The 461,373-nt window shown below is 44.7% G+C and carries 325 protein-coding genes, 4 tRNA genes, 2 pseudogenes and 6 riboswitches (2 of these 337 only partly in view); of the genes and pseudogenes, 138 read left to right on the top strand and 193 right to left on the bottom strand.

The window, feature by feature from the left end; translation table 11 throughout:
• On the bottom strand, positions 1 to 215 hold the 5' end (the start) of the coding sequence (locus tag ACYIA1_RS18660) for a fimbrial protein (protein WP_480336229.1). The gene continues 1,150 nt to the left of window position 1, outside the view; only the first 215 of its 1,365 coding nucleotides appear in the window; it begins with the start codon at positions 213 to 215; its stop codon lies beyond the left edge, outside the window.
• 342 nt (positions 216 to 557) lie between these two features.
• Positions 558 to 2,459 (bottom strand): hybrid sensor histidine kinase/response regulator transcription factor, encoded by a 1,902-nt coding sequence (locus tag ACYIA1_RS18655; RefSeq protein ID WP_480336227.1) that lies wholly within the window; start codon positions 2,457 to 2,459, stop codon positions 558 to 560.
• Between the two features lie 564 nt (positions 2,460 to 3,023).
• Here ACYIA1_RS18655 and ACYIA1_RS18650 point away from each other — a divergent pair.
• On the top strand, positions 3,024 to 3,956 hold the full coding sequence (locus ACYIA1_RS18650) for a FimB/Mfa2 family fimbrial subunit (protein ID WP_005867545.1): 933 nt from the start codon (positions 3,024 to 3,026) through the stop codon (positions 3,954 to 3,956).
• 701 nt (positions 3,957 to 4,657) lie between these two features.
• Here ACYIA1_RS18650 and ACYIA1_RS18645 read toward each other — a convergent pair.
• Positions 4,658 to 4,731: transfer RNA gene (locus ACYIA1_RS18645), tRNA-Met, on the bottom strand.
• 203 nt (positions 4,732 to 4,934) lie between these two features.
• Between ACYIA1_RS18645 and ACYIA1_RS18640 the strand changes: the two genes are divergently transcribed.
• The 4 genes from ACYIA1_RS18640 to ACYIA1_RS18625 all read left to right on the top strand — a co-directional run bounded on the left by ACYIA1_RS18640 (position 4,935) and on the right by ACYIA1_RS18625 (position 9,862).
• Entirely contained in the window at positions 4,935 to 5,318 is a 384-nt protein-coding gene (locus tag ACYIA1_RS18640) for an START-like domain-containing protein (RefSeq protein WP_005859472.1), read from the top strand.
• A gap of 102 nt (positions 5,319 to 5,420) precedes the next feature.
• A complete protein-coding gene (locus tag ACYIA1_RS18635) occupies positions 5,421 to 7,367 on the top strand; it encodes an LptF/LptG family permease (RefSeq protein ID WP_250788728.1) in 1,947 nt (648 codons plus the stop codon).
• 2 nt (positions 7,368 to 7,369) lie between these two features.
• Positions 7,370 to 8,587: a bifunctional 3,4-dihydroxy-2-butanone-4-phosphate synthase/GTP cyclohydrolase II gene (locus ACYIA1_RS18630; RefSeq protein WP_005859476.1), complete on the top strand. Its 1,218-nt coding sequence runs from the start codon at positions 7,370 to 7,372 to the stop codon at positions 8,585 to 8,587.
• 81 nt (positions 8,588 to 8,668) lie between these two features.
• Positions 8,669 to 9,862, top strand: coding sequence for a pyridoxal phosphate-dependent aminotransferase (locus tag ACYIA1_RS18625; RefSeq protein WP_005867539.1), 1,194 nt, complete (start codon positions 8,669 to 8,671; stop codon positions 9,860 to 9,862).
• A gap of 155 nt (positions 9,863 to 10,017) precedes the next feature.
• Here the strand turns inward: ACYIA1_RS18625 and tsf are convergent, their stop codons facing one another.
• The 7 genes from tsf to ACYIA1_RS18590 form a co-directional block, all read right to left on the bottom strand.
• A complete protein-coding gene (tsf, locus tag ACYIA1_RS18620) occupies positions 10,018 to 11,007 on the bottom strand; it encodes a translation elongation factor Ts (protein ID WP_005867537.1) in 990 nt (329 codons plus the stop codon).
• A 144-nt stretch (positions 11,008 to 11,151) separates the two neighbouring features.
• On the bottom strand, positions 11,152 to 11,988 hold the full coding sequence (rpsB, locus tag ACYIA1_RS18615; protein ID WP_005859482.1) for a 30S ribosomal protein S2: 837 nt from the start codon (positions 11,986 to 11,988) through the stop codon (positions 11,152 to 11,154).
• 140 nt (positions 11,989 to 12,128) lie between these two features.
• Positions 12,129 to 12,515 carry a 30S ribosomal protein S9 gene (gene rpsI / locus ACYIA1_RS18610; protein ID WP_005859484.1) on the bottom strand — a complete coding sequence of 129 codons (387 nt, stop codon included), beginning with the start codon at positions 12,513 to 12,515 and terminating at the stop codon, positions 12,129 to 12,131.
• Between the two features lie 5 nt (positions 12,516 to 12,520).
• On the bottom strand, positions 12,521 to 12,976 hold the full coding sequence (rplM, locus tag ACYIA1_RS18605) for a 50S ribosomal protein L13 (RefSeq protein WP_005859486.1): 456 nt from the start codon (positions 12,974 to 12,976) through the stop codon (positions 12,521 to 12,523).
• A gap of 195 nt (positions 12,977 to 13,171) precedes the next feature.
• The gene (locus ACYIA1_RS18600) at positions 13,172 to 13,804 is read right to left on the bottom strand and encodes an outer membrane beta-barrel protein (protein ID WP_057316323.1); all 633 of its coding nucleotides are present in this window, start codon (positions 13,802 to 13,804) and stop codon (positions 13,172 to 13,174) included.
• A gap of 151 nt (positions 13,805 to 13,955) precedes the next feature.
• Positions 13,956 to 14,372 (bottom strand): DUF2442 domain-containing protein, encoded by a 417-nt coding sequence (locus ACYIA1_RS18595; protein ID WP_480336221.1) that lies wholly within the window; start codon positions 14,370 to 14,372, stop codon positions 13,956 to 13,958.
• Positions 14,369 to 14,638 carry a DUF4160 domain-containing protein gene (locus ACYIA1_RS18590; protein WP_480336219.1) on the bottom strand — a complete coding sequence of 90 codons (270 nt, stop codon included), beginning with the start codon at positions 14,636 to 14,638 and terminating at the stop codon, positions 14,369 to 14,371. The genes ACYIA1_RS18595 and ACYIA1_RS18590 overlap by 4 nt, the downstream gene beginning before the upstream one ends.
• A 159-nt stretch (positions 14,639 to 14,797) precedes the next feature.
• On the opposite strand from ACYIA1_RS18590, the gene ACYIA1_RS18585 reads away from it, so the two are divergent.
• Complete coding sequence (locus ACYIA1_RS18585) at positions 14,798 to 16,000, top strand: IS110 family RNA-guided transposase (RefSeq protein WP_480334055.1); 1,203 nt, start codon at positions 14,798 to 14,800, stop codon at positions 15,998 to 16,000.
• Between the two features lie 584 nt (positions 16,001 to 16,584).
• Here the strand turns inward: ACYIA1_RS18585 and ACYIA1_RS18580 are convergent.
• Positions 16,585 to 19,794 (bottom strand): DUF6383 domain-containing protein, encoded by a 3,210-nt coding sequence (locus tag ACYIA1_RS18580; protein ID WP_480336217.1) that lies wholly within the window; start codon positions 19,792 to 19,794, stop codon positions 16,585 to 16,587.
• Between the two features lie 1,054 nt (positions 19,795 to 20,848).
• Here ACYIA1_RS18580 and ACYIA1_RS18575 point away from each other — a divergent pair.
• The 4 genes from ACYIA1_RS18575 to trxA all read left to right on the top strand — a co-directional run bounded on the left by ACYIA1_RS18575 (position 20,849) and on the right by trxA (position 30,703).
• Complete coding sequence (locus ACYIA1_RS18575; protein ID WP_480336215.1) at positions 20,849 to 25,867, top strand: ATP-binding protein; 5,019 nt, start codon at positions 20,849 to 20,851, stop codon at positions 25,865 to 25,867.
• Positions 25,868 to 25,885: 18 nt separating this feature from the next.
• The gene (locus ACYIA1_RS18570; protein WP_480336213.1) at positions 25,886 to 26,419 is read left to right on the top strand and encodes a hypothetical protein; all 534 of its coding nucleotides are present in this window, start codon (positions 25,886 to 25,888) and stop codon (positions 26,417 to 26,419) included.
• A gap of 75 nt (positions 26,420 to 26,494) precedes the next feature.
• Positions 26,495 to 30,298 carry a DNA polymerase III subunit alpha gene (gene dnaE, locus ACYIA1_RS18565; protein WP_036610240.1) on the top strand — a complete coding sequence of 1,268 codons (3,804 nt, stop codon included), beginning with the start codon at positions 26,495 to 26,497 and terminating at the stop codon, positions 30,296 to 30,298.
• Between the two features lie 87 nt (positions 30,299 to 30,385).
• Positions 30,386 to 30,703 carry a thioredoxin gene (trxA, locus tag ACYIA1_RS18560; protein ID WP_005867529.1) on the top strand — a complete coding sequence of 106 codons (318 nt, stop codon included), beginning with the start codon at positions 30,386 to 30,388 and terminating at the stop codon, positions 30,701 to 30,703.
• Positions 30,704 to 30,763: 60 nt separating this feature from the next.
• On the opposite strand, the gene mnmC2 is transcribed toward trxA, so the two are convergent.
• The gene (gene mnmC2, locus ACYIA1_RS18555; RefSeq protein ID WP_087880432.1) at positions 30,764 to 31,423 is read right to left on the bottom strand and encodes a tRNA (5-methylaminomethyl-2-thiouridine)(34)-methyltransferase MnmC2; all 660 of its coding nucleotides are present in this window, start codon (positions 31,421 to 31,423) and stop codon (positions 30,764 to 30,766) included.
• A 70-nt stretch (positions 31,424 to 31,493) separates the two neighbouring features.
• On the opposite strand from mnmC2, the gene ACYIA1_RS18550 reads away from it, so the two are divergent.
• Together ACYIA1_RS18550 and ACYIA1_RS18545 are read left to right on the top strand one after the other, a co-directional pair.
• Positions 31,494 to 33,887 (top strand): TonB-dependent receptor, encoded by a 2,394-nt coding sequence (locus ACYIA1_RS18550; protein WP_480336210.1) that lies wholly within the window; start codon positions 31,494 to 31,496, stop codon positions 33,885 to 33,887.
• A gap of 132 nt (positions 33,888 to 34,019) precedes the next feature.
• On the top strand, positions 34,020 to 36,668 hold the full coding sequence (locus ACYIA1_RS18545; protein ID WP_121960664.1) for an ATP-binding protein: 2,649 nt from the start codon (positions 34,020 to 34,022) through the stop codon (positions 36,666 to 36,668).
• Here ACYIA1_RS18545 and ACYIA1_RS18540 read toward each other — a convergent pair.
• A complete protein-coding gene (locus ACYIA1_RS18540) occupies positions 36,663 to 37,670 on the bottom strand; it encodes a sensor histidine kinase (RefSeq protein WP_427824436.1) in 1,008 nt (335 codons plus the stop codon). The genes ACYIA1_RS18545 and ACYIA1_RS18540 overlap by 6 nt on opposite strands.
• Entirely contained in the window at positions 37,667 to 39,031 is a 1,365-nt protein-coding gene (locus tag ACYIA1_RS18535; RefSeq protein ID WP_009275379.1) for a sigma-54-dependent transcriptional regulator, read from the bottom strand. Before ACYIA1_RS18535 ends, ACYIA1_RS18540 begins: the two co-directional genes overlap by 4 nt.
• Before the next feature lie 216 nt (positions 39,032 to 39,247).
• Between ACYIA1_RS18535 and ACYIA1_RS18530 the strand changes: the two genes are divergently transcribed.
• Positions 39,248 to 39,853 (top strand): DUF4858 domain-containing protein, encoded by a 606-nt coding sequence (locus ACYIA1_RS18530; RefSeq protein WP_480336207.1) that lies wholly within the window; start codon positions 39,248 to 39,250, stop codon positions 39,851 to 39,853.
• Here the strand turns inward: ACYIA1_RS18530 and nudC are convergent.
• Positions 39,824 to 40,597, bottom strand: coding sequence for an NAD(+) diphosphatase (gene nudC / locus ACYIA1_RS18525; RefSeq protein WP_009016882.1), 774 nt, complete (start codon positions 40,595 to 40,597; stop codon positions 39,824 to 39,826). The genes ACYIA1_RS18530 and nudC overlap by 30 nt on opposite strands.
• A gap of 213 nt (positions 40,598 to 40,810) precedes the next feature.
• Between nudC and ACYIA1_RS18520 the strand changes: the two genes are divergently transcribed.
• Positions 40,811 to 43,198, top strand: coding sequence for an ABC transporter permease (locus tag ACYIA1_RS18520; RefSeq protein ID WP_039848539.1), 2,388 nt, complete (start codon positions 40,811 to 40,813; stop codon positions 43,196 to 43,198).
• Here the strand turns inward: ACYIA1_RS18520 and ACYIA1_RS18515 are convergent.
• Positions 43,137 to 47,246 carry a hybrid sensor histidine kinase/response regulator transcription factor gene (locus ACYIA1_RS18515; RefSeq protein WP_480336204.1) on the bottom strand — a complete coding sequence of 1,370 codons (4,110 nt, stop codon included), beginning with the start codon at positions 47,244 to 47,246 and terminating at the stop codon, positions 43,137 to 43,139. The two genes, ACYIA1_RS18520 and ACYIA1_RS18515, sit on opposite strands and share 62 nt — an antisense overlap.
• Positions 47,247 to 47,408: 162 nt before the next feature.
• Here ACYIA1_RS18515 and ACYIA1_RS18510 point away from each other — a divergent pair, with 162 nt between their 5' ends.
• The 3 genes from ACYIA1_RS18510 to ACYIA1_RS18500 all read left to right on the top strand — a co-directional run bounded on the left by ACYIA1_RS18510 (position 47,409) and on the right by ACYIA1_RS18500 (position 51,621).
• Positions 47,409 to 49,805, top strand: coding sequence for a TonB-dependent receptor (locus tag ACYIA1_RS18510; RefSeq protein WP_122382487.1), 2,397 nt, complete (start codon positions 47,409 to 47,411; stop codon positions 49,803 to 49,805).
• 234 nt (positions 49,806 to 50,039) lie between these two features.
• The gene (locus tag ACYIA1_RS18505; protein WP_005867516.1) at positions 50,040 to 51,077 is read left to right on the top strand and encodes an AAA family ATPase; all 1,038 of its coding nucleotides are present in this window, start codon (positions 50,040 to 50,042) and stop codon (positions 51,075 to 51,077) included.
• On the top strand, positions 51,070 to 51,621 hold the full coding sequence (locus ACYIA1_RS18500; RefSeq protein ID WP_005867515.1) for a hypothetical protein: 552 nt from the start codon (positions 51,070 to 51,072) through the stop codon (positions 51,619 to 51,621). The genes ACYIA1_RS18505 and ACYIA1_RS18500 overlap by 8 nt, the downstream gene beginning before the upstream one ends.
• A 262-nt stretch (positions 51,622 to 51,883) precedes the next feature.
• On the opposite strand, the gene ACYIA1_RS18495 is transcribed toward ACYIA1_RS18500, so the two are convergent.
• Complete coding sequence (locus ACYIA1_RS18495) at positions 51,884 to 55,048, bottom strand: DUF6383 domain-containing protein (protein WP_480336202.1); 3,165 nt, start codon at positions 55,046 to 55,048, stop codon at positions 51,884 to 51,886.
• An 821-nt stretch (positions 55,049 to 55,869) separates the two neighbouring features.
• Between ACYIA1_RS18495 and ACYIA1_RS18490 the strand changes: the two genes are divergently transcribed.
• Entirely contained in the window at positions 55,870 to 58,569 is a 2,700-nt protein-coding gene (locus ACYIA1_RS18490) for a S9 family peptidase (protein ID WP_480336201.1), read from the top strand.
• 315 nt (positions 58,570 to 58,884) lie between these two features.
• Positions 58,885 to 59,217 carry a type II toxin-antitoxin system PemK/MazF family toxin gene (locus ACYIA1_RS18485; RefSeq protein ID WP_272025980.1) on the top strand — a complete coding sequence of 111 codons (333 nt, stop codon included), beginning with the start codon at positions 58,885 to 58,887 and terminating at the stop codon, positions 59,215 to 59,217.
• Here ACYIA1_RS18485 and ACYIA1_RS18480 read toward each other — a convergent pair.
• Together ACYIA1_RS18480 and ACYIA1_RS18475 are read right to left on the bottom strand one after the other, a co-directional pair.
• Positions 59,214 to 60,191, bottom strand: coding sequence for a sensor histidine kinase (locus ACYIA1_RS18480; protein ID WP_224201997.1), 978 nt, complete (start codon positions 60,189 to 60,191; stop codon positions 59,214 to 59,216). The genes ACYIA1_RS18485 and ACYIA1_RS18480 overlap by 4 nt on opposite strands.
• Before the next feature lie 18 nt (positions 60,192 to 60,209).
• The gene (locus ACYIA1_RS18475) at positions 60,210 to 60,785 is read right to left on the bottom strand and encodes a response regulator (RefSeq protein WP_480336328.1); all 576 of its coding nucleotides are present in this window, start codon (positions 60,783 to 60,785) and stop codon (positions 60,210 to 60,212) included.
• A gap of 158 nt (positions 60,786 to 60,943) precedes the next feature.
• Here ACYIA1_RS18475 and ACYIA1_RS18470 point away from each other — a divergent pair, with 158 nt between their 5' ends.
• Positions 60,944 to 63,307 (top strand): ABC transporter permease, encoded by a 2,364-nt coding sequence (locus ACYIA1_RS18470; protein ID WP_480336199.1) that lies wholly within the window; start codon positions 60,944 to 60,946, stop codon positions 63,305 to 63,307.
• A 22-nt stretch (positions 63,308 to 63,329) separates the two neighbouring features.
• On the opposite strand, the gene ACYIA1_RS18465 is transcribed toward ACYIA1_RS18470, so the two are convergent.
• The 7 genes from ACYIA1_RS18465 to ACYIA1_RS18435 all read right to left on the bottom strand — a co-directional run bounded on the left by ACYIA1_RS18465 (position 63,330) and on the right by ACYIA1_RS18435 (position 75,041).
• A complete protein-coding gene (locus tag ACYIA1_RS18465) occupies positions 63,330 to 64,028 on the bottom strand; it encodes a hypothetical protein (RefSeq protein WP_226766587.1) in 699 nt (232 codons plus the stop codon).
• Between the two features lie 37 nt (positions 64,029 to 64,065).
• Entirely contained in the window at positions 64,066 to 66,648 is a 2,583-nt protein-coding gene (locus ACYIA1_RS18460; protein WP_146375311.1) for a M14 family metallopeptidase, read from the bottom strand.
• Positions 66,649 to 66,663: 15 nt separating this feature from the next.
• A complete protein-coding gene (locus ACYIA1_RS18455; RefSeq protein ID WP_048927122.1) occupies positions 66,664 to 68,271 on the bottom strand; it encodes a RagB/SusD family nutrient uptake outer membrane protein in 1,608 nt (535 codons plus the stop codon).
• A 12-nt stretch (positions 68,272 to 68,283) separates the two neighbouring features.
• On the bottom strand, positions 68,284 to 71,553 hold the full coding sequence (locus tag ACYIA1_RS18450; RefSeq protein WP_480336196.1) for a SusC/RagA family TonB-linked outer membrane protein: 3,270 nt from the start codon (positions 71,551 to 71,553) through the stop codon (positions 68,284 to 68,286).
• Between the two features lie 284 nt (positions 71,554 to 71,837).
• Positions 71,838 to 73,100: an LVIVD repeat-containing protein gene (locus tag ACYIA1_RS18445; protein WP_480336194.1), complete on the bottom strand. Its 1,263-nt coding sequence runs from the start codon at positions 73,098 to 73,100 to the stop codon at positions 71,838 to 71,840.
• A gap of 20 nt (positions 73,101 to 73,120) precedes the next feature.
• Positions 73,121 to 74,503, bottom strand: coding sequence for a porin family protein (locus ACYIA1_RS18440; RefSeq protein ID WP_048927120.1), 1,383 nt, complete (start codon positions 74,501 to 74,503; stop codon positions 73,121 to 73,123).
• On the bottom strand, positions 74,490 to 75,041 hold the full coding sequence (locus ACYIA1_RS18435) for an RNA polymerase sigma factor (protein ID WP_048927119.1): 552 nt from the start codon (positions 75,039 to 75,041) through the stop codon (positions 74,490 to 74,492). Before ACYIA1_RS18435 ends, ACYIA1_RS18440 begins: the two co-directional genes overlap by 14 nt.
• Before the next feature lie 101 nt (positions 75,042 to 75,142).
• Between ACYIA1_RS18435 and ACYIA1_RS18430 the strand changes: the two genes are divergently transcribed.
• On the top strand, positions 75,143 to 75,961 hold the full coding sequence (locus tag ACYIA1_RS18430) for a hypothetical protein (protein ID WP_036610131.1): 819 nt from the start codon (positions 75,143 to 75,145) through the stop codon (positions 75,959 to 75,961).
• On the opposite strand, the gene ACYIA1_RS18425 is transcribed toward ACYIA1_RS18430, so the two are convergent.
• The 9 genes from ACYIA1_RS18425 to ACYIA1_RS18385 all read right to left on the bottom strand — a co-directional run bounded on the left by ACYIA1_RS18425 (position 75,914) and on the right by ACYIA1_RS18385 (position 87,574).
• Entirely contained in the window at positions 75,914 to 77,029 is a 1,116-nt protein-coding gene (locus tag ACYIA1_RS18425; protein WP_011967328.1) for a DUF4249 domain-containing protein, read from the bottom strand. The genes ACYIA1_RS18430 and ACYIA1_RS18425 overlap by 48 nt on opposite strands.
• Before the next feature lie 4 nt (positions 77,030 to 77,033).
• Positions 77,034 to 79,796, bottom strand: a complete 2,763-nt coding sequence (locus tag ACYIA1_RS18420) for a TonB-dependent receptor (protein ID WP_217935609.1) — start codon at positions 79,794 to 79,796, stop codon at positions 77,034 to 77,036.
• 84 nt (positions 79,797 to 79,880) lie between these two features.
• On the bottom strand, positions 79,881 to 80,918 hold the full coding sequence (locus tag ACYIA1_RS18415) for a DUF4249 domain-containing protein (RefSeq protein WP_009275358.1): 1,038 nt from the start codon (positions 80,916 to 80,918) through the stop codon (positions 79,881 to 79,883).
• A gap of 3 nt (positions 80,919 to 80,921) precedes the next feature.
• A complete protein-coding gene (locus ACYIA1_RS18410; protein ID WP_217935608.1) occupies positions 80,922 to 83,570 on the bottom strand; it encodes a TonB-dependent receptor in 2,649 nt (882 codons plus the stop codon).
• 13 nt (positions 83,571 to 83,583) lie between these two features.
• Complete coding sequence (locus ACYIA1_RS18405; RefSeq protein ID WP_480336191.1) at positions 83,584 to 84,426, bottom strand: FecR family protein; 843 nt, start codon at positions 84,424 to 84,426, stop codon at positions 83,584 to 83,586.
• Between the two features lie 150 nt (positions 84,427 to 84,576).
• Positions 84,577 to 85,386 carry a porin family protein gene (locus tag ACYIA1_RS18400; protein WP_347145048.1) on the bottom strand — a complete coding sequence of 270 codons (810 nt, stop codon included), beginning with the start codon at positions 85,384 to 85,386 and terminating at the stop codon, positions 84,577 to 84,579.
• An 88-nt stretch (positions 85,387 to 85,474) separates the two neighbouring features.
• Positions 85,475 to 85,987, bottom strand: coding sequence for an RNA polymerase sigma-70 factor (locus ACYIA1_RS18395; protein ID WP_009275354.1), 513 nt, complete (start codon positions 85,985 to 85,987; stop codon positions 85,475 to 85,477).
• Between the two features lie 149 nt (positions 85,988 to 86,136).
• Positions 86,137 to 87,189 carry a tryptophan--tRNA ligase gene (trpS, locus tag ACYIA1_RS18390; RefSeq protein WP_005867488.1) on the bottom strand — a complete coding sequence of 351 codons (1,053 nt, stop codon included), beginning with the start codon at positions 87,187 to 87,189 and terminating at the stop codon, positions 86,137 to 86,139.
• 82 nt (positions 87,190 to 87,271) lie between these two features.
• Positions 87,272 to 87,574 (bottom strand): PAAR domain-containing protein, encoded by a 303-nt coding sequence (locus ACYIA1_RS18385; protein ID WP_480336188.1) that lies wholly within the window; start codon positions 87,572 to 87,574, stop codon positions 87,272 to 87,274.
• Positions 87,575 to 87,673: 99 nt separating this feature from the next.
• On the opposite strand from ACYIA1_RS18385, the gene ACYIA1_RS18380 reads away from it, so the two are divergent.
• The gene (locus ACYIA1_RS18380) at positions 87,674 to 88,615 is read left to right on the top strand and encodes a DMT family transporter (protein ID WP_005859559.1); all 942 of its coding nucleotides are present in this window, start codon (positions 87,674 to 87,676) and stop codon (positions 88,613 to 88,615) included.
• 129 nt (positions 88,616 to 88,744) lie between these two features.
• Positions 88,745 to 90,007, top strand: coding sequence for a DUF4933 domain-containing protein (locus ACYIA1_RS18375; protein ID WP_130882640.1), 1,263 nt, complete (start codon positions 88,745 to 88,747; stop codon positions 90,005 to 90,007).
• Positions 90,008 to 90,014: 7 nt separating this feature from the next.
• On the opposite strand, the gene ACYIA1_RS18370 is transcribed toward ACYIA1_RS18375, so the two are convergent.
• Positions 90,015 to 91,187 carry an ATP-binding protein gene (locus tag ACYIA1_RS18370; RefSeq protein WP_005859561.1) on the bottom strand — a complete coding sequence of 391 codons (1,173 nt, stop codon included), beginning with the start codon at positions 91,185 to 91,187 and terminating at the stop codon, positions 90,015 to 90,017.
• Positions 91,188 to 91,888: 701 nt separating this feature from the next.
• On the opposite strand from ACYIA1_RS18370, the gene ACYIA1_RS18365 reads away from it, so the two are divergent.
• The gene (locus tag ACYIA1_RS18365) at positions 91,889 to 92,143 is read left to right on the top strand and encodes a hypothetical protein (protein WP_455671383.1); all 255 of its coding nucleotides are present in this window, start codon (positions 91,889 to 91,891) and stop codon (positions 92,141 to 92,143) included.
• 32 nt (positions 92,144 to 92,175) lie between these two features.
• Here ACYIA1_RS18365 and ACYIA1_RS18360 read toward each other — a convergent pair whose 3' ends face one another.
• Positions 92,176 to 93,177, bottom strand: coding sequence for a winged helix-turn-helix domain-containing protein (locus ACYIA1_RS18360; RefSeq protein ID WP_480336185.1), 1,002 nt, complete (start codon positions 93,175 to 93,177; stop codon positions 92,176 to 92,178).
• A 192-nt stretch (positions 93,178 to 93,369) separates the two neighbouring features.
• On the opposite strand from ACYIA1_RS18360, the gene ACYIA1_RS18355 reads away from it, so the two are divergent.
• The 14 genes from ACYIA1_RS18355 (at position 93,370) to ACYIA1_RS18290 (ending at position 112,725) form a co-directional block, all read left to right on the top strand.
• Positions 93,370 to 93,588: an NVEALA domain-containing protein gene (locus tag ACYIA1_RS18355; protein WP_005867482.1), complete on the top strand. Its 219-nt coding sequence runs from the start codon at positions 93,370 to 93,372 to the stop codon at positions 93,586 to 93,588.
• Between the two features lie 8 nt (positions 93,589 to 93,596).
• A complete protein-coding gene (locus ACYIA1_RS18350) occupies positions 93,597 to 94,646 on the top strand; it encodes a TolB-like 6-bladed beta-propeller domain-containing protein (protein ID WP_480336183.1) in 1,050 nt (349 codons plus the stop codon).
• A 12-nt stretch (positions 94,647 to 94,658) separates the two neighbouring features.
• Positions 94,659 to 95,513: a DUF1573 domain-containing protein gene (locus ACYIA1_RS18345; RefSeq protein ID WP_480336181.1), complete on the top strand. Its 855-nt coding sequence runs from the start codon at positions 94,659 to 94,661 to the stop codon at positions 95,511 to 95,513.
• A gap of 206 nt (positions 95,514 to 95,719) precedes the next feature.
• A complete protein-coding gene (locus tag ACYIA1_RS18340; protein WP_261385656.1) occupies positions 95,720 to 95,953 on the top strand; it encodes an NVEALA domain-containing protein in 234 nt (77 codons plus the stop codon).
• 99 nt (positions 95,954 to 96,052) lie between these two features.
• Positions 96,053 to 97,099 (top strand): BF3164 family lipoprotein, encoded by a 1,047-nt coding sequence (locus ACYIA1_RS18335; protein ID WP_146375302.1) that lies wholly within the window; start codon positions 96,053 to 96,055, stop codon positions 97,097 to 97,099.
• Positions 97,100 to 97,119: 20 nt separating this feature from the next.
• A complete protein-coding gene (locus ACYIA1_RS18330) occupies positions 97,120 to 98,172 on the top strand; it encodes a BF3164 family lipoprotein (RefSeq protein ID WP_480336178.1) in 1,053 nt (350 codons plus the stop codon).
• A gap of 95 nt (positions 98,173 to 98,267) precedes the next feature.
• A complete protein-coding gene (gene lepB, locus ACYIA1_RS18325; protein WP_480336176.1) occupies positions 98,268 to 99,128 on the top strand; it encodes a signal peptidase I in 861 nt (286 codons plus the stop codon).
• 6 nt (positions 99,129 to 99,134) lie between these two features.
• The gene (locus tag ACYIA1_RS18320; RefSeq protein WP_480336174.1) at positions 99,135 to 100,544 is read left to right on the top strand and encodes a transglutaminase domain-containing protein; all 1,410 of its coding nucleotides are present in this window, start codon (positions 99,135 to 99,137) and stop codon (positions 100,542 to 100,544) included.
• A gap of 2 nt (positions 100,545 to 100,546) precedes the next feature.
• Positions 100,547 to 102,355 (top strand): O-antigen ligase family protein, encoded by a 1,809-nt coding sequence (locus ACYIA1_RS18315; RefSeq protein WP_480336172.1) that lies wholly within the window; start codon positions 100,547 to 100,549, stop codon positions 102,353 to 102,355.
• A 100-nt stretch (positions 102,356 to 102,455) separates the two neighbouring features.
• Positions 102,456 to 103,523 (top strand): efflux RND transporter periplasmic adaptor subunit, encoded by a 1,068-nt coding sequence (locus ACYIA1_RS18310; protein ID WP_022192521.1) that lies wholly within the window; start codon positions 102,456 to 102,458, stop codon positions 103,521 to 103,523.
• A 27-nt stretch (positions 103,524 to 103,550) separates the two neighbouring features.
• Positions 103,551 to 106,616 (top strand): efflux RND transporter permease subunit, encoded by a 3,066-nt coding sequence (locus tag ACYIA1_RS18305; protein ID WP_044544507.1) that lies wholly within the window; start codon positions 103,551 to 103,553, stop codon positions 106,614 to 106,616.
• Complete coding sequence (locus ACYIA1_RS18300; protein WP_005867468.1) at positions 106,613 to 108,106, top strand: TolC family protein; 1,494 nt, start codon at positions 106,613 to 106,615, stop codon at positions 108,104 to 108,106. Before ACYIA1_RS18305 ends, ACYIA1_RS18300 begins: the two co-directional genes overlap by 4 nt.
• Positions 108,096 to 111,326 carry an efflux RND transporter permease subunit gene (locus ACYIA1_RS18295; RefSeq protein ID WP_122297484.1) on the top strand — a complete coding sequence of 1,077 codons (3,231 nt, stop codon included), beginning with the start codon at positions 108,096 to 108,098 and terminating at the stop codon, positions 111,324 to 111,326. Before ACYIA1_RS18300 ends, ACYIA1_RS18295 begins: the two co-directional genes overlap by 11 nt.
• 52 nt (positions 111,327 to 111,378) lie before the next feature.
• Positions 111,379 to 112,725, top strand: coding sequence for a family 10 glycosylhydrolase (locus tag ACYIA1_RS18290; protein ID WP_005867464.1), 1,347 nt, complete (start codon positions 111,379 to 111,381; stop codon positions 112,723 to 112,725).
• A gap of 72 nt (positions 112,726 to 112,797) precedes the next feature.
• Here ACYIA1_RS18290 and ACYIA1_RS18285 read toward each other — a convergent pair whose 3' ends face one another.
• The 5 genes from ACYIA1_RS18285 to ACYIA1_RS18265 form a co-directional block, all read right to left on the bottom strand.
• Positions 112,798 to 114,486, bottom strand: a complete 1,689-nt coding sequence (locus ACYIA1_RS18285) for a hypothetical protein (protein ID WP_147331035.1) — start codon at positions 114,484 to 114,486, stop codon at positions 112,798 to 112,800.
• A gap of 11 nt (positions 114,487 to 114,497) precedes the next feature.
• Positions 114,498 to 117,236, bottom strand: a complete 2,739-nt coding sequence (locus tag ACYIA1_RS18280) for a TonB-dependent receptor (protein ID WP_480336170.1) — start codon at positions 117,234 to 117,236, stop codon at positions 114,498 to 114,500.
• The gene (locus ACYIA1_RS18275) at positions 117,236 to 117,961 is read right to left on the bottom strand and encodes a hypothetical protein (RefSeq protein ID WP_272060113.1); all 726 of its coding nucleotides are present in this window, start codon (positions 117,959 to 117,961) and stop codon (positions 117,236 to 117,238) included. The genes ACYIA1_RS18280 and ACYIA1_RS18275 overlap by 1 nt, the downstream gene beginning before the upstream one ends.
• Positions 117,962 to 117,981: 20 nt before the next feature.
• The gene (locus ACYIA1_RS18270) at positions 117,982 to 119,082 is read right to left on the bottom strand and encodes a DUF4249 domain-containing protein (protein ID WP_272060114.1); all 1,101 of its coding nucleotides are present in this window, start codon (positions 119,080 to 119,082) and stop codon (positions 117,982 to 117,984) included.
• 97 nt (positions 119,083 to 119,179) lie between these two features.
• Entirely contained in the window at positions 119,180 to 119,611 is a 432-nt protein-coding gene (locus tag ACYIA1_RS18265) for a DUF2790 domain-containing protein (RefSeq protein WP_480336168.1), read from the bottom strand.
• 666 nt (positions 119,612 to 120,277) lie between these two features.
• Here ACYIA1_RS18265 and ACYIA1_RS18260 point away from each other — a divergent pair.
• A complete protein-coding gene (locus ACYIA1_RS18260) occupies positions 120,278 to 120,712 on the top strand; it encodes a DUF6078 family protein (RefSeq protein ID WP_199486262.1) in 435 nt (144 codons plus the stop codon).
• Between the two features lie 193 nt (positions 120,713 to 120,905).
• Here ACYIA1_RS18260 and ACYIA1_RS18255 read toward each other — a convergent pair whose 3' ends face one another.
• Complete coding sequence (locus ACYIA1_RS18255) at positions 120,906 to 122,624, bottom strand: ATP-binding protein (protein ID WP_048927111.1); 1,719 nt, start codon at positions 122,622 to 122,624, stop codon at positions 120,906 to 120,908.
• A 318-nt stretch (positions 122,625 to 122,942) separates the two neighbouring features.
• On the opposite strand from ACYIA1_RS18255, the gene carB reads away from it, so the two are divergent.
• The 3 genes from carB (at position 122,943) to ACYIA1_RS18240 (ending at position 129,878) form a co-directional block, all read left to right on the top strand.
• Entirely contained in the window at positions 122,943 to 126,161 is a 3,219-nt protein-coding gene (gene carB / locus ACYIA1_RS18250) for a carbamoyl-phosphate synthase (glutamine-hydrolyzing) large subunit (RefSeq protein WP_005867460.1), read from the top strand.
• Positions 126,162 to 126,238: 77 nt separating this feature from the next.
• Complete coding sequence (locus tag ACYIA1_RS18245) at positions 126,239 to 128,299, top strand: ligand-binding sensor domain-containing protein (protein ID WP_034530151.1); 2,061 nt, start codon at positions 126,239 to 126,241, stop codon at positions 128,297 to 128,299.
• A gap of 202 nt (positions 128,300 to 128,501) precedes the next feature.
• Positions 128,502 to 129,878 (top strand): NAD(P)/FAD-dependent oxidoreductase, encoded by a 1,377-nt coding sequence (locus ACYIA1_RS18240; protein WP_008772856.1) that lies wholly within the window; start codon positions 128,502 to 128,504, stop codon positions 129,876 to 129,878.
• Between the two features lie 100 nt (positions 129,879 to 129,978).
• Here the strand turns inward: ACYIA1_RS18240 and ACYIA1_RS18235 are convergent, their stop codons facing one another.
• The 8 genes from ACYIA1_RS18235 to accC all read right to left on the bottom strand — a co-directional run bounded on the left by ACYIA1_RS18235 (position 129,979) and on the right by accC (position 143,587).
• Positions 129,979 to 132,750: an FAD-binding and (Fe-S)-binding domain-containing protein gene (locus tag ACYIA1_RS18235; RefSeq protein WP_480336166.1), complete on the bottom strand. Its 2,772-nt coding sequence runs from the start codon at positions 132,748 to 132,750 to the stop codon at positions 129,979 to 129,981.
• Positions 132,751 to 132,813: 63 nt separating this feature from the next.
• Positions 132,814 to 133,932, bottom strand: coding sequence for an ABC transporter substrate-binding protein (locus tag ACYIA1_RS18230; protein WP_005867452.1), 1,119 nt, complete (start codon positions 133,930 to 133,932; stop codon positions 132,814 to 132,816).
• Entirely contained in the window at positions 133,932 to 135,296 is a 1,365-nt protein-coding gene (locus tag ACYIA1_RS18225; protein WP_122143891.1) for a DUF5074 domain-containing protein, read from the bottom strand. The genes ACYIA1_RS18230 and ACYIA1_RS18225 overlap by 1 nt, the downstream gene beginning before the upstream one ends.
• Positions 135,297 to 135,316: 20 nt before the next feature.
• Positions 135,317 to 137,320, bottom strand: a complete 2,004-nt coding sequence (locus ACYIA1_RS18220) for a TonB-dependent receptor plug domain-containing protein (RefSeq protein WP_034526476.1) — start codon at positions 137,318 to 137,320, stop codon at positions 135,317 to 135,319.
• A gap of 38 nt (positions 137,321 to 137,358) precedes the next feature.
• Positions 137,359 to 137,563, bottom strand: a riboswitch (cobalamin riboswitch).
• A gap of 109 nt (positions 137,564 to 137,672) precedes the next feature.
• Positions 137,673 to 139,355, bottom strand: coding sequence for a putative transporter (locus ACYIA1_RS18215; protein ID WP_005859616.1), 1,683 nt, complete (start codon positions 139,353 to 139,355; stop codon positions 137,673 to 137,675).
• 300 nt (positions 139,356 to 139,655) lie between these two features.
• Positions 139,656 to 139,856: riboswitch (cobalamin riboswitch) on the bottom strand.
• A gap of 157 nt (positions 139,857 to 140,013) precedes the next feature.
• The gene (locus ACYIA1_RS18210; protein WP_005859626.1) at positions 140,014 to 141,546 is read right to left on the bottom strand and encodes an acyl-CoA carboxylase subunit beta; all 1,533 of its coding nucleotides are present in this window, start codon (positions 141,544 to 141,546) and stop codon (positions 140,014 to 140,016) included.
• Positions 141,539 to 142,063 (bottom strand): acyl-CoA carboxylase biotin carboxyl carrier protein subunit, encoded by a 525-nt coding sequence (locus ACYIA1_RS18205; RefSeq protein WP_005859628.1) that lies wholly within the window; start codon positions 142,061 to 142,063, stop codon positions 141,539 to 141,541. The genes ACYIA1_RS18210 and ACYIA1_RS18205 overlap by 8 nt, the downstream gene beginning before the upstream one ends.
• A gap of 12 nt (positions 142,064 to 142,075) precedes the next feature.
• Positions 142,076 to 143,587 (bottom strand): acetyl-CoA carboxylase biotin carboxylase subunit, encoded by a 1,512-nt coding sequence (accC, locus tag ACYIA1_RS18200; protein WP_480336327.1) that lies wholly within the window; start codon positions 143,585 to 143,587, stop codon positions 142,076 to 142,078.
• An 86-nt stretch (positions 143,588 to 143,673) separates the two neighbouring features.
• A riboswitch (cobalamin riboswitch) is annotated at positions 143,674 to 143,874 on the bottom strand.
• A 489-nt stretch (positions 143,875 to 144,363) separates the two neighbouring features.
• Here accC and ACYIA1_RS18195 point away from each other — a divergent pair.
• From ACYIA1_RS18195 to ACYIA1_RS18175, 5 genes are all read left to right on the top strand, one after another.
• Positions 144,364 to 144,957: a sugar O-acetyltransferase gene (locus tag ACYIA1_RS18195; RefSeq protein WP_121961567.1), complete on the top strand. Its 594-nt coding sequence runs from the start codon at positions 144,364 to 144,366 to the stop codon at positions 144,955 to 144,957.
• Positions 144,950 to 145,567, top strand: coding sequence for an HAD family hydrolase (locus tag ACYIA1_RS18190; RefSeq protein WP_121961568.1), 618 nt, complete (start codon positions 144,950 to 144,952; stop codon positions 145,565 to 145,567). The genes ACYIA1_RS18195 and ACYIA1_RS18190 overlap by 8 nt, the downstream gene beginning before the upstream one ends.
• Before the next feature lie 90 nt (positions 145,568 to 145,657).
• Positions 145,658 to 146,455 carry a TerB family tellurite resistance protein gene (locus tag ACYIA1_RS18185; RefSeq protein ID WP_008779150.1) on the top strand — a complete coding sequence of 266 codons (798 nt, stop codon included), beginning with the start codon at positions 145,658 to 145,660 and terminating at the stop codon, positions 146,453 to 146,455.
• A 54-nt stretch (positions 146,456 to 146,509) separates the two neighbouring features.
• A riboswitch (cobalamin riboswitch) is annotated at positions 146,510 to 146,706 on the top strand.
• Between the two features lie 112 nt (positions 146,707 to 146,818).
• Positions 146,819 to 148,882 (top strand): TonB-dependent receptor plug domain-containing protein, encoded by a 2,064-nt coding sequence (locus ACYIA1_RS18180; RefSeq protein WP_158532454.1) that lies wholly within the window; start codon positions 146,819 to 146,821, stop codon positions 148,880 to 148,882.
• 22 nt (positions 148,883 to 148,904) lie between these two features.
• A complete protein-coding gene (locus tag ACYIA1_RS18175; RefSeq protein ID WP_048927104.1) occupies positions 148,905 to 150,002 on the top strand; it encodes a sirohydrochlorin cobaltochelatase in 1,098 nt (365 codons plus the stop codon).
• Positions 150,003 to 150,075: 73 nt separating this feature from the next.
• Here the strand turns inward: ACYIA1_RS18175 and ACYIA1_RS18170 are convergent, their stop codons facing one another.
• Positions 150,076 to 151,005, bottom strand: coding sequence for a sirohydrochlorin cobaltochelatase (locus tag ACYIA1_RS18170; protein WP_443899230.1), 930 nt, complete (start codon positions 151,003 to 151,005; stop codon positions 150,076 to 150,078).
• 33 nt (positions 151,006 to 151,038) lie between these two features.
• Entirely contained in the window at positions 151,039 to 153,222 is a 2,184-nt protein-coding gene (locus ACYIA1_RS18165; protein ID WP_480336165.1) for a TonB-dependent receptor, read from the bottom strand.
• A 49-nt stretch (positions 153,223 to 153,271) separates the two neighbouring features.
• Positions 153,272 to 153,474, bottom strand: a riboswitch (cobalamin riboswitch).
• A 261-nt stretch (positions 153,475 to 153,735) separates the two neighbouring features.
• Between ACYIA1_RS18165 and ACYIA1_RS18160 the strand changes: the two genes are divergently transcribed.
• From ACYIA1_RS18160 to fldA, 4 genes are all read left to right on the top strand, one after another.
• A complete protein-coding gene (locus ACYIA1_RS18160; protein WP_196009322.1) occupies positions 153,736 to 155,943 on the top strand; it encodes an anaerobic ribonucleoside triphosphate reductase in 2,208 nt (735 codons plus the stop codon).
• 33 nt (positions 155,944 to 155,976) lie between these two features.
• Positions 155,977 to 156,477, top strand: a complete 501-nt coding sequence (gene nrdG / locus ACYIA1_RS18155; RefSeq protein ID WP_008772872.1) for an anaerobic ribonucleoside-triphosphate reductase activating protein — start codon at positions 155,977 to 155,979, stop codon at positions 156,475 to 156,477.
• A gap of 266 nt (positions 156,478 to 156,743) precedes the next feature.
• Positions 156,744 to 156,940, top strand: a riboswitch (cobalamin riboswitch).
• A 50-nt stretch (positions 156,941 to 156,990) separates the two neighbouring features.
• Positions 156,991 to 158,328 (top strand): threonine/serine exporter family protein, encoded by a 1,338-nt coding sequence (locus ACYIA1_RS18150; RefSeq protein ID WP_008779144.1) that lies wholly within the window; start codon positions 156,991 to 156,993, stop codon positions 158,326 to 158,328.
• 118 nt (positions 158,329 to 158,446) lie between these two features.
• The gene (fldA, locus tag ACYIA1_RS18145; RefSeq protein WP_005859688.1) at positions 158,447 to 158,956 is read left to right on the top strand and encodes a flavodoxin FldA; all 510 of its coding nucleotides are present in this window, start codon (positions 158,447 to 158,449) and stop codon (positions 158,954 to 158,956) included.
• 114 nt (positions 158,957 to 159,070) lie between these two features.
• Here the strand turns inward: fldA and ACYIA1_RS18140 are convergent, their stop codons facing one another.
• The 4 genes from ACYIA1_RS18140 to ACYIA1_RS18125 all read right to left on the bottom strand — a co-directional run bounded on the left by ACYIA1_RS18140 (position 159,071) and on the right by ACYIA1_RS18125 (position 164,871).
• Positions 159,071 to 160,174, bottom strand: a complete 1,104-nt coding sequence (locus tag ACYIA1_RS18140; protein ID WP_480336162.1) for a PepSY-associated TM helix domain-containing protein — start codon at positions 160,172 to 160,174, stop codon at positions 159,071 to 159,073.
• Complete coding sequence (locus ACYIA1_RS18135) at positions 160,171 to 161,001, bottom strand: alpha/beta hydrolase (RefSeq protein WP_480336161.1); 831 nt, start codon at positions 160,999 to 161,001, stop codon at positions 160,171 to 160,173. The genes ACYIA1_RS18140 and ACYIA1_RS18135 overlap by 4 nt, the downstream gene beginning before the upstream one ends.
• A 9-nt stretch (positions 161,002 to 161,010) precedes the next feature.
• The gene (locus tag ACYIA1_RS18130; protein ID WP_005859694.1) at positions 161,011 to 162,426 is read right to left on the bottom strand and encodes a DUF4374 domain-containing protein; all 1,416 of its coding nucleotides are present in this window, start codon (positions 162,424 to 162,426) and stop codon (positions 161,011 to 161,013) included.
• Between the two features lie 63 nt (positions 162,427 to 162,489).
• Positions 162,490 to 164,871 (bottom strand): TonB-dependent receptor, encoded by a 2,382-nt coding sequence (locus ACYIA1_RS18125; RefSeq protein WP_146375277.1) that lies wholly within the window; start codon positions 164,869 to 164,871, stop codon positions 162,490 to 162,492.
• A 287-nt stretch (positions 164,872 to 165,158) separates the two neighbouring features.
• On the opposite strand from ACYIA1_RS18125, the gene ACYIA1_RS18120 reads away from it, so the two are divergent.
• Positions 165,159 to 166,151, top strand: a complete 993-nt coding sequence (locus tag ACYIA1_RS18120; RefSeq protein ID WP_009275330.1) for a sugar phosphate isomerase/epimerase family protein — start codon at positions 165,159 to 165,161, stop codon at positions 166,149 to 166,151.
• A gap of 173 nt (positions 166,152 to 166,324) precedes the next feature.
• On the opposite strand, the gene ACYIA1_RS18115 is transcribed toward ACYIA1_RS18120, so the two are convergent.
• The 9 genes and pseudogenes from ACYIA1_RS18115 to ACYIA1_RS18075 all read right to left on the bottom strand — a co-directional run.
• A complete protein-coding gene (locus ACYIA1_RS18115; protein ID WP_480336159.1) occupies positions 166,325 to 168,634 on the bottom strand; it encodes a TonB-dependent receptor in 2,310 nt (769 codons plus the stop codon).
• 46 nt (positions 168,635 to 168,680) lie between these two features.
• On the bottom strand, positions 168,681 to 169,031 hold the full coding sequence (locus ACYIA1_RS18110; protein WP_005867403.1) for a hypothetical protein: 351 nt from the start codon (positions 169,029 to 169,031) through the stop codon (positions 168,681 to 168,683).
• Between the two features lie 84 nt (positions 169,032 to 169,115).
• On the bottom strand, positions 169,116 to 170,669 hold the full coding sequence (gene ahpF / locus ACYIA1_RS18105; RefSeq protein WP_413639834.1) for an alkyl hydroperoxide reductase subunit F: 1,554 nt from the start codon (positions 170,667 to 170,669) through the stop codon (positions 169,116 to 169,118).
• A gap of 19 nt (positions 170,670 to 170,688) precedes the next feature.
• Positions 170,689 to 171,255, bottom strand: a complete 567-nt coding sequence (gene ahpC, locus ACYIA1_RS18100) for an alkyl hydroperoxide reductase subunit C (RefSeq protein ID WP_005867400.1) — start codon at positions 171,253 to 171,255, stop codon at positions 170,689 to 170,691.
• 220 nt (positions 171,256 to 171,475) lie between these two features.
• Positions 171,476 to 172,756 (bottom strand): phosphopyruvate hydratase, encoded by a 1,281-nt coding sequence (eno, locus tag ACYIA1_RS18095; RefSeq protein ID WP_036614817.1) that lies wholly within the window; start codon positions 172,754 to 172,756, stop codon positions 171,476 to 171,478.
• Positions 172,757 to 172,863: 107 nt separating this feature from the next.
• Positions 172,864 to 173,454, bottom strand: coding sequence for a Crp/Fnr family transcriptional regulator (locus ACYIA1_RS18090; protein ID WP_480336158.1), 591 nt, complete (start codon positions 173,452 to 173,454; stop codon positions 172,864 to 172,866).
• Positions 173,455 to 173,640: 186 nt separating this feature from the next.
• Complete coding sequence (pflA, locus tag ACYIA1_RS18085) at positions 173,641 to 174,375, bottom strand: pyruvate formate-lyase-activating protein (protein WP_005867396.1); 735 nt, start codon at positions 174,373 to 174,375, stop codon at positions 173,641 to 173,643.
• Entirely contained in the window at positions 174,376 to 176,616 is a 2,241-nt protein-coding gene (pflB, locus tag ACYIA1_RS18080) for a formate C-acetyltransferase (protein ID WP_008772883.1), read from the bottom strand. It lies immediately after the preceding gene.
• Between the two features lie 182 nt (positions 176,617 to 176,798).
• A pseudogene (locus ACYIA1_RS18075) lies at positions 176,799 to 178,171 on the bottom strand (sensor histidine kinase); the annotation flags it as partial.
• 156 nt (positions 178,172 to 178,327) lie between these two features.
• Here ACYIA1_RS18075 and ACYIA1_RS18070 point away from each other — a divergent pair.
• From ACYIA1_RS18070 to ACYIA1_RS18030, 9 genes are all read left to right on the top strand, one after another.
• Positions 178,328 to 182,368 (top strand): hybrid sensor histidine kinase/response regulator transcription factor, encoded by a 4,041-nt coding sequence (locus ACYIA1_RS18070; RefSeq protein ID WP_480336157.1) that lies wholly within the window; start codon positions 178,328 to 178,330, stop codon positions 182,366 to 182,368.
• A gap of 202 nt (positions 182,369 to 182,570) precedes the next feature.
• Positions 182,571 to 185,633: a SusC/RagA family TonB-linked outer membrane protein gene (locus ACYIA1_RS18065; protein ID WP_154395945.1), complete on the top strand. Its 3,063-nt coding sequence runs from the start codon at positions 182,571 to 182,573 to the stop codon at positions 185,631 to 185,633.
• 29 nt (positions 185,634 to 185,662) lie between these two features.
• Positions 185,663 to 187,258, top strand: a complete 1,596-nt coding sequence (locus ACYIA1_RS18060) for a RagB/SusD family nutrient uptake outer membrane protein (RefSeq protein ID WP_005859723.1) — start codon at positions 185,663 to 185,665, stop codon at positions 187,256 to 187,258.
• Between the two features lie 181 nt (positions 187,259 to 187,439).
• Complete coding sequence (locus tag ACYIA1_RS18055; RefSeq protein WP_480336156.1) at positions 187,440 to 189,776, top strand: GH92 family glycosyl hydrolase; 2,337 nt, start codon at positions 187,440 to 187,442, stop codon at positions 189,774 to 189,776.
• 31 nt (positions 189,777 to 189,807) lie between these two features.
• Entirely contained in the window at positions 189,808 to 190,605 is a 798-nt protein-coding gene (locus ACYIA1_RS18050; protein ID WP_005859727.1) for a basic secretory family protein, read from the top strand.
• Positions 190,606 to 190,843: 238 nt separating this feature from the next.
• Complete coding sequence (locus ACYIA1_RS18045; RefSeq protein ID WP_480336155.1) at positions 190,844 to 191,830, top strand: GSCFA domain-containing protein; 987 nt, start codon at positions 190,844 to 190,846, stop codon at positions 191,828 to 191,830.
• 4 nt (positions 191,831 to 191,834) lie between these two features.
• The gene (locus ACYIA1_RS18040; RefSeq protein WP_005867380.1) at positions 191,835 to 194,300 is read left to right on the top strand and encodes a bifunctional UDP-N-acetylmuramoyl-tripeptide:D-alanyl-D-alanine ligase/alanine racemase; all 2,466 of its coding nucleotides are present in this window, start codon (positions 191,835 to 191,837) and stop codon (positions 194,298 to 194,300) included.
• A gap of 135 nt (positions 194,301 to 194,435) precedes the next feature.
• Entirely contained in the window at positions 194,436 to 195,293 is an 858-nt protein-coding gene (locus ACYIA1_RS18035) for an enoyl-ACP reductase FabI (protein WP_005859732.1), read from the top strand.
• A 1-nt stretch (position 195,294) separates the two neighbouring features.
• Positions 195,295 to 195,897: an L-threonylcarbamoyladenylate synthase gene (locus tag ACYIA1_RS18030; RefSeq protein ID WP_005867379.1), complete on the top strand. Its 603-nt coding sequence runs from the start codon at positions 195,295 to 195,297 to the stop codon at positions 195,895 to 195,897.
• Here ACYIA1_RS18030 and ACYIA1_RS18025 read toward each other — a convergent pair.
• The 4 genes from ACYIA1_RS18025 to ACYIA1_RS18010 all read right to left on the bottom strand — a co-directional run bounded on the left by ACYIA1_RS18025 (position 195,876) and on the right by ACYIA1_RS18010 (position 206,061).
• Entirely contained in the window at positions 195,876 to 198,509 is a 2,634-nt protein-coding gene (locus tag ACYIA1_RS18025; protein WP_480336154.1) for a glycoside hydrolase family 2 protein, read from the bottom strand. The two genes, ACYIA1_RS18030 and ACYIA1_RS18025, sit on opposite strands and share 22 nt — an antisense overlap.
• A 121-nt stretch (positions 198,510 to 198,630) precedes the next feature.
• The gene (locus ACYIA1_RS18020) at positions 198,631 to 200,325 is read right to left on the bottom strand and encodes a SusD/RagB family nutrient-binding outer membrane lipoprotein (RefSeq protein WP_057319109.1); all 1,695 of its coding nucleotides are present in this window, start codon (positions 200,323 to 200,325) and stop codon (positions 198,631 to 198,633) included.
• A gap of 14 nt (positions 200,326 to 200,339) precedes the next feature.
• Entirely contained in the window at positions 200,340 to 203,336 is a 2,997-nt protein-coding gene (locus ACYIA1_RS18015) for a SusC/RagA family TonB-linked outer membrane protein (RefSeq protein ID WP_122297482.1), read from the bottom strand.
• A 469-nt stretch (positions 203,337 to 203,805) separates the two neighbouring features.
• Complete coding sequence (locus ACYIA1_RS18010; protein ID WP_147379218.1) at positions 203,806 to 206,061, bottom strand: PAS domain-containing sensor histidine kinase; 2,256 nt, start codon at positions 206,059 to 206,061, stop codon at positions 203,806 to 203,808.
• A 178-nt stretch (positions 206,062 to 206,239) separates the two neighbouring features.
• Between ACYIA1_RS18010 and dgt the strand changes: the two genes are divergently transcribed.
• The gene (gene dgt / locus ACYIA1_RS18005) at positions 206,240 to 207,565 is read left to right on the top strand and encodes a dGTP triphosphohydrolase (protein WP_008772892.1); all 1,326 of its coding nucleotides are present in this window, start codon (positions 206,240 to 206,242) and stop codon (positions 207,563 to 207,565) included.
• Positions 207,566 to 207,580: 15 nt separating this feature from the next.
• On the opposite strand, the gene rsgA is transcribed toward dgt, so the two are convergent.
• From rsgA to folP, 13 genes are all read right to left on the bottom strand, one after another.
• On the bottom strand, positions 207,581 to 208,513 hold the full coding sequence (gene rsgA, locus ACYIA1_RS18000) for a ribosome small subunit-dependent GTPase A (protein WP_005867373.1): 933 nt from the start codon (positions 208,511 to 208,513) through the stop codon (positions 207,581 to 207,583).
• Positions 208,514 to 208,608: 95 nt separating this feature from the next.
• Positions 208,609 to 209,172, bottom strand: a complete 564-nt coding sequence (gene frr / locus ACYIA1_RS17995; protein ID WP_211738857.1) for a ribosome recycling factor — start codon at positions 209,170 to 209,172, stop codon at positions 208,609 to 208,611.
• A gap of 265 nt (positions 209,173 to 209,437) precedes the next feature.
• On the bottom strand, positions 209,438 to 210,604 hold the full coding sequence (locus tag ACYIA1_RS17990; RefSeq protein WP_211738855.1) for an MFS transporter: 1,167 nt from the start codon (positions 210,602 to 210,604) through the stop codon (positions 209,438 to 209,440).
• A 3-nt stretch (positions 210,605 to 210,607) separates the two neighbouring features.
• Positions 210,608 to 211,480 (bottom strand): carbohydrate kinase family protein, encoded by an 873-nt coding sequence (locus tag ACYIA1_RS17985; RefSeq protein ID WP_121961585.1) that lies wholly within the window; start codon positions 211,478 to 211,480, stop codon positions 210,608 to 210,610.
• 18 nt (positions 211,481 to 211,498) lie between these two features.
• Positions 211,499 to 213,307, bottom strand: a complete 1,809-nt coding sequence (locus tag ACYIA1_RS17980; protein WP_480336153.1) for a glycoside hydrolase family 32 protein — start codon at positions 213,305 to 213,307, stop codon at positions 211,499 to 211,501.
• Positions 213,308 to 213,435: 128 nt separating this feature from the next.
• The gene (locus ACYIA1_RS17975; RefSeq protein ID WP_122297474.1) at positions 213,436 to 216,099 is read right to left on the bottom strand and encodes a hybrid sensor histidine kinase/response regulator transcription factor; all 2,664 of its coding nucleotides are present in this window, start codon (positions 216,097 to 216,099) and stop codon (positions 213,436 to 213,438) included.
• A gap of 133 nt (positions 216,100 to 216,232) precedes the next feature.
• Positions 216,233 to 216,943, bottom strand: coding sequence for a UMP kinase (gene pyrH, locus ACYIA1_RS17970; RefSeq protein ID WP_005867363.1), 711 nt, complete (start codon positions 216,941 to 216,943; stop codon positions 216,233 to 216,235).
• A gap of 42 nt (positions 216,944 to 216,985) precedes the next feature.
• On the bottom strand, positions 216,986 to 217,357 hold the full coding sequence (locus ACYIA1_RS17965; RefSeq protein ID WP_005867361.1) for a HepT-like ribonuclease domain-containing protein: 372 nt from the start codon (positions 217,355 to 217,357) through the stop codon (positions 216,986 to 216,988).
• On the bottom strand, positions 217,350 to 217,643 hold the full coding sequence (locus ACYIA1_RS17960; RefSeq protein ID WP_005867359.1) for a nucleotidyltransferase family protein: 294 nt from the start codon (positions 217,641 to 217,643) through the stop codon (positions 217,350 to 217,352). The genes ACYIA1_RS17965 and ACYIA1_RS17960 overlap by 8 nt, the downstream gene beginning before the upstream one ends.
• A 152-nt stretch (positions 217,644 to 217,795) precedes the next feature.
• On the bottom strand, positions 217,796 to 218,998 hold the full coding sequence (locus ACYIA1_RS17955; RefSeq protein WP_036614670.1) for an acetate/propionate family kinase: 1,203 nt from the start codon (positions 218,996 to 218,998) through the stop codon (positions 217,796 to 217,798).
• 25 nt (positions 218,999 to 219,023) lie between these two features.
• On the bottom strand, positions 219,024 to 220,037 hold the full coding sequence (pta, locus tag ACYIA1_RS17950; RefSeq protein ID WP_005867355.1) for a phosphate acetyltransferase: 1,014 nt from the start codon (positions 220,035 to 220,037) through the stop codon (positions 219,024 to 219,026).
• A gap of 127 nt (positions 220,038 to 220,164) precedes the next feature.
• The gene (gene cdaA, locus ACYIA1_RS17945; protein WP_008772898.1) at positions 220,165 to 220,950 is read right to left on the bottom strand and encodes a diadenylate cyclase CdaA; all 786 of its coding nucleotides are present in this window, start codon (positions 220,948 to 220,950) and stop codon (positions 220,165 to 220,167) included.
• A gap of 34 nt (positions 220,951 to 220,984) precedes the next feature.
• The gene (gene folP / locus ACYIA1_RS17940) at positions 220,985 to 221,824 is read right to left on the bottom strand and encodes a dihydropteroate synthase (protein ID WP_227713631.1); all 840 of its coding nucleotides are present in this window, start codon (positions 221,822 to 221,824) and stop codon (positions 220,985 to 220,987) included.
• 129 nt (positions 221,825 to 221,953) lie between these two features.
• Between folP and ACYIA1_RS17935 the strand changes: the two genes are divergently transcribed.
• A complete protein-coding gene (locus ACYIA1_RS17935; protein WP_005867352.1) occupies positions 221,954 to 223,237 on the top strand; it encodes a UDP-N-acetylmuramoyl-tripeptide--D-alanyl-D-alanine ligase in 1,284 nt (427 codons plus the stop codon).
• On the opposite strand, the gene ACYIA1_RS17930 is transcribed toward ACYIA1_RS17935, so the two are convergent.
• Both ACYIA1_RS17930 and ACYIA1_RS17925 read right to left on the bottom strand, forming a co-directional pair.
• Positions 223,232 to 225,418 carry a DUF2339 domain-containing protein gene (locus tag ACYIA1_RS17930; RefSeq protein ID WP_005867351.1) on the bottom strand — a complete coding sequence of 729 codons (2,187 nt, stop codon included), beginning with the start codon at positions 225,416 to 225,418 and terminating at the stop codon, positions 223,232 to 223,234. The genes ACYIA1_RS17935 and ACYIA1_RS17930 overlap by 6 nt on opposite strands.
• Positions 225,419 to 225,696: 278 nt before the next feature.
• Positions 225,697 to 228,594, bottom strand: a complete 2,898-nt coding sequence (locus ACYIA1_RS17925) for a DUF6383 domain-containing protein (RefSeq protein ID WP_230327996.1) — start codon at positions 228,592 to 228,594, stop codon at positions 225,697 to 225,699.
• Between the two features lie 293 nt (positions 228,595 to 228,887).
• Between ACYIA1_RS17925 and ACYIA1_RS17920 the strand changes: the two genes are divergently transcribed.
• Both ACYIA1_RS17920 and ACYIA1_RS17915 read left to right on the top strand, forming a co-directional pair.
• A complete protein-coding gene (locus ACYIA1_RS17920; protein WP_480336152.1) occupies positions 228,888 to 231,944 on the top strand; it encodes a DUF6383 domain-containing protein in 3,057 nt (1,018 codons plus the stop codon).
• Between the two features lie 344 nt (positions 231,945 to 232,288).
• On the top strand, positions 232,289 to 233,437 hold the full coding sequence (locus ACYIA1_RS17915) for an acyltransferase family protein (RefSeq protein WP_270215419.1): 1,149 nt from the start codon (positions 232,289 to 232,291) through the stop codon (positions 233,435 to 233,437).
• 149 nt (positions 233,438 to 233,586) lie between these two features.
• Here the strand turns inward: ACYIA1_RS17915 and ACYIA1_RS17910 are convergent, their stop codons facing one another.
• Together ACYIA1_RS17910 and ACYIA1_RS17905 are read right to left on the bottom strand one after the other, a co-directional pair.
• Positions 233,587 to 234,210: a chloramphenicol acetyltransferase gene (locus tag ACYIA1_RS17910; protein WP_057326123.1), complete on the bottom strand. Its 624-nt coding sequence runs from the start codon at positions 234,208 to 234,210 to the stop codon at positions 233,587 to 233,589.
• Positions 234,207 to 234,716, bottom strand: a complete 510-nt coding sequence (locus tag ACYIA1_RS17905) for a GNAT family N-acetyltransferase (RefSeq protein ID WP_005863277.1) — start codon at positions 234,714 to 234,716, stop codon at positions 234,207 to 234,209. The genes ACYIA1_RS17910 and ACYIA1_RS17905 overlap by 4 nt, the downstream gene beginning before the upstream one ends.
• A gap of 95 nt (positions 234,717 to 234,811) precedes the next feature.
• On the opposite strand from ACYIA1_RS17905, the gene ACYIA1_RS17900 reads away from it, so the two are divergent.
• Both ACYIA1_RS17900 and ACYIA1_RS17895 read left to right on the top strand, forming a co-directional pair.
• The gene (locus ACYIA1_RS17900; RefSeq protein WP_480336151.1) at positions 234,812 to 235,771 is read left to right on the top strand and encodes a nitrilase family protein; all 960 of its coding nucleotides are present in this window, start codon (positions 234,812 to 234,814) and stop codon (positions 235,769 to 235,771) included.
• 5 nt (positions 235,772 to 235,776) lie between these two features.
• Positions 235,777 to 236,964 (top strand): DUF418 domain-containing protein, encoded by a 1,188-nt coding sequence (locus tag ACYIA1_RS17895; RefSeq protein WP_005863273.1) that lies wholly within the window; start codon positions 235,777 to 235,779, stop codon positions 236,962 to 236,964.
• A 63-nt stretch (positions 236,965 to 237,027) separates the two neighbouring features.
• On the opposite strand, the gene ACYIA1_RS17890 is transcribed toward ACYIA1_RS17895, so the two are convergent.
• The 18 genes from ACYIA1_RS17890 to ACYIA1_RS17805 form a co-directional block, all read right to left on the bottom strand.
• Positions 237,028 to 237,564, bottom strand: a complete 537-nt coding sequence (locus ACYIA1_RS17890) for a GNAT family N-acetyltransferase (RefSeq protein ID WP_008779107.1) — start codon at positions 237,562 to 237,564, stop codon at positions 237,028 to 237,030.
• Between the two features lie 49 nt (positions 237,565 to 237,613).
• Positions 237,614 to 238,708 carry a type IX secretion system ring subunit PorN/GldN gene (porN, locus tag ACYIA1_RS17885; RefSeq protein WP_008779108.1) on the bottom strand — a complete coding sequence of 365 codons (1,095 nt, stop codon included), beginning with the start codon at positions 238,706 to 238,708 and terminating at the stop codon, positions 237,614 to 237,616.
• A gap of 10 nt (positions 238,709 to 238,718) precedes the next feature.
• Positions 238,719 to 240,287: a type IX secretion system motor protein PorM/GldM gene (gene porM / locus ACYIA1_RS17880; RefSeq protein WP_005859860.1), complete on the bottom strand. Its 1,569-nt coding sequence runs from the start codon at positions 240,285 to 240,287 to the stop codon at positions 238,719 to 238,721.
• A 6-nt stretch (positions 240,288 to 240,293) separates the two neighbouring features.
• Positions 240,294 to 241,385, bottom strand: coding sequence for a type IX secretion system motor protein PorL/GldL (gene porL, locus ACYIA1_RS17875; protein WP_008772938.1), 1,092 nt, complete (start codon positions 241,383 to 241,385; stop codon positions 240,294 to 240,296).
• 51 nt (positions 241,386 to 241,436) lie between these two features.
• Positions 241,437 to 242,864, bottom strand: coding sequence for a T9SS ring complex lipoprotein PorK/GldK (porK, locus tag ACYIA1_RS17870; protein WP_005863265.1), 1,428 nt, complete (start codon positions 242,862 to 242,864; stop codon positions 241,437 to 241,439).
• 3 nt (positions 242,865 to 242,867) lie between these two features.
• Complete coding sequence (locus tag ACYIA1_RS17865; RefSeq protein WP_008777736.1) at positions 242,868 to 243,815, bottom strand: PorP/SprF family type IX secretion system membrane protein; 948 nt, start codon at positions 243,813 to 243,815, stop codon at positions 242,868 to 242,870.
• Positions 243,816 to 244,284: 469 nt separating this feature from the next.
• Entirely contained in the window at positions 244,285 to 245,286 is a 1,002-nt protein-coding gene (locus ACYIA1_RS17860) for a virulence RhuM family protein (RefSeq protein ID WP_230327955.1), read from the bottom strand.
• A 46-nt stretch (positions 245,287 to 245,332) separates the two neighbouring features.
• Positions 245,333 to 246,643: an acetate and sugar kinases/Hsc70/actin family protein gene (locus tag ACYIA1_RS17855; RefSeq protein ID WP_196009207.1), complete on the bottom strand. Its 1,311-nt coding sequence runs from the start codon at positions 246,641 to 246,643 to the stop codon at positions 245,333 to 245,335.
• Position 246,644: 1 nt separating this feature from the next.
• The gene (locus ACYIA1_RS17850) at positions 246,645 to 249,794 is read right to left on the bottom strand and encodes a helicase-related protein (protein ID WP_196009206.1); all 3,150 of its coding nucleotides are present in this window, start codon (positions 249,792 to 249,794) and stop codon (positions 246,645 to 246,647) included.
• A gap of 8 nt (positions 249,795 to 249,802) precedes the next feature.
• On the bottom strand, positions 249,803 to 250,036 hold the full coding sequence (locus ACYIA1_RS17845) for a helix-turn-helix transcriptional regulator (RefSeq protein WP_230327954.1): 234 nt from the start codon (positions 250,034 to 250,036) through the stop codon (positions 249,803 to 249,805).
• 60 nt (positions 250,037 to 250,096) lie between these two features.
• Positions 250,097 to 250,249 (bottom strand): hypothetical protein, encoded by a 153-nt coding sequence (locus ACYIA1_RS17840; RefSeq protein ID WP_196009205.1) that lies wholly within the window; start codon positions 250,247 to 250,249, stop codon positions 250,097 to 250,099.
• A gap of 214 nt (positions 250,250 to 250,463) precedes the next feature.
• Complete coding sequence (locus ACYIA1_RS17835) at positions 250,464 to 250,685, bottom strand: DUF2795 domain-containing protein (RefSeq protein ID WP_005633363.1); 222 nt, start codon at positions 250,683 to 250,685, stop codon at positions 250,464 to 250,466.
• Positions 250,686 to 250,756: 71 nt separating this feature from the next.
• Positions 250,757 to 251,320, bottom strand: a complete 564-nt coding sequence (locus ACYIA1_RS17830) for a cob(I)yrinic acid a,c-diamide adenosyltransferase (RefSeq protein ID WP_005859850.1) — start codon at positions 251,318 to 251,320, stop codon at positions 250,757 to 250,759.
• Positions 251,321 to 251,339: 19 nt separating this feature from the next.
• Complete coding sequence (locus ACYIA1_RS17825; RefSeq protein ID WP_005863261.1) at positions 251,340 to 252,131, bottom strand: O-methyltransferase; 792 nt, start codon at positions 252,129 to 252,131, stop codon at positions 251,340 to 251,342.
• 199 nt (positions 252,132 to 252,330) lie between these two features.
• Complete coding sequence (locus ACYIA1_RS17820) at positions 252,331 to 253,674, bottom strand: TolC family protein (protein ID WP_022191996.1); 1,344 nt, start codon at positions 253,672 to 253,674, stop codon at positions 252,331 to 252,333.
• Between the two features lie 4 nt (positions 253,675 to 253,678).
• Complete coding sequence (locus tag ACYIA1_RS17815; protein ID WP_022191995.1) at positions 253,679 to 256,717, bottom strand: efflux RND transporter permease subunit; 3,039 nt, start codon at positions 256,715 to 256,717, stop codon at positions 253,679 to 253,681.
• 11 nt (positions 256,718 to 256,728) lie between these two features.
• Positions 256,729 to 257,829 (bottom strand): efflux RND transporter periplasmic adaptor subunit, encoded by a 1,101-nt coding sequence (locus ACYIA1_RS17810; RefSeq protein ID WP_034530110.1) that lies wholly within the window; start codon positions 257,827 to 257,829, stop codon positions 256,729 to 256,731.
• 322 nt (positions 257,830 to 258,151) lie between these two features.
• The gene (locus tag ACYIA1_RS17805) at positions 258,152 to 260,812 is read right to left on the bottom strand and encodes a transglutaminase domain-containing protein (RefSeq protein WP_241676209.1); all 2,661 of its coding nucleotides are present in this window, start codon (positions 260,810 to 260,812) and stop codon (positions 258,152 to 258,154) included.
• A gap of 220 nt (positions 260,813 to 261,032) precedes the next feature.
• On the opposite strand from ACYIA1_RS17805, the gene ACYIA1_RS17800 reads away from it, so the two are divergent.
• On the top strand, positions 261,033 to 262,532 hold the full coding sequence (locus ACYIA1_RS17800; protein ID WP_005863241.1) for a potassium/proton antiporter: 1,500 nt from the start codon (positions 261,033 to 261,035) through the stop codon (positions 262,530 to 262,532).
• A 97-nt stretch (positions 262,533 to 262,629) separates the two neighbouring features.
• Here ACYIA1_RS17800 and ACYIA1_RS17795 read toward each other — a convergent pair whose 3' ends face one another.
• From ACYIA1_RS17795 to ACYIA1_RS17730, 14 genes are all read right to left on the bottom strand, one after another.
• Positions 262,630 to 264,672, bottom strand: coding sequence for a beta-L-arabinofuranosidase domain-containing protein (locus ACYIA1_RS17795; protein ID WP_005863239.1), 2,043 nt, complete (start codon positions 264,670 to 264,672; stop codon positions 262,630 to 262,632).
• A 16-nt stretch (positions 264,673 to 264,688) separates the two neighbouring features.
• Positions 264,689 to 266,545, bottom strand: coding sequence for a glycoside hydrolase family 127 protein (locus ACYIA1_RS17790; protein WP_005863237.1), 1,857 nt, complete (start codon positions 266,543 to 266,545; stop codon positions 264,689 to 264,691).
• 62 nt (positions 266,546 to 266,607) lie between these two features.
• Entirely contained in the window at positions 266,608 to 268,236 is a 1,629-nt protein-coding gene (locus ACYIA1_RS17785) for a RagB/SusD family nutrient uptake outer membrane protein (protein WP_005863235.1), read from the bottom strand.
• 13 nt (positions 268,237 to 268,249) lie between these two features.
• Positions 268,250 to 271,459 carry a TonB-dependent receptor gene (locus ACYIA1_RS17780; RefSeq protein WP_373226891.1) on the bottom strand — a complete coding sequence of 1,070 codons (3,210 nt, stop codon included), beginning with the start codon at positions 271,457 to 271,459 and terminating at the stop codon, positions 268,250 to 268,252.
• A gap of 240 nt (positions 271,460 to 271,699) precedes the next feature.
• A complete protein-coding gene (locus tag ACYIA1_RS17775) occupies positions 271,700 to 272,629 on the bottom strand; it encodes a FecR domain-containing protein (RefSeq protein WP_373147409.1) in 930 nt (309 codons plus the stop codon).
• Between the two features lie 74 nt (positions 272,630 to 272,703).
• Positions 272,704 to 273,249 carry an RNA polymerase sigma-70 factor gene (locus ACYIA1_RS17770; RefSeq protein ID WP_005867296.1) on the bottom strand — a complete coding sequence of 182 codons (546 nt, stop codon included), beginning with the start codon at positions 273,247 to 273,249 and terminating at the stop codon, positions 272,704 to 272,706.
• Positions 273,250 to 273,542: 293 nt separating this feature from the next.
• Complete coding sequence (locus ACYIA1_RS17765) at positions 273,543 to 274,187, bottom strand: hypothetical protein (RefSeq protein ID WP_373228251.1); 645 nt, start codon at positions 274,185 to 274,187, stop codon at positions 273,543 to 273,545.
• A complete protein-coding gene (locus tag ACYIA1_RS17760) occupies positions 274,148 to 275,887 on the bottom strand; it encodes an alpha-L-rhamnosidase-related protein (protein WP_373147413.1) in 1,740 nt (579 codons plus the stop codon). The genes ACYIA1_RS17765 and ACYIA1_RS17760 overlap by 40 nt, the downstream gene beginning before the upstream one ends.
• Positions 275,888 to 275,950: 63 nt before the next feature.
• On the bottom strand, positions 275,951 to 277,708 hold the full coding sequence (locus ACYIA1_RS17755) for a RagB/SusD family nutrient uptake outer membrane protein (protein ID WP_373147415.1): 1,758 nt from the start codon (positions 277,706 to 277,708) through the stop codon (positions 275,951 to 275,953).
• A 19-nt stretch (positions 277,709 to 277,727) separates the two neighbouring features.
• Positions 277,728 to 280,943, bottom strand: a complete 3,216-nt coding sequence (locus ACYIA1_RS17750; protein ID WP_480336142.1) for a TonB-dependent receptor — start codon at positions 280,941 to 280,943, stop codon at positions 277,728 to 277,730.
• Positions 280,944 to 281,277: 334 nt separating this feature from the next.
• A complete protein-coding gene (locus ACYIA1_RS17745) occupies positions 281,278 to 282,207 on the bottom strand; it encodes a FecR family protein (protein WP_373147419.1) in 930 nt (309 codons plus the stop codon).
• A gap of 74 nt (positions 282,208 to 282,281) precedes the next feature.
• Positions 282,282 to 282,827: an RNA polymerase sigma-70 factor gene (locus tag ACYIA1_RS17740; protein WP_009016548.1), complete on the bottom strand. Its 546-nt coding sequence runs from the start codon at positions 282,825 to 282,827 to the stop codon at positions 282,282 to 282,284.
• Positions 282,828 to 283,433: 606 nt separating this feature from the next.
• Positions 283,434 to 284,396: an IS3 family transposase gene (locus tag ACYIA1_RS17735; protein ID WP_480336139.1), complete on the bottom strand. Its 963-nt coding sequence runs from the start codon at positions 284,394 to 284,396 to the stop codon at positions 283,434 to 283,436.
• Positions 284,397 to 284,422: 26 nt separating this feature from the next.
• Positions 284,423 to 284,800: a transposase gene (locus ACYIA1_RS17730; RefSeq protein ID WP_005862367.1), complete on the bottom strand. Its 378-nt coding sequence runs from the start codon at positions 284,798 to 284,800 to the stop codon at positions 284,423 to 284,425.
• A 438-nt stretch (positions 284,801 to 285,238) separates the two neighbouring features.
• Here ACYIA1_RS17730 and porX point away from each other — a divergent pair, with 438 nt between their 5' ends.
• From porX to ACYIA1_RS17705, 5 genes are read left to right on the top strand one after another with little or no spacing between them, the layout of a single operon-like run.
• Positions 285,239 to 286,789 (top strand): T9SS response regulator signal transducer PorX, encoded by a 1,551-nt coding sequence (gene porX / locus ACYIA1_RS17725; protein ID WP_005867323.1) that lies wholly within the window; start codon positions 285,239 to 285,241, stop codon positions 286,787 to 286,789.
• A 57-nt stretch (positions 286,790 to 286,846) separates the two neighbouring features.
• Positions 286,847 to 287,182 carry a nucleotidyltransferase family protein gene (locus tag ACYIA1_RS17720; protein ID WP_036617276.1) on the top strand — a complete coding sequence of 112 codons (336 nt, stop codon included), beginning with the start codon at positions 286,847 to 286,849 and terminating at the stop codon, positions 287,180 to 287,182.
• Positions 287,151 to 287,489 carry a HepT-like ribonuclease domain-containing protein gene (locus ACYIA1_RS17715; protein WP_036617273.1) on the top strand — a complete coding sequence of 113 codons (339 nt, stop codon included), beginning with the start codon at positions 287,151 to 287,153 and terminating at the stop codon, positions 287,487 to 287,489. The genes ACYIA1_RS17720 and ACYIA1_RS17715 overlap by 32 nt, the downstream gene beginning before the upstream one ends.
• Before the next feature lie 10 nt (positions 287,490 to 287,499).
• Positions 287,500 to 287,919 (top strand): tRNA (adenosine(37)-N6)-threonylcarbamoyltransferase complex ATPase subunit type 1 TsaE, encoded by a 420-nt coding sequence (tsaE, locus tag ACYIA1_RS17710; protein WP_048927062.1) that lies wholly within the window; start codon positions 287,500 to 287,502, stop codon positions 287,917 to 287,919.
• Positions 287,920 to 287,923: 4 nt separating this feature from the next.
• On the top strand, positions 287,924 to 288,136 hold the full coding sequence (locus ACYIA1_RS17705; protein WP_005859813.1) for an immunity 17 family protein: 213 nt from the start codon (positions 287,924 to 287,926) through the stop codon (positions 288,134 to 288,136).
• 103 nt (positions 288,137 to 288,239) lie between these two features.
• Here ACYIA1_RS17705 and rnr read toward each other — a convergent pair whose 3' ends face one another.
• Entirely contained in the window at positions 288,240 to 290,426 is a 2,187-nt protein-coding gene (gene rnr / locus ACYIA1_RS17700; protein ID WP_005867327.1) for a ribonuclease R, read from the bottom strand.
• A gap of 138 nt (positions 290,427 to 290,564) precedes the next feature.
• A complete protein-coding gene (locus ACYIA1_RS17695) occupies positions 290,565 to 291,473 on the bottom strand; it encodes an SMP-30/gluconolactonase/LRE family protein (protein WP_005867329.1) in 909 nt (302 codons plus the stop codon).
• Between the two features lie 138 nt (positions 291,474 to 291,611).
• Between ACYIA1_RS17695 and ACYIA1_RS17690 the strand changes: the two genes are divergently transcribed.
• From ACYIA1_RS17690 to ACYIA1_RS17635, 12 genes are all read left to right on the top strand, one after another.
• The gene (locus ACYIA1_RS17690) at positions 291,612 to 292,739 is read left to right on the top strand and encodes a hypothetical protein (protein ID WP_005859806.1); all 1,128 of its coding nucleotides are present in this window, start codon (positions 291,612 to 291,614) and stop codon (positions 292,737 to 292,739) included.
• A gap of 5 nt (positions 292,740 to 292,744) precedes the next feature.
• A complete protein-coding gene (locus tag ACYIA1_RS17685; protein ID WP_005867331.1) occupies positions 292,745 to 294,610 on the top strand; it encodes a DNA topoisomerase IV subunit B in 1,866 nt (621 codons plus the stop codon).
• Positions 294,597 to 295,070 carry a pantetheine-phosphate adenylyltransferase gene (gene coaD / locus ACYIA1_RS17680; protein WP_005859804.1) on the top strand — a complete coding sequence of 158 codons (474 nt, stop codon included), beginning with the start codon at positions 294,597 to 294,599 and terminating at the stop codon, positions 295,068 to 295,070. Before ACYIA1_RS17685 ends, coaD begins: the two co-directional genes overlap by 14 nt.
• A gap of 23 nt (positions 295,071 to 295,093) precedes the next feature.
• Positions 295,094 to 296,683 carry a S41 family peptidase gene (locus tag ACYIA1_RS17675; RefSeq protein WP_195604763.1) on the top strand — a complete coding sequence of 530 codons (1,590 nt, stop codon included), beginning with the start codon at positions 295,094 to 295,096 and terminating at the stop codon, positions 296,681 to 296,683.
• Positions 296,684 to 296,704: 21 nt separating this feature from the next.
• Complete coding sequence (locus ACYIA1_RS17670; protein WP_005859800.1) at positions 296,705 to 297,232, top strand: chromate transporter; 528 nt, start codon at positions 296,705 to 296,707, stop codon at positions 297,230 to 297,232.
• Between the two features lies 1 nt (position 297,233).
• On the top strand, positions 297,234 to 297,785 hold the full coding sequence (locus ACYIA1_RS17665; RefSeq protein ID WP_005867334.1) for a chromate transporter: 552 nt from the start codon (positions 297,234 to 297,236) through the stop codon (positions 297,783 to 297,785).
• 695 nt (positions 297,786 to 298,480) lie between these two features.
• Positions 298,481 to 299,797, top strand: a complete 1,317-nt coding sequence (locus tag ACYIA1_RS17660) for a TolC family protein (protein WP_005859798.1) — start codon at positions 298,481 to 298,483, stop codon at positions 299,795 to 299,797.
• 116 nt (positions 299,798 to 299,913) lie between these two features.
• Positions 299,914 to 301,140, top strand: a complete 1,227-nt coding sequence (locus ACYIA1_RS17655; RefSeq protein WP_005867336.1) for an efflux RND transporter periplasmic adaptor subunit — start codon at positions 299,914 to 299,916, stop codon at positions 301,138 to 301,140.
• A gap of 8 nt (positions 301,141 to 301,148) precedes the next feature.
• Positions 301,149 to 301,889, top strand: coding sequence for an ABC transporter ATP-binding protein (locus ACYIA1_RS17650; RefSeq protein WP_048927065.1), 741 nt, complete (start codon positions 301,149 to 301,151; stop codon positions 301,887 to 301,889).
• 37 nt (positions 301,890 to 301,926) lie between these two features.
• Positions 301,927 to 303,147, top strand: coding sequence for an ABC transporter permease (locus ACYIA1_RS17645; RefSeq protein WP_122380222.1), 1,221 nt, complete (start codon positions 301,927 to 301,929; stop codon positions 303,145 to 303,147).
• 83 nt (positions 303,148 to 303,230) lie between these two features.
• Positions 303,231 to 304,298 carry a sensor histidine kinase gene (locus tag ACYIA1_RS17640; RefSeq protein WP_008772910.1) on the top strand — a complete coding sequence of 356 codons (1,068 nt, stop codon included), beginning with the start codon at positions 303,231 to 303,233 and terminating at the stop codon, positions 304,296 to 304,298.
• The gene (locus tag ACYIA1_RS17635; protein ID WP_008772909.1) at positions 304,295 to 305,050 is read left to right on the top strand and encodes a LytR/AlgR family response regulator transcription factor; all 756 of its coding nucleotides are present in this window, start codon (positions 304,295 to 304,297) and stop codon (positions 305,048 to 305,050) included. The genes ACYIA1_RS17640 and ACYIA1_RS17635 overlap by 4 nt, the downstream gene beginning before the upstream one ends.
• Before the next feature lie 7 nt (positions 305,051 to 305,057).
• Here the strand turns inward: ACYIA1_RS17635 and dacB are convergent, their stop codons facing one another.
• Complete coding sequence (gene dacB / locus ACYIA1_RS17630; RefSeq protein WP_048927067.1) at positions 305,058 to 306,515, bottom strand: D-alanyl-D-alanine carboxypeptidase/D-alanyl-D-alanine endopeptidase; 1,458 nt, start codon at positions 306,513 to 306,515, stop codon at positions 305,058 to 305,060.
• A 58-nt stretch (positions 306,516 to 306,573) separates the two neighbouring features.
• On the opposite strand from dacB, the gene ACYIA1_RS17625 reads away from it, so the two are divergent.
• Both ACYIA1_RS17625 and ACYIA1_RS17620 read left to right on the top strand, forming a co-directional pair.
• Positions 306,574 to 307,731 carry an AI-2E family transporter gene (locus ACYIA1_RS17625; RefSeq protein WP_480336131.1) on the top strand — a complete coding sequence of 386 codons (1,158 nt, stop codon included), beginning with the start codon at positions 306,574 to 306,576 and terminating at the stop codon, positions 307,729 to 307,731.
• A 69-nt stretch (positions 307,732 to 307,800) separates the two neighbouring features.
• Positions 307,801 to 307,873, top strand: a tRNA-Lys gene (locus ACYIA1_RS17620).
• A 259-nt stretch (positions 307,874 to 308,132) separates the two neighbouring features.
• On the opposite strand, the gene ACYIA1_RS17615 is transcribed toward ACYIA1_RS17620, so the two are convergent.
• On the bottom strand, positions 308,133 to 308,966 hold the full coding sequence (locus tag ACYIA1_RS17615; protein WP_036615536.1) for a class I SAM-dependent methyltransferase: 834 nt from the start codon (positions 308,964 to 308,966) through the stop codon (positions 308,133 to 308,135).
• A 101-nt stretch (positions 308,967 to 309,067) separates the two neighbouring features.
• On the opposite strand from ACYIA1_RS17615, the gene ACYIA1_RS17610 reads away from it, so the two are divergent.
• Positions 309,068 to 310,072, top strand: coding sequence for an AraC family transcriptional regulator (locus ACYIA1_RS17610; RefSeq protein ID WP_005867345.1), 1,005 nt, complete (start codon positions 309,068 to 309,070; stop codon positions 310,070 to 310,072).
• 16 nt (positions 310,073 to 310,088) lie between these two features.
• Here the strand turns inward: ACYIA1_RS17610 and ACYIA1_RS17605 are convergent, their stop codons facing one another.
• On the bottom strand, positions 310,089 to 312,377 hold the full coding sequence (locus ACYIA1_RS17605) for an outer membrane beta-barrel protein (protein ID WP_480336129.1): 2,289 nt from the start codon (positions 312,375 to 312,377) through the stop codon (positions 310,089 to 310,091).
• A gap of 181 nt (positions 312,378 to 312,558) precedes the next feature.
• Here ACYIA1_RS17605 and ACYIA1_RS17600 point away from each other — a divergent pair, with 181 nt between their 5' ends.
• Positions 312,559 to 313,797 carry an MFS transporter gene (locus ACYIA1_RS17600; protein ID WP_081024123.1) on the top strand — a complete coding sequence of 413 codons (1,239 nt, stop codon included), beginning with the start codon at positions 312,559 to 312,561 and terminating at the stop codon, positions 313,795 to 313,797.
• 63 nt (positions 313,798 to 313,860) lie between these two features.
• On the opposite strand, the gene ACYIA1_RS17595 is transcribed toward ACYIA1_RS17600, so the two are convergent.
• The gene (locus ACYIA1_RS17595; protein WP_005867349.1) at positions 313,861 to 314,757 is read right to left on the bottom strand and encodes a PfkB family carbohydrate kinase; all 897 of its coding nucleotides are present in this window, start codon (positions 314,755 to 314,757) and stop codon (positions 313,861 to 313,863) included.
• Between the two features lie 392 nt (positions 314,758 to 315,149).
• Here ACYIA1_RS17595 and ACYIA1_RS17590 point away from each other — a divergent pair, with 392 nt between their 5' ends.
• From ACYIA1_RS17590 to ACYIA1_RS17575, 4 genes and pseudogenes are all read left to right on the top strand, one after another.
• Positions 315,150 to 315,530: an ISAon1 family transposase N-terminal region protein gene (locus ACYIA1_RS17590; protein ID WP_016270338.1), complete on the top strand. Its 381-nt coding sequence runs from the start codon at positions 315,150 to 315,152 to the stop codon at positions 315,528 to 315,530.
• Positions 315,496 to 316,479, top strand: coding sequence for an ISAon1 family transposase (locus tag ACYIA1_RS17585; RefSeq protein ID WP_016270043.1), 984 nt, complete (start codon positions 315,496 to 315,498; stop codon positions 316,477 to 316,479). Before ACYIA1_RS17590 ends, ACYIA1_RS17585 begins: the two co-directional genes overlap by 35 nt.
• Positions 316,480 to 318,377: 1,898 nt before the next feature.
• A pseudogene (locus ACYIA1_RS17580) lies at positions 318,378 to 318,962 on the top strand (tyrosine-type recombinase/integrase); the annotation flags it as partial.
• 73 nt (positions 318,963 to 319,035) lie between these two features.
• Positions 319,036 to 320,016 carry a PDDEXK nuclease domain-containing protein gene (locus tag ACYIA1_RS17575; protein ID WP_480336126.1) on the top strand — a complete coding sequence of 327 codons (981 nt, stop codon included), beginning with the start codon at positions 319,036 to 319,038 and terminating at the stop codon, positions 320,014 to 320,016.
• A 61-nt stretch (positions 320,017 to 320,077) separates the two neighbouring features.
• Here ACYIA1_RS17575 and ACYIA1_RS17570 read toward each other — a convergent pair whose 3' ends face one another.
• The 4 genes from ACYIA1_RS17570 to ACYIA1_RS17555 form a co-directional block, all read right to left on the bottom strand.
• Positions 320,078 to 320,878, bottom strand: coding sequence for a GNAT family N-acetyltransferase (locus tag ACYIA1_RS17570; RefSeq protein ID WP_008777733.1), 801 nt, complete (start codon positions 320,876 to 320,878; stop codon positions 320,078 to 320,080).
• Positions 320,875 to 321,672: a class I SAM-dependent methyltransferase gene (locus ACYIA1_RS17565; protein WP_008772948.1), complete on the bottom strand. Its 798-nt coding sequence runs from the start codon at positions 321,670 to 321,672 to the stop codon at positions 320,875 to 320,877. The genes ACYIA1_RS17570 and ACYIA1_RS17565 overlap by 4 nt, the downstream gene beginning before the upstream one ends.
• Before the next feature lie 30 nt (positions 321,673 to 321,702).
• Entirely contained in the window at positions 321,703 to 322,638 is a 936-nt protein-coding gene (locus ACYIA1_RS17560; protein WP_011967263.1) for a GNAT family N-acetyltransferase, read from the bottom strand.
• 125 nt (positions 322,639 to 322,763) lie between these two features.
• Positions 322,764 to 322,847: transfer RNA gene (locus tag ACYIA1_RS17555), tRNA-Leu, on the bottom strand.
• A 196-nt stretch (positions 322,848 to 323,043) separates the two neighbouring features.
• Here ACYIA1_RS17555 and ACYIA1_RS17550 point away from each other — a divergent pair.
• Positions 323,044 to 324,126 (top strand): mannose-1-phosphate guanylyltransferase, encoded by a 1,083-nt coding sequence (locus tag ACYIA1_RS17550; protein ID WP_009016577.1) that lies wholly within the window; start codon positions 323,044 to 323,046, stop codon positions 324,124 to 324,126.
• A 44-nt stretch (positions 324,127 to 324,170) separates the two neighbouring features.
• On the opposite strand, the gene ACYIA1_RS17545 is transcribed toward ACYIA1_RS17550, so the two are convergent.
• From ACYIA1_RS17545 to aroQ, 5 genes are read right to left on the bottom strand one after another with little or no spacing between them, the layout of a single operon-like run.
• A complete protein-coding gene (locus tag ACYIA1_RS17545; RefSeq protein WP_480336123.1) occupies positions 324,171 to 325,400 on the bottom strand; it encodes an FtsX-like permease family protein in 1,230 nt (409 codons plus the stop codon).
• A gap of 11 nt (positions 325,401 to 325,411) precedes the next feature.
• On the bottom strand, positions 325,412 to 325,747 hold the full coding sequence (rbfA, locus tag ACYIA1_RS17540) for a 30S ribosome-binding factor RbfA (protein ID WP_005859883.1): 336 nt from the start codon (positions 325,745 to 325,747) through the stop codon (positions 325,412 to 325,414).
• A 12-nt stretch (positions 325,748 to 325,759) separates the two neighbouring features.
• The gene (locus ACYIA1_RS17535) at positions 325,760 to 326,395 is read right to left on the bottom strand and encodes an O-methyltransferase (protein WP_005859885.1); all 636 of its coding nucleotides are present in this window, start codon (positions 326,393 to 326,395) and stop codon (positions 325,760 to 325,762) included.
• Positions 326,396 to 326,400: 5 nt separating this feature from the next.
• A complete protein-coding gene (gene pyk, locus ACYIA1_RS17530; protein ID WP_005859887.1) occupies positions 326,401 to 327,858 on the bottom strand; it encodes a pyruvate kinase in 1,458 nt (485 codons plus the stop codon).
• A 60-nt stretch (positions 327,859 to 327,918) separates the two neighbouring features.
• A complete protein-coding gene (aroQ, locus tag ACYIA1_RS17525; protein WP_480336120.1) occupies positions 327,919 to 328,335 on the bottom strand; it encodes a type II 3-dehydroquinate dehydratase in 417 nt (138 codons plus the stop codon).
• Between the two features lie 101 nt (positions 328,336 to 328,436).
• Here aroQ and xerD point away from each other — a divergent pair, with 101 nt between their 5' ends.
• A complete protein-coding gene (xerD, locus tag ACYIA1_RS17520) occupies positions 328,437 to 329,342 on the top strand; it encodes a site-specific tyrosine recombinase XerD (protein WP_005859891.1) in 906 nt (301 codons plus the stop codon).
• Positions 329,343 to 329,380: 38 nt separating this feature from the next.
• Here xerD and ACYIA1_RS17515 read toward each other — a convergent pair whose 3' ends face one another.
• From ACYIA1_RS17515 to hflX, 11 genes are all read right to left on the bottom strand, one after another.
• Positions 329,381 to 330,337: an Rpn family recombination-promoting nuclease/putative transposase gene (locus ACYIA1_RS17515; RefSeq protein WP_413640058.1), complete on the bottom strand. Its 957-nt coding sequence runs from the start codon at positions 330,335 to 330,337 to the stop codon at positions 329,381 to 329,383.
• A gap of 332 nt (positions 330,338 to 330,669) precedes the next feature.
• On the bottom strand, positions 330,670 to 333,738 hold the full coding sequence (locus ACYIA1_RS17510) for a SusC/RagA family TonB-linked outer membrane protein (protein ID WP_480336117.1): 3,069 nt from the start codon (positions 333,736 to 333,738) through the stop codon (positions 330,670 to 330,672).
• Between the two features lie 151 nt (positions 333,739 to 333,889).
• The gene (locus tag ACYIA1_RS17505) at positions 333,890 to 336,130 is read right to left on the bottom strand and encodes a glycoside hydrolase family 2 protein (RefSeq protein WP_480336115.1); all 2,241 of its coding nucleotides are present in this window, start codon (positions 336,128 to 336,130) and stop codon (positions 333,890 to 333,892) included.
• A gap of 134 nt (positions 336,131 to 336,264) precedes the next feature.
• Positions 336,265 to 337,524 (bottom strand): cellulase-like family protein, encoded by a 1,260-nt coding sequence (locus ACYIA1_RS17500; RefSeq protein ID WP_158532903.1) that lies wholly within the window; start codon positions 337,522 to 337,524, stop codon positions 336,265 to 336,267.
• Between the two features lies 1 nt (position 337,525).
• Entirely contained in the window at positions 337,526 to 338,962 is a 1,437-nt protein-coding gene (locus ACYIA1_RS17495) for a sugar porter family MFS transporter (RefSeq protein ID WP_009016583.1), read from the bottom strand.
• 32 nt (positions 338,963 to 338,994) lie between these two features.
• Positions 338,995 to 339,783 (bottom strand): glucose-6-phosphate isomerase family protein, encoded by a 789-nt coding sequence (locus ACYIA1_RS17490; RefSeq protein WP_480336112.1) that lies wholly within the window; start codon positions 339,781 to 339,783, stop codon positions 338,995 to 338,997.
• On the bottom strand, positions 339,764 to 340,723 hold the full coding sequence (locus ACYIA1_RS17485; RefSeq protein WP_008772980.1) for an ROK family protein: 960 nt from the start codon (positions 340,721 to 340,723) through the stop codon (positions 339,764 to 339,766). The genes ACYIA1_RS17490 and ACYIA1_RS17485 overlap by 20 nt, the downstream gene beginning before the upstream one ends.
• Positions 340,724 to 340,726: 3 nt before the next feature.
• Entirely contained in the window at positions 340,727 to 341,284 is a 558-nt protein-coding gene (locus ACYIA1_RS17480; RefSeq protein WP_005863330.1) for a glucose-6-phosphate isomerase, read from the bottom strand.
• 97 nt (positions 341,285 to 341,381) lie between these two features.
• Entirely contained in the window at positions 341,382 to 342,263 is an 882-nt protein-coding gene (locus ACYIA1_RS17475) for an AraC family transcriptional regulator (RefSeq protein ID WP_005863332.1), read from the bottom strand.
• 5 nt (positions 342,264 to 342,268) lie between these two features.
• Positions 342,269 to 344,257 (bottom strand): DUF4954 family protein, encoded by a 1,989-nt coding sequence (locus ACYIA1_RS17470; RefSeq protein WP_480336109.1) that lies wholly within the window; start codon positions 344,255 to 344,257, stop codon positions 342,269 to 342,271.
• A 21-nt stretch (positions 344,258 to 344,278) separates the two neighbouring features.
• Positions 344,279 to 345,490, bottom strand: coding sequence for a GTPase HflX (gene hflX / locus ACYIA1_RS17465; protein ID WP_005859898.1), 1,212 nt, complete (start codon positions 345,488 to 345,490; stop codon positions 344,279 to 344,281).
• A 73-nt stretch (positions 345,491 to 345,563) separates the two neighbouring features.
• Between hflX and ACYIA1_RS17460 the strand changes: the two genes are divergently transcribed.
• The 4 genes from ACYIA1_RS17460 to ACYIA1_RS17445 all read left to right on the top strand — a co-directional run bounded on the left by ACYIA1_RS17460 (position 345,564) and on the right by ACYIA1_RS17445 (position 352,916).
• A complete protein-coding gene (locus ACYIA1_RS17460) occupies positions 345,564 to 347,366 on the top strand; it encodes a T9SS type A sorting domain-containing protein (protein ID WP_480336107.1) in 1,803 nt (600 codons plus the stop codon).
• Between the two features lie 49 nt (positions 347,367 to 347,415).
• Complete coding sequence (locus ACYIA1_RS17455; protein ID WP_005863339.1) at positions 347,416 to 347,634, top strand: hypothetical protein; 219 nt, start codon at positions 347,416 to 347,418, stop codon at positions 347,632 to 347,634.
• Between the two features lie 436 nt (positions 347,635 to 348,070).
• Positions 348,071 to 351,259, top strand: a complete 3,189-nt coding sequence (locus tag ACYIA1_RS17450; protein ID WP_048927039.1) for a SusC/RagA family TonB-linked outer membrane protein — start codon at positions 348,071 to 348,073, stop codon at positions 351,257 to 351,259.
• Positions 351,260 to 351,284: 25 nt separating this feature from the next.
• The gene (locus tag ACYIA1_RS17445; RefSeq protein WP_048927038.1) at positions 351,285 to 352,916 is read left to right on the top strand and encodes a RagB/SusD family nutrient uptake outer membrane protein; all 1,632 of its coding nucleotides are present in this window, start codon (positions 351,285 to 351,287) and stop codon (positions 352,914 to 352,916) included.
• Between the two features lie 88 nt (positions 352,917 to 353,004).
• On the opposite strand, the gene uvrA is transcribed toward ACYIA1_RS17445, so the two are convergent.
• On the bottom strand, positions 353,005 to 355,788 hold the full coding sequence (gene uvrA, locus ACYIA1_RS17440) for an excinuclease ABC subunit UvrA (RefSeq protein WP_005863345.1): 2,784 nt from the start codon (positions 355,786 to 355,788) through the stop codon (positions 353,005 to 353,007).
• Between the two features lie 206 nt (positions 355,789 to 355,994).
• Here uvrA and ACYIA1_RS17435 point away from each other — a divergent pair, with 206 nt between their 5' ends.
• The 7 genes from ACYIA1_RS17435 (at position 355,995) to ACYIA1_RS17405 (ending at position 363,793) form a co-directional block, all read left to right on the top strand.
• Positions 355,995 to 357,524: a glycoside hydrolase family 10-like protein gene (locus ACYIA1_RS17435; RefSeq protein WP_008772985.1), complete on the top strand. Its 1,530-nt coding sequence runs from the start codon at positions 355,995 to 355,997 to the stop codon at positions 357,522 to 357,524.
• 11 nt (positions 357,525 to 357,535) lie between these two features.
• The gene (locus ACYIA1_RS17430; RefSeq protein ID WP_005859912.1) at positions 357,536 to 358,390 is read left to right on the top strand and encodes a helix-turn-helix transcriptional regulator; all 855 of its coding nucleotides are present in this window, start codon (positions 357,536 to 357,538) and stop codon (positions 358,388 to 358,390) included.
• A gap of 132 nt (positions 358,391 to 358,522) precedes the next feature.
• The gene (locus ACYIA1_RS17425) at positions 358,523 to 359,434 is read left to right on the top strand and encodes a DUF5119 domain-containing protein (RefSeq protein ID WP_480336103.1); all 912 of its coding nucleotides are present in this window, start codon (positions 358,523 to 358,525) and stop codon (positions 359,432 to 359,434) included.
• Positions 359,435 to 359,478: 44 nt separating this feature from the next.
• Complete coding sequence (locus ACYIA1_RS17420; protein WP_008779079.1) at positions 359,479 to 360,459, top strand: fimbrillin family protein; 981 nt, start codon at positions 359,479 to 359,481, stop codon at positions 360,457 to 360,459.
• A 54-nt stretch (positions 360,460 to 360,513) separates the two neighbouring features.
• The gene (locus ACYIA1_RS17415) at positions 360,514 to 361,545 is read left to right on the top strand and encodes a fimbrillin family protein (protein ID WP_008779078.1); all 1,032 of its coding nucleotides are present in this window, start codon (positions 360,514 to 360,516) and stop codon (positions 361,543 to 361,545) included.
• A gap of 27 nt (positions 361,546 to 361,572) precedes the next feature.
• Complete coding sequence (locus ACYIA1_RS17410; RefSeq protein ID WP_480336100.1) at positions 361,573 to 362,499, top strand: fimbrillin family protein; 927 nt, start codon at positions 361,573 to 361,575, stop codon at positions 362,497 to 362,499.
• An 883-nt stretch (positions 362,500 to 363,382) separates the two neighbouring features.
• Entirely contained in the window at positions 363,383 to 363,793 is a 411-nt protein-coding gene (locus ACYIA1_RS17405; RefSeq protein ID WP_005863355.1) for a hypothetical protein, read from the top strand.
• Positions 363,794 to 363,887: 94 nt separating this feature from the next.
• Here the strand turns inward: ACYIA1_RS17405 and ACYIA1_RS17400 are convergent, their stop codons facing one another.
• Both ACYIA1_RS17400 and ACYIA1_RS17395 read right to left on the bottom strand, forming a co-directional pair.
• Entirely contained in the window at positions 363,888 to 364,616 is a 729-nt protein-coding gene (locus tag ACYIA1_RS17400) for a nitroreductase family protein (protein WP_057326109.1), read from the bottom strand.
• A gap of 55 nt (positions 364,617 to 364,671) precedes the next feature.
• Positions 364,672 to 365,361, bottom strand: a complete 690-nt coding sequence (locus tag ACYIA1_RS17395) for a type 1 glutamine amidotransferase domain-containing protein (RefSeq protein WP_272059128.1) — start codon at positions 365,359 to 365,361, stop codon at positions 364,672 to 364,674.
• Between the two features lie 309 nt (positions 365,362 to 365,670).
• On the opposite strand from ACYIA1_RS17395, the gene ACYIA1_RS17390 reads away from it, so the two are divergent.
• Together ACYIA1_RS17390 and ACYIA1_RS17385 are read left to right on the top strand one after the other, a co-directional pair.
• The gene (locus tag ACYIA1_RS17390) at positions 365,671 to 366,666 is read left to right on the top strand and encodes an AAA family ATPase (RefSeq protein ID WP_195471852.1); all 996 of its coding nucleotides are present in this window, start codon (positions 365,671 to 365,673) and stop codon (positions 366,664 to 366,666) included.
• The gene (locus tag ACYIA1_RS17385) at positions 366,666 to 367,214 is read left to right on the top strand and encodes a hypothetical protein (RefSeq protein ID WP_122378418.1); all 549 of its coding nucleotides are present in this window, start codon (positions 366,666 to 366,668) and stop codon (positions 367,212 to 367,214) included. Before ACYIA1_RS17390 ends, ACYIA1_RS17385 begins: the two co-directional genes overlap by 1 nt.
• A 137-nt stretch (positions 367,215 to 367,351) precedes the next feature.
• Here ACYIA1_RS17385 and ACYIA1_RS17380 read toward each other — a convergent pair whose 3' ends face one another.
• Together ACYIA1_RS17380 and ACYIA1_RS17375 are read right to left on the bottom strand one after the other, a co-directional pair.
• A complete protein-coding gene (locus ACYIA1_RS17380) occupies positions 367,352 to 367,858 on the bottom strand; it encodes a DUF3868 domain-containing protein (RefSeq protein ID WP_008772995.1) in 507 nt (168 codons plus the stop codon).
• 12 nt (positions 367,859 to 367,870) lie between these two features.
• Positions 367,871 to 368,431: a DUF3575 domain-containing protein gene (locus tag ACYIA1_RS17375; protein ID WP_008772996.1), complete on the bottom strand. Its 561-nt coding sequence runs from the start codon at positions 368,429 to 368,431 to the stop codon at positions 367,871 to 367,873.
• 151 nt (positions 368,432 to 368,582) lie between these two features.
• On the opposite strand from ACYIA1_RS17375, the gene ACYIA1_RS17370 reads away from it, so the two are divergent.
• Positions 368,583 to 369,725 (top strand): clostripain-related cysteine peptidase, encoded by a 1,143-nt coding sequence (locus ACYIA1_RS17370; protein WP_480336096.1) that lies wholly within the window; start codon positions 368,583 to 368,585, stop codon positions 369,723 to 369,725.
• A 111-nt stretch (positions 369,726 to 369,836) separates the two neighbouring features.
• On the opposite strand, the gene ACYIA1_RS17365 is transcribed toward ACYIA1_RS17370, so the two are convergent.
• Both ACYIA1_RS17365 and ACYIA1_RS17360 read right to left on the bottom strand, forming a co-directional pair.
• Complete coding sequence (locus tag ACYIA1_RS17365) at positions 369,837 to 370,103, bottom strand: hypothetical protein (protein ID WP_008772999.1); 267 nt, start codon at positions 370,101 to 370,103, stop codon at positions 369,837 to 369,839.
• Positions 370,104 to 370,136: 33 nt separating this feature from the next.
• Complete coding sequence (locus ACYIA1_RS17360) at positions 370,137 to 372,509, bottom strand: lamin tail domain-containing protein (protein WP_480336094.1); 2,373 nt, start codon at positions 372,507 to 372,509, stop codon at positions 370,137 to 370,139.
• Between the two features lie 154 nt (positions 372,510 to 372,663).
• Between ACYIA1_RS17360 and ACYIA1_RS17355 the strand changes: the two genes are divergently transcribed.
• Positions 372,664 to 373,674 carry an aspartate-semialdehyde dehydrogenase gene (locus ACYIA1_RS17355; RefSeq protein ID WP_005859941.1) on the top strand — a complete coding sequence of 337 codons (1,011 nt, stop codon included), beginning with the start codon at positions 372,664 to 372,666 and terminating at the stop codon, positions 373,672 to 373,674.
• 95 nt (positions 373,675 to 373,769) lie between these two features.
• Here ACYIA1_RS17355 and ACYIA1_RS17350 read toward each other — a convergent pair whose 3' ends face one another.
• Positions 373,770 to 374,990 carry a DcaP family trimeric outer membrane transporter gene (locus ACYIA1_RS17350; RefSeq protein WP_480336326.1) on the bottom strand — a complete coding sequence of 407 codons (1,221 nt, stop codon included), beginning with the start codon at positions 374,988 to 374,990 and terminating at the stop codon, positions 373,770 to 373,772.
• Between the two features lie 22 nt (positions 374,991 to 375,012).
• Positions 375,013 to 376,242, bottom strand: a complete 1,230-nt coding sequence (locus ACYIA1_RS17345; RefSeq protein WP_005859945.1) for a DcaP family trimeric outer membrane transporter — start codon at positions 376,240 to 376,242, stop codon at positions 375,013 to 375,015.
• A 159-nt stretch (positions 376,243 to 376,401) separates the two neighbouring features.
• Between ACYIA1_RS17345 and ACYIA1_RS17340 the strand changes: the two genes are divergently transcribed.
• Complete coding sequence (locus ACYIA1_RS17340) at positions 376,402 to 377,763, top strand: TrpB-like pyridoxal phosphate-dependent enzyme (protein WP_141806943.1); 1,362 nt, start codon at positions 376,402 to 376,404, stop codon at positions 377,761 to 377,763.
• Positions 377,764 to 377,840: 77 nt separating this feature from the next.
• On the opposite strand, the gene ACYIA1_RS17335 is transcribed toward ACYIA1_RS17340, so the two are convergent.
• Positions 377,841 to 378,251, bottom strand: coding sequence for a DUF3836 domain-containing protein (locus tag ACYIA1_RS17335; RefSeq protein ID WP_005859949.1), 411 nt, complete (start codon positions 378,249 to 378,251; stop codon positions 377,841 to 377,843).
• 485 nt (positions 378,252 to 378,736) lie between these two features.
• Between ACYIA1_RS17335 and ACYIA1_RS17330 the strand changes: the two genes are divergently transcribed.
• Positions 378,737 to 379,783, top strand: coding sequence for an LruC domain-containing protein (locus ACYIA1_RS17330; RefSeq protein WP_226769948.1), 1,047 nt, complete (start codon positions 378,737 to 378,739; stop codon positions 379,781 to 379,783).
• A gap of 21 nt (positions 379,784 to 379,804) precedes the next feature.
• Entirely contained in the window at positions 379,805 to 380,953 is a 1,149-nt protein-coding gene (locus ACYIA1_RS17325) for a BPL-N domain-containing protein (protein WP_005863380.1), read from the top strand.
• 11 nt (positions 380,954 to 380,964) lie between these two features.
• On the opposite strand, the gene ACYIA1_RS17320 is transcribed toward ACYIA1_RS17325, so the two are convergent.
• The 9 genes from ACYIA1_RS17320 to ACYIA1_RS17280 form a co-directional block, all read right to left on the bottom strand.
• The gene (locus tag ACYIA1_RS17320) at positions 380,965 to 381,636 is read right to left on the bottom strand and encodes a DUF2461 domain-containing protein (RefSeq protein ID WP_008773003.1); all 672 of its coding nucleotides are present in this window, start codon (positions 381,634 to 381,636) and stop codon (positions 380,965 to 380,967) included.
• Between the two features lie 37 nt (positions 381,637 to 381,673).
• The gene (locus ACYIA1_RS17315) at positions 381,674 to 383,878 is read right to left on the bottom strand and encodes a patatin-like phospholipase family protein (RefSeq protein WP_005863384.1); all 2,205 of its coding nucleotides are present in this window, start codon (positions 383,876 to 383,878) and stop codon (positions 381,674 to 381,676) included.
• 445 nt (positions 383,879 to 384,323) lie between these two features.
• The gene (locus ACYIA1_RS17310; RefSeq protein WP_048927027.1) at positions 384,324 to 385,481 is read right to left on the bottom strand and encodes a 6-bladed beta-propeller; all 1,158 of its coding nucleotides are present in this window, start codon (positions 385,479 to 385,481) and stop codon (positions 384,324 to 384,326) included.
• A 32-nt stretch (positions 385,482 to 385,513) separates the two neighbouring features.
• Positions 385,514 to 387,376 carry a tetratricopeptide repeat protein gene (locus tag ACYIA1_RS17305; RefSeq protein WP_048927026.1) on the bottom strand — a complete coding sequence of 621 codons (1,863 nt, stop codon included), beginning with the start codon at positions 387,374 to 387,376 and terminating at the stop codon, positions 385,514 to 385,516.
• 56 nt (positions 387,377 to 387,432) lie between these two features.
• The gene (locus tag ACYIA1_RS17300) at positions 387,433 to 389,256 is read right to left on the bottom strand and encodes a TonB family protein (protein WP_480336088.1); all 1,824 of its coding nucleotides are present in this window, start codon (positions 389,254 to 389,256) and stop codon (positions 387,433 to 387,435) included.
• A 17-nt stretch (positions 389,257 to 389,273) separates the two neighbouring features.
• Entirely contained in the window at positions 389,274 to 389,636 is a 363-nt protein-coding gene (locus tag ACYIA1_RS17295; RefSeq protein WP_005859967.1) for a BlaI/MecI/CopY family transcriptional regulator, read from the bottom strand.
• Positions 389,637 to 389,751: 115 nt separating this feature from the next.
• On the bottom strand, positions 389,752 to 390,243 hold the full coding sequence (locus ACYIA1_RS17290; protein WP_463622290.1) for an energy transducer TonB: 492 nt from the start codon (positions 390,241 to 390,243) through the stop codon (positions 389,752 to 389,754).
• A 410-nt stretch (positions 390,244 to 390,653) separates the two neighbouring features.
• Positions 390,654 to 391,877 (bottom strand): 6-bladed beta-propeller, encoded by a 1,224-nt coding sequence (locus ACYIA1_RS17285; protein ID WP_122369969.1) that lies wholly within the window; start codon positions 391,875 to 391,877, stop codon positions 390,654 to 390,656.
• A 109-nt stretch (positions 391,878 to 391,986) separates the two neighbouring features.
• Entirely contained in the window at positions 391,987 to 393,402 is a 1,416-nt protein-coding gene (locus ACYIA1_RS17280) for a tetratricopeptide repeat protein (RefSeq protein ID WP_122369967.1), read from the bottom strand.
• Between the two features lie 185 nt (positions 393,403 to 393,587).
• On the opposite strand from ACYIA1_RS17280, the gene ACYIA1_RS17275 reads away from it, so the two are divergent.
• The 5 genes from ACYIA1_RS17275 (at position 393,588) to ACYIA1_RS17255 (ending at position 399,967) form a co-directional block, all read left to right on the top strand.
• Positions 393,588 to 394,289, top strand: coding sequence for a succinate dehydrogenase/fumarate reductase cytochrome b subunit (locus tag ACYIA1_RS17275; RefSeq protein ID WP_250788704.1), 702 nt, complete (start codon positions 393,588 to 393,590; stop codon positions 394,287 to 394,289).
• Positions 394,290 to 394,337: 48 nt separating this feature from the next.
• Entirely contained in the window at positions 394,338 to 396,281 is a 1,944-nt protein-coding gene (locus tag ACYIA1_RS17270) for a fumarate reductase/succinate dehydrogenase flavoprotein subunit (protein WP_005859978.1), read from the top strand.
• A gap of 30 nt (positions 396,282 to 396,311) precedes the next feature.
• Positions 396,312 to 397,067, top strand: coding sequence for a succinate dehydrogenase/fumarate reductase iron-sulfur subunit (locus ACYIA1_RS17265; RefSeq protein WP_005859980.1), 756 nt, complete (start codon positions 396,312 to 396,314; stop codon positions 397,065 to 397,067).
• 422 nt (positions 397,068 to 397,489) lie between these two features.
• On the top strand, positions 397,490 to 398,701 hold the full coding sequence (locus tag ACYIA1_RS17260) for a radical SAM protein (protein WP_480336083.1): 1,212 nt from the start codon (positions 397,490 to 397,492) through the stop codon (positions 398,699 to 398,701).
• A gap of 33 nt (positions 398,702 to 398,734) precedes the next feature.
• Positions 398,735 to 399,967: a glycosyltransferase gene (locus ACYIA1_RS17255; RefSeq protein ID WP_044546309.1), complete on the top strand. Its 1,233-nt coding sequence runs from the start codon at positions 398,735 to 398,737 to the stop codon at positions 399,965 to 399,967.
• Between the two features lie 205 nt (positions 399,968 to 400,172).
• On the opposite strand, the gene ACYIA1_RS17250 is transcribed toward ACYIA1_RS17255, so the two are convergent.
• Complete coding sequence (locus ACYIA1_RS17250) at positions 400,173 to 403,310, bottom strand: ATP-binding protein (protein ID WP_480336081.1); 3,138 nt, start codon at positions 403,308 to 403,310, stop codon at positions 400,173 to 400,175.
• Positions 403,311 to 403,549: 239 nt separating this feature from the next.
• Between ACYIA1_RS17250 and ACYIA1_RS17245 the strand changes: the two genes are divergently transcribed.
• Positions 403,550 to 404,317, top strand: a complete 768-nt coding sequence (locus tag ACYIA1_RS17245; protein ID WP_480336079.1) for a LiaI-LiaF-like domain-containing protein — start codon at positions 403,550 to 403,552, stop codon at positions 404,315 to 404,317.
• Positions 404,318 to 404,324: 7 nt separating this feature from the next.
• Positions 404,325 to 405,119: a LytR/AlgR family response regulator transcription factor gene (locus ACYIA1_RS17240; RefSeq protein ID WP_349194544.1), complete on the top strand. Its 795-nt coding sequence runs from the start codon at positions 404,325 to 404,327 to the stop codon at positions 405,117 to 405,119.
• Positions 405,120 to 405,456: 337 nt separating this feature from the next.
• On the opposite strand, the gene bamJ is transcribed toward ACYIA1_RS17240, so the two are convergent.
• Together bamJ and ACYIA1_RS17230 are read right to left on the bottom strand one after the other, a co-directional pair.
• The gene (gene bamJ, locus ACYIA1_RS17235; protein ID WP_122268016.1) at positions 405,457 to 405,975 is read right to left on the bottom strand and encodes a BamJ family beta-barrel-assembly machinery protein; all 519 of its coding nucleotides are present in this window, start codon (positions 405,973 to 405,975) and stop codon (positions 405,457 to 405,459) included.
• Between the two features lie 4 nt (positions 405,976 to 405,979).
• A complete protein-coding gene (locus ACYIA1_RS17230) occupies positions 405,980 to 407,524 on the bottom strand; it encodes a glycine--tRNA ligase (protein WP_195400863.1) in 1,545 nt (514 codons plus the stop codon).
• A gap of 207 nt (positions 407,525 to 407,731) precedes the next feature.
• Between ACYIA1_RS17230 and ACYIA1_RS17225 the strand changes: the two genes are divergently transcribed.
• The 3 genes from ACYIA1_RS17225 to ACYIA1_RS17215 all read left to right on the top strand — a co-directional run bounded on the left by ACYIA1_RS17225 (position 407,732) and on the right by ACYIA1_RS17215 (position 410,893).
• Entirely contained in the window at positions 407,732 to 409,168 is a 1,437-nt protein-coding gene (locus tag ACYIA1_RS17225) for a Gfo/Idh/MocA family oxidoreductase (RefSeq protein ID WP_480336076.1), read from the top strand.
• Positions 409,169 to 409,526: 358 nt separating this feature from the next.
• Positions 409,527 to 409,904: a transposase gene (locus ACYIA1_RS17220; RefSeq protein ID WP_005862367.1), complete on the top strand. Its 378-nt coding sequence runs from the start codon at positions 409,527 to 409,529 to the stop codon at positions 409,902 to 409,904.
• A 26-nt stretch (positions 409,905 to 409,930) separates the two neighbouring features.
• Positions 409,931 to 410,893, top strand: coding sequence for an IS3 family transposase (locus tag ACYIA1_RS17215; protein WP_009018803.1), 963 nt, complete (start codon positions 409,931 to 409,933; stop codon positions 410,891 to 410,893).
• Between the two features lie 519 nt (positions 410,894 to 411,412).
• Here the strand turns inward: ACYIA1_RS17215 and ACYIA1_RS17210 are convergent.
• Together ACYIA1_RS17210 and ACYIA1_RS17205 are read right to left on the bottom strand one after the other, a co-directional pair.
• Complete coding sequence (locus ACYIA1_RS17210; RefSeq protein WP_229099729.1) at positions 411,413 to 412,213, bottom strand: hypothetical protein; 801 nt, start codon at positions 412,211 to 412,213, stop codon at positions 411,413 to 411,415.
• 121 nt (positions 412,214 to 412,334) lie between these two features.
• The gene (locus ACYIA1_RS17205) at positions 412,335 to 413,102 is read right to left on the bottom strand and encodes a porin family protein (RefSeq protein ID WP_005859999.1); all 768 of its coding nucleotides are present in this window, start codon (positions 413,100 to 413,102) and stop codon (positions 412,335 to 412,337) included.
• 218 nt (positions 413,103 to 413,320) lie between these two features.
• Here ACYIA1_RS17205 and ACYIA1_RS17200 point away from each other — a divergent pair, with 218 nt between their 5' ends.
• The 4 genes from ACYIA1_RS17200 (at position 413,321) to ACYIA1_RS17185 (ending at position 418,111) form a co-directional block, all read left to right on the top strand.
• Positions 413,321 to 416,056 (top strand): DNA gyrase/topoisomerase IV subunit A, encoded by a 2,736-nt coding sequence (locus tag ACYIA1_RS17200; RefSeq protein WP_009016618.1) that lies wholly within the window; start codon positions 413,321 to 413,323, stop codon positions 416,054 to 416,056.
• Positions 416,057 to 416,059: 3 nt separating this feature from the next.
• The gene (locus tag ACYIA1_RS17195; RefSeq protein ID WP_480336073.1) at positions 416,060 to 416,929 is read left to right on the top strand and encodes a DUF3316 domain-containing protein; all 870 of its coding nucleotides are present in this window, start codon (positions 416,060 to 416,062) and stop codon (positions 416,927 to 416,929) included.
• Positions 416,930 to 416,940: 11 nt separating this feature from the next.
• Entirely contained in the window at positions 416,941 to 417,957 is a 1,017-nt protein-coding gene (locus ACYIA1_RS17190; protein ID WP_195474801.1) for a S41 family peptidase, read from the top strand.
• A 72-nt stretch (positions 417,958 to 418,029) separates the two neighbouring features.
• A tRNA-Leu gene (locus ACYIA1_RS17185) sits at positions 418,030 to 418,111 on the top strand.
• 328 nt (positions 418,112 to 418,439) lie between these two features.
• Here the strand turns inward: ACYIA1_RS17185 and dprA are convergent.
• Genes dprA through ACYIA1_RS17170 form a run of 3 tightly spaced genes read right to left on the bottom strand, consistent with a single transcriptional unit; the run spans position 418,440 to position 421,231 of the window.
• The gene (dprA, locus tag ACYIA1_RS17180; protein ID WP_480336070.1) at positions 418,440 to 419,558 is read right to left on the bottom strand and encodes a DNA-processing protein DprA; all 1,119 of its coding nucleotides are present in this window, start codon (positions 419,556 to 419,558) and stop codon (positions 418,440 to 418,442) included.
• Positions 419,559 to 419,972, bottom strand: a complete 414-nt coding sequence (locus ACYIA1_RS17175) for an acyl-CoA thioesterase (RefSeq protein WP_005860009.1) — start codon at positions 419,970 to 419,972, stop codon at positions 419,559 to 419,561. It abuts the gene before it with no gap.
• On the bottom strand, positions 419,972 to 421,231 hold the full coding sequence (locus tag ACYIA1_RS17170) for a peptidase U32 family protein (protein WP_005863429.1): 1,260 nt from the start codon (positions 421,229 to 421,231) through the stop codon (positions 419,972 to 419,974). Before ACYIA1_RS17170 ends, ACYIA1_RS17175 begins: the two co-directional genes overlap by 1 nt.
• Before the next feature lie 279 nt (positions 421,232 to 421,510).
• On the opposite strand from ACYIA1_RS17170, the gene dusB reads away from it, so the two are divergent.
• From dusB to ACYIA1_RS17115, 11 genes are all read left to right on the top strand, one after another.
• Positions 421,511 to 422,500 (top strand): tRNA dihydrouridine synthase DusB, encoded by a 990-nt coding sequence (dusB, locus tag ACYIA1_RS17165; RefSeq protein WP_044546651.1) that lies wholly within the window; start codon positions 421,511 to 421,513, stop codon positions 422,498 to 422,500.
• Positions 422,501 to 422,799: 299 nt separating this feature from the next.
• Complete coding sequence (locus ACYIA1_RS17160) at positions 422,800 to 424,368, top strand: ATP-binding protein (protein ID WP_022192377.1); 1,569 nt, start codon at positions 422,800 to 422,802, stop codon at positions 424,366 to 424,368.
• Positions 424,369 to 424,450: 82 nt separating this feature from the next.
• The gene (locus ACYIA1_RS17155) at positions 424,451 to 425,494 is read left to right on the top strand and encodes a sugar kinase (protein WP_259010410.1); all 1,044 of its coding nucleotides are present in this window, start codon (positions 424,451 to 424,453) and stop codon (positions 425,492 to 425,494) included.
• 36 nt (positions 425,495 to 425,530) lie between these two features.
• The gene (locus tag ACYIA1_RS17150) at positions 425,531 to 426,205 is read left to right on the top strand and encodes a bifunctional 4-hydroxy-2-oxoglutarate aldolase/2-dehydro-3-deoxy-phosphogluconate aldolase (protein ID WP_005860016.1); all 675 of its coding nucleotides are present in this window, start codon (positions 425,531 to 425,533) and stop codon (positions 426,203 to 426,205) included.
• A complete protein-coding gene (gene uxaC, locus ACYIA1_RS17145; protein ID WP_259010409.1) occupies positions 426,202 to 427,605 on the top strand; it encodes a glucuronate isomerase in 1,404 nt (467 codons plus the stop codon). The genes ACYIA1_RS17150 and uxaC overlap by 4 nt, the downstream gene beginning before the upstream one ends.
• A gap of 185 nt (positions 427,606 to 427,790) precedes the next feature.
• Positions 427,791 to 431,039: a SusC/RagA family TonB-linked outer membrane protein gene (locus ACYIA1_RS17140; protein WP_480336066.1), complete on the top strand. Its 3,249-nt coding sequence runs from the start codon at positions 427,791 to 427,793 to the stop codon at positions 431,037 to 431,039.
• 41 nt (positions 431,040 to 431,080) lie between these two features.
• Entirely contained in the window at positions 431,081 to 432,712 is a 1,632-nt protein-coding gene (locus ACYIA1_RS17135) for a RagB/SusD family nutrient uptake outer membrane protein (protein ID WP_005863444.1), read from the top strand.
• A 160-nt stretch (positions 432,713 to 432,872) separates the two neighbouring features.
• Positions 432,873 to 435,746 carry a GH92 family glycosyl hydrolase gene (locus ACYIA1_RS17130; protein WP_480336063.1) on the top strand — a complete coding sequence of 958 codons (2,874 nt, stop codon included), beginning with the start codon at positions 432,873 to 432,875 and terminating at the stop codon, positions 435,744 to 435,746.
• 21 nt (positions 435,747 to 435,767) lie between these two features.
• Positions 435,768 to 436,916 carry an alkaline phosphatase gene (locus ACYIA1_RS17125; RefSeq protein ID WP_121960697.1) on the top strand — a complete coding sequence of 383 codons (1,149 nt, stop codon included), beginning with the start codon at positions 435,768 to 435,770 and terminating at the stop codon, positions 436,914 to 436,916.
• Between the two features lie 229 nt (positions 436,917 to 437,145).
• On the top strand, positions 437,146 to 438,774 hold the full coding sequence (locus ACYIA1_RS17120; RefSeq protein WP_048927008.1) for an MGH1-like glycoside hydrolase domain-containing protein: 1,629 nt from the start codon (positions 437,146 to 437,148) through the stop codon (positions 438,772 to 438,774).
• Positions 438,775 to 438,854: 80 nt separating this feature from the next.
• Complete coding sequence (locus tag ACYIA1_RS17115; RefSeq protein ID WP_480336060.1) at positions 438,855 to 439,709, top strand: phosphatidylinositol-specific phospholipase C/glycerophosphodiester phosphodiesterase family protein; 855 nt, start codon at positions 438,855 to 438,857, stop codon at positions 439,707 to 439,709.
• A gap of 118 nt (positions 439,710 to 439,827) precedes the next feature.
• Here the strand turns inward: ACYIA1_RS17115 and ACYIA1_RS17110 are convergent, their stop codons facing one another.
• The 21 genes from ACYIA1_RS17110 to ACYIA1_RS17010 all read right to left on the bottom strand — a co-directional run.
• Positions 439,828 to 441,147 (bottom strand): murein hydrolase activator EnvC family protein, encoded by a 1,320-nt coding sequence (locus ACYIA1_RS17110; protein WP_044545170.1) that lies wholly within the window; start codon positions 441,145 to 441,147, stop codon positions 439,828 to 439,830.
• Positions 441,148 to 441,153: 6 nt separating this feature from the next.
• Positions 441,154 to 441,999: a lipoprotein insertase outer membrane protein LolB1 gene (gene lolB1, locus ACYIA1_RS17105; RefSeq protein WP_005860032.1), complete on the bottom strand. Its 846-nt coding sequence runs from the start codon at positions 441,997 to 441,999 to the stop codon at positions 441,154 to 441,156.
• Entirely contained in the window at positions 441,996 to 443,714 is a 1,719-nt protein-coding gene (locus ACYIA1_RS17100; protein WP_005863454.1) for a tetratricopeptide repeat protein, read from the bottom strand. Before ACYIA1_RS17100 ends, lolB1 begins: the two co-directional genes overlap by 4 nt.
• Before the next feature lie 28 nt (positions 443,715 to 443,742).
• On the bottom strand, positions 443,743 to 444,177 hold the full coding sequence (dut, locus tag ACYIA1_RS17095; RefSeq protein WP_005860037.1) for a dUTP diphosphatase: 435 nt from the start codon (positions 444,175 to 444,177) through the stop codon (positions 443,743 to 443,745).
• A 3-nt stretch (positions 444,178 to 444,180) separates the two neighbouring features.
• The gene (locus tag ACYIA1_RS17090; RefSeq protein ID WP_044545172.1) at positions 444,181 to 444,501 is read right to left on the bottom strand and encodes a type II toxin-antitoxin system RelE/ParE family toxin; all 321 of its coding nucleotides are present in this window, start codon (positions 444,499 to 444,501) and stop codon (positions 444,181 to 444,183) included.
• Positions 444,492 to 444,785 carry a hypothetical protein gene (locus ACYIA1_RS17085; RefSeq protein WP_480336057.1) on the bottom strand — a complete coding sequence of 98 codons (294 nt, stop codon included), beginning with the start codon at positions 444,783 to 444,785 and terminating at the stop codon, positions 444,492 to 444,494. The genes ACYIA1_RS17090 and ACYIA1_RS17085 overlap by 10 nt, the downstream gene beginning before the upstream one ends.
• Positions 444,786 to 444,834: 49 nt before the next feature.
• Positions 444,835 to 446,670, bottom strand: a complete 1,836-nt coding sequence (locus ACYIA1_RS17080; RefSeq protein WP_005863460.1) for a 4-hydroxy-3-methylbut-2-en-1-yl diphosphate synthase — start codon at positions 446,668 to 446,670, stop codon at positions 444,835 to 444,837.
• Positions 446,671 to 446,776: 106 nt separating this feature from the next.
• The gene (gene purE / locus ACYIA1_RS17075) at positions 446,777 to 447,283 is read right to left on the bottom strand and encodes a 5-(carboxyamino)imidazole ribonucleotide mutase (RefSeq protein ID WP_413646804.1); all 507 of its coding nucleotides are present in this window, start codon (positions 447,281 to 447,283) and stop codon (positions 446,777 to 446,779) included.
• A gap of 2 nt (positions 447,284 to 447,285) precedes the next feature.
• The gene (gcvH, locus tag ACYIA1_RS17070) at positions 447,286 to 447,666 is read right to left on the bottom strand and encodes a glycine cleavage system protein GcvH (protein WP_005863462.1); all 381 of its coding nucleotides are present in this window, start codon (positions 447,664 to 447,666) and stop codon (positions 447,286 to 447,288) included.
• Between the two features lie 16 nt (positions 447,667 to 447,682).
• Positions 447,683 to 448,303 carry a hypothetical protein gene (locus tag ACYIA1_RS17065; protein ID WP_005863464.1) on the bottom strand — a complete coding sequence of 207 codons (621 nt, stop codon included), beginning with the start codon at positions 448,301 to 448,303 and terminating at the stop codon, positions 447,683 to 447,685.
• Positions 448,304 to 448,309: 6 nt separating this feature from the next.
• Positions 448,310 to 449,767, bottom strand: coding sequence for an RNA polymerase factor sigma-54 (gene rpoN, locus ACYIA1_RS17060; RefSeq protein WP_480336054.1), 1,458 nt, complete (start codon positions 449,765 to 449,767; stop codon positions 448,310 to 448,312).
• 142 nt (positions 449,768 to 449,909) lie between these two features.
• Positions 449,910 to 451,205 carry an HlyD family secretion protein gene (locus tag ACYIA1_RS17055; RefSeq protein ID WP_480336052.1) on the bottom strand — a complete coding sequence of 432 codons (1,296 nt, stop codon included), beginning with the start codon at positions 451,203 to 451,205 and terminating at the stop codon, positions 449,910 to 449,912.
• A 52-nt stretch (positions 451,206 to 451,257) separates the two neighbouring features.
• Positions 451,258 to 453,453, bottom strand: coding sequence for a peptidase domain-containing ABC transporter (locus ACYIA1_RS17050; protein ID WP_480336050.1), 2,196 nt, complete (start codon positions 453,451 to 453,453; stop codon positions 451,258 to 451,260).
• Positions 453,453 to 454,802, bottom strand: a complete 1,350-nt coding sequence (locus ACYIA1_RS17045; protein ID WP_211738745.1) for a glycosyltransferase — start codon at positions 454,800 to 454,802, stop codon at positions 453,453 to 453,455. Before ACYIA1_RS17045 ends, ACYIA1_RS17050 begins: the two co-directional genes overlap by 1 nt.
• A 3-nt stretch (positions 454,803 to 454,805) precedes the next feature.
• The gene (locus ACYIA1_RS17040; protein WP_480336047.1) at positions 454,806 to 456,056 is read right to left on the bottom strand and encodes a TIGR04157 family glycosyltransferase; all 1,251 of its coding nucleotides are present in this window, start codon (positions 456,054 to 456,056) and stop codon (positions 454,806 to 454,808) included.
• Positions 456,057 to 456,085: 29 nt separating this feature from the next.
• Positions 456,086 to 456,772, bottom strand: a complete 687-nt coding sequence (locus ACYIA1_RS17035) for a hypothetical protein (protein ID WP_480336045.1) — start codon at positions 456,770 to 456,772, stop codon at positions 456,086 to 456,088.
• Positions 456,769 to 457,980 carry a 6-bladed beta-propeller gene (locus ACYIA1_RS17030; protein WP_211738739.1) on the bottom strand — a complete coding sequence of 404 codons (1,212 nt, stop codon included), beginning with the start codon at positions 457,978 to 457,980 and terminating at the stop codon, positions 456,769 to 456,771. Before ACYIA1_RS17030 ends, ACYIA1_RS17035 begins: the two co-directional genes overlap by 4 nt.
• 536 nt (positions 457,981 to 458,516) lie before the next feature.
• Positions 458,517 to 459,185: a hypothetical protein gene (locus ACYIA1_RS17025; RefSeq protein ID WP_480336043.1), complete on the bottom strand. Its 669-nt coding sequence runs from the start codon at positions 459,183 to 459,185 to the stop codon at positions 458,517 to 458,519.
• Between the two features lie 5 nt (positions 459,186 to 459,190).
• Positions 459,191 to 460,633 (bottom strand): radical SAM peptide maturase, encoded by a 1,443-nt coding sequence (locus ACYIA1_RS17020; RefSeq protein ID WP_480336041.1) that lies wholly within the window; start codon positions 460,631 to 460,633, stop codon positions 459,191 to 459,193.
• Positions 460,634 to 460,719: 86 nt separating this feature from the next.
• The gene (locus ACYIA1_RS17015) at positions 460,720 to 460,860 is read right to left on the bottom strand and encodes a TIGR04149 family rSAM-modified RiPP (protein ID WP_005863479.1); all 141 of its coding nucleotides are present in this window, start codon (positions 460,858 to 460,860) and stop codon (positions 460,720 to 460,722) included.
• A gap of 312 nt (positions 460,861 to 461,172) precedes the next feature.
• A protein-coding gene (locus ACYIA1_RS17010) for a response regulator transcription factor (RefSeq protein ID WP_480336039.1) crosses the window boundary here: on the bottom strand, positions 461,173 to 461,373 show its 3' portion. The gene runs 606 nt beyond the window's last position; 201 of the gene's 807 nt are visible here — the last part of the coding sequence; its start codon lies beyond the right edge, outside the window — the gene reads right to left on this strand; it ends in the stop codon at positions 461,173 to 461,175.

The raw sequence follows: 461,373 nt of genomic DNA, 5'->3' as shown, positions 1-461,373 counted from the left end.
GTTAAGTTTGTAATTTTAGCTTCATTTTCAGTCTGTGTCCCCTCCGCTGCAGCTTTAGTCAAACTTCTAGCCACATTTTTCACAGAAATAGTCAGTGTTGCGTTATTTTCCCCTGTTTGCGGTTGATCCGGTCCTACGATAGGATCATCCTCGTTTGAACACGCTGCGAACACGCAAGCGATCATTGTCCCGAATAATAAATTTCTAAGTTTCATATACATATAATTTTATGAGTTAATAAATCTTTTATATAAACCTTTCTTTCTCAATTGCTTTTTAAGTTTTCAGTCACATAACAAGAACTCTTTGTTCAAATCTTCCCCATGACCAATCTGTTGTTCGTTAATGACATTGCAAAGGTATTTGGACGATAAAAAAAAGTAAATAGGTGTTACTTTCATAAATAAGAGGTAAAACTATAAATTTTCATTCGGGATATTTTCGGGCTGATTAGCACCGTTGTAAGGCTATCAAAAAGAGGTTGAAAAATATCGTTTCAAAAAACAAATAAAAAATTTTGCCATTCCCCGACGATTATTCGGGAAATGGCAAAACGATTAATTCTTACCCGGCAGATACTGTGAAGGAGTGACGCCGTATTGTTCCGTAAAACGCTTACGGAAAGTGGCGGTATCGTTGAAGCCGACCATTTCCGAAACCTCTTGGATAGAGTATCGCTGCATACTGATCAGCTCGGCGGCTTTCTTCAAACGTACCATACGGGTAAGCTCCAATATACTACTATCCGAGTAGAGTTTTATCTTTCTATATAATGTAGGGAGACTCATGTTTAAAGAATCCGCCAAAATCTTCGCCTCAAAACTAGGGTCATCCAAATGTTTCTCGATCGTTGAGATAACCGCATCCATAAAAAGATTGGAAGGGGAATCATCTTTCTTTACCGTTTTCTCTCCCTCGGGATGCGCACCTACAGAATTCGACGTATAGAAACGTCTCATCTCATCCCTACGTTTCAATAAACTGTTTACCTTACTTCGTAACACCTCTACATCGAATGGCTTGGTTATATAATCATCGGCGCCACATTCAATGCCAGCTATAACATCCTCACTCTCTACCTTTGCGGTTAGCAAGACAACCGGCACTTGCGCTAATTCTGGGATGCCTTTGATTTCACGACAGGTAGCAAGCCCATCTTTAACGGGCATCATCACGTCACATAAAATAAAATCCGGCCGTTCAACTCGCGCGATCTCTACACCCTCCTGGCCATTATGAGCTTCCGAAACATGATACTCACTGGCAAAAACATGACGCAGGAACCAACGGATCTGATCACTGTCATCAATCACCAACATTTTCTTCCCGGTCTCTTTCTTTTTCGGAACAACTTGGATCAACTCGGCGATCTCCTCCTTCTGCATCTCATTCAGCTTTACCAGATCACCATCCGGCTCGATGAATTCCACGGCACGTTCCATATAATGGCTTCTCCCCAAAGGAATCAATATCGTATATTGGGTTCCCGTCTCGTCCTCCGATGAAATTCCTTCGAAAATAGCGCCGGAAGATTCTGTCATATCCACGATCTGTTTCAAACCCAAACGGGTACTTTCGCTTTCTCCTAACCCATCATCTTGGATAGAGAAAGAACAATAAGCCTTGCCATTTGAGCGCACCACGGAAATATTGATCGAGATCTTTCCAAAGCGGTAGGTATTTTTTAACGCATTAGATAAAAGTACACGCAAGGCAAACTCCATCTTCCGACGATCTATCCAGACCCAAAGAACAGAGGTTTGGGTATTAATATGAAATTCCACATTATTCATGGCTATCCAGTCCACGAATAAATCACAAATCTGCTTTGTTATACTGATCATGTCATAACGAGCTATCCGAAGATGGTTTGCCACGTCATCTCCATGACGGGTATTTCGCAATTGCTCGATAAGGTCTTGAAGAGCCAAGGTATTACGGTAAGCAGACAATAATTGAGTCGCTTCACTAGAGTCAATATCATTTTTACGTTGCAACAACTCACTCAACGAACCAAGCACAAGCGATAGTGGAGTACGCATTTCATGAATCGTTTCAACAAAAAACGAATTATGGAGCTTTTCCATTTCCTCAAGGCGCTTTTTCAAATCCTCCCGTTCTACCTCATTATCCCTATTCCAATTATCAGTCTCACGGATTTTATTGACCAACATTTGTTGGATCTCCCGATTTTTTACGCTTAACGCATCGACAGACCGAAGAAGCTCATCGTTTCTCGCCATAAGCTCATCATCTTTGGCAATATACTCTTTCTTCAACCTATACATATAATAACTCAAAAAAGCTATTACACATATGGACACTATCAGTAAAATGATAAAAGGTAGAATTCCTTGAGAGCCCTCCATTGTATCATTGGCCGCAGCAATATAATGAGCTTCAACGAACAAGCCCCAAAATGCCATCATAAATTTCGCTTTAAAACCTTTTGATCTCATATCATTGATTATTAAGATGTTATTTATATAAAACGCCAGTAAAAAACGTTCGTTTAAATCTTGCGTTTTTATCTTCAACTTTTTTGCAGCCTTACAAAGGTCAAAAATTTTATTTAAATTTCAGTTATTCAGTTGGATAAAAATAATAAAAAAAATAACATGATTATCAATGAGACTTCATAATTTATACACATAAAAACGCAAGATTTAAACGAACGTTTTTTACTGGCGTTTTAATAGACGTTAACAACAACTGCATTCCTATCACACAACAGAGGCAAGGCTATCAGTAAGGACCAGCGATGATATATTTACCACTCAAATTGATAGGAATAAACTAATTAACATTATTTAAGCATCATCCAAAACATGCATCAATAAAGGGACATAGAGGTATAATGATAGTTTTACCCACTTTTTTGATAAAAATACCCATCATAAAAGATACAACCTATGATTTTTATACATACATTCGCGATGTAGTGATAAGGAAAGACCGTTGAGGGGCGGTCAAAAAAAACCAAGTCACTTAGATTAAGGGTAAAGCATATAAAAAGTAGGGTCATGAAAAAGGGTAATTTTTTCGCAAATTGCGTATTTGCGGTTTCTGTTATTTTCACAGTTTTGTCATTCTCCGCTTGCACGGATGATTCAAATGACGTAGTAGCAACAACGAGTGAGGTTATTGAACAAGCCGAAGTGCCATTCTCCGTGGTATTAAAAGCAATGAATTCAGATGGTAACGACATTACGACCAAGGGAGAGGTGAATGGAGCTACATTATTTGTCTTCGATCAAAACAACGATTTCTTCGAGCAGATTAATGTAAACAAATCTACAATTTTATCTCGCCGGGCTATAGACATTAACTGCCCGAACAGTAATGACATAACCGTGATCGCATGGAGTGGAATCAATTCTGGAAACGAAGAGATTTCAAACATGAGCAAAGCCAATATTATATCCGATTTGCAAGTCAGTCTAAAAGAGAATAACGGCATAGCTAATATTCCGAGCGATTTGTTCTATGGACAAGTTACGCTTCATAAGAACTCTTCAACAAAATCCACCGTATCAAACGAATTACAAATCATTCGCAAAACTTCAATTTTCCAGCTTTCAACGAAAGGACTGATCAAGTATCTAGGGAGTAATGCCGGAAATTTTGAATATCGAATTAAAAATACAAAAAGCTCATTGGACTACAATGGCAACCCAACAGGAGAAGAGGTTGAATTCGCTTTCCCCGCTTCTTTTGACGAAAAAGGTAATTTGACAACAGAAGCCCAAGCCATTTTTCCGGCTCAAAATATAACGATAGAGCTTTACAAGGACGGTGATCTTATTTTTTCTAGCGAAAAAGACAAAAACGGAGAATTATTCGCTGCAAACCCCGGAAAACGCACCGAGATCACTTTCAAGTACTCTGGAGAAGTTTCGGCTAATATTGTAATTGCCGACTGGGCAACCGTTATCCAACATATAACACTGAATTAAGATACCCTCAATTTTTATATGCTTTGGTGCACGTCACGAGATTAGAGAATTTCGGGCGTGCGCTGTTTTTCTCTCAAAAACCGCATTCTCCGTGATAGGAATACCCATGATATTGACACGAACACCGTCTTAACTTTATTTAAATATTAACGGAAACCCGCTTCATCACAAGGCCCACTCCACCTGTTGATAGTTTTACACACTAAACTGATACAAATACCGATCAAATAAAGATACAACCTATGAATATTATGAATATATTCGCAACAGACATTAGGGTAAGCATATAAAAATCACAGCAGGGTCACTACATAAACAAGGGTAACTAGATTTAAATTTTATATGCTAAACGCACGCTTCAGATGATTTCCGAGGCGTGCGTTATTTATATGATAGAAATACATTCTCCTATTGAGACAAATACCATCACTCAAAACATTTAGACATACATATCTTTGTATTTATAAATCAAGCAAAGCAATTTGCGAAATTTTACCCTATGACCCTGCTTACATATATAATTACCCTTAAATTATGATGTAGGCAAACCTAATTAACATAACCGCGAGGTTACATAATTATTTTGCCTGAACAATCAAGATCGTTTACGAGAAAGATTGTTCAGGTTTTTTTATCCTCCCAAAAGACCATCTGATAGCAAAAGAAAAAAGGAGATCGAAAAATTGACCTCCTTTTCTAGGTAGCGAGACCCGGGATTGAACCGGGGACCTCATGATTATGAATCATGCGCTCTAACCAGCTGAGCTATCTCGCCATCATTTTATTGTCACTATTTCTCTTATTGACGGTGCAAAAGTAGGGGTTATTTTTGAATTACACAACATTTTCAATAAAAAAATTCGCTTAATTTTTAAGACCTCCACCTAATCAGTTAGTTATTAGTTACTTTTTTCATCATTAAAATTAGTCGTTTTCAAATCTTTTATGTATCTTGCGGCAAATATAAGGATAAGAACAATGAAGAAAGAGAAGTTTCATATCGAATACATTTTCGATAAAGTTTCACGACGAAGCTTGTGGAATCACCTAACCACCGCTTTGGGACTTTCCGCTTGGTTCGCCGACGAGGTCATTATAAATGATAATCTCTACACCTTTAAATGGAGTAAAGAGGCCCAAGAGGCAACAGTGATCGACTCCAAGCCGGAGAACTTTATCCGTTACCGCTGGGTGGACGAGGAAGATGAGAACGCTTATTTCGAATTTATAATCCATACAATCGAATTAACAGGTTCTACAGCACTTGAGATTACGGATTTCTCCGAACCCGGGGAGAAAAAAGATTCCATTAATTTATGGGACTCGCAAGTGGAAGATTTGAAGCGAACGCTTGGTATTTAGAGTAGTTTTACAGAAATCTGTGGGGTGTTATCGTTTTTTACACTACTTTTGCCACTTCAACCAGATTAGGCAATGTTGAGAATAAAACGATTATATACATTTATGCTGCAGACATTCCTGCCGTTGTTTCTTATGACATTCGGTATTTGTCTGTTTATTGTGTTGATGCAATTTCTTTGGCGATACATCGACGATATGGTGGGAAAAGGCCTCGGCATCCCTGTATTAGCGGAGATGTTTATGTATGCGGCCTTGTTTCTTGTCCCGATGGCACTTCCCTTGGCTATTCTATTAGCCTCATTAATGACTTTTGGAAATTTAGGGGAACGTCTGGAATTACTGGCCATGAAGTCTGCCGGGGTATCATTGATACATATCATGCGTCCTTTGATCGTAACGCTACTATTTGTGAGCGTGGGCGCCTTTTTCTTCCAAAACAACGTAATGCCCGTTGTCCAAGTCAAGCTATATACATTATTATATTCCATGCGCCAGAAATCACCGGAATTGGATATTCCGGAAGGTTCATTCTACAAAGATATTCCCGGATTCAATGTATATGTGAAGAAAAAGGACCCGAAGGACGGTTTATTAAAAGACGTGATGATCTATGATTATTCGGAAGGATTCAATAACGCCCGTGTAATCGTAGCGGACTCCGGACGGCTAAAGACATCCGCCGATAAATTATTCCTTGTCCTATCTTTATTTAACGGAGAATCTTTCGAGAACGTAGGTAAAAGCCAAGCCAACACGACGCAAGTGAGAACCGCCGTCCCCTATCGACGAGAATCATTCAGCAGCAAAGATATCTTGATTGAATTCGACGCGAATTTCAACCGTACCGACGAATCTTTCATGCAGAACCAATATATGGGAAAAAACTTGAAGGATTTACAAACCTCTATCGATTCGATGGGCGTACGCTTGGATAGCATCAAGGACGTGAACGCAAAAAGCATTTACGATGCCTCATACGTAAAAACACTAAAGTCCTTACGGGCTAAAAAAGAGAGTGAAGCCGAGGGGCAGCCAGACGAGCAACAGGAAAAACTGCCGGTAATCACTCCTACCATCAAGTTGGATTTCGACAGTCTTTACCAAGCGCAGGCACCGAGTAGTAAAGCGGCTTTATTAGGCCGAGCCAAGTCCTCGATCGAGAATATCAAGACCGACTATTATTTCCGTGCGGCCACGGTTGGCGACGAGGCCTATAAGGTACGCCGCCACTTGACGGAATGGCATAAGAAATTCACGGTATCGTTCGCTTGCATCATGTTCTTCTTTATCGGAGCGCCCTTAGGAGCCATCATCCGTAAAGGTGGGTTGGGGGTACCGGTCGTTATCTCGGTAATCTTGTTTATCTTCTATTATATTATAGATAATATGGGCTTCAAGATGGCACGCGACGGCGTTTGGGACGCATGGGAAGGTATGTGGCTTAGCTCCGTGGTCCTAACACCTATGGGTATATTCCTAACCTATAAAGCGGTAAAAGATTCTGTTATCTTGAATGCCGACACTTACGTGAATGCCTTGAAGAACTTAATAGGTAAGCGTGAAGGGAGAAAAGTGGAGCGGAAAGAGGTTATCATATACACCCCCGATTATGAGGCAACCCTTCCTCAACTGGAGAAATTGGTGGAAGAAAGCACGACTTATCTGGCAAACCATAAACGTTGGATCAATTATCTGACATTTTGGAAACAAGGCGGAAAAGATAACACAGCGGAACTGTTAGCTCAGGACACGGAAAATATCGTGGAGGAATTAAGTAATTCCGACCAGAATTTACTCCTGAATAAATTGATGGACTACCCGGTCATCGGAGGTTACAATAATAAGCTAAGCAAGCATATAAACGGGAAACTTGCCTTGGCTATCGGTATTTTCTTCCCACTGGGATTGCCGATCTACCTATTGGCTACGTACCAACGTAAATTGCTACGGCATGATATCGTCATGGTACAAAAGACCAGTAAGGAACTGATCAATATGATATATTCATTACATTTGCTAAAAAATAACTCGGATATAAATAATCAATAAATATGAGCGAGATTCAATTAAACACCATCGAAGAAGCTATCGAGGATTTCCGTGAAGGAAAGTTCTTAATCGTTGTAGACGACGAGGACCGGGAGAATGAAGGAGACTTTATCATCGCGGCCGAGAAAGTAACCCCGGAAAAAATCAACTTCATGTTGAAAAACGGACGAGGTGTATTATGCGCCCCGATCACGGAAGAACGTTGCCAAGAGTTGGAGCTGGATATGCAAGTTGCCAATAACACCTCTTTACTAGGTACTCCTTTCACGATAACAGTAGATAAATTAGGAGGGAAATGTACGACCGGCGTTTCCATGTACGACCGTGCGGAAACGATCTTGGCGCTGGCAGATCCAAAGACCAAGCCATCCGATCTGGGACGTCCCGGACATATCAATCCGCTCCGTGCCCGCTCTCGTGGCGTACTTCGCCGTGCGGGTCATACAGAGGCTGCCGTGGATTTGGCCCGGTTAGCCGGTTTATATCCCGCCGGAGCCTTGATCGAGATCATTAACGAGGATGGAACCATGGCACGTCTGCCACAATTAATCGAGGTAGCCAAGAAATTCGATATCAAGATTATTTGCATCAAGGACCTGATCGCTTATCGCCTCCGGACCGAATCGATCGTAGAGAACGGCGTAGAGGTAGATCTCCCTACCGAGTACGGACATTTCCGTCTCATTCCTTTCCGCCAGAAAAGCAATGGATTAGAGCATATAGCTTTGATAAAGGGTAAATTCGAGAAAGACGAGCCTATCTTAGTACGCGTGCACTCATCTTGCGCTACAGGTGATATCTTCGGTTCCATGCGTTGCGAGTGCGGAGAGCAACTGCACGAGGCTATGCGCCGCATCGACCAAGAAGGCAAAGGGGTTATCGTTTACCTGAACCAAGAAGGACGAGGCATCGGATTGATGGAGAAGATGAAAGCATACAAGCTCCAAGAGGATGGTTTGGATACGGTGGACGCGAACTTGCATTTAGGCCATCAAGCGGATGAGCGAGATTATGGTGTCGGAGCACAGATCTTACGTCATATCGGCGTAACGAAAATGCGCCTGATGAGCAATAATCCGGTAAAACGCGTAGGTCTGGAAGCTTACGGACTTGAGGTAGTAGAGAATGTTCCTATCGAGGTGAAACCAAATCCATACAACGAATTCTACATGAAAACGAAGAAAGAACGTATGGGGCATGTGCTGCATAACATTAAATAGTTATCAGAACGTTGCAAGAATTCCGATTATTGATTACTTTTGTCGCATAATAATAAAACAACCTATACAAAAAGCAATGTCATGACACAAGTCTCAGATCGTTTAGCGAGTTTATCGCCTTCAGCAACATTGGCGATGTCACAAAAGAGCGGTGAGTTGAAAGCTCAAGGTATCGATGTTATCAACTTAAGTGTGGGAGAACCCGATTTCAATACTCCCGACTTCATTAAAGAAGCCGCAAAGAAGGCGATTGACGATAATTTCTCACGTTATTCTCCCGTAGCGGGTTATCCGGCATTACGTAATGCTATCGTTGCCAAATTGAAGAACGAGAATGGACTGGAATATACAGCAGGCCAGATCTCTTGTGCAAACGGTGCCAAACAATCCGTTTGTAACACGGTCATGGTATTGGTAAATCCGGGGGACGAGGTTATCATCCCTGCCCCTTTCTGGGTAAGCTATCCGGAGATGGTGAAGTTAGCGGAAGGAACCCCCGTTATCGTTCCGGCTGGTATCGAGCAAGATTTCAAGATCACTCCAGCTCAGCTGGAAGCCGCTATTACGCCTAAGACAAAAGCGTTAATCCTTTGCTCTCCCTCCAACCCGACGGGTTCTGTTTACAGCGCCGAGGAATTGGCAGGTTTAGCGGAAGTATTGAAAAAACATACGGATATCATCGTTATAGCGGATGAGATCTACGAACATATTAACTATATTGGTAAACACAACAGCATCGCTTCTATCGAAGGAATGAAAGACCGTACGGTTATCGTAAACGGCGTTTCCAAAGCGTATGCGATGACTGGCTGGCGTATCGGTTTCATAGCCGGACCGGAATGGATCGTGAAAGCGGTTAATAAATTACAAGGACAATATACCTCTGGCCCTTGCTCTGTATCTCAAAAAGCGGCGGAAGCGGCTTATACAGGCTCACAAGAACCCGTTGAGGAAATGCGCAAGGCCTTCGAACGTCGTCGTGACTTAATCGTTAATTTAGCGAAAGAAGTTCCGGGCTTCGAAGTGAATAAGCCGGAAGGCGCCTTTTACTTATTCCCCAAATGTAGTTATTATTACGGCAAGACAGATGGAACCCGTATAATCAACAACGCTGATGACTTAGCTATGTATCTCTTAGAAGTAGCGCACGTAGCTTGCGTAGGTGGTACCTCTTTCGGGGCACCTGAGTGTATCCGCATGAGTTACGCTACCAGCGATGAGAATATCGTGGAGGCGATCAAACGTATTAAGGATGCGTTGGCCGCATTGAAATAAGAAAAAATTAAACAGATATACTTACTTGGCAAAGTAAGATATACTGCATTGGACAAGTAAGTATATCTTCTATGGGCAAGTAAGCTATACTTCATAAAAAAGGCGATACATTGGGTTGTACCGCCTTTTTCTTTATATCAAATACGTTACCGCAATTATTCAGCACGCAAAGTGAAACGTTTGAACGCCAAGATCTGTAACTCAGGATCGATCTCCTTCATTGTCTCTCTTACAGTCTTCTTGCCATCCATAATGTCTTCTTGGTTCAACAAGCAAACCTCTTTCAAGAACTTGCCCAGACGACCCTTAGCGATATTCTCGATCATCTGTTGAGGTAAGTTAGCCGCCTTCTCAGCGGAAACAGTAGCGATGATTTCTTTAGCCTTAGCTACATCCTCTGCCGTGATCCAGCCCTTATCCATGTTACTTTCCATGTGAGCCTCGCTATCTACATGCGAAGGATTAATACCAGCCTTCTTCAATGCAGCCTCTACAGCCTTCTGTACCTGCTCAGCCTTCGTCTTCTCGATAGCAACCTGGATCTCTTTCTCTTTTACAGACTCAGGAACACCAGCCTCATCGATAGCGATCGGGTTCATAGCGGCGATCTGCATAACGATATTGTGAGCGGCTTCCTCAGACTCCTTGTTGAAAGCGGCGATCGTACAAAGTTGGTTCTTACCCATATGGTTGTATACAGTAGTGTAAGCACCTTCAACTACGCAGTAGCCATCCAACTCCATTTTCTCGCCAGTGATACCGCTACGATCCGTAACAGCTTCTTGGATAGTACCCTTGCCCATAGGCAAAGCTTTCACCTCGTCCAAAGTATGGCATTTGTTAGCCACGGCAGCGTCCAAGATAGCCTGAGTCAAAGCTACGAAGTCCTCATTCTTAGCCACGAAGTCCGTTTCGCACTTCAAAGCGATGATAGCGGCGAACTCGCCATCCTTCTTAGCCAACACACAACCCTCGGCAGCCTCACGATCAGAACGTTTAGCGGCGATAGCCTGTCCTTTTTTACGGATAATTTCCATTGCTTTCTCGATGTCACCGTCAGACTCTGTCAAAGCCTTCTTACAGTCCATCATACCAGCTCCACTCATTTTGCGCAGCTTGGTAATATCAGCCATTGTTACAGCCATAATCTTATTTCCTTTATCTTTAAAATGTTTATACTTTCAAAAATTGACAATGGACAGTTGCCAATTGACAAATCCTGTCAAAAGCCAACTGCCCATTGTATTTGTATTCTAATTGTCAATTGTCAACGTCAATTGTCAATCGAATTATTCTTCGTCTTTCGCGAACTTACCGGCAACGTTAGCGTTCAACGCATCGTCGTCTTCTTTCTTCGTACGTTCTTTCTTAACAGCAGCTTTTGCCTTACGCTCTCTTTTCGGAGCTTCCTCAGCAGCCTCTGCGTCAATTTTCTCAGCCTTACGCTCTTGCAAGCCTTCGTTCATAGCCTCGCAGATAGCGCCCAAGATAACCTCTACAGACTTTGTAGCGTCATCGTTAGCCGGGATAACGTAGTCGATATTGTTCGGATTAGAGTTCGTATCAACCATACCGAATACAGGGATACCCAAACGGTTAGCCTCGCGAACAGCGATATGCTCTTTCATCACGTCTACAACGAACAACGCTGACGGAAGACGAGTAAGGTCTACGATAGAACCTAAAGTCTTCTCCAACTTAGCGCGTTGGCGAGTGATTTGAAGTTTTTCTCTCTTAGAAAGATTATCAAATGTACCATCTTTTGTCATCTTATCGATAGTAGCCATCTTCTTGATAGCTTTACGGATCGTCGGGAAGTTGGTCAACATACCACCCGGCCAGCGCTCGATAACGTAAGGCATACCTACGGAAGCAGCCTTATCAGCGACAACTTGTTTAGCTTGTTTTTTGGTAGCCACGAAAAGAACTTTCTTGCCTTGTTTAGCCAAGTTCTTCATAACTTCAGCGGCTTCGTCTACTTTAGCAACTGTTTTATAAAGGTCAATGATATGAATACCATTGCGCTCCATGAAGATATAAGGAGCCATAGCGGGATTCCACTTTCTTTTTAAGTGTCCGAAGTGTACACCAGCCTCTAATAATTGATCAAAATTTACTCTTGACATTGTTTTTTTCTTAAATCGTTTACTTTCTTTGTTTAATTTCAACCATCAGGTAGTCTTTCCGCATGTCCACATGTAAAAAGAATCCCGATAATTTAGATACTAAACGCTTCGCTTTACTTGTAAGGGACTCACAAATAACATTAACGTTTACTGAACTGGAATCTCTTACGAGCTTTCGGACGACCCGGTTTCTTACGCTCAACAGCACGAGGATCGCGAGTTACGAATCCTTCCGCTCTTAAGACAGCCTTATCTTCCGGATTAATCTTTATCAACGCACGAGAGATAGCCAAACGGGCAGCCTCAGACTGACCTTTGAAACCACCACCGTCAAGGTTGATCTTAATATCATATTGCTCAGCGACGTTCAACTTTGCTAACGGCTGCTTTACGATAAACTGAAGGATTGAAGAAGGAAAGTATTTTTCCAGCTCACGTTTGTTGATCGTGATCTTTCCCGTACCTTCGCTAACGAATACGCGAGCGACTGCCGCTTTACGTCTTCCTATTGCATTTACTACTTCCATCGTGATTATTTATATGAGTTTATATCGATTAACTTAGGTTGTTGAGCCTCGTGCTTGTGCTCAGTTCCCTCATAAACGTACATGTTGTTCAACAACTTTGCACCCAGACGGTTCTTAGGCAACATACCTTTTACTACTTTACGGAACAGACGGTCGCCACCTTTCTTCAAAAGATCAGCCGGAGTATACTCGATCTGTCCACCGGGATATCCGGTATATCTCAAATAAATACGATCGTTCCACTTGTTACCAGTCAGAACGACTTTGTCTGCATTGATGATGATTACATTATCACCACAGTCAACGTGCGGAGTGAAATTGGGTTTGTACTTACCGCGCAAAAGCTTCGCTACTTTAGCGCAAAGGCGACCTAACGTCTGGCCTTCAGCATCAACAATGACCCACTCTTTGTTTACAGTTGCCTTGTTTGCAGAAATGGTCTTAAAACTTAAAGTATCCACTGCTTAAAAATTAAATTAATTAATAACTCAAAAAACTAGCCTTACCAACATTGTCACAACGGACACATGATGCAACAACGTGCTAAGAACTAAACTCTTAGTACAATTTGATAATAATCGGCTTGCAAAGGTACGGGTTTTATCCGAAATACCAAACAAATCTAATTATTTTTCAAGTTATTATGAAGATACTCATCACTTACGGAAGTAATACCCCAAAGAGAATGTCACGTTATTCTGAAAGACAGAAGTCTCGCCCTCACGTTTCAAGGCACGACGGTCTATCATACCGCACAAAGCACTTACCGAGAAAAAAAAGTTGCTGTATTCCACCGCCAGCCCCACATTCATACTGAAGTCGCAAGGCTTCAAGTCTTTCTCCTCGGACACGCCAAAATGGAGATCCGGATTGGTCTCTCGGCTTTTCATCTTTCCAAACAGCGACCAATCAAAGGCCGGACCGGCGAATACGGACAGATGAACGTCCGTAAAGGTAAACGTATAAGCCACATTCACGGGAATCTGCAAAGAGTAATACCAACATTTATTATGAAGCGCCATCCCATGCATATCCTGATTCGAATAATAAGCGCCCCCTTGGTTCACGAACGCCACCTCCGGACGAAGCGACCATTTCTTATTCTTGCTCAAAGGAATATCCGCCAAACCCGCTATGCTAAAACCAAAGCGGGCTCCCGCCTCATACCGATCCTCTACCTTTTGGATCAACGAAGAATAAGCGCCTCCGGCACGTACGCCGAAAGAAACCTGAGCCATCGCCGGTAAAATCATCATCACGGCAATCAACAACAATCCGATTTTTCTCATAAACTTCCTCATTTGCTTTTCCTTCTATTAGTAAGCAAAGATATACATTTTTCAATAACATCTACATTTATGCTGCTGAAACATACAGAAAGGCTACAAGAAAAGCATATATCCACAAATTATCATACGCTATCAGTGCCTAAACATAGAACTAACCTACTTCCAGCAATGCCCGTCCTAAAGAATGAAGTTCTTTTATAATCTCTTCCCTTCTAGCCAAGGAAGGCTTCTTTGTTCCACAGATATAAGCGGCCATCAAACTTTGCTTGATACCTAATCGACGAGCTATACCTGCCACATTGATTTCAGGAAAGGCCTTGAACAACTTATAGAGCTCAGATTTATCATCCATCGTATCCTTCTTGAAAAAGCCCTCATAAGAAAGATCCTCATCCAACTCAGGCCAATGAATCCCTATATTGTCAGTCTCAAAGTTCTGCAACTGCCGCAAGGTGGCATTCCTCAAACGTTCATAGCCTGCGATCGGCTCCGTCTGTTCCACCCCATCGGCTGTCAATATATGCACGAATTTCTCATCCACCCATACTTTTACGACATCAACATTCATTCTATTTCCTCCTTCCTGTTTTTATTGAAGAACTCATTCCATCGTTCAAATATCAATTCTTTATTTTCCTCGATAACCATTTCTGCCATTTTTAGCTCATTAGGCTGCAATCCGTTATTCTCTATCAAAGTTATCTCCGGCTCTATATTGAACTTAGCATTTTCTTTCACCTTACCTTTTCCTTTAATCACATACACATGGATAGGCTCATGATCATTTGAATAAAACATGAATCGCAACCCAAAGAATATAAATAACAATGGCATATTATATTTTATTATGTACACCACAAAATTATATAGAAAAATCGAGTTTTTCTACACCGGCACAATAAAAACCGAGGCCAGCGCGCAAATTCTGCTTCATACTTCGTTTAATTGTTACGAATGTCCTATATTTAAGGAGTGTAATAAAAAATTTCAAATATGGACAAAGACAGAATTGTGGCCGGCCTTGATGTCCACAAAGATACAATTTATCTCTGTGTGATTGATAATACCGAGGTCGTTATTTTTGCAAAAGTTTATGGTACATTGACTCCTGATTTAGAACTTATGTGTTCCGAGATGGTTTCTCATGGGGTGACAGAGGCAGCAATGGAAAGCACTTCGACCTATTGGGTCCCTGTGTGGAATGCCTTGTGCGAGAGCATGTCTCTCAAATTGGTAAATCCTTATTTTATAAAGCAGCTTCCCGGTCGCAAGAGTGATGTGAAGGATGCCCACTGGATAGCGGAATGCTTGTTGAAGAATCTGATTCGTGGAAGTTTTGTGCCGGATAAGAGAGTGCAGGACATGCGCAAGTATAACCGTCGCATCTTCGACCTGAATGAAGACCTGACGTATAACAGCAATAAACAGGACGCTGCTTTACAGCGATGTGGTTTTCGGTTAAGTAACTATGTATCCCGAGTCAATGGAAAAAGCTATCAGAAATGCGTCCGTGCAATAATAACCGGGATAACCGACCCTGAGGAGCTGGTGAAACTCATTCATGGAAAAACTCTACGGAAATACGGACGCAACATCATAAAGGATGCCGTAACGGGTGACTTTCATCAGGCAGACATCTGTTTGTTAAAGCAATACGCAGAGCTTATAGAGGTAATCGAGCGACAAATCGAAGAATGCAGGAATGCTCTCATTGCCATGTGCCAGGAACACTTCCCGAAACAATTCAAACGTCTACAGAGTATCCCCGGTGTTAAAGAACGCGCCGCTTCGGCTATAATTGCGGAGACCGGGGCTGATATGAAATCGTTTGAAAAAGCAACAAACCTTGTGGGATGGTGTGGATTGAAACCACGTAATGATATAAGCAACAATAAAGTCAAAAGCAACAGGACGACGCATGGGAACCGATTCCTGCGTCAGATATTGATTGAAATATCCTGGGTCGCATCAAGAACCCGAAACTGCTTTTTCTCAAATTTCAGCTACGTGCAATGCACCCAACGCCATAAGAACAAGATGAAGATACAAGTGGCCATCGCCCGAAAGCTATTGGTTGCAGTATGGCACATGCTGACAAAAGACGAGGATTTTATAGATGTTTACCTCAAGCGGCTTGAAAAGCAGGCGGAATGGCAAAATGATATTCAAGCATTAGAATCGTTATTGGTCGGATAGACCTTTCCGATATACCTCTATCGACAACATAATTATCTTTGTGCTGCCACATGAGCGCGTTTACAAAATTATTGTATCCATAGAGGGATTGGACACCGGCGTAGTCCTTTCAGGCTGAAGAGGAAAGTAACAAACTTTACTAGTTCAGACGACAAAATACTTGTCGCCTTAGGCGTTTTGTGGGAAAATGTACGGACTATAAGTATAATTAATTAGATACAAGTAAGTTACATACGAATAGAAGAGCGGGGGATTTTTCTTTTTAGAGGAAAGATAATGTTATTAATTAATAACCAACAATAAACAAAAAACATTTTAGTGGGCACTTCTACTTATTAAATATATTCATTCTAACTACTGGAACAGTATTAAATCAAACAGAGGAAGCAACGCATGATAGCGACTGCCTCCTCTGATTCCTTTTCCACCCTCCCTCCTCACGGAGGTAACGGTGGATGAACTTTAATTTATTACTTTAGTATTAATATTAATCCATTCCCACCTGTTCGCCCTCACGGGCTACTTGAATCACTACAACTCCCGCGGGAATGATTTTCGATTTATGTTATTTATCGTCATTATTCTTATTTAACGACTGCCTTAACAGCTGTCTCACCTTCTACGGCCACTACAACGATACCTGCCGGAGCGGCGATCGTAGCGTTGTCGGAAGTAAGAACCGTCTCTGCGATAGACTTACCAAGAACGTTCTTCACGGAAACCTTCTTACCGGCAGCGCCTTGGATCTCGATCATACCGTTACCGGTGATAACCTTGATGCCCTCTACTACGTCAGCTACAGACTCGTTGGAAGTAGGATCGCCAGCTGTGATCGTGAAACGCATAGCATTTTTCTTGTCACTGCTCCAAGACAATTTCTCGTTGATGCTATACAGATAAGAGCTCTTTTGGGCTACGGAACGGATACGATATTCGTTCTCATTATCCTCACACTGAATGATCTGAACCTTGAAGTAATCCAAACCGCCTAATACACCTTCATCATCAGCCTCTTTCGCTACAGTAACCTTATTACCCTTAACGACCGTAGTCAAAGTATCCTTAGTTTCCCAAAGAGTGGCCGGCTTGAAGATCGCCTTCGTAACATCCTCGTTCCACTGATACTTTCTGTCATATGTACCGTCTGCCACATAATAGTTTACAGAGTCTGCCGGGTTGAACAAGAACAATCTGTCACCATTTTCAACCGTACCCTTGTTAGAGATATAGAAGGAAGGAACAACAGCGTCCTTATCAGTTACTTGCAAGTAGAAAGAATATTGGTTCTCATTGACAACGATACCGTCGCGGTTCTCGTTCATGGAAACATAGTTATCTTCTCCTACCAAAGAGATATGACCTTCCTCTGCCGGATAGCTGATTTCCGGAGCCTCAACGATCAAATAAGTGTTCAACAACCAATCTTGTTTACTACCCGAAGTCATATCGATAGGCCATGCATAAACAGAAGACGGGGTCTCATACTTGCACATATCATTGCTATCATCATAAATAGCGTCTACTACAGATTTCGTATCCTTATTCAAAATTGAAGCGATATTTGAGCTCGTGCTTACAACCGGAATCAAATAAACAGAACCATCGGCAGCCAATTTAATTACGAATCGAGCAACATCTTTAGCGACCAAGTCCTCTTTCTCATCCACTTCATTAAAATATCCTTTCGGGAAATATTTCTCAGTCTCGATACCATCATTGATATACTGCAACTGATAAACATAAGCATATCCCTTATCACCTCTAGCTTGTACCGTCACGCGACCATCCTTATTGTAAACGAAACTGCGCTCGATGATCGTGCTTTGTTTCTCATCTTTTACTAATTGCCATTGAGCGGCATCAGACACCTCGTTAGCGAATCTATCATCCGCATTCAATTCATATCCAGTCACCAATTTCTTAACAGCCGCATACCACTTATTGGAAGTCTCGTTGTTATCACGAGCGAAAGCCATTGTTACCAAAGTCTCATCGTCCAGATTCAAGAAACCAGCGTACGGATCAACCTCTGCCGGAGTCAACTCAACGATCAACTGCTTCATATCGGCCTTATCAGCACCTGCTGCCTCATTGTAAGTATTAGCATCCACGTAGATAGGAGTGATCTCCTTTCGATCTGTAGCCAACTCATACACATTCTCGCCTAAATCGGTCTTCGGGAACAAGCTAGCAACAAAAGACACACCAGTCTCACGGTTCGTGAATGTCACCTTATAGGTTTCGTCTACGCTGGAGATAGCCCATTGATAAGCCGGAGTCTCCAATTGAGAAAGCACCTTTGCCTTTGCGACCAACTCAAATCGAGCGATTCCACGCACATCCTTAACCGCATTCGTCAAATACTTGCCATACGCACTCTTGATATCCTTCTTATCGATATTATCAGCACCTACATATTCCTTACCATCCAAGATGCGGATCGTATAAGCGGAAACCTTAGCCTCCTTGCTCAATAAATCGATACCCTTCTTCATGCCGGCAGCAGCCAATTTGAAGATGAATTGGTTATCTGTAGTCTCATGTGTAGTTGTCAAGAAGTAATCATCATTATGCTTTAACACATGTAGTTTAACATCTGCTTGTCCATGTTCCGCCTTGCTACCTTGCTTACGATAACGGAAGCCATCTACATTCAACTCATACGGATAAGCGTCCACATAGCTTTTCTGTACACGGAACTTAGCGTTATTGATAGAAATCTCGTTGCCCGCAGTTTTCCAAGCATTATTCGTACCTTGATAAAAGTTCAAGTCGCTAACTTTCACCTCAGCCAAAGCGAAACCATCACCAGCGGCACGTCCTGCGTTTGTTGCCTCCACAGTCTCAGTTGAACTTACAACCAAAATTGTAGCGTTCATCCAGTCTTTATAAGTAGCACCTATCTCTTTCGGAGCGTTCTCTGTAAAGAAATACATACCCGGCTCGATACGTAAATCAGAAGTAGCACCCGCATAAGAAGGATCCGTTGCGTCAACCAGAATAGCGCTAGTCACATAGCGAGCTACCACCTTCTTCGTATTGAACAGATTTCCATTCGGTTCCTTACTGCCCTGATCACTATCATAAGGTTTAGAAGCGAATGAGAATCCGGAGTCGTTATATAATGCGTTCAACTCGCCCGCACTCTCTAGTTTTTCAGATTCAACCGCATAAAATACAGGATTGCCTATTGTAGTAGTAGCAGAAATAGAACCTCCTACAGCCTCAGACCATGACAGGGCTTTCCAAGAAGTCACTCCTGATTTATACACAACCATGTAGTTATTAGCCGTGGCATACTTTTTACCAGAGATCGAAGTAAAAGAAGCAGAGTTCTCAAACACGAAATCATTGTATGTATCCTCCGCTTTAGCTGACGGATCTTTCTCTACGGCAGTGTATGCATTGTTATATCTCAACACCTTACCCGTCTCCGCATTTGTAAAGCTATAAGAGAAAAAGCCTTTTGGTGCCTCAGTCACACTAACCGTCCAAATGTATTTCTTAACATCATCTTTTTCGCTAAGTACAGCACTCAATGTCTGCCCAACCTCATCAATCTTACCTGTAGTCTCATTCAGCTCATGACCATAGGCGAACTTAGATGATGTATTATCCACCATCACATACCGGCCTCCATTTTTCAAATCTGTCGCCGGAATAGCCGTGAAGGTACCGGAACCATCAACCAAGCCGGCTAAATCTTGAATGGAACTCTGAGCGAAGGCACTACCGCACAACGACCCTGCCATCAGCAGACCCGCCGTAAACAATGTAGAAATCTTTCTGTTCATAATTTAAAATTTAATATTAATAATAGTGTTAATTAAGTACTTACCTCATCCCCGGCAATTCGATGCCGGCAGAAAACGACTAGTCTAAACCATCGTTTAGATCTTGCGTTTTTAAAGAAGGAAAACGGGAGGTTCGTTTACGGAATCGGTTGTTTCGTAAAGGATAGGCTATCCTATTGATAAGAAAGCGAATAAGGGATGAAAAAAATAGCCCGGAAGGGTTGCAGAAGTCAAAGAAACGCGTACCTTTGCAAATGACTAATTAAAACGATCGTTTTTACTAGTCGTTTTCCACCCCTATTTATTATCACTATCATATTAAGGTACGCACGTACATTAAAATATATCCATACATTAAGAACCGATTAGCAACAAATGACATTCTGACATTTTGTATACCGAACTCACGGAGAAGCGTATTTTTCGAGCAGAAGTACGGCAGGCGCTCAAATTCGCAAGATAAAAACGGCAAACAGCTGTCTGATAGAGCCCTATCGAAAAACGGCCTTTCAAACTAGCGAAATTAATTCATCCTAATTCATATCTCATCCCGTATTTGGGCTACTTTATGGGGTTACAATAGGGTTATAACCCTGCTAGAATGCCCATTCACGACTACTCACGATGCCCAACGGCACTATCGGCGTTGCCCAAAAGCACTAGTCGCATAGGCTTTCGGCACCTATCGCGCATGAAAAACCGACCTTTCGCATGGAAAAACACCACTTATAGCTCCTCTGCGGACACCAGATGGAGAGACTCGCGAAAATTCCTCGTCACGATATGCGGCTTATATCAAGCAAAAAGTCGGCGGAAACACCGTTTTACGAGACAGGTGAATTTCCCTAAATCATCCATATAACAGCCGGATCATGCCGTTCCAAAAACACGTACGTGTTTTTTTAAAGCTTAACCGACACCTATCGTAATCAAAAAGTAGTTGCCTTTTTTAAGAAAAGCCAGTATCTTTCTTGCACACCTCAATCCTATTCGTTAAATTTACGAACCTTTGGAAGATTAAATCTAACGTACAATTAGGAAAAGCGAACTACTTATGCGAGAAAAACACAAACAGACGGCTCAAGCAAACAAATATGCTCCCTTATCAGACTATTCCTCGTCTATCAAGCATATACTAATCCCCCTGCCCGGTTTCAAGAACTACCACCAGACCGGGACCGAGAGTATCGAAGATAAGAACTTCATCGGTAGAGACACGATCATCGCCAAGTTAAAAAGCTGGCTTAGCAATGACCAGACTTATACCGGGGCTTATCTGATCACCGGCTATCGGGGAATGGGTAAATCCAGTTTCGTAGGCAAAGTACTATACGATTTATCCCACCAGTTCCGACCTATCTCTACCCGCATACATACAGGTGTCAAACTTGCGCTGATCTTCTTGGCCGGTTATATCTGCCATCGTCTAAAAATGGAAGAAACACTCGATAGCTATCCAATAGCCGTAGGTATCATTTCCTGCGTTGTTTTTCTTATCCTAATGAAAATAAGGACGATCCCCAAGGGGGAAAGAACCCTGCGCAATATCGGCAAGCTTTGTAAGGACCTAATAAGCATAAAAGGCATACGATACATCCCCGTGCGGATCAATGTAGGCAATGAGATCTTGCGCGACAAAGAAATCCTCCATCTTATCTGCAAAAGCGTAAACGACAAATTCACCGAATATGCCCAAACCCGACGTATAAGGAGCTCTTATCTTGCCCTAATTATCGGGTTATTCCTTATCTGCGTCGTATTCGCCTATATGAAATCGCCTTTCCCGATCCACGCGAATACCTACAAGGAGATTTACGCCCCCCTCCTATCTCTCAACGAGATATTCATTCACGTTTGGAGAAATTATCCGATCGGACCGGCCCTAGGATTCATCCTATTACTCTGCCTCTTCTTCTGCCTAGAAAAGATCGTTCCAAGAATAGCGGAACTATTCCACCTATATCCCTACCCAAGCCTGCGTAGCATAGAGAAACGCCTCGATTGGCTATGCGACAGGAGCGTCGCCACTGTCAGCGAGGACTACTCTTCCCTCACGTCTTATATCCCCTTCAACCCGTTCCGCAAGAAAAGCTATCCAGCGGCGTCGGTCCGGGAGATCGAACAGGGCTTAATCAGTATATTCGAGGATATCCACCTGCAAAGCAAGTCCAAGCTGCGCTTTATCATCATCTTCGACGAGCTGGACAAAATAGACATGAAAGAGATGGACATAGGCGACGTGAACGAGGAACCGACCTACGACCTTTCCGCAAGCGGCTTCTCCGGAACCCTCAACACCCGTAAACGGAAAGAGATGCTGATGAAAACATTAGGGGACATGAAGTATTTCCTCTCCACCGTGAAAGCGAAGTTCATCTTTATCGCCGGCCGGGAATTATACGATGCCTACCTGACAGACGTATCCGACCGGGAGTTCTCGATCAGCAGCGTCTTCGACGGAGTGATCCACGTCAATAGTTTCTTGAAACCACCCTCTCACGACAAGGGAATCACCGCCATGACCGAAGAATATATCTGCGAGCGTCTCTTCCCCCAAGAGGCAGACAAGGAACGATACGAACGAACGCTCAAGAAATACTATCAGTATGAGATAGAACGATTGGCATTGGACAAGGATGGCACGCCAAACCGGGAGAAACTGCGCAAGCGCACGATCCGCAACGTGTCCCTGCTTTACCAGTATTCCATGTATCTCTCTCATATCAGCAATGGTTCCCCGAAAAAGATCGCCATCTATTTCGAGAAAGAGATCCGTCCCGCCGATTATCTTCGTTCCAAAGGCTACGTCCTAGAGGAAAAGGACTGCTGTTTCTACCTCTCCTTCGGGGTGAAGGATATCCAACGCATCGGCTTCATGTATTATATCGCCAGCCCGATCACGCAAACGATGATCAACATGGCGAAAATATACGAGGACAAGCTATTGGTCTCCACCTCCTTCATGATCAACCATATCTATAAGTACCACAACAACGGTTTCTCATGGCGCAACCTTGAGCATATCCCCGAGTTACTGGAGATCAACAAGACCCCGGAATTCCGGGATTTTGTAGGTTCCATCGTATCCATGCTGCGGCAGACCCATCTGGAGAGCATATCCTCCGGGCTCTACCAATTCAAGTTCCCGCTAAAGATCTCGGAGGAAATCTCTTTCTTGAGTAAACGCTCCGAGGCGGTCTCCGCCATCTTCCATTTCTCGCGCGATGAGTCCTTGCCCATCAAGAAGCATTACATCAAATTGCTCAAATACTACACGAACGATTTGAACAAGATAAATGATGAGGAGTTGTATACCTTGGCTAGCATCCACCATATCTTGGCGGACATCTACCTGATGGACGAGGATTACTCGCAAGCCATATTCGAATATCAGACAGGTTTGCAGCTATTATCAAAGCAGCTCTCCGGTAGCGATTACGACAAGGATTCCCATTGGATCTCCCATATGCTGTTCTTAGTCCGTAATATGCTGAAACTGGGCTTGACCTACGAGAAACGAAAAACCTTCGACTCGGCCTATATCGCATATAGCGAGCTGGCGAACCGGCTGGTAGACTACCGCCGGTTTAAGGAGGAGGAATGGGATTTACGCTACGCGATACAAGAACATGAGCTGCATTCGGAAAAAGACGCGATCCTTTATCCTATAAAGAAAAAGAAAAAGAAAACGGCTACCAATGGCAATAAGATCATCCCTTCCAAATGGGATAACAAGCATAAAGGTTACGCCTTCCAAGGAGACCATATACGCTCCGAATTCGCCCGTATCCTATCGCCGGAGAAGAGCTCGATCATCATGCGTATGTCTTTCTTCAATGACATCCGTCTCGCCTATCTTCCCGCCTTGGCCAAATTATTCGTGCTGGAAAAGATCAGCCACGAAGGGATCACTCTTAGCAACCTAGACATCATAGAAGCGGAATATTTCTATCTGCACATAGCCACGGACGACTCCGAGAAGGTAATGGCATCGGCCGATTTCTTCCAAAAGCTGGGGGATATCATGTATTATAAGAATGGACTGATTACCAATCAGATGAACAATATATTCCAATCCTTGTACTTCTGGGGATACGACTTGAAGAAGTTGATTGACGATATTTGCCTGAAAGAGGAGAATGGCCGGATAAAAGAACGGGGAAGTAACTCCTATTATGAGAACCGGAGAAAAATGGAGGAATGGTTTAGTTCAATAGAAAAGAAGGAATACGAGAAACAAATAGTGATTAACAATATCGAAGGGCTGAAAGAATATATCAAAGCCGGAGTTCGTGAAAAGCTAGAAGAAGATCCTCCGGGTATCGACTGGGACAATCTATTCAATAGCCAATTCCCCATTGACATAGAAAAATCCATGGGGTGCATGAAGCATCGCTCCACGTTACTTCAAAGGGGAAAACGGCTTCCATGCCACGCATGTAAATACTACAATCAGAGCTTAAGCTCTATTATGGAGAGGATCTTACACATCACTCATGATAAGACCCAATCCTCCTCTGTCGAACTATTTGGACTTTTGTTGAATTCCAGAAGCTCGGTAACAAGCCTTAATGAGAAATTCAACTCTCTTATCGCTAATACGCTAAAAGGGATGGGAAATGTATTGCTTGGTTGTTCGCATGAAGAGTATAAGCTCGCTTCCAGATTTCTTCAAGACTTCTTTGACGGATTGAAGCTTTATTACTCTCCCCTAAGCTCGTCCAATAATAAAGCCACGCTATTCAGCGGTTATAAGTTAAACTCACTTGAAAAGGCTCTGTTATATACGGCGGAGGCTTCCATCTTCTTCGAGATATCGGGCGATAAACATTCCAGCTTTCTAATGAATAAGCAAATCATCGAGATATTCAACGCTTACTTAAGGATACATTTTACAGATTCGGATATCAACTTGCTCATACCGTTCTTAGGAGATATCGAAGATTTAGCTTGCCGATCTGTCATGCAATTATACTCACATTACGAGCATGTGAATATCGCTGAGATACAAAAACTGAAACATTTGTTCGGCAGGGATATCTATGAGAACGTAAATTTGAATACATTGCCACTCTCTCCGGACATAGAGGAGGTGATTTATCGTTATTATACGTTGGAAATCAAATGCAAGCGATATGATTGTATAAAGGATCTATATGCGTGTACTTTGATGGGACCTTATAAGCAAATAAGTACGCTGAGCCAGAATGTTGCCAATCTGAGGTTTAAGGTCTTGATGAACGAGAAAATATTTGATGAGATATGCGGTTGGTCTATCGACTTTAATTCCGGCAGGTACAAAAGCAAGTCAAAATATATCGAGACATTGCACAACTATTTCCGGATCGACCCGAGTGTTTTCCAAATACTCAAGGAATACAATATCAATATCAAAGGGGATAATAGCATGGATGACAAGATTCATATCATTAACTTTTTCATCTCAGACTCACTATTCTGCTTGTCAAAGATATTTGAACTGATTATCCCTTTAAATAATACGACCTTATTCTCTTACTCGTTCATAGGGGAAATCAGCGAACATTTATGCCTATGGAATTTCATGTTCGAGAATCTATATCTGCTCTACGTAGCTGTCGATCACATAGACGAGGATCCTTCCAAATATAATGGGAAGGCGCTACTGGAACGATACGACCAAGAAAAGGACAGAGACGAGGAGTTATACCATTCATTCGACCAACTGAGGAACGCTATAGCAAACAAGACTTCCAACCGAACGCTGTCCTCGCATTTGATGGATCTGATTCGAAGGCATATCAGCCAAGATGGGTTCCAGCATTTGATAAACAACTATCAAGTAGAATCCGCTATCCAAAATTATAGCAGGGCCATCGAGATGCATACAGAGGGAAAAGCCTATAAGGAGATGATCAAGAGTCTGTATTTCTTGGATGATGACTTGAATAACGATAGCTGTCAACAGTTGATAAGTATTGAGAGATATTATATAAATTGTGGATTCATCGACCGGAAGATCAATTATCTGAAAGGGAGAGCCACACAATCGCCAATCTACAGGCTGGATTCGTATTTAACAGAAATCAAATAATATATGGAGGACAATAGTATGGATAATAACGATCAACTAAAGGCTGTATTAATAAAAAAGCTAGAAGAGATAAAGATAAATGATCAAGAAGACAGCAAGTCTATTATGTGGAAACTCCCCGAAATAGCCGCTGTCGCATTAGTCTTTATAGCGATAGTTACTATTACAAACTTCGATATTAAAGACTTATACATAAAATATCATACGGAACATTGTAGTATTATAACAAATGATTTCTCTTTTGCAATTTATCTAGCCTATAGTATACCTTGCTTTATTGGTATAGCTTGCTTTCTTGCTGCTGTAAAATTATATAAATTACATTACTTAAAAGAAATAGAAGCCAAACAGCAAAAAGCGAATATCATGAATGCCCGTGAAAAGTATTTAATACAGGCTATACTTGATATTGAATACCAACAGAATAAAAACCAAAAGAGTAAACAGGAAGTTATCAGAACCATAGATGCATGCCAAATGAAAAAAAAGATTTTTGGAATACCTATTTTTTCACATAGGATGACAGAGATAAAGGGCCAAAGGAAAGATTGATATACCCTATATCAAAATATTTCCTACCTTTACACTCGCATCTTAAAAGAGATAAGAGACTATACTTTAATATATATGGAACCGTTTATTCATTTACACGTACATACCCAGTATTCCTTGCTGGACGGACAGGCATCCATCGACGCATTGATCGACAAAGCGTACAAAGACGGAATGCGTGCGATCGCCGTAACAGACCATGGCGTTATGTTCGGTATCAAGGAGTTTTTCAATAAGGTTAGCAAAAAGAACAGTAAACCTCTCGGGATCATCAAGGACTCCGAGAAAGAACTAAAACCGCTGCTGGCCAAGGATGCGCCAACCGATGAGGAACAACAAAGGATAACGGAACTACAAAAACAAATCGCCGAAGCGAAAGCTTCCATCTTCAAGCCGATCATCGGGTGCGAATGTTATTGCGCTCGCAACGGAAGGCATAGCAAGCTGGCCTCGCAAGACGACCGTAGCGGCTGGCACTTGATCGTTCTGGCCAAAAATAAGAACGGATACAAGAACCTGATCAAGATGGTATCCCTCTCATGGACGGAAGGATTCTACGGACGTCCGCGCATTGACAAGGAATTGTTGGAGAAATATCATGAGGATCTGATCATCTGCTCCGCCTGTTTAGGTGGAGAGATTCCACAGCATATCATGCACGGACGAATTGATAAGGCCGAGGAGTCTATCAAATGGTTCAAAAACTTATTCGGAGAAGACTATTACCTTGAGATGCAACGGCACGAGACACACGACCCCAACGCCGATTGCACGATTTTCCCGCATCAACAAGAGGTGAACAAGGTACTGATCGAACTTGCTCACAAACATAATATCAAGCTAATCGCCACCAACGACGTCCATTTCGTCAATGCCGACGACGCTGAGGCTCACGACCGCCTGATCTGCCTTAGTACCGGCAAAGACTTGGACGACCCCAAGCGTATGCGCTACTCCAAGCAAGAATGGATGAAGACAACCGCCGAGATGAACACCATCTTCGCCGATATCCCCGAAGCTTTGAGTAATACGCTCGAGATAGCCGACAAAATAGAATTCTACTCCATCGACAGCGGTCCTATCATGCCGACTTTCGCCATTCCCGAGGAGTTCGGTACCGAGGAGTCCTACCGTCAGAAATTGACAGAGCATGATTTATTTGAGGAATTCACCCGAGACGAGAACGGTAATGTCGTATTAAGCGAGGAAGAGGCGCACTCCAAAATCAAGAAATTAGGTGGATACGACAAACTATACCGCATCAAGCTGGAAGCCGACTATTTGGCGAAATTGACATACGACGGAGCCAAGGAGCTTTACGGAGACCCCTTGAACGATGAAGTAAAGGAGCGTCTGAACTTCGAGTTACATATCATGAAGACCATGGGTTTCCCCGGCTACTTCTTGATCGTGCAAGATTTCATCCGTGCCGCTCGTGAGGAACTCGGTGTATCCGTAGGACCGGGACGTGGTTCGGCCGCCGGATCTGCCGTAGCTTATTGCTTAGGGATCACCAAGATCGACCCGATCAAATATGACCTCCTGTTCGAGCGTTTCTTGAATCCGGACCGTATCTCCCTCCCCGATATCGATACCGACTTCGATGATGATGGCCGTGGCGAGGTCTTACGCTGGGTAACGGAGAAATACGGTGCCGAGCGTGTGGCTCATATCATTACTTATGGTACAATGGCTACCAAGTCCGCTATCAAGGATGTCGCCCGGGTACAGAAATTACCGTTATCCGAATCGAACCGGTTAGCCAAATTGGTTCCGGATAAGATCCCCGACATGAAGAAGTTCAAATTGGGTGACGCCATCAAGTATGTGCCGGAACTAAAAGAGGCGGCTAACGGAAATGATCCGCTGGCACGGGATACCTTGAAATACGCCCAGATGCTGGAAGGCAACGTCCGTAACACGGGTGTACACGCCTGCGGTGTCATTATCGGACGTTATGATATATCGGATGTCGTACCTGTCAGTACGGCGAAAGACAAGGATACCGGCGAGGAGATGCTGGTTACCCAATACGAGGGTTCCGTGATCGAGGAAACCGGATTGATCAAGATGGACTTCTTGGGCTTGAAGACCTTGTCCATCATCAAGGAAGCGATCGAGAACGTGAAACTGACTACCGGACATGATCTGGATATCGACCATATCAGTCTGGAGGACCCCAAGACTTATAAATTGTATTGCGACGGAAAGACAACCGGTACATTCCAGTTCGAGTCCGCCGGTATGCAAAAGTATTTGAAGGAGTTGCAACCTTCTAAATTCGAGGACTTGATCGCCATGAACGCCCTGTATCGCCCGGGTCCAATGGATTACATCCCTTCTTTTATCGCCCGTAAACAGGGTAAGGAAGAGATCAAGTACGACATTCCCGTCATGGAACGCTACCTGAAAGATACATACGGTATTACGGTCTATCAAGAGCAGGTCATGCTTCTATCCCGTTTGCTCGCTAACTTCACGCGTGGTGAGAGTGATGCCTTACGTAAGGCGATGGGTAAGAAGTTGATCGAGAAGATGAACCATTTGAAGTCTAAATTTATGGCCGGTGGTCAAGCCAACGGCTATAAAGAGGAAACTTTAAACAAGATCTGGTCCGACTGGGAGAAGTTCGCCTCATACGCATTCAATAAGAGTCACGCTACTTGTTACTCATGGGTGGCTTATCAGACCGCTTACTTGAAAGCGAACTTCCCGTCCGAGTATATGGCCGCCGTCTTGAGCCGAAGCTTATCCAATATCACGGATATCACGAAGTTCATGGATGAATGTAAAGCGATGGGTATTCAAGTATTGGGACCGGACGTGAACGAGTCTATCTTGAAGTTCAGCGTAGATAAGAACAAGAACATCCGCTTCGGGCTAGGTGCCGTGAAAGGCGTAGGTGAGTCAGCCGTACAAAATATCATAGAGGAACGCAAGAAGAACGGCCCGTACAAGAGTATCTTCGATTTCGTAGAACGGGTGAACTTGACCGCTTGCAATAAGAAAAACATAGAGTCCATGGCTTTGGCCGGAGCGTTCGATAACTTCGGTATCCAGCGTGAACAGTTCTTCACCGACAGTGGAAAAGGAGAATTGTTCTTGGATACCTTGGTTCGCTATGGTAACAAATACCAGATGGATAAGAGCACGGCAGTCAACTCTTTATTCGGTGGAGACGCCTTGATCGCCATCGCTAAACCGGAGATCCCGCAATGCGAACGTTGGAGCGATCTCGAACGCCTAAATAAAGAGAAGGAGTTGGTCGGTATTTACCTATCCGCCCACCCATTGGATGAATACCGTATCATATTAAAATATGTATGCAATACCGGCATGATAGAACTTAACGAGCGGGAAACCTTACAAGGCCGGGAGGTTTTATTAGGTGGTATCGTCACCGGTTTCCGGGAAGGAATGACCAAGAACGGAAAGCCTTACGGTATCTTGAAGATCGAGGATTTCACGGGTAGTGGCGAGATCCCTCTTTTCGGACAGGATTATATCGAATACAGCAAGTATGGTAAAATAGGGATGTATCTCTTGATCACAGCCCGTGTAGAGCCTAGCCGCTGGGACCCCAATAAACTGGACTTCAAGATTGGTACCGTCAACCTTTTGCAAGACGAGAAAGACAAGCTGATCGAGAAAATCAGTATCACGGTCCCGATCCATGATTTGGACGAGCCGACAATCAATGAGCTTTCGGTATTGATCAAGAACAATCCGGGCCATAGCCTGTTATATTTTAAGGTTGTCGATGGGGAACATAATATTTCCCTAAATCTCTTCTCCCAAAATATCCGCTTAAACGTGACCCGTGAGCTGGTAGACTTTTTACAGGAGAACGAGAATATCGATTTTAAAATTAATGGTTAAAGTTGTACGACGCTGAAAGAATTTGTACTTTTGGCGTCATAACAATCATTAGATTATAATTCATAATTAAATAATACGTAATTCAAAATGGCACTACAAATTACAGACGCTAATTTCGAGGAGTTGGTTAACTCCGGAAAGCCCATGGTTCTTGACTTTTGGGCAGAGTGGTGTGGCCCTTGCCGCATGGTATCTCCTATCATTGATGAGTTGGCAACCGAATACGAAGGTCGTGTGACGATCGGTAAAATGAACGTTGACGAGAATGACGATGTAGTCGGACAATTCGGTATCCGCAACATCCCTACCGTTCTTTTCTTCAAAGACGGTAAGATGGTTGATAAAGTAGTAGGCGCTACGGCTAAGGATAAGTTCGTAGAAAAGATCGAGGCAATGCTTAAATAATTGAAAGTTGAGAATTGAGAATTGAAAATACCGAGGAATACGCTCTGTAACTTTCAATTCTCAATTTTTACCCCTAAGTATATGTCGCTTGCCCGGAGGACCGGGAAGACGGCTCATCTCAAAACCAGCCGCTTGCATACCTCTGCGTACCTCTCCTTTTGCGCAATAGGTTACGATCACTCCGCCCGGTGCGGTATGAGCATACAAACGATTATAGATTTCCTGATTCCACATCTCCGGTTGTTTCTCGGGCGCAAATGCGTCGAAATAGATCAAATCGATATCATCCGGTAGTTCACAGGCGTTACTATTTCCTTCTATTTTATGAAGTGTAAAGCGCTCTGAGATTGAAACGGGAGTATTCCACTCCGCCTCATGCAAGGCTAAGAATAACTCTTTTCTCTCCGGCCAGATCAGCTCCCCATAATTCAAGGCACGAATCGTATCTAAAGGAAGCGGGTATAACTCCACTGTATGATAATCAATATGATGTGCTTGAGATAGCTCGACATCCTTCAATGTCAAGAAGGCGTTCAGCCCTGTACCGAAGCCAATCTCCACGATTCGGATAAAGTCTTTTTCAAGCGCATGCAATCCCGCCTCTATAAATATATGTCTTGATTCCTGCAGGGCCCCGTTCACGGAATGATAATGTTCATCCATCGCCGGAATATATAGCGTATGGCTTCCATCCGCCGTTATCTGTAATTCTTTCTCCATATGTATGCAAAGATAATACATACGAATCAGAATAATACTTATCTTTACCGCTATAAATATGATATAAGATATGGATAGACGCCATCTTTACTTCTTACTATTCTTATTATGTACCATACAAGCCGCTATCGGTCAACAGCGCTCCTTCTCTATCAAGGGAGTTGTAAAAGACGCATCGAGCGGACAGCCGATACCTTTCGCTAACGTAGTGGTATGGAACACGACGCAAGGGGCGGTCACCGATTCCACCGGATTATTCGAGATATCCGGCATATCACCCGGAAGCTATCGTCTCCAATCCTCCTTTCTGGGATATAAGCCATTCGTTACCGCCGAATTCAGACTAGCGAATAAAGATATATTCTTCCCGATCGAGCTAGAGGAAGCCAGCCAGAATCTGCAAGAGGTTAGCGTAGTAGCCTCTCCGTTCCGTAAAACCGCCGAAAGTCCGCTAGGACTTCGTGTAATCGGTTTCAAGGAGATAGAGAAAAGCGCGGGAGGAAACCGGGATATCTCCCGGGTAGTACAAACCTTTCCGGGAGTAGCGTCTACGGCAGCGTTTCGTAACGACTTGATGGTAAGAGGAGGAGGTCCCTCGGAAAACCGTTTCTTTTTGGATGGCGTAGAGATACCGAATATCAACCATTTCTCTACCCAAGGAGCCTCCGGAGGTCCGGTCGGTATTATCAATCCCGATTTTATCCGGGAGGTCAACTTTTATTCGGCCGCATTCCCCGCATCCAAAGGGAACACTTTAAGTTCGGTATTGGATTTTAAACTACAAGATGGGAATAAGGAGAAATTCTCATTGCGAGGAGTCCTAGGAGCCTCAGATATCGGTGTGTCCGCTAATGGACCGCTAGGAAAAAAGACCACTTACCAAGTGTCTGTTCGTCGCTCTTACCTTCAATTCCTTTTCGATATGATCGGCTTGCCGTTCTTACCTACTTTCACGGATGCCCAATTCAAGATTAAGCACTCCTTCAACCCCAAGAATGAGCTTACAGTTCTCGGATTAGGGGCGATCGATGATATGAAGCTGAATACAGGAATGAAAGACATGAGCGAGAAAAACCAATATATCCTCTCTTACTTGCCGGTCGTAAAACAAAAAACGTATACCCTTGGAGCGGTTTATAAACACTACGCCGGTAAAAATCTCTACTCGGTCATTATCAGCCGTAGCCAGACCAACAATAAGAATATTAAATACAAAGACAATGACGAAAGCAAGGAAGAGAATCTCTCCTTAAATTACCGTTCGGATGAGATCGAGAATAAGTTCCGAACGGAAAACACGTTCCGCTTACCATTCATTCAATTGAATGTCGGAGGAAACATCGAATACGCCCAATACACGAATGACACCTATCAAAAGCAATTTACCTCTATCCCCCGTACCATCGTATATCAAACAGACCTTGGCATATGGAAGTGGGGTATCTATGCCACGGCTATTTATGAGAGTTATAACGAGCGGTTTACCGCCTCTTTAGGTGTTCGTGCGGACGCAAACAATTATTCCTCGGATATGAATAATTTGTTAGATCAGTTATCTCCTCGCCTATCCTTATCCTACCGCTTGTCCGATCCGCTTTATATAAACGCGAATATCGGACGCTACTACGAGCTTCCTCCTTATACGACATTGGGATTCAAGGATAATGAAGGTAATTATGTAAACCGGACAAATCATTTAAGCTATATCCGAAGCGACCAAGCCGGATTAGGCTTGGAATACCGTCCTACCTCATACTTGAAATTCACGGCCGAAGGATTCTATAAACATTATGATCGTTATCCGATGTCCATACTCGACAGTATCCCACTCGCGTCGAAAGGTACAGACTATGGTGTCTTGGGAAATGAGGCCGTATCGTCTACCGCTACAGGGCGAGCTTATGGGCTTGAGATCATGGGACGTTGGTATAATTATAAAGGGCTTACTTTCATCGCATCCTACACTTTGGTAAGAAGCGAATTCAAGGATGGGAGAAATATGGACACTTATCTTCCCTCGGCTTGGGACAATAAGCATCTGTTCACGTTTAGCGGGACTTATTCTTTACCCAAGAACTGGGACGTAGGCGCCAAGTTCCGGGTAGTAGGAGGCGCTCCCTATACGCCTTACGATGTAGAAAAGAGTAGTTATGTAGAAGCTTGGGACGCTAATAGCGGGCTATACTATGATTACAGCCGGTTTAACAGCGAACGGCTCAAGCCATTCACGCAGTTAGATATCCGTATCGATAAAACATTTTACTTCAAAAAGATCATGCTTGGAGCCTATATCGACATCCAAAACATATTGAATTCCAAATACAAAGAGCAAGACGTATATATCAAAACGGGTAAAATTATCAACCCGGAAGCTCCCATATATGAACAACGGTACGAATTAAGACCGATAGAACGTCTTACAGGAACGCTTCTCCCAAGTATCGGAGTGATGATCGAGTTATAGATTTTAGGCGTAATAGATTCTTTTTATTTTGAATTTCAGCAATTAATCATAAATCTTTTCTATTTTTGTGGACTGTATGAACAAAAAATAGTACTTTAATCGCAAATAAGCACATGAATAGGTAGGTAAAGAATGACATTATTAAAATACTACATACGATTCGTACTCTTTATCGTGTTAAGTCTGGTCTTTTCTTTCCACTTATACGCTACAGATAATGCAGGCCCTATTTTAATCATTAGCTCCTACAATCCCGATACACGTAATACGACCGCCAATATTTCCGAGTTTATGGAGGAATATAAGCGGGGAGGTGGTATCTCGCCGGTGGTTATCGAGAACATGAACTGTAAGAGCCTCCCGGAAGCCCCCTTATGGGACGGTAAGATGAGAGGTATATTGGATAAATATAAGGAAAATAACACCCCTCAGCTTATCATTATCTTAGGTCAAGAGGCATGGGCTTCTTATATCTCCCAAGAATACAAGCCTAATATACCGGTTTTATGCGGTATGATCAGTAAGAATGCGATCTTATTACCCGACTCGGATTTAAATGTCGCTGAATGGGAACCGAAATACATCGATATCCAAGAGTACGTAGATAAAGGTTTACACCTTGGCGGGTTCTTGTATTCTTATGACGTAAAAGAAAATATCCGGTTAATACGTAAGCTATATCCCCAAACTCAAAATATAGCATTAATCACCGATAATACCTACGGTGGTTTAGCTATGCAGACCTTGGTAAAAAAGGAAATGGAAAATATCAAGGATCTGAACTTGATATTACTGGATGGAAGAAAGAATAATATCTACACCATTGTTGAGCAAATCAAGAACCTGCCGGATCAGACCGTGATATTGATTGGTACATGGCGTGTAGACGTGAACGACGGGTATTATGTTGGAAATGCCACGTATACCATGATGACCGCCAATCCCAGAATCCCGACATTCACATTGGCATCCGTCGGCATAGGGCACTGGGCCATCGGAGGTTTCAGTCCCAAATACAGGCCTATAGGTTCCGATTTGGCGAAAGAGGCTTTAAGTATATTGGAGAAGAAAATCGCCCCTAAAGATATCCATCCACAAATCATTCCCAATGGATATATGTTCGACGCTTCAAAGATCAAGGCTTTTGATATCAGCAGATTGTCATTGCCCCACGACGCTACTATTATCAACGAGGACCCGAGCCTATTCTCCAAATACAGGTTCGAGATCTTGCTAAGCGTAATCACCGTATTATTTATTTTCCTGATTATGATATTAATCTTCTTTATCCGGACCAATAAACTGAAAGATAAGTTATTGGATCTACAGAAGGATAATATACTAATCATGAATAATATCCAAGCTTCCATCTATTTCATCAAGCCGGATTATACCGTAAAATGGAGAAATGAGGTAGAGTTCCATGACTGTATCCCTGAATTCGGTCCGGCTAATTGCTTCTTGGTCAAGAACGGAGTAAAGCCTTATTGTACCCGTTGCACGGTCGCAAAGGCCATGGAAACCAAAAAGCAGGTCGATATCACGAATGAGTTCGGCGATGGAAAGTATCTTCATATTTTGGCGAACCCTGTATTAGACGAGCACGACAACCTTATCGGGGTTATTTTCAAGAAAGAAGATGTGACAAAACAAAAACAGGCGGAGAACGAACTGAGGAAAGCGAAAGAGAAAGCGGAAGAGTCCGATCGTTTGAAATCCGCGTTCTTGGCGAATATGAGTCATGAGATTCGAACGCCATTGAATGCGATCGTCGGTTTCTCCGGATTATTGGCCGTAACCGAGAATATGGAGGATAAAGAGGAATATATCAATATCATTAATAGCAACAACGACCTGCTATTGCAATTGATCAATGATATTCTCGATCTAGCCAAGATAGAGGCGGGTACGCTAGAATTCGTGGATTCAGACGTAGATGTCAATCAACTATTCTCCGATATCGAGCAGTCTTCCCGTTTGAAGGCGCAAGATGGTGTGCAGGTATGCTTTGTCGAGAAGATCCCGAATTGTATCTTACGCACCGACCGTAACCGGGTCTCCCAAGTCATTACGAACTTTATCAACAACGCCATCAAATTCACGACTCAAGGTAGCATCCTGTTTGGCTACCGCCATAGAGATGATGAGTTGTATTTCTATGTAAAAGATACAGGATGCGGTATCGCCAAGGATAAGATCGGTCAAGTTTTCACCCGTTTCGTTAAGTTAAATAGCTTTGTGCAAGGAACGGGGCTGGGATTATCGATTTGCCAGATGATTATCAAGCGTCTGGGTGGAGATATAGGGGTGGAATCAGAGCAAGGAAAAGGTTCTACATTCTGGTTTACGTTGCCCTATTCGATACTAGAGATGCAGGAAGTCCCGCATGAGAAACCAAAGACCGAGAATGTACAGAAGAGCCAGTCATCCAAATCTGCAACCCTATTAATAGCGGAAGATAACGAAAGCAACTATACTTTATTCCAAGCCATGTTGAAAGATTATAACCTTATACACGCATGGAACGGGGAACAAGCGATCGATTTATTCAATAAATATCAACCGGACTTAATCCTAATGGACCTAAAAATGCCGATCGTAGACGGCTATGAGGCTACACGGGTAATTCGGGAAAAGAACCAGTCCATTCCTATCATCGCCGTAACGGCTTTCGCCTTCGCGGAGGATGAGGAACGGGTAAAACAAAGTGGATTCTCCTCTTACATCGCTAAACCGATCAAGCCGGATAAGCTAATCGCATGTATTAATACTTATTTATAGAATCCGTTTGGTAACAATCGGAAAACGCAAGACGAAAGAGGAACCCTTCTCTACTTGAGAGTCGAGACTAATACTTCCTCCATGACGGTTCATGATCTGCCGGCAAAGACTTAATCCGATACCGGAACCTTTAGATTTAGTCGTGAAGAAAGGCACGAAGACCTTGTCGATCGCCTCGGGAACAATTCCGCTACCATTATCAATCACCGAAATAATAACCATGCCGGCTTTTTGGACAGCCTCCACGACTATTTGAGGAGATAAGGACTCTTCACAAGCCTCTATCGCATTTTTCAATAGATTAATTAATACTTGTTCCACCATGATCCGGTCCGCATATAAATTCAAGTCTTCCGGCTTTACATGAAAGAAGAGGATATCGGATTTCTCCGGGAATAGAAGCCGGATATCGTCAAAGAGAGCCGAAACCGAGAAGTTTCGTAAAGTAGGTAAAGGCAGACGGGTTAATTTCCGATAATTCTCGACAAAATCCAATAACCCCTTACTTCTTCGGTGGATCGTTTGCATGGCTTGTACCATAATAGCGTAGTCTTTCTCATTCATGCCATTTATCGTCGCACGCTCGGCTACCGTCTCCGATAAAGAGATTACCGGAGCGATCGAGTTCATGATCTCATGCGTCAATACCCGGATAAGTTTCTGCCATGCCTCAGTTTCCGCCTCAGCGACCACCGAACTATACAATCGACTCCGCAAAGCCTCCAAGGCAGCGTTCATAGAAGAGGCCAAAGCCTTTTCGTCTTCCGTCATTGAATCGGAAGGATAAAACAGGCTCAGATCCCCGTAATGAATACTCTCTATCAGGTATTCCATCCGCTTAACAGTCTTTTGCTGATCCTTATATAAGAAAACCGAAAGCGCAAGAATACAAAATCCGAACAGCGCGGGAATAAACAAAAACCCTTTCAGCACTAAGAATGAGGCAGTAAAAGACAAGACCACGATCCCCAAAATACGAGCGAACAACAAGTAACGTATCATAAGCCAAATTTCTCCAATTTACGATACAAGGTAAAGCGGGTAATCCCTAGAAGCTCGGCGGCACGAGTGATATTCCCCTCGGCACGACGTAAGGCACGTTCGATCGCTTCTTTCTCCAATACCGTCAAATTTAACTCATCGGATGGTTCCTTATCCCTAAGCGGGACAGAACGCAGAATAAAGTCTTCCGGCCTTAGCCAATTACTTTCAGACAAGATAACCGCCCGTTCAATCGCATGTTGCAGTTCACGTACATTACCGGGCCAAGCATAATTATGTAGCTTATTCTTCCCATCCCTGTTAATGCCCTTCAAGTCTTTCTTATATTTACGAGCATACTTCGACAAGAAATGTTCAGCCAATAAGATCACGTCATTTCCTCGTTCCCTCAAGGGAGGAATATGTAACTCGATCGTATTAATACGATATAAAAGATCTTGCCGGAAAGTACCTTCTGCCACAAGATGATGGATATTCACGTTCGTTGCGCAGATCAACCGGATATCAATCGGTATGGGTTGCGTTGCTCCCAAACGGGTTATCTGTCGTTTTTCCAAAGCGGTCAACAGTTTCGCTTGCATGGAAAGGCTTAAGTTCCCGATCTCATCCAAGAACAAGGTGCCACCGGAAGCTACCTCCATTCGTCCCGGCTTTTCCTTACGGGCATCCGTAAAAGCCCCTTTCTCATAGCCGAATAATTCACTCTCGAAAAGTTGTTCCGGAATAGAGCCCACATCGATCCCGACGAAAAGATTCCCCGAACGCGGAGATTGATGATATAAGGCGCGGGCAACTAAATCTTTACCGGTTCCATTCTCCCCCAAGATTAATATATTGGCATCCGTATTCTTTAATTTATCGACCGTAGCGAAAATAGCCTGCATCGGTTCGCTTTCACCGATGATCTCGAAGCCAGCATCCTCGGGTGAACTAAGAATCTCAACTTGTTTCTTTAAATTTCGCACTTCCGCCCTACTCTCCCGAAGTTCCAATGCCGAAGAGAGTGTAGCGAGTAATTTCTCCTTTTCCCAAGGTTTCGGGATAAAGTCGGTAGCTCCCGCCTTAATCGCCCGCACGGCCTTATCCGTATCCGAATAGGCAGTCATAAAAAGAACTACCACGTCCGGGTCTATCTTCTTTATCTTCTCCAGCCAATAGAAACCCTCCTGACCACTAATAGCATCCCGTTTGAAGTTCATATCCAACAAGATAATATCCGGGATAAAAGTCCGCATGAAATGATCGATGCGCTCCGGTTGCGTAGCCACTCTTATTTGTTCCATATAGGGCTCCAGTAATAAATTAAGGGCAAAAAGAATGTCCTCATTATCATCTATAATTAATAGTTTTCCCTTTTTCATAAGCGCTGAACTAGTTTGTGATGCCTCAAAGGTAGGTATTAAATCAATGGAAGAAGCGTGCGTAATCGAACGATTATCGTGCGCAGATGAACTGTTAAATTAATAGTCCGCAAAGAGGGTTAAGATTAAGTAAACGGTAAGACTATTTAAGCGAAAGAAAAAACGAGGAGAAAGAAGGAAGACTATCTTTGAACACAATTAACAATTCAGGCATTCATGAGACCACTATTGATTGGATTTTTCGTCTGTATAAATATACACTTAGGCTATGCGCAATGGACTGAGCAAGATTCGATCTGGCTAAAGGATGTATTAGCAGGCAAAGATTCCATCAAATTGAACCCTGAATTCCAAAAAGCAATCCAAAGCGGTTCTTTCCTCAACCCGGAACCAGGAAAACCGATGGGGAAACCTCAACTGGCCGCTCCCAGCAATATCCCTATCACCAAAGATTTCTCAGAATATATCCAACAAGACGATACGACACACCGAAAAGTAGCATTGAAGGATTTACCGCCATCGGTATTCTGGCAACATAATCCACCGTATAAAAAGATACTGCCTGTCTATCAATCTATCTTAGATGAATTGAAAAGGACTCCGTCCAGTGGTCGTACCTCACTAGCTACCTTCGATCTAGGAAGGATGACCAGCCGGAAAACATATGTCCATAAACGCAACGCAAAACGCAACGGAACTTGGCAAAACTACGGTAACCTCCCTACCCCGGATGTCATCTCTAAAAGGAAGAAATTCGAAAGACAACAGGCAGAGGCCGCAAAAAAGGACTCCTCATTGATGATCCAACCACCAATCGATTAGCTTACGGGCCAAGCTCAACTTACGGGGGATCTCCGGTAAGTTATCTTTGGTATAGAAGGCACCAGAACTTAGTTCCTCATCCTGCAACTTAATTTCCCCACTTACATAATCCGCTACAAAGCCTACCATCAAGCCACTCGGATAAGGCCAGGGTTGGTTTCCGAAATAAGTGATATTATCGACCTCTAAACCCGTTTCCTCACGGACCTCCCGACGCACACACTCTTCCAAGGTCTCGCCAACTTCTAAGAATCCGGCCACTAATCCATGGAAAGTTCCCCGGAAATTACGGGCATGTACCAAAAGAATCGAATCCTCCTTACGGATCAAGACGATCATCGCTGCTGAGATTGTCGGATAAATCTCATGTTTGCAAGAAGGACATTGCTTCATGATCGACGTAGTCTGTACGGTAGGAGTACCACATACCGGGCAGAAACGGCTATGGCTATCCCAATAAAGCAATTGAAAAGCCTTACCCGCCTTCTCGTAACACGCTCTCGAGATATAATCCCAAGAGGCACGCAACCCCATATGTACGTAACGGTCATTCCCCTCCACCGGAGTATCTAATTCTGCCGTACGCGCGGGAAGTCCATCCCGGTAATCAACCTCCAGCGTATGAGAAACCGGAACTGGGGGATTCTCGCCATAAGGGATGGTATACGTATCATTCTCTTTCTGAAGCAACAGTTGGTCTTTATAAAAAAGGAACCAATAACAGAGTTTATTTGAAGTTTCCATGCTGATATTTCCGAATTATCTTTCTATATGTAAAACATCCGCAAACTTACGAATTAAAATCAAATAACGTGCGAAAGCGAACGTGCACCGTGCGAAGGCACACACAATCGTTTCTAAGCATTTTTCTATTATCTTATGATTAGCAGAACGTTACATCGATGGCACATTATTTGCTTCTTTTCTAAAAAATGAATATATTTAAAACCTGTTACAATGAAACTAATGATTCGAAACTTACTTTATCTATTCAAGCGGTTTAAGACCGCCGTCGTGTTAAACCTCTTCGGCTTGACAATCGCTTTCGCCGCCTTCCTCCTGATAGTAATGCAGGTGGATTACGAGATGAATTACGATGCCATGCACAGTAAATCGGGCAGAACCTTCCGGCTAGAGGCAAATCACGGAGAATTCGAGCATAACGCCATCCATTGCCTAATGTTTAGCGATGCTTTTGTTAACTCATCCGCTCATATCACGGATTACTCCTACCGTTATCCATTCTACGGAGGAGAACGGTATTGCCAAATCGACGAGGTAGACGATCAAGGAGAAGCGAAAGTATTTAAGGAAAACTTCCAGCTTTGTCTACCCAATATCTCAGATGTCTTTGATTTCCACATGAAAGAAGGTTCCGTCGGATGCCTATCCATTCCCGGCTCCGTACTCATTCCGGAGAGTGTCGCCAAAAGGCTGTTCGACAAACAATCCGCTATCGGTAAACGTATCCGGATGTCCGGCAGTAGTGGCTGGCAACCTGTAAGTACCACGATACTTACTATTGGGGGTGTCTATAAGGATTTCCCGGGAAATACTACAGTACAAAACCGTATTTACGTCCCGATGGACCAACTGGATCTATTAAAAAGTTCTTGGCAAATGTATGCCAACGAAATATACGTCACGCTAGACGATCCCCTAAATAAAGAGGAGGTATTGGATCATTTCAACAAGACTTTCGATTTCGCTAAAAGCCAAATGGGTTCAGCGCAAGAGATCGCATTACGTCTAACCCCCTTAAAGGAAGTTTATTACACGCATGATACAACTTTCGACTTTAATCCGAAAGGTCACCGGGAGACAAATTATGTGTTACTGGGTATCGCTTTCCTCATCTTATTCATCGCCGGAATCAATTTTACCAATCTCACAACCTCGTTGATTCCCCTACGATTGAAAACGATCAATACGCACCGGGTATTAGGATGCTCCATCTATAAGTTACAAGCCATCTCACTGATTGAATCGATCGTGATCTGCTTGATATCCTACATTCTCGCCTTATTCATCGTAAACGATTTGTCTTACACACCGATCGCTAATTGGGTAGATGCGGATATACGTCTTAGTCAATACAAAGGCCTGATCCTTCTCACTGCACTGATCGCTATCTTGACGGGTTGCTTGGCGGGACTTTATCCAGCTATACGAAGTACCTCCTATGCGCCAGCCTTGGTACTAAAGGGCTCTTTCGGTCTTAGTCCCAAAGGGAAAAAAGTACGTGTCGCCCTGATCGGTTTCCAATACACGGTATCGATCGCCTTGATTATTGTCACCTTATTCATGGGACTTCAGAACCATTTCATGACCTCTAGCGAGCAACTAGGATTCAATAAAGACCAAGTAGCCATCGTGAACCTGACACCGGAGATCTACGCCAAGCATAAGCCCCAATATATCCAGAAACTTAAAGATTATCCGGGAATAGAGGATGTGGCCTTCTCCGTCTACGAATTATCGAAAGAAGATGACATGATCGATCTCGAATATGCCCGTCATGAAGATAAGGATGTATTCTTCAAGGTATTCTATGCCTCCGAGAATTTCCTTTCCGTCATGGATATCCAAGTAGAGGAAGGAAGGGATTTTACACGGGAGGATTTAAACAAGGCACAAAGTGATTATATCATCAATCCGGCGGCAGAGCGGGATTTCCACTTACATCCCGGAGATCGTTTCAATGATCGTACGGTTCTAGGAGTCAGCAAGGATTTTCGGTTTAACTCTTGCCGGATCGCAAGTTCGCCTTTCGTATTCGCATTGAATAACGATATACCCAATCCTAAATTGGTATCCTATATCCGCTTCAATTCGAAAACGAATTTACAGGAAGCTGTCGCCCACGTCCGGGAAACATTGAAAGAGATCGATCCGACTTTCCCTTTCGAGATCTCTTTCTACAACACCATCTTAAACAATTTATATCAGAAAGAACAAACACTGGGTAAACTAATCTCCCTATTCGGAATAATGGCGATCTTGATCTCTATCGTAGGTGTATTCGGACTCGTGCTATTTGAGACGCAATACCGCCGGAAAGAGATCGGTATCCGCAAGATCAACGGAGCGACTACCGGACAGATTCTTTTGATGTTCAACAAGACTTATATCCGGATCGTCTCCGTTTGCTTCATCATCTCGATCCCAATAGCATGGATGGGAACACAACAGTGGCTAGAGAATTTCGCTTATAAAACACCACTCCATCTTTGGGTCTTCATCGTAGCTTTCCTAATCATTCTCTCGGTTACGATCGGTACCGTTACTTTCCGGAACTGGCAAGCGGCGAATGAGAATCCTGTGAACTCGGTGAAGTCTGAATAAACTCACTCGGAGTGATCCCGTAAATTTCTTTAAAGCAACGGGTAAAATAGTTCGGATCGGAGAAGCCGACCTGAGCAGCTACCTCCCCGATCGAATAAGCGTGCTGCCCCAATAACTCGGCGGCACGCTTTATACGTATATTACGGGTGAATGAGGAAGCGGAGCAACCAGTAGTAGACTTTAATTTCCTAAATAAGCTGGCACGGCTCATCGCCATCTCGGAACAGAAAAGCTCTACATCAAACTCCGGGTCCTGCAAATGGGCCAGAACGACCCTTGTCACTTTCGAAACAAATTCCTTATCCGGATCGGCGATGGTTTGCTCCGGAGTACGCAAGTCGAACCGATCCCTGAAATATAACTTTAGTTGCTCACTACGTTTGAGCAGATTCTTGATCTTCGCTTTTAGGACAGCAAGACTGAACGGTTTAGGCAGATAATCATCCGCTCCGGCTCCATACCCTTCCAATTGTTGACGTTCTTCCGCTAAAGCAGTCAATAGGATAACCGGTATATGGGCCGTCCGTTCATCCGTTTTCAAAGCCTCGCAACATTCAATCCCATTCATGACCGGCATCATTACATCCGAGACAATCACGTCCGGTAGGATCTCCATGGCTTTCTCCAAGCCGACCTTTCCGTTTTTCGCTATCACGACCCGGTAATCCGTTTGAAAAGCATTCATCAAATAACGACATAGATCCTCATTATCCTCTACAAACAAAAGCGTTTGTCGTAGATTCTCCGGGACCGGGTTTGTTCCTTCCAATGGAACTGATTCCCGCAAAGATGCCTCTTCCATTTTAGGTTCCGAATACTCCAACCACTCCTCAGGATAAGCCTCTTCCGATATAGGCAAGGCAACCGTAAAAACAGAACCTTTCCCCAATTCACTCTCACATTGAATGGTTGCCTTATGTAACTCCAATAGCTCTTTTGTGTACGCAAGGCCGATCCCCGAACTCTCCGAGCGGCGAAACGCTATCGATTCCCCCTTATAATATTGATCAAAAATATACGGTAACGATTCGGGGGGAATGCCGATTCCACTATCCGTAATTCGTAAAGTCATGACCGCATCGGATGAGCTTTGCTCCAATAAAGCGGAAAAGCTTACCGAACCACCATCCGGCGTATACTTAAATGCGTTCGACAGTAAATTATATAGAACCTGCTCTAGGATATTCTTGTCAAAATAAGCGATTGAGATATCCGGGGCAATCGAATACGTAAACACAATTTTATAGGAATCGGCCAAAGGAATAAAGGTTTCCGAAATCTCCTTTAAGAATCGACTGAGATCCGCACAAACAATATGCGGGGAAGGAACTCCCCGGGTCAATACCGATAAATCCAGTAATTCATTGACATGCCGAATCAAGCGATTGGTATTCCGGGAGATCGTACGCAAAGTTTCTTTATCTCCACAAGATTCTTCTGAACCGGAATGCCGTTCCAGATCCTCCGTCAATCCCTTGATTATCGTCAGAGGGGTACGAAGCTCATGAGAGACATTCATAAAGAAACGAGTTTTCAACGCATCTTTTTCCTCCAGTTCTTGCTTGGCCTGTTTCAACAGCCGTGTACGTTCTTGTATCTTACGCTCCAACTCGGCTTGGCGAAGCTGATACCAGCGCACCCGGCTCTTATAGGCGATATACAACAGTACGCATACAACCACGAATACCAGCAAAATAAACCACCACGTCCGCCACCAAGGAGGAAAGATCCTGACAGGTTCGGTAATGGGAGCGCTCCAATAGGAACCATTGCCGGAAGTTTCCACCCGAAACACATAGTTTCCCGGTGGTAGGCGGTTATATATAGCCGTACGATCGCTGGCGTCCACCTCCCGCCAATCCGTATCATATCCATCCAGACGATACCGGTATCGGATACTACGGGGATGAGAATAATCGAACGCGATAAAACCCACCTGTAAACCTTGCTTCTCACGTGAGTCTCCGATCGTGAGGTTCGTGATTTGCAAAGACTCAGGTATTTTTCTCAAACCGTCCGTTAACTGAACGGGATCAAAAGAAACGATCCCCTCATTACTGCCAAATACAAGTTCACCCGATTTGCGCTTACAGCAAGCGCCACCCATAAACTCATTCGATAATAAACCGTTTGCCGTCGTATAATTAACGATATGCCGGTTTTGTATATCCAAGCGACTCAGCCCTTTATTCGTGCTGACAAACAGGATGCCCGGCTCACCTTCACGGATTCCTCGTACGATATTTCCCGATAAGCCATCCTGTACCGTGAAATGATCAAATCGCCCGGTTCGCTTGTCGTATTGATCCAACCCCGCATTCGTACCGATCCACAAATAACCGGAAGAGTCCACAAACAGACAATGAATATGATTCGACGCAAGGGGATTCATCTCACCCGGTATATATCGATACGTGATAAGTGCTCTCGTCTTCGTATCCCACACCCGAAGCCGCCCCTCATCCGCTCCTCCCCAAAACCAAGATTCTTCGCTCACGCATAAGTTACATAACTCCGACAACGAGTTGATCGGATAATCATAAGAGACTTGGTAATCCGGTATAAAAGGGCGGATTCGGAAATCATCCAGATTCAACCGGTCCGGGTTGGCGTCTTGATAACTGATCCATAGGTTCCGCTCCGAATCCTCACGGATAGAACCTATAATCTTTCCGGATAAAGAGGACGGACTTTTTCGGGGTGAGAAGGTAAAACGCATATCTACCCGGGAAGTCTTATGGTTAATCCGATCTAATCCCCTAGAGGTCGCAACCCAAAGATTCAGGTCCGAATCCTCATAAACGGCTAGGATATGAAGAGAAGACAGATTCTCTTTTTCCGTGTATCCCAAGGTATATCGAAACAAGGAAGGTGTTAAATCCGCATGGCTCACCCCATACGTGGAATGCCCCGCCCACAGATGATCCGAGTCATCCAGAAACAAACAGGTAATCTGGTTACTGCTGATAGAATGTGCGTCTTCCGGCACGTTCCTCAACTGTCCCATTTTCCTCTCCTTCGGAGAATAATAAAAAAGACCTTGATTGAAACGGCTATCATCAAACCAGACCGTTCCGTCCTTACTCTCGAAGATGGATCGCACTTGGCATTCTCCCGTAGGTTCCAGATCCTCCGGCCGGTCAAAGAAATGCTCACATCGCAAGGCAAGCCGGTTCATCCGGCTAATCAAGCTTACCCCCTTATTATGTCCGATCCAGAAATCACCATCACCGGTCTCCAAGAATTGATATACCCGAGTATCCTCACGACCGACAGATTGGAAGATCTCTCGCTCTCCCATATCAAACGAACGAAAAGCCCCTTCACGTCCCGTACCTAACCACATATAATCAAACCGGTCGATATAGATCGCGTTAACGCCATTCAAATTGCCGGCATTGATATCCTCCCGGTCATTTGTCCGTATCGTATAATCTTGAAAGTGGTTTGTTTCTTTGTCATACAAACTAAAACCAGCTAAAGTCCCTACCCAAAACGAATGATCCGGCGCCGAATACAAACAATTCACAGGAGACGACGAGACTACCGAACCCGCCGGCGAAAGGCGTACCAATTTCTTCTCTTTAGCATCATACTCCAACATCCCGTTCTCCGTACCTATAAAGATATGTCCCGGAACGGAGGCCGAGAAACAAGTAGGACTACCATACACACGTAACTGTTGTCGAAGCCATTCTTTCGTGAAATTCAAAAATGTATCCGAACCTCTGTCATAACGGCTAATCCCACCCGAGGAAAAAAAGATCCAGATACCTCCATCTGAATCCTCGAATAATTTATCGATAGAACTGCTTTGTATACTTTCCGGACAATCCGGTACGGGCAAGAATACTTTAAACGTATATCCATCGTAGCGGTTCAAGCCTTCAGTCGTCCCGACCCAGACATACCCGGTACGATCCTTCAAAATAGAGGTCACCGAGGAAGAAGAAAGCCCGCTATCCATTGTTATCCGGTCAAAAATAACGTTGGTAGCTTGCGTTCTCGTTACCATAAGTACAAACAGCAGTAAAAGGTATATTCTCATCCATTCATCCGATTAATGCCCCAAATATAAAGATTAAGTGGGTGAAAATCACAGAAAACAGAAAGATTGAACGATTTGTACGGTATTATGAAACATATGTCCGGCCCGCTCCCTCCCTATTTCCCTAGCTTTGCGGTATCAATTCTAAAACGAATGTAAAATATGAGAAAACTTTTTCTATCGCTAGTATTCCTTAGCGCACTACTATCTATCCATGCGAATCCGGGTATTAAAGGAATCGTAATCGATCAAACCACCCGTAAGGCATTAGACTACGCTCACGTTGTATTATATGATGGAGATCATATCGTCGAAGAAGCTATGACTGAAGCGAACGGTTCTTTTCTAATCCAGCCCGTAAAACCGGGAACGTATTCGATCCGTATCCATTTTCTGGGATATGATGTTTATATGGGAGAGGAGTTTATCCTTACAGAGCAAATCAAAGATCTGGGTATTATCCCGATGCAAATGCTTGAGGTAGGCTTACAGGAAGTGGAGGTCGTAGCCAACAAGAAACAAGTCATCTATAAACTGGATAAAAAGATCATCGAGGCTTCTTCCAACCTGCTTTCCTCGGGAGGAACCGCTGTCGATATCCTAGAGAACACGCCTTCCATCCGGGTGAACGCCGAGGGAGAGGTTACCTTCCGGGGAAGTAGCGGATTCACGGTCTACGTAGATGGAAAGCCCAGTATATTTACCGGGACCCAAGCCTTGGAACAGATCCCGTCCGGACAAATCCAGAATATAGAGATCATCACCACCCCGTCCGCCCAACATGATACTGGGGGTGATGTCGGGATCATCAATGTCATTACCAAGAAGAACTTCGGGGAAGGGCTGAGCGGAGTAATCAACCTAAGCGGGAATACGGTATGGAGCCGGACCTTGGATTTCTTGTTGACCGGACAAAACAAGGCGTCTCAATGGCGTATAGGCGGTTATGTGGGAAACCGACTTCGTAAAAGTCATTTTACCCAAGAGAAAACGACGTTGGTAAACGATACGACAACGACTTCTTATTCCAATGGCCCCCGTGAAAGTAACGGCTACGCATATATTCTCAACGGAGGTTGGAGCTATACGCAAAAACAAACGACTTTTTCTATTAACGCGGAAGGCGGATATGCCGGACTCAAGCGAAAAGGAGATCTGGAATATACGGAAGAACGTTCCGCTAATGGCGAGCAATTCGAGAACGGAGAGTTCAAGAGCCTTGACGACTTTGATATCCATGAGACTTTCGGACTAGGGAATCTGGCCGTGGATCATAAGTTCAATGATAAGGGGCATAACCTTAGCGGTAGCTTCTTCTTGAAATATGGAGGCGACGCTCTGGAATATTTCCAAAGCGATCTGTTCGACAAAAACAACGTACGCCAGCAAGGTCATCGTGCGTGGGAGGCCGAACATCGTTGGACCGTCCGTGCGAAAGCCGATTATGTATTTCCATACAGCAAAACCGGACAAATCAAGGCGGGTTATCAATATTTCTCATACTCGGAAGACGGCGATTATAGTATGCAGTTTTGGAACCCGGATACCAAAGAGTTCTTCTGGCGTGACGATATTTACAACACGTTCTATTTCCAACAAGGGATCAACTCCCTTTATGCGATCGTTGGGGATAGCTACCGGTCTTTTGATTTTCAAGTAGGATTACGGGGAGAACATACGCATCAAGTATTACGTAGCTCCAAAGATTGGGCGAACCGCCTACAAAGGCGTTTTGAGTTGTTCCCATCCGCCCATATCGGTTATAACCTCACACAAAATCAGAAGCTTCTATTCGCTTACAGCCGTCGTACGACCCGACCAGAGCTTTATTTCATGGAGCCATACATCACTTACAAGGATTACTATACAGCCGAGATCGGTAACCCGGATATACGCCCGGAGTACATTCATTCTTTCGAGTTGAATTATTCCTTGACTTCCGGCGACAATGCCTTGTCTGCCTCCCTATTCCACCGAACCCGCAAAGACAAGATCGAACGATTACGGGTTCCTTACCAAGCCGGGGTTACCTTGGATTCCATGGCGAACGTGGGACATGATTATTCCACCGGAATAGAACTATCGGGCAGTTTGCAGGCCACCAGTTGGTGGAATACGCAAATAAACGGTAGCCTTTATCACTACCGGGTAGAGAACGAGTATAAGACGGACGGAAAGAATGAGACCAGTACCAATTACGAGATCGCTTGGAACAACGCTTTCACGGCCGGGAAATACACAAGGATACAGCTTGACGGCAATTTCGTAGGTCCTTCCGTAACCACCCAAGGAAGAACCCAGTCGTTCTGGTTTGTCAACCTAGCGATACGGCAACAATTCTTCAAACGGAAGTTGACGGCCACCCTCTCTTTCCGGGATGTCTTCAATACGGCCCGTTATGTCAATACGATCACTTCCTCGAACTTGATTTCCAAAACACGAATCCGGCCCGATTACCCGTTGATAGGCTTGACCCTTAGCTATACGTTCAACCAGTTCAAGCTAAAGAATGGCTTATCCAACAATTCAAAGGATTTATTCGAGGGGACGAATCATTAATACCGAATTACCCTACTTTCAAAGTAAGCTAGCTTCGTTGGCAAAGTAAGCTAATTAAAATGCCCAAGTAAGTTAACTTACTTTGCCAACGAGATAAACGTAGTGGTCCTTATATCTTGTTTACCGAGGATAGAATACATCATTGGGTAACTGTAACTTTTTTGAATCCAACTTTGTTACTTTCCAATTTTAAGTTACTTTTGTGAACACTTAGTTAAAAATGAGGTATATTCAATGATTAACAGCATATTACTGACTAATTTCACGGGCTTTGCAAACAATCGTTTCGATTTCACCGAAGGAGTAAATGTCCTCATCGGCAAGAATGGTACCGGCAAGACACACGTGCTTAAATGCTTGGCTGCCACCTTGCAGGCACGTCACGACTTCCTCGGCAAGAACTCTGCTTCCAAAGAGCAGTTTGAGTATATCTTGGCGGAAGATATGATCTATTATTTCAAGCCGGACATCATCGGCAATTTGGTCAGCAAAGGACTACCTTCCGGTAGGGCGAACATTGCGGTTACGATAGATAGCAAGGTATTGCAATATAGCTTTTCCTCTGCAGCCAAGACGACTGTGAAATTGGAAACGGACGAGAAGTGGAACGACCGTCATTTCATCTACATCCCTCCTCGTGAAATGTTCTCTTTGTTCGAGGGTTTTATCGGTTTGAGCAGTAAGCGTGAGATTTCATTCGACCAGACCTACATCAATCTAGCACACGCATTGGCTCTCCCCGTATTGCGTGAGTCTGAAGATAATCCGTTGAGACCGGCTGTTGAGTTGTTGGAACGGGAATTGCAGTTCAAGGTGCTGCAGATGAACGGACGTTTCTATATACAGACGGAAAGTGGTAATATGGAAGCGCATTTGGTGGCAGAAGGTCTTCGCAAGTTGGCCTCTATCTTATACCTCATACTGAATGGGGAAATTAATGCGAACACCATTCTGTTCTGGGATGAGCCGGAAGCCAATTTGAACCCGGCTCTTATCAAAGTGGTGTCGAAGTTCATCCTTGTGCTTCAGGAATGTGGTTTGCAGATTTTCATCGCTACACACGATTATTTGCTTACACATACGCTTTCTCTTTATTCCGAGTATAAAGAACACACCGGTGTATCTGTCAAATTCTTTGGGCTGAAAAAAGAAGGCAAGGGAATCATTGTAGAGGAAAGCGAAACCTTGGCAGGCATACAGAGCAATCCGATTCTGGAGGAATATGCAGCCTTTTACGACTTGGAACAACAATTCATCAGCAAATATGAGTAATTTTCAGGAAAGCGGCATAAACTTCAAGTTTCAATCTCCCAAATGGAACGTTGTCAAGTACGACGAACATTTGGCGCACAAAAAAGTAAGCAATGCCTTGCAGCCTACCAAAGCGGTGGACTTTTTAGGTATTCATGACAACAGACAGTTGTTTTTGGTAGAAGTAAAGAATTACAGAGGGCATACACACGATGCAGAGACTCAGGAAGTGCTTCAGGCAAAAGGCGAGGAATTAATGCGCAGGATTGCTGTCAAAGTTAGGGACACAATCGCCACGGTAACTAATTCTGCTCGTTTTTCGACCAATGATGAGGATTTTTTTACCCGGATTAATCAGTTGCTACTTGATAATCAGAAAAAGATAGTCATTATTGCCTGTATAGAACTAGACATTGCTGGTGAAAAAGAACACAAAGCCCGTATGAGTGTCTGGATGCAAAAATTAAAGCAAAAGTTGGCATGGTTACATGCGGCTAAAATTTCCATCAATCCGATTGAAAATATCTCTGCTGTCTTGCCGGATACGGAAATCTTGTTCGTGTAATCTCCCGGCAAACTTTAGTGACCTTTGTTGCCGGTCTTTTATTAGTCCGTCTTTTTCTCTTCTGTGGATTCCCCAAAAGTAAGCCCCGATCGAATAAACGACCGGGGCTAATTCTTTTCCCGCTTTCCTTCCTCACGGAAGTACTAAGGGATGAACTTTAATTTATTACTTTAGTATTAATATTAATCCATTCCCGCTTGTTCGCCCTCACGGGATACTTGGGCCGAGGCCCTCACGGGAACTTAATATCGTCATTATATTTTTATTTAACTATTGTCTTAACAGCGTTCTCGCCTTCTACGGCTACTGCGATGATTCCAGCAGGAACAGCGATCGTAGCGTTGTCGGAAGCAAGAATAGTCTCGGCTACTACCTTACCTAAGATATTAGAGATAACCACCTTCTTACCGGCTGCGCCTTGGATCTCTACGATACCATTGCCACCTATTACCTTAACACCGGCAGCGCCATCAGCTACAGACTCGTTGGAAGTAGGATCACCAGCAGTGATCGTGAACTTCATGGCGCTATTCTTATCAGTACCCCAAGCCAATTTGTCGTTGAGGCCATATAAGTAACGATCTTTCTCCTTAACGGAACGGATCACATACATACCCTCATCGTCAGCGCATTGGATAATCTGAACCTTGAAGTTATCCAAGCCGCCTAATACGCCTTCGTCGTCAGCATTTTTAGCAACTTTCACTTCCTTACCCTTTACTACCGTAGAGATCGTATCGTTGTTTGCCTCGATAGAAGCAGACTTGAAGATAGCCTTAGTAGCTTTTTCGGCCCATTCATATTTCTTGTCGTACATGCCGTCCGCTACATAATAGTCCACAGAATCCTTCGGATTGAACAAGAACAAGCTTCTATTAGGATCTTCCGTACCCTTAGAGATATAGAAAGAAGGAACGATCGCTTTCGTATCGGTTACGCGCAAATAGAATGAGTATTGCTCATTATTCACTACGATACCCTCTTGGTTCTCGTTCAAGGAGATATAGTTGCCTAACTCGCTTACCAATGAGATATGGCCATTCTTAGCGGGATAGCTGATTTCCGGAGCTTCCTCGATCAAGTAAGTCTTTAATGTCATGTCTTGATTATTACCCGGCAATGCATAAACTACGGATGGAGTTGTATACACATACTCGTCATTGTTATACTTAACAGCTACTACTGATTTCGTAGTCTTGCCAAATACAGTTGTAACATTCGCATTCGTACTTGATACAGGAATCAAATAAACAGAGCCATCAGCAGCTTGTTTAATAACGAACTTAGCCGCATCTGCCGTAGCCATAGCGTCTGCACCGTTAACATGGGTACTAGTACCTGTACCTTGCGGGAAATAGGCATTAGTCTCTATACCATCATTGATATAGCGCAATTGATAAGCATAAGCATAGCCTTTATCGCCCTTAGCCTGTACGGTCACGTGGTTACCTCTATTGTAAACGAAGCTACTCTCGATGATCGTCTTCGGAGCCTCGTCTTTGATCAATTGCCATTGAGCGGCATCGGATACGCTGTTGGCGAACTTACCATCAGCATTCAATTTGTAGACATTACTATTATTGTCTTTTGTAACAGCGGTATACCATTTATTGGAAGTCACGTTGTTGTCGCGAGCGAAAGCCATTGTTACCAAAGTCTGGTCATCTACGTTCAAGAAACCTGCGTATGGATCAACTTCTTCTACTTTCGTCAACTCCACTAACAGACGCTTAAACTCTACGGTCTGAGTCGAAGCAGTCTCACGGTAGGTATTCTCATCAACATAGATAGGAGTGATATCCCGAGTTGAAGGAACAGCTGTCTCATATACATTCTCACCCAAATCTGTTTTAGGGAACAATGTCGTAAGGAAATGATCACCTGTCTCACGATTCGTGAAAGTGATCTTATAAGTATCATCCACGCTTGTAATCATCCATTGATAAGCCGGAGTCTCTGTCTGTGACAACACCTTCGCTTTTGCGACAAGCTCAAAACTACCATTATCGACCGCAGAAGTCAAATATTTTCCATATACGCTCTTCACATCCCCTTGCTTACCGCTCAATACACGGATCGTATAAACAGCTGCCTTAGCCTCCTTGTTCAACAACTCGATACCTTTCTTCGTACCGGCAACGCCCAACTTAAAGATGAACTTATCCGTCTTGTCTGAAGTGTTAGAGATCGTAGTCAAGTAGAAATTATCATTATGCTGCAAAATCTCCAACTTGATTTGAGCATCCTTATGATCGGCCTTGCTACCTTGTATTCTGAAACGGAAACGATCCAGATTCAACTCATACGGATAAGATTCCACGTAACTCTTTTGAACACGGAAACAAGCGTTATGGATAGAAATCTCGTCACCTTGTGTCTTCCAAGCCGCACCTGTTCCTACATACAGGTTCAAGTCACCAATTTCCTTCTCTACCAAAGAGAAACCATCACCATTCGCACGTCCGGCGTTCGTTCCCTCCATTGTCTCTGTAGAGCTTGCAACCAAAACCGTAGCGTTCAACCACGCATTATAGTCCCTAACCACTTGGTCACTATTATCTAAAGCTGGAGCATTTTTCGTAAAGAAGTACATACCGGCAGGAATCTGCAAGTCTGAAGAAGATCCTGAATACCCCGGGTATTGTGTAGCATCAATCGTAATTGGGCGAGCCAAATAACGAGCTACCACCATTTTGTCGTTAAACAAGTTACCGATAGGTTCTTCACCTTGATCTTTAAGACGTTTAGAAACGAAAGAGAAACCAGATGTATTGTACAATGCGTTCAATTCCTCTGAATTCGTCAACAACTCAGACTTAACCTCGTAAAAGATCGGAGCCGCAATCGTCGTAGATACTGTTGACACATTACTACCCCAATTCAAGCCGTTGAGAGGAGTAGAAGATGAATAAATATACAAATTGTTATTCGTGCCAGAATATGCACCTCCCGTAAGAGCAGAAACAGAAGATCCATCAAATACGAAATCCTTATTCGTATTCTTATCCTCTACTTTCGTGTTTTTCTCTATAGCCGTAAAGCCGACATTAACCCTTAAAAGCTTTCCTGTCTCAACATTCGTAAAATTGTAAGAGAAGAAGCCTTTCGGAGATTCAGTTATGCCAACAGTCCAAACATACTGTTTAACATCATCATTATCAGCAAGAGGCGTAGATAATCCTATCGTAGACTCTGTAATGGTGCTACCCGATAGCTCATGACCATAAGCCTCATTATTCGTCTGATCATTAACAAATACATACTGGTGTCCAGCCTTCAATTCCGTAGCAGGCGTTGCGGTAAACGTCCCCTGTCCATTCACAAAGCCAGCCAATTGCTGAATAGAACTTTGCGCCCAAGCACTACCGCACAACGAACCCGCCATCAGCAGACCCGCCGTAAACAATGTAGAAATCTTTCTGTTCATAAATCGAAAATTTAAATATTAATAATAGTGTTAATTGAATATCTATCAAATCCTTAATCATCCTTCGTCTATACCGAAACGACTAGTTTAAACGATCGTTTAGATCTTGCGTTTTTAAAGGAGGAAAAAGAGAGGTTCGTCTGCCGAATCGGTTGTTTCGTAAAGGATAGGCTATTCTATTGATAAGAAAGCCGATAAGGGGCAAAAAAAATAGCAAGGAAGGGTTGCAAGTGTCAAAGAAACGCGTACCTTTGCAAAAGACTAATCTAAACGATCGTTTTCACCGTTCATTTTCATGTATATAATATAATGTACGTGCGTACATTGAATAAAGGCTTACTAAAAATCTTCCTACAATAAATAACATATTCAATATAAACTGCCCTGTTTTGGGTCTCCCAAGTGAATAACTAACGGCTTGTCGAGTGAATAACTAACGGCTATACCTAGTGGATAACTTACGGCTTGGGAAGTGAATAACTAACCACTTACAAACCTTTTTTCCTACCGTTGACCAAAGGAATTTCCTATCACCACAATGCCCATTATAAGGTCTTTACAATAGGCATTGTAACACCTTTATAATGCCCATTGTAAGCCGCTTATAACTGCGATCATTAGAACGCTCAAAAAGGACACTGATAATCAATACATTAAAAACGCCATTACCTTATCCAGAAAACACGTACGACTTTTACAAAAAACACGTACATGTTTTCTCGGAAACACGTACGTGTTTTTCCAGAAGCAAATTCCGGTCAAAAGCAATAAAGATTCTGATAAAGCCATTATCTTTGCTTCAAAATCAATATACAACCACGATGAGACACTTAAAGTACTTGGCTTTTGTAGCATGTCTGGGAAGTCTTTCCCCGGCCTTCGCACAAAACGCCTCTAAAAGCTTGACAATCGATGACCTAGTCACTTGGCAACGAATCACGGACCGGGAGATCTCGGACAACGGAAAATGGGTAGCTTGCAAGATGGAACCTTGGGAAGGTGACGCTACCGTTTATTTGTATGCGGCCCAAGGGCAAGAGACCGCCACTTTTTCTCCGGCCGATAAGTTCGCGTTCTCCGCTTCCTCGGGTTATCTGGTTGTCACGCAAACACCCGGAAAGTCCACGGTAGATTCCCTGAAAGTATTGAAGACGAAAGAGGACAAGATGCCGATGAACACCTTGGTAATCTATTCCGTCGCCGGTAAAAAGGAGACGATAGACTCCCTCAAAACCTTCAAATTAGCGGACGAGGCGGATTGGATCGCTTATCAAAGAGGCCGGAAGGACTCCACTTTGTACGTCCGTTCGCTGGATGGAAGCAAGACCTTCCAGTTCCCGACCGTAACGGATTTCCAATTCGCCAAGAAAAGCGGTATGTTATATTACACGAGCGCGGCGGAAGGAGAAGCAGGTATATTCACCTTGAATCCAGAGAAAGGAAGTCCGGCGCTCATCAAAGAGGGAAAAGGCGTATTCAAACAAACCACGTTCGACGAGAAAGGGGAACGGCTGGCTTTCTTATATTGCGCCGACAAAGATTCTTCTTACAAAGCGTTAAGCTTATGGCTATCCGAACATAACGCTCCCGCGAAAGAAATCGCCACCCGTGGAAACAAGGCTTTCCCTGCTGAATGGGTAATCAATGAGAACGGGATGCTTCAATTCTCGAAATCCGCTTCCCGTCTGTTCTTCGGTACCTCACCGGAGCCGAGGCAAAAAGACACGACCCAACTAGCCGAGAATCGTCCGAACGTACAGGTTTGGAGTTGGGATGAGCCCGTACAATATACCGTACAGAATTATAACAAGGAAAAAGACTTAAAGAAAAGCTATCAAGCGGTTTATAATCTGGGCAACGGCTCTATCTTCCAATTGGCGAATGAGGAATTACCGAATATCCAATTGGGTAATGAGGGTGACGCACCCTTGGCGCTCCTTTCCACTTCCCGTCCCTATTCTTTGTCTTCCATGTGGGAGGCCCGCACACGCAGCGACTATTATACCGTATCGTTGGATAACGGGGAGCGCAAGCAAATCGCCCAAGCGGATTATGGCCGTTTCCGCCTCTCCTCACAAGGTAAATATGCGTATTGGTATGGCGAGACGGATAGCTGCTGGTACACGATCGCCTTGGCGGAAGGTAAGCAATATCGCCTAACCACTCCGGAAAGCTTCCCGGCTTGGGACGAGGAGAACGACATTCCCGATTATCCTTATGCGCATGGAGCCGCCGGCTGGACCGCGAATGATCAAAATCTCTTGATCTATGATCGTTACGACATCTGGAAATTCGATCCGACCGCGGCCACCCCACCGATCAACCTGACCGTGAACGGAAGGAAGGAGAAACTTTCCTACCGCTTGGAACAACTGGATAAAGAGGCTCGCTTTATCGACCTCGGCAAACCGCAATTATTAAAAGGATTCAACGAGGCCACAAAAGGATACGGATTCTACAACGCACGCCTCTCCGCTCCTGCCGCCCCGAAGACTTTGCTGGCGGGCAATTATATGCTGCGATCTATCAACAAGGCGAAGAATACGGATGACGTGATCTATACGATGGAAACCTTCCAGCAATACCCGGATATCCACTATTCGACCTTGGCGTTCAAGAAATCCGTGCAATTGACGCATGGAGACAAACAGCAGGAAGGTTTTATCTGGGGTACCGCCGAGTTGGTATCATGGGTTTCCTTGGACGGCCGTCCACTGGAAGGTGTCGTTTATAAGCCGGCGAATTTTGATCCGAACAAGAAGTACCCGATGATGGTAAACTTCTACGAGCGGAATTCGGAGACTTTATATAATTACCGTATGCCGGAACCGCATCGTTCTACGATCGATTATCACTTATACAATAGCAACGAATATGTCATCTTCAACCCGGACATTCGCTATGTAGATGGTTATCCGGGAGAAAGCTGCTATAACTGCTTGATGCCGGGTATCACCATGATGATCGCCAAAGGATATATCGACGAAAAAGGGATCGGTGCGCAAGGACATAGCTGGGGAGGTTACCAAGTAGCTTATTTAGCGACTCGCACGAATTTATTCTCCGCTATCGAGTCTGGGGCGCCTGTCGTAAATATGTTTAGCGCTTATGGCGGTATCCGTTGGGGTTCCGGCATGGCCCGCTCTTTCCAATACGAGCATACACAAAGCCGTTTAGGAGCTACGCCATGGAGTTCTCCACTTCGTTATCTGGAAAACTCGCCGTTGTTCACGATGGATAAGGTGCAGACCCCAATATTGATCATGCACAACGATGCCGATGGTCATGTGCCTTGGTACCAAGGTATCGAGTATTTCGTTGCCATGAAACGGTTAGGTAAACCTTGCTGGTTACTGAATTATACAGGCGAACCGCATTGGCCGATGCATATGGCAAACCGCATCGATTTCCAACGCCGCATGTTCCAATTCTTCAACCATTACCTAAAAAAGGAGAAGATGCCTAAATGGATGTCCGAAGGCGTACCTGCCGTAGAACAACCGTTTGAGTTGGGGTATTGATCAGACAATCTTATAAGAGATTATGGCCAAAGCGATAGTCATACCATAAGCTTTAGCCATAATCTCTTTTTCCATTTAAACAGGAGATCTTTTGAAATAAATACGTATATTTGCCAATAACATAAAAACAAAAGATATGAGAACGACAAAAACCAGACCAACTAGAAATGTTTCGTCGCCCAAGATGGCTAAACACAACATTTCCAACCAAAGGAAAAGCGATAGCCAACCTTTCATTCCTATGAATGAGAAAGATTTATTTCTAGCCCATTCCAGACAATCCATGGCAGCATATATATCCAAATATCTCATCGAATGAAAATACATCAACGAGATGTTGTAGAAGTCAATTATCTATTTCCTAATGGAATAACCAAACCTCACATGGCTATTGTCATCTCAAACGATGATTTGCAAGCAGCTGAAGATTTCTTTTACCTAGCTATGATATCTTCCAAAAACTATAATCCACAATATACATTTCCTTTAGAAGACTCTATGCTAACAAAAAACTTAACAAAGAAAAACTTCGTTATTTGCCAATTAATAGGAGGTTATACAAAACGAGACGTTGTGAGAATATGCAGCCATGTAAAAGCCGAGCCTTTCAACTTGATTGTTGAAAAAATCAAGAAAGTCATATTCTAGAACGTCATACGAAACTCGGTACGGACACCAGGCAAGGAATCAACGGTTAAATCGCCGCCATGCAATCGCATTATGCGGTGGGAGATACTAAGACCGATGCCGCTACCACCGGACTTCGTAGAGAAAAAAGGCGTAAAAATAGCAGATAACAGTTTCGGAGAAATTCCGGGACCATTATCTGTTATAGTTATATATACCCTACCATCTGTCTCCAAGGCTTCTACGGAGACGATGGCATCCGCTTGCCCCTCTATCGCCTGTAATGCGTTACGGATCAAGTTAATCAGAGCCAGCACAATCAAGTTTTGGTCCGCATGTACCGTTAAAGCTTCCGCAGAGGAGAAACGAATACGGTCGCTACCCGCCTCGGCACACAACAACCGTTCCATCTTCCGAAATAAAGAGGTTATAGGCACCTCGGTTCTTTCCGGCTCCGGAAGATGCGTCAGACGATGGTAGGAATCCAAGAAAGCGGATAGATTTTTCGCTTGCCCATGAATAACCTCCAAACCTTCCCGTAATTGCTCCGGAGTATATGTATCGGAATATTTCAACAGATCAGCAGATAAGGAACGGATTGGCGTAATCGAATTACGAATCTCATGCGTCAGTACCCGCAAGATGCTCTCGTAATACAAGCGCTTCTCTTCCATCTCATTCTGGTTTTGACTGAATAGGAGGATAATCCGATTCATTTCCGCATATAAGTCCTTTACAAAGGGATCATTCGTTTTATCCGGGTATCGCAAAGTTGTATTCCCATTACGAACCGACTCGAAGAAAATAGCGATCTTACGATTTGTACCGTTTATCCACTGGATTAGCAACAGAGTTATCAACAGGATAACACACAGACATACAAAGGATAAAAAATAAGAAATACCGGTTATCAACAATACAGATCCAAGTAACGCAAAAAGTACGATTAAGGAAACGCTCCCTATAATCTTCAGGTATAAATTCCGGTTAACCATGGTTACTCTCCTTATAATCTACAACCCGTATTTCCGCATCTTATTATAAAGGGTCTGGCGGCTAATATCCAATTGTTGAGCCACAAGCGTCAGGTTCCCTTTCTTTTCTTTCAATACCTCGGCGATAAACTGCCGCTCCATATCCTCCAACGTACAAGGATGGGAGACTAGAGATTCTGCCACAGAGGAAATCTCTCTCTCATCTGATTCCGCACGACGTTCCAAGACGTGGGTAAGTGCTTGAATCAAATTCTCGTTATCCCAAGGTTTCACGATAAAGTCCGTGGCTCCCTTTTTAAGGGAAGATACAGCCAACTCGATATCCCCAAAAGCAGTTATCAAGATAACGGCCGGAGGATTCTTAAGCTCCAAGATACGATCCAACCAGAAAAGTCCTTCCCCTCCGCCTTGCTTTCCAGTGCCGAAGTTCATATCCAGTAAAACCAAATCCACATCTCCATTCCGCAAAAGGACAGGCAATAATACGGGAGATGATACGGTAACGATCGTCTTAAACTCATGGGACAAGACCGTCCGCAGACTTCTCAATATCGCCTCATTGTCATCTACGACTATAATCTTCGCATCACGCATTAAGCCTCCTCTTTTTTTCGTACGCAAAGATACGATCTTTTCCCGGGTCTCAGTGTCCAATATTTAGACAAATCCAGTTCTTTACGATCGTTTCCTCCGATTTTATTTGCCATATTCCACGCAACCGGATAGCTTTGAACCAACAAACAGATAAAACCATGGAATCCATATCTCTAAAACTTATATTCCGTAGCTGGTGGCGAAACAAGACGTTCGCCGTCATTTCCTTATTGAGTCTGGCGGCAGGCATCACTTGTACCAACCTACTGATCTCATACGTCATTTATGAATCTAGGATAGAAGCCCATAATCCCAATAAGTCGCATATCATCTATATGGCACAAGACTCTCCCTTGACCTCCGGAGAGAAAGTATCTTTTATTAAAGGGAAGATCCCTGTGCAGCTAAAAGACCAATACCCTGAAGTTGAGGATTATTTACGACTGAACATAGAGAATGCCGCCTCCATCACGATAGGAGAAAAGCGCTTCAACCCAATCTCGATCGTCAGAGCAGATCCCTCCTTTCCTCGCTTTTTCCCTTACAAGGTAGTGGCAGGAGATATAAACAAGGCATTAACCCAACCAAACGCAATTGCGTTGACCGAATACCAAGCGAAGATATTCTTCGGGAACGAGGATCCTATCGGTAAAACCTTCTTGGCAAAGTACGCTTATGAGAACGAGACGATTACCTACGAGGTCGCCGCCGTTATCAAAGAGTACCCTCAATCATTCTTGAAGTTCAACGCATTGGCAGGTACTACCTCCCAATTCAATGGCGGCCCTACCTTATTACTGGTAAACGATCTCTTCAACATCGATACGTTCACTCAAAAACTAAAGGATGATAAGGTACCTACTTTCAACGGAACCGGACAGTATTATTTCTATACCCTCCAAGAGAGTTATTTCCAAGAGCAAACCTATACACAAGAATACATCCCCTATATCCACCGAAACCAGAAAGACTTACTGTACGTTGGTTTGTTCTCGGCCATCCTAATCCTCGTGATCGCCTGTTTCAATTATGCCAACCTAAGTTTCTCCCGCATTTTGCAACAGGTAAGGATGATCTACACCCAGAAGGTGATGGGAGCATCGGCTGGGCAAATCCATCGCCAGCTATTCTTGGATACTTTCCTTACCGTGCTGATCGCTTTCTTTTTATCCTTGTTACTTACACTGGATTTCCTGCCGGCTTTCAACCGGATCGTTTCCGGACGTATCTCCTTGGGATTTTTCTTTAGTGGACAGGTCTTACCTGTGATCGTGACACTCATCCTAGCTCTATCCATTATCCCCTCATTATATATGAGCCATAAGATCAACTCCCTTTCCCATTCCGAGTATAAATCATTCACCACCGGTACCCGGAAGCGGACAATCATAGGCGGGCTCTCCATCTTACAATTCGCCATCTCAATAGCTCTGGTATTCGCCACGCTAACCGTACGGCAGCAACTAACGCTCACTCAGACAAACGGTGAACGTTACCGGGATCTCATCGAAATAGCCGACTGGAGTGGGAACCATATACAGACCTTCTCTGAAGAGATCCGGCGTTATCCTTCCATAGAAGAGATGTGCCTTTCGAAAAGCGGGATCATACAGTTCAACTTGCGGACAATGGTCTTGAAAGACGAAAACGGAAACGAACTAAATTATACGCTAGGCCAATACGAAGGCGATAGTACTTTCCTAAAGGTTATGAAGATAAACATTCTTCAAGGACTCTCAGAACGAGAGGCTCTAAAACGATACAGCACACCCGTCTATATTAACGAACAGTACGCACGTTTGCTCGTGCCCAAAGGCGAGAATCCCGTGGGTAAGCCTGTCCGCCTTTACGACACTGAATTCGGGAAGATGGAAAAGGAGGGAGAACCGATAGCGATTATAGCAGGGATCGTGGAGAATCTATATACAGGAACCTTACGACAAGAGGTTTACCCTAGCTTGACCTACCTAACGCATACTCCCCCCTATAACCTCGTCCAAATCCGACTGAAAAAGGAGCACAGAGCCGAGGCTCTAGCTTTACTGCAACAAACATGGGAAAAGATCAACCCCAACGTACCTTTCGAATATCAAGATATATACGAGGAATTTATGTTATCTAACCGAAAAACAATCGAACTGGCACATTTGCTCATCATGTACTCGATCATCAGTCTCCTGCTAACCGCCTTCGGATTATTCGGCATGGCTCTCTATGTCATCCGGCAGCGTACGAAAGAAATCGGTATCCGTAAGGTAAACGGGGCTACGGCCGGGGAGATCTTGTATCTATTAAATCGTCGGTTTATCGGCTGGGTAGGGATCGCTTTCGCAATTGCCGTTCCTATCACGTGGTATTCGCTGAGTTGTTGGCTGGAGAATTTCGTATATCGGGTGGACATATCCATAGGAACATGCCTGCTGTCCGGCGGTATCGTATTGATAGTTACGCTACTGACCGTAAGCAAGCATAGTTATAAAGCGGCATCCCGTAATCCCGTAAATGCCTTACAAAGCGAATAGCGAAAAGGAATATTTTGGATACTCACCTCAGTGTCTTCTCATCAAGGAATGCATCACAATCATCATACAAATTGAAAACTAATTCCTCGGGAATTACCGACCTTGATCGCCACGTTTCGATGGAGGAATAAAAACGTTCGAATAACTCCTCCTCCAATTGCTCGGTTTGCTGCATATACCCATTGCCGCTTAGATTGAAAAGTAATTCCCAATGGAAATAACTTTCCGTATTCGTCCCCCGATGATAACTGTAAATCTTATCCCGAAGCATGTTCGACGCGTCACATAACGGAGCATGTTTATTTTGATCGACAGTTAACGCCTTGGGCAACTTCTTATCGGCGCCTTTCAACCAAACCGGAACCGCAGGAGTAACCGGTGGGTAACCGATAACCGTCCACATCGTAGTGAACGAAGCATCCTCGTCCGGTCGTACACCTTGAATAGCCACAGCGCAAGAGGTACTTCTACGAGCGATAAAATCCTGCTCCGCAAACCAACCGGAAGTCTCTGGCTTATTATGTTTTCCATCTTTCAAGTCGATACCCATCAAAGGATTATGGAACGAGCGAGATAAATGGGACCGCACACAATTCTTCAAGTTTTCCGCATCGCGATTTTTCCACATAATCGGACGTCCGTCAGGTGTTACCTTGCCAGAAATGATAGCCGACGTGCAAGCATTGGCAAATTCCATGGCTCCTGATAAAACAAGAGCCATGAGACACAATATATTTCGTTGCGTACTCATCCGACAACTACATACATTTGTTATAAAACAACGCATTCATGAACAACTTACTAGTTCCAAAGAAGTAAGAACGGAAATTCATATCATCAGCAAAAACAATCACCTTACCGCTTCTATAAGGTTTCACCATTATAGCAGGCTCCTCTCTCAATAGGTTCGCATTATCCGCCGACAAGAATCCCGACAACAAGGGCTTCTTGGTATAATATAAAGGCGAAACATATGGATCCCTATCTTTCTGGAAAATGATATCATTCGTTTTTATAACAGCGATCTCATCTTGATCAAGTCCCCAAGCTAGCGGATGCGTCTTATCCAAATGACAGTTCAGAATTACCCCTTTGATCAACTTTCCGGCTTTTGCTTCCGCCTTATCCGCAAAAGAACGATAAACCGATAAGCTGTCCGCCTTTTCAAGCAATGTTTCCTTTGTCTTTAAAGAGATAAGCCCTTGTTTGCTAGCCCATGCGCTAGCCTTTCCGGTAGCGATCAACACTCCTCCGGCAGCAACCCACTCCTTCAAGGCAGTCTCGGTACCCTTAGTTAGATTTGGAACACCATTAGCCAAAATGATAACATTGTAAGCCTTCAAGTCCTTGCCTGTCAAAGACGGGTTCTCTATCAATACCGGACGCATCTGAAAACGCTTATCCAACAAGAACCAAATCTCACCCGATTCCGGGATACTTACGCCACGTCCTACCAACATAGCCACTTTCGGCTGTTCCAATGGTTTAAAAGCCGGGCTGCCAAAATCCACATCAGCCATCAATCCCGTGTTGGCCGAATAGATATCCACTCCCGTATTTTTTGCCAACTCACCCAATGTCGCATAGAGCACATCCGAAGGAAGCGGCTGATTATGCGTCAATACCTGGTAGGTACCATAGCCCATCGTCCATTCTCCCTCTTCGTTCTTAAATTGGAACGGACGGTTGGTCGCACTGACCCGAATCCCCTTACGCTGCAACTCATAGACTACCTTAGGCGCATAAAACTCCCGGTTCTCAAACACATACCCCACCCGGCTTTCCCCGCCGATGAGCCGTCCTTGCGGAAAATCATTTCGCTCAATCCGATCCCCCATCAATCCGGCGACACTCTTCACCGGAGCACACTCCAAGTTAAACGCATACGGGAACGTCCATGTAGAGATATCATAGAAAGTACTATCCGTATATTCTAAACAATCCTCCATAAGCACCTTAACCATCGTACTGTATTTTTGCGCCACCGGAATGACATAAGCTGAACCTTTTCGGAACTCCTTGTCACCTGCGGCTTGATAGTCCTTCGCCAACTGATAGACCTCGATATGATGACGGGCCATATTCTCCAAGAAATGAAAAGCGACAGACTTAGATCCGCGTGTATCGAACACATAGCCCTGTACCGCCTCCTTCTGCGCCTCGGAAGCCGTACGCTCATAATATTCCTTCTGATAAGTCAGCAAACGGGTACGCATCGCCTTGGCCGCTTCCAGCGTAGCGCAAGAGGCTAGGGCCTGATTCCGGATTGTCCAGCCAAAGGTCCATTCTCCGCTCGAGGTATTACGCAAATGTCCGCGCGTGGAACCTTGCTCATATAGCAGGCAAACGGATCCATGCGCATCTCCATAAGCAGCCCCTTTTCCGTAATAGAAGTCATCATAACCCTCCTTCGAATAATAAGTCGTCCCAATCCGATCGAGTGCCTTTGCCGTATAAGAAGAAATCTCGGCCGTCAAGTCTTGATTAAGCTGGGGAGTAAACGGATGAGTACGCTTAGGATGTCCCGGACTGAAATAATAAGGACGTAACGCCCCTTGCTCATGTTGATCCACGACCACATTGGGCAACCATTCAAAATATCCATTTAAGCCATTGATTCCCTCGGGATGTTGTGCCATAAGCAGGTCGCGATTGCAATCGATCCAATAATGGTTCGTACGACTGGAAGGCCAAGGCTCGGTAAACTCACGTGATTTTATATCGCTAACATTCGTGAAACTTCTAGAGGAATTCACCCACGACGCAAACCGATTGATTCCATCCGGATTGGCTCCGGGAGTCATCACGACAATCTCTTGGTCTAGTAATTCCTCGATCTCAGGCCCTTGTGCCGCCGCCAAATGATAGGCAACAGCCAACGAAGCGTTCACACCCGATGCCTCATTTCCATGAATGCTATAAATCAAGCTTACGATCACAGGCATGTCGTCTATCACCACGCTTCTCGATTTCGCCACGTCGCTCAACTTTAAGTGCTCCTCCTTCAGTCGATCTATATTTTTTTGGTTCTTGGCCGAAGTAAACACGACCTCTATAAAAGGACGGTGCTGATAGGTACGCCCCGTCTCCCTAATCGTGACACGGTCGCTGCATCGCGCCAATGTTCTCATATATTCCACTACTTGATCCCATCCGGCATGTTGTTCTCCAAGCTGGAATCCCAAGATTTTTTCCGGGGTAGGAACCTGAGGGTCATAAACATGAGAACCTTCCGGCAAGAAATACGTCAAATCATACGGATACTCATCCGCTTGTGGTTGAGCAAAAACACCTGTCGCCAAGAAGATTGGCAACAGGCACATTAAAAAAAATCTTCTCATAACTATTTATTTACTTTATGGATTCGGTTCGCAAAGCGGATTCAGCTGAGTCTCTTTATCAGGAATAGCCCATTGCCAATCCCTATGTCCGGCCGGGCGATATCTGTTCCCGTTACCCGTCACCGTTCCATCTCCATACATATTGTAATTAGAAGCTTCTGGATCCACCACTTTAGGCATTGCGTCTTTGTTCCAATATTCAATCAAACCATTCGGGAAAACCTCAGGACGAGGAGCCGGTCCACGGTCCAAATCCATATTCAAACGTTTCAAGTCGAACCAACGGAAACCTTCCCCCCAAAGCTCTATGCGACGTTGAGTCATCACCTCTTCGATCAAGTTTTCGCCCGTTTTCGTAGACAACGTATACTCCGGATCCCGATGACTTGCCAGCGGATAAAGAGCCTGAGCCGCTTTGCCTGGCTCCCCAGCACGTGCATATCCCTCCGCCATGATCAACATCATCTCCGGCAAGCGCATGAAAGGAACATCCCTGCCACCTTTCGTCGTAGGATCCGATACGATAAACTTATTGGCCATATAATTAGCATACGCTTTACTGTTACACTCCGCCCGGATCGGTCGCGGAAGGGTATTGGGATCGGTCGCCCTCGGAAACCAAATTCCTTTACGCACATCGGTATCACTGATCTTGTCGTATAACTTATTATAAATCGCACGAGGGGTATTGCCATTATACGAAATGATCTCATTCGACATATATCCATGGAAGTGAGTCAAGTTCGGAGCTTGCTGCAACAAAGGATTCGATCCCCACAACCATTCTGTATTTGATTGATCGCTGAAACGATCATTCAATGTCGTATAGGTATCATCTTGCAATTTGGCTCCTGATAGGTCAACGACCAATTTAGCCATTTCAGCCGCTTCCAACCATTTACCTTGCGTCAATAAGATACGAGCCTTCAAACCGCGAGCCACGTGCAAATCAATATGCGACTTATTTGTCCGTTTCTCCTCCGTAGCACCCAATAATTGGATCGCCAAGTCGATATCCTCATTGATCTGCGTATACACCTCCTCTACAGAAGCTCTCGCTCTCGGCTCCGTTGAGTTATCGTTACGAATTACCACACCCAATTGCGTGTTATCGCCCTCTGCCTTATAACGGCCGCCATACATCTGTACCATCGTGAAATAGGCGAAAGCCCGGTAAAAATGGGCTTGTCCCTTGATATAATTCCTCTCGCTCTCCAAACCTTCCGCAGCATCGATATTATCGATAATCATACTACTGTTAGAGATAAAATATTGCAACAAGCGATAAAAATGGGTCGCGCTACCGATCGTCGCATTCCGATGGCTCGACCATTGAGCCTGCTTTTGGAACTGCGCATTGCTGTACGTATATACCAAATCATCCCCCATCACCTCATACCAAATCATCAACATATCGTAACCGCCATAAAAAGCCGAACTAGACAGATCGCCCGTCCACATCAATTTATGCAAGCCATTTACAGCCAACATAGCCGATTGGGTATCATTGAACACCGCTTGTTCATCCACCGTTTGTGTGGAAGTTGTCTCCAAAAAATCCTCCTTACAGCCATTGAATAATACCGCAAAGGATATCAACACTAGTATATATATTTTTTTCATAGGAAACATGATTTAAAAAGTAAGATTCAAACCAAAAGTAAATACTCTCGCAGGCAAATAAACATCTGCATTACCACTATATCCTGAGAATATGTTTGAACGAGGGAAAATACCTTTTCGTTTCGTCAGTAAGAATAGATTCTCTCCTGACGCATATACCCGGAGTCCTTGCATGGAAACCTTCTCCAGCCATTGCTTCGGCAGATCATAGCTCAAAGTAGCGGAAGCCAACTCCAACATATTCGAGCTGATCAACCAACGAGTAGAAGTTCCCGCATTCATATTCGTATCTGCGAAATCCTCGATGCGAGGCACATTCGTAACATCGCCCGGTTTCTGCCAACGATTCAAGATATCCACATGCTTGTTGGAAGTCAAGGATGCGGATCCTGAAGGCTGTGTCATCAAATCGGAATATCCCACATCATACATCTTGCCACCTAGCTGGAAGTTAAACAACAGGCTTAAAGAAAGATTCTTCCAAGATACGTTCGTATTAAGACCTCCCGATACCTTCGGTGTAGATTCTCCGGCCCAATCATAAATGGCCTCATTCACGTTAGTCGTATATGTTTTTCCATCCACCTCTACAAGGTCGACAGACTCCACCGTCAGTTCCGGATCCGGCACATAGATAGAGTTTCCGGTAGCAGGGTCTACTCCCGCCCACTGGCGAAGATAAAACTCATAGCGCGAATGTCCCTCTTCCACCCGATGTACTCCGCTGTTATAAGGTTCTACCGGCAAAGAGGTAATCCGATTTTTCAACCATGTAGCGTTAATTCCCACAGACCACGTCCAATCCTTCGTCTGGATGATTCTTCCGTTCAAATCAACTTCCACACCTCGATTGTACATCGTACCTGCATTCTTATATGCACTAGTAGCACCCGTATCCGGTGCTTGCGGGATCGAGAACAATAAGTTGCTGGAACGGCGATCGAAATACTCTACACTACCCGACAAACGGCTTTTAAACAACTCAAACTCTAACGCCACATCGCCATTGCGAGACACCTCCCATTGCAAATCCTTATTACGAACGACACGTTGCTGGATATAACCGGCCTCCAATCCGTTCATGGCCTGCTCGTAAGCCGCTTGCCACGCATAGTAGCTACCGATGGCATCATTACCCACCTCACCGTAAGCGACACGCAACTTCAGCAAATCGATGAAATCAAGATCTTCCATGAAACGCTCCTCGTCAATACGCCAACCAGCTCCTACCGAGAAGAATGTACCCCAACGGGAATCCTTGTAAAAGCGGGAGGATCCGTCGCGGCGCACGGATGCAGAAAGGAAATAACGGCTGTTATAGTCATAGTTCGCACGGGCCAGGAATCCCTCCGTCTTGTAGGTATTCGTATAAGAATCTTGCTCGTCCGGCACCGAATAATTGCTGAACTCAAAGTTGCCATTATGGATAGTCTGGTTTTGCATGGAGCCTTTCAGGTAATTGTACTCATAATCATAACTCTCATGCCCTAATAAGACATCGACATGGTGATTGCCGAAATTCTTTGTATAGGAGAGCAATTGGTTGAATGTCCAAGTTGTCTCAAACGAAACGGTCTTCGTGCTTGACCCCACCTCAGTCTTCTCCGGATAATAGATACTGGCCGAATGCCCTAAACGAGAGTTTGTTCCCACGGCTCCGTTCACCGTAAACTTGAAATCATTCAAGAAACGGATCTCCGCATACAATTTCGCGTTCAATTGATTCCGCTTGTATCCGTTGCTGATATTTTGTAACTCAATAGCCGGGTTATTACCAGAGATATACGCACGCGAAGGCGCTTCCACACCCTCCTCGATCGTATAGGCCTGACCGAAGTCGTACACTTTATTGCCATTGGCATCCAGCACATATTCTTTGGTACGAGGATCGTGTACATGAATCGGATAAATCGGTCCAATATAGCGAGTGAATCGGAAAGGGTTGTTGTTATTTCCCGAAGCTTGCGACTGCTGCCCTTCCGCCTTGCTGATATTCCCGGAGAGCGTACCGCCAATCTTCAAGAACGAGGTGATCTGCGAGTTTACATTCGTATTCAAGGTATATCGGTCGAACTTCGATCCGATGATATAACCACCTTCCGTCAGATAACCGGCGGAAAGATAATAATCCGACTTATTATTACCTCCGCTCACGCTCACGCCTATATCCGTACGGCTGCCCGTGCGCTGGATAGCGTCTTCCCAATCGGTATCATCCGCCCACATGAACGTAGCGTTCGGGTTAAGCACACCGTTCGCATCCACGACCTGATCGTCCGGCACGTTAAACGGATTGAAGCCCAGCGTTCCTGAAATCAAGTTTTGAGCGGCTGCCATTCCCGCTTGCTCTGGTGACGCACCACCACTTATCAACTGGTTGCGTGCGCTCTCCCAATATACTTTCAAATAATCATTCACGCCCAATCGTTCATAATCCTGACTTTGCCGATTCGTGAATCCTTGGTTGATTTTCACATTCACCGACATACGATCCTTACTACCCGTCTTGGTGGTTATCAAGATAACACCATTACCACCTCGTGCGCCGTACAGAGCTGCAGATGAGGCATCTTTCAAAACAGACATACTCTCTATATCACTGGGATTGATACTACTGATACTCTGATCGTAGGGCATACCGTTAAGTATAATCAAAGGGGTATTCGTCGCAGAAATAGAGCCCAATCCGCGAATATAGATATCCGAATCTGAACCGGGCTGACCACTGGCTGAGGCTACTTGCACACCCGGCGTAGATCCTAGTAAGGCTGAAGTTGCCGATGTAACAGGACGAGCCTCTATCTTCTCTGACTTCAGCAAACTGGCAGATCCAGTAAACGTACTTTTCTTAGCCGTACCATAGGCCACGACCATCACCTCATCCAATGTTTCCGAATCATCCTCCAGAAGTATCATCATCTCTGATTTGATCGGAAGCGTTTGCGAAGTCATGCCAACAAAAGATACGGTAAGCGTACGGGCATTTGCCGGCAAGTTGTCCAATGAGAAACGTCCCTCCACATCTGTAATTGTACCGATTGTTGTACCTGTCACAACAATATTAGCACCAATGACCGGCTCGTTATCAACTCTTTGCAAAACACGTCCTGCAACTTTCCGGGATTGTTGTTCAATGCCATTTAAATAAGAAGTAGGCAAAGCCTCGGCGGAAACACTACCTGCCACTGAAAAAGCCAATAAAAAATGAGCTAAAAGCACGTTTTTAAAAGTCAAACAACGAATGCATCCTTTTAGTCCGTGCATATTGTCAAAAAGATTCATAATAATAGTTTTAGATTTTAATTTATCAAACACAATAACATCCGCAAGATCAGAATAAATATTATAACATCAAAGTAGGAAGCTCATTTTATTTACATTCTCGTATAAATAACACATAAAAAGTAGCGAATTTTCGTGAACGTATTCCATAGAAACAAGCCTGCTATTCGGCGGTATCGTATTGATGGTTACGCTACTGACCGTAAGCAGGCATAGTTATAAAGCGGCACCTCGTAATCCCGTAAATGCCTTACAAAGCAAATAGCGAAGAGGAATATTAAACTCTATTCGCCCATTGGCAATTTACTTAACTGAGATATTGCCTGTAAATTGGAATAATCGTATTGGTAAAGGCCATCATCGGCGATCATCATCAAGGTATTCTTAAAAGGGATTACATCGTAACCCTCCATACCTGCATAATGAACAAGCTGATTAGCCAGCAAGGTCATAGGATCTTTCGCGTTGAAGACCTTTAACCCTTCGTCACAGAGGAATAAAGTACCGTTATCGATACCTAATCCTTTCGGACATTTCATGCCATAAGTAACCAGCAGGTTCGGTTGGTCCACATCACTTACGTCTATGAGCATCAGCTCATTGGCATTTTGCCCACAAGTATTTCCGGAATGCACGGTCACATACGCTAAATCATCCTCCACGACAACCGGGTCGCAGCCAAAGACATGACTTACGGAAGAACGATACTTAGGTACGAGCGGATCTTCCAACGAATAGATCAACATACCGGTCGGAGTTCCCATGAACAGCTTATCCTCATAATTGAAAAGAGTCTCAACATCACGTTGCAACCAAATGTCGTTTGTCGTCAAGACAGGCTTGTCCCCAGAAAGGTCGAAAACGCACATGACATTCTGTTCTACCGTATATAAGTACTTACCATAAATAGAAAAACGAGCCATAGATCCGTTCACTCCCTGCGTGGAAGTACCCGGCGCCGCATCGTTCGCCATCAGATCACCGCCATAACTCGGATAATGGTAAATGGTTTCCTCCCGTTCCTTCGGCTCCCAACCAACCACGACACCTTTCGCTCTCGCTTCCTCCGAATAACACATATTATAATCGAACCCATAGCCATTCTCTATGGTCGGAAGCGCATAACGGAAAGCGTTCTCCACACGACCTTCCAATTCAGGTCTCTCCGGATCGGAGATATCGAACCAGACCAGATCCACATACGAATCCGCATACAATTTATCATCCTTGATCGAGAGATCCTCGTTACCGATCAACTCTACAAAGCCCGCTATCCGGGGAGATGCCGGATTCCTGTTATCCACGATATGGATGCCCTTATCCGGGGAAGAAATATACAGGTAATCCTTATAGAAACAGATCTTACCCCGCTTGGTGATTGGCACCACCTCATCCGTCACCTTCACTGAATTCCGAAACTCGGAGATCGACATGAATACCGGTTCGTTGATAGCATACCGCACGACCTCCATTCTCACTCCATCATCCTTGCATCCCATTAAGACGCAAAGGCTAAAGGCAAACGCCCAATAAAAAAGTTTCCGCATAATTATAATAGATTTAATCATTAAAAAGCATATCGTATACCTGCGCTCAACCCAAATCCCAACGGCTTGTCTGTACGAATACTAGCCGGTTGATCACAGTCGAAATAATGGGAGAAGCGAGGCTCGAAATAGAGACTCCAATCCCCATAGAAACGATAAGCGGCACCGACCGAGGCATTCACGGACCATTGCATACCGTGGATGCCCTCCTTTTTGCTCTTAGAGATAGTCGTTCCGTTTCCGGCGATATAACCGCTATGCACGGCCTGCAAACCCTTCTCCATCATAAAGCCTCCGGAGAGATAGACATTCCATCGCTGATTCCTCCATACATAAACCACCAGATTCAAAGGAATACCCAGATAATGCAAAGACGATTTCACCTCCGACGGGCAATCCCCTCCCCTCTTGAATGTAGTGGATAAATACGTATACATCAATCCACTTTCCACGGCTATACGCCGGCTCAAATCCTTCCGTACCGTAAAACCAAAAGATATCGGAAGGGAGTAGCTAACGTCCGGATAAGATTCGAACGAACGATTATCCAAGAAGTTCTCATCCACCTTAGAACTCCGTAATACCGGGGCATTACGGAATGAGGCCGTTTGGGGAGGCGTATTGCCATTCTCCTTCTCATTATCGTCTTTATCCGGCTTATTCGGATCAGGATCTTGGGAAGGAACATTCATATCTCCCGGAGAAGAAACATCGCCATAACTCATATCCGTATTTAAAAAGCTATCTACATAACCACTAGAGCCAACGGCGGCGGCCAATAACCACTTATTCCGTTTACTCTTCTTGGCTTTCTTTTTCAAAGAGGCTTTTCGTCGGGGACTTCGTTCGCCTTCCGGTAGAGGAACCGTAGAGTCACCTCGCTTAACGACTATGTCCGTCGAATCCTCAGACGCATCCTCCTTCGCAGACGGTTCTTCTACGATAGCCGCAATCGCATCCTTCTCAATAATCTCGATAGTCTCACACTTCTCATCCTCCCGGATCGCTTCCTTTTCCCCGACAATAGCGGAAAGCTTAGCCTTTTTTTCCCATTTCAGCACTTTCGCTATACGTTTCTTTACAGGCTCTACAGGTAAAACGGGATGCTCCGGAAGAATATTCATTTCCTCCGCTTTCTCCGATATCTCTTTCTGAAAGGGGCTCAATTCCTCCAATGGCATCTTCTCCGGGGAAGGTAGCAGCCAAATAACCAAAGCCAGCACTGCGGCGGCGGCCAAGCCTCCCGTCCACAACCAACCCCGTGATCTCGCTCTCCGGTTCATCCGGGCCTCCACCTCATCCCAGCAGCCGGCATCTACCGGCAACCGGTGCTCTTCCAAGCGCTGCCGCATATAGCCGCTGAAATCATCCAGCCGTTCGTTATGATCCTTATCGTCCCGCATTTTCATGCCTTATTAAAGATTGTACACTCTTTTGCAAAGCGTTCCTCGCCCGGATAAACTGGGAGCGGGAAGTCGCCTCCTGTACATGCAGCATCTCGGCGATCTCGCTATGCGTATATCCCTCTATCGCATATAAGTTGAAGACCGTACGATATCCCGGCGGCAATTGGGCCACGCAAGCCAACAAGTCGTCCGCCGATAAACGGTCCAATACGGAATAGTTGATATCTTCCAAACTGTCGTCATAGCCGTCCAGACCTACACTTAGCCTCGTGTTCTCTGAAGACCGGAGATATTCAAGAGCCGTAGTGACAAAGATCCGCCGTATCCATCCCCCGAAAGCCCCGGAGCCGGAATACGACCGGATCTTCGTAAATATCTTCACGAACCCGTCCTGCAGAAGATCACGGGCCGTCTCCCTGTCACCCACGTAACGCATGCAAACACTCATCATAGCAGGAACATATTGCTCGTACAATTCCTTACGAGCCCATGATTCGCCTCGCATACATCCATCGATTAACAGTTGTTCATCCATAAGTACTTATGCTCTCTATTATATGGATGAAATAGGTATCCTAAAAGTTGCATCTTATTCAAAAAAAAGTTACCTTCACATCAAAAATAGGAGGAGAGTGTATGAGACGAGGATTATTTATATTCATGGCATGGATATGTGTCGTTGGAATCCAGGCACAGTCTGACTTTTCGTTTATTTTAAATAAAGAAGGTAAAATCATCGTCCTGCCTAAAAACAAGACGTATGAGTTGAACATCCCGAAAGCCTCTTATAAGACATTTACCCCTGCGGGGACACGGGATATCGATATTAAATTGCGGGAGTTCACGCCCGATATTCCCCATACGTCCCTACAAGAGCGTCCGATGGATATGCAGATATCTTCCGCCGCCTATCAGCCGTTCTTTAACGTATATACCCCGATGCTTCGGGAGATATCGCCTATGGCGTTGGATTTCAATGAGACTTATATGAAACGGCTAAACGAAAGTTTCGATCTTATCGCTAACGGTGTTCAATATACATGGCCGGGAGTCGGAGGCATGACGATCATGAACGGGGGTATTTCTTGGCACAGCGGCAATTGGAGTCTTTATGGCGGAGGATTCGGGGGTCGTTTCTTTAGTCCCTTCAACCCTAGTCCCGGAATAACAGCGGGCGCAAACGTACAAGTGGAATATCAACCTACTGACTGGTTGAAACTGAAAGGCTGGGGACAATACGCTTATTACGCCGACGAGTACAACAACCCCCATATGCTCAGCAACCCTTTTCTCTACCATACCCAAGTGGGCGGCTCAATGGAGTTCAAGGTTACTGATAATTTTTGGATGGGAGCCGGTATCAACTATGAATACAACCCGGTACGACGGAAGATGGAACCACAGTTCCTAGTCTATCCCGTCTTCAAATCGGGCCGCTTCAAGATTGGAATGTGAGGAAGACGCTATTTCCGTCTCAAACATTCCTACGTGGCAACTGCCTAGGATACCGACGCCACCGTCTATATTGCTAAATACACGGATCGGTTCGGCCAGACCGCCATCAATCAAAAGGTTCGAAACTGAATCCGTGTCTTTATCTTGCAAAACTTTCAGATATCGATAGTATTCCGCCGAGATAGCATATAGGTGTACCCGTAGGTGCTTAGGAGGAATCGGAAGAAAATCTTCCTCATTTAGATCTTCTATCCCTATCGAATCCGGGACTACTTTTAGCGGATATGATCCATAATAAGGTTCATAATAATACTCATCCCTTAAGTGCAAGGTATATTCTTGCCCGTTTATTAACTCATCAGAAAAGACCTTTCCATCATACCCATACATCCAGTCATTGCCAAAGATTTGATCCAAGGCTGTCAACGATTGACCAAAAACAGGTTCAGTCGCATAGTTTGGACTCACCGAGAACCATTTATATTCTCCTGTATATTCCTTAGCTATTCCATCAAAAACAGGAATGCCCTCTTCCATACGGAGTAAATAATAATTCTCCTCGGCAGGGTTATCTTTGAGTGTTACCTGATAAATCGCATTCTGGCGAGCAGAACCAAAAGAGCCAGCTACCGTGGCATAGGTTACCCCCGCTTTCAAGACCTGAGCAGGCTCAGGCATGACCGTCTCAGCACTTGCCACACCATATTCCGGATAAGAAGCTTCCACACGGATACGATCCCCTTTCACCGGTATAAAATCAGACTTGAAATAACCTTTCGTGTTAAATGCCTCATCCCCCTCCTGAAAGCTCATACGCTCTTTAAAAACGCCATTCACGAATAAATTCACCTCGGCTTTATCCAAAGTCACGTTCGGATGATCATCCGTGAAAAACCAAGTACGAGAGACACTTACGGTTAAGGGTTCGCCGGTTATAGCGACACAGTTCACTACCAAGGTAGGATCCGGCCGTAAGGATTCAAGGTCGATCTCCTTGATGCAAGACATCAAACCAAACAGGCTTACTATACAAATCGTATTTATTAGAATATTCTTTATCTGTTTCATCTTCCTAGAATTTATAAGTATATGATATGGAAGGTATGATAGGCATAATACCTATCAACTTAAAACAAGGTTTTGTTTTACCGCTATAGGGAGAAGAAGAACCCGGGACTAAGTTATTCGTTCGTTCCCAGTTATCACTTTTATAGACCATAAACGGATTCATCCGGCTATATACATTATAAATACTGATATTCCAGATGCCCATTCGTCCCTTCTTCTTCGGACGGTAAATATTAAGTCCCAAATCCAGACGATGATAAGCCGGCATCTGGTAATTATTACGGCGTGTATACAAATCCACCACTTCCCCGGATGATCCCGACCAGTTATCCTGTCCGTATGGGTCAAGGGAATTAAGCGTGCCAGCCTGCGCTTGCTCATAACTCTCCAACGACAAGGTCATTCGATTGCCGGAAGTATACGTCCAAGCGGCTGTCAGTTCCACCTTATCCGACAGTTTATGCGAAACCACGATATTCAGCTTATGCCGGTTATCGTAACGTGCCGGAAAGCGTCGCCCGTTATCGATCTCATCGAAACGCCGATCCGACCATGAAAGTGTATATCCTATCCAACCGGTCGTACGTCCGCTTTCCTTGCGAGCCAAGAACTCCACGCCATACGAACGTCCCTTGCCAACCGCCATTTTTTCCTCCCAAGCCGCCGTACCGGGCAAGAAGGAATAGCCGTCTTTATAATCCAACAGGTTCTTCATCCATTTATAATACCCCTCTACCGAGAAACTATAAGAACGCATCAGATTATAATAGAAACCAGCGGAGACTTGATCGCTGATTAAAGGTTTCAACTTACGGGTAACAGGCATCCACGCATCCGTCGGCAAATTTATATAACTGTTGCCCAATAAATGGATATATTGCCCCATACGGGCGTATGAGGCTTTGAAGCTAAGATCGTCACGTAGCAACCATCTCAAGGAAGCGCGAGGCTCCAATAATGTATAAGCCTTCCGCTCCACATTGAACAGGCTAAACCGAAGCCCCGCATTCAAACGCAAGCTAGGTAAGACATTCCAATCATCCTCTCCGAAGACAGCCGCCTCACGGGCCCATAGCAGATCATTCGTATATATTTTCCCTATATTCGAAAACTCCAGCATACCGGAACCGGCTGCTTTCACCTCATTATACTCCGGGCGGAAACGGTGCATCAAGAAATCCCCTCCAAAACGAATCACATGCGACGTAGAAGGCGTGTAATCAAAAGAGGAACGGACGCCCATATCCAAGATAGAGGTAGAACTACTCGTTTCCGATGAAGAAGAGAGATAATTATCTTCTCCTTCCACACCATAATTATATTCTTTTGAACTCCGTACATTCGAGCGATACCGTGAAAAGACCCCGGAAACCCGTCCGAACAAACGGTTATTGAAGACATAAGTCCAGCCCAAGGTTCCCATCAAATTACCCCAACGCAGCGATGAATGGGTACCATCCGTATAAGGGACTTGCTCTTCTTTTGTTGAGAAATCCGTTCCCCCTCCTTTTAATACATCATTCCCGTTATATAAGCTGAAAAACATCCGGCTGCGATCGCTGAAACGATGATTAAGCTTTAAATTCAAATCGTGAAAAGCGTAACGAAGATTTATTTTATGACCGTCTTTTCGAACCTTATTTGCTATCGCTATCGCTGGGGCAGAGAGTACATCTAGCCACGAGCGTCTAAGCGCTATCTGAAAAGCCGTGCGATCCTTGATGATAGGGCCTTCCAAGCTCAGATTACCGGAGATCAGCCCGATCGTAGCGCTACCATGATACTCTTTCATATTGCCCTCTTTGGTATGGACATCTACCACAGACGAGAGTCGCCCGCCATATCTCGCAGGGAAACCCGCCTTGAAAAAGTCCAGATTACGGATCGCCTCCGGATTGAAAGCGGAGAATAGCCCGCCGACATGATTGATCTGGTAAACCGGATTACCGTCTATCAAAAACAGATTTCCATCTTGGTCGCCGCCACGAACATATAAACCGGCCAGTCCCTCTGTCCCACTGGCTACACCCGGAGTCAGTTGCAAGGTCTTCACGATATCGGACTCACCAAACAGGGTCGGTGTCGCCTTGATCGTCTTCTGGCTAAACCCCATCGTTCCCATCAAGGTGTTATTTACAGACAAACGATCCCGCTCCGAAGCCGTAACTACCACTTCCTCCAGACGAGCGTTCGGACGCAACTCAATATTTAACAAAGTATCCCTATCCAATTCCGTGAAATTAAAGGAACAGCTCTCATAGCCAATGTAAGAAGCATGCAAGCGGATATTCCCCGGCGGAAGCGTCAAACTGAAAAAACCATAGCTATTCGTAGCCGAGCCTTTCCGGCTGGCGACCTCATAAACAGAGGCTCCGATCAGAGACTCCGAGGACGCTTGGTCCCTCACGAAGCCGCTGATCGTTACCTGTCTCTGTCTACGCTTCAGAATCACGATCTTTCCACTCACCTTATACACGATCGGATACGACTCGAACAAGCGGGTCAAACAATCCGTCAATGTCTCATCTTTCACTTGGAAACTGATCTTCGGAAGCTCTTTCAACAAAGAAGACTCATACGAGAAGGTCACGCCCGCCTGTCTTTCGATCTCTGACAAGACCTCCGGCAACGAAACCTCCTTCATACGCAACGTAATCCGGGGATCATCCTTCGTCTTGGCTGATTGGGCCAAGAGGTCTGGAACAGGCATAAAAATCATCCAGCAAAAAATGGCCATAAGCCATTTATTCATCCACTCTGTCATCATTCTACTTCATTGAATTCATTTATAAGACAAGATTTCCTAAAATACCCCTATCCGAGAAGGGTCTTTTTCGGCGTAGCCCACTGCCTACTGTACACTGTATCCGTCCCAAGGATTCCAAGAAGGAGGTACCGTATCTCTCCGCATCGTGATACGCAATTTATCCTCTTGATATCCGGCGACAATCCCAAAGCCGTTCTCCACATTCGAATACGTATCGGCAGGCTCTATCAACGCCCCGAAATTCGCGTCGCCGATCGTGATAGAGTAGCCCCGCATAATCTTCATATATCGATAATAATCCTCGGAGATAGACAACAGATGCACATCGTAATGGACTTTCGACGAAAGCGTGTCGCTCTCATACGAATAATCTACCGGAGAAACAGACACACGGAGCGTATTCCCGGAAATCATGTCCTTCCCCGCAAACACCCCCATACAATACCGCCCGTCTATCTGACTCGTGATCGGGCTTCCCTCGAAAGTCTGGAATACCGGATCCTCGTAATATAGGTTAAAATAAGTATAATACCAAAGGTATCCATTCGCACTTTGGTAAGAGGTCACAGTCATGGTACTATCCCCTTTCCGGTAATCCGTCACTTTCTCTATGACTAAACGGTAATAGCCACTACTAGCGGGATTCATCTCGACTGTAAAACGTAAATTACTGGATGAATATGAAGAAGACCGATAGGTAGAAGTGTCCACACCGATAATCTTCACTCCACCGGGAATTAGAGTTTCCCCCGAGACTGGTTCATACCCGTCCGCCTCCGCCTCCATGCGTAAACGGTCTCCCTCACGCACCCGGCAACCGGGCAAAACATATTGCCCCGTATTAAAAACCTCCTCCTTAAAGTCATCATACCGCATCAAACCTTGAAACTCGCCATTGATGTAGACACGGATTTTCGGATCCGGTAAATCGAAATTGGCCACATTATCCATGATAAACCAAGTCTTCGAGACATGGGCACGTACATCCTTCCCGGGACTCACCGAGGCGTTGAGGACGATCCGGTCCGGCAAATCCCCTAAGTTTATTTCCACGTCACGTACACATGAGGCCGCTAGCACCCCATACATCAAGATACATATAGCCAGTAAACTTCTTCCCATAAGCTAAAATTTATAAGTGTAAGAGACCGATGGCATACAATAAAACAAAATCGTCTCCTGCAAAACGACGTCGGAACCACCAGCTTTCAACTCGGTCATGAAAGGGTTCGGCTTCAGATAAGCGTTATATAAGCTTAGGTTCCAAATCCCCATTCGTCCTTTCTTTTTATACCGGTAAAAATTCACCCCTAGATCCAAACGATGGTACGGAGACAGTTGATAATTATTGCGTGCGCTCAAGCCGGGATTCGTATCCATCATCCCTACCACCTCAAAATATCCATGCTCTCTCTGGTAAGAGGGAGAAAGATACTTATATTCCGGCAAACTGATATGATTGCCCGACGCAAATACCCAAGCCGCCGTTAACTCCACCTTCCGGGATAACTTACGAGAAACGACCACATTCACCTTATGCCGGTTGTCGAAGCGAAACGGGAAATGACGCCCCTTATTCACGGAACCATCCGGAAACCACCGATCCGACCAAGAGAGCGTATACCCGATCCATCCGGTTGTCTTCCCATTTGTCTTTTGCGCCATAAACTCCACACCATAGGTCTTACCCTTTCCCAAACCGACCCGGTCTTCCCAACCGGAGAAATGTGTCTCAACCGGCCAATGATCCTTATAATCAATCAAGTTATTCAACCGTTTATAATACCCCTCGATCGAGAAATCATACATCCGTTTCAGATTATAATAAAGCCCGGCAGTAATCTGGTGAGAACTCATCGGAGGGACTTGCTCCGTCACCGGGACCCAAATATCCGTAGGCTGGTTCACATAGGTATTCGATAATAAGTGGACATATTGGTTCATCTTACTGTAGGATATCTTCGCCGATAGATCCGGACGAAGTAAATAACGTGCCGACAAACGAGGCTGAAAAGAATGATAGATCTCATTCTCTACATGAAACAAGGTATACCGCAATCCGGCATTCACCCGCAAGCGATCCGTGACCCGCATCTCATCCTCGGCAAACAAAGAGAACTCATGCCCTTTTATCAAGGAATAATCATACAAAAGCTCATATACAGGATTCACTAACGAATCGTTCACCCAAGACCGTTGCTGGCTATTCTCCGGACGAAAATTATGAAATAAGTAATCCGTGCCCATCCGTATCCGGTGATTCATTGAAGGACTGTAATCCACCGACAAACGTACGCTCAGATCCTCCATCTCCGATTTATAGTAGCTCTCTCGTTTGAACGATTCTTTTCCCTCCTTACCTGCATAAATTTCATATCCCCCCACTTCCTGCCGGATATGAGAACGAAAACGGCTGTAACCCACCATCAAATTACCAAACAGTTTTTGCCCGAACACGTAGTTCCATCCAGCAGAGCCGATCAAGTTTCCCCAACGCCACAGAAACATATCCTCAGAATCCCCATTCTTCTCCTTACTCCCTTGCCTGAAAGCATCTTGCCCCATATAAAAGCTCAGATAGGCACGGCTCCGATCCGAGAAAGAGTGGTTGAGTTTCGCATTAATATCGAAGAAATGATAACCGAAAACATCTTTGATACTACTGTTCTTATTGACTACAGCCAAAGCCGTCCCTGTTATCAAATCCAACCACGTACGACGTACCGAGACATTAAACGAGGAGCGATCCTTAACAATCGGCCCCTCCAGATTGGCCCGTGCGGAAAGCAAACCCACGGAGATATTCCCGTGATACTCCTGCCGATTACCGTCATTCATACGGACATCTACAACCGACGAGAGCCTTCCGCCGTATTCCGCCGGAAAGCTCCCTTTATAAAACCGGGTATTCTTTATCGCGTCCGGGTTGAACGCCGAGAAAAACCCCAACAAATGGTTCACATGATAGACCGGATTTCCATCCAGCAGATACAAATTCTCATCGGCCCCGCCCCCACGCACATACAAGCCGGTCATTCCCTCGGTGCCTACCGCCACGCCCGGCAACTGCTGTAAGGTCTTCACCAGATCCGCCTCCCCCAGCAAAGCGGGCATCGACTTCACCCGCTCGGCAGGTACGTCGATCACCCCCGCACGGCTACTCAATATCTCGTAGCGAGGCCGGGTCCCCCGAATAACGACCTCGCCTAACGAGGCCAATGACCTCAACGGGAAGTCGATCATCGTATCCCTTTGCAAATCGATCTCTATCTCCATCGCCTTAAAGCCCACATACGAGGCCCTAAGGCGAACCTTACCGGGTGGAAGTATCAAGCTGTAAAAGCCGTAATTATTAGACATCGTCCCTCCCCTCGAACTTTTCACCAGAACCGAGGCCCCCAACAAACTCTCATACGAGGCTGAATCCCTGACGAATCCGCTGATCGTATATTGACGGGGCTTTCGCTTTAAGATGATATATTGCCCCGTAACCCGATAGATAATCGGTAATGGGGAAAATAAGCGCTTCAAGCAGTACGACAAGGATTCATCCCGGACAGACAGGGAAACCTCTGGCAGCTCTTTCAGTAGAGAAGACTCGTACGAGAAGAACAATCCGGTTTGTTTCTCAAGCTCCATCAATATATCCAACAGGGGAACCTGCCGCATATCCAACGTAACCGTCGGCGTAGGTTCGGGCATCTGCGCATATAGATGTCCCATCCAACCGGGAAGCAAAAGAATCCCTATCAGCCATACAACAATAGATCTCATAAATGATCTGATTTTATTTCTTCGAAGTGGAAACCAAACGTGCGTCCAATGTCTGGTTAACAACCTGCAAGACATCCTCCAAAGGCAGATTATTAAAAGTAGCGGTCAATCTCGCTCCCTCATTCTTTGTCCGGTTCGCGATCTTGACTTGATAATAATCACTCAAGTCCTCAATCACCTTATCCAGCGGCGTCTCCATAAAACGCAGTTGCCCCGTTCTCCAAGCCAACTTGTTCACGTCTTCTTCCGTCACTACCGTTATCTCCTTGTTCTCCATAGAATACTGAGCCGACATTCCAGCGGTAAGTATCACATTCTCCTTTTCCTCCCCGGCGGTAAAACATACCTTGCCGGTAACTACATTGACTTCCGTAACGGTAGGCTTCTCATCTATCTGGAAACTTGTTCCCAGCACCGTAACTTCCGTTTGGCTCGTTTTCACTGAGAAAGGGCGTGCCTCGTTCCTCGTCACTTGGAAAAAGGCCTTTCCATTCATCTCCACGGCACGCCTCTCTTTATCATATCTCTTCGCGTCATACCGGATCCATGAATCGCCGGCCAAAGCGACCAAGGTACTATCCGGAAGGTAAACATCTTTCATTTGTCCGGGGGCGGTAGTAATCGCAACCCAATCCGGGGCGTTTCTCTCTACCGTAAACCATGTCCCCAGACCTACGAGCACTAACACGACAGCGGCCGCCCCGATCCAATACCGGCGAAACGAGACCTTCCGGCTAATCGCATGCTCAGAAGCGAACTTCTGCCATGCCTTATCCGGGTCAAGGCTTCCTTCCCGATAGCGCTTCGCTACGAAACGGACGCGTTGTTCTAATTTATTGCCATGCTCGTTATTCATTACTATTCCTTTTATTTAATAAGTCCTTCCAGTCTCATACCACTGGAATCCGACATTTGGGGCCTGCCCCTTCTTCAATGGAACTCCCACACTCATACTGGGCGAGATCCTAGACGATACGCAAACCATCGCTTTCATCCTATTTTCTCTTTAAAATGTGTATCCCAAGGTAAAACTAGCCGTATGATAGTTCAGGCCTATGTTATAAGCATATCCCTTGTATTGCTTATCTACACCAAGATCATAGCCAACCTTGAAAGCGACCCGTTTCACCTCTATACCAGCCTCTATGGTAGCTCCCCAGTCAAAACGAGGCGCTACCGCATATCCTTGGCCGGGATTAAACGGGTTATATGATATTTCCTTATTATAGGGCAGCTTTCCTTTTAAAGAATAATCACTTTCCTCATACGTCACTTTTCCTCCCAAGCCAACCGCCAAATAGGGACCGACCGCCAAATGTAACCGAACATCCTTACTTACCTGCCAATCGAAACGAGCCAAGATCGGTAATTGGATATATTCACGATGCTCCTTCTGACTGCGATGCCTTATACCTTCTACATCAAAATCCTTAATTCCATAGGTATCATAATAGAAGCCCGTAAAGCCGTAACCATTACCATAACCGTATCCCCACAGATTCAAATAATCACTGGAAACGGGATAGAGAAATATACTCGTACCTTCCCGTCCCCCATATGGACTCTCACTAGTTCCATAAATCTCACTATAAGAAGACAGCCCCTTCCCCCGTCGCACATAATACAAACCGGATTGAAGCGAGAACCAGCCCGATCCGAATGTATAAGAGACCGCGGCCCCAGCCTTAAAGCCTACCTTAGCGGCATCTCCCTTATACTTTGTCACGTTCATACCGGCTTCCGGCGTCACTTTCCATTGCGCTTGGGCCGAGATCACGCACATCATCAACATCACAAATACCACCAACTTCCTCATACACTCTCCATGCTTTAATGAAATAAACAAGTAACCTTTATCTCTAAGACAGAGAAATATGAAAAACCCCCATTCCTTTCTATAAAATTTATCCGAAAAAGAACATATAAACACGGATAGCGGTCTCTCGCAAAGCTTTCAATGCCTTGCTCATCTGGTTCTCAACCGTTTTTACCGATAAATTCAATTCCTCCGCGATCTCTTGGTATTTCAAGCCATCCCGTTTGGATAACAAGAAAATCTTCTTCCGTTCGGGAGGTAACTGATCGATAGCGTCCCACAGGCGGGCGTCACGCTCCGATCGCAGGATGTCTTCCTCTTCCGAGGTATCTTCTACGTCGGGTAACTGCTCGGTGGCCTCAGCGTTTACGGGTTGTGAGGTAAATGAAAGAGAACGATTCCTCACCGCTTGATATAAATAAGCCTTGAGATTCCCGATCACATTACCAGCCCGGTTCTTATCCCATACATCCGCGAAGGCCTGTTGCACGATATCCTCGGCATCGTCTACCTGATCGGTATAACGAAGCGCAAACAAACACAAGGGCTTATATAAACTCTTGAAATGATGTTCAAATTCTTGGGTGGTAATAGCAGCCATACGTTTGTTATCTGTAACTATTCACCGCAAAGTAACAACCTTTTCTTTTTAACAAATCGCTTTTCAGGTTCTTTATAATGGTTTTAATAAAAAGAAAGCGTTTAAGGACTTATCCCTAAACGCTTTTTCTTATTTTTAATTAATAAGCATCAATATGGACGAAAACCGATAATCTGGCGTACCTCATTTAAAGTCTTAGAAGCGCTCTCACGAGCTTTCTCCGCACCCATACGGGCTACCTTATCCAGATATTCCGTATTGGCGGCCATATCCAAGATACGCTCACGGATCGGAGCGCAGAACTTATTGATATCCTCAGCCAACTGCTTTTTCATATCGCCGTAACGAATCTCGCAATTGTTGTATTTCTCATTAAAGAAATCATAGGTCTCTTTCTCGGAGACAATTTCCATCATCGTGAATAAATTGGCGATCGGCTCGGGCTTCACGCTATTCGGCTCGGTTGGTCCCGCATCGGAAACCGCTTTCATAACCTTCTTCTTGATTGTTTTCTCATCATCGATCAAGTAGATCGCGTTACCCTCACTCTTACCCATCTTACCGGAGCCATCCAAGCCCGGTACTTTCACGGACTTATCGCCCAAATGGAACGAAGCTGGTTCCGGGAAGAAATCTACTCCATAGGTAGAATTGAAACGGCGGGCGAAACGACGAGCCATTTCCATATTCTGCTCCTGATCCTTACCTACAGGAACCTTCAACGCCTTATGGATAATAATATCGGCGGCCATCAAGGTCGGGTAAGTCAACAAACCAGCGCTTACGCTATGTTTATTACCTTCATTAAAAATCTCTTTCTCTACATCGCCTTCACATCCTTCCCGGCTGATATGCAACTGCTGACGGGCCTTATCCTTAAAGGAAGCCGTACGCATCAACTCGCCGATACCGGCGTTCATATTCAAATATAGATACAACTCTACCACCTCCGGCACATCGCTCTGAATATAAATGGTAGCTTTTTCCGGATCGATACCACAAGCCAGATATTCCGAGAGGATCGTCTTTACGCTATTTCGTATATTGTCAGGATGCGGGTGAGTAGTCAACGAATGCCAATCAGCGATAAAGAAGAAGCAATTATACTCATCTTGCATCCGCAAGAAACTCTTTACCGCGCCAAAGTAATTGCCTAGATGCAGATTACCTGTTGGTCTGATTCCACTTACTACTGTTTCCATGTCTTGTTATTTTTAGTTTTCAAGTGGCGGCAAAGATAGTAATATTCTCACAATATACATATATTATATGCCGCAGATCCTCCTAACCACCTATTATAACGGTGGGACATCCCAATACGATTTGCCCTCCGTGAGCTGTCGTATCTCCCATTCTGGCGGCAGGTTTACCGCAGATCATCACGGTGGAAGATCCTTTAACGATCGTATCCGGCGGACCTACGCAAACGCAACTATCCCCCATTACCGCCGCCGGTAGCTTGCCGATTAGAACAGTCGCCGCTCCCGGCCCTACGATAGGACCGCCTACATGGGGTATCGGTGATGGCCAAGCCGGGGTTTGCATAGGACATGTATGCATATCTGTCAATCTTGCTGCTGGAGGCATATTTATTACTTTTTAGTTAACGATTTATTGAAATGATAATCTACAAATATATAATATTTATCATGAATATACTACTTTTGCGCGCTAATATTTTTAATCATGAATGCAAAAGCAAAAGGATATGTTCTAGGGGCTATCGCCGCAGCGACTTATGGAATGAACCCCTTGTTCGCCCTACCCTTGTATAAAGCCGGTATGAATCCGGATTCAGTCCTATTTTTCAGATATTTATTCGCGATCCCGGTATTGGGTATCATGATCAAAGCGAGAGGGCGGAACTTTAAGTTGAAACCCAACGAGATCGTTCCTTTAATCCTCATGGGGCTGTTGGTTTCCTTCTCTTCCCTAGCGTTATTCCAAAGCTATAATTATATGGAAGCAGGCATCGCCTCGACTTTGCTGTTTGTCTATCCGATCTTAGTGGCGCTGATCATGGCGTTTGTCTTCAAGGAGAAATTAACGTTGCAAACCATCTTTTGTATCTTGCTGGCATTAGGCGGTATCGGCTTACTTTATAAAAGTGGCGACGGAACGACTCTTAGTTTAACCGGTGTCCTGTTGGTCATGGCTTCCGCTCTTTCCTATGCTATTTATATCGTAGGTGCGAATCGTCCGCTATTGAAGAATATCGCTACGTTGAAACTTACGTTCTATGTCTTGCTTTTCGGAATGACCTTGTTTTTAGTCCGTATAGATTTCGGCAGGAGCCTTCACATTGTCCATGATTGGTATTTATGGGGTAACCTGATCGCTCTAGCCATATTCCCAACCGCTATCTCTTTCCTTTGCACGACACTGGCGGTCCAATATATCGGCTCCACCCCGACGGCGATCCTCGGAGCCTTGGAACCGTTGACCGCCGTATTCTTCGGAGTGACTGTCTTCGGTGAATCATTAACGTTACGATTGTGTTGCGGAATCATCCTGATCATCCTAGCCGTTACCCTCATTATCGCAGGAAGTAACGTAACAAGCCACCTAGTTCGTTTTCGAAAGCTTTTCCCAAGGCTTCCGCTTAAGAAAAAGAACGCTAAATCATAAAATCATATACAGGCATCATTTCTAGATACTATTCTACGGGGCTATCGCAAATCTATGATAAATTCGTAAAATCATTTTTTACAATCAATTATTTTACATATGTTTGCGATAAACAATACGTATCCAATCATGATCACCAAGTTCTCAACATGCTTATTGTTCCTTGCATTGCTCTTAAATAGTTGCCAACAAAGGAATCAACCCACCTCTCCCCAATATGAACCGGAATATAATCGTTCGACGACTCCGGCCCTCATTGATATAGAAAAGGCGCTGGACCATCCGGCGATGTTGAAACTGAGTCAAATAGCCTCTAAGCTGGAATATTATAATGTTGGAGACGCTCGTTACACGGTAACACAAGCGATCGCTATTCCGGATAGCGACGCTTTCATCACATTCAATAACCCACGCATTTATTATCGTAAGCAAGGCATTCCCAGCAAACGATATGGATTTAAGGCCTTGGATTATAAATGGAACCATGGGATGAACGGCCTTAATCTATTTTACGACAAGAAAACAACCCGTATGTACTGCGCCTTGAGCGGCCTCGACCAAGACAATAAAAAAGATTCGACCACATTCAACGATATAAGGCCATGTATCGGGGAATTACCCACATTAGATACGATGCTGACCATTCAGAATTATATATTCCCCGAAAACCTGCCTACCAAATATTCGATAAATGCGGATGCCAGTCAAATAGTAGGCTTCTCCTCCTCGGGATATATGCTTTGTGATTATGCGGAAGGCTCTAAAATCCCGAAAGGAATAACGACATTCAACCTTCGAGGAGATACGCTTTGCAAATTCATCCTTGCGGATGCCAAAGATATTAACGTCTCTCCGGATACGATCACCCGGTTTCAAACCTTTTATTGGAATACGGATCAAGACCGGATGAATTTCTTGATTCCTTATCGCGATACGGTATACCAGCTTTCAAGTTCCCACTCGATCACCCCTTTATATGCGCTTCATAAAGACAATCAAGATAAACCGACCGGGCTTCGTTCTTTCTTGGAGAATCCGAACGGGCTATTTATGGGAGTCTTTCAAAAAGGTTCTCCCGCCATCTATAATTGGCTGGGATGGCTGGACGATTACAAACCGGTTATCACCCATCGAGTAGTCTATCTCAAGAAAGAGAAGAAAACATACGCCTTACCCAAAAGCTCCGGAGGATTTATCAATGATATAGATGATGGACTTCCGTTCTGGCCAGACGGACAAACCGATGACTGTGTTTATATGATTCGTACCGTCACCGAAATGCGTGAGACCGTTAAACGCACAGGCTCCTCCCGCCAAAAAGACCTGATCAAATTCTTAGACGATCCTAAAGTGTTCGAGAGGGATTATGTAATGATCGTGGCAAGACCTTGATGGATATTCAATAGATAAAGCCAAACATCCATAAAGGAATCATATTGCGGAAAGCATACTCTATGTCATCTTTCACCACATACCCATCCGCCGCTTGCTTGATCTGTTGCCGCGTCTTATTCTTTCCCCCAATCTCAAAGGTTCGGCCATCTATCTCAAAGTCTGAAATCGCAGAAGAAGTAACGAAGCATACGACTCGCATCCAAGATAGAAAAACCGTCTCACGCACGGAACCGATATCCGGTACCTGCTCCGACAACGCATAAGCCAGATTCGTATTATTCAGATAGATCTTCTCTACTTTCTCCAATAATTTCAAGCCCTGCGCTTTTTCTCGCAGTAAATTAACCAGACCTGCCTTCTCCAAATAACTCATGTAGTCGGGCAACACATTCCGGCTGATATCCAAATCTCTCGCCAACTTCGTATAATTTGGTTTGAAAGGGACACTTTGAGCTAATACATATAATAATTTCTTCAACTTTACGGCAGAAGCCACCGTCATATCCGCAAAAATCGGAATATCAGATTCCACCATTTGGTTAATCACGCTACGCAGACGCAAGAGATATTCCGTATCTTGAAAAAATGGATAATAACCTGTCGATAAATAATCATTAAATAATTTGAGTGGACGAGCTTCCTTATAAGGGAACTCAACCTTCCCAGCAAGAATCTCTTCCAACGAATACGATGGAAGCTGCCACCCCTGCGATATATTCAAATATTCCCGAAAAGAAAGTCCGGGTAATCTATACTCTACCTTCCTGCGACTTAAATCCGCACCACCTTTCTCCAGATCAAGAATAGACGAACCTGTATAGATAACTTGAAGACCAGGAATTTGATCGTATATATTCTTCACCTCCCTAGACCAATCCTTGTATTTATGAATCTCGTCAATATAAAGTTTTTTCCCACCCAGATTATAAAATTGATAAGCCATGTCGAATAACCGATACTTGGTAAAATAGAAATCATCTGCCGTAACATACAAAGACTCATCCTCACGATCATACAATTTGATATGCTGCAACAATAGGGTAGTCTTCCCAACACCACGAGCACCTAAAATCGCAACCAATCGGCTATCCCATGCGATCTGATCGTGAAGAAAACGCACGACTTCTGTCGAAGTATGCTCTAATTGAGTTCTAAAGGAACGAAATAAGGTCTCCATATCGATTCATGTTTATGTGACAAATATACAAAATTGCACGATACGATGTGCAATTTTCATACAAAATTGCACATCGCATCGTGCAAATACCTTTATATAAATTGCCCTAAGGCTATCTACTTAAAAACGCCCTCGTCCCACTCACTATTCATTTACCACCCTATCCTTTCCTATAAATAATCAAAAACATCTACAACATCTACAACTTCGCATATAGACATCTGGTTATATGATATTTAACCCATGATTGCAGATAAAAAAACATCTACAATAATCCGATCCTATCTACAATCACTTACGCTTTTTCACCACAAAACAGAACGATCTTCTTACACTCGCCGTATTTCATCACTTCAGCACTCTTCTTGATACCTATAAAACATTAACGTATAATAGTTTACAGTTTTTCTAAGCAAAAACAAAAGTTTTCCGCTTATGAAACTTTTGTTTCCCTAGGAAGAAACTAAAGTTTCCTATAGGAGAAACCATTGTTTTCCCTACGAGAAACAACAATAACCCTGTATATTAACGTTTTTAGTACGCAATATACTGGTTATAAGTATGTGCCTCGATTTGCCAACGCAGTTTGTCGGTAACTACAGCCCTTCCGGATAGTGCTGGTAATTTAAAACAATCATATAGACTTTATATATTGCATATATTATATATACTTTATATATTTGCATCAAAAACATAGACTTATGAATAACGCACTATCATTACCAAGAAAGAAGAAACTGATAGAGCTTCCAGAGGACACATTAAAGAGACTATCGTTCATGGCGGTATCTGAAGGCAAGAGTTTAAAGGCATTCATTGAGAACTTATTGATCACTGAAGCGAAAACCATGAATGATGAGGATTTATATCGCCATCTAGTTGAAACTCGCCCGGAAGGTAAGGTTTATTTGTCGGACAAAGAGAAAGAGGATTTTGAGAAATCATTAGGGATATGAACATTAGACACTCTTTCCTTTCCTAAGTTAGGTTAACCCACGACACTTAACATATAGCCTTTTCCACGAGAGCTTTCCACCTTAAGATTGGGAATAGAAGACAAATCCTCTTTAAGCCTTTTAGCCGTAGCGGTAAGAGCGTCTTTGGACACACTTCCATCCGGCCAGATTTCTTCTTTCAGCTGATCGGACTCTATGAAATATCCTTTATGTTCTAATAAAATACAAAACAGTTTCAGCCGTTGATTTGCCAATTCGATACGATGCCTATGATAATGCAATACGCCATGTGTTTCATCGAACAAGATATCTTCTGTTATTTGTATCATCTCTTTAGGTACTTCTTGTAGCGGTAAGATATTTATCCTTGGTCTTTTCCATGTCAAGACAATAGCGATAACCCAGAGAATAACCATTGCCAGAATCCAAAATATATTTCGCAAAAACACTTCACCTACTATATAAAGGAAAGGAAATTGAACAAACGCTTGCAAAACGATCGTCCGATTCGCTCCAAAAACAATTTCTTTTAATGGTATAAAAGATTGATAAAAAGAAGTATCCGAAGAGCTACATTCCGTCTTATCCATAAAAGTATAACAAGTTACGGTCTGAGCCGAAATCGCATGTTCAAACAAAGATGCACGAAAAGCACTATCCAGTAAGGTTACTTGAATCGGATTCTCCATGGACAAATAATGTTGGAGGCTAAAATCAGACTTCTCCTGTGAAGACATCCTCCGTGCCACCTCCTTATTATTCTTCATATGTATAATCGTATCGGCAGTCTTGATTGTAATGCTATCTCGTTCCAATCGATTAGCGCCTGAATAGGAAAAACAAAAAGCATCCCCTAAACCTTTTATCCGCCTATTTGTATCATCTTGAACTGCCTGCTGAAATAAAGTTTGAGACTCTTCTTGTAATTCATACTTTACATTTTGGTATGATTTATAAAAAGACAACAAGCAAAGCATCGTCATCAGAACAAATACACTCCACTTCCAATAAAATTTCCAATTTTGCTTCTCCATAATGATTCCTCGTTGAAACTACAAAGATACGTTTTCCATCCCTTTCTACGAATAAATTCATTCAACTCGCAAGATGAAAGATGACTATAGGTAGACTAAAGGCTTATTTTTCAACTGTCAGCTAAAAGTCACCTAAAAAGATTGGCTATTCAAAGACCAAGCCGTACGTTTGTAACAAAAATTAGAAACGACATGAAACAAATTACTTTTAAAAAAGCTTTCGCTATCATTTTCATTTGTGCCTTGTGTGCTTCGTATTTTCTTTTGAAAGAAGGAAAACAAAATTTCACAGATCTTACTTTCTCTAATATTGAAGCGCTAGCTTCCGGTGAAAGTGGATCCGGAGATTGCTATGGGGCTGGCTCTCTATCATGTAATGGAGGATATTACAAATATATATACAATCGTTAAAATAACACATGAACTACTACGTGTACATAGTCCTATTAATAGGTAATCTGGTATCCTGTTCGGAATCCTCACGGCACTTCCCCCGCTACGAGGATTTTCCCGATGAAAAGGCATTAAACGCACAGGTTATCCACCTAGATACCGCCTTGTTCCGCTATCCTTTCCGGGTAGCGGTCAAGGATGGTATCGCTATTATCATGGACTTGCACAACGTAGATTATTTCTTCCATGCCTTCTCTTACCCCGAATGGGAATATATGACATCGTTTGGCAAACGAGGCGAGGGACCCGAGGAAATGGTATCGGCAGATTGCTTCCGGTTTATCTCCAAGGATTCTATCTGGACGCTCGATGCGAACAAAATGCGAACAACCCGGTGGAAGATTGAACAAAATATGAACAACATCATCCCCGTAGAAACGATCGATATAGACAAGCGGCTGGTTAGGGCATTGGACTTTTACCCGATGGAATCGGGCTTTTTGGTATCTGACTACCTCGGTGAATATAGACAAAAGTGGACAGACCGAGAAGGGAAATGGATTCACTCCGCTAATCAGATCCCGACTGAAAATAATTATGAAGACATCGCACGCCCTGCATTGGCGCAAGCGTGGCGAAGCTTCTTCGACTATAATCCCCAAAAAGGCATCTTGGTCATGGCAACCCAACTAGGAGAGGCATTAGAAATATACAACTTCACAGATACTACACAAACCGTACGGTATGGGCCTAATGGAGAACCTCAATTCGCAATCTCACGATCGGAGGGAATTCCAACGGGTATCATGGGATTCAGTGATGTTCATATCACAGACAATTTCATTTATACCGTATTTCATGGCCGTAGTTTCAAAGATATCGAACAAGCATACCTACGAGGGGAAGAGATTGAGGATGGAGGACGATATATCTATGTATTCGACCTCAAAGGAAACCCCGTCCGGAAATATGTGCTCGACCATGCCATTTACGGTATCAACGTAGATGAGGATACGGGGATGATCCTCGCCACGGATGTAAACAGCAACGATCCGATTCTTTCATTTAAAATATAACGACAAAATATCATGAAATACTTAAATCTAATCATACTATTATTATTCCTTCTAGCTTGCCAAGACAAGAAAAAAGACGAGATCAAACATTTAGTATCCGAATGGCAAGGAAAAGAGATACGATTTCCGCAAGACATGGTCTTTACACGGTTTGCAACCGATACGGTAGACTTCACCCTGCCAAAATCCCTCCACAAGGTGCTGGTTTTCGTGGATTCCATAGGATGTACCAGTTGCAAACTCCAACTGTACCGATGGAAAGAATTGATTCAATACACCGACTCCATTACCCAAGGAACGGTTCCATTCCTGTTTTTCTTCCAGTCCGATGATAAGAAAGAAATACGGTATATATTGAAAAAAGACAATTTCGACAAACCTATCTGTCTGGATCAATCCGACAAGCTGAACGAACTAAATCATTTCCCGGCCGATGGGAGATTTCAAACCTTCCTATTGGATAAGGACAATAAGGTCGTAGTGATAGGAAATCCTATCCACAACCCGAATATCCGGGAGCTATACCTAAAAGAGGTCACCGGAAAACAACCCGCTTCACAAATACAGACCACCGTGAAAGTGGAAGAGGCATCCATACAGCTAGGAACTATCCAAATGGGAGAAAGCAAAGAAGTTGTTTTCCGATTAACAAACACAGGAAACAACCCGTTAGTCATACTAGACGCAGCTACAACCTGCGGCTGTGCCCGCCCATCTTTCGACAAACATCCCGCCAAGTCGGGTGAGCCCCTTCAAGTAAGAGTCATCATGACACCGAAAGACAAAGGAGTCTTTGACGAGACGATTACCGTGAAATGCAATACGAATCAACTGATAAAATTAAACATTCGGGGGATGGCTCAATAAATAAAAAAGAAGGGAGAGCTTGCCGGATATATTGGAACGATCACAAGCAAGCCTCCCACCCCACTTTTACTCATGAAGCAGAAAGGAGGTGACACAAAAGTAGTAAATTAAATTGAAAGAGGAATTCGAGAATATCCTTATCTTGCAGAAGAATAGTAAGCAAGAGATTAAATTCTCAAAAACATAAACTATAAAAAAGAAATATCATGAGAAAAAAGATTTTAGGAATAGCCGTAATGGCAGTCGTAGCAGTAGCTGCGGCATGGAACATCAACCAGAGTGAAAACGAGATTAAACTCTCTGATTTAGCGCTTGACAATGTGGAGGCATTGGCTAGTGGGGAAGGTGGAAGCGGCTGGTGGTGCTGTGGATACTGGGGAAATTGCAAATCAGATGGTGGTTCTTATATCCATGGTCTTTTTAGGGTAACTCCTTGCTAATACCCATAAAGAAGGGGGGGGATGTCAAATTCACTATGACAAAACAAAATTTTGACATACCCCTCATCCTCTTTTTAACATCTATAACAATCAAAAAAAATGAAAAGTACAATAATCATTACACTTATTTTATCATCTCTATTTTCCTGTTCAAAAACAGAAAATAAAGGCAATGAATTTCCAGAAGAGATTCATCTCACAAATCCTAAAACTGCTATTAACAAAGACTATCTTGGTCGTATAGAAGGCATACAAAGCAATGATTCTCTTTTGATCACATGGGATTATCACAGTGGGACATCATTCACTCTATTTAACAATAAAACCGGAAAATGTTATGGAAGATTCGGGAATATCGGTCAAGGACCAACAGAAATTCCTTTACCCTGTGGAGGATATATCATTGATGGACAATATAAAATCTTCAGTTGCTCAACTGGATTTATAGCCCAATATCCACTTGACTCTTTACAGATAGATATAAATAAAGATCCTCTCGTTTTATACAGAAAAGGATTTAATGACGATTTCTTCCTTTCTGCTATCGTCCCCGTAAATGATTCTTTATACCTAGGAGCCGGAGTATACAATTCTAGGGAGCAGTATGTATTGTTTAATAACAAGAGCCAAATTATAGATAGTAATGTATTAATATATAATGCGCACAACGAATTATTCGACAAGTCACAAAAAATACTATCCAATCAAGGTAGATTGACAAAGGCACCTAATGCTAACAAATATGCATATTTCGTCAGTAATTCCTCAAACATTGACATCTTTGAGGTTCAAGAAAATAAAATTAGACCTATAAAACTATTAAGAGAAAGAGACCCTCAATACACTCCCGCACAAGAAAACAATATGAGAATGGTCTTCCCCGACAGAAATAGCTCCATTGGATACATTGACATCACATCTTGCGATCAATATGTCTATGCACTACATTCTGAAAAAACGATCGAAAACGCATATAGTTCCAATATCATCTATGTATTTGATTGGAATGGAAATCCCGTAAAAAAATACAGTCTTCCTAAAGATGCATATTACATCACAGTAGACAATAGCGGAAAACACTTATACACAGCAATAAAAGATGATGATTTCGGCTGGAATATCGCTTCTTATAATATAAATCAATAAAATAATAACTAACTCAACTCATGAGAATATATACTCTTCTACTCCTTTCACTCATCCTATTAGGATTCATCGCTTGTACCGATAATCAAAAACAAGATGACAAAAGCATAACCTTCCAGCGAAGTGATTTCAAAGTCCGAAAATCACTATCCGGAAAAACTATTGAATTTGACAGTCTTATTTTACGACCTTCACAAATCCAATTATTCGACTCCTTCCTAGTTACTTGCAATCAAGGGGCGGAAAAACAATTCCACATCTTCAACCTCAATACGGCACATAAGGAAGGAGAATGTATCCCTGTAGGACAAGGGCCTAAAGAGATGATGACACCATGTTTCGTCAATCGGAACGATTCCGTAGTCATTTTTGATATGATGACCTCTACGATTTTCACTTACTCTATCCCGGAATTTACCAGTGGAAAAGAACCGGAATACGCCAGCCGTATCTCCCTAGATACAAAACCGCTATGGAGCAATATTCGAAGCTTGGGCAACGGGTTCTTAGGCGTATCCTATCAAGAGACGAGTCCTGGATTCCTTTTTGATCAAACAGGTAAGAAAACGATGGATTTCGGTACTTATCCTAAAACTGAGCAGGAGTATACTCCTGCCGAATTAATCAATGCGTTTCGGGCAGACCTAACCACCAACCGAAAAGAGAAGGTTGCAATCACTCACTACTTCACTGATTTAATTTGCATCTATAACGTGAACGGGACCTTGGAAAAACAATTACGGGGACCGGATCATTTCGCATCTGTTTTCAAAGAATTTAGGGATGGAGACATTATCGGAAGTAAAGCGAGCCCGCAAACTTATAGAGACGCTTTTTATAGTCCTGTAAACGTGGGGAATAGTTTATTTGTTCTTTATAATGGAAAAATGGTGACAGAGCCTAATTACAATATATTATGCAAAGAATTATTTGTAATCGGATGGGACGGTAGCCTTGAATGCCATTACACATTAGACCAAGGAGTCTCCTCCATCGCTGTAGACAATCAAAAACGGAAGATCTATGGTATCAGTGATGATCCGGAATATCATATCGTAGTGTTCGACTATTGATGACTGATATCCAAAGAATTTGGATTTAGGAAATGAGGCATAAACATAAAAGAATGGGAATAGAAAAACGTATATACAAAACAAATATAAATCAGATGTTACGATATCTGACACTTATATTTTATGGGGTATTTGGTATTGGTTGCATATACGCATTCTTCCTCATCTTCAGTTTCAGCACGTTCAAAATCCCTTCCGATTCCATGGAGCCTCAACTCCAAACCGGAGATCAAGTATTAGTAAACAAATGGATAGCCGGACCTAGGCTATTCAATATTTTCGCATCGATGAAAGGGAAGCGGGTAGATATATACAGAGTACCCGGAGTCGGACAAATCAAACGGAATGATATTCTCGTATTCAACTACCCGCATCCCTATTCATGGGAGCGGATCGAAATGCACATCATGCAATATTATATCAAACGCTGCCTCGGGTTACCGGGAGACTCCATCCGGATCGAACAGGGATTCTACCGAAACAACCATACAAAAGAGCCTTTGGGGAATGTAGAAAGTCAAGCGAACCTATCCAGACAAAAAGCGGATCGGATGCCGGACGGTGTCTACCGTTGTTTCCCTTTTGATTCTACATTCAATTGGAATGTTCATGATTTCGGTCCTTTGTATATCCCCCGAAAAGGGGATAGAATTACCGTGAATCAAACAAATTATAAGCTATACAAACAAATGATCGAGTGGGAATCAAAAGATTCCCTATCGTGGAAAGATAGTAAAGTTTATATAGGAGACAAACAGGTAAGACAATACCGGTTCCAAAGCAACTATTACTTCGTGGCCGGAGATAAGACAGAAAACTCTAGAGATTCCCGTTATCTCGGACTTATACCGGAGGAATTTATCGTAGGGGTAGCTTGGAAAGTGTGGAAATCCGTTGACCCTTACACGGGGGAATACAGAAAGGGACGTTTTTGGAAAAATATTCGAAACAATTGAAGAATTATGAATAAGCTTATTTTATATGTATGCGCTTGGATCTGTCTGCACTCTTGCGGTTTCTCAAAAAGCCAAGAAGAAAGTATGTTGGAATATGCGTTGTCGCAAGCCGGCGATAACAGGAAAGAGTTGGAATATGTCATCAAATACTATGAAGGGGATTCGTTAAAAAGAGAGGCCGCCCGCTTTTTGATACGCAATATGGTCTATCATTTCGGATATGAGAAGCGAGAGAGGGTATCAGACATCACCACCCTATCCTCGGACTATCTAATCCGTAATATCGAGCTGGCGTTTCAGGCGTGGCCCAAGCCCTGGAATAAATCGGTAAGTTTCGAGAATTTTTGCAGGTATATACTTCCCTACCGGGGGTTATACGAACAGCCCTCCGGTTTACGTGAGGAGCTGATGCGGACGTACCTCCCTTTGCTGGATAGTTCGCATATTGATAACACGTACGACGCGGCCGTGAGGTTACAAAAGATACTACGAACCCGAGTCACCTATCAAACGGAGATACCCATCCACTATCCAACCGCAGAGGAGATCCACCGGACAGGGGTTGGACGTTGTGATGGGGTAGTCTTGTATGGTATCCAGCTGATGCGTGCGGCCGGTATTCCCACTGTAGCGGAACATACGATCTGGACTCGTAGGAACGGGGAACATTATTGGTGCGCATTCTTAAACGAGGATGGGCGATTCCTACCTTTCGCTCCGGAGTACGAAGGCCCGGATTCCTTGATCTACAACCTAACCAAGCCGTTCTTGACCCCGGCCAAGGTTTACAGATACGGATTCGCCCCCTTACATCCGGTAACGACCGAGTCGACCGATGAATACCGTACGTTCTTAAAAAATCCGTTATTGACCGCTGTCACGGAGCAATACCTACCACCTGTCGCAGATATCCATACGACTTGCGACCTCCCGGTGAGATCAAAAAGAGCACCTATTTACCTCTGTACCTATAATCATGGTAACTGGAGGCCTTTCGCCATGAGCGAACGGATCGGCAACCGCTGTACCTTCCCGAAGATCGTAGGCGATGATGTGTTTATCATCGCCGAATATGACAAAGAGGCCTATGGCTCACTACGCTTCATCACATCCCCTTTCCATGTGAGCAATACGGGGATCATCACGAAAATTAAGCCCGATCCGGCCCGAACCGATTCCATCTTTATCGCCTCGGACAACCCGTATCAACAGCAAGTGCCGTATATACTCGCTTATTGGGAACAGGAACAGCAGTGTTTTAAAAACGGATATTTCCCGACAGACACGATACCCGGTGGCATCCTCATTCGCAAGATACCTAAAGGGAGCCTGTTGAAAGCGATGATCTCGCGACCGGAAAAGGCTGCGGAAGATCGTATCTTTTTGGTGGAAAACGATACGGTAAAAAGATATTAACCATGAAAGAACTGTTGAAACTCGGCGTATATACCCTACTTGGGACACTTTTGCTAAGCGCCCCTTTCGCAGGATTGGGAATGCTATCCACACACTTGGTGACAGAGAAAACCTTTTGGATTCAACTAATCGCCCTGTTCTTATCCGCTGTGTCCCTACAAGGTTTGTGGTTGAATCCAAGCAAGGGGCTGTGCCCATGGACTTACGTGGATATCCTCCCCCTTTCCCTCTTGGGGCTTATCCTCCTCTCTTATCCCTACTCCATACACCCGGAGCCGGAAAAGCTCCTGTTTATCGGACAAATGGTTGTCTTGTGGTATCTGCTTCGGCAGGTACTCCATGAATATCCGGTGCTCATAGGATATTTTTCAATGTTCTTTATCGCGACAGGTCTTATAGAAGCCATCTGGGGCTTCCGTCAATTACAGGGATGGGCCTATTCGAACCATTCCCTGTTTCGGCTGACCGGCTCTTTTTTCAATCCGGGGCCTTATTCCGGATATTTGGCGATCACATTACCGGTGGCTCTTGGTATCTTGCTGGAACAGTCCAAACGAAATATGCCCTATTACCTGTCCATGGGATGTATAGGCACAGCGATCGTTGTACTTCCTGCGGGAATGAGCCGATCGGCATGGATAGCGGTGGTCGTTTCTTGCGCCTGGGTATATGCCCTGTACCGCCTTGACAGGAAACAGGCAGCGACCAGACTGAGACAACACAAAAGGTGGTATATCATAGGCGGTATCCTAGGCGGCATATTGCTTCTTGGCGGGAGCGCATCACTCTATACATTAAAGAAAGATTCGGCAGACGGAAGGTTTCTGATGTGGAAGATCACGACGAAAGCGATACAAAAACAACCGATTACAGGTACCAGCCTAGGTGGGTTCCCTGCCGCTTACGCTGAAACACAAGCGGAATACATGGCTTCGGGAAAAGCGACTGAACAGGAAAAGTTGGTTGCCGGATGCCCGGAGTACGCATTTAATGAATACTTGCAGATTGGATTAGAACAGGGGTTAGTAGGATTAGCCCTATTTATAGGCTGGCTGGGGCTTCTATTTTATAAAGGAATAAAGAACAAAAGGTATGCTTGTTGCGGGGGATTGATGTCTATGGCTATATTCGCCTTCTCTTCTTATCCATTGCAATTGCCGGAGTTTTGGGTAGTATTGATATTCCTAGGGGTGATGAGCGTAACACCGGACAAGGATGAGATCCGTGAGAACCAAGCCGAATCAAATGGCCATAGATGGGGCAAACAGATATTTTTTATGGGAATCGCTATTCTTGGAATTGGTTTGTTCTGGATGCAAAAAGATCATTATAAGGCTTATCAACAATGGAATAAGGCGCAAATGTTTTACAATAATAAAGCTTACGAAGCGGCCTTGGAGGTATATGAACCTTTGTATCCATTATTGAAGCATAAACCGGAATTCCTTTTCGAGGTCGCTCAATGCCTAAGCAAGACCGGACGATACGAGAAAGCGAATGGATATCTGGAAAGAGCTGTCTTATTAAGCTCCGATCCCATGCTTTATTACGTAATGGCTAAAAATGAGCAGTGTTTAGGTGAATACCGACAAGCGGAAAAGCACCTGTTACATGCCATTGATATTTTACCGGAACGTATCTATCCGTATTATCTGTTAATGAATCTTTATACGGAACCATCTTATTTTCAACCTGCAAAATTGAAAAAGGCGATTGATTCCGTATTAACTAAGAAACCCAAAGTGGAAAGTTCCGCTATTAAAGAAATGAAAGAGAAAGCACGAAGTATGTTAAACAACACATCAATATGAATACAATATCCTTATTTTTATAGCAATTACGACTACATCGTAACAATAAATACTTATATTTGCGAATGACAAATTGTACAAACCGATCAATCATACGAGTATGAAATACTATAAATTGTTGACCTTTACGCTTTTATTCTGTTTAAGCGCATGCGGCGGAGAAAAGAAAGATACAGATGCCACACAGGATTCCGTAGAGACCGTATTGCCGGATGAGGCGAACGAAGTCACGATCATGACATTGAAGCAAACGGAATTTAATCATGAGTTGATAAGCAATGGTAAACTGTCCGCTCGCAAGTTGGTGGACTTACGGTTTGAGTCGGCGGAACCCATCGCCCGTATCTACGTGAAGAACGGAGACCGGGTAAACAAAGGACAGAAAATAGCGGAACTCGCTACTTTCCGGCTCACGAACAAAACAGCGCAAGCCAAAGATGCCCTAGAGAAAGCGAGGCTTGAATTAAAAGACGTATTGATCGGTCAAGGATATATGCTGGAAGACTCAGCGAAAGTCCCGCCCGCAACGCTCAACCTAGCACGGGTAAAAAGTGGATATGATCTGGCGCTCGCCCAATATCAACTTGCCCAATATGAGGAACAGAATGCGACGCTAATCGCGCCTTTCGACGGTATTATCGCAAACCTTTTCGCTAAACAAGAGAACGTGGTGTCTACGACGGACGCATTCTGTACCGTTATCGATCCTCATAGTCTGGAAGCCTCTTTCACCGTATTGGAAAGTGAGTTGCCGCTTATCCAAAACGGAGATAAAGTGGAAGTTACCCCTTTCGCCACCACCAGCTTAAAGACTGAAGGACGTATATCCGAGATCAACCCGCTAGTGGATGAGAACGGGATGGTACAAGTGAAAGCGGCGGTAAACGACAAAGGTAAATTATTCGAAGGCATGAATGTACGGGTTAGCGTACAACGCTCGCTTGGGAAGCAATTGGTCGTACCTAAAACGGCTGTGGTATTACGTTCCGGAAAACAAGTCGTATTTACTTTAGTTGATGGGCACGCTTATTGGAACTACGTGCGCACCGGACTGGAAAACGCGGATAGTTATACCCTTTTGGAAGGATTGAAAGAAGGGGATGTCGTGATTACAAGCGGCAATATTAATCTGGCGCATGAGTCACCGGTCAAGGTAATTGAAAATTGAGAATTGAGAATTGAAAATTAGTTGCGTATGATTCGCTTCCTGCTACAACGTCCGATAGCGGTATTGATGGCTTTTACGGCTTGCTTTATCGTGGGGTTGGTGACTTATTTCACCATACCGGTCTCCTTATTGCCTGATATCGCCATACCTGAGATTACCGTTCAGATATCCGGACAAAATACATCCGCACGGGAATTGGAAAACACCGTCGTGAAGCCGGTCCGTTTGCAATTGATGCAAGTGGCAGGATTACGGGATATCCATAGCGAGACTCGTGATGGAGCGGGTATTATCCGCCTTAGCTTCGACTTTGGCACGAACACGGATCTTGCCTTTATAGAGGTCAATGAGAAAATAGACGCCGCCATGAATTACCTGCCCCGTGAGGTAGAACGTCCACGGGTAGTCAAGGCGAGCGCTACGGACATTCCGGTGTTTTGCCTCAACCTCACACTCAAGACAATTGAAAACGACGAGGCTTTCCTCGATCTTTGCCAATTCGCGGAAACAGTAATCAAACGAAGGATCGAACAGTTGCCGGAAGTCGCAATGGTGGATATCACGGGCATATTAGGACGGCAATTACAGATCGTACCGGATATGAAGCTCTTGGATATGGCTGATATTACGTTAAATAATTTGGAATCAGCCTTGTCTGCCAATAATATAGAGCCGGGAAGCATGACCGTACGGGATGGTTATTATGAGTACAATATCAAATTTTCTACCTTATTACGTACACCGGAAGACGTACAAAATATCTATATCCGTAAGAATGACCGGATCTTCCAGATAAAAGATCTGGCAAAAGTAGCTGTCGTACCGGAAAAAGAAACCGGCTTATCGCTAGCCAACGGGGAAAGGGCCGTTACATTAGCCGTTATCAAGCAAGCGGATGAGAATATGGACAATATGAAAGAGGCGCTTGCCGAGGTTACCGATTATTTCAAGTCTATTTACCCGGATATTGAATTTACGATCACAAGAAACCAGACCGAGTTATTGGATTATACGATCTCCAACCTCAAACAGAATCTATCGTTAGGTTTCTTATTTATCTGCATCGTGGCGATCCTTTTCCTCGGGGACGTAAAAAGCCCGGCGGTAATCGGACTAAGTATGGTAGTCAGTATCATCATTAGTTTCTTGTTCTTCTACCTTTTCAATATGTCCTTAAATATCATCTCCCTATCCGGATTGATTTTGGCATTGGGTATGATGATAGACAGTTCCATCATCGTGACGGAGAATATAGCGCAATACCGGGCAAAAGGAGATAATCTGGAAGAAGCGTGTATAAAAGGGACCACAGAAGTAATCACCCCCATGCTTAGTTCCACATTTACCACGATCGCCGTATTCGTCCCGCTGGTATTTATGAGTGGTATAGCGGGAGCGATTTTCTTCGATCAGGCGTTTGCTGTTACGGTTGGTTTAATGGTCTCTTATTTCACTGGAATCATGTTACTGCCTGTACTTTACAAATTAGTTTACAGCATACCGGAGATCAAGCATTCCTTTTTCAATCTGAAAATAAACAATTTGATCAAGGAGCATACGCTAGACCGATTCTATGACGGAGGGGTTGATTTCATATTCAGGCATAAAACCACTAGCCTACTATTTGTAGCTGTCACTATCCCCCTTTGCGCGATCCTATTCTATATGATCCCCAAAAGCCGGATGCCGGAAATCGATCAGAATGAGTTAATCGCACATGTTGAATGGAATGAGAACATCCATATTGATGAGAATAGAAAGAGAGTCACCGAATTATTTGGTGAGGCCGATCGGTTAGGTGCGCAACACACGGCCTATATCGGACAGCAACAATTCCTGCTAAACCGAGACAGGGAATTATCCATCTCGGAAGTAGAGCTTTATTTCAAGACAGAAGAGACCGATGCTATCGCTCCTTTACAACAAGAAATCTCCGCTTGGGTAAAGCGAAATTACCCGACAGCCGTATTATCGTTCTCTCCGCCGGAGACTGTGTTTGAGAAACTGTTCGTAACCGGTGAGGCCGATATCGTAGCCGAGTTCTATGCCCGTAACAAAGAACAAGCTCCGGATGCCCCTACTTTGCAAAAACTAGAGAAAACACTAGAGAGTAAGACCGGTCTCGCTCCCGTTGGCGTAGCTTTCGAGAATCAATTAAACATATCCATAGACCATCAGAAACTATTACTTTATAATATCTCCTATGAAGAGGTCTACCGGGTACTTAAGACGGCCTTCAAGGAAAATGAAGTCGCTACTTTACGCTCTTATCAACAGTATTTACCGATCACGCTAGCCGGAAACGAGCAAACGGTCGATCATATCCTACATAATACGTTAATCCGTACGCAACCGGACGAAAACCAAAAGACGAATCATGTCCCTCTTAGTGCAGTAACAAAAATTACTCCCGGAGAGGATTTGAAGATACTCACCGCTGGAAAGAACGGGGAATATATTCCTTTTAGCTTCTATCAAGTAGAGAATGCGGAACAGTTAATGGAAAATATTCGGGAGCTCGTCCGCAGCGAATCCAAAGATAAGACGAATTGGGACATCGATTTCTCGGGAAGCTTCTTCTCGAACCAACAAATGCTGAATGAACTGGTCGTCATCTTGTTCATATCCATTCTCTTGATGTACTTTATCTTAGCGGCGCAATTCGAGAGCTTCTTGCAGCCCTTGATCGTCCTGCTGGAAATACCTATAGACGTAGCCGCCTCCTTACTGGTATTATGGATATGCGGGCATACCTTAAACCTGATGAGTGCTATCGGTATCGTGGTAACTTGCGGTATCATCATAAACGACTCTATCTTGAAACTGGACGCGATCAATGAGCTTCGGAAAGAAGGTGTACCCTTGATGGAAGCGATCCATGAGGCGGGTCGTCGCCGTCTGCGCCCGATTATCATGACCTCATTGACAACTATATTCGGTATGGTACCGCTACTATTCACGTTCGATATGGGTAGTGAGTTGCAAAAGCCACTCTCCATTGCCATGATCTCGGCGATGCTGATCGGTACGGTAGTCAGTTTATTTATTATCCCTTTGGTTTATTGGTTTATCTATAGGAGACATGCATTATGAAAAAAAGATACAAGAGGACATTCCTAGTTTTATACGCGTTCTGTTCGCTATTAGCCGAAGGAGTATCGGCCCAATCGCTCGTCCTTTCCCTTGAGAAGACGATCTCATTGGCCGCCGATAGCTCGCTGGAGGCTTTTCGTACGAAAAACCTATTCTTGTCCGGCTACTGGGAGTTTCGTAATTACAAAGCGGAGCGACTGCCTAGTCTTACATTGAATATCACACCCGCCGAATATTACCGGGATATCACGAAACGATACGATTCAGAAAAAGACATTGACGAATACCGTAAGCAACAGTCCTTTTATGCGGGAGGAAACTTAAAGATCAAGCAGAACTTCGATATGCTGGGTGGTAGTTTCTTCGTGGATACGGATCTGGGGTATATGCGCTATTTCGGCTCGAATACTTATAATCAGTTCACCTCCGTTCCAATCCGTATCGGATACAGCCAAGATTTATTGGGATACAATCCTTTCCGGTGGGAGAAGAAGATAGAGCCTCTAAAATATGAGAAAGTAAAGAAAGAGTTGCTTTATAATATCGAGACCGTCAGCGAACAAGCCACCACTTATTTTTTCTCTTTAGCCATGGCTCAAGTAGAATATGATATGGCCAAAGAAAATGTAGCGACAACCGATACGTTATACCGTACCGGCCAAGAGCGGCATAAGATCGCGGCTATTAGTCAAGCGGATTTACTGACACTCAAGCTGGATGCGATCAATGCCCGCAATACGTTACAAAACGCCGATATAGCCTTGAAGCGAGCCATGTTCAGCTTGGCCTCGTATTTGAATTTCGATAAAAATACGGAGATACGGCTTCGTCTGCCGTCACGCCCCCATGATATGGATATTCCGGTGGATCAAGCATTGACGTTAGCCCGGGAGAATAACCCCAAGTTTCTGGAAGTGCGGCAAGAGGTGTTAGAGGCCGAGCAACAAGTGGATAAGACCAAAAAGGAAACCTTATTCAACGCTTCCTTGAATGCCAGTATCGGTTTCAATCAAGTAGCGACCCAGTTTAAGGAAGTTTACAAGAATCCGCTGCAGCAGGACTTGGTATCGATCTCTATCTCTATTCCCCTTATAGACTGGGGAGTACGGAAGGGTAAATACAATATAGCCAAAAGCAATCTAAATGTTACGCAAATATCCGCACGGCAGACGGAAGTCACTCTGGAGGAAGACGTAATCATGACTGTCGGCGATTTCAATGTACAGCAAAACCTGATCGCCAGCGCCGAAGAGGCTTTGGACATCGCGATCATGGCCTATAACGAGACCAAGCAACGTTTCATGATCGGCAAAGCGGATATCAATAGCCTTACGCTCTCCTTGAACCGACAGCAGGAAGCGCAACGTAATTATATCACGGCCTTGCAAAATTATTGGTTGAGCTATTACAAAATACGTAAGCTCACCTTACATGATTTCGAGACAGGCATCTCATTAGCCAACGAATTTGATTACGAGCATGGGTTCTAAGCCGAATATATCATCCTTTACGATCATCGTCACCTTCCTTTGTATCGCATTGGCGGGGATCGCTTTCGTGCCTTTATTGCCGATCAAGCTATCTCCCTCCCGTACGCTGCCGAAATTAAGTATCAGCTATAATATGCCCTCCAACTCAGCGAGGGTTATCGAGATGGAGGTAACCTCCCGGTTGGAGGCGATGCTTGCCCGTATCAAAGGAATCAAAGAGATCTCCTCGACCTCGGGAAACGGATGGGGAAGGATTACCTTAGAACTAGATAAACATACGAATATAGATGCCGCACGTTTTGAGGCATCAACCATTGTAAGGCAGACGTGGCCGGACCTTCCGGAAGAATTAAGTTATCCGATTTTAGAGATGAGCCGTCCGGACGACAAGGAATCACGCCCATTCATGAGTTATACCTTGAACGCTTCCGCTACCCCGATATTCATCCAGCGATTCGCCGAGGATCAGATAAAGCCCCGGCTTAGCAGCGTGCAAGGTATTTATCGTATCGATGTTAGCGGGGCAACCCCTATGGAATGGCGCTTGGAATACGATAGCCGCCAGCTACGGGATCTGGGGATCACGATAGAGGATATCCAATCGGCGATCAGCCAATATTACAAAAAAGAGTTCCTTGGAACCGCTAATATGGGACAAGGAGATACCGGCAAGGAATGGATTCGTCTGGCGTTAATGCCGGAAAAGATCACGAATGGGTTCGAACCATCGCATATCACCGTCGCAAACAAAGATGGTAGCTTAATCCGGCTGGATCAATTGATAAAGGTAACCCGGCAAGAAGAGGCCCCACAAAGTTACTACCGGATCAATGGTTTAAACTCTATTTACCTGTCTATCCGTGCGGAAGAGACTGCCAACCAGTTGCAATTAGCCAAGAAAGTGAAGGAAGAAATGGAACATATCCGCACCTTGCTTCCTCCCGGTTACGAGATCCATACCAGTTACGACGCTACCGAATTTATCCAAGAAGAATTGGATAAAATCTACGTCCGTACAGGCTTGACCATCTTGATCCTCTTGCTCTTCGTTCTGCTGATTACCCGGAATGTACGTTATCTATTCTTGATCATCATCAGTTTAAGTATCAACCTGTGTATAGCCGTTATCCTTTATTATTTATTAGGGTTGGAGATGCAATTGTACTCGCTGGCGGGTATCACGATCTCTCTCAGCTTGGTGATCGATAATACGATCGTGATGACTGATCACATCCGGCACCATCATGACCGGAAAGCTTTCTTGTCTATTCTGGCGGCAACTTTGACGACTATGGGTGCCCTCGTGATTATCTTCTTCTTGGATGAGAAGATACGGTTGAATTTACAAGATTTCGCCGCTGTCGTGATCATTAATCTGGCCGTATCTTTGTTCATCGCGTTATTCTTGGTTCCGGCATTGATCGATAAGATGAATTTGCACCCGAAGAAAGCCGCTTCTTCTTCCCCAAAAGCTCGAAGTCATTGGAAACAACATCCGGTGGTCCGTCCGATACGGTCGTTCATACACCGTTTCCCAGTCTATTTCTCTCATTATTACCGGGCGCAGATCCGTTTCCTTTGCAATTGGAAAAAGCTGGCTTGCCTTATTCTAGTACTGGCTTTCGGACTACCGATATTTTTATTGCCGGAGAAGATCGAGCCGGAAGAGAAGGATCTATCCGCAAGGGACTCTTTGTGGATCGCCCGCTACAATGAATTCGCAGCGAAAGATATTTGGAAGGAAACGATAAAACCTATCGTCGATAAGAGTTTGGGAGGAACCTTGCGGCTATTTGTCCAAAAGGTATACGAGGGAAGTTATTTTACCCGGAATGAAGAAACGGTATTAAGTATCAGCGCTTCCATGCCAAACGGTACGACCCTTGATCAAATGAACCACTTGATCAACCGAATGGAGGCTTACTTGAGTACCTATAAGGAAATACGGCAATTCCAGACCAGTATCTATAACGCACGTCAAGCCAGTATCAACGTCTATTTCACCCGTGAGAACGAGCGAAGTGGTTTCCCCTACACCTTGAAAAGCAGGGTGATTAGCAAAGCGTTGGAATTAGGTGGTGGAAGTTGGGGCGTATGGGGACTTATGGACCAAGGTTTCAGCAATGATGTCCGTGAGAACGCAGGTTCTTTCCGGATCGAGATGTACGGATATAATTATGACGAGCTATACGAATGGGCGGAGAAACTGCGGGAGAAATTGCTTACGTATCGCCGTATCAAGGAAGTATTGATCAATTCCGAGTTTTCTTGGTGGAAGGATGATTATCAGGAATTCTACTTCAACTTGAATAAATCCCGTATGGCGCAAGCGGATATATTGCCTATCGATTTATTCGCGTCTATCCGGCCTGTTTTCGGTAAAGATATCTACGCAGGTACCATCGTCGTTGATAACGAGACGGAAAAGCTAAAACTTTCTTCCCGCCAATCAAAGGAGTTCGATATATGGAGTATGCAATATGTACCTCAAACCATCCGTGATAAATCCTATAAGTTGTCCGAACTCGCTATCGTCGAGAAAAGCCAGACCCCTCAACAGATAGCGAAAGTAAACCAGCAATACAGGCTCTGCCTGCAATATGAATATATCGGAGCTTCCTCACAAGGCGAGAAGATACAGAAAAGGGAACTTAGAGAGTTTAACAAGATCCTGCCTATGGGATATACGGCTAAAGCGGAAAAGAACTATTGGTCATGGGATCAGAAAGATAATAAACAATATGCGTTATTATTCTTGATCATCGTTATTATTTTCTTTACGACCAGTATCTTGTTTAATTCCTTGAAACAACCGCTGGCGGTCATTTTTGTCATACCGATCTCTTATATCGGGGTATTCCTGACCTTCTATTGGTTCAAACTGAACTTCGACCAAGGTGGATTCGCCTCCTTCGTTTTATTATGCGGTATCACGGTAAACGCCAGTATCTATATCTTAAACGAATATAACCAAATTCGGGAACGGATACCCGCTATTTCCCCAATCCGTGCTTATCTAAAGGCATGGAACGCCAAGATCACGCCGATTTTCCTAACCGTTATATCGACCATACTCGGATTTATCCCGTTCATGCTAGGCACCGATAAAGAAGCCTTTTGGTTCCCGCTCGCCGCCGGAACGATAGGCGGCCTTATCATGTCTATCCTAGGCATCTTCTTTTATTTACCGATATTTACGCTGAAAAAAGAACGGCATTAAACAGGAATACGTATCTTTAACGGATAAATCGTTAATCAAATTCATTAAACTTATGAGACACATAAATTATTTAGTATTGCTTCTGGTAGCTTGCTGCGTAGGTGCTTGCAGTTCCCCGAAAAATGATACGAAAGATGCTTATCCGATGTTCTGGACTTGGTTGGATTACCAGCCCGGAATGAATTTCGACTCCATCTGCACGATCATGAATGAGGCGGGGATAGACGGTGTCATGCTAAACGCCCCTACTCCGGATGATTATCGGGCCGCTATTCCCATCGCCCAAAAACATGGGATAGAGGTCTACGCTTGGTTATGGACGATGAATCTGGAACATGACCGAGACGCTATCTTAAAAGAACATCCCGAATGGTTCAGCGTAAACCGTAACGGACAAAGCTTGGCCGATACGACCGCTTACGTGGATTACTACAAATTTATGTGCCCTGCCTTACCCGAGGTACGGGAGTTTATCAAGAAGAAAATAGAGGCTTACTGCGAGGTAGAGGGTTTGAACGGTATCGCTATCGATTACAACCGTTTCGTGGACGTTATCCTGCCGACTACCCTTTGGCCGAAATACGGTATCGTGCAAGATCAAGAATATCCGCAATGGGATTTTGGCTATCACCCGGCTATGATCGAGAAGTTCAAGGCCGCTTACGGATATGATCCAAGGGAACAAGAAGATCCCTCGCAAGACGAGAAATGGCTTCAATTCCGTTGTGACCAGATTACCGAGGTAGCCAATATGATCGCCGACGTGGTTCACTCCTATGGAAAGAAAATGGCAGCCTCTCCTTTCCCAACCCCCAAGATGGCGTCCAAAATGGTTCGTCAAGACTGGGGTAAATGGAATCTGGACATTGTCTTCCCCATGGTATACCATAACTTCTACACGGAAGATATTAGTTTTATCTCAGACTGTATGATAGAGGATGTTCGGGATAAGAACCCGAAAACAACGCTTTACTGCGGCTTAATGGTTTCAGACGATATGCAAGCCAGCATGGACGCCGCGCTAAATCATGGGGCGGAAGGAATCTCTATCTTTACCGTATCCGCTTTACGCACTCCGGAAAGCCGTGCGATGTTCAAGGCTTATGCGGATAGTGTTCGTGCGGTTCGTGCCGAGAACAATGGGGTGAATCCGGCTTTATCCAAGAGTACCAAAGTAACGAATCCTTTCGAGAACATGGATATCTTGAACATGATAAACGCAAAGATCAAGGAGCTCGCCAACGTGCCTATTCCGAATATCGCCGATTATAAATTGGTGAACGAAAAAGGTGCCACGAAATACTACGAGGTCAAAGAGCTAAACACAGGAAAAACATTCTGCGTAGACTTTTACTTCTACGGAGGTATTCTTTCCGGATGGAATGTTACGGTTAAATAAGTACTTGATAATAGCTATTTTTATGCGGCCTACCTCGTAAATTCATGAGGTAGACCGCACGCGTAAACACCCCTATTCCAGAACGCCGAAACAAACAATACCCCGAACGGTTTTCCCTTCTTTTGTTATCCCCTCGACAGTCACCGTATATTCTCCCGGCAAATCGGACGTGTAAAAAGGAAGAGTCAATACCGCCTTGCCTCCGGTTTGTACATTCGGCATCCATAACAAAGTATGCCGGTAATCCGGAATACGGCTTTTACGAGAAATCTCATCTGGGTAAGTGGGAGCGTAGAACAAACGGCGGCGCTGTGTACCCTCATAATCAAATAGCTGGGTAGACGCACCGACTTTCAGCGTAGGATAATCGTTCTTATAAGTATGGAAAGCTAAGATCCCCTCAAAAACCTGTCCCCCAAAACTATATCGATTCCTGTACACCTCCAGACGCCGGATCAAAGCCGGATTATAGTTATAAATCAATTCATGATCCATGATAGGAATACCATCCAGCAGCACCAGCGGGCTATTCAGAGATACCGTTTGGTTGGAAAGATCCTCTAACAAGACGAAAAGCGAACGTTTCCCATTCGTATTCCGGAAAGAGACGGATTCCACAAATTCAAAGACCGTTTCTCCCATCGTAGGGAAACGGGTATATTCATCCAGTAAATAAGTCTTATACGGTTTCCATTGGAAATATGCACGAACCGGTTCTACATGTCCCAAGGAATCCGCCGTAAACGTACGGGTGACTTGCAGACCGATATTACGTTGCGTTAATCCTTCATCCCAAGCGGGATTCATCCTGAATCGCAGCATTCTCGAGGCAGGATGAAGAGCGAAAGGGGATTGGATATCTATTCGATAAGCCTCTGTCCCTTTTGAATCGGTAGTAGTGGCTAGCTCATGCGTACCCGTGATCCTCGAGGTATAAAACAGCACGGATTCCTTATCCTCCTGCTGCTGACCGCCAAACAATCGGATCTCATCACCTACAAACCCGAGTAACGGAGAAACACTCGTTTGCACTAACGCTTCTCCAGTCCGGACATTCACAATTTTGCCCCGAATCAAATGGCCTTCATACTCCGGAAGATAATCGCCCGTAAAAATTGTTTGGTTTAGAGAAGGTAACATAGCCTGCCATTGACAAATAGAATGATCGTCGGGCATCGGAATAAATTCTTTGCCGGCAATAGAGATTCCCAACGTATACACATCAGCAGGTAGACCCTGAATCCGGATATTACCTTGTTCCCTTCGTGAAAAAGAAGCTTTATCCATAGTCAATTGAAGCGTATTACCGGATATATCCGGAGAAGTAGCTTTTATAAGGGTGTCTGTGGGAATAGTCTCGTCTTTCCGGAAGGTATTCACCACGCCGATCGTTTTCCGGAAAAAGACCGTATCACCCTCATTCCGCATATAACGGGTATAAGCCACCAAGCGATAATAGCCGGTAGGCAAAAGGGCGGGCAGTTCCAGCCATCCTTCCCCGATCCCCTCCTTGATCTCTATTTTCGCTTGTACCAAGGCTGTCGATTCATCGAGCAACTCCACATACCCCACTTTACTGAATGAAACGGGGATACCTGTCGCATCGGTCACGCAAAGTTTCAGCCAAAGCAACTCGCCTGCCAAATAGACCTGTTTATCTGTTTGCACGTAAATACGCTCCCGGAAATCGTTCGCCGCCAATAAATCACCATGTCCCAGAAACAGCAGTGTCAAGATCAATGATAGTATCGAATATTTCATGGTTCAAGCCTTTAGAATTTAATATTATAAGAAATATACGGAATGGGAGCTCCGAAAATCGCTAGTTTATAGCCCTTCAGCCGGCCTTCCTCGGCAACATAATAGACAGAGTAAGCGTTATCCCGTCCGGTTACGTTATAAATTCCCAGCGAGACAGTGCTATGCGTAAGTAAAGTCAGATGATGGCTCGGCTCTATATTGATAGAAAGATCCATCCGGAAATAATCAGGAATCCGGTATTGGTTCCTGTCGGAGAAATAGACGAACTCCCCTCCAGCGAAATTATATTTGCTGACCGGAATGGAAACCGGGCGGCCGGTACTATAGTCACAATTCACCGATACGCTGAACCGTTGGGTGAATTTATAATTACCCACGAACTTCAAGTCGTGCGGCTTGTCGTAATCCGCCGGATACCACTCGCCCCGGTTGACCGGCTTTTTGATACGAGCGTCCTCCTGTCGGAGCTGGGTACGGGAATAGGTATAACTCACCCAACCGTTCAACTTCCCATTCGGCTTGCGTATCATAAACTCCACACCGTAGGCCCGTCCTTTCGTATTGACCACATCCGTCTCGATATGATGATTCATGATCAAGTTCGCCCCGTTACGGTAATCCAAATAATTATCCATGGTTTTATAATAGCCCTCCACGGAAGTTTCCAGTCCGGCCCTAATGAAATTCTTATAAAGCCCGACAGCCACCTGCGAACCGGTTTGCGGCTTGATATTCGCGTCGCTAAGTTTCCAAGTATCCGTGGGAGACATGATCGTGGTATTGGACAGCTTATGGATATTCTGCCGCATCGTATTGTAACCGGCCTTGATAGAGAATCCGTCTGCGAACTCATAGCGAGCGGAGATCCTGAACTCCGGTCCTTGGTAAGTCTTATAAATTCCACTCCCTTCCTCCTTCGTATCTATCACGGCAGAAGGAGACGGCATCTTATCCGGTTCATACAAATTATAAGTTCTAGGCCCCATTACATTATACATACTATAACGGATTCCAGCGTCTATCGATAAGGTAGGAGTTATATCCCAACGATCGCCCACGTAAATAGCCGATTCCAGCGCTTTCTCGGACTGCATCCGGTCGTCCAGCACCAATGAAGCCTCGCCTTTCCCCAGATATTCCCCGGGATTCAAGTTATAATACAAGGAACTCAATCCAAACCCGATCGTATGATGATCATGCGCCTGCCAACTAAAATCAGCCTTGCCGTAAAACTGGTCGATACCGAAAGTCAGCGTATAAGCGGTCGCCGGGTTATCCGTGTTCTCAGTCCGATTGTTATAATGATCATATCCGGTGATAAATGTCCCGGTGAGATTCGGATGGAAAGCATGCGTCCATTTCAGCGAGGCACTGGCATTCTGGTAAGCGTATCGTTCCACCTCATCGAAATGAAAACGGTCGTGGCTGAAATATCCGGTCAACGTCAAACTATTATTCACGTCAAAACGATGATCGATCGAGGCGTTCAAGTCGTAAAAACCAGCGTTACCGTCCTTATATCCGCTCTTCTCCGGCAATAAATTCAAGAGCCAGTCCGAATACGTGGTACGGGCACCGACAATATACGAGGTCTTCTTATTGAAAAGCGGCCCCTCTAGCGTAAGGCTGCTGGTCAGCAAGCCGAGACTGGCCGAACCTTGGAATTTCTCCTTACTTCCTTCCCGGGAATTGATATCCAACACGGAGGAGATACGACCACCAAATTTGGCGGGAATACTGCTTTTATATAATTCCATATCTTTCACCATATCGGAATTGAAGATAGAGAAAAGCCCGAACAGGTGCGTAGGGTTATAAACCGTCCCGCCATTAAACAAGATCAAGTTCTGGTCCGTAGCGCCTCCCCGCACATTGAATCCGCTGGATACCTCGCCCACCGACTTGACTCCCGGCAAGGCCATGACCACTTTCAAGATATCCAACTCACCGAAAGCCGTCGGGATATTCTTGATCTCTTTCATTTTCAAACGAGTCACGCCCAAAGCCGTACTCCGCACGTTCTCCACGATATTCGCCGAAACGGAAACCTCGCTCAAGGCATATACCTGTTCTTCCAACTCGATATCTAACTTGCCGGAGGCATAAAGCATAACTTGTCGTTTGGTATCCTTTAAGCCGATAGAACGGATACGTAGATCCCGACGTCCGGCGGGAAGCCGGATCGAATAATGACCGCTTGCGTCGCTCGTCACCCCGATGGCGGGATCGTCGATCTGCAAGGAGACACCTTTTAAGAGCTCGCCCGTCTTAAAATTCGTGATCGTACCGACCAAGGTCACCCATTCCTCCACCTGTCCGGTCGGAGAACCGATCTCATAAACTTTATTCTCGGAGGAGGCCCGTTGTTCACGCCGCAAAGAGAGATAGGAAACTGCATCTTCCACCTCACGAACCACGATGGCGTTAAAATATCCTTCTGGCAAAGAGGCGGTCAGTTCTTCTTCGCTCGTGACGATCAAGTCATTCGAATACCTCGTCACAAACAATGAGGCAGAACGCAAAGCATCCCGCAAGACTTGCTCCGGTTCCGCGTCCCTCACGTCCACCGTAACCGTCAGCGAATCCAGCACCGCCGGATCACCCAATACACGGAGACCCGTTTGCCCCTCGATCGCCTCGATCAATTCCATAGCCGGACGCCCGTCCAGCCGGATGGTTACCCGTCGTCCGGCAAAAGCCGCTACCGTGACAAATAACAGGATCATCCAGATATACTTTCGTTTTTTCATCAGCGTAGATTTAAGGTTTCACAATATTCCACCACCTCGATCAGCGAGCGTTCCCGTTCATCTCCAAACGAGAGCCTTCGCTCTTTTATATATCGCTTCAGCTCATTCTTATTTTCCTTGAATAAATTGAAAAGCGAGCGTTTACCACTTACAGGGTAATATACCCCGTCCCTACATATATAATAAGATATCTTTTCGACGAACCGGTCTGTCAGGGTCAGCTCTTCCATGCGCCGCTCCAATCCCTTTGTCGATCTTTTCCAAAGGGAATATTTCCCGGCATATAACCGAACATAAAAACCTTCGGGGTAATTCCTTTTCTCCCCTTTCGGTTCCATATAATACAAATCATAGCCGGGAAGGTGCACAAACCGAATCCGTTCCGAGGGAACGATCACATGCAACCGTCTATCCGGCGAGAGCACGATCAGCTTTTCCAGATACACGTTCAAACGCATCTCCACCCCGGGATATACGATCCCATCGAATGCCAACGTTCCCTTTCGGTAATCCTTCGTATCCAAATAAGGATGCCCTTCCAACCGGTTCAGGTACAGAGGCTCCAACTCCCCGGCATAGATCAAGGCTTGATTACCGGCTTTCTCCATATAACGTCCTTCCTTACCGTCTACCGGTAAACTCTCCGACACAGCCAGTTCCTGCGCCGATACTTGCCACCCGCAAAGGAGGCAAAGCATATAAAAGATGGTTTTTCCTGTTCGCATGATCGGGTTCCTATTTTAAATTAATAATGATCGTTCGGCCACCAAGACGGCCGCTCCTTCGTGGCCTTCCCCTGACGGCAATCCACGCATCGAGGGTAAGTCTTCGAATCCGGATATTGATACCAAGCCAAACCTCCCATAGGAAAGTCCTTTGGATAGATCTCGCATGGGATAATCTTATCCGGGACATATAGATCATCCTCATACGAGAGATACATTCCCTTCCGTGTCGAACTAGTCACCTCAACATACCCTATCACCAATTCATCCGGATCGGATATATTAAAAATATTTCCATTATCACCAGCCGACATGACCGGGCTAAAGATACTGCCGGTGCGCTCGATCTCCTCTTGCAACATCTTGAAGTAATCATACGCCTCCTTACGGATCTGCATCTGCGAGATCTCGACATGATACAAGACCGACAATCGCTCGTCTGCCGCAGAGATCTCGAATAGCTTGTGTTCCGCCAGCCGATTCTCGCCCAGCTTTTCGGTGGTGCCTATCAGCAATATCTTCGAGGAATCCTTTACCCAACAATGATAGAGATTTTCGGGTGTATAAGGATTAAAATACATGAATTTACCGTCAATAGTTCCGGCATTCGCATATAAAGGAGATTGAACCTCCCAGTTCTCCTTATAGCTCCAACGATAATAGGGAGGACTATCCTTTCCGGCATGGCTAGAGACATGAATGGTCACCGGCTCCTCACGACCTCTTTTATGATAACTAAGGCTATCTATCTCCGGAGTGAACAAGGGCTTCAAGAAAGCAGACTGGTAAGATTTGCCCTCTAGCGCAAAATTCAAGCGATAAGACAGACCGGGATCGAGTTCGCCGTTCCGCACTTTATAGACACCCTTCTCATCTTGCCAAGCCTCGAACAATACACCATCGCTCCGCTCCACGCTCACCCGTGCGTCCGTAATCGTATCATTCTCCCGAAGATTATCCAAGATGCCGACGCTCCGGCTGATCCGGAACTCCGATTCCCCACCCGTTATCATCCCATCCACCACGAGGATACCCCGCACGCCCTTCACTTCCGGCGTGAAGTCGGTTATACACGCAGCTAGCATGAACAAGAAAAGTGAACAAACAAAAAGTTTTCTCATAACATTAACAAGATCTTTAAGATTAATCAAAACAAGAAGATGAATTCCAACAGAATAATCAAAATTCATCTTCTTGAATGCTAGCTATCTATACAGCCTAATATAGATACCAAAAGTACGAGAGTGTAGTATATAAACTACCATTTAAGTAAACTTCGCACTCAAATTCCACACGGGAAGTACCTGCCGTATTATAATTTACACTCACGTCGCCTCTGCGTGCATTCGTAGGCCACATATTACAAGAAGTAACACTACCTCCAGGCGTAAGTGTCCACTCATACGTGTAATTACCTGTTGGAAGCGGATGAAGATCGGGAAAAGTTCCAGGCTGCACCACTTGAGCCACCGCCTCCTTATGTCCAGGAGTCTCATAAAAATTTGACAAATAAATCATAAGAGTCTCACTCCCTGCAGCCGCTCCTTCCACAGGCTCAGATTCATTAACTTCACCGAGAACCTGATTTGCCATCGCATTGCTAGCAAGCAACATAAACATCACAAACAAAAAAGATTTAATCGTCTTCATGGTCTTAAAATTTAAATTCTCCAGAAATAAAATTCATAATACAAGGCTATTATCATATACCAAACTCACTATACAGTCAACCGGACCGCAACTGAAGCAGTACATAAAACAATCACCTTTAACGAGAATACCCAACAAAATAGATATCATCTATCCAATTCCGCCAGTCTGACCGAATCTACGCCGAACCTACAAAATGATCGCATCCATGAGATCATTCGTATCTAGGTTATCCAACGAAAGCGAGATTACCTCTCACCCATCATTGTTACGCACCGGCTCCACATCCCAATCAAGATTGAGCCTCCTATTCAAATGTTCATAATTAAAAACCCTATAGTAATTAGGCTCCTTACTGGACTGGCCTTCATCACCATAGAAACTGGAAAGAAAAAAAGCAGGTCTTATTAACAGTTTATCAAATACATCCAAGATGTATTTTCACAAATGTATACAAAATATTTCTTATCGTCCTAATCTTTTATCAAGAATATTCACATATAAATAAAATAAACGCATCACGGCACTTATCCAACAAATATTGAGCCCCAACCAGACAATTAAACCGTAAATTCCGTATCTGTCTTCATTTTATATTTACATTCGCGGGAGAACAATCATTTAATCCGGAAATACCACGATAACAAACTATTTATACATAAAAATATGGAAGAAAAACTTGACAACGCTACAATCCCCAACCAATATACCCTATGCCTAGACCGGCAATGCCCCAAAGCCTCTACTTGCCTTAGGCAACTGGCAGAGCGAAGTATGCCCGACGAGACGGCCTATTGGCAGATCATCAGCCCGAGACACCTCGCCTCATTGAAGGGAACTTGCCCTTATTACCGTCCGAACAAGAAAGTACGCTATGCCGCGGGATTCGTAAGCCTATTGGAGAGCTTGCCGCACAAACAGATGCTCTCCGTTATCCCGGGACTCATGAGGCACTTCAGCCGGCGTACTTACTACCGTGTCCGCAAGGGAGAAAGGCCGCTTTCACCCTCCGAACAACAGGTCGTATTGAATGCGCTTAAACGCTGTGGGGTGAAGGAACCAAAAGACTTCGACGCTTATTTCGAAGAGTACGACTGGTAAACCAAGGAAGAGAGGCTTGTGCCACTACCCATGTTACGAACGTGCCATCACCGTGGCATGCGTGTGCCATCGCAGTGGCACGCCTTTGCCATCGAGGTGGTACGGGCGTGCCAGCATGGTGGCACAACTGTGCCAATAGCATGGCACATCATTGGCACCACAAAGTACTATTAATAAAGCAATTGGATTGATATCACGGAGTCACCTCCCAGCATTTCCATCCTTTGTTGGCACAGATATATACAATGTAGGAACGGACATGGTAGTACGGGAACTTCTCCTTGGTATCCTTGGCGTAGGCGAGTACTTGCGCCACGTCCTCGGGACGGGGATCGCTGAGCGCCAGCATGCGCTCCGCCTCCTTCGCCTTGAAATACTTGAATTCCACCAACCGGTCATCCTTGTAATAGTCCGTACCGGGGATACCGGTCATCTCGAAATCCGAACGGCCCGCCGAATTGTTCTGCTCGATGGCGAACGTATAGTAGCTGCTCAGGTAACGGGAACAAAGCTCGAAGAAGGAGCAACGGATGAAATTCTCGTTGATCCTGTCGAACACCTGCGCCGGGAACTGCCCGAGGTATTGCTCGAAGTAGTTTTGTACCAGCGGCTCGAAACGACGCTCTTCCGTGAAACGCTCGTAAGTAGGCACATAGCGTTGGGCGTTTCCCTCTATATGATTCATCTCGTTATAATAGTCCATGTAGATGCTGCGCATCGTAAGGTTGGGTAGCACCATGCGGTAATTATTCCGCAGCGTGGTCATACCCAGATAAAAGAGGCTGACCGGATAGAAGTTCTTGTCGAAGAATTTCCTCTTGTTGAACTTGCTCGACAGGTCGGAAACGTTATAGGATAACTCGTCGTCAATCACCAACGCATCCAGCATCTCCTTGGAGTTCTCTTGCGAGAGGGTCAAGCGACGGATCCAACCGATATCCGTACGCAGGTTCTCATCCACCAGCTCACTCGGGATCATACCATCCATCGTGGCGAAGTTCTTAAAGAAATAGGTCAAGATCGTGGAATTGAACAAAGGCTCCGCGCCGGGACGGAAACGATAGCCGTCGTAGTTGTTCACGATCAGTTGCCAAAGTTCCTCAAAAGAGTCCTGCCCCGTGCCGTATTTGTCAAGGACATAACGAAGATAAGCGCTCGCTTCCTCATACGTAAAACCAAGCATATCCAGAAACCTCGGATGCAAGGTCAGGATCTCCGCTATATTATATCCGCTTGTCAAATCGTCCATCGTGACGGGAAGAACCCCCGTGCAGAAACATGTACGGATACTACCTTCGCCGATACCCGCTTTGATCACCTTGAAGAAAGTGCGCAGGAAACTATCCTTCGTGGTTACCTGCTCATAGAGCGGATCCTTGTAGGCCGTCAACAACTGATTGGTGAAATTATCGTACTCATCGATCAACACATACACTTTAGGCAGTCCATGCTCACGGGCGTACCCCAAAGCTTCCTCAAGCATCTTGGAGGCCTCTTTCTTGCTGGAGAACTGAAAATCCTTAAACAAGTCCCGGTTATGCGTTACCATGATCTCCACGGGAGAACGATTCAGATCGTTGAAATTCCGCTCCAACCCTTCCATGTCATCGGCCATCACCATCTTGGAAAAATCATAGCGCACGATCATATAACGATTATGCTCCTCCGTCGGGTGCTCCCCGATCCAAGTCCCGCCGAACAGTTCCTCGAACCGGTCGGCCTTGGTACGGTCGTAGTAACAGGTCAAGGTAGAGATAAACAGGCTTTTCCCGAAACGACGGGGACGCAAGAAGACTGGAGCCTTATAGTCTTCCAAGCCCGGAATGAAATCGGTCTTGTCCACATAGTAGAAATTGCGTTCCCGCATCTCTACAAAATCCGCTACCGCATAAGGAATCGTTATTCGTGCCATAAGCTTTCTTTTTTCTGATACAATACTACAAATTTAAGAAAATAACTTGTTCTTTCAAACAAAAGCCCTATCTTTGCCGAAATTTTGAAGAGAGAGCAGATGACAAACAAGACACATAAGGATAATCCGAAGTTCTATTCCGGTTATATGTCGGAGGTTGAGGCTCTTTTCTCTATTTTACGGGATTATAATTTGGTTATATAAGATGCGTTGGTTACTTTTACTAACGCATTTTTTTTGTGTCCATCGGTCCGGTGATATAATATAAAGGTATAATATTCTAAAATCATTATAATAAACAAAACAACCCAAATTACTATGTCGAAAAGTGATATCAAAAAGGTGATTGTTCTGGGCTCGGGTGCCCTGAAGATCGGACAGGCCGGGGAGTTTGACTACTCTGGTTCGCAAGCGTTAAAGGCTCTGAAAGAAGAAGGGATCAGTACCGTATTGCTAAATCCGAATATCGCGACTATCCAAACATCCGAGGGAGTAGCCGATAAGGTATATTTCTTGCCTATCACTCCTTACTTCGTGGAGGAAGTTATCAAAAAAGAACAACCGGACGGAATCCTATTGGCGTTTGGCGGGCAGACCGCTTTGAACTGCGGTACTCAACTTTACACCAGCGGCACGTTGGCTAAATATGGCGTGAAAGTATTGGGTACATCCGTTGAGGCTATCATGTACACCGAGGACCGTGACCTATTTGTTAAGAAACTGAACGAGATAGAAGTGAAGACCCCGATCAGCCAAGCCGTAGAAAGCATGGACGACGCCGTGGCTGCCGCTTATAAGATCGGTTTCCCCGTAATGATCCGTTCCGCTTACGCATTAGGTGGTATGGGCAGTGGTATCTGCAAGGACGAGGCCGAGCTTCGCACCTTGGCGGAAAGCGCTTTCGCTTACTCATCCCAGATCTTGGTCGAGGAATCTTTGAAGGGTTGGAAAGAGATCGAGTTCGAGGTGATCCGCGACAAGAACGACCATTGCTTCACGGTAGTGAGCATGGAGAACGTAGACCCGCTAGGCGTACACACCGGCGAGAGTATCGTAGTAGCTCCGACTTGCTCCTTGACCGAGAAAGAATTAGATTTATTGAAAGAACTTTCTACCAAGACGATCCGCCACTTAGGTATCGTGGGTGAATGTAATATCCAATACGCTTTCAACTCCGAGACTTGCGATTACCGTGTGATCGAGGTGAACGCTCGCTTGAGCCGTTCTTCCGCCTTGGCATCCAAGGCCAGCGGTTATCCATTGGCTTTCGTCGCCGCTAAGTTGGCGTTGGGCTACGGATTGGACGAGATCGGCGAGATGGGTACTCCAAACTCCGCGTACAAAGCGCCGGAGGTAGATTATATGATCGTGAAGATCCCGCGTTGGGACTTGACGAAGTTCGTGGGTGTCAGCCGCCAGATCGGTTCCAGCATGAAATCCGTCGGCGAGATCATGTCGATCGGTAAGAGCTTCGAGGAAATCATGCAGAAGGGTCTTCGTATGATCGGACAAGGAATGCATGGTTTCGTAGGTAACAACGATATCCATTTCGATAACTTGGACGAGGAGTTGGCGAACCCTACCGACTTGCGTATCTTCGCCGTGGCGCAAGCCTTGGAACAGGGATATAGCGTAGACAAGATCCATGAGTTGTCAAAGATCACACGCTGGTTCTTGGAGGGCTTGAAGAATATCGTGGATTACGCCAACGTATTGAAAGGTTACAACAAGATCGAGGATCTTCCGGAAGATGTATTGAAAGAGGCGAAACGCCTTGGTTTCTCAGACTTCCAGATCGCTCGTTACGTAGAGAACCCGGAAGGAAATATGGAGAAAGAGAATATCCGCGTACGCAACTTGCGTAAGAAAATGGGCATTCTCCCTACCGTGAAACGTATCAACACGATCGCTTCCGAACACCCGGAATTGACCAACTATCTATATATGACTTACGACGGCACGCCGCACGATATCACCTACTACCCGAATGAGAAGAGCGTGATTATCTTGGGGTCCGGAGCTTACCGTATCGGCTCGTCCGTTGAGTTCGACTGGTGTTCGGTGAATGCCGCCCAGACCGCTCGTAAGCTAGGTTATAAATCAATCATGATCAACTATAACCCGGAGACCGTATCTACCGACTACGATATGTGCGACCGTCTTTACTTCGACGAGCTTTCATTCGAACGCGTGCTAGACGTGATCGATCTGGAATTGCCGAAGGGCGTAATCGTCTCCGTAGGTGGACAGATCCCGAACAACTTGGCGATGAAACTGTACCGCCAGAATGTTCCGGTATTGGGTACTTCCCCGCTATCGATCGACCGTGCCGAGAACCGTCATAAATTCTCCGCGATGTTGGATTCGCTAGGTATCGACCAACCTCGTTGGGCAGAGCTTACCAGCATGGAAGAGATCGACGCGTTTATCGAGAAAGTAGGTTTCCCGATCTTGATCCGTCCGTCTTACGTATTGTCCGGAGCGGCGATGAACGTTTGCCATACGAAAGAGCAGATGATCGAGTTCTTGGATTTGGCCGCTAAGGTTTCCAAGGAATATCCGGTGGTCGTATCCGAGTTTATGCAAGGAACGAAAGAGATCGAGTTCGACGCTGTCGCTATGAATGGCGAGGTGGTTGAGTACGCGATCTCCGAGCATATAGAGTTCGCCGGTGTTCACTCCGGTGACGCTACCTTGGTGTTCCCGGCTCAGAAGATTTACTTCGAGACAGCCCGCCGTATCAAGAAAGTAAGCAAGATGATCGCAAAGGAGTTAAATATCAGCGGTCCGTTCAATATCCAGTTCTTGGCGAAGAATAACTTCGTGAAAGTAATCGAATGTAACTTACGTGCCTCACGTAGTTTCCCGTTTGTATCTAAAGTATTGAAACGCAACTTTATCGAGACGGCTACCCGTATCATGCTGGATGCTCCGTATACGAAACCGGATAAGAGCGCATTCGATATCGACTGGATCGGAATCAAGGCTTCCCAGTTCTCATTCGCCCGTTTGCACAAGGCAGACCCTGTATTAGGTGTGGACATGAGCTCCACCGGCGAGGTAGGTTGTATCGGCGACGATTTCAACGAGGCTTTGCTTTCCGCCATGATCGCCGTAGGCAACAGTATTCCTAAGAAGAACATTTTAGTATCTTCCGGCGCAGCTAAGAGTAAGGTCGATCTATTGGAGCCTTGCCGCATGCTAGATGCCAAGGGTTACACGATCTATGGTACGCACGGAACCGCCAAGTTCCTGAACGATAACGGAATCAAGGCAACCGCCGTTTGCTGGCCGGATGAGGAAGGTGATTTGAATATCATGGATATGTTCAGCAATCACGCTTTCGAATTGGTAGTAAATATCCCGAAAGATCATAGCAAACGTGAGTTGACCAATGGCTATAAGATCCGCCGTGCGGCGATCGATCATAACATTCCATTGATCACGAACGCCCGTCTGGCTAGCGCCTTTATCGACGCTTTCTGCAATATGAACGTAGAAGATATACAGATTAAGAGCTGGCAGGAGTACAAGTAATCAAAATTTGATTATATTTGCATGTGTGTAATATAAAGAGACAAGGCTTTATGCCTTGTCTCTATAGTTTAAAGACCATGTACAGACGGCTACCTTTTATCATATTATTATCTATACTGGCGGTTTTCGCCTTGCGTGCGTCTGTGGTCGCTCCCTCTATCCTCGTACAAAATTATTCCGTAGACGATTATAAGGCTAGTTGCCAGAATTGGGATTTAGCGGTTTCCTATCATGGCATCTTATATGTAGCTAATAATTCCGGTCTGGTTACTTTTGACGGGAATACATGGAACACATATCCATTACCGGATAAAACCCCTATTTATAAAGTATCTTTCCAGAACGATTCTATCTATACCCAAGGCAAATCATCGTTAGGCTATTGGCTATACGACGAACTCGGGAATCTGGAATACCATCCGATCGATACGCTCCCATCGCACGTCGGTTTCGATAACCCCGAGACGAACTACACGATCCCGAAAGAAATCGAGGAAAAGCACCCTACTTCTTTCGCTAGCGCCGGAGGTCTCAATTTCACGGGAACATCTACGTCCGGCATTTATATCACCAACGACGAAGGGGAGATCTTTCAACATCTCAACATCAATAATCAGTTACAAGATAATATCGTACGTTCCATCTGCGTACAGGATAATAACTTAATCTGGGTCGCCTTGGATAATGGTATCTCCCAAATAGATATCAATCCTCCCATCGCCATGTTAGGTAAAAGAAGCCAGATCGGAAAGTTGGAAGACGCTGTAAAAGAGGATAACCGCCTCTATATCCGGACAAATCTCGGCTACTTCAGCCGGAGCTTGATGTTTGGTGATAAGTTTACCCCGATATCCGGTGAGATCGGACGTTCATATATCCATCCGGATACGGCCGACAATCATTTATCGGTAAGCACTTTATTTAAGAATAAAGATGTATTGGGCGTATTCGCCAACGCAGAAAGTATTTACCCGGTTCCAGACAATTTGTATTGGCTCACGATCCAGAATGAGGCCGGACTCTTCCATCGGGAAAACGGTACAGGAACTTTAAAATGCCGGATCCTATTCGATAATTACGATCTGAATCTGGTGACCAACGGCAAACGGATCATCCCCTTGAATGATTCTCTTGATTTGGTATCCGCCATGCAAGGAACCCTATTAATCAACACCCGCCAATTAATAGAGGGAAGCCTAGGAGGATTGACGATGCCACGGTTTATGCGCATCGAGTATCAAGATCAAGAAGGTACACATTATTTATATCCAGATACTCAAAGAATCAACATGCCCCATAACTTCCAAGAACTCTCGCTATACATCGGGACAACGGTATTCACCCCTAATCACCAAATCAGTTATAAGCTGGAAGGGGTATCCGCCGATTGGTCTTCTTGGCAGAAAGACGGCAAAATTACCTTCTTACAACTTCCGGAAGGAACTTATGAGCTAAGGGTACGTAAATATGTAACCCGGGGTCCGTTTCCCGAGATCACGATGCAAATCACGGTGCGCCCTCCTTGGTATAATACCGTATGGGCCTATTTGATCTACGTCGCTTTGATATGGTTCGCCATTCAAGAAGGGCTTCGGTACCATTTAAGGAATTTGCGGAAAAAAGAACAAGAAAAGCTGGAGGCAGAGCGACAAGCCGAACTGCAAAGGCTTCAACAAATGAAAAGCGAGATGCTGGAAACGGAGTTGCAAAACAAAAACAATGAGCTTACTCTCCAGACGACAGCTTTGGTAAAAAGAAACGAGGCAATCCAAGCTTTGTTGGAAGAACTGGATAAGCAGAAAGAGACATTGGGTGACCGATATCCCAATAAGTTATATACCCGTTTACGTTCCTTGATCGAATCTACCTTGAACGATCAAGCGGATTGGGTGCAGTTCGAGACCTATTTTAATAGCGCCCACCAGAATTTCATGGATCGTTTACGCCAGCAATACACAGATATAACGGCAGGCGATTTGCGCATATGTTGTTTACTCCGCATGAACCTTTCCACGAAGGAAATCGCATCGTTAATGAATGTATCCGTACGAGCTATCGAGCTAAGAAGATACCGCTTAAGAAAGCGATTAGCCCTTGATGGGGATACGAATCTTGTCGATTTCTTAATGAACTACTAAAAATATTTTCTAGAATATGCTTAATATATAATATTCTACATAACAGCATATTAAACGCACATAGAAAGAGATAGAGAAAGTCTTGTAGTAGTCTTATTCAATAAAAAAATCATTTGCGCAAGTCGTGTAGTAGTCATTTTCATGGCTACCGTAATTTATTATGTTTCCTTTGTCGGCGAATAAAATCTTAAATTCTTTCGACATGATGAAACACGAACTGGAGAAACAATTAGATGCGCTAGAAAAGAAAGGTGTCGACAGACGACATTTCTTTAAGTTATTAGCGGCGACAGGACTGATCGCGGGAGTTAATACCGGAAAAGCAAACGCTTTTTCAAGCAGCGCAAAAGGTAAAATCGTTATTATCGGTGGAGGAGCCGCTGGTATCAGTATGGCTGCCCGATTAAAACATTGGCTTGATGAACCGGATATCACCCTGATTGACCCCAGCGATCGTCAGTTTTATCAACCGGGATTCACTCTGATCGCCTCAGGTGTGTACCAACCGGAAGATGTTTGGAAGAAGCAAGAGGATTGTATGCCTAGCGGTATAAAATGGATAAAGGACTCGGTCGCCGCGGTTGATCCCGTATGGAATCAAGTAACGACCAAAAGTAACGGAAAGATTCCATACGACTTTTTAGTACTGACCCCGGGATTACAATGTAACTGGGAAAAAGTAGAGGGTATTACCCACGATACCTTGGGACAAGGAAACGCAAACTCTATTTACGATTTCGAAGGAGCCCAAAAGACATGGAAAGCTCTTCAAGAATTCGCGAAAAAAGGAGGCAAAGGTATTTATACCGATACCTATACAAAACATAAATGTGGCGGCGCCCCCAAAAAGATCTGTTTATTATCCGAGCATTACGCAAGGAAACAAGGGACACGCGACAAACTGCAATTGAATTATTTTACCGCATCGAAGGAACTATACGATATCCCGTATTTCACACCTCGCTTGCTAGAAATATATAATGAACGTAACATACCTATTAACTTGAATGTACGTGTAAAAGGTGTAGACACATCCGCGAAGCAAGTACATTTTGAGAAGATAGAGACAAAAGGCGAAGAAAAGATCGTAACGCCGTTCGTAGAGGATTACGATTTCTTACACTTCACCCCGCCTATGTCCGCTCCTGATTTCGTTCGTGATGCCGGATTAGGTTGGACAGAAGGTAAATTGGCCGCGGACGCATGGGTAATGGTCGATAAAGAGACCTTGGTACATAAGAAATACCAGAACATCGTTTCTCTGGGTGATGTAGCCGGTATCCCGACCAGTAAAACATCTGCCGCTATCCGTAAGCAAGTACCTATCGCCGCCAAGAACCTGATCGCGCTCATGGAAGGCAAAGAGCCGACCGAGAAATACAACGGTTATGCCGCTTGCCCGATCGTCACGGATTACGGTCATGTGTTGCTTTGTGAGTTTGACTACGAAAAGAAACCAGACATTTCATTCCCATTCTCGATGATCGATACATCAAAAGAGCAATGGCTTGCTTGGATCTTAAAGGTATATATTTTAAAACCGATGTATTTCAACGGAATGCTTAACGGTTACGCATAATATGAATAAAAAAAATCTATGAAATAAAACTCCCTATAATTTCGAATGCCAAACTACAAAGCCCCGGGTTTCAGTTGTACGAAACCGGGGTTTTTGATTTTTAACGAGTAGCCTTTTCCACTAAATAGACGATCGATTTATAGGATATCCCACTATTCATCGTCAAACCGATCTCGCACGTACGGCTATTGCTATATCCTTCCGTCGCCCCATGCAAATTCGGTTTCAAGTAATGAAGACCGGAAGCGTTTAGTTCCGGATAGAAGAAACCACGATCGCCCGCCCAACCGCAACAAGTAACTTGAGCGGGAGAGACCACCCGGTTTGCGCATAAGCCCGCCAGTTCCACCAGCTTGTCTTGTACTCCCATCTTCGTTGTACTACAAGTAGAGTGTACCGCTACCGTAACCGGCAACTTAGTAAAGTTCAGACGATCACGCATAAAGTCATAGATAAACTCCACAGGTTCATATAATCGTAAACGTTTATCCAAGGTTTCCCTCATATGCAGCAAGCAAGGGCTCATGTCACACAAAATAGGCAAGCGACCGTTATCGCTCGCCCGCAAAAGAGCCTCATTCAATTCCTCCGCCTTCTGCGCCGCTTGCTTCCGGAACCCTTTACTGCTAAAAGCCATGCCGCAACAAAGCTTACTTAGATTCTCAGGATAACGAATCGTAAAGTCCGCTCTTGTCAATAAAGCGATTATTTGTTCCGTTACACTTACAAAATCCACATCTTCATAATCAGCTGAAGCTCCCATCGTACGGGTAATACAAGACGGGAAATAAACCATTTCCATCCCATTCTCTACACCCGTCAGTTCCTTGAACTTTGACGCGCCAGAAGGTGTATGCCGAGTCCAAAGCGGGAATTTATGAGCGGAAGCCCTAAACAAGAAAGAGGCAAATCTCTCGAATGCGTTATACCCCACCAGCTTTGAAAGCACATGGGGCAGCTTAAGCAAAGGACGAAGCATACCCGTTACGGTTCCCATATTCCCGGCGATGCCCGAAGCGATAGCATTCGCCAAGACACCATTCTCTTTCCACCGTAACTCTTTGATCAATAAACCGGTATTAATACCAACCGGACATGCCGTAGCACATAGGCCATCGGTAGCGCAGGTAGCGTTACCTTTATAGTTAAAGGCTTTCTTGAGTTCTTTATATCGCTTAGAGTCTGTTTCCCCCTGTTCCGCCAAAGCCGATAATTCCCTATAGATCACGATACGTTGCCGGGGTGTCAATGTCACATGCCTTGACGGACATTGTATCTCACAAAAACCACACTCGATGCATTTATCGATCAGCTCATTCGCCAACGGTATTTGCTTTAAGTTCTTTATAAACACATCCGGGTCCCGATTTAAAAGGACACCCGGATTTAATATATTTTCCGGGTCAAAGAGCCTTTTGATCTTCCACATCAACTCATAAATCTCCTCACCCCATTCATCTTTAACAAATGGAGCCATATTTCGTCCCGTGCCATGCTCCGCTTTCAAGCTACCGTCGTAGTAAAGTACCACATCTACAAGGCTACGCATAAAAGAAGCGTAATGATCGATACCTTCCTGTGCGTTTATATCCGGAAAAATCGTGAAATGAACGTTTCCATCCAATAAATGTCCCCACATCACCGCATTTCCGTATCCATAATCCGACAAGACCCCACGCACTTGTTCCAAAGCCTCTCCTAAAACCTCTTCCCGGAAAGCGATATCTTCAATAATAGATACCGTACCCCGTGGCCGTCTTCCCGCAGCGGAAGTAAATAAACCGTTTCGTACCCGCCAATAAGTAGCGTAAAGCTTCGGATCGGTCGTAAATGATACCGGATATAAGGTCTGTATATCTGCTAGCCGCTCCTCTATATCCCGGAATTGGATTTGAAGTTCTTCTTCCGAATTAGAAGACGTGTCGATCAGCAACGCTACCGCATCCTCGGGTAAAGAATGTAATATCTCCGGCATCCCCGGTTCATCCTCTACCGCATGTAAGGCGTTTCTATCCATCAACTCGGCGGCGGACACTTTGCATTGGCGTAACGGGGCTATGGCTCTGCACGCCTCCATCAAAGAGGGGAAATAAATCAAGGCGGAAGCTTTTAAAGCCTCATCGGGGACTGTCTCGAAAGTAACCGAAGAAATAAACCCTAAGGTTCCTTCCGAGCCAACCATTAAATGCATGAGTATATCGTATGGATCGGTATAATCCAAGAAAGAGTTCATTCCATAACCGCATGTATTCTTCAACTCATATTTAGATAGAATCCGGTCTTCCATGTCTGGATTCAACAAGATCTCCAAACGGAAATTCATCAACTTCTCCAATAAGCCTATATGCGTTTGCATGAAATCCCTGCGACTCGCTAACGAAGAAGTATCCAAAAAGGCTCCATCCGCAAAGATAATCTCCATATCCCGGACCGTATTATAGGAGTTATGGATAATACCATAGCTAGAACCACTCGAGTTATTCGCTACGATCCCGCCGATACGTGCGGATTTGATGGAGGCAGGGCTAGGCCCTAGCTTACGGCCATAAGGTTTCAACCAGCGGTTCGCCTCTTCTCCAGTTATACCACAAGGGAATTTAGCCAAACTCCCATCTCCTGAAATCTTAACCTTTCCATAGTCAGGACTGATTTCCATCAATACAGAATCTGTAATAGTCTGGCCGGATAAAGAGGTCCCCCCAGCTTTAAAGGTTACAGATTTACCAGTCTTCTCACATTCAGCAAGAACACGTTTTACATCTTGCTCACGACTCACGATTTCAACTCGTTTGGGATTCAACCTGTAAATCCCGGCATCTGTTCCCTTCGCTAATGTAGTTAAAGCATCAGCATATACCTTTTTTATCTTCATAGTCTAATACCTTTATTTGTCTAGAAACGACATTTCAACAAAGATATGAAACCTTTAAGACAATCAGGGCATTTCTCTAAAATAACGGGGAGAATACCCGAATACTAGCTCCGGATGGAAAATCCAGATTAAATCTTTCAATAAATATTCCGGATGTATAGGGAATTCCTCGTAATAAGGAACTGCACCTGTATTACAGGTATAAATCCGTTTTTTTTTAAAAGCGTCGAAATTCTCGTAAGGAGTATATTCGGAGCGTAAATCGTTATAGGTCATCTCAGAAGACTGATTATATTTAACAAGCCAAATATCCGCATGGATCGCTTTATCAAACACGGTCTCAAACGCTAAGGGGGTACTTCCGGCACCCGGTAAATCCTTAAACATATAATCAGCTCCGGCGTCCTCGATAAGATGAGCCATATAACTATCTCCGGATGGTACATACCACGAAGAGCCGAACTTTTTCTCCGACAAAACAGTAGGACGATTATCTATATTTGCGGTTAAGTCCTTTAGAGACAAATAGGCTTGCTCTGTTTCTTTAAATATAGAATCGGCCATCTCTTCCTTTCCGAATAGCAAACCATAAAAGCGAATCCACTCCGTACGCCCCAAAGGAAATGCCTCCATATAGTCGGCTCCTTCGATAATGGGTATCCCTATCTTCTCGACAGGCCCATAACTACTGTTCTGGAATGGGGAAGCTATCACGAGTTCCGCGCCGATCTCTATCATTTTCTCTATATTCGGAGAGGTAGCCTCACCTAAATCAGCGATTCTTCCGGCCTGTATACCCTCTTGTATGGCAGGAGTATCCATATAACGAGGCTCACAAACGCCTATAACCTTATCGGTTTCGTGCAGTTGATCAATAATAGCCGCATGGACAGAAGTATAAATCACAATATCTTTTACCGGGACCTTCACGATCGTCCCTTTGGGTAATCCGCCGGGAACCGACTTTGTCCGGTCTACCAATAAATAGCGTTGAAGCAGACGGGTGCTATCCCACGGATCACGAACTTCCACCATTATATAGGTATCAAAGCGCTGAACCGTGAAACCTTGGGCATATTGAATACTATCAGAGGAAAGAGCTTCCTTGGAAGAAGTTTGCTTTCCGGATGGCGTACATGCCACCATCCAGAAAGCGAACCCTAAGAGAATCAGTAATCGCATTAGATATTATCTTTTTGAGCGAGGACTACTTTCATGGGATTTAAACCGGCCTCAAACTTCTTGAACAATTTACCGTCACCTCCGAAACAATAGATATCGCCATTATTCTTATAATCAGACTCTGCGACATAGACATTTCCACCCACGGCACTGATTGAATAAGGGGATTGTATTGAGGTTCCATCTGTAATAAAGCTCGTTCCCGCAGATTGGCTCTTTGTATCAAATGTTAAAAATGCAGAGCTAGACATTCCCCATTGCGCATAGAACAGAAATAGCTTGCCATCCTCATAGGCCATCTCCGTTGCGTTTGGACAATTCGTAAGGGAAGTAACCTCATAAGTCTCCGTATTTATCTTTTGTACCGTATTGGGTATATCCGCATAGTTACCCATAGAAACCACATATACATTTCCTTGCTCATCCGCCTGTATCCGTGTGGGATTCAATACTACATCCAACTTCTTTATCTCTGTAAAAGTAGACAGATCAACCACTGATACCGTTTTATCATACCCAACCTCGGTACTGTAATCCATACCTCCGGAGTTTGAGACAAACAATTTATTAGAAGATACCGCCAATTGTTCCGGATTCCGTCCGACCTTTACTTTCGCCTCAACCTCCAAGGATGCGGTATCCAAACGAGCGACATATCCATTATAATAGCTAATATAGACTTTTCCACCCTCTGATACCATATAACGGGGCTGCCCCTCTGTCTTGACTTGCTTAATGGATTTTGCCTTCAGATCTGTCACTTCTATCGTAGACTCTCCATATACCGCGATATACATCTTATCGCCATACACGATCATATCCTGTGCCGTATCTCCCAGCCCCCTGCCATTTTGAGCCAAGAAATAATCGGGGACAACCTCATCCTTTTCTATGTCGTACATATATAAAGAAGAGTTGTTATTTCCCATATTGCCCGAATTCAAGAAATATAAAGCCATGAAAGAACTATCCTTCACAAAATCAATAACTCTTACGGAAGCATAAACAGAAGACTCACCTTCCGCATTTGCGGCTATAACTAATAAATAGCCTATATTTACGACATCCGTAATAGCATATGAATGTGTTCCAACTTCTACCTCCGCAATTTTCATATCTTTAGCGGTTCCATCAGAGGAACCATAAATCACGTACTTTGTTACATTGTCAACAGAAGACGGAGCTGTCCAATTTAAGGTTCCACTAACTTTTAAAGCTTCCGGATTCTCATCCGTAAAACTGACATTAGTTACAGATACATTTGGTATGTTCAGTGAAGGCTCATTGTCATCATCACAGCTGACAAACGAGAAAGACATCAATGCACACAAGGCAGAGACACAAACTAAATTCTTCTTTTTCATTACTTTACTTTTATAGTTTACTAATAGGATAAACAAATACTTAAACGCCAAGAACGGCCCGGCATGGGATAATACTGAATAACATCATAATTCACGTTCGCAAGATTTAACAATTCACCTTGCAAACGCAAACCGAAATATCGAAAACGAAAATCTCGATTTATAGAAATACTCTGTTCTATATAAGAATCAATCCTGTTCCGATCTATATTTTGCGGCAATGCATAACGATCACCAACCGCAGTCAGTATATAAGAGACATTTACCCATGGATTTTCCAAGGTTACGGAAACCGTGCCAGAATGACGAGGTGTATAAGGAATCTGATCCTTATAATTCTTAGCTTCCGGATCTGTCACATCAACCGCGTATTGAAAAGAATAAGTGGAAGCCAAAAGCAAGCTCATTCGTAAGGGCAATCGGAATTGTGTAGATAAATTTACATCTACCCCTTTAATATCCACTTCGCCCATATTCATCATCTTCCAAACATACATGGTAGGTAAAGCCACGATCTTATCTTTCACCGTATTATAATATCCATCCGCCGAAATACTGAAATGCCGCAGCCAATCCCCACAGGAAGAACTCCATGTTACCCCTACATTATATTGGGAAGTTTCTTCCGGTTTCAAATTTGTATTTCCCATACGGAGGTAATACAAGTCCGTAAATGTAGGAACCCGGAATATATCTTTGTAAGAGGCACGTATCCGCAAAGTACTTTCCGAGAATGGCCGCCAAGACAAACTTACAGCCGGGGATAAACGCCTCTTATCATCCGGTTTTTCCCCTTGCTCCACTTTATCAGTGATATATGTTCCCAATAAACTAGCGGTAGCCGTGAATCGACTGTTCTTATATTGCACCGCTAGTACTGATTGAGAGGCCATTCGCTTTGGATTAGGGCCGTTCACAAAATTATTGTCCAGCATAGAGCGAGTTAAATCCGTAGTCAACGTCGCCGATACATACTTTATAGGAGTATACAGCAAACCTACAGAGCCATAATACTCATTCTGTGTATTCAAATCGACTTGTTCGCCCGCAGCATATTTATCATTTATATCTAAATAACGAGTAAAAGCATAATTATACTTAGCCATGGCCCGTAGCGTAAATTTCTCATTAAGAACATTCTTATACCCCGATTGCACGAAAAAGTTATTATCCCATAATCGTTCAGAAGTGTTCTTGTTATATAAATTAACAGAACCGGGAAGCCCCCGCTCCGAATCAAAATAGTACGCCTTAAAGGAAAGTTCGCCTCCCCTTCCAAAATCGCCGAATAGATTACCTTCCAAATGGAAAGAATGGATATCGCTATTTCTTCGCTTCTCTCTCGTTTCCAATTCCCCATTAATTAATGTATAGGGATATTGTCCATCCGCACGCACGAAATCACCATGTAAGGATGCGCTCCAACGCTTTCCTAATTTTTGATCATAATGCAGCACAGGATTAAAAAGCCCGAAGGAACCTCCCTTAACCTTAAGATAAGTATGAAACGATTTGTCTTTAAACGTGGGCTTTCCGGTTTGTATATTCAAGGCGCCTGCCGAAGCATACACCCTTGCCGTTTGGAAAATGTCATCCGACTGCCCGATTGACAAGGAAACCATCTCCACATTATCCAACGAGAAACGGCTGATATCGACTTGCCCGCTTTGCGCGTCCGTAATCGTCACCCCATCGTAACTGACGGCGGTATGCTTCGCCCCCAAGCTACGTACCGAGACCGTTTTCAATCCTCCGATCCCCCCATAATCCTGTACCGTAACTCCCGAGAAGCGTTTCACGGCCTCGGATAGGTCTTGTACTCCCAAGCGATCGATTCCCGCCCGGTCCATAATTTGCAAAGGCGTACCTTCACGGGTGACCGACGGACGTACCTTCTCCACCACTTCCACCCCGGAAAGCTCGTGATAGGCCGTCGTATCGATCTGTTGACCGTAAGCGACACCCAAAGAGAATAACCATGCGCTAAAAACGCATAGGCATCTTATAAGATATAAATCTCGCATAGCAACATTTAGATTTACCAACGTCTTCACCCGAAACGTCGCATAACAAAATCATGGCAGGTTTTCTGGCTCGTCCACCCTCTGTCGGCTACCTTCCCGCCTATCCGATAGGCAGTGGCAACAAGATTTGCCGGGGCTCCAAGGACTTACAGCTACGGGTACAGCTCCGGACTCGCACCGGATTCCCTTTTACTGATTATTATCGGAATCGATAACATCTACACCTTGATTGGCCGCAAAGATACATGTTTACTTTTTGATTAGCAACAAAAAAGCCCCCCGGCGAATCACTTCGGCGGAAGGCTAGGGAGTTTACACTTTTCTAAACATTACTAACAACAAAATATTTATTCTATGTATAAAAGAATAATATCATTAACTGTGCGGTCAACACACGCAAAAACATGGTCAATGGATAAACCGTCGCATATCCAACCGCCGGCGCATCATTTCCTGCCGCCATATTGGAATAGGCTAACGCAGGAGGATCGGTCGTACTTCCCGCAATCAATCCCATCAACGTAAAATAATTCAGTTTATAAAAATACCTTCCCACACAACCGATAATCAGTAGAGGCAATAACGTTATTATAAAACCATAACCGATCCAAGCTACACCACCCTTATTGACTATCGTATCGACAAAACCTTCACCCGCACTCAATCCCACGCAGGCGAGAAACAACGTGATTCCTAATTCCCTCAATAGTAAATTAGAACTTTGCGTGGTATAAGTAACCAATTTATAACGATAACCGAACCGGCTTATCAATATCGCAACGATCAACGGACCTCCCGCTAATCCTAATTTCACCGGTTGAGGAATACCCGGAAAACTAATAGGAAGACTTCCCACGATAATACCCAAAACTATACCAACAAAAATAGTCACCAAATTAGGTTCATTCAAGCGTTTCATTGAATTACCCAGCGTCTCGGCAACTTTCTCCACCGCCAATTCACTACCGACCACTGTCACCCGGTCGCCTATTTGCAAGACCAGATTAGGAGTAGCTACCAACTCCAGCCCCGCACGATTGATCCGAGTCACGTTAATTCCATGTAAACGGCGTAACTGCAAAGCCCCTAATTGCTTACCGTTGATTTCAGACCGGGTAACCAAAATACGCCGGCTGATAAACTGGCTTTCCGCCGGAATCCATTGCTTACGATCCATCTGTATTTCTTGACCGATAAAAGTCTTTATCGCCTCCACGTCATGCTCTGCGGTAATAACAAAAATCTTATCATCCCCATTCAATACCGTGTTCCCCGCCACGATCTCTATCCGATTCGTATCGTTACGTAAAATACGGGAAATAACAAATTCACGGTGTTCCAACAATTTAGATAGCTCACTTACGCTACGACCAAAAATCGCCGGATTCTTCACCACCAAAGAGATAGGTACAGCCTCTCCTCCCGATTCCGTATCCGTCTCTTCTTCCAATTGTTCCGTCTCCTTCGCAAAAGAGATACGGAAAACATAACGGATAAAAATCATCGACAAGATAATGCCGATCACACCTAACGGATAGGCAACCGCATATCCTAAAGCGATCGTTTCATCCGAGATCCCCGTCATATCTGAATAAGCCTGTTGAGCAGCGCCCAATCCCGGTGTATTCGTCACTGCTCCGGATAAGATACCTACCATTGTCGGTATAGGAATGCCTGTAATATAATGTATAATCAAGGCAGTAATCACCCCTAGAAAAACAATACCGCAAGCAAGCATATTCAACGTGATCCCTCCCTTTCGAAACGAAGAAAAAAATCCGGGGCCTACTTGCATACCTACCGAGTAAACAAATAAGATCAAACCAAACTCTCTAAAAAAATGAACGACCGACGGATTCGCCGTAAAACCGAAATGCCCGAGAAAGATCCCGACAAACAGTACCATGGTAATCCCTAAAGAGATACCGAATAGCTTCAGTTTACCAAGCTGGATCCCCAGAGCGATCACAACGGATAACAAAAGGATAGAATGCCCTACCCCTTCTCCCCATAACAATTCATTAATCCATTCCATATCTATTCATGTATATATTAATTTAAGATAAAAAAGTACCTCTGGCGAATCACTTCGGCAGAGATACACATATTGAACATTTAGTATCCCAGTTTAATCTGGCATCCATTCTAACAACATTTACTAATATATTTTCTATTTCTTATGCTGATAATTTAGACAAACTTTCCTCTTCCGGCAAAAGGGTTACCGGCCATTCAAATGTCGCACGACAGTGCGAACAGATCCTTTTCATACGTCTTTGTTCCTTTTAAGATATTGCTTATCTTTTCGTACTGCTTTCCTAATCCCTCGAGCAAAAACAGCCTTTAATGAATGGCAGGTCTTCTGACTGACTCCCATCTTGAAGCCTTCCCGGTCGCTAGAACCAGTGGCGATAGTGTTGTTTCAAGATGTTCTTCGGAGCTTCACAGCAGCGGGACTGTCCGGGATTTACACCCGATTCCCTTTTAATCCACATACCCGAATGGTATATGCGGAACCGATTCGGGAACAAAGATAGCATGTTTTCCGTATATATCATATCTTTTCGCTTTTTTGTTTACTTTTATTATCCAAATAAAAAAATCCCGGGACAAAACAATTGAACCGGGATCTTTTAACCTCTAAGCTATCCTCCCGACAGGAAGAGGCTTTGATTTTCCTTAAATAATAATTACTACAAGGGAATATTTCCATGTTTTTTAGGAGGATTACTCTGGCTCTTATTTTTCGCCATTTCCAACGCCTGAATCAATTTAAAACGTGTGTCTCTAGGTTGTATGACTTCATCTATAAATCCTTGCTCGGCTGCCCGGTAAGGATTTGAGAATTTCTCGGTGTATTCACGAATTGCTTGTTTCTTCTCCTCATCGTTGGCTTTCCGGTATAATATATTCACGGCACCTTCAGCCCCCATCACCGCAATCTCAGCCATCGGATATGCCAAGTTTATATCGGCACCGGTAGGCTTACTTGCCATTACGATATAGGCTCCCCCGTAAGCCTTCCGGGTAATCAACGTGATTTTGGGAACCGTGGCCTCCGCATAAGCGTAGACAATTTTTGCCCCGTGGCGTATAATTCCCGCATGTTCTTGCGTACAGCCCGGCAAGAAGCCCGGCACATCCTCGAACGTGATCAATGGAATATTGAAGCAATCGCAGAAGCGAATGAAACGTGCGGCCTTATCAGAAGCATCGATATCCAAGACTCCCGCTAAAAAGGCAGGTTGGTTCCCTACGATACCTATGGTACGGCCTCCCAAACGAGCGAATCCCACTACAATATTGCGAGCGAAATGAGGCATAACCTCGAAAAAGTAATGATTATCCACTATCGGCTCTATAATATCCTTGATGTCATAAGGGACATTAGGATCTTCCGGAATCACATGCTGCAACGACTCTTCTACCCGACGCACATCGTCAGCACAAGCTATAACTGGAGCGTCTTCCATATTATTAGAAGGCAGGAAACTCAGAAGTTCCCGGATACTCATCAAAGTCTCCTCTTCCGTATCACACACAAAATGTGCGACCCCGCTTTTTCCGCTATGTACCTGCGCCCCGCCCAGCTCTTCCTTATCGATCACCTCGTGAGTCACCGCCTTTACGACATCCGGCCCCGTGATAAACATATGACTTTGCTCTTTGACCATAAAAATAAAATCGGTCAAAGCCGGGGAATAACAAGCGCCCCCCGCACAAGGCCCCAAAATAGCCGATAATTGGGGAACGACTCCCGAGGCCATCGTATTTTGGTAAAAGATAGAAGCATAACCAGCCAAGCTATTCACCCCTTCTTGAATCCGGGCACCCCCCGAGTCATTCAAGGCGATGATCGGCGCTCCGTTCTTTAAGGCTAATTGTTGCACTTTCACGATCTTAGCGGCATTCGTGGCACTCAAGGTCCCACCGTATGCGGTAAAATCATAAGCGTAAACAAATACCAAACGACCATCGATCTTTCCATAACCACTTACCATTCCATCACCGGGAATCTTATTCTTATCCATCCCGAAGTTTGTACACCGATGCACCACGAATTTATCCAGCTCATTGAAAGTCCCTTTATCCAACAGCATCTCGATTCGTTCACGGGCGGTCATACGCCCGCAAGCATGTTGTTTCTCAATGCGATTCAATCCTCCTCCCAACGAGGCCTCTTTATTCAAAGCCTCAAAATCTTTATATAATTGCTCGTTATTCATATGAATCATCTTTTAATAGGTCTAAAGTCATAAGCACTTGATTGTTATCAACGGAATCTCCCTCGGATACCAATATATCTTTTACCACGCATGCTGAGCTTACCTTATAGTTACTCTGCATCTTCATCGCCTCAAGTACGACCACGGTATCCCCCGTTTCCAAGCGATCTCCTTTCCGCACAGGTATTTTCACGACTTTACCCGGCATCGGGGCGACAATCTTGTCATCTTGCTTCTCTTCCGCACTTTTACGCATACGCAAATATTTCTTTTGGGTATCTACGATATCCACATGATAGGAACGGTAGAACATATTCACGTCATAACTCCGATGATCTTCTCCGGAGATGATCTCCGCGTTAAATGAGTTCCCATCGTGCAAGACAGAACAACTGCCGTTCTCCGTCATCACGATATCCACATCATACGGCTTCCCGTCGATAGAAAGCCGGACTTTATTCCCTTCTTTACTGACCAATGTCACATCGGCCACACGATTTCCGATATGTATTTCCATAACCAATACCCGTTAAATCCGTAAGACACCTTTTTGTAAACCAAACTCCCGCCAACGGCTGATAGGACGTGTATCCACCAATTGGGTAGAAGTATTTTCCTCTAAATTCATCAAATAATCCATATAAGCGGCGATCATGGCGATATTCTCGATTTCCTCGTTATTACCGTTAGACCGTTGTAGCATCCGGGCATTCTTAGCGATAAATAATGTATTATATTCCCCTTTCACGAAATCAGGATTATGCATGATACGTTTCAAATAACTGAGGTTCGTCTTTAAGCCCGTGATTTTATATTCATATAGAACCCGGCGCATACGCTCGATCGCATACGCACGTGTCGTTGCCCATACGATTAATTTACCGATCATAGGGTCATAATAGACCGGAATCTCATACCCTTCATATACATAGCTATCGATACGTACCCCGATACCATTCGGTTCCGTTAATTGCCGGATAATACCCGGGGAAGGCATGAAATTATTTTCCGTATCCTCCGCACAGATCCAGCACTCGATGGCATGTCCTCGTTGGAAAAGATCTTCTTGACGAAGATGCAAAACCTCATTATTGGCGATACGGATTTGTTCCTTTACCAAATCCACCCCTACCACTTCTTCCGTGATAGGATGCTCTACTTGTAGCCGGGTATTCATTTCCAAAAAATAAAAATGGCGGTCCTTATCTACAAGGAACTCTATCGTTCCCGCTCCGGAATAATGAACCGCTTTAGCCGCAGCCACAGCCTTTTCCCCCATTTCTTTACGTAAGTCCGCTGTTAGGAATGGAGACGGGCTTTCCTCTACTATTTTCTGGTTACGACGTTGAACCGAACATTCCCGGTCAAATAGATGAATGACATTACCATGGTTATCTCCCAATATCTGGAATTCTATATGATGCGGCTCCTCTACGAATTTCTCTATATATACCGTATCATCACCAAATGAGGACAACGATTCTGAACGAGCCGTATGATAAGCCTCGACAACCTCGCCCTTCTCATGTATCAGGCGCATCCCTTTTCCTCCACCTCCCATAGAAGCTTTCAGCATAACAGGGAAACCAATTTCTTCGCAAACCCGAAGCGCTTCTTCCGCACTTTGCAACGGTTGCTCCGTACCGGGAACCACAGGAACCTCTGCGGCGATCATGCGTTTGCGTGCGGCGATCTTATCTCCCATCGCTTCCATCGTCTCCGCTGACGGGCCGATAAATATCAATCCTTCTTGCTTACAACGGCGTGCGAAGTCCGCGTTCTCCGACAAGAAACCATAACCGGGATGTATCGCATCGGCATGGTGCCGTTTCGCCGCAGCGATCAGATTGTCTATATTCAAATAACTTTCCTTGGAAGCCGCCGGGCCTATCAAGGCTGCCTCATCCGCATACATTACATGCCGAGCGGTACGATCGGTCTCCGAATATACAGCAACAGTGCGAATCCCCATCTCCTTACATGAGCGCATCACACGGATAGCGATCTCACCTCGATTCGCAACAAGCACTTTACGGATCATGTCGCCACGAGGACATAAATTCTCCATAAATCATTAACTATTGATTCTTATTCTTTTCGTACTGCTTTCCTAATCCCTCGAGCAAAAACAGCCTTTAATGAATGGCAGGTCTTCTGACTGACTCCCATCTTGAGGCCTTCCCGGTCGCTAGAACCAGTGGCGATAGTGTTGTTTCAAGATGTTCTTCGGAGCTTCACAGCAGCGGGACTGTCCGGGATTCACACCCGATTCCCTTTTAATCCACATACCCGAATGGTATATGCGGAACCGATTCGGGGGCAAAGATAGTATTTTTTATTTAACTATCCACTTCAGCCAGGCCGGAATATACGGAATACACGGATCCCAAGTAAAATTCCGTACAATAAGCTCACAAGAGAAGCTTATGCATAAAGCATTAAAAATCAAAATTAAAAAAACAGGATAATCTTTCTGCGAAAACACATACATGTTTTTGAAAAAAGTCGTACGTGTTTTCTGGAAAGGTCGTACGTGTTTTCCTGAATCCTTCCACCGAAAACAATAGCGCATGCTAAAATTTACAAGAAGCTCCACTTAAATGAGATGTTAAATGAAAAAGTCTTACTTTTTGTAGAGTCAACAGGCAAGTACAGTTTTTATACATTTCGTTTGTTCGTGTTCTCAGCTATTTTGTGTAACTTTGCGTATGCTTGAAGGCATATCAATTTGAAGCTGCCTATTCTTGCTTGCGTTACCTTGTCGTAATAATTGGCTCAAATAAAGAATAAGACTCTACAATGAGATGAATTGAACACATGAAAACTGAATATCAAAAATGTATGGATGAGGAGCCTTTCGACGGCTCATCGCCCGAAATAACGGAAATGACTGTCCGTAACAAAAGGCTACTACACCAACTCAGAGAAACGGATTATGCCGACAATGAGGCAAAGCAGCGCATCTATCGGCAGATGTTCGGAAGTATCGGCAAGGATGTTTACATCGACATAGACTTCCGATGCGAGTATGGGAAAAACATCTATTTCGGGAACAAGGTGATCGTGAACATGAACTGTACGTTCCTCGATAATAACAATATCATTATCGGTAACAACGTGATGATAGCCCCCGATGTGAAAATATATACCGCAACTCATTCCGTCCACCTCGCAGAAAGGATGCCGGAAAGGACATGTCCCGGAGCGTCCATCTGCGACACAATTGCCCGACCTGTCCTTATAGAAGATGGTGTATGGATAGGAGGCGGCTCTACAATCCTTCCGGGTGTGACTGTCGGCCAAAACTCTGTCATCGGAGCAGGCAGTGTTGTCGTGAAAGATATTCCTGCCAATTCCATAGCTGTCGGCAATCCTTTCCGTGTAATTAAAAATATCGAAGATAATGATTAAAAACCTCATTTTTGATTTTGGCAAGGTCCTTGTAAATCACGATTTGCAACCCTTGCTTGAACGACATTTCGGGGATGATGAAGTGTCGCTAATCGGTTTTCACAAGATTCTATCAGATCCGGAATTTATAAACATGTGCGACCGTGGAATAATCCCGTTTGAGAAAATGATTGACGGAGCGATAAAAAGGTATCCTGAATATAGTGATGCCTTCACGTTTTTCAAAGATAATTATCTTGAAGAGATAACAGGAGAGATTGAAGGTATGCGTGTACTTCTAAAAAAATTAAAGCAATCCGGATTCAAACTATATGGGTTGACGAACTGGAGCGACACAATCTACCGGGTCATGGAGAAATTCGACATATTCCGGTTGCTTGACGGTGTGGTAATATCGTGTGAGGAACATTTCATCAAGCCTGAAAAGGAAATTTATCTTCGCCTTTGTGACAAATATAGCCTTAAACCGTCGGAATGTTTGTTTACGGATGACAGAATGGTGAATGTGTTGGGTGCAAAGGCGATTGGAATGGAAGCTGTATTGTTCACAACACCCAAAGAATATATTTTTGAAATAGAGCGAATTTGCGGTATCAAAATTGAACAATGATGAATACCAGAAATTGCAACAGCCGGAGATGCGTTTAGAGAATAGCGAATATCGCACCATTGATTAACGACAAATAAAACAAAGAAGAATATGGGTATCGGAAAATGGATAGGCGGTGTCTTGGGGTTTATGGCATTCGGACCACTGGGCGCTTTAGCCGGTATTATATTAGGCTCTTTCTTTGAGGAAGAGGCAAACATGACGGGACAGCCCTTCGGTGGCAGAACCAATTACGATGATCAATATACACGAAGAGACCCATACGCCGGGGAGCGTAACAGTTTCCTTTTCTCCATGTTGGTAATGGCCTCCTATATCATCCGTGCCGATGGGAAAATCATGCACAGCGAGATGGAATATGTCCGTCAATTCCTCCGAAGGAACTTCGGCGAGATCGCCGTAGGCCAAGGTGAAGAGATATTGCTAAAGCTTTTCGACCAAGCCAAACGCATGGAGCAAGAGAATAGCATAGGATTCAAGAATACCATCCGGGAATGCGGAACCCAGATCGCATACAACCTAAGTTATGAGGAGCGGCTGCAACTGCTGGCGTTCCTCGCCGAGATCGCTAAGAGCGACGGTAATGTTTGCGCCACCGAGATCAACGCTTTAAAAGAGGTAGCCATAGCGATGGGAATGTCTGAAAAGGAAGTTGAATCCATGTTAAATCTTCAGGAAAACTCCCTAGATAACGCCTATAAAGTATTAGAGATAGAACCCACGGCTACGGACGATGAGGTGCGTGCCGCTTACCGCCGCATGGCTATCAAACATCATCCGGACAAAGTAGCCAACCTTGGTGAAGATATCCGCAAGGCCGCCAATGAGAAACTCCAAAAGATCAATGAGGCTAAGGAGCGTATCTATAAAGCGAGAGGCATGAAGTAAATAAGAAAATGGAAATATTTTCTCAATGTCTGTATTATTTAATTAAAAAGACCTACCTTTGCCCACGATTTTAGTAATCAAGCTATCACATAGTTTGGTGAGAGGGAATCCGGGGTGAATCCGGAGCTGTTCCTGCAGCTGTAATCCTCATTAAGTTGGTTAGAAGTTCAAAAGCCACTGTTCCAGAATTGGAATGGGAAGGTTTCTAACCAGAGGAGAGCCAGAATACCTGCTAAAGTCTTACAATAACATCAAGCTTCCAGGATAGAAGTATGTGTCATACAAAAAACGATTCAATTTATTTTTTGAGACATAACCAGATAGAGGCTTGTTGTTTTATTTCGTGTATAAATAAAACACTATATGAGGCTTTTAGCATTCGCTATTCTGGTGGCATGCGTACAATCCGTATGCGCCCAAAGCATATTGAAAGATCCGAAGGAACTTTCCGTGCTATTGAACGAGATCGTGGTCACCGGTACGGGTACCGAACACTATCTGAAAGACGCCCCTGTGCAAACAGAGGTAATCACCGGCAAAGCCCTTGACAGTTACCAAGGACGCAGTATGCAAGATATTCTGGAAGGGCTGAACGCTTCCATCACCTTTAATCCGAGCGACATGGGTAGTGGCATCCAGATGAACGGATTAGGTAACGATTACATCTTGATCCTTATCAATGGCAAACGGATCAACGGAGATACCGGCGGACAAAACGACTTGAGTATTATCAACCCCGCCAATATCGAACGTATCGAGATCGTAAAAGGTGCCGCCTCTTCCCTGTATGGCTCGGACGCTATCGCCGGTGTTATCAATATTATCACGAAAAAGAACCGGGATAAAGTGAGCCTATCGAATACGACTCGTGTCGGATCATATGGAGATATATTGGAAAGCGTACAAATCGGCTTTGGGCATAAGAGAGTGAATTCCACCACCTCACTTAGTACGACCCACACGGACGGCTGGCGAAATACGACCCAAGAATGGGACCATCACGAGGTAATGGATGGAACCGTGACACGAACCGTAAACCGATCCACGAACTTTACGTTAAGGGAGAACTTAACCTACAAAGTGAACGACCGGCTGAGCCTTTCGGCCGATGGCTCTTTTTACCAGAAATGGAATTATCGTCCGCACGGCGCATTCAAGTATTATACCTATGATCAATTCTACCGGAACTTCGATGTAGCCGGAGGAGCTAAATACGCATTGGGAGGGCAGAACTTCCTTTCGGTAGATCTAACGTATGGTAACTATAGCTATTTCTATAATTACCATCATAAAGATGTCACGAACTTCTTCGATCCGGAGACGGGTTTACGTATTACCCGTTATCCGGGGGAACATATTCTGGAAACCTCTCAACAACGTTTCCTAGGACAAGCCAAAAGCGTATTCCACCTCGGGGAAAACAATATCCTAAGCGCCGGACTCGAATATCAATACGATCATTTGAAATCTCCCCGGCGTATCGAGAACGGGAAAGCCTCCGTATTTACGGCTTCCGCTTATGTACAAGACGAATGGAATCCGACGGATCGGTTGAATGTGACGGTAGGTGGGCGCTTCGTCGTGCACCAAGAGTTCGGGGCTACGTTTACCCCTAAAGTCTCCGCCATGTACAAACTAGGCGACTTCAATATCCGAGCCACATACTCAAATGGATTTAAGGCTCCTACCTTAAAGGAGTTGCACGATGATTATATCACGCAGATCGGCGGCGGCCCGTGGAAACATTATTATGGTAATAAGGATTTAAAACCGCAAAAGTCCAATTATTATTCGGCGAGCGTAGAATATCATGCGTCGAACCTGCAGATCACGGTAACAGGATTCTACAACCGTATCAAGAACATGATCGCCTTGACCGAGATCCCGACAAGCGCCGAAGACCGATTGGATGAGATCGAGGCCAGCATGCAACACAAGAACTTATCCAAAGCCCGCTCTTTCGGGGGAGATATATCGCTCACCTATCAAATCCTATCTTCCTTGGCTATTGGTGGAGGCTATAGCTATACGGATGCCAAAGCGCAATATACGGATGATCCAGCCGACCCGAATTATATGCTCTACACCCCGATCAACGGAACCTCATTCCATAATGCCAATTGGAAACTAGCATGGAACCATGCGTGGAAAAAGTATAAATTGGATGTCACCTTGTTCGGCCGATACCAATCCACCCGCTTTTATATCACGGACGGTGATGGAAAAAGTTATCAGCTATGGCGATTGAATACCCGTCATAACGTATTGAAAAAGAAAAAATGGAACCTAGATATCAATGTCGGTATCGATAATATCTTCGATTATGTGGATCGTACCCCGTTCGGACGCCATCGTGGAACTACGTCTCCCGGACGGACTTGGTACGCCTCCTTTATCGTGAAATTTCAGAATAAACATAAACTATAAACAATCTTAAAAGTTAAATGCGATGAACAAATTTAAGTACCTTTTGCTTGCGGCGAGTCTATTTGCCTCAAGCGCAGTTTTTACCTCCTGTGATGATGGAGACGACGACAATACCGCAAACCCGGCGGAAGAAGTCGTAAAGACAAGTAAGAAACATGACACGGCGATCTTGTTGTGTACATTCGGTAGCACATTCAAGGAGTCTATCAAGACTTACGACGCAACATTGGCCGATTTCCAGAACGCATTTCCCGATGCGGACATCTATTTGTCATTTACCTCCCGTACTTGCGTGAATCGTGTAGAGGCAGAGACCGGTATCGCACGTTACCAACCGGACCTTTGGTTACAAGCTCTAGGAAATGCCGGTTACAAGAAGGTAGCGGTACAGTCCTTACACATCATCCCGGGTGAGGAATACCTAAGCTTGATGAATACGGACGTGAAGAAGAAATTCATGATCGAGTCTTTCCCGAGTGTTCAAGTCGTAAAAAGCCCTTGTTTGGTATACGACGAGGATGATGTGGAAGCCGTAGCGAAAGTCCTATACAGCCACTACAGTGATAAATTGGCTGATAACAAGAACATCCTTTTATTAATGGGACATGGTAACCCGGATAAAAACTATAACGCAAATACGAAATACACGGAAACAGAAGAGGCTATGCAAGCCTTGGCCGCTAACAAAAATGTATTCGTAGGTACCGTTGATTACGGAGATATGTTGTTCTGGCCGGAAGAAGGCGAACCTAATGAGGAATGTGTCTATTCCAAACTTACCAAATACTGCGAGGATCATAACTTAAAACCGGAAGAGATCACGATCTCCTTAGCTCCGTTCATGTCTATCGCCGGAGACCATGCGCATAATGACCTTTGGGGTATCGAGGAGGATGATGATTTCAGCGCTGCCGCTCCTAACGCCGACGCTTGCTGGAGACTAAAACTTTTGAAGATGGGCTTCAAGATTGACACGAAAGAAAGCCATAACGGAAGTTTAGAGAACTGTAAGATCATAGGCTTAGGCGATTACGACGCTGTTCGTCAGATCTGGGTGAACCATCTAAAAGCATTATATAATGATGCGGAGGCTTGGGAAACCGGAGAAGACTACCAGTAAATAATTGAGAATTGAGAATTGAAAATTGGTTCAGTAAGTACTCACTAATTTTCAATTCTCAATTTTCAATTGTTCAGTGTGTATATAGTTTCTTTCGATCAAAAATCGTCGCCCGTTTATATTTCATGGCGAAACGAATGTGATCGATAAATAAAGACCGGATCGCCGGATTCTCACCTAGAGGCTTTAAATAAATATCCACATCGAAACCCTGTTGGCGTAACCCCTTCTGCCAGAAATCAGCGACCGTATTTTCCGTACCTCGAATCAGTACGAACATAAAAGGAATCAACTGCACACTCTTATGACCGGCTTGGCGCATTTGCTCACCTACATCCTCGATCGTAGGGAAACCCTCACGGGTTCCGGCATAATAATCTTTCATTCCTTTGGTCTGAAACATATACCCCAATTTCGCATAAGCCGAGTTACTGGCATGATAAGTTCCGTGCGCCACCAATAACTTAGCCCCATTTTTAGTCACTCCGGAAGGTGAGGAAACCGCTTTCATCACCGCCTCATAATCGGTATCATCATATAACAAGGGATTACCTACACGCAAATCCTTAAACAAACCTTTCCGTTGTTCCGCCTCTTTGCGGATCGCTTCCATCTCCACACCCTCTATAATGATAGTCGGTTGGATAATTACATGGGTAAACCCTTGATCACGCAACTCCACCAAGGCGTCCGCCGGCAACTGAACCCAAACACCTTGCGCCCTCAACCGACTCACTACGCTACGGGCGCTATAAGCCTGCCGGACTTCCACGTCCGGGAAAGCCTCCTTGACACGCTTGTTCATCACATCGAGTACTTGGGCACGAGCTTCTGGGTAAGCACTCCCGAAATGTACCATCAAGATCGCTAACTTATCTCCCTTTTCCATGCTCTCCCGGATATCGGAAGCGTAAAACTCCCGCCCGGGTTTCGCCCATAACGAACAGGCGAACCCAAGCAGGAGTGAACAAACAAACATGGATCGTAAAAATCCCCTATACATTATTATATTAGTTGATAGTTGACATGTGACAGTTTACTGCTTGAAACGGACCAGAAGGCTGACGTAATAGGTACGGCCCGGGGTCAATGTAGCGTAATTGTAATTAAAGGGACGATCGTCTACATAATCAAAAAGGTTCTCGATACCTACTCCCGGTTCCAATAAGAAATCGCCGGCTCTAAACGTATGGCTCGTATTGAGGTTCCACAAGGAATATTTCGGCGCGTATCCATAAGAAGTAGAATAACGTTCCCCTTGGATGCGTCCGTTAAAATTCACGTTCAGCTTATACTTATTCCAAGTATGAGACCACATAGCCGCTACCGTACCACTATGTTTAACGGTCTTATCCAAAGGCTCATCCTCATATACGTTTTTTCCATCCATGAAACTATAGCCACCATTCAAGGTAAAGCCCGCTCCCAGATAACTATTGAAGGTTACGTTAATACCTTTGATCTTCGCTTTATCGATATTCGCACGCATCTGTATCTCATCATAGTCCGTACCATGGGCGGTGTTATAAGCATCCCGTTCCGCCGTATCCAATATCTTATAGTTAATCATGCTACGTACGTTATTCATAAAAGCGGACACGGACAAAGAGAAATACCGCATCGTATATTCAGCGCTCAACGTAAAATTGTCGCTCTTCTCCGGGTCCAAATCCGGATTACCGATCGTAAGGCGAGTCGCTCCGGACGCTTTCTTCTCCGATTCCGTATACAACTCCTTCAATTCAGGCGTCCGGAAACCAGCCGCATACGATCCGCGGAAATTAAAACCGCCTACCTTATACAGCAAAGCCACGTTAGGAGTCGCATAACTCTTAAAATTCTCATGGTAAATATAGCGCAAACCTGCGTACGCTTGGAAATGCTCATTGATATTGATCTCGTCTTGAGCATAAAGCGCGGTCGTGTACATACTTTTACCCGCTATGTTATCCGTCTCGCTACTCAGTAACTCTTTAATGAACTCCGTACCAGCCGAAAGCTTATTATATTTGCCCAAACGAAAGATTCCCTTGACATTCAAGTTATGGTAATGAATCCGTTTCGTCATATCACTCTCTCCGCTTTTCTTTCCATCAAAGAAATCCTTATACGTACTATGATTGTCCGACAGATAATCAGCGTTCAAATAAGAGTTCTTATTAATCATGTATTGAGCGCCCGCCCCATAAGTGAACGTCTCTTTTCTCATATCATAGTTGGTCGTATTCACTTTATCCATTGGCATCGGACGATCGCTGGAACGTCCGAAGAAAGTACCACGCACATAAAAAGACAAACGATCCGTAGCGTCGTACGTGAAACGTTGGTTGATCACGTTCCGGTGAAATCCCTCGGAAGCTTGCTTATTGGTAGGAACCAACTCGCCTTTACTCTCCGTATAGGGATTTAATTGCCAACCATCGGCCCGTTGATATTGATAAGAAGTATATGAACCGAACTTCCCTACATTCACGTCCGCGTTGACCGACTGCAAGAATTGGTTCTTGCTACCATAACGGCTATTGCTCGTCACGTTCACCTTATTGCGGGAATCATCCGTGATGATATTGATAACGCCGGCGATCGCGTCGCTACCATACAAAGCGGAAGCGGCCCCGTTCAAGATCTCTACCCGTTTTACGTTAGACATATCGATACGGGAATAGGTATCATCGCCGGCCAAACGCTTACCGTTTTCCAAGATAACCACGTATTTCTCTGTCAATCCGTTCATATTCATCGTAGCCCCCTGTCCGTTTTCCATAAATACGATACTCGGATTCAGCTTGGTCATCGCATCTTGGAAATTGGTTACGCTCGCCTCTTTCAAGTCTTTTCCCGTAAGCACTTTCACGGGAATAGGGGAATTACTCATGCGGCGATGCGAACCGGTACCGGTTACCACCACTTGATCGATATTCACATACTTTTCTTTCAGCTTAATAACGACATCTTTTTCCGAGTGATCCGTTTGATACACGCCTTGCTCATAGCCAAGGTAAGTCACACGAATACGATGTCTACCATCGGGAAGGTTCAGCTCAAATTTTCCGCTGGCATCCGTGGTTGTACCATTCAAGGATTCCGACACGCGGATATTCGCGCCCGGAATTGGTTCATTACTTTCATCCACGACCTTACCCTGTAAACGTACCTGCGCAAATGATACGTTTATCGCACAACTTACAGCTAAAGCCGCGCACAAACACTTTCTTTTCATAAACGATTTGTTATTATGTATATTTCCGCTTTCCTGACCCCGAGAAAAACAGCAATAAAAACGCTTGGCAGGTTTCCTGACTTACCTCGTAGAAAACGACCTTCCCGTCTTTTACAGACAGTGGTATGAGAAATGTTTTCTACTTTACAAAAGCTTACAGTAGCGGGCACTGCTCCGGATTCACACCGGATTCCCTCTTTATGACGAAACCGGATGGTTTTTACGTCATCACCAAAACGGGGGCAAAAGTATGAATTATTTTATATAAACAAAAATATATCCCGGCTTATGTTCTTTAAAAGCTTTACAAAGAGAAGCTTATAACACACCACATCGCCAAAAAGGAAAATAAAAGCAATCATACAAGACACAAAGTTTTCCAAAACTTTTTACAACGCACTACAAATTAACACCTTAACATAATTTAATCAGCAAAAAGTTTTCCAAAAAGAAAATCATATGGAGTAATAAGATACCTTTGCACGCATAATCAATCACAAATTAATCGACATCATGATACAGACAGTTGTTAAACGGGACGGGCGTATCGTTGGCTTCAACGAGGAGAAGATAGTAACCGCTATCCGTAAAGCCATGTTGCATACAGACAAGGGAGAAGATATGCAACTGATTCGCCAGATCACAGATCATATCTCATTCAAGGGAGAACCTCAAATGACCGTAGAGGCGATTCAAGATGCCGTGGAACTGGAATTGATGGCCAGTAGCCGGAAGGACGTAGCGCAGAAATATATCGCTTACCGAAATCAGCGAAGCGTAGCCCGCAAGGCGAAAACACGGGATATGTTCTTGGAGATTATCAATATCAAATCCAACGACATCACCCGTGAGAACGCGAATATGAACGCCGATACACCCGCCGGCATGATGATGAAATTCTCCAGCGAGACCACCAAGCCGTTTGTCGATGACTATTTATTGAGCGAAGAGGTCAAGGAAGCCGTATCTAACAACTACCTCCATATTCATGATAAAGATTATTATCCGACTAAAAGCTTGACCTGCGTACAACACCCGTTGGATCGCATCCTGAAATACGGGTTCTCCGCCGGTCATGGCGAATCACGTCCGGCTAAACGAATCGAAACCGCAAGCATCCTTGGCTGTATCTCTCTAGAGACCGCCCAAAACGAGATGCATGGCGGACAGGCGATACCGGCGTTCGATTTCTACCTAGCACCTTACGTACGTAATAGCTTTATCGAGGAAGTAAAGACCTTAGAGGATTTATACGGACAGGATTTCTCCCACTTATATAATAAGCCTATCGACGATTACCAGACACAGACCTTGGATGGATTAAGCGGTGATAGACGCATTATACAACATGCCATCAACCGCACGGTAAGCCGTGTACACCAATCGATGGAGGCTTTTATCCATAATATGAACACGATCCATTCCCGTGGAGGCAACCAAGTGGTATTCAGCTCCATCAATTATGGGACCGACACCTCGGCGGAAGGTCGTTGCATCATCCGGGAGTTATTAAAAAGCACTTACAGAGGCGTAGGTAACGGCGAGACCGCTATCTTCCCGATCCAGATATGGAAAAAGAAACGAGGCGTAAGCTATCTGCCGGAAGACCGTAACTACGATCTTTACCAATTGGCCTGCAAGGTCACCGCCCGTCGTTTCTTCCCGAACTTCTTGAATCTCGACGCGACCTTCAACCAAAGCGAGGATTGGAAAGCGGACGATCCTCAGCGCTATATCCACGAGGTAGCGACCATGGGGTGCCGTACCCGTGTATTCGAGAATCGTTTCGGACCGAAGACTTCTATCGGACGGGGTAATCTCTCTTTCTCGACGATCAATATCGTGCGATTGGCTATCGAGTGCATGCAGGTGGAGAACAAGGAGGAACGTATCGCCCTGTTTTTCGCTAAACTGGATCATATGCTGGAACTTACGGCTCGTCAGTTGCATGAGCGTATGGAGTTCCAGAAAACCGCTTACGCGAAGCAATTCCCGTTGTTGATGTCTTCCTTGTGGTTAGGCTCGGAAAAATTGAAGCCTAACGATTCGATAGCCTCCGTTATCAACCAAGGCACCTTGGGCATCGGCTTTATCGGACTGGCCGAATGCTTGGTAGCCCTTACCGGGAAGCATCATGGCGAAGATGAGGATTCGCAGGCCTTAGGCATAAGGATCGTTACGTATATCCGGGATCGCGCCAACCAATTCTCTGAGCAATACCAACACAATTATAGCGTACTGGCAACTCCGGCTGAAGGCTTGTCCGGCAAGTTCACGGGAAAAGATCGTAAGAAGTTCGGATCGCTTCCGGGTATCACGGATCGGGATTATTATACGAACTCTAATCACGTCCCGGTATATTATAAGTGCAGTGCCCGTCATAAAGCCGAAGTGGAAGCTCCTTATCATGATTTGACTCGTGGTGGCCATATCTTCTACGTAGAGATGGATGGCGACGCTACCCATAACCCCGAAGCGATCATGCGTGTCGTGGATATGATGGATAAATACAATATCGGATACGGTTCCGTAAACCATAATCGTAACCGTTGTCTGGATTGTGGCTACGAGAACTCCACCCCGAATCTGGAAGCCTGCCCGAAATGCGGCAGCAAACACTTGGACAAACTTCAACGCATCACCGGTTACTTGGTAGGAACCACCGACCGTTGGAACAACGCCAAGCTATCCGAGCTGAACGACCGCATCACCCACAACTAATTTTCAATTGTCAATTGTCAATTTTCAATTACCATGTTGTCTATCATAGATATCATCGAAGATACCACCGTAGACGGTCCGGGATTCCGGACCGCCATCTATGCGGCGGGTTGCCCGAACAAATGCCCGGGTTGCCACAACCCCGAATCATGGGATATCCATAAAGGGAAGAAAGTAAGAACGGAAGAGATCGTGGAGAAAGTGCTGGCTGACGAGTTCGCCAACGTCACCTTCAGTGGTGGAGATCCCATGTTCCAGCCGGAAGGCTTCACCGAGGTAGCCAAGGCGATCAAGGAAAAAAGCCAAAAGACGATCTGGTGCTACACGGGATATAAATTCGAGGACCTGATAAAGAACCCGGCACAAGCCGCCTTATTATCCTATATCGACGTATTGGTAGATGGCCGCTACAAACAAACCCTTCGGGATGAGAGCCTTTTATTCCGGGGAAGCAGCAACCAACGGTTAATTGACGTACAAGCTTCTTTAAATAAAAAGGAAATCGTAAAATACAAGTACGATCCTTTTATTTAAGGCTTTTAAGGCACACACATGCATAAAATCTTGTACGGAATAAGAAATAAACATCCGTTCTCTTATATATAAAGAGAATTACATCAGCATCTATTCCTCAATTTTCAACGTGGTCTGTACAAACCACGGCGTGGTTTATAAAATCCACGGCGTGATTTGTACAGACCACGTCGTGATTTATAGAATAGAAGCGCATTCAACAAAGAATATATAAGTATCCGGATAATTATTCTTACTGAAGCGAGACGGATATTAGCATGATTTCATACCTTTGCATCCGAATTGGTTCCGTACGCTCGTTCGGGCATACGGATTAAAAGGGAATCCGGTGAGAATCCGGTACAGTCCCGCTGCTGTGAAACTCCTTTAACATTCTAATACTACTTTCGCCACTGGCCTAGTAAGCCGGGAAGGCATTAGAATGGGAGTCAGTCAGAAGACCTGCCATTCATTTAAGATTCATATCCTCGTGGGTTAGGGTATAGAGAACACATATATAAGAACAAAAAGAAGATGATGACAGACAAGGAAGTATTGTTATTACGGCGCAAATTGGATCTTTTGCTCCGTACGGGAAAATTGTTGATGGAAAGTGCCGCCGATACGAACCGTATCGAGCGCAACATGAAGCGGGTGGCCGCCTTTATGGGGATTCCCGAGGAGAAATTGCATATCGATATCCGATGGACCATGATTATGGTGAACGTAAGCGATGAGCGAAACTCATTCTCCAAATTCCAGAAATGCGAGAAACATGGTATTAACATGACAACGATATCACAGGTCAGCAAGCTCTCATGGCGGGCGATCGAACAAGATTATTCCTTGGATAAATATGAGGAAGAATTGGAAAAGATAGTTCGCCAACCTCGAAATTATACCCCTTATATCGTAGCGATCGGAGCAGGATTCGCTTGTGGAGGTTTCTGTAAGTTATTTGGAGGAGACTGGATCGCGTTCTTGTTAACCTCGATCTGTACTTTTATCGGTTTCAGGGTGCGTGCCCGTTGTGTAGAGGCTGGCCTTAACGCCTACATGGGGATCGCTCTTGCCGCCTTTATTTGTACTTGTCTAGCATATGCCTCATCTTTTCTGGGAATATCCGGTACTCCGTATCTCCCGTTACTGGCTTGTGCCCTATTCATCGTACCGGGCGTACCTTTGATTAATTTTGTAGACGATATGATCGATAATCACTTGCTGGTCGGTATTACCCGTGCCGCAAACACGGTGATGATGGTAGCGGCAATGACTTTCGGTATCGCTTTCGCCTTACGCTTACTCGTAATGAATGACGTATCGATCGACCATAAATTCAGCGAATTAAGTATGGTCCCGCATGATCCGTATTACGTATATGCGATAGCGGCCGCCATATCCGCCGTTGGTTTCTCTATGATATTCAATATCCAACGCCGTTTATTATGGGTGGTTGCTTTAGGCGGTATTATCGCCGTATGCATCCGGAACTTCGTGAACTTCGAGCTGGGCTATGGTCCCGTGATCGGCTCGTTTATGGGAAGTTTCGTTGTCAGCCTGATCGCAGTGAAAGCGGTTCATTGGTTCCATGTACCGAACCATGTATTGACGATCCCTTCTGTTATCCCAATGATCCCGGGAGTATTGATGTATCGCTCGTTATTAGGTTTTATCAACCTTCACGGGGTGATCGGCGAGGTTACGAACGCCTTCTCCAATGGTATTAACTCCGCCCTCATCATCCTTTGTATCTCTTTAGGTGTAGCCGTCCCCAATATCTTCGCCCGTCGTTACATCGCTAAGGATCGCCAACGCTATCTGCAAGAGGAGTTGGAGAAACGCAGGCAAAGAGGTAAGTTTATTGAGTGGTGACTTTAGCTGATCATTCGTGGGTATTCGCGACCCTCAAAATACATATTTATAGGTATTGCCGAGACTAATAAGATATCGGATATTTGCTTTCGTTATCAAACTATAAAAACAAATAAAAATGAAGACTATAGGAATATTCTACGGCTCGTCTACAGGAACGACGGAAGGGATCGCGAAACGTATCGCAGAGAAGCTGGGTGTGGAAGACAAAGATATTCATGACGTATCTAACGCTTCTCCCGCTGATGTAGCGCCTTATGAAATCTTGTTATTGGGCTGTTCCACTTGGGGCGCCGGAGATTTGCAAGATGATTGGGATAGTTATCTAGGGAAACTGAAAAAGCTGGACTTAAGTGAGAAAACCGTCGCATTATTCGGTTGCGGAGACTCAGCCTCTTTTAGCGACACTTTCTGTGACGCCATCGGTACGATCTATTCCGACCTGCGAAATACAGGTTGCAAATTCATTGGCGCTGTAGATGCTTCGGGATATTCATTTGACAGTTCCACCGCCTGCATAAACGGTATGTTCGTCGGACTTCCTTTGGATGAAATGAATGAAGACGATCAAACAGAAGGGCGGATCGACCAGTGGTTGGCATCTATAAGGAAAGAAGGAATTGAATAGACGCACACTTTTACATACATAACTGTTTAACCTTAATATTACAACGTTTGCGTATTCAACTTGATTGGTTTAGATTTATGAAGAGGTATGTGGGTCAAACATACCTCTTTCTTTTCATCTCAGTTTCCTGAATTGTTTCTTTATCCAAAAATAATAGCCGGTTATCGCGAAGATCGTCCCCAACAAGGAAACTAAGCAAGTCAATATACGGGTAGTCATTCCCCCCCACGAGCCGACGTGTACGGAATAAATCCATCCTCTTATCTTCCCCGATTTTGGGAGATCTTTATATAATTGGACTTCCGTAATCTCACCCGTAGCAGGATCAAAGGAGTAACGGTCGCTTCCTCTTGTATTTCCATAACGGGCCGTAGAAACCGTAGCGGAGCCATCTTGGATCGTGATTGAGTTAAAGTCCGGATAATGGCTTTTCAATGCCGATAACACCTCAGCCCATTGTGTGTAATCCGTCTTTTTCTTCGCGGGTTTCTTCGCGCCGGAAGAAGCTGGAGCATGATGCGCTTGAGGCGGGTTTGCACTAATACCGAAGACACTATAAAAGGCATTTCGATACCAACCAAACGACCATGTTAATCCGGTTAACGCTAAGATAAGCAGGAGCAATGCCGCATAGAATCCCCCGGAGACATGTAAATCATAGAAGAAACGGAACCAACCAGCCTTGGTCTTTACTTTCAACCGGTTTCTCAATACTTTTTTATTACGAGGATACCAAATTACGATTCCACTTATAATAATAATCGCCAAGACCAAAGTCGCATAGCCAACTATTGATTTTCCCCAAGAAAAACTTCCATCCCGTTTATACTCATCAAGTAACCAACGATGAAGACGCATCATTTTCAGGAAAAAACCTTGTCCGTCATCCATCCCGGTCACCTCCCCGGTGTAGGGATCAATAAAACCCGCGGCCTTTTTCCCCGGTAATACCAGTTGATAAGTTCGTCTCGGGTCAGACGATACCCGAATACCGTTTATTCGAACCGAATCGGGTAATTGTTGGCGTGCCGATTCTATCAAGGCGGCAGGCGAGAGAGGTTCCCCTTTTACTTCCTTTACAAAATAACGGGAAGGGTAGCCTAATTCTAATATCTCTGTCTCAAAGACGAGAATCGCCCCGGTCAGGCAGACAATCGCAATAATAATGCCAAAAGGTACCGATAGCCATAAATGTACTTTCGCAAAGAATTTTCTCATTTTCCGAATAATTGTTTAATCCCGTCATATATACCCGGAACCGCTACCGTTCCATGGTTCTCGTCGGGAAATGATTTACTAAAGAAACGCAGGTTCTCCGCTTGTGGCAAAACCTCCGAAAGAAGATAACTCACTTTGTCAAGATGAATGTCCACCCGGTCCGTCCTTTTTTTAGACGCGACACCGATATACAGGCTTTTCCCTTTAAAATCCCGGCCTGCAACCAAAGCCTCCGCCTCCCGGACCAACCGCCCCTGATCCCACCACAAACTAGGGTCGACCGCTAGATAGGTATCAAATAATTCCGTATGACGAAGAAACGTATTCAAGGTGAAAAGCCCCGCATACGAATGACCGATAAGCATATTCCAGCCGTTCGTGCGATAGGCACTATCGATAGCAGGACGAAGTTCTTCCGTAAGAAACTTACTGAAAGCCTCACTTCCCCCTCCTTGCGGAATCGCATCTATGGAGATTTTACCATCCCGTCCGGCGGCTGAAGCGGTAGGCGTAAAATCACGTGTCCGATCCGAATTTAATATCCCGACAATAATACAGGGAGGTAGATATTTACCTCTACCGGATGCCAACGTTTTCCTTATGCCTACCAGCGAATGAAAGAAAGAATCTCCATCCAGCAGGTAAACAACCGGATAGCGTTGTTTCGTATCCATATTATAATGCTCCGGCAGGTGTATCCAATAACTCCGGTCTTCTTGCAATACGGTAGAGTACAAAACCAGTTCCTTTCCTATACAAATATCCTCCTGGCTCCGCAGGGTTAGCGGGAGCAGGAGGAATATTAAAAGAATGTGAGTCCGACTCATACTTGCTTATTACTCTTGAGCGGCAGTCAATTTACCTACACCACTGATTTGCTCTGCCTCAACGGTAAGACCTTTTGTTGCGGTAGCTGTCTTCGGATCGATACGATACACGGCCGGTTGACTTCCATCGGTAGTCGTAACCGCCATATAAGCGATACCATCCTCCGAGAACGGAGTATTGCCAAATCCGGAAATAACATCCGTGGAAGGCAGCCCCTTCACGTAAGTAAGACTCTTATCCTCTCCTTTATAAATAGCCAACTCTTTCGCGGCGAATCCGGATTCAGTCAACGGACGATCATACATCAACAACAAGAAATAATCTTCCGTGATATGCCAACAACGCAAGAATGCCTTACCACCCGTCTGTGCCTCCAAATTACAATAATAATCAGGATCAAACTCCTCCGCATTAGCCTTAATACGAACTACACCGGCCGGCAAAGTCGTTTTCTGTACCTCCGCGGTCATCGTCTTGGCATAGCTGGGCGAGAACACATACACATCGCCGTTGTCTGCCGTCCAAATGGTCTGGTAGTATTGAGAACGGTTACGTCCGCAAGCATAACTGATCTTATCCGTCTTTATCAGTTTCGGGTTCTCGAATTTCTCGTTCGCATAAATAGCGACCCAAGCCTCGTTCGGATATTGCGTCCATTGCAATTCCCCTTTTTCGTAAGCGCCACTACCGCTTCCTCCGGATTCTGTCTTTACCAGCTCCGGGTATTTAACATATTTACCTCCCTCCGCTTTCACGCCGTACTTACTCAATCCCATCGGGATAGCCGCGGAATAGATCCGGCCGTTCGCTTGGAGAATACCCGCTAACGTAACGAACTCGCCATTTCCCAAATAATTCTCCGACAAGATCGTATTCGTGTTTGTCGTAAACGTCTCTTTGGCCACATCCAGATAAGAGAGCAAGAAGCCTTTAGGCAGATAACCATTCTCGTCCGCATATTCCTCACCCAGATCACCGGTAGAAGATGTAATGATATAGTCGCCGTAGATACCATAAGAAGTAAATCGCTTGATCTCGTAAGTATTATCACGCTCTTTAATCTTACCTTCCGCATTCAGTACGTATGAAGAAGTAACACCGGCATTTCCTTGATTGTAAACCAAACGATACAAATATTTATCCTTATAGAAGATCCATTGCGTACCGCTTTCCGTAGTGAGTCCGTTGTTTTTAGCGGAGATAGAGCCATCCCCCAGCGTATCGGCTGTCAACAAGTAATTTGCGTCACCGACAGAAGCGGCGACTACATAGCTCGAAACCGCCTCCGAGGTCGATCCTCCGCCATTTCCATTCCCGTTGCCTCCGTTATCCGGGTTTACAGGATCGTCGTCACTACAAGAAGTAAATACTCCCCCAACCAATAACGCAACGGCAAGACCTGTCATTAAATAATTCTTCTTCATGTTGTTTTAATCTATTATGTTTTGAATTAATTATTGATAAATAAAAGATAGTCACACTTTAAATTAATTACCGAAATAAACCCTCACCTTACCATAGAAAGCCCTGCCAGCCTTCTGCAAGCTGAAGTTATCGTATAATTTCTCGTTCGTGAGATTCCTGCACTCGAAAGAGATATTGTAACGCCCGTTCTGTACACCATAAGAGAGTGTCAGGTTATGCGAGAATTGAGTTGGTACCACAAATTCGGATTCACTGCCTACTGCCTCCGAATACAGCGGGAAACTATGCATATATAAATTATCGTAAGTGACACTTAGCGTATTGCCTTTCTTCCACAAATTACGCCAATAGAAAGTCACATCCGAGTTGGCAAACTGATAAGGAAGATTCGGCATACGTGCGCCATATGTCAAGCTCTCTTGGTTCGTCCCGCTGGTAACCGTCTTCACGTTATCCCTCACATTCATCTGCGTAAAGTTTCCTCCTACGCTTACCCAGTTAGCGAAACCGTAGCGAACCGAGATATTGTAACCCTTGGTCTCTACACGACCATGATTCACATAGGTAGCGCCATATTTACCGCCGCTCAAATCCGATATATTCCGTTGGATATAATCTTTCGTATTTCGGTAGATCAATCCGCCTTCCACATATACGGAATGCTTACCGAATGTCTCGTTGTAGCTTAAATTCAGATTCACGTTATCGCTGTTCTCCGGTCTCAAGGAAATATCGCCGGTCTCAAGGTCCTCATCACCAAACATCTCCTCATTGGTCGGCAGGCGATAGGCTTTCTCATAGGATAATTTCGCTTGCAAGCTTTTCAAGATAAAGTAAGTTCCCGCAGCCCCATATCCCATCGCGCTTACCGAATTGGTCGTACGTATATAGTCATCTTGAGCCGAGGAAGTAGCGACAGGCCCCGCGATAAACTGGTTGTAATATTTACCGAACACAGACAAGTTCCAATGTTCCGTCGGCATCAAGCGATACGAAAGACCGCTGATATTTTTACGGGTTTCCTTCGGGATAGCGTTCGCTTCCGAGTCCTCGTTCAAAAGAGACTGATTCGAACGCCGGAACGCGTTGATCACGTGATTGAACGTGAACGTATGCGCCTTACCGATACGGTAGTTAGCCGTTAAGGTTCCGTTCCAGTTATTATTATCCGACCGGGTGTTCTGATAAGATTGCTCACCGGGCATCCGGAGTGGACGCATCTCGCCACGCCAATTATATTCATAGGAAGAGGTATCTACATTGTTCGTCATGTTCTTATTATAATTCGCCGTCAATACCACATCCAAGCCCCTAACGAAGAAATCACGCTTGCGATAGTCCAACGACGGCATGATCGAGTATCCCTTCCGATATTTGCCGCCAAACACCACTTCTTGGCGTACGCCCGTCTGTATATCTTTATACATATGTGAATAGGTAAACCCGAACATCAAACGATCCGCCCATTTCTTATCCACGAAACCGATTTTCCCGATAACGGCCTCGTTATGATACGTATCATGAAAACGCTTCACATGCTCGATCTTTTTCTTATTGATCGCTCCGGTCGTAAAGTCCTTCACCGGAGTATCCACATAGTAATTATTATCCGAATAATTCTGGAAAACGTTGATCTCATACGTGAGTCCGCTCCGGAAAGTTTGTCCGAAGTTCACATAAGATTTATGCGTATTGAAAGACCCGTATGAATAAGAAGCATCCAAGAACCATTTGTTCCGGTTCTTCTTGGTGATGATATTGATAACACCTCCGATAGCGTCTGTTCCGAAACCCACCGGTACCACACCCTTATAGACCTCTATACGCTCGGCATAATTCACCGGAATATTATTCAGTCCGAAAGAACTGCCGACACCTTCTTGCGGAACCCCATCGATAAAGATCTTGATATGCTTGCCGGTAAATCCATCCATCATCAGTTGCATATCCGAGCCGACACCGCCGGACTCCCGGATCTTCATTCCGGGCGCTTGGGCCAAGGCTTCACTCAAGTTCTGGGTTGAATTTTGCAAGGCTTTCGTATCGAGGGCCACGGCATTGAACGCAGAACGCTTGAGCCGGGTCACGCCATTAGAAACGACAACCACCTCATCCAACTCCGTAGCTTGAGGGCTGATTACCACATTCATCTTCGTCCGTTCCCCACGCATCAGTTTCACGGGTTTCTCTACCGTCTTATATCCGATAGCCGATACTACTAATGTATATTCTCCCGCAGGAGCTTGAAGATGATAGATACCTTCCTCATTCGTAGTCCCGCCGTAATTCGTACCTTTTAGATAAACGGTAGCGAAATCCACGGTTGTTTTTTCCGTGGACAGGACTTTACCCGATATCATTGTTTTATGTTGAGAAAAAGCCGAGATGGAAATAAGCAACAGTAAAAAGGAGAGGAAAAGCCCTCTGATTTTCTTCATCATCATTTAATCAATTATGTTATTTAAAACGTTGCAAAGTTACGATCAGAGACTACCGCCCCACAATACCTAAGAATGGGTAAAATCACATTAAAAATCCACAGAGGTATACCAAACAATCCCCTTATTCAGGTAATTGGATGTATGGAGTAAGTTCGTAAAATTGAGTTATGTCAAATTTTAAATCTATTTAAACCCAATCGCAAGTTTTTGAGAGACATTTTCTTAATAAACTTCAAAAAGGTTAACTATATTTGCGAGAAACAGATGTTTAATTTTAATTCTTTATCACCATGACAGACAGAAGAACATTTTTGAGAAACATTTCATTACTTACTTTAGGGGGCATAGCCAGCCAAAAAGTAATGGCTTCAAATCCCACCAGATCCATACCCGCCACGGATGCGGTATCCTCGGCAACCGCCGGGAAAAAGATGGGATTGCAAACCTATTCGCTCGGACAGGAGTTACTGCAAGATATGCCTAACGGATTGAACCGATTGGCAAAAGCAGGATATACCGATCTGGAGATTTTCGGATATAGGGAAGACACTGGTAAATTCGGTGATTATAATCCTAAAAATACGACATTCATCGCCTCCAAGGATTATAAGAAAATGGTGGATGATGCCGGTTTGAGAATCAGCAGCTCACACCTGACCCCTTCTCTTCGTGAGTACACGAAAGAGAATATGCCCAAATTCGACGAGTTCTGGAAAAAGGCAACCGATATCCATGCCGAGCTAGGTGTTAGTTGTATGGTACAACCGAGTTTACCCCGTATCGAAAACGAGGATGACGCCAAAGTAGTATCGGAGATCTTCAACCGTGCCGGAGAGATCACGAAGAAAGCCGGAATCCTATGGGGTTACCATAATCATAGCAATGAGTTCAAACGGGTATTGAAAGCCGGTGAGAAACCGGAACAGAACCCGAATCCGTGGGCACCACCTAAGGGTACTTATATCGAGGAGTTATTCCTGAAAAATACCGATCCGGATAAGGTTATGTTCGAGTTGGATGTATATTGGGCCGTTATGGGACAGCAAGATCCCGTGGAATGGATGGAGAATTATCCGAATCGTTTTAAGTTATTGCACATCAAGGATCGTTGGATCATCGGTGATTCCGGTATGATGAATTTCCCGAATATATTCAAGAAAGCGTACGAGATCGGTATCCTCGGCTACTACGTGGAACTGGAAGGCGACAAGAAAGGCCGTACCCAGTTCGAGGGCGTAGAGAAGAGCGCCGCCTATTTGCAAGCCGCTCCGTTCGTTAAATAAAACATCCCGATTTATCCCATAAAAAAGACAGTGTTTCCGTAGGGCGATCATACGCTTGGGAACACTGTCTTTTTGTTTATTTTGCCTTCAAAAAAACACGTACGTCTTTTTTCGGAAACACGTACATGTTTTTCACGAAACACGTACATGTTTTTTCAAAGGGCATTACATGATTAAAAACTCATCTTTACACCGGCAAAATAACTTCTCGGGCTAGCCGGGCCATAGATATAGGAGGAATCCCGGTTCTTACCTTGGTCAAAGTCGGATTGGTAAGCGTTAAATAGATTCTGCACGCCTCCATTTACTTCTAGTTTCAGCTCTTTGTAAAGCGGGAACTCATACGCAAGCTTGATATTCATATCAAAGAAATCGGGAGTCTCCACCGCCTTATCCAAAGGTATATATCCCGCCAAATGCTGCACCAACATACTTCCCGTATAAGTTCCCGACAGGGAAGCCGTGAAACGTTTGATAGGCGTAAGGGTAGCCGTAAAATAGCCATAGATATCCGGCGTACGGAACATCCTTGTCTCGGCTGGTACATTCTCGTCATCGCTCCATTTCTCGGCCTCTTTATAACGGCTTCGCTGGAAAGTAGCGCCCGCTTGCAAAGATAGCCATGAAGTTAACACCGACTTTCCTTCCAAGGTTAATCCCATCACTTTCGCCCCAGAACCGTTACGACGTTCCTTAATCAGATTGCCTTGCTCATCTTTCCCAATATCTTCCAAGACAAACACATCACTTAAGCTGGTGTAAAAACCTTCCACCAAGAAGTTCAACTGGATACCATTCTTAAAACGATGGTAAAAATCGACCGAAGCACTCAAGCTCTGCGATTTCTCCTCGGATAAATCTTTCGCACGCTGGATCATAGCGACCTCTCCGCCGACCGCCGAGATATGCATATCCTCATCGAACGCTTGCGGGGCACGGAAACCACTGGAATAACTAGCCCGGATATTGATATCTTCCGTCGGGTTAAAACGGATATTCGCACGAGGGCTGAATATTACATGATCCATCATATTATGTTTATCCAAACGACCGCCAATCAAGAAGCTCCATCGCTTATTTTTCCACTCATTCTGCAAAAATGCGCTCTCGATATGCACCTTCTGATTCGTAAAGCGATTATACCCGATCATCTCGTCCTTCAAATGATCGAAACTATACTCCAAACCGGCAGTCAAATCCGATGGCATAAACAAAAATTTATCAAAACTATAAGCATATTGCGTACCGGCCATAACCGTCAGGTCCGTAGTCTTGCCGTAAGCGTTCGGATCTTGGTTCGTCCCGTAATAACTATCCCGGTCCGTATTTTGGGCAGAAGTGAAAACACTCCATTTATGTTTGTAATCCTTGGAGAAAAGATCGAATTTCAGACCTCCTCCATCAATCGAATGCTCCAACTGTTCGGCGATATCCGCTTCATGAGGCGGACGATCCAACAGATTTCCTCCCCTGCGGTATTCATTCATATGATGATACTCGAATGTCAATTTACTATAAGTACTCGTTTTCAGGTACGAACGGAAACCAACTGTTTGATTCTTCAATTTAGGCAACTCCGTAAAACCATCTCCATCCTGATCAAAACCGGAACGATGACGGTTCTGGCCAAAAAGATATAAGCCCGCTTTCCCATTTTCCGAAACCAAAGAGGCATTTAGGGTCGTATTATTATCGAAAGCAGATGTCCCGCCAATCGAGGTTAACGTATGCGACAATTCCCCGGAATTTCTCAAGGGCTCCTTCGTAATGATATTAATTGTCCCGGCGATAGCGGACGAGCCGAACAGTGCCGATCCCCCTCCTCGCATCACCTCTACCCGCTCGATCATATTCGCCGGTATTTGCTCAAGCCCATATACGCCGGATAAAGCGCTGAATATGGGACGTGAATCAATCAGTATTTGGGTATAAGGTCCGTCTAATCCATTGATCCGGACTTGCTGGAAACCGCAATTCTGGCAATTCGTCTCTACCCGTACACCCGGTTGGAAATTTAGTCCCTGTGCCAAATTCACCGCATTGGTCGTAGTAAAAACCTTCGCATCCAATACATTCACTAATGTGGGAGCCAACCGGCGGGAAGTTTCCGCACGATTCGCAGATACCACCACGCCATCCAAGGCGATCTGGTCTTCTTCCAGTTCTACATTAATCTCTAAGGTTTTTCCTTTCTTTAGGGTCACTTCTTTAGAGATAGTCTTATACCCGAGCGCTTTATATTCTAGCGTAAATTTACCTTCCGGCAGATTCTTCAGGAAATAATGTCCCGAGTTATCGGTGGTCGTACCGATCGTGGTACCTTTTAACAATACGTTGATAAAGGGAAGATGTTCCCCTGTTTTCTTATCCAATACATGTCCGAAAACATTTGCGTCTGAGTCGTTTAGACGGTCCTCTCCCGTGGCCTGAGCTACCGTTAGGGCACAGCACAGGCATAGTATAAAGATGAAAAATTTATTCATTTTAATTTATTCTGATAAGTAATACAATGTTATTAATCTCACAATATCAGAATATGGGAGGAGCCCGAAGCGTACGTCTTCCCCGGAAGGGAACGATATAGTCCGGATAGACCGGAGCGAAAGATAAGTTACGGATAAAGGAATAAAAAGCCGCCAGCAGAATAGCGACGAAAGCCGCACCTGTTATCTGCAAGACAGATAACTGATGAAGCAACTGAAACTCGGCGTAGCCATGTTCATGGTCCGGACGACCATCGTCCGTTTTATGATACGGGTGAGAATGGACGATTGTTACCCCGTTGACAATATGAACGTGGGTAAACGCAATAATACATCCCAAATAGGCTATGAACAGCGCAGGGAGTAATATCCTCAGATATTTTCTTAATCTATCCATCTCTTTTCTCTCGATCGCAAATATAGTAATATAACCGATAAAAGAGATACGCTGTTCAAAAATTACCTATTTGTAGGTATTTCATCAACCGAGTACACCACGTACCCGATCTTCAAAGGCCGAAAGGGCCGCTTTGGCGCCTTCTCCCATAGAAATAATGATTTGCTTAAAGGGTACGGTGGAAACGTCGCCCGCTGCATAAATACCCGGGACATTCGTCCGGCAATGTGCGTCAATCACGATCTCACCGGGACGATTTGTTTCGACAATCTCCTTAAAGACACCACTATTAGCGGCTAAGCCGATTTGAACAAAAATACCGTCTAAATGAATAACACGCTCTTCCCCTGTCTTACGATCCTTTGTACGGATACCGGTTACCTTGTCGCCATTTCCAACCACCTCGGTTGTTTGTGAACTAACAAAGATCTCGACATTCGGCAAACTCTTCGCTTTCTCTTGCAAGACTTGATCCGCTTTTAACTCATCCATAAACTCCAAAACGGTTACTTTCGAACAGATCCCCGCCAAATCAATAGCCGCCTCGATACCGGAATTTCCACCGCCAACCACGGCAACATGTTTTCCCTTATAAAACGGACCGTCGCAATGAGGACAAAAAGCCACTCCACGCCCTATATACTCTGCCTCACCCGGTACATTCAATTTACGCCAGCTAGCGCCCGTAGCGACAATAACCGCCGGAGCCTTGAATATCTCACCTCCAGCCGTAGATAAAACCTTCTCGTTTCCTTCTATCGTTACCTTCTCTATACGACGATGCTCCAGCAGGTCAATCGGATATTGCCGCATATGCAAGCGCAGATTGTCAGCCAACTGGGTACCTGTTGTCTCCGGAACTGAAATCAGATTCTCAATTCCTACCGTCTCCTTCACCTGCCCGCCGATACGCTCCGCCACGACAGCGACACTCAGCCCCTTTCGTGCGGAATAAATAGCGGCAGAAGCACCAGCCGGACCCCCACCGACCACAACCACGTCATATCGTTTTACCGTCTTCTCCGTCAGGCTCTCATTGATTCCATACTGAGCTTCCAGCTTCGATAACAATTCACCGAATTCCCCACGTCCTACATGGATCAGTTTTCCATCCGCAAAGACAGAGGGGACGCCTTGTATCTTCAAGGCATCAACTTCCGCCTGATTGATAGCCCCATCTGCCATCTCATGATGGATCTGAGGATTTAAAGTCGTCATAGCGTTTAATGCCTGTACCACATCCGGGCAATTCGTACAAGTCAAAGAGACATAGGTCGTCAGATGTATCGGGCCATTCAAGGCTTTAACACGATTACAAATGCTCTCGTCCGGAAAATTCTTGCCTTTCCCATCTGAATTCAAGATCGCCAACAGCAAGGAAGTAAACTCGTGTCCATTAGGTACTCCACGAAACTTAATCCCCGTTTTCGCTCCATCCTTTAATAAAAGGAATTCCAATCCCTCCCCATCAGATACTTGCATAGATATTTTATCCGAACAAGAGGCAACATCACCTAATAAATCCAACAATTCTTGTCTACTTTCATGCGCAGAAGAGATCGATATATCAAAGGTATAATTCGCATTTAACCCTGCGAATATACCTTTCAATTGTTCTTTTAATGTTGATTCTAACACGATCTATACTCTTAATTATTTAGATTTTCCCTACCAAGTCAATGCTAGGTTTCAAGGTAGCCTCCCCTTTCTTCCATTTAGCGGGACAAACCTCACCATCATGTGAAGCGACAAACTGAGCGGCTTCAACTTTACGAAGTAACTCGGAAGCGTCACGACCGATATTGTTATCATGAATCTCGGCCACTTTGATCTTTCCTTCCGGATTTACCAAGAAAGTGCCACGGTATGCCATACCCTCTTCCTCGATCATCACACCAAACGCACGACTCAGTGCTCCAGTGGGATCCGCCAACATCGGATATTGGATCTTACGGATAGTCTCGGAAGCGTCATGCCAAGCTTTATGTACAAAATGAGAGTCTGTACTTACAGAGTAAATTTCTACTCCCATTGATTTAAACTGCTCATACTTCTCAGCCATATCGACCAACTCTGTTGGACAAACAAATGTAAAATCGGCCGGGTAGAAGAAAAAGATAGCCCACTTACCCAAGACGTCCTCGTTGGTTACAGTCTTGAAATTACCATTTTGAAAAGCTTGTACTTTAAACTCCGGAAGTTGAGAATTAATAATCGGTTCCATACTTGTTCCTATTTTTTAATGAATACTATTTGTTTTTATTTCCGATACAAAAATATAACATATTTATTCATTAAAACAATTTTTCTAATCGATATATTTTATGAGGTTATAGATAATACTTTATCAATCAATAAAAAGGGCCTATCCTCACGGATAAGCCCTTCAATATCTTGGGTTTTGGATTACTACATAATTAGCGATTATAATTTACTTTATATACTTAATTGATTCTTTTGTATCCGTATACGGCACGGTCTCCCAATTCCTCCTCGATACGAAGCAGCTGGTTATATTTAGCCATACGGTCCGAACGACTTAATGATCCCGTCTTGATCTGTCCGCTATTGGTAGCGACAGCGATATCGGCGATCGTAGCGTCTTCCGTCTCACCGGAACGGTGTGAAGTAACGGTCGTGTATCCATGGCGGTGAGCCATCTCGATAGCGTTCAGTGTCTCCGTCAAGGAACCGATCTGATTTACCTTGATCAAGATTGAGTTACCGCAACCTTCTTTAATACCCCTTGAAAGGAACTCTACATTTGTCACGAACAAATCATCTCCGACTAATTGGCAATGGTTACCGATACGATCTGTCAGTTTCTTCCAACCAGCCCAATCATTCTCACTCATACCATCCTCAATGGAATCGATCGGGTATTCGTTGATCAGCTTTTCCAGATAATCCACTTGTTCGTCGGAAGTACGTTTCACTCCTTTTTCTCCTTCAAACTTCGTGTAATCGTAGATTCCATCCTTATAAAACTCAGAAGAAGCGCAATCCATACCGATCATCACATCCTTGCCCGGTTCATAACCAGCCGCCTTGATAGCGACGATAATTGAGTTCAAGGCATCTTCCGTACCTTCCAAATTCGGGGCGAAACCACCCTCATCACCAACAGCGGTACTTAACCCACGATCGTGCAATACCTTTTTCAACGCATGGAATACCTCAGCGCCCATACGTAAGCCTTCCTTGAAAGAAGCGGCACCTACCGGACGAATCATAAACTCTTGGAAAGCGATCGGAGCGTCGCTATGCGAACCGCCATTGATTATATTCATCATCGGAACAGGCATCACGTAGGTATTCGTTCCACCAATATATCTATATAAAGGAATATCCAAATAATTTGCGGCAGCTTTCGCTACAGCTAAAGAAACGCCAAGGATAGCGTTCGCACCTAGTTTCGATTTAGTTTTCGTACCGTCCAAAGCCAACATCGCATGATCGATACCTATCTGATCCAAGGCAGACATCCCCTTCAATGCCGGAGCGATAATCGTATTGATATTCTCAACCGCTTTCAATACGCCTTTACCACCATAACGCTTCTTGTCGCCATCACGCAACTCCAAAGCCTCGTTCTCGCCGGTGGACGCACCGGAAGGCACAGACGCACGGCCCATAACGCCGGACTCTAGTAAAATATCAACCTCTACTGTCGGGTTACCTCTTGAATCTAGGATCTCACGTCCTGTAATCTTTTCTATTTTCATTGCTTCTACGTTTTTTAAACTGACGCAAATATAGATGGATTACTAGAACCGTGAAATCACCACAAATTGCTATTTTCGCCTCAATAATACCTGAATGTAGGTAGAGGCTACAACACTCCCGCCCGCACCCGGCTCAAAGATTCGGGTGTCATCAATAAATACGAGGCGATATGATTGACAGAAGCACGTTTCGCTGCTTCCGGATATTCCTGTTGAAAACGCAGATAACGTTTTCTTGCCGACTCAAAACGCCAAGAGTCCGCTTTCTCTTGCGAAAGCATCAAAGCCCACTCCAGTATTTTCTGGTACAATCTATTAATAGCTAAAGATGTTTTCAATAAATCGCTAAATTCCGAAAAAGAGATCCGGTGATAAACCGTCGGTTCCAATGCCTCGATTAATAAACGCGTCGGTTCTCTTTGGAATGTGCTGGCTATACAAATAACGATATTTCCCTCACAGGAGAAATGCTCGGTAATATCACGTTTATTCTTATAGTAAAACTGGCGTAATAATCCCGATTCCACATAATATAAATATTTAGATATTTGTCCGTTATCCAACAATAATTCTCCTTTCGCAGCCTTACTTGATTCTATGATCGAGGCCAGAGAATCCAAATCCGCATCGGGTAATGGATAAAAACGTTTGGGTATCATTTCGGCTATTTCTTGTGGTGTCTTCATACTATTCATCATTTTCTGATCTATATCATTTTTTATCTCCTTACAAAAATAGATATTTGTTGCATATAACAAAACAAACACATATTAAATAGTCAAGGTTAGTCTAGGCAAAAAATTATTACTATCGTTTAAAAGCTAATCGGATTAGATTGTTTTCCCTGATTAGCTGTTGCATAATCGCAAGGCTTGATCGAGAGATCAGGCCTTGTTATTTTCTGGTTTGTAGCGAGAGAATATCGCTTTCGCATTATCTAAACGTTCTTTTGATAAGGGTTCCACCCCCTTTAACGGATAATCGAGGCCTAATTGCTCATATTTATAGGTTCCCATCGTATGATAAGGCAACAATTCCACTTTGCGAACCACTTTATATGAACTGACATACCGAGCTAACGCCTCCAGCCACTCGTCATTATCCGTATATCCGGGGACAATAACATGGCGAATCCAAGTATCTATGCCACGTCTCTCCAATTCATCCAAAAACAGAAGCGTATTATCCTGCTTGACACCCGCCAGTAACGGATGTAAATCCGGGTTTAAGGTTTTGATGTCCAATAACACTAAGTCCGCATAATCCAAGACTTCCCAAGCTTTTGAGGTACATACGAAACCAGATGTGTCCAAAGCTGTGTGAAGACCTTGCTCTTGGCACAAACGGAAAAACTCTTTCAGAAACTCCGGTTGCAATAAAGGTTCCCCACCGGTAACAGTCACCCCCCCACGGGCGATAAAACTCTTATACCGTAAGACTTCCGTCAATAGCTCGCCGGGAGTCATCTGATATTTCACCTTCCCTTTCGGGTTCCAAGTATCCGGGTTATGGCAATACAGGCAACGCAACGGGCAGCCCTGCATAAAAACGACAAAGCGAATTCCGGGACCATCTACGGTCCCGAAACTCTCTAATGAATGTATCTTACCTTTTATCACTTACAGTGAATGGTTAATGGTTCTTGAAATAACATCCAACTGTTGTTCACGAGTCAGTTTCACGAAGTTTACCGCATATCCGGATACACGGATCGTAAGTTGCGGATATTTCTCAGGATGTTCCATAGCGTCGATCAACAAATCCTTATCAAATACGTTAACATTCAGATGCTGACCTCCATCCGGAGTAAAATAGCCATCCAATAAGCTAACCAGATTATTGATCTGCACTTCACGCTCCTTTCCCAACGTAGCCGGAGAAACAGCGAAAGTATAAGAGATACCGTCGTGCGCATGCTGGAATGGAAGCTTCGCTACCGAAGCTAGCGCAGCGATAGCACCTTTCGTATCACGACCGTTCATAGGGTTCGCGCCCGGAGCGAAAGGAGTTCCACCGATACGGCCATCCGGTGTCGTACCAGTCTTCTTACCATATACCACATTAGAGGTGATCGTAAGGATGGACTGCGTAGGTTTCGCATGGCGATAGGTCTCGTGCTGACGCAAATATTCCATGAACTTCTCGGTGATCTCTACAGCGATACTATCCGTACGATCGTCGTTATTACCGAAAGGAACATATTCGCCCTCACGTTCGAAATCAACCGCCAAGCCACGCTCGTCACGGATCACACGTACTTTCGTATCACGGATAGCAGCCAACGAATCGGCAACGATAGAAAGACCGGCAATACCTGTCGCACGGATACGCTCGACATCCCCATCGTGAAGCGACATCTCGAATGCCTCATACGCGTATTTATCATGCATATAATGGATTATCTTTAAGGCGTTCACATACACTTTCGCCAACCAGCGCATCATTTGCTCATACTTAGCCATCACCTCATCGTATTCCAGATACTCGCCGCGAACCGGCTCAAACATCGGGGCTACCTGTACGCCGCTACGCTCATCCCGTCCTCCGTTGATCGCATATAATAAACATTTCGCCAAATTCGCACGGGCTCCGAAGAACTGCATCTGCTTACCGATCTTCATAGGAGAAACGCAACAAGCGATACCATAATCATCTCCATAATCCGGACGCATCAAATCGTCGTTCTCATATTGGATAGCCGATGTATCGATAGAGACCTTGGCACAGAAGCGTTTCCAGTTCTCGGGAGCGTTCTTAAACCACAGAACTGTCAAATTGGGTTCTGGTGCCGGACCTAGATTATATAATGTATGGAGATAACGATAGGAAGTTCTTGTTACCAAAGAACGGCCATCCACTCCTTGGCCGCCCAAGGACTCTGTTACCCAAACCGGATCACCGGAGAACAAATCATTGTATTCCGGCGTACGTAAGAAACGAACGATACGCAACTTGATGATCAGCTGGTCTACCAATTCTTGCGCCTCCTCTTCGGTCAACTTACCCTCACGGATGTCTTTCTCGATATAAATATCCAAAAACGTAGAAGTACGTCCGATAGACATCGCCGCGCCATCTTGGTCTTTTACCGCCGCCAGATAAGCTAAGTACACAAACTGAACCGCCTCACGAGCGTTTTGTGCCGGACGAGTCACATCAAAGCCATAGCTAGCGCACATTTTCTCGAACGCTTTCAAAGCCTTGATCTGTTCAGAAATCTCCTCACGGCTCTGGATGATCTCTTCCGTGATCTCTTGGATATCCAAACGATTCAAGAAACGCTTTTTCTCCTCGATCAAGATTGCCGTACCATACAGAGCGACACGACGATAGTCACCGATAATACGTCCTCTGCCATACGCATCGGGCAGACCGGTGATAATAGCCGAACGACGTGCGGCAATCATCTCTTCCGTATATGCGGAGAAAACGCCCTCGTTATGAGTTTTACGGTACTTCGTGAAGATCTCTTTCGTCATCGGGTCCAAATGATAACCATAAGCTTCCAAGCTATTCTCGACCATACGGATACCGCCCTTCGGGAAGATACCACGTTTCAGCGGAGCATCGGTTTGTAACCCAACGATAACCTCATTCTCCTTATCAATATAGCCCGGGCCATATACATCGATCCCTTGAGGTAATTTTGTCTCGGCGTCATAAACTCCCTTTTCCCTCTCGACCTTAAACATCTCGGTCAGCTTGTTCCAGACCTTACGGGTCTTCTCGGAAGAAGCGACTAAAAAGGAATCATCCCCTTCATAAGGCGTATAGTTACTCTGGATAAAATCTCTTACATTGATCTCTCTTTTCCAGGTCTCACCCTTAAAGTGATCCCAGCACTCATTCTCAAATTTCATAAACAATCTTATCTAATACCACATTTTTACCGCCGCAAAGGTAGGAGAATTATCGTCATATTTCTGTCATATATGCTACACCAGTTCTAAAATCCCTATAAATTGCGATAAAAAAGCTTCTCATCCTTCACTATTTTAAAAGGACATTACCAATAAATGGGGAGTCAGCCCTAAGGGCGAAGAGGCAACCATGCCCAAAAAGTAGATCCGGCACCAAGTTTTGAAGTGAAGCCCACTTCTCCCCCTGCCGCTTCTACGATAGCTCTGGAGATCGTCAAGCCAAGTCCGGTACCCTGCGAGAACTCATTCAATTTCTCAAAACGGGTAAATACTTTGTCATGCAAATCATCCGGTATACCGATTCCCGTATCCTCAACATAGATACGAAGACCTTCCCTTTCAATACCATATCCCATTTTAATATATCCGGATTTGGTGCATTTTACCGCATTAGTGAGGAAATTCATCCATACTTGCTTAAGCCGGTTTCTATCCAGAAGTACCCAGCACTCCGAGTTGGGACCATCTAAACGTAACTCGACATTCGGAAATCATTGATAGGATCATTAAAAGCACTGAATTTCAGGCTTTTTACATCAAAATCCCAATACGACATACCAACCGTCTTGAAAGAAAGCTCTATCTTGTAATTTCTTTCTTTAAGTTCCCGATTCAATTGCTGGATCTTAGGAATGTTTTGCCTGAATCCCGTATAGCGTATTATATCTCCATTTTCATCTTGATCGAAAGGGACACCCATAAAATCACAATACTGCCAAGTCTCATCATACTTGGTTTGTATGCGACAGGTAAAATTGATGGTGACATTCTCTCCAGCTATCAGGGATTGCATTGCGTCGTAAAAAACAGACCGGTCCTCGGGGTATATAACATCCATATACTCCGAAACGGTCAATAACCGATCTGAAACGTAATCGTTGATCGGATCATTATAAGATTCGAATTTCTGGGAATTTACATCAAAATCCCAATGAACAATATTACTGACTTTCATGGCCAGATCACGTTTTGCGATCAGATCCTGCGCTTTCTTGGCCATCTCCAGATTTTTCTTGCTTTCTTCCGTACGGAATTCCACCTCTTTCATGGAAGTCATATCATTTGCGAGTAATATATGTCCGATAAGATGTTTTTTTCTACTCCATATCGGGATAACTTTAACCCCATAGATCATCGTGTCTTTATTATGGGAAGAATAATATGCATCCTTATTAACCCGATCAAAATCATACTCAAACTCCAAGGAAATATCTTCACCCGATTGTATCCGAGCTAAAAGTTCTGAATCAACAAATGGACTTTTGTAAAGATTGACTATATTCACCACCGATGTCCGGTCGTCCACACCATACATCCTCAACGCATGGTCGTTTATACTACGCAGCACACCATGTGCGTCATAAATTTCAATACCCACCGGCAGACAAGCATATATACTCTCCGTAAATAAACGCTGTTCTTCTATTAATTTAGAAATTTCTTTCTCTATTATCACATCGTCATTTTCTTGAGAATTCTCTTCACATTGTTCCATCTGTCACTTACTTTATTTCGTATTATCATACGTCAGACATTCTAATTTATACGAAAGCCCTGCTTTTTGCAAAAGTAAACAAAAAAGTGAATTCTTTTCTGTTCGTTCATAAAGATATTATCTTTGCGCTGAAAACAAACACTAAATCTTAAATACATGAGATTCACAAGGCTTATTCTAGCGTTAACCAGTTTCCTTATATTGATCACGCAAACAGACCTATTTGCCTCAACCGTATTGCATAAAACTTCTATGGTTGATCTCTCAAATAACGCTATTATTTGCATGCATCAAGATCCGGATGGCTATTTGTGGATCGGGACTTACGACGGACTTAACTTATACAACGGAAAAGATACGTATGTATATCGTTTCGAATTAAATAACAAAAACTCTCTTTGTAGTAATATCATTCACAAAATATCCGACGCAGAACCCGGCTTTTTATGGATATCAACCTCTTTAGGTATCAATAAATTCTCACTAAAAGAACGGAAAGTCACCGAGTCTTTCCCCGGATACATGGAATGCGATCTATTGGCCTCCGATTCATCCGGCATCACGCTCGCTATTTGTAAGGAAAACAGAATCTCTTGCTACACCCCATCTAGCGATGGGTTCCGGGACCTGCCGAGAGAAGGAGTAGGCCCTCAAACCGTACGTACCTTATTCGCCGGGACGGACGGACATTTTTATTTATTATTAGCCTCGGGCATACTGAAAAAGTTGACTCCGGATTTCTCCGATACTACTTTTAATTTGCTATCGGAAGAACGCCAATTCCATAATAAACCGATCTTATCCGCATTTTACGAGAATAATCATATTTTCATAGTAGATACCGACAATAAATTATATCGACAGCATGTAGACGGAAAGGGGAAAGAATTCCTGTTCGATCTGCCTGAAATGACAAAACAATATGGTAACATCATCAAGATATGCACCTTCCAATCCAATGTGTATATCGTTTTCCGTAACGGCAATATTCTAGACCTAAGCCAACCGGAAAACACGATAAATATGGGCATCGGTATCTTTTGCCTAATGAACGATAAAAGGCAGGAGATTCTCTGGTTGGGAACAGACGGGCAAGGTATACGGATGTTTTATGACAAACCCGATCTTTTCGGCTCTATCTTACTCAAGGATTTACCGATTAATATACAGAACCCCATACGTTCTTTATATACAGACGATGATCAATCCCTTTGGCTCGGGACAAAAGGAGACGGTATTGTCCGGATACAAGCGTATGACACTTACCATAACAAAAAGATGATCCCACAAAGCGCTATCACGCATTTTACCACCGCCGACGGCCTATCCAGCAACCGTGTGTATTGCTTCCAAAAAAGCGAGTACCATCCATGTATCTGGATTGGCACGGAAGGCCCGGGACTGACCTATTATTCGTATAAAGAGAAACGAATAAAAACGATACCGCAACGAGAAGACACCACCCCTCTACGCTATGTCCACTCTATTTGCGAGGTAGATGATTCCACATTATGGCTAGCGACAACGGGTAACGGATTGCAAAAGGTTACCTTACATATAGATAAAGCCGTACCTACAATCGGGAAGGTACAAACCTTCCCGTTAAAAAACGGAAAGAACATCTGTAAAGAAATCCAATCGATGGTATATGACAACGACTCTACCCTGTTCCTCGGGAGCCGTGGCGGTTACGGAGTCATTCGTTTCAATATTTTCAATCAAGGATATGAATTCCTGCAAACCAACAATTTAAGAAACCCGGCCATTGGAGATGTGCTTTCCGTATGCCAGACCGAAGATTCCACGTTTTATGCAGGCGCCAGCTCCGGTCTCACCCGGATTAAATTCAGAGGGGGAAAGATGCGTTTACGCCAATTCGATAAAAGCGACGGGATCGTAAACGACATGATCCATGGTATCCATGAGGGGAACGATAGCTGTATCTGGCTTAGTACCAATAAAGGTCTCACCAAATATAATCCCCGGAACAACTTTTTCCATAATTATCATCAGCCTTACTTTAGCGTCACGGAATTCTCTGATGACGCTTATTGGAAATGCCCATACTCCGAGCGTTTATTCTTTGGAGGCATCAACGGATTAGTCTGGGTAAATAAACAAACGGAGCCGGAGCATACCTATCAACCCGAATTAAGTTTCTTCGAGTTGCAAATGGATAAACAAATCCTTCCATTATATAAGGACATCAGCCGGAACGGTGTAACGGTTCCGGCTGATGTGCAATCGTTAACGATTGCGTTCGTCGCTCCGGATTACATCAACGGGGAGAATTACGAGTATTCGTATCAGTTGGTCAACTATAATTCCTCTTGGGAAAAATTGCAAAAGACAAACAAGGTAACTTTCATGAACCTACCGTACGGGGAATATTTGCTGAAAGTCCGTTATCGCAACGATGTCATTGATTCGTCAGCAAAAGAATACACTCTACCTATCAAGGTATTACCTCCTATTTATCTAAGCTCGTTAGCCATTTTCACGTATCTTTTTATCGGTACGGTTTTGCTCATCATCGCCACCTATCGTATCCATCACCAAATACTAAAGAAACAGAAGCAGATCGCAGACAAGATCAAGGAGGAGCAAAAAGAGAAGCTATACGAGTCCAAGCTGAATTTCTTTACCCATATTACGCATGAACTATGCACCCCGCTTACCTTGATCAATGGCGTGGAGAATTATATCCAAGCCTATGCCGCCACCTCAAAAGACAAGACATTAGAAAAATACACTTCAGTCCTCCGGGAAAATGTAGAGGAACTGAACGGACTTATCCAAGAAATCCTTGATTTCCGGAAAGCGGAAGACGCTGGATTCAGTCATACGCACATCCGAAGAGTATCCGTATCCTCTCTTTTGCGAACTCAATTCGAATGGTTTTACCCACTATCCGAGCAACACCAAATCCAATTCAAGATTGATGCTCCCAAAGAGCTTTATTGGAATACGGATTCCGTCTATTTCAAGAAGATCCTAGCAAATCTGATTTCCAACGCATTTAAGTATACGGAAGACGGGGGCACGGTTCGTATCTCCTTACATGAGGAGGAGAACTTCCTCGTCCTTAAAGTTTACAACACCGGCAAAGGAATCGAGGAGGCAGACATGCAAAATATTTTCGACCGATATCGTATCCTTGGCACGATGGATAACGATGATAACAGGCAAAATACGACACGGAATGGCCTCGGCTTATTTATCTGTCACAGCCTCGTACAATCCTTAGGTGGTAAAATCAATATAGAGAGTGAGGTCGGCCAATATGCTGAATTTACAGTTACCTTACCTTTTGGCATCGTAGAGGAGACCTCAGACAACACGATAGACGAAGAGATTCCCGTATTGCTTCCTTCCCCAAACACGGATATACAAAAGCCGCAAATCTCACATACGGCACAAAAAGAGACGGAAGATAAACCGATGATACTCGTTATCGACGATCATAAAGACATCGTCTGGCTAATCACGGAAACCCTCTCTTCCGAATATCAGGTTCAGGAAGCTTATAATGCGGAGGAGGCTCTGGAATTCCTCAAGCAATACACTCCCTCCCTTATCATCACCGATATCATGATGCCTAATATCGACGGATTGGAATTGATCTCTCTTATCAAGGAAAATAGATATACCCGTCATATCCCGCTTATTATCGTATCTGCCAAAATATCAGACCAAGAGCAAGCGGCAGGACTTAATATAGGAGCGGATGCCTATCTAACCAAGCCTTTCTCGCCAACAGTTCTCCTATCCGTCGTGAACCGATTGATGACAAATCAAAGAGAATTAAAAGAGTATTTCTATTCTCCGGAAAGTGCTTATCAATATACGGAAGGGCAATTATTACATCAAGAAGACAAGGAATTCCTTGACGCCGTAACCGCTATCATCAAAGAAAATGTCAGCAAGGAAGGACTCGGTCCCGAGCTGGTAGCGGACGCACTGAATATAAACACCCGCATCTTATATCGCCGTTTCAAGAAAATATCTACCATGACGCCGAGTGATTTTATAAAGGATTATAGGTTAAACTATGCAGCGCAATTACTCGTAAATACCAACATGAGCGTTCAGGAAATTATTTATAATGTAGGGATTTCTAACAAATCATACTTCTATAGGGAGTTTGCCCGTAAATATAACATGACTCCTAAAGAATACCGCACAAAAGAGGCATAAATCATTGATTCCTAAATAGTGTCATAATCTACCAAAAGAGTATCATAATCTGCTATATGCATTTCATGACACTTCTTTGGCATTTCAAAGCACTCTTCAATTCGTTAAGACCTATTAATATTGCTGTCGAATAGCAAAGCAAACCGCTTGTGTGTATTCTTCCTTCGGGAAGCACATTATTAACTTTTAATTTAATGTTTTTATGGAAAAAAAGAGTGAAGGTAAGACGAGGAAATGCCTGACTTTATTAGGTGGACGAACCTCTTTGTTACTTTGTTTATCTTTAATGTTTCAGTCCTCTTATGCGGCCGGAGATTCTACTGTTCCTGAAATGGGAAACATGGAGATTCATCAGATCGCACAGCAAAGTTCAACCATTAAAGGTGTAGTAAAAGACCAAAAGGGTGAACCTCTGATTGGCGTTAGTATTGTTGTGAAAGGAACCACGAACGGAACAGCTTCGGACTTTGACGGAAATTTCACCTTGGATGTGCCGGATAACAGCACATTGGTATTTTCCTTCATCGGCTTCAAACCCCAAGAAGTTCGTTATACCGGGCAAAAAACATTGAACATAGTCTTAGCTGAAGACTCTGAGACACTAGACGAGGTAGTAGTCGTTGGCTACGGTTCCCAAAAGAAAGGTGAGATCACCTCATCCGTTACCAGCGTGAAAGCATCCGACTTTAACAAGGCACCGGTAGTGAACCCGATGCAATTGGTGGAAGGACGTGTAGCTGGTCTGACTGTATCACGTGGTAGCACCGACCCTAATGGCGAGGTAAAAGTACAGATGCGTGGTGCCTCATCTCTGAAAGGTAGCAATGAGCCTCTCGTTATTATTGACGGTATGCCGGGTAATATGACTTCTTTGAACGCTATCGCACCCGAGGATATCGAGGCGATCGACGTATTGAAAGACGGTTCCGCAGCCGCTATCTACGGAACCCGGGGTAATAACGGTGTGATCATCGTCTCCACGAGACGTCCGCAAGCCGGAACTACTCAAGTGGATTACTCAGGATATATCATGCACGAGGCGGTTTATAAACGGCCGGAAATCTTAAATGGAGACGAGTTCGTCGCTTATGGCAAGGAAACCAACAACGCCAATATCCGCGACTTTGGTGGACGGGATAACCATTACGACGCTTTATTGAATAAGAGTAATTTCACCCATGTACACAACTTGACCGCTACCGGTGGTAATGGTAAGACAAACTATCGCGCTTCTTTAAATTACAAAAAGAATGATGGTATGATCCGTAACACCAGCCGTGAAACGATCAATGGCTCTATCGCCGTGAACCACCGTGCGTTTGATGATAAACTACAGCTTTCTTTCAATCTAGCAAACTCTTTCGTGAAAGTGGACGCGGTTTCCGATGATGTGGATAAGGTAGGAGATATCCCTAATTACGGCATATTATACCAGGCGATCCGTATCAACCCGACGATGCCTATTTATAAGGAAGACGGCTCCTTCTGGGAAACTTACAGCGGTTACGAAGATTTCAACCCGGTAGCCCGCATATACCAGCGTACCAAGAAAAAGGAATTCAAGAATTTATTGGCGAACTTCAAGGCTCAATATGAGATTATCCCCGGTCTGACAGCCGCCGCTTTCTTCGCTATGGAGAAGAACGACGCATTAACTAACGATTATAGTATGCGTGAGGAATATAGCCAATATAAAGACGGTACAAACGGACGCGCCAAAAAAGAATATTATCAGAATACCAATCGTACTACTGAATGGACAGCAAACTACAATACTTCCATCAACGGCGTACACAATATTACCGGTTTGCTGGGATACAGTTACCAAGATTTTGAATACGAGCAATTCAGCGCCGAGAACAAGAACTTCTTGACGGACGTATTCGGTACCAATAACCTAGAAGCCGGCGGTTACCTAAAAGATGGTAAGGCCGAGATGAAGAGTAAAAAAGAGACCAGCAAACTGATCGCCTTCTTCGCCCGTGCCAACTATAATTACGACGGTAAATACATGGCCAGCGCCTCTATCCGCCGTGAAGGTTCCACGAAGTTCGGAGCGAACAACAAATGGGCTTGGTTCCCCTCTGTCAGCGCAGGCTGGATGATCTCTCGTGAGGACTTCATGGAGAGCCAAGAAGTATTCGACGTATTGAAATTCCGTGCCGGTTTCGGTATCACGGGTAGTCTACCTACCGATCCATATATGTCTCTCGCTACCTACGGCACAGGTGCTGGAGCTTGGAACGCTTACACCGGTTCATGGCTAACCGCCACTTACGGTCCGAATATCAACCCGAATCCGGATTTGAAATGGGAGAAGAATGAGTCCTTGAACATCGGTTTCGACTTCGGCTTGCTAGGTGGACGCCTAAATGGTACGATCGATTGGTATAGTCGTACGACTCGCGACTTGATCAGTAGCTACAATGCCCAACAGCCATCCTTGATCTACAACACGATCACCACCAACGTAGGCACGATGAGAAATAGAGGTATAGAATTAGCATTAAACGCAGAGGTCGTAAAGACTAAGGATTTCTCTTACACGGCTAATTTCACGTTCTCATACGAGAATAATAAATTGACATCTTTGTCTAACGACGTGTACAAATCTTCTTACGAGGATCAATATGACCTGCCCTCTCCGGGTAACCCGGGCAAGGCTTACCGCCTACAAGAAGGACAGCCGATCGCGTCATTCTTCGGTTATGTATGCGATGGTATCAATCCGGACGGAACTTGGAATCTTCGCGACATAGACGGAAAGGAAGGTCTGTCTGACGCTGACCGTACCTTTATCGGTAATGGTTTGCCGAAATTCAAGGCTGGCTTACAGAACACATTTACCTATAAGAACTTTGACTTCAGCTTCTTCCTGCGCGGTATGTTTGATTATGACGTATTGAACGAGGGTGCTATTTATTTCGGAACGACTGTTAATATTGATCAGTCTGGCACAAACGTATACAAGGATGCCTTGAAGAACAAGGTAACAGAGCAACCATTGTTCTCTTCTTATTATCTAGAGAAAGGGAACTTCTTGAAGATCGATAACGTGACACTAGGTTATACATTCAACTTCAAAAATAATAAATATGTGCGCAACTTACGTATTTATGGTAATGTCACCAATCTTGCGACTATTACAGGATACTCTGGTTTAACCCCTGACGTAAACGTAACAGGACTACAAGCAGGTATAGAGAAGCGCGGATCTTATCCCACCACCCGTACCTTCACGTTTGGCGTTAATTTTGGATTCTAATTAAGTAACAATAGATTTAAGACAATACAATGAAAGCTTTAAAAAATATATGCGCAATTTCATTATTGCTGGGAGCTACCGCATTTACCTCTTGTACGGACCTGACAGAGGAAATACATAGCTCGGTAATCGCTGAGAATTATTACAACAATGCAGGCGAGGTAATGGCCGCCATGATGCGTCCATGGGGACACTTCTGTGGAACTATGCAAGTAGCCCAATCGCCTTGGTCATGTAACGAGTTATCTTCCGACTGTGCCGCATGGCCTCAAAAAGGTCGCCACGGCTATGACAATGGAGACTGGATTCGCTTACACCGCCATCAATGGATTCCTACGGATGGTCAAGTAGTGGATGCTTGGAAAAAATTATTTGAAGGTATCGGATATGCTAACAACTTCCTTACAGATACAGAGAATATAGATTTTGAAGCACTCCAAGTTCCAATGTCTAAAGCACAAGCACAAGCGGAGATGCGTGTATATCGCGCTTACTGTTATTGGTATGTGATGGATATGTTCGGTACGGCTCCAATTTGCGAGAAAATCGGTGAAATCAATCCTTCCTCCAAATCTCGCGCAGAGTTATTCGCTTGGATCGAAAAAGAGTTAAACGAGAGTATTCCTTCTTTGTCAGAGAGTAAAACAGAGACCTACGGACGTGTATCCAAATGGGGGGCTTACGCATTATTGGCTCGTCTCTATTTGAATGCGGAAATTTATACTGGACAAGCACGCTGGGATGATTGTATCGCAGCTTGCGATGAATTAGCTAAGGGAGGTTTCGCATTGGATAAGAAGTGGAACGACACTTTCCGTGCGGATAACGACAAGCGATCTACCGAGATTATCTGGTCAATCGTGTATGATGAAGTATATGCCAAAGGAATGGGTTGGTATCAACGTTGGTTGCATTACGCACACCAAACTGGCTGGGATTTGCAATCCGGTCCTTGGAACGGCTTGGTGACGCAACCTACCTTTTATGACTCATTCGCTGACAACGACTTGAGAAAAATTGAGGGTTTCTTGATCGGTAAGCAATATCCTCGCAAAGTAGATGAAAACGGTAATTACTACTACGACACGACCGCAGAGCCTTTGAAAGGTTCAGAGGAGTACAATGGGCAGGATTTGGTATTCGTAAACTACATTAAGTCCATGACCGAGGGCGAAGAAAACAGCGGTGCTCGCTCTATCAAGTATGAGATCCAACCGGGTACTACCGGCGATATGAACAACGACTGGGTGATGTTCCGTTATTCCGAGGTTATCTATAACAAAGCGGAGGCCTTGATGCGTAAGAACGGGGGCAAAGCAACGCAAGAAGTGGTAGATATGATCAACAGCGTTCGTCAACGTTCTTTCAAGGCAGAGGATTGGGAGAAAGCGAAATATACGACCGCTACTCTGACCATGGATGAGTTCTTGGCCGAAAAAGGTAGAGAGTTTGCTTTCGAAGGAATCCGCCGTACAGACTTGGTTCGTTTCAACAAGTTCGTAACCACTTCTTGGTGGGACAAGACTGCATCCAACGAACCGAAGCGTAATATCTTCCCTATTCCGCAAAGACAATTGGATGCTAACGCAAACTTATCTCCGAACGAGGCTAACTCATTGTTCTAAATATCAACTAAGTATAGTAGAAATCCATTATTAACAAATTAGCACTTGACAATGATAGAGGACTACTATACTTATTGATCTGAAAATATAAAAGGTTACCTTTGTCACTATCAAAGGTTATCCTTGGAACTATCAAAGGTGGCCTTTTATGTTTCATCCTTTTCTAACTAATTGATACGACATGATAAATCTCAAGAAATCGATGTGTTGCCTTTTTCTGGCAGCCAGCTCAACAGTAGCGATCGCACAGACCAATGTAGTCGATCTTGTAAACCCGATCATCGGGACGAATGGAATGGGACATACGTTCCCGGGGGCTTGCGTACCCTTCGGATTGGTGCAGCTCAGTCCGGATACGGATACCATACCGCACAACGTAGACGGTAAATACCAACCTCGCTCCTACGAGTATTGCGCCGGCTATCAACATAAGGATAGCAGCATCGTAGGTTTCAGCCACACCCACTTCAGCGGTACCGGGCACTCCGACCTAGGAGACATCCTGATTATGCCTACCACCGGAACGTTGAAGCTAAACCCCGGAACGGCCACGGATCCCGATGGCGGTTATCGTTCCCGCTTCTCGCATGACACCGAGATTTCCCGTCCCGGATACTATGAGGTGATGCTCGCCGATTATGGCGTAAAGGCGCAACTGACCACCACCCAACGGGTCGGCATCCACAAATACACATACCCCACGAACAGTGAGAACCAACGCGTTATCCTGGATATGATTCACGGGATCTATAACTATGACGGCAAAGTTCTTTGGACCAGTATTCGCATAGAGAACGATACACTCGTAACCGGCTATCGTATCACAAACGGTTGGGCACGTACCAACTATACTTATTTCGCCATGTCTTTCTCCAAACCGATCACGCATTACGGATGCGAAGAGAAAGCGAAAGTTAATTATCGGGGCGGTTATGCCAAGTTCAATATGAAAGAGAACTTCCCGGATATCGGAGGACGTAAGATCGTCGCTTATTTTGATTTCGATCCGAAAATGTCTGATGAGTTGGAAGTGAAAGTCGCCCTTTCCGGAGTCAGCACCGAGGGAGCCTTAAAAAATCTACGTGCCGAGGCTTCCGGTGCGGACTTCAACCAATTAGCCGCCAAAGCCTCCGATACTTGGAATAAGGCGCTCTCCGTCATCGACGCGAAAGGAAGCGATGACCAATTGGCTATGCTTTACACCTCCTTGTATCACACGATGATCAATCCTTGCGTATACACAGACGTTGACGGTCAATACCGCGGACTCGACCATAATATCCATCAAGCGGACGGATTCACGAACTATACCGTATTCTCCGTATGGGATACGTATCGTGCCCTACATCCCCTGTTCAATATCATCAACCGACAAGTCAACACGGATATCGCCAAATCCATGTTGAAACATTGCGAGCAAAGCGTTCATCATGCCTTGCCGATCTGGAGCCATATGGCAAACGAGAACTGGTGCATGATCGGTTATCACTCCGTCTCTGTCTTGGCGGATGCTATCGCCAAAGGATTACCGATTGATAAAGACGCCGCGTTAAAAGCGATGATCAGCAGTTCTACGATTCCGTATTATGAGGGAACCAAAGAGTTTATGGAATTAGGTTATGTTCCTTTAGATCGCAACGGTAGCGCAGGCTCCTTGACTTTGGAGTATGCTTATGATGATTGGACAATCTATAATATAGCTTTATTAGCGGGAAACCGATCCGTGGCCGATACCTATAAAAAGCGTGCGTCCAATTACGCGAATGTATTCGATACCTCGATCGGATATGCCCGTCCCCGTTATACGAATGGTAAATTCAAAGAGGACTTCAGTTTGTTAAGCACGCACGGTGAAGGGTTTATCGAGGGAAATGCCTTGAATTATTCCTTCTATGTCCCTCAAGATGTCAATGGTATGATTCAGTTGATGGGAGGCGAGCAAGCATTCATCACTAAAATGGATTCCTTATTCACGATGCATCTTCCTGATGAGTTCTTTGCCGAGACCGAAGACGTAACCAAAGAAGGATTACTAGGAGGTTATGTACACGGCAACGAACCCAGCCATCACATCCCATTCTTATACACATGGACCAGCCAGCCTTGGAAAACCCAATACTGGCAACGTGAGATCATGAATAAGATGTATCGCAACAATATCGACGGCCTTTGCGGTAACGACGACTGCGGCCAGATGTCCGCTTGGTATATCCTTTCCGCCATGGGATTCTATCCGGTTTGCCCGGGTACGGATCAATACGTATTAGGCGCTCCCTACCTTCCATATATGAAGGTTCGCTTGGAGAATGGTAAGACTTTCGAGGTAAAAGCCGATAAAGTCAGCGACAAGAACCGTTATGTAAAAGCGGTAAAGCTAAACGGGAAACCCTATACCAAAGGATACATCACGCAGGATGACATCTTGAACGGCGGAACGCTCACTTTCGAGATGACTTCCAGCCCGAACAAAAAGCGATTGTTCAACGGAGAGGATCGCCCTTATTCACTGACGGATTAACCCATTTTATCAGAAAAAACAGACAAGACTCATGAAGTATAAACAATTAATCAGCGGTGCTTTCCTGCTGTGGACTTGCATCGCTTGCTCCGGCAAAAAGGAACAGGCGGCTACAGTAGCGGAAGCCACCTCAAATCCTTGGGATAATTATTACATCGGAAAGATCGATTTCAAGAATCTTTCCCCCGAGGCTAAGGGCTCGGCGATCTATGCCGCCGTTATCCCTGATCCGGAAGCTTATATTACCAAGCACGCCCGCAAGGTCGTAGAGACGCTTTATTTCACTCCGGAAGATAGTATCCCGGGCATCGAGGAGATCCACTATACATTAAAGGAATACGACGGGGTATCCGCAAAAGACGGAGCGCCCCCTTCCATCAGTATCGTATACAGCACGAAATGGATCGAGAAAAGTTTTGCCAATAATGACACCGCGAAAGTGGATTACGAGACCCGTGGCGTATTATACCATGAGCTGACGCATGGTTTCCAATTGGAGCCTCAAGGCATAGGTAGCTATGGGACTAATAAGACTTTCTGGGCTATGATAGAAGGTGTGGCGGATGCCGTAAGATACCTGAACGGCGGTTTTACCTTGGAAGATCGTCCCAAAGGCGGCCATTATATGGATGGTTACCGCACGACAGGCTTCTTCCTCGCATGGCTTACGCAAACCAAGAGCCCGGATTTCCTGCGGAAGTTCAACCGAAGCACATTAGAGGTTATTCCTTGGTCGTTCGATGGTGGCGTGAAATATGCGCTCGGCAATGATTACGACATAGACTCCTTATGGAAAGAATATATGGCAACGATGGGAGATGAAGCGTAGCCCCGGCAAAGGCTACGACCAACGGCGGTAACATTCAACAAGTTACCGCCGTTCTTTTATAGTATCACTCCCGACCTTCCGCCAATAGGCATTATAAGGTCGCGACAATGCCCATCGTAAGCTCCTTATACTGCCCATCCTAACAACCTTACAATGGGCATTGTTACATTATTCCCCTAAAACACCTTCCTTATTTGCATTTCCGTAAACATATATCTACTTTTGCGAAAAAGTAAATATGGAACTTTATACCCGAATCCTATTGCCGAAAGCACGATTCTCTTTCTCGTATGAGGACCGGGTCGTGATGATGGGCTCCTGCTTCGCCGAGAATATCGGGCGGAAGCTGGAAGAGAATAAATTCTCCGTAGATATAAACCCATTCGGTACTCTGTATAACCCAGCTTCCGTAGCGGAAGGATTGCGGATGCTGCTACGCCCGGAGCGTTTTACCTCCGGGGATTTATTCCGGCATGAGGGCGTATACCATAGTTTTACCCATCATAGCCGTTTCTCCGCTCCCTCGGAAGAAGAATGCCTAGGCCATATAAACAGCCGCTTATCCGAATCCTCCGATTTCCTGCGAAAAGCGACCCGGTTGGTAATCACGTTGGGAACCGCTTTCGTGTACCGCCTCAAGAGCGACGGGCGAATCGTGTCGAATTGCCATAAGCTACCGGAAAAGATGTTCGACCGGCAACGATTATCCACGCAAGAGATCGTCGAGGACTGGAAACCTCTGTTACTAGCCCTTTGGGAACAAAACCCCGCCTTGAAAATCTTATTTACCGTAAGTCCGATCCGCCACTGGAAAGACGGGGCGCACGAGAACCAACTCAGCAAAGCCACCCTATTGCTAGCCACGGATGCCTTACGGAAAGATTATCCCGACCGAATCGCCTACTTCCCCGCTTATGAGATCCTTATGGACGAGCTCCGGGATTATCGTTTCTATGCGGACGATATGCTCCATCCCTCCCCATTGGCCATTGATTATATTTGGGGGCGTTTTACCGAAAATTTCTTATCCACAGACACTTCGGCAATCCTTAAAGAATGGGGTGATATTCAAAAAGCTATTAACCATAAGCCCTTTCAACCGGATAGCGAGGCCTATAAGCGGTTTATCCTTCAAACTTTGTTAAAGATGGAACGAATTAGCGAGAAAATTCCTTCCTTTGATATCAGAAAAGAGATCGAAATAGTAAAGTCTAAACTAAAATAAAAGAATGGAATACGCAATTAAAGAAATAGCAAGAGTTATCGGTGCTAAAACAAACCAATTGCTTGACGATACGGTCAGTTTGTTGTTGACTGACAGCCGTCGTCTCTCCTTCCCGGAACAAAGCCTCTTCTTCGCCTTGAAAACCAAGACGAACGACGGACATAGATATATACAGGAACTCTATAAACTTCGTGTTCGCAACTTCGTGGTAAGCGATATGCTACCGGAGTTCGAGAGCATGAAGGACGCGAACTTCCTGATCGTAAAAGATACGTTACGAGCTTTACAAAAGCTGGCGACTCACCACAGGAAGCAATTCAACATCCCCGTGATCGGTATCACCGGTAGCAACGGAAAGACGATCGTAAAGGAATTCCTCTATCAACTGCTGCATAACGAGTTCAACATCGTACGTTCGCCCCGGAGCTACAACTCCCAGTTGGGGGTTCCTCTCTCGGTATGGCAGATGAGCGAGAAAAATACACTGGGCATCTTCGAGGCCGGTATCTCACAACCGGACGAGATGGAACGCCTGCAACCCATCATCGCCCCCACGATCGGTATCATCACGAATATCGGGGAGGCTCATCAAGAGAATTTCCTCTCCTCCAATCAGAAATGTATGGAGAAGCTGACGCTTTTCAATGATTGCGAAGCCATTATTTATGATGGGGATGATTTATTTATCGCCAATTGTATCGAATCGGCTTGCCTTTCTCATAAAGCGATCGCGTGGAGCCGTACGGACTCCGAGGCTCCTTTGTTTATCGAGTCTATCGATAAGAAAGAGTTTGAGACGATCATTCACTGTACTTTACTGGGCTTCAACCGGGTCGTTACCATTCCGTTCACGGACGACGCTTCTATCGAGAACGTGATCCATTGTATGGCGGTTATGCTTTACCTAAAACCCACCAGCGTAAACGACGTAACGAAATTCTTACATCTTGAGCCGGTGGCTATGCGATTGGACGTAAAGCAAGGTATCAACAATTGCCTATTGATAAATGATACCTATAACTCGGATATCAACTCCTTGGATATCGCACTCGATTTCCAACAAAGCCGCCGGGTAGGCAAGCAATTAAAGAGCACTTTAATCCTCTCCGATATCCTTCAATCGGGCACCTTGCCGAAATCTCTATATAAGAAGGTCGCCGATTTGGTTCGCCGTAAGAAGATAGATCGTATCGTCGGTATCGGCCGCGACTTAAAGGAATATGCTTCCGTCTTCGAGATCGAGAAGGAGTTTTACACGACCACCGAGGAATTTATCAAGTCTCCTTCCTTCAAGAAATTCAAGGATGAGTTGATCTTGATTAAAGGTTCCCGCCATTTCCATTTCGAGCAGATCTCCGAGTTGTTGGAGAAAAAGGTGCATGAGACGATCCTAGAGGTAAATCTGGACGCGATCGTACACAACTTCAATCAGTATCGTTCCAAGCTAAAGCCGGAGACTAAGATGGTTTGTATGGTAAAAGCTTTCGGTTATGGAGCCGGCTCTTACGAGTTGGCGAAGACCCTTCAAGAACATCGTTGCGACTATCTGGCCGTGGCGGTAGCCGACGAGGGAGCCGAATTGCGTAAAGAAGGTATCTCGATCCCTATTATCGTCATGAATCCGGAGTTCAGCAGTTTCAATGTCTTGTTCGAGAACCATCTGGAACCGGAAGTCTATAGCTTCCGCCTATTGGATGCCATGATCCGGGAGACCGAGCGCAGAGGCATCACCTCTTACCCTATCCATATCAAGATCGATACCGGCATGCATCGCCTAGGGTTTCAACCGGAGGATGTCCCGGCGATCTGTGAACGCTTGAGAGCACAATCCGGGGTTATCGCCCGTTCGGTCTTCTCTCATTTAGCCGGAAGCGACTCGTACGTCTTCGATGATTTTACCCATCAACAATTGGATAAATTCACCAAAGCCGCAGGGGAATTAGAAAACGGGTTAGAGTATAAGGTAATCAAACATATCCTAAACTCCGCAGGAATCGAGCGTTTCGCCGCTTATCAAATGGATATGGTACGTTTAGGTATCGGTTTATATGGAGTAAGCGCATCCGGACAAAAAGGCTTACGGAACGTCAGCACCTTGAAGACGACGATCCTGCAAATACAAAACGTACCCGCAGGGGATTCGATCGGTTATAGCCGTATGAGTTATGTGAAACGTGATTCCCGGATCGCTATCATCCCGATCGGATACGCCGACGGATTGGATCGCCACTTCAGCAACGGAGGCGGGGAGGTCTTGATCAATGGACAACGCTGCCCGATTATCGGCAACATCTGCATGGACGCTTGCATGATCGACGTCACCGACATCCATGCGCAAGAAGGCGACGCCGTAATTATTTTCGGCGACGAACTACCGGTGAGCGAACTTTCGGATAAACTGAAAACAATCCCTTATGAGATATTAACCTCTATCTCGCCTCGGGTAAAGAGGGTTTATTTCCGGGAATAAGAAGTAACCGCCAACAAAGAATGACTCTACCTTGTTTTAATATCAAGGCACATATTCAAATGTCGGGCTATGATATTCATTTGCGTATGTTGCACATTTTGTGTATGTTTGTGCCGTAATTAATAAACAAGAGGTATGAGTCATAATTTATTGAAAGGCAAGAGAGGCATTATCTTCGGTGCGCTGAACGATATGTCTATCGCCTGGAAAGTGGCAGAAAGAGCCGTAGAGGAAGGTGCGACTATCACGTTAAGCAATACGCCTATCGCTGTTCGTATGGGTCAGGTAGATGCTTTGGCGGAGAAGTTGAACGCGCAGGTAATCCCGGCGGACGCAACCAGCGTAGAGGATCTGGAGACCGTATTCGCGAAGTCAGTGGAAATATTAGGTGGTAAAATAGATTTCGTTTTACATTCTATCGGTATGAGCCCGAACGTACGCAAGAAACGTACGTACGATGATCTGGACTATGGAATGCTGGAAAAGACGTTGGATATCTCCGCTATCTCTTTCCACAAGATGCTACAAGTAGCCAAGAAACAAGACGCTATCGCCGAGAATGGTTCCGTAGTGGCATTAAGTTATGTGGCCGCCCAGCGCACGTTCTTCGGATACAACGATATGGCGGACGCTAAGAGCCTGCTGGAATCTATCGCCCGTAGTTTCGGTTACATCTATGGCCGTGAGAAAGGCGTACGTGTGAACACGATCTCCCAATCCCCGACAATGACAACCGCAGGTAGTGGCGTGAAGGGAATGGAACACTTGATGGACTTTTCTAACAAAATGAGTCCACTGGGTAACGCCAACGCCGACGAGTGCGCGGACTATTGCGTAATGATGTTCTCCGACTTTACCCGCAAGGTAACGATGCAGAACCTATACCACGATGGTGGTTTCTCAAGCATGGGTATGAGCCTCCGGGCCATGAACCAATATAGTAAAGGATTAGAGGAATATACAGACGAGAACGGACACATTATCTACGGCTAATATGTTAGTGAGAATCTATCCGGAGAATCCGAATCAAAAAGAAATAGACAAGGTCGTCAAAGTCCTGCAGGACGGCGGCCTTGTCGTTTATCCTACCGACACGGTTTACGCGATCGGTTGTGATGCGTTAAACGTGCGTGCGGTAGAGAAAATATGTCAGATGAAAGGAGTTAATCCACAGAAAAGCAACCTGTCTATCATCTGCTACGACCTGTCTAATCTTAGTGAATACGCCAAGGTAAGCAACGCCGCTTTCAAACTGATGAAGAAACATCTGCCCGGTCCTTTCACCTTTATCTTACCCACCAGCAGCGAGCTTCCAAAGATTTACAAGAACCGGAAAGAAGTCGGAATCCGTGTACCGGACAATAACATTACCCGTACATTGGTACAATCCTTGGGAAATCCAATCCTAACCATGTCCATCCGTGACGAGGATGAGGTGATCGAATATACGACAGATCCGGAATTGATACACGAGAAATACGAGCATCAAGTGGATATCGTAATCGATGGCGGTTTCGGAGGATTGGAAGCCTCTACGGTTATAGATTGCACGACGGATAATTTCGAGATCGTACGTCAAGGCAAAGGAGAATTGTAGCTATCCACCACGATTTGTATTCGCTCCTCCGGCAGATTAGCAGGGAACTCCAAGCTTATTTCTTGTTGGTCACCCGGCATTAGCGTAATATAGTTATCCGAATAATGTACCGGTAGGATTCGTTTGCCTGTCTCCCTATCAAAAACCTTGATACGGTTGAAGAACGAGATCTGCGAATCAGCGCTCAGACGGACTGTACCCACAAAATTCGAGCCTTCCTTCTTGATATCGGTCTTGATATCCGGTCTTGACTTCGGAAGTTGAGATAAGCTGGTGTAGTCTTTCGGCTCGGTTGTCAGCCAATAAATATTGGGAACGTCCGCATTCAAAGCCAGCCGTAAGAAATAAGCACCTTTGATCCCTTCCGGAACGGGGATATCCAATAATTCCTGTACCGTATTCGCCTTGGAGCTCGCTCTCGTCTCTTTCTCCCAAAGCAGTTTGCCTTCCAGATTATAGATACGGGCTACAATCGATAAATCCGTATAATCTTTCAGAGTCGTATTCAACAATCCCGCCTTACGAGTTACCGGGTTATAATAGGCATGTAAGGGTTCACAGCCTTTCCGGGTTCCGTACAAGGAAGCATTTACATCGAGAGACCAATCATACATTTGCCCCCGCAAGGATGTCCATGGATTCTGGGTTTTCCAGATCAAGATACCCGTATACCAATCCCACATATGAGAGGCCCAGCCTTCCATAAAACTACGATATTGGTCATAGTTCACGACTTGGGCATACTTACAATAGGTCTCGATATCCTTCACCTCCCCATATCGCTCCAGATGATCGCCATAGCCCAGATCCTTATGATACCGCCACGTATAATTACGAGTAAAACCTTTCCTTGGGAAACCGGCCAAATCCTGTTCCGTCATCATCTCCCGCATACTCTCGACCTCCGGGGAACCAACCGATCCGGCTTCCGGATTAAACGGATGCGAACGGAAGCTAAAGAACCATTCCGGCTCTTGTATACCGTAAGGACCATCCCCATTATCCCCCAAATAATTCCGGGTAAACAACGTATCTGTAGAGAAACTCACGAAAAGACGCTCCGGATCTAACCGGGGGAAAACCTCCTTTCTCAAACATTGATCGATATCTTTCGCTAAAGGCCATTCATTCGCCCCACACCAGAAACAAAGACTCGGATGGTTACGGATCATTTTCACTTGATCTTCCACGGAGGCGATAAATAAATCATGATTATCGGGATATTCCCAACGACGTTCTCGGGAATCCATCTTAGTCGGATCCTCCCAAGCGCCATTGCAATCACCACTGCCCCACAGATCTTGAAAGACTAAGATACCGAACTCATCACAGGCGTTATAGAATTCCGGCCGTTCCACCAACGCACCTCCCCATACACGGATCATACGCAGATTCATTTCCGCATGGAAACGTACCTCATCCCGATAACGTTCCGGAGAAAGACGAAGCAGCCAATCGGAATTAATATAGTTACCACCCGTGACGTATATTTTCTGTCCGTTCACGAAGAAACGGCGTCCCCCGTTATCCGGGCATTTATCGGAAGTAATCTCCCGGATACCGTAACGCAACCGTTCACGGTCACTCACTTGATTCCCGATCTCAAAAGAGAGGTTCATATCATATAAAGGCTGCTCACCGATACCGTTAGGCCACCATAAACGAGGATTCTTTACCGCTAAAGGATTCAAGGATACCGTTTTCTTCTCGAATGGCGATAAAGTAACCGGCTGGGTTAAGCGGGTTCCGTTCGTCTCACAAACCAATAGCCCCTTTAAGGAAGTGCTCCCGGTATTCTCTAGCTCGACAGAGGTATTCACAAAAGCCTCCCTTTGAGTTTTCGTTTCCGGATCACGTACGCCGGGTACCTTGGTCACGACATAAGGAGAAGAGAGGCATACCGGCCCGGTTGTCGTAATAGAGACCTCATCCCAAATACCCGTATTCCGGTCACGTACCGGTTGTATCCAGTCCCAACCCGGCGTATATTGCATCGTATTATTCCGGGCGATCTGCCCATCACCACCTTGTCCGCCATTCGGATTTCCGGCATGTGTAGGTGGATAAACCAATACCGCTAATACATTGGGGGCATCCGTACGAAGATAAGGGGTTATATTAAAAGTCTTCCTCAAGAACATGCCCTCATGGGTATTTCGATTGATCCGCTTACCATTTAAAAAGATTTCCGCCTTATAATTAATGCCCCGGAAATTTAACCAGACATTACGTCCCTCTGGTAAATTATTGATATTAAACTGACGAGTAAACCAATAAGTATAGAAATCATTGCCGACCTCATGTATATCGGGTATCAGATTGTTATTCAAGCCGAACTCGGGAGCCGGATACATATGGTTCTCCAAAAGTGTAGTCAATACCGTGCCCGGCACACGGGCTGGTAACCATCCTGTTTTATCCAAAGGCGCCGCGCTCAACCGGTTCCCATCCATTTTCACTTCATTCGCTTTCCGGGCATACCAATCTGAGTGAATCAAGGTTTTCTCTCCCGGCTCAGGGATCGCCAACTTATTTGTTTCTTGAGCGAGTAGCGGGGTTATCCAGCAAACCAAACTCAGCCAGCACAATACATAAACACACTTGTTTCTCATAACACATTACATTTAGTACCTCAAAAATACAACAAAAAAGAGGATATACCACCAAATGGAATACCCTCTCTTTTACGTTATATTACTTTTTCTAACTTGCGGTAAAAAGCATCCTCAAATCCTAGAAATTCTTACCGGTATCCCACCACAGGCGAGTTCCTTCATTATCCGGTCCATTCAATAAGCCTCTGGCCTTCTCAACCTCAGCAGCATTCGTGTTACGGTCATTACGCGGGAAACGTAGACGCTTAACGAATTCGCCATTGGCGATACCACCATCAACCGTAGCGCTGAAATTATTTGCTACAGGGAATAGTTTCGGATAACCTGTACGACGGAACTCACTCCATGCTTCCTGACCTTCCGGATACATCGCCAGCCATTTTTGATTAATGATTTTATGAAGTTTCTCTTCTTTAGAAGCACCTTCATCCCATTTTACCGTGCATTTATCAAGTCCCTCAATATTATTTTGCGGATTAAATGGATCCACATGATTAGCGGCTACACTCTTATCATCTGCAATATAAGCGGCATAATCTACGGCAGAGATCCCATACTCATCAAAAGAAACCTTAATACCTTGCTCATATAAATCTTTTGCGGTACCACCCATATTCCAGCCACGCAAAGCCCCCTCTGCGCGCAAGAAATATGCCTCAGCAACTTTCATCCATGGCAATGCGTTGGTTATCTGTTCGCCATTACCATTCTGATCTGTATTCTTACTGATAGAAGGCATATTTATCGTAGAATACATCACATAGTTAGATTTATCCGGAATAATAATCCCCTGACGAATACCAATATAATTACCTATATTATTAGTGGCCTTTCCACTTCCATCCTTAATATCAGCAGGAGCTCCTTTTTCTTGGAACCAACCAACTGGTCTTACATATTTAGGCAAACGAGGATCGTTATAACCTTGAAGTAAAGAAACCAAAGAAGCTCCTACACGAATATCACCATAGGCATAATTAATCTCCTGTAGCGGATTCTGTAAAGACGCATCAATTACCTCAACATCATTATTCCCAGCGACCAATACCCCGTATTTATGATTCACCGCAGCCTCCGCAGTCCTCTTTGCCAATTCCGGCTCAACCATGGAAATACGCATGGCCAGACGTAAACGTAATGTATTAGCAAAACGGATCCATTGCTTATGATCCGAACCACAAACAATATCAAACTTTTGTAAGCGCTCGGAAGAGGCTTTTCCCTCATCCACAAAAGTAGTCAATGCATCTACACTCTCATTTAGCTCTTGAATGAATGTCTCATACAATGTCTTCAAATCATCATAGGGAACACTAGACCCTCCTTTCATCGCTTGAGAATAAGGTAACGGGCCATAGATATCCGCAACACGATGCATAGCCTCCACACGAATAATCTTTGCAATAGATGTAAAATCTGGCTCTTGCGTAGACTCCAATATTACACTGATAGGCTTCATCACATATAACTCCCCAGCTTTGAACGCAGTCTCATTCCAACCTTCATTCATCGCATATGTAGAGTTATTATTATTGCCTCCGAAAGGGGTTGGATTCGCCATATAACCGGAATAAAGATCCGCATTCAAGTTCTGTTGCAACTGATACTCATAATTCCTATTCTGGAAATTCAGATAAACCGACGTGATAGGCTGAGAGAAACGAGCCTCCAAAGCCACTTCCTCAGCCGGTATACCATTAGGATCCGTATTGATACTTTCAAAATCGCTAGTACAAGCTGTAAATCCCACCGTGGCTACCATCGCACACAATGGCAACGTATTCTTTACTTGTTTAAATATATTCTTTTTCATAATTAACAACTTTATTAGAATGTAACTTTTAGGTTAATACCATAGCTGCGTGACGCAGGCATACCAAATGAATCAAAACCTTGCCATCCATTAGCCGTAGATACAGACAAAGCCGGATCAAATGGAGAATCTTTATAGAAGAAGAATAAATTACGAGCTACAAATGATAAATTCAAGTTCTTGGAAGCACCCAGCAAATTACGGAAGGTATAGCCAAGAGAAAGTTCACGCAAACGGATATTCGTAGCTGAATAAACATATTCGCCAACAGCCTTATCCTTACCGGCTGTCGCCTCATAGAACTTTTGCGCATCCATCATGGTGCCATCCCCTAAATCAACGCCACCATTATCACGTGCGTCGGCGGTTACCTCTGTTACGCCAAAGCTATCCAAATAGCTCTGAGTCATACTTACTACATTACCACCAAAAGAACCATCAATTAAGAAATATAAATTGAAATCTTTATAAGTAATAGTATTGCCAAAGCCCATATGCCAATCAGAATTCACATTTCCTAGATATTCTTCCTCGCCCAATACAGGAGCGCCTCCATTCGTAACGATCATCCCATTCTCACGTTTCAAGCTCTTACCATAGATATCACCAAATGAACCTCCTTCTTTCAACATAAAACGGACTCCGGCTCCAGAACCTAGCTGCACACCGTCTTTCAATTTATCAGATAACTCCTTGATCTTATTATCGTTGTAAGAAATATTAAACTCTGGTTTCCAGCTCCAATCACTGTTGAAATCCCAACGATAGCTGATTGAAGACTCAAAACCGGTATTCTGAATATTACCCGCATTGATATAGTAGCTCTCATAACCAGAGGCTAGAGGCGCATCTATAGAGAAGTACTGATTCTTATTATTGGTCTTATAATATGTGATATCGAAATTCAAGCGGCTATCAAACATCGCCAAATCCAAACCGAATTCCATTGAATGCATCTTCTCCGGCTTCATTTCCGTAAACGGCTGTTTTGTATTAGGCTCCAATTGACCTAAGTTGTAATGATCCATTGGATGAGTAATATACGCCTCAACATCATTACCTACAACAGAATAGGAACCGCGCACCTTCAGCAAATTAATTTTCTCAGACATCGGGATCATTTCATTCAATAAAAGAGTTAAACCTACCGACGGATAGAAATAAGAGAAGTTATTCGTATAGGCCAAAGAAGAAGCCCAATCATTACGTCCTGTTACATCCAAATAAATCATGCCATTATAACCAAACTGAACCGTTCCGAATACAGAGTTCAAACGTTTTTTCGGATTCGTAGTCTTTTGGTTACCATTGCCCCCGATATTTTCTGGCAAGAATACGTTCGGTAAGACCAAGCCCAATTTATCGCTATCCAAGATCATGTTCTGTACTTGCGTCTGCATAAAACTAGTACCAACAGAAGCATTCAACTCCCATTTCTCATTCCAAGTCTTATTGAAATTTGCCATCAAGTCTCCATAGAATTGCTTAGCGTCAAAACGCTCTTGACGATACCGTCCATTACCTTTCGGAGCCCAAGCCTCATAAGTCGTGGCATGCCATTTACGCTCAAAACGGTCGAATGTATTATCCACGCTCAAACGGCCTTGGATATTCAGCCAGTCCGTCACTTTCAGTTTCCCCGTAATAGAGGCCATGATACGATCACGTTTTTCTTTTGATTTAATACGGTTCAACACCCAGTAAGGGTTAGCCGTGAAATCATCCAATGATGTGTACCAGTTCTGCGCATTCAAGTTACGGGCTCCGTCATACACCTCGAAGTTTTCTTTATAGTCCTGCCAATTGCCATTTACCGGAAATGTATAAGCGCCTGTCAATGGATTAATATAAGTACCACCATGAGGACGGTTAGTCGCTTTCTGAGTAATATAAGACAGAGAAGCATCTAAAGTCAAACGATCCTTAAATAATTTGAAAGTCTCACGAGCGGTCATATTATGACGTTGAAAATCATTAGTCGGTAACATACCCAAAGCTGTAGTATTCGCATAGGACATAAAGCTTTGAACTCTCTCTGTACCACCGTTGATAGTTATAGAGTTAATATATGTAGATCCCGTACGGAAAAAGTCGTTCAAACGATCCTTAGCTTCTGAATCATTGTCATTAATTCTTTCACCCCAGCTTTTAGCACTCAATTGATCTCCATTCTTAATAGCACCATATCGACCTTGCAATTTAGGAGCGGCCAGCGGAGTCTCTATCGTAATATTAGAAGAAAAATCTACACGAGCGGCACCATCTCGTCCTCTTTTCGTCGTGATCATGATCACACCATTGGCGGCCATACTACCATACAGAGCAGCAGCGGAAGCTCCTTTCAAAACGTTCATGCTAGCAATATCATCCGGATTCAAGTTACCCAGAGCGTCACCGCCATCACGACCTTCATACTCACCTTCCAGCTGAGTCGTTTTCGGGTTATTCATCGGAATGCCATCAACAACGATAAGAGGTTGGTTATTTCCAAATGCGGATTTATTACCACGAAGTATGATCTTAGAAGAACCACCGGCACCTGTCGCATTAGGAGTGATTACCAAACCGGCGGCCTTTCCTTGCAACGAATTGATCATATTGGCATCCTTCGCGCGCGTCAACTCTTGGTTGCTAACCTGTTGGGTAGCATAGGTCAAGGATTTTGCCTTGCGTTGGATACCCATAGCTGTCACGACTACTTCGTCGATTTTCTGGGAGTCGGAAACCATGTCTACATTAATAACCGTACGTCCATTTAGAGGTTCCTCAAGAGTAGACATACCTAAATAAGAGAATTGGAGAGTCGCGTTATCTCCTACTTCCAATGTATAGTTACCGTCCAAATCGGTAACCGTACCATTTGTTGTACCTTTCTCTACAACATTACAGCCAATCAACGGCATGTTAGCGTCCTTATCCATAACGACGCCACTCACTTTCTTCTGTGCCCATAGCACAGTTGTACATGTTCCTATACAGAACAGCACAAACAATAATAAGCTCTTCCTCATAAAGCTAGATTGTTTAGGCAAGTTAATAAATTTAAAACCATTCATATTTTGTTTAAAACTAAGCTATCTAATTTTACATAATTATAACAACTTAGTCTTGTTAGAACTACGTTGTTTTTTGTCTTACGTAGAGCAAATATATATAAAACTTCTATAAAAACAAGTGAATATTCCAAAAACAATAGACCATTCTTGATGTTTTAAGGTGTTTGCGATAACACTTAGATATTTCTTCTCCCTCTATCTTTGACACAACAGTTGTTAAATCAAATTAGTTCTAACAAAACTAATGAAAAATACACTTAATACAATATTCCGTAAATTCATGTTTCTTTATACATTTTACCCATATAGGCGATATACAAAATAATGTAGTGGCAATGAACTGGCCAATATCTAGCAAGCCCTTTGAGAAGGAGGGATGTCACCTAAATACTAAGGAAAAAATGTACAGGTTACTTTATTATGTTTATTCGAGAACAGCCTCGCAAGGTATAGTAAACCAAAAAGTGGAACCAACTCCTTCCACGGAATCGGCACCAACGGCCCCACCTTGCGCTTCAACCAAGGCCTTGCAAATAGAAAGTCCCAATCCTGTACCTTGGGCAAAATCATTCAATTTCTCAAAACGGTTGAACAACCGCTTCTTCTTATCTTCATCTATGCCGATGCCCGTATCGCTCACATAACCTCTGATACAGCCTTCTACATATTCGTAACCCATTACGATCTGTCCAGCTTCGGTAAACTTTATGGCGTTAATCATATAATTTGTAAATACTTGGATCAATCTATTCTTATCCAATCGAACCACGCAGTAGCGATAAGGGCTTACCACCTTAAAGATGACATTCGGATTGGTGACCCGTGGGCGCATAGTATGTTCTAATTCTTCTAAACAGGCCGCTAAATCAAACTCCTTATTCTTAAAGCCCGTGAAGCCTGCTTCTATCTTCGACAAATCCAACACATCATTAATCAATCTCAGCAGTTGCTCATTATTGGATCGCACGATCTCGAGAAAATGCGACTTTTCCTCCTCATCCTCCGTCTCTATGGCCAATTCCGAAAATCCAATGATGGCATTCAGAGGAGTACGAATCTCATGGCTCATGTTCGCAAGGAAAGCGGACTTGAGCTTATCGGATAGCTCCGCTTTCTCTTTTGCGGCCTTCAACTCTATATTCTCACGAAGCTTCGTTATATTATTCGCAATCCCTAGGATAACGGTATTACCATCGAGAGTCTTAATAATCGACTTCGTCACATGCCAATATTCTTTTACTCCATTAATTACCGGAGAACTTTCGTAAGAGACGACCGTCTCTCCTGCCACCAAACGTAAATCATATATATGATATTGCTCCGCAAATTCCTTTTCAAAAATCTCGAAATCCGTATGCCCTATCACTTCAAGCTGCTCCCTGCCAGCTATCTCGCAAAACGCCTTGTTCGCCCTTAAATATCGGAACTCATCGTTAGTTTCCTTTATATACATGCCTCCCGGCATTTTCTCTATAAGCTCATTCAATATTTGATTTGACAACAAGGCCTCTTCCCTCGCCCGATTCAATTCCAAGTACAGTTTCTTATGCTCTGATATATCATCCAGCTTAAGCAAAGCCCCCAAGACCTTACCGTCATCATCACACACGGGCATAGTAACAAAATTCACAAAAGTATCGTCACCATACTTAAACTCATCTCTTTGTATCTTATTCAACGAGATCGCTTTCTTTACCGGACAACGGCTAGAGCCTGTGCACTTACCACCCAACATCCTGTTACAATAATCGCCCGGCTGATGAGAGTTAGCTCCCATTTTCTTCACTAAGGAAGCAAACTCATCAAGATTAGACCATTTAATCATACAATCCGAGGACATATAGACCAACCCCGAATTAATATTCTTGAGGATAAGGCTATTGATCTTATTCTGTTGCATCAATTGCTCATTCAGCTCCGCCCACTCACTAAGATCCCTGCGTATGCCGGTATATTTGATTATCCGTCCTTTCTCATCCTTGACGGCAACGCCATCCAGCACAATCTGCTTGACACCTTCCATATCCGGAGACTGGAACCGAATCGCAAGATGAATGATATCCAACTCTAAATTATCCGCCTTCACGAACACGTCTTTCACCTTTTGCCGATCCTCCGGATGTACGTATCGCAGATAGGTTTCTTGGCTAATATCCGCATAAGGGATAATACTATCTCCCGAATACACGTTCAGCACACGCCTATCAAGATCATACTCCCAAAGTATGATATTACATATTCTATTTACAAGTTCTGTCTTTAAGTTGTATTCTTCCAACTCCAACTCACGCCGTTTGATATAAGACACATCGTTCATGACTACCACGTAACCCATCAATGCCATCTCCTCATCCATCATTGGAGACACCTTGAGCTCCAGATGAATGTATCCACGCTTTGAGGTTGGATAGTAATTACAGCTCCTCACCACATCAAAATCGTAAACTATATTTCGTTGGATAGATTCACCTTTCGATAGCAGCTCAAGATCCTGGATCGTGAAGTTTGGATTATTAAACAATGTCACGCCAGCCCCAATAAAATCCTCCTTTTGCTCAATACCAAAGATTTCCATGTCATAGGAATTGCAGTCGATCAAGTGCCCATCCTTATCATACACTTCGACCCCAACAGGTGCCATCTCATACACCATCTCTAATAGTTTGAACTTGTTTTCCAATTGCGCTTCGATCTTTTTCTAAAAAGTTACAACACCGTTTTATTATGCACATTAGCATAATGCTCGCAAAAGCGAATACATTACAAAAGTAAGCATTAATTCTAATTTCTTCCACAAATATTCAATGATTTGCACAGATTATCTCTACATTTGCGATATATATATTAATGTATTGACTATGAACTGGACCCAGCTATTATCCGGCAAGCGTTTCGGGATGGAAGAGTATCACGAGCGGAAACATGAGAGAACTGATTTCCAGCGTGACTATGACCGTTTGATTTTCTCATCCCCTTTCCGAAGACTACAAAACAAGACACAGGTGTTCCCCCTGCCGGGAAGTATCTTTGTACATAACCGACTTACACATAGTCTGGAAGTATCATGCGTAGGACGTTCATTGGGTAATAACGTAGCGAAAGGACTTATGCAAAAATATCCGGACGGCAGTATCAACTTCCCAGAGATAGGTTCCATCGTATCAGCCGCTTGCCTTGCCCATGATATGGGAAACCCTCCATTCGGGCATTCCGGAGAGAGAGCGATCTCCGCTTACTTCTCCGAAGGGAATGGGCGAAAACTAGAAGAGAAAGTACGGAAGGAACGGGGACGCTGGGAAGACTTCGTCCATTTTGAAGGTAACGCAAACGCCATGCGGTTGCTGACCCATCAGTTCATTGGGCGCAGGAAAGGGGGATTTGCCTTAACATATAGCACATTAGCCTCTATCATCAAATATCCTTACGCATCCATCTATTCAGGAAAGAAAGGGAAATTCGGCTTTTTCCAATCGGAGGAGGGAAGTTATCTGCAAATCGCCCAAGAGCTAGGGATCGGACATAGCCCGGAAGCCCCGGACAAATTTCTTCGTTACCCGTTAGTTTACTTAGTAGAGGCGGCAGACGATATCTGCTATCAAATTATGGATATAGAAGATGCTTGCAAACTACATATCCTGACCACCGAAGAGGCCATACAACTATTATTGGGATTTTTCGAAGGAGAGCGGTTGGAGCATATCCGCAAGGTCATGCATATGGTAGACGATACCAATGAGCAAATCGCCTATCTGCGTTCTTGTATTATCGGGCTATTAGTGGATGAATGTTCCCGTGTCTTTTTAGAGAACGAGGAAAGCATCCTCAATGGTACCTACAGCACTCCGTTAATCAGTAACATATGCGATCAAGCCAAGCAGGCTTACGCTAATTGCTCGGCTACAGCATACAAGAAAATATATAAGGCAAAAGAAGTGCTCGACATTGAATTAGCCGGTTATCATATTTTCAGCCATCTGATCGACAGCTTGACCGAGGCCGTGATGAACCAAGAGCATGCTTACAGCAAACTACTCTTACAACGGATACCGGAGCAATATGACACGAACGCTCCTACTACATATGGCAAGATACAATGCGTACTCGATTATATCTCCGGCATGACCGATGTATATGCGCTCGATCTATACCGTAAAATCACCGGTATGAGCCTGCCGGCCGTTTGATGTTGTAATAAAGTGTTAGAATTCTTCCCGGTACTTGCTTTCCATGCGATCATCCAAGATACTTAGATAGCTTTTATAGCGGGACTCGCTGATTAGCCCATCGTTAACGGCTTGAATGACGGCGCAGCCCGGTTCATGACGGTGCGTGCAGTTATTGAAACGGCATTCTTCCGAGTATTTAAACAACTCCCGGAAATAATGGGAGATCTCAGCGTCCGCCATCTCGATCGTTCCAAATCCTTTGATACCCGGAGTATCGATCAAATAGCCTCCCCCGGGAAGAGAAATCATCTCGGAAAAGGTGGTCGTATGCATTCCTTTGTTATGATATTCGGAGATATCACCGGTACGGAGATTCACCCCCGGCACCAGTTTATTGATAATCGTGGATTTTCCGACACCCGAATGACCGGACAAAAGCGTAATCTTATCTTTTAGATCCGCTTTCAAGGCATCCAAACCTTCCTCGGTCCGGGCACATAGCGTCGAACAGGGATAACCAATCGAGGTATACAACTCGATTAAATTCTCCAACGCTCTTTGATCCTCATTATTATAACGATCAATCTTATTGAAAACTAATTTAACGGGGACACGATAAGCCTCGGCTGTCGCCAAGAAGCGATCGATAAATATCGTTGTTGTTATAGGATAATTCACTGTAACGATCAGCATCGCCTGATCCAAATTTGCGGCGATAATATGCGATTGCTTCGATAAGTTAGAGGCACGACGGATGATATAATTCTTACGCTCCTCGATCTCTGTAATAAAAGCGGTTCCTTCTTTATTAATATCGATTACGACACGGTCTCCTACTGCGACCGGATTGGTACTCTTTATGTCTTTCAGACGAAAGTTACCCTTGATCTTACTCTCTATATCTCGCCCGTCTTCCGTACGGACCGTATACCAACTACCTGTGTTTTTTATTACCAGTCCCCTCATGAGAATTGAAAATTGAGAATTGAAAATTGAGAATTGGAATAAGGACTCAATGGGGTTCCTTAATTCTCAATTCTCAAGTTTCAACTTTCAATTATTTAAACGGTCATTACTTCTTTTTCTTTAGCGGCGTAAAGCTCATCGATCTTTTTGATAAACTTATCATGGATTTTCTGAACCTCTGCCTCGGCGTCTTTCTCTACGTCCTCGGGAACCCCATCAGACTTGATGCTTTTCTTCAAAGCCTCGATAGCGTCACGACGAGCGTTACGAATGCTGATCTTCGCGTTCTCCGCCTCCTGCTTACATTGTTTCACCAATTGACGGCGACGCTCCTCAGTCAACGGAGGAATACCTAAGCGGATCACCTCACCGTTATTCTCCGGCGTGATACCTAACTCAGAATCCAGAATACCTTTCTCAATATCGCGGATGATCTTCTTCTCCCACGGAGTGATCATGATAGTCCGTGCGTCCGGAACCGTCACCGTAGCCACGTTAGTAAGAGGAACAGGCGCCCCATAATACATTACCTTCACACAATCGAGGATTTTCGGATTAGCCTTACCAGCCCGAATGTGAGACAATTGCTCGTCCAGATACTCAATGGCGAACGTCATCTTCTCTTCCCCTGCTTTGATCAATTGTTTCGTATCTATCATAAATATACGTTTTTTGTTTGCGAATCTTTTAATTAACAAAAGTAATAAAGATTTCTAACTCCGCAAGCATATAATTAAAATACTACCGAAGAAAAGATTCACAAGACTCCATAAATAGATCCGCACATACGGATCTATTCTCAATTCGCCACTGCCGAATGATCGTTCGGCGGTGGCGAATATATATTCAGTGGCAACGAACGATCATTCGGCGGCGGCGAACGAAGAAATCATATAGATCCGACAAAAAATATATCCGTATCTATTATCGTTTACTTAACTTAGGCGTAAAGAATAGTAAGTAGGCTACGCCCACGCACAACACCAGTATTGCCCCTGCTTGAGAAGCCAACATATCGGATGCCACGCCCATAAAGATCGGGAAGATCGTGCCGCCAAACAGTCCCATAATCATCAAGCCGGACACCTCATTCTGCTTATTCGGCATAGAAAGCAGGGCTTGGGCGAAAATAATGGAGAAGACGTTCGAGTTTCCAAAGCCGATCAAGGCGATACAAGCATAGATGATCTCTTTCGAATGGAAGAACAGCAGACCGATCATCGCCAATAACATCAAGAAAACACTAAAGGCAAAGAATCCTTTCGGAGAGACTTTTCGCAAGATAAAAGCCCCGGAGAAGCATCCCGCCGTACGGAAGATGAAATACAGGCTCGTGGCGAAGCCTGCGTCGGCCAACGTCATGCCTAGACGTTCCATCAAGATCTTCGGGGCGGTCGTATTCGTCCCTACATCGATCCCCACATGGCACATGATACCGATAAAGCAAAGCAGGATAAAAGGCTTGCCCAGCAAAGCCAGACATTCGCCAAAGGTAGAGGGCCGCCCCTCCTCTTTGGTCTCACGGATAGAGGTAGTTCCCAATAGCAGGATAGCGATCACGGCGATCACCATATAGACCGGGAAAAGGACACGCCAACCGAGTCCCATCGACGGTATCGCTTGGGTAGCACCCCACATGGCGATATAAGGCGCCAAGAAGGAGGCGATCGCCTTCACGAACTGGCCAAACGTCAAGGAACTAGCTAGCTTATCCCCGCTTACGATATTCGATAATAACGGGTTCAAGGAAGTCTGCATCAAAGCGTTGCCGATACCCAACAGGGAGAAGGATATCAACATGACCATATATGCGTCGTCGAAGATCGGGATCACCAGTGAAAGAAACGTTACGATCAAGCTCAATAACACGGTCTTTTTCCGCCCGATACGGTTCATCAACATCCCCGTCGGGACGGAGAAGATCAAGAACCAGAAGAACACAAGCGACGGGAAGATATTCGCCTCCGAATCACTCAAGCCTAAATCCGCTTTCAGGTAATTAGAGGCGATTCCCACTAAGTCCACGAATCCCATGGCGAAGAACGCCAACATCACGGGAATCAATTTCAAGGATGAAGTCTTCTCGCTCATGGCTTATAAATCTTTAGGGTAAGCAGGCCATGCGCCACTCTGCGTACAAACATAAGCGGCTACTTTTACCGCTTTCTCATGTGCCTCACGTAAAGGTTTTCCGGTTAAGATCGATGAAATAAACGCCCCGGAGAAAGAATCGCCGGCGCCTACCGTATCTACCACCTGTACCTTCGGGGTAGGAATCGTAGAGACCTCCTCCTCGGAAAAGATCGTACTATACTCCGCCCCGGCCGTAAGTACCAAATAGCGCAAACCATATTTCTTCATGAACCAGCGACACATATCCTCTATCGTGCCTTCCAGACCAAACATCGGGCGAAGCATTTCCAATTCCTCATCATTGATCTTGAATACGTTCGCCAATTCGAGCAACGATTCGATCAGCTCCTTCGAATAGAAATGCTGACGGATATTGATATCGAAAAAGCGCAAGGCATGACTAGGCATATAAGAAAGTAAGGTACGAAGCGTCTCACGAGATTCCGCGGCACGTTGCGCCAATGTTCCGAAGCATACGGCGTCCGCACGTTTCATCAAATCGATAGACGCTTGGGTAAGAGGGATATGATCCCATGCCACACCTTCGATGATCGTATAGGAAGGGATGCCGTTCTTTAGCTCTACCATCACGCTTCCGGTCGGATATTCCACCGTACTGATATAATTACTATCGATACCGTTCTTATCCAATTCCTGAATAATCTCGGTTCCGAACACGTCGTTGCCCACGGCACTGATCGCATAACCTCCCGCTCCTAATTGGGTAGCGTGATACACAAAATTAATCGGCGCTCCACCGGCTTTCTTCACTTCCGGGAAAACATCCCACAATAATTCACCAATGCCTACTACTACAGGTTTACTCTTTTCCATGATATATTTTGTTTTTAATTATTTGAAGGGATAAATGGTTAATGACGTAACCGTAAACGCTCCTCCCTTCGCATTGAAACTAATGCGATTATACGGCTCTTCCGGGAAGACTAGGTTGGTCATGACAAACTCTCCATTCCCGTCGAAGGCCTCTATGCTACAATTGTCTACCAACAAGCGTAAGGTATATTCCTTAGCGGCGGAGATCGGGGCCGAGGTAGCCGTGGCGAATGTCTTGCTAAAATCCGTAGCCCCGCTGTTACGGCGATCCATCGTGAACGTATTATCCAGAAGATTATAATACATCTCCACTTCCTCGCCTTTCGAGTTAAACAACTGGAAGCTCATGATATCGGCTCCGTTATTCTTAAACTTGATCTCGATCTCATAGGTTCCCGTATGATCGGAAAGTATCGGATTGACCTCATGGGAACGGTCTACCTTGAAGGAACCTTTCTTCTGGGCTTTCCCTCTCAACTTCAACACCTCGGGAGACGGGGTGCTGCTCAAGTACGTCTGCCCGTTTTTCGTATAAAGAGCCAAGTCGCGAGGAACCGAGTTCGCACTCCGGTATTGCGAGGTCGGCACGTTATTCGCATACTCCCAATTGCTCATCCAAGCCAAGGCGATCTTCCGGTCCTCCGGAGCGTTACTCCAAGTTACCGTAGCGTAATGATCCTTGCCGTAATCCATCCATTTGGTCAAGGCCGGAGATTCATTCACGAACTGTTTCCCATCGAACGTACCTACGAAATATTGGGTAGCGGAGCCGCCAAACGGACCGCCGGGGTTGATATTACAGATCAAGACCCACTTCTTCAATTCCGTACCCTTCACCGGAAGCTCGATCAAGTCCGGGCATTCCCAAACGCCCGCATGCGCTCCTTGTCCTTCTCCGAAACTGCTCTCATACGTCCAGTCCTTCAAATTGGGAGAAGAATAGAGTTGCATCTCCTGCCCTACGGCGAGTACCATGATCCATTTATTGGATTCCTTATGCCAGAAGACTTTCGGGTCACGGAAATCACGTTGCGTAGAAGTAAGGATCGGATTCCGGTCATATTTCCTGAACGTCCGGCCGTTGTCCAAGCTATAGGCCATACTCTGCACTTGCCGGTCGCTAGCCGAGGTATAGAAAGCCACGATAGCGCCAGCGCCAAAACCGGCGGTATTATCCTTATCCACCACACAGCTACCGCTGAAGATCGTACCCAAGGCATCCGGAGCGATCGCCACCGGTTGATGCTCCCAATGAATCAAGTCCTTGCTGATCGCATGCCCCCAGTGCATATTCCCCCACATCGAGCCATACGGATTGTATTGATAGAACAAATGATACTCACCATCCTTGTATACCATGCCGTTCGGATCATTCATCCATCCCCAAGCCGGCGAGAAATGATAGGCCGGACGGAATTTCTCCCGGTTAGACGAATCAAACTGATCGGATAGCTTCATCTCTTTCCAGCAAAGAGCCGATTCCGGGGCAAGCTGGAAGTTGAAGGAGATATGCTTATCCGCATACCCTGATAGATCTACCGGAACGAAATAATCCACCTTATTCACCGCCAAACGAACATTGAAAGTCCGTACCACGTCATTATCGACAATCATATATAACTTGGATTCCGGCGAGGACTCCTCGACCGGAAGCAACAAATACTTGGCTTGCGCATCCACACGGACAATGCTTTGTCCTTCGCCCAGATGCTTTATATCTATAGTACGTTCTGTCGCATATCCGGCCAACGGATCGACAGCACTTAATAAAACGACAACGACAGCCATACATAAACTCTTAAGAAGTCTCTTTGTTTGTTGTTTCATAAACGAACGGATTAAAGGATAATACAGTTTGATTCTCCGCCAAAATTAATAGGATTCTTCCGGATAGAAAAACACTTATCCCCTAAAGATGAGGAGATATGACATTTGTGATAAAGATCGTACAAATGTTATTGATACTCGGTAGGCGTAACCCCGTAGACCGCCTTGAAACATTTAGAGAAGTAAGCGGGCGAGGAGAAACCGGTTCGGTAAGCGACCTCACTCACCGTATACGCGTTCTGCCTCAACAACTGGGTCGCCTTATTCAAGCGATAGGTACGCAAGAACTCGACGGGTGCGGTTCCGGTAAGCTCCTTGATCTTCCGGTGAAGGTGCCCCCGGGATAATCCCAAGGTCTCGCTTAGTTTCTCCACATTATATTCGGGGTCCGCATAAACCGCCTCGATCTGTTCCGCGAACTTACGCAAGAAGGCATCATCGATACTCTCCACCTTTTCCGGCTCGGACAGAAGGAGCTTATTATCCCGCAGCTTCTCCAACAAACGTTCCCGTAACTTCTGGCGCTCTTGCAATAGGTGGATAATCTTGATCTTCACGTAATCCGTATGGAAAGGCTTCTGTATATAATCGTCCGCCCCGCCGGTTATTCCGAAAATCCGTTGACGCTCATCGGTCAAGGCGGTCAATAAGATCACCGGGATATGGCTAAAGGGAAGTTGCGACTTGATCGTCCGGCAAAGTTCGAAACCATTCATCTCCGGCATCATCACATCGCTTACTACCAATGATATCTCCTCCTCTTCCAATACCCGCAAGGCATCTTTCCCGTTCGCGGCCGTCCGGATCTTGAAATGAAGGCTAAGCTCACGTTCCAAAAAGCAGCGAACCTCATCATCATCCTCGGTGATCAGTATCGTATAAGGATAGGTCTTGGAAAGTATCTCCTTGGTTTCCGAATCGTCCAACCGGGAGGCTTCGTAGGCTTGATGGGATACGGACGTTTCCATCAGGTCGCTATCCTCGAAATGCGCCTTTCCTTTCCGTAGGCAGACCGTAAAGGTAGTCCTTTGCCCCGGCTCGCTCTCCACATGGATCTCCCCTCCGTGCATATGTATATACTCCTTTACCAAATGCAATCCGATCCCGGTTCCCATCGACCGATCCTCCGTATAGAAACGGTCAAACAGATGCGGAAGGTTAGCGGGACGGATGCCACTTCCCGTATCGATAACCTGTATAAAGACCCGATCTCCCTCTTCCGTCAGCTCTATTCGCACGCTACCTCCCTCCGGCGTAAACTTAAAAGCGTTCGAGAGAAGATTGAAAAATACTCTCTCCAATAAGTCCGGGTCGATCCATAGCGTACATTGTTTTATCGAAGAAGTGAACGTATAGGAGATCACACGTACCGAGGCCATACTGTCAAAATAAGATTTGATCTCGCCAACGAAAGGAACCAAATCGATTTCCCGTACCGCTAGTTTCTCTTGCTTGCCTTCCACCTTCCGGAAATCCAATATTTGGTTGATCACACGCAACAAACGGTTGGCGTTCTTCTGGATCAGTCTTAGATCCGAGGCGTAAGGAGATTCCCGCAACGAGACAATCAAGCGATCCAAAGGGGCGAGAATCAAGGTCAAGGGCGTACGTACCTCGTGGGAGACATTCGTAAAGAATTGGAGTTTCTGCGCCGTCACCTCTTTCATCTCCGCGTTCAAGGAGATTAGCTTACGATTCGCTTGCCTCATCTTCCGGTTTATGTAAAAGGCGTAAATGGAAAGGGCGATAAAACCGATCATCAATAAGGAGATCACCCCTAAAGAGTTTCGCAGGAAATAAAACCGGTCGGACAAACCGTCGATGCGGGAACGCTGCGCCTCGATACGTTGCTTATATTTCTGGAGTTGGTCCGCTTGCAACAATAAGGTGCGGGCAGACTGATGATCTACCGGAGCCGTACGAAGAGGGATAAACTTATCCACCGGCTCCCCTTGAATGATACGCATAGCCGTGCGAATCACTTGCTCCCCTCCTGTCGGATAGAGGAAAGAGGCGTTGATCCGTCCATCTTCCACGGCTTCCAGACCGGCACCCGCCACGGCATCCACGCCGATAATCCGCAAATCCCGTCCTCGGATGGAATCCCATGCCATAAAGTATTCCCGGGCGGCTATGGCCATCATGTCGTTATGGGCGTAAACGAAATCTATCTGCTCGGGATGCTCTAACTTCCGAAGCTCCATCCGGGCCGTATCGACCAACCATTGTCCTTCTATCTTACGGAAAGAAAGATCCTCCCTTTCTCGCAAGGCATCGACAAAACCTTTATGTCGCTCTTGCGCCGGGGAGGTTTGCGTGAGTCCCCATATCTCTAAGATAATAGCGTTCGGGGGAAGATAATGGGCGGCGTAATTGCCTGCCGCTAGTCCGATCTCATAATTGTTCGCCCCGACAAAAGAGGTGTATTGATCGGTATTTACCTTGCGATCTGTAATGATCGTCGGGATTCCAGCACGGTACGCTTCCTCGGCAACTGCCGTGATCGGCTCGGATTGATAGGGGGAGATGATCAAGACATCCACCTTTTGGCGGATCAAGTCTCGTATTTGTTGTATTTGTGTCTCGTTATTGTTTTGCGCGTCCTTTATAATAATTTCCACATCATCATAGTTAGAGGCTTCGATACGCATATCGTTAATCATAGCTTCCCGCCAAGCATCGTCCAACATACATTGGGAGAGGCCAATAACGTGCCTCTTCTGTTTCCCCGAGCTCGTACAACCACACAATACGATCAAGGTTAACCATACTAGTAAAAAGGGATGCTTCATATACAAGAATAAAGGTCTAACGTATTTGCCACAGGGCTGGCACAACCTTGCCATGCCTGTGGCACGACAGTGCCATAACCAGTGGCACAACTATGCCATCAGCATGGCACTGCCATGTCATCGGTTAATGGCACTAATTATGCACCAGTGTCCCGATATTCTCTCCGCTCATCACTTTCTTCAAGTTGCCGTTGGTGTCCATATCGAATACGATGATCGGGAGGTTGTTCTCTTTACACATCGTGGTAGCGGTCAAGTCCATCACCTTCAGGCCCCGGGTATAGATCTCATCATACGTAATATCGGAGAACTTGGTAGCCGTAGGATCTTTCTCCGGATCAGCGGTGTAAATACCGTCCACACGGGTACCTTTCAGCATGACATCCGCCTCGATCTCGATGCCTCTCAAGGAAGATCCGGTATCCGTAGTAAAGAACGGATTACCCGTACCGCCAGACATGATTACCACGTTGCCTTGTTCCAGCAACTCGATCGCACGCCATTTATTATAGAACTCGCCGATCGGTTCCATACGGATAGCCGTCAGTACCTTCGCCTTCACGCCTTGAGCGACCAAAGCGGAGCTAAGCGCCAAGCTATTGATCACCGTTGCCAGCATACCCATCTGGTCTCCTTTTACCCGATCGAAACCTTTGGAAGCGCCGCTCAACCCGCGGAAAATATTACCGCCACCGATCACGATACCGATCTGTACACCCATCTCGGCGATCTCCTTGATCTGTGCCGCATATTCATTCAAGCGAACCTCATCGATCCCATATTGTTTACCACCCATCAGCGACTCCCCGCTTAATTTTAATAAGATACGTTTGTATTGAGCCATGTTTTGTATATATTTAATATGTAATTCCGCAAAAGTAATGATTTATTGAAGGCTTGTGATAATTCGCAAGACATTCGATTTCAAAGGAAGAAGACTTTGTTTGATAATCGCAAATATAATAGCCTCATCAATACTAGAATATTCATGTGAAATAATATTCCTTAGTCCTATAATCTTTCGCCAAGGAACATCTGGGAAACTCAACAATAGTTCACCATTTGTTTGATCATCTATCTTTTTAATGCTCTCCCCTATAATTTGAAGACGCATGACACATCCGTCAAATACCAAAACACTATCAGGAGACAATAAAAACTCTTCCGGAGTATTGATAGCCTCACTCCAATGAAGTATCAAATCTATTGACTCGACAACTTGTTCGCAACGGTCTATAATTCGATTCTTATCAAACATAGATTCCGTCTTTAAGAATATTATTTTTTAGCGCAGGCCGTAAAGAGTCTCTTAATCGGACTAAATCCACCTTACATTTACACAAAGACTCCAAAAGCTCTTTTAGATCGAAGATAATAAAAGGCTCGACTTTCTCTAATGACACAAATACGTCTAAGTCACTATCCTCCCTATGTTCACCTCTAGCCACTGAACCAAATATCCCCAGTTCCTTAATCCCGAACTGAGCACCAAACTCTTTCTTGAATCTAGCCAATATCTCTTTATATTCTGCCGCAGACCTCATAATGAATCATTTTTACAAAATTAGGAATTAATCTTATAGTATACAACAATAAATAAAAAAGATCGCCCCAACCGGTGTCGGGGCGATCTAAACACTAATCCCGTGTTTTGTAAGCTGCGAGGATTAGCTAAAATTATATGAAACGTTACTGGTTACTTTTTATCTAAGATCTCCAAGGTATCGGCGGCGATCATGAATTCCTCATCCGTAGGAACGACGATGATAGTCACCTTACTGTCCGGAGTGCTGATTACCATCTCCTCGCCACGCATACCCTCGTTCTTCTCAACATCGATCTTCATGCCCATGTATTCCATGTTCTCGCAAACCGCACGACGGGTCGCCCATTGGTTCTCGCCGACACCACCGGTCCAAACCAAGATATCACAACCACCCATAGCGGCGGCATAAGCGCCGATATATTTCTTGATGCGGTAGTTATATACGTTCAAGGTCATGATCGCACGCGGATTTCCGGCAGCTACGGCAGCCTCGATCTCACGCATATCAGAAGAGATACCGGAAAGACCGGCAACACCACTTCTCTTATTGATCAAGTCGGAAAGGCCGGCACCATCCATGCCTTCCTTATCCATGATGAAAGACAAAGCACCCGCATCCACGTCGCCGCAACGAGTACCCATCAACAGACCCTCAACCGGAGTCAAGCCCATGGAAGTATCCACGCTCTTACCATTCTTGATAGCGGTGATAGAACCACCGTTACCTACGTGAGCCGTGATAATCTTCTGATCCTCATAAGGAACACCTAAAATCTCGCAAGCACGACGGGATACATATCGATGACTGGTTCCGTGGAAGCCATAACGACGTACGCCATATTTCTTGTACATCTCGTAAGGCAAACCGTACATATACGCATAATCCGGCATGGTCTGGTGGAAAGCCGTATCAAACACCGCTACTTGAGGAATACCCGGGATCAAAGCCTCCATCGCCCGAACACCCTTCAAGTTAGCCGGGTTATGAAGCGGAGCCAGATCAGAGCACTCGATTACCTTATTGATTACATCCTGATTGATCAATACGCTAGAAGCGAACTCCTCGCCACCATGTACCAAACGATGACCAACAGCGTCGATCTCCTTATAGTCCTTGATACAACCATAAGTTGCGTCGGTCAATACGCTCAAGATAAACTCGATGCCTTGTTGATGGCCGGGAATCTCTCTCTCGATAACCACCTTCTTGCCCTCCTTATCCGTCAATTTCAGGAACGCGCCCGGCAAACCGATTTTCTCGATACCACCTTGAGCCATAACCTCACCGGAGGTCATATCGAATAACTTATATTTGATAGAACTACTACCGCAGTTCAATACTAGAATCTTCATATTATTAAGTCGTTAGGATTATCTATTATTTTGCAGATTTCAAACCGATGGATTGATTACAAGCGATCGCTACCATCTTATAAATATCGTCTACGGAACAACCGCGAGACAAGTCGTTCACCGGAGCGGCCATACCTTGAAGGATAGGACCTACAGCCTCAGCGCCACCCAAACGTTGAACCAGCTTATAAGCGATATTACCCACCTCCAAAGTCGGGAATACCAAAACATTCGCTTTACCGGCGATCTCGCTACCCGGAGCTTTCTTGCTACCTACAGCCTCAACCAAAGCGGCGTCGGCCTGCAACTCTCCGTCGATCTTCAAGTCTGGAGCCATTTCCTTAGCCAAGCGAGTAGCCTCCACTACCTTGTCCACCATCTCGTGAGAAGCGCTACCCTTCGTAGAGAAGCTCAACATAGCCACACGAGGCTCAACGCCTACGATATTACGAGCCGTAGCGGCGGTAGCTACAGCGATGCTGGCCAACTCTTCTGCGTTCGGGTTTGGCATAACCGCGCAATCAGCGAATACCAAAATACCATTATCCCCATATTGAGGAGTCTGCGTGAACATAAGGAACGCACCGGAAACACACTTCATGCCCGGAGCCGTCTTGATAATTTGCAAAGCAGGACGCAATACATTACCCGTCGTATTCTCAGCGCCGGCGATCTCGCCGTCAGCGTCACCCGCCTTGATCATCAAACAAGCCAAGAACAAAGGATCTTCAACTAGAACCGCAGCCTTCTCGGGAGTCATACCCTTCTTTTGGCGAAGTTGGAAAAGCAAGTCTGCGTACGCGGCTTTCTTCTCGTGATTTTTCGGATCGACAAGGGTTGCCTCACCGATGTGGTTCAACCCAAAACCAGCCGCCAACTCCTTGATCTCAGCGGGGTTTCCAATTAAGATAATGTCTGCTACACCGTCGGCCAGTAATCGGTCGGCAGCTTTAAGAGTTCTTTCCTCGGTACCTTCGGGAAGAACAATACGCTGCTTGTCAGCTTTAGCGCGCGCAATAATGTCTTGCATTAAATCCATAGCGGAAGATATTTTATATTATTTAATAATTGTACTCGTAATCCGGCTACAAAATTAGGCATAATGCAATATAGAGTTTACAAAATAGGCAAAAGAATTACAGGTAGAGATACCAGTTTCAGATCTTTTAACAGTAATTCGTCACTTCCCGCTCACCGGAGAGTATTTGTTGCAGTTCTTCCGCTGTCACATTCACACTTAGCTTGCCTTTATGGGCCACGGAGATCTTTCCTCTCTCCTCCGAGACAATAATAACCAGCGCATCTGTCTCCAATGACATCCCTAAACCGGAACGATGGCGCAATCCCATATCCTTGGGAAGGGTGGCGTTCTGGGCGACCGGCAAGATACAACCGGCCGCCTTGATCCGGTTATCGGCTATGATCATGGCACCATCATGCAACGGGCTGTTCTTAAAGAATATATTCTCGATCAAGCGGGCATTTACATCGGCGTTGAACATCTCGCCCGTATGCTCATAGATCGTCAAGTCCATATCTTGCTGGATCACGATCAAGGCACCCGTCTTTTTCCGGGCCATATTCATACAGGCCAAGACAACAGGGGCGACAAATTTCCCTTCTTTCTCCGGATCGCCTCCTCGCTTGGAAAAAAGTTTCCCTAGGAATTTCCAGCCCCGGTGCGAACCTAACGCCAACAGGAAACGGCGGATCTCGTCTTGGAAGAGGATTACCAAAACCACGAAACCTACGCTAATAAACTTATCCAAGATGGCTCCCATCAACCGCATCTCCAATACCTGCGAGATCAAGATCCATACGACGATGAATGATACGACCCCACTGAATATAGCCAATGTGCCCGAGCTTTTCATCAACTTATAGGTCTGGTACAGGAAGAAAGCCACCAGCAATACGTCAATCAAGTCTTTTATACCGAAATGCATCCACATAGTTAATTGAGAATTGAAAGTTGAAAATTGAAAATTATTTGTTGGTCATTTGACCTATGACGCGAATGGCTTCCACTGCTTCCCGCACGTCATGTACACGAAGGATATTAGCGCCGTTCAAGAGAGCGTACGTATTCAATACAGTCGTTCCGTTCAGGCTATCCGCAGGGGTTCCACCCAGTAATTTATAAATCATGCTTTTACGGGAGACTCCAACTAATAAAGGCAACTCAAAAATAGAGAACTCCTTTAAATGGCTCATCAATTGGTAATTCTGCTCCAACGTCTTACTAAAACCAAAGCCGGGATCGAGAATGATATCATTCACCCCTAAAAGCCGAAGCTGGCGTACCTTCCGGGAAAAGTACAGCATGATCTCCTCCATCATATCCGGGTAATCAGTATGCCTCTGCCTAGTTTGAGGGGTTCCACGCATATGCATCATGATATAAGGCACCTTCAAATCCGCTACCGTTTGGAACATATCCGCATCCAACTCACCGCCGGAGATATCGTTAATGATAGCTGCTCCATATTCCTCTACGCAACGACGCGCAATCCCCGCACGAAACGTATCTACGGACACCGGGATATCCGGGTAATGCTTATTTAATATATGTAAGGCAAACTCCAAACGGCGCATCTCTTCCTCCGGCGTAACCTCAGCGGCATCCGGACGGGATGAATAACCACCGATATCTATCCAATCTCCTCCCTCCGATAAGATTTCCCGGATACGGTCCTCGATAGCGGTCTCGGTCTGTTTGCGGCTGCCCGCATAAAAAGAATCAGGGGTAATATTCAAGATTCCCATCACCAACGGCGTCGCTAAAGAAGTGAGTGTCCCTCTAATATTGAGCGTTTTATCTAACATGATCTTTCCTTATTTCCAGCAAAGATACAGGTTTCTCTCTTAAAATCTCCTTCTAGATTCTTCATTCTTTATTTAATTGCTACATTTGCCCCGAATTAGACAGGAATAAATATTTAACGCGATACAGTCATGAGTATTATCGACCTCTATGATTTATTTATACATAACCCTCAAATAACGACAGATAGCCGGAACTGTCCGAAGGGTTCTATCTTCTTCGCCTTAAAAGGCGATAAATTCGATGGAAATCAATATGCAGGGAAAGCCTTGGCATCCGGCTGTGTCTATGCCGTCATAGACAATCCCGATTATTATATAGGCGAACGCACGATCCTTGTTGATAACGTGCTGAAGACCTTGCAACAATTAGCGCACCATCACCGCAAGGTACTGGGGTTGCCGATCATCGGGATTACCGGAACGAATGGCAAGACCACGACCAAAGAGTTATTGGCTGCCGTACTCTCAACGAAATTCAATTTGCTATATACCGAAGGTAATTTCAATAATCATATTGGCGTTCCCTTGACCTTGCTCCGATTGACTCATGACCATGAGATGGCGGTTATCGAGATGGGCGCCAGCCATCCGGGAGACATCAAGGAATTAGTGGATATCGTCCATCCTAACTATGGCATCATCACGAACGTAGGCCGTGCCCATCTGGAAGGCTTCGGTTCTTTCGAGGGTGTGATCCGGACAAAAGGGGAGTTATATGATTATATCCGTCGCTCCAAAGGCAAGATATTTATCAAGAAAGAGAACGAGTACCTTCAGTCTATCGCCAAAGGCATCGAACAAATCACATATGGAAACGGGGATGATGCTTTCGCGTCCGGACAGGTAGTCAGTTGCGATCCTTTCTTAGTGTTCAATTGGAAGCAACAAGGAAAGTTGCATACCGTCGAAACACATATGATCGGTAGTTATAACCTAGATAATGTATTGGCCGCCGTCGCCGTAGGCCGCTTCTTCAAGATCCCGGCAGAGCGTATCAGCCGTGCTATCGCCGCTTACGAGCCAACCAATAACCGTTCCCAATTCAAGAAAACCGAGAATAACGAATTGATTATCGATGCTTACAATGCGAATCCGAGTAGCATGAAAGTAGCTCTGGACAATTTCATCACCATGCCCGTACAGCCTAAAGCCATCATCCTTGGAGATATGCGCGAGCTTGGACCAACTAGCGACGAATTACACGCGGAGGTTGTCGAACAGATCAAGAAAGGCCAGTTCGACAAGGTGTTCCTCTGCGGCGAGCATTTCTCTAAGGTAGGCAAAGAGTTCTCCCCCTTCGCTACCACGGAGGCAATGGTGGAAGAGCTTCGGAAACAGCCGTTAAAGGGCTATCATATCTTGATCAAAGGCTCTCATAGCATGGGGCTGGAGAAACTAGCGGATATCCTATAAGCTATCATCGAACAAGACGGTTTTCAACTTCTGATACAAGAAGGAGAGAACCAATAAGATAACTCCCAAGATTATAAAGACGACCACTTTCCCGATCGTAGGCAAGAGCCACAGATCTACCAACACCAACTTTAGCAATACGATCGAGAAAGTGGCCAAACTAATCATCCGGACAACCTTCAGGTGCAATCGCATTCCCACCGCCATTTGCATAAAGCCGGCAAGACTCAACGAGATAGAGAAGCCTGCGCTTAATTCATCCGGCAAGCCCAACTGATTCAACAAATTATTCGTTCCCACGGCCAGTAATATCGTAGACAGCAAACAAATATATAAGGTCATCCCATGCGTACGCTTTTCTCTTGCGTCAAATGACTTATAATAGTACCGCCCCAAGACAAAAATATGCCCCCCGATTAAAAGCAAGGAAACCCATAGCAGGAACCGGGGAATAAAGAGATCATCATACCCGACCCACAAAGACATTCCTCCGAACAGGGATAAAGATAGCCCCAAGAGTAGTCCGTATCCCCCCGCATTTCTTGACACAGGCAAATAGCTTTTCCCTAATAAAACATTCGCAGCAAATAAAACCGCCACCGTAAATGTCTCGATATAGCTAAAGGACACGATCGAAGGATCTACATATGAATAGAAATCGAAAACAAAGGCTATATATAATACGACACATCCCGTCAAGAGAGGCCCTTTCGTAGATATCCTTGTCGGACGTACCAACCAAGCGTCTACCCAATACGATAACCCCGTAAAAATACCGGTAGCGAACAAGCCATTTATAAATAGGGAAGAATCTCCGTACCGAGCCTCCATACATCCGTGGAAGACATCCATTCCGTAAGAGCCCAGCGTCAAGACCGGAAGTACCCAAGCGAATATCTCGTAAACCCGCAGACGGAAACGACTATAGAACCAGAGAATAATCATTACCTCTGAAGCCCAAAACAAGGTAATAAAGGTCCCTTCCAGTTGGATCGGGATCGTCACCGATACGAACGTAAGAGCGATACCCAATAACGTATGCATCAAGAAAGTGAAAGGTTCCCCTTTCCGTTTGATCCAAAAGAAAAGAGCGAAGTTAATAGCCGCAACAAAAAGGGTTACCAGACCTTTGCAATTCCGCTCAAGCTCCATATTCTGCAGGAGACAAAGGGCAAAGAACAGGAATACAAAATTGTTCAATCCGATCACTCCTAATAAATATTGATTGATCCCCCGGATATTGATTCGTACGATGGAAGCGACCGATAATAAGAAGATCAAATAGAAGGCGATAGAGAAAATAAGTAAATGTGTTAATTGGACACTTCCCATCAAATCCAGATCCGCAGCATACGTATAACCCGCAAAGACGATCCAAGTCAAGGCAAAACAAATTACAGGCAATTCCCCCCACTTCTTATAGATAGATAGCCCGAACATTCCTAGGTCCAAGATCATGACATAGGTAAACAGCACCCAATAACTTCCATCTCCGCTACCCACTAAGAATGGAGCGATAAATCCACCCACCAAAGCGATAATCGCCAGTTCCCTACGATTATAGAGTATAGATAAAGACGACATAAATCCGGTAAACAGCACAAGCAGAATAAAAGCGACCGTTTGGCTAAACAGCCCGTAATAATGATAGGCGATCGCCACCGTTACATAGAAGATTGCGAAAGCGCCTCCCGCCAGCAAAGAGCTAAAAGTACGATAGGAATCCTTCAAACGCCAAGCCACGAATAGAAGTAATCCGCCCATCCCAAAGCCAAGGATCGTACGCAAGGTCTCGTTTATCCATTCCTTATCTATCGCATACTTCACGAAAAGCCCCATACCCAAGACGAGTATCAGGATACCAATTTTACCGAATAAGTTCTCACCGATATATTTCTCATAATTGACAGGTTTCCGCACCTTCTGGGGTTGAGGATTTTTAGCAGGTTCGACAATCGCCCTTACCGGTTCAGGTTGTACGAAAACTTCCGGCTCTTTCAAGATCTCAGGCTCCGGTTCCTTTATCTCGTCCACAACTTCCGGACTATTCTCCAAACGTTTACGCAAGGCAGCGATCTCTTTCAACAATTCCTCCGTTTTCTCTTGTGATTTGGATATCTTATTACGCAAGTTTATCCAAATCATGATCAGTAATAGAAGTATCAGTAAGGTATATTCCATAAACTCTAAAATTATAAGCTTGCCGCAATATACGCATTTATTTATGTAAAAGCTTTCCGAACCATAAAAAAGTCCCGACGATACGAATATCGCCGGGAGCAATTTTTTATCCGGTTTCCTTCCTCACGGAAATACTATCGGAAGAACTTTTTTACTTTAGTATTAACCACACGTTCCCCCATCACGGGATACTTTGTTGCGTGGAAATTATTTAATTAAATATATTTAGATAGAGACGGGACGTGCCCGCCTCTACTGTATCATTTCGAATAAAATAATTATTTAACAACCACCTTAACAGCAGCCTCACCCTCTACAGCTACAGCTACGATACCTGCCGGTACAGCGATTGTAGCGTTATCAGATGAAAGAACTGTCTCAGCAACCACCTTACCTAAGATGTTAGAGATAACAACAGACTTGCCAGCGGCACCTTGGATTGTTACAGTTCCAGCGTTAGCGACAACAGAGATAGCAGAAGCTCCTTCTTCAACGTTATCGTTGGATGTCGGGTGTAATGTCGTAGCCTCAGCAACGAACTCATGAGCCTCGTCACGATTATCCGTCCAAACTAATACATTGTTGATAACTTTCAAATAAGAAGTTACATCTTCACGATCAGTCTTAGTTGCATCATCTTCGTTTGCAATCTCCTTTGTTGTCTTATTCTCGATCTTCAATGTATTATTTGCAGTTGTAACAAATGCCATTGCAGCCGGATTTACAGACATAGTCTTCAAGGTATCAACAGCAGTTGCTTTTTCACGAACAATAGCTAAAGAATCCTCACCATAAACGATAGCTTTAACAAAAGCTGCTTTCACCAAACCTTCTGTAGCATTCCAATAAGCGCTACCTTCATTTGTCTTAGATGTATATTTATCATCATCACCCTTAACCGCAGAATAAACAGAATCTTGAGGATTTACCAAGAAATATCTGTAACCATCAGCGATAGCAGCAGAGTCTAACCCATTACCTGTTGTGATGTAATAAGTAGGTCTAGTTACATCTTTTACACAAGCAGTATCAATCCACAAACCAAACAAGCTGTCGATATATTCTTCTTGACCTGCCAACTTAACCTCCGCAAACAAAGACTTAGGATTCATGGAAAGAGCTTTACCATCAGCCTCGGCAGATTTAACCAACATGTGAGAAGGAGCATTCAATGTAGCGTAGTCCGGAGATGGCTCTACTACCAAGTCAAAATAGTTGTTATTTACAGCTGAAGCTGCAGCAGAGATCAACTTACCAGTATTAACATCCAATACCACAATCTTATCACCTGTAGACAATAAATAACCATTGCCCTTAGCTGTTTTGAATGTGAACTCAGAACCAGCAACTGCAGGAGTAGCTGTATTATCTTCTTTTGCCAACTTAAATTCATTATCCTTAGCTACAACATACTCTTTTGTATATTGCTTGTAAAGTTTATAAGTAGCCGTAGCTAAAGTATCACCTAAAGCGATAGCACCTACACCAGCTTTGTGTTCATCAGCATTGCTAGTCCAGACCTTACCCGTTTTATCTTTAATTACTTCAACCTTGAATTTAGCAGCGTCTTCGGCTGTAGTTTTCTTAACCTTCAATACGCCGTCAACGATTGTATACAAATCATCAACACCCTCCGTACCGGAGATCAAGTTCAATGTATAAGCGAAGTTATCAACAGCTACCTTGTCCAAATACTTCGTAGCCATATAGTTGTATTCCTTGCCACCGGCTTTGATATCTTTCTGATATTCGAAATAGAATTCAGTACCAGCCGCTAAACTTGCAGAAGCAGCGCTATTTACAGCATCCACTCTGTAAGCGTCTTTACCTGTTACCTTATAGATCTGAGCGGCAGCAGTTGTAAGACCTTGGTTGAAGTTACGTTCAACGAATTGGTATTTACCACCCTTAGCAACTACATAGAACTGACCAGCAGGGTTATATGCATTAGGAGCATCCTTCTTCAATTCCAATCCACTAGCCGTAGCATAAACATACTTAAACTCATCACCAGATTTAACCTTGATGAAGTAAACACCATCACCAGTAGGCAATGTAGCCGGAGTGCCCTTACCTAATTTTACGGAAGGAGCGACACCTTGCTCGATTGTAGAAGGAGTACCAGAAAGTTTAGAGACTGTCAATACCTTTGAATTGGTTACCTGAGCATATACTACTTGAACATCAGCAGCAGTACCTGTAAGCGCAGCTTCAAATTTCTTAGTAGTTGTATTATAAACAGGTGCATTCTTTACATAAACAGCGACTTTATCGTTTGATAAGTCTTGAATAAATTTGAACTTTTGAAAATCACCATTCAATACTGTATGATAACCATTATCCAACCAAGTTGAGTCTTTTGCGAATTTATAGCCAAATACATCCTTTTGCCCAGCGATCGTGTACTTAGTTGTATCCAAACCGAAGTAAGCATCCTTTTCACCGATCTTATCAGCACCAACTTCCTGCAACTGTACATAATCAGCATCAGCACCAGTCAACTGAGTAGCTACTAATTCTTTGCCCTCAAAGATGTTCTCTTGATAAGCCTCTCCAAAGTTCAAAGAGAATACAGTGAAACCATCGCCTAAGTCAGAGGCAGCCAAAGTACGAGCCTTCAAAGCCGAATTTACTTCCGAAGTGAATGCTGTAGCGGCACTAGCAATGCCCAAGGATAACTTACCTCCAGACACAACCAATCCTAAAGATCCGTTCGCAGAATAATAAGCAGAAATCTTGCCGTCAGTAGTTACAGACCACTTGTCAACACCTGCCGCTAAATTAGGTTTAGCATCTTTTTTTGCAGCGAAAGACAATACAGCACCAGTCTTTTTGTTAGTGAAGCTGTAAAGCTTGTTTCCTGTAGCATCAACTCCAGCTTCAGTAACCTTCCACATAGCAGAGTCAATAGAAGCTTTAGGAGCAGTTGCCAAATTGCTAAATGTTTTTACCACTACAGAGTCCGATTTAGCTCCATAAACAGCTAAATAATCAGAAGGACTGGACTTCAACATGGTGTAACCGTCTGTTTTGGTGATTTGGGCTGAAGCAACAGCCGAAATCATTGCAAGTCCAGCTACAAGAGTAGAAAACTTTTTGTTCATAATTCTAAAATTAATATTAATACTAGTGTTAATTAAAAGCTCTTCAATATTTTGCCCCTTCAAATTAGGCATAAAACGACTAGTCTAAACGATCGTCTAGATCTTGCGTTTTTTAAGGGGGTAAAAAGAATGGTTCGTGAAAGGAATCGGCTGTTTTGTAACGGATAGCCTATTTGATTGATAAGAAAGAGGATAAGGGGTGAAAAAAATAGCTCAGAAGGGTTGCAAGTATCGAAGAAACGCGTACCTTTGCAAATGACTAAAAGAATCGATCGTTTAGACTAGTCGTTTTCGGGTAAAACAAGGGTGCTAAACGACGGGATGGACTTTAATTAACACTATTATTAATATTAAATTTTGAATTTATGAACAAAAGGATTTTTACCTTGTTAACAGCTGGTTTACTGCTAGGTGGACCTGCTTTTAATGCTGCGTATGCCGCTGTTGGAGACAAGAGCGTTGTTTCTTATACAACTACAGAGACCGCTTTGGGCAATGGCATGACATTCTATTTAGGAGCGTCAAATACTACTTTGTATGCAAAGTATACGAGTAGTGATATCTTAAAATTGAAGGGCGATAAGGAAGTTGTTTCTTTAACAGCTACAACTGCTTCTGCTACAAATGAAACTGCCGCCGAATTTACGATCCGTAACTACTCTTCTCGTACTTTCGAGTTGTGGGTAACTATTGATGGTAAGGAATACCAAGTTATAACAAAGGGCGATGGTACTGCCGTTACCGGAGATCAGTCAACGAAAAATCTTTCAGACTTCAACACGAAGTTTATTGTAAAAGATGGTAAGCTGAAATTTAAAGGCTTGTTTACGGCTGCATTGCCTGCTAGCGAGGTTGGTCGTAATTTACAGGCCTTCTCTTATGCTAAAGAGATCGGAGATGAGTATTTGACTGAATACAATTCAAAAGGTACAACTTTGTCCTTCGATTATACGACTAGCGAATTGGTTGGTAACTTGTTTGATTCCGTAACTCCGGTAACTGTTAGTGCGGATATTACTGCTGCGGATGCGAAAATCCAGACAGGTACTTATTTTGTGAAAGGTGACGCAAAGAAGGTAGAAGCATTTGTTGCTGAAGTTGAAGATGGTACAAATAATGAAGCTGCCATATCAGCTGCAAAAGAAATCTCTTTCTTAGCCGTGGATCCTACTCAACGTTACAACATCAATGGTAAACAAGATGGTGAAGGTTACGCTTTGTATTGGATGAAAGGTGAGGTCGCTGCTAAAGACTCTAGTGCAAACGCAAGCTTTACGATCTCATTGAAAGATGCCTTTAATGAGGATGGTAAGTTGATTTTAACGATGAAACCTTCTGTCAAAGAAGGTAATACTTGGAAATCTTATGATGTAAATGTAGCTGCGGTTAAGCCTTCTGTTTCTGATACGAAGACTTATGTGACTACTGTATTATCAGGAAGTACAAAAACGAACTATACTCCTATCCATCCGCAACTGGGTGCGAATTCTTATCTTGACGCTTCTGTATTATTGAAGAAGAACGCTGAGAATGTGGTAAATATTTACTTTACAAGTAATGATGAGGACAAGAGCTCTGAGGGTAAGCCAAACGCTCAAACAGAGTACCATAAGTATTTAACGGTTGATCCTGCTACAGGTGACGGTTTAAGAGTGGTTGCTTATAATAGTGCGGATTTTACGATGCCGGTATCCCAATGGATCGTTTCTGGTTTTGATGGCAAATATAATTTTACATTGACAAACCGTGAGACAGGTGAGGATTTGGTATTACGTTTACAACCGGATGGAAAAGAAGGTGGCTATAAAGTAGATAAAGCAACTTATGATGGAGAAGAAGTAACAATCAAAGGAGATGAAAAAGCTTCCAAAGGTGTAACAGAAGATTTAGCACTGAATACAACTTCCGTTAAGTTCAACACGATCGCTACAACTCGTACGGACGGTTATAAAGTATTCACGGATACTCAGATCGCCGAGGGCTTTAAGATGACATTCAATGGTAAGAACGTATTTGGTGACAAGACTCTTTATGCAGTTCTTTCTAATGATAAAAAGAGTATGAAGGTCTCTACCGATGAGAAGGCGACAATGTTGACCCTTTATCCGGAAAGAGTAAAAGGTGCTGAAACTTTGGATAAATCTTTGCAAGGTGTAGCTGATTACATCTTGAATACGAATACTTATGCTTACTTAAATGATAAGAATGAGGTTGTAAGAGTTGCGGATAAGGATACTTTGGTTGTTCCAACTTATATCTTGCGTACGACGGAAGTTAAGGGTGACGATGCTAGATATTTAGGTGCTGCCGCTGCTACTGATAAAGAAAAGGATGCCGCTACAGAGTTCGCTATCATTAAGAATGCCGCAGGCGGTTATTCTTTGGTTTCGTTAGCTGCGACTTCTGGGGGTACGCTTGATTATGCTGCTTCAATTGATAATACTTCTGCGGTTAAAACTGCGAGCGTTAATAGCACAAATTTAACTGTAGCTTATGATAAGAAGCGTTATGTAGCAGCTAGTGACTTGAATGATGGTTACGCAAACGTTGAGATCTTGGACGCTAATCCGTTCAACCCGTCATTGGCCTCTCAACCACGTCACGCATCATTTGACAATATGTTAGGTTCTATCAACTATCAGTTGAATAAGAATGGTATCACTGAAGGTATCCTTTCTGCGGAAAGCATGATTTTCTGGTTGGATACGGCGGATAGCAAGGCTAAGACTCCTTCATTCTATATCTCTAAAGGCATTGAGGTTGCTGAAGGCGAAGAAGCACCGGCTGAGAGAATGTTCATGTTCAATGCTCAGGATTCTTTGAAATATTTCGTAGAAGGCTCTGCTCAAGAATATACAAATGAGGCATATTATTTGGAAGGAACAGAGGATACTAAGGTAATCTTCCGTCCGGCTATCCTTGAGGGTGTTGATACAATCGCTACTACCGTAAATGGTGAGGCTGTAAAAGTTGTTAAGGAATTGGAGTCTGATGGTGAGACTGTAAATTCTGATAGACTGGATGCGTTCAAGTTTAATATAACTTTAGCTAAGGATTCTGAGGATGAGTATGTTATTTCTTCTCAAAGAAAGATTGATGGTAAGACAGTTTATGTTTATGCCTTGAATGGAAAACTTGGTTTGACTGCTGACAATGATATCGCTATGGTCTTCACATTAGGTACTGACGTTCCGACTTCTAACGGTTCTGTTGAAGATGCTGCTTCCTCTATCGTTGTAGTAGGTGGCAACGGTGTCGTAACGATCCAAGGCGCTGCTGGTCAGAACGCTTATGTACGTACTGTATTAGGCCAGTCTGTAGCTGAGACTGTTCTTACATCCGATAACGCTACAATCGCTGTACCTGCCGGTATCGTATTCGTTACGGTTGGCGAGGAGACTGTGAAAGTTGTCGTTAAATAATTGAATATTCAAAGTAAAGGAATAATGAAATAAGATAATCAACAATTCCCGTGAGGGTTTCGATCCCAAGTAATCCGTGACGGATGAACAGGCGGGAGTTGGATTAATATTAATACTAAAGTAATAAATTAAGAGGTCCGTAAGTACCTCCGTGAGGATGGAGTACGGATAAAGAAACAAGTCTCCGGCAGGCGTAAGCTTTGCTGGGGACTTCGTATTTTGCGACCTTATTTATGTGTAGCTAATGAAAAAAGAACTGTCTAATAACGTGAAAGATGGGGCCTTTTTGTATTTTTGCGGAAATTAGGAGTAATAGTAGTATCAAAAATAAGCTCAAACAATTAATGTCAAACTCAAAAATCTCAGCGGCCGCATTCGCGGACACAAAACCTCATTATGACCTTCTTGATGGATTGAGAGGTGTCGCAGCGTTAATGGTTATATTTTATCATGTATTCGAAGCCTTTGCTACGAGTCCCATTGATCAACAATTTAATCACGGTTATTTAGCCGTTGATTTCTTCTTTATCCTGTCCGGGTTCGTGATTGGTTATGCTTATGACGACCGGTGGAAAACCATGACAACAAAGGATTTTATCAAACGTCGATTGATCCGTTTGCATCCGATGGTTGTCCTTGGAGCCGTTTTGGGAGTTATCGCGTTTTATATACAAGGGTGTGAGAAGTGGGATGGTACGCATGTCTCTATATCCATGGTGATGCTAGCTTTGCTTATCAACCTTTTTTTGATACCGGCTGTACCCGGTTCCGGGCCTGAGATCCGTGGAAATGGTGAGATGTTTCCTTTGAATGGTCCTAGTTGGTCTTTGTTCTTCGAGTATATCGGAAATATTATGTATGCTTTGTTTATTCGTCGGATGTCAACGAAGGCGCTTATGGCACTTATTGTCTTGGCGGGAATCGGATTGGCTTCGTTCGCTATATTCAATTTTTCCGGTGCGGGGCACCTAGGTGTAGGGTGGACGATGGAAGAGTACAATTTGATCGGTGGCTTTTTACGAGTGTTATTTTCTTTCTCGATGGGATTGTTGATGTCGCGCGTCTTTAAACCCATTCATGTCAAAGGTGCTTTTTGGATTTGTAGCTTGGCGATCGTTGTTTTACTTTCCATGCCCTATGTCGGTGACGGTGAGGCTTTATGGATGAACGGTATCTATGATTCTGTATGTGCGATCCTAATATTCCCTATGCTTGTTTATCTGGGGGCCTCCGGGAAGACAACCGATAAGCATTCCGCCCGTATTTGTAAATTCTTGGGAGATATCTCTTATCCTTTGTATATGGTACATTACCCTCTTATATACTTGTATTTTGGGTGGGTGAAGAAGGAGAACCTTACATTTGCCGAGGCGTGGCCGGAAGCATTGGCCTTGGTTCTAGGAAGTATAGCGCTGGCTTATATCAGTTTGAGGATATACGACGAGCCTGTCCGCAGGTACCTGACCAAACGTTTCTTGCGGGTACGCAAATAAGCCCGATTGGATAGCCTATAGGCTTGTCCCAGTACTTTGTAAGGAGTACTGGAATACTTTGATGAAAGTACCGAAGTACTTCCTACGTGGTACTGGGGTACTCTCGGCGGGAGTACTGGGCTGACTGTCGGGGGGGGCTCGCTGTTTTATCAATCTTTATCCGCTATACGATCTAAGAGGATAGACACATGTCTACCGTCCATCAAGCCATGATGAGCCGTTACGGAGATAGGGAGCATCCGATGCCCGTTCTGCTCGATCAGCTTTCCGGTGGAGATACGGGTAGCGGAATCGCTTGTACGGAAAGAGGAAGCATGTTTCATCTCCGTGAAGGCGATCCATGGGACCGGGGAGAAACGGACTAGGTCTTGCCGGTCAGATTCCCTATCTTTGCAAAGGCCGGTGAGAGCTTGCACACGTTCGATCTCTTTCTGTGCGTTTTGAAGGAACAGTTGCCTGTCCGGTGTATATTCGAAGAAGCCGAAGCCGAATGTTCCGTCTTCCCGCCCAATCGTTGTTCCCACGTGGATTCGGTCGAAGCAGACAGGGATGTTGTCGATGATCCGGTACCGGAACTCTTCCACCTCATTAACGGCTGTCATAATCTTATGTAAGGAGTAGAGGAAAAAAGAGGCATGATCCGCTTTCGCCTCTTTATAGATGGAGGTCACGTCTATCTGGGTGGTCAGTCCGAAGAAAGGGTCGTCCATAGAACCGAAAAACAGGAAATGTTCTTTCCGGTTCCAATGCTCTAGGTCAATAGGATGCTTCATGATTCTTTATTTGTTGGGTTTACTATTTTGTGGAAAGCGATGCGTTCCGTACCATTCGCTATGTAAATGATACCGCATTGCTTGAAGCCATGCTTTTTCAATAAGTTTTGCATGACAATATTATCCCGGTGTGTATCGATACGGATATTATCGCAATGAGCGAATGCCCATTTTAGACATTCGGTCGAGATCCCCTTTTGCTTGCCGTTGGAGGCCATGCGATGGATCACGGCATAAGGTTCATCGTTCAGCCATTCGCCTTCATAGATCTTTAGGTAAGTAGGGTCGATTCCCTCGATGTAACAAAAGGTCCCCACTAACTCGCCCTGCTCATTTTCGCATACGAAACTATGGCTGGCCTTGATCTCGTTGGAGATCAATTCCTCGGAAGGATATCCATTGATCCATTGATTCCCGTTGCCATGCTCTTGCATGAACCTGCGTGCATAATCGTAGATTGCCATTATCTGGGGCAAATCTTCCTTTCGTGTTCGTCTGATATTCATGATCGGTAGAAAAAGTTATCCCGCAAAAGTAGTATATTATTGTTATCTTTGCGAATCTAGTCGAAAAATATATAAACCAATTAAATCAAAATATCATGGAACCATTAAAAATTGCTACCGTGCAGTTCGAGACACGGGATAACGATAAAGTGTATAATCTTTCTATCATCCGGGAGATGTGCCGGAAAGCGTCGGTAGAGGGAGCGGATGTAGTGGCTTTTCACGAATGCTCGGTTTGTGGATATACGTTTGCCAAGGACTTGTCTCGCGAGGAATTGTTGGCTATTGCCGAACCGATCCCCACGGGGGAGAGTACGCAAGCCTTGATCGCCATCGCCAAAGAGTTTGGCGTCACGCTACTGGCCGGATTCTTTGAGCGGGATGGGGATCGCATCTATAAAGCGCTAGTTTGCGTGGATGGCAATGGCTTGAAGGCAAAGTACCGCAAGCTACATCCGTTTATTAATCCGAATATCTTGCCGGGCGATCAATATGTGGTTTTTGAGATCAAGGGATGGAAATGTGGCATATTGATTTGCTACGATAATAATATCATAGAGAATGTCCGTGCCACGGCCTTATTAGGGGCGGATATCATTTTCATGCCTCACGTGACGATGTGTACCCCTTCCCCTCGCCCCGGGGCTGGTTTGATAAATCCTATGTTATGGGAGAACCGGGCAAACGACCCGACTTCCTTGCGACAGGAGTTCGATGGCCTGAAGGGACGTGCTTGGCTTATGAAATGGTTTCCCGCTAGGGCGTACGACAATGCGGTATATGTGGTATTCTCCAATCCGATCGGGCGTGATTATAATGAGATCAAGAACGGTTGCTCGATGATTCTGGATCCTTTCGGCGATATCGTGGCGGAATGCCGTAAACTGGGTGATGATTTCGTGATCGCTACGGCTATCCCTGAGAAATTGAGACAGGCTGGAGGATATCGTTACCGAAATGCCCGTCGTCCGGAACTTTATGCGGATATTATCGGCCAACCGCATGAGTCCAATCAAAAGGTAGCATGGTTAACAGAAACAACAAATAGCAAATAAATAGTATGCAACAAACAACAATCTCTAAGTCACCTCGTGTAGAGGTGGTGGATGCGCTACGTGGTTTCGCTGTCTTGGCAATCTTATTAGTGCATAATGTGGAACATTTTATCTATCCGGTCTATCCGGACCCGGCTACGCTGCCGGGATGGTTGAACGTATTGAATGAAGGCGTGTTTACGGTGGTATTCGCTTTGTTTGCCGGGAAATCGTATTCTATCTTTGCCTTGTTATTTGGTTTTACCTTTTATATACAGTATTCGAACCAGCAGGCGAAGGGAAAAGACTTCGGTTACCGCTTCCTTTGGAGATTACTGCTGTTGACGATCTTCGCTACGTTGAACGCCGCTTTTTATCCGGCAGGCGATGTTTTGCTGCTGTATGCGATCGTGGGCGTTGTTTTGTTTATCGTGCGTAAATGGAGCGATAAGGCTGTCTTGATAACGGCTATTATCTTTTTATTGCAGCCGGTGGAGTGGTATCATTATATCGCTAGCCTGTTTAATCCGGATTACCAATTACCCAATTTAGGAGTAGGGGAGATGTACTCAGAGATGGCGGAGCACACCAAGCGGGGGGATTTATGGAATTTCATCTGGCAGAACGTGACGTTAGGACAAAAGGCTAGTTTGCTCTGGGCTGTTGGTGCCGGCCGGTATGTACAGACCTGCGGGTTATTTATGCTGGGAATGTTGATCGGGCGCAAAAAGTTATTTATCCCCTCGGAGGAGAATTCCCGTTTTTGGATAAAGACTTTGATCATTACTGCGATCGCTTTCGGTCCTTTATACCAACTGAAAGTATTGTTGATGGATACGGCGGACAGCGCTATCGTGCGCCAGACGGCAGGTGTTGTGTTTGATATGTGGCAGAAATTCGCTTTTACGTTCGTATTGGTGGCTTCCTTTGTGTTACTGTATCAGCGCGAGGCCTTTAAGCGTTTTACCTCTATCTTACGCTCTTATGGAAAGATGAGCTTGACGAATTATGTGACACAATCTTTTGCTGGTGCGTTGATCTATTTCCCGATCGGCTTGAATCTGGCTCCTTACTGCGGTTATACGGTCAGCATGTTCATCGGTATCGCCTTTTTCTTTTTGCAAGTACGCTTCTGTAAATGGTGGGCTGAAAGACATAAACACGGACCGTTGGAAGGTCTTTGGCATAAGTGGACATGGGTAGGTTCTAAATAAGGATCTGATTATCTGGTGAAATGAGATGGGGTATGTCCCGTCTCATTTCATTACAGACAGTTCTCACTCCATAAAAGGTTTGGCATATTTAATCATTCCATGCACGTTCTTGAGTCCTTCCGGTGCCAACTCGACAACCATGCAATATTCGCTGGGGACATCGAATGGGAACTCAATGCCGAAATCAATCGCCCTTTTATATCCGAATCTCGGATAATAATCCTTATGTCCTAATAAGACGGCCGATTTATAGCCTAGCTCTCCCGCTCGCTTATGCGCTTCACGGATCAAAGCGCTACCAACGCCAATCCTTTGGTACTTCGGTACCACCGAAACCGGTGCTAGCCCAAGAGAGATCACGCTTTGGTCTTCTGATACGATTTCCACCTTACTCATCATGAGATGCCCTATGATTTCGCCGTTTAATTCAGCGACTAAGGAGAGCTCCGGAATATAAGCGTCCGTTTTTCGTAAACGTTCTACAAGGTACGGTTCGCTTTGATCACTGTCCTCCACGTTACGGAAAGCAAGTTCCACGACTTCCCTTACTGCTTGGAAATCGTTCTCTTGCTCTGGTCTAATCTTGATTTCTTTATTCATATGTTGCGTATTTCCGGTTATCGCTCAGACCCGTATCGTGAGTCCGTTTTTATCTTCTGCGTCGAACACTGCGTACCGGAGCGGATTTTTCTGCTTTCGGAGCCTTGACAGTGGGAGCTTTCTTTTCGGAGGCAGGCTCTTTGGTTGTAGTACCTTTTCCTCTTGCGGCGCTCTTTCTGGCCTTCTTTGCGGCTTTGCTGTCTACCGCTACTTGAGTCGTATCCGGTTGATACCAGAGTGATTTCTCAAAGCCGGTTAATTGACCTTCGATACGAGCTTGCTCGTTCTTTAAGGAATCCGGTGTCGGGCAATACGCCTGCAATGGCAGATTCATCAAGTTTTGGGTCTTGATGATATCCCCCTCGAACATCCGGCGACGGAAATAGTCATCCATCGTAAAAGTCATGGCGTTATTCATATTAGACGTCATGATGTATGAATTGCTGATATACGGACGTATATTCTCGTAAGGAAGCCAGAACATAGGCATGGTTGTCTCTCCCATATCACCTGTAGAGGTAAGGATCGGGCAAATCGCCAATATCTTGACATCAAAAGCGGAATTATTCTGGTCGAAATACCATGCTTCTTTTACATAGTAAGACCGTACGTCGGCTGCAGGTATATCGCTTTCATTGATTACGAAAGTCGGTTCCTCACCCGCTCTCCCCGGTATCTCCTCATAAAGGATGTAGAAGCGATCCAGCAAATCCTTGAAGTTGATCAAATGGGCTTCGTCAAACTCCTCGTATCCGTCCAGATACTCATAGGCCTTGATCTTGTTCTCACCTAAAAGCTGGAAGATTACGGAGAAAAGATTCATCTGTCCGTTCATCGGGCGGGTCGGGTAATAAAGCGGAGCGTTCTGTTCTTTCATCAAGTCCACCTGCCGGTAGATAATACGCATCCAGCGAGCGTTCCCGATCTCTTGCGTCAAACGCTCGTTCATATCTTGGGCCCGTACGGTCAGTTCGGGTAAACCGGTATCTTTCTTATCGTTTCTTTCCCCACGGCTGGCTTGAGGCGAACGGCGACGCGTTTGTTGTTGCTGCGTAGCATCGTTCTCTGCTTCTTCTTGCGCGTGAAGAGGCATCGCTGTTAAAAAAGTGGCGGCCAAAGCGGCTATGTAATACAGATGTTTCATACTGCGAATCTTAATTTACGATTACTTCGATAGTCGGTATGGTACGTTCGATACCGTCCGGACCTTTCGCGACTACACGGGTGATATAAAAACGTTTACCCTTACTTAAATTGCGGATATAGTTTTTCTGACGTTGCGAGAAGTTGGTTCCTTCGGCCACTTCTGGGATAGCGTTACCCATGGAGTCGAAGAAAGTCAGCTCAAAACGTAATACCGTATATTTTACATTTAGCAAATCATCGTCGATAGCGGCCAGAATACCGTCAGCCTCTACCAAGCTACGTTTGGCGATCATACCTCCCTTGAACTTACGGACGTTACCGTTTTGATCCTTATACTCGATATAAGGTAGGGGATCGGGGAGGGCACGCACGCGGAAGGTAGTCTTTGCCATCTCTATGTTCCGGCCATCCGCCATACGAGCGTTGACCGTGATCACGGCTTCCGTTCCTACTTTAGACGGGCGGGCTTCCCAACCATCCTTGCTGCGGGTTAATGTGCCGTTCGTCATGGTAGCTGTCACATTACCGCTCGGTACACCCGGGACGGCGATACGCATCGGGTTGGCGATACCGGCATATAATACGTTCATCAATGTCGGGGCCACGGTAGCTGTCGGCTCGGTCACGAAATACTCGCTCTCGAAATCCCGGCGCATGATGCTGCCGTCGCTATTCGGCATCTCGATATAACCTTTGATCGGGAATGTCCCGGCAGCTCCGGTATTCACCGTGAAGACTCCTTTATTCTCGTAAGGTAATTCTTTTCCGTTTACATAGATCGTAGGACGTTTCGTAGAGTCTACCGCCGATAATACGATATTCGCCTTGTACTGGCTTCCTCGCATTACGATCTGGCTTTCCGGGATTACCTGCGCCGTGATCTGGTTCACACGGTAATCGCCAACGTCTACGCTATTCAATAAGTTCGATAAGACCTCACCTTCGGCGTAGCGAACGTCACTTTGCATTTTTGTTAACAGGGTAACAGCCGCCGCTACCGGCATATTCTCGAACAAGGCCTCTTCCCAAGTACGGGTATTGATCCCCGCTTTATGAGGGGGAGTCGTGCTTAGGTTCGCCTCCAATACGGCAGTCTTCGCCGAATCTTCGATAAAGCCGCCCATCCAGATACGATACTTATCAATTTCCGCTCTCAGCTTTTTACCTTCTCCGCTTACAGGAGAGAGCATTACACGGGAGGCGGCTTCCAAATCATCCTTATGCTCGATGCTGTTTACGTTGGCATTCTCGCCATCAGCTACCTTAGCGATACGGATCTTTAAATCTTGTATATACGTATAGAGGCTATCTGAGGCTCTTTTCACCTCACGGGCCTTCAATGCCCACTCACCCACTTTCTGGGGATTCTCTTGGTAATAAGCTTCCATCTCGTCCGCTACGATCTTGTTTCGGCGGGAGGAGTTATCGATAGAGGTTCGCAAGCTACCTTCCACCAACTCAAAACCATCCAGCACCTCCGACGACACGTTCAGTGCCATCATGGCGATGAACACCAGATACATCAGGTTGATCATCCGCTGACGGGGAGAATTGGGATTATTTGATATTCCTGCCATATTTCTTTACTTCATTGGGTTGTTTGTATACGGAGCCTGTTGTGGCTGTTGGTAACCATAGGGTTGCTGATATTGCTGTTGGTAACCGGGCTGTTGTGGCTGCTGATACATCGGTTGTTGAGGTTGTTGTTGCGGCTGCGCCGGTTGTTGGTAGCCCATATTCACGGTCATCGCTTGCAATAAACGACTGTATACTTGGTTCAATTCGGCCAGTTGGCGAGTCATCTTTTCCGTCTCGTTACGGAATACGGAACTATCTACCACCGATCCGTCATACATCTCACGGATACGATTCAAGCCACTATTGATGTGTTCGATAGATTCGATCTGCGAACTGATACTCTTCAACTGGATCTCATAGATGGTATTCAATCCGGATACGTTACGGTTCAATTGTTCCATCTGGTGTACGTAACCACGGGAGTTTTGGTTGATGCCATCGGAATTATCCGTGATACTCTTATAAGAGTTCAACAGTGTATCGGATACGTTCGTAAGCGAATTAGTCACTTGGCTGAAACGCTCCATGTTCTCAGACATGCCAGATAATTGCTCCAGATATTTTTGGGTAGCTTCCGTCAATTCCGCCATCTTGGAAATTTGCTCGGCCGCTCCGCTTAATTTCTTGATGCTCTCGGATAAGTTCTTGGTATCTTCTTCCGTCACGTCCAGATTACCTGCGATATTCAAGGAACCACCTCTTTGCGCGTTCGCCTTAGACGCTGCCGAACCGATATTTATTCCCCCGGCTATCTCATCGTCTTCTACATTATCCGTAGAATTGATCATGGTTGAGATCGGCGTACCGGTGAAATCCGGACGATCCATCGGGTTCTTTGATTTCAATACGGGGAAAACATCTTCCCAATGATATTCCTTGTTCGGATGCTCGAACGCCGAGATAAAGAATACGATAGACTCGGTGATCATCGCCACGAACAAGATTTGGTTAGCGTATGGTATATGTAATAACTTAAATAACGCACCGAGGATTACGATGGACGCACCCCAACTATACAGGAAGTTCAATACTCGTTTTCCTCTTTCGCTGGAGAGGAACATCTCCAGTCTGTTTTTATATCTTCTATATTTTCCCATCGTCGTATTATTGTCTTAAATGATTCAAAACTTTAAATTTATAATTCCCGCTTATTTCTTTCCCTTGGAGCGAGAGAATCCTATTTGGGTACGTGCGCAACGGAAACCGATGTAAGAACGGCTCTCGTTCTGGAACTCGAAAGTACGCATGTCCGAACGGATAAATTGTGAGACATCTTTCCAAGAACCTCCTCGCACTACTTTCTTTTTCATGGCGTAGGGATCGTTCTTGGCGGCGTTGTAACGCAGATCCGGGTTCATGTCGCTCATTTGGCTCGGGCCAGACTCGGAGTAAGACGTTGAGGTCCATTCCGCCACGTTTCCTGCCATATCGTATAACCCGAACTCATTCGGGGCGAAAGAGCCTACACGAGACGTAATCAAATGGCCATCCTCCGTATAATTACCTTTACCCGGCTTGAAGTTACCCAAGAAACAACCTTTGCTGTCTTGAAGCTCGTCGGTAGACCAAGGGAACTTATTCTCGTTCTTACCTGTACGGGCGGCATATTCCCATTCTCCTTCGGACGGAAGACGGAATGGCTCTACCAATTGTCCCGGTGGCAAGCTCAAGGATTCTTTGTATAAATTCGTACGCCATACGCAGAAGGCAGTCGCTTGTTCCCAAGAAACACCGACTACAGGATAATCATCGTAACCCGGATGAGAGAAATACATACGGGTATATGGCTCGTTGTACGCATTCTTGAAATCGTTCACCCAGCAATTCTCGTCCGGGTAGATATTGACGATACGGGTATTCAAGAAATCCCATTCGCTGCTTAACGGGCGGGTGATCGTCTCGTTGATTACACGTCCTTCATCATCGATGTAAGCGGTGTCCTTGGAGATCATGACTACCTCGTTCGGATCTACCTGAATATCCGTATTACGAACCCGGTCCGCCGGGTTCAATTGATTCTTGCGGAGGGCGGCGGCGGTATAGTCGTACCACTCGTATTTATAGATCATTTGTTTAGGGTCCAAACCTTTCTCTCCGGTAACGGGATTCGTGTAATAGACACTTTCTATCGCACGTTGCTCATCCTCGTTCGCCCGTCTCCAAGGAATCGGACGGTTCCAGTCCAAATGCGGAGTGACAGGTTCCCCGTAACGGTCTTCCGTGATCTTGAACAGATCGTTGCCTCCATAAGCCGGGTCCGCCAAGCGTTCACGGATAATAGAGTCTCTCACATAATAAACGAACTGGCGATATTTGGCGTTCGTTACCTCTGTCTGATCCATCCAGAACGCGTCGAAAGAGACCCCTTTCGTCTCCGGCATGATTCCCCACAAGGAATCCTTGTCGGCGGGACCCATCTCGAACGAACCTCTTTTAACCAAGACCATTCCATACGGCGCTGGTTCATTGAACGCTACCGATCTGACACCTGTCACCTCACCGCCGGCACTCCGGAGAGATTTACCGCAGGAGGTAAGCAAGGCTACCGTTACAAGTACTAATAATACTTTTTTCATATACTATAATATACGTACACTTTTATGTCTATTTTTCCCTGTCTTCGTCTTGTTCAGCTTTAAGGCATACTTGACACATAGCTCGTGGCTACCGCTACTTGCCCGGCCTAGGGCCGTGGTCGGGAAATCAAAGGCGTAACCCGCATGGAAACGACCTAGCTTTACGCCGAACATGATGCCCACCGATTCATTCACCCGATAGGAAAAACCACCATTAAACATCTTATTATATTCCAGCCTAGCGGTAATATCCGCATGAAAACTTTGCATGTCTGTCAGCAAGAACACCGAGGGCTGTAATTCTATCAACGGATTCTTTAATTGAATATTGTATCCACCCATTAAATTAAGTGAACGACCTATATAGGTATAGGCGTTCTCGTCCAGTTGAAGCTCCGGTTGGGTGATATGCGTCATGCCAAACCCGGCGTAAAACCGTTTATGGGTATAGTAAATACCGAAGTTCATATCCAACCCCATGCCGCTGACCTGCTCTACAGGAATGGCGGCGTCGGTCTCTTGATGGTATTCGGACTCAACCTTTATCACCTTGGTTCCGTCGAACGACTGGTTGACTAAGCCGATTTGCAGACCGCCGCTCAAGACTCCCCCGAATAATTTATACTTATAGGCGTATTGCGCCCCTACATGCGTATTCTGGAAAAGCCCGATCGCCTCGGTAAATACAACCAATCCGACACCGTGATTCGTCTTGCCTAAAGCGAGTGGCATATCCGCGGTAATGAAGAACGACTTGGGTGCCCCATGTACGCCGATCATTTCCAAGCGGGCGAGAGCCAATATATTCAAGTCCTCCGTAGCTCCGGCCACGGCCGGGTTATAATACGGTTTCGCCATGAAGTATTGACTTAAGCGTGCGTCATATTGCGCCCGTACGATTCCCGCACAAGTACACAAAAGGATCAAGATCGAAAGAAGACGTCTTCTCATTTAAACATTCACTTCACGTTGTAACTACAAACGCAGCAAATCCGGATAAATTGTATTTTTACAAAAAAATATTGCTGTCCGGTAAAACTTTATCATGATAGAAACTAGACGATTTTTATCCCATATAACATGAATTTGCTAGTATAAATGTCTTCTAAAGGCTTTTTTATGCTTAGTACTACCAATTTTACACAGGAATAAAAGACAACCCTCTTTTTGCAAAATTGATGTAACTTGATGTATTTGTGCTGGATATAAGATTGTACCGATTTTTACCGGACAGCAATAACAAAAAAAACGAGGCAGGGGAGCCTGACCGTCCGCCACCTCGTTCTTCTATTTCTTAATTTTCAATAGAACTAGTATTCTTCCTCGTTGAAGAAGTTATGAATAACAATAAATCAGCATTTATACCATTTTTAACTTTAATAGACAAGTGAATTAAGCGATGAAAGACAATGCCTATTGATTATTTGTCGTTATCCTTCTTCTTGGCTTTGGCATTGAGGGCTTTGATGGTGTCGAGGTAGGCGCGTTCTACAAGCGAAAGTTTGCGAACCTGAAACTTGCGATACTCTTTGCGAGCTTTGTCCATTGCCTGCAGATGGCTGACCGAGCCGAGTCCGTTGAGAAGAGCCTCGCCGGTTGAGGAAAGTATCATGTCCAGTTGCTTCACATAATCTTCCATATACATTGGCCGACGTTTCATAGCCTGAATCTCGGCAAAATCAAAATATCCGGATACGAGATTGTTGAGAATCTTCAATTCATTCTCATTCAGATAATTCTTTGCTATCTGTGCGTCTCGCAGCGTCGGATGGTCACCCTTGAATGACATCAGACCCATCATCGGGGCATCCGCATTGGCTCGCTTGAATATCACTTCCGCAGCAGTATTGCCATGTGCGGCAAAATGAAGCTTATTCTGCACGATCTTAAAGAACTCAACCGAAATCTCCGAACGAGGGTCATAATCTACAGCCGTAGCATACAAATCGAGCACCTGCCGATACATCACTTTCTCCGAAGAGCGGATATCGCGGATGCGGTCGAGCAGTTCTCGCCAGTAAGCACCGCCGCCATTACCCTTCAGACGCTCGTCATCCATCGTAAATCCCTTGATGATATATTCCTTCAGCCGCTCCGTAGCCCACCGTCTGAAGTGAGTTGCAATCACTGACCGTATTCTATACCCCAGCGAGATAATCATATCAAGATTGTAATAAGTCACATTATAGGATTTGCCATCAGTGGCAGTTGTTCGGAATTTCCGAACAACTGAATCTTCAATTAGCTCACCATCCTCGAAAATATGCTTAATATGTTCGCTTACATTAGCCTTGCTCGTGTTATAAAGTTCGCAAAGCTGCTGCTGGGAAAGCCAAACAGTTTCTCCGGTAAACTGCACATCAATCCGGGTCTCGCCATCCTCGCTCTGATATATGATTATCTGATTGTTGTCATCTTCCATAATTCGTCATTATTCTTTCATTGTGTCATAGAATCTATTGCATCGGTTATTTCCACGCATCGTAATCGTCCATATAACTAAACCCATGGGATCCTTCAATATCGTGACCAAATGTCTTCTTGGGTTTTTGAGAATGTTGAGCCTTCGCCGTCCCTTTTGTCTGGCGAATTCCACTGAATATGTCCCTGAAAGGCTCACAAATAATTTTATCATTAGGTCTGCTTATAGACAATCCATAAGCGGTTGACAGGATAGGACATAGATCTAATGCCACAATCGTGGCTAAATCTTCTATTACAGAGACTTTCCAATTCTTATGTGTTATGTGAATAACATCTTTAAATCCGTGGTATCCATGGCGAAGAAGAGCAAAACTGCTACCTCCGCCTGTATATACAATGGGACGATTTGTCATTGCTTTCTCAAAACTTTCGTCAGGTAGATCTCCTTGAATCTTAAACTCCTTATATAACCGACCTCGAAGGGAGGAACATACATTGTTCAAATCTCCCTTATAGATGTTTATAGCAGATTTATTCAACTCTGATACATTGCCGACATTCGAGTCAGTTCGCTCGTCATCTGCCAGCACTGTTGAGTCAGTCAAGAAATTAAGCCCCTTGTTAATTGACTTAAAATCATATACCCTGAGTTTATTATTTTTAGGATTCTTTTTATCCTCCTCAATAGTAAAGAACGATATATCAGTGGTACCACCTCCAATATCAACCATTAAAGACATGCCACCAGAGATTTTTGAACTTGCAACCAATGGCATAAGACACGCATAGGCCTCAGGGAATACAAGTATTCCAAACTCTTCTTTTTGCTCTTTAGAGTATTTGATTATTTCAGTCTTAGCTTTTAGTTCAGAGATGGAGGTTCTAAGGAATGCTTCTTTATCATTACTAAAAACTTCTTCTACTAAATTATAGGCACTAAGTAGAATAGATACAGCCAACTGCCTCTGTGACTCCAAATGTGAGCCATCAGACGGAACACCCATTTGTATGGAAAAATTAGTTTCATATTTATCTTCCAAATCAAAGAGGATAAAGGCTATGTACCAGATAGAAAATAGTGTCGCATCAACCTTTGATAACTCTGTCTTTGAAGTTGTAAATGTGGCTTGCTTAAAGTACCGGACAAGCTGGCTACCACTATTTTTGTTAATATATCCATAGTCCATTGTCCCGTCATTATTGACTTGAATAATAGACGGTAGGGTGTACTTATAATTATCACGCGTATCAGGAAACTTGAAAAATGAATATCCAAGTTCCGCACCTTCCTTTCGCTCAATGCAAATTTTCGATTGGTGAGTTCCGAAATCAAGTCCCACAGTTATTTGCGCCATTTTATACAACAGTTACAAGGTTAAGCGATAAAATATTTTCAGAAACAGTCATGGTGATTTCTTTATTTAGTTCGGCAAGCCGTTCATCACGTTCTTTCTCAAGTTGACGTACATTACCTCGACGAAGTCTCAGAATGTTCTCCAGTCTTCTTTTCTCTTTGTCATCATAGCACCATTCAAGACGGTACTCGTACTCGGCAACAAGATTTTCCAGACCATCAATTCTGGCCTGATAATACTCTTTTGTCTGCTGAACGTTACGGAGTCTGTCACTTAGTTCCTGCTTTCTACTTTCCTCTATTCTCCTTTTTCGTTCGGATGATACAAATTCGGTAAAATCGCCTCTCATGTTTTCAATTAAATCATCATTCATTGCTATATTAGAAGCATTCTTCTCTGATCCATCAACTTGGGATTTCTTAAAGACACGATCTATAAGTTTCTGATTATCTACGATAAAATCGTTATTTACATTGTAAAGGATGGGTAACAATTCGCATGATTCTTTATTTTCCGCATTAAACTGCCGATTTATTTTTAACCGATATATGCCAAGATAATAGATTTCTCCCTCGTTGAGAATTTCATCAGCCTTTATAGAATAGCTGAATACCCTTTGATCTCTCGAATCCTCATGGGTCAAGAATCTGAGGCAAGCCATAATAAAAGGGTGATAGATATTCATATATACCAGAGTAGAATCTTCATAGGCAACAGCCTGATCAAATGTCAGTCTGAAACTTTGAACCCCGTCAATTTTCCGCTTGAACGCGGCAAGATTGATTCTGTTTTCATCAGAAGTCTCATCTCCGTATTGTGTCAGGAAATTCCGTAGTACAGTAGGATGGCTCATTGGCATCCTAAACTCAAAAACATCCGTGTCGGTTTCTTCAAGAGTACAGGTCGTCAAATGGAGCCTTATTACAGATTCCAAATAATTCTTCAACTCAACCCCAGTGACATAGGCATGGTTGTATAGAATCTTATTTATCTCATCACGGAAATATGCGTCATTTGTAAGCGCATTACTTAGGCCTTCCTTCAGATGTTTAAGGTGCTCCTTTTCATTCTCAATAGCGCGTTCTACTTCAGCGATTTTACGTTCCTGCGCCTCAGGAGAAAGATTCTCAGTAAAAAATTCCTTCTCCATCTTATTATACACATCTTGGATTGTCCGTCCTTCTCCAATTGGTGCATCCAGAATAGCCTCCATATCTCCGATAGTCCCTTTGAAAATGCCAATTCGGTCAAGCAATCTCATGTATATCATCTCTTGAATTGAATCAGAGACGATTATGTTGTAGATATTGACTACTTTTGCCTTCTGCCCGAAGCGATCTATACGACCGATACGTTGTTCCACAACCATTGGGTTCCAAGGTAAATCATAATTTACCATAGAATTGCAGAATTGCATATCGAGACCCTCGCTACCGACCTCCGATGAAAGTAGTATTTGTGTGTTATCATCCGTTTTGAATTGGTGAAGAATCTTGTTTCTGTCTTCACTCGAAACTTGACCATGTATAATTACAGAGTTGAAACCGGCTTTCTTCAAACGGATTGCAAGATACTTTAGAGTCTTACGGAAGAGCGCAAAAATAACAAGTTTCTTTGTCCCACTTTTGAACACATGTTTGATAATCTCTAATATCTTGTCAATCTTAGCGTCTTTATAGTTGGCGTATTTATCAATGCCTTTATCCAAATCGGCTTCATCATTCAAATAAGCCCACACACTGCTTGCTACTTGACGCTTTTTCTGCACCAAGCCCAAGGCACCCCCTTGAGTCATCTTTTCCTCTCCCCAATAATCCACATAGGAATTATCGTCCTTATACTCCTCAATTACATTATCAAACTCTTTTCTTTCATCATCATATAGGTCAACCTTTGCCACATGCGGTTGACGCTCAGCCTGCGACATATCCATTGTAACCTCGCGTTTTCGTGTACGTGAAAAAACAGTGTTCATCACACTCATTGATGAAATAAGATACAGGAGTCTTGCTCTTAAAGTCGTAGTGTCGTTTTCACCCAGAAGTTCGATAATCTCCTGAAACAAGGGGTCATCCTTGTAAATATCGGATATGGATGATGAACTCGAATAAATCTCTTCCTCGTCCGAGTTTACGAATCTGCTCTTTATAGATGTACTTAACAACTTATCCCTAATATCGGTCAGAGGCTGATTTGAGTTGAGCATCGAAAGAGCCTCTATGAATGGTTTATTCTCTTCGATTCGGTTTCTGAAAATCTGATAATTGAAATACCTTTTACTATCAAGTAAATGGAGAAGATTATACAGGTTTTCTTCATCAATCATAACGGGAGTGGCAGTAAGGAAGAGAGCTGAATCGGTATTTCCCATGATAATCTCGGCTCCCTTATAAGTTTGTGTATTACTGTTGCGCAGTTTATGTGCCTCGTCACACAATACCATACTGAATCGACAAGGGTTTTCTATCATATAGTCAATGAGATTGACTGGCTTCTTCCTTTGCTTTGCCTCTTTGTCATCATCTTTGTTTTCCTTCAGTCGGATACGTTCATAGTTAACGATTGCCCTGACGGTCTTTGCTCCGGATGAAAGGTCATCTATTAAATCCTGTGTCGTCTGATATATTTTAAAATCAAGGCCAAACTTTTCCAGAAGCTCTGCTTTCCACTTGTGTTGGAGAGATTTAGGACATACTATAAGAACATTCCCGAGCTCTTTTCGAGCTTTCAACTCCAACATAACATGACCAGCCTCGATTGTCTTTCCGAGACCTACTTCATCAGCGACAAGTATTCTTCGTGTTGGCGAATTAAGAAATTTAAGCAATGGTTTGAACTGATATGCCCTGAATAGCGTCTTTGATGCTTTCAGTGAAGATATTGTGCTATTATTTGAATTCTGAATCTTAAAGGTGGTATTGATTTTAGAAAAATCGGCATAAGATCCAAACAGTCCACTTTTACTGCAATCAAACGGGTCACCCTCATCAAAATCAGTGCGTAAATCCGGTTCAAGAACATCAATGATGCCATCGCTAAATGACACACGATATATCTGCCGACTACGCCGAGCCGGTTTTACTTCTACAACTACTCCGCGAGCATTTGTGTCAGCTAATATTACGGTTGATCCTACTGAAAAAAGTGCCATAGCTTTTTCTACTGATGATTTGCGACAAAAGTTGTGTGTAGTAAAACTCGAATATCTAAGTTTAAAATTAATGAAATCTCATTTAATGTATATAAATCCGCATGGGAGGTGTTAGTACACCATTTGGAGACGGTGACGGGGTCTTTGCCTAATTGCTCGGCGAGCCATTTGCCCGTGTGACCCGTCTCTGCTAATACTGCCTTTATCCTATTTAGCTTTTGTCGTTCTGTTTTTGTCCCCATTAAATAAGAAATTAAATTTGAACGCAAATTTAGCTCATATTATGGAGTCAAACAAATTCGTCAATACTCGCTCAGTCCGGCATCCACCTTATTGACTTTCGCCAACAACAGATTATTGAATCTGTACACTATCGGGAACGGAGGCGCAAATCTCACCCCTGCCATTATTGCCATTCGGATTCCAGTCGGCAACGGTCTCTTTTGTCTGCCCATAATTATACGCTTTAATACTCACCAAGTTCGAGATATGGTGCGAATTTACTAAAATATAGGCAAGTAAACAAATTTTCGCTGAGCTAACTATCTGAAAATAGACAAGTTTATTTTGCAATAAAAGGATATAAAAAGCGATTGACAAGTTTATTTTGTAATTTGTCAATCGCTTGTATGGCAATTGTTTATGCTCTAAAATAGAGCGTATTTTCAATTAGTATTCTTCCTCGTTGAAGAAGAAGTCTTCTTTACTTGGATAATCCGGCCAGATGTCTTCCATGCATTCGTAAATCTCGCCTTCATCTTCCATTTCCTGCAAATTCTCAATCACTTCTAATGGCGCACCAGAACGTTGTGCATAGTCAATAAGTTCATCCTTAGTCGCAGGCCAGGGTGCGTCTTCCAATTTTGAAGCTAACTCTAATGTCCAATACATAGCTGTCAAGTATTAATAACCGCCGAAGCGATTTGGTTCTCTATTTTTCCGCGAAAATATGACTTTATTTATTATACGCAAGTATAATCCCAAATAATTTCTTTACCGTTATTATTTATGCATTCTTTTCGTGCCAGAACGAAGAAATAATCCGATAAACGGTTCATAAATATCAATACAGGCTCCTCAACGGGGCAATTCTCGGCCAAGCGATAGATTTGTCGCTCGGCACGACGGCAAACGGTGCGGCAAACGTGTGCGAGGGCGGCCGAGCGGCATCCTCCCGGTAGGATGAACGCATGCATTTTCGGCAGCTCGTTATCCAGACGGTCTATCTCCCGCTCGATACGCTCGATGCTCTCGGGCGTTACCTTGCTCTCGATTTTCAATTCCGTGGTCGCTTGATCCGTGGCTAGGTAAGAACCGATCGTGAATAGCTTATGCTGGATGAATGATAAGAAATCAGTATCTTTCTCATCATTCAAGGCCGTGATTAATAATCCGATAAAGGAGTTCAGCTCATCTACGGTGCCATAGCTCTCGATCCGATCGTGCGCTTTCGACACGCGTTGTCCACCTACCAGTGAAGTGGTTCCTTTATCGCCTGTTCTGGTATAGATAATACTCTTCTTCATATCTGACTTGTTTTGAATCCTAAAAATAAACAATATAATCTCGTTTGTGCAATTTCTTGTTGAATAAGACAATCCCTAGCGAGTAAAGATCTAAGGTGACCGTCACTTCCGGACATGCGCAGATCTCTTCCCAAAGTTCACGCATCTTACGGCTCGCCTTGATTCCCTCAAAAACGAATACCGTATCGTTGTGCGCGTATTTCATACATTCATTAAACAGCCAGAGGTTGTTATGTTGTTCATATAAAGTGTTGAAAAAAACAAAATCTAAGCTATTTATGTCATTTAAGGCTTGGGGAAGCAAGTCCTTATAATTACCGATACGCAAATCGACGGGATTACGTCCCTCTTTAGCGAATGCTTGACGGGCAATCGTGGCGAATTCCGGTACATTTTCCAAGGCGATACATTTCAATCCCGTGGCATAGGAGGTTAGATATAAGGTAGACAGCCCCATCGTGGTTCCTATCTGGAGGATATTCTTGGACTTGAAATAGTTTGTTAAACGGAATAATAAGGCGCCATGCTTGGGCCGGATGGATTCCCGTTTTACGATCTCGCTGATGGAACGGGTCTTTCGTTTCCCTTTGTTCTGCCGGTCTGGATAGGTGATCTCTCCTTCCCTGAATAATAACTGCTTACGTAAAAGCTCTATATCATAGAAACTATAATAGGAGCATTTTTCCTCGATGACCTTCGTGATGAGGTTAAAAACGAAAGGCGAATGTACTCCGAATCCTTTACGGTAACGGATGCTGCGGTACAAGAGCGATCCTTTTCGTAATGTATTAACCTTTGGTAGTATTTGCATTTCTTTTTGTCATTGGGCAATGAGACCTTGCCATTTACCGCGAACTTACATAAAAAAACGCAATTAGCATAAGCCTCTAGTCATTAAACGGGGTTATAATGACTTGTGCCATGCGGATGGCACAGCCGTGCCATAAAGGTGGCACCAGCGTGCCATCGCAGTGGCACAGTCATGCCATCAGCGTGGCACTAGCTTTATCTTAGAAACTGGCTTTCTCCGGTTCTGGGCGGATATAGGTTAATATCTGCCCGCTTAATTGAAGCAGCGAGATCTCACAGATCTTGGTGGAGTATTCCGCCACGGAAAGACGCTCCTCCGCTTCCAGCAGACTGTTTTGTGCCTCACGCAATTCGATACCAGACAACTCGCCAAGTTTATAGCGGTCGATGGCGATCCGGTAGTTCTCTTGGGCGGCTACGAGGTTCTCTTTCTCTAGGCTCCATAGGTCGAGGTTGTTTTTATAGGCCATCCAGAAGTTGCTCATGTCCGCACGCAGGGCAAGTTCCAGTTCTTGGATGCGCAATTGCTGGTTCTCGATTTGGATGCGGGCGTTGCGTTGCTCACGTTTCCGGTTGAAACCATCGAAGAGGCTCATACCGATGGTCACGCCGTAATTAAGCCCCAGCCGTTGTTGGAGGTCGTAATTGCCCACTTCCGTCCAGTTCGCCGTGTAGCCGTAGCCTGCGTTTAGCTTGACATAGGGATAATAGCGGCTTTTTACCTTTTTATAATCAAGCTCAGACAACGTCTGGTTCTTTTGGGCGATCAGGAGTGAGGCGTTGGCTTCGAGGGTATTCTTCCATAGATCTACCTCGTCGAGGAACGGGTTCGGGTAGATCAAGGAGTCCTTGATCTGGATTTCCTCCTCCACATTATTTAATGCCATCAACTCGTTCAGGCGGATACGGGAGGTATGCACGACCTCCAATTGGTTTAATACCTTGGAGCTATCCGAGTTGAAGTCCACTTGAGCCTGTTGCAAGTCCAGACGGGACATGGAGCCGATATAATACCGTTCTTCCACGATCCGTAAACGCTCCTTGGAAAGATCCAAGGTGGAACGGAGGTTACGCAAACGGATTTTCTGCCGGATCAGGTTGTAGTACTCGCTGGAAAGGTTGGCTACGAAATCCTCGATGGTCATGCGGGTGTTCAATTCCCCCATTCGCTGTAATTCTTTCAAGCGAGAGTATTCGGCTTGGATACCGAAACCGTCGAAAACCGTCCAGTTAACGTTTAGTCCGACGTTGCCCGTCTCGCTGTTTATACCATTCGCCTTCTCGATCGATCCGTCTTGCAGGCTGTTACGGTTGTTATTGATATTTCCGCTGAATCCGCCGCTCATATCTACGGTAGGCAGATAACCGGCGTTTCCCGGGGTGGCGTTATTGTCGCTGATCTGTTGCTCGTTACGAATGATACGGATGGAGTAGTTCTGCTCTAATCCGGTTTCGATACACCGTTTCAGATCGAATAGTTGCTGCGCTTCCGCTATAAAGAGGGAAGAGAAGGCAAATAATAAGGTATATACATATTTCTTCATAAATCTACAACTTGGTGTTTTGTTTTTTTCGGTTGGTGGATATAAATGAATACATGGCCGGTACGATAAACAGGGTCAAGAAGGTCGATACCAACATTCCGCCTACTACCGCTACACCCATGGCGATACGCCCTTGGGCACCCTCGCCCGTAGCGTATACCAATGGCACCAAACCGAGGATGGTGGATACGCTAGTCATCAAGATCGGGCGCAGACGCTGGGTCGCGGACGAGCGGATCGCTTCCGGCAAACTAAGTCCCGACTCTTGCCGCTGATTGGCGAACTCTACGATCAAGATACCGTTCTTCGCCACCAAACCAATCAACATAATGATACCGATCTGGCTGAATATATTCATCGTGATACCCGAATAACTCATGAACATCAGCGCACCGGCGATAGCCAAAGGCACGGTGAACATCACTACCAACGGGTCCTTGAAACTCTCGAACTGGGCGGCCAACACCAAATAAATCATCAACAAGGCCAAGATCATGGCGAACATTAAACTGGAAGAACTCTCACGGAACTCTTTCGACTCGCCGGAAAGAGCGGTACGGAAGCTACCATCCAGCACCTCCGAGGCGATACGGTCCATCTCGTCCAGACCATCGCCGATCGTGTATCCTTTATTCAATCCACTGGAAACCGTCGCCGATACGAAACGGTTATAGCGATACAATTGGGGCGGCGCCACGTTTTCCGTAACCTTAACCAAGTTATCCAGCTGGATCATTTCCCCATTGTTACTACGTACATAGATCGATTTTAAATCGACAGGGGTATTTCGTTGCTGGCGGTTGATCTCGCCCAATATCTGGTATTGCTTACCATTCATATAGAAGTAGCCCATACGCTGTCCGCTCAACGCATATTGCAAGGTCTGGGCGATGTTGCGGGTGCTGACGCCCAATAAGGAAGCCTTATCCCGGTCGATCTCGATACGTGCCTCCGGCTTGGTGAAGCGCAAGTTCACGTCCGCCATCTGGAAGACCGGGCTCTCGTTCACCTTTTGCATAAACGTAGGCAGGAACTCTTGCAGTTTATCCAAGGTCGGGGCCTGCAGTACGTATTGGATAGGCATACCGCCCCGGCGTCCGCCGAAGGTGGATTGCTGTTGTACGAAGGCGCGGGCCAAGGTCTCTTTGCGGACTTCTTTCGACAAGGTCTCGGCGATCTCCATCTGCGAGCGTTCCCGTTCCTTGATATCGCTTAATATGAGGTTTAGCGAACCTCCTCCTTCCCACGAGCGGGTCATGATGGATTGCTTCTCGGGAGCGATGGAGTCGGCTATTTGCTCAATACGGTCCGCATAGTCGCGGATAAACTCGAAGGTAGCCCCTTCCGGCCCGCGCATATTCACGGAGATCATGGAACGGTCCTCCAAAGGCGATAACTCGGAACGAATGTTCTTCCAGAAGTACCCGATCGATCCGAAAAGAAGGATAACGATAGGGATCGACCATATCTTATGGTTCAAGAACGCGTTCAACGACTTGGCGTAGATCGTGTTCAATCCCTCGAAGAACGGCTCGGTCTTCCGATAGAACCAGTTTTTCTTCTCTCTCCTCTTCAATAGCTTGGTAGCCAACATCGGTGTAAACGTAAGGGCCACGAACGAGGAGATAGCGACCGAACCGGCGATCACGATACTGAACTCCTTGAATAAGCGCCCCGTCATACCTTCCATAAACACGATCGGCAAGAATACGGAGATCAGGGTGATCGTGGTAGATACCACGGCGAAGAAGATCTCTTTCGATCCTTCGATACCCGCCTCTTTCGGTGACATGCCTTGCTCGATACGTACATATATATTCTCCGCCACCACGATCGCATCGTCTACCACCAGACCGACCGAGAGCACGACCGCCAACATCGTCAATACGTTGACGGAGAATCCGGAGATATACATCACGAAGAAAGCTCCTACCAACGATACGGGGATAACGACGACAGGAACCAGCGTGACCCGCCAGTCACGGAGGAACAAGAAGATAATCAATACGACCAAGAGGAAAGCCTCGTAGATCGTCTGTTGTACCTCGCCGATAGAGGCCCGGATAAAGCGGGTGTTGTCATACATCATCTCGATCGTGACATCTTCCGGCAGGTCTTTTTGTAATTGCTCGATACGCTTGTAGGCTTCGTCGGCGATCTCGATATGGTTGGCTCCCGGTTGGGGGATGATAACGGTCATAACCATTGGCTCGCCGTTCTTCTTCAGTAAGCTCCGCAAGTCCTCGGGAGCTACCTCCGCACGTCCGATATCACTGAAGCGCACGATGTTGTTGTTGTCTTCCTTGATGATTAAATCGTTGAACTCCTTGGCGGTATGCATCAATCCTAAGGTACGTATGGATAAGGAGATCGTATTTCCCTCGATACTACCGGAAGGAAGCTCCACGTTCTCGTTATCGACGGCGTTTTTCACGTCCATCGGGGTCACTCCGTAACCCGCCATCTTGATTGGGTCCAGCCATAGACGCATGGAATACCGTTTTTGTCCCCAGATATCCACGCCACTCACGTTCTCGATGGTCTGCAAACGCTCTTTCACCGTTAGCTCGGCGATCTCGCTCAACTCCATCAACGAGCGTTTGTTGCTTCGGATGGCGATCTGCATGATCGGGGAGGCATCGGCATCCGCTTTCGATACCGTAGGTGGGTCGCAGTCACGGGGAAGGTAGCGTTGGGCACGAGATACCTTATCACGTACATCGTTCGCCGCCGTTTCCATATCCACGGACAACTCAAACTCTACCGTGATGCGGCTGCTGCCTTGGCTACTCACGCTACTCAATGAACGGATACCCGGGATACCGTTGATATTCTGCTCCAACGGCTCGGTGATCTGATTCATGATCACGTCGGCGTTCGCTCCGGGATAAGATACGTTGACCGAGATAATCGGCTGGTCTACGCTCGGGAACTCCCGGACGCCAAGGAACCGGTAACCGATAAAGCCGAACAGGAGGATGACCAGCATCATCACTGTCGAGAGTACGGGCCGGTTTATACTGGTTTCTGAAATATTTGCCATCGTTCTTCTCCTTATTCAGTCAAGTTATCAATAGAAACTTTCATGCCGGTACGTAACTGCATCACTCCGGACGTGATCAGCGTATCGCCCACATTCAACCCTTGCAATACCTGTACACGGCTCTCGGTTCGAATACCGATCGTGATCTCTTGAGGCTCGGCCACGCCGTTCTTATATAAGTAAACGATGTCTTTTCCCATCTCGGGGATAACGGCCTCGCTGGGGATGGCTAAAGCGTCCTTGATCTCCCGCTTGCTGATCTCGACGGAGGTATAACGGCCGGGTAAGATATTCTCGCCCGGATTCGGGTAAGTGGCACGTACTTTCAAGGTACGGGTTGCCATATCTACCTTGCTTTCCACGGCGTAAACGGTCGCCTTATAGTTCTGCATCATACCGTCTTTCTCCATGCGGAACAGGATCGGGGTTCCGTCTTGTACCTCGGCCGCGTAGCTCTCGGGGATGGAGAACTCGATTTTCAAAGGGGATATCTTGGTCAACTTGGCGATTACGGAAGAGGAGGAGGTAACGTATGCGCCCTCACTCACGGAGCGAAGTCCGATGATCCCGTCGAAAGGAGCCCGAAGCTCTGTCTGGGCGATATTCGCTTTGACCAGCTCGATATCCGCCATTAGCTTCTCGTATTCGGTGGCTACTTGCTCGTAGGCTTCTTGGCTGACGGCGTCTTTCTCCAACAAGGTACGTTGGCGATAGACACGATCCTTGGCTAAAGGGACTTGGGCTTCCAGCTTCTTTAGCTGGGCTTGCAGCGGCTTGTCATTGATTTTGGCCAACAGATCGCCCGCCTTTACGTGGGTACCTTCCGTGAAATAGATTGCTACCACCTTACCGGAGGACTCGAAAGCCAAATCCACCTCTTCGTCTGGAAGGGTACTCCCGGTACTCATGATCTTATCGGTTAATGATTGGTATTTCAATACCTCGGCGTTGATGTTAAGTGTCTGGTTTCGCAGGCTCGTGCCCGATGTGGGTACGACGGAAGCGGCATCTTGGGATGCCTTGAACTTGTTTTTCAATTGAGGGTAAGCGATCATTCCCGCTATCATTAATAAGATAGCCGCCGTAACTCCCCATTTCGCTCTCTTTGTCATCATGTTCTCGTATGGTATTTACTGATAATTTACACTCGTTACTCCAAAATATATAACTAAACGCAAGTTTAGACTGCCCTTTCGTAAAAAGGTTTAATCAAAGATATTATTTTTTTGATAGATGAATCCTTGATTGGGAAGAACGGGAAAAATAAGGGAATTAAAACGAATCTAGGGAGGAAGTCTGATCGGTTTGTGGTAGAAGAAATGAGTGTCTCCTGTCGTATAGATCTTTTCACATAGGTGAAAAGAACGTTTCACAGCCGTGATCCGATCGTTTCACATGGGTGAAAAGATCAGATCACACTTGTGAAACGATCTGTTATAGCTTATGTATAACTTTCATTAACTGCTCGCCCAAGCCAATTGTATAGCCTTGAGAGACAAATACGACACGATTGAACGTATCGGCGATCAAGAAGATCGGCAAGGTATTGGCGTTTTGCAATTTCATCGCTGTAGCCATCTCCTTTTGGATCGCCCCGTCGATATCCAGACCGTATGTGATCGTGCCCGGTAAATCGCCGAACTCTTTCGGATCGAAGTTCTTATAGCCTTTCTCGTCCGGGAAGAGAAGCACGATGCCTCGTCCCCAATCCTCCAGTTCCTTCTTCACGGCGGCGATATCACGCATCGCATGGTTTGTCGGTTCTTGGCGGGAGCCTAGAAGCGCTACGATATAGTAGCCACGTCCGGTAGTAGCTAGCAGGCTGGTCTCCTCACCGTTGTCCGCACGTTTGAACTTATTCTCGGAGTTGAAATTACCGATCACCTGTATCTCGTCCTTGCTTTCACGCATTTCCAATTGGATCGGGGTGGTCTTGTCTGCCTCCACATTGAAAAACTCGATCTCGGCCAATACGCTACCGTTTGCCATACGAGTACCGGTCACTAACATATAATTACCTTCATCCATGGATAACGGTTTCTTCAGTAATCCGCTCCAAGTATCTCCCAAGCCCATATCCACATTACCGCCTCTCTCGAAATTCAAGGTCTGTAAAGTACCGTTCGGCAAAACCTTGGCGATCGTGAAGTGACTGTAATATTTCGGGTCTTGCAGCGCCTTGATTGGTTGGTAAGAAGCGATTACCTTGCCTTGTTTAGCGGTCGTCTGTACGGCAGCCTCGAAATCGACGTCTACCCAAGCGTTGTCCTTGAAGTACTGGATCTTGCGGGCTACCGGCTCGATACGTGCCGGAATACCTAAGCTACGAGCCACGGCCACGAAGAAGATATTACGGGAGCCCTTATCAGCGATACGGGATTTCCATACACCCATCGGCATGATCGGAATACGTTGTGCGTTTAGCGCGTCGTTAATGGAGACGTTATTCTTCACCCAATCCACCAATGCCTGTGGATTCTCTACGGCTTGTTTCGCAAGGGAAGGCTCAATGTTTGCAGCGAAGAAACTCTTATAAGGAGTCAGGAACTCATTGGCCACACGAGGATTCATGATATATTCATTGAACCATTCGCTTTGAACGGCCGGCGTATTGTTTAAATGGTCCGCAAAGACAGACGCAGGTGTATCACGTAGATCCTTAGCGGATACGACATCCAATAAAGCCATCGCTTGCGCACGCTTCTCGGCGGGAGTCTCCCGTAAGAACTTCTCGATCTCCATCCAGTTACCACGGCTACCGATCATGAAATCCTCTGTCTTCATCGGGTCGATACCCAATTCTTTCGCTAAAGCCTCCGCTTTCTCTTCCGTATAGAAAGTGGCTACATATTTATTACGGATAGCGTCTTCCTCCAATAAGCGTTTGGCGTTCGCTTCCTTTTGCTCCGGTGTAACTTCCGCTGGGATAGAGCCGTCCACCGGTGGTATGATATCTAGGGCGATCGTCTCCACATCTCCCGGTTTTTTGTTCAAGGCGATCGTAACCTCTCCGTCTTTGCCGAAAGAGACCTTGCTGTAGCCGAACTTGCCGTCCTTACTGGCCCATACCAACATATCCCCTTTTCCGGCGGATAATGAGCATTTGCCATCCGCATCCGTCTTCTTGCGGGCTACACTGTTAAACTCGGCATAATTATAAATCTTGAATTCTACCAAAGCGTCCTTCACCGGCTTGCCATTGGCATCCGTAACCGTGATAACAGCTTTAGCCGAAGGCGCGTAATTATCGATCACGTTGATCTCGGTATACCCATCGGTACGTTCCATGACATCCTCCGGGCCATTGTATTTACCGAATACTTTCGTATGCATCAACATACCCCGGTAAGCAGGGCCGTTGAACCAACCCAGATTCAATACCGGTTCGGGCTCGCAAGCGCCGAGGAAATACCATTTACCATTCACCCAAGCTTCTACCCATGCGTGGTTATCATCCGTATGCGCCCAGCGGGGCGTATATACCTGACGCGCGGGAATACCCACGGAACGTAAAGCGGCTACCGTGAAGGTAGACTCCTCGCCGCAACGACCGTAAGCGGTCTTTACGGATGCCAAAGGGGAACTTGTGCGCCCATCGGAAGGGGTATAGATAACCTTCTCATGACACCAGTGATTCACTTCCAGTACGGCATCGTACAACGAGAGACCCTTCACCCGGTCTTTCAACTCATCAAAGAAAACCATGCGGCTTTCATCCAGATTCTCATTGTTGATTCGTACCGGCAATACGAAATGGCGGAAGATATCCTCTGGAATGCTATCGCCCCAAGGCATCTCATTCCGTGCTTGGAAAGAGGAACGGATGTTTTTCAAATAGAAATCGCCACTATAGTCCGTGATGTCTCCAATCGGCATATAGGCGTACATGAAGGTTAACGCCTCCCTCTCTTCGGGAGTCATTTGATCGTTAAATACTGCGAAAAGGTTTCCGTTAGGCAGAGCGGCCTGTTTCGCTTGGAAATCGTTCTCAACCTCAGCTCGGTAAGCGGCGTCGGTAATAAAATGTTGTTGGTTGTTACAGCTCGTCCATACGAGTAATGTGAACAACAGCGTAAATAGATGTTTTTTGTTCATAAAGCGGATATGTATGTTTGCCAAAAGTAATGATTCTATGCGAGATAGAAAAATTCTCGAACAATTTGTAAGAAAGATTTGTTTTTCTATAGAAAGAATAAATCTGGTCTTCCTGTAAATTTGGGACCGGATTTCTTCTTTTTGTGTGATTATAATTACAAAAAGTTTACGAACTTTGTGACAAAGTATCAAATCACTAATCATAAAACCCGTTTTGCGTATGTTTCAAAATCCTGAGCAAGTGCTATTAATAGCTTCTGTGATCCTGTTTTTAAGTATATTCGCCGGTAAGGCCGGTTATCGTTTCGGCTTACCCGCTTTGTTGTTGTTCCTTGGTGTGGGAATGTTGTTTGGCAGCGATGGTCTGGGCATCCAGTTCAGCGATCCGAATGTGGCCCAGTTTATCGGCATGTTGGCGTTGAGTATCATCTTGTTCTCGGGTGGTATGGATACGAAAGTTGCGGAGGTCAAACCTATCGCCTCGCAAGGTGTGGTATTGGCTACGCTCGGGGTGCTGGCCACGACTTTTATCACGGGCGGGTTTATCTATTGGTTATTTGGTTTATTTGGCAAATATGTTACGTTGACTTTCCCGGAATCTTTATTGCTGGCGGCGGTCATGTCCTCTACGGACTCAGCCTCGGTTTTCTCCATCTTGCGCAGTAAAGGGGTTTATTTGAAAGAGCGTCTGCGTCCTACCTTGGAACTGGAGAGTGGTAGTAATGACCCGATGGCTTATATGCTTACCTTGCTTCTGATCGCTTACATACAAAGCGGAGGTATGAATATTTGGGAGGCCGGGCTATCCTTGGTCATTCAATTATCGGTGGGAGCTATCGCCGGTTTCTTATTGGGGAGACTGGCTGTGTTGATTATCAATAAGATCGATATAGATAACGAGTCTTTGTATCCGATCCTTTTATTGGCTACGGCTTTCTTCACCTTCGCCGCTACGACCTTATGTAAGGGTAATGGCTATTTAGCGGTTTATATCGCTGGTTTGGTGGTTGGTAACGCTAAGATTGTTCACAAGAAAAGTATGGGGACGTTCTTTGACGGTTTCGCTTGGTTGTGGCAGATCGTGATGTTCCTTACGTTAGGCTTGCTAGTGAACCCGCATGAGTTATTACCGGTGACGGGTGTAGGTGTTATGGTGGGAGTCTTTATGATCTTGATCGCCCGTCCGATTAGCGTGTTCCTTTGCTTGATACCTTATAAGAATTTCTCTTTCAAAGGTAAACTGTATATCTCATGGGTGGGATTACGCGGGGCGGTTCCTATTATTTTCGCTACTTACCCGATGATCGCCGGGATCGAGCATGCCGGTATGTTCTTTAATATCGTATTCTTTATCACGATTCTTTCTTTGCTGATTCAAGGAACCACGGTTACTCAAGCCGCAAAATGGCTGGATATGGTGGATGAGCCGGAACGAAAGGATGAGTTTGGCATCGAGCTTCCCGAGGAGATCAAGAGCGCTATGAGCGAGATCGATATTACCCCGGCGGTATTATCCCATGGAAATAAATTGATGCAGCTGACTTTACCCGATCATACCTTGGCGGTAATGGTGAAACGGGAAGGCCGCTATTTCATCCCGAAAGGAAATACGGAATTAAAGGAGAACGACAAGTTGTTAATGATCTCCGATAATGACGAGGCGCTTTTGCAGGCGTATGATTCCTTGGGGGTGAAGGATTATACGATGAAGAAGAATTGAAATAATGTGCCAATGTAGGCAATGTGCCAATGCGAATACTATTTGTGTAAAATAAGCATTGGCATATTGGCACATATGAACATATTGGCACATTATTTTATCGTACCGGGAACTCGGTTATACGTAAAGTGGTACAGCCATAAGGAATTAACTCGATCGTCTCTTCATCACCCATCGGTTCGTTGGCTTGCATGAAGAAATTTACGGGGCCGGCGGAACCTTTGAACATTTTCCATGAAGGTAAGATCCGTCCCTTTGTTTTGATCGTGATAGGGGCATTCTCTAGGTTCCATGGGTAAGGGGCTATGTTCTCTGCCTTTCTAACGACGAAATTTTTCTCTAGTTCTTCTTCTTTCAGATATTTGCGAATCAGGGAATAATTCCATGCTGAAGTAGAGGTGACCTCATAATACCATTCTCCTTTATGTGAAGACTCCGGGCGTTGATCAACCTTGCGTTCCCATTTCTCATCCATCTTTAGGGAATACAATAATGGGCCTCGTTCGATGACAACCGCATCGTCATACCAATTGCTTGTGGATATACGCATGGGTAGCTCTAGCTGGATATGATCGCCATCTTTCCATTCCCGGTTGATTCGTACGATTTCGCCAGAGTGAGCTGCGATAGAGACAGCCTCGCCATTTATCGTAATCACGGGATTATTACACCAAGCAGGAATACGCAAGTGAAAAGGGAAAAAGGCTTTCTTGTCTTTCTTGCTAGGGAACGATAAATTGAAATCGATCTTTTCTTCAAAGGGATAATCGGTCTTCTCTGCGATTTTAACCGTGATGTCGTTTCCCACTTGGGCAGTCACTTCCGATGGTGCGTAGATAAGTGAAGCGATGCCATTATCGGCGGTGGCAAACCATAGATGTCGTGTGAATTTAGGCCAGCCTTGATGTAGATTGGAGGTACAACAAGGATAACCGCTCAATTCTCCGAAAATAATGTCTGTGTCTTCGTGTGGTGAGACAAAGTTACGTCCTTCGCAAGTGATCGCTATTTGATTGACTTGCTGATAATATTGTCGTGCGGAAAAGTCATCCTTGATCTGCGTTGGCAGTACATTGTATGCGACTTTCTCTAAATGATCAGCCCACTGGACATCTCCGGTTATCTCTAACATTTTCTCGAGAGAGAACATCATCTCGACAGCGGTACAGAGTTCTGATCCTTGTGTCGGGTTACCGAAACGTAAAAGTTCATCTCCCGCCCATAATCCTGTAGGAAAACCAATCGTATGGCGCATTTTCCGTACAGCTTCCTTAACCGCTTCCAGATTTTGAGGATTATGGCTCTGTTGGTAATAAATGACAGGTTCCTTGAATCCTTGGGCGAGATTTACACAATGCAGGCTGTTTTGCCGGGCTAAATGATCTTGGTTCAAGAACACGTCGGTCCAATTGAAGGTTTGCTTATGGATTAACTCTCCTAACTCCAGAAGGAAAGGATCGCCCGTGATATTATAAAGCCAATATACGACCATCAGATTATCCCCTCCTCGTTGTTCAGCCCAGAAAGTCCATTTTCCCAGAGGACTTTTAGGTAGTTCAGAAAGCTGGTATTTGAAATAATTAGTGAGGAACGAGATAACTCTTTGATCATTGGTAGCGGAATAATATTGTTGCAGAACTTTGAGCATAACCATTTTGGGCCACCAATCTTGTGCGTTATCCCGTTGTAAGCCGGGTTCATAGTCTCTGTCTGTATCTGGCCCGAAATATCCGTTAGGCTTTTGAGAGGCCAATGTCCATTCAACCCAAGGCTTTACTTTTTGGATCAGGGCCTCATCATTCATGATGTAAGCCAAAGGTAGTAAGCCATCTATCCAGTATGGGCCTCGCTCCCATACGTCTCCATCTCCGCCTAACCAACCATTACGCGGTCCCATTACTTTCGTATAGATAGAATCCAGATGGCCGGTCATTCCCGTACACATTCGTTCCATTTGGATTTTTAGCCAACCCGCAGGTTTAACATCCCCAATAGGCAACTCTATATAAGGCTTAGAGGCTAATGGATAACGATTGTTCGGGTAATTAATGTTGATAGAACCTTCATTTCCCGGCAAAGTGGCAGAAAAGGAGGTAATTGAGATTAGGCTTGATAATGTTATCGTTAATAAATACTTCATTTTGATGCTTTTTTAGTTATTCGTTATAGGGGATCCATACCCTCATTTTTCCTGCTTTACGGTTATCCCACGCATAATAGGGAATGAAGGTAGCAGATTGTGCCCTACCGTTTGTTTTAATTGTTTTTATCCCATTCAATATATCGGAAACGAAGGCTGTCTGGAATGTTGTACTTGGGCTCAACTGGATTTGATCGAAATATTCCGGGTTGTCTATTTCTTCCATGCAGTATACAAGTGGCCCTCGTTGAATCGCCCGTTTGCCGAAATTTTCCTTGACATGCGGATCTGCCGCAACAATTTCCACGGGCATATCCATATCTAGAGCGATTACATCTTGCGATTTCCAATCCTTGATTACCGCATAGCCTTTTTTCTCAGACACGTTTATTCTCTTACCATTGATACTTAAATCATAGGTTTTGCACCAATTCGGAATGCGGAGGCGTATCTCTTTCTCCAAAGGCTGAGACGTAGAAATTGTTAGTTTTACCGATCCATCCCACGGATAGTCCGTTTCTTGTGTTAATAGGATATCAGTCTCTCCTATCCGTATTTGCCCCGTATTTCCGATATATAGATTTACCCATAACGCATCATCGGAGGAGGCGTAGATATAATTTCCGATAGAAGGCAAGAAGCGTGAAAGCTGACTTGGGCAACAAGCGCAACCATACCATTCTTGTCTATGGTGATCACCCTTAGATTCCAGCGGGTTGACATAGAAGAAGCGGTCTCCACCCAAGGAGATACCGGCAAGCGCACCGTTATATAAAGAACGTTCCAGTATGTCGATGTATTTAGAGTCTCCGGTAAGTTGGTTCATACGTTGGTTCCAAAGCACCATTCCGACAGAAGCGCAAGTCTCGCAATAAGCATCTAGGTTCGGTAAATCGTAATCCTCCGTAAACCCTTCGTTATCCCGGGATGAACCGATTCCCCCGGTGATATACATATTGCGGTGTACCACATCATCCCATAGACGATCTATGGCGGCTATATATCCCGTATCATTCTTCAAGGCAGCCACATCGGCCATACCGCAATACAAATACATACATCGTACCGCATGCCCGGAGATATCGGTAAGTCGCCGGACGGGAACGATATCTTGATAGTAAACCGGGTCCCATTTACCTTCATCACCCATAGTGCCGTGACCGTGTCCACGTTCCTCCAGCAGCCAATAAGCGAAATCCAGATATTTCTGCTCTTGGGTGGTTTGATAAAGCTTGACAAGCGCCAGTTCTATTTCCTCGTGTCCCGGTACCCAATGTCTTTTTCCCGGACCGAATTGGCTCATCATATGATCTGTCATGCGTATACATACGTCTAATAACTTGCGCTTTCCGGTAGCTTGATAATACGCTACTCCTGCCTCAATCATATGTCCGGCGCAGTACATCTCATGCTTGTCCATATTGGTCCACCGTTTATCCAATCCGGTGAGTGTATAGAAGGTATTGATGTAGCCATCCGGTTGTTGGGCGGCAGCGAATTTGTCAATCCATTCGTCCGCTTTCTTTTCCAACTCGGGATCCGGATTGTTGATCAGGCTATAAGCCATACCTTCTAACGCTTTATATACATCGGAATCATCAAAGAAAATGCCGGAATGCTCTCCTTCCCCTTTCGCTGCATTCTCGAAATTACGGATACGTCCGGTTTGATTCTCTATTTGATCGATACAGACAGGCAAGGTCGCCGAGACATGTTTGCTGAGTCTGGGTGACCAAAAGTTGTCATTGATTTTCACATGAGAAAAATCGATCTGCTCGATCATCTTCAAAGGCTGTTCCTTTATATCTTCTTTAGAGGTCTGGCACCCTTGCAAAAGAAAGGCAGACGCAGCGAGTAAAAGGTATTGCTTCATATAGCTTTAGAAATTGAGATTAAAGGAGGGTATGTCAATATAGAGACATACCCTCTATGTTATTATTGATAATTCGGATTTTGTTCCAGATTCGGATTGGTATCTACTACTTTTTGAGGTAAGGGAAATACCGTTTTATAATCTCCATTCGGCTCATGAGATAACCATTTAGCTTTTGTGAAATGACCGAAACGTATCATATCTCTCCGGCGATAAGATTCTCCAGCGAATTCCCAACCTAGTTCATCATAGAAACGTCCGAATTTTTCCGGATAAACTTGATTTTGCGAAGTTAATACATAGTTTTCTACCGTACCGTATTTGTAACAGGATTTTTCTTGTAATTGCGCTCCTGAGACAATTGCTTTTTCAGGATGTTCTTTAAAAGCTCTTTTTCTGACCATACTTACAATAGACGCTGCTTGATCTGCTTTCCCAGTACGTAAAAGGCATTCTGCTTTCATCATATGGACTTGCGTAAGTCTGAATAAGACCAAATCATTATTTAGTTCACTTCTGGCTCCCATCTCAACCTCATATTTTAACCAGCGATATCCTTCTGCCTCACCAGTGAAAATTCCGTTGGGCATTTTGTTGACGAAGATAAGCGGTTGTCCCATTAAGTCATAAGAGCCTGTGAGAGGTGTCCGGTCAGATGCGTATTGGGGACCTCCTAGCCAAGTCGCATTTAAACGTTCGTCATCTGGATCATAGGTGTCGATGAATTGAGGTATTCCTTTATAGGCCCCAGCTCCCCAAGGGCTTCCAACTAGATCATACGTTTTTTGGTTTGCTCCGTGTAAGGCGGCTAAATGATAGTTAAATCCAGTGGCAAATATTTCATCATAAGGAATGACTAATATATTTTCTAATGAGTTTTCATTGTGTGCCTTAAATGGATCGCTATAATTAATGTCTAAACTGTATTTTCCTGAATTAATAATATCATCACACTCTTGAATACAAGCATTCCATTGGGGATCACCTGTATATACTTCTGCGTTCAAATATACGTTAGCGAGGAGGGCTTTAGCTCCCCATAATGTGAATCTTCCATAATTAGATTCATTTTTCTCTGTTGGGAGATCGCTGAAAGACTCTTTTAGTTCTTTGACTATAAAATCATAAAGATCCTTCCGGGATGTTTTTACAGGTAATTCTGAGGTGGGTTCCGTTACTAAAGGAGCATCTCCGAAATTATCCATGATGTACCAGTAATAGAAAGCACGTAATGCTCGAGATTCAGCGATCATGGCAGCCTTGTTTTCATTAGCGGCAAAAGGAAAATCATCTTGGTTGATAATGCTGATAGCCCGGTTTGCCAAGATAATTCCGGAATAGCAAACTTCCCATAAACGATTCACTTGTAATTGTTCGGAGTTCCATGAATGTTGATGCATTCTACGAAATACACCTCCATCATCCCAACCGGAACCATTAGCGGGGAACACTGCGGCATCGGTACATATTTCTTGACTCAGCATTGGAGCTTGTCCGGAACCGCAATATCCCCAATCTTGAAGATTGGTATAAGCGGCACCAACCACTTTAGTCGCGTCTCCAGCTTCATATTTATAACTATCTTCAGTAATGTCAGAGAAGATTTCTTCGGTTAGGTCTGTGCAGGAAATAAAGTTCAATGAACAGCAACCTAATAATAAGATATTTATATGTTTTTTAATTGTATTCATGAGTTTATTTATTTTAAAAAGTAAACATTGCGCCTAAAGTAAAGGAACGTGTAGAAGGGTAACGGCCTAATTCATCACATCCGGGATTAAGTCCTTGCGTATTAACCTCAGGGTCTAATCCACTGTATCCTGTAAATGTGAATAGGTTATTACCGGTTGCGTATATACGTATCCTTTTTAAATAATCATTCTTAAGTTTTAAGGTATAACCAATGGTGATATTATCAATTTTCCAAAAGTTTCCTCTTTCGATGAAATAGCTAACATATTGAAGTTCCTGTTGGTCGTTTAGTACAGTCTTTCCGTACTTCGGTTCATAAGCTGTGGCAAGCAAATTTCCCCGGGTCAAGTTTACAGGACATTCATAAAACATGCGGGGGTAGTTGAGGATGTCATAGTCGAATGCACCTCGCATAGTTATACCTAAGTCGAAATTTTTGAAGGTAAAACTGTTATCCCAGCTTAATAGGTGTTTGGGCAGGCCATTTCCAATAATTTTTTTATCTTCTGCTTGTTGCTCTGAGATCGGTTTTGGATTACCGTTTTTATCTTCAATAATCCAACGTCCTTCGCTATCTATATCAATAGTTTTAAAACCGTAGAAATTACCAACCTCACCCCCTTCAAATATTCGATGGGTATATTGTTGGATAGGTTCGCCAGTCCAGCCATCTTCTATATAACCGGATTTTAATTGGAATTCCTCGTTGGATAAGGCAACCAACTTATTTTTGTTAGTCGAATAATTAAAGCTAGTTGTCCATGAGAATTCTTTTGTTTGTACTGGGATTGCACTGAGGTGTATCTCTAGTCCTTTATTTTGCATAGTTCCTGCGTTTGCGAGGATTTCCTGATATAAATAAGGAGGAGTGGCTACTTGATAGTTCCATAGCATATCTTTTGTCGTGCGTTTATAAAGGTCTATAGATCCACTGATACGGTTATCAAGAACGCCGAAGTCTACTCCTAAGTTCCACTCTTCTTTTTTTTCCCAACGCAGGTTTGGATTTGCGTTACTTGAAGGTTTTAATGAAGGGAGCCAGCCAGAACCAGTATAGAGATTCTTATCGCTGGTCAAGCGGCTTAATGACATATATGGATCTTCAGGAATGGAACCCGTTACACCAAAACCTAAACGAGCTTTCAAACTACTGATAAAACGTAAGGAGCTCATGAATTCCTCATTATGTATATTCCAACCTACGGATACGGCAGGAAAATTTCCCCATTTATAATTAGCTCCGAATTGTGTAGCTCCTTCATGACGGATACTGACAGATGCTAAATAACGATCATTGAAACTATAGTTGATACGAGCAAATACACCGATTAACTTAGACTTGTTTTTTTCAGACTTTTCCTCAACTTCTCCTCTTTTTAAGGCAGCTCCAGCCCCCATATTATTATAGCTATATTGATCGGATGGAAAATCCCAGTTTTGCATCCAATAATTTTCATAGGTATTGTCTTGATAAGAATAACCCGCTAAACCAGTAAGATTATGAGCACCAAAATTATTTTTGTATTGGGCTGTGATCTCTAACAGATTATCGATAGAAGCTGTTGTTCCACGAGAAGCAAACCCGTTTTTGCTATTACGGACAGTTGATATGTGTTTTTTAGTTTCAGCATATCCGCGGGTTTGATTATAAGAGGTTCTCGACACTAATGCTTTTACGAAAAATTCATCCATGGGAGTCAATGTAACGGTTCCGAATGTACGTAATTGGGTACTTTTATTCTCGCCATTACTTTCATATAGCGCAGCTACCGGATTCATATATCCGTTCATTGTCGGATGCTCAATCCAGTTTCCGTTATCGTCTTTCGGACGTTCAGTTGGAATATTGATTAATGCATTTCGGTAAATTTCCCCATTGAAGCTTTTGCCATCTCCTAAGGCTGTATATCTTTGTTCTTTACCCATGATGTTTAAATTAAACTTTAATAAGTTATCCCACATAGAGTGGTTGATTTCCAATCGTGTGGTTAATACTCTATTGTCTGAGCGTTTGATAATGCCTTGGCCAGACTTATAGTTTATGTTTGCGATATAATTAGAGTTGCGATTACCTCCGCGTAGACTGGCATTAGTTACGTAAGAAATAGGAGTCCTTAATATCTGGTCTAGCCAATCTGTGTCGTAACCATAATCAATAGCGCCGGGTTTCCCTTGTTTTACTAATTGACGGTATTGATTGGCATCCATCATATCTAATCTTTTTTTGATTTGCTGGGTAGTGACATAAGCTTGAATATCAATAGTTACAGGTATCTCTCCTTTCACTTTTTTTGTGGTGATGAAAATAACACCATTATTTCCTCTGGTTCCATAAATGGCGGCGGCTGAGCCGTCTTTTATAACATCTATGCTTTCGATATCTTCTGGTGCAACAGTGCTCATATCACCCGGAACTCCATCGACAATAACTAATGGCACCCGGTCTCCTTTTAGTGAGCCGATACCACGCAATACAATTTGGGATGAAGACGTCGGATCACCATTTGGCATGACAATGCCAAGTCCCGCAACCTTTCCTTGAAGCAACTGGGCTGCGTCTTGCACTGAACCTTGAATGAATGTTTCACTTTTTATGCTGGAAATAGATGAAGTTAATTCCCCTTTTTTCTGTGTACCGTAGCCAACCACTACCACCTCGTCTAATTGTTGCGTATCTTCTACTAAACGGATATTGATTTGTTGTTTCCCATTTACAGGAACATCTTGTGTCAAATATCCGATATAGGAAATCTGCAAGATGGCAGAAACAGGAACATCTAACGTATAATTACCATCTATATCTGTAATAGTTCCGTTAGTTGTTCCTTTTATAACGACGTTAGCACCGATAATAGGTTCTCCAGATTTATCTGTAATTGTTCCTGAGACCTTATTGTTATCCTGTTGTTGTTCTGCTTTTTCATCTTTCTTCATCAACATGATATTACTGCCCTCAATCGCATATCCAATATTCGTGTTTCTGAAAATTTGTGACAAAACATCCATTACTGTTTGGTCTTGAGCGTGTACGGATGCTTTACGGTTTAAGTCGATTTCATTTGTATTATATATGAATAAATAATCAGTTTGCTGTTCTATCTGTTCTAAAATTGAATGCGTAGATTCATTATTAGCATTGATATTGATGCGCATCGTTTGTGAATGTACGGATGCGAGTAAGCTGAAACTGAATACAAATAATGCAATGAATGTTAATCTCATTATTCGAAATGTTTTGTCTTCTGTGTTAAAAGGGGACATAAAATGCCCGTTACAAATTTTTTTCATACATTTGTAATGTCTTATTTGTTAGTACTAAATGAATTTATTTTCGCAAGTCTGGTACTGACTTACGGAAGGGGGATGTTGCAGCATCTCCCTTTTTGTGTAATTTGTGCTGTTAATTGTTTGTTATGTCTTCATTCTCTATATTCTGTATTTAAAAGGTTAACGACTAAATATTTATTTTATCACGATTAGATTCGTTTCTTCATTTTTTGTATAAGTGAATTTATGTTTTAATTGTAATACTTTCAATACATGGTCAATTCCGTCTTTGATACGGAATTTGCCGGAATAACGGTATTGAAGTAAGGATGGTCGTTGAACATCAATTTTAATATCATAATAAAGCTGTAACTTTTCTATTAAACTTTGGATCGACTCGTCTTCGAAACAGAATAATCCCTCTTTCCATTTAAAGTAGTTGTAGTCAGGAATATGGGATGTATTTAATCCTTCCTGACTTGCGATCGCCATCTCGTTCGGCTTTAGGCGTAATCTTTTCGGCATAGTTAAGGAAGATATTTCTACGCTGCCCTTTAATAATGCTGTCTCAAATAAAGGACTGTTGTGATATGCCTTAACATTAAATTCGGTACCCAATACATGAATTGCGTATTTTTCGGTTTGTACGGTAAAAGGACGTTTTTTGTCATGATGTACAGAAAAATACCCTTCTCCGTTAAGTTCTACGTTCCGTTTATTTGTGCCGAATTTATTAGGAAATTTCAATGTCGAGCGAGAGTTGAGCCAAACATGTGTCCCGTCCGCTAAGGTTAACTCAGCTCGCTGACCTGTGGGTACATGGATGGTTTGTATTTGTATATCCTCTACCTTTTGTTCTACGAATTGTTTAGTAACAAAAATTCCAATTAAAAAGATCGCTGCTATTTTTAGTGTTTCGATTGCGATACGTCGAATTGGTGGAATGAATTTTTTATGAATTATTTTTTGCTCTGTATCCGTATGCCAAAGTGAAATATCATATAATTTACGTAAAGCCAGAAATTCACGCATGTTATCAGGATTTTCGTCCAGCCATGACACTACTTTCAGTCTCTCTTCTTCGGAAACCTTACCTCTTATGTACCGTTGTAGTAATTGCTCCATGAATGTCTGTTAATTTATTTTCTATTATAAAAACAACGCTGTGCGCTAAATCCCTAGTGGGAAAATGAAAAAAATTAAGAAAAAAGAAAATAAAATAAGGGTAGATAGTCTTTCAAGTTGATACGCAAAGCTTTTAAAGCCTTGGTTATGTGGTATTCTACACCTTTTATGGTGAGGTTTGTCTCATCCGCTATTTCTTTTACGGTTTTATTCTCGAAGCGGCTCATCTCGAATATTCGATGAGTTTGTTCTGGTAAGTTTTTTAAAGTTTTGTGGATGATCCTATTGACCTCATCAGAGAAGATCTCTTTCGGATCGCAAGCCTCGAGTGTGGAAATTCTAATGCTTAGTTCTCTATTTTTTATTTCCTCTAAATTTTCAATAGCGGCATCATGTATGGCTTTATGGCGTAAATAGTTAAGGGCTTTATTTTTCAAAATCGTGAGCAATAAGGCTTCTGTTATCTCGTTTTCTCCAGCAGAGACCAGTCGCCAATATTTTACAAGCGATTCAGCTACGATATCCTCAGCCACCATGTCATCATGTACATATGATTTGGTGAACAGGAATGACCGTCGGTAATTCCGTTCATAAATGATATTAAAATCGTCTCCTTTCATCTTCAATACAGATTTAGCGGTAAAAGTAGGAATTTTTGATAGAAAAATAGTTAAAGTAATCATACTTTCATTTTTCCCGCTTTCCGGTTATCTCAAGTATAATATGGGATGAAAGAAATTGATTGTTGTCCATTTATCGCATTGATAGTAAAAGGTTAGAGTGGAAAGAGGTCTTGAATACGGAATTCAGACTAAGTTCTATTTACTCAAAATAGTTGGGGTTATCTGCTTTAATTTTAGATTCATTATGAAGCGGTGTCTATATGTGGAGACGGGGCATGCCCCGTCTCTCTCTAAATCCGTTGTTCCTTACCATTCACGATAAATCGCTTGATAGGTTGTTTTACCGGTCTTAATAGGTAACTCCAATCCTTTTCAGTTGTATCTAACGTGATTTCCAATCCATCTTCCAGTTGTTTTACTTTATAATTGATCTTATTATTTCCAACAGGAAGATCTTTCATTTCAATAAAGTCCCAATCTGATGGTAAATTAGGACTTAGGGTCAAGATCTTTTTATAGGCTTCTGGTTGTATGCCATATATATAACGAATCAAAGGTGTTGCTATACCATAGATAGTCCATGCTTGAACAGGGCAGCCATAATCAGGCATCATCTCATTGATTGATCCCGGAAGTGTACGGCCAAATGTATCGACGATGCGATTGATATACCATAAAGCCTCATCTACACGTCTGTAAGCGCATTCGGCCATCGCTTGTACGCCTGTTGCGATAGTCATCATGCGATCTCTTTCGACAGCGGATAAATAAGGACCATATTTACCGCAATGCTCTTTTCGTACTTTATCCAATTGTTGAATAGCTCTGTCTTCTGAGGCAATCTGAGTTTCTATTGGAGTGCTTATTACCCAATTCTTGTTAGTTAACCATCCTTTCATAATACCGGTTGGATACGCTTCAAATTGTTTATACATATCCTCATACATTGCGATATGCTTTTTCTTGCTATCCTCATATTCCTGTAAGGAAACCTCGGCAACATCCCACCTGTATTCTGTATTACGAACTGTTCGATAGCACCTTTAGTCGTTTCTAAGGCTTGCTCTCTCGTTCCATAAAAATCACAATAAATTTCTAAATCCTTATCCCAAAATAGGTCGTTTATCCTTTCTTTCAAATCGATTGCTTGCGAGGCACACTCACTGGCAAATGCTTCTTCTCCCATTATTAAGGCAATCTGCGACATAACTTCCAGTGCTTGCTGGGTATAAACAGAGACATCAATCAATTCCGCATTTAATCCTCTAACTTCCATGATTCCATACCCTTCGGGGAACATATTCTTATTTGTATCCATATCTTTCAAAAGGAAGTTCAGACCTTTTTGCATATAAGGATACATATCTGCAAGGAATTTGTTATCACCAGTCCATTTATAAACATTCCATACAGCGATGACAAAATGAGCAGTCTCTTGAGTATTTCCTTTGTGGCTGACGAATGCGTTGAATGCCATTTCATGCAAAATACGGCCATTCCTATTGGCTTTCTCTGACATCTCTTTGATAACTCTCAATGTCTCTTTTGCTAATTTTTGGTCACCTGTAGCGACAAGGCCTTGTAATGAATAAGAATTATCACAACCGAATAACCATGGATATTCAATTGCGCCCGCTCCCAGAAAGCGTCCTGCACTTTCCATATCTGCCGCAAGCCATTCCGTATTGATTTTGCACCAGTTATAAACCTCTTGTAACTTTTTATCTGGAATGTTAATCCGTCCTCTCTCTAATAGTTGGGTGTAATACATTTTTTTATCTTCCAACATTTCGGAATGGTTCGCTAAGATGTCTTTGTAACTTTTTAGGGTATCCTCCTCACTGTCTTTTGATCCTGCGATGACGAAAGAAAGTTTTTTCTCCTGATTCTTAGGAAGTGTAATCGTATAAGTAGAAGAGGCACTTTTACCCGTTCCTTGCGTATTTATATAAGTAGGAGTATCTAGTTGATAAATACTCGTATGTTGATCCGCTCCCCAAATCACGTTCCAGTTATTACCTAAATCTTTCGCTTTAAAAATGGCATCTTGGGCATCCCAGTTCACGACATCATTTGCGTCTTTTAACCCGATTGTCCCGGATGACCATACAGGCAACAAATCTGTTTTTGCGACAAAATCAAAAAGGACCGTTTGCTCTGAATCCGATACATTTTCGATGGTATAGGTAATAACAACACCATTTTTTCCTTGTGGGCAAAATTGGAAACGATTGACACGGATACTATTATTAAATAAAGGAGCGTACTCAAATTTACTTCCAAAAGGATAATTCGTATATTGTATTGCGTTTTCCAACCAACAAGAATTACCTTTATTATCTGTCATTTTTACCCAAAAGCCATCTAATAGCTTGATCAAATGATTCCAAACTCCTCCCATCTCTCCGGGAGTATGTCCACCAAGATCAGGGAAGTTTCCATCTTGCGTACCTATTATGTAGGTTTTATCTCCTGCTGTCAGATAAGGATTTTTTTCTTGACCCGCTTGATTCGAGATTCCTTCCATGATTGTTTGTATCTCCTCATCTTGAGTGATACTTTCATTTGTTTGACAAGATATAAATCCCCCCAGTAAACAAATGCATAGATAAAGTGACTTTAGATATTGCGTCATATTCAAATCTTTTGTAGATAAAAGTGGAGGGGATATTATGATACCCCCTCACACTTACTATAATTAATATCCCGGATTCTGTGTCAATGTTGGTTTACCATCGACATAGCTTCTGTCTATTTCAGTTAGAGGAATAGCGTAATAGCGATGGTTCTTATCAAAAACGGCTCCATTTAAATATTGGATATGTCTTTTTTCTCTTTCGACATATTTATTTAAAAAATCCTCAGCGATATCCCAACGTACCAAATCGAAGAAGAAATGACCTTCTAACGCAAGTTCCAAGCGTTCTTCAAATCGTACACGTTTTCGTAATACGTCTTTACTAAGTCCTGCCCATGAATCTTTATAGATATTCACTTTGTAATTGGCGGCAACTGGACCATTGCCAAAAGGCGCTTCATCTCCTAATCTCACGTAAGATCCGTCTTTTGCCCTTTGACGAATCATATTGACATATTCTTTTGCTTTCTCAGGGTTACCAATCTCCACCTCACATTCCGCTGCCCACAATAATACTTGAGCGTATCGAATAATATTGAAATTCATTGCGTTAAATTTTGCTGTATTGTCATAAGCGTATGTAGCAAGTTGGCTTTCTAATATAATCCATTTCTTTTGGTTATAAGGACCTGCGCTGACTTGATCCCTGATCCAAGCTTTTCCCGGGTGCAATCCCCAATCATGATATGGAATGCCTCTACGACCAACGACCCAGTCTAATCTCGGATCTACAGGGGTTTCCATATCTGGTTCCCATGCCTCGCTTGATTCGATATCTTGGTCGTTTTTGAATTCATGGTTAGCGTAAGTGTCAATCATGGGTAGGCCATTTTCGTCTACTTGATAGGCATTCACTAAGTCGAAAGTAGGTTGTTGGAATCCGGCTCCACTTAAGTTTGGTTGATCTGGAGCATTGGGATAAGATAAGTCGAAACCACGTTGGCTACGATCGTAACCAGCTCCCGCTACATTTACCGCTACCTGGTTAGACCATACCACTTCTGCGTTATTGTTTTGCTCCGCATTGAAGTTATCAAAATAATTGTCAAGTAACTTATATTTTCCGCTAGTGATGACTTCGTCTAATAAAACTTTTGCTTCGCTATATTTTTGCTGGAATAAATAAGCCTTGGCCAAGAACGCTTTAGCGGCGTTTTTCGTAGGTCTTCCAGGCTCACTCTGATTATCCGGTAAAATTCCGGTAGCAAAAGAGAAGTCTTCCTCAATATTAGGCCAAATATCTTTGTCATTGGGAACTCTTCTTTGCGGATCTTCCACGTATTCATCAATATAAGGGACCATGTTCCAGATTTTTTTCGCTTCAAAATGATAATATCCTCTTAGGAAACGGGCTTCTGCTCTAATTTCCATTTCACTTTCTTCTGATAAGCCATCAATTTTATTATCATTCAGCATACGAAGTACGTCGTTGCAACGCTCAATAGCTCCATATACCAGTATCCATTTATCCCGGATACGACCATTTTCAGCAGTAGCGACATAACGCTCCATCTGTAGCAGTTCGCCTTGATCGCCGGTAGTACTTCCTTTATGGATATTTCCAGCGCACATATCTCCATAGAAGACATTATCCGGCCCACTTGTTATTCCCCAAACTCCGTTGATAAATCCGTTTAATGGACTATAGCAGGCAATAAGGAGTTTATTCACGGTACTTTCATCTGTTAATACAGACTCATTCAATTTGCCTAATGGTTGTTTATCCAAAAAATCAGAACAACCATTAAACAGGCTAACAGCCATCGTGACGGTTACCCATGTGAACGTTTTTTTCGCTATATGAAATAGATTTTTCATGTTTGTTTAATTTTAAGTATTAGAATGATAAATTGAAACCAATGGAGAATACGCGTGCTAGTGGCATATTATTCATATAATCGACACCCATATTCTTGTCATCGCCGTTCTTAACCTCGGGATCAATGTTGTTATACTTTGTCAATGTCAATAAGTTTTCCGCATTCAAATAAACACGACATTGCTGGAGTCCAATTTTCGAAAGCGTTTGTTTTGGAAGGGTATATCCTAATTCTAATTGTTTCAAACGAATATAAGAACCATCTTCAATTAAGTATGAAGAAACCTTACCTGCCTCATCATTTGGATTCAAGATATTGATCTCCGGCAGTTCCGCATTTCTGTTTTCAGGAGTCCAAGTATTCAATATACGGGTACTTTTATTGAAATAATCTCCCCAGAAATCAAGGCCATCCCTACCGCCTTTCGATGCGAAACAAATATCATTTCCTTGACTGCCTTGGATATAAAGAGACAAATCGAAGTTCTTGTAATAGAAGTGTGAACTCAAAGAGTACTCGAAATCAGGGTGAGGATTACCGATATAGGCCCTATCTTGGCTGTCTATTTTTCCGTCATTATTCACATCTCTATATTTCCAACGGCCGATTGCTTTGTCTGACTGTTCTACATGCGAGTCGACCTCGCCTTGTGTTTGGAAAATACCATCGATCACATAGCCATAGAAAGAGGAAATCGGATGACCTACTTCTGTTCTTGTATATGTGTTCGATATGAATTGATTTGAAGCTAATTTCTTTACCTCATTACGATATCCGGACAAAATGAGCCCTAATTCGTACCGGAAACCATAGTCTGTCGTATTCTGGAAATTGATATTCAATTCATATCCGTTATTTTGCATTTCACCGATATTCATAAATGGGGCACTTGCCACTCCTCCGGTAGAAGGATAAGTAATTCTTTGCAAGATGTCGGTAGTATATTTATGGTAGAAATCGAATGACAAATTCAGTTTATTATTAAAAAGACCTGCGTCGATACCAATGTTTGTTTGTGTAGTCGTCTCCCATTTAAGATCCGGATTACCAATGCTCTCCTTACTGATACCTTGAGTGACAGAGTTTGGATCTCCCGCTATAGGATAGCTGCTAGTTGAGATATTCGTATAATACATGGACGCAAATGCGTAGTTATCGATATCCTGATTTCCTGTCAAACCGTAACTGGCTCTGATTTTCAAATCACTAAGAATATCTTGCCCTTTCATGAAGTTTTCTTCCGTAAGTCTCCATGCGGCGTTTACCCCTGGGAAGTAGCCATATCTATGATTCGCACCAAAACGTGAGGACCCATCTCGACGAATAATAGCCCCTAAATAATATTTGTCTTTATATTGATAATTGACACGTGCGAACAGAGAGAACAAAGCGTATTCATTTGCGTTGCCTGTATTGTCCTTGTTGGATTCGCCAGCGTCAAGGTATCTATAATCGGGATCCTCGATAATAAAATTACTTCTATAAGCAGAGAGATTCTCTATTTTAGAACTAATGGCTTCTGTACCTAGCAAAACATTCAGATTATGTGTTTCACAAAATTTTTTCGTGAAGGTCAAAGTATTGTTCCAAACCAATTCTGATTTACGGCCTCTTGCTTCCTTTAAAGAATTCACTAGCGTATTTGCGTCTCCTTTGTTCCAATAAGTTTTTGGATTGAACTCTTTGGAGCCGCTATCCTCAACGTTTACGCCGACATTTGTCTTGAATTGGAAGTATTTCAAGAAATTGATATCCAAATACAAATTACCTAACAAGTTGAGGTTGTCATTGTAATTCTCTCTTTGATTATAAAGTTGGGCTACCGGATTCTTGGAATCACCTAAACCATTAGCTTTTGTTCCGGCCCAATTACCTTCTACGTCGTAAACCGGAATAAGCGGAGCCATACGTACGGCCTCATGGTCTGATTTGCTTCCTTTGTATTTAGAGTAAGTTGCGCTTAGGTTTGATCCTAATGTGGCGAAGCTCAAAATCTTAAATTGAGAATTGGCTCGTAAAGAGAAGCGATCATAGCCCGCCCATTTTACAAGAGCTTCTTGTTTATAATAGTTTGCGCTCAAGAAATATTTAGACCCATTGCCACCTCCTTGTGCGCTGATATCAATGTTTGTAGTCGGTGCGGGGCGATAAACTTCATCAGCCCAATTAGTTCCGATCTTATTAGTGCGCATAAATTGATTTTCCACAGTATTATAAGTGCTGAGATCTACCTGGCCTTCCATGGCTCCTGCCGGTAGAATATAATCAGGAATGACGGGTGTAGCTCCGTTGCCATATTGCTCATGCTGTGGTGTTAACCCGGCGTTTCTCATTGCGTTCCACAAGACTTCTCCATATTGTTGGGAGTTTAGCATTTCCGGCAAGTTGGTGGGAAGTTGCACGCCTACGTTTACTTTTACGTCAACGGTAGGTTTTCCTTCTTTACCTTGCTTTGTCGTGATTAAGATAACCCCGTTAGCTGCTTGGGAACCATAGATAGAGGCGGAGGAAGCATCCTTCAATACTTGTACAGACTCTATACTTGAAGGATTTATTTGGGATGCGATCTCGCTTTTTGTAGGAAAACCATCAATGACATACAACGGGCTGTTATTATTCAGTGTTCCGACACCTCGAATACGGATAGCAGGAGCATCGCCAGCTACGCCGGAAGTTGTTACGGACACACCGGATAACCTACCTTGAAGAAGGTTCTGTATATTCCCGGATGATTGAATAGATAAATCCTTCGTAGATATGGAAGAGATAGATCCGGCTACGTCTTTCTTGCGTTGCGTACCATAACCGATAACAACGACATCATCCAATGCTTGTGCGTCATCCTTCATGGTAATTTGGATGTTCGTCTGCCCTTTGGTCGGGATTTCTTGTGTCTGATATCCGATATAGGAAATTTGCAAGATGGCGTTCTCGGAGACCATAAGGCTGAAATTTCCGTTAATGTCGGTGATTATACCGTTTGTGGTTCCCTTCTCCACGATATTTGCTCCAATGATAGGTTCACCAATTGCGTCTTTCACAACACCGGTAATTCTCCGGTTACTCTGTTGTGTAACAGAAGTGTTTTTTCGCATTAACATGATGTTATTACCCTCCATCGCATATGAGATGTCTGTTTGGGTAAAGACAGATGATAACACATCTGCTACGGTTTTATTTTGCGCCTCTACGGAAACCTTACGATTTAGATCTATTTCTTTGGTGTCGTACACAAAGAGATAGTCTGTTTGTTTTTCGATTTCGTTTAAGACAATTTGAGTGTTTGCATTGTTCACATGGATATTGACCCGTGTATTTTGCGAATTAACAGATGCAAACATTCCTGTGGTTGATAGAAATAGTGTTATAAAAGTTAACTTCATAACTCTTTTTGTTTGATTTTTCATACATTTGTAACTCTTGAATTTGATACTGATGATTTAAGTGCATGTGGTATTGATTCTTTCCGGGGAGTGTTGCCGCATTTCCCGGTTTTTATATACCGTTTCTTTTTTGATATTTTTTATCTCATAGGCATACATGATTTATAAGGTTAACATTCTGTTCTTACTTTATGATTATTAGATTCTTATCGTCATCTTTGATGTATGTGAATTTATGTTTTAACTGAAGTACTTTTAATACATGCTCTATTCCATCTTGAATACGAAATTTGCCGGAATAGTGATGTTTCAACAATGAGGGACGTTGGATCTCAATCGTAGTATCATAATAAAGTTCTAGTTTCTTTATTAGATCTTGGATTGATTCATTCTCAAAACAGAACAGGCCTTCTTTCCATTTAAAATAGTCGCTATTATTAATTGTAGATTTCTTGAGCATCCTATTCTCTATACTAACGATTTCATTAGGCTTGAGTTGTAATCCATTTCTTAAATTAGGGGAACTGATTTTTACACTACCCTTTAAAAGGGCGGTTTCGAACAAGGATGTGTTATGGTAAGCTTTTACATTGAACTCTGTACCTAATACTTGAACATCATGATTTTGGGTATGTACGGTAAATGGACTATTTTCATTGTGCTGGACAGAGAAGTAACCTTCGCCGTCTAATTCCACGTTTCGGGTGTTTGCGCTGAATTGTTCAGGAAATTTTAGGGTTGAGCGAGAGTTTAGCCATACATGCGTACCATCGGCTAAGGTGACCTCTGCCCGTTGTCCGGCAGGGACATGAATGGTTTGCATTTGTTTCTTGTTCGATTGTTGTATCTGCAGTTGTTTGCTTCCCCAAAAGCCGATTAGAAAGATGGCTGCGATTTTTAAGATCTCGGCCATTATCTTCCGTATGGAATAATGTACTTTCTTTACGGAATTTGTCTTATCTGTATTGGCTTGCCAAAGTGAAATGTCATATAATTTGCATAAAACCAGAAATTCACGCATGTTTTCAGGGCTTTCGTCTAACCATGATGCTATTTTCAGTCTTTCTTTCTCTGAAACCTCTCCTTTTATGTATCGTTGTAGTAATTCCTTCATGGTATCTATTAATTTCGCTTTATAAATAATAAACGATGCTGTAAGATAGATCCCTAGTGGAAAAACGAGAAAAGTCAAGAAAAAAGAAAATAGAATAAGGGAAGATAATCTTTTAGATTGATACGTAATACTTTTAAAGTCTTGGTAATGTGGTATTCTACTCCTTTTACGGTGAGGTTGGTTTCTATAGCGATTTCTTTCACTGTTTTGTTTTCGAAACGACTCATCTCGAATATCCTGCGAGTTTGTTCGGGCAATGATTGTAGGGTGCGCTGAAGGATTGTGCGTATCTCTTCCCGGAAAATTTCTTCTGGATCGCAAGCCTCTAAAGTGGATATGCGGATGCTTAGTTCTCGCTTTTTTATTTCTTCTAGATTTTCGATCGCAGCATCATGTACAGCTTTATGGCGTAAGTAGTCGAGAGCTTTATTTCTCAAGATCGAAAGTAAAAGAGCTTCTGTTGCTTCTCCTTTTTGGGTGGAGATCAGTCTCCAATACTTCACAAGAGAATCGGATACGATATCTTCTGCTATCATATCATCATGTACGTATGATTTAGCGAACATGAACGATCGTTGATAGTTTCGTTCGTAAATAATGTTAAAATTGTCTTTTGCCATTATAAGCTGAGTAATAAAAATAAGATTACATGACTTCTGGAGTAAAACTAAGTTCTTCAAAGTTCCCTAGGAACTATATTCGGTATTTACAAACTACGCTTCTTCCTAATTCACATATTGTATCTACAGAGCGTAAATAGACTAACCGGTGGGACTTTTATGCCCTGAAATCATATAGTTATGTCAATAAAATATAAGACAATATTGATTTAGAATAGAAAAGATTGTGTTTTGCTAAAAGAAATCAATATATTTGCCTTATCTTTTGGAATTTTAACATAAAAGGCATTTGGCACTAAATAGTCATGAACATAGTTCCTAGGGAACTATTTTCTTCATTCCTACAGAAGACAAAAGTTTCGTGCCGAAGAAACCTTAGTTTCCCTATATAGAAACAAAAGTTTCCTAAGCGGAAAACAAAGGTTTTAGCGGTATAAAACTTTAGTTTTTCATGGATAAAAACTGTATAAGCTTATATGTTAATGTCTTTTCCTGATTTATCTAGACACTTTTTTTGTTTATAAACGTAATCAGTAGACAGTAGTTATAAAGTAATACTGATATAGTAGTCACTTCTTTTAACTTCATACTGATAACATAGACACATTACCTCTGGGCCGAACAGAGCCCTTCTGAGAGATTAGTTGTTCGGCTTTGCAAAGCTATCGTATCCATCTCTTTCTTGTTACTTTTCACGGGTTTTCTTTTATTCCGCCACATTTTTATTTGCGTTTCCTTCTCCCCGTGCACTATGCCCGGGGTTTTATAACCGACACTCATGTGCGGTCGGCGGTAGTTGTAGAAGTAGATGTAGCGCTCTATCACGCTCGCGGCACGCTCGATGGTCTCGAACAGCCCTTGCCTATAGAGGCGTTCCACTTTAATTATCCCATTGATACGTTCCGCCACGGCATTGTCCGTGGGCTTGTAGTCTTCCGTCATGCTGATGGCAATGCCATGCCGCCGAAGGCGCTCCACGTACGCGTCGCAACAATACTGCACGCCACGGTCAGAGTGGTGTATCAGGCCCTCCAGATTTTCACTCCCTGTCATCTCAACGGCCTGGTCTATGGCCTGCCGCAACGCCTCAAGCGTGGCTGAGGCACGCAAGCTATCAGCCAGTACCCATCCCACTATCTTATGGGAATAAGCATCCGTGACCAGATGCAGGTAACAGACGTCTCCGCCGGCAAGCGGTATATAGGTAATATCGCTAACCCACAGTTGATTGGGAGAGGTTGGGACAAAGCCCTTTATCAAGTTCTTCCACTTATGGTAACGATGGTTGGAATTGGTTGTGCCCCTGGCTTTGCGCGGAGGAAGCATCAGGTGGTGTCGACGAAGCAGCGTGTAGAAGCTGTCGCGACCGGGCATGAACCTCTCTCCGAAGAGGGCGGTGAGCATGATCCACAGCTTGTAACCACCGATACCGGGATCCTCGCCACGTATCTCACGTACGGTATCCAGCATGAGACGTTCATTCTTCACATGGCTCCCTATGTCAGCCTTGGACTGGTAATAGGCTTGACGACAATGGCCAAACAGACGGCAGGCTGGCGCTACTTTCATCTTGCGAAGCCTGACCAGTTCCGTTACTATTTGGCCCCAGGTTTTTTTCTGATGGGAATGTTAAAATACTCTTCCGCACGCGTGATCATTAAATCACGGGCCTCGGTTTCCAACCGGGAGAAGGCAAGGGCCTTCTCCAACTCCTTAACACGCTTCTTGAGTCGCGCGTTTTCATCATGGTAATCCTCTTTGCTTCGATCGCTCATATCCGTAGGGGCTTGACACGGAGCCAAAGATACCTCTTTTACCACTGATTCATACTTCGCCAGCCATTTATTTAACAAAGTTATCCCACTAATACCATGTTGTTTGCAAAAACTGGTTTTGCTCATGCCGGATTGATAATAAGAATGAAGAAGATGCAATTTCTCTTCTTCGCTGTAATGCTCATGTTTTTTGCGCATAATAATTACACATTTTATTGTTATTGAATGTGTCTACCTATATCAGCATAAGACATAATGTTTTGTCTGTATAAGGAAGAGACCGTATGATGATTGCGGCAAGTGTGGAGAGATCGTTCTGTTTAGAGATAGAAAAGTAGTAAATGATGGTAGATAGGGCCTGATAATTGTAGATGTTTTTTATCTACCACCATAGGCTAAACCGTCTAAAGATAGATGATTACAAGGATAGTTGTAGATGTTGTAGATAAATTGGATATTTTTGAACCTTAGTCAGTAAGAGAGAGTACTGTTCGTGAGTTGATGAAGGAGATCTCCTCATTGGCTATTCGCTTATCTGGATTTGGGAAAATTACGAGATCAAATACGAAACATCCCGTTTCTTTCGTTGTTATATGGAGGATTATCCATATATTTGTAAATAAACTAGGTAAGCTTATGGCAGCGAAGAAAGATAGAGTACTTTGGGCTGATGACGAGATTGATTTGTTGAAACCGCATATCTTGTTCTTGCAGGACAAAGGGTATGAGGTCGTTCCGGTGGTGAGCGGGCAAGACGCTATTGACTGCTGTAAGGAACAATCGTTTGACATTATTTTTCTCGATGAGAATATGCCCGGCTTGACAGGATTGGAGACGCTGTCGCATATCAAGGAGATCGCTCCGAATGTGCCGGTCGTGATGGTGACTAAAAGTGAGGAGGAAAGTATCATGAATCAGGCGATCGGAAATAAGATCGCGGATTATTTGATCAAACCGGTAAATCCCAACCAATTGCTTCTCTCTATCAAGAAGAATGTCCATAAGAACGTGATTATCTCCGAGACGACCACGGTGGGTTATCAGCAGGAATTCGGTCGTATAGGTATGCAAATCAATGATTCCTTGACCACAGACGACTGGATGGAGGTCTATAAGAAACTAGTGTACTGGGAATTGGAACTGGAAAGCAGCCAAGTGGCAATGACAGATATGCTCCGTATGCAGAAGGAAGAGGCCAATAACGCTTTTGCCAAATTCGTGAAGAAGAATTATGTGGACTGGATACAGAATCCGGCCGATCGCCCGTTGATGAGCCCCGACCTGTTTAAGAAGAAGGTTTTCCCAATGTTGGATAATGACGAGAAGGTTTTCTTTATATTGATCGATAATTTCCGGCTGGATCAATGGCGGGTGGTAAAAGAATTGCTTACTGAGTATTTTACGTTTGACGAGAGCTTGTATTATAGCATACTGCCAACCGCCACGCAATATGCCCGCAACTCTATATTCTCGGGCTTGATGCCTTCGCAAATAGAGCAGATGTTTCCGGATTTGTGGGTAGATGAGGAGAGCGAGGAAGGTAAGAATTTGAATGAGGCTCCATTGATTCAAACCCAGATCGATCGGTTCCGTAAGAAATATACCTTCTCATATAATAAAGTACACGATTCCCAATATGGAGAGAAATTGTTGGCTACGATCCCTTCTCTTACTCGTAATCAACTGAATGTGATTGTGCTGAACTTCGTGGATATGCTTTCGCATGCTCGTACGGAGAGTAAGATGATCCGCGAGTTGGCGCAAAGCGAGGCGGCCTATCGCAGTTTGACTAAATCATGGTTCCAGCACTCTTCTACGCTTGAGTTGTTCAAACGAATCGCCGAGCGGGGAGGAAAAGTAATCGTTACGACCGATCATGGAACGATTCGGGTAACGAATCCGATCAAGGTGATAGGTGATAAGAATACGAATACCAATCTACGCTATAAGGTAGGCAAGAACTTGAACTACAATCCAAAAGAGGTATTTGAGATCCGGGACCCGGAAAAAGTAGGGCTTCCCTCCCCGAATCTAAGCAGTAAGTATATTTTCGCCTACGGAGAGAATTTCTTCGCTTATCCGAATAATTATAACTACTACGTATCCTATTATAAAAATACATTCCAGCACGGAGGAATCTCGATGGAGGAGATGTTGGTGCCGTTTATTACGATGGAACCGAAATAAATATCGTTTTTTTGTTCGTGGATGGTAGGTTTTGTTTAATTTTGCGAAAAAAGAAGTATGTTTATCCATAATGAAATACGTAAGAATCTTTCCTTGTTCTCTGATATATGTAAGAATCATGGGATAAAATCGTTGTATGCGTTTGGATCTTCAGTGACAGAGCAATTCAATCCACAGAGGAGTGATATTGACTTGTTGGTAGAGATGGAGGATATGGATCCTTTAGAAAAAGGAGAAAAATTACTTTCTTTATGGGATAAGTTAGAAGATTTTTTTCAAAGAAAAGTAGATCTGCTTACTCGGAAAAGTTTAAAAAATCCATTTCTTTTGGAGAATATCGATAAAACAAAAATTCTATTGTATGACAATAAAAGAAAAGAAGTATTTGTCTGACATGATGAGGGCGATAAGCTTGATCGAGTCGTTTACCGCAAATACTAGATCTTATACAGAATATACAATGGATCTAAAGACGCAGAGTGCGGTGGAAAGGCAATTGGCTATTATAGGTGAGGCTTTAAATCAATATGACAAACAACCGGAACGTATATCGCTGAATAATACGCGGCAAATTGTTGGTTTCCGTAATCGGATTATACATGCTTATGATAGTTTGGATGACACATTGGTTTGGGCGATAGTCGTTAATCATTTACCGGCGTTAAAAAGTGAAGTGAAAACATTATTGGAAAATTGTTAAGTTAGATAAGATGAGCACTATAAAAATAGAAAGTTTGGATAAGATCCATGAGGCGGCCAAGGAGTTTATCGCCGGGATGGATGATCGTACGGTCTTTGCCTTCTATGGTCCGATGGGGGCCGGTAAGACTACCTTTATCAAGGCGATCTGTGAGGAATTGGGTGTGGAGGACGTGATCAACAGTCCCACATTCGCTATTATCAATGAGTACCGTAGCGATACGACGGGAGAATTGATTTATCATTTTGATTTTTACCGGATCAATAAATTGAGTGAGGCCGAAGATATTGGAACGGAAGACTATTTCTATAGCGGAGCTTTATGTTTTATTGAATGGCCGGAGAAAATAGATGAGTTGTTACCCGGAGATGTGGTAAATGTCACGATCTCGGAGAATCCGGACGGTTCACGTACTGTAGAGGTTAAGTAAGTCTATGGATCCTTCCGAATACTTTATCTTATCCTTGTTTATCGCTTTGGGATTGTTCTCAATCGTAGCGGCGATCTGTAATTTTGATTGGTACTTTAAAACCAGCGGGGCGATGACTTTCGTGAACTGGTTCGGTCGTGGCGGCGCACGTATCTTCTATGCGTTGTTGGGAATCGGGCTGATCGCTTGTGGGGCGCTGGGACTTATGTATTGGTGATAAAAAGTAAATTATACTTACTTGTCCTAGTAAGTATAATCAAAATGCCTAAGTAAGTATAACTTCGTTGTCTGATGAAGTTATACTTACTTTGAAAAAGGCCTTATTCCGCTAATTGGAAATCGAGTTGCTTACGTTCCAGATTCGCTTGCGCTACTTTGATAGTGATAGGGTCTCCCAAACGATATTGACGTTTCTTGCGACGGCCCAATAAACAATAATTCTTCTCATCAAACTCATAGTAATCGTCATCCAGATCACGGATAGGTACGAGTCCCTCGCATTTATTCTCGTTCAGTTCTACGTAAAGTCCCCATTCGGTGACACCGGAGATAACGCCGTCGAATACCATGCCGAGCTTATCCTGCATGAATTCTACTTGCTTATATTTGATGGATGCACGCTCTGCGTTGGCGGCGACTTGCTCCATGTTGGAACAATGATCGCATAAATCCTCATACTTCTTTTGTATAACGCTACGGCCACCAGCTAGATAACGTTCCAGCAATCGGTGTACCATCATATCCGGATAACGGCGGATAGGAGAGGTGAAATGTGTATAGTATTCGAAAGCCAAGCCATAGTGGCCGATATTCTCCGTGGAGTAACGGGCCTTTTGCATGGCACGGATCGCCACTGTCTCGATCAAGTTCTCTTCCGGCTTTCCTTGTACATTGTCCAATAAGGAGTTGATTCCTTTGGAGACATCCGTCTTCGTGCCGTCTGTTTTCAACTTATAGCCGAAGCGACGGATAAAAGAGGCGAAATTCTCCATTTTATCTGGGTCCGGAAGCTCATGGATACGATAAACAAATGTCTTCTTAGTCTTTCCTTTAGGAGGACGGCCCACGAACTCTGCTACGGTACGGTTTGCCAATAGCATGAACTCCTCGATTAACTTATTAGCGTCTTTTGAGACCTTGAAATAAACACGGACTGGTTTCCCTTGTTCGTCGATCTCGAATTTAACCTCATAGCGGTCGAAGTTGATAGCGCCACTCTTGAAACGACGTTCCCGCAATTTCTTGGCAAGGTCGTTCAAGGCTAGAATCTCCTCTTTATAATCTCCCTCGCCGGTTTCGATCACCTCTTGTGCTTCCTCATAGGTAAAGCGGCGGTCGCTCTTGATGATCGTGCGGCAGATCCGGGAGTTTTGTACCACGGCATCGCTATTTAGTTCGAAGACAGCGGAGAAGCATAATTTTTCCTCGTCGGGACGTAAAGAGCATATTTGGTTACAAAGTCGCTCAGGAAGCATCGGTATCGTACGGTCTACCAGATAAACGGAAGTCGCACGGCTTTGCGCCTCTTTATCGATGACACCATCCGTTTTCACATAATGTGTTACGTCGGCGATATGTACGCCAACCTCCCAGTTCCCGTTATCCAAACGGCGTGCGGAAAGGGCGTCGTCGAAGTCTTTCGCGTCCTTCGGGTCGATCGTGAAGGTTGTTATCCCCCGGAAATCCTCCCGGTTCTCAATTTCCTCCGGAGAGATCGCTTCCGGGATCTTATCCGCCGCTTTTTCTACCGAGGAAGGATATTTGTAAGGCAATCCGAATTCGGCAAGGATCGCGTGCATCTCGGCGGTATTCTGTCCGGCAATACCTAATATATCGATGACCTCACCCAGTGGATTCTTGGCTTCATCCGGCCATTCCACGATACGTACGATCGCTTTGTCGCCGTTCTTGCCCCCTTTCAGTTTATCCTTAGGGATGAAAATATCGTTAGCCAACGTCTTGTTTTCCGTAATCAAGAAGGCAAAGCCTTTAGCTACTTGAAGTTTACCTACGAAAGTACGCTCCTTGCTCTCAAGGATTTCCACGACCTCACCTTCCGGCTCGGCACCTTTACGTTTGGCGAAAAGCTGTACTTTCACTTTGTCTCCATCCATGGCATGCCCGGAATTACGTTCAGCGATAAATACCGGCGTACCTCCGTCTTCAGGGATGAAAGAATTCTTTCCATTGCTGCGGCGTGCGAAAGTTCCTACGGCTAGGGTTCCCAATCCGTTGAGACGGTAACGGCCACGGTCGATCTCGGTGATGATATCCTCGGCGGACAAGTCATACAGGATGTCTACCACCTGCAATTTCTGCACTTGGTTCTCGACTCCGATGATCTTGCTGATTTGTTTATAGTTGAAAGGTTCCTTGGGAGAGGATTGGAATACGGAAATGATGGCTTGGATCATCGCTTCTTTTTTCATACGTTTACCAACACCCTTTTCCTTTTTTCCTTTTTTCTCCTTATTGTTATCTTTTTTTGCTGGTCTATTCTTTGCCATTCTGTATAATTATTTGCATTTGTTTTTGTGGAGACGGGGCACGCCTCGTCTTTTGCACGCCATGTCTACAAAGGAAACAATTTAAATTGATATTTGGTTGACAATTGTGTTAATTAGATTTATTAAGCTCGCGGATTCTTAATGGAAACAATTCGCCGGCACCCCTTTCGCTCCGGGCTTGCAACAGAATACGCTACCGCTTAGTGGATATTCCTCAAGCTGTTCCTCACTCAATCCGGCACGGGCAGTCGTTATATAAAGCGTGTCGAGCTTATCCCCTCCAAAAGCGCATGACGCTACGTGGGGGGCCGGTACGACAATTTTTGTCAACAGGTCGCCGGTATAGGGATTGTAACAATAAACACCGCCACCTCCCCATTGAGCCACCCAAAGGTTGTCGTTGCAATCTATCGTCATTCCATCCGGGGAGCCGGTGCCCTCGGGTATATTTACGGCTACGCCATCGTACAATATGTCACCGGAGCTATCGTCATACCGGAAACGTATGATCTTACGGGTAGGTGTGTCGTTGTAATACATGTATTTCTTGTTGGCGGACCATACGATCCCATTGGAGATCGTGACTTTTGTCAACTTTGTTTCGACGGTTCCGTCTGCCCATACACAATAAAGGCTGGCAGCCCCTTTAGGCGCGCCAAATCCCATGGTGCCGATCCATAAGCGTCCGGACGGGTCGCATTTCCCATCGTTGCAACGAATCTTCCCGTTATTGTCCGGGATTGGGGCGATAGATGCCGTGTTCCCATCCGTTAGGTTTACACGTATGATCTCGTTTTGTAAAGCGACGACTACCGTACTGTCCGTTTCCGGTACGACGGTAGAGACCATGCGGTCGAACTGCCATGAACGGCAGTTTTGCAAGTCCGGTATATACTCATATAACGTCTTTCCTTCAATATCTACCCAGAAAAGTGTATTGCGATCGGGATGCCAAATCGATCCCTCCCCTGTAGTAGCTTCCGCCCGAAACGCCAGATCGGGGCTGATTATAATAGGATCGTTTATACAAGAGGTTCCTTCAAACATGATAAATGCCAATATTAATTTAATAACTATTTTTTTCATGGTATGCTATGAATCTGAGTTTACAAAGGTATAAATTTGTTTTATAATGCCATGATAAAAGATTATTTATGTAACTTTGCCGCTTAAATAAAATTACCGATGAGCGTAGAGATAAGAGAAGTTACCAGTAAGAAGGAGCTTAAGAAGTTTGTCAAGTTCAATATCGAATTATACAAGGGTAATCCCTATCACGTACCGGGTTTAATAGAGGAAGAGATGATGACGCTGGATAAGAAGAAAAATCCGGCGTTCGAGGTGTGCGACGCTATTTACTTCCTTGCCTATAAGGACGGGAAGGTGGTAGGCCGTATCGCCGGTATGGTGAATCGCCCGAGTAACGAGGCTTGGGGACAGAAACGTGCCCGCTTTGGTTTCGTAGATTTTATTGATGATGACGAGGTGGTTGATGCCCTTTTTGGCGCTGTCGAGAAATGGGCCCGCGAACAAGGCATGGAGGAGATCCACGGTCCGATGGGCTTTACCGATATGGATCACGAGGGTATGTTGATCGAGGGTTTCGATCAGATCGGTACGATGGCTACGATTTATAATTATCCCTATTACCCCAAGCAAGTGGAGCGTATCGGATACGGAAAGGATCAAGATTGGCATGAATTTAAGATCTATATACCGGATGGCGTTCCCGAGAAGCATTTGCGTATCGGTGAGATCGTGAAGAAGAAATACGGATTGAAGGTGCTGAAGTTCAAGAACGCTAAGGAGATTATGCCTTACGCCCGTCCGGTATTCCATACATTGAATGCGGCTTTCGCTCCCTTGTATGGTTTCGCGCAATTGACCGAGAAGCAGATCGATTATTATATCAATATGTATATCCCTATGCTGCGTTATGATTTGGTAACGCTGATCGTAAGGGAAGAGGATAATGCGGTGGTTGGCTTTGGCATCTCCCTGCCCAACCTTTCGAGAGCCTTGCAAAAGGCTCGTGGGCATATGTTACCCTTCGGGTGGATTCATTTGCTGAAAGCGTTGAAGAGCAAACCGAAAGTAATCGACCTGTATTTGACAGGAGTCTTGCCGGAATATCAAAGTAAAGGCGTGAACGCTTTATTATTTAATGACTTGATTCCGGTCTATAAGCGTATCGGTGCCGTTTACGCCGAGAGTAACCCGGAGCTGGAGACGAATAGCGCCGTACAAGCGCAATGGGATTATTTCAAGCGAGAGCATCATAAATCAAGAAGAGCGTATATTAAAAAGTTATAAGAGATATGGATGAGCTGAATTCAACGATACAACAACCTACGGAATATAACGATGATGACATCAAGACACTGGACTGGATGGAGCATATCCGCCGGCGTCCCGGTATGTATATCGGAAAACTGGGGGACGGTAGCTATGCCGATGATGGTATCTATGTGTTGTTGAAGGAGGTGCTGGATAACTCTATCGACGAGTACATGATGGGGTACGGCAAAAGTATCGAGGTGACTATCGAGGAAGGTACGGTAGCCGTGCGGGATTATGGCCGTGGTGTCCCTCTGGGTAAGGTCGTGGATGTGTCTAGCAAGATGAATACCGGCGCTAAATACGATAGCAAGGCGTTTAAGAAATCCGTGGGTTTGAATGGTGTGGGTATCAAGGCGGTGAATGCCTTGAGTAGTTATTTCTTGATAACCAGCTACCGTGACGGAGAGTGTAAGCGGGTGGAATATAGTAAGGCGATCGTCACGGAGGAATCGGATATCCAACCGACCGGGGAGGCGAACGGTACGCAGGTGTTTTTTGTCCCGGATCGGGAGATCTTTAAGGATTATCATTATAAGGACGAGTTTATCGAGGGGCTATTAAAGAACTATGTCTTCTTGAACTCGGGACTTTCCATTATTTACAACGGCAAGCGTTTCTATTCCCGCAACGGTCTGGTGGATTTGTTGAACGAGAATATGACCACCGAGCCTCTTTACCCGATCATCCATCTGAAAGGGGAGGATATAGAGGTGGTTATCACGCATAGCAACCAATATGGAGAGGAATATTATTCGTTCGTGAACGGCCAGCATACCACCCAAGGCGGTACGCACCTTTCCGCTTTCAAGGAGTCTGTAGGTCGTGTCATCAAGGAATATTACAATAAGAATTTCGAGTATTCGGATATTCGTGCGGGTATCGTGGCCGCCATCAGCATAAAAGTGGAGGAGCCTGTATTCGAGAGCCAGACAAAGACCAAGCTCGGCTCGAAAGATATAGGACCGGACGGCCCTACGGTAGCGAAGTTTATCGGTGATTTCATCAAGAATGACCTGGATAACTATTTGCATAAGAATATGGAGACTTCGGAGCTTTTGCTGAAGAAGATCTTGGAGTCCGAGAAAGAGCGCAAGGCGATCGCCGGTGTTACGAAGCTGGCCCGCGAGCGTGCGAAGAAAGCGAATTTACATAATAAGAAACTAAGGGATTGCCGGATTCACCTGACCGATTCGAAAGGGGATTTGCTAGAGGAAAGCAGTATCTTTATCACGGAGGGTGACTCGGCTAGCGGTTCTATCACGAAGAGCCGTAACCCGAATTACCAAGCTGTATTTAGTTTGAGGGGTAAGCCTTTGAATAGTTATGGCTTGACAAAGAAGATCGTTTACGAGAACGAGGAATTTAACTTGCTTCAAGCGGCCTTGAATATTGAGGATGGCTTGGAAGGTTTGCGGTATAATAAGGTGATTATCGCGACAGATGCCGATGTGGACGGGATGCATATCCGTTTATTGTTGATTACCTTCTTCTTGCAATTCTTCCCCGATTTGATTAAGCGTAATCATGTTTATATCTTGCAAACCCCGTTATTTCGGGTACGTAACCGGCAGAAGACGTGGTATTGTTATTCGGAGGAGGAACGCTTGGCTGCCATAGCCGCTGCCGGGAAGAATCCGGAGATCACCCGATTCAAAGGTCTGGGAGAGATCTCTCCCGATGAGTTCAAGCATTTTATCGGCAAGGATATACGCCTTGATCCGGTGACAATGAAGAAAGAGGACCTCGTGAAAGATATGCTCGAGTTCTATATGGGGAAGAATACCATGGAGCGACAGAACTTTATTATCGATAACTTAGTGGTTGAAGAAGATGTCATCAATTGAAAATAAGCGTATCGCGCTTTTTCCCGGTACCTTCGATCCTTTTACGATCGGGCATCAATCCTTGGTAAGGCGTGGGTTGGAACTGGTGGACGAGATCGTGATCTCGATCGGTATCAACGATAAGAAGCTTACCTATTTCTCCTTGGAGAAGCGGATGGAAGCGATCTGGAATCTATACAAGGATAATCCAAGGGTGAAAGTCATGTCATATAATCAATTGACGGTGGATTTCGCTAAAGAGGTCGGAGCCGGCTTTATCTTAAGAGGAATCCGTACGGTCAATGATTTCGAATACGAGAAGACGATCGCGGACGTGAATCGTAAGTTGACGGGTATCGAGACTTTTATCTTGTTTACGGAACCGGAGCATACGCATATTAGCTCAAGCATTGTCCGTGAGTTGTTACGCTACGGCAAAGACATTTCCCAATTCGTCCCTAAAGAGACGAGATTGTATTGAAAATTATGAAACGAATATATCTGATGAAAAGAATCGTCTTATCCCTGCTGATCGTTCTAGGTGTGTTTACCGGAGCGACAGCGCAAAAAGCGAATATGGATGCCCGGAAGCTCCAATTGGCTTTATTCGCTATATCTAATCTATATGTCGACTCTACTAGCGAGACGAAGTTGGTGGAAGACGCTATAGTCGGCATGTTGGATAAGCTAGACCCTCATTCCAATTATATGGACCCGGAGGAGACGAAAGAGATGACCGAGCCTTTACAAGGCAATTTCGATGGTATCGGCATACAGTTCAATATGTTGACGGATACGCTTTACGTGATTCAGGTAATCCCCGGAGGTCCCTCTGAGAAGGTGGGGTTGATGGCGGGCGACCGTATTATCCAAGTAGACGATACCTTGATCGCCGGCGTGAAGATGAAGACTACCGATATCATGAAGAAACTACGCGGACCGAAAGGTACCGAGGTGCGTGTGAAAGTAAAGCGAGGCAAGTCGCCGGAATTGATGGATTTCAAGATCGTTCGCGGTAAGATTCCCGTGTATAGTCTGGATGCCGCTTATATGGCGGATAAGAATACCGGTTATATTAAGTTGAACCGTTTCGCCGCTTCTTCCGCCGATGAATTCAGGGAGGCGTTGGAGAAGCTCCGGAAACAGGGCATGAAGAACTTGATTCTGGATTTGCAGGGAAATGGCGGGGGATATTTGAATATCGCCATAGAGTTAGCGGATGAGTTCTTGGATAAAAACCGGTTGATCGTTTATACGAAAGGGAGTAAGCAACCTCGTGAGGAGGCGAACTCTACCGCTCGTGGACAATTCCAAGAGGGACGTTTGGTCGTTCTGGTGGACGAGTCCTCGGCTTCGGCCAGCGAGATCGTCTCCGGCGCTATTCAAGATTGGGACCGTGGAGTGATCGTAGGTCGCCGTACCTTTGGTAAAGGTTTGGTACAGAAACCGATTCCCCTGCCGGATGGTTCCATGATTCGTTTGACGGTTTCCCGTTACTATACACCCACCGGACGTTGTATACAAAAGCCTTACGAGAACGGGAAGATGGAGGAGTACCACCATGATCTGATCGACCGTTATAACCGGGGGGAGTTGATGAGTGCCGATAGCATTCATTTCCCGGATTCAATGAAGTATAACACCTTGGTTACCGAGCGTACCGTATATGGAGGTGGAGGTATTATGCCGGACGTGTTCATCCCGGTAGATACGACTCGCTATACGGATTATCACCGGAAACTGGTAGCTTCCGGTTTAGTCAATCGGGTGTCCATGAATTATCTGGATCGTAATCGGAACCAGATGATGGCTAAATATCCGAAGTTCCAGCAGTATAAGCAAGATTTCGTGGTCGGAGAGGATATCATGGAGGAGCTTCTGAAGATGGCCGGCGATGAGAAGATTGAGTTTGAGGAAGAGCAATATAATCGTTCGAAGCCGTTGATCATGCTTCAGATCAAGGCGCTTATCGCACGGGATCTCTATGATATGGCGCAGTACTTCCAGATTATCAATGATGATAATCCGAGTTACCAGAAAGCGCTTCAGATTATTAATAATAAAGAAACTTACAATAGGCTTTTAGGACGTTAGCCAACGTAAACAGATAAGGGTATGTATTGGACGCTTTTTCTGACATTCGTGAAAATCGGTATGTTTACCATCGGAGGTGGATACGCCATGTTGCCGCTTATCCAGCGGGATGTGGTGGACCGGGGATGGATGACGAAAGAGGACTTTATCGACGTTTTCTCCGTGGCCCAATCGTTGCCGGGTATTTTCGCCGTGAATATAGCGATCTTCGTGGGTTATAAACTGAAGAAGACATGGGGCGGTTTTGTTTGTGCCTTGGGTACGATTCTCCCTTCTTTTGTAATCATGCTCTTGATCGCGTTATTCTTTACGCAGGTAAAGGATAATGTATGGGTGGAGAAGGCGTTTATGGGATTGCGTCCGGCGGTGGTCGCCTTGATCGCCGTGCCTTGTCTGACAACCGCACGCTCTATCAAGTTGAGTTACGTGCAAATGATCATACCTGTCGGGGCGGCATTGCTGATCTGGATGGGTGGGGTGTCTCCCGCTTGGATTATCTTGGCGGCTATAGCCGGAGGTTTGGTGTATGGTTTAAATAAGAAGGGCTGATATGATTTGGTTGCAATTATTATATGTATATCTGAAGATCGGTATATTGGGCTTTGGTGGCGGGTATGCGATGTTATCCTTGATACAAGCCGACGTGGTGGACCGCTATGGTTGGATTTCCTTGCAGGAGTTTACCGATATTGTCGCTATCTCTCAAATGACACCCGGGCCGATCGGTATCAATAGCGCCACCTATATAGGGTATACGGCGGTGCATAATGCGGGGTATTCGGAGACGATGAGTATCCTAGGGTCTTGCCTGACGACATTCGCGGTATGTCTGCCCTCTTTCATATTGGTTCTCTTGATCTCTTATTTCTTCGCTAAGTTCCGGAATAATAAATATGTAGAGGCGGCTTTCCTTGGATTGCGCCCGGCTACGGTCGGTTTGATCGCCGCCGCCGCCTTGCTATTAATGAATAAAGAGAACTTCATCGACTACAAGAGCTTCTTGATCTTTGGTGCCGCCTTTATCTTGACTTGGAAATTCAAGATACATCCTATCTTGATGATTATTTTGGCAGGTATCGCCGGGGTTATTTTGTATTATTGAGGATCAAATCGGCTCAATTTGAGCTGATTCTTTAAGAAGAATGACTACTTTTGAGCCGATAAAAGATAGGTGGAATGGCGTTTATCCTTACTTCTTGCTCGATATAACGCAAATCCGCTGACACACCTTTTGTGCGGAGGTAGCGAGATCGTGGGAAAGAAGTGGTGATAAGCGTGCTTTTTCGTTAAAAAGAGGCCGATTTGGGACATAATAGGTGACGAGACAGCTTGCGAGAGGACGCATTCCTTGATGCGTATACTTGCGTTAGACGTTGTGAGTGGCTGTGCATTGGGTTGTGAGTACCCGTGAATGGGCATTCGTAGCCTGTTACAACCTTATCGTAACACTGTTTCACCCTTTTTCTTGTCTAAATAGATGAATTAGGATGAATTCATTTCACTGGAATAAAAGACTGTTTTTGGGTATTCGTCTATTAGCGAGATGATTGCCGTTTTTTTCTTTCGTATTTGGGAGTGAGCCGTACCTTTGCCCGGAATAATCGATTCTCCGGGACTTCGGTTATCATTTTGTCAAATTGTCAAATCGATGGCCTTATAAATATATATCCGCACGCTTTCCTGTCGATGCAATTGCCCGTTTAATCGGTGAAAACAGCCCCTTTTTCTAGTCTGGTTGCCCATGTTTTTAAGGTAATATAGTTTTGCTTTCGTAAAAAGATAGAAAACGAAGGCAATATGAAACAATACGCTTTATTATTCGCATGTCTGTTCTTCCTCTGTGTGGGGAGTAAGGCACAAGAGCAACCTACCCGATGGACGTTGCGTGCTTGCTTGGATTACGCTTTGGAGCATAATATCCAAGTAAAGAAAAGCAAGGTGTCGCATCTTTCCGGTATAGAGGATACGAAGCAGGCGAAAGCACAGCTTTTCCCTTCCCTTTCGGCTTCGGTTACCCAAGGATTCGTGAATTATCCTTCGAGCGACGCCGCTACGAATAATAGCTATAGCGGTAATTATGCGCTGAACGCTAAATGGACGCTTTTTGATGGAGGGCAACGTGTACAGGCGATCAAGCAACAGGAAATACAAAATACCGTCGATGAGCTGGGTATCGAGCAAAACGAGGATGATATCCAAATCTCCTTGATACAGACCTATATGCAGGTACTATATGCGATGGAGTCCGTTCGTATCAACCAAAATACGGTCGAGGTATCTACGGCGCAACGGGATCGTGCGGTGGAGTTGCTACGTGCCGGTTCGATCTCGAAAGTGGATTTGGCTCAGTTGGAAAGCCAGTTAAGCACCGATAAATATCAATTGGTCGTAGCCCAGACGAATCTAGACAATTATAAGTTGCAATTGAAGCAATTACTAGAACTGGATATAACCGAAGAGATCGAATTGGTGATGCCGGAGCTTACGGAGAAAGATATCTTAACCCCGCTTCCGAGCAAGCAAACGATTTACAATACCTCTCTGGCCGTGATGCCGCAAATAAAGAGCAGTGAGCTGGCCGTGGACATCGCCGAGCTGGAGAAGAAAAAGGCGAAAGGTGCTTTCCTTCCTTCGCTCTCCATGAACGCCGGGCTGGGTACCGGCCATCTTTCCGGAACGGATTACGCTTTCGGTAGCCAGGTCTGGAATAGTTTCAACGAGAGTGTCGGATTGACGATCAGCATCCCTATCTTCAGTAACCGTCAGTATAAGACGGCCTATAACAAGGCGAAATACGCGATTACCACCAGCCAGTTGGAGTTGCTGAATACCCAAAAACAATTGCTGCAAACCGTGGAGGGGATCTATCTGGACGCTACCTCGTCGCAGACCCAATATACCTCGGCTACCGAACGCTTGAGTTACGTGAAAGAAAGCTATAACTTGATCGATGAGCAATTCAGCCTCGGTATGAAAAATACGCTTGAGCTATTGACGGAGAAGAACAATTATCTGACCGCCCAGCAAGAGCAGCTACAAGCGAAATACATGGCCTTGATGAGCGTTCAATTGCTGAATGTTTATCAGAAGAAGCCGGTTGCGGAGAATTATTAACCCACTAATGGATATATTTACTCCACTCTCTTTTTTCAAGGTTACCCTGCGACGGAGGTCGCGGGGGCCTTTTGAACAAGAATACAACGTAAAACAGAAATAAAACGAATCAGAATATGGACAAGAAGAAACTAATCATGGGCGGTGTTGCCGTTATCCTTATAGCGGGGGGCGTGTTCCTTTTCACGGGCAAATCCTCGAAAGGCGGGATCAAGCTGGAGACCGCTAAAGTAGGGCGCAGCACGATCACGAATACGGTTACGGCCACCGGTACGGTAGAGCCCGTTACCGAGGTTGAGGTAGGTACGCAGGTCTCCGGTATCATCGATAAGTTGTACGCTGATTATAACGACGTGGTGAAAGCCGGCCAACTGATCGCCGAGATGGATAAGATCAACCTCCAAGCCGAACTTCGTTCCGCCGAGGCGCAATTGGCGAGCAGCAAGACGGAGTTCGAGTATCAACAGAAGAACTACGCACGTAGCAAGGTGCTTCACGAGAAACAATTGATTAGCGATACGGATTATGAGACGGCTACCTATAATTATGAGAAGGCGAAGGCCGCTTACGACCAGAGTCAGGCCTCCATGGTAAAAGTAAACCGTAATCTGGAATATGCCACGATCACGAGCCCTATAGACGGAGTGGTTATCAACCGGGCCGTTGAGGAAGGGCAGACCGTTGCCGCCGGCTTCGAGACCCCGACGCTGTTTACCATTGCCGCCGACTTGACGAAGATGCAGGTAATAGCGGATGTGGATGAGGCGGATATAGGTAATGTGGAGGAAGGCCAACGGGTTAGTTTTACGGTGGATGCCTATCCGAACGATCAATTCGAGGGCGTGGTTCGCCAGATTCGTTTAGGGGACAGCGAAAGCACTTCCAGCGCTTCTTCCAGTACTTCTTCTTCTACGGTCGTTACCTACGAGGTAGTGATTACGGCAGATAATCCGGACTTGAAACTGAAACCTCGCTTGACGGCAAATGTCACAATTTATACGTTGGAACGTGCGAATATCCTGACCTTGCCGAACAAGGCACTTCGTTTTATCCCCGAGCCCGCCATCATGGAATCGTTGGGTATGACCGTGACAGATCCGAATGCGGAGGTACAACCCGGAAAACGCTTGGTTTGGTCCCGCCAAGGAAATACCTTGAGCCCGAGGCAGATTACGGTCGGAACCAGCAACAACAGCGTGACCGAAGTAACCGAGGGCTTGAGCGAGGGCGATGAGGTAGCCGTAGATTTAGCGAGCGCCGCCAACATGCCGGAAGTAGGTGCAGGAGCGGAGCGTAGCCCTTTCATGCCGGGCCCTCCGGGAAGCAACAAAAATAAGAGATAGTTTGCGTCATGAAAGAAATTATCAGATTAGACAATATAAAACGAGACTTCCACGTAGGCGACGAGACCGTCCATGCCCTGCGAGGCGTGTCGTTCACGATTCACGAGGGGGAGTTCGTTACGATCATGGGAACCTCCGGCTCCGGAAAGAGTACGTTGCTGAACACGCTGGGTTGCCTTGATACTCCTACGAGCGGGGAGTATTACTTAGACGGAGTATCCGTGCGCACCATGAACAAGCGGCAGCGAGCGACCCTCCGGAATCGCAAGATCGGATTCGTTTTTCAAAATTATAATCTGTTGCCGAAGACGACAGCGGTAGAGAACGTAGAGCTTCCTCTCATGTACAATCCTACTTATAAAGCGGCCCAACGTAGAGAGAAGGCGGTCAATGCTTTAATTGCCGTAGGTTTGGGAGATCGTCTGATGCATAAAAGCAACCAGATGTCCGGTGGCCAGATGCAGCGTGTGGCGATCGCCCGTGCCTTGGTGAACGATCCGGCGGTGATCCTTGCGGATGAGGCTACTGGCAACTTGGATACCCGTACCTCTTTCGAGATCTTAGTGCTCTTCCAGCGTCTGCACGCCGAGGGACGTACGATTATTTTTGTCACCCACAACCCGGAGATCGCCCAATATAGCAGCCGGAATATCACGCTGCGCGACGGTCATGTAACCGCCGATACGGTGAATACGAATATCTTGAGCGCGGCCGAGGCTTTGGCCCGCCTGCCCAAGAATGATGATTAGAATAATGAATTAATGTGGTAATAGCATATTTTTTAGAATGAATACGACGAATTTACTAAAGATAGCCCTTCGGGCCTTGGCCAACAACAAGCTGCGGGGATTCCTCACGATGCTGGGTATCATCATCGGCGTGGCTTCCGTGATCACGATGCTGGCCATCGGTCAAGGCTCGAAGCGGAGTATACAGGCGCAGATCAGCGAGATGGGCTCGAACATGATCATGATCCAGCCGGGAGCCGACATGCGTGGCGGCGTACGCCAAGACGCCTCTGCCATGGAGACGCTGAAGCTACAGGACTACGAGGATATCGTGAACGAGACTCGCTACGTCTCCGCCACCTCGCCCTCCGTGAACAGTAGTGGACAGGCCATCTATGGCGCCAATAACGCCCCGACTACCGTCTACGGTATTAGCCCGGATTATATGGAGATACGCCGATACGAGGTGGAGGATGGCGATATGTTCAGCGATCAGGACGTACAGACCGCCGCCAAGGTATGCGTGATCGGGAAGACGGTGGTGGATAACCTTTTCCCCGGCGGAGAGAATCCCGTCGGTAAGGTGATCCGTTTCCAGAAGCTACCGTTCCGGGTCGCGGGCGTACTGAAAAGCAAAGGATACAACAGCATGGGAATGGACCAAGACGACCTGATCTTAGCTCCATACACAACTATTCAAAAAAAGATCTTGGCCATTACCCATTTGCAAGGCATAACCTGCTCGGCGCTCAAGGAGGAGTACACCGATCAAGCCATAGACGAGATATCGGAGATACTGAGGCGTAACCATAGGCTGCGGGAAACCGATGATGATGATTTCACGATCCGGAGTATGCAGGAGTTGAGCACGATGTTGACAAGTACGACGGATATAATGACGACGTTGCTGGCTGCGGTGGCTGGTATCTCTCTTCTCGTTGGTGGTATCGGTATCATGAATATCATGTACGTGAGCGTGACGGAGCGTACGCGGGAGATCGGCCTCCGTATGAGTATCGGTGCGAAAGGCATGGATATCTTGGCTCAGTTCTTGATCGAGTCTATCCTTATCAGCGTGACCGGAGGATTGATTGGCGTGCTTTTCGGCGTGGGGGCCGCCTTGGTCGTGAACGTCGTGGCGCATTTCCCGATCTATATCCAGCCGTGGAGCGTACTGCTCTCTTTCGTGGTATGTACGGTGACGGGCGTGTTCTTCGGATGGTACCCGGCCAAGAAGGCGGCGCAGCTCGACCCGATCGAGGCCATACGCTATGAGTAGACGAATGCTCACTAGATAAGGCTACATGGCTCATATAACGGTAGGAATGACTATATTTGCGTAGCACTAAAGAGGATAATAAGATGAATGACACACCACAATCTCCCCCTATCAAAGGTTTGGGAAAGTTGATACACATCGCGGGATGGGGTATCCTGTTCTGCTCCCCCTTTTTCTTCACGGGGAGGGAGTCGCAAGTCACGTTCGAGGGCTATTTCCGGAGCATCATCGTGCCGCTTTCCTTCATGCTCGTCTTCTACTTGAATTACGGGTGGCTGGTGAGGCGGTATTTGTTTAACCGCCGGACAGGGCGTTTCCTGCTGATCAACCTATTGCTTATCGGGGGTATGATGCTGTTCGTGCATCTCTGCATGCGCTATTTCTATCCGCCGGAGATGCATCATCCGGCTCGTCCGCCCCGCCCGTTGAACGAGACGGTGGGGTTCTTTCTCGTCAACGCCGTTATCTACTCCTTGGTAGCCGGCCTTAGCGTGGCGATCAAGATGACGGACGGATGGTACCGGGTGGCGGCTATCCAGCGGGAACTGGAGAAGGAGCGTGCCGAGGCGGAATTGCAGAACCTGAAGAGCCAGCTTAACCCGCATTTCCTGTTTAATACGTTGAATAATATCTATAGCTTGATAGCGTTCAGCCCGGAGAAGGCACAGGAGGCGGTGCACGATTTGAGCCGCTTGCTTCGCTATGTCTTGTATGAGAGTAGCCAGCCTTTTGTCCCATTGGAGAAGGATTTCGACTTCCTTCGTAATTATGTGGAGCTGATGCGTATACGCCTGCCCAAACATGTGGAGCTGAAAACGAATATCGTCGCTTCCTCCCCGGGAACCTTGATCGCCCCCCTGTTGTTTATCTCCTTGGTTGAGAATGCGTTTAAGCATGGGGTGAGCAATAATAAGCCGTCTTTCATCCATTTGGATATCCATCAGGAGGGGGCGGAGGTAGTTTGTACTATTGTGAATAGCTATTTCCCGAAAAGCCCGGATCAAGATAAAAGTGGTTCCGGTATCGGGCTGGTGAATCTGGAGAAACGCTTGGGGCTGCTCTATCCGGGGCATTTCTCGTTCCAATGCGGTCGGGAGGGGGATAACTATTCTTCTTATCTATCAATTACTATAAACGAGACTGAGATATGAGATTGACTTGCGCTATTATTGACGATGAACCTTTAGCGGTTAGCTTGCTGGAAAGCTACGTCTTGAAAACTCCGTTTCTGGATTTGCAGGGGACTTATAATAGTGCCTTGGACGCTCTTTCCGACTTACGGGATCGGCCGGTGGATCTGCTTTTTCTGGATATCCAGATGCCGGAGTTGAGCGGATTGGAGTTCTCCCGTATCTTGAACGCCGATACCCGTGTCATTTTTACGACGGCTTTCGATCAATATGCCGTGGATAGTTACCGAGTAAACGCGCTGGATTATTTGTTGAAGCCAATTAGTTATCCGGACTTCCTTGCCTCGGCGAATAAGGCGTTGCGATGGTATGAGCTGCTCCGTAAGCCGGTGTCTTCGGAAGAGAAGGAAGGATCCGCGCCAATCGCGGAGAAGGGCGGGATGGAGAGTATTTTCGTCAAGAGTGAGTATAAGCTGTTGCAAATAGAGCTGCGCAAGATATTATATATTGAAGGATTAAAGGATTACGTGAAGATATTCGTGGAGGATGAGCCCCGTCCGGTCCTTTCGTTGATGAGCATGAAGAGTTTGGAGGATATGTTACCTTCGGATCGCTTTGTGCGTGTTCATCGCTCTTTTATCGTCCAGCCGGAGAAGATCAAGGTGATCGAGCGGAACCGGATTGTCTTTGGAAAGGAGTATATCCCGATCTCCGACAATTATAAACAGCATTTCCTAGAGATGATAGAGCGTAGATCGATCCTGCCGAAATAACTGCCGGTTAGTTGAACAACTGGAGCAATAATTTCTCTATCGCTACGGTCATAGGACGTCCGTCGCAGGAATAGTTGTTTACGAATAGGGCGATGGCGTATTGCTTATCGCCTTTGTTTATATATCCCGCGTATCCTTTTACCCGGCTCATGCTTCCGCTTTTAAGATGGGCTTTTCCTTGGAGGGATGAGCCTTTTAAGAAGTTCCTCACCGAGCCTTCTACCCCCACTACGGGCAATGATTCGTAGAAGGCTGTGTGTTGTTGTGAATAGGCTTTCATATAAATCAATAAATCAGCCACAAAAGCTGTTGATAACTTGTTGGAAACCGCAAGACCGCTACCATCGTACATCCAGACGCACGAGAGGTCGAGTCCTTTCCCTTGCCAATAGTCCCGAAGCACCTGGATTCCTCGGTTAAAAGAAGATATAACCTCTCCCTTACGGGGCGTATAGCGTAGGCCGATCGTCTTGATCAAGGCATCGGCGAATAAATTATGGCTGACATGGTTGGTCACTTCCACGATTTCCCGAAGCGTAGGGGAGTAAGTGGTAACAATCTCGGTCCGTTTCCCGGGTTGCCACCTACCGGCTTCCCGCAAGATACGGAAACAAGACGGTGATTCGCCGACCGTGATCCCTTCATGTTCCAATTGCCTAGTGAGATAATCCGCTAGGAAAAGAGCCGGGTCCGGGATATCCCCTTTGAGTGGATACCATTCCCGGTTAGCGGGGACAATGCCATATAAATAACGATCCGTGGCGAATGGTGCCCCTACGATAAAAGAACTATCCGAAGATACTTGCTGGGCCGTTAAGTAATTATGGAAATGGATGCCGGATAATTCCGGTTCGGTTCCTTTCAACTTCGGGCGGGTTCCGGGAGCTCCGGTTTGCAACCCTAATTTATAAAGATTGTCGAATACGCAAATCCCATAGCTTCCGGCACCATAATAACTACCCATATCTTCGCCAACCCATTTAAGGGAAGTGCCTTCCGTGTCGAATATACTTTCATCAGCGATTACGGCTCCTTGTATTTTATGGATACCCTCCTTTTTCAAGGCGGAGATCCATTCCTGTAGAAACCGCTTATGATCCGGGGCAAAATGCGCTGAGCCAAGGCTGGGATCTCCGCTTCCCTTGATATATAAATTGCCTTTTAACAAGCCGTTCTCGATGGAGCCGTCGTATTCTAATGTCGTGGGAAAGCGATAATCCTCGCCCAATATCTCCAATGCGGTAGCGGTCGTAACCGTTTTCATGACCGAGGCTGGGGTCAGCTGCCGGATTGTATCGTAAGCGAATACCGTCTCGCCACTGTTAACCTCTTTCACGATCAAGGAAAATGAAGCTCCTTCCATATAAGGCTTGCGCAGGAATTGCTTGATAGGTTGTGGAGTCTGTGCCCCCACTGAAAGGTATAAGCAAGAAATGAGGAAGAAAAAGGATATTTTACGTATCATGATGTTTATATATTCTACTTTATTCTATCTTTGTCGCAAGCAAAGATATGAAAATAATATGAATCCACTGTTTGACAAGCCTTTTACGTTTGACCGTGTAATACGCATAGTGTTCGGTATACTGGTCATCTCAGGAATTATTTATTTGATAGCCTTATTACGAAACGCTTTGTTACCTTTCCTGATCGCTTGGTTACTGGCTTATATGATGCAACCGTTCGTAAAGTTCTTCCAATATAAATTATGTTTTAAGAGCCGCATCTTATCGATTATGGCGGTATTGGTGACTTTAGGGCTATTGATAACGTTGCTGGTAGTCATGGTCATTCCTTCCATCGCGGCTGAGGCGGATAAAACGCTAGAACTGATCCGCACACATGATCCCGGTGAAGGTCATGTCCCTTTGATCCCGCATTCATGGATGGAATATCTGGAAAGTAATGTGAACTTCGCCCAGATCATGGAGTTATTGAGTAAGGAGAATTTGTTGAAAGCGGTGAAGCAGATTGCGCCCCAGTTATGGTCTATCTTATCGAACACTTTCTCAATCCTTTTCAGTATCACGATCGTGTTCGTGATCTTGCTTTACTTTATTTTCATCCTTTTGGATTATGAGAAGATCGCGAATGGTTGGATCGATTTGATACCGGAGCGTTACCGTCCGTTCCTGCAAGGTTTGGCTGAGGATGTGGAATACAGCATGAACCGTTATTTCCGCGGACAATCGTTGATAGCTCTTTCTGTAGGGGTTCTCCTCGCGATCGGTTTTAAGATCATTAATTTCCCGTTGGCGGTCACGCTAGGCCTGTTTATCGGCGTGCTGAACTTAATTCCCTATATGCAGGCGATCGGTATTATCCCGATGATTCTATTGAGCTTATTGCGTTCGGCCGAGACTGGAGAGAACTTCTGGTTGATCTTTGGTATGGCTATTTTAGTCTTGGGTATCGTACAATGTATACAGGATTTATATCTTACCCCCCGCATAATGGGTAAGGCTATGGGACTGAATCCCGCCATCATCTTACTCTCATTATCCATCTGGGGAACGATCCTAGGCTTTATAGGCTTAATAATAGCCCTCCCATTGACAACATTGTGCTTATCCTACTATAAACGCTTTATCTTGCACGAAGATAATGAGTTAGATTCCGGAAACCTTGCTCATCAACCTAAGCGAGAGAAAATAAATTCAGATTTAATCGCAAAAAAATAGCCATGCCTATTGCATATTAAAAAAATACTCCTACCTTTGCACCCGCATTACAGAAGTAACGCACAGGATGATTCGCTAGCTCAGCTGGTAGAGCACAACACTTTTAATGTTGGGGTCCTGGGTTCGAGCCCCAGGCGGATCACATAAGAACAAAGCTAAAAGAGATAAGTCCTGCAATATTAACGTATTGTGGGACTTTTTTATGTTTTAGTCTTGCTTGAAAGCCCAAAAAGGCGCACGAAAAGATACGGTTGAGTATCCAAATCGTACCCCCTTCCCCGAAAAACAAAAAGGGGGTACAATTGTCGGAAAGTCCTTCTGATAAACTACGTGGAGGTCTTCTATTTAATACCAAAACTCATGATCGAATACAGAACTAGCTTTTTTATTTGGTAGATAACCTATTTACTTATTTCTCCAACTTTATAACCTACGATTCCAAAAGATTTGTGTAGCGCCGGGATTAACCACATGATCAGGCCGGGTAGTCCCCAGCGTTTTTTCTCTTCGCTGATGAAATAGAATCGTTCGATCAGTTTGAGCTTGGGGAACCATTGCTCGATTGTGTGCGGATCGTTTAGTCCGAAATGGAAACGGGCTTTTGTCCGTTTTACCGATTCATGCTTGTCGGAGTTGCGGGCGGCCCATTTATTGACGAAATCAAAATATATCTCGCATCCGGGAAAGCGTTGGGCGAGGTTTTGGATAACAGATTTTACCTGTTCCTCATTGAAATACATCATTACACCTTCCGCGAGGAAAAGGAAGCGGCCGTGAGGATGTTTTTGTCTCAACATATCCATCCAGTCCGTCTCGAGCATAGAGCCTTTGATCGTGAGATCTTTAGCGGAGGCAGGGAATAGCTTTTCACGCAAATTGATTACTTCAGGTAAGTCTAGTTCGTAGAAGGTCGCTTGGTTATGGTTGGAGACACGTTGGAAACGGCTGTCTAATCCGCAACCGATTGATACCACTACCGGATCTTCAGTTACCTTACGGTCGATGAATCGCTGGACCAAACGATCGAAATGACGTAGGCGGATAGCGGTTCCGGTAGTACTCATCGTGATTTTACCAAACTTGGCGAAATCATAATCTATTTTCTCAACAAGCTCACATGCCATCGGGTCTTTTAATATCGCATCTTTCCGGTGACTTTCGTGAGCGCGTGATAGTAAGGGAATAAACAAGGTCTCCGCGATGTTATCCTTTATCTCTGGTTTTATTTTATTCATAATATACCTATTTATAGGGATTGATTATCCGGTACAAAGATGGGATCTTTGCTTTTGGTTTATTTACGCAAGAAGGAAGTGTATTTTAATCAAACGGAAAAATGGTACACATAGAACTCTCATCTCGTGGAAGAGATACGATCGCTTTAGAAATGCCGGATATAAGTTATTTTTCTACCAATCGTTCAGGAGGGCTAGAAGAGAACTGTTGGGAGGCGGAGAACAAATTATTGACCTATCGTATCAGTGATTTCAGATGCAGGGATTTTAATGTGACAAGATACCAGATCTATTGCAAGGAGGATTGTTGCATGCGTTCCCTAAATGTCGGTAACTCGTTTATGGGACTTTCTGTTGTTCGTCAGGGGATCGTCGAATGCTTTTTGTCGGAGACACGGGATAAGCGGATTTGGCGGAAAGGGTATACGAATATGATCGTAAGTTCTGGTATCAAGGAAGAGCGGAATCTGTTCCGTAAAGGAGATACTTTTGGTATGACAAGTATTCTGGTGTCGCCGGATTTCTTCCAACATTTGTCGGAACGTTATACGGAGTACTTCGGGAGTGCTTATTTGCGATTCGGCAGGGGGGAGACTTTCTTTATCGCTCCCAAGAATCTCTCGATTCCAATCGCTTTATCTGTGGCGTTGAATGATCTTGAGGTCTCTCAGATGATGGGAAATGCCTCGCCAATGTATCTCGAAGCAAAAGTAACCGAGTGCTTGTCTTTATTTATGCGGGAGACGGAAGGTAAAGAACCGGTTAACGCAAAGATAGTAGGCTTTTCCGATCGGGATAAAATTTATCAGGCCCGGGATATTATATGTTCCGAATATTTGAACCCGCCTTCATTACATGATTTGGCTTTACGTGTCGGAACTAATGAATGTACTTTGAAAGCGGGGTTTAAAGAAGCGTTCCGGACGACCGTGTTTAACTATCTCTTTGATTATCGTATGAATATAGCGATTCACTATCTTTTGGATACCAATAAATCAATAGGGGAAGTTGCCGGCTTGGTCGGCTATGAACATCAAGCGCATTTTTGTACGGCCTTTAAGCGGAAGTTTAATGTCACCCCATCTGAATATAGGTTGAAAGCGTAGTATAGACCATTGGCTTTTATTTCCCGAATCGGGAACTATCCACCTCTTTATGCTCTTTTGCTTTAAAATCTCCGAATTTATAGATAAAGGATAAGGAGACTCGTCTGGAATCCGGGATCATACGCATATGTAAGTCTTGTGTTTTGTATTGGAGATTAAGATCTTTTGGGACCCATGAATTAAACATGTCATCCACTTTTAAAGAGATCTCCGCTTTGCCGTTGGGGGAGATCCATTTCAAGCCGGCGTCTACATTATACATACTGCTGATCGTCATTGGGCCTTGAATGTTGCGGGTAATATAAGAACCGGATACTTCCGCTTTGATAGTAGGCTTCGATGAGATGTTGAACGTATTATTTAATTCGGCATAGAATGCCAGATTATCTTTATTGAAGCTTATATCATGGTAATTATCACATTTCATCTTGTCATAATAACCATTTAACGTTAATCTGGAATCAAGCACGGAGCCGGCTTTGAATGGTATCATTACATTTAGGCCTAGCTTACTGGAATAGTCGAAATTCAGTGTCTTATAGATAAGAACTAGTCTCTCGGAGGATTGATAGGGGAGCTGGTTGAAATTATTGTCTATATAATTTGCGTATAGCGTGAAAATGTATTTGTTTTTTAGGATGTAGTTCAATTGGGCAGAGTAGAGTCTGGACGGCCTTAAATCCGGGTTACCTTGTATCTCGGTATATCCATTCAGATAAGACACCGTATTCTGCATCTCCCAATAGCTGGGATAGGTCTTGTCTGAAGAAACGGATAATTGCAGGATGTGGCTGGGGTGGGCTCGGTACGTGATTTCCATCATAGGGAATAAGCTCCAATAATCAATCTCCTTATGTTTGTAATACTCTCCGGTCAAAGAGGCGTTTACGGATAGGTTATCAGAGAAGCTTTTGGAAAAGCCGGTATATAAATCATATACATATTCATCCAGTTTACTGTAACTATTAGAGATGGACCAATCGTGTTCGCGCAGTGAATGATATACCTGAGAACTTTTGTCTGAGGCGAAGCTGAATTTTGTCCCATAGTTGAGCATCCAGCCTTTTCCTAATTTATGGTTCTGGTCCGCGTAGACGGAGAGCCTACGGATGTCTTGTTGTGATTTAGCGTTGAAGGCATCTTCTTTCCCGGCTTTCTTCTCTTGGTAATATTGTGTCGTATGATTGATGTAAGCGGTAAAATCAATCCCTACATTAAGGCCGAACCCGGAGGCATAGTCGAGCGCCAGATTATGCATCTGGATCGGTTTGTCGGATTTCTTTCTGTTTTCGGAATCCGAATAGGTTCCTGCAGAAGAGGTGAAAGGATGAGTCCATTGCTGGATCTCTGAGGTATAGGCGAAGCTTAGTTTGTTCTTATCGTTCAAGAACCAATCATTGCCTAGGCGTATGGTATGGACTGGGAGCCGGGTATGTCCTCTGTCGAATTGCTCGATCTCGTAGGTCTTACCATCGAATAAATGGTGTGATAAGATATCCTCACCTGTCCGTTCCCTGTGGTAGCCGAAGGAGTACATGAGATCGGTAGAATATTTAGGCGTGTTGTAAACGAGAGTAGCGCCACTTTGGTAATTAGCGTAATGCCCTTGGTTGTATAGAGCATTGACTTGTCCTTGCAGTTTGGGAGTCTCGGAAGTACCGTTATTAAGGACCAGATTAATCACGGCCCCGCGTACATGATATTGGGGTGGAGCGCTATACATGATCTCTGCTTCTTGAATACGTTCTTTGGGCATATTCTTAAGCAGATTCTCCAATTGGCTCTCACCCATATTGGTGGTCTTGCCATTGATGATAACCGTGACTCCATTTGTTCCGGCAAGTTGTATTTTCCCGCTTTGTTCCCGCACTCCCGGTAGTTCTAGGATCGCTTCGTAAGCGCTAACGGCCATCTTGTCTTTTAACAAATGCGGCATGCTGTAGGTTATTTTACCATCGACAACCTTGGCTAAGGGACGCTCTCCGGTAACAGATACTTCCGAAAGCGTCTGGCTTTTCTCGTTCAGTTGTATATTGCCTATCGTAAGTGAGTCATAAGTGCTTTGATACGTTTCATACAGCAGATGCTGGACGGTTAAGAGGAAAGGGGATATCTCCGCTTTGACACTAAAAGAGCCCAAAGAGTCCGTATAGGTGGAGTTTACATATACTGAATCGTTCGTTTGTATAATCACGACCGCTAGTTCGATAGGATGGTTATTTAAGTCCGTAACCCTTCCCGTAATAACTTGTGCCTGTGTGAATGTGGTAAATAATAATCCTAAAAAGATAATCCAGCTTCTCATATCATCCTCGATTTAGTCAACATTCCTGTGCATATTTCGCAAATATACTTTTCATTAGGGAATCTACCTAATAAATTCTACTTTTAGGACTTAGGGGATTAGGATATATTTGATAGCTTTGCGGAGGAATGGGGTTCGTGCCTCTTTCTCGAATAGATGATAACAATAAAAGTAAATGATAATGAATGAAAAAATGAATACTCCATTGGGTAGCGCTTTTCCCAAGGAACGGGTTCGTTATGCGATGCTTTCTTTCTTTTTAGCGCAAGGTCTTTGTTTCTCTAGTTGGGCTAGCCGTATTCCGGACGTGAAGGATTTCTTTGAGGTGAATTACGCTTTCTATTGGGGGTTGGTCTTGTTCCTGATCCCGGTAGGTAAGTTTGTGGCGATACCGTTAGCGGGTTATTTGGTGTCGAAGTTGGGAAGCCGTATTATGGCGCAGGCCAGTGTGTTGGGATATGCCTTGGCCTTATTTGCGATCGGTACGGCACATAATATTTATCTGCTGGGTGTCTATTTATTCTGTTTTGGGGTGTTCTGGAATCTTTGCGATATATCCTTGAATACGCAAGGGATTGGTATCGAGCGGCTCTATGGACGTACGATTATGGCCTCATTTCATGGAGGTTGGAGTCTGGCGGCCTGTTTAGGAGCTTTGATCGGGTTTATCATGATCGTATCCGGCGTCACTCCGTTCTGGCATTTTACGTTGATTGCATTATTGATTGGAGTGACTGTTTTGGTAAGCCGGAAGTATTTGCAGGAAGACGTGGCGGTTGAGTCACCGGAGGAAGAGAAGGAAGCGGAGAAGAAAGAAGCTCCGGCATTGTTGAGCTTTATCCGTAAGCCGGAAATACTGTTGATCCAGTTAGGTATCGTCGGACTGTTTGCCTTGGTGGTGGAAAGTGCGATGTTTGATTGGAGTGGACTTTACTTCGAATCGGTACTACAAGTTCCTAAATCCTTGCAGATCGGTTTCTTAGTGTTCATGGTGATGATGACGGTAGGCCGTTTTCTTACGAACTCCGCCTATAGTGTTTTAGGAAAGCAGAAGGTGTTGCAATTAGCGGGTTTCTTTATTTTTGCAGGTTTCTTTATCTCAGCCATGTTGGGTGGAATGTTCGAATCGATGACGGTTAAGGTGATCGTGAATTCCTTAGGCTTTATGTTGGTAGGCTTGGGCATCTCGTGTATGGTGCCTACTATTTATAGCTTAGTGGGCGCTAAATCGAGAACTCCGGTGGGAATTGCCTTGACGATCCTTTCCAGTATCAGCTTTATCGGCTCGTTGATCGCACCTTTGTTGATCGGAGCGATCTCGCAGGCTTTCAATATGAAATACGCTTATATCGTGGTCGGCTTGTTAGGGCTTTGTATCTTGCTAATGACTACATTCTGCAAAGCATTCAAGAATAATTAAAGATAGAGAATTGAGAATTGAAAATTAGGAGAGAGCGAATAATTTTCAATTCTCAATTTTCAACTACTCAGGCATTCGTTGTTCCGCTGTCTCTAAGCATCGCAACACATCTTCCTTAGTGCCGTTGAATGGGCCTATTCCTTCGATTTTCAATGTTGTCATAGCTGCCGCGAAACGTCCGGCTTCTTCTATGCTTGCGCCTTTGGCACGTTTATAGAGATATCCTGTCATATAAGTATCACCCGCTCCGGTAGCGTTTACTACTTCTTTCGGTATGTAAGCGGGGATTTTATGGAAAGTGGAACCGTCGTAAATGATAGATCCCATGCTTCCGAAAGTCAGCAATACCTCTTTCACGCCCCAATCGTAGATAACTTTTCCTGCGTTCACGGCATCGGTATATCCGGTTAACACCTCCATCTCATGTTCGTTAGCCTTGAGGAAGTGCACGTATTTAAGTACTTCTTTTTTCTCTGGCCAATCCACGGCAAATACATCCTTGTCTCTTACTTCCCGTAGATACCCTTGCGAGTCAATCGATACTAAGCCTTTCCCCGCTAAATACTTTACCACTTCCAAAGAGAAATCATCGGCAAGCAAACTACCAAGGTGGAAGATCTTGGAGTCGATGTTCTCCAGATACTCTACGGTGAAAGGATCTGCTTTCGCCAATACACGTTGCGTACGGTTATCTTGGTTCTCTCCATAAATATTCTCGAAATAAACGGTGTGCTTACTTGGCATCACGGCAACGTCGATACCTTCGGCTCGTAGTTCCTCCACCGTTTTCATCTCAGATTCAGCCAAGGCTGTCACTAGAGTATAGTCAATATCATCGAAATGTTTTATCGCATGCGAGAAATAAAAGGAGGTTCCTCCCGGCATATGGACGGTGTTCTTAGGTGTTACTACCTTATCCAAGGTGATGTGTCCTACGCAGCAAAGTTCGTGTGTATTCATTTTTTACTCAGTTTATTATAAAGCGACAAATTTATGAAAAAAGAGTTCAAGTACATAGGATAGTCGTTATTTTGACCAATAAAAGCATAAACGAGGCGTTTCCATTCAAGAGCGAAAGTATTTACATATAGTAGAAACGAAAGTGTTTACCTCTAGAAGTAAAGTCATTTACATATGGAAGTAAACAGCGTTACATCTAGTTGTAAATGTAATATGCTGATAATCCGTATATAATACTGTTGGCGGATAATGCTCGGTGTATCTGCTGGAAATATTCAAATTCACCTTATCCGATAAGCATGCTTATTTGGATTTAGAAAGAAGAATTGGGCTCACCCGATAAATCAGGGGGAAAATTCTTTAATTCTATAGAAAATTTGCACCTTTGTACCATGAACAATCAAGGACTATTAGCATTGGCACAGTTGATTCTGCCATCAGAGATACTTTCAAATTTTGAAGTAGTACGTGTAGAAGAAGAGGCATCCCTTATCCGCATCTATCTTGATGAATCGGTTAAGGCTGAATATAAAGAGAACCCAGAGATTGAATCCAAAGGGTTCTGTGAAGCCGTAACTATACGTGACTTTCCAATCCGCGATAAAGGTGTTGACCTAATTGTCAGAAGACGCAAATGGTATGACAAGCAGAATAACCGATACTTCTCCGACTCTTACGACCTGAAGGCTGAAGAAACCCGCTACTCCAAGGAGTTTGCGGCTTTTTTAAAAGGAGTGTATGGAGACGATTCCTACGACCTCCCGTTCGCTTGACCGCTATTATCACATAAACGGGGATACGTTTGAAAAGCAATACAAGGAAGTGCTCAGCGGCTATCGTGAATGGTCAGAACTCTCACATGCAGAAGACTGGCTTGTCTTTCCAGAGAACATTGGTGAAAGCATCTGCATTGACGAAACGGCTCCAAGCAACGGTGAGCTGTACACTATAGTAAGCAACAGATCTTCACGTGGAGGTAAAGGTACCATCATTGCTATTGTAAAGGGTGTGGCGGCAGATGCTGTCACGGAAGCACTTATGCGCATTGACGAGGACAAGAGACTGTTGGTTAAGGAGATAACAATGGATATGTCGAATTCCATGCGACTTATAGCCAGACGCTGTTTCCCGAATGCAATGCGTACCATAGACCGCTTTCATATACAGAAACTTGCATGTGATGCCTTGCAGGAGATGCGTATCGCGCATAGATGGGATGCCATTCAAGCAGACACGGATGCCAGGGAAGAAGCCAAATGCCTGGGCGAAGCATACACTCCAATTGTGCTTGCAAATGGTGATACCCACAAGCAGTTGTTGGCTCGCAGCAGATATCTGCTTTTTAAATCTGCCGACAAATGGACGGAAAGTCAGAGACAAAGAGCTGAGGTGCTCTTTGAAACGTATCCTGATCTTAAAGAAGCCTATTCGCTTACACATTCCCTAAGAATGATATTTTCCAAGAATACCGTCAAAGATGCAGCAAGACTCTCGCTTGCACGATGGTACAACAAAGTGGACGACTCTGGCTTTAAGAGTTTCAATGTTATTGCCGCCACACTTTACGAGCACTATGATGAAGTCTTGAACTTCTTTGTAAACAGGGCAACTAATGCATTTGCAGAGTCTTTTAATGCTAAAATTAAGGCGTTTAGAGCTGCTTTAAGAGGAGTAACGGATATAAAATTCTTTCTTTTCAGACTTACAAAGCTGTATGCTTAATCCCCCAGGTTTATCGGGTGAGCCAAGAATTGATAATCAGTCAACGACATAGATAATATATAATGTACGCTCGTACATTATAATATATGCAATACGCATAGAGGTTATACTACTATATAGGTGATGTATATTTTATGTGCGATGGAATAGAATGTGAGAAACGACTAGTCTAAACGATCGTCTAAATCTTGCGTTTTTTTAGTGCCAAAACAGGAGATTTGTTGAAAGAATCCGTTGTTTCGTAAAGGATAACCTATCCTATTGATAAGAAAGAGGATAAGCGATAAAAAAATAATGCGGAAGGGTTGTAAGTGTCGAAGAAACGCGTACCTTTACAAATGACTAGAAAAATCGATCGTTTAAACTAGTCGTTTCTATCCCATAAAAGATTGTCAAACATCAAGGTTTTTAACTATATATAATGTACAGGTGTACATTAAAATAATGTAAACCTATCAAAGCATAAGATCTGAATCAAGCTTCCTCTTTGACACAAAAGTATTGATAGTACCGCTAGCTTCGAGTTATAGGTATTTTATAGGCTCACCCGATAATCATTGGGGATATCTTCAGGCTCATCTATATTTCAGCCGGCAGCCTAAGATAAGTCGGCCAACAGATGAGATCATGAGATAACTATTGCCATATAAATCGCTGTCTTATAAACTATTAATCAACAGACCAACTCACTTGAGAAAGGCTTCCCAAGTGAATAACTAACCACTTCCAGACTCGTAAGCTTACGGCTACCCCCAGCCGTAAGTTATTCACTTAACAAGCCGTAAGTTATTCACCTGAAAAGGCATAAATTATACATTAACCGTCTCTCCCCCGATAGTTATCGGGAAATGGCAGAGGAACTATAGATACAAGTGGCCCATTTGTCTTTTTGACAACTTGTAATCTGAAGTCCCGGAGAATCGATTATTCCGTACCCAAGTGCGTCTCGCTTCCAAATTCGAGAGAAAAAAACAGCAATTCTCTGTTTGATAGCCGTTTGCTGAAAAACAGCCTTCCGTTCCAGCCGAAATAATTCACCCTAGTTCATGTTTTACGGTCGTTAGGCGGTAATAATGCCCAACGCTACCGCATGTGAGGGCCGATACCTATATATGTGTAGGCTTACGCCACTATATGTGTAGCTTGACGCGACTATATGTGTGGGTTAACACTGCTATATGTGTGAGTTGATACAGCCATATGTGTAGGTTGATACGTATATATTCGTTAAAAAGCGACGCTTATCGTGTTAAAAAGCGGTTGTGGTAGCTTGTTCACGCTCCCCGCTTACGCTCGTTGGCTTTTATAGCCAGAGAGCCGTGTCGTGAAAAAGAAGGTATTTCAATCAAAAAGATACCATTCATCGCATTAAGCTGACATCTGCGATTCTTGTCTTATCCCTTTGAATTAAGTCTGTCCCCAATAAATATCGGGTGAGCGTTTACTTGATTAATATTGGAAATATATGAACGATGAATCTGCAGAAAAATATCTTGAGGCAACGATTCGTCAGCAACTACGTCACTGCTCATAGACAAAAAACGAAACGGCAGACATCTCCGCCGTCCCGCCCAAAAGAGATAGCCTTATCTCTGTTTGTACACATGTCAAGGTTGGTTATTTACTGATATCAGGGCCTATATAAACCCTGTTTTTCATATCGTGCGTAAACATAAGACTTTTTTTCGACAAAAGAGCAGATTCCTTCTTCTTTTTGGGAATACATGTTCTAAACATGCCACACTACCTCTTGGCTACTAGCGTGAGCTTCTATTATAGAGGAACTATGAAAAAGCATTTTACATCAAAACATAAAGCTAAATCCTTTCTTCTGCGAAGCATTGAACCGTTCAATCTCCAAAGAAAGGGATTTCTTTAACTGATTAGCCATAAATATTAAGAAAGACCTGCGTATGATGCAAATTGCCTTCAGTCGTTTTAAGGATTTTCTGAAAGAACAGTACCCATTATATGAATGCAACATCAAACCCGAATTTATCACTAAGGATATGATGGTTCTGTTTGTGGACTATTTGCAATCCCGTAGCGTTGGCGAGGGAGCAAAAAGTATCTATCAGCGTTTCAAGAAAGTGATACGCTATGCCATCGAACACGATGTGATACTGAAAGACCTTACATATAAGAATGTAGACTACTCAAACAAGCTATTGAAGTTTGAACAGAATAAGACCAAAGGGCATTCTTCTGCTAGTGGAGTAGTCATACCTTTGAATGACGGTTTACTCTCTATTATTGGCGAACCTCCTGCAGATGGCAACAAAGATGTGCTTATATTTAATCTACCATCCTATGAAAGCTGCTGTAAATCAGTAAAACGTTGGGTGAAAAGATCCGGAATAGACAAGCACATAAGCTGGCATTGTGCCCGTCACTCATTTGCAGTGAATATCCTTAACAATGGTGCTAATATTAAAACAGTAGCCAGTTTGCTCGGACATAGCGGGCTGAAACATACGGAGAAGTGCCATTCAAGACACGCTGTAAGCACAAGCAGCACACTCTGTAAACCTTGCACTAACTTCCCGTAACTGGCTTATGGGCTGTTATATCGTGGAATTTGAACAAAACGGAGAAGACCGTGCAGCCTATGGTGAGCAGCTTTTGAAGAAGTTGGAAAAACAACTAAATACCAAAGGACTTAACGAACGTAGATTCCGGGAGTTCAGACGTTTGTATCTTGTTTATCCACAGTTGAAAGAAGAGGTTTTAGGCTATGTTATGTCGGGTTCGGGAATTCGGCGGTCAGTAACCGCCAAATTGCAAATGGTTTCAGAAATTGCAAATAATGACTGGAAATTGGCTGCTGAAAAGCTATTTAACAGATTATCTTCTACGCATTTGAATGCAATATCTGCTATTGACAATCCTATTAAACGTGCCTTTTATGAAATGGAAACGATTAGGGGATGCTGGACTGCAAAAGAACTGGAACGGCAGATTGATTCATTGTACTACGAGCGTAGTGGATTATCTAAAAACAAAGAAGCTCTTTCTGCATTAGTACAGCAACAGGCAGTTCAACTACAGCCTGCGAATGTAATAAATACTCCCTTGACCTTAGAGTTCTTAGGGTTAAATGAACGGGCATTAGTTACAGAGAATGATTTAGAGCAAGCCATCCTTGATAATTTACAAAAGTTCCTTCTGGAAATGGGACACGGCTTCTGCTTTGAAGCTCGCCAAAAACGCATACTGATAGATGAAGATTACTTCTTTGCTGACCTCGTTTTCTATCACCGCATACTGAAATGCCATGTCATAGTGGATTTAAAAATTGACAAATTCCACCATGAATATGCATCCCAACTGAATATGTATCTAAACTACTTCAAAGCAGAAGTAATGCAGCCCGATGATAATCCACCAATCGGTATTTTGCTTTGTACTGAAAAAGGAGATACTTTAGTTCGTTATGCCACAGCAGGATTAGACCCAAATATTTTTGTACAAAAGTATAAAATCCAGTTGCCCAGTGAGGAAGAAATCAAGAAATTTCTTTCAAAGGAGATAGGCTAACAACTTTCAATAAAAACAAAGGTTTAGTTCATTTTAGATATACAAGAGGAATGGACTAAACTTAATCTGTAACCTTTTCATTATAAAACCTCAAAAATTCCATTTCACCCACCTGCTTTAAAAATTTCTGATTTTCAATAAAGTCTTGTCCATACTTTAACCAACGTTTTGTAAAACCTTTGAACTTAGTACAAGGAAATAGATGACATTGGTAGCAGTGTGTTATTCCTTTCTCAACGCAACACAGGTAAAATGTTCTACATTTTTCACAGCGGGTTTTGTTTTCCTCTGCTCCCTGACAATTTTTTTCATCTCGTGTGTAGCTTGGACAACCGCCACAGAACACACCACAAGCAGGAATACGACCATGATATGGTTTTATTACAGATAAGGTTTTTGCCATCCAAAAATTAGTCAAATTCAATTTATTTGCCTGTCGTTTTTGTTCCTTCTTCACCACGTATTTTTGCTTCTCAAAGAATGGACGAGCAGTTAGACTCACTTCTGATGTGATTTGTATAATACCTTTTGTAATAGCATATCGTTCTATTTCTTCCAAAAGCATAGTTGCAATGCCTTTGCCTTGAAAGTCTGCGTGAATGAACATAGAGTGCAGATAGCCTTGCGGCGTAATGGATGAAAAACCTACAATCTGAGACAATTGATTAACAGCCACAATAAAATAGTGAGTCTTTATCATTTCCTCTATATTGGAAAGATCATCTCCGCATGATGCCCAATCTTCAACTTCATCCTGTGAATAATCACGCCTGTTTACTACAAGCACGGTATTCTTATATAAATCTCTCAGTTCAGCACTATCAGATTGTTGCGCTATTCTGATTTTAAAGTCCATTTTCATCTTTGGTTTTGTATCTTTTCGTATAATACCTTATTATCATTAAGGGTTAAAACATATATCTGTTTTTCCGAATTATCGTTAAATGCTTCTTCTTCAAAACTTCCAAACTTGTGAATAATATCAAATCCAGCCCGTTCCAGATATGAATCCAATTCTTGAGGGAAAAACATCCTCATGTCCAAATTCTGGATTGAATGAAACTCGCCATTGATAAAATAGTGCCATTCTATGCGATTGATTTGGGTTGTACTCTCATAACGCATCGTTTGTTTTATCAACACATCCCGTCCATCATCCGTTGTATATTCGGCAATTACTGCCTGCACTTTTTCGCTCTCGACAATATACTGGATGTTGGGATTAAAGCAATCTAACAGAAATAAGCCTCCTGCTTTGAGATGATTTCTAACGCACCCTAACGCATTGAATAAATCTTCGTTTCTGTATAAATGGTGGATTGAATTAAATGGAATAAAGATTAGGTCGAATTTTTCTTGCAAGTCGAGCATTCTAATATCTGCTTCTATGAAATCAATCACTAATTCTGCTTCGATAGCCTTCATCTTTGCTTGTTCGAGCATTGAGGGTGTGTAATCTACTCCGCAAATGCTGTATCCATCTTTGGCAATGGGGATCGTAAGTCTGCCTGTACCACAGCACAGTTCAAGTATTTCAGCCTCCTTATTTTTCGGTAGCCACTTTTTGTAGAATTGCAAATCAGATAGAAAGGTATTTAATCCATCATATATATTTGCATCATAAATCAACTCACCAACCTTGTAACCTATATTCATTTATATTCTCCAATACTCATTGTTTCATGTTTATATACCAAACTTATTTCTATTCTCTTTCGTGTCCGGATGGATATGCCATAGATTAACCTTATTTTCCTTTATTTCTGCAACCCAAATAGCATGAACATTATTTAGAACCTGATCTGAACAAATGGAATATCCCTGCATAATAACCATAGAACCATTTACTGTTACGCTCTCGAAAATGTTTCGATATCCCGGATAAAGTCTAAAAAACGGCTTCCATGCCTTAACTATATTATCAGATTTTCCTACAATTCGATTGTTTGCCATATCGATAAAAACATGATTTTCAGTCATTAAACTGGATAGTGCGTTAATGTCAGCCCTACTGATACATTCATTAAATTGCAAGGTAATAATTTGGGGGTCTATCATTATCTCTTCTTTGCTATATTTATCATTATTACCCCATTCGGTCTTAAGCTGCGCATAAATTATATCATCTACCCAATCCCCACGCAAATAATAGCTCTCCTTAAAGTGAGCTTCCTTTCTGAACCCCAATCGCTCTATTAACTGGATAGAAGCTGTATTTCTCGGATCGACTGAGGCTATAATCCGATGTTTATCGAGCGTTCCAAAAAGATAATCAACCATTGCTTTCAATGCTTCTGTAGCATAACCTTTTTTCTGATAATCTTTATGTAGCGTACATCCAAGTTCAGCCTGCATATTGTTGTGATTGGTAAAGCTGATTCCCATATCACCAATTAACCTGTTTTCATCTGCAAGAATAATGGTAAACTGAAAACATATATTGGCAATATCCATTGTCGCCGGCATATTGCTAATATAATCACGGACTTCTTCAACTGAATCAGGGAACCATCCCTGATACTTATTTTCCGCAAAGTCAGAACGGTAAGAAAAAATGCTTTCTGCATCTTCCGGTTCAGCAAGCCGTATGATTAATCTTTCTGTTTTAATGGGATATTTCACCTTGTTGTTTATAAATTCATGAGTTGAGCAAAGATACAAAAATTGTCTAGCCGTGGATAGTCCTGCCGAATAATTACATACAAAAAAAGCTTGACTGATTACTCAATCAAGCTTTTCAACTTCAGTACCCAGAGCCGGGATCGAACCGGCATGGAAGTGAATCCACTGGTGTTTGAGACCAGCGCGTCTACCAATTCCGCCATCTGGGCATTTTTAATTAACCTTTAGCAGTAGGTTTGTTTCTCAAATGCGTTGCAAAGGTACAGCTTTTTTTTAAACCCGCAAGCGTTTGGGTGAAAATTTTCAAATATTTTTTTCACAGTGGGAATATGTACGGGATTGTTTCGCATAGAAAGATTATTTCGTTACATTTGTAAACGTATAATCATAATAACAGCCAATATCATGAAAGATAATTATTGCGTCATCATGGGAGGCGGAATCGGTAGCCGTTTCTGGCCTTTCAGTAGAGAAAGTTACCCAAAGCAATTCCTTGATTTTTTTGGGAGCGGACGGTCTTTACTGCAAATGACATTTGATCGCTTCGCAAAAATCATCCCTACTGAAAATATATACATCGTTACCAACGAATCTTATGCGGACTTAATCAAGGAGCAGTTGCCGGAATTAGCGGAAGAACAAATCCTTTTGGAACCGGCTCGTCGCAATACAGCTCCTTGTATCGCTTATGCGGCTTATCATATTAAGGCATGCAATCCGGAAGCCAATATTGTCGTAGCCCCTTCCGACCATCTGATCTTAAAAGAGGATGTTTTCTTGAGGGACGTTCAAAAGGCGTTGGATTTCGTGAAGAGAAACCGTGCGTTGGTCACCTTGGGCATCAAGCCTAGCCGCCCGGAAACAGGATACGGATATATCCAAAGCAGTGATACGGTAGTAGATGATTTCACCAAGGTGAAGACCTTTACTGAAAAACCGAACCTCGAGTTGGCAAAGGTATTTATGGAAAGTGGAGAATTCTTCTGGAATTCTGGCTTGTTCGTCTGGAACGTGAATACGATCTTGGAAGCGTTCTCTAAATATCTCCCGGATATCAGCAGCCGTTTCGATCTAGGTAAGGATAAATTTAATACCCCGGAAGAAAAAGCGTTCATCCAAGAGAATTTCCCTTATTGCCTAAATATATCCATCGACTACGGTATCATGGAGAAAGCGCACAACGTATATATGCTATGTGTAGATTTCGGTTGGGCCGACCTCGGTAGCTGGGGATCTTTGTTCGACCTAGCGAATAAAGACGAAAATGAGAACGCAGTATTGAAAAATAACGAGGCAATGCTATACGAATGCTCCGGCAATGTGATCGCATTAAATAACCCGAAACGTCTAGCCGTTATCCAAGGGCTAAAAGATTGCATCGTGGCTGAGTCCGGAAACGTATTATTGATTTGCAAGAAGGATGACGAACAACGTATCAAACAATTCGTAGCCGACGCTAAAATCAAATACGGAAAAGAATACAACTAATTAAGAATTGAGAATTGAGAATTATCGGCAAGCGGTATTCATTCTCAATTCTCAATTTTCAACTTCTTAGCAAGATATCGTACAGGATACCACGCAGCCAAAAAGCCTATCGTTAATACCGTTACAAAGACTGTTATTATATCCACCGTGACTACACGTACTGGATAAGCCTCTATAATAAACGCTCCGGCAGCTTCCCCTAGTTTTATAAAGCCAAACTCTTGTTGTAGCAAGCAAAGTACAACCCCGATCAAGACTCCGATCAAAGCTCCAAAACCGGAGATCATCCAGCCTTCAAACAAGAAAATCCGACGGATCAGACTGTCATCAGCCCCCATATTACGCAGTGTACTCACATCCTCCTGTTTCTCGATCATCAACATGGATAAAGAACCCACCACGTTGAATAAGGCGATCGCCAATATAAAAGTAAGGATCAAGAAGGTCATCCATTTCTCGACTTGCATCATCTTGAAAGAAGCCTCTTGTTGCTCAAAACGGTCTTGCACGATATATTGATCACCTAGGATACGTTGAATCTCTTTCTTTACCGGAGCGATATCTCCGCTATCTTTCACCTTCAATTCCACCGCTGTCACTTCTTTATCATAATTAAATAAAGAACGGGCCAATGACAAAGGCACGATCATATATGAATCATCGTAAACCTGTTGGTCCGTACGAAAGACAGCACCGATATAAGTATATTCCAAATTGAAAGAAGAAGCCGGATTCGCCATGTTCACCTTCTCCTCCCGCTTCGGAGCGTAGATCTCCAGCGGAGAGACAAAGCCTGCGTTTATTCCTAGCGAGAAAGCCAATCCGATCCCCATATTCGCGTAATTCGCCACCTCGTCATTCAGAAGGAACTTTCCATCGATCAAGATACTATCGATCTGCGCCAGTTTCTCATATTGCTCGTCTACACCTTTCAAGGTAGCTACACCCTGACGATCTCGATAACGGACCAAGGCATTGTCCTGCAATACCTCACTAAAACAAACAATGCCGGGCAATTCCCTCACCTTACGTATCTCTTCCGAGGTCGGGTCGAAAACCTTCCCTTTCCGGGGCATGATCTTCAACTCCGGATCAAAATTGCTGAAGAGAGAAGATACCAAATCGTTGAAACCATTATAGACCGACAAGGCGCATACTAAGGCGATCGTGGCGACAACAACCCCGCATACCGATACCATCGATATGATATTTATGGCATTGTGCGACTTCTTCGAAAAGAGATATCGCCGGGCTATATAGAACGGAAGATTCAAGGCTCCTCTGATTACTTATGCAAAAGATTGTCGATATTCTCGATATAATCCAATGAATCGTCTATAAAGAAGCTCAATTCAGGAATCTTACGAACCTGCAAACGAATACGTTGCCCCAAATCAAAACGGATCGCTTTCGTATTGCTCCGTATAGCCTCCAATAGCTCTTGCGATTTATCCGACGGGAAAATGCTTAAATAAGCTCTCGCCACACTTAAATCCGGACTTACACGAACTACGCTGACAGAGACCAATACGCCATGCATTCCTTGCGTCTGCTTCTGAAATATATCACTCAACTCCTTCTGAAGAAGGCGTTCGATCTTTTGTAATCTAGTACTTTCCATACGCTTTATTATTTACTTTTTCCAGATCATCGTCAAGCCGTCACGTAAAGGGAGGATCACCTTCTCTACCCGATCGTCTTGCTTAACCTTTTCATTAAAAACCAGTATTCCCTTCGTTTGTTTATCGGAAGGATGCACTTCTTCTACCACTTTACCGTCCCAAAGCGTATTATCCGCGAGAATCAAGCCGCCCGGACGGACCATCGGGAATACCAAATCATAATACTCGGAATACAGGCGTTTGTCGGCATCGATAAAAACCATATCGAACGTCTCATCCAAACGGGGGATAATCTCCATCGCATCCCCAAAATGGACTTTTATCTTGTCCTTATGTAGCGAGCGGGAAAGATATTTCATGATAAAATCCTCCATCTCGTCATTGATCTCAATCGTATGGATCAACGCCCCCTCTTCCATGCCTTCCGCCATACACAAAGTGGCATAAGACGTATAAGTCCCGATCTCCAAGACTCTTCTCGGACGAATCATCCGGCAAAACATCTTCAATATCCTACCCTGCAAATGCCCGGATAGCATACGCGGACGGAGAAGGTTCACATTGGCGTCGCGATTCAACGCCGACAGCAAATCCCCTTCTTCATCTATATGAGAAAGAATATACGCATCAATCTCGCCCGTAAACATTCCTCTTACTCTTTAAAAGTAGGCAACTGATATTGCGTGCCGGCATCCAGCACCTTTCCTACGTTGTTAATCTCCAAAAAGCTGGTACCGCCACCTTCGCCGAAGCTACCGCTCAAATACGCTACCATATCGTTGCGAGTGATACGTCCGCTATGGATCAGCTGGTTCAACGCATCATAGAAATATCCCCTACGACTGTCGTTGTATGGCTGATGAACCGCCCATACCCCATAAGAAAGACCCAACATACGCATCACACGAGGATTATAGCATATAGCGAACACAGTAGAGGTTCCGCGGAAAGCGGCCAGATAACGTGCCGTACGACCCGTGTAACTATCCGTGATAATCGCCTTTACATGTAATTTAGAAGAAGACTTAACGGCTTGTTTCGCCAAGAAAGAAGTCACGTCTAAATCATTCCCCTCGATCGGCACACGGATATCATTCGCGGAAAGCTTGGTCTTCTCGGCTTCACGAGCCACTTTCGTCATGGTCTGTACCGCCTCGATCGGATATTTTCCATAAGCCGTCTCACCGCTTAACATCAAAGCATCCGTACGATAATAAATAGCGTTGGCGATATCCGTAACCTCGGCACGAGTAGGACGAGGATTATTAATCATGGAATGAAGCATTTGCGTAGCCACGATAACCGGCTTCTTCACCTCCACGCATTTACGGATCAGCATACGCTGGATACCCGGGATCTTCTCGGCCGGAACCTCGATACCCAAGTCACCACGAGCGATCATGACGCCATAAGCCACTTCCAAAATCTCCTCGATATTGTCTACACCCTCTTGATTCTCGATCTTAGCGATAATCTTGATAGGGCTGTTACGCTCGTCCAAGATACGTTGGATATCCAATACGTCCTGTTTGTTGCGAACAAATGAGTGAGCGATAAAATCGAGATCATGATCGATCGCCCAAAGGATATTATTACGGTCTTTCTCAGTCAACGAAGGCAAATTGATACGTACGCCCGGCACATTCACGCTCTTGCGGCTACCTAGCGTAGCGTCATTCTGGATCTCGCAAAGCAAACAATCGCCGGATTTCCCGGTAACCTTCATTTCCAGATCACCATCATCGATAAGGATGTCGCTGCCAATCGCCAAGTCGTTCACGAAATTCTTATATGACACACAAATACAATCATGCGAAGTTTCCTGATCGGGATTACCGATTACCTTCACGATCTCTCCAGTCTTGAAAGGGATCGGTTCCTTGTTTACCGTCGTCGTGGTACGTACTTCCGGCCCCTTTGTATCCATCAAGATACCGATACGGTCGGATACGGTACGGACGTTATTTACCACACGGGTCAACCCCTCTTCCATCATGTGAGCCGTATTCAGGCGCACCACATTCATTCCCGCTTTATATAACGCCTCAACGAACGCAACGTCGCAGCGCTGGTCGGAAACTGTAGCAACAATCTTCGTATGCTTTAACATATACCTTAAATTATTATAACCTAATTATTAATTCTATTTGATAACCTTCTAAACCTTCTATCACATAAACGATTCGATCGCCAACCGATACGAATCCAGCCCAAACCCAAGAATCACTCCCCTGCATGCCGCCGATATCATCGACACATGACGAAACGATTCACGGGCATGCACATTCGAGATATGCACCTCCACGACTGGCGTAGTAACCGCCTTGATAGCATCGTGCAACGCAATGGAAGTATGCGTATAAGCGCCGGCGTTCAACACGATACCGTCATATTCAAAACCCACCTCATGGATCTTGTTAATTATCTCTCCTTCCACATTACTTTGATAATAAGATATCTCACACTGAGGAAAGTGGGCACGTAACTCGCTCAAATAGTCCTCGAACGAGGCATTTCCGTATACTGTCGGTTCTCGCTTGCCCAACAGATTCAAATTAGGGCCATTGATGATCTGAATCTTCTTCATTCTTAATTGTAAGTTTATTACCTTTGTACCGCCCGTTGAGGCCGGAATTATCCGGCAAAGGTAAGGATTTTATTTGACACATTCATAACGACATACCGACAATGCGACAAGGAAAAGATATAATAAACCGATATAACACCTATTTACGATTAGAAAAATCGCTCTCAGCCAACTCCATCGACGCCTATTTGACAGATCTTGACAAATTGCTACGTTTCGCAGAGGATGAGAAAAAGGACGTTAAGGAGATCAGCTACGACGACTTGCAACAGTTCATCGCCCAATTACGTGACATCGGTATCCATCCCCGATCGCAAGCACGCATCATCTCGGGTATCAAATCGTTCTATCGTTTCTTATTGCTTGACAATTATATAACAAATGATCCGACCGAATTGTTAGAGTCTCCCAAGATCGGATTGAAGCTGCCGGAAGTATTAACCGTCAACGAGATAAATAGCATTCTCGACACGATAGACCTCACGCTTCCCGAGGGACAGCGGAACCGTGCGATGCTGGAGGTTTTATATAGTTGTGGACTGCGCGTATCGGAGCTTACTGGCCTGCGTTATTCGGATATATATCCCAAGGAAGGTTTCATCCGGGTAGAGGGTAAAGGAAGCAAACAACGGCTTGTTCCTATCTCCGAAGTTGCTTTGCGGGAAATTAAAAACTATCTGTATGACCGGAATTCGGTCGTGGTTAAAAAAGGCTTCGAGGATATTTTATTTCTAAGCCGGCGAGGAACGGCCCTCTCCCGTATCATGGTATTTCATATCATCAAGCAACAGACGGAGGCCGCCGGTATCCATAAAAACGTAAGTCCCCATACCTTCCGTCATTCTTTCGCCACCCACTTGCTGGAAGGAGGCGCCAACTTACGCGCTATCCAAGAGATGCTGGGGCATGAGAAAATCACCACCACCGAGATATATACACATATCGACCGGGAATTCCTTCGCAAAGAGATACTGGAACATCATCCGAGGAGCAGGCCAAGAACTTAAAAGAACCGATCCTGCTCCGCTAGCAAAGCCCCAAGATATCATAATTTATTTATTTCCTCCTCTGACAAACCAGTATAACGCACGACCATTTCCATCGAAAGCCCATCAGACCGCATACGCCGAGCTGTTTCTAGACGTTCTTCCACACGGCCTTCTTCTCGACCTTCTATTAGTCCTTCTTCTCTGCCTTCTGCTAATCCTTCTGCTAATCCTTCTTCCCGTCCTTCAAACTTAGCAGTGCTCAACACGTCATTCTGGATCATAATCGCATTCAGATGTTCGTCATAAGCATAACGTTCCTCGGGAGACATTGAGTAATAGCGTAATTTCTCTCGTGCCTCTTCCAAGCCGGGGGCTGTCGTTCCGGAAGTTATGATCCCATCTTTCAAGTATCGCACCCATTCCTCCAAGGGGGTCACGGCCACCTTATCAAACTCATTCACCCGGACCAATATATACTCCGGAAAGATCTCCGAGGGAAGACGCTTGACGATCGCACCCCTCTCCTTGGTATTTACCTGTAAATGATCATGGGTATGCACGCCGACAAATTGGTTCTGCCCGTGATACAGATAATCGGTTCCTACGCCTATATCAAAATAAAGGATACTGATTGAATAGACCTTTTTCACCCCGGAATAGTCCTGTCCCAAATGAAGATGCTCGGTGACGGCCTTCGCCACGCCATAAAGCACACGTTCCAAATAATAAAGCTCGCGGGTATTCTGGATCTCGATAAGGATGATATCTCCCTTTGTGTTCTTAGCCTTGATATCCACCCGATTGAATTTATCATCGGCCATTTGCTGGTTTCCCTCACTCTCCAATATCTCCTCAATCTTGATCTGCTCGCCCAAGAACACGGTAAGAAAGCCTTCTAGCACTCCGAAATTCGCTTTTTCCCGGAGTAGGCGTTTGATGGCCCAGTCGAAACGGATATATCGATCTTGTAATTCCTTCATATACTTCTCCTCTTTTTCTGTTTTCTTTTCCATAGTCATATCATGTTTTAGTTACCCCACTATTGGGTGGCTTCAAATGTACATAAAAAGATCTGGAATACAAGCCTATCCCATCTAAAAAGAAATGTCCTTCTTTTTGGATCCGTAAGTGAATAGCCAACGAACGGGATCGTAAGCGGTCGCAAATGGGTATTCGTGTACCGTTATTACTCTATTTTAATCTCATATTTTATCGATTTAAACTATTTACTTAAAGACAAAAAACATGGATGTGGACAAATGATCACACATCCATATCTAATTATCAACAAATTAAAAGCTATCAGGTTCTCCTAAAATGAACAAATGTAAATACAGCTCAATTCTTAGAAATGAGGGTTCTGTACCAAATGGCCATCCGACTTATCAATCTCCGACTGAGGGATCGGTAAGTATTTCTTTGTATCATCCCAACCTTTGATAAAATCTTTTGCTTGGTTCGTACGTACTAAATCCCAATAACGAATACCTTCCATCGCAAACTCATAACGGCGTTCCTTATAGATATTATCCAATGAAACCACCGGAACCTTATAATCATCCCCCATCGCACGTTTAACGACTCTCGCATAATAATCCTGTGCCTCGCCTACGCTACCTCCACTTCTCAACAAAGCTTCCGATGCCATCAATAATACGTCGGAGAAACGAATTACACGGTAATTGTTCTTATAATTCAGCGCTTCCGTGCCAACCGTAGAAGAATACCCCGCACGAGGATGATATTTGCGTACGCTATATCCTGTATATTGATTCACATCCGAGCTAACCGTCCCGCCTTCCGCTCTAAACTCCTCATGATCTATGATTGTTGTCCACTTTCTAGGATCATTTGGTAAAAACGCATCATTCAATGCTTTTGTTACAGGCGCAAAACCCCAACCTTCCACATATACATTATTAGGATCTTTCAAACCTCTGGCTCCTAGCATTATTATATCGGAGTTACCTTGATTAGCCTTGCCTGCCCAATCATTCGAGTTCCCGATTTCCGTATAATTGACTTCAAAAACAGATTCTTTGCACCATTCATACTCATCATCAAAAAGAACTTTATAATCCGGGATCAAATCATATTGATAGGCAGGATCGGTAATTAGTTCTTTCAATTGGCTGGCGATCTCCTTCATTTTAGTATCATCATTCTGATATAGAACGATACGTGCTTTCATCGCGATAGCGGCACCATTCGTAGCTCGTCCTTTCTCATTAGCCGGGACTATCTTAGGTAACTTCCCAATAACATTATTATCTAAATCCTCGATTAATTTCGCATAGACCTCATCCGGCTGTAACTGAGGGACAGTTGTTATATCATCCAACCCCAAATTCGTCTCGTAATACGGTATGTATCCAAAGAAACGCCACAACTGGAAATAATAAAATACACGCAAGAAATGAGCCTCAGCCACATAACGATCACGAAGCTCCTCCGACATCGTCCCCTCCGGAAGAAGAGGGCATTTCTCTATCACGATATTCGCACGGTTCACACCCTCATACGAACGCCCCCATAAACCCTCGGGTAAGTTTGTCGGTGTCACCCAATTGGTAAAATCATTCACTCGCTGCAACTGCGGTTGATCCGAGACCGTCGATCCACCGGTCTCCGCATCATCCGACATGATATTACTTACCAGTTCATAAGAGCTATACGCATTATAAGCGTTCCATTTCAACGGGTCATAGGCAGCGACCAATGCCTCGGTCAAATCCTCCTGTGTCTTGTAATAATCCGTTTCGATAACCTTATTCGTCGGAGACAACTCTAAAAAATCATTGCAGCCACTTAGTCCGAATACAACGGCTAGCAGATAAATATATTTATTCATAACACTAATTTTAATGATTAAATAGCTAACTGGGAACCAATTCCTTTCGCCCCAAAAAGCCATATCCGTGGAGAGAGAGGTCTTAAACGTAAGATTCTCGAATACTTCCAATTCACCCCAAACAGAACCTACAAATTTATCCCAGTCCTTGTTATTGTTTAAGGTCTGCATCATAGCGACCGGATTCACGATCTCTTGATTCTCGATCACGTTATAGATGCGGCCTTCATCATCCTTGACATAGCCGGGATAATTTTTCTCGTAATAAGCGAGATCTTCCGCCGAAGGATTCTCCAGATAGACCGATTCGTTCGGTGGAGTCATCACCGCACTTGCTAACGGGCCGGAGAAGTTGTCATTCTCCGAAATACCTTTGGATATGATCCGTGTATATCCTAGGTTCGTACCGACCTTGAAACTACGGAAAAATTTATTCGCCTTATTCTCAAACACATTATAGGTATTGTTGAAACGTAAGCTATATCGTTTATAATCCGACTTATCTTTTCCTCCAACAATTCCTTCTTGATCTAAATAACCAAAAGAGAGGAAATAGCTTCCCTTATCACCACCCCCACTGATGCTCGCTTGATGATTCATGATCGGGGCATTCTCGTTATAAATCTCATTCTGCCAGTTCGTCCCTACACCTGCTTTCGAAGGATCATCGTAAATAGGGTCCATCCCGGCATTCACGTAAGCCTCATTCATTATTGTCTCATATTCGGTGGCATTCAAGACCGACATTTTTCGCCAAGGATTTTGCCAACCGATGGAGAAATCATAGTTGACAACCGCTTTTCCTTTTTTCCCGCTCTTTGTCGTAACCAGAATAACACCATTAGCCGCACGTGAACCGTAGATAGCGGCTGAAGCGGCATCTTTTAAGACCTCGATAGACTGTATATCCTGCGGATTCAGATAATCGACACCTCCTTCAAGTGGCATTCCGTCCACAATATACAAAGGGTTACTATCATTGATAGTTCCTGTACCACGGATACGGACTCTCGACTCGGCTCCCGGTTGTCCGGAATTCTGCATAATGCTTACTCCCGAGACTTTTCCTCGTAACACATCCTCTACCCGGGTCGGCGTCAGCTTCTCCAAGTCATCGGAGGTGACACGACTGATGGCCGCTGTCATCACGCTCTTCTTCTGAACGCCATAACCAACCACTACCACCTCATCCAAGGCTTGCGTGTCCTCTTTCAAGACAATCTGTAAATCAGTCTGCGTACCGACCTTAACCGTATGGGAGAGATAGCCTATAAACGAGATTTCCAATATATCGCCATTTTTCACATCTAGCGTAAATACGCCATTCATGTCAGAGATCGTACCGGTAGTAGTTCCTTTTACGGAAATACTCGCACCGATAACCGGAGTTCCATTTGTATCCAAGATCGTTCCTCTCAATTTTCTTGTCGCTTGAGAAACTTCCATCGGATTTACATCAGGATGGGAAAGGCCGCTTGCCTCCAGATTGCCATTTAAGGAAGCGAGCAATAATGACCCGACACATATCCAACGCCATCGCTGATCCTTACTTTTCTTTTTCATAAACTATTTGAATTTAAAGGTTTAAACAATATTCCTAACATTACTTTTTGGTTATTCGGACTCTGAGTATTTTCAAAAAGGGGTAGCATTCCCCTCGACAGCACTCACGAGGAGTGCCGCCGTAGGAAATCAGATATAAAAGCTAACCTAACTAATTTAGTGTATACTCGAAGTAATCCTTGAAAGAGGTTACCGCATCGCCTACTTTTAGGTAACGGCGACTAAGCACTGGTTTCGAAGCCCCCTCCTCATGATACTCGGCTATCAAAAGATAACCTCCTGCTTTTGAGGGCAATTTCAGAAGGCAAGGCTGAAGCCGCTTGCCAAAAGGTTCAATCACAATAGACTCTTCTTGTGTCGAAATAATAGTTCCTTTCTCGTCTAGTAGTTTCAAGAGAACTTTTCCAGACGACTCCTTATTCAAGTCGTTCACCCCTACCAAGTTGAATACTAAATCACTACCCGGTTTCAAAGGTTCGAGATGTTTGGTATAACGACGATCCGCTAAATCGATAAAGACTGCCGAAGGGGCGAAACAATGCTTGAACCAGCGGAAAGCCGGTGAAGGCTCCAAATCCTTGATATCATTGATGAACCAATCTCCTGTGAAACCATAATTATTTGTCAAATGACAAAAAGCCAAGATTCCGCCTACCGAACGTTCCGAACGCAGCCATTCCGTCTCAAGTTCCAACCAATATGCCTGCAATTCACGACATTGTTCCGGAGTGGCATTCTCGCCAAGATAGTAATTGTAATTGTTAAGTGTCAATTTCGAGGGCCGTCCATCACGCCATAACCAAATCCATCCGTACTCATTCACCAACTGAGGAACGCCCGCATCTAGTATAGAAGAGAAACCTACCCAATTCTCATGCAATGCACCTAAGTTATAGGGATTGTTTTTGAAGTAGTCGTTCAGTTCGCTGGAATGCATCAACGTAAGCGCACGATAAGGGTGTGGTTCATCCATCTCATCGTTCGTCCCCATCTGATCTGATGTCATGTAACCGGCATCCCAGATCCGGGTCGGGTCTAATTCCTTTAGTTCGGGAATCAGCGTATTTCCTATATAACTGTCCCAGTTCTCATTGATCGCATCCCAGATCACGATACTGGGATGATTCCCATCGCTCCATACCCAATTCGTATACTCCTTACGTACCTGTTCATCCCATCCATGATTTTGCCAATATAGCCACTCATTCTGTAATACGATACCATACTCGTCGCAAAGGTCATACCAGAAGTCAGGTACAATTCCTACACATATTCGCATAGCGTTCCAATCGATTGACTTTGGCAGGTCTACCATCAGTTTCTTCACCCATTCCCGATCCCAAGCCAACGCTTGACAATCCGGGTCCTCAAAGAAACGTTGAAGCGTGATATTGGAGCCTCGTAAGTAGAATTTATCCCCATTAAGCGTAAAGAATTTGCCTTTTCTCGAAAAATCACGCATACCGAAGTTCACGGAATAACGATCTACAAGCTCATCTTGGTCATACACCGAGACCTCACCTTCGTACAAGAAAGGGGAATCAGGAGTCCAAGCCTTCGGATTATCCAAAGAGATACTCGTTTCGAAATAAGTCCTATTATCCCGCTTAGCCTCACCTTCAATCATTTTCTTTCCTACTATCCTCCCTGTAGTCTTCTCCTTGACACAGAACTCAATCTTACAAGAATCCTTCATTTTATCCCCATACAACATTTGGGGTGGATACAAACTTCTCACCAAGGTCTTAACTGTCACCAATCCTTTAGCCAGAGAAGGCAGGAATAAAACTTTATCGACCCGCATCTTACCAGTAGCCGTAATGAACACGTCATCCCAGATTCCGGGTAGGTAATGGACTTTCTCCTTATCCGTTCCGCCGGCGGCCTCGCTAGGCAACCACGCCCGGTCGCCCACCTGAATCAATATCTCATTGTCCGAGCCATATTTTACGGCACTCGTAATATTAAAATCCATTGGAGTATAGCATTCCATAGAAGCCCCCACTTCATGCCCATTCACGAAGACTCGTGTAACATATTGGCTTTTCTTTATCGTAAGGAATAATTGCTCATCCTTAAATTTCTCATCGATAAATACTTTCCGCTTATACCAATTATACATCGGCGTATAATCTCTCTCTAAGAAATTAAACTGTTCCACCAGCTCCACGCCGTCAGGTTTCTTAAAGAATTTCTCGTATTGAGAGATTTTAGGCCTCGCTAAATGTACCAATCCCGGAACCGGTATCTTACGGGTATATTTCCGTGGAGGAAAAGCCAGTTCCGTTTGATCGAAATCCCATTCCCCATTTAATGAGATCGTTGTCCTCCCATCATCGGCCCAAGCGAATACAGATAGGAAACAACACATAATTAAAATTATTCTTTTCATGACATCCGATTTATTTAACTCTTTCACGAAGGCAAGTTACAATTATTAAAGACATAAACTTTATAGAAATTTACCTCCTGCTTTTAGAATCTTATCAAAATATAAGAATGATCGTAATACATACCATCCCAAAATTAAAGCCGTTTCAACAATTTGGCCGCTACCTCATTATTCTTCATGAGAGACGCATCAATCGGAGAAGAACGGATAATAGAAGTCAATCGTTTATGCCATTCCACATCCCGCCACATTCCAACAAACTGAGGCCCGCAAAAATTACTGGTCGCTACACCGACCCACATACCCGTACGGGCAGCCGTAATAGCTCCTAACTCGCAAAGATCCTTTATCCAATCCCATTTCAATAAAGGCCAATCCTTATAATCCACCAATCCCCAACATTCTGTCGTAACGAGAGGACGGCGATTCTTCCGGGCCACGGAAGCCATAAGCTCGATCTTATCAGTCAACAATTTCTGCCAATATTCAGGTCTTTCCCGATAAACCCGTTCCGCGTTTTTCACCACATTCTTATAATCATCCGGTGAAAAACGATTGTAGCCATATCCCACCAGCTTATAAAATTCTCCACCATTCTGTTGGGCCATCCAAATATGATGCTCATACAAATCAAGAAAAGAGCAATCCACCTCTTCATATTTCTTGACATCCCCATGATCAAAAGAATATAAGAATGGCATATCCGGATATACTTGTCGCATCTTCTCCAACGAGGTTTTCATCCATCGTAAGGATTCCTCCTTATACCAATTCCCCCAACCGACATTCGGATAGGTTTTAGCGAAAAAAGGAGCCCACGAATCACCGGGCCACTCATTGCAAAGATCTACATAAAGGATCGTATCCAATAACCCATCCTCCTCGATCGAACGAAGGGTTGTCAGCCAGCAATCCGCCAATTTCTCCGGTGTATCCAATTTCAGGCAAACCTCATCCACATCGAGACGATACCAAGAAGAAAGCCCGACCTTAATATCCCGCTCCTTACATTTCGACAAGAACAAGTTCAAATTCGGTTGAACTTGTACCTCATTCATATCCGGACTTCCCCAATCTTGCTGATTCCAAACTTCTTTAAGTAACCATTTCTTCATTGGATTCTCCGCTATTAAATGAGGATAAGCATCAATACGTATCGCATTATACCCCCGTTCCGAGAGCTCGTCCAATACTTGGTCCCAGTCCTCATAACCGGCTCCGGGCCAACGCCTCTCCAACCAAGAAAAATCCCACATAGTGATTGCCCGGGGCGAGATTTCTCCTTTCCCGGCAAAAGCCATTTCACTTTTAGCTGATGCCTTTGATAAATCAAAAGCCACTAAGCCGCCTAATGCCGCAACTGCTGTTTGTCTAATAAATACTCTTCTATCCATATTATATTATTTTATCTTTCGGGTGTCCTCCTTTTCTCCAAAAAGCCTCGATCTTCTCCAATGAAACTCCTTTCGTTTCCGGTACATAGAAATATCCCCAAATAATCGCCACAATTCCAATGAACGCATAAAATAAGAACGCTCCCGCCGGATTCCCTTGGCTTTCGCCATTGATCGTTAATTCGGTTCCCGATATTGAAAACACCTTCAATATCTTGAAGAAAGTAAACGATACGATCGCATTGAAAAACCATACGGACAACGAGCCGAGAGAAGTCCCCAACCCTCTTAGCTTTTGTGGAAACACTTCCGACACAATCAACCAACCTAACGGCCCGATGCTGATAGCGAAAAATCCCACATATAAGAAAATAAGGACGATGGAAAGCCATTTCCCAGAATCCCCTAATTGAGCGGCGAATATAAAAGAGGTAGCGAGTAGCAACAAGGAAATCACGATACCGCTCAACCCCAGAAAATAAAGTTTACGCCTTCCCAGCCGATCTACAAAGTAGACAGACAACAACGTGAATAATAAATTGACAACACCTACCCCGACAGAGGCCCCAATCGCAGAGACCGCACCATCGAAACCGGCCATCAAAAAGATTTTAGGGCTATAATAAATCACGGTATTGATACCTACAAATTGCTGGAAAAACATAATACCGATAGCGATAACTAACGCATTCCGTAACCAAGGCTGGGCCAGATCCTTAAAACATCCTTGTCGCTCATCATTCTTTCGCATCTCATTCCGCATCTGCTCAAACGAGGCATTTACCAAATCCGGATGCTCGACCATCTTTAAGACGGATAGGCTCTCTTCCTCCCGGCCAACAGACATCAACCACCTTGGAGATGGTGGAACCAGCAACATACCCACGAACAAAATAATAGCGGGAATCACCCCCACATAAAACATTGGCCTCCAACATGAAACAGACGTCTCATCCGCAAAATACAAATCCGAAAGATAAGATACCAGAAGCCCGATCGTAATCATCAATTGGAACATGGCGACAAACATCCCCCGTGACTTCGCCGGGGAAACTTCCGCAATATAAAGAGGTACAGCAAAAGAAGAGATCCCGATAGCCACTCCCAAGAATAAACGGGCGGCAATCAAGTGGTAAATGTCCGGAGCCCAACCCGATCCTAACGCACCGAAAGCGAAAATAACAGCCGAAGTCAAAATGACTTTCCTACGTCCTATGCGATCCGTCAATTTACCACAACACAGCGCTCCCAGAATAGCTCCCAGCAAACCGGAGGAAGTAACTACCTCCACCATACTATCGTCTATACCAAAATCTTTCTGGAAAAAAGGAATCGCCCCGGAAATCACGCCGGTATCAAAGCCAAACAATAGTCCTCCCATAGCGGCGACAATCGCTATTACATAAATCATCCAATATCTATAGCTCGTGTTTTTCATGTTTTTCTTGTGTATTTAATCCATCTATAAACTCAAGGCTCGAAATCACGCCATACCTCCGCCTTCAACGCCGGATTAGGCACATATAAGAAAATCTCCGGATTTTCCTCGAATTGTCTGTAAATAGATACCCCTTTCCGAATATCTAAAGAAATATAATCCGAAGGAGATTTACAAATCAAATGAGAGGAATCGTACATCGAATTTGCGATCCATTCTAATTCATCACGTCCATTAAACACAGGAAACCAAGCGATTCCCTTGTGCTTACGAACCCCCTCATATACAAAGCCATATTCCCTATCGCACCACGCCCCGAAAGTCAAAGGCAACCTCGGATTCGCGCTAATCGTCGCATGTACCCAATAAGGCGGTACGATTACCACATCCCCCGGAAAGGCATGCACCGCATAACACCTACCCGGCTGATCCTCCGCATACTCCTGCATATAAATAATCGCCTCTCCCGACCAAATCTCATAGATTTCCGGCGTAGACCAACCGCTATAAGGAGAAATCTTGTGAATATGCCCTTGGCTTCTGACCGGTTCCTGCCCCAACTTACCAGCGCTATATGTCACTACCCCGAATAACAAATGTAACTTATTCAGCAACGCACGATGTTCTTCTTTGCCGACATCCATAGCGATCGAGTAAACCTGCTCCGGTCCCTTGCATTGAGGATCACGCAAACTAGCCCGTATATCTTCCAGCCGGCGAATCTCGACCTCCGGACCAAATACACCCGCCCCATAGGTAAACCCCATAAGCGATTGAACCGGTGTTATATCAATTCCTTTATCAAATACAAATCCGTTCATTTTGCTGTTGTTTTACCATGAAATACTCCAAGCCGAATAAAGCGGCGTCATCGCCCAAGATTGCCGGGACAATCGGGACTTTCCCGGAAGGACACCAAGCTAATTCATCCACTCGCTTACTGATATAAGGAATGATTACCTCTTGGCTTTTTAAAATCCCCCCTCCCAGAATCACCACTTCCGGATCATAAGCATGTATATAGGTTATTATCGCCGATGCCCAGATATCCATGCATTCGTTTCTAATCAATAAAGCGTCTGTATTCCCCTCCTGCGCCAACCTAAAAATGCGCTTGAAATCATAGATATCCGCATCTCGCTTAAATGATTCCGATAAAAGGGCATGCTCCCGGATAATGGTCGGCAAGAAGAAAGAGGAAGACAGAGCTTCTACACAGCCTTTATTCCCGCATGAACATCGACGGCCCTTATAATCCAACACAAAATGTCCTCCCAAAGAACCCGCTTGAAAATGCTGTCCATACAGAAGCCGTCCATCAATCACGACTCCCGTACCGATACCGGTTCCGATTGTCATCATGACTACATTGTTCTTTCCCCGGGCCGCACCCTGCCACCATTCTCCAGCTACGGCCAAACGAGCGTCATTATCCATGCAGAAAGGAACTTCCCAATTCTCCCATGCCCATTTATCCAGACTAATCGAACAGGCATCATCATACTTCTCATTCGTAGAGATTACCCGGTTATGAATTGGATCTACCAGCCCGGGAAAAGCCAGGCCGATACAACGAAGCGCCGCCACATCAATACGCCAAGCGGCCAACAACCGATCGATCGCCTCCTTTATCTTAGGTAAGTTCGGAGCTAATCCCAGAGCCAGACGGGAAGGTAATCTCACACAGTCTACGATCTCACCATCAGACAATAGTCCGATCTTTACGACCGTCCCCCCTAAATCTATCGCTATCGTATACATAAGCTATCGCAATTTAGGGGTACCGTCCACTTCTACCAATCGGGCCGAGAAGCCCTTATTCGCGATCTCTTCATAATTATGCCCGGCATCCGAAGGCCAGCACGCGGCAAATGACAACACGCTATTTCCAGTATTAGCTACCCGGTGCGCTACACCGCCCGGTATATAATGCAGGCTACCCGGCATCATCCTTTCCGCCCACGTATTCCGTTCCCGGTCCATCAAGATCAACATACCTTCGCCTTCCAATCCCCAATAATACTCCGAACGATCCTCTTGTTGATGAAAATGGCCTTTCGTCATGAAATACTCATCTCCCACCTTTCCCGGATATAATTGAGTAATACCAAAATAAAGTCCTCCCGGAGAGCCTTCCCGCTCCGGTAAATAACTATATACCTCGTATGCTAATTGATCTAATGGTAATTGGGAATAAGCATCTTGATTCTCAAAAATTCCGGCAAGCTCGCCTAAAGTTCTCCGGCTCTTTACCACACCTTCCCCCTTTAGCTCATCTTGAAAAAATGACAAGGATGGGATTACAATCTTTTTATGTTCCATGATATTCTATTTTACGATACAACTTATATCGCAAAAATAGATCGAATACCTTGGGCTTTATTTTAGTATTTTTCCAAACAACTATGAAATCCTGTCCTTATTCTCCATCCAGGCGCTCCTTATATTTTTTCTGGTACTCGGATGGAAGCATATTCGTGGTTTTCTTAAATTGGCCGATGAAGTTGGATAGATTATTGAATCCGGCCTCGGAACTAATCGTGGATATCTTCAGGTTTCCCTCTATCAATAGTTTTTTCGCGTGTCCTATGCGCATGTCATTCAGGTACTCCACGAAAGTCTTCTTGGTCCGTTTCTTGAAATAACGACAAAAAGCGGTCGGAGTCAAACCTACCAAAGCGGCGACTTCCTCCAGCTTCACTGGAGACGTGAAGTTCTTCACCAGATATTTATAGACCTTATTGAAACGCTCGAAATCATCCGAGTTGACCGTTTCCGTAAACCCCGTACTGGCTAATATCTCATATTCTTCGGAAGTTGCCATTAATTCCAGTAAAGCAATCAATTTGATCACCCTACTCGCTCCCGTCTCATTGGCGGATTGGCTGATCAGCTCGGCAATCTTCTTCCGGGACTTACCCACAAACTTAATCCCTCTACGGGAACGCTCTATCAATTCCCGGATATTATTCATCTCCGGAAGACGGATTAAATTAGGTTCAAAAATCTGACGCTTGAAGAACAAGCAAATACAAGTAGCCCGCAAGCCGGAACTCTTATCGAAATAAACAGGGTCGTTTCTCCACTCATGTGGCAGTTGAGGGCCGATCATACAAACATCGCCCTCGAAATATCCTTCCACATGATCCCCGACAAAGCGAGTACCCGTACCACTTGTGATATACATTATCTCAATAGCCGGATGGTAGTGCCAAGGCACTATAAAATGCGGTAGATCCTCCACATAGAAATGAATGTGACTATCTATCGGGAATGGCAGTTCTTGAAATAATGGTTTCATAAGCTTTATACTAAAGGTTTCAACCTCTCGATCAGTTCATCCCCAAGTGCCCGTTTATTCACGATATGTTCCTGCACGGCGGTAACAAACGGGTTATTCACGAAATCTCCTCGAACACCCTCGAAATCCTGTTGTTTTTCCTTGTTGGAACCATCCACACCGAAACCGATCATAGAAGTCAAAGAGAATTCCTTACGGGCATCCTCATAAAGCATCTCATCCAAGCGGATCACACATTCTTGCCAACGACGAACCAGATCAATAATCTCCGCGGCGGAAATCGAACGGAGATCCACCCCATAATAACGTTCGATCATCTCGTAGGCCCATGTCCATTCCAAGGAATAATAACGTCCGTGAACCAAACGGAAAAAGCATTCCACATCCTCTAAGGAAGCGATTTCCCCCTGTTCGATATCTTGCAACAAGGCATCTAGCGGTTCCCTCGGGAGGATCAAGCCCGCCAAGTCCAGCCATTCTCCGGAGCCTTTGGATTCCGTAGGACGTAATTGCTCCCAGACCTCTTCCATAGAATAATAGGTCGTACCTTCCAAACGCTTGATTAACGAGTTACCAAAGAACTTATTAATTGCCATGCCATAAAAGTTCAACGCATTCCGGAGGGAGGAACCTTTTATACGAGTATTCTGATAATAATAAATCTCGGAAGTCTCTCCAACCAATGCTTGTAGGTTTTTCAAGATATCTACTGCTTTCAGCATCTTCTGGATCGTATAGGGACTCAATAGATTATAGTTAATCATATCCAAGCGATCCGGGTCCGTACGTTTATCACGCTTCGGCCATTTCTGGGCATCACGGATCGTACCTACGCTGCGAAGATTAATTCCCGGGACTAAGTAAGTCTCATCATCCTTCTCTATTAAATAGGAGAATGGAATATCGGAAGTATCGCTATGATGATGATGGCGGCCCATTACCAAAGAGAAAGCGCCGATACGGGCCGGCCAAAGGATATACGAGTCGCTGGTAGTCTTGGAACCACGTTCCACGATCCCTTGATGAATCGGTCCCAGCTTATACATATGATTACTCTGGTTGGAGCCACTTCCCGCATTCAAGAACGAATACATTCCCGCTATCAACAAACTACTCTTATGCATAGACACCGTAAACGGACCGGCGAAAATAGCGCAAGCCTCCCCATTCTCGAAAGCGCAGTTGCTGAACAACAAGGAATCATGGGCCGAGAAGTTATGCGTCACTTGGCAAGCCTGTCCGATAAAGCAACGGATAATCTTAGCGGCATCCGCGATCTTGGCTCCCGAAGAGACAATGAAATCTTGCGCAATCACACTATCCCCGATAAATACCGGGGCCTCTCTCTTACTATTTACGGAACCATTTTCCAGACGTGCGCTATTCTCTATGGTCGCGTAATCACCAATCTTCACGTTACGGATCGTACCGGTATTGACAATCTTGACCTTATCGCCAACCGTTCCCTCCGTAGAGGCGATACCCTCCGTATAAGCGGTAATCATATCCCGCAAGCGTTCGATCAAGGCCGGACGATGACGGTACAATGCTATAATATAAGCCAATGAAGCCGACAGGCCATCGTAAATCGGAACCTCACGCCCGCCGGTCTCATTCAAGACCGACACCTCGACATTATTCCCGAACGTAGCCTTGCCTTCCACCAACATAACATTTATATTCTGGATAAAGCAGTCATCACCGATCCGGTAATTAGCGATATAATTCTGTACGTTCTCAATCAACACGTTATCCCCCAACGTGCAATTATGTAGGGTAACATGACGAAGCCCGCTATGCTTTACCAATCCTCCCGGCAGGGTAAACACCTTACGAAAGGCTCCTAACCTAACCACTCCTGAAAAACGTACGTGGTTCACATATTCAATATCAAACACTTCTGGAACCCAAACTTGATTCCAATCATCGGCCCGGCAAGCCTGAGATCGCAAGGTGGCGATCTCATCCGGCCGCAAATTTCTCAAATGATTCATTGGTACTAATTTTGTAAGACTCTACTCTTCATCGTATTGCTGAAAGAGGAAGTCATTGTAAGGGAAACGGGTGATATGGATTTGTTTGACCCGTTCATACAACATCTCTTTCAACGCCTCTATATTCGTACGTTCCTTGGCGGAGATAAAGATGCAATTATCTTGCAATTTTCCCATCCACGTACGTTTCAGTTCATCCAGATCGATATTCTCACGACCACGAGGGGTCAAATCATCTTCCTCTTTCGGGACAAAGGTAAATGCGTCCACCTTATTGAAAACCATGATCATCGGTTTCTCGGTCTTATCGATCTCCGCCAACGTACGGTTCACGACCTCTATTTGCTCCTCAAAAGTCGGGTGTGAGATATCCACGATATGTACCAGCAAATCCGCCTCCCGTACCTCATCCAAGGTAGATTTAAAAGATTCCACCAACTCGGTCGGTAACTTACGGATAAATCCGACCGTATCAGACAGCAAGAACGGCAAGTTCTCGATAATTACCTTGCGTACGGTCGTATCTAGCGTAGCGAACAACTTATTCTCGGCAAAGACCTCACTCTTGCTCAATAAGTTCATCAAGGTAGATTTACCTACGTTCGTATATCCGACCAACGCTACACGTACCATCTTACCCCGGTTTTTCCGTTGTACGCTTTTTTGCTTGTCAATATCCACCAGCTCTTTCTTCAATCGTGCGATCTTATCCAAGATAATACGTTTATCAGTCTCCAACTGTGTCTCACCCGGACCACGCATACCTACGCCGCCTCGCTGACGCTCCAAGTGTGTCCACAGACGAGTCAAGCGGGGTAACATATATTTATATTGTGCAAGCTCCACCTGTGTCTTCGCATGGGCGGTCTGTGCACGGCTAGCGAAGATATCCAAGATCAAGCTCGTACGATCCAAGATTTTCACCTGCAATTCTTTCTCAATATTACGGAGTTGCTTCGGACTCAGCTCATCATCAAAGATCACCAAACCGATCTCATTCTCTACCACATACTCCTTAATTTCCTGCAATTTACCGGTCCCGACAAAAGTGACGGAATTCGGGTAATCCATTTTCTGGGTAAAACGCTTTACCGCATCCACCCCTGCCGTATCGGCCAAGAAAGCCAATTCGTCCAGATATTCCTTAACTTTTTGCTCATTTTGCTCAGGGGTAACCAAACCCACCAAAACGGCCTTCTCGGTCTGTGCCTCAGATATGATAAATTCTTTCATGCCACAAAGATATATTATTTCAATTATTTACGTATATTTGCGAACATATTTACAAATATAAATCAACTTAGCTATGAAAAAGAGAATTTGGCATCTATCCAGATGCGTTGTCGCTTGTACGGCATTCCTATTCGTACAACAATTTATCCAGTCACAAGTTTCAAATCCGTCTACATGGGAAAGCTTTGTGCAAAGTAACGCAAATATATCTATCCGGGATACGTTTCGGATGCAGACATTTGAGGGACTTCCGACTGATAATTGGGATTATGCCATTACAGGTGAAGCCCTTATTGAAGATATCTCCGGCGTGAAAAATATTCCTAACAGCCACGGAAACTACGGGTTACGAATGCCAATGAATACGCAAGCGGCTTTCGAGCATTTCACGTTAACAGATCATCAAGATATAAAAATCAGTATACGGAAAGGGGGCATCCATTTAATGCTCGGAGAAAAGATGCAAGTTAAGACTTACCGCCCTAACAAACCAGAATATGTGTCGATCATAACTTTAAATAAAGACGATGCTACTGCTTCATTCGAAAAGACGGATATAGGCAGCAATCCCCCGGGATTGGATATTATCGTCCCCACACAGGCCGCCAATACCAAAAACGGCTATTATTATGTAGACAGCGTTTACGCACACGGCATGATTCCTACCTATTCCCTATTTACCGGAAACAGCGATTGGAACCATGAGGATCGCTGGAGCCACCTACCCGCCTACCGTCACCGCAACGCCTTGATTAACGGCAATATCTCCATAAATACAAATATCAGCTGTAAAGATATCTTTATTGGCAATGGAAATATCCATATTTTACCAACCGGAAATCTATCCGCAAATAACCTTACCATCTATCCTAATGATGGTATCTTGGCGTCTTCCTCCACCTTGCGATCGTCTGGAACTATTAACATCTCCGGCAAAATAACAATCGAGAAGACCTTCGCTCAAAAAGGCAAATGGTATTTTATCTCCTTCCCCTTCGATGTATTCGCTTCCGGCATAGACCCGGATTTCCAACTGGGTGATGACAAAAGCGATACAAACGGTAATTACTTTTACGTACAAACCTACAACGGAGAAAAGCGAGCTAATTCACAAAGCCCTTCCAACAACTGGGAAGTCATACCACAAACAATAATCAATACATCCCAGCCCATCTTCAAGAAGAACAAGGGATACCTAATCGCTATTGACGCCTCCGCCGATCGCCAGAACCTCCGTTTCTCCTCGAAAGCAAAAGATATCCCTATAGATTTCGGAAAAAACGGTCAAGCCTCTATTCCGGTAAGCATTAACAACCAAAGCCAGAACCAGAATCACAACGGCTGGTATCTATGCGGTAATCCTCTGCCGGCTCCTTTAGCTCTTAGTCAAATAGAATCAAACTCGGCCTTAGACGGATACATTTATATATATGACGGCTCCACCTACCAACCCTACGTGATCGGTAGCGATTTCGCCATCCCTCCATTCTCCGCTTTCTTTGTCAAAGCGCATAAAAGTACCAGCCTATCTGTATATAATACATCCGAACCAGCCAATTATAAATTATTATCAACGAACGCACCCATATCTTTCCCGACATCGGAACCTCAAGCCCGACAAGATTCCCCTGTTTCCAATCAAGCCTTTTCATTTCCGGAATTAAGCTATCAGCTAGAGAACAAGACTTTATTCATTACTAATCTTCCATCCCCCGGTAAAGTCGAACTGTTTACTCCGGCAGGCATATTAGTATTCACGCAAGCGGTACAGGCAGGGAACCCTATCCTCCCGATTCCCCTCCCACAAGGTTTATATATCTTAATTATTCAAACAGAACATTATCGGGCACAGTACAAATGCGTTTTAACCTCCTAAAGCCCGAAACAATCTTATATCTTTGCCCTGTTTTTAGAATAAAACGAATATGAAGAAGATCAATATCACAACAATTGCCTTACTTGTTTACTTAATCGTAATGAGTATCATCGGCTGGCCGGGAAACAATCCCGGAAACAATTATACCGAATATTTCTTGATGATCGGCGCTACGCTCGTCATCATCATCCTTCTACGCTATCTGCAAGTCAAACGTCTGAGAATGCGAGATAAGTGGAATAAAGACGATGATCCTGCCAAGCAATAAAAACACAGCCTGTTTTTCTTCACAGAAGAACAGGCTGAATGAACTTTATTTTATTACACTAGTATTAATATTACTGCTTTTTCGCCTTCACAGGCTACTTGAATGTCTCATAAAGACTACGCACAGTATAAATTATTCGATTATAAATAAGTACAATCTTAACAGGACACACACACCACTTGTTTCGCTTACTTTCTTAAAATGAGTTACTTTCATAATTCTTACATTTTATTCACTAGTACTAAAACGTCATTAACCAATACGCAAAAGACAGCCAATATCATTTTTGTAATCGTAGCCTAATCGTCATATCCCTGAAAGGCAATACAATCGTGAACATATTTTTAATAACATAGACATATCATCGTAATATAATCACACGTCCTTTGCGTTCTGAAAAAATAGATTAATTCTAATATATTTTAAGGACAAAAGGATGGACAACAGAAATTACTTTACGATGGCGATTCCCGCTCTTTTGCTAGGCGTAGCATACTTACAGCCAATCAATGCGGCATCGGCGGAGGATCTGCCAAACGTTACTGGACGAATGACGATCACTCAACAGACATTCACGGTAAGTGGCGTAGTCACCGATACGAACGGAGAACCAATTATCGGGGCTAACGTGATTGAGAAAGGGACTACAAATGGAGCCGTAACCGATTTTGACGGCAAATTTTCTCTCTCGCTGCAAAACAAGCAAAGCATATTGGTCGTTACTTATATCGGTTATAACACCAAGGAGATTCCAGCCGGGAATGGTTCTCCCCTCACGATCCAATTGCAGGATGACACCCAGAACCTAGACGAGGTTATCGTGGTAGGTTATAGTGTACAGAAGAAAAAAGACCTTACCGGTGCTGTTTCCGTACTGGAGGTAGGCGATCTGAAAGATACCCCGGTATCCAGTGTAGATCAAATGATGCAAGGTAAATTGTCCGGCGTAAACGTAATCCCGGATAATATGCCCGGCGGAGGCGTAGCGGTACGTGTACGCGGTTTCAGCACGATCCGTAACAATGATCCGCTTTATATCATCGATGGCGTACCAGTAGAGGGCGGCATCAATTTTCTCAACCCGAATGATATCGAAAGTATGCAGGTATTGAAAGATGCTTCTTCCGCTTCCATCTATGGCGCACGTGCGGCAAACGGCGTGGTTATCATCAGTACAAAAAAAGGGAAGGAAGGTACTTTCCGGGTAAACCTAGACGCTTACGTGGGAGTACAAACCTCGGCAAAACAGATGCGTATGCTAAACGCCCAAGAATATGGTGACTTATTATGGCAGGCACAGCGTAACGACGGGAAATCACCAGTAAGCGACGTGTATGGCTCCGGCGAGACCGCCGTAATTCCGGAATTCCTTGACGCAGATCACCGCCTTCCCTCGGGAGACGTGGATTGGGTTGACGAGATCATGCAAAAAGCCATGGTCCAGTCCTATAACCTCTCTCTGGCGAAAGCAGATAAAGTTAGCAGCCACTTGTTCTCCCTAGGCTATTTCAACCAAGACGGTCTTATGAAATATACTGGTTTCGAACGTATATCCGGACGTTTCAACAATGAGTTCAAGCTCTTCAACGATCGTTTGAAAATCGGTGAGAACGCCACATTATCACATGCGTGGGGAACCTCGGTCACCAATAACGCCGCACTGGGAGGTATGTTATACAACGCCTATAAGACCGTATCCATTACCCCTGTTTACGATCTGGACGGGAATTTCGGCAGCAACCCGATCGCCGACATCTCCAACCCGTTAGGCGAATTATACCGTAATAAGGATAATAAAGATCGTACCACCCGTCTATTCGGTAATCTATTCGCCGAACTGAATATCCTAGAGGGACTTTATTTCAAGACCAACTTCGGAGCGGATTACAAAAACCTGTATAAACGAAGCTTCAAGGCCAAATACAACGAATTGAACACCCAGCAACCCTTGAGTACGTTGAGCACGCAAAACCGTTGGAACTTCAATTGGGTATTCACGAACACGTTAAACTATTTACGGACATTCGATAAACATACGATCGGAGCCTTATTAGGTATCGAGACAAACCGTTATCAAGAGGAATACTTCTCCGCCTCCCGTGAAGGCTTTGCCTCGGATGACGATAACTTCCATTTCCTCGATGCGGGCGATAGTGGCTCCCAGAAGAACGCAGGTTCTGCCTTTACTTCCAAGATGATGTCTTATTTCGGTAAAATTGATTATAATTTTGACAACCGCTACTTATTCGCAGCCACGTTCCGACGTGACGGATCTTCTAAACTTGGTAACAATAAATGGGGTAATTTCCCGGCTGTCTCCGCAGGCTGGCGTATCAGTAGCGAACCGTTTTATGATATTCCGGCTATCAGCAACATGAAAGTCCGCATAGGTTGGGGACAAAACGGCAACTCTGATATCCCGGCTTATTCTACGATCGATTCTTACATGAGTAATCCGAACCACTCCAACTATCCGATCGACGGTAGCCAAAGTTCCGTGACAACCGGATACACCCAAACCCGTTACGGTAACGCAAACCTGAAATGGGAGACCACCACGCAAACTAATGTCGGGCTGGATCTAGGCTTCCTAGATAACAGCCTAACCGTTGTGCTGGATTGGTTTAACAAAGATACCAAGGACTTATTATGGGAGCGTCCCTTGATCGGTACCGTGGGGGGTACGAACCAAACGGTATGGGACAATGTCGGGAAAATGCGTAACCGGGGTTTCGAAGCTGAGGTCAGCTACAATAAGAGCATCAATAAAGATTTCGGGTTCAATGTCGCCTTCAATATGTCCGCTATCAAAAACAAGATGACTGAATTAGACGGTGATGTCTCCTATATCGGACTGCCTACCAGCGTGATTCACTCCCTCAACTTCGATCAAGAGGTTTCTCGTTCCGCCATCGGACAACCAATCGGCTCTTTCTACGCTTATAAAGAAGACGGTTTATTCCAGAGCGAGGCGGAGATCAAATCATATACCAATAATAAAGGCGAACTGCTCCAACCTAACGCAAAACCGGGTGATATCAAGTTCGTAGACGTAAACGGAGATGGCGTAATAGACGGTAACGACCGTGACTATATCGGTAACCCGCTCCCCGATGTCACGGCAGGCCTTACATTAGGAGTCAACTTCCATAATTTTGACCTCAGTCTATTCTTTCAGGGAATGTTCGGAAACGATGTATACGACTTGACCCGTTATGTGGGTGATTTCTACAATCAATCGCAATACAACAAAAACAGCCGTGTCGTTAACGCATGGACACCGACCAACACGAATACGGATATACCCCGTGTCACCATGGACGATCCGAACAATAACATCCGGCCCTCGTCCTACTATGTGCAAGACGCTTCTTTCGTTCGCTTAAAGAACATGAAAATCGGTTATTCCGTACCTCAGTCCATCCTATCCAAGATTAAGTTCAATAGCTTGTATATCTATGCGCAAGCAACCAACTTATTCACGATCACCGGATACGACGGTATCGATCCGGAAGTGGGATTGCAAAGTTACTCCAGTGACTACCGTAACCTAGATATGGGTGTGGACCGCGGCATCTATCCGTTATCCCGCACCTTCACCTTTGGAGTAAACGTAAGTTTTTAATCATCAAACAACAACAAACAAGAATATGAAGAAAATGATTATAGCGGCCTGTGCCGTATTCGCATTGACATCATGCAGCGATTTTCTGGAAGAGACACCTGTAGGCGAACTGACTCCCGAACAAGCACAAGATCCCAATAACATCGAGGGATTGATTATCTCCGCCTATTCCATCCTAGACGGGCAGATGGACGATGCCAGCTCCGGCTTGAATTCAGGATGCTCCAACTGGCAATTTGGCGATGTGATCTCAGACGATACCTACAAAGGCGGAGGTGGTACGGGAGACCAGAACCCGGTTCACTTGATGGAAATCTTCCATATCGACCCGACTATCCAAGATTACAATCGGAAATGGCTAGCCTTATACGAGGGCGTGAACCGCTGTAACCAAGCGATCCGTATCCTCAAAGGCAGCGATTATGATAAAAAGGAGACCCGTATCGCCGAGATGCGTTTCCTGCGTGCCCATTTCTATTTCAACTTAAAGATCATCTATAACCAGATCCCATATTTCGACGAGAGTGTCAGCGATCCTTCCGCGTTCGCCTCTATCTCGAATAAGGAGTATACATCCGATCAATTATGGGAGAAGATACTGAATGATTTTAAGGCCGCCTACGAAGGTCTCCCGGATTCCCAGCCGGATGTGGCACGTCCATGCAAGATGACGGCCCGGGCTTATATGGCTAAAGTTTACTTGTTCCAAGGCAAATGGCAGGAATGCGCTACAGCGACGGATGAGGTGATCAATTCCGGCAAATACCAGCTACTCCCCGACTTCCGGAATATCTTCTTGCCGGAAAATGACAACTGCCCTGAAATTTTATTTTCAGTCCAAGCCTCTATCAACGATGGCTCCCCGAACAACTACAACGGAAATCCGGGCGACCGTTTGTTACCTCCGGGAGGCCCTTATCCCAACTATGGTTTCCTTCGTCCTTCCCAAAACCTAGTAAACGCTTATAAGACCGACTCCAACGGCTTGCCTTTGGAAGACGGCATAGACGTTTCGGAAAATGATTATGTAGACACCCGCCTAGACCACACGGTAGCCCGCCCCGGAATCATGTTCCTAGATGTCCAACTCTATGACTGGACTCCTCGTGAGGCTACGGTTTACGGTCCGTATAGCCCGAAAAAACGTATTGTCTCCAAGAACTCAAGTTACTATTTGGCTATCTGGCCATACGTAAACGCATTGAATGTTTATATTATTCGATATGCGGACGTGTTATTGTGGCGTGCCGAAGCTGCTATCGAACTAGGCGATTTGGCTACCGGATTGAAATACATCAACCAAGTTCGCGAGCGTGCCATGAACAGCCAGACCGTAAAAACCGCTGACGGGACAGCGGATGCCGCCAAATACCGGATCGGATTATATCCGTCATTTTCCGACAAAGAGGAGGCGATCCGAGCCTTACGTACCGAACGACGTCTGGAATTCGCCTTAGAAGGTGAACGTTTCTTTGATCTAGTCCGTTGGGGAATCGCCTCAGACGTGATGAACACTTATTTCGAGCATGAGAAGACATTCCGCTCTCATCTCCAAAATGCCCGTTTCATCAAAGGGACCCACGAATACGGCCCGATACCGCAAGCGGTTATAGACCTTGCGAAAAATGGAATCATCGAGCAAAACCCAGGATATTAATGGGAATGCTCCCATTCTTCTTAAAAGAAATAGCTCCTATCCGAATATTCGGGCAGGAGCTATTTACATTTGTCTTTATATCGTCTCTTTATAACTTATCCCTTAAAAACCTACCGGTATAGGATGCCTCGCAAGCCGCTATCTCCTCCGGTGTGCCGGCACAAACCAGCTGTCCGCCGGCCTTTCCGCCTTCCGGTCCTAAATCGATCACATAATCCGCACATTTGATCACATCCATATTATGCTCGATAATTACCACGGAGTGACCTTTCTCGATCAAGGCATTGAAAGCTTTCAACAAAGTCTTGATATCATGAAAATGTAAACCGGTCGTAGGCTCGTCGAAAACGAACAAGGTAGGTTGCTGCTTCTCTTGGCCTAAGTAATAAGCCAGTTTCACACGTTGGTTCTCACCACCGGATAAAGTGGAGGAAGTCTGTCCCAGCTTGATATAGCCCAAGCCCACGTCTTGCAGCGGTTTCAAGCGTTTCACGATCTTCTTCTCTTGGGAGCCGGAACCTTTCTCGAAGAACTCGATCGCTTGATTCACGGTCATTTCCAACACATCGTATATGTTAGCGCCTTGATACTCTACATCCAATACATCCTGCTTGAAGCGTTTGCCGTGGCAAGCCTCGCATTCCAAGGTGATATCCGCCATAAACTGCATCTCTACCGTGATCTTGCCCTCGCCCTTACATTCCTCGCAGCGACCTCCTTCTTTATTAAAGGAAAAATAAGCGGCGTTATATCCCATCTGCTTCGCTAGGGGCTGCTCGCCGAATAGTTTACGGATCTCATCGTAAGCACCGATATACGTCACGGGGTTCGAGCGAGAACTCTTTCCGATCGAGTTCTGGTCTACGAACTCAATCGCCTGAATCATATTCAAATCTCCACTGATACCGGAGCAATCTACGGTCAGGCGAGCGGCATCATCCAAATGGCGTTTCACGCCCTCGTAGAAAATATCACGAACCAAGGAACTTTTACCCGAACCGCTCACGCCGGTAACCACCGTCATCACGTTCAAAGGAAACTTCACGTCCACGCCCTTTAAGTTATTCTTCCGAGCCCCTGTCACTTCTATATAATTATTCCACGGACGGCGATAAGGCGGGATCTCGATCTGATCCTCTCCCGTCAAATAACGTACCGTGTGGCTATCGGTACATTTCCGGAGGTTATTCACATCGCCTTGATAAACGACCTCGCCCCCCAAACGCCCTGCTTTCGGACCGATATCGATGATATAATCCGCCGCACGGATAATCTCCTCATCATGCTCCACCACGACCACGGTATTCCCCAAGGCTTGCAACTGTCGCAATACCTTGATCAACAAATCCGTATCCCGGGAATGCAGACCGATACTCGGCTCATCCAAAATATACAACGAACCCACCAAGCTACTACCCAACGAGGTAGCCAGATTGATACGTTGGCTCTCTCCTCCGGATAAAGAGGCCGAGAGGCGATCTAAAGCCAGATAACCCAACCCCACATCCAACAGGAATTGCAAGCGATTATTGATTTCCGTGAGCAAACGTTTAGCGATCGCCGCATCCGTCTCGTCCAGTTCCAGTTGATCAAAGAAAGCCTTTGCCTCCGAAACCGGCATCGTCACCAGCTCGGCGATATTCTTACCGCCCACTTGCACATACAGCGCTTCCGGTCTCAAGCGGCTCCCCTTACAAACCGGGCAAGTCGTCTTTCCCCGATAGCGGGCTTGCATCACCCGGTATTGTATCTTATAAAGATTCTCTTCCACGAACTTAAAGAAATCGTCGATACCGTGTAAGCCTCTCGCCCCATGCCACAACAGATCCTTCTCTTTCTGTGTCAGGTCGTAATACGGACGGTGGATCGGGAAGTTATATTTCTCGCTCTTCACGATAAAGTCTTTCAGCCATTCCCCCATCACCTCACCTTTCCAGCAAACCACGGCTCCTTGGTAGACAGACAAGCTTTTATCAGGCACCACCAGATTCTCATCGATACCCAGCACCTTACCGAACCCCTCACAAGTCGGACAAGCGCCCAACGGATTATTAAAGCTAAACATCATATCGGTAGGCTCCTCGAATATCATGCCATCCGCCTCGAACTTCTTCGAGAATTCCTTCACGACTACCCCTTCCTCCGTATAAATACGGATCAAACAGGTACCATGGCCCTCAAAGAAAGCGGTCTCGGCCGAATCCGCCAAACGGCTTTTCAAGGTCTTATCGTCCGATACCGTCAGGCGGTCCACCAACAACTCGATCGGGTAAGACAGTAACTCCTCGCTGGCCAGTACCTCCGAGATACGATATACCGTATCATTCACCGACAGACGGGCATATCCTTCTTTCCGCAAGATCTCCAGCTGTTCCTTCATATCCCGGCCTTCCGGCAAGACAACCGGGGCGAATACGGCAAAACGAGTCCCCTCGGGGTATCGCATGACCTCCTTGACAATATCGCTCACCTGATGTTTTTTCACCTCGGTGCCGGAAACCGGCGATATCGTCTTCCCGACGCGAGCATATAACAAGCGTAAATACTCATAAATCTCGGTAGATGTACCGACCGTGGAACGCGGATTACGGGTATTCACCTTCTGCTCGATAGCGATAGCCGGCGGTATTCCCTTAATATAGTCGCATTCCGGCTTACTCATCCTCCCCAAGAACTGGCGGGCGTAAGCGGATAAACTCTCTACATACCGACGCTGTCCCTCCGCATAAAGGGTATCGAACGCCAACGATGATTTTCCACTCCCCGACAGCCCGGTTATCACCACCAGCTTGTCCCTCGGAATCTCTACATCTATATTTTTCAAGTTGTTGACACGTGCCCCCTTGATGAAAATCGAATTGCTCTCAGACATATTACCTTTATCTTTTTCTTTAACGCAAAGATAGCCAAAACTAACCGATTCTGCCTTATCTTCATCGAACTAATTCACACAGTTAGACAGGGTGTGCCTCGTCTCTACTGCCAAGTAAATAAAATAACAAGGGTGAAATATTTCATATTTACAGGGAATCTTCTACATTTGTTGAAAATTTCATAGACAAACACAGCAAGGCACCCATGTATATTAAATATTTTCGCTTCTTAGTAGCGATTCTCTTTTGTGCGATAACCTCATGTTCTACGGTTCGCGAGAAGCCTCGTCCGGCTACGAGTACGGGCAAGGAGGCCAAGCGAGAGTTTAGGGGAGCATGGATACAGACCGCTTTTCAAGGCGAATACAAGGATATGACTCCCGCCCGGATGAAAAAAGACTTCATCCGCAAGCTTAATTACCTGCAAGCATGCGGCATCAACGCCATCATCTTTCAGGTGCGCCCCGAGGCGGACGCTTTCTATAAATCCGATATCGAGCCGTGGAGCCGCTTCTTCACCGGAGAGCAGGGCGTAGCCCCAGCAGGTGAGTTCGACCCGATGGCCTTCCTAATCCAAGAATGCCATAAACGGAACATGGAGTTTCACGCTTGGTTGAATCCTTACCGGGCGAGCACGGCGGGAAACACCCGTTTCGCCGATTCCCACATCTATCATAAACATCCCGAATGGTTTGTCACTTATAATAAACAAATCCTTTTCGACCCGGGATTGCCGGAAAGCCGTCAGTTTATCTGCCGGGTAGTGCGTGATATCGTCGGCCGTTACGACGTGGACGCGATCCATATGGATGATTACTTCTATCCCTATCCCGTAGCGGGTATGCCTTTCCCGGATGATAACAGCTTCCGGAAATACGGCTTGCGAAAAGGATACAGCGAGGCGCAAAGGAACGATTGGCGCCGGGAGAACGTGAATACCCTGATCCGGGAATTGAAACGTACCATCTTGCTCACCAAGCCTTGGGTACGCTTCGGTATCAGTCCCTTCGGCATCTACCGCAACAAGAAAAGCACCGCGGACGGATCGGGTAGCAATACCAACGGCCTGCAAAACTACGACGACCTCTACGCCGATATCACCTATTGGGTACAGCAAGGTTGGATCGATTATAACATCCCCCAGATCTATTGGGAGATCGGACACCCGGCGGCGGATTACATCACGCTTATCAAATGGTGGGACAAAAACGCCAACGGAGGTCATTTATATATCGGGCAAGACGTGGCCCGCACCATGAAAGCGGATCAACTGACCCGCAAGATGCGCTACGAGCGTGCCTTGCCTCACGTGAGCGGCAATTGTTTCTGGCCCGCCAATGAGATTCTATGGAACAACAAGGGCGTAGCCGACAGCCTGAAACGGAACTACCACCGTTACCCGGCCCTTATCCCGGCCTATACCCATATGCATAACCGTCCGCCAAAAGACGTAAGCAAGCTAAAGACCGAATGGACGCCCAAGGGCTTCCTCTTGCACTGGCAAGCGGAGCAAAGCCCCACGAATCCGGAGCTAGCCTCTTATTTCGTGGTTTATCGCTTTAACGACAAAGAGCCAATAGACACGAGCGATCCCTCGAAGATCGTGGCTATCACCCGGGAAACCGGCTACTTGATGCCTTACGAGAAAGGAAAGGTAAAATATCGCTATGTAGTGACCGCCGTAGATCGCTTTCACAACGAGAGCGAGGGCAAGACAAAGAAAGTAAAATTATAAAGACACCAATTATGTTAACCGACCATCGCTGCACCAAATATACCGACTGTTCCTCTTGTAGTTTCTACCAGAGGGACATATTCAAGTATCGTCTTTATCCGAAAGGGTACGTGATCCCTCAGACAAGATGCATGCAGAACATGGTCTTTTTCCTAGTCAAGGGAGAGATCTGGCTGAACAGCGAGGAGCACCCGGACACTACGTTCCGGGGCGGACAGTTCGTATTGCAACCGATCGGCTCGAAAGTGGAGTGCAAGGTACTCGACTACACCGAATGTATCATCTATCTCTTCGAGCGTCCGCAAAACATATGCGACAACCGTTTCAACAAAGGCATCTCCATCGTGGAGAACGAACGCCAGCAGCCCATCGTAATGACGATGGTTCCGCCGATACAACTCTTCATCGAGGGCATGAAGCTCTACCTCAACGATGATTTAAGATGCTCCGGGCTGATGCAAGCCAAACGCTCGGAGATGGTCTACTTGCTGAACTGCTACTACCCCATCAAGGAGCTAGCCGCCTTTTACGCCCCGATTTACCGGTATAGCCACAGTTTCCAGTATTTCGTGATGCAGAACTACCAAAAGGCGAAAGACGTGGAGACCTTCGCCCAATTGGGAGGCTACAGTGTACCCACCTTCCGCCGTATCTTCAAGGATACGTTCGGAGAGCCCGCCTACCAATGGATGCTGAAACGCAAATGCCAAGACATCCACAACGACCTTATCATGACCGAGCTTTCCATATCCGAGATTTGTTACAAGTATGGTTTTGAATCGCTTTCTAACTTCTCGCACTTCTGCAGGGCTAATTTCGGCCAATCTCCCCGCTCTGTCCGTTCTCTAAAGGATGAAAATACATAATATTCAATGATTTTTTTAAAATCTCTCAACTTTTGCAACTCTTTGGACAAAAATAACAATTCTCCCCTTTAGCATTACCTATACATTTGCGTCCAGAAGGTCAATCATAATTGATTTTCAAAGAAAAATAAAATGTATAGGTACAATAAGACAAGTATTATCTTAAAGGTCACGATCGCCATTCTATTTATTACGAGTTTAGTGATAGAATGCAGTTGCGAGAGATCTGACGAACCGAAAAAAGAGAGTACCGGTTTCATCACCTACACCCTTCGTTGGGATAGCGTGATACCCGGCTTTCCGGCTCCCGAGAAACTTCGATATTGTATTTACCCTTCGGAGGGAGGGCCTATGATACAGACGGATGGGGACGCAAATAGCATGATGTTGTTCTTACCGCCGGCCACCTATAAAATACTGGTTTTTAATTACGACGCGAAGAATATCGACTTTCGTAATATGTCAAGGTTCGACGAAGCGGAGGCTTATATCCTCCAGACGAAGGCCACCGGACAGGCATCGCAAGGCATAACCCCGTTGTATGGGTTTGTCGTCGATTCATTGGAGATCACACCGGGGCAAGACAAGTCGGGCACTTTGGTACTGACTCCGTTGGTCCGCCACGTAACCTTTACGGTACAGGTAGACAAACCGGAGGAGATAAAGACTTGCAAAGGTTCATTATCGGGCGTATCCACCTCATTAAACTTGAGTAAACGCAAGGTAGTGACCGAGGCATCCACAAATGTAGAGTTCGATATGGAAACCTCCGATAAAGGAGTAAACGGCGATCTGATCATATTAGGTACCGCCCTCCCTAAGGAAGAAGAACAAAAACCTGTCACGAATCAAGTGACAATAGATTTTACCCTAAGCGACGGTAGCATGGTTTCCGCTACCGCCGACTTAGAGGACAAATTAAATGAAATAGACACTCCTCATGTCAACGTGACTATAAATGCCACGGTTGAGAAGAGCCCGAAATTCACGATCCGCCTCACGAACTGGGAAGTAGGTCCCGGCGAAGAGACCACAATCGAATAAGATTAAAATGATATACAAATAGTAACAACTTAAATTAGGGTAAAATGAAAAAGTTAATGATTAGTATGTTGGCCATGGCAGCCATGGTTAGCTGTACAAATGAGATTGAGAATCCGGATCAACCACAAGTGAACCAGAATGAACCTACTCCTATTGAATTTGGGAGTTCAATATTGGGGGTACAGACAAAAGCTGCACCAGGAGAAACAGCTGAAGCTTTTGACGTAGGTGAGATAATGGGGATAACAATGTATTTAGGAGAAGTACCGACAGGAGCAAGTTTAGGTACGCCAAGTAAAGATAATGTATCTTTTACTGTTGGCTCAGATAATAAACTTTCCGAAACAGCTACTGAAAATAAAACGATGTTTTGGAAACGTGGTTCAAAACATCAATTTTATGCATATTATCCAAGAATAGCTGACGATACTAATGCAAATTACAAAAGGACAGCTGCTTCTGGTAGTAATGCAGAAAAGATCACCGTTACTGTTCCGACTACTGGAGAAACAACAGACCTATTGATGGGAAAGCTTGAACTAACTAGTGAGTATGAAGGTACTGCACCTTCTCCTGCTAACATTGGTTTTAAACATATGCTTTCAAAAATCAAATTTGTATTCAAAAAAGACGCATCTTACACTGGAGAGGCTAAGTTAACGAATATATCAGTAAGCCTAGATAAAGGCTCAAAAGTTTTTGATATGGTAGCCCAAACAGGAGATGCGACAAGTGCAAGCCCAGTCACAATAACTAAAGCAAGCACATATACAATTATTGAAAATGCAGATGGAGATATTTATACAGATTGGTCTCCTATTGTTATCCCAGAAGCCTCAATAACAAATTTGTCATTGACGATTGACGGTCAAACTCTTTCTACTACTTCTTTTGGTTCACTAAGCTTCAAGGAAAGTAAAATGACTACTTTGACAATTACATTAACAAGTTCTAATATTGAATTAACATCATCAATTACAGCTTGGGCAGATGGCGGTACAAACGGCAATGCTACAGTAAAATAATAAAACTTATAGCGAAAGAGGCTTGAACCTCTTTCGCTAAAAAACATTTATATAATGAGAACTATTTATTCATACATTGTATACATCATTTTATTATTACAACTGAATAGTTGTAATAATGAAGGATTAATGTATGAATATGAACATTCTACACCTATCAAATTCTCATCATCATGTATAAATGTATCCACAAAAAGCCAAGGAATCATAGAGAATAACAAATTACCTAAAGGATCTAATATCAGCATATTCTCAATACAACATCCAGAAAACACGACAATAAATCTATGGGAACCAATTTTATTTGACAATATTAAAGGTATTTCTAATTTCAATGGTGATATTGAATATAATAATACATATTATTTCCCAGATAAAGAACAACTTGACTTTTTTGCAATCTATCCTTTTCTATCATTTCCTACAATAGGTTCTGATTATGGAAATACCCAATATACCACCGTCACCCTCAAAGACAACACCGTCGATCAATACGACCTCATGTACGCCTCTTTACTGAATCAGTCAAAGAAGTCCTCCGTATTAGTATTTGAGTTCCACCACTTACTTACCCAAATAACAATAAACATCATAAAAAATACAGGAGTCACTATAGACCTCCCTCTAACCAAAGTACAAATTGTCGCCCCACAAAGCGCCACCCTAGATATATGGCACGGTCAATTAAGCGACATCGCAGGACAAACAACCTATACTTTAGACACCAACACGACATTAAGCAACGGAGATAATTCAATCCCCGGCCAATTCCTCCTGTTCCCCCAAAAAGCGAACGAAATGATATTAACTTTCGGAAACGATGAAAGCAACGTGTTCCACGTCGCCCTTTCCGATGAACCGCGGACTTGGGAAGCCGGGGTTAATTATCAATACGATATAACGATCAACCGGAATATACCGGAAATAACCTCTCCCGAAGTTCCCGTAGATGATAACGCTACACCGAACGAAGAGGTAAACAACGGAGGCGAGATCCCGGAGACTCCTACGGACTCTACCGCTACCGCCTCCCAAACCAAGGCATCGGGCCCAAACCCGTACCATATCCATCTATCAATCGACTAAATCAAACGAAAAGATATAACACAAAATATGCGATACACAAAACAACTGATCACCGTATCCCTCCTTATGGGACTCTCGCTAAATAGCTGCACTAACGATGATAATTCCGTGCCTTCCCAACAGACACCCACCGTTATCCTTTTCAGCGCCTCCCCCTACAGGTTGGAATCGAAAGCGATACATACCGAGTCTACCATGCCGACCGACCTGCCGATTGGGATATACGGATGGGGCCATAAGCTAGGCCAAACCGCCCCCCTCACCCCACGTCCCGACCTAACCAACCAAGCCTATACCACGACAGACGGTACGGCCTATACCTCCGATATGGACGCTCATTTCCCGGTAGCCTCCGATACGGTCATCGATTTCTACGCTTACTATCCGTATCAAGCCTCGCTGAGTAATTCCGAAGCTAGCTACGACCTAAAAGACCAGATCGATATCATGTATGCTACCCCGATCCTAAACAAGGGAAAGATGGACGTAGAGACCGACACCAACAGCTCAACCGCCACCGTCGCCCTCACCTTCAACCACCAATTATCCGCCATCACGATCGTCATAAAGAAAGCCGATGATATCAAGGAACCCCTAATCTTGCAAAAAGTGGAGTTGGTAAATTACCCGTCATCCATCCACATGAATATCCAGACCGGCCGGTTAACCGCCTCGAATACGGTGGCGGACTATCCAATTCCGCTCGCCGCACCGATTACCATCACTCCCGCCGAGGCTACCGTATCGACAAACTACCTGCTCTGGCCCGGCGAGGCTCCCACGTTCCGTTTCTCCATCAGCGACCATACCTACGAGGTTCATCCCTCCCAAGCATTCATCGCCGGCAAGAAGCAGAAATATACCTTCACCATACAAGCCGAAGACATCAACGTAGGTGCCTCCATCAATCCTTGGACAGAAGGCCCGGAAGGTTCTGGTGAGATTGGTATTTAAGAACGTACGTATTTAGCGCCCTATGGCGAAAAATACATTCTGTTAGCGAAACAGGTGTTATTCTGTTTTTCTGAGCAATATAAGCCATATATCGTGACATCCCCTTCCCGCAAGAACCACAAAACAACGAGAAGGAGATAGCCATTAGTGCCCTTTTCCATCTCAAAAGTACCCCTTTTCACACACAATAGGTTGCGAAAGCCAACGCGAAAGGCCGCGTTAGGCGACACATATGGTTACGTTGGGCATCGTAAGCAGCTAAGAATAGGGTTATAACCTAATGAGAAAGGCGTTATAACCTTATTATAACCCTATCGTAACCTTATGGAATCGCCCAAACACCCGGCAAACCATGAGTTACGATGAATTAATTTCGCTAGAATAAAAGGCCATTTTCCAACATCTGTCTGTCTACTAAACAATTGCTGTTTTTTTCTTGCGTATTTGGAAGCGAGACGTACATCCGCCCGAAATAATCGACTCTCACGGACTTCCGTTTACATTTTGTCAAAATGTCAATCCGCGAGGAAACTTCTCCCCACATAGCATACGGATATCAATTATTCTTCCTATATTTGCGATAATCCCTCATATCTAAGCGTAGGTCACTGAAGGAGGACATAAGTTAACGAAGAGCGTTTAAAGATATTATCCCGTATTGAAATCTGGACAATTTCATATCCATGGATAATAGACAATAAACGCTCACGTCGGTGCTATATTTACCAGTAATCGCTCTGGACGATATAACAGCATGGCGTGGGCTATTGTTTATTACATGGATAGGGCCGTCCAGAGCCTCAATACGGTAATATCAATAGTTTCCACGCTTCTGTATTTTTAGCCCGGCAACCGATGGAGACAGGTTGCCCTTATCCATTAAATGAAGACGATCCTCCTGTTACCCGTCTTGTCGCTATGGCTCCTGCTTGCCACGCAAGCCCATGCCCAAGTCTATCACCTACATTTATCCGACAACACTTGCCGGATAACAGAATGCGTTGATACTCCACAAGGCGTCAAGCCCTTGGGTCAGACATGGAAAGGAAACACCTTCCATGATCGTTTCACGCTAGATTTCGATCGCGCTATCTTCACGTGGGAAAAGGAAGGAAAAGAGACGTATGCCAACAAGATCATCAACCACACTGCCAAATACGCTCACCACTCATTCTCCACGGAGCAGATTACCGCCAACCTCACCATCAACAGCCATCGGGCCGTCCTTCAACTTATCCACTTTCAGAATGGCCAATGGATACAAGTCACTTATTTTTGCGAGATAGGGAATTAACGGCTCATGCGAACATCTACAACATCTACCACTTATACTTGATATTTGTACTTTTTATTTGTGAGTGAAAATTCCAGCCTTAAAAAAGGAGGCCTTAAAGTTTACGATAAACATCTTCAAAAGGTACTCTGCAACGTTCTCCCCAAATGCCTTTATTTCCATCCCGTATCCCACAAGGAATAGCCATATTTATTTCAGCACCATGAGGTAGTTTCAATGTCCTTTTTAGCCGACGGCTGTCCAGCCCTTCTAAGGGACACGTGTCATAGCCTTCGTTTGCCATCGCAATCATAAACGTTTGTGCGGCAAGCGCACAGGATTTATGGGCTGTCACACGTATGTCATTCTCGGAAACTTCAAGCATCATAGGACGGAAAATACTGATTATATTAGCCAACAATTTCCTGAGCAATCCGAGAATACCGAAGAACCGGGCATAAACAAAGGGCATCAATATACCGTAATATATTTCCCGATCCTTAATACGTTTGTCCTGACGTTCTTTAGGACTGTAATGACGAATGTTCTCCCGTTCAAAATTGAGTACGAATCGCGCATGTTTCTTGTACCAGTCACGCCGAACCACAAAAATGACAATTTGTGAAGCGGTAGAAGCCGCTTTCTGACCAAGGCAGTCCCTTGAAATTTTTGCCAATAATTCAGGTTCTGTAATATGGTAAAATTCCCATAATTGCATATCAGAACTGTTAGGAGCCAATGTAGCCAGTTCCAAACAATGTTTTACCTTTTCCGTATCTATTGGTTTTTCTTTATCATACACCCGTACAGAACGACGATGATGAAGGACTTCATCTAAATTCATAATGATACTGATTTGAATTAAACATTTATTCCCAGCTGATTACTTCAGCCATTTATTATTGTGCTTTATTTAATTGCCGCATAACGACCTTCGCCATTTCTTTAGAACTGAACGGGTCCTGCCCAGTAATCAGATTATTATCTACAACTATTTTTGAAGTCATAGGTATCAATGCTTTTTCATAATCCGCTCCTCTCTCTTTCAACAACGCTTCAAGATCAAAAGGCACGTCTTCTTTTCTTCTGGCAAGACTTTCCTCAAACCAACTGAATCCCGTCAGCTTTTTGCCTTTAATCATATATTCGCCATTGGATAGTTTGACATTCAACAACCCACTGACCCCGTGGCAGATGGCCGACACTATCCTCCCACTTTCATCCTGTTTCCTTACGATAGTCTTTAAAGCTTCATTGTCAGGAAAGTCATACATCGCACCGTGTCCGCCGGCTAAATAGACACAATCAACCTGTTGTTCCAACAGGTTATCCAAACTGTTTGCATGATCCAACAGCTTTTTGAATTCTGGCTTTTCCCAATACTTTTCGGACATTTCATCTAAAAAAATTGGTTTTAAACTTTCGGGATCAATGGGAGTATAACCTCCTTTCGGATTGGCTACCGTTATGTCATAGCCGCTTTCTTTTGCACTATGATAGATATGAGTAAACTCACTAAGCCATAATCCGGTCGCGAGTTTCCCATTGGCAAAAGTCCCTGTGCTAGTAACTATTATTAAAATCTTCATGATAATCAAATTATTGATTCATATTCTTTAAAAGAAAACATACACATGGATAGATTGTTTTTCAGAATATGGAATCTTTAACATAATCCGAAAATATGAAAACCTGCAAATCCTTTTTTCGCCTCGGATGAGAAAATGTGTTATTTTTGAAAGACATTGATCCGTCTAGTTTTTCAGGCGTATGAGACCTTTTCAAAAATTCGCAAAGTAAGTTAACTTCGTTGGCAAAGTAAGCCAGCTCAAATCACATAAAGTCATAGAAAAATCATTATCTTTGTGAATCCTGTTTAAATCACATAAAGTCATAAAATGGAAACTATCATAAATCATATTCATATAAGCAACTTCAAGTCACTCAAAGATGTGACTTTAGACCAATGCCGGAGGATCAACTTGATTATTGGCAAGCCGAATGTGGGTAAAAGTAATCTATTGGAAGCGATGTCCTTGTTTTGTCTGCCCTATTTGAAATATACCCGGAAAAGAAGCATCCAGCAGTTTATCCGTACGGAGAACGATGCAGAGTTATTTTTCGACGGCCATGTAGATAGCCCAATTTCTGTGAAAACGAACAAGGTGAATGTAGAAGTAAAAATGGATAACATGGGACTTCTTTATTCGCAAACCAATCCGGCTCATCCCGCACAAGATGTAGCTTTTACTATTTCCAACTTGACGATACCCGCCAAGAAGAATATAGATATTCCAACGGCAAACCCTTTCAAATGCTATCTCTATCCACCAGCATTCGATAAAGAGAAATTACCGATTCCTTTCCTATTACCTCCGGGAGGAAGCAATTTGATGAATATCGTTTCCATGATGCCCAAGTTGAAAGAAGAATTAAGAACTATTTTCAACGACTATGGCTTGAAATATGTCTTCGATACCAATAGCCAGGAGATTAAAGTAATGAAAGAAAAGAAACCGGGAGAGATATTTTTAATTCCATTTCATTCCATAGCCGATACCCTGCAGCGTATGATTTTCTACAAAGCGGCTATTGAAAGTAACAGTGAGTCCGCATTAGTTTTTGAAGAACCGGAAGCCCACTCATACCCTCCTTTCATATCAAAGGTAACGCAGGATATTATCCAATCGGACAGAAACCAGTTTTTTATAACGACACACAGTCCTTATGTGGTTAACGACTTTCTGGAATTACCGAGTGACAAACTTGCCATTTACCTAGTTGACTTCAGGAATGGGGAAACTTTCGTGAAAAGAGCCAGTGACACAGAAGTACAAGAAATGTACGAATATGGCATCGACCTATTTTTCAACACCGAAACCTTCTTAAGATAATGGCAGAACTCTACATAATTCCGGAATGCTACGTCGATACAAACCTAATCGAGACGTTGGTTCCCACCGCTAAAGGATATAATCATCAGAAAGGCTGTAACAACGTCGTAAAAGTGATGAAAGAAAAGTTATCGGATAAATTCGCGGTTGGAATAGTGGATAAAGACAAACGACAGGTCAGTTACGTCAACGAATTTGCGGAAATAGGACATACGGACTCCCTATATTTTTACAAACACCCGGACAAGGCTCATTTCTTAATAATGATCGATCCTGCCGTAGACCGCTTTATCCTAAAATGCGCTAAGGAAGAGAAAGTTGAGATGAAACAATTCGATCTTTCAGATGAATTGAGATCTTTTACAGCGCAGACAAAGCAAGTATCGAGCAAAGAGGATACGAACTTCAAAAAGTTATTTCACGAAATTAAGAGCGCAGAAGAAATAACAATCCTAAGGAATGCCATTAAATATTTGAAAGAAAAGCAATATAGTTCTAATAGCGCAGAAATGAAAGCTCTTATTGATGGGCAAACATCAAAACTGTAGCAAGCTTCTTGGGATATTGTGGACTGAAACATAGCGAAAGATACAGAACACATTGCAGGCACAAGCCCATACCCAAGTCTACCGCCTACGCTTATTCGACAGTACTTGCAAGATAACGGAATGCGTTAAAAACTATTTTACGGAATGTCCAAATGTTCTGTCAATACGTTTACGAATGTTCGTAATGGCGCACCTTCATAATTATCCAACTCCCCAACCAAGATCAGAGCGGCGTTCTTCATCCATGGGTGGTATGGAATCGATAGTTCATAGGGGATTTCCCGGATCAGTTCCGGGGTGTTCTTGATTACCGTATAAGTGTCGCCATCGGCGGCTTTCTTGCCTTCGAAAACTAAGGTACGGTCGTACATTTTTTGCTTGTTTGCCCCGTTTAGTACTACCGGGGCCATGACTACGGAATCTCTGTCGCTACGCAACATCGGCATCAAGGACAGGGTTTGATATCGTCCCACGGAGAGTCCGCAGACACTGATCGTTAGGTCTAGACGCAAGGAGTTGCCCTCCCGCTCGATGCGGTTTTGCTTCACGGAGACTTGCCCCCGGTAAGATTGTATAGGTACCTGCGCTCCTGCCGGAAGAACAAGGCCGATCACAAGCAAGCATATATAAATGAATGTCTTCATAGATTTATCTCTTTATTTGATGATGTAAACGATACTGATACCCGCCTTTGTTAATCCCCAATACTCGTTGCGGAACTTGCCGATAGGCGCATCTCCTCTAGGAAAAGCGTACTTATCATATTCGAAATGCAAGTATCCGAAACCCGCCGTGAACTCCACGTTCCAACGGGGCGACACGTATAACTGATAACCATAAGAGATACCGCCGCCATAAGCGTTACCGTTATAACTATTCTTTTTCTCCATCCCATACAGGAGCTTCAAACCGGCGAAATCGTAATCCATATACTGGGCATGAACCCCGAAGAAATGTCCGTTGAAACGCTCGTGTATCCAGTAGCGTGCCTCTGGTTGTATCATCCAATGCTTAAAGGACTTATCGCTCGAGAATGTCCAACCGTTATAATACCCCGATGCCTCAACCGACCAATGCTTGTTGAACGCGACCTCCGCCCCTACGTTCGGCGTAGTGATCGCGTCATAAAGCACATTAGTCTTCACGGCCACGACCTGTCCTAGAATATCCATAAAGGTTGACAAAAGAAATACTAACAGTAAATATAGTTTATTCATATCTCCCGGTTCATTAGGTTTGTTTATTTAAGAGACAAAACCGTACAAATATAAATATTATTTATCAGTTCATTTGTACGTTAACTTATATAATATCCATGATTTCAAATGAAAAACGTTATCTTTGTAAAATAAATCCAGAATATGACTCATGAAGGCTAAATATATCGTGATTTTTTTCCTGTCACTCCTTTCGTTTGTCGCTTGCGATAAAGAGGAGGTCGTTATCCCTACTACCGCCCCTCGTACGGTTCTTATCTATTTCGCGGGGGATAATAGCTTGAATGGATACGTGAGCCAAAACCTGAGGGCGATAAAGGAAGGGATTGAGCGAGATGGATTGAACAACGGCAATTTGTTGATCTATACGGATAAGCAGAACGAGGCTCCCCAGCTTTTTCAATTAAAGCTGGAAGCGGATACCATCCGGCAGATCGTGCTCGAGACCTACGACTCGAACCAGAACTCGGCCTCTACCGAGACGCTGACGCAAATAATCGACAAGGTACAAAAGGAATATCCGGCGGATAGTTACGGGTTGGTGCTGTGGAGTCACGGAACGGGATGGCTACCTTCGGATATCTATAGCTATCTGCGTTCTTTCGGGCAGGATGGGAAGAATAATTTCATGGAGATCAATGATTTGGCCTCCGCTTTATCGAAGTATCATTTTGATTTTATTTTGTTCGACGCTTGTTATATGTCGTGTGCCGAGGTAGCTTACGCTTTCCGGGGATGCGCGGATTATATTATCGGCTCGCCAACGGAGATATTGGCGAACGGCTTCCCTTATCAATCGATAATGGGGGATATGTTCAAGAAAGATGCGGACGTGGTGGGGATAGCCACCCAATTTTATGAACATTATAAGAATGGCATATATCCATACGCCACAATCTCCGTCATAAAAAGCTCAGCGTTAGATGAACTTGCCACTATCAGTCGTGCGATATTCAAAGATAAGACGGAAACGGATCTTTTCGCCGTGCCCGTGAAAGACTTGCAGATAATGGAATATTTAACCCATAATTATCATGCCTTATATGATTTTGACGATTATGTAAGTCGGCTGGCTACGGCAGAACAATATGCCAAATTCAAGCAAGCCCTAGATAAGGCTATTACGTATAAAGCGGCCACTCCAAAGAGTTTTTACTCCTACCCTTATCCGTCAGGAACTCCTTTACCAATCAACAAATTCAGCGGCCTATCCATTTACGTCCCCCAAGAAGCCTTGCCCAAACTAAATGAGTGGTACAAGTATCTTGAGTGGTATAAAGATGTATATCAATGATTAAAACTCATCTCTTAGCCAGCGTTTACCACGAGGGGTATACAGGAATATCAAGAAACCTGCCGCCATTATAGAAATAACCGTAAAGAATACTGCTAATAACATATTTCTCTATTTTAATAATTTATACCCAATCAAAGCAAATACTGTAGCGATAAACGTTCCAGTAAATAAAGAATACCAGAATATAGGAGGCCACAACATGATATCTCTCGTATCCTCCCAGCGGTTTAATAATGCGCTTCCTACTCCCAATACAAGAGCGGCAAAAGTTAATTTTGACAAATCGAAGAAATACTTTGAAGTATTTTCTCTTCTGTTCTTCATTAAATCCTGAGCCGCTTTTCTTTTTTCAATGTTACCGTTATAGTTACTCATAGCAAAAATACTAATATTATTTCACAAATGAACTTATTTCACTAAAAACACTTCCTTATATCGTTTTACCTGTCCTTGAGGATGAACAAGTTCCGCATAGAAAATATAAACGCCGGTTCTCACCTTGGAACCATTCACCGCAAGGCCGTTCCAAGCCAATTCACCTTCTATCCCTAATAAGTCATGATTTACCACCTCACTGATACGCCTTCCGGAGATATCAAATATCCAGGCCCTACAGGTATAGCCGGATTCATCAAGATGGTAGGAGATCGTATATTCCTTCGTTGCCTCAGAATAAACGGGAGACTCTATGCCCGTGACCTCGCCTTCATCTTGCTTTCCATATTGGGAATTCCGATAGCCGGGCGTACCGTATCCCGCCGTGGCCGAAGCCGAAGTCCAATTCATCTCATCCTGCGTATCGCTATCAGGATTAATCCGCTCCAAGGCAATCCCCTTCTCATTTTTCACGGATGGGGCATGCCATTTAGAGGAATAACGAATCTCATCGATCATAACCTCATCTTCTGTACGAAACAGGACTAGCGTAGCGGAGGTATTTGCCAAGACCGGAAGTTTTAATTCATGCAAAGCATCCGGCGAAGATATCAGATAAAAATCGCTCACTCCTCCCATACTTTTAGTCAGCAACGCATAATCTTGTGGTTCTACCGGAGAGACTATAGAAGATAAAGGATAATGCGAACTCAATGTACCATCGGATTTGCGGGTAGCAACAGACAGTCCAGCCAAAGACAATGTCCGGTCCGAACGATTATAAAGCTCGATATACTCACTCCCTTCCGGATAAGGATTCGGCAACAACTCATTAAAAACGATCTCATTGGGTAAGACTATAATGTCCGTGGGGATACCCGGTTTATGGGGAGTGTCCGGACGATCCGGATCTTCTGGTTCATCGTCAGGAGAAGAGTTTGCGGAACCCGGCGTGCCTCCTCGTTCATCCGTTGATAAATAAAAACCGGTTTCAGAACGTTCCCAAGCGATACCGGCTTTCGCTTTCTCATAGGCAATCCGGTCGATCTCCTTACCGGAAGGATCGAATAACGCAAGCTCCTTCCTCGTGTTCGCCAAAGACGCCGGGAATTTATCCAAGGGCATATCTTGTCCCGAATCGTCAATATGTATATCCCTACCAGACCGATAAAGCACGATATATCCATCCGCTTCCAAAAGCAAAGCTGTCAATACCGTTGGCTTACTACCATATAAGAATGACCAACCATTTAACTCTATAGCCTTATCCGTCGTATTATAAAGTTCCACATACTCCGTTTCCGGAAAAGCCTTTTGCCCTTTCGGATCAGCCATCACCTCATTAATACGGATACTACCGGCGGGGAAAGAAGGAGTATCCGGCACTTCCGGTTCCTCCGGAACGTCGGGCTCTTCTTCATATTCTAACCGAATCTCGGTAGAACTCTCCGGAATCTTATTTCCCTCAAGATCCATTAACCCCGAGCACAACAAATCATAACCCATACCAACCTCCAACTCCTTATCAAAGCTGATATTCACATAGATCCGCATATCATCCGCATAGGTCATACGAGAGGCATTACCGATACCCGATATAGAGAATATCGCCTCACGGATATTCACCGGAAGATTATATTGTAATTGGAAAACAGACTCGGTGATCGGTTGGATAGCAAGAAGCCGCGGAAGAACCAACGGCTCATCGGGCTCATTGGGTTCTTCTGGCTCTTCGGGAGTATCCGGCTTCTCTGGTTCGATCGAGATATTATCGGATATAATGATGTAGTTACACGCAAAATCATTTACTCGAGTTTTAGAATAGCGGCATTCAAAACGTAGTTGTCCCCCTTTACATGAAGAAGAAACTTCAGACTCACAACTCCCTATCAAGACAAACCTACCCTTCTCTAGCACATATAAGTTCCATATCTTATGATTTTCTAAAGTAAGTTTCACTTTCAAATCCACGGCTCCCAACAAGACATCGAGCGCTTTCTCTATTAAGATCTTTGGATTCTTCTCCGTTGCGGTATGTTTCCGAAAAGTTATCGTCTTCTTATTACTGCCGATTTGGACATAATAATCGTTTTTTAATCCAAGCATCCTCTGATCATCTAAATAAACATGTAGCCGGATATGGTTTTGATCGCTTGGTTTGAAATCCATCCGAATCTCAAATTCCCATTCCATTGTAGCAGAATAAACGAGAGGAGTTTCTATGGAAACACTTTTCCGGGTAGGATCCGCACGTGAGACCAGCCATCCGTTCTCAATCACAAAGCAATCTAAATCACCCGTCCAAGGGTTATCCGATGTAATCTCCGGTCCATTAAACGGTTCTTTTAACTGGGGATAAGCGCAAAGCGGAAGTAAAAACGCAAGAATTAATAATAATTGTTTCATAGCTATATCGTTTTAGTTATAAATTTCTCTATCTTTGCACCCTAATAAGTTACAACTGTAAATAATAGGGCGCAAAAGGCAAAAATATGAAAGCCCTTTACAGACAGCAAAGTTATAACTATTTTACATTATTCAAATTAAATCAGTGCTCAAAATGAAAGTAGCAATTGTTGGTGTAAGTGGAGCCGTAGGACAGGAGTTCCTGCGTGTACTCGACCAGAGAAACTTCCCGATGGATGAGCTGGTACTTTTTGGCTCATCTCGTAGTGCCGGACGTGTTTATACCTTCCGTGGTAAACAGTATACCGTTAAGGAACTGAAGCATAACGACGACTTTAAGGGAATCGATGTTGCTTTTGTTTCAGCCGGAGGTGGTACTTCCAAGGAATTTGAGAAGACGATCACGAAACATGGTACGGTGATGATCGATAACTCCAGCGCGTTCCGTATGGACGAGGATGTTCCATTGGTCGTACCGGAAGTAAACCCGGAGGATGCCTTGAATCGTCCTCGTGGTGTGATCGCTAACCCGAATTGTACCACGATCCAGATGGTTGTAGCGTTGAAGGCGATCGAGAACTTATCTCATATCAAGCGTGTTCACGTATCTACTTATCAAGCTGCCAGTGGAGCAGGCGCTACCGCTATGGCTGAGTTGGTAAAACAATATGAGCAATTATTAAAGGGCGAGGAGCCTACAGTAGAGAAATTCGCTTATCAATTGGCATATAACGTAATCCCTCACGTAGACGTATTCACGGAAAATGGCTATACGAAAGAGGAGATGAAGATGTATAACGAGACCCGTAAGATCATGCACTCGGATATCGAGGTGAGCGCTACTTGTGTTCGCGTACCGGTTATGCGCGCGCATAGCGAATCTACTTGGGTAGAGACAGAGCGTCCGATCAGCGTGGAAGAGGCTCGCAAGGCTTTCGCCGAGGCTGAGGGTGTGGTATTGCAGGATGAACCGGCAAACAAGGATTATCCGATGCCGTTGTTCGTAGCGGATCACGATCCGGTTTACGTAGGCCGTATCCGTAAGGATATCAGCAACCCGAATGGTTTGACATTCTGGACCGTGAGCGACCAGATCAAGAAAGGCGCCGCTTTGAACGCCGTACAAATCGCCGAGTACTTGCTAAAGGTGGGTAATATCAAATAACAGACAACTTTGTAAATTCTATATACGTGGAAGCGGGATCAAGAGAATACTCTTATCCCGCTTTTTTATGCTTAGCGTAATTCCTCCATGCCTTCTCAAAACGTATAAATCAATACGCCCAATACCCGATGGTTGGTTATCGAATGTGTGTCATGAATCCGTCCGCCATCTTGCAAATCCACATTGCCATACCATGCGATGGAAGGGCTATATTCAACACCTAATTTCCAGTGCGGAAGATTATACGAAAGTTGCAGGTTGGTCGTAAATACCTGATCTACGTCCAGACCTACGCCATAGGTTTTGCCTACCAGTGCCTCATTCGCTCCCAAGTTCTTCAAATAGCCTAAGAACAAACCCGGTTTCCATTTCTTTCCGTACACGATATTCAACCAAGAAGTAGAGAAAAGATACGGTGAATATTCCTGTTCGCCGGTACGTGGGTCGATAGAGGTGACGCCGTAACCACCCAACATACAAGTCTGCGTCAAGTTAGAAGCCAGCAATGTTTCCGCCATCACCAACCAATTCGCGTCCTGATATTTCACGTGCGCCTCGCCAGATACGGAAGTAACCCGCTCGCTGACTTTATAAATCTTGCCATCCACCTCGTTCTGCGTTCTCGGCACTAACGACAAGATTTCCATACCGGCTCCTACCTGCCAACCGGGTTTCTTATAATCCACCCCGAGATAGACTTCCGGTACGCAACTGTTCTTGATATATTCCTCACTCTTTCCATTCGGTCCGGCCGATAGATATTGCAACTGCCATAGGACCGACCCGGTCAATTGCCACCCATTGTCCGTATAACGATAACGAATTTGCGGGCTGCGGTTAAACGGTTGGAACGGAGCGCCGGTAGAAAGATTCAACATCTGTGGAAAGACCTCGCCAAATAGCGGATGCCACGTCTGTCCGATCAAGACAGCGGACTTGCCCCAATCCAGATTCACATAGGCATGACGGATACGAAGCACCGCCCAATTGCTACCCGAACCCCGGAAATCGGCCTCCAGTTTCAAGGAAGTCTTGGCCGAACCAACCTTCGGTCCTTGTACATCGATTCCCAAACGGGAGTAAAGCAGGTAAAAACTACCGTTCGGACTAGCGTTCAAGTCCTTGCCATCCGCATCCAACGCCACGTCCTTCGGATATAGGTGGAACAAACCATCCACGATCTCGGCGTTCGCACGGGAATTATAGAACAAGTCTCCACGTACCTGTCCGTAAAATTTGTAAGAGAAGTTTTTCTTTTGCGCCTGTACGCATACCGCCATACATAGGCCGATCAAAAGAAGCAAGTTGCGTTTCATTTCCATTCCGGTCAATCTATCTTTAAAAATAATACATCATCAAACCTAATATACGATGATTCGTTATCGCATGTGTTTGCTCGATACGTCCGCTCTCTAAGTCGGTCGTGCCATAATAAGCTGTCGCCGGACAATACTCGAAACCGAACTTCCAATGCGGTAAATTATACGATACGTTTAAGCTGACGGTTATTAATTGATCGATATCCAATCCCATACCATAGACCTTATCCGCTGAGACCAAGGACTTCCCGGTTCCCAAATTCTTCGTATATCCGACGAAAACTCCCGGTCTCCATTTCGTTCCGTAGGCGAAATTCACCCATGTCGTAGAATGGCGAAAAGGCGTATATCCCTGCTCGCCCGTACGGGAGTCCACCGAGCTCACCCCGTAACCGCCCAATAAAGCGGTATGATCCAAGGCTGAGGCCATCAAGGTTTTCGCCGCAAAGGTATAGTTTCTTCCGCTATACTTCAAATGTGCCTCGTAAGAGAATGCGGTCATCCGCTCGTTCACCTTAAAAGTTTGCTCCTTCCATTCCGTGGAAGTACGGGGTTTCAAGGAGATCATATGAGCGCCGAGCCCCATCAACCAACCATCCGCAGGGGTAAAATCCGCCCCCACGAACATCTCCGGAATGCAACTATTCTTGATATAATCCTCGCTCATGCCTTTCGGTCCGCTGGAAAGGTATTGTAATTGCCACAACACGGAAGCCGTCAATTGTACCCGGCTATTCGCCTTATACTGGTAACGGATCTGAGGGCTACGGTTGAAAGGCTGGAACGGCGCTCCGGTGGAAAGATTCAAGACATCTGGCATCACGGCGCCAAACAAGGGATGCCACGTGATTCCTACTAATACCGCCGATTTTCCCCAATCCAAGTTTACGTATGCCTGCCGGATACGTAACATCGTATTACTACCGGAAAAACCGCCGAAGTCCGTCTCTATCTTAGCGGAGGAACGAGCCTTACCAATATCGGGTCCCGTCACGTCCAAGCCCAAGCGGGAAGTGAACGTATAGAAACTGCCATTCGGCGTAGCGTTCAAATCCTTGCCATCCGCATCAAAACTCTTATCCAAAGGATAGAGATAAAAGTTCCCATCGATCGGAGCCATATTAGCCCGGGAATTGTAGAAAAGATCTCCACGGACGAAGCCGTAGAATTTGTAAGTGAAGTTTTTTCTTTGCGCTGTCGTAGAAAATAAGGCTAGCATCCCCACGAGCAACAGGGTAATCCGTCTCATTATAATTCAGTTTGTTATTTTTCTTACCTTATAAGCCGCGAATGTATATATTTTTATGGATTCAATTTGAAGAAACGAAATATTATTTGTTCCTTTGCTTCCAAGTTGTAAGCCTTAAAGGTCAAATTAGATTAATATTGTAAACACCAGATAAAGAAAATGAGTACTAAAAAGTTTTTGCTAGAAGAAAAAGATATACCTACGGCATGGTATAATATCGTAGCGGATATGAAGAATAAACCGCTGCCGATCTTAAATCCACAAACTAAACAGCCCTTAAAGGAGGAAGATTTATATCCTCTATTCTCGAAAGGCGTCTCTCATCAAGAAATGAACACGACAGACGCATGGATCGAGATCCCCGATGAAGTACGCGAGCTTTATAAGGTATGGCGACCGACTCCGTTGGTTCGTGCTACCGGATTAGAAAAAGCGCTGGATACGCCCGCTCATATCTATTTCAAGAACGAGAGTGTAAGCCCGATCGGTTCACATAAGTTGAATTCGGCCTTGGCTCAGGCTTATTATTGTAAACAAGAGGGTACGACTAATATCACGACCGAGACAGGCGCCGGACAATGGGGTGCCGCTCTTTCTTACGCAGCAAAAGCTTTCGGCTTGGAACTTGCCGTTTATATGGTAAAGGTTAGTTACCACCAGAAACCCTACCGTCGTTCGATCATGCAGACTTTCGGAGCACAAGTTGTTGCCTCCCCGAGTATGAGTACGAAAGCCGGACGTAAGATATTGACAGACCATCCTAATTATCAAGGTAGCCTAGGTACCGCTATTTCCGAGGCGGTAGAGTTGGCCATGCAAACACCGAACTGTAAATATACATTAGGTAGCGTATTAAACCACGTTATGCTGCATCAGACCGTTATCGGACTGGAAGCTGAGAAACAAATGGAAATGGCTGGCGAGTACCCCGATGTCGTTATCGGTTGTTTCGGTGGTGGTTCCAACTTCTCCGGTATCACATTCCCATTCCTGCGCCATAAACTAACGGAAGGTAAGGATATCCGGGTTATAGCGGCGGAACCGGCATCTTGCCCGAAACTTACAAGAGGGCAATTCCAATATGACTTCGGAGATGAGGCTGGCTATACCCCATTAATCCCGATGTTCACGTTGGGACATAATTTCTCTCCAGCGAATATCCATGCGGGAGGTTTGCGTTATCATGGCGCCGGCTCCATCGTCAGCCAGTTAATGAAAGACGAATTGATGAGCGCCGTGGATATCAAGCAATTGGATACCTTCAAGGCCGCTACTCTATTCGCGCAAGCGGAAGGTATTATCCCGGCCCCAGAATCATCCCACGCTATCGCCGCGGCTATCCATGAGGCAGAGCAAGCCAAAATCGAAGGTAAACCTCGTACGATCTTGTTCAACTTATCGGGCCACGGCTTGATCGATATGGCCGCTTACGACCAATATCTATCCGGTGATCTAACAAACTATGAGGTAACGGATGAGGAAGTAGCTAACAATTTGAAAGATTTGGAGAAAATCATCTGATAAAAACAAGAAAAGGGGCGATACCAAATCGCCCCTTTCCCTTATTTGTCTATGAAAGTCTTAATTTAAAGTATGTATTATGAGAAAATTTCTTCGTAATTAGTACTCGGGATAATCATGTTCTGGACATTTAAGCTAAAGTTTTTCTTTTTCTTATCCCACATACCGTAATTTGTCTTTATCTCTCCACTTTGATCATCATATTGATAAGTGATCTGATAGAATGGAACCCATTCATCGTTTGTCCGATCCCAACGAAACGCTTTCTTCTCGGAAACCTTGCCGTTCTCGTTGTACTGGAACTCATATCTTACCTGTTTGTTCAACAGTCCGTTTTCCTGTAAGAATACCACTTTAGAGATAATCTTACCATTCTCCTCTTTTGTATCATATAGATAATCTTTAGGAGACGCTGCGCTTATCGCTAAACTACACATGAAAGTAAAAACTAGCGCAAGAATACTTTTACCCCAAACTGATGTCTTCATACTATTTTAATTTATAAGGTTACTATCATTTTGTACCGCGAAGTAAGGAAGTTTCCCGACAATCACCAAAAGCAAAGTGACAAATCGTTAGCAATATCACAATATTTAACACATTCAAGACCTTCATTCCCTTCGATTCCCCTATGTTTACCGACATATTGTAAACCAAATCGTAAGTTCCCCCGATTTTTAAATATCTATTATTTACCACCAGCCGGATGTAACTTTCAAAAGAAAACTTTAGACACCGCTTTTTTAATAAATTAAAAATCTATTGATTAATAAATATATTCTTACCTTTGCGAAGGCAGAATGCAAATTGATTTCTTGACATGCGACAAATAATGAAACTATTTATCACATCCTTTCTTTTTATCCTATTCTCAGGATGTACAAAGGATGTATATGATCCTTCCGATAAAATTCCGGGAGAAGGTACTAATCCATTCTCAAAGGTAACAATTTCCTCTAATTTCGATTGGTCGATGATACAAATATCCCACCTTACCGTACAATCTTTCGACCCCTATGATGGCACCTATAATTATCTGGTAGAAGTATTTGATAAAAGTCCGGAAGATCAAGATGCGAATCTTCTCGCTACCGGGGTTTGCTCAAAGAAAACGCTTTTCGATAAGAAAATTATCTATCCAAAGGGAGAGTCGGATCAAGTTTACATACAATTGACGACCCCTACCGGATATCAAGTTACCGCTCCTGTCACCTTAACACCGGGTAATGATAATGTCTGTGCTTTCGATTCGTTAGCCGTATCGCAGGAAACAACCGCTACTCCGGTTAGCCGTACCCCGACCCGAAGCGTGTCTTCCACCTATACATTTATAATAGAAGACTCTTTCCCTAATTATGGAGATTATGATTTTAATGATGCCGTGATAAAAGTCCAGATGGAAACTTCCATGAAAGACGATTATGTACAATTCGCCAATATAAAACTGACTTTCCGTGCATTAGGTGGAACTAAGCGGGCCGGAGCTTTCATCCATCTCCCCGGCATAAAGTCCAAAGACATCCAAAAAGCCGAGTTAAATGGCTGGACCACGACTCCAGAATCGGAAACCGAGACTCCGGTTTATGCCCTATCGGATGATATACATGGATTATTCTCTTTTCATGAAATGATTAATACAGATAATGACCTTCCATATAGGGGAAAGCAAGAACGTTTGATCACCTTTTCGTTCGCAGCCGGTGCCTTAAAAGATTTGACCATTGATGACATCGATCTTTTCACGACCGTATTAAAGCGGGAAGGAGAGGTCTTACGCACGGAAATCCACCAACGTAATTATAGCTATACCCCCAAAGGGGTCAGATACCGTTATTACTCAAATGATAATTGCATATGGGCCTTAATGATACCGGATGATTTCAAATACCCTGTGGAACATGCTTTTATTGGTGATGCCTATCCGGATCTATTGAAATGGGTAAGTGGAGATAGCAAACATGTACAATGGTATAAAAGTAAGAATACGGTTGATAAGTGGATTTATACCCGAGAACAATAACAACCTAAAATCCTCCGTAAAATGAAAACGACCGCCATCTTATTTCTTGCCTATCTGGCTTTATGCGTTCAGTGCTCAGTGCCGGAAAACAAGAGCACGAAAAAAGAGATTAGTACTCAACCGATAAAGGTGGGTGTATTCGATGGGCATGGAGGAGCACAGACCTGTATTTGGGAAACTGTCGCCGCTATCCGGCTGGACCCGGAAATGGAGGTATGTACCATTACTACAGCAGATATAGCTAATAATGTGCTCGATTCGATCGACGCTATTATTATCCCGGGAGGAAGTGGCAAAAGTCAGTACTTAAACCTAGGGACCTTAAATCAACAACGTATCAAGGACTTCATCGCTAAAGGTAAAGGGGCTGTCGGGATCTGTGCCGGAGCCTATCTATTCTCGAATACTCCTGATTACACCTGTATACAGCTAAATGGACAGCAAGCGATCGACATCGAGCATGACAACCGAGGGCATGGATTAGCGAAATTCACCTTATGCGAGGAGGGTAAGAAGATATTCCCCGAATTAGCCGACCGCGATACGAGTTTCGTCATTTACTATGAGGGACCGGTATTTATAAACAATCCGGCTGATACGATCCAAAGCAACACGCTTGCCATCATGGAAAGCGATGTGCATGAGGAAGGAAACGCCCCGGCTAATATGACAAACGGTAAGCCATTCTTCGTAGCCAATAACTACGGGAAAGGGCGTGTTTTTAGTTCCATCGCCCACCCCGAAGGTACTCCCGGCATGATGTGGATGATCCCCCGGATGGTACGTTGGACCTTGAATAAGCCTTTTATCCCTTATCAATCCTCCGCCGTACGTCCAGACCTGTTCAATCATGAATCATTAATGGCTACCGATGATTTAAAGCAGGAAGAAAAAGCCTTTCAAATCCTTTTAAGCGGAGAAAGCGAGCAAAAGGTTGCCGCCTTGGATTGGCTGGAAGCACATCATTCATGGGATGCCAAACGATGGGTACAAGGATTGCTTTATGACGCTTCACCCGCCGTCCGTATCCGGGCAGCCCGGTATATAGCGGATACCCATTACTTACCTTTCTTACCCAACTTACAGGCGGCCTACCGGACAGAAACCGATAAGGCGACCCAAGAAGAGTTAAAGACGCAGCTGGAGAAACTAACAGCCCTACTTCCTTAGGCTAGGGAGATTTAAACTCTCCCTAGATATTCATCTACCGTATAGTTTAAGAAACGATTGAATGGTAATAACAATTTAAAGTCATCCACCGCCTTATCCATCCAATCCGTAGCGTAAAAGAAATTATCCGGCTTATAAGACACCACGCTGAAATCCTTATGCTTCATGATATAACCATAAGGGGAATCCATTGGATAGCCGGCAGGCATGCGTTTCAGCATCTCCCCCTCTAACACCGGGAATGTTTTCTTAAATGTAGGTTCCTCGATAATAGCCGTAAATTCCTCGATATGATCGTATATATCCTGACGAAGTTTCTTTAATAGCGCAGGTGGCGGGCACCATACACCACCGGAAAGCAAGCAACCTCCCGGCTCCAGATGGATATAATAACCACCCCGTTCGCTGGCACGACCACCTTGGGAGATGTAAGCGGCGAAATGACATTTATAAGGAGTCTTATCCGGAGAGAAACGGATATCCCGGTATATCCGGAACAAACAATCTTTCGCCTCCAACCCGGCTACCTCGGGATCGAATAAGGAGATACGACCTATTAAATCTTGTACCTCATCGATAAACCCCTTACGTAGCGCATCGTAACGATTTTTATTGTCTTGGAACCATTCCCGATTGTTATGGCTCCTCAACTCTGTCAAGAACTCTATGATCTGTTCATTCATAACTTTCTATTTTTAATCCTTACAAATGTAAGAAATATTAGAAACTGTAACCCAGATTCAGATAAAATTGCAGGTTATTATTCCGGTTCGACAATCCGAAGTTCGTATTCATCGGACCGAACATACTATTATAGGCATAACCGATGCTGCCTCCCCATACACTTTCTCCCTTGAGCAGGTCGAAGAAATTATCCTCATGGATCGCATAGTTGGCTATCAATGAGATATAGTGCCGCTGCCCGATACGCTGACGTAAGTTCAAACGGACGATCGCCACGGAATTATCGAATATCTCCATCCGATTGATCCCCGCGAACGGTAACTGCTGGGGAAGGTACCTTTCCGGCATATCGCCTCCCACCACATTCAAAAAGGGATAAGCCGGATCTTTCCCGATCAACACGCGACCATCGATAGACGGCAACAGACTCAAATGGGAAGTCAGCGGCAATACTGAAAGGAAACTGAGTTTCAAAGCGGAGAAGAAGGTATGTCCCTTATAAGTCACGAAGTTATCCGTATAAATGGAATAATCCGCTTGCAGAGAAACGCCTTTACTCGGGAAGTAACGGCGGTCCAAGGTTTCCAGATGGGCCTGAGCGAAGTAACTGATAAAGCCTTCCGGTTTTACTTGATACTTTTGGTTTTCCGCCGTATAAAGGAATGAGTTATAATCAAAATACTCATAACGGGCTCCTAGCTTCAACTTGAAATTCAGCCAGTTCATGTCCGAATATCCAAGTTCCACGAAATGGTGGCGATACGTCGTATTTACGATTTTATCCCCCCGGTTATAGACGTCGAGATCATGGTACGTGAACATGTAAGACAGATTGATGTTACGCAAGGAATTACGCTCTATCGCATAGTCCACTCGCCCATACATACGTTTCCCGATCCTTCCCGTTACGGAGAACTTCGAATGGTAACGAGCCCGATTGTCAAAAGTAGCATTCAGCAACAGGGCGACGATATCCTCACTATTAAAATTCAAGCCCACATTAATCGCACTATTTGATTTTTCCTGTACCGTAAGCACCAAATCCTCCTGCCTCTCACCGACCAATTTATAGCTCACATTCGAGTAAAGATTTGTACCGATCACGATAGACATGGCTTCCTGCAATTTCTTCACGGTAAGCAAGCTATTCTCTTTCAAGCCGCTGATTTGCGTCAACCATTTCTCATCACGAGGATCTATACCTTCAAACAAGACACGCCGGATATGAAACGTATCGGTAGGGGCTACCGGATAGGAATGTACTAATCTCTTTCGGTGCATATCCGAACTATCGGATAAACCAATCTTCTTCTTTAAGGCAAGAATCTCATCCCATTGCTTGCGGGCGACTTGCTCACCCCGGTCAATCAAGGTATCCAGGGCCGTCTCCCCAAAACTAGCGGAATTATAAGGGTCTGTATTCGGGCGGAACAACAGATCGGTTTGTTCCTTATTCGGTCCGTATTTCTCATAACCATGCAAGGCGATGATCTGCCCTACGATATCCCAAGGGGTATTTATCCGCTCCAACTGTTTCAAGTCGCTAGTACCCAGATCTACGCCAATAATGATATCCGCCCCCATATCCCGTGCGACATCCGCCGGATAGTTATTCTTGATCCCACCATCTACCAACACCATGCTATCCAAACGTACCGGCGCAAACACGGCAGGAATCGCCATACTGGCACGCATAGCCAACGGAAGACTTCCATGATGGAAAACATATTCTTGCCCGTCCACCACATTCAACGCCACACAAGCGAAAGGTATATTCAATTGATTGAAGTCCACGGAATCATGATAACCGATCGTTAAATCAGAGAAAAGGTTCTGGAGATTTTGACCTTTTATCATCCCTTGGATCGTTATCTCTTTTTTACTCCGGCCAAAAGGAAGGGAAAAGACATATCGCTCGGAATTCTCTTTCTCCGGAAAAGTAAGGTTACTACGTTTCACACGGTCACTTAGCAACATGCTCCAATCCTGCCAACGTACCATGCTATCGATCTCAGCGGCAGTATAGCCAACGGAATACAAGCCACCAACGATAGCTCCCATACTGGTTCCGGCAATATAATCAATCGGGATACCGGCCTCCTCCAATACCTTCAACACCCCGATATGAGCGACACCTTTCGCCCCACCGCCTCCCAGCACCAAGCCAACCTTTTTCCGCTCAGCCATCACAGAAGGCACCAACATCAACCCAACCAACCACAATAAAAGGAACTTCCTCATCTAGATATTCTTTCCGGCAAATGTAGCTGGTTTACTCGAAAACGCAAACGGATTCATCTAGAATAAAACGTATGTTTACCTATATATAAAGTTTATCGCTATCTCATCTATTCTATAAACCATGCCGTGAACTGTATAAACCAAGGCGTGGTCTGCACATTCCACGGCGTGGTTTATACAGTTCACGGCGCTGATTTAAGAATAAATACTTATTCGCTATGGAATGTATAGGTTATCGGAGAACTATTTCAACAGGAGAGGAACATTTTATTTCCGGAACATAAGTGGGCAATAGATAGTATTTGATACAGTCTCCCTAGAATTAATAGGCATTTCTCTCTAAAATCGATTTACGTATTATGAATCAGGTATGTACGTGTTTATCAAAAAATAATATAGCCATCAACTTACTTTTTTCCAGCAAGGTAGCAGCCGGAGCAATATATTACTTTTTCTTTTTCAGCAGCATGACCACAGGATTCGACTCTTCATCCAAGTTTGCGGCGATCTCCTTCAACTTTCCTTTTAGCTGGCCTTTCTCGTAAGCCTCAACTAAGTCCGGGGCATCTAGAGTTTGGCAGATAGCTATTTCGGGGTTTCTTGGCTCTGATGTTAGAGAGACTTCTTCCTTATTGATGAAATCATCATTGTATAGAATATAGCTGAATAAGGCATTTTCTTGTTTATCATACACCAGATCTTCACCAAGGAAACCTTTAAACGTCGTAAAGTCAACCTCTTTTCTCATGGTTCTCATGAAACAGTAGCGATCGGTGATGACGGTTGGAAAAAGAAATACTTTAGTATCCATGGAGGATATGGAAGGGCTTCTTACGATAAAAGGACTCAGATTACCATCCGGCAAGTAATGGAATATAGTATCAGACGATGTATTGACAAGTATCCATTTATCCCCATCCGGGAACGTAAGATAAAATTCCGGCGTAATAATAAACTCCCCTTCTGTCACAACCGGAGTCTCAATACCCTTAGAGGGAATCTGGATCTCATGGGTGATACGGCCATCTTGTTTGGAAATAATCAAATGACACTCCCGCTTGCCTTTTTCCGATGGATAACTCTTATAGCAAATCAAATGATCACGATCATAATTAAATATATAATTATAATAACTGGTATCCGTGAACTTAAAACTCCTTTTATAGTTTCCTAATAAGTCATAGACACCTATTTTTCTCGCTGGATTATCCTTGACGAATATCTCATCGTTACCCTCATCCAAGACAAGCCCTGTAAGCTGCGTGTATTCCTCACCGCTTTGCCCTAAACGGTTTATCTTCCTTAGTCCCTTTCCGTTTCTATCGAAAACAAGAATATCCCCATCACTGCCCCGATTCGTCACCAGCATGATATCCTTTCCGATCGCTTTCACGGCACCTTTAGTTATAAAATCATCCGTGGTTTCCAACGCGATGTATTCCACGTCCATAAGATCTTGAAGTATCAGTTCCTTTTCCGGATAATCGGCCATGACATCAACCCTTATAAGGTTATCGACAGAGGAAGCGGACCGATTGCCACATCCCATACATCCGACTAAAGCGAGTAGCATAGCCACTGCGTTCGTAGTTAATTTTCTCATTTTTTATGATGTTTAAAGTCTTTCGTTCGATGTCATTTCTTGCTCTTTAGCGCTTTCTCTTTGTTCATCATCCGTATCATCTCTTTTACCTCATCGGATGTCTCCGGCAGTTGTTGGATCAGAGATTGGAGTTCATTTATAGAAAGCTGGCTTTTCCGGTTATCTGGAGCCAGCATGGTTTGCTCCGTGATACCCCGTTTGGACATATCCGAATTTAATGACTCCAAGAAAGGCCGGGTAAAAGTCAAGTTACTCAGATCCGACTCGTTTTTCAACAGTTCCTTCGCGTAAGTCACTTGAGCGAATACACCTCTCTGTAGCTCCTCCGCATTCTTGAATCCAGAGATATCCGGATGGCTATATAGGTTCGCGATCTCACGAAGCAATTCTACACGAGTACCCTTCACCTTCCACGCCCGATAAAGCAGACGGGCCGCCTCCTCTATCTTACCCGAGCTTCTGGCGCTCATGGCACGAATCTCCATGACCTTCTCCGATTCCTCCGGCAATTGATTGATCAGGTTACGCAAATCCACGACAGAAATCTTGCTCTTTTTTCCATCCGGGTCTATCATAGTCTCCTCCGCCACATTACGGAAGAACATATCCTCATAGAAGGATTGCAGAAGCGCCCGGCTAAACACCATCGTCCTCTCGTCCGCTTTTTTCTTTAAGCTCTCATTCATATAAAGTACCAAGATAAAAAGCCCTCGCTGGCGATCCTCCTCGCTCTGGAATTTAGACACGTCAATCTCACTATACATATGCGAGATCGCCGCCAGGAAATCCAGTCGTTCCGGATTCTTCTTCCATGCCTCATAGTAGAGACGGGACGCTTCCTTGTATCTCCCATCCTTTTGGTAAGTCTCCGCACGGAAGGCCAATAATTGATTTACCAAGAAACGATTGGGTTCCAATCCCTTTTCCGCCCGGTCAAATAAGTCGTAAGCCCGCTTCCGGTCATACGTCTTACCCAAGGCGGAACCCAATAAGAGGCATACCTCGACCGAGGTCGTATCCTGCTCATATGCCATATCCAAGATATCTACCGAGGGCATATACAGACCGGCATAATACTTCGAGGCTCCCCCATATTTCAAGGTAAGGTAAGTAGAATCACCATCAGCCAACAAACCAGAGTAAATGGAATCAGCCTGAGCGAATTGTTTTGCCATATACAAACCCAAAGCTTTACTGCGTAATAACTGGCGATTCCCCGGATTGTAGATCAAGGCGGTATCGCAAATCGCTACCCCTTCTAATATATAGTCCGGACTACCGACACCCATACGATATAATGTATTTACCAAAGCACCCGCCAGTCCCGCATTCTCCCGGTTCAAGTTATACGCTTGAAAATAGGCGATCGTCGCGGACGGGTATTGCTCCAGCCGGGAATAACAATCGCCGATCGCACGGTATAAGGCCGTATTGTCCTCATTCCGGGCTTGTAGTTTCTCATACGTATCAACCGCCCTCTCATATTCGCCCAACTGGAAATACAACCGGGCCAATTGATAATTAGCATAGAAGTTTAGGCTATCGGCCGCTAATACCTTGTGGAAATACCGCTCAGCGTCTTTCGCCTTGCCCAAGTTCGTAGCCGTTCGGGCCAACGTATTTAAAATATCCAGATTAGTCGTGTCTATGGAGAGGCAAAGACGATAATAGTCGTAGGCTTGCCGGTAACGAAGCATCCCCTCGTAGGCTTGCCCGATAGCATTCATCACCTCATAATCGGAAGAATCAGCCGGGGTAAGGCTATCGGCACGGGCGATCACAGCCGCATATTGCTTACGGTTCACCAAGTCTTGCCAATTAAACTCTTGAGCATTCCCGGGAAAAATAAGGCAACAAAGTAACAGAACTGTAACTAAATTACACTTCGCATTCATATCTGTATATTTTTAAGATTACTGATTAAGCGACTAACATAGCCTCTATTCTTATTTCACTGTAACCGGAAAGTAATAGGCACCGTATATAAGACACGGACCGCCTTTCCGTCCTGACGACCGGGAGTCCACCGCGGCATCATTCCGATGACTCGCAAAGCTTCCGCATCCAAGGAGGGATCTATCCCCCGTATGATTTTAGGTTCCACGATATTTCCTTTCTTATCTACCACAAACGAACAGATCACACGACCTTGCACTCCCGCTTCCTGCGCATCCGTCGGATACTTTATGCTTTGAGCGATAAACTTTAATAATTCATGATCCCCTCCGGGATATTGCGGCATCACGTCCACTACCGTCAAAGTCTCTTCCTTCGTTTCTACTACCGGACTTTTCAAACGGAACGTAATCGGGACCGTATATTTCACGGCGACCGCCTTTCCACGTTGCATTCCCGGATTCCAGCGAGGCATAGTGTTTATTACCCTTACGGCCTCCTCATTCAATAAAGGAGTCACTCCCCGAAGCACCTCCGGATTATTGACGGAACCATCACGCCCGACGATAAACGAGCAGATTACACGCCCTTGCTCCCCGTTATCCTGACTCTCTTTCGGATACTTTATATTCGTGGCTATGTATTTCAACAACTCCGCATCCCCACCCGGAAAACTAGGCATCTTCTCTACCACGGTAAATACTTGCTCGTTCATCTCACGGGATTTGGAAGATAAGGACAAATGGGTATTATTTGTCATATCAGCAGCCAAGACCTCTTGGGACTCCCTTCCTTGATAGCTGCATCGCAAAATCGCATTCGCAGGAACCTCCAAAGAGAAAGCCCCTTTCCTATCCGTGATAGTCCCCTCTTTACCGCCCTTCACCACAACTGATGCCCCGATCAAAGGCTGCCCGGTCTCATCAACCAGAATGCCCGTAGCCGTCACCATAGCGTTCGAGACCGTAGCCTCATTCGCCAGACGGACAGTCAAACGCGCTACCGCCTCGATATTACTTAACAGCATCAAGATCCCTACCAATGGAATAAATATCAGATATTTCGTACGTACGATACCCGGGCTCCGCTTCTTGTTCATCATCATAATCCGGTTCTTCAGATGCAGCACATTGAAACTATTATACAAAGTAGTAACGGACTGATGATGAGCCAATCCCAATAAATGGTATTGATAGCTCTTACTATCGTAACCGGACTGGATCACCGTGTTATCCGCCAGATACTCCAGATTATGCCTAACCTCACGCTTCAATAACCATACAAAAGGATTGAACCAGCAAGCCATACACATCATCTCGCTCAAGATCACGTCAATCGAGTGCCATTGGGATACGTGCGTACATTCATGTGTCAATATCTCATCCGTTTCCTTATCCGAATGACTCTCCGGATGCAAGAAGACCATACGGAAAAAGGAGAATGGCCCGGCGGCCTTCCGCAACGCATAAACCGGAGTTTCATGAATAACAACACGCTCACTGGTATGAGCCAACCATAAGATACTGCTTAATTGCACGAGAAAACGTCCGCATAAGAACGCTACGATCCCCCAATAAATAAACCCCAAAGATCCCAGCAACCATCTATACCAATCCACGGACGCCGCGGCATCCGCTTTCGCCGTCGCCTCAGGCAACATAGCGGAATACATATAAATCACGTCCGCTATAGGCTCTTGTTGCCTTACCCAATCTTGGATGTTCAGCAAAGGATAAAACAGAGCCAAGCCAAAGAACGCCAGCAAGATCGCACGACGTAGCTTGAAGAACGTGTCCTTATAGAAGAACAACCGGTAGAAGGCGTAAAAGAGTACAAAGGCTACATTTACCTTCAATAAGTAGGCAAATTCCGGTGTCATGGTATGTGGGATTTAGGTTATTCTTTTCCTTTCTCAATCAAATCGATGATATCCTTTAGATCATCCGTAGAGATTTTCTGATCTTTCGCAAAGAAAGAAACCATTTCTTTATACGAGTTAGCGAAATAATTCGTTACCACGCCGCCAAGGAACGTACGTTTATATTCCGTTTCCTCTATCAAAGGACGGTATTCATACGTATTTCCATAACGTTTCGCCTTCACGTACTTCTTTCGCTCCAGATTCTTGATCACGGAAGCGAGCGTCGTATAAGGAGGTTTCGGGTCCTCGTATTTGGCCAGCACATCTTTCACAAAACAAGGACCGATCCGCCAAATCCAGCGCATCGCCTCTTCTTCCTGCATCGTTAGCTTCTCCATAAATCTTATCCTTTTATTTAATGTATATCCACAAAGCTACGAAATAGTCGTAAACGGCCTACGGAAAGTACGTTAATTAACATTAAACAAGAATCACAAGACCTGCAATCGTGAATTATTGCAACTTAAATGTGATCGGCACCGTATATTTCACGGCTACCGGCTCGCCTTTTTGGGTGCCCGGTGTCCAACGAGGCATCATTTGCAAGACCCGAACCGCCTCTTGGTCTAATGCTGGGGAGATTCCTCTAAGGACCTTGTAATTCGTAAGCGTTCCATCCTTCGTTACCACAAACGAACAAATCACACGGCCTTGCTCTCCTTTGTCTTGGCTCTCTTGTGGATACTTTACATTCTTGGCTATAAATTTCAAAAGCTCCGCATCACCGCCGGGAAACTTCGGCATCACCTCTACTACCCTAAATACCTGCTCTCCATTTTCCAGCGTATCTTCGTCCTCCGCTTCCACCTGTACTTGCTCTTGTTTTTCTGCCTTTGTTACATCTGTCGGAACACTTTCTTCTTTTTGTTCCGAAGACTGTCCGCATCCTACGCACATCGCCAAAGCGAACAGGATGATCATTGTGTTCATAATCGCCTTTTTCATTTTCAATCAGTTTTAATGTTATTTATACCGTTATTACACATACTTACCAACCTCTAAGCATATCCGGATATTACGTTGGTTTCGCAAATATACGAAATACTCGTAATATAAATATAAACAACACGTTAATTAACACTAATAGCCATCAAAGGCATAGAAAAGATAAAAGAACACGATTATTTACCGAACAGTTAAAATACACAATATGCCCACTTTGCACGTAAATATTAGTATATGGCTGATATCTACGCAGTTATACATACACGCCTATTACCGATCCAATTACTATCTATAATAAATCAGATTACTATCAATAGTAAATCAGATTTTCTATAGATAGTAACCATGAATACTATAGCTTCTATCGCTAGATTATTACAAGAAGTACAACCGAGCGATACATATCGAAGTCAGATAAGCGAATAAAACACAAAAACCGGATTGCCCTCCTCTCCTTTTAAGTTCAACTCCTGCGGAATCGTGATCGAGCGAAGCGATTTATATAAGTTTAGCTCATACGGGGTCACTACTTGTACCAGCTCATCTTTTATGACCCTCCCCCAGACCGGGAAATTCCGATAACTTCTCGTACCCTGCATGCCATGTTGAAGGTTCGCATCCGCCAGTTCATAGATAGAACCCGGCATCTCACATTTTTCCACAAGTGTCTTTCCCGTCTTTTTATCTACAGAGGCTATATAATAGCCTTGGTTATACAATAAGCGGAAATAATAATGTTCCGGAAACTCAATCATATCTTGCACAAAGATATCCTTGGGGTCCTTTTTTTCAATTCGCAAATTACTCATGTCCGTAACATCCAACGAACGAATCACTTCCGCATCCGAGTTTTTCAGATCAAGGACACAAGCCGCACTTATTCGATCCGCCGAGATACAGAAGACCGTATCATTACTACCGGTCTTAAACAACACGGAGTTTTGCGCATCAGAATAAGCGGGGGCGATACTTGTCGTGAACCCGCTCTTCTCATGAGGTAATAAAAAGGAATAAAAATCATTCTTGATCGCTATCGTATCCCCTTTCCTCGAAAATAGGCCTAATCCGAATCCTCCTCCGTTGAAAGGCTGAAAAGGGAATGATATGGCGGCGAAACGATCCTTTCCGATATGACGCATATAGATTACCGAATACTCATGGGTGGATTGTCCGATAAATTCACCTTCCAACGTATATTCCCAAACTCGATTATTACTAAATAAAAAAAAGCGGTCATTACGTTCGTCCACTTGGATACATGGCAGAATACCGCTAAATTCACCCGGCCCCTGCCCTTCTTTTACCAACGTCCGGATAAAACGCCCTTGCCGATCGAACAGGACGATACGGGGCTCTTTTACGGGAAGCACATAGATATATCGATCTGTCACGGCATAATCATAAACTCCGTCTATCAACGAGGCATCATCCGTGGTCACCTCTAAAGGGACAAAAGTAACCCCCTTGATCTCATCGCCTAATCCCAATAGCCCCGGTTTATCCATCCCCCCTCTTATATCCGCAGTTAAAAGAGAGGACGCTTCCGTTGGCGAAGAACCGCATGACACGAAACAAGAAACGACAAAAACACTATTTAAATAAAACAAGATAGAGGCTAACTTTACACTTTTCATAACCATGCTTTTTTGCCTCCAAAAATATCCCGCATATCTCACAAATCACATGATAAATGAGAACAAAAATGAGAACAAACCTGCCAAGACCGCTATAAATACATAATAATCAAAAACTTGAGATAAACTCCACAAATGCCTCCGTAGAACCTTCTTTCTTAAAAATCTTCCGGAACAGACGAGGACGAAGTACCGAACTATTATATTTCAATACCCGTGTGATCTGGTTGGCGGGAACGCCGATCTTCGTAAGCATACAGACCTTCAACTCCGTATCGGAAATAGCAGGATATAGTTTTTTCAGCCGTAAGGTAAAGTCATCATAAGCCTTATTCAACAGCACCTCCAAAAGCTCCCAATCCTCAGAGACAATCTTGCCGGCATCCCGATCGTGGAACTTCTCATAGACCTCCGATTTCCGCAAGATCGCGACAGATAATAAATGCTTACTCTCCTTATTATGAATCGACTCGTTACAAATCTCCAGCCGTTGTTTTTCCAATTGTAAGGAAACCAACATCAACTCTTGATCCTTTTCTTCCTTTATTTTCGTAATTCTTTTTTCCAAAAGGGTGATTTGTCGTTCATTCTCTTCTTTTTCTTCTCGCATACGTTGTTGCTGGCTAGCAATCGAACGTCGCAAGGCTTCTTCCCTTCGAAGAGCGTTTTCCTGCGTATTTCTCCATCGCCGATAAAGGAGGAAGCAAATAAATAGAATTATGCCGATAATAAACGCGTACAGATAACGCTCCTGTCCCCTTTGCGATAGCATCAATTCTTTCCTATATAAGTCCTCACGAACCGGCCTTACATCATACCGGGAAGTGATCTGATAAATCGATTCTCTCGCTGACAGCGATCCGATAGAATCCCGTAACGCCTCGTATTTCTTGACTTCCTCCAGTATCCGGCCTTGTCCGGCCGTATCATTCAAGAGCTGATATTGGGCACTCGCTTTTCTCAAAAAAGACATGGCCTTGCCATATAATTCCTGCTCGGCGTACAGCCTTCCTATCTGGTTATATAACCGTCCCCAAAATTCGTAATCCCAATTCCCTCCCTCATATTCCAACGCACGTAAATAGCATTCCAAAGCTAGGGACGGTTGATCCATATCCTCATAGACTTTCCCCCGGTAAAACCACGCTTTGGGAGGCCAGTAACAGCCTCGTGTCGTCCTATAATAATCCGTAGCGATAGAGATTATGGAATCCGATGTATGCCTCAATCCCGCCTCATCCCGTGATTCGGTCCATAACAGACAATAACGGGCTTTCTCTCGAAGCGATAATCCATTGATATCCGTCACTTTCTCTAATAACACCAAAGCGCTGTCCGGATGATGCGGAATCAATTTCTCTACCTGCCAGAACAGGTTGCCATGCTTGTCGCTCCTATACGAAAAAAGCACAAGAACCAAGATCGCGATCGTAAACAATAAGATCGTAAACTTGATCCCTATAGAAAAATGCCGTGCCCCATTCAAATCCTTACGCATATAGGCAAATGTATATAAATTATTCATAAGGAAAGCCTTTTCCTTCCGCATTATTTCATGTGTCGGGGCACATGCCCTGACCTCTCCCATTAATGCAGAAATATTTCTTTAATCGTTTGCGCGATATATGGATTTAGCATACCTTTGCGTGATAATTACATAGTTTAAGTAGAAATTTCTAAATACAATTAAATAACTTAAATTATTATCTTATGTGGTTACTTAATTCTTCTATCGGGAAGAAGCTGATAATGAGTATATCAGGCCTCTTTCTTGTTCTGTTCTTATTGTTCCACCTGTCGATGAACGTGGCGGCCGTTTTCTCCGGAGAGGCTTATAACATGGTTTGTTCGCTGTTGGGCTCTAATTGGTACGCTGTGGCAGCTACTCTCGTATTGGCCGCAGGCGTTGTGATCCACTTCGTGTACGCTATCATTCTTACCTTGCAAAACCGTAAGGCACGTGGTAACGACCGTTACGCTATCAACGCTCGTCCGAAAGGCGTGGAATGGGCATCTCAGAACATGTTCGTTTTGGGTTTGATCGTTATCTTGTTCATGCTGTTGCACTTCAGCCAATTCTGGTATAAGATGATGTTCGCCGAGCTGATAGGTCATCATGAGGTAGCGCTGGGAACGGCTATGGTATCTCCGCAAGATGGTGCGGCGTTTATCAACTACTATTTCCATGAATGCTCGCTGGCCGCATTATGGACCGTGTTGTATATCGTATGGTACGTGGCTTTGTGGTTCCACTTGACTCACGGTTTCTGGAGCGCTATCCAAACAATCGGTTGGAATAACACGATCTGGATGAACCGTTGGGAATGTATCTCTAAGATCGTAGCTACGGTTATTTGCGGACTTTTCGCGATCATTACTATCATCTTCTTCCTAAACGGAGTAGGTGCTTAATTGCAAGCTACAGGTTTTATAATTAAGAACTTTTGAAATTAAATCATTATGTCTGAAATAAATTCTAAAATACCTCAAGGCCCGTTGGCTGAGAAGTGGACTAATTATAAAAATCACCAGAAATTGGTGAACCCCGCTAACAAGCGTCGTTTGGATGTTATCGTAGTCGGTACAGGTTTGGCTGGAGCTTCCGCTGCCGCATCTTTGGCAGAGATGGGATTCAACGTATTGAACTTCTGTATCCAAGATTCTCCCCGCCGTGCGCACTCTATCGCCGCTCAAGGAGGTATCAACGCCGCTAAGAACTACCAGAATGATGGTGACTCTGTTTACCGTTTGTTCTACGATACGATCAAAGGTGGTGACTACCGTGCTCGTGAGGCTAACGTTTATCGTTTGGCTGAGGTTTCTAACTCAATCATCGACCAGTGCGTGGCTCAAGGCGTTCCTTTCGCTCGCGAATATGGTGGTTTGTTGGATAACCGTTCATTCGGTGGCGCTCAGGTATCGCGTACGTTTTACGCCCGTGGCCAGACGGGTCAGCAGCTTTTGTTAGGCGCTTATTCAGCGTTGAGCCGTCAGATCGGTTTGGGTAAGGTTAAGATGTACACTCGTCATGAGATGTTGGATGTAGTTAAGGTAGACGGTCGTGCTCGTGGTATCATCGCCCGCAACTTGATTACAGGTAAGATCGAGCGTTACGCCGCTCACGCTGTAGTTGTAGCTACGGGTGGTTACGTTAATACGTTCTTCTTGTCAACCAACGCTATGGCATCTAACGGTTCCGCCGCATGGCAATGCTACAAGAAAGGCGCTTACTTCGCTAATCCTTGTATGGTTCAGATCCACCCGACTTGCGTACCGGTGAAAGGTGACTTCCAATCTAAATTGACTTTGATGTCCGAATCCTTGCGTAACGACGGCCGTATCTGGGTTCCGAAGAAACTGGAAGACGCTAAAGCTCTACAGGCCGGAACGAAGAAAGGTAAAGATATTCCCGAGGCAGACCGTGATTATTATTTGGAGCGTCGTTATCCGGCATTCGGAAACTTGGTTCCTCGCGACGTGGCTTCTCGTGCCGCTAAAGAGCGTTGCGACGCAGGTTTCGGCGTGAACAGCACGGGCTTGGCCGTATTCTTGGATTTCTCCGACGCGATCAATCGCTTGGGTAAAGAGGTCGTTAAGCAGAAATACGGTAACTTGTTCGATATGTACGAAGAGATCACGAACGATAATCCATACGAGACTCCGATGATGATCTACCCGGCATTGCACTACTCAATGGGTGGATTGTGGGTTGACTATGAGTTGATGACCTCCATTCCGGGTCTGTTCGCTATCGGTGAGGCAAACTTCTCCGATCACGGAGCGAACCGTTTAGGTGCTTCCGCTTTGATGCAGGGATTGGCCGATGGTTATTTCGTATTACCATACACGATCCAGAACTATTTGTCCGACCAAATCCAAGTTCCTCGCTTCAGCACGGATCTGCCGGAGTTCGTCGAGGCAGAAAAGGCCATCAAGGATCGTATCCAAAAATTGATGAACGTCAAGGGTAAAGAAACCGTAGACACTATCCACCGCAAACTAGGTCATATCATGTGGGAACATATCGGTATGGCACGCGACGCAAAAGGTTTGCAAGAAGCTATCCAGATGCTGAAAGACTTGAAGAAAGAGTTCTGGAGCAACGTATTCATCCCAGGCAACGCAGACAACTTGAATACCGAGTTAGAGAAAGCATTACGTGTAGCCGACTTTATCGAGATCGGTACATTGATGGCACACGATGCTTTGGACCGCGCTGAGTCTTGTGGTGGTCACTTCCGTACGGAGCACCAGACAGAAGAAGGTGAGGCCTTGCGTCATGACGATAAGTTCATGTACGTATCTTGCTGGGAGTACCAAGGCGAGGACAAAGATCCTGTCATGTTGAAAGAGGATTTGAACTATGAGTTCGTTGTTCCTCAAACACGTAACTACAAGAAGTAATAATCATCAATCTCAGAAAAAATTAGAATCATGGATAAAGATATAAGTGTAACACTTAAGGTTTGGCGTCAGAGAGGTCCGAAGGAGAAAGGACAGTTCGAGACATACAAAATTGAGAAGATCAATCAGAGTGTCTCTTTCTTGGAAATGTTGGATATCTTGAACGAGCAGTTGGTCAACGAGGGTAAGGAACCGATCGTATTCGATCACGACTGCCGCGAGGGTATCTGTGGCATGTGTTCATTGTATGTAAACGGACACCCGCACGGACCGGCAACTGGAGCTACGACTTGCCAGTTATATATGCGTCGTTTCCACGATGGAGAGACGATCACGATCGAACCGTGGCGTTCCGCAGGTTTCCCTGTTATCCGCGACTTGATGGTAGACCGCTACGCTTACGACAAAATCATCCAAGCGGGTGGTTTCACATCTGTCAACACAGGTGGTGTACCCGACGCTAATGCGATACCTATCCCAAAGAAGGACGCAGACTTAGCCATGGACGCTGCCGCTTGTATCGGTTGTGGCGCTTGTGCCGCCGCTTGTAAGAACGGTTCAGCTATGTTGTTCGTATCCGCTAAGGTTAGCCAGTTGGCTTTGTTACCTCAAGGTAAAGTCGAGGCTGCTCGTCGTGCGAAAGCAATGGTCGCTAAAATGGATGAACTTGGCTTCGGTAACTGTACGAACACACGTGCTTGCGAGATGGAATGTCCGAAGAATATCTCCGTTAGCAACATCGCTCGTTTGAACCGTGAGTTCATTTGCGCTAAATTACAAGACTAATATTTGATTAGTATATCATGGAAAAGGCGTCTTTCTCTAAAAGAAAGGCGCCTTTTTATTTTTGTTATATGTTGAAAAACATAATTTAGCACTACAGATCTTGACAGGAATTGAAAAGTCCGTATATTTGCATCGTGGTTTTTTCATAATAGTATTAGATTTAAGGTTAACAAAGTTTGGTTAGGGCTTGTCGTGAGACAGGCTTTAATTGTTTATAGACCTACCTTTTAAACATGGACCACAAAATACTGCAAATAGAGATTGTTTAGCGTCATTTTATCGTCGATCTTTGCCTTTAAAGATCATATAGTATATGCTAATAAGTATTTTATTTGGCTTCTTATGTTATTTTCTCCGGGTGTTGATCAAACACAAGGAAAAAATCATGCGCCAGATAAGACAAATGGTAAAACAAAAATAAAATGGACAAAAAACGAACCACCAGTTCTTTCAGGGCAATGAGCACGGAAAGAAAACTCGAGTCGATCTTCCTTTTCGTAACAGGCCGATGCAACGCCAAATGCGCGATGTGCTTCTATGCCCAAGAAATGGATAAGAAGCAACCCGACCTCACTTTCGATGAAATCAAGAAAATATCAGAAACCGCCGGGCAATTCAACCGATTATGGATATCCGGGGGTGAGCCTACCCTGCGTGAGGATCTACCGGAAATATTGGAGTTATTCTACAAAAACAACCATATCAAAGATGTGAACATCCCTACGAACGGCTTAAAACCAGACCGGATCGTCGAATGGGTAAAACGGTTCCGCCAGAACTGCCCGGATTGTAATATTAACGTAAGCCTTTCCTTGGATGGTTTCGGTACGACCCACGATACACAGAGAGGCGTACAGGGAAACTTCTATAAGGCACTGGAAACCCTGCGTAAGATACAGGAGAATTTCGGAGACGACGGCAAGGTCCTGAAAAATATAGCAACCGTTATCACGAAATACAATATAGACCAGGTAGAAGACTTCATGACTTGGGTATACGGACGTTTCCGTACCTCCACACATACGATTGAGGCCGCCAGAGGCATGACCCGTGACGATGGCGTGAAAATCCTAACCGAGTCAACGCTACGCAAAATACAAGATGACATATCCCCTATCTATTCAGCTTATGCGGATCGGATGGTAGCGGATACCACCGGCTTAAGGAAACCGATCACACGCTTCTTCTATCTCGGCCTTATACGTACCTTATATAATGTACGTGCCAGCAACATAGATCACCCGACCCCTTGGGGGATGGATTGTACGGCCGGAGAGACTACCTTGGTAATCGACTACGACGGACGTTTTCGTGCCTGCGAGCTACGGGAACCGCTCGGAAATATAAAAGAATATGGTTGCGATATAAGTAAAGTGATGAATAGCGAAGCGATGAAACAGGAAATAGCCGCTATCGGACATGGGTATAAAGCCAACTGTTGGTGTACGCACGGCTGCTGGATCACCTCATCTGTCATTTTCAATCCATGTAAAATGATTCGCTCCGTATATAAAGGATACCGGGAAACGAAACGATTGAATCATCCCTTAGCCATCAATGAGCAGAAACTACAAACGATGGAAGCCAAATACCATCTGGACATCGAGCGTTTGCGTCAACTGAATATCCGGTAAACAAGACCCTCATAGCCCATAAATAAACGTAGCATGAAAATACTATTAGTAACCAGAGGCTCACAAGGCGACGTCCTTCCTTATTTGGCCATAGCGGCCGAATTGGAAAGACGTGGCCATAAGGTGACCATCAATCTCCCTCAAATATTCGAGGAGACCGTTAAACCCTACGGATTTAAATACGTATTGCAGCAGTTTGACGATATCGGCGGCATGATCGATAGCGCAGCGCAAAACTCACATAAATTCCGGCCATTCCTTAAATGGATGAGGAACGTGATCGATAAACAGTTCGATCAATTGATTCCCCTACTAAAAGAGCATGATATTTTAGTATCGACCAACTCGGAATTTGCTGTCGCAAGTATCGCCGAGTATTGCAAGAAGCCCTTGATACGTACCGCCTACGCCCCGTTCTTGCCGGGTAAGAAGATTCCCCCGGCCGTATTGCCATTTCCCAAACCCAACCCGATCATCACCCCTGCCATCCTATGGAAGTTGATGAACCAGATGACCAATTTCATGGTCAAAGACACGATCAACAAGAACCGGGCTAAATACGGACTCGCTCCGATCCGCAATTTTGGCTATCACGCGGGAGAGCGTTCATATAATTACTTGCTTTTCAGCCAGCACCTAGGAAACATAGATCCGGACTGGACGTTCGAATGGTCGATCGGAGGCTATTGCTTCAATGACACTTTTCAATATGATGAGAAGGCTTACGAGGAAATGATATCATTCGTCGACAGCGCTCAAAGCCCTATTATCTTTTTTACCCTCGGGAGTTGTAGTTCCAAGGATGGTAACCGTTTCAGCAAAGCCTTGGTCGATATTTGCAAGAAACATGATTATCGGCTCATCATCGGTTCCGGTTGGGCAAAGACAGGAATCACCTTACAAGCGGATAAACATTTATTCTTAATGAAGCAGCCGGTTCCGCATAATTTGATATTCCCGCACTGCGACGGCGTTATCCATCATGGAGGTTGCGGCACGACCCATAGCGTAGGAAGGGCGGGAAAGCCCCAATTAATCACTCCGTTGATTATCGATCAACCCTATTGGTCCTATCGAATCCACCAATTAGGGTTAGGGCCGGAAGGGGTTAAGATAGCGAAAGCGAGCGAGCAGGAGATCGAACGCAAGGTTTGTGATCTGGTCACCAATCCGCTTTATAAGAAAAATGCCGCTCATATAGGCGAGATGATCCAAAAAGAGGGAGGTATAAAGAATATATGCGACTCTATCGAAAGATTTCAATGAGGCATAAGTTCCTATTAGATTTTATTACATGTTACAAAACACAATTTAGCACTTAATCTATTGACAAATAGCGGTAACTCCGTATATTTGCATCGTGGTTTTTTCATAATAGTATTAGATTTAAGGTTAACAAAGTTTGGTTAGGGCTTGTCGTGAGACAGGCTTTAATTGTTTTATGAGGTCTGCTTCCCGCAAAGCCCTTCGATTACATCAGAATAATCCGATGCGTCAATAAAGTCGATATCTTGTCCTTTAAGACCTTCCCATTAATCGGTTTCGCCGTATAGGCATCAAATCCACTTTTAATAATCCGCTGCTCATCTTGGGCGAAAGCGTAAGCCGTCACCGCAATTATAGGTACGTTGGAAGAAACCTTACGAATCTCTGCGGTAGCCTCGTATCCATCCATGACCGGCATCTTTATATCCATCAAGATCAACTGCGGTTTGTGCTGATGAAATAGCTCCACAGCCTCCTTTCCATTCCATGCATGAATCAATTTATATTCAGGCTTCAATATAGACTCAAACAGGCGATAATTACTGGAATTGTCCTCAGCGATCAAGATCGTAACCTCACTTCGGGCGATCTTCTCCAAAGTAACAGGCTTCTGCTCTTCACTAGGAAATAATTCTTTCTTCGGCTGAAAAGGCAATGTAAACCAGAACTTAGAGCCTTTCCCTTCCATAGAATCAACCCCGATCGTTCCTTTCATCTGGGTAACAATCATCTCACAGATGCTTAAACCCAGTCCTGTTCCTTGAGCGAAAGTATTCAGTTTTACAAAACGTCCGAAAATATCTTTCCGCTTATTCTCCGGGATTCCGCAGCCGGTATCCTCTACATAGAACCACAACGTATTATCATCCTTCAACTTATAGCCAAATAAGATCGATCCTGCCTGCGTAAATTTCATGGCATTGTTCAACAGATTGATCATCAGTTGAGACAGACGATTTCGATCCGTATAAATCACGCAAGGCTCCAGATAATCCTTAAATAAGATCTGTACATCCGGATTCTTATTCTTCAAATGAGCCGATTGCTCCAAATCCCTCAATACAGCGTTAATATCCACATAGTCATAAGTAAACTCCAAGGTACCCGCCTCAATCTTTGACAAATCCAAGATATCGTTTATCAACTGCAACAATAGGGAATTATTATTCTCGATAATATCAGCGAATTCCTTCTTATCCTCAAGGTCATCGGTCGAGGCAAGGATATTAGAGAAACCTACTATCGCATTTAACGGTGTACGTATCTCATGGCTCATATTTGCTAAAAACGCTGATTTCAATTTATTCGACTCTTCCGCCTTATCCCTAGCCATTCGAAGGTCATGTTCCAATTGCTTACGCTCGGTAATAGATATCGTAGACCCGATCAACGCTTTCGGTTTACCGGAAGCATCATATTCGACCATTACCTGTATCTCCTCCCACTCATGGCGATCTTCTCCCGGAATCAACCGCTCCAGACAATATTCTTTTCGTACTTTCTTTATTTTCCCATTACACAAATCATCGAAAGCCTTTTCCACGCAAGCCCTGAAAGACGGGTGTATCTTGCTGAAATATTCCTTCAACGAAACCTCATGGGTATGCACCTCCGCTGTCTCTATATTATCTCCCGGATGTACTTTCGACTCATAGATAATCTTCCCTTCAGCCAGATTATATCGCCACGGTAAAAGATCTGCCGCCTCTAACGCCATAGCCAGCTTATGATTCATGGCTTTCAAATGCGTCTGGAATTTATGGATATCCGTAATATCAATAAAAAACGCGTCAACTACATTCTCTTCCGAGGTAGGCATGATGATAATCGTATAGTAAAGCCCTGTCGGCTCAAAATAATACTCATAAGTGAAGGATTTTCCACTCTCTAAAACCGTAGGCACTGCCGATAGGAGCAAAGGATAACTCCCGCCAATCAAATTTGCGATCTCTTTTCCACGCTTATTTACCACAAAATCTTTAGGAGCGATTTTCTCCTCGAAAGCATGGTTCACATCTAAAACCTGCACATCGATTTGCGTACCTTCCCGAATCAGTCGCTGCCGTATATAAGGTAATGGCATATTATTAAATAAATCACGGTAACGGGACAATAACCTCAACTCTACTTCCTTCATCTTTTGCTTAGAACGATACACGTAATGCCACGCTAAAAACACTACTACCAGAAAGAATATCAGAAAGCCTAACAGTTGCATCCAATATTTTTCCAAGAAAGAGGGAGGTGCATTCAAGTAGATCGCATCACGCGGGAAATTATCTTCATTAGATATCACACTTATCAACGAAGCATAATTCAAATATTTATGAGGATCATTTACCGTCGAAACCGGAATCTTGCCCATATCTTCACCGTTATAAACTTGTTGTAGCAAGGGGATTAGAGCAGTCTCAATCGTTTTAGCGCTATTATAATATCCACCAATCGTATATCCTTCTTCCACGCCCATATCATATAAAGAAAAAACAGGATGCCTAGAAATGCCGTTTATACCTTGATACAAAGTACTATATAATAACGAGTGATTCAAGAAAGGTTTCTCGGTAATCCACGAGTAATACATCACGGCCGTCGCTCGATGTGGGTCTTTCTCCGACAGAACCGCCATTAAACTATCCATGGAGCAAGAACCCTCCGTATAAAAATCCACTTTCCCCTCAGGGAAAGAAGTTTCCATATGTTTCTCCATCTCATCCCGGAGCCATGTGGAAACATAACGTCTGTCGGATATGAAAATCAGACGTCTCAAACCCGGGATTAATTCCTTAACCAAGTCGATCGAACCTTTAACATAATAAGGGATAACCAAGCCCGTAGCGTTATACCCCTTAACCGCCTCTTGTAAAGGGATCACCCTATCAGAGGAATGCCGCTGATTAAAATAACATTCATCTTCTGCCATTTCACCCGTTTCCGAACAGACCAGAGTGGGAATATCCCCCCATTTCTCCCGGATCTTATCCCGCATAAAAGCCCATCCATTTACGCCTAAGTAGATAATTCCATCCGGCTTCTTCTTATTAACTTCAAAGAAGGCCTCTTGCTTCTCTTTTAATTTCTCTGGCTTATCAACCAACATCACGCTCATATGATCTATCCGGAGGGTGTACTCCTCCGGGGTAGCGAACTTCGAGATCATGTTTAATAAATTGCCAGACCAGCGTTCGCCATCCACATATGAATTTATTACCAATACATACGATTCATCCTTGACCGGATATGAAAAACTCCCATAAGCCGGAGTCGGCATACCGGCTATCAAGCATAAAATCAATCCAAAATAAAGTATTATTGCCTTTAAATTTATAATATTTCGTATCATTCCCTACATTCCTCTATTGCAGTTGTAAAGACAAAGATATTCCTTAATTATCAACTAATCTTATCAAACTAGTTTTTTTATCAAGTTTTGGTGTCAAATTCACGTTTCTTACAAACTAAAGGCTTTTTTAATCGGGATTATTCGGTTATTTACCGATACTCGTATAGAAATCAGCGGTATTTACTTGTGTATAGAATGACGAACCCGTACATTTGATAAAAAACAAAAAAATGGAACTTATGGATATGAAAGATTATGACATCGATTTTAAAGAGAAGAGGACAAACGGGTATCTGATCGCTACCTTATTTATCATTGTCGGTATATTATTTTTACTGCGGAATCTAGGAATGATAGATCCATCCTTATTTGACTTGCTTGTATCTTGGCCGATGCTGCTTGTCGTGTCGGGCATCTTTATGATTTTCCACCGTAATCCGGTAGGAGGTATGCTCCTCGTGGGCGTGGGAGTCTATTTCCTTTTCCCGCAGTTAAATTGGATCACGAACGATTTCTTACGTGTATATTGGCCGTTAGGATTAATCCTGTTAGGATTGGTCATCATGCTGAAGCGGAAAGATTCTATCCGCACGAAAAAGCATAAACGTCCCTTTAACCATCCCCCTTTCGGGCACCGAAAGCCTAACGATGAGATCAACTACGAGACAGATAACGGTTTCGTATCGGTTGACACCACTTTCAACTCGGTAAGGCACATCGTACTGGACCCCGTATTCAAGGGGGCGGACATAGACGTATCTTTCGGCAACGTGATCCTCGATCTTAAAAAAACAACATTAGAGGCTGATGAAACCATCATAAACATAGATAGCTCCTTCAGCGGCGTAGTAATATATGTCCCTAAAGGATGGCTGGTTCGTCTAAAGGTTGGTTCTTTCTTGGCTGGATGCCAAGATATGAGGGAACTGACAGAAGCAACCGACATGACGCACACGTTGTATATATGTGGAGACTTGTCGTTCAGCGGCCTTGAACTAAGAGACTAAACTCATCATGCAAGAACATCCTATTACAACATCCATATTACATAAAGGGCTGGGAAGCCTATTATTATTTTTAGCCATAGCGATCCAATGCGCATTATTAACTCTTTATGGCGATCTTCCGTTGAGCATCACTTTGGTCGATAGCTTACTTTCCATCGCATTGTTCGCCGTAGCGGGATATTATCTTTGGTATGTACAATGTACGTTACATATCATGCAAGCACGAGTGGCTTTCGCCGTACTCGTACAAATCGCTTGCATAGCCGGATGCTCGATCTTGCTACAAATATTCGGATTGGAAGATTGGGAGGAATTCTCGATCACGATTCCTTTTCGATTCCTGTTCGGCCTAATGGCATGGATCATTCTATCCCAATGGTATGCCAGTCGGGAAAGAAAGAGTGAGGCGGAACCTATCGTGAGACAAATGGAGGAAAAGACGGCACCTCCTCCGGCTACCGTTCCGGAGGAGATTCTAGATCGTATATCCGTAAAAGACGGGACACGTATTCATATCATCCCGATAAAAGAGATATTCTATTTGCAAGCATGTGGCGACTATGTGACCTTATTCACCACTTCCGGTCAGCACGTAAAGGAGCAAACCATGAAGTATTTCGAGCGAAGCCTTCCTTCTCCGGAGTTCGTTCGTATACATCGCTCTTATATCGTTAATACGGAACAGATATTGCGAGTAGAACTATTCGGAAAAGAAACCTATCAAGTACGATTAAAGGATGGAACCTATCTTCGTGCCAGTAGCGCTGGCTATAAGCTACTCAAAGAACGTCTTTCCCTTTAGCAGTCCTATAAAAGGGACCTAATCATCGTTAAAATTAGAAGATTTTGATTGTAATATATAGAGTTTTGTGCTGTGTAACACTTTTTGGCAAGCATCGATATGTTACTTAACATATATTAGTCACTAAAGACTTGACAAATGGTCTTGACGAACGTATCTTTGCATTGTGGTTTTTTCATAATAGTATTAGATTTAAGGTTAACAAAGTTTGGTTAGGGCTTGTCGTGAGACAGGCTTTAATTGTTTATAGGGGTTTGCTTCCCTAGATTTACATATAACTATAAAAAAACGGCCACCCCTAAAAAGAGGCGGCCGTAATTATTCTTAATGAAAGAACCTACTCTTTGACAATCCTTGTAACTTCCAAATCAAAGATCAAAGTCGTATAAGGCTTTATTATGACACTTCCCGAAGCACTCCTTCCAGCCGAACCGTATCCCATCTGTTGAGGAATCCAAATCTCCCAACGATCTCCTGGGTGCATATTCTGTAACGCTGTAGCAAAACCATCTACCATATCAGAGACAGTAAGCTCGGCAGGGGCACCTGCCTCAAACGATTTATCATCAAAAACCGTTCCATCAATAAACGTCCCTTTATAATAACATTCCACCTTGCTCGTATAATAAATCGGCTCCTTACTCTCCCCAGTCTTCAAGACCTTATAAAGAATAAATCCGGCATTACTTTGAGAACTCAATTGCTCGAAACCCGGAACCAGCATCTGGGCTTGAAAAGCCTCCTCATTCTGGACCTTCCAAACCTCATCCACCTCTAGTGCCTCATCATCATCCCCACAAGAGGTGATCATGAGCACGCAAAACAACATCAACGCGATATGCCAGTACTTCTTCATTCGTTTACTCTATTACCTTTTTCAATAAATTCTTCATGCTCACCTTCTCCGTGATAATATCGTGAAGCTTATCGATGCTTACGCGCTCTTGCTCCATCGTGTCACGGAAACGGATCGTTACGCAATTATCCTTCAAGGTGTCATGGTCTACCGTAATACAATACGGGGTACCGATCGCATCTTGACGGCGATAACGCTTACCAATAGAATCCTTCTCGTCGTATTGGCAACGGAAGTCGAAACGCAACATATTTATAATCTCCTCAGCTTTCTCGGGCAGGCCATCTTTCTTCACCAATGGCAATACGGCCAATTTGATCGGAGCCAAGGCTGCGGGCAACTTCAATACCACACGGCTCTCGCCATTCGCCAACGTCTCCTCGCAGTAAGAACCCGCCATGATGCTCAAGAACACACGGTCTACACCGATCGAGGTCTCGATTACATACGGCGTATAGCTCTGGTTCAATTCCGGATCGAAATACTGTATCTTCTTGCCGGAGAATTTCTCATGCTGGCTTAAGTCGAAGTTCGTACGGCTGTGAATACCTTCCACTTCCTTAAATCCGAACGGCATCTCGAACTCGATATCCGTAGCCGCGTTAGCGTAGTGAGCCAATTTCTCATGATCGTGATAGCGATACTTCTCATCGCCCAAACCTAGGGCTTGATGCCATTTCAAGCGAGTAGACTTCCATTTCTTGAACCACTCGATCTCCTCACCCGGACGAACGAAGAATTGCATCTCCATTTGCTCGAACTCACGCATACGGAAGATAAACTGACGAGCCACGATCTCATTACGGAACGCCTTACCGATCTGGGCGATACCGAACGGGATCTTCATACGGCCAGTCTTCTGCACATTCAAGAAGTTCACGAAAATACCTTGGGCCGTCTCCGGACGAAGATAAATCTTAGTCGCTCCATCAGCGGTAGAACCCATATCCGTAGAGAACATCAAGTTAAACTGGCGAACCTCCGTCCAGTTACGAGTTCCGGAAATCGGGCAAACGATCTCGCAATCCAAGATCAATTGGCGAAGATCCTCGAAGTTAGACTCGTTCATCGCCTTGCTATAACGCTCATGGATCTCATTCCATTTCGCTTGATGCTCCAATACACGAGGATTCGTCTCACGGAATTTAGCCTCATCGAAAGCGTCACCGAATTTCTTTGCGGCTTTCGCCACTTCCTTATTCATTTTCTCCTCGATCTTGCCCAAATGGTCTTCGATCAAAACGTCCGCACGGTAACGTTTCTTCGAGTCCTTGTTATCGATCAACGGATCATTAAAAGCGTCAACATGGCCGGAAGCTTTCCAGATAGTAGGGTGCATAAAAATAGCGGAATCAATACCCACCACATTCTCATGCAGCAAAGTCATGCTATCCCACCAATATTTCTTTATATTGTTCTTTAACTCAACACCATACTGGCCATAATCGTATACCGCTCCCAAACCGTCATAAATCTCTGAGGAGGGAAATACGAAACCATACTCCTTACAGTGTGAAACTAATTTCTTAAATACATCTTCTTGTGCCATAATCTAATAATTTGCCAATTTTGTTAATATGCCAATGTGCCAATGATAAGTCCATCGGAGACCCGCCTGAGTGGCACATTAGCACATGGTCTCCTTTATGAGGTTACAAAGTAAATGATTTTTTCCGTAACTATAGAAAGTTTTGTATATTTACGACGTAAATCATTAGTGTTTGCGCAAACAGTATAATTTAAACAAGATAATACCATGAAATCAGAAGAAATCTCACGCCGCTCGTTCCTTAAGCGAGCGCTAGCCTTATCGGCAGTATCGGCCATCCCGTCGTTCTGGACACCCGCCCACGGACGTGTTCTACCTACTTCCCCGCTAATCAGCGCTAATGACCGGGTAAATATAGCGTTCATCGGCATCGGGCAACGAGGGGGCGAGATCGCCAAGGAATTGTATAACACAGGTCTGTGTAACGTGGTAGCTCTCTGCGACGTGGACATGGGAGCCCCTCACACGCAAGAGATTATCAACATGTTCCCGAAAGCGGCCCGTTTTCAGGACTTCCGCACGATGTTCGACCGGATGGCGGACAAGATCGATGCCGTAAGCGTAGGCGTGCCGGATCATTCCCACTTCCCGATCACGATCGAGGCGATGGCGCACGGCAAACATGTATATGTAGAGAAACCGATGGCCCGCACGTTCCAAGAAATAGAGATCATGATGCGTGGAGCGAAGAAATACGGCGTTGTCACCCAAATGGGTAACCAAGGACATTCCGAGGCGAACTATTTCCAATTCAAGGCATGGAAAGAGGCCGGTATTATCAAGGATGTTACCGCCATTACCGCCCATATGAATAATCCGCGTCGCTGGCACGGATGGAACCCGAATATTAGGCATATGCCTATGGGAGAACCGGTTCCCGAGACGATGGATTGGGACACATGGATCGGCGTAGCTCAATATCATGATTACAACCATGACTACCATTTGGGACAATGGCGTTGTTGGTACGACTTCGGAATGGGTGTCTTAGGAGACTGGGGAGCGCATATTTTGGATACGGCACATGAATTCCTAGATTTAGGATTGCCTACAGAAATAAATCCGCTTTATTTGAAAGACCATAACCCGTTCTTCTTCCCGATGTCGTCCACCCTTCTGTTTAAATTCCCGGAAAGAGGGAATATGCCAGCCGTGGATATCACTTGGTACGATGGACTGGACAATATCCCCTCTGTCCCGGAAGGTTACGGTGTTTCCGAACTCGACCCGAATATCCCGACCGTAGCCGGCGGCAAGATACAACCGGCGAAGTTGAACCCGGGCAAGGAAATCTATTCGAAAGAATTAACCTTCAAGGGTGGTTCTCATGGAAGTACCTTATCTATCATCCCGGATGAGAAAGCGAAAGAGATGGAATCCCGCTTACCGGAAGTGCCGAAAAGCCCGTCTAACCATTTCGCGAACTTCCTGCTAAGTTGTATGGGTAAGGAGGAAACCCGTTCACCGTTCTCTATCGCAGGCCCATTAAGTCAGGTATTCTGTCTCGGCGTATTAAGCCAGCGCTTGAACCGCAAGCTCGTCTTCGATCGTGACACGAAACAGATCACGAACGATCCGGAAGCGAATAAGATGCTGTGTGGTTTACCGCCTCGCAAAGGATGGGAACAATATTATACCATTTAATTGTAAAATGGAGAATTGAAAGTCATTTGTTTATCGCTTTGACTTTCAATTCTCCCATATAATTTACAAGCCCATTTGCTACAACATCTACAACTATCCCTGCAATCATCTGGTCTTAGGATACTTAATCCATGGTGGTAGATAAAAAACATCTACAATTATCTAGCTCTATCTACCACTATTTACCGCTATTTACCACTTTTCCATCACCTAACACAACGATCCTCTACACTCACATATAGCATTATCCGATCTCCTTTCAACACGGATAAAATATTAACATCTAGTCATTTATAGTTTTTTTGTCTTATGCTGATATAGGTAGACACATTCAATAACAATAAAATGTGTAATTATTATGCGCAAAAAACATGAGCATTACAGCGAAGAAGAGAAATTGCATCTTCTTCATTCTTATTATCAATCCGGCATGAGCAAAACCAGTTTTTGCAAACAACATGGTATTAGTGGGATAACTTTGTTAAATAAATGGCTGGCGAAGTATGAATCAGTGGTAAAAGAGGTATCTTTGGCTCCGTGTCAAGCCCCTACGGATATGAGCGATCGAAGCAAAGAGGATTACCATGATGAAAACGCGCGACTCAAGAAGCGTGTTAAGGAGTTGGAGAAGGCCCTTGCCTTCTCCCGGTTGGAAACCGAGGCCCGTGATTTAATGATCACGCGTGCGGAAGAGTATTTTAACATTCCCATCAGAAAAAAACCTGGGGCCAAATAGTAACGGAACTGGTCAGGCTTCGCAAGATGAAAGTAGCGCCAGCCTGCCGTCTGTTTGGCCATTGTCGTCAAGCCTATTACCAGTCCAAGGCTGACATAGGGAGCCATGTGAAGAATGAACGTCTCATGCTGGATACCGTACGTGAGATACGTGGCGAGGATCCCGGTATCGGTGGTTACAAGCTGTGGATCATGCTCACCGCCCTCTTCGGAGAGAGGTTCATGCCCGGTCGCGACAGCTTCTACACGCTGCTTCGTCGACACCGCCTGATGCTTCCTCCGCGCAAAGCCAGGGGCACAACCAATTCCAACCATCGTTACCATAAGTGGAAGAACTTGATAAAGGGCTTTGTCCCAACCTCTCCCAATCAACTGTGGGTTAGCGATATTACCTATATACCGCTTGCCGGCGGAGACGTCTGTTACCTGCATCTGGTCACGGATGCTTATTCCCATAAGATAGTGGGATGGGTACTGGCTGATAGCTTGCGTGCCTCAGCCACGCTTGAGGCGTTGCGGCAGGCCATAGACCAGGCCGTTGAGATGACAGGGAGTGAAAATCTGGAGGGCCTGATACACCACTCTGACCGTGGCGTGCAGTATTGTTGCGACGCGTACGTGGAGCGCCTTCGGCGGCATGGCATTGCCATCAGCATGACGGAAGACTACAAGCCCACGGACAATGCCGTGGCGGAACGTATCAATGGGATAATTAAAGTGGAACGCCTCTATAGGCAAGGGCTGTTCGAGACCATCGAGCGTGCCGCGAGCGTGATAGAGCGCTACATCTACTTCTACAACTACCGCCGACCGCACATGAGTGTCGGTTATAAAACCCCGGGCATAGTGCACGGGGAGAAGGAAACGCAAATAAAAATGTGGCGGAATAAAAGAAAACCCGTGAAAAGTAACGAGAAAGAGATGGATACGATAGCTTTGCAAAGCCGAACAACTAATCTCTCAGAAGGGCTCTGTTCGGCCCAGAGGTAATGTGTCTATGTTATCAGTATGAAGTTAAAAGAAGTGACTACTATATCAGTATTACTTTATAACTACTGTCTACTGATTACGTTTATAAACAAAAAAAGTGTCTAGATAAATCAGGAAAAGACATTTAGCCTAAAAAACAAAAGTTTTTCCATATGAAAACAAAAGTTTAATAAGCGGAAAACTTTTGTTTCTCTATAGGGAAACTAAAGTTTCCTCAGTATGAAACTTTTGTTACCTCTAAGAGAAACCCACTTTTGCTTTTAATCCCGACGCTACGCTCTGCATTTTTTGTTATATTTATGGCAAATATAGAAAACCATAAGAACTAAAAGAATTTTCAAATTACCGGAGAAAAAGTACAAGGAGTGAGAACAACTACGGAAGGGGTCTTATTGTATAAGGGTATTTCATGAAGACCGGAAATCCGAACGAACAAGGATTGGACGAATAGGCACCCTATACGAAGGAAAAAACATTCGTGATGACATTCCATATCGAATAAAGTCATCACGAACGCCTTCAAATATACTCATAGGACTCCGAGAAACTCGACTGGGAGCTAGAAGAAGCCAATTCTTCAGAGACTAATTGAAGCAGATTGCCATTCTGATCATAGGACTTCGTGATCCGACGAAGCTCTATGGATTCTTTTTCTGTCGGAAGGTCGGCATAAACCATGATCTCCATGTTCAATCCGTTCTCATTGCGATACTCGCTATATCGGAGAACCTCGGACGTTTCGGGATCACGAATCGTTTCTTTTGTCAACAACCCTGTCTCATCGTACTCATAGTCCGTATAAGTAAGCTTCCGGCCGAGTTCGTCGTACTCAACTTTCCGTTCCAGAAGATTATTCTTATAAGAAAAGACTGTCACCTTGCTCTTGCCAATAACCGGATATTCAGTAATCTCCTTTATTTTCCGACCTTGCTCATCATACTTATAATGAAGCGTAGACAAATTATGATACGTCTGATCTAGGTTTCTGTTGAAGTAAACTTCTTTAGACAAAAAACCCCACTCGTCATAAACATATTCAACGTAGCCAATCAAGTATCCTTCTCCATCCTCCGTATTCAATGGATGTAATACCTTGGAGATACGTCCCGACTCATCGTACACATATTCCTTCGCTAGACTCTGAGGAGAGGAAATACCCGCACCGTACCAAACTCGCGCCAATCTAGCTCCCTCCGGATAAACAACACTAGGACAAATCACCGGCTTAGCCTCATCTTGAAATGAGTCCTCGCTACACCCCAGAGTGCCCAGCAAGACAAAAAGCAGGATGATCCCACCTATCGGATTGATGATTCTCATAATATCTTATTTATTTAAGTTTCTATAAGTTATAGATGATCAAACAATCTCAAAAGCTGCATATCTATTAAAAAAAGACACCGAATATTCGTCAGATTCGTATCCTATGAGTGATTTGCCGTTAAAGCTTGAACTTATACCCAACCGTCAGACTCATCGTATTGTAATTGGCACCGACACTTCTTACCTCATACAGAGAGAAATTATCGCCATCGATCTTATAGTTACCGCCCTCATCACCTAGAGAGAGATCATACCCCAGATTCATCACCCAGTTATTCACCTCTATACCAAAAGAAGTTGTCAATCCCCAATCAAAAGAATTCACGTCTCGAAATGGATGATCGGCGTTTTCAGCCTCATCATATCCCGAATGGCCATAACCATAACTATACCCTAGGCCAGTAGATTTGACATATTTACCAAGCGCCTGCGGCTCCTTCGAATACCCCATCGTAAACGAAGATCCCCAATTCGTATCATTCTTGACAGATACACCGGCATACATACCGACCGCTAAATGCATACGTACCTCTTTCGACACTTTCCATGAGAAATCAGCCATCACGGGCAATTGCAAAAAATGTTGCGTGATACCACCGGTCATCATCTCTTTCAAGACATACGTGGCAGACTCCGTCGTTCTCGGATAATCTCCCAACGAATACCCTCTATTCGCATAATATAAACCGGATTTCAATCCAATCCATCCCGGTTCAAACTGGTAAGATACACCAACGCCTACCTTAACCCCCGCACGCCAGCTAGAGCCCATTCCAACACGATTAACCGCGGCAAATCCACCCTCCGGAGTAATCCCCCAGCGTGATTGAGCGCTCACCATCAAGCCACTCAAAGCGCATAACACAAATAAAATCAGCTTCTTCATATCATATTCTTTTATATGTAAATATCAATTGTTATTGATAAGACAAAAGATTCTGAAAAACCCCTACCACCTAAATATTTATTTTATAAAATCTCTTTATTTAACGCAAACTCACTCTCGTAAAAGCCTCATTCTTATAAAAACTGCCGAATATTTGCTATATTTACACCCTGTTAGCAATTTGGCGTAATAGCGTTGTGTAGAAAGAACTGGATTTTATGAGACCGGAAGATAAAGAAGACGATTATATCGAGGATAAGGAAAACGAGGAAATTGAGGATATAAATAGTGATACCCAAGATAACGAGACTACGGAGGAAGAGGCGAATACCCATTCCGACTATAAAGTCCCGGGGAAAGGGGATACACGTGTCACGACCTATCATTTGTCTGGGATGTACCAAAACTGGTTCCTAGACTACGCTTCTTATGTGATCTTGGAACGGGCCGTTCCGCATATCAACGATGGACTGAAACCCGTACAACGACGTATCCTGCACTCCATGAGAAGGTTGGATGACGGGCGGTATAACAAGGTCGCGAATATCGTAGGTCATACGATGCAGTTCCACCCTCACGGAGATGCCTCTATCGGAGATGCCTTGGTGCAATTGGGACAAAAAGATCTGTTGATCGATTGCCAAGGAAACTGGGGTAATATCCTGACGGGAGACGGAGCCGCCGCTCCTCGTTATATAGAGGCTCGCCTTTCCAAGTTTGCCTTGGAGACCGTATTCAATCCCAAGACAACCCTTTGGCAGCTTTCTTACGACGGGCGTAATAAGGAACCGGTTACCTTACCGGTAAAATTCCCTTTATTGCTGGCACAGGGCGTGGAAGGTATCGCCGTAGGCCTGTCTTCCAAGATACTCCCTCATAATTTCAATGAGTTATTAGATGCTTCCATCGCCTATCTACGGGGAGAGGAATTCGCGTTATATCCGGATTTCCAGACAGGAGGCTCTATCGACATAGCCAAATATAATGATGGAGAACGGGGTGGATCGGTGAAAGTCCGTGCAAAAATCGGCAAGCTCGATAATAAGACATTGGTGATCTCGGAGATCCCGTATGGAAAAACAACCTCTACCGTGATCGAGTCCATCCTAAAAGCGAACGATAAAGGAAAGATCAAGATCAAGAAGGTAGACGATAATACCGCCAAGGATGTAGAGATCTTGGTGCATCTCGCTCCGGGGGTCTCTTCAGACAAGACCATCGATGCTTTATACGCCTTTACGGATTGTGAGATCAGTATCTCCCCGAACTGTTGCGTGATCAAGGAGGACAAGCCGCATTTCCTTACGGTCAGCGATGTGCTTCGCCACTCTACGGATCGTACGCTGGAGCTTTTACGGGAAGAGCTCAAGATCCAGAAACAAGAGCAAGAGGAGGCCCTGTTCTTCGCCTCCCTTGAAAAGATATTTATCGAGGAACGTATTTATAAAGATCCGGAATTCGAGAACGCCAAGAACATGGACGAGGCGATATCCCATATCGACCTTCGTTTAGAGCCGTTCAAGCCCCGATTTATCCGTGAGGTTACCCGGGACGATATACTGAAACTCATGGAGATCAAGATGGGACGTATCTTAAAGTTCAACTCCGACAAGAGTAACGAGTTCATTGCCCAGACCTTGGAACAAATCGCCAAGATCAACGATAAGCTGGAACATATCGTCGACTATACCATCGATTGGTTTACCATGCTGAAAGAGAAATACGGCAAGGCTTACCCTCGCCATACCGTGATACGCAATTTCGACACGATCGAGGCGACCAAGGTCGTAGAGGCGAACGAGAAATTGTATATCAACCGTCAAGAAGGTTTCATCGGCATGGGACTGAAAAAGGACGAGTTCATATGTAACTGCTCGGATATAGACGATGTCATTATCTTCTATCGCAACGGTACTTATAAGATCGTCAAGGTAGCGGATAAGATCTTTATCGGTAAGGATATTCTATATGTCAACGTATTTAAGCGTAACGACAACCGGACGATTTACAACGTCATATACCGGGACGGTAAGTTCGGATATAATTACATCAAACGCTTCGCCGTCACAGGCGCTACACGCGATCGGGAATACGACCTGACCAAAGGTACGGAAAACTCCCGTGTCCTTTACTTCAGCGCAAACCCGAACGGAGAGGCGGAGACCGTCAAGGTAATCCTGAAACCCAAACCCCGGCAGAAACTACTCGTCTTCGAAAAGAACTTCAGCGAGATAGCCATTAAGGGACGGGGTTCTCAAGGTAATATCCTGACGAAAGCGGAAGTGCACAAGATCAGCCTCAAGCAGAAAGGCTCTTCCACCTTGGGAGGCCGGGAAGTATGGTTCGACTGGGACGTACTCCGGTTAAATTACGATGGGCGGGGAGAAGAGCTAGGCGAGTTCCATAGCAACGATCAGATATTGGTGATCCTGCCGAACGGCGATTTCTACGTCACGAATTTTGACCTTAGCAATCACTACGAGTCCAATATCATGGTCATCGAGAAATACCAGCCGAGCAAGATATGGACTGCCGTATTATACGATGCGGATCAGAAATATTATTATATCAAACGATTCCTGCTGGAGGTAAACACCCGGAAGCAGAATTTCCTAGGAGAGAATCCGAAGAACCGCTTGATGTTGCTTACGGATGAGGTCTATCCTCGTATCGAGGTGATCTTCGGAGGCCATGACGCCTTCCGGGAGGCTCTCGTCCTCGATGCCGACGAATTTATCGCGGTGAAAGGCTTCAAAGCCAAAGGTAAACGAATCTCTACATTTGAGGTCGAGACAATCAATGAGCTGGAACCGAATCGCTTCGTCCCTTCCGAAAACGCATCGGAATCAGACGATACCGAAGGCAATGAGGAGGGAAACGACACTGACGACGGGCAGAGTACCACGGATATTATCGATGAAATTACGGGACAGATGAAATTGTTTGACGAATAACCTATGAAAGCTATCACCTGTTTGATTGGTTTGTTCCTGCTGTTTCTCGCGTCATTGGCCAAGGCCCAGTCCGATGGAGACGAGATCCCTTGGTCTATCAACAGCGGGACCATGGTCGGTATAGGAAGCTACAACCTAATGGACACCTATTTATCTCCCAGCATGGAAGATAAGAAATATACAGGCCCCGGATTACGGGTAATGAATGAACGGATGAAGAGGGTCCAGCTGGCAAACTATCGGGTATCCAGACAGCAAATCATAAGCGTCGATCTGGCTAGCACGGATAATGCTGCCTCTACCGCTACGGATTTCGCGGGCTTTATCGATTATACGTTGGGTTACCATTATCATTTGCCCACGGTATTGCCGGATTTAAAGCTTCTGGCGGGTGGTGCCGTGCATGGCATGGGTGGTTTTATATACAATACCCGCAACGGAAATAACCCGGCCTCGGCGAAAGCGGATATCGATTTGAACATCTCCGCCATGGCGATCTATAAGTTACGCGTCAAAGAATATCCCATGACGCTACGCTACCAGTTCACGATCCCCTTCGCCGGTGTTTTATTCTCCCCCCATTACGGGCAATCGTATTACGAGATCTTCAACCTAGGGAATGCCTCGGGAGTGGTGCAATTCAATTCCTTCCATAATAAATTAGCCATGAAGAACTTTTTCACGGTAGATTTCCCGGTTTGTAATTTTACGATACGGGCAGGTTACCTAAACAGCTCTTACCGTACAGATGTCAATGGGATACAGTCTCATATAATCTCTCACTCTTTTATGATCGGCCTCGTGAAAGAATTCATCTCTTTCGGAGGAAAACGCCTAAAGAATACCCAGCGGTTCAGAAGCGCTTATTATTAAAAGGAAATCAAATGAAACGATACCTTATATATATATGTATATCTCTCGGATTCCTGTTTACCGGATGTGAGAAATCGGACGAATACGTGGCCTCCCCACAGGAGAACTTTGAGGCGCTTTGGAAAATATTGGATGAGAATTACTGCTTCTTCGAATACAAGGACATTGATTGGAACGAGGTTCACGACCGTTATAAGACGCAGATAAGCGATACGATGAACCAATACGTCCTATTTGACGTATTAGGCGATATGCTAAACGAGCTGAAAGACGGGCATACCAATTTGATATCCACCTTCAATATGTCCCGCTATTGGGATTGGTACCTCGATTATCCGGATAATTTCGACTCAGACGTACAAGAGAATTATCTCGGAAGGAACTACTCGATCGCCGGAGGGCTTAAATACACGACATTGAGTGACGGTCAGATCGGGTATATTTATTACGGTAGCTTTTCCAGTTCGGCCGGCGAAAGCGGTTTGGATCACATATTCTATCAATTCAAGGATTGCAAAGGTTTGATCTTCGATATCCGGGATAATGGCGGTGGCATGTTATCAAACGCCGATCGCATCGCTTCTCGTTTCTTGGAGGAAAAGATACTGACCGGCTATATCCAACATAAGACGGGTAAAGGGCACGATGACTTTTCCGAACCTTATCCCCTTTATCTCTCACCTTCCGAGCGTATCCGCTGGTTACGCCCTGTCGTGGTCTTAACGAATCGTCATTGCTACAGCGCCGCCAACGATTTCGTGCAGAAAGTACGCATGATGCCTTATGTAACGACGATGGGAGATCGCACCGGAGGCGGTAGTGGCTTCCCCTTCAACTCCGAGTTGCCCAACGGCTGGGGTGTCCGTTTCTCTGCGTCTCCCATGCTAGATGTAAACAAACAGCATACGGAATTCGGTATCGATCCTACATATAAGGTTTCTATGACCCAAGAAGATATCGAGAAAGGTAAAGATACGATTATCGAGGCGGCGATCACCCACCTCTTGTCCGAGACCGAGAAGAAATAAGGTTTCGCTAAAAAAACAACGCAAATATTTGCAAGTTTATAAAAAAGCATTACCTTTGCACACGATTCCAATGCGGCTGTGGTGTAATTGGTAGCCACGTCAGACTTAGGATCTGATGCTTCACGGCGTGGGGGTTCGAGTCCCTTCAGCCGCACAAATCCAGAAATCCTTGTAAGTTCGCTTACAAGGATTTTTTAGTATGGATAAACCTCCTCCATATATACAAGCACTGTGCAGATCAAGGATTACAAACAACATCCAAATTGTTAATTTTAGAAGATTTTGTGCCTATTCCGTATAGTTTCAAATTCAAAAACATTTTTTATACCGGGCAGGCATGTTGTTTAACACAAGTTATACTCAAAACCCTTGACAAAGGGGCTTTACAAGCTTATCTTTGCATTGTGGTTTTTTCATAATAGTATTAGATTTAAGGTTAACAAAGTTTGGTTAGGGCTTGTCGTGAGACAGGCTTTAATTATTTATAGGGGTTTCATTCGTTTATAGATGCTTCCCGGCATCGATTTTATCTTTCCATCCAATTCCAACTCAAAGAGCAGAGAAGATAATTGATGTACCGGAAGATTCAAGGCTACGGACAATTCATTGATATGAGATTCCTTTCGCATTTCCAAGAACGACAAGATCCGTTCACTCTCCTCGTTCTCCGGAAACAATAATTGGGTTTGGACCGGTAACGCGTCTGTCTTTTGAGCGACATCCCAACGCATCGCCATGATTAAATCGTCAGCGCAAGTGATCAAGCCTCCTTTATTCTGCCGGATTAAGCCATTACATCCCTTAGAGTTGATATCCGTTACCCGACCCGGAAAGGCATAGACATCCCGGCCATACGAGAAAGCGATATCCGCCGTGATCAAAGAGCCTCCTTTCTCCGCCGATTCAATAACGATCGTGGTATCCGCCAAACCGGCTACGATCCGGTTTCGCCGGATAAAATTCTGCCGATCCGGATTCGTCCCGCTAGGAAAGTCGGTCAATAAACCTCCCCGCTCCAACATCTCGACCGCCGTAGAGCGATGCACGGGAGGATAGATACGATCCAAACCATGCGCCAATACGCCCACCGTGGGCAATTGGTTCTTCAGCGCATTCCGATGAGCGCAAATATCGATGCCATACGCAAGTCCGCTAACGACCAATAGATCCGGGAAACTCACGGACAAATCCCGCAATAAACGCTCGGTCACTTCCTGCCCATAAGCGGAGGCCCTACGAGTACCCACAACGCTGATGATATGGGCGGCGTTTAAATCTGCGTTCCCCTTGAAATAAAATAAAACCGGAGCGTCCGGGCATTCCCGCAGACGTTCCGGATAATTCATATCTTTCAAGAAATAGATAGAGATACCGTTCTTTTGGGCAAAAGCCAATTCTTTCTCTGCCCGTAAGAGCACATCCGCCCGCTTAATCTCGGCGATAATCGAATCGCCGATACCCGGTATCTTCTCTAGCGACTGGCGCTTTTCCGTAAACACGGCCTCCGCATCCCCCAACGCTTCCAGAAGATGGCGGGCTAGGATATCTCCCACCCCATTAATCATAGTAAGGCCAATTTGGTAAATCTGTTTGTCTGTCATTTATGCTTGTTTTGATTCTATTCGCTTTAGCATCTCATCGAAATATTCTCCTCTGGTTAATTTGCCATTCTCTACGACAACGGATTCCACGACTCCTTTAGTAGCCAGCGCCCCATCGGATTCCCGGTAAATATCTTGCTCGAACACCAGTTTCACCCCTTTCTTATATACATTCAGGCAAGAAGTATACCGATCGCCGCTCCGCAAGGAGTTCTTGAACTGGATATCCACACGGGCCACAAAAGCATCGATGCCCTTCTCATGCATGGCGCCGAAGTTCTCACCCAACGACTCCAGAAACTCATGCCGGGTATGCTCCATATAATGTTGGTAATTGGAGTTATTCACCACGCCTTGCAAATCGCACTCATAATCGCGAACCTTGTCTGTCAGTTTAAAAATATATTCCTTCATTATCGTAGTTCTTTTTCGATTTGTACTTTCTCCATTTTATAAAGACGATCGGACGGGCGGATCTTCTCGGACATCTTTATCGAGAAGCGTTCCCCTTTCACGGTCTCCTCCACCGGTTTCAGGTCTACCCGGATCTCATCGACGGTCTGCATAACGGCTCCGGTCGTGGGACCTGTTACCAAGATCTCATCGCCTACTCTCAAGGAACCGGACTCCATCTCAAACTCGGCGACACCGATTCCGCTGAAGTATTTGATACCCCGTGCCACGTACACTTTCTTACGGGTAGCACCGGAGCCATATTTACTGCTCCATTCACCCAATCGTTGTCCCAGATAGTAGCCATCCCAGAAACCGCGATTAAAGACCCTGCGCAGACGCTCGTCCCAAACCGCTACCTTCTCCTCATCGAAGGTACCTTCGCAATAGGCCTTGACCGCCTCTTTATAACATTCGGTCACGAGACGCACATACTCCGGCCCGCGGGCACGCCCCTCCAGCTTGAACACACGTACGCCGGCATCCATCATCTTATTCATGAAATGAATCGTCTTCAAGTCCTTTGGCGACATGATATACTGATTCTCCACATCCAGCTCGATCTGGCTATCCTTATCATGCACCGTATAGGCACGACGACAAATTTGCATGCAAGCCCCCCGGTTGGCGGAAGCGTTCATCTCATGCAAACTCAAATAGCATTTACCGGACACGGCCATGCACAAAGCCCCGTGAGCGAACATCTCTATGCGGATCAATTCCCCTTTCGGGCCTTTGATCTGCTGCTTCACGATCTCCTGATAAATCTCATGCACCTGCTTTAAGTTCAATTCGCGAGCCAATACGACCACATCGGCGAAGCGGGCGTAAAACTTCAACGCCTCCACGTTCGAGATATTCAATTGCGTGGATAAGTGCACCTCTTGCCCGATGCTATTCGCGTAATTCATAGCGGCCACATCGGCGGCGATAATGGCGGAGACACCCGCATCCTTAGCGGCGTCTATGATCTCCCTCATCAACGGAAGATCCTCACCATAAATAACCGTATTAACCGTGAGATAACTCTTGATACCATGTTCCCCGCAAATAGCGACGATCTTACGCAAATCCTCCGTCGTGAAATTATTCGACGAGCGAGAACGCATATTCAATCCTTCGATACCGAAATAAATGGAGTCGGCCCCTCCTTGTATAGCAGCCATCAACGATTCATAGGAACCGACAGGCGCCATTATTTCAAAATCCTTCTCTTTCAAGGTTATATATTTTAATATTACGGTAGCAAAGGTACGAATAATATTTGAGAAGATTTCTTATAAGCACAAACCCTCCATCCCATCATGAAAGAATAGTTCCAGTTGGAGAAGCACAAGATCCTAAATAAAGCGGGGCAATCCGAGCTCTATCAATATATCATAAATGATCCGGATTATTAAAAACGCCTGTTCCATCCACCGATCATCTTACGAGATGTAAAAATTATTCCCCAAAAAGAAGTACTTTTGTAATCTCTATTTAGTTAGCAAACAGAAGGTATGAAGATTGGTTCAATAGATTTAGGGGAGCGTCCGGTATTCTTGGCGCCTATGGAGGACGTGACGGATATCTCGTTTCGTTTGATGTGCAAACGCTTCGGGGCGGACATGGTATATACGGAGTTCGTATCAAGCGACGCGTTGATCCGCAGTGTGAACAAAACACAGCAAAAACTAAATGTCTCCGATGATGAGCGTCCGGTCGCTATCCAGATTTACGGTAAGGACGTAGCCTCGATGGTAGAGGCCGCACGTATTTGCGAGGAAGCTCGTCCGGATATTTTAGATATAAACTTTGGTTGCCCCGTAAAGAAAGTAGCGGGCAAGGGAGCCGGGGCCGGCATGCTACGCAATATCCCGTTGATGCTGGAAATCACGAGAGAAGTGGTGAAAGCCGTGAACATCCCCGTCACCGTGAAAACCCGTTTGGGATGGGATGCCGACAACCGCGTTATCGTGGATCTGGCCGAGCAACTACAGGATTGCGGTATCGCCGCCCTCTCCATCCACGGACGTACACGGGCGCAAATGTACACGGGCGAGGCGGATTGGACCTTGATCGGTGCCGTAAAAAATAACCCTCGCATGCAAATCCCTATCATCGGGAATGGCGACGTGACTTCCGCCGAGATATGCAAACAGCGTTTCGAGGACTATGGCGTAGACGCCGTAATGATCGGTAGGGCTAGCATAGGCCGCCCTTGGATCTTCCGGGAGGTAAAACACTATCTTACGACCGGGGAATTATTGCCGCAAGAGCCTTTCTCTTGGTATCTGGATATCCTAAAAAAACAAGTGGAGCAAAGCGTGGAACGATTGGACGAACGTAGGGGAATCTTACATATTCGTCGTCATCTGGCAGCTACTCCGCTCTTCAAAGGTATTACCGATTTCAAGCAAACACGGATCGCCATGCTACGTGCGGAGACTGTTAACGAATTATTCGAAATTATGAATAATATTCCTAAAAAGTACGGAATTCTAGAATAACAAGCTTGATATATATCAAATTGAAACCTATTTGCGATATTTTTACAATAAAATGTTACAAATACTATTGACGCATATTATAAAACCCCTTATATTTGCATCGAGTTTTTTTCATAGTATTTTAGATCTAAGGTTAACAAGTCTTTGCAAGGGGGGAATCGTGAGATTGTTTCATTGAGGAGCAAAAAAAGCCGCATCCATATTGGGACTAGCGGCTTTTTTGTTTTTCCGGACTCTATATCCTAAATCAAGAAACTTATCGTATCTTTGTCAATAGGTCACATTAAATACTTGGCACTATGAACCAGACTATTTATCCCATCGGTATACAGAACTTCGAGAAGATTCGTAAGGACGGCTATCTCTACGTCGACAAGACCGCTTTGGTTTATCAATTGGCGAATACCGGAAGTTACTACTTCCTCAGCCGTCCCCGACGCTTCGGGAAAAGCCTGTTACTCTCTACTCTGGAAGCCTATTTCCAAGGGAAGAAAGAGCTATTCGAAGGATTGGCGATCGCGAATCTGGAGAAAGAGTGGATGGAGTATCCCATCCTGCATCTGGATTTGAATGCCGAGAAATACTCAGACGCAGGCGCCTTGGAAAGCATACTACGGCGTTTCTTGAATCTTTGGGAAGACCGGTGGGGGAAGGATGACAGGGAGACCACACCTTCCGATCGTTTCACCGGTGTGATACGCCGAGCTTATGAGAAAACAGGACGAAGAGTTGTCGTGCTGGTAGACGAGTACGACAAGCCTTTACTCCAAGCCCTAGAGAACGCAGAGCTTCAAGAGGCATATCGTGCGATATTAAAGGCGTTCTACGGTGTGTTGAAAACCATGGACGGATATATCCGGCTGGCATTTCTAACTGGTGTCACGAAGTTCGGGAAAGTGAGCGTATTCAGCGACCTAAATAACTTGGACGATATATCTATGCGAGAGCCATACGCCGCGATTTGCGGGATTACGGAAGCAGAGTTACTAACTTATTTCGACGGAGATATCCATAAACTGGCCTCCTCCCTCGAACTGACCTATGATGAAACACGCTCCTTGCTGAAAAAGCGTTACGACGGCTATCATTTCGTAGCCAACGTACCGGGTATCTATAACCCTTTCAGCCTGCTGAATACCTTTAAATATATGCGGCCTGAGGATTATTGGTTCGAGACCGGAACACCTTCTTATTTAGTAGAGTTACTCAAGCACACCCATTACGACCTCTATGAGCTGGCAAATACCGAAACCGATGCCGATGTGCTGAATAGTATCGACTCAACCTCTAGCAATCCTGTCCCTGTCATTTACCAAAGCGGCTACCTTACGATCAAGGATTATGATTCTCGCTTTGGTATCTATAAACTAGGATTTCCCAATTTAGAGGTAGAAGAAGGCTTTGTCAAATACCTGCTTCCTTTCTACACCAGTGTTAGCGCCCCAAAGACTCCTTTCGAAATCGGGCGTTTTGTCCGGGAGGTGGAGAATGGTGATTACGACGCTTTCTTCCGTCGCTTGCAAAGCTTCTTCGCCGACACCCCTTACGAGGTGATCGCCGGCCAAAAGCCGGAACGAGACACGGAGTTGCATTACCAAAATGTACTTTTCATTGTCTTCCGACTGATCGGGCTTTACGCCAAGGTGGAATACCACACCTCAAACGGTCGTATCGACCTCGTCGTACAGACCGATCGTTACATATACATCATGGAGTTTAAGTTGAATGGCTCCGCGGAAGATGCCCTGCGGCAAATCGACGAGAAACGATACGCCCTGCCTTTCGCCAACGATGGACGCAAGGTTTTCAAGATCGGTGTAAACTTTTCTTCCGAGACACGAAACATTGAGCGGTGGGTGGTGGAATAAAAAAGCCTATGTTTTCGCACACACGCTATACATTATTCGAAATAAACCCTTACATTTGCGAAAAACATAATACTATACCACCATGAGTAAGAAAGTCATAACTTTCGGAGAGATCATGCTTAGGCTGGCTACTCCGGACTATTTACGCTTTTGCCAAGCCAATCAGTTCAACGCTACTTTTGGCGGAGGGGAAGCGAATGTCGCTGCCTCACTCGCCAACTATGGCATAGAGACTGAGTTTGTAACCCGTTTACCCAAAAATGACATCGCCCGTGCCTGCGTTATGGAATTACGCAAACAGGGTATCGGAACTTCCAAGATCATTTACGGAGGGGAACGGTTAGGCATTTATTTTCTGGAGACCGGAGCGGTCGCTCGTGCCAGCAAGGTGGTATATGATCGGGTTCATTCTTCCATCGCCGAGATCCAACCGGGGATGATCGATTGGGACGAGGTATTCAAGGATGCCTCTTGGTTTCACTGGACAGGTATCACGCCAGCCATATCCGAAGGTGCCGCCAACGTATGCTTGGAAGCGATACAGGCGGCAAACCGATTGGGCATCACGGTATCCTGCGACCTCAACTACCGGAAAAATCTCTGGAAATACGGTAAGACAGCCCATGAGGTCATGCCGGAACTAGTAGCCGGATGCGATATCATTCTAGGAAACGAGGAAGATGCCGAGAAGGTTTTCGGTATCAAGCCCGAAGGTTTCGACGCCGCCGCCACGGAAGGTGAGGTACACGCCGTCTCTTTCCAGTCGGTATGTACCCAATTAATGGCTCACTTCCCACGTGCCCGGAAAGTTATCATCACGCTAAGAGGCTCCATCAATGCCAATCATAACACATGGGGCGGAGTGCTATACGCCGACAACCGATTGTACGAATCCCGCCGGTACGACATCACCCATATCGTCGATCGTGTAGGTGGAGGCGATTCTTTTATGGGAGGCCTTATTTACGGTTTGCTCTCCTACCCCGGTGACGACCAGAAAGCCTTGGACTTCGCAGTAGCGGCTTCTTGCCTAAAGCACACAATTTACGGAGACTTCAACCAAGTAACCGTAGAGGAAGTAGAAAAACTCATGTCCGGCGACACCTCCGGCCGTGTCTCCCGCTAATTTTCAATTCTCAACTTTCAATTTTTAATTCCCAATATGGCTCGATTCAATAAAATACAAACATTACAGGCTATCATCCAAACCGGAATGGTGCCCGTCTATTATAATAAAGAGGTAGAGATCGCAAAACAAGTTGTAAAAGCCTGTTACGAGGGAGGCGTCAGAGCCTTCGAGTTTACTAACCGGGGAGATTTCGCCCACGAGGTATTTGGCGAGCTGGTAAAATACGCCGCCAAGGAATGTCCGGAATTAGTATTGGGCGTAGGTTCTATCGTAGACCCGGCCACAGCCGCCTTATTCATACAGCTAGGGGCAAACTTCGTAGTCGGTCCGCTGTTTAACCCGGAGATAGCGAAGATATGTAACCGTCGCCTCATCCCTTATACGCCCGGCTGCGGTTCCGTATCCGAGATCGGCTTTGCCCAAGAAACAGGTTGCGACCTTTGCAAGATATTCCCCGCCGGAAATGTAGGAGGTCCCTCATTTGTCAAGAACATAAAGGCACCCATGCCATGGACCCTAATCATGGCGACCGGTGCCGTGGAGCCGACAGAGGAGAATCTATCCGCTTGGTTCAAGGCCGGCGTGACCTGCGTAGGAATGGGATCCAAACTCTTTCCCAAAGAAGCGATAGCGGGAAACGATTGGCAATCCATTACCGATTTATGCCGCGACGCCTTATCTATCATTCAAAAGTATCGCCAAGTATGAAAAGCTTTTTAGATCAAGATTTCTTGCTCCAGACCGACACGGCCCGTGAGTTATATCACGAGCATGCGGCGAAGATGCCCATCATTGATTACCATTGCCATCTGGATCCCCGGCAAATAGCGGAGAATCACCAATTCGAGGATCTTACGGAGATATGGCTGGGCGGAGACCATTACAAATGGCGGGCGATGAGAGCGAACGGTATTCCCGAGGAATATATCACCGGAGATAAATCTCCTTACGAGAAATTCCTTAAATGGGCCGAGACGATGCCTTACACGATGCGAAATCCGCTTTATCATTGGACGCATCTGGAGCTTAGCCGTATATTCGGAATCCATAAAGTCTTGAATCCGGCTTCCGCCAAGGAAATCTACACAACTTGTACGGATAAACTACGTACCCCCGAGTATCGTGCGCAAGCCATCATGAAACGGATGAACGTAGAGATCGTTTGTACGACCGACGATCCTATAGATTCCTTGGAATACCATCAAAAAATACGTTCAAACGGATGCCACACTCGTGTATATCCGGCATGGCGACCGGACAAGGTACTCGCTATCGATAATTTCAAGGCGCTTAATGACTATTTGTCCAAGCTGGAGGAGGCTGCCGATAAGACCATCCTCACCTACAAGCATTTATTGGAGGCTTTACAAAAACGACATGATTTCTTCGCCGCCCAAGGGTGCCGGTTATCGGACCACGGGTTGGATACATTCTATGCCGAACCTTATACCGAGCAGGAGATTGAGGTGATCTTCCTCAAGGCTCGTATGGGTAAATCGCTCACGGAGCAGGAAGTTCGCAAATACCGTTCGGCATTGCTATACGAATTGGCGGTGATGGATGCCCGGAGTGGATGGGTACAACAATTCCATATCGGCGCTAACCGAAATAATAACAAACGGATGTTCAAGTTATTAGGACCGGACACGGGTTTCGACGCTATCGACGATCAGCCGATCTCCGTATCCATGAACCGCTTTTTCAGCCGTTTAGATCAAGAAGGGCTGTTAGCGAAAACGATCGTTTACAACCTGAACCCCCGCGACACCGAGTTGATGGTAGCCAATGCCTACAATTTCAACGACGGCAGTGTACCCGGGAAGATGCAATATGGAGCGGCTTGGTGGTTCCTCGATCAGATCAAAGGTATGGAAGATCAATTAAATGCGCTTTCCAGCCTCGGGCTTTTAAGCCGTTTCGTCGGTATGCTGACAGATTCCCGTAGCTTCCTGTCATATCCCCGTCATGAGTATTTCCGCCGGATCCTTTGTAATATGCTAGGCAATGAGATAGAGAAAGGCTTATTGCCCGCCTCCGAGTTTTCCTTCATTGGACAGATGGTGGAGGACATCAGTTACAACAACGCTAAACGATACTTTGATTTCTGATTACTGCAACCCACATTGCAATGTTACTGCACGCCTGTCGCAGTAACACTGCACGTGCGTTGCAGTAAGGCTGCAACAGCTTTGCAACATTTTATTCACAAACACTTCATAAGACCTTCCACTATACTCGCACATATTACGCCTACTTTTGCGGCAGATTTAGATAAACACTAAAATACGCAAACATGAAACAACGGCTTTATGATTTCATCCCTGTCAAGCATCTATGCGTAGGGATGTCTTTATGTGGCATAGTGGCAGGTACCCAAACCGCTCAAGCTTCTCCCGTCTTCGGGCACTCATCGGGCTTAGAACTTCCGAGTCCCAGCATCTACCAACAAAGTACGAAACAGATTTCCGGTATCGTCAAAGACCAGGCGGGGATTCCTGTAATTGGCGCGAACGTGATCGTAAAAGGGACGACAAACGGAGTAATCACCGGGCTCGATGGAGATTTCCTACTGGAAGTTCCGGAAAACGCTACCTTAGAGATCAGTTATATCGGTTATATGACGCAAAGTATCCCGATAAACGGGAAAACGACCTTCAACATCATCCTAGAAGAAGATACGCAGAAATTGGATGAGGTAGTCGTACTCGGTTATGGAGCGGGGCAACGCAAACAAGATCTCTCCGCTTCCGTGGGCGTGCTGAACAACACGGAAGACTTGGTGGCCCGTCCGGTTACCTCTACCGAAAGTATGTTGCAAGGGCAGTTAGCGGGTGTTACCGTACAAGCGAACGGTGGAGACCCGACGGCTACACCCTCGATCGTGATTCGTGGACAGGGCTCACAGAATGGCGATAACGTATTATGGGTTGTTGACGGTGTTCCCGGCGCACCCATCGCCTCTATGAATGATATCGAGACGATTGTCGTCTTAAAAGATGCTGCCTCTGCCGCTATCTATGGAGCGCAATCCGGAGCCGGCGGTGTTATCTTGGTAACCACCAAGAAGGCGAAAGAGGGCAAGACCTCGTTGAGCTATGACGCAACTTTCGGTGTTCGTAAAGCTAGAAACGTAATCGAGCCGTTAAATGCGGAAGAGCAACTCGAGATGCGAAAACTGTCTTACGCAAACGCGGGGTTTACATTGCCGACCGGTTGGGATTTGACCAAGAACCCATGGGTAGGTACCACACGTACCAACTGGATGGACGAGATCTTCCGCACCGCTTTCTACCAACGCCATAACGTAGCCTTGAATGTTGGTTCCGAGAATGCCTCCAACCGTGTTTCATTTGCTTACGATAACGATGAAGGTGTATTGATCAATACTTTCAACAAGAACCTTTCACTTCGTTACAACGGTAAATTCAAATTGAATAAATGGGTGACCATCACCGAAGACGTGGTTTGGAAAAACAACGAAAGCCGTTCAAAAGATACCGACAGTGGTTATACGGGAGTTGTCGCGGCGGCTATGTATATGCCTGCCAGCGCTACGGTTTACAATCCGCTGGATGGTACTTACGGTGGAACAACGACCGAAGACCCGGATTACATCGCCAAATATGGCTCCAACTTTGCGGATATCCACGGAGACGCTGTCAATCCGGTTCGCTTGCTGGAAGCGGAAAACCGCTATGACCGAACCAGCGACATCTGGAGTACGACCAGTCTGGAACTAGCGAATATCGTTACCGGCTTAAAGTTCACGAGCCGTTTCACTTACAACCTGAAGAATAATCTATATAAGAACTTCAGTCCGATCCGTGACGAGGTGGGAAAACCCTCCTTGACAAATAATCTGGATGAAACGACTTACCGTGCAGACGCATGGAAAACGGAAAACACATTGACTTACGACAATACGTTTAATGACATGCACACCCTGGGTGTCTTACTATCCACTACGGCCGATCATTACAGCAAGCGAGGGCTAGAGGTTAATGGAAAAGATTTATCTGACGAATCCGATTATTTACAATATCTATCCTATGCGAATTCTGTTTCCGCTACCGATTATTTGACCGGTCCTGACGCAAACGTATCCTTGATCGCCCGTCTGGCTTATTCCTTCAACGATCGTTACTTCGTTACAGCCTCTTGGCGTCGTGATTACGCAGGCCGTCTACCTAAAGATAATAACTATGGCGACTTCCCTGCCGTAACAGCCGGATGGAAAATCTCTAATGAATCTTTCTTCCCGAAAAGCGAGACACTGAATTTATTGAAGATCCGTGCTTCTTGGGGACGTGTCGGTAATCTAGGATCTATCGGTTACAATTACAAATCAGCTTTATTAGGTAAGAATTATTGGTCGGAGCAGGCACAGTACGGCGTAGAATCGAACAAGATTTGGGGAAACTTCGTCTATAACTCTACCGCATTAAATCCCAACTTAACATGGGAAACTTCCGAGCAATGGGACTTAGGCCTAGATGTGAACATGTTCGACAATCGCTTGAGCATGGCATTCGACTATTTCGACAAACGCACGTTCAACTTGATCCAGTCGCAAACGATGAACTGGCCGGGAACGATCGGTATCGATGCCATGTTAGTCAATCAAGGTGAAGTCCGCAACCGAGGTTTCGAGGCACAAATCAATTGGAACCAACAAGTAAATAAAGATTGGTCGTACTTCGTTTCCGGAAACTTCTCTTATCTAAAGAACTGGGTTTCTGATATTGGGGTAAAGAACGCAGACGGAACCCCGGGCGTTTGGACAGGTATCACCAAAAATGATGCATATTTCGATGGAAGTTATCGTAACCTTCCATATATGTATCAAACAGCCGAAGGAGAACCGCTGGCCTCTTTCTATCTGATCAAGACTGACGGCATTTTTCAAAGCGACGCAGAGGCAGCCGCTTATGTAAACAAAGACGGAAAACGAATCCAACCGGACGCTGTAGCCGGCGATTTGAAATTCGTCGATGCCAATGGTGATGGAGTTATCAATGATGAAGACCGTCAATACTGCGGTAGCGCTACACCTAAAACTACATTCTCATTCTCCGGAGGATTCACTTGGAAGAAGCTTTCCGTAAGCGCTATGTTCCAAGGCGTAGGTGGAGCACAAGCTTTATATGTAGGTAAATATATGGCCTTAAGCGATGTAGAAGGAAACTTCAACCGCTCAAAAGAGATCATGAATGCTTGGAGTCCGTCGAATACAGGGTCGAATATTCCACGCTTATCGAAAAACGACCCAAATAGCAACTTTAGCACACCGTCTGATTGGTATCTGGAGAATGCTTCTTACTTACGTTTGAAGAACTTCACCGTATCCTATGACTTGAGTGATGTTATCAGGAAATGCGCTCACCTGCAAGAACGCAACAGCATGATGTCTGTTTACCTTAGCGGTGAGAACCTCTTCACGATCACGAACTACTCAGGAATGGACCCGGAAACCGGCGGTTGGGATGCCTTGAAGTATCCGGTTTCACGCGTATTCTCTGTCGGAGTCAAATTGACATACTAATCGGGTATTTTAAAAGATATTCATATTAACAAAGGATCAAAATGAAAAGATATATTACAGTATTAGCATTATCCGCATTGGTTTGTAGTTCTTGTAGCGACTTCCTCGACGTTCAGCCGGAAGGAAACGCAACTACAACCTCCTATTTCTTGAATGATCAACAGGCCATTGATGCCATTGACGGATTATATGAAAGATTCCATCAAGAGGGTTGTTACGGCCGTGAATTATTCTGGGAACAGGGAGCCGCATGCGACATTGTTTGGGGACGTACACGCGGTTATAACTCTTTGGCGACCTTAGCCTATACCGGTGATGAATCTCCTCTAAGAGATGTATTCAGCCGTATGTATTCTACTATGTCCCGTGCGAATTGGATCATCCAAGAATTAGTGAAGAAAGAAAAGGGAACGACGCTGACCGCCGTCGAGAAACGCAGCTTGGGCGAAGCTTACTTCAGTCGCGGTTGGGCACATTATCTGATCGCTTATCGGTACGGTACGGATAAACAAGGAGTACCTTTCGTACGTTACGAGGACTTCCCCGACGATTACGACAACTCCATACCGCCTCAGCAAGCTACCGTTATGGACAATTATAAACTGATCATCGAAGATATGGACAAGGCAATCGCCTACCTTCCAAACTTCGAATCCTATGACGCCGACAACCGGGGCCGGGCACATCAGGCTGCTGCCGTGGCGTTCAAAGCGAAAACTTATGCTTACTGGGCTACTTGGGATGCTACCCAATGGAACAACGTCATCGAGATGGTCAATCAATTGGAGAACAACTACAATCGAGATCTAGCTCCTACATTCGCGGAACTATTCTCGTCTGACTTGAAAGATTATTGGAATGCCGAATATCTCTGGACTATTCCGAGTATCGGCGGCGCACTACCGGGCGGTACCGAATTCCCGGGCATTATCCTTGAGAACAAAGGATGGGGCAAATATAATGGTTGGGGGCAGATGAAGCCCTCTTACGACATCTACGAAGAAATGGCGAAAGATGGTAAAGGTAATGACCGTTTAGTACGCTCAATCTTGGAATACAACCAAGAGTTCCCGTTCTTCGGCGAGACACGCAAATTCTGGTCTACCTCCGACCTTGAAGCTGGTTTCATGATCAATAAATACATGGACGCGTTCAAATACTCAGACCCTGTAGGTGAAGGAGCCGTGAGTGCTAACGGAGACTGGCCTACGGTCCGTGTCAATTTCCCGATCATCCGTTTCGCAGAAATGTTATTGTTCCGTGCCGAGGCATATTTAATGACAGGTCAAGCCGATAAAGCAACCGCAGACATCAACCGTATCCGCCTACGCTCCAACTTGACACCGCTTGCCGGCACCGCCACGATGAAGGATCTATATCACGAACGCCGTTGTGAATTGGCTTTTGAGTTTACAGATCATCTATTCGACTTAAAGCGTTGGAACCGTTCTTCCAATACCGACATAAAGACATTGGCCGATAAAGAGTTGAACGCACATCCACGTATCCGCAGATATGAAGACCGGGCGAATCCGGAATCCGCGTTCACGATTATTGGTTACGAAGATTACACCAACAAAAACGCCTATCAAGCGCATATGATGGTATTCCCGTATCCAAGTGAAGAGATTACTAAATCGAATGGTCAATTGAAGCAGAACGAGGGATATTAACCGGCTCCTTTAAACCGATCAAGGTACGAATAAGATTCATTACGGGCTGTCTCAGAAAATGAAACAGCCCATGTTATTTTCTACCGGGTAAAAACGCATATCTCAAATAGGTAGCTTACCTTTGCCTATTGTATACTATATATTAAACAAAAAATATACCATGAGATTAATTCAAACGCTTTCTTCTTGCTTGTGTACAGGAATAATAGCCTTATTCACGGCCTGTAGCCAAGCTCCACAATCCCCCATCGATTCCGTGGATCCGTTTATCGGCACGGGATTTCACGGACACACGTATCCCGGGGCCACGGCTCCCTACGGAGCGGTCCAACTAAGCCCGGACACCCGGAAAGGTAATTGGGACGCTTGTTCTGGCTATCATTACAGCGATTCTACCTTAATGGGTTTTTCCCATACCCATTTAAGCGGTACGGGATGTATCGACCTAGGCGATATCCTATTCCGCCCGTCTCTCCAGACACCTTTAGCGTTCTCACACTCAGACGAGAAGGCTTCCCCGGGCTACTACTCGGTGAATCTCAAGGAGGCAGGTGTATTAGCGGAACTTACCACGACCCCGCATGTCGGGATACACCGATATACCTATAAAAAAGAGACAGAGGCTACGTTGGTGGTCGATATGGACCATTTATTGGATAACGAATATATATACGAAGGCTGGGTTAAGCAAACCGGGGAGAATGAGCTTACCGGTATGCGGCGTACCCGGGGCTGGGTAGACAATCAATATGTCTTCTTTGTAGCGCAGTTCTCGCAACCGTTCTCTTCCATGGAACAGCCTTCCGAACGGCAAGCCGTACTTACCTTCGATACGACTACCGGAAAGCCCATCGTCTGCAAAGTCGGGGTATCGATCGTAAATGAGGAGAACGCCCGTCTGAACCTTGAGCAAGAGACGGATTCCTATGGCTTTGATTTCGATGCCATCCATCAAGCGACACGCTCCGATTGGGAAAAAGAGCTGGACGTTATCACGGTAGAAGGAGGCACCGAAGCCGAGCGCACGAACTTCTATACGGCACTATACCATAGCAAGATCATCCCGAATATAGCGAGCGACGTGAACGGACAATACCGCCGTCACGACATGAGCGTAGCGACGATCCCGGCAGGTCGCCGCCAATTCTCCACCTTCTCCACTTGGGACACCTTCCGGGCCTGGCATCCGATGATGACTCTGTTGGATACTACCTTGGTGAATGATATGGTACAGTCTCTCTTGGATATGTACGACGCCAGCGGCGAGCTTCCGTTATGGCCCTTATCGGCGGGCGAGACCGGAACCATGATCGGTTATCACTCCACATCGATTATAGCGGACGCTTATTTGAAAGGTATTCGCGGATATGACGCAGAACACGCTCTCGAAGCGATGAAAATCTCAGCGGAGAAGAATAAGAAAGGAGCGGATTATTATATAAAGGAAGGCTTCATCCCGACGAATATCAAGAAAGAATCGGTTTCCTGCCTATTGGAATTCGCCTACGATGATTGGTGTATCGCACAAATGGCGAAAGCTTTAGGACATATGGATGATTATGAGACGTTCATCAAGCGCTCCCAGAATTTTATCAACGTATTCGACGGTAGTACCCGGTTCTTCCGGGGCAAACGGCAGGATGGGAATTGGGAGACTCCTTTCGATCCATTCGCCATCGGACGTTCCTATACGGAGGCTACGGCCTGGCAATATCGTTTCTTTACCCCGCATGACGTATATGGATTGACCCAGTTGTTCGGAGGCCGGGAGGCGTTCATCGCTGATCTGGATAGCTTATTTATGGTTACCTCCGAGGTAGTCGGCGATCTGGTAGACGTTACAGGATTGGTCGGTCAATATGCGCATGGCAACGAGCCTAGCCACCACATGGCTTACCTATATAGCTATGTGGGCCAGCCCTGGAAGACACAGGAATGGACCCGTCGCTTGCTGGACGAGATGTACCAGCCGACTCCCGAGGGGATTATCGGCAACGAGGATTGCGGGCAGATGTCCGCTTGGTACCTGTTGAGCAGCCTTGGTTTCTACTCCGTTTGTCCGGGTAGCAACCAGTTTATCCTGACTACGCCGCTTTTTGACAAAGCGACCGTGAAACTCGGAAACGGAAAGATACTTACGATCACGGCAAACCAACCGGAAAAGAATAAATACATCACGAGCGTATCGCTGAATGGAAAAGAGATTAAGCATTGCTATATCACATACGACCAGTTGATGCAAGGAGGTACACTGGACTTTACGCTCTCGGCGACACCGGACAAGCGTTGGGGAACCGCTCCCGAGTACGCTCCCTATTCCTATACGGAGCAACCTACCGTCTCTATCCCTTACATAGCGAATGATCTGGATTTATTTGAAGGTGAGATTACGGCGGAACTAAAATCCACGACACCCGAGGCGGTTATCCATTACACGCTTGACGGATCGGAACCGGATGAGAACGCTCCGGTATACAGCGAGCCATTCGTCTTAAAAGAGACCACGATTATCAAGGCCAAAGGATATAAAAAGGGATTCGTTCCCTGCCGTACGTACTCGATCCAAGCGACAAAAGCCGTATTACGCCCCGCATTATCCATACAGCCTACGAAGCATGGGGTAGCTTATACCTATTACGAAGGAGAGTTCCAATGGGTAGCCGATCTGCAAAAAGCGAAGGCGGTCGAGACCGGAACAATGCCTGAGCCTTCCATCCTAAACGCCAAGCTGCCGGATCATTTCGGTTATATCTTCACCGGATATATATACGCCCCGGAAGATGGAGTCTATGAGTTCAGTACCCGCTCGGATGACGGTAGCGTCCTCTATATCGGCAAAGAAAAGGTAGTGGACAATGATGCCTCCCACGCCGCCATCGATGCGACGGGACGCATCCCCTTACAAAAAGGCTACCACCCCTTCGCCTTGCATTATTTCGAGGATTACGAGGGTGAGTACCTAGGCTGGAGCTGGCGTACGCCAAGCATGTCCAAACTAGACGCGATCCCAACAGAGAACCTTTATATAAATTGATAATATTAAATACTGAATCATATGAGAAGAACAACTCTATCCGTGCTATCCTCCTTAGCCATCCTGCTATCCGGCATGATCGTTCCGGAGGCCGCGGCACAAAGTCGCCGAGACAAAGAACAAACGTATGTACTAGAGAAACCTTACGAGGTCAAGAAACTAGTCCCCCCTACCGGAAAGAAAATAAAGAACGTGATCCTCATGATCGGCGACGGCATGAGCCTTATGCACATGTATTCCGCTTGGACCGCCAACCGGGGCAAGCTCTGGCTGGACAACTCCCAATACACCGGCCTCTCGAAAACCTATTGCGCCAACCGCCTCATCACCGACTCCGGAGCCGGAGGTACCGCACTGGCCACCGGCCATAAAACGAACTACCATATGGTAGGCGTAGACCCGGCAGGCAAACCCTTGGAATCTCTGGCTACCTTGGCGAACAAGAAAGGCCTGTCAAGCGGCATCGCCGTTACCTGTCGCCTATGGGACGCTACGCCCGCCGACTTCTGCTGCCACAATACGGATCGCGACGCCGAGGCCGAGATCGTAGCGGATTACGTGAACTGTGGCGTCGATTACGTATTCGGCGGCGGCTCCAAGCTATTCGAGAACCGTGCAGACGGACGTGATTTGTTCAAGGAATTAAGGGAGAAAGGTTACCAGACTCCCCGTAGCTGGGAGGAACTGGCGAAAATTCAAAAAGGCAAGGTATTCTGCGTTACCGATACCGTAGATACCCCGCTTCCCGCCGAGCGAGGCGATCTCTTGGCTCGTGCCTCGATGAAAGCGATCGATCTGCTGGGACAAAACCCGGAAGGTTTCTTCCTGATGGTAGAGGGCTCCCAATTGGATGATTACGGACATTTCAACGATATCGACCTGTTGATGCAAGAGACACATGATTTCGACCGTACGATCGGACGTATCTTCGAATGGGCCGCCCAAGACGGTGAGACATTGGTTGTCGTAACTGCCGATCACGAGACCGGTGGCCTTACCTTGGTGGACGGGGATCTGAACGAGGGCCGTATCGTCTGTAAATTCTCCACCGGTAGCCACAGCGGTGTCATGGTTCCCGTTTACGCTTTCGGCCCGGGCGCCGAGAACTTCACGGGTATCTTCGAGAATACGGATATCTTCTGGAAGATCAAAAAGCTCCTGAATCTATAATCAAACAGTATTCATCCGATGGAGAGTATAACAGGCCGCTATCCCGCTAGTCAAGTACCGCAATCCTCCCGGTCGGGTACCGCAGTACCCCTGCCCAAGTACCGCAGTACTTTGGCTGAGAGGACAGCAGTACTTGACTAGCAGTACTACGGTACCCGACCGGGAGGACCGTGTTCACCGACTGAGGCGCACCTTCTCCCTCTCTCCCCCAATAAAAATATCATAAGGAATGACAACAAGACGAAACTTCTTAAAGCAATCCCTTCTCGCAGCAGGTGCGGCCTCCGTTCCCGCCGGGAACCTTTTAGCGCAAGAGAAAATGGAAGAGAAACGACCCAAGTACAATCTTCCTTACAAGAACACCTACCTGAAGGAACCCTTCGTGACCGAGAATGAGTTCCGGACAGCGAGACCGGAGACCATCACGCCCGGAACCTTCGAGGAGGCCAAGCAAATCCTCCCGGACCCGACTTGGAGCGGACACGAGAAGGAAATCGAGATGTACTGGAAGGCTTGGCAAATCGGCATCGGCAACATCAAGGCCCCTGAACCAGATTCCGGTTTCGTATGCAGTTACCTCGATGTCGCCTACAACGGCAATATCTTCATGTGGGACTCCGCCTTCATGATGATGTTCGCCCGTTTCGGTACCCGCTTCTTCCCCTTCCAACGTACGTTAGATAATTTTTACGCCAAACAACATCCGGACGGTTTCATCTGCCGGGAGATCAAGGCGGACGGAGCGGACTGTTTCGAGCGTTACGATCCGACCAGCACCGGACCGAATATCCTCCCTTGGAGCGAGATCGTCTATTATAAGCAGTTCGGCGATATGGACCGCCTACACAAGATATTCCCCGCCCTTTGCGCTTATTATAAATGGTTGAAGCTAAACCATACGTGGCGCAACGGTACGTATTGGACCAGCGGTTGGGGTACCGGCATGGACAACATGCCCCGGGTGGAACCGAAATACAATCCGATATACAGCCACGGCCATATGATCTGGCTGGACGTTTGCTTGCAACAATACTTCACCGCCGGGCATCTGCTTGAGATGGGTTTCTATCTGGAGCGTTGGCAGGAGATCGAGGAGTTCGAGGACGAGCAGAAGATGCTAAAGAAGTATATCAACGAGAACCTATGGGACGAGAAGGAGCATTTCCTTTTCGATCAATACGCCGACGGAAGTCTTTCCTCCACCAAGGGAATCTACGCATACTGGGCCTTATTGACCGATGTCCTATCCAAGGAACGCATGGACGCTTTCGTGGCCGAGCTGGATAACAAGGAGACATTCAACCGCCTGCACCGCGTCCCTTCCCTTGCCGCCAACCATCCTAAATACAAGGATAACGGCCGCTACTGGCAGGGTGGCGTATGGCCGGGAGCGAATTATATGGTGATTACCGGCCTATTGCAACAAGGCTACCGTAAATTGGCTTACGAGATCGCACGCAACCATTACGATAACGTCCTAAAGGTGTATAAGAATACCGGTACGTTCTGGGAATACTACGCTCCGGAGCATGAGGAGCCGGGCTTCATGGCTCGCCCGAATTTCGTGGGCTGGGGCGGACTGGCACCGATCTCCGGCTTGATCGAGCAAATCTTCGGCATCCGCTCCAATGTGTACGAGAAGAAATTGACCGTAGACGTGAACTTGACGGAGGCTTATGGTATCGACCGTTATCCTTTCGGCCTCGACGGTCTGGTAGCGATCAAAGTCAAGGCCCGTTCTTCCGCTACCCAAGAGCCGCAGGTAGAAATTACCAGCGACGTCCCCTTGGAACTAACCGTCCTTTGGGGCGACAAACAGAAGACGGCTAACGTAAAACCCGGCACGCGAACCGTATAAGACAGCAAATCCATAAACATCCAGTTGTAGAGACGGGGCGTGCCCCGTCTCTACAACTGGACTCAAAAAACAATTAGTATATGAAACAGATTCTATCCTTATTTATCACCTCCCTCGCCCTCTGTACGGCTTGCTCCTCCCCGAAGGGATCGGACACAGTTCAAGTGGCGGAGACAACCACGGAGCAGACGATTCAGAAAGCCTCCTCCGCAATTCATTACAACGCCTTCTCGCACAATGATTATTGGCGGGAGAGACCTCTGCTGGACGCCTTGTCCTTCCGCTTCAACTGCGTGGAGGCCGATCTGTGGCTGATCGATGGCGAGCTATACGTTTCCCATGATCGCCCGGAACCCAACCCGGCCATTACCTTCGAGAACCTATACCTCAAGCCGCTCGTGGCCCGCATACAAGCGAATGGAGGTAAGGTCTATCCCGATAGCGATCGTCCTTTCTACCTGATGGTGGATTGCAAGGCACAAGGCGAAGAGATGTACAAGCTATTAAAGAAACAGATGGAACCTTACGAGGAATATTTCTGTTCCGTCGATAACGGCGAATATAAAGAAGGTGCCGTCCTCTTCTTCCTTTCCGGTGACCGTCCGAAAAACAGCCTGCCGAAAGAGAACAGCCGCTTCACCTTCCTCGACGGACAAATAAAGGATCTGGGACAGGGCATCCCTGCTTCCCTCGCTCCGGTCATAAGCGATAATTACTCCGATTTCTTCACTTGGAAAGGTGAAGGCGAGATGCCCGCCGACCAACTACAGAAGATGCGTGAGATCATCCGGAAAGTCCACGATGAGGGAAAACTATTCCGTTGGTGGGGCGCCCCGGATACCGAGCAGTTCAAACGCTTCTTCATCAAGGAAGGTGTAGACTTGGTAGGTGCCGACGATCTGAATGGATTATACAACGTATTGAACGAGCGTTAAACGAGAAAATTACAATAGGCATTATAAGGTTGTTACAATGGGCATTCTAGCATCCTTACAACAGGCATCGTAACAGCCTTATAATGCCCATCATAGTTTTAACATATCACAACCGCTTTTATTCCAACCAAGGCTGCGGATTCAGCTTCGTCTTTTCCTTCCACAATTGGAAATGGAGGATCGTGGAATTACCGTCCTCCGGATCCGAATAGATCCTTCCGATCGCTTGACGGGTAGAGACCCGGTCGCCTGCTTTTACATATACCTGACTCAAATTGCTATAAACCGTCAAGTAGTTACCATGACGAACGATTACGGAATTATTATACCCCGGCACCACGAACACACGCGTTACCTCCCCATTGAATACCGCACGGGCATCCGCCCCGGGTGAGGTCTGGATATCGATACCACTATTACTGGTACGAACATATTTCAACTCCTGATGCTGTTGCTCGCCGAATGTAGAGACGATCGTATGTCTTCCGGCCACCGGATACGGCAAACGTCCCCGGTTATTGGCGAAGTTATCGGACAATTGCTTCTCCGCCTTTGTCATCGCATAGCCCCCTTTCGTATCTGCCACACGTTCCTCACGGATCGGCTCGTTTTTACTCTCCGGTACGGGTTTACCCTTAGCGGCAGCTTGTTCACGGGCACGACGCTCACGTTCCGCACGTTCACGGGCGGCTTTCGCCTCGGCCTCGGCACGGGCGATCTCCTCGGCGATCTGCTTCTCTATCTGTCGGTTTAAAGCCTCGGCTTGACGACGCTTCTTTTGGAGATCCGCCTTCAAATCCTTTTGTCTCTTATTCAATAGCTGGACTTCCTCTTTCTGAGAAGCTTCCTCACTTTCTAGCTTCTTACTCTCTTCTTGACGAGTTCCTAAAAGGACACGCTTCTCGGCACGGGTCTTCTCCATCTCAGCTTGCTTGCGGCTGATCTCGGCCTGCTTTTCAACGATGTCATTCGCTTGCCGCTTCTGCCAATCCGCATATTCCCGCAAATACCGCATACGCCGCATGGATTGAGAGAAACTCTCGGCGGATAGGATAAACAACAATTTATCTTGCGAGCTATGGCGTTTATAAAGCCCTCGCATCGATTTACCGTAATTCGTCTGCTTATCGCCCAGTTCCCGTTTTAAGGTGCGCAACTGGCCTTGGATATTCAAGATATCTTTCTCGATCTCATCCAGCTCTTGGTTCAATAAACTGATGACTTTCTTACGCGAAAGAATTTGTTTGGAAAGTAGATTCAAACGGTTCAGGGAAGTTTTAGCAGTCTGGGCCGTCTCTTGTAATAATTTATTCGTCTCCTCGATATCGGCCAACGCCTCCTTGCGCTGCTGCTCCAACTGACGGACAGCAGCGGATTTCTGACCGTAAACCACGGTAGATAAAGACAATGCCAATAGAACGATCCAGACGTACCTCATGATAGATTATTGATTCAGATTCGTAATCGTTTTCAATACTTGCGCAAAGGTAATACGCTTATATTTAGAAGGAACCGAAAAATCCAACTTGAGCGGCTCGTCCAGTTGGATACGGGAGTAATGGATCTTCACCCCACCCTCGGGATTCCCGTTCTTCAACACCTGCACATCCATCAACATCGGGAACGGCTGCCGATCCACCAAGCGAAAATCCTCGTACAGCCATTGCAAGGCATAACGATCGGAAGGGTCCGCTACATAGGTAGAGAGAAGTTTCTCCTCGCCGTCCGCCTTAAAGGTATAAAATAACCCCATGGCATCCTTGGTCTTGATCTCGGCTACCGGACCTTCTTGATTCAGCTTAAAACGATTATAGTGCTTGCGGGAAACACCCTGCTCCCCCGGGATAAACAGATGATTCGTGAAAAGAGCCTGCAAATTATAGAAGTTGAACTCGATCGGAGTCTGCCCTTGTAAATTGGAATAATTCTCGATCATATAGCGTTTATTCATGCGGTCTACCACCTTGATCGTATCCCGGCTCAACTCGATACGGAAGATCTCGATCCCGAGAAATGGCTGTACCGACAGTTGGAAAGCGCTATCCTTGACCATCTTCATATCCACCCGAGAGCTCATTTGCTTACCGGGGATATCCAGATCCACGTTCAGCCGGGCCGTCAAGGTACGGAACTGGAAGGATTGATCCTCCACCGACTGGAAGAACTCATTATGAGCCTTCACGCTAGCGGATTCCACCGTCCCGACTTTCTTGGACGATTTACAGCCTGTCAACATCGAAAGTAAAAGACCTCCACATAACAGGAAGGTCAAGAAATAGTCTCTTTTCATTTCGCGTTCTCGTCTTCTATATATTGTTGCTCGGCGATCTTACGGTTCAAGATCTCGGAATCCTTCCCCATCTCTTTCGCCTTTTTCCATTGCTCCACCGCTTTTTCCTTATCACCGTTCATGAAAAGGATGTCCCCATAATGATCCACGAGTTCGGCGCTCTTTGTCTTATCTTTCTCCAAAGCGCTCTCGATATAGATTTTCGCCAAGGTATAGTTTCCTTGTACGAAGAAGATCCAAGCGTAGGTATCCAGATACGTGGCGTTGTCCGGTTCCAGCTTGATACATTGGGCGCTCATACGCTCCGCCTTCTTCAAGTCTTTCTTCTCCAAGGAAAGGAAGTAACTGTAGTTGTTCAGTACGACCACGTTCTTGTCATTGTACTTCAATGCCTCATCGTACGCTTTATACGCTTGATCCAATTGCCCCATCTGGTAATAAATATCACCGATCTGGCCGTAGAAATCCGATTTCAGCGGCAGGTTCTCCTTCGGAATGATATTCAAGCCCGCATAATAGGTATTCAAGGCTTCTTGATATTTCTGTTGTTGGTAGTAAGCGATACCCAGATAGAAGTAATATTCCGGCGACTCGGGAAAAAGCTCCATACAAGCCGTACAGATACGGATGACCTCCGGGATATCCTCCCCTTTCAAAGCCAGATTCAGCAATTGCTGCCAAGCCCCGGCGTTACTCGGTTCCATCTCGGTTACCAACTGGAACTGGAATTTCGCCTCCTCTGTCTTTCCTTGGGCCATCAAGAGACCGCCATACATCAGTTTTAAATCGATATCCTCCGGATGTTGCTCCAAAAGGGTTTGGAATAAATGATTCGCGTTCTCAGTTCCCTGCTTCGTTTGTTGCAGTTTCAAGATATACCGGGAAAGGATGTTCACTTTCGTCTCCACGTCCAGCTTCTCGTTTACCAAAGCGCTACGGATTTGTTGCTCGGCGGCCTCCTTATCCCCTTTCGCCTCGTAGTAATTGGCCATAGAGACGATATAATAAGGGTCAGTCGGATCAATCTCATTCGCTTTTTGATAGCAAGCCAAAGCCTTGTCCATCTCCCCGTTTTCCAAATGAAGATCACCCAATACGATCTGGTAACGGGCCTCCATAGGATATTTAGCCGCTAGCTTCTCGATCTCCTTGAAAGCCTCTTCCGGTTTCTCCAACTGGACGTACAGTTTGTATTTCTGCATGGAGATCGCCTCGTTCATACCCATAACCGACTCCAAGGCGTCATAAGCCTCGATCGCCTTCCCGATCTCGCCGGCTTGCGTCAAGGCATCGGCCAGATAATAATTCAGCTCCTCCTTCTCCGGATAATCACGAACCAGTTCCTCGTACTCCTCGGCGGCTTCGCCATACATACCCAGATTCCGGGTGATAGACGCCAATGCCATTTTATACGTGAAATTATCCTTGCTGTTGGCTACGGCTCTTTTCAACATCTCGACCGCTTTCTCCGGACGGTTCAGCTGCACATAAAAAGAAGAAAGCTCATACAAGACCGGAGCCGCCGTCGAGTCAATCGCCAAGCAATGGTTGAAGGCATCATAAGCGGCGTCGAATTTCCCGGCGTTCTTCAAGTTCAAGCCCTCATAAAAGAAGTAATCGAATTTACGTTGATCCTTCTCCGTTTCTGTAGCACCAGCCGGGAGCACAGCGACCAACGAGAGGAAAGAGATGAGATATATCAGTTGCTTAAACATCCTATTATTCTTGTTAACCTTATTATTCTTATTCTTTTCCGGTATGACCGAATCCCCCGGCTCCCCGCTCCGTATCATCCAACGTCTCCACGGGTTCCCAATCCACATGGCTATGAGCGGCTATAACCATTTGGCAGATACGCTCACCATCATTCACCGTAAAAGGCTCGGAAGATAGATTCACGAGAATGATACCGATCTCCCCCCGATAATCGGCATCGATCGTACCCGGCGTATTCAGCAGGGTTATCCCATGCTTTAAAGCCAGCCCGCTACGAGGACGCATCTGGGCCTCATAGCCTTCCGGCAGCGAGATATAAAGTCCGGTCGGGATTAATTTACGTTCCAACGGTTTCAACACAACCGATTCCGACAAATTCGCCCGGATATCCATCCCGGCAGATAAAGGAGTCGCATAACCCGGCAGCGGGTGATGCGATTTATTGATAATTCTTACTTTCATATATTATCTTATTTTCTTTATTCCCGAACGGAGACTATTCGGATTACACCGAGTGCTCCAAAACGAAGCGATAAAGACCATATCATCATCTATATAATAAATAACCTTATAATTCTTATGAACAACCAAACTGCGATACTCTCGTTCAAGCCCTCTCAAAGCAGGTTCAATCTTACCTAAACGAGGGAAAACAGACAGCCGCTCATTTGTTCTCTGCACTTCGTCCACAAAACGAATCACGGCCTTTTCCCCAAAAGCAAGAAAACCAAACGATATCGCTTCCTTAAACAACACCTTAGCCTCATCAAGCCAAACTACTTGCATAAGAACGGATATTCATTTCTTAGCTCTTGAAAGACTTTCTCGCTCGGGGTAAAACGTCCAGCGACACGATCCTCTTCAGCCCTCCCTAGACTTTCTTTCAATTGAGCGATCGAATGAGGTAATGCCGGTACATCTCCAAACAAACTATCAGAAACCTCTTGTCTTTCTTGATACTTTACTTTTACTTTTCTTACAGCATCAAGAATCGCTTCCATAAGCTCCTCATTACCTAAGGCACTCATGGTTTCCTCTATATATACATATTTCAATTCATTTACTGTCATACTTCTTAATAGGTTCTAATCCTTGATCTCCACAAAGGTAATGAATTAACTAATTAACCCAATCCCCGTTCTCTTTTATTAACTGAACTAAACGTTCTACAGCGTCTTCCTCGGGGATATTCTTGAGGACACATTCCTTACCTTTATACAGGCTGATTTGTCCACGTCCGGCACCCACATAACCATAGTCGGCATCGGCCATCTCGCCGGGGCCGTTTACGATACAGCCCATGATACCGATCTTCAAGCCTTTTAAATGGGAAGTAGCCTCCTTGATACGGGCGATCGTTGTTTGCAGGTCGTACAAGGTACGTCCGCAACTCGGACAAGAGATATATTCCGTCTTACTGATACGGGTTCTTGTAGCCTGCAAGATCCCGAACATACAGCGATCCGAGACAACCGCCTCGCATCCCTCATTGTGCAGCATCAAGCCATCCCCGAAACCATCCAGCAAAAGCGTACCGAAATCGGCGGCGGATTTCAGTTGCAACAACTCCACATCCGTCTCCCGGAAATCACGATGCAAGACAACCGGCACGTCACAACCCGCCATCAGCAATTTATGCATAGCCGCACGTTGCGAGCCAACCCCATTCCGATGATGTGTACTTAATAAAACCACCACGGTCTTATCCGCTTTCAAGATCTCCAACATACGATCCGTAAGATCCATATACGTCAGACGGATAAACTTAAGCGGACAATCGTAATCCTTTAACTCCTCCGCTTCCGAGGCGATGAAGCAAGGAAAAGCATTCGGACGCTCTTTCCAAAAATGAGCGTCTACCAATAAACGGAAATTATCCGGCAAATTATCCGGATCTTCCTTTCCTATATATATATAGTCCGGCAAGGACAAATGATCAAACTCAAAATCCCCGTTACTACGATCGGAGATCACGACTGGCGGGAAAGTACCTCCGATACCCTCCACCACACGGCTTATACGACGGCATGTCGCCACCGTATCGAAACCGGGAGCCATCGAAGCCTCGATAGGACGATGATTTTCCCGTTCCCTAATATAATCCACCAATTTACGCGCTACCGGCATTTCCGCCTCGGGGTCCTCACTCAAGGAAACCCGGATCGTATCACCGATACCGTCACATAGAAGCGTACCGATTCCGACAGCGCTCTTGATACGCCCGTCCTCACCGTCACCCGCCTCCGTTACCCCAAGGTGCAAGGGGTAATGCATATTCTCGGCCTCCATCGTACGAACCAACAACCGCACGGTCCTTACCATGACAACGGTATTGGAAGCCTTAATCGAAATAACCACATCCGGGAAATTCTCCTCCCGGCAAATGCGAAGAAACTCCATACAACTCGCTACCATCCCCTCGGGCGTATCACCATAACGGCTCATGATACGATCGGAGAGCGAGCCATGATTCACACCGATACGAATAGCGGTGCCATGTGCCTTACAAATATTCAAGAAAGGGACGAACCGCTCACGGATCTTCTCGATCTCGGCGGCATATTCCTCATCCGTATATTCAAGATGGCTGAATGTCTTTACCTTATCTACATAGTTTCCCGGATTGATACGTACCTTTTCCACCTCACCGGCGGCGGCATCAGCCGCTCTAGGATTAAAATGGATATCAGCGACCAAAGGAGTCGTATACCCTTGCTCATTCAATTGTTTACGAATCTCGCCCAAGTTTCGGGCTTCCCGTTCCCCCTGTGCCGTAAAACGCACATACTCAGCTCCCGCCTCGATCATACGGATCGCTTGAGCTACCGCCGCCTCCGTATCCATCGTTGATACATTAGCCATGGATTGAATACGGATAGGATTCTCACCTCCCATGGGTGTGTCACCGATTTGGGCAACGGATGATTTACGGCGGTTGTAATTAAAGTAAGCCATTGTTAATTGAAAATTGAGAATTGAAAATTGAGAATGAGTGTTGAGAACTGAAAACCTAAAGAGAGACTTTCTCCTTAATTTTCAATTCTCAACTTTCAACTTTCAATTAATTAGTTTTGTATTTAAAAGAAACCTTAGCCAACTCCTCGTTAGCCTTCACGATTTTCTTCTTCAAATCCTCCTTATAAGCGGATAGCTTCTCCTGAAGTTGCTCGTCACCGACGGCAAGCATCTGCACCGCAAGGATACCAGCGTTCAAAGCGCCATTGATGCCGACAGTAGCCACAGGGATTCCCGGAGGCATCTGTACGATAGCCAACAAGGCATCCATACCGTCCAGCGTAGAGTTAATAGGCACGCCGATCACGGGAACCGTCGTCATGGAAGCGATCACACCGCAAAGATGAGCGGCCATTCCGGCAGCGGCGATGATAACCTTGATTCCACGTCCTTTAGCTCCTTTGGCGAAAGCCTCCACCTCAGCGGGAGTACGGTGTGCGGATAGAGCATGCATCTCGAACGGGATCTCCATCTCATCCAATAACTTAGCCGCCTTCTCCATAACGGGTAGATCCGAGGTACTACCCATGATAATACTTACAACAGGTGTCATTCTTATTTAGCGATTAATTTTTGATAGTCTTCAGCGGATAATAGTTCCTCCAACTCAGAAGCGTCCGTAAGAGAAATCTTGATTAACCAACCTTTACCATAAGCGTCTTCATTAACCAATTCAGGAGCGTCTTCCAATTCAGCGTTTACTTCCAAAACCTCTCCGCTAACCGGCATGAAAAGATCGGAAACAGTCTTAACAGCTTCAATCGTACCGAACACCTCTTCTTGAGCGACGGTCTCCCCCTCTGTCGTAATGTCTACATAAACGATCTCACCTAGCTCGCCTTGAGCGTAATCAGTAATACCAACATAAGCTACGTCACCTTCTACACGAATCCACTCATGGTCTTTTGTGTACTTTAAATCTGCAGGAAAATTCATAATTTTAGTGTTTTTATTAGATGAATAAATAGATATAACTCATTAATGAGGCTACAAAGGTACATATAAATCCCAGACAAAACCCCGCATATACCTGCATTGGTGTATGCCTTTTTAAAAAGATACGCGAGGTACCTAATAAACCGGCCACGATCAACACGACTATAAAAGCCCAGTAGGGATTTATCATATGGATACGCGCCACTCCCATAACACCGCCCAGTAACCCGCCGATACCAATGGCATGCGCGCTAATCTTCCAAGCAAAATTGATGCATAAGGCGATTACCAAGGCTACGCAAGCCCCGATCAGCATCGCTAACAACCAAAACGGCATCAGCATCTTATACAGGAAAAAGATACATACCAAGATGGAAGTGATAAAAATCAGATAAGGAACCACCCGCTCCTTCCGGTCGGAAAGCTCTATATCGCCGGCCGCGCCATTTTTCACCAATAAGAAGATGAAAAGCCCGGGAACTATCGCTGTCGAAATAAAGGTACCTCCGGCAATCAGCAGCTTCACAGGTAACGGGTAAATGGCGAGAAATGTAAACATCAACGCCAACACGATCCCATAGGTCACCATAAGCAACGGATGGAACACGAAGGATATTATATTCGAGAATAGTTTCATACGCTTTTATATTTCTTTTCTCAGACGAGCTACCGGAATCCCCAGTTGCTCCCTGTATTTCGCTACCGTACGCCGGGCGATGACATACCCTTTTTCTTTCAGGATCGTAGCCAACTCCTCATCGGTCAACGGTTTTCGTTTGTCTTCGGCATCTACATGTTCTTTCATGATCTTTTTCACCTCACGGGTCGAGATCTCCTCGCCGGTATCGGTCTGCATAGACTCGGAGAAAAAGTATTTCAACGGATAAATACCGAAATTCGTTTGCACATATTTACTGTTACTTACCCGGGAAATAGTGGAGATATCATATCTCGCACGCTCCGCTACGTCTTTCAAGATCATGGGATGGAGGGTAGCCTCATCGCCTGTCAGGAAAAAGTCCCGTTGTAAATAGATAATCGCCTCCATGGTACGCTGCAAGGTCTCATTACGTTGCTTGATAGCGTCGATGAACCACTGGGCGGAATCCAACTTTTGTTTCACGAACTGTACGGCATCCCGCCTCTCAGCGGTTTGGTTCGCCTTATTCGCCGTATAATCCTGAAACATCTCGGCATACTCCCGGTTGATACGCATATCCGGTACCCCCCGGTTATTCATGCTCAAGATAAGCTCTCCATTATGCGCTTCCACCACGAAATCCGGGATGATCTGGCTCATCGCCACTTCCATAGAACCACCCCAACTACTTCCGGGTTTCGGATTTAACATAGTAATCTCGTGAATGACCTTCTTTAACGTTTCCTCATCGATATCGAGACCTCGTAAGATCTTATCGTAATGTTTGCGGGTGAACTCCTCGAAATATTCGGTCAAAACACGAATCGCCAAATTTGTAACCGGAGTATTCTCCTTCTTATCCAGCTGGATCAACAGACATTCTTTCAAGTCACGGGCACCTACCCCGGCAGGCTCAAAATCTTGGATGATATTCAAGATAGACTCGATCTCCTTCTCATCTACCTCTTGTCCGGCTTGGAAGATCAAATCGTCCGCTATCGCCGAAAGGTCCCGGCGCAAATAACCGTCATCATCGATATTTCCAATGATATACTCCGCTATTTTCATTTGCTTATCCGGTAAATCCCTTAACCCGAGCTGCTGTAACAGAAACTCATTCAAGGATTGGCTTACGGAGAAGGGGACATCCTCTTTCCGTTCCGCACGCTCGGTCATTTCCCGTAGCTTATAATCAGGTATATCGTCTTCCGTTAAATAATCTCCCAAAGAAAGGTCGGTCTCAGTATCAACAGAAGGGATCTCTTCTCCCCCCTCCTCGCTTTCAGTTCGTTCAAAATCATCAACAGGCTCTTTTCCTTCCTCCAAGGCTGGGTTATCTTCCAGCTCATGCTTCACACGTTCTTCCAACTCGATCGCGGGAAGCTCCAGAAGCCGTATCAACTGTATCTGCTGAGGGGATAGCTTTTGCTGTAACTTTTGTTGTAACTGTTGCTTTAACATAATCTAAATCATTGCACTGTAAGGGAAGGACAATCACCCGCCCTCTTATTTATCAACATGCAAATATAAGTTTTTAGTTTTAACAGTACAGCTATTAAACTATAATAGTTCTAAACAAGGTGCATGATGGAACCTAGCGACTTTAAAATCCTTCCTTCACGATCCGTTTGATCGGGAGGAAGAATCGTTCGATCAGACGTAATTCTTCCGTTACGATCTCCGCGGAGGCTTGCGTCTCGGGCGAGACGGGCAGGTCGATACCGTAATTGGTTCTCAGGCCCTCTGGAAAATCGATATCCGCCGTATAGTACTCGTCGGTGGGGACCAATGAGATATTCGATACCACGCCATTTACCACTCCAAACTCCTGATCCGGGAAATTGGAGAAACGGACGATCGCCCGCTGGCCTCTCCGGACTTTTCCCGAGCGTGCTATCGGTATGCGCACCTTCCCCACCAGCCGGCCCTCGCCTTGCGGCACGACGGTGAAAGCCACCTCTCCGGATGGGATATACTGGTTCTCATTCCAGTACTTAGTGAAAGTTACGACACCCCCTACCGGGGCGATGAGGCAATAACGTAACCTCCACTCGTTCATGCTGTTCAGCAATTGTTCCCGGGCGGTCTGTAATTCCTGCCGTAGCGTAAATTCTTTCTCGCTCCGCTCCAGCGTCAGATCCAGCAAGGATTGCTCTTGCTCCCCGATCTGTATCCGGAGATTCTCGGCCGAGGCTGCCGCCCCTTCCAGCGAATAACGGCTTTGCAGCAGGGAAGCCCGTGCGGTCTCATGCTCGTAGGAGGAAATCACGGACCGGCTATACAATAATGAATCCCGGGCGTATTGCCGCCTTGTCAAGGCGAATTGCTCCGAGAGGGTCTTCCGCTGCCGTTCGGTCTCGTTATAGTAAGCCTTATACAACGCTATCTGTTTGCGGATGGAGGTCATTTTTTGCGGATAATAATCGATCTCCCTGTAATTGATGCAGGCATGGAGCGCCGAGAGTAGTCCCGAGTAAGCCGCTTGCATATCACCCAGCGATAGCTCCTTGTACTTTGATAATGCCTTGTCCAGGCTATCCACGTCGCTTCCGGATCGTTCCAACGCCTTATCCAGATAGATGGCATCGTCCGTGTCGGCGTGATTCTCTATGACCGCCAGCCAATCCCCCTGCCTTACCGGGCGATTATCCCTCACGAGCAGCTCCTGTATCTTTCCCGCTGCCCGTGTCACTACCGCCGTCGCGGGATGTTGCCCCGTCAATGTCATGTCAGCCGTGATCACGTCAGGATACTTGAAGAAACAACTCCCCACCAGCAACGCCACGACCACGAGGAACAACAGCGTTAACCCCCACCGTACGATCCAGGCCGGCACTTGCCCCATCACCTCCTGCACCTCCTCGCTCCTCAGCTCTATATCTTTCCCTTCATTTTCCATCTCGAATACTATCTTTTCCCCTCTCAGAGAGGGGGTAGGGGGTGTGTTACCCTTAGCTTCCCAACTCCAACTGATTCTTCACCAACTTATAATAAGTCCCCCGCAAGGCCGTGAGCTCCTGATGCGTCCCCTCCTCCACGACGTGTCCCTTGTCCAGCACCACGATCTTGTCTGCGTCACGTACCGTGCTTAGCCGATGCGCCACGACCACCACCGTCCGTCCTTTATAGAAGGCGTGCAACTGCTCCATGATCTCCCGCTCGTTGTTTGCGTCCAAGGCGTTCGTGGCCTCGTCTAGGAAGATGAAGTCGGGATTCTTGTACACCGCCCGGGCGATCAGGATCCGTTGCCTCTGCCCTTGGCTCACTCCGTTTCCCTCCATGCCGATCTTCGTATTATAGCCCAGCGGGAGCGAGTCGATGAAATCCCGGATATTCGCCACCGTCACGGCATGCAGCAGGCGTTCCTTGTCCACCACCTCTTCGCCGGGGGCGATGTTGTTGGCGATCGTATCCGAGAAGATAAAACCATCCTGCATGACCGAACCGGTCTTGCTACGCCATACGTGCGGGTTCAGGTTCCTGAGGGAGGTATCGCCGATCCTCACGTCCCCCTTGTTGGGGTTGTAAAAACCGAGCAGGAGTTTCACGATCGTCGTCTTCCCGCTCCCGCTGGCCCCTACGATGGCGGTCACCCTGTTATGGGGTATCGTCAGGTTGATATCCTCCAGCACGTAATCCCTGTCCGCCCCGTCATAGCTGAAGCTGAGATTTTCCAGCCGTAGCGTCCTGTCATCGGGGAGAACATTCAGTCTTATCCCGCCTACCTGTTCCTCGTCCTCCTTCCCGTGTATCTCGCTGAGCCGCTCCAAACTGATCTTCGCGTCCTGTAAGGACCGTGAGAAATCGATCAATTGCTCGATAGGTGAGGAGAGCTGCCCCACGATGTAGGTCGCCGACATCATCATACCCAGCGTCATATCCCCTTGCACGACGGCCCGTGCCGCGATGAAGGAGATGAGTATGTTCGTGGTCTGGTTGAAAAAGACCGCCCCGAGTTGCTGATATTGTTGTAACGCCAACCCCTTGATCCCTATCTTGAAAAGTTTTACCTGTATCCGTTCCCATTTCCATCGCATCTTGGTCTCGCAATTATTGAGCTTGATCTCCTGCATTCCGGTGATGAGCTGGAATAGGTTGCTTTGCTCCCCGGCCGCCTGCGAGAAACGCTTTACGTCCAGCTCCCTCCTCCATCTCATGAAGGCGAGTACCCACGCCACGTATAACCCGTTACCTACCAAGAAGAGTCCCAGTATCGTCCAGTCGTAATAGGCCAGCACGAACCCGAACACGATGAAGTTGACGAAAGAGAAGAGCGTATTGATGGATGTCCCCGTCATGAAAGCCTCGACGCGGTCATGGTCTCCGATGCGCTGCATGATATCGCCCACCATCTTGGTATCGAAGAAATGCAAGGGCAGGCGCATCAGCTTGGTGAGGAAATCGGAGATCAAGGCGATATTGATCCTCGTGTTTACGTGCAGCAATATCCAGCTCCGTATGAAGTCCACGGATAGCTTGGCGATAAAGATCACTAATTGCGATATAAGGATCAAGGTTATGAAACCTAGGCTGTTGTCCCGTATACCGGTATCCACCAGGCTCTGCGTGAGGAAAGGTAGGATGAGTTGCAGTACGCTGGCTGTCACCATGCCCAGCACGAGCTGTGCCATCTCCCGTCTGTAGGGCGATATATATCGGAAAAAGAATCCGAGGTTACGTTTCCTGTCTCTCCCCTCGTCCTCCATCCCGTAGAACTCCGGCCCCGGTTCCAGCAAGAGCGCCGTCCCGGTATCCTGTCCGTCCACCTTGGTACTGACCCAGCACCGCTTGAATTCCTCCTTAGTATAGGTGATAAGTCCCGCCGCCGGGTCCGCTATGTAGAACTTCCCTTTCCTTATCTTGTAGCAAACCACGAAATGCCATTGGTTCCAGTGCAGTATGCAGGGTAGGGGACATTCCTTTTCCAATTCCTCCACCGTGATCCGCACGCCCTGTGTTCGGAACCCGATCGCTTCCGCCGCCTCGCTGATACCGAGCATGGAGACCCCTTCTCGTGTGATGAAGGCTTTCTCCCGTAAGTTCTGGATGGAGTAGGCACGCCCGTAATGCCTAGCGATCATACGGAGGCAGGTAGGACCGCAGTCCATGGAGTCCAGTTGGCGATATGTAGGGAAAGGTTTGAACATTAAGAACCGATCAGCTTATTTATACAGTCCTCAAATGTACTAAATGGTATTGAGGCATCAAACAATTCCATCACTTCCGGATCATTGAGTGATACATCTTCCTGTTCATTTTCCAAATACCAATTCACCCAAACCTGTCCTTCCGGTTTATCCAGATCCTCCTCTAGCTCTTCATGCAATGAGGGAAGATGGAAAACGACTTTATCCGCTTGTCGAAGATACCTCCGGTCGGTAGTAACCACCCAATCTGCGGGAACCTTCTTTATATCCAACCGCGGTTCTTCCCCGTTTATCGTGTTGAATAGCAGCATCACCTTCTTTCCTCGTCTTATTTGGCAATCCACGGACGCTACCCAATCCGATATACGCCAATCCGTATATTTCCTCAATCCGGCTTCCGCCTTACGGTAATAGTCCCGGCATCTTTGTATAGACTCCGGGATCATTTGCCCGCAATCCCGCCAGAAACGATCCAAATGATGGGCGGGAACCTCGATTGAGCTGTCTTGCGCCTCGGCAAGATAGGCGAACGCCCAGTGATAGAGGCGAAACAGGTTCACATACCACCAGCTTTTCAATGCCCGCTCCTTCCCGTCAAACGACCAGCGATCGGCAAACCGGGCCAACCCGTCCGTCACCCGGAAGAGAGAGAGCAGCCGTCGGCTTCGCTTGGTCATATGCATGACCGAAGACTCGTCTTGGCGGTATCTATAAAACTCCGTGCAGGTAATCGCCAGCCTCTCCGCCTGGCAGAGAACGATGGGAGTCCAAAGCTCATCCTCATGCATGATCCCCTCCTCAAAACGCACCCCTATCGTGCGCAAGAAATCCCGTCGGCAAACAAAACGGACAGGAGTAGGAAGATAAGAGCCATCCCTCATCAGTCCGACGAAGCCTTCCCTACCCGGCAAGACTTCCGGCAGCATCCCCTTGACCGGATTGAAAAGTGCCCCCGGATTCCCCTCTTGATCGCAGAACCGGATTTCTCCCATCACGACATCCGCCCGACTCTCTACCCCCGCGTGAAACAAAGACACCAACGCATCGCTCAGCACCCAGTCATCGCTATCCACGAATAATATATACTCCCCCCGAGCCACCTCCAGCCCCGTATTACGTGCCGCTGACGCACCTCCATTCGCCCGGTGGATCACCCGGATACGGCTGTCTTTCTGTGCATAGGCATCCGCTATCATCCCGGATCCATCCGTCGATCCGTCATTGACAAGCACGATCTCCACGCACGGCCCGTCTATCCCCAACAACGAGTCGAGACAGACCGGCAAATACGTCTCCGTGTTATATATAGGAACGATCACCGACAAATCTATATGTTTCTCCTTTTCCATAGCTTATTCCGTAGGGTTCTCTTCCGCGAATAAGGATTCATAAAACGCCGACATATTCCTGCCAAACACCTCCGAGGAATATCTCTCCACAAATCGCCCGCGTCCGTTCCGCCCAAGCCGCCTCGCCTCCTCCGGGTTCCGCAGCAAAAAGAGGATCTTCTCCGCCAGCTGGTCGGCATCGATCTCTACCCGATCGGCGGATACGGCAAGCGGCACTTTCAGCCCGCATGAATCATCTACCACCTCGTCCAGACCGGAAGTGGCGGTGGCCACGACCGGCAAGCCGTGCATCATCATCTCTACCGGCACATACCCGAAAGGCTCAAACAGCGAGGGAACCACGCCGACATCGGCCACACGATACAACTCCAGCAGCGAGGCCCGATCTAGAAAACCCGTGAAAGTAACCTGCGAGAAAATAGGATTCGCCTCCTCGAAACAATCCTTATAATCACCATCGCCTACGATCCACAACCGGCTGTCCGGATACTGGCGGGATACCTTCCGGAACGCCCGGATCAAGAAACGGACTCCCTTGATACTATCCAGCCGCCCGACAAAAAGGATGATCCGCCCCTCCGGGCGCAGCTGCCATTTCTCCCGGATCAGCACCGGATCCCGGTCCGTATCTGCCACATCGGCCATCCCGTTCGGGATAACCGCCACCCGATCGGGAAGCACCCCGTAGTCCTCGCATAGCAAGGCACGCATATAATCGGAAAGACCGATTACCCGGTCTGTCGCAGCGTAAAACGCCTGCTCCTCCCCGAACGACTCCCGGATCAAATCGTCCAAAGGCTGCGTACACTCCTTCCGCAAGATCGCTCGAAGACGCTCCGGGTTGTCGTAAATAACCGAGCTCCAATCCGAGAAATGCGCCGCCGTAACCACCCGGCAACGAAACGCCGCCTTCAACTCCCGCGCCAATGCCTCGTCCTTATAACAATTCAAATGAAACACCAGCTTCTCCGTATCCCGGATAAAGCGGCGAAGCAGATAAACGATATTCCGGAAATAAGCCGCCCGCTGCCGCACCTCCAAGGCGACCCAATCCTCGGCTACCGGCTCCGGAAAAGAGAGATACGAGACCTCCCCCTCCTCCCATCGCTCGATTTGAGCCTTCTCGCCGAACAGATAGACCACATAAATACGGATACCGCTCCCCCGCAACGAGGCTACCAATTCCCGGACGTAGCTGCCCACGCCATAAAACGCCCCCCGGTTTTTATTATTGAACAGATACAGATTTATCATCTTTTCCCACAGATTGAGATCAAACAAATTTATAAAAGAAGCCGCCAAGAGGTATCCACAGTCCCAAGCAAACTTAGCGACTCCAAGCCGGCTCCCGCATATCCACCCGCCAAGCCCGCGCCCGCCAATCGCTCCCAATCCGTCTCCACCAAGGTGTCAACCGGATCCGGATGCCCGGCATAAGCGCGCAGAAAACGAGCTGCATCCCGTATCTCTCCGGGAGAGAAACCGACCTGATCTTGCTCGATCCGGGCGGCGATCCGCAACAAGCAATCCGCGGCCCCCGCATTCGCCCGGCGACAAAGCCAATACCATCCGTAGCCGGTCAGCCCCTCATCCCGGCTATAATCGGGATAAGGGTCATACATCACCGCCCGATACATCCGCTCATCCAAATCCTCGAAGAAATCCTCGTCCACCTCTATTAATCCACTACGGATCAAGTAGTCGATCCCCACACCGATACCCGCTATCCCCCATTCGTAATCCGGACGGTAATTGGCATGGAGCTGTTCTTGCATCGCCACCACCAAATCCCAAGCGTACTCATCGAACAGTTCCTCGCCTGTAAAGCGGGCATAGTGGAAAAAAAAGATGGCGATTCCTAACTTCCCATGCAACAAGCCGGGGCAAGCGGTCAATGTGCCGTTCAGCAGCAGCCAATCGGCGATCCGGGAATGGTCCGGATGGTCTGTATGACAAATCGATACGCTCATTCGTTCTTATATCGGGCGATCATGATAACCGGATTCGACTCTTCCTCCAAATCGGCGGCGATCTCTTTCAAGGGGCCTTGCAGTTTGCCGTCTTCGTAGGCCTCCACCAAACCGGGGGCTTCCATCCGGGAAAGGAAAGCGATCCCATTACGATTGTTGAGATATGGCAAAGGCGGGAATTGCCATACAAGGTTCAAAGGCTCATCCTTTGTCACATCTTGGTTATAGACCTCATATCTATATACCTTATCCTCCTGCTTATCGTAAACCAATTCCGCAGGGGGGAAGCCTGTACCTTTAGAGAAATTAAACTCAAACTTCAAGCTTTGAAGAAAATAATAGCGATCAGTCATAACACCGGGAAACAAATAAACTGGAGGACTCATCTCTTTCCCCGAAGGCGTACGCACTAAGAAAGGCTTCAACGCCCGTTTATCCGTCTCATACAAATAGATCGTATCCGTGGAGATTTCCGTCAATAACCAATTATCGAAATAAGGGATTAAAGGACTATTTTGGATAGCGGCATATATTTTTTGCCCTGAGTTTTCCGAGATAATCGTTCCAGGCACATAGACATCGAAAGGGATCGCTATTCGCTGAACACTCCCGTCTTGCTTAGACACCAACATGAACCCGCTATTGGGTATGGCCTCCTCATATCCACTGTCCGTGGGATCAGCAGAAGGTTCTGCATAGCAAATCAAATAATCTTGATTGAAATTATCCAACCTGAAATAAGTAGCCCCCATAAGATGCTTGATACTTCGCTTGAAATTACCAAACAGATCATAAACCTGAATCCGACCGGTCATCGTATCGTTTACGTATAATTCTTGATTCTTTTCATCATAAATTACGGTATTGATGTATACATACTCCTCTCCGCTTTGGCCTTTACGGTTGATCGTTCGTAGGTATTTGCCTTTTCCGTCCGTGACATGGATATCTCCACCATTCTTACTATCCGTAAAAAGCATCAAATTCTCGCCAATCGACCGCACCTTTCCTGATGTCAAGAACTTTTCATTTGTCTCTAATCGCACATACTCTATATCGAACAAATCCTGTAGGATAAATTCCTTTTTGGAATAACTCTTGTCCACGTCCACCGTGATGAAGGTTTGCTCGTCGGAGGATTTGTCTCCACATCCGTTTAGAACCAAAAGAAGTAATAGAAATATTGGGGTATAAATAGATAGTTTCATAATATGATTGTTTTTGTTATTTTCAATAATACTTATACATAAAATGATATTTAATGATGTTTACTTATCCAACAGAGATTTGGATAACCTATCTCCAATTCATGGTCCGAAGGAGAAGGGCACAAATCCCTGTACAGGCATGTATTACAAGGAGATTGATTTCGAATCCGGAGCCATGATTTCCCTTCCTTTATCTCTTTTTGAATAATCTCATAAATGGAATAAGTCGTGATATTCCCTAAAACCGGATGATGTAAATTGGCACGAATATCACCATTCGGCAAAATATGGAGCTTGCCGAAATCATTCTGATTGATCGTTCGTTTTCTAAACAATTCCTTCATAGACAAGGACGAAGCCAAAATATCCTCATGCGTCAAGAATATATTTTCTTGGAAAAAATCAAGATTTTGTCCGGTATAGACCGGATCTAATTGATAATTCCCAATCGGGTAAGTTTCGATCAGTTGTTCCGCTACCTGATAATCGGCCTCTGATGTAATCTTAAAGAAATAGTTAAATGAATGACCTAACGCTTACTCCTTACGCACGACTGCCTCCCAAGCGGAATGATCAATCGGAAAAGCTACAGATACCCGATAAATAAAATCCGAAGCGTAGGTCCGTTCAATTACGGGAATACATTGATAAGAGCTATCGATTGTAATCGAGACAGACCTATCTTTCAAGCTCTCCAATAATAAATCGATGTTCAAGTTTTCTCTCCAATCCGCTTTCAAGATAAAAGCTACATTTCCCGGTATAGTCCGAAGATAGTTTACCAATAAATCCATATTCACGGTTTGATCGATATGGACTGTCACTTCAGATAAGATTTGAGACCAATCTTCCAAGAAATTGAGGTCACAACCCTTTTCCTCCCAAACGGGGTAATTAATAAAAGGCAATATCTGTACCGGCTTCCGGTTAGACAAAGCTTGATCCACGATGTCTCCCATAAATTTCTCTCGGACTTCCTCAACAAAAGACTTAATAGGTACAGATCGCTCCATATACGAAGCGTCAAGACTTACAACACCTACATTCTCTTCCCGCAGTAACTCCCGCATTAAACCAACAACTTCCATTCGACTCGACTCTATACTCGCATAATCTAACGTATTATACAATATAACCTGGTTTTCTGTCAAATGAATATATACATAAGGTTCTATCATGAACCAATATTTTTGTTCGTTCTCCATCTATTTTATCTTTTATTCAACATCCAGTCATTAATTATATACCTAAACTCCATTGGGTTCTTCTCTATGGACGAGAAAATCTTTCCCAACTTTTCCCCAAAAGCATCCTTATCTAAGAAATTAGGACAAGTAAAGCCATCTGTTCCCAAATCCGCCAAATTATCCAATGTCAATAGACAAATTGAGCAAATCCGCCGATTATAACAACGCTGACAGATTTTCTGTATGTTTTTATAATAAGCACTATATCTTCTTGAGGCCTCCTCCATATCAATCTTTACGGAATCGTCTTCCACCTTACCAATAAAGTAAGTATAACTGACCTTTTCACAAGGCAAGATTTGACTGTTCGTATTAAAAAACATCTTTCTTTGGAAAGGCGAACAGGTTTTAGTAGGTATTAAACTTACATGATCATACAATAAGTCCAACAAATTGGTCATATAGAAATTAACGGAATTATTCGCAAAGAAATCGTTCAGTTCCTTGAACTGGATCAGTTCATCATGCACAACCGGCAACAGATCGGAATTCGTCTTTTGAAAGTCGCTCTCACTCACCCTCCGATCAACAAACATTTGCTCCATTAACTCTTTCTTTTCTTTATTTACATGATCTTTATTCATCTGAGCAATTGAAGGAATCTTATGGTATCTGTTATAAATGAACTCATAAATCTCCTGCACAGAATTCCGATCGTGCAACACCGCATTAAAATCAACCCTTTCTCCGAAAAAATCCGGATATTCGCACTGCAAACGATCGATATTCCGGATCGCTTGCCAGAAAGAGTTTGTACCATCTTTCATAAATGTTCGATAGCCTTGCCCTTTCTCATCGCCATCTAGGCTAATCAACATCTTAAACTGATTATCCACCAATAAGTCAAGGTATCGATCTATCAATGTCGCATTGGTAGTTATAGTGAACTCCAATTTTAATTTCTTTTTCTCATTTAAACGTTTGGCTTCCTCAACGATCATCTCTACAAATCGACCATTCACCAAAGGTTCCCCTCCGAAAAAAACGATCGCAAATTCCGATCCTTCCAGTTTCACGTCAAAAAGAAACCGCAATAAACGCAACGCTTTTTGAGGATCAATGTTTTTTCGTTCCTTTTTACTAAAGGTATATAAATCGCCCAATGAACAATAACGGCAATTTAAATTACAGTGATCTGTGGTTTCAAAAGATACTTGCGGAACTTGAGCGATATTATTCTCAATTACAGATTTCTCTAAGGTTGTAGCAAACTCAACCGGCAAGACCTCCCCAAAGAAACCTTTATCTTTTAGATAAGCGTATTTTCGAACATAGTAAGGATCTACCCCCGATTGTCGCCCGCACACCTTCGCCAACTCAGGATGTATGAACATCGAAAAAGAGATATCTGAGTGGAATAAATAATGATTATTATCTACCGTGACATATTCTATCGTATTTTTCATGATCTATATGAAGTATTCTTGCTAATAATAAAACGAGAGAACTAAGGGCCTAATTAGGCCTTTAGCTGAAAAGATAAAAGGGAATATTAATAGCCGACTTTATCGCCATTAACATAACAGTTACACCCTCCCTTTAGGACTTTCATCTCGCGCTTAGCCAGCGCATTCTCACTCAGCTTGTTCAGCTTAAGCTTGCCTTGAAGCTTCTTCTCTGATTTGGAATTCATAATGTTTGAAGTATTTAATTGATTAATAATTTACTCTCCGCCGCATTCTGCGGCAGGAGAATAGTTTGCTAAATTTCATCGAACCTCATCCGGGCTCTCGCTGTCGCCGCCCTCATTGACGATCAATCGTAGCCACCGTGCTCTTGCGGGTAAGCCGTCTAGCCAATCTGAGTATCTACTTTTTTTGCGTATAGCCTTATTTTTTCAAAGATCCTTTCGAAATCTAACTTCGAATTGTGCTTTCGGGTCTTCCTGTCGCAAGTGAAATTGATCAGATGCTTTGTTTTTCGCCCAATAAGGCTTGTATATCTTTCAATTTTTATTGAAAGTGAAATTTCTTGTTGAACAACAACTCTCCTCTCTATCTCTTTCCTGAGGAGATTGCAAAATATGTAGATAAGAGATCCAATCGGTCGCTTCCCGGAGGTCTTGAACTTTTAACTTCCGCTTAATGGAGGAGACGTGGCTTCGTATCGTATAATAACTCAGGCAAAGTTTCTCAGCGATGAAATG

The sequence above is a fragment of the Parabacteroides sp. KHUB-02 genome (assembly GCF_056640955.1).
The sequence above is the reverse complement of the archived record's forward strand: the minus strand, read 5'-3'. Positions and strand labels throughout refer to the sequence as shown.

Coding starts and splice junctions, on each gene's coding strand:
- ACYIA1_RS18405 (WP_480336191.1), bottom strand. CDS start 84,426: ATGAATAACGAGCATGGCAATAAATTAGAACAACGCGTCCGTTTCGTA.
- eno (WP_036614817.1), bottom strand. CDS start 172,756: ATGAAAATAGAAAAGATTACAGGACGTGAGATCCTAGATTCAAGAGGT.
- ACYIA1_RS18625 (WP_005867539.1), top strand. CDS start 8,669: ATGACACAAGTCTCAGATCGTTTAGCGAGTTTATCGCCTTCAGCAACA.
- ACYIA1_RS18365 (WP_455671383.1), top strand. CDS start 91,889: ATGAATAACGCACTATCATTACCAAGAAAGAAGAAACTGATAGAGCTT.
- dprA (WP_480336070.1), bottom strand. CDS start 419,558: ATGACAGACAAACAGATTTACCAAATTGGCCTTACTATGATTAATGGG.
- ACYIA1_RS17210 (WP_229099729.1), bottom strand. CDS start 412,213: ATGAGAATCATCAATCCGATAGGTGGGATCATCCTGCTTTTTGTCTTG.
- ACYIA1_RS17115 (WP_480336060.1), top strand. CDS start 438,855: ATGAAACAGATTCTATCCTTATTTATCACCTCCCTCGCCCTCTGTACG.
- ACYIA1_RS18600 (WP_057316323.1), bottom strand. CDS start 13,804: ATGAGAAAAATCGGATTGTTGTTGATTGCCGTGATGATGATTTTACCG.
- bamJ (WP_122268016.1), bottom strand. CDS start 405,975: ATGAAGAAGTACTGGCATATCGCGTTGATGTTGTTTTGCGTGCTCATG.
- ACYIA1_RS18340 (WP_261385656.1), top strand. CDS start 95,720: ATGAGAAAAAAGATTTTAGGAATAGCCGTAATGGCAGTCGTAGCAGTA.
- ACYIA1_RS18055 (WP_480336156.1), top strand. CDS start 187,440: ATGATAAATCTCAAGAAATCGATGTGTTGCCTTTTTCTGGCAGCCAGC.
- ACYIA1_RS17385 (WP_122378418.1), top strand. CDS start 366,666: ATGGCAGAACTCTACATAATTCCGGAATGCTACGTCGATACAAACCTA.
- pyk (WP_005859887.1), bottom strand. CDS start 327,858: ATGTTAAAGCATACGAAGATTGTTGCTACAGTTTCCGACCAGCGCTGC.
- ACYIA1_RS17695 (WP_005867329.1), bottom strand. CDS start 291,473: ATGTTTGAAGGAACCTCTTGTATAAACGATCCTATTATAATCAGCCCC.
- porN (WP_008779108.1), bottom strand. CDS start 238,708: ATGAAACATCTGTATTACATAGCCGCTTTGGCCGCCACTTTTTTAACA.
- ACYIA1_RS18445 (WP_480336194.1), bottom strand. CDS start 73,100: ATGCGGAAACTTTTTTATTGGGCGTTTGCCTTTAGCCTTTGCGTCTTA.
- ACYIA1_RS18160 (WP_196009322.1), top strand. CDS start 153,736: ATGATACAGACAGTTGTTAAACGGGACGGGCGTATCGTTGGCTTCAAC.
- ACYIA1_RS17265 (WP_005859980.1), top strand. CDS start 396,312: ATGGATAAAGATATAAGTGTAACACTTAAGGTTTGGCGTCAGAGAGGT.
- coaD (WP_005859804.1), top strand. CDS start 294,597: ATGTCATCAATTGAAAATAAGCGTATCGCGCTTTTTCCCGGTACCTTC.
- ACYIA1_RS18125 (WP_146375277.1), bottom strand. CDS start 164,871: ATGATGATGAAGAAAATCAGAGGGCTTTTCCTCTCCTTTTTACTGTTG.
- ACYIA1_RS18035 (WP_005859732.1), top strand. CDS start 194,436: ATGAGTCATAATTTATTGAAAGGCAAGAGAGGCATTATCTTCGGTGCG.
- ACYIA1_RS17280 (WP_122369967.1), bottom strand. CDS start 393,402: ATGAATAATTTATATACATTTGCCTATATGCGTAAGGATTTGAATGGG.
- ACYIA1_RS18530 (WP_480336207.1), top strand. CDS start 39,248: ATGAGACCACTATTGATTGGATTTTTCGTCTGTATAAATATACACTTA.
- ACYIA1_RS17400 (WP_057326109.1), bottom strand. CDS start 364,616: ATGAATTTAGATGAAGTCCTTCATCATCGTCGTTCTGTACGGGTGTAT.
- dacB (WP_048927067.1), bottom strand. CDS start 306,515: ATGATACGTAAAATATCCTTTTTCTTCCTCATTTCTTGCTTATACCTT.
- carB (WP_005867460.1), top strand. CDS start 122,943: ATGTCGAAAAGTGATATCAAAAAGGTGATTGTTCTGGGCTCGGGTGCC.
- gcvH (WP_005863462.1), bottom strand. CDS start 447,666: ATGAATTTTCCTGCAGATTTAAAGTACACAAAAGACCATGAGTGGATT.
- ACYIA1_RS18170 (WP_443899230.1), bottom strand. CDS start 151,005: ATGTATAGGGGATTTTTACGATCCATGTTTGTTTGTTCACTCCTGCTT.
- pyrH (WP_005867363.1), bottom strand. CDS start 216,943: ATGGCTCAATACAAACGTATCTTATTAAAATTAAGCGGGGAGTCGCTG.
- ACYIA1_RS17090 (WP_044545172.1), bottom strand. CDS start 444,501: ATGCAAGTAGTTTGGCTTGATGAGGCTAAGGTGTTGTTTAAGGAAGCG.
- ACYIA1_RS17085 (WP_480336057.1), bottom strand. CDS start 444,785: ATGACAGTAAATGAATTGAAATATGTATATATAGAGGAAACCATGAGT.
- ACYIA1_RS17015 (WP_005863479.1), bottom strand. CDS start 460,860: ATGAATTCCAAATCAGAGAAGAAGCTTCAAGGCAAGCTTAAGCTGAAC.
- ACYIA1_RS18320 (WP_480336174.1), top strand. CDS start 99,135: ATGAATAAGCTTATTTTATATGTATGCGCTTGGATCTGTCTGCACTCT.
- ACYIA1_RS17450 (WP_048927039.1), top strand. CDS start 348,071: ATGGACAACAGAAATTACTTTACGATGGCGATTCCCGCTCTTTTGCTA.
- ACYIA1_RS18310 (WP_022192521.1), top strand. CDS start 102,456: ATGAAATACTATAAATTGTTGACCTTTACGCTTTTATTCTGTTTAAGC.
- ACYIA1_RS18190 (WP_121961568.1), top strand. CDS start 144,950: ATGATTAAAAACCTCATTTTTGATTTTGGCAAGGTCCTTGTAAATCAC.
- ACYIA1_RS17190 (WP_195474801.1), top strand. CDS start 416,941: ATGAAACGATACCTTATATATATATGTATATCTCTCGGATTCCTGTTT.
- porL (WP_008772938.1), bottom strand. CDS start 241,385: ATGGGAAAATATAGAAGATATAAAAACAGACTGGAGATGTTCCTCTCC.
- ACYIA1_RS17240 (WP_349194544.1), top strand. CDS start 404,325: ATGCAAGAACATCCTATTACAACATCCATATTACATAAAGGGCTGGGA.
- ACYIA1_RS18355 (WP_005867482.1), top strand. CDS start 93,370: ATGAAACAAATTACTTTTAAAAAAGCTTTCGCTATCATTTTCATTTGT.
- ACYIA1_RS17810 (WP_034530110.1), bottom strand. CDS start 257,829: ATGACAAAGAGAGCGAAATGGGGAGTTACGGCGGCTATCTTATTAATG.
- ACYIA1_RS18255 (WP_048927111.1), bottom strand. CDS start 122,624: ATGGCACGAATAACGATTCCTTATGCGGTAGCGGATTTTGTAGAGATG.
- ACYIA1_RS18460 (WP_146375311.1), bottom strand. CDS start 66,648: ATGAGAAGATTTTTTTTAATGTGCCTGTTGCCAATCTTCTTGGCGACA.
- ACYIA1_RS18285 (WP_147331035.1), bottom strand. CDS start 114,486: ATGAAATATTCGATACTATCATTGATCTTGACACTGCTGTTTCTGGGA.
- uvrA (WP_005863345.1), bottom strand. CDS start 355,788: ATGTCTGAGAGCAATTCGATTTTCATCAAGGGGGCACGTGTCAACAAC.
- ACYIA1_RS18655 (WP_480336227.1), bottom strand. CDS start 2,459: ATGAGATCAAAAGGTTTTAAAGCGAAATTTATGATGGCATTTTGGGGC.
- ACYIA1_RS17435 (WP_008772985.1), top strand. CDS start 355,995: ATGTATATTAAATATTTTCGCTTCTTAGTAGCGATTCTCTTTTGTGCG.
- ACYIA1_RS17960 (WP_005867359.1), bottom strand. CDS start 217,643: ATGAGGTCTGCGGCAGAATATAAAGAGATATTGGCTAGATTCAAGAAA.
- ACYIA1_RS18450 (WP_480336196.1), bottom strand. CDS start 71,553: ATGAATCTTTTTGACAATATGCACGGACTAAAAGGATGCATTCGTTGT.
- ACYIA1_RS17290 (WP_463622290.1), bottom strand. CDS start 390,243: ATGAAAAAGGCGATTATGAACACAATGATCATCCTGTTCGCTTTGGCG.
- ACYIA1_RS17255 (WP_044546309.1), top strand. CDS start 398,735: ATGAAAATACTATTAGTAACCAGAGGCTCACAAGGCGACGTCCTTCCT.
- nudC (WP_009016882.1), bottom strand. CDS start 40,597: ATGGAAACTTCAAATAAACTCTGTTATTGGTTCCTTTTTTATAAAGAC.
- ACYIA1_RS18065 (WP_154395945.1), top strand. CDS start 182,571: ATGGAAAAAAAGAGTGAAGGTAAGACGAGGAAATGCCTGACTTTATTA.
- ACYIA1_RS17470 (WP_480336109.1), bottom strand. CDS start 344,257: ATGAATCATTTGAGAAATTTGCGGCCGGATGAGATCGCCACCTTGCGA.
- ACYIA1_RS17305 (WP_048927026.1), bottom strand. CDS start 387,376: ATGAATGCGAAGTGTAATTTAGTTACAGTTCTGTTACTTTGTTGCCTT.
- ACYIA1_RS17035 (WP_480336045.1), bottom strand. CDS start 456,772: ATGAGCGTATCGATTTGTCATACAGACCATCCGGACCATTCCCGGATC.
- ACYIA1_RS18175 (WP_048927104.1), top strand. CDS start 148,905: ATGAACAAATTTAAGTACCTTTTGCTTGCGGCGAGTCTATTTGCCTCA.
- ACYIA1_RS18505 (WP_005867516.1), top strand. CDS start 50,040: ATGATTAACAGCATATTACTGACTAATTTCACGGGCTTTGCAAACAAT.
- fldA (WP_005859688.1), top strand. CDS start 158,447: ATGAAGACTATAGGAATATTCTACGGCTCGTCTACAGGAACGACGGAA.
- ACYIA1_RS18430 (WP_036610131.1), top strand. CDS start 75,143: ATGAGACGAGGATTATTTATATTCATGGCATGGATATGTGTCGTTGGA.
- ACYIA1_RS17850 (WP_196009206.1), bottom strand. CDS start 249,794: ATGGCACTTTTTTCAGTAGGATCAACCGTAATATTAGCTGACACAAAT.
- ACYIA1_RS18440 (WP_048927120.1), bottom strand. CDS start 74,503: ATGCGGGACGATAAGGATCATAACGAACGGCTGGATGATTTCAGCGGC.
- ACYIA1_RS18480 (WP_224201997.1), bottom strand. CDS start 60,191: ATGGTTAACCGGAATTTATACCTGAAGATTATAGGGAGCGTTTCCTTA.
- ACYIA1_RS18415 (WP_009275358.1), bottom strand. CDS start 80,918: ATGGGAAGAAGTTTACTGGCTATATGTATCTTGATGTATGGGGTGCTA.
- rsgA (WP_005867373.1), bottom strand. CDS start 208,513: ATGAGGGGACTGGTAATAAAAAACACAGGTAGTTGGTATACGGTCCGT.
- ACYIA1_RS18070 (WP_480336157.1), top strand. CDS start 178,328: ATGAGATTCACAAGGCTTATTCTAGCGTTAACCAGTTTCCTTATATTG.
- ACYIA1_RS17225 (WP_480336076.1), top strand. CDS start 407,732: ATGAAATCAGAAGAAATCTCACGCCGCTCGTTCCTTAAGCGAGCGCTA.
- ACYIA1_RS18180 (WP_158532454.1), top strand. CDS start 146,819: ATGAGGCTTTTAGCATTCGCTATTCTGGTGGCATGCGTACAATCCGTA.
- ACYIA1_RS17805 (WP_241676209.1), bottom strand. CDS start 260,812: ATGAACAAAAAACATCTATTTACGCTGTTGTTCACATTACTCGTATGG.
- ACYIA1_RS17295 (WP_005859967.1), bottom strand. CDS start 389,636: ATGGAGAAGCTAACGATGCAGGAAGAAGAGGCGATGCGCTGGATTTGG.
- ACYIA1_RS18475 (WP_480336328.1), bottom strand. CDS start 60,785: ATGCGTGATGCGAAGATTATAGTCGTAGATGACAATGAGGCGATATTG.
- ACYIA1_RS17755 (WP_373147415.1), bottom strand. CDS start 277,708: ATGAAAAATCTATTTCATATAGCGAAAAAAACGTTCACATGGGTAACC.
- ACYIA1_RS17570 (WP_008777733.1), bottom strand. CDS start 320,878: ATGAAAATGGACTTTAAAATCAGAATAGCGCAACAATCTGATAGTGCT.
- ACYIA1_RS18045 (WP_480336155.1), top strand. CDS start 190,844: ATGGAACTTTATACCCGAATCCTATTGCCGAAAGCACGATTCTCTTTC.
- ACYIA1_RS18265 (WP_480336168.1), bottom strand. CDS start 119,611: ATGAAGACGATTAAATCTTTTTTGTTTGTGATGTTTATGTTGCTTGCT.
- ACYIA1_RS17125 (WP_121960697.1), top strand. CDS start 435,768: ATGAGAAGAACAACTCTATCCGTGCTATCCTCCTTAGCCATCCTGCTA.
- ACYIA1_RS17980 (WP_480336153.1), bottom strand. CDS start 213,307: ATGAAACAACAAACAAAGAGACTTCTTAAGAGTTTATGTATGGCTGTC.
- ACYIA1_RS17480 (WP_005863330.1), bottom strand. CDS start 341,284: ATGGAACATAAAAAGATTGTAATCCCATCCTTGTCATTTTTTCAAGAT.
- ACYIA1_RS17660 (WP_005859798.1), top strand. CDS start 298,481: ATGAAACAATACGCTTTATTATTCGCATGTCTGTTCTTCCTCTGTGTG.
- ACYIA1_RS18225 (WP_122143891.1), bottom strand. CDS start 135,296: ATGAAAAAGAAGAATTTAGTTTGTGTCTCTGCCTTGTGTGCATTGATG.
- ACYIA1_RS17565 (WP_008772948.1), bottom strand. CDS start 321,672: ATGAATATAGGTTACAAGGTTGGTGAGTTGATTTATGATGCAAATATA.
- ACYIA1_RS18375 (WP_130882640.1), top strand. CDS start 88,745: ATGATCACCAAGTTCTCAACATGCTTATTGTTCCTTGCATTGCTCTTA.
- ACYIA1_RS18455 (WP_048927122.1), bottom strand. CDS start 68,271: ATGAAAAAAATATATATACTAGTGTTGATATCCTTTGCGGTATTATTC.
- dut (WP_005860037.1), bottom strand. CDS start 444,177: ATGAAAGTAAGAATTATCAATAAATCGCATCACCCGCTGCCGGGTTAT.
- ACYIA1_RS18395 (WP_009275354.1), bottom strand. CDS start 85,987: ATGGCTGCTATTACCACCCAAGAATTTGAACATCATTTCAAGAGTTTA.
- ACYIA1_RS17635 (WP_008772909.1), top strand. CDS start 304,295: ATGAGATTGACTTGCGCTATTATTGACGATGAACCTTTAGCGGTTAGC.
- ACYIA1_RS17195 (WP_480336073.1), top strand. CDS start 416,060: ATGAAAGCTATCACCTGTTTGATTGGTTTGTTCCTGCTGTTTCTCGCG.
- ACYIA1_RS17510 (WP_480336117.1), bottom strand. CDS start 333,738: ATGAAAAAGAAAAGTAAGGATCAGCGATGGCGTTGGATATGTGTCGGG.
- ACYIA1_RS18050 (WP_005859727.1), top strand. CDS start 189,808: ATGAAGTATAAACAATTAATCAGCGGTGCTTTCCTGCTGTGGACTTGC.
- ACYIA1_RS17475 (WP_005863332.1), bottom strand. CDS start 342,263: ATGAAACCATTATTTCAAGAACTGCCATTCCCGATAGATAGTCACATT.
- ACYIA1_RS17275 (WP_250788704.1), top strand. CDS start 393,588: ATGTGGTTACTTAATTCTTCTATCGGGAAGAAGCTGATAATGAGTATA.
- ACYIA1_RS17585 (WP_016270043.1), top strand. CDS start 315,496: ATGGAGACGATTCCTACGACCTCCCGTTCGCTTGACCGCTATTATCAC.
- ACYIA1_RS17315 (WP_005863384.1), bottom strand. CDS start 383,878: ATGAGGAAGTTCCTTTTATTGTGGTTGGTTGGGTTGATGTTGGTGCCT.
- ACYIA1_RS18020 (WP_057319109.1), bottom strand. CDS start 200,325: ATGAAAAAGAATATATTTAAACAAGTAAAGAATACGTTGCCATTGTGT.
- ACYIA1_RS17910 (WP_057326123.1), bottom strand. CDS start 234,210: ATGAAGCATCCTATTGACCTAGAGCATTGGAACCGGAAAGAACATTTC.
- ACYIA1_RS18015 (WP_122297482.1), bottom strand. CDS start 203,336: ATGAGGAAGAGCTTATTATTGTTTGTGCTGTTCTGTATAGGAACATGT.
- ACYIA1_RS17865 (WP_008777736.1), bottom strand. CDS start 243,815: ATGAGAAGACGTCTTCTTTCGATCTTGATCCTTTTGTGTACTTGTGCG.
- pta (WP_005867355.1), bottom strand. CDS start 220,037: ATGGATTTAATGCAAGACATTATTGCGCGCGCTAAAGCTGACAAGCAG.
- ACYIA1_RS17335 (WP_005859949.1), bottom strand. CDS start 378,251: ATGAAGACATCAGTTTGGGGTAAAAGTATTCTTGCGCTAGTTTTTACT.
- ACYIA1_RS17100 (WP_005863454.1), bottom strand. CDS start 443,714: ATGTTTAAGCAACTGATATATCTCATCTCTTTCCTCTCGTTGGTCGCT.
- ACYIA1_RS18195 (WP_121961567.1), top strand. CDS start 144,364: ATGAAAACTGAATATCAAAAATGTATGGATGAGGAGCCTTTCGACGGC.
- ACYIA1_RS18205 (WP_005859628.1), bottom strand. CDS start 142,063: ATGGAAATACATATCGGAAATCGTGTGGCCGATGTGACATTGGTCAGT.
- ACYIA1_RS17640 (WP_008772910.1), top strand. CDS start 303,231: ATGAATGACACACCACAATCTCCCCCTATCAAAGGTTTGGGAAAGTTG.
- ACYIA1_RS17490 (WP_480336112.1), bottom strand. CDS start 339,783: ATGAACGGATTTGTATTTGATAAAGGAATTGATATAACACCGGTTCAA.
- ACYIA1_RS17780 (WP_373226891.1), bottom strand. CDS start 271,459: ATGAGATTAACATTCATTGCATTATTTGTATTCAGTTTCAGCTTACTC.
- ACYIA1_RS18335 (WP_146375302.1), top strand. CDS start 96,053: ATGAAAAGTACAATAATCATTACACTTATTTTATCATCTCTATTTTCC.
- ACYIA1_RS17855 (WP_196009207.1), bottom strand. CDS start 246,643: ATGGCGCAAATAACTGTGGGACTTGATTTCGGAACTCACCAATCGAAA.
- ACYIA1_RS17785 (WP_005863235.1), bottom strand. CDS start 268,236: ATGAATACAATTAAAAAACATATAAATATCTTATTATTAGGTTGCTGT.
- ACYIA1_RS18275 (WP_272060113.1), bottom strand. CDS start 117,961: ATGCGAACAGGAAAAACCATCTTTTATATGCTTTGCCTCCTTTGCGGG.
- rpoN (WP_480336054.1), bottom strand. CDS start 449,767: ATGTTAAAGCAACAGTTACAACAAAAGTTACAGCAAAAGCTATCCCCT.
- ACYIA1_RS17715 (WP_036617273.1), top strand. CDS start 287,151: ATGACAATAAAAGAAAAGAAGTATTTGTCTGACATGATGAGGGCGATA.
- ACYIA1_RS17135 (WP_005863444.1), top strand. CDS start 431,081: ATGAAAAGATATATTACAGTATTAGCATTATCCGCATTGGTTTGTAGT.
- ACYIA1_RS18630 (WP_005859476.1), top strand. CDS start 7,370: ATGAGCGAGATTCAATTAAACACCATCGAAGAAGCTATCGAGGATTTC.
- ACYIA1_RS17915 (WP_270215419.1), top strand. CDS start 232,289: ATGTCAAACTCAAAAATCTCAGCGGCCGCATTCGCGGACACAAAACCT.
- ACYIA1_RS17835 (WP_005633363.1), bottom strand. CDS start 250,685: ATGTATTGGACATTAGAGTTAGCTTCAAAATTGGAAGACGCACCCTGG.
- nrdG (WP_008772872.1), top strand. CDS start 155,977: ATGTTGTCTATCATAGATATCATCGAAGATACCACCGTAGACGGTCCG.
- ACYIA1_RS17920 (WP_480336152.1), top strand. CDS start 228,888: ATGAACAAAAGGATTTTTACCTTGTTAACAGCTGGTTTACTGCTAGGT.
- ACYIA1_RS18420 (WP_217935609.1), bottom strand. CDS start 79,796: ATGATGACAGAGTGGATGAATAAATGGCTTATGGCCATTTTTTGCTGG.
- ACYIA1_RS17740 (WP_009016548.1), bottom strand. CDS start 282,827: ATGGCAAAAGACAATTTTAACATTATTTACGAACGAAACTATCAACGA.
- ACYIA1_RS17765 (WP_373228251.1), bottom strand. CDS start 274,187: ATGTATAAACAATTTGAAGCGTATCCAACCGGTATTATGAAAGGATGG.
- ACYIA1_RS17985 (WP_121961585.1), bottom strand. CDS start 211,480: ATGGAAAAGAGTAAACCTGTAGTAGTAGGCATTGGTGAATTATTGTGG.
- ACYIA1_RS17515 (WP_413640058.1), bottom strand. CDS start 330,337: ATGGAAAAGAAAACAGAAAAAGAGGAGAAGTATATGAAGGAATTACAA.
- ACYIA1_RS18570 (WP_480336213.1), top strand. CDS start 25,886: ATGGATAATAACGATCAACTAAAGGCTGTATTAATAAAAAAGCTAGAA.
- ACYIA1_RS18245 (WP_034530151.1), top strand. CDS start 126,239: ATGTACAGACGGCTACCTTTTATCATATTATTATCTATACTGGCGGTT.
- ACYIA1_RS18140 (WP_480336162.1), bottom strand. CDS start 160,174: ATGAGAAAATTCTTTGCGAAAGTACATTTATGGCTATCGGTACCTTTT.
- dgt (WP_008772892.1), top strand. CDS start 206,240: ATGAACTGGACCCAGCTATTATCCGGCAAGCGTTTCGGGATGGAAGAG.
- ACYIA1_RS17320 (WP_008773003.1), bottom strand. CDS start 381,636: ATGAATGAACAGATCATAGAGTTCTTGACAGAGTTGAGGAGCCATAAC.
- ACYIA1_RS17665 (WP_005867334.1), top strand. CDS start 297,234: ATGATTTGGTTGCAATTATTATATGTATATCTGAAGATCGGTATATTG.
- lolB1 (WP_005860032.1), bottom strand. CDS start 441,999: ATGAAAAGAGACTATTTCTTGACCTTCCTGTTATGTGGAGGTCTTTTA.
- ACYIA1_RS17965 (WP_005867361.1), bottom strand. CDS start 217,357: ATGTTTGATAAGAATCGAATTATAGACCGTTGCGAACAAGTTGTCGAG.
- ACYIA1_RS18280 (WP_480336170.1), bottom strand. CDS start 117,236: ATGAAAAAACGAAAGTATATCTGGATGATCCTGTTATTTGTCACGGTA.
- ACYIA1_RS18345 (WP_480336181.1), top strand. CDS start 94,659: ATGAAATACTTAAATCTAATCATACTATTATTATTCCTTCTAGCTTGC.
- ACYIA1_RS17800 (WP_005863241.1), top strand. CDS start 261,033: ATGTTTCAAAATCCTGAGCAAGTGCTATTAATAGCTTCTGTGATCCTG.
- ACYIA1_RS17990 (WP_211738855.1), bottom strand. CDS start 210,604: ATGAGCGAGAAGACTTCATCCTTGAAATTGATTCCCGTGATGTTGGCG.
- ACYIA1_RS18290 (WP_005867464.1), top strand. CDS start 111,379: ATGAGACACATAAATTATTTAGTATTGCTTCTGGTAGCTTGCTGCGTA.
- ACYIA1_RS17550 (WP_009016577.1), top strand. CDS start 323,044: ATGAAAGATAATTATTGCGTCATCATGGGAGGCGGAATCGGTAGCCGT.
- ACYIA1_RS17040 (WP_480336047.1), bottom strand. CDS start 456,056: ATGATAAATCTGTATCTGTTCAATAATAAAAACCGGGGGGCGTTTTAT.
- ACYIA1_RS17975 (WP_122297474.1), bottom strand. CDS start 216,099: ATGAAGCATCCCTTTTTACTAGTATGGTTAACCTTGATCGTATTGTGT.
- ACYIA1_RS17250 (WP_480336081.1), bottom strand. CDS start 403,310: ATGATACGAAATATTATAAATTTAAAGGCAATAATACTTTATTTTGGA.
- ACYIA1_RS18295 (WP_122297484.1), top strand. CDS start 108,096: ATGGGTTCTAAGCCGAATATATCATCCTTTACGATCATCGTCACCTTC.
- mnmC2 (WP_087880432.1), bottom strand. CDS start 31,423: ATGGAGAAAGAATTACAGATAACGGCGGATGGAAGCCATACGCTATAT.
- porX (WP_005867323.1), top strand. CDS start 285,239: ATGGCAGCGAAGAAAGATAGAGTACTTTGGGCTGATGACGAGATTGAT.
- ACYIA1_RS17645 (WP_122380222.1), top strand. CDS start 301,927: ATGAATACGACGAATTTACTAAAGATAGCCCTTCGGGCCTTGGCCAAC.
- ACYIA1_RS17790 (WP_005863237.1), bottom strand. CDS start 266,545: ATGAAGCAATACCTTTTACTCGCTGCGTCTGCCTTTCTTTTGCAAGGG.
- dusB (WP_044546651.1), top strand. CDS start 421,511: ATGAAGATTGGTTCAATAGATTTAGGGGAGCGTCCGGTATTCTTGGCG.
- ACYIA1_RS18410 (WP_217935608.1), bottom strand. CDS start 83,570: ATGAGATCTATTGTTGTATGGCTGATAGGGATTCTTTTGCTTCCCGGT.
- ACYIA1_RS17730 (WP_005862367.1), bottom strand. CDS start 284,800: ATGCGCAAAAAACATGAGCATTACAGCGAAGAAGAGAAATTGCATCTT.
- tsf (WP_005867537.1), bottom strand. CDS start 11,007: ATGGCTGTAACAATGGCTGATATTACCAAGCTGCGCAAAATGAGTGGA.
- ACYIA1_RS17595 (WP_005867349.1), bottom strand. CDS start 314,757: ATGAATACACACGAACTTTGCTGCGTAGGACACATCACCTTGGATAAG.
- ACYIA1_RS17365 (WP_008772999.1), bottom strand. CDS start 370,103: ATGAGTAACTATAACGGTAACATTGAAAAAAGAAAAGCGGCTCAGGAT.
- ACYIA1_RS18040 (WP_005867380.1), top strand. CDS start 191,835: ATGGAATACGCAATTAAAGAAATAGCAAGAGTTATCGGTGCTAAAACA.
- ACYIA1_RS18550 (WP_480336210.1), top strand. CDS start 31,494: ATGGATAGACGCCATCTTTACTTCTTACTATTCTTATTATGTACCATA.
- ACYIA1_RS17720 (WP_036617276.1), top strand. CDS start 286,847: ATGTTTATCCATAATGAAATACGTAAGAATCTTTCCTTGTTCTCTGAT.
- ACYIA1_RS17775 (WP_373147409.1), bottom strand. CDS start 272,629: ATGGAGCAATTACTACAACGGTACATAAGAGGTAAGGTTTCCGAAGAA.
- ACYIA1_RS17495 (WP_009016583.1), bottom strand. CDS start 338,962: ATGAAAAACACGAGCTATAGATATTGGATGATTTATGTAATAGCGATT.
- ACYIA1_RS18090 (WP_480336158.1), bottom strand. CDS start 173,454: ATGATGAATAGTATGAAGACACCACAAGAAATAGCCGAAATGATACCC.
- pflB (WP_008772883.1), bottom strand. CDS start 176,616: ATGAAATTTGAGAATGAGTGCTGGGATCACTTTAAGGGTGAGACCTGG.
- ACYIA1_RS17030 (WP_211738739.1), bottom strand. CDS start 457,980: ATGAAACTATCTATTTATACCCCAATATTTCTATTACTTCTTTTGGTT.
- ACYIA1_RS17300 (WP_480336088.1), bottom strand. CDS start 389,256: ATGACACCGGAATTTGCCTACTTATTGAAGGTAAATGTAGCCTTTGTA.
- ACYIA1_RS17055 (WP_480336052.1), bottom strand. CDS start 451,205: ATGGAAAATGAAGGGAAAGATATAGAGCTGAGGAGCGAGGAGGTGCAG.
- ACYIA1_RS17455 (WP_005863339.1), top strand. CDS start 347,416: ATGAAGAAGATCAATATCACAACAATTGCCTTACTTGTTTACTTAATC.
- ACYIA1_RS18130 (WP_005859694.1), bottom strand. CDS start 162,426: ATGAAGAAGAATTATTTAATGACAGGTCTTGCCGTTGCGTTATTGGTT.
- ACYIA1_RS18220 (WP_034526476.1), bottom strand. CDS start 137,320: ATGCGAGATTTATATCTTATAAGATGCCTATGCGTTTTTAGCGCATGG.
- ACYIA1_RS17905 (WP_005863277.1), bottom strand. CDS start 234,716: ATGAATATCAGACGAACACGAAAGGAAGATTTGCCCCAGATAATGGCA.
- ACYIA1_RS17410 (WP_480336100.1), top strand. CDS start 361,573: ATGCGATACACAAAACAACTGATCACCGTATCCCTCCTTATGGGACTC.
- ACYIA1_RS18110 (WP_005867403.1), bottom strand. CDS start 169,031: ATGGATAGATTAAGAAAATATCTGAGGATATTACTCCCTGCGCTGTTC.
- xerD (WP_005859891.1), top strand. CDS start 328,437: ATGCGACAAGGAAAAGATATAATAAACCGATATAACACCTATTTACGA.
- ACYIA1_RS17020 (WP_480336041.1), bottom strand. CDS start 460,633: ATGAAAAATACGATAGAATATGTCACGGTAGATAATAATCATTATTTA.
- ACYIA1_RS17575 (WP_480336126.1), top strand. CDS start 319,036: ATGGGCTGTTATATCGTGGAATTTGAACAAAACGGAGAAGACCGTGCA.
- ACYIA1_RS18350 (WP_480336183.1), top strand. CDS start 93,597: ATGAACTACTACGTGTACATAGTCCTATTAATAGGTAATCTGGTATCC.
- uxaC (WP_259010409.1), top strand. CDS start 426,202: ATGAAAAGCTTTTTAGATCAAGATTTCTTGCTCCAGACCGACACGGCC.
- ACYIA1_RS17065 (WP_005863464.1), bottom strand. CDS start 448,303: ATGAAACTATTCTCGAATATAATATCCTTCGTGTTCCATCCGTTGCTT.
- ACYIA1_RS17205 (WP_005859999.1), bottom strand. CDS start 413,102: ATGAAGAAGCTGATTTTATTTGTGTTATGCGCTTTGAGTGGCTTGATG.
- lepB (WP_480336176.1), top strand. CDS start 98,268: ATGTTACGATATCTGACACTTATATTTTATGGGGTATTTGGTATTGGT.
- ACYIA1_RS18495 (WP_480336202.1), bottom strand. CDS start 55,048: ATGAACAGAAAGATTTCTACATTGTTTACGGCGGGTCTGCTGATGGCG.
- ACYIA1_RS17820 (WP_022191996.1), bottom strand. CDS start 253,674: ATGAAGAAATATGTATATACCTTATTATTTGCCTTCTCTTCCCTCTTT.
- ACYIA1_RS17690 (WP_005859806.1), top strand. CDS start 291,612: ATGAGCGTAGAGATAAGAGAAGTTACCAGTAAGAAGGAGCTTAAGAAG.
- ACYIA1_RS17270 (WP_005859978.1), top strand. CDS start 394,338: ATGTCTGAAATAAATTCTAAAATACCTCAAGGCCCGTTGGCTGAGAAG.
- ACYIA1_RS17650 (WP_048927065.1), top strand. CDS start 301,149: ATGAAAGAAATTATCAGATTAGACAATATAAAACGAGACTTCCACGTA.
- ACYIA1_RS18545 (WP_121960664.1), top strand. CDS start 34,020: ATGACATTATTAAAATACTACATACGATTCGTACTCTTTATCGTGTTA.
- accC (WP_480336327.1), bottom strand. CDS start 143,587: ATGATCCGTAAAGTGCTTGTTGCGAATCGAGGTGAGATCGCTATCCGT.
- ACYIA1_RS18330 (WP_480336178.1), top strand. CDS start 97,120: ATGAGAATATATACTCTTCTACTCCTTTCACTCATCCTATTAGGATTC.
- hflX (WP_005859898.1), bottom strand. CDS start 345,490: ATGAAAGAATTTATCATATCTGAGGCACAGACCGAGAAGGCCGTTTTG.
- ACYIA1_RS18400 (WP_347145048.1), bottom strand. CDS start 85,386: ATGAGGAAGTTGGTGGTATTTGTGATGTTGATGATGTGCGTGATCTCG.
- ACYIA1_RS17045 (WP_211738745.1), bottom strand. CDS start 454,802: ATGGAAAAGGAGAAACATATAGATTTGTCGGTGATCGTTCCTATATAT.
- ACYIA1_RS17460 (WP_480336107.1), top strand. CDS start 345,564: ATGAAAAAGAGAATTTGGCATCTATCCAGATGCGTTGTCGCTTGTACG.
- rbfA (WP_005859883.1), bottom strand. CDS start 325,747: ATGGAAAGTACTAGATTACAAAAGATCGAACGCCTTCTTCAGAAGGAG.
- ACYIA1_RS17355 (WP_005859941.1), top strand. CDS start 372,664: ATGAAAGTAGCAATTGTTGGTGTAAGTGGAGCCGTAGGACAGGAGTTC.
- ACYIA1_RS18490 (WP_480336201.1), top strand. CDS start 55,870: ATGAGACACTTAAAGTACTTGGCTTTTGTAGCATGTCTGGGAAGTCTT.
- ACYIA1_RS17285 (WP_122369969.1), bottom strand. CDS start 391,877: ATGAAAAGTGTAAAGTTAGCCTCTATCTTGTTTTATTTAAATAGTGTT.
- ACYIA1_RS18585 (WP_480334055.1), top strand. CDS start 14,798: ATGGACAAAGACAGAATTGTGGCCGGCCTTGATGTCCACAAAGATACA.
- ACYIA1_RS17590 (WP_016270338.1), top strand. CDS start 315,150: ATGAACAATCAAGGACTATTAGCATTGGCACAGTTGATTCTGCCATCA.
- cdaA (WP_008772898.1), bottom strand. CDS start 220,950: ATGTGGATGCATTTCGGTATAAAAGACTTGATTGACGTATTGCTGGTG.
- ACYIA1_RS17955 (WP_036614670.1), bottom strand. CDS start 218,998: ATGAAGATTCTAGTATTGAACTGCGGTAGTAGTTCTATCAAATATAAG.
- ACYIA1_RS17360 (WP_480336094.1), bottom strand. CDS start 372,509: ATGAAACAATTATTATTAATTCTTGCGTTTTTACTTCCGCTTTGCGCT.
- ACYIA1_RS17140 (WP_480336066.1), top strand. CDS start 427,791: ATGAAACAACGGCTTTATGATTTCATCCCTGTCAAGCATCTATGCGTA.
- ACYIA1_RS17080 (WP_005863460.1), bottom strand. CDS start 446,670: ATGGCTTACTTTAATTACAACCGCCGTAAATCATCCGTTGCCCAAATC.
- trxA (WP_005867529.1), top strand. CDS start 30,386: ATGGCACTACAAATTACAGACGCTAATTTCGAGGAGTTGGTTAACTCC.
- ACYIA1_RS17605 (WP_480336129.1), bottom strand. CDS start 312,377: ATGAGAAGCTGGATTATCTTTTTAGGATTATTATTTACCACATTCACA.
- ACYIA1_RS17420 (WP_008779079.1), top strand. CDS start 359,479: ATGAAAAAGTTAATGATTAGTATGTTGGCCATGGCAGCCATGGTTAGC.
- ACYIA1_RS17770 (WP_005867296.1), bottom strand. CDS start 273,249: ATGAAAGGAGACGATTTTAATATCATTTATGAACGGAATTACCGACGG.
- ACYIA1_RS17600 (WP_081024123.1), top strand. CDS start 312,559: ATGAATGAAAAAATGAATACTCCATTGGGTAGCGCTTTTCCCAAGGAA.
- ACYIA1_RS17230 (WP_195400863.1), bottom strand. CDS start 407,524: ATGGCACAAGAAGATGTATTTAAGAAATTAGTTTCACACTGTAAGGAG.
- ACYIA1_RS17340 (WP_141806943.1), top strand. CDS start 376,402: ATGAGTACTAAAAAGTTTTTGCTAGAAGAAAAAGATATACCTACGGCA.
- rnr (WP_005867327.1), bottom strand. CDS start 290,426: ATGGCAAAGAATAGACCAGCAAAAAAAGATAACAATAAGGAGAAAAAA.
- ACYIA1_RS17670 (WP_005859800.1), top strand. CDS start 296,705: ATGTATTGGACGCTTTTTCTGACATTCGTGAAAATCGGTATGTTTACC.
- ACYIA1_RS18030 (WP_005867379.1), top strand. CDS start 195,295: ATGTTAGTGAGAATCTATCCGGAGAATCCGAATCAAAAAGAAATAGAC.
- ACYIA1_RS17120 (WP_048927008.1), top strand. CDS start 437,146: ATGACAACAAGACGAAACTTCTTAAAGCAATCCCTTCTCGCAGCAGGT.
- ACYIA1_RS17025 (WP_480336043.1), bottom strand. CDS start 459,185: ATGGAGAACGAACAAAAATATTGGTTCATGATAGAACCTTATGTATAT.
- ACYIA1_RS17860 (WP_230327955.1), bottom strand. CDS start 245,286: ATGGAAGATGACAACAATCAGATAATCATATATCAGAGCGAGGATGGC.
- ACYIA1_RS18305 (WP_044544507.1), top strand. CDS start 103,551: ATGATTCGCTTCCTGCTACAACGTCCGATAGCGGTATTGATGGCTTTT.
- ACYIA1_RS18575 (WP_480336215.1), top strand. CDS start 20,849: ATGCGAGAAAAACACAAACAGACGGCTCAAGCAAACAAATATGCTCCC.
- ACYIA1_RS17760 (WP_373147413.1), bottom strand. CDS start 275,887: ATGACGCAATATCTAAAGTCACTTTATCTATGCATTTGTTTACTGGGG.
- ACYIA1_RS17220 (WP_005862367.1), top strand. CDS start 409,527: ATGCGCAAAAAACATGAGCATTACAGCGAAGAAGAGAAATTGCATCTT.
- ACYIA1_RS18235 (WP_480336166.1), bottom strand. CDS start 132,750: ATGAAGATAAAAAAGGTATATGCTGATGCTTTAACTACATTAGCGAAG.
- porM (WP_005859860.1), bottom strand. CDS start 240,287: ATGGCAGGAATATCAAATAATCCCAATTCTCCCCGTCAGCGGATGATC.
- ACYIA1_RS18230 (WP_005867452.1), bottom strand. CDS start 133,932: ATGCGATTACTGATTCTCTTAGGGTTCGCTTTCTGGATGGTGGCATGT.
- ACYIA1_RS18165 (WP_480336165.1), bottom strand. CDS start 153,222: ATGAAAAGAAAGTGTTTGTGCGCGGCTTTAGCTGTAAGTTGTGCGATA.
- dnaE (WP_036610240.1), top strand. CDS start 26,495: ATGGAACCGTTTATTCATTTACACGTACATACCCAGTATTCCTTGCTG.
- ACYIA1_RS17815 (WP_022191995.1), bottom strand. CDS start 256,717: ATGGCAAATATTTCAGAAACCAGTATAAACCGGCCCGTACTCTCGACA.
- ACYIA1_RS18640 (WP_005859472.1), top strand. CDS start 4,935: ATGAAGAAAGAGAAGTTTCATATCGAATACATTTTCGATAAAGTTTCA.
- ACYIA1_RS18380 (WP_005859559.1), top strand. CDS start 87,674: ATGAATGCAAAAGCAAAAGGATATGTTCTAGGGGCTATCGCCGCAGCG.
- ACYIA1_RS17655 (WP_005867336.1), top strand. CDS start 299,914: ATGGACAAGAAGAAACTAATCATGGGCGGTGTTGCCGTTATCCTTATA.
- ACYIA1_RS18370 (WP_005859561.1), bottom strand. CDS start 91,187: ATGGAGACCTTATTTCGTTCCTTTAGAACTCAATTAGAGCATACTTCG.
- ACYIA1_RS18115 (WP_480336159.1), bottom strand. CDS start 168,634: ATGAATAAATTTTTCATCTTTATACTATGCCTGTGCTGTGCCCTAACG.
- ACYIA1_RS18315 (WP_480336172.1), top strand. CDS start 100,547: ATGAAAGAACTGTTGAAACTCGGCGTATATACCCTACTTGGGACACTT.
- ACYIA1_RS17150 (WP_005860016.1), top strand. CDS start 425,531: ATGGCTCGATTCAATAAAATACAAACATTACAGGCTATCATCCAAACC.
- ACYIA1_RS17745 (WP_373147419.1), bottom strand. CDS start 282,207: ATGAAGGAATTACTACAACGATACATAAAAGGAGAGGTTTCAGAGAAA.
- ACYIA1_RS17900 (WP_480336151.1), top strand. CDS start 234,812: ATGGAACCATTAAAAATTGCTACCGTGCAGTTCGAGACACGGGATAAC.
- tsaE (WP_048927062.1), top strand. CDS start 287,500: ATGAGCACTATAAAAATAGAAAGTTTGGATAAGATCCATGAGGCGGCC.
- ACYIA1_RS17925 (WP_230327996.1), bottom strand. CDS start 228,594: ATGCCTAATTTGAAGGGGCAAAATATTGAAGAGCTTTTAATTAACACT.
- ACYIA1_RS18435 (WP_048927119.1), bottom strand. CDS start 75,041: ATGGATGAACAACTGTTAATCGATGGATGTATGCGAGGCGAATCATGG.
- ACYIA1_RS17705 (WP_005859813.1), top strand. CDS start 287,924: ATGGATCCTTCCGAATACTTTATCTTATCCTTGTTTATCGCTTTGGGA.
- rpsB (WP_005859482.1), bottom strand. CDS start 11,988: ATGTCAAGAGTAAATTTTGATCAATTATTAGAGGCTGGTGTACACTTC.
- ACYIA1_RS18120 (WP_009275330.1), top strand. CDS start 165,159: ATGACAGACAGAAGAACATTTTTGAGAAACATTTCATTACTTACTTTA.
- ACYIA1_RS18635 (WP_250788728.1), top strand. CDS start 5,421: ATGCTGCAGACATTCCTGCCGTTGTTTCTTATGACATTCGGTATTTGT.
- ACYIA1_RS17685 (WP_005867331.1), top strand. CDS start 292,745: ATGGATGAGCTGAATTCAACGATACAACAACCTACGGAATATAACGAT.
- ACYIA1_RS17615 (WP_036615536.1), bottom strand. CDS start 308,966: ATGAATAAAATAAAACCAGAGATAAAGGATAACATCGCGGAGACCTTG.
- ACYIA1_RS17380 (WP_008772995.1), bottom strand. CDS start 367,858: ATGAAGACATTCATTTATATATGCTTGCTTGTGATCGGCCTTGTTCTT.
- ACYIA1_RS18470 (WP_480336199.1), top strand. CDS start 60,944: ATGGAATCCATATCTCTAAAACTTATATTCCGTAGCTGGTGGCGAAAC.
- ACYIA1_RS17405 (WP_005863355.1), top strand. CDS start 363,383: ATGAAGACGATCCTCCTGTTACCCGTCTTGTCGCTATGGCTCCTGCTT.
- ACYIA1_RS17310 (WP_048927027.1), bottom strand. CDS start 385,481: ATGAGAAAATTAACTACGAACGCAGTGGCTATGCTACTCGCTTTAGTC.
- ACYIA1_RS17155 (WP_259010410.1), top strand. CDS start 424,451: ATGAGTAAGAAAGTCATAACTTTCGGAGAGATCATGCTTAGGCTGGCT.
- ACYIA1_RS18485 (WP_272025980.1), top strand. CDS start 58,885: ATGAAAATACATCAACGAGATGTTGTAGAAGTCAATTATCTATTTCCT.
- ACYIA1_RS18185 (WP_008779150.1), top strand. CDS start 145,658: ATGGGTATCGGAAAATGGATAGGCGGTGTCTTGGGGTTTATGGCATTC.
- ACYIA1_RS17485 (WP_008772980.1), bottom strand. CDS start 340,723: ATGTATACGATAGCGATAGATTTAGGGGGGACGGTCGTAAAGATCGGA.
- ACYIA1_RS17935 (WP_005867352.1), top strand. CDS start 221,954: ATGAGTATTATCGACCTCTATGATTTATTTATACATAACCCTCAAATA.
- ACYIA1_RS17245 (WP_480336079.1), top strand. CDS start 403,550: ATGGATATGAAAGATTATGACATCGATTTTAAAGAGAAGAGGACAAAC.
- ACYIA1_RS18515 (WP_480336204.1), bottom strand. CDS start 47,246: ATGAGAATATACCTTTTACTGCTGTTTGTACTTATGGTAACGAGAACG.
- ACYIA1_RS17325 (WP_005863380.1), top strand. CDS start 379,805: ATGAAAACGACCGCCATCTTATTTCTTGCCTATCTGGCTTTATGCGTT.
- ACYIA1_RS18150 (WP_008779144.1), top strand. CDS start 156,991: ATGATGACAGACAAGGAAGTATTGTTATTACGGCGCAAATTGGATCTT.
- ACYIA1_RS17890 (WP_008779107.1), bottom strand. CDS start 237,564: ATGAATAAAGAAATCAAGATTAGACCAGAGCAAGAGAACGATTTCCAA.
- ACYIA1_RS17430 (WP_005859912.1), top strand. CDS start 357,536: ATGTTAACCGACCATCGCTGCACCAAATATACCGACTGTTCCTCTTGT.
- ACYIA1_RS18260 (WP_199486262.1), top strand. CDS start 120,278: ATGGAAGAAAAACTTGACAACGCTACAATCCCCAACCAATATACCCTA.
- ACYIA1_RS17160 (WP_022192377.1), top strand. CDS start 422,800: ATGAACCAGACTATTTATCCCATCGGTATACAGAACTTCGAGAAGATT.
- ACYIA1_RS17350 (WP_480336326.1), bottom strand. CDS start 374,990: ATGAAACGCAACTTGCTTCTTTTGATCGGCCTATGTATGGCGGTATGC.
- ACYIA1_RS17735 (WP_480336139.1), bottom strand. CDS start 284,396: ATGAAAGTAGCGCCAGCCTGCCGTCTGTTTGGCCATTGTCGTCAAGCC.
- ACYIA1_RS17200 (WP_009016618.1), top strand. CDS start 413,321: ATGAGACCGGAAGATAAAGAAGACGATTATATCGAGGATAAGGAAAAC.
- ACYIA1_RS18240 (WP_008772856.1), top strand. CDS start 128,502: ATGATGAAACACGAACTGGAGAAACAATTAGATGCGCTAGAAAAGAAA.
- ACYIA1_RS18540 (WP_427824436.1), bottom strand. CDS start 37,670: ATGATACGTTACTTGTTGTTCGCTCGTATTTTGGGGATCGTGGTCTTG.
- ACYIA1_RS17445 (WP_048927038.1), top strand. CDS start 351,285: ATGAAGAAAATGATTATAGCGGCCTGTGCCGTATTCGCATTGACATCA.
- ACYIA1_RS18595 (WP_480336221.1), bottom strand. CDS start 14,372: ATGAATGTTGATGTCGTAAAAGTATGGGTGGATGAGAAATTCGTGCAT.
- ACYIA1_RS17825 (WP_005863261.1), bottom strand. CDS start 252,131: ATGCAAATACTACCAAAGGTTAATACATTACGAAAAGGATCGCTCTTG.
- ACYIA1_RS18465 (WP_226766587.1), bottom strand. CDS start 64,028: ATGGCTCTTGTTTTATCAGGAGCCATGGAATTTGCCAATGCTTGCACG.
- ACYIA1_RS17840 (WP_196009205.1), bottom strand. CDS start 250,249: ATGGGCAGACAAAAGAGACCGTTGCCGACTGGAATCCGAATGGCAATA.
- ACYIA1_RS17845 (WP_230327954.1), bottom strand. CDS start 250,036: ATGGGGACAAAAACAGAACGACAAAAGCTAAATAGGATAAAGGCAGTA.
- ACYIA1_RS17130 (WP_480336063.1), top strand. CDS start 432,873: ATGAGATTAATTCAAACGCTTTCTTCTTGCTTGTGTACAGGAATAATA.
- ACYIA1_RS18580 (WP_480336217.1), bottom strand. CDS start 19,794: ATGAACAGAAAGATTTCTACATTGTTTACGGCGGGTCTGCTGATGGCA.
- ACYIA1_RS17535 (WP_005859885.1), bottom strand. CDS start 326,395: ATGTTTACGGGCGAGATTGATGCGTATATTCTTTCTCATATAGATGAA.
- ACYIA1_RS17175 (WP_005860009.1), bottom strand. CDS start 419,972: ATGAAGGAATATATTTTTAAACTGACAGACAAGGTTCGCGATTATGAG.
- ACYIA1_RS17215 (WP_009018803.1), top strand. CDS start 409,931: ATGAAAGTAGCGCCAGCCTGCCGTCTGTTTGGCCATTGTCGTCAAGCC.
- ACYIA1_RS17390 (WP_195471852.1), top strand. CDS start 365,671: ATGGAAACTATCATAAATCATATTCATATAAGCAACTTCAAGTCACTC.
- aroQ (WP_480336120.1), bottom strand. CDS start 328,335: ATGAAGAAGATTCAGATCATCAATGGCCCTAATTTGAATCTGTTGGGC.
- ACYIA1_RS18135 (WP_480336161.1), bottom strand. CDS start 161,001: ATGAGTCGGACTCACATTCTTTTAATATTCCTCCTGCTCCCGCTAACC.
- ACYIA1_RS18360 (WP_480336185.1), bottom strand. CDS start 93,177: ATGGAGAAGCAAAATTGGAAATTTTATTGGAAGTGGAGTGTATTTGTT.
- ACYIA1_RS18300 (WP_005867468.1), top strand. CDS start 106,613: ATGAAAAAAAGATACAAGAGGACATTCCTAGTTTTATACGCGTTCTGT.
- ACYIA1_RS17930 (WP_005867351.1), bottom strand. CDS start 225,418: ATGGAATATACCTTACTGATACTTCTATTACTGATCATGATTTGGATA.
- ACYIA1_RS18385 (WP_480336188.1), bottom strand. CDS start 87,574: ATGCCTCCAGCAGCAAGATTGACAGATATGCATACATGTCCTATGCAA.
- ACYIA1_RS18270 (WP_272060114.1), bottom strand. CDS start 119,082: ATGAGAAAACTTTTTGTTTGTTCACTTTTCTTGTTCATGCTAGCTGCG.
- ACYIA1_RS17500 (WP_158532903.1), bottom strand. CDS start 337,524: ATGGATAGAAGAGTATTTATTAGACAAACAGCAGTTGCGGCATTAGGC.
- frr (WP_211738857.1), bottom strand. CDS start 209,172: ATGATAGATACGAAACAATTGATCAAAGCAGGGGAAGAGAAGATGACG.
- ACYIA1_RS18025 (WP_480336154.1), bottom strand. CDS start 198,509: ATGAGAAACAAGTGTGTTTATGTATTGTGCTGGCTGAGTTTGGTTTGC.
- ACYIA1_RS17260 (WP_480336083.1), top strand. CDS start 397,490: ATGGACAAAAAACGAACCACCAGTTCTTTCAGGGCAATGAGCACGGAA.
- ACYIA1_RS18510 (WP_122382487.1), top strand. CDS start 47,409: ATGAGAAAACTTTTTCTATCGCTAGTATTCCTTAGCGCACTACTATCT.
- ACYIA1_RS18650 (WP_005867545.1), top strand. CDS start 3,024: ATGAAAAAGGGTAATTTTTTCGCAAATTGCGTATTTGCGGTTTCTGTT.
- ACYIA1_RS17345 (WP_005859945.1), bottom strand. CDS start 376,242: ATGAGACGGATTACCCTGTTGCTCGTGGGGATGCTAGCCTTATTTTCT.
- ACYIA1_RS17675 (WP_195604763.1), top strand. CDS start 295,094: ATGAAAAGAATCGTCTTATCCCTGCTGATCGTTCTAGGTGTGTTTACC.
- ahpC (WP_005867400.1), bottom strand. CDS start 171,255: ATGGAACCGATTATTAATTCTCAACTTCCGGAGTTTAAAGTACAAGCT.
- trpS (WP_005867488.1), bottom strand. CDS start 87,189: ATGGAAACAGTAGTAAGTGGAATCAGACCAACAGGTAATCTGCATCTA.
- ACYIA1_RS17415 (WP_008779078.1), top strand. CDS start 360,514: ATGAGAACTATTTATTCATACATTGTATACATCATTTTATTATTACAA.
- ACYIA1_RS18500 (WP_005867515.1), top strand. CDS start 51,070: ATGAGTAATTTTCAGGAAAGCGGCATAAACTTCAAGTTTCAATCTCCC.
- ACYIA1_RS17110 (WP_044545170.1), bottom strand. CDS start 441,147: ATGAGGTACGTCTGGATCGTTCTATTGGCATTGTCTTTATCTACCGTG.
- ACYIA1_RS17330 (WP_226769948.1), top strand. CDS start 378,737: ATGATACAAATATCCCACCTTACCGTACAATCTTTCGACCCCTATGAT.
- ACYIA1_RS17370 (WP_480336096.1), top strand. CDS start 368,583: ATGAAGGCTAAATATATCGTGATTTTTTTCCTGTCACTCCTTTCGTTT.
- ACYIA1_RS17375 (WP_008772996.1), bottom strand. CDS start 368,431: ATGAATAAACTATATTTACTGTTAGTATTTCTTTTGTCAACCTTTATG.
- ACYIA1_RS17505 (WP_480336115.1), bottom strand. CDS start 336,130: ATGAAAAGAATAATTTTAATTATGTGTTGTTTCCTATCTGTATTCGCT.
- ACYIA1_RS17795 (WP_005863239.1), bottom strand. CDS start 264,672: ATGAAGTATTTATTAACGATAACATTATCAAGCCTAATCTCAATTACC.
- rpsI (WP_005859484.1), bottom strand. CDS start 12,515: ATGGAAGTAGTAAATGCAATAGGAAGACGTAAAGCGGCAGTCGCTCGC.
- ACYIA1_RS18215 (WP_005859616.1), bottom strand. CDS start 139,355: ATGGAATGGATTAATGAATTGTTATGGGGAGAAGGGGTAGGGCATTCT.
- porK (WP_005863265.1), bottom strand. CDS start 242,864: ATGAAAAAAGTATTATTAGTACTTGTAACGGTAGCCTTGCTTACCTCC.
- ACYIA1_RS18520 (WP_039848539.1), top strand. CDS start 40,811: ATGAAACTAATGATTCGAAACTTACTTTATCTATTCAAGCGGTTTAAG.
- ACYIA1_RS17625 (WP_480336131.1), top strand. CDS start 306,574: ATGAATCCACTGTTTGACAAGCCTTTTACGTTTGACCGTGTAATACGC.
- ACYIA1_RS17830 (WP_005859850.1), bottom strand. CDS start 251,320: ATGAAGAAGAGTATTATCTATACCAGAACAGGCGATAAAGGAACCACT.
- ACYIA1_RS17895 (WP_005863273.1), top strand. CDS start 235,777: ATGCAACAAACAACAATCTCTAAGTCACCTCGTGTAGAGGTGGTGGAT.
- ACYIA1_RS18425 (WP_011967328.1), bottom strand. CDS start 77,029: ATGAAACAGATAAAGAATATTCTAATAAATACGATTTGTATAGTAAGC.
- purE (WP_413646804.1), bottom strand. CDS start 447,283: ATGACACCTGTTGTAAGTATTATCATGGGTAGTACCTCGGATCTACCC.
- ACYIA1_RS18535 (WP_009275379.1), bottom strand. CDS start 39,031: ATGAAAAAGGGAAAACTATTAATTATAGATGATAATGAGGACATTCTT.
- ACYIA1_RS17050 (WP_480336050.1), bottom strand. CDS start 453,453: ATGTTCAAACCTTTCCCTACATATCGCCAACTGGACTCCATGGACTGC.
- ACYIA1_RS18210 (WP_005859626.1), bottom strand. CDS start 141,546: ATGAATAACGAGCAATTATATAAAGATTTTGAGGCTTTGAATAAAGAG.
- ACYIA1_RS17610 (WP_005867345.1), top strand. CDS start 309,068: ATGGTACACATAGAACTCTCATCTCGTGGAAGAGATACGATCGCTTTA.
- folP (WP_227713631.1), bottom strand. CDS start 221,824: ATGTTAGATAAAACGCTCAATATTAGAGGGACACTCACTTCTTTAGCG.
- ACYIA1_RS18060 (WP_005859723.1), top strand. CDS start 185,663: ATGAAAGCTTTAAAAAATATATGCGCAATTTCATTATTGCTGGGAGCT.
- ACYIA1_RS18590 (WP_480336219.1), bottom strand. CDS start 14,638: ATGCCATTGTTATTTATATTCTTTGGGTTGCGATTCATGTTTTATTCA.
- ACYIA1_RS17425 (WP_480336103.1), top strand. CDS start 358,523: ATGTATAGGTACAATAAGACAAGTATTATCTTAAAGGTCACGATCGCC.
- ACYIA1_RS17395 (WP_272059128.1), bottom strand. CDS start 365,361: ATGAAGATTTTAATAATAGTTACTAGCACAGGGACTTTTGCCAATGGG.